The sequence below is a fragment of the Pseudodesulfovibrio portus genome (assembly GCF_026000375.1).
Taxonomy (GTDB): domain Bacteria; phylum Desulfobacterota; class Desulfovibrionia; order Desulfovibrionales; family Desulfovibrionaceae; genus Pseudodesulfovibrio; species Pseudodesulfovibrio portus.
Genome location: NZ_AP026708.1, coordinates 115,912 through 570,310, shown reverse-complemented (window position 1 = coordinate 570,310; position 454,399 = coordinate 115,912). Strand labels below are relative to the sequence as shown.

Here is a 454,399-nt window from a genome sequence, read left to right as displayed (position 1 = left end):
TGAAACGGGATCTGACCAGCATGAAGCGTCAGAACAAGCGTATCTCCGGATACAGTTACGGTGCCGGCAACATGCCCAGGCTGGCCACCCGCCGCTTCGTCAACAAGAAGAGTTGATCATAAAAGGTATGAAAGCAAAAAGCTCCGGCCCAAGGCCGGGGCTTTTCGCTTTTTGCCACGATTCGGTTGACTCGTCTGCCGTTTCGGGGGATGCATGTGCAGTCTTTTTCCCGAAACCAAAGGCGCGCCCGTGAACATCGCATTCGTCAATTCAACCCGCAAATGGGGCGGGGTCAAGACCTGGACCGTGGACTACGCGGTCGAGTTGTCCGCGCGCGGCCACGGGGTGCACGTCTATGGCCGCCAGCCGGAGTTCGTGGACAAGCTCAACGGGCTGGGGGTTCACGCGGAAACGGTGAATTTCGGTTTCGACTACAACCCGCTGACCATCGGCCGGTTCGTGGGCGCGTTCCGACGCGGCCTCATCGACCTGGTGGTCTGCAACATCACCAAGGACATGAACACGGCTGGCGTGGCCGCGAGGATGCTCGGCATTCCCGTCATCCAGCGGGTGGGGCTGCCCGGCGACATGCTCGACCATCCCCGCCTTGCCTTCCTGCTCAAGGTCGTGCGTCCGTGGATGCTCTGCCCCAGCCGGGACGTGGCCGAGGGCGTGTTCCGCAACCTGCCCCATGTCCCCCGCGACCGGGTGAAGGTCATTCAAAACGCCAAGCGGCCCGTGGATTCCGTCCGTCCTGTCGTGCCTGGTCCGCTCAGGCTCGTTTCCACCAGCCAGGTCAACGAGGACAAGGGGCACCGGTTCGTGCTCGATGCCCTCGAAACGTTCCCTCCCGGGACCTTCCGCTATAACGTGGTAGGCACGGGCAGGGCGTTTGAGGAATTGCGTGAGCGGTATCGTCCCCTGGAAGAGCGGGGCGACCTCGTCTGGCACGGGTTCTCCACCGACGTGCCCGCGCATCTGGGCTCGGCCGACGTGTTCCTGCTGCCTTCCCTGAGCGAGGGGATGCCCAACGCCTTGCTGGAGGCCATGGCCGCCGGACTCGTTCCCGTGTCTCGGGACGTGGGCGGGGTTCGTGAGATCTGGCCCGATTCCCTGGCCGATTACCTCATGCCCAAGGATGCGGGAAGCCGGGAGTTCCGGGACGCGCTGGCCCGGCTGGCGGCCATGGATGCCGCGCAGCTCGACGACCTCAAGGCGCGCAGCCTCGACGCCTGCCGCACCGGGTTCAATCTTCTTGAGCGGGTGGACGATTTCGAGCACTGGGTGCGCTCGGTCATTCTGGCCTGATTCTTACGGAAATCCCTACAGTTCGATCCAACTCAGGCGTCCGGATGTCCGGTCGGCCTGGCCCACGTCGGTGAACTCGATGCCCATCCTGGTGAAGCCGGGGCGTCCTTCCTCCATGGAGCGGACCACGCCGGCGTACCAATAGGGCTTGAAGGTCTTTTCCCTGAAATTGAACATGAACAGGTTGAGGACCACCTGCTCGCCCGGGGCGCAGGTCTCGGGCAGGAGCCGGTTGAGCACGGACAGCCCGATGCCGCCGCCGGAGATGTTGATGACGCCGTTGGCGCCCTGGTCCGGCCCGTCCAGGGTGAAGGCGTTGACCCCGATCTGCGGGGCCGCGTCCTCAAAGGAAATGTCGCGGGACGTCGGGTTCTCGATCCACAGCTTAACCCGGATGAACTGTTGGTCCGCCACCCGCTTGCGCACGTGCTTGCGCCGGGTGATCAGCGCGTAGTCGATGGGCGTGGACAGGATGATCCTGTCCGGGTTTCGGCCGTCGCGGTCGGTCTCGATCATGGTGGCGGTGAAGGTGTTGATCTTGCCGTCGCGGGTCTTGAGCGGTGCGAATACGCAGGCCACGTCCTTGCCTTTGTCCGTCCTGATGACGTCCAGCCGTTCGATGATCTCGCATTTGATCCGGCCCGCCTTGACGTTGGTGATGACGAACCGTGCCGCCAACCGGTCGTTTTCCGGTCCGGTGAGCAGGTCCACGGACATGCCCCGGCTCTGCAGGGTGCGCGGGATGTCCGTGCGCGTTGAGGAGGTGTTTCTGGTCTTGGGCTTGCGCAACAAACGGATGCCCGCGAGGAACAGGATCAGGGCGAGCACGCCGAGCAGTGCTCCTCCCGCGAAGTGCAGGACCTGCGGGGGCATGTTCGGGAAGGCCTGCTGCAGCCATTGGGCGGCCTGCTGCCCCATGGCGTCGAGGATGGAATCTATGTTCATGACCGTACCGGCTAGAAATTGACGAATTGCTTCTTGGCTTCAAGAACCTTGCCAAGGTAGCGCCTTGTCTCCGCATGGGGGGCCTTGTTGCGCAGGGTGGCGTATACCGTGTCGGGCGGAAGGGAATTGATTTTCGACGCAGCCCGGTCCCTGTCCTTGTCGAATGTCCGCAGGACGCCCCCGGCTCCGCCGTTGTAACCGGCGATCATGCAGTATTCGCGGGACACGGGGTTGGTGACTCCCTTGAGGAAACGCGTGTCGAGCAGGTGGAGGTAGGCGGTGCCGTAGGTGACGTTGACAGGCGGCTGGAACAGGTCGTCGGCCGTCGGCTTCCCCTTGTGGTTGTTGAGGAGTCGGTAGACGTCGCTGCCCGCCGTGGACGGCACCACCTGCATGAGTCCCACGGCCATGGCCGAGCTGACCGCGAACGGATTGAAGTCCGATTCGACCTTCATGATGGCGTAGATCAGGTTTCCGCTGACGTTGAACCGCTCTGCCGCGTCGGCCACCAGGGTGCGGTATTTTGCAGCCCGGATATTCAGGTGGTCCTTGACCATGGGGATGGTCACGTAGCGGGCGGTCTTGCCGTCCGTCTTTCTTGTCCGGAGATTGTTCCTGATCAGGTGGTCCGCGAACCGTCCGGCCCGCCATTCCCAGCGCACGTTCTTGCCCTCAAAGTCCTTGATTTCGTTCAGCAGGAACGGGGTCTCTCCGAGTTTGACGGGGGTGGCCGAGTAGAGGTCCACGGCACGCGGGTCGTTCGGCGTGAGCAGGGTGGTGACGATGGCTGACCTGAGGCTCGCAAGCGGATTTTTGGTGTCCACGGTCTCAATGGTGACCAGGCCCGCGTCGAAATCCACGCTGGCCCGCGAGAGATAGTTCTGGGTGTATTTGACGTATTGCTTGGGCCGGGGGACGCGGGCGTCGTCCTTGCCCCAGACGCCGGTGACCGCCTCGATGAAATCCTTGACCACCTTCTCGAACTGCTTGAAGTCGCTGCCCAGCGCCGCCGGGTTCATGGCGTAGCTCATGGCCTTGCTCCGGGCGAGTGATTCGGCTGCCGCAGCCGGATTCCGGGTGGCCGCCGCACGGGCAATACGCACGGCGTCGTACCGTGAACAGGACGTCAGGGCGAGACACAGGCTGAGAATGATGATTCGTGTCATTTCGTTGGATTGATGATTTTATTTGACATATTATCGAGAACTATATCTTTCATTTATCCCCTCAAGATTAGAAATAATCGGCCGATAACTCAACTCGGTGCAGGAAAGTGCACAGGAGCATTGCATGTTCGATTTCCCCATTGTTGAATATATTGATTCCGGCCTCGAAGATTTGTTGGGTCGGTTCTTTGAACTGTCGCGCATGGATCTCGACACGATGAGGGCCGCCGCCGACAAGAGGGATTTCGACACGCTGGTCCGTCTCGGCCACACGGTCAGGGGCACGGGTCATGGGTACGGGTTCACCGGAATGGGCGAGCTTGGCGGAGCCATCGAACAGGCTGCCCTGGGCAGGGACCTGGAAGCGTTGAACAGCCACATGGACCGCATGGACCAATATCTCTCCACCGTTCGGATCGAATTCATCGACAAATAGAAAAGCCCGGTCAACCGTGGAGCGGATCGACTGGAACGCTGTCATTATCAGGCCGGGGCCTTTTCAACCTTCTGGTAGTGTTGGTTCCCTGTCGTTGCCGGTCTCACCTGTCTCGCAGACATCTTTATTATAGCACGAACCGTGCCGGGAACTAAGCGAAATCGGACGCAGGATAGTTCATGATTTCGGTTTGTTGCTGACTTTCCCCTCTGACAGAAAAATGGCGTGGAGCCAGCGGGCCGGGCATACAATGCCGCCCCGCTGACGCACTGCCTGTATCGCTCTGGAAAAGTCTTGTCGCGTAGAGCGGTTACAACAGCTCCATGGCCGCATCCACTTCCCAGTTCTCGTGGACGACCTTGTTCAGGGCGGCCACGATCTTGGCCGGGTTGGGGTGCTGGAAGATGTTTCGTCCCACGGACAGGCCGGAACCGCCCGCCTGGATGGAGTCGTAGACCATCTGCACTAGGTCGCGCTCGCTCTTCATCTTGGGCCCGCCCGCAATGACCACCGGCACACAGCAACCGTCCACCACCCTGGCGAAGGACTCGGGATCGCCGGTGTAGTTGACCTTGACGATGTCCGCGCCCAGTTCCACGCCCACGCGCGCGCAGTGCGCGACTATGCCGGGATCATATTCGTCCGCGATCTTGGGGCCGCGTGCGTACATCATGGCCAGGACGGGCATGCCCCATTCGTTTGCCTCGGAACAGAGCGCGCCCAGGTCGGCCAGCATCTGCGGTTCGGTCTCGTCGCCCAGGTTGACGTGGACCGACACGGCGTCCGCGCCGATCTTCAGGGCATCGGTGACCGATCCGACCAGGGTCTTGGCGTTGGGGAACGGGGAGAGGGACGTGGAAGCGGACAGGTGGATGATCAGGCCGATATCCTTGCCGCCCGCGCGGTGGGAGCAGCGGGGGATGCCCTTGTGCATGAGCATGGCGTTGGCACCGCCCTCTGCCACCTGGTTGACTGTTTCCCGCATGTCCACGATGCCGTAGATGGGGCCGACGGTGACGCCGTGGTCCAGGGGAACAACGATGGTCCGTCCGTCGTTGCGGTTCATGATCCTTTCCATGCGAATGGCTTTTCCGAGATGCATACCGTTGACTCCTTGCGTTTTGACCGGGGCGCGACCAAAAAAAAGAGGCCGCGGGTTCTGCCCGCGGCCTCTTGGTTCATTCTGTTTTTCTTGCTTGAAAACTAGTGCACACCAAGACCGCAGGCGTTCCTGTAATAAAAGCTAAAAAAGAAAAAGAAACGGGCGGTGTTGTGGTGCATGGCTAATGGGTATCCGAACATTCTTCGTGCTGTCAAGCTTCGTTTCGGCAACAATTCCATAATGTGAAACGTGTTCAGCCCGTGACGGCCACGCATTTGAGCTCGACCAGGCCGCCGAGGGGGAGGCCGCCCACCTGGATGGCGGCGCGTGCGGGCTTGTGGCCGGTGAAATATTCCGAATAGATCGCGTTCAGATCGGCGAACCGCCCCATGTCCAGGATGAACACGTCCACGGCCAGGACCTTGTCCAGGGAGGAGCCGGCCTCTTCGAGGATGGCCTTCATGTTGTCGAGGGCCTGCCGGGTCTGGGCCTTGAAGCCGTCAACCAGCTTGCCTTCTGCCGGGTTGATGCCGAGCTGGCCGGATACGAACAGCATGTTGTTCGCGGTGGCGGCCTGGGAGTAGGGGCCCACGGCGGCGGGAGCCTTGTCGGTGTGGATGAGCTTGATGTCTGACATGAGTGTATCTCCTTGTTGTTAAAACATTAGTTGTCAATCCAGAGATAGGATGTCTGGGTGCGTTTCGGCAGCCTGCGCACGAGTTGGACGATGCCCGCCATGGCGATGATGGCGAAGATCAGCCGTCCCCAGAGCACGCCGCTGATGTGGCCGCCGATGAGCATGATGAGAAGGCTGTCCTCGATGAGGGAGTGACACAGCCCCATGAGGGTCAGCGAATAAAAGATGTCTTCCTTGCCCACGTTGCCGTTCTTGGCTTCGTTGATGATCAGGCCGCCGCCGTAGGACAGCCCCATGGTCAGGCCGATGACCGTGATGGCCGAGGCCTTGGGGCCGATGCCGATGAGGCTCAGGACGGGCCGCAGGATCCTGTTCATCAGGTCGATGACCCGGATGGCCTGCAATATGCGCATGATCGCCATGAGAGTGAAGATGATGAGCACGATGGAGGCCATGTTCTTGATCTGGGAAATCACCCATGCCGCGACGGTCGGGTCGCCGCCGGTCTCGGGCGTGAAGAGCATGGCCGCCGGTCCCTGCAGGGTGCCCGTTGCGGTGTAGATCATGTGCAGCAGCCAGCCCAGGATGAAGGCCCCGACCAGGCGCGAGACCACCTGGAACAGGAAGCGCGCCCCGGACTTGCGGGCAATGGCGCATTCAACGGGCAGCCCGTGCCCGACCAGCAGGAGCACGCCGAGGACCGTTGCCTGTGCCGAGGTGAGCGGGGTGTCGCCTACCAGGGAGGCCAGGACGATCATGCCGGTGTAGATGTTGTTGATCAGGGCGGAGGCCCAGACAAGGCCCATTTCCGCAGGCAGCCCCACCAGTTTCATGACCGGCTCCAGGGGGAGGGCCAGGTACCGGATCAATCCCATTTCCTGGAGAATCTTGACCGCCACGAGGATCGGGATCATGACCTTGAACAATTCGAGGCTGGCCGAAAGCGCGTCTTTGGCGAGTTCTCTGACGGTAGTGAAAAATGTGTTCATGTGTTCCTCGCAAGTCGTGGGGAGGATAGGGCATATGGTTTCAAAAGACAAAAGAAAAGGGAGTCCCGAAGGACTCCCTTGAACGGGTCGTTGCGATCAGGCGCTACATGAACGCCTTGGCCATGTTGAAGGCTATGACCGCCATGCCGAAGGCCAGCCCGGTGGAGCCGACCACGCTGAAGGCGGCCCACTTCCAGCTCGATTCCCGGGCCATGGTGACCACGGTCACGAAGCAGGGTGCATAGAGCATGGTGAAGACGATGAGCGCGATGGCCGAGGCCATGCTGAAGTCGGGGTCCTGCACCAGCTGTTCGGCCAGCGGTTGGGATTCTTCGGCGTCGATTTCGCCCAGGGAGTATGCCGTGCCCAGGGTGGACACGATGACTTCCTTGGCCGCGAAGCCGCCGGTCAGGGCGATGTTCACGCGCCAGTTGAATCCGGCCAGCTCGGACAGGGGCTCCAGGGCGGTGCCGATGCGTCCGGCAACGGTGTGGCGGATGGCTTCTTCGGCCTCGATGTTGTCGATTTCCGCGATCTGCTCCTCGGACTGAGCGGCGGCGCGCTGCGTCTCGAACTGGGCGATCTTCTCGGCGGGAAGCTGCGGGAAGGTCATCATGGCCCAGATCAGGATGGAGATGCCGAGGATCACGGTTCCCGCCTTCTTGGCGTATTCCCAGGTCCGTTCCCAGGTGTGGATGAGCACGCCCTGAAGAGTCGGCATGCGGTAGGGCGGCAGTTCCATGACGAACGGGGTGGACGCACCCTTGATGACCGTGGAGCGCAGGATGCGGGCCACGATCAGGGCCATGGCCCAGGCTCCCAGGGTGATGGTCAGCATGATGGCGGCCTCGTTCTCCGGGAAGAAGGCCGAGGTCAGCATCAGGAAGACGGGCACCTTGGCGCCGCAGGTCATGTACGGGGCGACGAAAAGGGTGGCCAGCTTTTCCTTGGGCGAGCGCAGGGTGCGGGTGGCCATGACGCCGGGCACGGCGCAGCCGCCCGCGATGCCGCCGGACACGATGAAGGGCAGCACCGAGGTGCCGTGCAGGCCGAATACCTTGAAGATGCGGTCGAGCATGTAGGCCATGCGGGCGATGTAGCCGGAGTCCTCCAGAGCGGAGATCATCAGGAACATGAACATGATCAGCGGCACGAAGCCGAGCACGCCGCCCACGCCGTCGATGATGCCGGACACGATCAGGGACTGGAGCAACCCTTCGGGCAGGAGATTGGTGGCCGTGTCGCCGAGCCAGCCGAACAGGGCTTCCAGCCAGCCCATGGGAATTTCGCCCACGGTGAAGGTGACCTGGTAGATCAGGTAGACGATGGCCAGCATGATCAGCGGGCCGACGATGCGGTGGGTGAGCACCTTGTCCATCTGGTCCGAGCGGCTGATGCGGTCGGCGTCGAGAATGGGGTAGGAGACCACGTCCTTGATCAGGCTGGCGATGTAGCCGTACCGATAGTCGGCGATGATGGCGTCGGGCTTGGCCTTGAGGGTCTTTTCCGTGTGCGCGGAGACTTCGGCGGCCATGGCTTCGAGCTTGTCGGACAGGGCGGTGTTGGTCATGCGGCCCTTGATGACCACATCCTCGTCCCGTTCGAGATATTTGATGCCGGTCCAGCGGGAGGGCACCTTGTCGGTCATGAAGCTTTCGGACTCGATGAGTTCCTGCATCTGCTTGAGCACGGGGTCGAGATCCGGGCCGTAGGAAATGTTCAGGGGTTTCCACTCGCCTTTTTTGCTTTCGGCGGTTTCGATGGTGGTCTGGAGCAGCTCCTTTGCGCCTTCGCCGTTTCGGGCCACGGTCTCCACCACCGCGCAGCCGGAGAGTTCCTCAAGCAGGGCGGAATCGATCTGCTTGCCGGAGCTGCGCACCTCGTCCATCATGTTCAGGCCGAGCACCAACGGCACGCCCAGTTCCATGATCTGCACGGCCAGGTAGAGGTTACGCTCCAGGGCGTCGGCGTTCATGATGTCGATGACCGCTTCCGGGCGTTCGTCCACCAGGAAGTTCCGGGCGACCAGCTCTTCCTGGGTGTATGCGGTCAGGGAGTATGTGCCCGGCAGGTCGACCAGTTCTATGGAATCATCGCCGGAATGGATGTGGCCGACCTTTTTTTCCACGGTCACGCCCGGCCAGTTGGCAACGTGCTGCCGTGCGCCGGTCAGCGCGTTGAACATGGTGGTCTTGCCGCAGTTGGGATTTCCCGCGATTCCGATGATATAGCGTGGCATTCTTCCTAGTCCTCCAGCGGGGTGACGGTGATGTGGTCGGCTTCACTGTTGCGCAGGGTGAGCGTGAAGTCCTTCAGACGAAGGGCCACGGGATCGCGCAGCGGGGCCTTGCCTATGACGTGCAGCTCGGTGCCGGGGATGAGCCCGAGGTCGCGGATGCGCCGACCGAGTTCTCCTTCTGCGGAGATGGTTTTGATCTTGAGTTTTTGGTTGACCTTGGCCTTCCGTAAGCACATGTCCTTAGTCATTGTGTGATCCTTTGAAAGCAGTGTTGAAAATCGTTATCAATTGTGGCGCAAAAAAATTACCGTGAGCCGCCGCAGCCGGGCTTGTCCGGGCTGTCCTGGATAGAGGAGCATGATCCTGCCTGTCCGCAGCCGCTACAGCCGCAGGTGGATTCCCTGGAGGTGAATTGCCTGAAAAAGCGTCGTCCGATAAATATTGCAGCGATGACGACGATCACTGCCACGACGATGGTATCTATCATATTGTTTCCCTCAAAAGTTTGACCCGAAGTTCGGGCCGGTTGAACATGTGATAGTGATGTTGAGAATCAAAGTCAAGAAGAATGTACAGGATTTATTTTATCCCGTGAGAGGGGGGGGAAAGCCCGGTATCACTTGTCTTGCGCCGTTTTTTGTGCTTTAGATGCCTCTGCCGCCGCAAAAGACGACGGACCGTATTTTCAATTGATGCCGCATTGTACGACTCAGCCCGAACGGAGCGACCCCATGGATCAGGATGCCAGGAATTTCATGAGATGGATCGATGCCCTTGCCAAGGGCATCATTGCGGGTGCCGCCGTGGGCTATCTGTTCAGTTTTACCGGCATGATGCCTGCGGCCAAGGCGGTCGTCCTCGGCGGCATGGCCGGTTGCCTCGCCTCCATCACCTTCAAGAACCGCCAGGATGACAAAAGGGACGCGGACAAATAACTCCCTTGCCCTTTTTCCGCATCACTTGTCATTACGGATAGAACTATGTTGTGCGCAATACCCATGGAAATCGCCAATCGGGAGCTGGATGGCGTCATTTATCTTGCCATGCACCTTGCAGGCCACGGCCTGCCGACGTTGTTCGGAGAGCGTATGGTCAATGAATACGTATTCCGGCTGGGGCGGGGCAAGCCGGTTGTCTATTTCGATAAGGACCAGAATGCCGACGCCAACAGGGCGGTTCTCGAAAGCGGCGGGTATGTGGTCAACCTGAACGCTGAAGGCCAGAACCTGGACATGTTCCCCCAGCTCATCGAGCTGTTTGCCAGGGTGTCCCCGACCTTTTCCGCCATGTTCGTCCGGGGTGAGGCTCAGCGCGTCCGCCTGGCCGAAGCGTTCCCCGGGGACCGGAAGGAGCGGGTTGTCGCCACGGGGCATCCCTCCTTCGACATCCTGGACGCCCGGTTCAATTCCTATCACGAAAACGCGGACATTGTGGCCCTCCATGGCCGGGATTATATCCAGATCAACACCCAGTTTGTGACATTCAATCACAAGATGGGTTTTGACGCCTACATGAAAATGGTCTCGGGCCTCAAGGAGTGGCGGGACGTTTACACGAACGCGGAATTCCTGGCCTTCAAGCAGCGCCAGCGGGATTTCGAGGGCGAGATCGCCGAGCGGTTCATCGGCATGGCCGAAGCGGTGGCTATGGCATTTCCGGATCGCCATGTCATTGTCAGGCCGCATCCCATGGAGGACAGGGCTTTTTATGACACCCGCCTAAGCGGGAAATCCAATATTTTTGTCAAACCGGATGGTCCTGTACGGCCCTGGCTGGCCACGGCCGGGGCGGTGGTGCACCATAGCTGCACCACGGGCGTGGAGGCCCTGCTCATGGGCAGGACCGTCATCCGTTTCGATCCGGTCCGGGGCGAGGACGGCGAGAACATGCAGGCCAGAGCCGGTCTGCGGGCCGGGACCGTGGAGCAGGTCATCGAAGCCATCCGCAACGGCGTCATGCTCGAAGACGTTCGCATGGAGCAGTTGGAATCAATGCGTTCGCACACGGCCAACTGTTGCGGTCAACTGGCCTCGCCGCGGATCGCCGAGTATGTTGCGGAACTGGCCGGGATCGGCGAGACGTGGATTCCCGAACCGCTCGGCATGGTCGAGTCGGCCAAGTGCTGGCGAAAATACCTGAGCAAGGTGTTGCGGGCGCGCCAGCCCGGTCGTGTTGGGCGCAAGGTGCGGTACGCCTTGGAAAAGTTTCCCCGGCTATCGCTGGCCGAAATCCGGCGGCTGGTGGACCGGTTCGCGGAAGTTGATCCGGACCTGCCTTTCTGCAAGGTCCGTGAGCTTGGCCTGAACACCTTCCTTCTTACCCCGAAGGGGTAGTCCCTCTCTGATCGGTCAAGGCCATGAGGTCCTCTTCGAGTACCGTCTTTCCAAGAGTCATGATTTCGTGGCACCAGTAGGCCATGACCGGAATCGAGGTGTCGTATACGGAATCCGGCAGGTTTTTCAGTTGCTCCGACAAGACGTACCAGTCGTTGCGTATTTCCGGTTCCAGTTGCCGGACGTACATCCGGGTGGCGTATTTCTCGGGGCCCCGCCCGAAGTCCACGGTCCCTTTGAATTCCTTGAAATACCTGTACGGGACCCGGAATTGCTCCTCCAGCGCATGGACCACGGGGTTGGCCCGGAACAACGAGTCGATCCGGAGGGGCAGGCCGTAGGTCAAGGCGCGGACGTCCTTGCGTTCCCCGAGCTTCCAGGTCAGTGAGCCTTTCCCCCAGCAGGTGCCGCAGTCGAATTGGGCGATATCCTCGGCCTGCGGCCCCCATACGCCGTAGGAGTATATGGGGTGTTCGCTCCGGATGACGCCCGGGCGGCGGAGGAAAAGCTCGTTGATCAATCCCATTTCCGACTTGGTGCGAGTGTGGTGGTACGAGCCCGTGGAGCAGAACTGCCAGGTGAAGGCGTTCATGACCAGGTGCGCGCCTGAAGGCAGGGCGTCGATGAGGGCGTCCAGCAGGGTTTCCGGGTCGTAGATGCCCATTTTTGCGCAATGGGCGAAGCCCATCATCAGATAGTTGACGTTTTGTCCGTCGCCGTAACCTGCGTCCCTGAGTTGGCTTATGAGCGTCCGGATCGCCGAGGTCTTGGTGGGCGGCAAGGCCCCCTGCTCGCCGTTCAGGACGTGCCGCAGGCCGTGGAAGGTGAGCAGGGCCGTCATTTCCTGGCGGGTCAGCCTGCGCCCGAGTATGTCCTCAGTGGCCAGCATGAGGGAGACGTGCGCCAGGGAGTCCCATCGCTTGAGGGAACCGATCATGGCGTCGTCGGTTATTTCGGATTCGTCAACCCCCAGTACGTGCGACAGGAGTGCGCGCGGATCAGTGGGCAGGGCCCGGTCATGGGAGAACAGGATCTCCGCTGAGGATAGGAAGCCTTTGAGAATTTTTCCGACGCCGGACCGTCTGAATTCCTTGGCGAATTTGATGTTCCCAAGGGCCAGGGCATTGGGCAGGAACGGGCGCGCCGCCTCGGCCAGTTGGTTGGAGATGCGCTGGAAGGCGTCTTCACCGGTTTCCTTGAAGGGAAGGGCGTAGATGTTGATGATTTCGCCGAAAACCGGATGCTCCCGGCCCACGCAGGCCACGTCCATGACGACCCCGAGTTCGTGTATGGCGTCCTCGATGGCGCGCAGGGACACGTTCAAGCCGCAGTAGATGGCGATTTCCTTGGACCGGCCCGTGATGCGGAAGGAACCGTCTTCGTCCCACTCGCATAGGTCGCCGGTCTTGAACCATTCCCCGTCGTACGCCTTGGCCGTGGCGGTCGTATCCTTGTAATACTCCCTGAGCATGCAGTCGCCCTTGATCTGTAATTCGCCCTGGGTATGCGGCTTGGTCACGGCGTCGCCGTTTTCGTCCACAAGGCGGACGTCGATGTAAGCATGCGGGAAGCCCACGTGGCCCGGTTTTCTTTGGCCTGGGGGCATCGGGTTGGAAAATATCTGTCCGGCGCTTTCCGTGGTCCCCATTGTTTCGATGATGGGCACGCCGTAATGCTCTTCGAATTCCCTGAGAATTCTCGGCGGCAGCGGTGCCGAGGCGGATCGGCAGAATTTGAGGGTGGAAAACGAAAACGTGGACTCGTCCAGGGGAGGCGAAACCATGAGCGCGTACTGCGTCGGGGTGGCCGAAAACCAAGTGCAGGCATGCAGGTCGATGAGGCCGGCCACCCGGCTGGGGGTGAAGTCGTCTTCCAGGTAGACCACGCTGCCGTTGCTGGCCAGCGGGGTGATGAACGTGGTGACCAGCCCGTTGAGGTGGGCCAGGGTCAGCACGCACAGGACCCGGTCCGAATCTTCTACCCCGGTGGTGGAAATGACGTTGCGCGCCCCGGCCAGGAGGTTGCGGTGCGTGAGCACCACGCCCTTGGGCAGGCCGGTGCTGCCCGAGGTGAACAGGCAGAGCGCCGCGTCGTCCGTCCCGTGGGCGATCCCGGGGTGCTCTTCTGCAGGGAGCCGGTCGCACCGGACCAGTTCAGCGGCAATGCTGTGCTCTTCGAGCAGAGGGGTCATTTCCTCCATCAGTTCTTCGAGTCCGGCTCCGAACACCGCCGCAGAAGGCTCCGTGTTGGCGATGGCTGAGCGCATGGCCTTTTTGTCGATGAATCGATCGGTGGGCAGGACCACCGCGCCCAGTTTCCAGGCTCCCAGGAGCATGACGAGCATCTCGGGGCTATGCCGGAAACAGACAAGAACCCTGGAATTCCTGCGCACACCCATGTCCGCCAGCCGGGTCGCCATTCGCGCGGCCAGGGCGTCGAGTTGCCGCGCGGTCAACGCGGGGCTGCCCGAGAACAGTACGAATGGAGTCTCTTCCCCGCGCATTGCGCGTGCGGCAAGGGTGCCGTCTATGGTCGTTTCGATGTCCATGATCATTTCAGGCCGTTTCGATGTCACGCGATTTTTTCCAAGCGTTCCGCAATGTTCTTCAGCACATTTTCATGACGTTTCCTGTAGAGAGCCTGTCGGATTCTGACCGTTTCCGGTTCCGCGTCCCTCTGTGAACTCAGTGTGTAGCCGAAGGGCTGGTATTTGGTCTGGTTCTCGGTGTCCGCGCTGAAAAGAAGCTTGCCCGCCGTGGTGACGGAGGCGGTGTTCACGAAGTTGTCCAGGTGTGCAATGGTCTTGTCCGCGCCGATGATTCCGTCTTCGCCCCTGTGGAAGACGATGGGCCTGTGCATAATGGTGTTGTGCCGTATGGTGGAGGTCATGATCCGAATGGAGAGGTGCTCGCTGCTGCCGATGTCCTGCAGCAGGAACGGGGCCACCAGCCGGTTGGCGAAGAGATAGTCGCTTCGGCGGATATAGCGGGTGCGCTCGATGAAGGACTGGTAGATGGAGGATAGCCCCGCGAATCGGATGGGCGAATAGCCGCCGAACAGCATGGCGTCTAGGTCCGCCAGGTCGGTGTGGATGCGGCTGAATATATCGTCCTTGTTGCGGACCGTGCATCGGTACTCCGCATCCGGGCCGATTTCTCTTGGGCAGACCACGCAGCCGAGGCAGCGGCGGACGGTTTCCTCTGCAAGGTCGAACAACTTGAAGTCGGCCTTGTCCGCCAGAGGTGAGTCGATGATGCTGCGCCTGACGAAATCGGTGCATAACCCTTTCTTGTCCTGGAGGATGAACATGCCGATCCTGGGTTTGTCCTTGAGCCGGAAGGGCTTTGCCATGTCCAACAGCTTGATGACTTCGGCGATGCGGTTGCCTGTTCCGATGGTCGTGCGCACACCGTAGGCGTCGTCGGTACCGCTGCCCATTTCGCCCGCATGGCAGGTCCCGCCGTACTGGGATGTGGTGCCGGAATCATTGCCTACAGCGATGCAGCCTTCGTGGAGGAAGTCCTGCATCTGATAGATGAGACAGGTTTCCTGGCCGCCATTCCGCTTGGCCCCCACCGAGAGTCCCGCAAAGACTTTGCCCTGGATGATTCCTTCGTTGTTGCGGATCAATCGCAGGAGGTCGTGAGCGAGAGAGCTCCGGTCGCCGAAGTAGACGGGCCCTGAAAGCAGTATGCCGTCGGCCTTGGCAATGCGTTCGAGGAGCGAGGTCTGCGAGAAGTCGGTCAGGGGCCTATCGCCGAAATAGTCAGCCAGGCTGTGCATCTCAACTTCAATCCCTTTTCGCAAGGCCGCCCAAGCCGCCACGCAGAGCATCATCTCAGAGTTGCTGAGCTTTTTCTTGTCGGAGATGTCGGTCAACTCCGGTCCGGATTGTCCCCTGGCGGAAAGGAGCATGGTCAGTTGTTCCTCATTTTCCACCTTTTTAAGGGTCTGGACCATGGATTTTATATCGTTGCCGCGGAGTGTGTTTCTCAAGCTGCCAGCAAGGCAAAGAAGTCTCATCGTATTAATTCTCCAGAGGATAGAGTGTGTTGTAATGCGTTCAGGACAATGGATGTCGCATGGGTTCGCTGAAATGTCCGGCGGCCTCAGGCAAGCCGAACAAGCTTTTCCTTTTTCAATATTTCGATGAATGCGACTACGTCATCGTATGGCAACCCGGACTCCCGGGCAATGTCGGCTATGCTTTTTTCCCCGTCCAGCCTGTAGATCACCGCATTCATGACGTGAAACATCGAAGCGTAGTCTATGCTTTTGAACCGAGAGCAGAACAACTCTCCCTTGAAAAGAGGCACAGGAATGCGGTTGGCCTCGATCGCCTCAATGATCCGCGACACCAATCTGCTTGAGCGGTTGAGGTTGTCCCAGTCAAGGACATCAGGTGTGTCCAGGCTTGTGTGGTATTCCGAATAGGGAGGGTCGTAAAGGTCGTCTCGCTGCAACACCCGGGAAAGGGAGAGCATGGGGACATTGATGCCGGGACCATTGAACATCCGTTCGTCGTTGAGAATGACCTTCATGAAATCGTCTTCCCACATTTTCGGGTCGGCTTCTCGGGTTATCAGGCGGCATATGGTATCCATCTGGCTGTCCGGCGTGTTGGACCGCTGCAGCGCATGCGGATGGGGAGTGCCGAGCATCTCCAGGAAAAGACCGCCTTTGATGTGTGGGATCAGGGATTCGTTGTGCGAGAGCCAGGCCGCCGAGCCGATCGTCTCCGGGAGGATGACGAGACGGTAGGTATATTCAGGTTGCGGCCCTTCGAGAAGTCGGCGGAAAACGTCCATGCCCACGGCGACTCCTGCCATGTCGTCATTGGTTTGAGCCGGATGACAGAGATGGGCGCAGAATATGTAGCAATCTTGTTTTTTGCCTTTAACGACAACCTCTCCGACCTTGAGTGCCCCCTGAGTGAACTCCGTGTCAATGACCACACGGTACGTGTCGTCTGTTAGCGTCTGTTTGAGGGAATGCCGGCAGCAGAGTCCCCAATCCCGTTTATAGTATTTGAATATGAACGGAATGGCTTCCGGCATGTCGGGGCGGGTGTGGAGGTGTTGAAAGAGCGTCTCTCTGTCTACCTCTCCGGAATAGGGGAGTGAGTAAGATACCGCATGGAGTGGATTGTCCTTGTAGGAAAACAGGGTCTTTCCGTCCATGGTTTCCAGGCGTGCATCCCGGCAGGTCCATTTCTCCGGAACGATCCAGGTGAAGCACTCTGTGCCGGTCGGGTATTCGTGGATGCGCATGGGAAGCATGTCGGACAAAGCGTCTATGGCTTGGTCATATCCGTCCGATACGAGGTCTCTGGGCAGTGCCCATATTGAATCGATAATATTTTTCATCATGACTTAATGCTTATTGTCGTTGTGTTTGACCATGTCCCAGTCCAGCGGTTCGCCTTTCTTCAGGGCGCGGGTCGCCTGCCTGCCCAGGACCTCTTCATAGTGCCGCGTGTGCAGCCCGTCGCCGGGCCGGATGGACCGGACGGTTTCGGGCGTGAATGTTTCCCCGGCTTCCATGTCGCGGACCACGAACAGGGACCGGCGGAAGCGCGTGGAGTCCTTTTGCTTGCTCGTCACGGAAAAATGGATGGTGCCCAGCGCCTTTTCCACCTTGCGCACGCCTTCGACCATGGCCTTGAACTCGGCGGGCTCCAGGGAGAAGCTGGTGTCCGGGCCGTCCTCGCCTCGGTTGAGGCAGAAGTGCTTCTCGATGACCTGCGCCCCGGCGGCCACGGCGGCGATGGGGATCTCGATGCCCAGGGTGTGGTCCGACAGACCGGCGGTCACGTTGAACCGTTCGGCCAGATAGGGAATGGTGCGCAGGTTCATCTCCTCGGGCGGGGCGGGATAGGCGGATGTGCATTTGAGCAGGGCCAGCTCGGTGCCGCCCGCGTCCCTGAAGGCGGCGACCGCCTCCTCGATCTCCTCTTCCGTGGCCATGCCCGTGGACATGATCACCGGCTTGCCCGTGGAGGCCACCTTCCTGATCAGGGGGATGTCCACCATCTCGAAGGAGGCGATCTTGTGGCAGGGGACGTCCAGTTCTTCCAGGAAGTCCACGGCCGTGAAGTCGAACGGGGTGGAGAAGAAGACCAGCCCGAGGTCGTCGGCCACCTTTTTCAGCGGCCCGTGCCATTCCCAGGGGGTGTATGCCTCGCCATACAGGTCGTACAGGGTGCGGCCCTCCCAGATGGTCCCCTTGATGGTGAACAGGTCGGAGTCGCAGTCCATGGTGATGGTGTCCGGCGTGTAGGTCTGGAGCTTGATGGCGTCGGCCCCTGCCTCGGCGGCGGCCTTTATGATGTCGACGGCGCGGTCGAAATCCCGGTCGTGGTTGGCGGACATCTCGGCGATGATGAAGACCGGGGACTCCTTCGAGAAAAGCGTTTTATGTGTCATTGGTGCTTCCTGGCCATGTGAATCTGAGGTGCTTTGCATCGGTGGCGGCCTTGGTGAACCCGGCTTTGGCGAACATGGCCGCCGACGCGAGGTTGTCCGGTTTGACCAGGGCCACAACGTTGACGGAGGGCCATCTCCTTGCCAGCGCCCGGCAGCCCAGGCGGGTCATGATCGTGCCGATGCCCCGGTTCAGCATGTCGGGGGCCACGGAGACGCTGACCACAGCCGTTTGGCCGTCCCGGTCGAACCGGATCTGCCCCACCGGCTCGTCGCAGTCCACGGCCATGAAAAAGAGACAGTTCTCGTCGTTCAGCTTGCTGTGAAACCAGGCGCGGTGGGTGTCCAGCGGGATTTCGTCCGAAGAGAATGATTGGGCGCGGGTCTCCGGGGCGTTGCGCCACCCATGGAGGGTCTCGCAGTCCCCGGCCTCGACCGGCCTCAGGCTGATGTCCGAGTTGTACATGGTCCTTGCCACGCGCATGGCCCCCTTGCCGTCCACCAGCAGCGTCCCGGCCGTTTGCATGGCCTGCCGGGCCTTCCTGTCGTGGATCAGCTCTTCCAGATTGGTGGCAATGTCTCCCACGGACGGGCCGCTGTCAATACAGCGGGCCGCCCCGTGTCTGTCGAGCTCGCGGATGACGCCCTGCTGGTTGTCGGCGATCCTGACGGCAATGAACGGCACGCCGAAATAGCACAATTCCCAACTGGTGGTTCCGCCTGCCGACACGGCCAGATCGGCTTCGGCCATGAGCGCGGGCATGTCGCCGACATTGGTCAGCAGTTCGCAGGGGCAGGGCAGGGATTTCATCCGCTCACGGAGATCGTCCAGGTGCGGGTTGGCCGCTCCGGCCACGATGGTCACGCGCAGGTCGCTCATCCGGACGGCATTGATGGCCTCCAGGACCTTGCCGGTGGCGTTGTCCGGGTCTGCGCCGCCCAGGGTTACCAGGATGGACGCGGCCGTTTCCGGAACGGCCCGCAGTGCGGGAGGCCGCTGAAAATCCTTGCGCAGCATGGTGTATTCCGTGCCGAGCAGCAGGGTCGGCCCGTCCTTGTCGTATGGATATCCCGGCCCGTCCGGGTTCTGGTTGAGAATAATGTCGGCGGGGTATTCGTTGCGATCGAAGAAATCGTCAACCACTAGGGTGCGCCGTCCGTTGTCGCGAATGGTTTTCAGGTAGGCCGTGTCGAAGTGGTAGCCGTCGATGACGATCCAGTCGTTCGGGGAGGTCGCCGCCAGCAGGGCCTGCGCGTCTTCAGGGGCGGGGTGCGCGACGGCAAGGGGTACGCAGTCGAACCCTTCGGCCTTGAGCCGTCCGGTCAGCGGTTCGGTCCGTCCCTCGAAGCGGACGTCGCCGCCCAGCGCCTGCCATGCCTGGCCGAGGGCGATCATGCGCATGACGTGGCCGGTGCCCATGGTCGGCGAGCAGTCGGCCCGTATGGTCAGCCGTTTGCTCACAGCTCGCCGGTCTCCCGGAGAGCCCGGTACATGGCTTCGGCCCGGATCCAGTCCTCCTCGGTGTCGATGTCCTGGACCCGGTGACGGGGCACGGGGATGCCGGCGGCCTCGCCGTCCATGAATTCCTTGCCGTCGAGCAGGAAATCCTTGGTCGCCCAGTAGAACTGGCCGCAGTCGTGGTACGTCTCGGGCAGGTCCTGGGAGCGGGTCAGCCGGTGCTCCGGCCAGATCAGGGATACGGTGCCGGTATGGGTGCGTTCAAGGCCCCGGTAGATGGGATAGGGAAATGTGGTGATGGAAAAGGACGCCGGGGCCGCGTCCAGGGCGGCGAACCCCTTTTCGATGTCGCCGGGCGTGGTGAAGGGTGCCGTGGCGTAGATGCAGCAGGCGGCTTCGATCTCGTTGCCGTTGTCCAGGCACCACTGCACGGCGTGGCGGAACACGGGCGTGGTGCCGGTCATGTCGTCGGACAGCTCGGCCGGGCGCATGAACGGGACGTCGGCCCCGGACTGGCGGGCCGTGTCCGCGATCTCCTCGTCGTCCGTGGACACCATGACCGAGGTGAACAGCCCGGTGGCAAGCGCGGCCTCGATGGAATACGCGATGATCGGCTTGCCGCAGAACGGGCGGATGTTCTTGCGCGGGATGCGCTTGCTGCCGCCGCGTGCCGGGATGACCGCTATGCGCATGCCGCCTCCAGCACCTTTTCGATGACGTAGGTCTGCTCGTCGTCGGTCAGGTCGGGGTACATGGGCAGGGAGAGAATCTCCGTGTAGGCCGCTTCAGCGACCGGGCACAGTCCTTCGCCCGTGCCGAGATGCTCGCGGTAGTACGGATGGAAGTGGACCGGGATGTAGTGGACCTGGGCGAAGATGCCGTCCTCGCGAAGCCGCGCGTAGGCCGCGTCGCGGTTCGGGATGCGCACCACGTACAGGTGGTATGCGTGGTCCGCATCCGGCCTGATTCCCAGCGGGCGGACGTTTGTCCCGGCGAACTCCCGGTCGTACCGGGCCGCGATGCTGCGCCGCCGCTTGAGGAAGCCGTCGAGCTTCTTCATCTGGCTGGAACCCAGGGCGGCCTGGATGTCGGTCATGCGATAGTTGTAGCCGAGGTCATGCATCTCGTAGAACCACGCGCCGGACTCTTCGCGGGTGCGGGCGTCCGTGGTGATGCCGTGGTTGCGGAAATTGCGCAGCCGCTCGTCGAGCGCTTCGTCGTCGGTCAGGATCATGCCGCCTTCGCCCGTGGCCACGTGCTTGACCGGGTGAAAGGAATAAACGGTCATGTCGGCCAGGGTGCCGACCTTGGTGCCGTCAAGGGATGCGCCCAGGGCGTGGCAGCCGTCGGCCACGGTCGCCAGGCCGTGCCTGTCCGCGATCCGATTCAGCGCGTTCCAGTCGCAGGGCTGTCCGGTGTAGTCCACGCCGATGACGGCCTTGGTCCTGTCCGTGATGGCGGCTTCGACCCGCGCAGGGTCGATGAGCAGGGTGTCCGGGTCCACGTCGGCGAAGACCGGGGTGCCGCCCGTGTAGAGGACGCAGTTGGCCGTGGCCGCAAAGGTCATGGGCGGGACGATGACCTCGTCGCCGGGGCCGATGTTCAAGGCGAACATGGCCGCGTGCAGGGCGGCTGTGCCGTTTGAGACGGCCACGCCGAACCGTGCGTCCGAGAAATCCGCCACGGCCCGCTCGAATTCGCCCACGCGGGGGCCGGTGGTCAGGAAGTCCGACCGCAGCGCCTCGGCCACGGCCCTGACGTCATCGTCGTCGATGTGTTGTCTGCCGTAGGGAATTCTGGGCATGGGCTATAGCTCGTATCCCTGCTGGGTCAGGATTTTTCGCAGTTCCTCGATGGATATCCAGTCCTCGTTCAGGTCCGAGCTGTAATGGAATCCCTCGGGAACCGGCGTGGCGTTGCTGAGGTCGCCCTTGTACTTGAACACGGAGTTCTCCGGCAGAATGACGTATCCCTTGTCCGTCTTCCAGACGTTGCGGGATTCCTCGGTCGGGATCATACACTCGTGCAGCTTCTCGCCGGGCCGGATGCCGATCTCCTTGAGTTCGCAGTCCGGGGCGATGGCCTTTGCCATGTCCGTGATTTTCATGCTGGGAATACGCGGGACGAAAATTTCGCCGCCAGCCGCGTTCTCTATGGCGTCGAGCACCATTTGCACGGCGTCTTCGAGCAGAATCCAGAACCGCGTCATGCGGTTGTCGGTGATGGGCAGGACGCCCTCGGCCCGTTTTTTCATGAAAAAGGGAACCACGCTGCCCCGGCTGCCCAGGACGTTGCCGTAGCGGACCACGGAATACCGGGGGCCGACGGCAAAGGCGTTGGCGGCGACAAAGAGCTTGTCCGAGGCCAGCTTGGTGGCGCCGTAGAGGTTGACCGGGGAGACCGCCTTGTCCGTGGACAGGGCGACGATGCGCTCCACACCCACGTCGGCGGCCACGTTGATCAGGTTCTGGGCGCCGTAGATGTTGGTCTTGATGGCCTCGGTGGGGTTGTACTCGGAGGCGGGCACGTGCTTCATGGCCGCAGCGTGGACGATGATGTCCACTCCCCGGCAGGCCCGATAGAGGCGCTCCTTGTCGCGGACGTCGCCGATGAAATAGCGGATGGGCGAGCCTTCGGACATGGGGTAGTCCTGGGCCATTTCGAATTGCTTGAGCTCGTCGCGGCTGAAGATGATGAGCTTCTTGGGCTTGTAGTTCTTGAGCACGATCTCGACGAATTTCTTGCCGAAGGAACCGGTGCCGCCGGTCAGCAATATGTTTTTTCCATCTAACATGTATTGTCCTGGTGTTGGTGTCGTCTATGGTGTCGGTCCCGGCGGACCGGGGAGTTCTTAATCAAATGAATATGGATATTAATAGACCATGCCGGAGCCATGTCAAGCAAGGGTGCCGGGGGCGGCCTTCCCTGCCGTCTTGAATTCGAGCAGCCGCAACGCCTCGTCCAGGCATTCCTCGGGGAGGAAGGTCTCCAGGCATTCGCGGGTCTCGCAGGAGTTCTTGTTGCAGGCCCGGCAGAGCAGTCCCTTGTCCACGCTGACGTGCTTTTCGGTCTTCGGGCACCAGCCGAAGCCGGTGGCCCCGTGGACGGCGAGCGACGGCGTGTCCACGGCCACGGCGAAATGCCTCGGCGCGGAGCAGTTGCCCACGTGCAGGGCGGCCCGTGCCTGGACCGCCGCCATCTGGCGCAGGGTGAGCATCTCCTCGGAGACGACAGCGCCGTCACCGGCCAGTTCGGCCACCTTGCGCGCCACGGGGAGTTCGCCCGGTCCGTACAGGATGAAGGCCTTGAGCGTGGGGTGCTTTTCGCGCAGGAGCTTGATCAGCCCGGCGAAGTGGCGTTCCGGCCATTTGCGGGTGATGCGGCGGTGGCTGGGGTCCACGGTCACGAAGTTGTTCGGCTCAAGCCCCTGTGCGGCCATGAATTCATCGGCCCATTTCTTTTCCGCTTCGGAAAGATACAGCCTGGGCAGTTCGCCGTCCCAGTGGATGTCCAGCATGCGCAGGATGGACGCCTTCTGCCTGGCGGCATAGCCGTGGATGACCTTGATCCAGTGGGTGTAGAACGGCCTGTTGTACCAGGGGGGCGTGAAGGTCAGCTTGACCGGTGCCTTGGAAAACATGATGCAGTAGCGGGCCCTTGGCAGCTGCTGGAAGTCCACGATCAGGTCGTAGTCCGCGCGGCCCACTTCGGCATACCATTTGATGGCCTTGAAGGGATTCTTCAGGGCGGGCTTGTCGATGGCCCAGACGTGGCTGACGTGGGGATTGTTCTCCAGCACTGCGGCGCACTTGCTTTCCGTGAGCACGTGGATGTCCGCCTCCGGGAACCGCTCCTTGAGAAGCTGGATGGAGGGCGTGGCCAGGAGAACGTCGCCGATCTGCTTGAGTTGGCAGACCAGAATCCGGCGGGGGTGCATGGTTTGTATATCTGTCATGGATGCTCGTTGTTGTCTCGGGCGGCACGGAATATTCCATGCCGCCTGCGGCGGAAACATCTACACGCAAATTCCGCAGGCCACAAGTCCGGCCGTTTCCTCTCCCTTTTGGGACTACCGTTCCTCCGGCGAGTTGTCGAGGAAAGCCACACCTTTTGTTGACGCCATGTCCGTGAGGATATAGGTGTTCCCTATGCCGATTGAACACAAGATCAAGACCATATCCGAACTCGCCGACATCGTCGCAAAGCTCAAGGCCGAGGGCCGGAAAGTCGTGCACTGCCACGGTGTTTTCGACCTCCTGCACATAGGGCACATACGTTATTTCCGTCAGGCCGCCACCTTTGGCGACGTCCTGATCGTCACCGTCTCCCCCGACCGGTTCGTGGACAAGGGGCCGCACCGCCCCGCGTTCGGCGAGGTGTTGCGCGCCGAGGGCGTGGCCTCCCAGGACGTTGTCGATTTCGTGGCCGTCAACGAATGGCCCACCGCCGAGGAGCTGCTCAGGAAAGTCCGGCCCGACGTCTACGTCAAGGGCTCGGACTTCAAGTCCATCGACGCGGACCCCACGGGCAAGCTGCGGCTGGAGGCCGACGTCTGCGAGGAGATCGGTGCCGAGTTGAAGCTGACCCGCGACATCGTGTTCAGCTCGACCAACCTGATCAACCGGTTCATGTCCTCCTTCACCGACGAGGTGCAGGACTACCTGGAGATGTTCCGGTCGCGCTACTCCATCGAGGATGTGGAAGCGATCCTGGACCGTGTGTCCAAACTGAAGGTGACCGTGGTCGGCGACACCATCCTGGATGACTACCAGTACTGCTCGCCCCTGGGGGCCTCCTCCAAGGAGCCGGTCATGGCCTTCAGCCACACCGGGGGCGACCTGTTTGCCGGCGGCGTCCTGGCCATCGCCAACCATATCTCCCATTTCGTGGACGAAGTGCACATGTTCACCGTGCTGGGCGAGCGGGACACCCAGGAGGAGTTCGTTCGCGAAAACCTTCAGGGCAACGTGACCCCCCATTTCGCCTATCAGGAAGACGCCCCGACCCTGCGCAAGCGGCGGTATATCGAGGGCTATTCCATGACCAAGCTCTTCGAGATCTACCACATGGACGATTCCGGCCTGGGCGACGAGCGCGATGAGGCGTTCAGGCTGGCCGTGAAGGAGGCCGGGAAGTCCAGCGACCTGGTCGTGGCTGCCGACTTCGGCCACGGGGCCATCAGCGTCAAGACGCGCGAGTCCCTTTCCAAGCTGGAGTACCTGGCGGTCAACACCCAGGCCAACGCGGGCAACCGCGGTTTCCACACCATTTCCGGGTACGGGCGATGCGATTTCATCAGCCTGACCGAGGCGGAGCTCCGGCTCGACGCCCGTGACAAGATCACCGGCGTCACGCCGCTGACCACCGACGCCCGCGACCTGCTCGGGGCCTCCATGGTGGCCGTCACCCTGGGCAAGCGCGGTTCCTATGTGCAGGACGGGCACGGCAACGGCATCCTGGTCCCGGCCTTCGCCCACAAGGTGGTGGACAAGATCGGGTCCGGCGACGCGTTCTTTGCCGTGGCCTCCCTGGTGGCCTCGCTGGGCGACGTGTCGCCCGAAATCGTGGCCTTCCTCGGCAACATCGCCGGGGCCATTGCCGTGGGCATCGTCGGCAACGAGAAATCCGTGACCAAACAGGCGATCATGAAAAACGTGACCTCGCTTCTGAAGTAGCATGGCATTCAGCAGATTCGACACATCGAAAATCAAGGTCCTCCCCCTGGGCGAGCGCAGCCACGACCTCGACCTGACGGTCATCCGCGAGCTTGCGCCCGAGGAGTGCGCCTACCCGCATCTGGCCACCGTGACCGACCGCATGCGCAAGGCAAAGGAAGCGGGCGCGTCCGTCATCCTGATGATGGGGGCCCACGTCATCCGTGCCGGGGTGCAGCGGTTCATCATCGACATGATGGAGCAGGGGTACATCTCCTGTCTGGCGGGCAACGGCGCCTGCGTCATCCACGACTTCGAGTTCGCCCTCATCGGTCAGACCACCGAGAGCGTGGCCCGGTACATCAGGGAAGGGCAGTTCGGGCTGTGGCAGGAGACCGGGCGGATCAACGACGTGGTCCGGCACGGCGCGGCCCGGGACATGGGCGTGGGCGAGGCCGTGGGCAAGGCCATCCATGAAGGCTATTTCCCCTACAAGGATATTTCCCTGTTCGCTGCGGCCCACCGGTTGTCCATCCCGTTCACCGTGCATGTGGGCATGGGCTCGGACATCGTGCACGAGCACCCCAACTGCGACGGCGCGGCCTGGGGGAAGGCTTCGTACACCGATTTTCTGTATTACACCTCCGTGCTCGACAACGTCGAGAACGGCGTGGTCATGAACTTCGGCTCCGCCATAATGGCCCCCGAGGTCTATCTCAAGGCACTGGCCATGGTGCGCAACGTGGCCGCGCAGGAGGGACGGACCGTGAACCGGTTCACCAGCCTGGTCTGCGACCTGAAGAACCTGCCGGACAACGTGTCCGCCGAAGCCCCCAGGGGCAACCCGGACTACTACTTCCGTCCGTGGAAGACCATGCTGGTTCGCACCGTTGACGATGGCGGGGAAAGCTTCTATGTACGGGCACCGCATGCTGAGACCGTGCCTCAGCTCTGGACCGCCCTGAACAGCAATAAGTGAGCTGCATATGAGCTGGAAATCCTCCCTGGACTCCCTGTTTGCCATACTGGACGAACTCGTCGTCACCGACGCCGACGGCGTTGCCATGGATACGGACCAGGGGTTTGCCCTGTTGGTCGAATGGATCGACGGGTGCCGGGAGGACAGGCGGCGCATTTATTTTGCGGGCAACGGTGCCAGCGCCTCCATGGCCAGCCATTTTTCCACCGATCTGGCCAAGAACGCCGAGGTCCCCACGGAGGTCTTCACCGACTGCTCCCTGATCACCGCCACCGGCAACGACTTCGGCTACGACCAGACCTTTGCCTATCCGCTTTCCCAGCGCATGGTGGAAGGGGAAGTGCTCATCGCCATCTCCAGCTCCGGCAACTCCCCCAATGCGGTGGAGGCCGTGAAGAAGGCGCATGAGTTCGGCGGTCTGGCCGTGACGGTCACGGCCATGAATCCGGACAACGCCCTGCGCGGGCTGGGCGACCTCAATTTCTATCTGCCTGCCGATTCCTACGGCATGGCGGAATCGGGCCACGCCGTGGTCCTGCACCATCTGGTTGACATATTCTCCGAGCGGAACGGCTGATACGGCGGACAAATTCTGATTTGCGCGGCCACTGAACGTGGCCGCAACTCGTATATTTCAAGGAGCGCTGACACATGGGCGACAAATACGGCATCGACAGCCACAAGCTGCATCATCACCCGGATCGGGTGGCCGACTGGAAACGCGGCGAGAACGTCTATCCCATCTACATGGAGATCAGCCCGTCCGGTGCCTGCAATCACCGCTGCGTTTTCTGCGCCCTGGACTTCATGGGCTACCAGACCCGCTACGTGGACACCGCCGTGCTCAAGGAGCGGATGACCGAAATGGCCGGGCTGGGGCTGAAGTCCGTCATGTACGCGGGCGAGGGCGAACCGTTCCTGCACAAGGACATGGTGGAGATCACCCGTCACGGCAAGTCCGTGGGCATCGACCAGGCGTTCACCACCAACGCCACCCTCATGTCGCCCAGGATCAGCGAGCAGATCCTGGACGTGACCTCCTGGATCAAGGTCAGCTGCAACGCGGGCACGCCCGAGAGCTACGCCGCCATCCACCGCACCAAGGCGTCCCATTTCGACCGTGTCGTTTCCAACCTCGAGGCCGCTGCCGAGATCAAGGAGAAGAACGGGTACGATTGCGCGCTGGGCATGCAGATCCTGCTCCTGCCCGAGACCCGCGACGAGGTGGTGGGGCTGGCGAAGATCGCTCGCGACATCGGGCTGGATTACCTGGTGGTCAAGCCGTATTCCCAGCACCCGCAGTCCGACACCGACCAGTACAAGGACATCGAGTACACCAACGTGGACGGCCTGGCCGAGGAACTGGAAGCGGTGGCCACCGACACCTTCTCGCCGATCCTGCGCATGAACACCATCAGGAAGTGGCAGGAAAAGGACCGTCCCTACGAGCGCTGCCTGGGACTGCCGTTCTGGTCCTACATGGACGCGGGCGGCAACATCTGGGGCTGCTCCATGTTCCTGGAGGACGACCGGTTCAACTACGGCAACATCCACGAGCAGACCTTCAAGGAAATATGGGAAGGCGAAAAGCGGGCCAAGGCCATGGAGTGGTTCATGGCCGAGTTCGATCCGAGCGTGTGTCGCATCAACTGCCGCATGGATGAGATCAATCGTTACCTGTGGGGGCTGGCCAATCCCCCGGCCCACGTCAATTTCATTTAGCCGGACAGAGCATGATCATAGGGTTGGATTTCGACAACACCATAGTGGAATACACGCCGCTCTTCCGCAGCCTGGCTATCGAGAAGGGGTGGCTGGAAACGACGAGTCCCGCGCGGTCCAAGAAGGACGTGCGGGATTCGGTGCGTCTGCTGGACGACGGCGAGATGAAATGGCGCGACCTCCAGGCCGCCGTCTACGGTCCCCGAATCCTGGATGCCGAACCCTTTGCCGGGGTCCGGGAATTTCTTGTCCGCTGCCGGGAAAGGGGGCTTTCCGTCCATGTGGTCAGCCACAAGTCGGAGTATGCCGCCAATGACGTGGAGCGGGCGTGCAGCCTGCGCAGGATGGCGCTTGCGTGGTTCGAGGCCAACGGGTTCTTTTCGGATGAATACGGGCTGTCCGTGGACCGGGTGTATTTCGCCGATACCCGGCAGGAGAAGGTGGCCCGGATCGCCGAACTCGGCTGCGCCGTGTTCGTGGACGATCTCATCGAGACCTTCGAAGAGGACGGGTTTCCCCAAGGGGTGAAGCGCATCCTGTTTACCGGGGGCGAGACGGATTTCGACGGCTGCGTGGCCCCGGACTGGGCGGAGATCGCCCGACTGGTCGAGGAGGGTGTCGGTGACTGTCGCTGATGTCTGCCGTGAAGCCCGGGCCGCCATCGGCGAGCCCGTGAAGTCCACCGCCGTCCTCGGCGGCGGCAGGAACAGCCGCGTCTTCGAGGCGGTCACGCCGACCCGCAAGGTGGTCGTCAAATATTATTTCCGCAACCCCGGCGACCCCCGAGACCGGCAGTGGACCGAGTACCGGGCGTTGACCTTCCTGGCGGACAAGGGCGTGACCTGCATCCCGTCCGTCCTGCATCTGGATCGGGAAACGGGCTTCACCATCCTCTCCCATATCGAGGGGGAACGCATCATCGACGACCGGATGACCGGGGACGACGAGCGGGATTTCACGGCCTTTGTGGAGCAACTCAAGGCGGTGTCCGAAGAGCCGGAAGCGGCCGGCATGGATCGGGCTTCCGAGGCGTTCTTTTCCCTGGGCGGCGTGCTCGGCAATCTGGATGAGCGGCTGGCCCGGCTGCAGGCCCGGCCCGATACCGCGCCCATGGCTTTGGAACTCGGGGCGTTCCTGGACGCGCGGTTCATTCCCGCCCTGGAAGACCTATCAAGTCGGGCGAAAGTGTATTACAGAGGGGTTGGCCTTGGGGACGACCAGGAAATCGACGGGTCCGACAGGGTGCTCAGCCCCTCGGACTTCGGTCTGCATAATTGCGTGAAGTCTCCGGAAGGGTTGGTTTTTCTCGACCTCGAATACTTCGGCTGGGACGACCCGGCCAAGCTTGTTTCCGACTTCGTGCTGCACCCGGCGCAAGCCGCTGTGGGCGAGGCCCGTTACCGGGTGGCCGGGCGCATGGCCGATCTCTTCGGGGACCGGCCGGGCTTTGCGGATCGGCTCAGGGCGCTGCTGCCGCTCTTCGCGCTCAAGTGGTGCATGATCGTGCTCAATGAATTTCTGGCCGGGGAGAACGCGCGCCGCGCCTTTGCCGGTCTCGATGATGACCATGAATCCGTGCTGCGACGCCAGCTCGGCCTGGCTGAAGCGATGCTTGAGCGGGCCCGCGGCGACATCGCATCGCGCTTAATTGAACAGAACTGACAGGTGAGATCGAATATGGATGAACGTTCCAAGGCCCTGCGCCGACGAGTGATCGAGATGATGCACCTGGGCGGCAGGGGGCATCTGGCCCCGGCCATGTCGCTGATGGAGATCGTGCGCGTACTGTACGACGACATCATGCGTTTCGACCCCGAGAACCCCCTGTGGGAGGAGCGCGACCGCTTCATCCTGAGCAAGGGCCACGGCTGCCTGGCGCAGTACGCCATGCTCGAGGACAAGGGGTTCATCACCTGCGACGACGCCTGCTGCTTCTGCAAGTTCGACGGCATTCTGGGCGGCCACCCCGAGCGGGGCAAGATTCCCGGCGTGGAGGCCTCCACCGGCTCGCTGGGACACGGGTTGTCCATCGGCGTGGGCTTTGCCCTGGCCGCAAGGCATGCCGGGCGCGACAACCGCGTGTTCGTGGTCATGGGCGACGGCGAGTGCAACGAGGGCTCGGTCTGGGAAGCGGCCATGAGCGCGGGCAAGAACCGGCTCGACAACCTCGTGGCCATGGTGGACTACAACAAGCAGCAGTCCTACGGCACCACCGAGGAGGTCATGGACCTGGAACCGTTCGCCGACAAGTGGCGCGCCTTCGGGTTCGCCTGCGTGGAGGTGGACGGCCACGACGTGGACGGACTGCGCGGGGTGCTGACCGATCTCCCGGCCACGGCAGGCAAGCCCACGGCGATCATCTGCCATACCGTGAAGGGCAAGGGCATCCCGTTCATCGAACGCGACCTGACCTGGCACCACAAGACCAAGCTCTCCGACGAGCTCTACACCAGCCTGATCGAAGCGGTCAGTTAGGATAGTTTCATGCGCAAGACCTGCCTCAACTGCATATACGACCTGGCCAAGGAGCATGAGGACATTTTCTTCGTCGGCTCCGACCTGGGCTACAAGACACTCGACAATTTCAAGGAAGAGATGCCCGACCGCTTCTTCATGGAGGGCATCAGCGAACAGCATGTCGTGGGCATGGCCGCCGGTTTGGCCATGGAAGGCAAGACGGTCTACGTCAACACCATCGCCACCTTCCTGACCCGGCGCTGTTTCGACCAGACCGCCATGGACCTGTGTTTGCACAACGTACCCGTGCGGCTGGTGGGCAACGGCGGCGGCATGGTCTACGCCCCGCTGGGCCCGACCCACATGGCCACCGAGGACGTCGCCATCATGCGCGCCCTGCCCAACATGACCGTGGTCGCGGTCTGCGACGCAGAGGAAATGAAGCGCATGATGCCCCAGACCGTGGATTGGGACGGCCCCATCTACATCCGGCTGGCAAAGGGGTACGACCCGGTGGTGTCCAAGCCGGAGCTGGGCTTCACCCTCGGCAAGGGAATCCGATACCAGGAGGGCGCCGACGTGCTGCTGGTGTCCACCGGCGTGTCCCTGCACGTGTGCATCGACGCCGCCGAACTGCTGGCAAAGCAGGGCGTGAGCGCGGCCATCATGCATTCTCCGACCATCAAGCCCTTTGATTCCGAACTGCTGCTCGACATGGCCGACGGCAAGAAGGCCGTTGTCCCCGTCGAGGAGCACTCCACCATCGGCGGCCTGGGCGACGCCGTTGGCGAGACCCTGCTTCAGGCCGGGCTTGCCTCGGTCCCGGCGTTCCGCAAGGTGGGCATCCCGGACGTGTTCACCGAGAACTACGGCAGCCAGAAGGAACTGATGAGCCATTTCGGCATCGACGGCCCGGGCGTGGCCAAAACCGTCACCGAATTGATCGGGTAGGGGGCGTACATGGGCAGGCTCATGAACATCATCACCCCGCTGCACACGGCCACCGCGCGCGAGTACCTGCCGCGCATGATGGACGACAAGGCCGCCTGCATGGTCGTGGCCAAACAGTATGAGAAGGACTACTGGGACGGCGACCGGCGCTACGGCTACGGCGGCTACCGCTTCATGCCGGGGCGATGGAAGCCCGTGGCCGAGGCGCTGATTCGCGAGTACGGCCTGACGGACGGCTCCCGGCTCCTCGACGTCGGTTGCGGCAAGGCGTACCTGCTCTACGAGCTCAAGCAGCTGTTGCCCGGCCTGGTCATCAAGGGGTTCGACATCTCGAAGCACGGGCTGGCCGAGGCCCTGCCCGAAGTGCGGGACGACCTGTTCATCCACGATGCCCGCGAGCCGTTTCCCTTTGAGGACAACGAGTTCGATTTGGTCATCTCCCTGACCACGCTCTTCAACCTGGAGCTGCCGGAACTGGCGGACGCCCTGGACGAGATCGAGCGTGTGGGCAAGGAGAGCTTCATCACCGTGGAGAGCTACCGCAACGAGCAGGAACTGTTCAACCTGCAGTGCTGGGCGTTGACCTGCGAATCCTTTTTCAGCAAGCGCGAGTGGGAGTGGCTCTTCGACCACTTCGGCTTCACCGGCGACTACGAATTCATTTATTTCGAATAGGAGTTGAACGTGGGCAACATATACACCCCGATGAAGATATTCCATTTCAAGGACAAGGTGGACTCCCTGCCCAGGGAAGTCGACACCATCCTGCCGCCCCTGCATATCCGCATCAAGCCGATCAACGCGTGCAACCACAACTGCCGCTACTGCGCCTACCGCGCCGACTCCCTGCAGTTGGGCAAGGACATGCGCATCTCGGATTCCATCCCCAGGGACAAGATGCTGGAGATAACCGAGGACATCATCGACATGGGCGTCAAAGGCGTGACCTTCTCCGGCGGCGGCGAGCCGCTGTTCTATCCCCACCTGGCCGACGTGCTGCACCGTCTCGTGGATTCGCCGGTCAAGTTCGCCACCCTGACAAACGGCGGGCTGCTCAAGGGCGAGGTGGCCGAGATGTTCGCCCACAGCGGCTCCTGGGTCCGCGTGTCCATGGACGGCTGGGACAACGCCAGCTACACCCGATACCGGGGCGTTCAGGACGGCGAGTACGACCGCATCCTGGCCAACATCGAGGCCTTCAAGAAGTTCGGCGGCCCGTGTCGGCTGGGCGTCAGTTACATTGTGGACAAGGAGAACGTGGACCACATCTATGAAGCCGCAAGGCGGGTCAAGGATTTCGGCGGCGATTCCATCAAGATCGGGGCCTGTATCCTGGAGAACGAGGCGGCCCGGAACAACGAATACCACGAGGCCATCTGGGATATGGCGCGCGAGCAGATCGACCGGGTGAACGACGAACTGGCCGGGGACGATTTCGAGGTCTTCGACGCCTACCACAAGCTGGATGAGCGGTTCGAAAAGAAGTACACGTGGTGCCCCTATCTGCAGGTGCTCCCGGTCATCGGCGCGGACTCCAACATCTATTCGTGCCAGGACAAGGCCTACAACCTCGACGAGGGACTGGTCGGCTCCATCAAGGATACGTCCTTCAAGGATTTCTGGATGAGCGACAAGGCCAAGTTCTACAAGATCAACCCGTCCCGGGTGTGCAACCACCACTGCGTGGCCAACTCCAAGAACAAGCTGCTGCTTGACTATCTGGACGCCGACCCGGACCATCTGGCCTTTGTCTAAGGAGTGATCGTGACCCTCTGCTGCCTGTGCAATTCCCCCCGGTTGGAAACCCTGGTCAAGGTCGACGGCCAGCCCCTGGGCAACCGGTTCCTGCAAGCCGCGGACGCGGACGAGTACACGCACGTCAAGCACGCCGCAGTCTGCCTGGATTGCGGGTTGGTGCAGCTGGTCGATCCGATCCCGGCCGAGGAGATGATGCCGGTCTTCGACTGGATCACCTACAACGAGCCGGAGCCGCACCTGGACCGGACCGCCGAGGTCCTGTTCGGACTTCCCGGCATAGGACCCGAGTCCGTGGTGGGCGGCGTGTCCTTCAAGGACGACTCCACCATCGCCCGGCTGGAAAGAATGGGCGTGGAAAACACCTGGCGCATCGACCCTGAAGCGCATCTGGGCGTGGACCGGCCCGGCGTGGGCGTGGAGACCGTGCAGGCGCGGCTGCCCGAGTGCCTGGACACGGGGCTTGCCCGGTTCAGGCAGAGGGCGGATATTCTCATCTCCCGCCACATCATGGAGCACCTGCACGACCTGCGTGGCTACATGCGCGGGCTCAGGGCCATGGTCAGGCCCGGCGGTTATCTCTTTCTGGAAGCGCCGTGCTGCGACGACCAGTTCCGGCTCAAGGATTTCGCCCCGCTCTGGGAGGAGCACCTGCAATACTACACCCCGGCCATCTTCAAGGGGGTGTTCGCGGCCTTCGGCTTCGAGCTGGTCCACTATGAGCGGGTCAGCTATCCGCTGGAGGATTCCCTTGTGGGCGTCGGCCGACTGGTGGGCGAGGAGCAGCCGTTTGTCATCGACGCCGACGAACTGGCCGTCGAGATCGAGCGGGCCAGGGGCTACGGCCGGGGGTTCGACGAGATGCGGGCGTGGTGGCGGGAATACCTGGCCGCGTTCACCAAAGAGCAGGGCAAGGTGGCCGTGTTCGGTGCCGGGCACCTGGGCTGTACCTTCGTCAACCTGCTGGGATTGAAAGAACATATTTCCTTTTTCGTGGACGACAACCCGGACAAGGCCGGGCTGTTCATGCCCGGTTCCCGGCTGCCCATCCTGAAATCCGCCGCCCTCATCGAGGAGGACGTGAAGCTGGCGCTCATGTGCTTCAACCCGGCGGTGGAACCCAAGGTGATCGCCAACAATCAACCGTTTCTGGACAGGGGAGGGCGGTTCGCCTCCATCTTCCCCAAGTCGGCCATCGCACTGGGGCCGGAAAGGAGCGTGTCATGAACTGGCGCAAGGTCAACGACGAGGTCTACTACCTCGACCGGCCGGGAGTCCCGGTGGGCGAGGCCGACCTGGACGAGCTGATCCGGCTGGCTGCGGACAACCCCCGCAGGCGCGCCCGGCTGTGCACCCACGAGGGGCCGGACTCCCTGCTCCAGGAGATGTTCATCGTCCATGGGCGGTCCTGTTACGTGCGCCCGCACAAGCATCTGGACAAGGAGGAGTGCGTGACCATCCTCCTCGGCGAGGTGGACATCGTCCTGTTCGACGAAGACGGCATCGTGACCGAGGTCGTCAGGCTGGGTGACAGAAATTCGGGCCGCCCGTTCTCCTGCCGCATGGTCATGGGCGTCTACCATATGTTCCTGATCCGATCCGAGACCCTGGTCTTCTGCGAGGCCACCACCGGGCCGTTCGATCGAGACAAGATGGTTTTCGCCTCCTGGAGCCCGGACGAGGACGGCGATGTGGCCGGGTATGAATCGAAAGTGGATGCCGTCATCCAGGGGAGGGTTGGGAAATGAGTCGGCCCCATGCGTTGGTCATAGGCGGCACCCATGGTTCGGGACGAGCCCTGGTGCAATTGCTGTCGTGCCAGGGGGACAAGGTTTCAGTGGTGGGGCGCACTGCACCACCCGACAAGGACTTGGCTCTTGAAGGCGTCACCTTTTATCAGGGCGACGTGTGCGACAATAGCCGAATAGTCGAGATTGTGGATCAAGCTGCTGCTGCGGGCCCCTTGACCAAGCTCGCGTTTTTTCAGCGCTTTAGAGGGACGGGCGACGACTGGGAAAACGAGATAGCCGTGACCCTGACCGCCACACGGAACATCATTGATCTGGTGGTGCCCCATATGCCCGATGAGGGAGACAAATCCATCGTGACCGTCAGTTCCATCGCCACCCGGTTCATCGCTTCGGAGCAGCCCGTCAGCTACCATCTGGGCAAGGCCGGAATGGATCAGATCATGCGTTATTACGCAGTGGTGCTTGGTCCCAGGGGGATTCGCGTCAACAGCGTTTGCCCCAGCACCATGATCAAGGAAGAATCAAGAGAATTTTACGCCGGCAACAAGCCGCTGACCGATTTGTATGAGCGCATCACGCCTCTTGGTCGTGTCGGCACTGCCGAGGATTGTGGCAATGTGGTGGAGTTCCTCCTGTCATCCAAGGCGGGATTTGTCACCGGGCAGCAAATCATGCTGGACGGGGGCATCTCCCTCCAGTGGCCCGAAGGGCTTTGCCGCGAGATTGCCGGTTTGAATGTTCAGGTAACCCGTAAAACGGATAACGAGAAATAATGACTGATTTTTACAAACGCGACGACTGCCGACTCTGCCGGTCCAAGTCCCTTGAGACCGTTCTGGACATCGCCACCACCCCGGTTGGCGACGATTTCGTGACCGGGGACAGGCTCGGCAAGGGCCAGCCCACGTTCCCATTGGAGCTGTGCGTGTGCACCAATTGCGGGCTGCTGCAGCTGCCCGGCGTCATCAACCCCGAGCTGATCTATTCCGACTATCTTTACGAGACCTCCATCTCGCTGGGCTTGGAAGAACACTTCCTGAAATATGCCCGCAAGATGATCGAGCAGGTCAAGCCGGACGACAACGCGCTGGTGGTGGACATCGGCTCCAACGTGGGCTGCATGCTCCAGGGCGTGAAGGCGCTCGGCTACCCCGTACTCGGCATCGAGCCCGCTTCGGCCCTGGCGAAAAAGGCCACGGACGCGGGCGTGGAGACCTGGCCCCTGTTCTTCAACCGCGAGACCGCGGTCAAGGTGCGCGAGGAACGCGGCCCGGCGGGCATCGTCACGGCCAACAACGTGTTCGCCAACATCGACGATCTGACCGACATGATGGAAGGCATCGTGGAGCTGCTCGACGACAACGGCGTGTTCGTGTTCGAGACCGGCTACATGGTCGATACCGTGCAGAATACGGTCATCGACAATGTCTACCACGAACACCTCTGCTATTTTTCCATCCTGCCGCTGATCAAATTCTTCGACAGTCATGGCCTGGAGTTCATCGACGTGGAGCGCGTGCCCACCAAGGGCGGCTCCATTCGCGGCGTGGTCCAGCGCAAGAGTGGCCCCCGTGCCGTGTCCGAGTCCGTCACCGGGCTGGCCACCCTGGAACGGGAGCTGGGCTTCGAGGGTATGGCCCCGTTCAGGAATCTCGTGGGCCGCGTGGAGACCATGAAGCGCGAACTGCTGGAACTCATCGACTCCCTGCGCGCCGAGGGCAAGTCCGTGGCCGCCTACGGCGCGTCCGTGGGCGTGACCACCATGCTCTACTACCTGGAGTTGGAGGGCCGCATCGACTGCCTCTATGACGACAACCCGGTCAAGTTCGACACCTTCAGCCCGGGCATGCACATCCCGGTCTATAACTCGGACGAGATTTACAAGCGCAAGCCCGACTACATCCTGAACATCGCCTGGCGGTACATGAACCCCATCAAGGCGCGTCACGAGAAATACCTGGCCGAGGGCGGCCGGTTCATCACCATGCTGCCCGCTGTCGGCATCATCGAGAAATAAGGCGGACACCGTGGCGATCAAGAAGATTCTCATTCTCGGCCATTCCGGCTTCATCGGCCAGGCCATGATGTCTGACCTGGCGGCCAATGCGCCGGGCGTCGAGGCCGTGGGCCTGTCGTACCCGGATGTGGACTTTTCGAAACGGGAAGACTGGGACAAGGTGGCCGCCCATTTCAACGAGGAGACCGCAGTGGTCTTCCTGGCCGCAGTGAAGCGGCAGGTGGGCGACAACCGCGAGTCCTTTGCCCGGAACATGGACATGATCTACCACCTGGCCGAGGCCGTGGAGAACAATCCCGTGGGCAAGCTGGTCTTCTACAGCTCCACCGCAGTCTACGGCGAGGACGTCCAGCACCCGGACATCACCGAGGAGACCGGAGTGCAGCCCACGTCCTTCTACGGGCTCTGCAAGTTCACTGCCGAACGGGTGCTGCTCAAGGCGTGCGATCCGAAGAGGCTGGTCTGCCTGCGCCCGCCCACTGCCTACGGCGGGGGCGACCTGCCGCAGTACGGCCCGTCCGGGTTCACGCACAAGTCCGTGACCGGCGAGACCATCGTGTTGTGGGGCGACGGCGAGGAAAAACGCGAATTCGTCTACATCGACGACCTGGTGGCCGTGACGCGCCTTGTCATCGGGAGCGATTTCTCCGGCGTGCTCAACGTCTGCGCGGGCAAGAGCTACACCTTCCGGGACGTGCTCAAGTGCGTGGCCGGACTGCCCACCGGTCTGCCGCCCCTGGATCAGCGGGAGCGGACCAAGGACAAGGTGGACAACTACTTCGACAACACGCTGTTCCGTGAAACCTTTCCCGACTTCGCGTTCACCCCGCTTGAAGAGGGCATCCTCAAGACCTACGAAGCCAAGCGCGCGGCGTTGTCGCCTACTTCCTGATAAAAGACAGGTACTGCTGGCCGCGTCCGAAGAACGGGGTGAAGTCCGGCAGGGCCGGAAATTCGCCTGTTGCGAGATAGGTGCCGAGGCCCTTCTCGAAATCGGTGACGCTGGCCGCCGTCTGCTGCGAGAATTCGCCGATGGCTTTGGCCAGTTCCTGCAATTGGCTCCGGATTGGGGCCAGGAGCTCGTCTTTTCCTGTCGTTTCGTACTGCAATTCCGTTTTGGTGAATTCCCTTATTAATTCGGCAAGATGCATATTGTTTGCCTCGTGGCGCGGCGGGAACAGACAGCGGTAGTCGATGAAGTTGTGCAGGTTCTCCCTGTACGAGCGGATGCCGAGCTGGTTGTCGGAGGTTGCCCGGAGTGGGACCTCCTTGTACCATGTCCAATCCGTGAGAAAGTCGGGCGACGCGGCGTGGACGTCGAACTCGGCGTCCAGGGTGGTGATCGCTTCCTCAATGGAGAAGTAGTTGCCGATAAATGGCTGCAAAATCTGATCAAGAATCCAATCTTCATATGGTCTGGACATGCCCGACAGGGAGTCGAGGTCATTTTTGAAGACGGGTAGCAGCTGGGCCACCTGTTTGTCGATGGGGTCGGATTTGTCGATGAGGATATGTGCTTCCAGCCTACGGAGGTTGTCGCCCAGAGCGGAAATCTCGTCGATGCAGGTGATGAATATGGCCCCGCCCGGTGCAACGAAGCGGGCGACGTTTTTCAAGATGCCTTGGGGATCGATCTGCCAGGGGATGCACCCTTCGCACATAACCAGGTCGAATCGTTCGTCCGTCTTGAAGTCTTCGATAAAGCTTTCGACCACGACGATTTCCGTGTCGTTGTTCTCCAGCCGTTTTCGAGTCTCGGCCAGGCCGGTCGGGTTGGCGTCGACCAGGACATAGCGAGCCGGATTCAGGTTGGCTGTGTACAGGGCGTTGTGCCCGCTGCCGGGGCCGAATTCCAACACGTTTTTGCCTTTGAGAAAGGACGGTACCATACCCAGTTGTCGGTACAGCGCCTGCCGCCGCGCATAATGTGCGTCGAGGTCGGAGACATCCTGGGAGACAGGGGATATCTTATGCTTGTCGTAAAAGTCGATAAAGGCTCGTGTATGCTTGGCCATGTCTGTCCTGTTATTTTTCTAGCGAAGCCAGTGGGGGTTGTTTTTGAGAAAGGCGCTGCCGATCAGGCCCACGCAGATGTTGTCGGGCGAGAGACGCTTGTAGTGCGACCAGAATTGTTCCCGACGTTCTTTGTCTTCGACCGTCTCGATCCATGAACCGTCGAGCCGAGCCGTCATTTCCTTTACGGCTTCCAGGATTTCCTGCGAAGTGTTGTCGTGGACCACGATTCCTTTCGGATTGAGTTGTCTGGGTGTCGCCATATCCGCCATGCCGCTTTCCAGCAGTTCGCTCAGGGTCAGGTATCGTTTTTCCTCGACGTGCCAATATTGTTTGGGGATGAGCATGCAACCGGGTTTCAGAATAGGGGCGCGTGATATGGGCATGAAGTCCACGTAGAGTACGGGCTTGCGGAAAACCAGGGAAGCGAGGCCATCAAGTCCCGTGGCCGAACTGAAGAAAAAGTGGCATTTCCCTGAAAGGTAGATGTCGAGAAGTTCGGTCCGTTTCCCGGACAGGCTGTAGTCCAGTATGTTGGGATGGTTCGTTTTTAGCGGGGATTTAACGACACTTCCCATTCGAATGGTTTTGTACCTGTCGGCGATATATTCCAGGGCCGGTATGAACGTGTCGATTTCCACGTTCCGGTAGCTGTCGAGTTCCGTGGGTTCCTTGATTTGCTGCAGGTAGGTGTTGTCCCTGGCCAGAAGCGGGACGAACGGTGTGTTTGGATTTATGCCCAGCATCTTGCATTGGCGATGGGCCTCTGCTGTTTCCTCGGCGGTGAAATCGATGTGCTGTCGTGTCCGGGTGGTCAGGTGCTTTCGGTCATCCCCCCATAGCTTGCAGAGTTCCATGGAGCTGACTCCCAGACCGCCCAACTTATGGCAAACGTCGAACAGCGGGAGGAATGCGTTGTGAATGGGGAGTACTCTTTTGTGCATTGCCAGTAGGGCGTGGTTGCTCGGCTTGTCGCGGTGTACGTAAACGCAAAATTCTTTGGGCCGCAGTCCCAACTCGAGTTCGCACAACAGTTCTTCCTGATTGCCGATCATCTGGCCGACGCGTTCGACCCTGAGCGCGTAGAGCCTGAAGGGTACCGGGGATATTTTGTTGAAAACAGCCGCCAGAAGCGCAAAGGGGAGCATGAGAGGGAAGTAAAATAACCGGAACCACCGAAGGTGGATTCTGTATTCAGGTCTTTTGCCCATAGGTTGGATGTAATGTGCTGTATTGATTGGATGTTTGTTGGCTGTGAAGGGAAGCGTCAAAACCAATTGAAATATTAGAATTATCCGATGAAGTAGTCAAGTGGCCCTTGATGCGCTCGCGACACGGATAATAACGGTTGTGCTTCAAGTGTTGATGGGGTATAATATATAGTTATTGCTGGTGATAAGTGGATTGATTGTCGTTTGAAGGACATACTTCTTTTGAGGGGTGCTTGGTTTTCCCGGGCATAGCACATGCTGTTCAATTCGTACATATACATATTCTTTTTCCTGCCGACGGTTTTGGTTGTATATTTCCTGTTGAACAGGATGAAACTGGTGGTCGGCGCTAAAATTTGGCTGGTAGTTTCTTCGGTCTTTTTTTATTCCTACTGGACGCCCGAATATTCGTTTCTGATTATCCTGTCGGTGCTGGTGAACTATGGCTTGGGTGCCGTGCTGCAACGGTCTTCTCTCGATAAAGAGTTGCGGAGGAGGACGTTGATCCTAGGCGTTGGAGTGAATCTGGCGGCTTTGGGGTGGTTCAAATATGCCGATTTTTTCGTCGAAAACGTCAACGCTTTGGCCGGGACGGTTATCCCCTTGCCCAATGTCGTCCTTCCGTTGGCCATCAGCTTCTTCACGTTCCAGCAATTGGCCTACCTCGTAGATTGCCATCGGGGAAAGGCCAGGGAGCCTCGATTTCTCGACTACAGCCTTTTCGTTTGCTTTTTCCCGCAACTCATTGCCGGTCCCATCGTGCATCACTCGGAGATGATGGGCCAGTTCAAGCAACTTAAAACCAAGATATTCAATTGGGTCAATGTCTCTTCCGGGCTCAACCTGTTTCTCCTGGGCCTTTTCAAGAAGGTTGTCATCGCAGACAGGTTGTCTCCCTGGGTGGCGCAGGGGTTTGATAATCCTGCCTCCTTGAATCTGCTTGCCTCCTGGGCTTCCAGCCTGGCCTATACTTTTCAGATTTATTTTGACTTCAGCGGCTATACGGACATGGCCATGGGCACAGCTTTGATGTTGAACATCAAGTTGCCACAGAATTTCAACTCTCCGTACAAGGCGCTCAGCATTCAGGATTTCTGGTCACGTTGGCACATGACGCTCAGCCGTTTTTTGCGGGATTATCTCTATATTCCACTGGGTGGCAACCGGTACGGCCTTTCGAGTACATGTCGGAATCTGTTCATTACCTTCCTTCTGGGCGGGATTTGGCACGGGGCGGGCTGGACTTTTGTTATCTGGGGAGTGCTGCACGGCCTGGCCATGGTGGTGCACCGTTTTTGGACCAATGCCGGCTTGCGCATGTCAAAATATCTAGCGTGGCCTGTGGTGTTTCTTTTCGTCAACTTCGCCTGGGTATTCTTTCGGGCAAAGACCTTTGCCGATGCCATGCGCATGCTCAAAAGCATGGTCGGCCTTAATGACATCGTGCTGCCCAAGTTCATGCAGTCGGCATTTCTCGCAGACTATGGTGTTGCCTTTTCCAGCCCCTTGTACGGATTCCATCAGCGCGATCTTGTTGTGCCGCTGTTGGCGGCCTGTTTTTTGTCCTGCCTGTGGTGCAGCAATTCCAACGAGATAACGGAACGGTTCACCCCCACGCGCCTGCGGCTCGTTGGTGCCGTGGCGGTTGCCGTAATGAGCATTATCTATGTAGGGAGCCCCAGTGAATTTATTTATTTCCAGTTTTAGGAAAATAAATCATTCAATGTCGCATAGGCGTTTCGCCGTTGTGCTGCTGTTCTTTACCGGCATAATTGTCGGATTTATTTATTTTCTGGGCATGTGTATCGATTTGGAGGACACCATACGGCCGGAGGATTATCTGGCCCTGTTGAACGACAACGATACGTATGGTTGCAAGAATTCGATTCGGATTCATCCTGAAGTCCTGGTCCTGGGTGATTCCCATGCATATACGGCGTTCGATTTTAATATGTTGGCAGAGGCTCTTGGTACATATCGGATAGCCGCATGCACTCTGGGAGGGTCGTATACGGAGACGTTTCTGTTCGCACTCAAGCACTACGAGTCTCTTGGAGAGTTGCCCAAGACGATAATTTACTCGACGTCGCCAAGGCAGTTTTGGGAGGACGGCAACAAGGCTCGGATGCTGTTCAGCCAGAAGGCGCAGATTGCCTCGATTAATGAGGGAGATCTGTTGTTTTCAATACAGAATATCTTCGCCTGGCTGTTTATCAAGAATGAGAACGCACACCAGCAGGCATTGGCGCGCGTAAGTGAGCACACCCCGCTGGTCGAAGGGATGAATGAAGATGATATCGGCAGGGTGCTGAAGGACTCGGAATCGACAGCCGAAAATTTGAAACGCTGGCTACGGAGCATTCAGGAGGCCCAGATCACCGATGGATCGGAAGAGATGGTCCGTGAGATTGGGGATATCGTCCGCAGGAATGGAATCAATTTGATCGTGGTGGCTATCCCCGAGAGCGCTTGGCTGGAAGCGCAGTACCCCGATTGGCTTCGGGATAACTATTATGCATTGCTGGATCAATTCAGGCCTTTTGCCAGACGGGTCCTGATCTACACCACCAGTGATGTGGGGCTGGGGAATCGACATTTTATCAACCGGTCCCTCAAGTCGGGCTATGATTATGGCAAGTGGAGCGACCCGGATTATCTTGATTCCAGTGGCCTGAACGCCGATCACATCGGGGCTGTCGGTGCGGTGCTGTTCACGAAAAAGGCCGCCAAGGATATTGTTGATGCGTTGAAGTAGGGTTTTATTGGGGCTGTCCCGGATAAGTCCTCCGGGTTGCCGATACGGCAATGCAAAAAAGTCGTTTAAGCAACTAGAACAGTGGATTGAAAAATATATGGGCCGGCTGTCCGGTAGAGCCCCTTTTTATTGTGCAGTAAAAAAGGCTTGCGGTAGATACCGCAAGCCTTTTTTTGTTTTGATATTCGCCAGGAGTATTACAGGATTTGGCTCAGGAAGAGTTTGGTCCGGTCGTGTTCCGGGTTGGTGAAGAAGTGCTCGGGGGTGCCGACCTCGACGATCTTGCCCTCGTCCATGAACACGACGTGGTCGGCCACTTCGCGGGCAAAGCCCATTTCGTGGGTGACCACGACCATGGTCATGCCTTCCTTGGCCAGGGCCTTCATGACGTCCAGGACCTCGCCGACCATTTCCGGGTCCAGGGCCGAGGTGGGTTCGTCAAAGAGCATGACCTTGGGGTTCATGGCCAGGGCGCGGGCGATGGCCACACGCTGCTGTTGGCCGCCGGAGAGCTGTGCCGGGTAGTTGTCCGCCTTGGCGTGGATGCCGACCTTGTTCAGAAGCGTCATGGCCGTTTCCATGGATTCCTTCTTGCCCCGCTTGCGCACCGAGGTCTGTCCCACGGTCACGTTTTCCAGCACGGTCAGGTGCGGGAAGAGGTTGAAGGACTGGAAGACCATGCCCACCTCCATGCGCACCTTGTTGATGTTGGTCTTGCGGTCGAGGACGTCCACGCCGTCGATCATGATGTGCCCGGACTCGGCGTGTTCCAGCCGGTTCAGGCAGCGCAGGAAGGTGGACTTGCCGGACCCGGACGGGCCGATGACCACGACCACCTCGCCGGGATTGATGTGGTAGGACACGTCGTGCAGGGCCTGCACTTCCTGGGGGACGAAGAAGGTCTTGTATACGTTTTTGACGTCTATCATGTTAGGCCTCCGCAGTCCGCTGTTCGAGGTACTGGACAAACATCGACAAGGAGAAGGTCAGCACCAGGTACAGGATGCCGCAAACGAACCAGAGCTCGTAGGGCATGAGAGAGGTGGTGACCGCCTCGCGGGTGGCTTTGGTCAGCTCGCGGATGGCGATGACGCCGAGCAGCGAGGAGTCCTTGATCAGGCTGATGAACTGTCCGGCCAGGGGCGGCAGGATGCGCTTGAAGGCCTGGGGCAGGATGATCTTGCGCATGGCCGTGATCTTGGTCATGCCCAGGCTGCGGGCGGCTTCCATCTGTCCCCTGTTGATGGACTGGATGCCCGCCCGGACGATCTCGGCCACGTAGGCCCCGGCGAAGATGGCCAGGGAGGCCACGCCGAACCAGAGTTCCGGGATCTGGAACATGCCCGCCTTGAGCAGCAGGTTGTTGATGATGGTCCCGAGGACGAAGTACCAGATCATGATCTGGACGAGCAGGGGCGTGCCTCGGATGATCTCGATGTAGGTGATGGCGGACATCTTCAGGAACGGGTTGGTCGATATCCTTGACAGCCCTGTGAAAAGGCCGATCAGGATGCCGAACATGATGGCCACTATACTGACTTCCAGCGTGATGAGCATACCTTCGAGCAGCATGCCCATCTTCTGCTCGGAGTAGACGCCGATCGTATCGCCCATGTAGACGGTGTCGCCTTGGGAGATGCGGACATCGGATCCGGGGATCGTGTAGTATTCGGAGTCGCCGCCGCCGCTGACGATGACGACCGAGTCCTCCCCCTTCCTGGTGATGGAGGTGACTTCGCCTTCGATTTCGGCGTTGATGTTCACGGTGTCGGTATAATAGAAATATCTTGGGATGCGGTTCCACCGCCAGATGTAGTCAGTCTGCATGGTGGCCCAATAGAAACCGAGGCAGACACCGATGAGGGCCACCGCGTACACGACTTTCCACATTAGGTTCTTATCGAACCCCTTAGCGGGGACGATTTTCTTCTCTTCTGTCATTGTAAGCTCGATGAGATAAAAGCGCGAAAAAAGACCGGGGGCCGCTTTGGGCGACCCCCGGATGGTCATTCAGTCTCTACTGGATATCCTGATACCACTCGTCGGAACCGAACCACTTGTTGTAGATTCGGTCGTAGCGGCCGTCGTTCTTGATCTGAACAAGGAAGTTGTTCAGCCAATTCAGGAAGTCCGGGTCACCCTTGTTGATGGCCCAACCCAGGGGCTCGTAGGTGAAGGGCTTGTCCAGGAACTTCATGCCGGCGTCCTTGCCGCGCTGTGCGTAGAAGATGGAGGTCATGGGCAGGTCGTAGACGGTAGCGGCGGCCTTGCCGTTCAGGGCTTCCAGCATGGCCTGGTCTTCCATCTCGAAGGACTTGTAGGTGGCCTTGGGGAAGAGACGCTTGGCGGCCTGTTCGCCGGTGGTGCCGAGCTTGGAGGTGATGGTGTACTTGGGATCGTTCAGCTGTTTCCAGTCGGTGATCTCGTCAGCGAACTGCTTGGAGATCAGGGCGGTCTGGCCGACGATGATGTACGGGTTGGCGAAGTTGACCTTCAGGTTGCGTTCCTGGTTGACGGTCATGCCGGAGGCGATGAGGTCGTACTTGTTGGACAGGAGGCCGGGGATGATGCCGTCCCAGGCGGTGTTGACGATCTCGAGCTTCACGCCCATGGCCTTGGCCATTTCGGTGACCATGTCGACGTCGAAGCCGACCACGGCGCCTTTCTTGTCGGTCATTTCGAACGGCATGTAGCCGGATTCGAGACCCACGCGCAGAACGCCGCTCTGGACGACTTTTTCAAGGGTGGAAGCTTTCTGCAGTTCCAGGCGGACGTTGATGTCTTCCTTGACGGGTGCAGCGGCTTTTTCTTCCGCAGTCTGCTGGCTGCATGCGAACATGAAAATCAGGGTGCCGAGAATGGCAGCAAGAGCGATTAAGCGTTTCATCCTTTCCTCCAATGAAACAAGGGTTGTGGTATTCCTTCTGGCTCGGACCGTTGTCCGGGTAAACAACGGGCCGGGTCGTTGGGTCCATTACTGCATTTCGTTCGTTGAACAGGAGAGTTCGTTGGACGAAAGCTTTTATTAACTTTATTGGGGAGATAATTCAAGAGGGTTTTGCCTTTTGGACGTCAAACAACGCTTGAAACAGGGCGTTTCCCCGGCATCGTCTTTGTGTTTTGTCTAATATAATGATTTTAATGGGGTTACCATGGTGTTTGCCCTGTGCTATGTCGGGGTATCGAGTAGTCGGCATGAGCATATGTCGAGCAGGTGAAACGGAGAACCGATGGCCAACCGGAAAATATTGATCGTAGGCGACGACGACGCGGTCCGGCAGGACATGCGGGCGGCGGTCGAGCGCGGCGGGTACGAAGTGGCCGGAGTGGCCAGCGCAGGGGCGGATGCCTTGTTGCAGGTGGACACCCTGCATCCCGACCTGGTGCTCATGGACAGGCGGCTGGAAGGGGAGATGGACGGCTTCGAGGCGGCCGGGGAGATTCGTCGCCGGTTCGACGTCCCGGTCATCTGCCTGACCGTTGCCGAGGACGCGGCCTCCCGGAATTGGGCCGAGGAGGCGGGCCCCCTGTCCTGCCTGCTCAAGCCGGTGATCCACACCGAGCTCAGGAACGCCGTCGAAGTGGGGCTGTACACGCACCGGATGGAGCGGGAACTGCGCAGGGCCAGACAGGCGGCAGAGGGGGCCGACCGCGCCAAGACCGCGTTCCTGGCCACGGTCAGCCACGAGTTGCGCACACCCATGAACGGCGTGTTGGGCATGACCGAGTTGTTGCTCATGTCCGACATGGAAGAGCCGTACCGGGAAAACGTCCAGCTCATCAAGGACTCGGCCATGGGGCTGCTCTCGGTGCTCAATCAGATTCTCGACTATTCCAAGCTTGAGACCAGCGACTTCAAGATCCGGATGACGGATTTCCGCTTCGAGGACCTCGTGGTCGGCGTGCTCTCCCGGTACAACCGGGCGGCCAAGGCCAAGGGGATCAGCCTTGGATATTCCCTTGCTCCGGCCATTCCCATTTGGCTGCGGGGCGACCTGGCCAAGTTGCGGCAGATTCTCGGCAATCTCGTCAACAATGCCGTGAAGTTCACCCGCTCAGGGCAAATCCTGGTGGACATCACGCCGATGGACAACGGAGACGGCCTGCAACCCTCGACCGGCGGGGAAAAGGTGTTTGTCCAGATGTTGGTTCAGGACAGCGGCATCGGCATCCCCAAGGACAAAATGAACGAGATTTTCGAGTCCTTCTCCCTGGCGCAGGACCACCTGCTCCACACCACCGGCGCCCTCGGCCTGGGGCTGGCCATCGTCAGCCGGTTGACCACGGCCCTGGGCGGGACGGTCACCTGCTCGAGCGTCGAGGGCAGGGGGAGCACATTTTCCGTCTGCGTGCCCCTTGAGCACAGCAGCTATGAGACCCTGGCGCCGTCGGAAGCGGTCATGGGCGGGGATTCGCCCATCCGTGGCGCGCGCATTCTCGTCGTGGAGGACGACCTGGTCAACCAGCGGTACATCGTCAGGCTCCTTGAGAAGATGGGCTGCACCGTGACCCTGGCCGAGGACGGCCTCGAGGCCGTGGAGGTGCTCAAGGCGGAACGGTTCGACGTGGTCTTCATGGATGTGGAGATGCCGCGCATGAACGGTATCGAGACCACGCGGGCCATCCGCAGCCGGGAGACCGGCTGCCTCGACCCGCGCGTGCCCATCGTGGCCCTGACCGCCCACGCCATGTGGGGCGACGAGCAGCGGTGCATCCACGCGGGCATGGACGACTATGTTTCCAAGCCCGTGGAGATCGACACCATGGCCGCCATCATCCAATCGATTCTCGCCAGCCGCCAGCCCTCTCAGGGAAGTTCCCATTCTGCGGCCTGATGGATTGAGTGTTGCGCAATATGCTGGTATTGCTTCCCCTACGGAGAGAATAACGACATGAACGACAAAAAACCCGTCAATCCATTGCTGGACGGGGGCATCTACAAGGTGTTCCTGATCCTGCTCTTTCTCTTCTCCCTGTATCTGGGCTTCGCCCTGATCGAGCCGTTCATCCACACCATGATCTTCTCCACGGTGCTGGCGGTCCTGTTCTCCCCGGTCTTCAACTGGGCGCTCAGGGTATTCGAGGGCAAGCGGAGCGCTGCCTCGGGACTGACCGTGGCCATCATCGTCTTCGCCCTGCTCCTGCCCATGACGTTTCTGCTCATGGCCCTGATCAATCAGGGTGTGGAGTCGCTGGTCTCCCTGAACGCCTGGATCACCCAGGGGACCTATAAGGACCTGGTCAGCCTGGAAACCCTGGACAAGTATCTCGCCCTGCTCAACGCCAAGCTGCCGTTCCTGCGCATAGACGAAGTCGAGTTGCAGGCCGATATCGTCCAGTATTCAAGGCAGTTCGCCCAATCCATGCTGGCCTTCGGCACGGAGCTGGTGCGCAACGGGGCCAAGTTGATCCTTCATTTCCTGCTCATGGTCTTCATCCTTTTCTATTTCCTGCGCGACGGGTCCAAGATGGTCGCCTACCTCAAGCACCTGTCGCCGCTGCGTCCGGCGCAGGAGGACTTCATCATCGACTCCCTCAAGCGCGTGGCCCGGGGCGTGCTCATGGGCTGCCTGCTGGTGGCGGTGCTGCAGGGCGTCGCGGGCGGCATCGGACTGGCCGTGGTCGGCATTCCCGCCTTTTTCTGGGGCGCCATGATGGCCCTGTCCTCCCTGATCCCGGTCCTCGGCACCGGCCTGGTCTGGGTACCGTCGGTGGTCTATCTCGTGCTGGCGGGCGACTGGAAGACGGCCATTTTCCTGGCCCTGTGGTGCGGCATCTTCGTTGTCGGCATCGACACCATCCTGCGGCCCATTTTCATGCGCGAGGCCGCCCAGGTCTCCACCTTCTACATCTTCATCGCCATTCTCGGCGGCATTTACTCCTTCGGCATGCTCGGCATCTTCTACGGCCCGCTCATCCTGAGTTTCGTCATGGTCATGTTGCAGATCTACATCGAGGAATACGCAGACGATCTCAGAGACGAAGACGAGGCCCAATCATAATGAAGCGGATTGTCCTTCTTTTCCTGGCCTTGTTCATCCTGGCCGTGTCCGGTTGCGGCCCCGAGGCCACCCGGCCCCTGCCTGTCGAGGTGGAGCCCACCTATGTCCCCGTCGGGGAGAGCGAGGCCGAGACACTGGCCGCGCACCTGTCGCCCCGGTTGCAGGGGACGGAGTCCTGGGGCGGGCTGCGCCCTGTGTTGGAGCAGAATCTCGGCTACATCCGTAATCGGCCGCAGGACGCGGTCTGCGTGAACCGGCCCGGCCTGGTTCTGACATGGGGGATGCTCGGGGATTCCGTGGCCGAGCTGCTTTCCGTGCTCGACGACCTGGATCGCGACCCGCGCCTGCTTGCCGAGCGGTTCCAGTGGCTCAAGCTGGCCCCCGGGACCCTGTTGACCGGCTACTACGAGCCGTGGCTCAAGGCGTCCCTGACTCCGGACGACACCTACCGCTATCCGCTGTACGGCGTGCCCGACGACCTCAAAACCCTGGACCTCGGCGCGTTCCACCCCCGCTGGGAGGGACAGACCCTGACCTACAGGGTTGGGGAGGAGGGCGTCCAGCCGTACCACGATCGGGAGGCCATCGACGGGAAGGGCGCCCTGGCTGACAGGGGCCTTGAAATCGCCTGGGCCGCCGACCCGGTGGATGTTTTCTTTCTCCAGATACAGGGGTCGGGAAGGCTCGACCTGCCGGACGGCACGGCCAAGCACATTCTTTACGGCGGCAAGAACGGGCGTCAGTACCGGTCCCTGGGCAAGCTGCTCATCGAGCGCGGCCACATCCCCCGGGAAGAGATGTCCATGCAGCGCATCCGGACTTTCCTGAACGCCAACCCGGACGTTGCCGTCGATCTGCTCTTCGAGAACCCGAGTTATGTCTTTTTCCGGCTGGCCGATGACGGCCCCTACGGGTCCATGGCGTCCATCCTCACGCCTCGGGTGAGCGTTGCCGTGGACCGGCGCGTGATCCCGCTGGGCAGCGTGGTGGCCCTCAAGACCGCGCTCATTGATTACGGGACCGGCGAGTCCGAACCGTTCCTCTCGCTGATGGCCGCCCAGGACACGGGCGGGGCCATCCAGGGAACGCGCATGGACCTGTTCTGCGGCACCGGCCCTGAGGCCGAACAGCTGGCCGGGCATCTCCAGGAGGATTCCGAAGTGTTCATGCTGATCAGCAAAAAGGTGCTTGACGCGATTCCCGACAACGCCGAGTAGCCTGTTCAACCCATATCAAGGATACAATCATGCAGTATGTTGCCCTTTTTCAAGAGGACAAGAACGGTTTCTCTGTGGAATTTCCCGATTTTCCCGGTTGCGTGACCTGCGGCGACACCCTGGACGAGGCCGTGGACCATGCCCACGAGGCCCTGGCCGTGTTCGCCGAGGAAATGGTTGAGCAGGGGAAGGCGTTGCCGGAGCCGTCCACCAAGAAATCCCTGCTGGCCATGCCGGAGCATGAAGGCAAGAAGGCGATCAATGTTTCCGTCACCGGGGATGGATCGGATTTTGAGGAATTCGAAGTGGTTATGCATTCACACCTTCTGGAGCGCATAGAGAAGTATTCCAAGCTGCACGGGGTGTCTCCGGCGGACTTCCTTGCCGTGGCCGCCAGGGAGGCCATCAAGAACGATATTTTCGAGGAATGATGGAAAATACGAAATTGTAGGTAATATCGTTCCGAAATCGAAAAAAATGTGGCCTAAAAGCGCGATCTGCTGAAAAAGCGGATCGCGTTTTTTTGAATTGTTGATTTTTGCCTTAACAATCCTGTTAAAATTGGACAGATTCATCCACTTGCAGGCTTTTGGCTTTTGGTCTACGGTCGATCTCCCGGTCAGGTTTGAGCTTGACGCAATTTGGAGTTGGAATTTGGGTTATTTCACTTCCAAAATTGTTAATTGGACGTCCGGGAGGGGGGAATTTTTGAGTTCGGATGGCATTTCATTTCGAAAATCAGTCCGAATCAGGCATTCCCGGTACAGTATAACAGTGGAGAGATGAGAGACCATGTGCAGATTGTTTGCGCTCACAAGCCGTGAGCCCGTATCGCCCATGTTGGCCATCGACGCCCTCAATGTAATGAAGGAAGGGCACGATGGGTCCGGCGTGGGGTTGTTCCTGAGCGGCCTCGGCGGGCCGTTCGAGGAGTTGAAGGGGCATCCGATTCTGTCGGGTATCTTCACGGATGCCGGTCTGAAAAGGGTTTATGAGTATATGGCGGAGCGGGGCCACCGCGCCCAGTATTCCGCCATGTTCAAGCCGGAGACCGTGCCGCCCGTGGGCACCCCCAAGCGGGGCACCTATGCTTCGTTGGCCTACAAGATGTCCGACGAGTGGAGGGCGCTTCCCAAGGCGGAACAGGACAGGGCGCTCGTTCAGATGCGCCTCGACCTGCGCGCCGAGGGCGAGGAGTCCGGAGAGATCATGGTTTTCTCCCTGTGGCCCGACACCATCATGATCAAGGAAGTGGGCGACCCCATGGCAATCGGCGAGTACCTCAAGCTCGACCGAGAGGAACTGCACGCCCGCCACATCCTGGCCCAGGGGCGGCAGAACACCAACTACGCCATCAACCTGTACGCATGCCATCCGTTCTTCATCGAAGGCATATCCACCATGACCAACGGTGAGAACACCGCGTTCATTCCCATCAAGGAATATCTCCAGTCGCGCGGCGTCACCGGGTACCAGGGCTACCAGTCCGACTCCGAAGTGTTCACGCACATCGCCCACTTCGCCACCAAGAAGCTGGGGCTGGACATCAGCTCGTACAAGCACGTCATCACACCCATGAACGACGAGGAAATGGCCGGTCACCCGGATCGCGAATTTCTGTCCAACCTGAAGAAGTCTTGCCGCAAGTTGATCATCGACGGCCCCAACTGCGTCATCGGCTGCCTGCCGGACGGCTCCATGTTCATGGCCCAGGATCGCAAGAAACTGCGCCCCGGCGTGGTCGGCGGGGACCCGAAAAAGGGCATTTTCGCATTCTCCTCCGAGATTTGCGGACTCAATGCCGCCATCCCCGATCGTGACAAGACCCAGGATTTCCAACCCATGCATCTCGACACGGCAATCGTCGGACCCGACTGCCGGGAGGTTCTCAAATGCTCGCAGAAAGACCCATTACGCCTTCAACGTTAAGCCGCAAGGATCTGCCCTGGCAGATCAAGTGGGATATCAATACCTGTACCAAGTGCGGCCGGTGTACCTCGGTGTGCCCGGTCAACGCCATCGAGCTCGGCGTTTTCCGCAAGCGTGACATCAAGGCCCCCATGGGGCTGTCCGCCAAGCCGACCACCGAGTTCTCCACATTTTACGGCATCCGGCAGCGCACGGACCCGGCTTACGCCTGCATCGGCTGCGCCATGTGCAACATGGTCTGCCCGAACAACGCCATCGAGCCTCAGCGTCAGGACGATTCCACCACGCTGCAGTTCCAGAACAATCGGGGCGGCCAGTCCCGGACGCGCGGCGGCCGCCGGAACAATTCCGAATCCCTCCTGGACCAGATCAAGTTCATCCGCATCTCCATGCTCACCGACCCGGCCCTGGACGCCGGTCGCCACGAGTTCGAGATCCGGACCCTGCTCGGTCGCGTTCTATCGCCCGAGAACGAGATCAAGTGTTTCCATGAGAACGGCTGGAAGCCGCCGGTTCGCGAGATTTATCCCCTGGTCATCGGCGGCATGTCCTTCGGCGCCCTTTCCCCGAACATGTGGGAAGGCCTCCAGATGGGCGTGGCGTACCTGAACGAGGAAATGAACATGCCGGTGCGCATGTGCACGGGCGAGGGCGGCTGTCCCCCGCGCCTGCTGCGCTCCCGGTTCATCAAGTACGTCATCCTGCAGATCGCGTCCGGCTATTTCGGCTGGGACGAGATCATCCATGCCATCCCGGAGATGAAGGAAGACCCCTGCGCCATCGAGATCAAGTACGGCCAGGGCGCCAAGCCCGGTGACGGCGGCCTGCTCATGTGGCACAAGGTCAACAACCTCATCGCCGCCATCCGCGGCGTGCCCAAGGGCGTCTCCCTGCCCAGCCCGCCCACGCACCAGACCAAATACTCCATCGAGGAAGCCGTTGCCAAGATGATCCAGTCCATGTCCATGGCCTGGGGATTCCGCGTACCGGTCTATCCCAAGATATCCGCCTCTTCCACTTCGCTTGCGGTGCTGAACAACCTGGTTCGCAATCCCTATGCGGCCGGGCTTGCCATCGACGGCGAGGACGGCGGCACGGGCGCGGCCTACAACGTGTCCATGAACCACATGGGCCATCCCATCGCCTCCAACCTGCGCGACTGCTACAAGGCGCTCTGCGTGGCCGGCGCACAGAACGAGATTCCGCTCATCGCGGGCGGCGGCATAGGCAAGCACGGCAATCTGGCCGCCAACGCCGCTGCCCTGATCATGCTCGGCGCCTCCATGGTGCAGATCGGCAAGTACGTCATGCAGGCCGGTGCGGGCTGCCTCGGCTCCGAGAAGGACCGCTGCAACGTCTGCAACATCGGTGTCTGCCCCAAGGGCATCACCTCCCAGGACCCGAGAATCTACCGCCGCCTCGACCCGGAAAAGGTCGCGGAGCGGGTGGTGGACTTCTACCTGAGCTTCGATACGGAGCTGCGCAAGGTCTTTGCGCCGCTCGGCCGTTCCACATCCCTGCCCATCGGCATGTCCGACGCGCTGGGCATCAGCGACAAGGATGTGGCGGACCGTCTCGACATCAAATACGTGATCTAACCGAAGTTCAGGATATCGGAGTATACAATGGCTAAGAGAATATATCGCATACGCGGGATTGAAGACGGCCATCGCGTCGAGTCCCGCCTGCTTGAAAAACGCATTCAGGACGCCGTGCGCAAGGGCGCGCGCAAGCTCGAAATCGACGCCATGGGCCAACACGGCATCGGCGGCAGGCTCTGGATTTCCAAGGAAGAGCCCATTTCCGTGACTATCACCGGTTCCCCGGGGCAGCGCATCGGTTCCAAGGGATTCCCCGGCACCTCCATCGAGGTCCTGGGACCGGCTTCGGACGACATCGGCTGGCTCAACGCGGGCGCGGAAATCATCGTGCACGGCAACGCCAGCAACGGCGTATGCAACGCCATGGCCCAGGGCAAGGTCTTCATCGCGGGCAATATCGGCTCGCGCGGCATGACCATGACCAAGACCAACCCCCGGTTCGCCCCGCCCGAGTTGTGGGTGCTGGGCTCGGTGGGCGACTACTTCGCCGAGTTCATGGCCGGCGGCACCGCCGTGGTCTGCGGCCACGAGGCCCAGAGCCCCAAGAACGTGCTCGGCTACCGCCCCTGCGTGGGGATGGTCGGTGGCCGGATATTCGTGCGTGGTCCCATCGACGGGTTTTCCCAGGCGGACGCTCTCATGGAGCCCATCGACGACGAGACGTGGGCCTGGCTGACCGCGAACCTGGAAAGCTACCTCAAGAAAATCAAACGCATCCGCTTGCTCAAGCGGCTCACCCGGCGCGAGGAGTGGCAGCTCATCCGGGCAAAGACCCCGTTCGAGAAGAAGGGCAAGGTCCGCCGCTCCATGACCGATTTCCGGTCCAACGTCTGGGACAAGGAATTGGGAATGGGCGGCATGATCGGCGACCTGACGTCGCTGGACCGTTCCCCCATCCCGCTGGTCGTGCACGGCGATCTGCGCCGGAGGGTGCCGGTTTGGGAAAACCGCAAGTACATGGCTCCCTGCCAGTCCAGCTGTCCCACGGGCATGCCCGTGCAGAAGCGCTGGCAGCTGGTGCGTGACGGCCTGGTTGACGAGGCGGTCGATCTGGCCCTGGCCTATACGCCGTTCCCGGCAACGGTCTGCGGCTATCTTTGCCCCAACCTGTGCATGGAGGGGTGTACCCGTTCCACGCAGCAGGGCATGGCCGCCGTGGACATCACCAAGCTCGGTCGCGAGGGGCACAAGTCCAAGGCGCCCAAGCTGCCCAAGTTGTCCGGCAAGCGCGTGGCCGTCATCGGCGGCGGCCCGGCCGGTATCTCCGTGGCCTGGCAGATTCGCATGAAGGGGCACGAGGCCGTTGTCTTCGACATGGCCAAGACCCTGGGCGGCAAGATAACGTCCTCCATCCCGAACTCCCGCGTCCCCAAGGAAGTGGTCGAGGCCGAGGTCGAACGGGCTGCCAAGGTGCTGCCCCACGTCCATCTGCAGCAGGAACTCAAGCGCAAGGAATTCGAGGAGCTGCGTGAGGAATACGACTACGTGGTCCTGGCCACCGGCGCGCAGAAGCCGCGCGTCATCCCGGTGCCCGGCCATGAGCGCATCTACCCGGCCCTGACCTTCCTCAAGGACGCCAAGCAGGGCAAGGCCAAGATCGGCAGGAAGCTGGTCATCATCGGCGCGGGCAACGTGGGCTGCGACGTGGCCACCGTGGCCGCAGGCGTCGGGGCCGAGGACATCACCCTGATCGACATCCAGGAACCCGCCTCCTTCGGCAAGGAGCGCAAGGAAGCCGAGGCCGTGGGCGCCCGCTTCAAGTGGCCCTGTTTCACCAAGGAGATCACCAAAGAGGGCGTGCTGCTCCAATCCGGCGAGCTGATCGAGGCCGACACGGTCATCATGTCCATCGGTGATGCCCCGGATATCGAGTTCCTGCCCGACAACATCGCCCTGGATCGCGGCCATGTGGTGGTCAACGACGACTACCAGACCACGGATTCCAAGGTGTTCGCCATCGGCGACGTGGTCCGGCCCGGCCTGTTGACCCATGCCATCGGCCACGGGCGCAGGGCTGCCGAGATCATCGACGACCTGTTCAACAATCGCCGTCCGCAATCCGACACCAGCGAGATGATCGACTACACCCGTATGACGCTCGAATACTTCGACCCGCGCGTCATCGAGTTCAGCGACATGAACCAGTGCGGGGCGGAGTGCTCCTCCTGCGGTTCCTGCCGCGACTGCTACATCTGCGACACGGTCTGCCCCCAGGCGGCCATCGTCCGCGTTGAGCTGCCCGACGGCGGCTTCGAGCGCGTGGTGGACCCGGACAAGTGCATTGCCTGCGGGTTCTGCGCCGATTCCTGCCCCTGCGGCATCTGGGACATGAAGGCCCCGGCTCCCATGGAGTAGGGCGTTTGGGGAGGACCTCCGGCGGCCCCTTCGGGGAGACCAGGGCGCTGCCCCGGACCCGCCAGGGAGCAAGGCCCCCTGGACCCCTGTGTCGCCTTCGGCGAGAGGTGAGCCGATTGGCGATTCGGACACGAAAAAACGAGACACGCCGCGTCATGCTTATACATGGCGCGGCGTTTTTTTCGTGCCCGAATCGCGGGTTGTTGTTTTGGGGAAAAACTGAACCCCAAAGTTTTTTAACTTTTTATAGTTAGAGAAGAAGGTTGTCTGTCATCGACCCGCAACCGCGCGGATGCGCCGACAAAAAGTTTAGGAAGGAAGAGGGGATGGGGGTCTGGGGGAAGGGGAGAGGGAAACCCTTTCCAAAGGGTTTCCCTCTCCCCTTCCCCCAGCCGCCGGAGGCATCCTGCCCCGTGTGAAATGGCCTTTTTTCTCCATCCGCTGCATGCGCTTGAAGTCCGCCTTGTCGATGGCCTTGTGCGGGAATTCGTCCGGTATGTACTCCATGTCCAGGGCGAATGTGTGGAGTGATCAGGGAAACCTTCCCCGGTTGCGTTCCTGCCTGATGCCGTGTTCGGTCAACTTGTCGTAGGCGGCCTGGTCCTGTTTCAGCTTGGTCATGAACCTGTTGAATCGGTTCTTGGCGATGGCCTTGAAATTGACGCAGTCCACGTTCACGAGCGCTTCAAGTTCGTCGCTCAAGGCATGGGCGGCCCGGCTGGAAATTTCGCCGTGGATGAGTTCGTGTTCCTCCAGCTTGGCGAGGAACCCTTTCCACCATTGATAGGTTTTGCCGTCCACGCTGCGAGCCAGCTTTGGATAGAGATAGGTGAGGTGAAGGTAGACTTTGACGTCTCTGGCCGAGCAATCCCTGCCCCGTTTTACCATTTTGTATTGGATATTGATCTTGGTCCGGGTGACGGCCGTGTGTTTCCCCAGTCCCTTGTCCCATGGCGAACTGATCTGCAGGTCCGCCGCGATGCTCGCCGGGTCTGTGCCCTGAACCGTATAGTATTCAGTCTTCACCGTCCGGACCACGTCGGCGGCGGCGGGCGAGGCCAGGAGGAGCAGGGCCAGAAGTGCGGCGGGCAGGCGTCTCATGGTTGTCCCCGGAAGCTATTCGTCCCTGTCCGGCAGGTCGTCAAACTGCATGTTGTACAGTCGCTTGTACAATGGACAGGTCTCCAGCAATTCGCCGTGGCGTCCTTTGGCGATAATGCGGCCGTTTTCCATGACCACGATGACGTCGGCGGACAGGATCGTGGACAGTCGGTGGGCGATGACGATGGAGGTGCGTCCCTGCATCAGGTTGTCCAGGGCCTTCTGTACGATGCGTTCGGACTGGGTGTCCAGCGCGCTGGTGGCCTCGTCCAGGATGAGCAGGGTCGGGTCTTTCATGATGGCCCTGGCAATGGTCAGCCGTTGTTTCTGACCGCCGGAGATCTTGACACCGCCTTCGCCTACAAAGGTATCGTATCCCTCGGGCATTTCCATGATAAAATCGTGGGCATAGGCCGCCCGGGCCGCGTTTCTCACTTCCTCCATGTCGTATTCTTCCTGGGCGTAAGCGATGTTGTCGGTGATGGAAGTGTTGAAAAGGAAGGTGTCCTGGGAGACCAGGCCGAGGTTGAGGCGCAGGCTGTTCAGGGTGTAGTCCCGGAGGTCAATGCCGTTGAGTGTGATCGTCCCTTCGCTGACGTCGTAGAAACGCGGCAGCAGATTGACCAGGGTGGTCTTTCCCGACCCGCTCTGCCCGACGATGGCTACGCGTTGGCCCGCCTCGATGTCCAGGCTGACACCGTCCACGGCGTTGTCGTCGGATTTGGGATAGGCGAACCGGACGTCCTTGAAGGCCAGCTTCTCGAGCTTGCCGTTAAATACTGTTTCCCCCTGGTCCTCGATTTTGATTTCCGGGGAATCCAGGATGTCGAACACGCGTTCGGCCCCGGCCAGTCCTTGCTGGATCTGTATGTTGGATGCGTTAAGTTTTTTGACAGGATCATACAATTGGAGGACGGCTACCATAAACGCAAACAACTCGCCGGGGGTCATTTCGCCGTTGACAACCTGCATGCCGCCGACCCAGATGATGGTCGCACCGGCCACGCCCCCAATGATGTCCATAACCCTCGATGATCCTTCGCTGTAGAGCACCTGCCTGATGAGAAGTTTGGTGTAGCTGGTATTTTCCTTTTCGAAATTGAAGTCTTCCTTCAGCTCATTGGCAAAGGCCTTGATGACCTTGATGCCGGAGAAGCTTTCCTGAAGAACTACGTTGACACCAGATACTCCCGATTGGATTTTTCTGCCGTATTTTCTGATTTTTTGCCCGAAGTAGATAAACGGATAAATGGCTACCGGCATGACCAGCAGGCTCCAGAAGGCAAGGTAGGCGTCCAGATAAATTGTGAGGCCGATCAGGACGACGAGGGTCAATATCTGCCTGATGAACATGAGCAGGCTGGGAAGGCATACCCGGACTGACATGACATCGGAGATTATACGGCTCATGAGCATGCCCACCTCGCTTTCGGCAAAGTACGGCATGGGGAGGCGTATTATTTTGTGGTAGAGTTCTCGTCGTATGTCCCGGAGAACGAGGATGCCCGTGGCGTTCATGAGAAAGGTTTGTGCAAGGAGGGTGGCACACTTCATGAGGGTGAGCAGAACAACCCCCACAACACAAACTTTTAGCATGGGTATGTCTTTCTCAATGAGGACTTTGTCCAAAAAATCTTTTCCGAGCCAAGCTATACCGGCAGGGATGGGAGAGTATGCCAGCAGCGCGATTGTTGCCAGGACGACGCGCCATTTGTAGGGGGCGAAATAGTAGACACTCCGTTTGAACAGGTGGAAGTTGCTGAATTTATGTAGTTTTGCAGGACGAGGCAAAATGGCTCCTTGAAAAGTTGTCGCGAAACGATGCGTGCGCAGTCCCTCAAATAAGGTCTTGGGGCGGCTTAGTAAAGGGGAAAGCTTTTTTGGGGGGCGGCTGCGGGCAGCCGGGAAGGACACGGGGAGCGGATGCTCCCCGGATGATGCGGGGGAAGAACGGACCCGAAAGGCGGTCTAGCCGTCGGCGGCGTGCAGTGCAGCGCCCAGGGCGCCGACCATGTCGGGGTTTTCGGGAATGAGCAGGCCGGTGCCTTCCTCGGCCTTGATGGCCGAGGCCAGCAGGCTGAGCACGCAGGGGTTGTTGGCCACGCCGCCCGTGAAGACGAGGGGCTGATTGAGGCCGACCCTGTTCAGCATGTTGACCGTGCGCTTGATGATCGCCTTGTGCAGGCCCAGCGCGATGGATTCGGGCTGCTTGCCCTGGGCCATGAGCGAGGTGGCCTCGGTTTCCGCGAACACCGTGCAGATGGAGCTGATCTCCGGAGGGTCGTTTCCCTTCATGGCATAGTGGCCGAACTCCTCGATGGGAATCTGGAACACGCCAGCCGTGTATTCGAGGAATTTTCCGGTCCCGGCGGCGCATCGGTCGTTCATTTCGAACTTCATGACCCTGCCGCCGGAGAGGGCGATGGCCTTGGTGTCCTGCCCGCCGATGTCCAGTACCGTGGCCGCCTCCGGGAACAGGTGGCGGGCGCCGATGGCGTGGGCCTTGATCTCGGTGATGGCCGAGTGGACGCAGTCGAGCCCGAGCCTCTGGATGAGGTTGCGGCCATACCCGGTTCCCACCAGGATGTCCGGGCGCAACCCGTCCAGAAGTTTTCGGCATTGGGAAAGCGGGTCAAAGGTGGTGGGCACGCGCAGGGCGTGCACCACCTCCCGGTTGTTCATGGCCACCAGCTCGATGGAGCGGGAGCCGATGTCGAGTCCGATAATCACGCAAGGGTCTCCACGAAAGCCTCGACGCGGGTCTTGAGCTGCTCCACGTCTTCCATGGAGTAGTCGGTCTCGATGGAGAGCATGGGGATGCCCTCGGCCTGCAGGGTCTTGTCCACCTTGAGGGCCTCGTGGGTGTAGGGCTGGCAAAAGAGCAGGCTGTAGTGGATGACCCCGTCGGCGTTCATGCGCTTGGCCAGCTCGGTGACGTTTTCCTGGCGTTCCGTGTTCGGGGTGAAACAGGCACAGTCGATCTTCATGTAGCGGTCCACGATGGCGTCGATCATTTCATCCATGGTCTCGCCGGATTCGTCCACCAGGTCGCGGGAGTTGCGGGTGCCGATGCAGGATTCCTCGCCCACGATGACCGCGCCGGAGCTCTCGATGACATAGGGCAGCTTCCAGTTGGGGACCGCCATGGGACAGCCGGAGAGCAGGAGCCGCGGCGTCTTGGCCGGGGCGATGCCGCCCTTGGCCGCGATGCGCTTTTCAAGCTCGTCGCAGAGTTCGTTGATCTTGGCGGTGAAGCGGATCGGCTCGTCGTAGAAGCTGATCTGGTTGACGAGCAGGGCGTCCCGGCCGGAGATGGGCGCGGGGTCCGCTGCCCGGAGCGAGGTCAGCCGTTGCAGGGCGCGCCGCTTGGCGTTGGTGGTCTTGATGCCCTGCTTGAGGCGTTCCGGGGTGATGGTCTTGCCGGTCAGCTTTTCGACTTCCGCCAGGTAGCGCAGGACCTCGGATTTCCACAGGGCGCGGGCGGCCTCGGTTTTGGTCTGCGGCACTTCCATGATGTAGGTGGGCGCGATCTCGTTGAAGGCCTCATAGGCCTTTTTCTTGCCGTCGCAGGTGGTCTCGCCCACGATCATGTCGCAGGATTCGGTGTACGGACAGAGCTTGGCCATCTTGAAGCCGATGAAGGATTTGATCAGGGCGCAGGTGTTGCGCGGGACCAACTGTTCCGCCAGGTCGGTCCCGGCGTCGGCTCCGGCGCACAGCCCCACATGCACGGCGTCCGCCGCCAGGGTGATCTCTTCGGGCACGAAGACGCAGAAGGTGCCGACGACCTTGCGTCCCTCGGCCTTGGCGTCCTGCAATTCCTTGATGCGCAGCCCGTGGACTTCGGACAGGACGAAATCCAGGTACTCGGCCCCCTGCAGCCGGTTCTGTTGGGACATGTAGATGTCCCCGTAGAACTTGCCCAGAACTTCCAGCAGGGCGTCGTGAGCGTCCAGGTCGAGATCGAGTTTTTCCCACATTTCCCGGTGCGATGATTCAGTCATGGCTTTCCCTTCCTCATGTGATGGCGATGATGTTTCATTTATTACGTCTATCGGCTAACGTTGGTTTCATCTATATCTCAACGCGAGAGAATGGAAACGCCCGGCACTTGGTCAGGATTCGACACCAATAGGGAAGGTATAAAAAAAGGACCTATGCCGCAGGGCAGAAGTCCTTTTATTCCAATGGTACCCGGGGCGGGATTTGAACCCGCACGTCCTTGCGAACAAGGGATTTTAAGTCCCTGGTGTCTACCAGTTCCACCACCCGGGCTTGGGGTGTGTTTCAGTATCGCGCAAATCAGCGGGGAGTCAATGGTTTTGCTTCTTCGAACATGGCCAGATAGTTGCGGAACAGGCGCGGGCTGACGCGGGAGTAGTGGTCGAAATCGGAGATCAGCTCCAGGCCGGGGATGACGGCGCGGCAGACCGGGATGTCCAGGTCCTTGCGGGTCAGGTCCGCGTAGGCCGGGGTGTAGCCGTTGTTCATGAGCGTCTTTTCCAGGACCATGAGGTCGCCGTCGGCGCTGCCTGTTGAATAGTCGGGCAGGTCCTCGAGCCTACGCACGGGCAGCCCTTCCGGGGCCGGACCCGATTTCGGGCCGGGGTAGGGGTAGGCGGTTTCGGTCATGGCCGACACCAGGGCGGACGGGCCGCTCAGGCCGCAGCCGCCGCCCTTGTTCACGTCGCCGTGCCTGCCCAGGACCACGGACTTGTAGCACGGCACGCCGAGTTCCGTGGTCACGTCCATGAACCAGACGTCGATCCCGTCTTCCCGGTAGCCGTCGAGCAACTTGCGGATTTCCGGATCGTCGCTCTCCACGCGGAAGCATCGGCTCGGGTCAAAGGGAATGGTGGCGTCCGAGTCGCGCTCGATGACCTCGGTCAGGGCGGCCACCTTGGCCTCGGGCATGGTGTTGCCGGATGCCAGCCCGGTGGAGCCGAGGGCGCTGAACAGGGACTGTTCGTCCAGGTTGCAGAACAGGAACACGAACTGGACCGGGATCAGCATGGGCGAGCCGTCGGGCGCGTGGCCCTCCATCCAGTGGAGCTTCTGCCCGGCATAGGGCACTTCCAGCCGGATCGCGTTCGGGTCGACCGCCGGGACGTCCAACTCGTCGAAAGATGCGTGGACCAGGGGGTAGCTTTGTTTGTACTTGAGCACGCCCGCCGGGCCGAAGCTGGCGTAGGAGGAAAAGCGTTCGGCCATCTCCATGCAGCAGGAGGCGTCCGCCCTGGCGCGGAACAGGCCGCGACCGTAACTCGTCTGGATGGCCTCCAGGGAGTTGGACAGGGAGCCGTTGGCGGTGCGCGTCTTGGTCATCCAGTGGCGCAGGGTGGCGATGGGCGACAGGGAGGCCTTGTGCTGCATGGCCGGGCCGAGCGGCGCGTCCGCCTTGTCCAGCACGGAAAAGGCGTGTTCGATGGTCTCCTCAAGCGGCCTCCGCGGCTTGGGCGGCGGGAGCTGGCCGTCGAGAGCCTGTCTGGCCTGGGCCGCCGTGGCCGGAGCGGGGATGTCCAGGTCCTTGTCGGTGAAAACGGGCTCCGGACCGTCTCCGGGCGCGGGCAGGGGGGCCAGGGTGAAGATGTTGTCGCCGAAGAGCCGTATCCACGCGCGGTGGCGGTCTTGGTCTTCAAGCAGGTGCGAGCGGATGTGGATGGCCGGGGTGTAGGGCAGCAGACCGGCCGGGTCCAGACCGTCGAAGTGTTTGAGCAGGGGGGCCTGCCGCCGATGGCAGATGCACGCCTCGAACAGAACGGCGGCCAGCACCGGGTCGGATTGTCCGCCGTCCTTCATCACTTCCTTGATGAGCTTTTCCAGCTTGCGCGTGCGGAAGTCCTTGAATCCCTGAAGCACGAACTCGTGCATGTGGTCGTCGAACGGATGCTTGCGGAGATAGTCGATCATCTCGTTGAAGCTCAGGTTGACATCCGGCACGGCGGCGAACATGCCGACGCCGAAATCCGTGTCCGTCATCTGGAGTTTGTAGCGCATCAATCCCTCTTTTGTGCGGTTTGGACCAGCTCGATGACCTGGGGCAGCAGGGCGCGGGCCATGGCTTCGACTCCCTGCGCGTTGGGGTGCAGCCCGTCGAGCAGGGTGCGCGACGGGTCCGGGTAATATGGGGCCAGGATGTCCGGGAACAGGGGCAGGCCGTATTCTTCGGCCAGTTCCCCGAACATCGGGTCGAATTCGGCCTTGTGCGCGGCCCCGATCTCCGGGTGGGCCGTGATGCCCACCAGCAGGACGGGCAGGCCGTGCGATCTCAGCGTATCGAGGATGGCTGTGGCGTTGTCTCGTATGGTCTGGACGGAGTCGCCCATGAAACAGTCGTTGGCCCCGAATTCCAGGATCACCGCGTCGGGCCCGGACTGGAGGACCTTGTGGACGCGGATCAGGCCGTCCTCGAAGGTCTCGCCAGAGACGCCGAAGTTCAGGCACCGCGCCGGGAGGCCTTCCTCCCGGAGCAATCGTTCCAGGACGTTGGGCAACGCTTCCCTCGGCGCCAGGCCGTACCCCTCGGTCAGGCTGTCGCCGAAGCAGGCTATGCGGACGGTCCCGTCTTGCATGATCTTTCGGCGGTTACCCGTTGATCCAGAGCTTGACCCGGGCCGCTTCCTCGTTCCACGCCTTGCTCATGCGCAGCTTGAGGAACTCGGTGTAGACCACGTCGAACATTTCCAGGCAGCGTTCCACCAGAAAGAATTTTTCCAGGAACTTGGCGTCCGGGTCGTCGCCCTCGTCGTCCTTGGTGGATATCTTGGGCGTCTTCAGGCCGGACAGGCTGAAGTCCGAGGCGCTGACCGTGACCAGCCAGTCGTCCTGGTCCATGGCAAAGAGCAGTTGCGCCTTGTGCACCTTCTTGCCGGTGGACAGGCCCGTCTTGGCTTCGGACAGCTCCCCGGCCGGGCTGGTCACCGTGGCCGTGGCCTTGGTCTCGCCCTCGCCCCCCTGGACCGAGAGTTTCTGTTCCATGTGCAGGGTGAAGGTCCGGTTGTCGGCAAGCTTGAACAGGACGGAATCCGAGTCGGTCTTGTACCAGAGCCAGGTCAGGAAATCCTGGCCGAGCAGGGTGTTTTCGCGTTCTACGAGTGACAGGTCCATGGCGCGCTCCTTACACGAAGATGGTGGGGTCGAGGTTTTCGAGTTTGGGCGCGGCGTCTTCGCCGAGGACGTCCATGGCCATGAAGAACGGAGTCAGCGGCTCCAGGTGAAGGTCGAAGGTCATGGCGAAATGGTCCTCGAACAGGGCGCAGACCTTGGCGTTGGTGGTGGACAGGTATATCCGGTTCGCCGTGGGGTTCCAGACGATGTCGAAGACCGCCGGGATGGGCAGGCTGCGGGCGCGCAGCCTGAGCGTCACCTGCTCCTTGATTTCCCGCTTGCGGTCGCGGGAGACGAAATTCTTGCCCTGTTCCTTGTTGTGCGCAAGTTCCTTGTTCAGCGCGATGGTGTTGTGCTTCTTGAGCACTGCGGGCGGGATGCGCCGGGTGTCGAGCCGGAGCGAGAAGGTCAGGTACTCGCCTTTTTCCGGCGGGGACTGGGTCCAGTTCATGTCGAGCATGTCGTCCATGTTGGTCCAGCCGAAGGACCGTTCGTCGGCCGTGCCGTCGATGTCGACCATGCAGAATTGCTTCAACTTGTCAGGCACCTGGCGGAGCAGTTCGTCGGGCACGTCCTCAATGATGCGGTAGCGGGTCAGCCCGAGGCTGGCGGAAAGTATGCTCAAGGGAGTCTCCTTATTTCATCTCGTGGGAAGGGGTATAGAGGTAAAATCTATTGCCGGTTCTGTAAAGGGAATTCCCCCTGCTGAACGTTTGCTCAAGGCTGTGATCGTGCTCTTGTTTTGCGCGTCTTCACGCGCTACACTCGGCGGAAAAGGGAGCACCGGGATGTCTGAAGATGCATTGAAGGAATTGATGGATTTCCTCGAAGAGGCCAACGCCAGGGTCAAGCAACTCGAGGCCGAGGGCGACGCCGCCATGGCCGAGGGCGGGCAGACCGCCTTCCAGGCCAAGCTGGAAAAGAAGGCCGAGCTTCTGGCCTCGCTCGGGACCAGGGCCGCGCCCTTGACCAAGGCCATAGGAGGCGACCTGGGGCGGAACATCGACGACCGACTGGAACGGTTCGCCTCCAGCGCGGCAACGGCCTTGCGCATCGGCAGCGTGTTCTTCATGACCGCGCTGCTCTATCCGGAGGACCACCAGCCCGGCGAGCCCAACGATCTCGAAACCTTTATTGCGGAATTGCGGAAGGGGATTTAGGTCGGGATCTTGAATTCCCGGTCCTTTTTGGCTTTCTTGCGTTCGGCCATCTGTTTCTGACCCAGCAGAACGACCTTGTTGACCGCATCGTCCTGGGCGCGGTCGAGGTCCACGAACCGGCAGCCCACCTGGCCTTTCTCGTGGCGTCTGACCTTGCAGATCACGTTCTTGGCCACGATCTTCTTGTCCAGGATGATGTCCATCTTGAGTTCCACGCCCGCCTTGATGCGGGGTTTCTCAAAGAAAAAGCCCAGTCCTGTGGCGCTGATGTCCGATGCCTTGAAGATCTTTTTGAGACGGGGGATGCGGACGGCCAGCCCCTTGACCGTGATGCGGATGGCGCTGCGTTTCTTGGCCTGTTCGTTTTCTCCCTTGAGGGAGATGCTGAATCCGAGGGCGGCCTCGTCGATGGGGTCGGCGTGGATTTCCTGGGATTTTTTCCGGCCCTTGGCCTTGGCCGCCAGTTTGATGGTGGTCTCGGAATCGGAGTGCGCGGTGGACGCCTTTTTCTTGGACGCGCCTTTTTTGCCGCCCGCTTTTTTCTTTTTTTTCGGTCCCTTGCCAGACTTGGAGAAAAGAGCTGTGAAAGCGTCGAATATACCCATGGTGTCACCGCTTGAATTGAAGGCCACAGTTAGTTGGTGACGAATAGTATGGCAAAGAACCGGGTCTGACAAGCATACCGGGGTCATAGGGTTAAAATCGATGCCGGATTTTTGTGATTGGGGTTGACAAAAACCCGGTTTGGGGGGCAAGAAGAATCATCTTTTCAAGCTTAAAGCGGGTTGATCGAGGAGGACTATCATGATTGGCGAACTGCTTTCCGGAATGGCACACAGCTCCGGCCCCGGCTTTGTCGGCGTGTCCCTGATTTTCATCTACATGGCATGGATCATCACCATCGGTATCATCCGCGTGCGTGAGGCCATGAGCGAAGACCACCACTAGAAAGAAAAAACGCGACCTTAAGGCCGCGTCTTCATATTTCGTAGACGACCGTTTTTCCTGCGGGAAAAGCGGTTTTCTATTGCCTCACGACCAGCCGGGCTCTTCCTTGGCGACTTCGAGCAGGTACTTGCCGTAGTCGTTGTTGCTCATGGCGGTGCCGAGGGTTTCAAGCTGTTTGCGGTCGATGAACCCCAGCCGGTAGGCGATCTCTTCGGGGCTGGAGATGACGTACCCCTGCCGTTCCTGGACGGCGCGCACGAAGTTGGCGGCCCCGTGCAGGGATTCATGGGTGCCCATGTCCAGCCAGGCATAGCCCCGGCCCAGGGTCTGGACCTCCAGGTCGCCGCGTTGGAGGTACAGCCTGTTGATATCCGTGATCTCCAGCTCGCCGCGCGGGGAGGGCGAAAGGGATTTGGCCATTTCGATGACGTCGTTGTCGTAGAAGTAGAGGCCGGTGACCGCGTATTTCGACTTGGGATGCTGCGGCTTTTCCTCGATGGACAGGGCCTTGTAGCTGCGGTCGAATTCCACCACGCCGTACCGTTCCGGGTCCTTGACCATGTAGGCGAACACGAGGCCTCCCTTGGTCAGCGAGCCTGCTGACTGCAGCATGGAGCCCAGCCCGTGGCCGTAGAAGATGTTGTCGCCCAGCACCAGGCAGACGGTGTCGTCGCCGATGAACTCCTCGCCGATGATGAATGCCTGGGCCAGCCCGTCCGGGGAGGGCTGCTCGCGATAGGTGAGATTCAGTCCGAGTTGGGAGCCGTCGCCCAGGAGTTTCCGGAAGCCGGGCAGATCGTGCGGGGTGGAGATGATCAGGATGTCCCGGATGTTCGCCAGCATGAGCGTGGACAACGGGTAGTAGATCATGGGCTTGTCGTAGACGGGCAAAAGCTGCTTGCTGACGACCCGTGTCAGGGGGTGGAGCCGGGTGCCGGACCCGCCCGCGAGGATGATGCCTTTCATGAGCGCCTCATGGTGCTGTGATTTACTTCGTTTTTGAGTTAGGATACATCCCAACCTACATGGACTCCGCGACAGTATAGGTCCGGGATAAAAGAAAAAGCAACCGGCTTTTGGCGGAGCCTCACAAGGTGTATATGATGAAACCGTATTTCCAGTTTTCCGGCGGCGTTGTTTCGGCTCTGCTGTTCATGGTCGCCCTGTTCTTCCTGTTCGTATTCCTGCCCGTGTCCATGGTGGCCGAGGCCTTCTCCAAGCTCGGCCTGACCCCGGCTCAGGGCGTGCTCATGCTCATCGCCATCCTGGTGGGGCGGATGGTCAATATCCCGGTCTACACCAGCGAGCGGCTGGTGGTGGTCTCCGGTCCTCGCCTGATGCAGTTCGGCATGGACGAGGCGGGCAGGCCCGTGCGTATCGAGCAGGAGCCGGAGAGCGAATTGAGGAAGCAGGTCTTCGCCGTCAATGCAGGCGGGCTGATCCTTCCGTTTCTTCTGAGCGTCACCTTTCTCATCCGCCAGCACATGGTCTTCCAGGCGGACGGAGTGTATCCGTGGATCGGGTTCGTCCTGATCATGGTGGCCGGAGGGTGTTACGCCATGGCCAAGCCCGACGCCCTGACCGGCATGCGCATCCCCCTGGTGCTGCCCGCGCTGATCACCTTTCTGTGCGTTTATTTCTTCGTTCCCGAGCCGTTTCGGCCCGTGGCCGCCTATGTGTCGGGGACCATGGGGGCGATTCTCGGCGGCAATCTGATTCCGCTCATGACCAGGCGGTTCCGCAATTCCGTGGGCACGCCCCTGGTCGTCATCGGCGGCCCCGGCACCTTTGGCGGCGTTTTCGTGGCAGGCATCCTGTCCGTCCTGCTCGCCTGATTCCAATCTGGAGAAATCATGTCCGATACCAATATCACGCTGAATCTGTCACAAGCCGCCGGGACCGGCGACACCGTTTCCCTTTACGCTGCCGGAGGGGTTGCCCCGGCGGGCGCGGCTTCGACCGGAGCATACACCTCCCTGCGCGTGGGCGACCGGCTGACCGACGACGACGCATCCCTGCTGGTCCTGTCCATGGGCTGGCTGCCGGGTGAGGCCGGTTCACGGTCCACGCCCGTCTACCTGCTCCGTGCGGAAACCGAAGTTCCGGCGGGCGACTATGTTTGCGCCGTCACCAGGGCCGGATACGCCCTGGCCTGGATCACTCTGAGCGACAAGGGCGCGCGCGGCGAGCGGGTGGACGAGTCCGGCCCCCTCATCGGCAAGGCCGTGGGCGATACGCTTGATCTGGCCGTTGTCCAGGGATTCGTCATCCCCGACGAGACCGGCCAGCTCAAGGGGCTGTTGGCCGACCTGGCCCTGAATCAGGGGTTCGACCTGATCATGACCACCGGCGGCACCGGCGTTGCTCCGCGCGACATCACACCCGAGGCGACGCTGGCGGTGATCGAAAAACGGCTGCCCGGATTCGAGCGGGCCATGACCGCCGCCAGCCTTGCCAAGACGCCGCACGGGGCCATCTCGCGGGCAGTTGCCGGGACGTTGGGGCAGGCCGTCATCGTCAACATGCCCGGCAGCCCCAAGGCCGTGGCCGAGTGCCTGGAGCCGCTGTTGCCCACGCTCCGTCACACCCTGGAAAAATTGCAGGGCGATCCCTCGGACTGCGCGAATTTGCGAAAATGAACAGGTGTTTTGGGTTGCAGCCTCGAAAGAGAGTTGCTAATGAATGGGATGTTGATTCGTTGCTGATGCAACAGAACCCTTGAGACGCAAATAGGAATTCATTTATGAACCGCAAACGGTTTTTCTCATTCTTCTTGGTATTCGTCGCTCTGGTGATGATTTCCATCCCCGCTGCGGCACAGGACGCCGACCCCGCCATGGCGGACGGGAAGAGTGTAGAGGTCTCAGGCCCCTTTGATCTCGAACGGTGCGTGAAGCGCGCCCTGGATCAGAATCCGGCCATGACCGCGATCCGGGCCCAGCTCAAGGGCGCCGGCTACGGCACCTATTCAGCCATGGGTGATTTCGGTCCTTCGCTGTCCACTTCCTATGGGTGGACTCATTACAATAGGAAGAGCACATACGGCGGCGAGCATTCCGACTGGGTCGGCTCCCTTTCCGCCTCCCAGCCTGTGTTCCACGGCTTCGCCCTGCTGGCCGCGTACCAGAAGGCCGCGTTGGCCGAGGAATCCACCGAGGCGTCGCTGAGCAACGTGGAGTTGACCCTCATCAAGAACGTGCAGTCGAATTTCCTTTCCCTGCTCAAGGCGCGCATGGACGTGAAGTCCGCCGAAGACTCCGTGGCCCGGCTGGAATCCCAGCTGCAGGTCATCAGCGCCTTCTACGACGTGGGATTGCGGCCCAAGGCCGAGGTTCTGGATGCCGAGGTCGATCTGGCCTCCGCCCGTCAGGTGCTGCTCACCGCGCGCAACAACGTCTCCACCCAGGAAGCGCAGTTGAACACGCTGCTGAACATCCCCATCGAGACCGAGGTGGAGTACGTGGGCGAACTGAAGAGCATTCCCTTCGGGCTGACGCTCAAGGAGTGTTTGGATCGCGCCTACAAGGCCCGTCCCGATCTGGTCATCGGCCAGAAATCCGTTGAGATCGCCGAGAAGGATGCCACCATTTCCCAGTCCAAATTCTATCCGACCGTGGACGGCACCTGGAATTACTCCAACCGAGGCACCGACCCGGATCTGAACGGCGGCGGAAGCTATACCCACCGGTCCTCCGAATACTGGACTGCGGGCGTCTCCGCTTCCATGTCCCTGTTCGAGTCCGGCTCCGATTTCTTCAACGCCAAGCGGGCTTCCGAGACGGTCAAGCAGGTGCAGGCGGAACTGGAAAACACCCGTCTCAACGCCGGTTTCGAGGTCAAGCGCGCCCTCCTGAACATTCAGGAAGCGGCTGACCGCATCGACGTGGCCGACAAGTCCGTGGCCGCTGCCGAGGAGGCCTACCGCATGGCCGTGGCCCGGTATCAGGCCCAGGTCGGCACCAACACCGAAGTGCTCAACGCCCAGGAGCGGCTGACCTCGAGCGAGGCCCAGCTTTCCCAGGCCATGGCCGATCACGGTACTGCCGTCTCCGCCCTGTACGTGGCCATGGGCGAAAAGAACCACGGCCTCCTTGAAGCCAAGTAGGTTCATATGTTCTCCGCTCGAAAACGGACCTGGAAGGCCCGTGGCATGGAATGCGAGAAATGCGGCCTCGACCTGGCCGCCTACCGTGGGTGCAGGGAAGTGACCCTGCGCTGCCCGTCCTGCGGCGCGGTCTACGATCTCGGGAAGTTCTCGGCCAAGATGGACGAGGATTTCGAGGAGGAAATGGGGTTTGTCCCAATGGATCGAATTTGATCGATCGCTCACAGAGCGCATGAAACGCGCGGCCATCGTCACATCGCTGGCCGCGTTTTTCGTTGTGTCCCTCGCGTTGCCGGGCAGGGCGGGGGGGCTGTGGCAGCCCTTGATCGACCGGCTGGTGGACGACGGATTCGACCGGACGTATGTCTCCTATCTTTTTTCCAGCCCGGACCTGGAATATTCCCCGGACATCATGGCCCGCAAGATGAACGTCCTGCTCAACGCCAGGTTGTCGGCCGTGGGTGCGGCGCCGGCCAGGGAGCCGGAGGTCATGGGACGCTACCTCAATCCGCTGCTCATCGCCGGGGCCTATGCCTACTATCGGGAACATCGGGCCGAATTCGCGGACATCCGTGAGCGGTACGGCGTGCCGGGCGAGGTCCTGACGGCGCTGCTCCTGGTGGAGTCCCGGCTGGGCATGACCGTGGGCGATTACAACGGGTTCACCATCCTGGCCTCCATGGCCCTGTCCCGCGATTTTTCGCTGATCAAAAGCCATATCGAGCGTACCGACATCTCCGACAAGACCATGCAGTGGCTGCTCAAGCGGACGGAGCAGAAGGCCCAGTGGGGGTATGATGAGCTCAAGGCCCTGATCCGCTACGCACGCAAGAACGGGCAGGACCCGCTGTCCATTCCCAGTTCGGTCTACGGGGCCATAGGCCAGTGCCAGTTCGTCCCGTCCAGCGCCGAGTACTATGGCCGAGACGGCAATGGCGACGGCAAGATCAATCTGTTCGAGACGCGTGACGTATTGCACTCCATGGCCAACTTCCTGGCCAGCCACGGGTGGAAGCCGGGCCTTTCCGACGAGGCGATGCACAAGGTGTTGTATCGCTACAACCATTCGGACAGCTATGCCATGACCATTCTGGCCGTGGCCGAGAGAATCAGGAAAACAAAGGAATTGTTCGGCGGGTGAACCGCGCCGGTCACGACCCCTGAATGAGGCTCTGGTAGAGGTTGAGGGTCCGTTTCAGGAACTCCTCCAGGGTCAGTTGCGACATGGTGCGTTTTTGCGCGGCCAGGACTTCCTCGCGCAACGGGGCGTTGTCGGCCAGTTTGGCGATGGTGTCAGCCAGGCCTCTTGCGTCTTCGGGCGCAACCAGCATGGACGGGGCCGTCAGGTCGGGCATGACGCCCACGTCCGTGGAGACCAGGGGGCGGTCGGCGGCCATGATCTCCAGGGCCGACCGGGCAATGGCCTCGGACCACAGGGAGGCGACCACGCCGATGTCCAGCGCGCTGATGCAGGCCCCCACGTCGTCCCGCCTGCCGCTGATGCGGGTGATGTCCTCAATCCCGTTTTCACGGATGTGCGTCTCGATCTCCGAGGCGGTCATGGCCGTGTCGAAGCCGATAAGGAAGAGCTTGAGGTTGTCCCTGCCCCTTTTCTGCAGCGCGGCCACGGCCTCGATGAGCTCCTTGTGTCCCTTGACGCGGTCGAAGCGGCCGAGCAGGCCCACGACCAGGTCGTCCGGGCCGAAGCCGAATTCCTTGCGGACACGTTCCCGTCCTTCGGGATCGAAATGAAATTTGGCCGTGTCCACTCCGCCGTGGATGAGCCATAACCCATGGCCCGGGGTGCGCATCTTGTGCAGGAAATAATCGGCCATGCGGCGGTTGGTGACCACCACGGCGTCGGCCACGTCAGCGTGGAGCCAACGGTTGATCGCGTCGCTCCGGGGCGGGCGCTGGTCGCCGCGCGTACGGACCAGCCGGTACCCGAAGCCGAAGAGCTTGAGCGCTCCCCAGAGGAAGAAGCCCTCTCCCCTGTGGCAGTTGACGATATCCGGGCGGTGCGTCCTGAGAAGTTGTATGATATGCTTGGCCGCGCCGACGAAGCGAACCGGGTTGGTCGTGTTCAGGTCCACGGCCACGGTGGTCAGTCCCATTTCCCGGGCGACTTTCTCGGATTGGGTGTCCGCCTGGGTAAGGACCACGACCTCGTGCCCCGCGTCGGCCAGAAGACGGCTCAGGGTGATGGCATACCATGCGGTCGCGTTGAACCAACGGACATTGATGACTTGAAATATCTTCATACGTATCGCCTGGGTAACTCGGATTCACACCATGACAGTTCAGGGCGTCGAACGCAAGGTCTTACGGGTATGGAAAATATATTGGTATCGATCATCCTGCCGACTTACAACCGGTCGGGATTCATCGGAAAAGCGCTTGATTCGGTGCTTGCGCAGACCCACGATAACTGGGAGTGCGTCATCATCGACGACGGGTCAACAGACGACACGGAAGCGGTCCTTTCCGCCTACGACGACCCTCGTTTCGTCCGTCTCCGACAGGAGAATCAGGGCGTTTCCGGTGCCCGCAACACGGGCATCGCCGCCTGCACGGGCGAGGTCGTCGCCCTGCTTGATTCCGACGACGAGTGGATGCCGACGAAACTCGCCGTCCAGCTCGACTATATGCGGACCAACAATTACGAGATCAGCCAGACCGAGGAAATCTGGATTCGGGGCGGCAGGCGGGTCAACCAGCCCGCCAGGTACGCCAAGCCCGAGGGCTGGTTTTTCGATAAGTCCCTGGAAATGTGTCTGATCAGCCCCTCCTGCACCATGTTTACCCGGTCCGCCCTGGAGCGGATAGGGCCCTTCGACGTGGATCTTCCGTCCTGCGAGGACTATGACATGTGGCTGCGCGCCTGTCTGGACTACCCGGTGGGCCTTGTGCGTGAAAAGCTGACCATCAAGCACGGCGGACGGCCGGATCAGTTGTCCGTCTGTGTTCCGTGTGCCGACAAACATCGGATACGGGCGCTGGTCAAGTTGTTGCAAAGTCGAAAACTTGACGAAAATCAGCGGGATATGGCCCTGGATTCCCTTGAGAGAAAGGTGTCGATTTATATGCAAGGGTGTGAAAAAAGAGGAAAAAGTGATGAGGCAGAGCGGGTTTGGAATCTGTTTTGCATACTGCGGGACGGGAAGGAAATTCCCTTGAATCCATGGAGTTAGCATGAGACGGGACGGTTCGCGACAGTCCCGTCGCCCTGATAACCAGTGCCGTCCGCAGGGACGCGAGGTGACGAGTGCCGGCGATTAACGATCTTGTTGAAGTGCTTCCCGAGATCAGCCAGTCCAGGCTGGTTGCGGCGGGTTACGGCGTTTGGGTGGTCTGGAAGGGCGACCTGAATCCTACCGTCGAGAATACGCTGCAGGAGTTCGGCTGCCTGTGCATATCCAAGGAGTCGAACCAGGCTCTGTGGTTCTGCAACACAGGCGAGGTTTTCCGAGCCCTGGCACGGTTGCAGATCTGGGCGCGCGTCAACCCCATGGATGTTTTCTGCGAAGTCATTCCGTTGACCTTCCTGGTCGGCTACGAACTCCAGCGTTCCGTCTCCCTGGCCATGGAGCTGGAACGCCAGGACGTGCGGCCCACCGGTGATTTCGAGATCATCATCCATCCCAAGCTCAAGAGCGATATCCAGGCCGTGGTGGGTCTGAGCACCGAGCCCGCCGGGGCCGTGGAAGGAGTGGCCAACGAGGAGTGGCAGCGCCTGGTCGCGGACCAGGGGTTGGACTACGAAACGCACCTCAAGTGGTATTTCATCATCAAGCCCCTCGGGCATACTGCGGACAAGGAGTCCATCCTCGGCTGGCGTGACTTTTCCACCAACATCATCGAATTGCTGCAGATGTTGGGACTTAAGTACATATCCGACGTCAAGGAAGGCGTTATCTTCTTCCCCCTGGACAGCTTCAGGCTCCTCCGGTCGTTCTGCACGGAGATCATGTCCCTGATCAGAAAGCTCAAGGATGACGGGGAAAAGGAATACTGGCCCACGGTCATGGTGGCGGTCCAGCAGGGGGGCTATCAGTTTACCCCCGAGCTGCCCAAGAAGATCGGCCTGGACTGGGGCCGGATGACGCCCGACTACCCCCATGTGAAGTTTATCGAGGGTTTCCTGCTGTCCGAATGGTTCCGCATGAACGAGGTCCGGTACGGCTCGAAGCAGGTCAGCCTGGACTCCTGGTGCACCCTCGCCCTCAAGGACGGCGGCGAGGACGTCGGTTACGGCTCGATGCAGGTGGCCCTGCCCAGCGCCATGATAGCGGACGAGGGCAAGGAGTGCTTCTATTGCGGCCTGAAGAACCACGCTCCCAAGGATTGCCCGAGCAAGAAGATTGCCAAGCCCCAGCCCCAGGTCTGGCATCTGCTGGCAGGCACCGACGTGCAGGATTTTTCGGAGGGGTTCGACGGGTTGGACGAGGCTCTGGATATGGACAATTTCAGCGAGTCCATCATGAGCGTCATGAGCGCCAAGAACGATCTCAAGAGTCTCATGGCCCGTGCCGTGTTCGAGATCAATGCCACCGGCCAGTTGCGGACTCTCAAGCTCGTCTGGCGCAGCCGGGGCAAGGAGTGGGTGGACGGTTTCAAGCAGCTCGCGCCCGCCGAGGGGGATTTCATATGGGACGCCCTGGACGACATCGAAAGCCAGCGGATGCCCGAAGCGGAAATCCTGATCCAGGAGGCCCAGCTCAAGTACCCGAGAAGTTACCAGCCTCATTCCCTGCTGGGGTTCTGGCACATCGAGCAGGGTGACGCCAACCAGGCCCTGTTCCATTGGCAGGAAGCCGAGCGCATGAGCTATACCCCCTTGCAGAAAGCTTATTTTTCCTATCTTCAGGCCCGTCTCAAGGAGGTGGAGGGCAGCCTCAAGGAGGCCATCAACGCCTATCAGAGGACCAATTCCCTGTCGCCGACCTGGCTCCAGCCCGTGTATCGGCAGGCCGTGTGCATGGTGAAGATGGGGTTCACCGGCCAGGCCATCGATCTTTTTTTCGATCTCATCAGCAGGGACCCGCATTTCTTCAACTACATCCTGGTCGATCCGGAACTGGACAGGGGGCGGGTGCAGCTCATGAATTCCCTGTGGGAGAAATGGACCGAAGCCGAGGAGTCGGCGACTGCCATGAAGGTGGGGGTCGGGGACCTGACCACGGATATCTCCAAGCGGTTCGATTCCCTGCATTCGTATTACGACACGGCCAATGACGAGTTGGAACGGCTGCGCAAACTGGGGGACACCAAGAACTACGTTGCCTACCAGCTGCTCATTCGCGGCACCGAGAAGTTCAAGGCTTCCCTGGATTCGGAGGTCAAGAGGGAGATAAAGCGCATGACCTCCAACCTGGACTACCTCACCGAGCGGGTGCGGGAGATCCAGAAGGAGGCGGGCTGGTTCCCATTCCCGAAGCTGTTGCTCGAGTTCAACAAGGAATTCAACACCTGCGTGGACAAGATCAACTGGGTCAAGACCCAGCCGCTGCACGAGGCCGAGAATTTCAGGAAAGCCATGCAGTTCGTCCTCGAAGTCGAGGACCATATCGATTCCCTGCAAAGCCGTCTTGTCACCCTGCGCATCATCCGCGACTCGACCCTGTTCATACTGATGCTCGGCCGCAATTTCATCTGGCTGGAACTCCTCGGCCTCGGCGCGCTGCTCGTTGGCATTCCGTCGCTCATCTATTTCACCCAGGACATCAAGGGGAACTACATCCTCGACATGATCAACGATGAGAAACAGCGCTGGGAAATCGCCAAGGGACTGGTCATCATTCTGAGCATCGTCTGCGTGGCCGCCGCCGCCGTGAAGTCTGCCCTGACCTTCGAGAAACGGAAGAAGCAGCTTTTCGACCAGTTGGACCAGGAAATGCGCAAGGGCGCACCCAAGCGGTATTGATTTTTCCCCGATCACCCGTTCCATGTCCCCGAATTTTGCGGTATGGTCAAAGCTGAACCCATACCAGGGAGAGGACTATGCACAATCTGGTGTTGATCCGGCACGGACAGAGCACGTGGAATCTCGAGAATCGCTTCACGGGTTGGACCGATGTGGACCTGACCGAGCAGGGGAGGGAGGAGGCCGTGAGCGGCGCCCGCCTGCTCAGGGAGGAGGGATTCACCTTCGACATCGCCCATACCTCGTTGTTGAAACGGGCCATCCGCACCCTGTGGCTGGTCCAGGACGAGATGGACCTCATGTGGGTGCCCGTGTTCAACACCTGGCGGCTCAATGAGCGGCATTACGGGGCTCTCCAGGGGCTGAACAAGGCGGAGACAGCCGCCAAGTACGGCGACGAGCAGGTCTTCATCTGGCGGCGCAGCTTCGATACCCCGCCGCCGGAGCTGGACACCGACGATGAGCGGCATCCGGGCAAGGATCCGCGGTACGCGGCCCTGACGCCCGCCGAGCTGCCGCGCTCGGAATCCCTGAAAACGACCATCGACCGGACCATGCCCTATTGGTTCGAGACCATAGCCCCGCAGGTCAGGAGCGGGTTGCGGGTACTCATCGTGGCCCACGGCAATTCCCTGCGCGGTCTGGTCAAGTATCTCGACGACATGTCCGACGAGGCGATCACCAAGCTGAACATTCCCACCGGCCTGCCTTTGGTCTATGAGCTGGACGACGAACTCAAGCCGCTGCGGCACTACTATCTCGGTGATCCCGAAGAGGCCGCCAGGGCCGCCGAGGCGGTTGCCAACCAGGCCAAGAGCGGGTAATCCCCACCCCGTCATGGACGGGATTCTTTTCACGCAACAACTGCTCGACTGGTACGATGCCAACCGCCGGGACCTGCCCTGGCGGCGGGCTCCCGAGCCCTATGCCGTCTGGGTGTCCGAGATCATGGCCCAGCAGACGCAGATGGACCGGGTGGTGGGGTATTTCGAGCGGTGGATGGAGCGGTTCCCGGACATCCACGCCCTGGCGCGGGCCCATGAGGAGGACGTGCTCAAGCTCTGGGAAGGGTTGGGCTACTACTCCCGCGCCCGGAACATGCTCAAGGCCGCCTCGGTTCTCGCTGTCGATCATGACGGCGTGTTCCCGTCCGACCCGGCGGCCATCCGCAGCCTGCCCGGCGTGGGCGAGTACACTGCCGGGGCCATCGCCTCCATCGCCTTCGGGCTGCCCGAGCCCGCCGTGGACGCCAACGTGCTCCGCGTCTTTGCCCGCGTGCTCGATCTGGATCAGCCCGTGCGGTCCGGGGAGACCCGGGCAGTGGTCGCGGAGACGGTCCGCAGCCTCATGCCCGACGATCGGGCAGGGGACTTCACCCAGGCGCTCATGGAGCTGGGAGCGTTGGTCTGTTCCAAGAACCCGCGATGCGGGGACTGCCCGGTCAGCGGCCAGTGCGCGGCCCTTTCCGCGGACACCGTATCCCGGCGTCCCGTGCTGCCCGTGCCCGGGAAGACGACCCGCATCAACATGGCCACGGGCGTGCTGGTGCACGAGGGGCGCGTGCTCATCCAGAAAAGGCTGCCCGACGACGTCTGGCCCGGCCTGTGGGAGTTTCCGGGCGGGGGCATCGAGCAGGGCGAGACCCCGGAGCAGACCGTGGCCCGCGAGTACATGGAAGAGGTGGAGCTGGCCGTCGAGCCGGTGGAGGACATCACCACGCTTACCTATGCCTACACCCGCTATCGGGTGACCATGCACTGCTTTCTCTGCCGCTTTGCCGACGGAAGCGGGGAGCCCGTGTTCAACGAAGCCGTGACCGGCGGATTCGTGCCGCCTCAAGACCTCTCCGGCTATGCCTTTCCATCCGGCCATCGGCGGCTGATCCAATTCATGAAAGCCGATTCGCGGTTCGCCGATCTGTTCTCAGATTCCTGATTCTTTTTTCAATATCAATAGGTTGTGCTGTTCGGCACACCCTTTGCTTTTCTCCCTGCGGAGGCCTGTGCACGGGCCAAAACTTTGACGCAGGAGAACTGCATGTCCATCGGCAAGATCGGCGATTACGACGTCATGGCGTCGCTCGTTCAGGGGAACGGGATGAAGGGCGGTCAGCGCAGCGCGCAACTCAGGGCGGCCTTTGACGACCAGATGTCCATGACGCAACAGCTTTTCGGAGAAGGGTCAACCGAATACGGGGAGGGGAGTTCCGATTCCTTTGACGTCTCCATGATCAACGACTCCATGATGATGGAGGCGCTGGCCACCATCACACGGCTCATGCGCGACGAGGCGAAATTGCCCCGTGGGCAGGGAGCCCTTGCGCCGGGAGCGTCGCCTGCCGGGCCGGTCCCCGCTCCGGCCGCTTCGGATTTTCACGTGCCCGGCGCGTTGTCCGCCCGGTTCGAATCGGGTGATTCCGGCGTGTCGGCCATCGGCTATGACCGCGTGGGCGGCACGTCCTACGGCAAGTATCAGATCGCTTCGCGTCCTGGGACCATGGACCGTTTCCTGAACTATCTCGATGAAAAGGCTCCCGAGTGGGCGGACCGGCTGCGCCGGGCCGGACCTGCGAACACCGGTTCGAAGACCGGGGACATGCCCGCGCAATGGAAGGCCATAGCCGCCGAGGACCCGGCCCGGTTCGAGCGGCTCCAGCATGATTTCATCGCCGGCGAGACCTACCGCCCGGCCCGGGACATGATTCTCGGCCAGACCGGCCTGGATTTCAACAATGCGCCGCCCGCCCTGCGTGAGGTGCTGTGGTCCACCTCGGTCCAGCACGGCGCCACGGGCGCGGCAAAAATCTTCAACAAGGTCATCGAACGGTTCGTGTCCGGCAACAGGGACGAGGACTTCAATGCCATGCTCATCAAGGGCGTGTACGATACCCGCAAGGGACAGTTCGAGTCCTCCACCGGCCGGGTGCAAAAGGCCGTGGCCAACCGCATGGACACCGAGAAGCAACTCGCCCTGTCCATGCTCGGGCAGACGAAACTCAACCGGATTGTCTAGGGGAGACAGCGATTCGGTTTTGCGAAAAGAGGTGTGACGATTCACACCTCTTTTTTTGCTACCAGTCCAGGAGCCTGCGTTCGCCTTCAAGGCGTCGTATCCAGCCCACTTCCTGGGTGACTTCGCAGACGCCCAGGTATGTCCCCTCGTCGTCATAGACCGGGAAGTAGCGGATCATGATGGTCTCGTCGCCCATGTTGATCCAGAATTCCGCCTTGTCCCGGGTCTTGTCCCTGAACGCGTCCACGATCTTCTGGACGGTGTCCACGGACTTGTGCGGGTGGCATTTCTGGACCTTCCGGCCCACCACCGAGCGCGTACGGGCAAAAACCTTGGGCTTATCGAGTTTGTTGAAGTAGGCCACCGAGTCCTCGGCGTCCACGAAGGTGAGCTCAAAGGGCAGGGTCTCAAGGATGGCGTGGAGCTGGTCCGGGGACAGGTTCTCCACCAGTCTTGTGCGGACCTTGCTCGAGCTTTCCATCTCTTCGACCATGGACAGGTAGTTTTCCTTGGCCGATGGACCGTAGGCGGCCGTGTCGATGGCGTTGAAGCTGTCCAGGAGCTCCTGTGCCTCGTCCGGGGAGATGATCTGACGGCCCATGGCGTAGAGGACGTCGTTTTCCTTCCAGATGTGTTCAGCCCTGATCTTGAGGTATTCCATGCCCTCCTGCTGGAACTGTATCCGCCTGTCCGGCGGCAGGTCAGCCAGTCCGGGGACGGTGAGGATCATGCGAGCCAAGAGTTCCCGTTCCGCTTCATGCTCCATGAGCATGACGCCGAGCGGGCCACCCTCAACGGGGACGCCGCGCCTGTGCATGAGCGGGAAGAGGTGGTCCTCCTCCTTCTTGTTATGGACCTTGTCGCCGAATTCGAGGAGGAAATCCAGCGCCCTGGTAAGTTGTGTCGCGTCGTGGGTTCCCGCTTCCACCTTGCCGAGGTTGCGCTCGAGCACGGCCATGGCGCGTTCGATGAGTTCGTGTTCGTATACGAGGTAGGTGTCCCATTTCTCGAACTGGACGGTCTGCATATCTGTCCTCCCTGGACGGTTGCTGTTGCTGCGGCAGGACCTTCTCCGGGTGGGGGAGAGGTCTTCATGGTCACATAGTGCACCGCAGGGAGGGAGGTGTGGATTATAATGTCAGGTCAGTTTCGTTTCCAGGTCCGGGTCCAGTTCCACGCGCAGGGTGCCCAGTTTTCTGTCCACGGCCACCTGGCCGATGTTGAAGCCCTTGACCTTGCGCACGTCCTTGACCAGGGCGTACATGACGTCCGCCTTGCCGTCCTCGCTGCGGTAGCTCTTCAGGCCGCACAGGATGGCCGCCTCCGTGAGCGTGGTCTCCGGTACTTCCTGGCCCGGATGGTCGCGCTTGAGGATGATGTGCGAGCTGGGTCCGTCGGCCACATGGAACCAGTAGTCGAACGGGCTGGCCGCTTTGCTCAGGATGTCGTGGTTGGCCTTCTTGTTCTTGCCCCGGATGATGGTCAAGCCGTCGCTGGACTTGAACAGGGATACGGCAAGGCCGTGATACCGCTTGGGCAGCGCCGGGGGACCGTCCGGAAGCGGGATGTCGTGCTGGACCTGAGACGGGTGGAATTCGTAGCTGCCGTCCTCGATCTGCGCGAGTTCGCGCAGCAGCTCCCTGCGCCTGCGCTTGATGTGGGGGAAGCCGCGCTGGGCCTTTGCGGCGAGCTTGAAATACTTCTCCATGTTCTCGATGGGCGAGAGATGGGGGTTGAGCGGGACAAGCATTTTTCCATGCACCGGGTGGGTGACCGTGATCTCTTCAAGCCCTTCGGCATCCTTGAAGCGGTACAGCTCGGCCTGGAGCGCCTCGGCCATGGCCTGTTCGGCGGCCAGCGCTTTCAATCGAGCCTCTTCTTCGTCCAGCCTTTTCAGGTTGCGGTTCACCTTTTTCCTGGCCCTCTTCAAAAGCGTCTTCTGCGGCTTGTCCTCTTCCATCTCCAGCAGGGAGAATAGGGTGCGCTCGCCGTAGGCGTTTGCTGCGGCCAGGGCGGAATCGAAGCGCTCTTCCCCGTCCCTTCCCGAGGTCCAGGCCATGGGCGGTGACCAGCCTGCCCGCGATTGGGCCAGGTGGAATTCGGATGCCGCTCCCGTGGCGATGGTGAAATAGAGCTGGTGGGCCTCGTCCTCGGGCAGGGCCTTGAGCGCCTGGCGCAGGGGCGGCGAGATGTGCGGGTAGTCGCGCCAGATGTCAGGGTCGTTCAACACGTCTTCCAGGGCGGGCCATTCCGGCTGAACGGTGAAATCGTCCGGGAGATCGTCCGTCAGCTCCATGCCGGTGCGGCAGTCGAGAATGAGCCAGTTCCCGGCGTCCGGCTCCGCCCGGGGCGTGAGCTCAAGGGCCAGGCGCAGGCTCGGCCAGTGGGCGAGGGTATTGATGATCTTGCGGTTCCTGAGACGTTTGCGGAACCACATGGCCATGGCCGGCGCGTCCGGCGGGTTGGCGGGTTTGGTGGCGGACAGAAATAAAAGGCCCGCCGTTTTGGCGGGCCGGAATAGCAGGTGGAGCGGTTCGCCGGTGTTCTGGATTTTGAGTGTCCAGATACCGGGCGCGGGAGCGAACACCTTGTCGATGCGTCGACCGGTCAGCTCAAGCGCAAGCTCAGCGGTCAGGAAGCGAAAAAAATTGGCTTCCATGGCTGGAGCGCGGAGGGGTGAGGACCTGCGGCTAGTCGCCGCGAACGGCCTCGTCCTCTTCCTGTTTGCTCTTGCAGTTGATGCAGAGCGTGGTCATGGGCCGGGCCTTCAGGCGCGGGATCGAAATCTCGTCGCCGCACTCCTGGCAGAGGCCGAACTCGCCATCATCGATGCGATCAATGGCCTTTTGGATCTTCTTGATCAGCTTGCGTTCACGATCACGGAGCCGGAGGGTGAATGCGCGGTCGGATTCCGCAGTGGCGCGGTCTGCCGGATCGGCATACACTTCGCCCGATTCCGTCATGTCCTCGATGGTCGCCTCGCTCTTCTTGAGGATGTCATCGAGCATGCCGTTCAGTGTTTGCTTGAAGAATTGCAGGTCTTTTGCGTCCATGTTCTCTTACCCCATCTCATTTGGGACACGGTTGAGGAGTCAAGGGAGTAATCCCTTTTTTACTGAATTAAAGCGCGTTGGTATACTAAAAAGGCACCAAAAGTAAAGCTGTTCCAATAGCTCAAAAATTACAGCTAGTTCTCTAACGGGGGAAATGACTAAATTTTTCTAGAATCCGCTTGACACCCACAAGGTGCACGGGTAAACAGTGGTTCGCTTTTGACGAGCGGGAATAACTCAGTGGTAGAGTGCAACCTTGCCAAGGTTGAAGTCGCGGGTTCAAATCCCGTTTCCCGCTCCAATTTTATGGCGACATAGCCAAGTGGTAAGGCAGAGGTCTGCAAAACCTCCATTCTCCGGTTCAAATCCGGATGTCGCCTCCACTGCGCGGGAATAACTCAGTGGTAGAGTGCAACCTTGCCAAGGTTGAAGTCGCGGGTTCAAATCCCGTTTCCCGCTCCAAGAGATCAAGGCCGGCCCGAATGGGCCGGCTTTTTTCTCGGAGTTCGTCGCCCCCCCGTTGCGGGAATAACTCAGTGGTAGAGTGCAACCTTGCCAAGGTTGAAGTCGCGGGTTCAAATCCCGTTTCCCGCTCCACGAACATCAAGGCCGGCCCCGATACGGGCCGGCCTTTTCCTTGTCTTCCCGCAAAGAAATTTCATTTTCCTCCCTTGGCATGCGCTCCTGCGGTATGGTCCGTGCAACCGGCTTCGGGACGGCAACATTTTCCCGAATCAACGCGCCGCCATAATAATATGAACAAGACTGACCACACACACAGGAATGAGGAGCAGGACGGGCTGGCCGGATTGACCGTGTCGCCGCTGGCTTCGGTCGGCATGCAGGCCAGGAATTTCACGGCCTTGTTCGATTCCCCGCAAACGTCCATAGCGCCGGATTTTTATGCCCCCGGAAGCCTCGCATCCGACGTGGAACGATTGTGCGACCCGACGCAGGATGTCTCCGACGCCGACCTGCTCAACGTGGCCGTGAAGTATTTCTTTTCCTATGTCCACGACGACGCTTTCGACGAGCCCGTTCCCTTCGGCGAGATAACCCAGCTGTTCGAACGGTTCGCCCGCCACCAGTCCATGAATGAGCCGTCCGACGACATCGAGATCATGAATCGGCTGCGCATGTGGTCGCCGGTGCTCCGCGTTCTCGCGGACGCGCCCAGGGCGGCCCACGTCATGCGGGCGGTGATCGGTCAATCCGATGCGCCCGTCTATGGCGGCGGACCATATGTCGGCGTGGACATCGGGGCGGGAACCGGAATCATGCTTCTGGCCCTGCAGATTCAGGCGCGCCGCAACGGGTTCTCGGACATCCAGACACTGGGCTATCAGACGGACCCTGTGTCGGGCGAGCGGACTCACGACCTTGTCCACACATTGGGCGCGGGCAGCGTCATGCTGGCCGATCCGTCCCGCGAAGGGGCGTACGGGGTGGTCCGGGGGCGCACGGTCAATTTCGTGGCCAACGAGGTCGTGGCCGGCATCCAGCAGTCCCTGACCATGGCCAACTGTTTCGGAAAATACCGGGCGTTCTTCCGGTCCGTGAGCGAGGGGCTCGACAGCGCGGCCTTTTTCCCGGCCGGGCTGGTGGCTCACAGCGCCGCGGCCAACGCGTCCGTCATCCTGGCCCGCGAGAACTGCTTCCAGCCCCCGGCGGAGTATCTTGAAGAGAGCTTCGTGCCCCAGGGGCTCATCCTGGAAGGCCAGGTGTTGCCCATGCACAAGCTGGGCAGGGAATTCTATAAATTCCTGACCTGACAAGTTGTCTGATTGTGCTGATTCCGGCCCGGCTCGTCCGGGCTTTTTTTATCCGTACAGGGCGATGACCGCTGCCCCGGCGGTCATGACGGACGTGCCGAGCAGGCGGTAGCGGAGGCCTTTTTCATCGAACAGCAGCTTGCCGTATATTACCGAGAAGATACCCGCCATGCGCTTGATGGTCACCATGTACGCGGCGGCGACCAGGGAGATGGCCAGGTTGTGGCAGATGACTTCCAGGAATATGATGATCCCTGCCCCCATCCCCAGCAGCGGGCGGCGGACGATGGTGGAGAGCCTGGCCTTGCCCACGCCCACCAGGACGGCGGTCAGGCAGATTCCATACAGTGCGTAGAGGAACATGGCCGCGAACAGGGGCGAGGAGTTGAGGATCAGGAGCTTGCCGCCCACCGAGCAGAGGCTGTACAGGGCGGCCACCGCCAGCATCATGACCGAACCGGGTTCGCGCCAGATGGCCTTGATCGGGCCGAGGAACCCGTGCCGGGTGGCGTCCAGGTTGATGACGTAACCGCCCACGACGACCAGCAGCACGCCGACGATGCCCAGGGGCGCAAGGCTTTCGCCCAGCACGAAGTTGCCGGTGAAGATGACGAAGACCGGCGTGAAGCTCAGGAAGGGAATGGTCAGGGACAGCGGTGAGATGTGGATGGCCCGGAAATGCAGGATAATGGCGATGAGGTTCACCGGCAACAGCCACGACATGGCCGGGAAGAATCCCGGTCCGATCTCCGGGATGTCGATGAAGAGCAGGGCGATCCCGCACAGGGGTACGCAGTAGAAAAAGGGGATGACGCCCATCTCCCAGGGTGAAACATCGGAAAAGAACCGTTTCATCCAGGCCGAAGTGGAGGCCATCATCAGGGCCGCGCCCAGGGAGAACAGGAACCACGTCATGGGCAGGGTATACGCCCGGTCCAATATATTGTAAAACAAACTTGCAGTTTGGAACCGTGAGGGTTAAAAACCCGGAAAAACAAGAAAAGGAGCATGGATAGCCATGTTGAAGCCGTCAGTCGGCGTGGCCCTGGAAGGGCTGCCCTATATCATCATCGCAGCGTTCACCACTCTCATTTTCGCCGTCATGGGCTGGTGGTTCTTGGCCCTGGTCGGCCTGGGCCTGACCGCGTTCATCGGCCACTTCTTCCGTGATCCCGAGCGGGTCGGTCCCGAGGACGCCGAAGCGGTTTCCTCGCCCGCCGACGGCAAGGTCATCAAGGTTTCCCGAGAGGCAGACCCCGTGTCCGGCGAGATGCGCCAGGTCATCGCCATCTTCATGAACGTCTTCAACGTGCACGTGAACCGCATGCCGGTTTCGGGAAAGGTCGAGCTGATCCGCTACATTCCCGGCAAGTTCGTCAACGCCTCCTTCGACAAGGCGAGCACGGACAACGAGCGTTCCGTCATGGTTGTTACCGGCAAGGGAAACCAGCGTTTCACCGTTGTCCAGATCGCGGGGCTCATCGCCCGCCGCATCGTTTCCTGGGCCGAGCCCGGCGACAAGCTCAAGCGCGGTGAGCGGTTCGGCATGATTAAGTTCGGATCGAGAGTTGACCTTTACATGCCGGATGGCTATGTACCAACTGTCAGCGTCGGCCAGAAGGTCGTCGCGGGCGAAACGCCTCTGGCCACCAAGCGCCAGGGATAATTTGAGGGAAGGTTTTCGAACCGTTATGGAAGATAGGAAATTGCCGCGCCACAAGAGCGTCTACCTCTTGCCGAACCTGCTGACCACGGCCAGCCTGTTTCTCGGTTTTCTCGGACTGACCTGGGCCATCAAGGGAGACTATGCCTCCTGCGCCCTGTGCATCCTGGGAAGCTGCGTGTTCGACGGCCTGGACGGCAAGGTTGCCCGCATTACCAGAACCACCAGCGAATTCGGCGTTCAGCTCGACTCCCTGGCGGATCTGGTGGCTTTCGGCGTGGTCCCGGCGGTCATGTCCTATCTCTGGCTCCTCAACGATTTCGGTCGGCTCGGCCTGATGGCCGCGTTCCTGTTCATGGCCTGCGGCGCGTTGCGCCTGGCCCGGTTCAACGTCCAGGCGGCCACCGGCTCCAAACGCCATTTTGTGGGCCTGCCCATTCCTGCGGCGGCCTGTACCCTGGCCACCCTGGTCCTGTTCACCGATTTCGTGCCCCAGGAGTACATGCACTCGGTGATCTCCGTGGGTACGCTGGTGCTCGTCTATGTGCTGTCGTTTTTTATGGTCAGCACCGTTCGTTTTTATTCCTTCAAGGAAATCAGCGCCTTCAAGGCCCATCCCTTCAGCTGGATGGTGACCGCGATCCTTATTTTCTCCCTGGTCGCGTCCAAGCCCAAGGTGCTGGGCTTCATCATTTTCCTGGGCTACCTCATTTCCGGCCCGGTCTACACCCTCGTCCTACTATCCCGCAGCAACAAGCGACTATACCGGGATAATTCCGAGGAAGAGCTAGGCTAGCTCACCCCCCTCTCCCCATAACCGGTATATCGTACCGACCTTGATCGCCGCGCAGCACGTGTCTGGTGCGTTTGGCGGTTGTATATACTTTTGCTAATCATTTTGTAATAGAGCCCCGAAAGGGGAAGAATCCGGAGGATCATCATGGCAGATCGAGTTTACGTATTTGACACCACCTTGCGTGACGGCGAACAGTCTCCCGGCGCGACCATGAACCTGGACGAGAAAATCCGCATGGCCAAACAGCTGGAAACCCTGGGCGTGGACGTCATCGAGGCAGGTTTTCCCATCGCCAGCCAGGGCGATTTCGAGGCCGTGCAGGCCATTGCCAGGGCCGTGGACAAGGTCCAGGTGGCCGGGCTGTGCCGGGCGGTGGTCGGAGACATCGACCGCTGCTGGGAGGCCGTCAAGGACGCGAAGAACCCGCGCATCCATACGTTCCTGGCCACCAGTGAAATCCACATGCAGCACAAGCTGGGCAAAACCGCCGAAGAGGTCATCGTCATGATCGACAAGGCCGTGCGGCACGCCCGGCAGTATACGGACAACGTGGAGTTCTCCGCCGAGGACGCCTCCCGGTCCGACTGGGACTTCCTGGTCCGGGTCACCGAAGTGGCCATCGAGGCCGGGGCCACAGTGGTCAACATCCCCGATACCGTGGGGTACACCCAGCCCTTCGAATACTACGATCTGATCAAATACCTGAAGGACAACGTCAAGAACGTGGACAAGGCGATCCTTTCAGTTCACTGCCATAACGATCTCGGTTCCGCCGTGGCCAACTCCCTGGCAGCCGTCAGGGCGGGGGCGCGCCAGGTGGAGTGCACCGTGCTCGGCATCGGCGAGCGCGCGGGCAACGCGGCCCTGGAAGACCTAGTCATGGCCATCAACACCCGCAAGGAACTGTACGACGTGGAGACGGGCATCAACACCGAGCAGATTTATCCCTCCTGCCGACGCCTCTCCCAGATCATCGGCATGCCCATCCCGCCCAACAAGGCCATTGTGGGCGCCAATGCATTTGCCCACGAATCGGGCGTCCATCAGGACGGCGTACTCAAGAACCGGTTGACCTACGAGATCATGACCCCCGAATCCATCGGGCGGACCTCCAACGACATCGTCATCGGCAAGCACTCCGGATCCCATGCGGTCAAGAACAAGGCCGAGGAACTGGGATACACCCTCGATGGAGAACAGGTCCAGGTGCTGTTCAAGGCGGTCAAGGATTTGGCCGACAGGAAGGAACAGATTTACGACGAAGACGTGGAGGCCCTGATCCTGGAGTCCGTGTACCGGCGCAGGGACAAGTTCCGCCTGGTGGACATGTCCGTGTTCTCCGGGGCCGGCGACGTGCCCCCGCACGCGGCCACGATCATGGAATTTGGTGCCGAGGGCGAGGCCGAGACCCGAAAAACCAGCAAATTCGGTGAAGGTTCCATTGACGCGGTGTTCCAGTCCATTTACTCATTGGTGGGCACATCGCCGAAACTCGAATATTATTCGGTCAACGCCGTTACCGAAGGCTCCGACGCCCTGGCAGGCGTCTCCGTGCGCATCAGTCACGGCGGCACCAAGGCCGTGGGCCGTGCCAACGATGCCGATGTTGTCAGGGCCAGCGCCCTGGCCATGGTCAACGCACTCAACCGCTTGGAAAAAGCCAAAGAGGAGAAATAGATAATGGGTCAGACTTTAGCCGAAAAAATTCTGCAGAAACACACGGACCAGGAAGTGTCCGGGGCCGGGCAGATCGTCCAGTGCTCCGTCGACATGGTCCTGGCCAACGACATCACCGCCCCCCTGGCCATCAAGTCCTTCAAGGCCATGGGCGCAAAAAAGGTGTTCGATAAAGACAAGGTCTCCCTGGTATGCGACCACTTCACTCCCAACAAGGACATCGACTCCGCCGAGCAGGTGAAGGTTGTTCGGGAATTTGCCGAGGAGATGGGCGTGACCCATTACTACGAGTGCGGCGAAGTGGGCGTGGAACATGCGCTGCTCCCGGAAAAGGGCATCGTCGGCCCCGGTGACGTGGTCGTGGGAGCGGACTCCCACACCTGCACCTACGGCGGTCTGGGGGCCTTTGCCACCGGCATGGGCTCCACGGACGTGGGCGCGGCCATGGCGCTGGGCGAGACCTGGTTCAAGGTGCCGCCCACCATCAGGGTCAACCTGACCGGTACCCCCGGCGAGTACGTGGGAGCCAAGGACTTCGTGCTCAATCAGATCGGCCGTCTCGGCGTGTCCGGCGCGCTCTACAAGGCGCTGGAATACGGCGGTGAAGTGGTGGACGACATGTCCATCGAGGGCCGCATGACCATCGCCAACATGGCCATCGAGGCCGGCGGCAAGGTCGGTCTGTTCCCGGTTGACCGGAAGACCCTGGACTATGCTGAAAAAGCCGGTTTCTCCGGCGGCGAAGCCATGACCGCCGATGCGGACGCCGAGTACGAGCAGGTGCTCGACATCGACGTCACCGGCATGGCTCCGCAGGTCGCCTGCCCGCATCTGCCCGACAACGTCAAATCCGTGGACGACACCGCAGGGCTGAAGATCCACCAGGCCGTGATCGGCTCCTGCACCAACGGCCGCATCGAGGACATGCGCGTGGCAGCCGCCATTCTCAAGGGCCGTCAGGTGAACCCCAAGGTGCGGTGCATCATCCTGCCCGCCACTCCGGCCATCTGGAAGGCGTGCATGCGGGAAGGGTTGATGGAGATATTCATGGATTCCGGTTGTATCGTGGGCCCGCCCACCTGCGGCCCCTGTCTGGGCGGCCATATGGGCATCCTGGCGGGCGGCGAACGCGCCATCGCGACCACCAACCGCAACTTCAAGGGCCGCATGGGCTCGCTTCAGTCCGAGGTCTTCCTGTCCAACCCCGCCGTGGCCGCCGCTTCCGCCGTGGCAGGCGAGATCATCAACCCGGCCAAGCTGTAGGAGGGTCATATAATGAAAGTTACCGGAACCGCCCATAAAGTGGGCGACCACATCGATACGGACGCCATAATCCCGGCCCGTTTTCTGGTCACCACCGATTCCAAGGAACTGGGGGCCAACTGCATGGAAGGCCTCGAGGCAGGCTGGGTGAAGCGGGTCAAGGATAACGACGTCATGGTCGGCGGCGAGAATTTCGGCTGCGGCTCCTCCCGTGAGCACGCGCCCATCTCCATCCTCGGCGCGGGTATTCCCGTGGTCATCGCCAAGTCGTTTGCCCGCATCTTCTACCGCAACGGCTTCAATATGGGGTTGGTGCTGCTGGAGATCGGCGACGACATCGACAAGTTCAGCGACACCGATCAGATCGAGGTTGATACCGCCACCGGCGTCATCAGGAATCTGACCACCGGCGTGACCGTGCAGGCTGCCGCCGTTCCTCCCTTCATGCAGGAAATCCTGGATGCGGGCGGACTGGTGCAGTACGCAAAACGGAAACTGGCTTAGATTGATTGAAGTCGGCTGTAATTGGCCGCAATCATATAACTTTGATTGGAGAATGCTATGAAAATATGCGTCTTGCCTGGTGACGGTATCGGCACCGAAATCGTTGCCCAGGCCCTGCGCGTACTGGAAGCGGTCGGCGCCAAGTTCGACCGCAAGTTCGAGACCACCGAGGCATTGATCGGCGGTTGCGCCATCGATGCCGAGGGCGTGCCTCTGCCCGCGGACACCGTTGCCAAGTGCAGGGATGCCGACGCCGTGCTGCTGGGCGCGGTGGGCGGTCCCAAGTGGGACACCATCGACCCGGCCATCCGCCCCGAAAAGGGGTTGCTCGGCATCCGCAAGGAGCTGGGGCTGTTCGCCAACCTGCGACCGGCCCGGTTGTTCAAGGAGCTGGCCGACGCCTGTTACCTGCGCCCGGATATCGTGGCCCGTGGACTGGACGTCATGGTCGTGCGCGAGTTGACCGGCGGCATCTATTTCGGCGAGCCCCGTTTTGACGGCGAAAAGGACGGCGAGCGGTTCGGGTACAACACCATGACCTACTATGAGCATGAGATCCGGCGCATCGCCAAGGTGGCCTTCGAGGCCGCCCGCAAGCGCGACGGTCGCGTCTGCTCCGTGGACAAGGCCAACGTGCTGGACGTGTCCCGCGTCTGGCGCGAGATCGTCATCGACGAGCACAAAAACTACGCCGACGTGGAACTGTCCCACATGTACGTGGACAATGCGGCCATGCAGTTGGTGCGCGACCCGTCCCAGTTCGACGTGGTGGTCACCGGAAATCTTTTCGGCGACATCCTTTCCGACGAAGCGGCGGCCATCACCGGGTCCATCGGGATGCTGCCGTCCGCGTCCCTGGGTGCGGCCAATCCCGGCCTGTACGAGCCCATCCACGGTTCCGCTCCGGATATCGCGGGCCAGGACAAGGCCAACCCGTTGGCCACCATCCTGTCCGTGGCCATGATGCTTCGGCATTCATTCGACATGGTGGTGGAGGCCGACTGCATCGAGACTGCCGTGGAGAAAACCCTGGAACAGGGATACCGCACCGGCGACATCATGCAGGCAGGCGGCAAGGCCGTGGGCTGCGTGGCCATGGCCGATGCCGTTTTGGCGAACTTGTAAGACACGGCAGATCACAATGACAACGGGCCGCACCCCATCAGGGTGCGGCCCGTTTTTTTCAGGCATGGAATTGATTATCGCCCTAGAGTCCAGTTGCCTCTGCCGAGCTGTTCGCTGATTTTCAGGTCGATATATCCCAGCGTGACGCCGGTGGACAAATAATCCATGTTGAGAACGCATTTTTCCTTTCGGATCTTATGGTCCTGTTCCAGTGAGATCTTTCCCGAGGCGAGAAGGTACGTGCTGATCTTTTCTTCCACGTCTTCTTCCGAGATGCAGACCTGGGCAGCAGTCTTGATCTTGTATCCCGTCTCGTTGTTGATGAGAGTTTCAAGCTGCTGCTTTTTTCGGGACAACTCGGCCTGGAGTTCCCATTTTTTACCCAGCATGAAGTCGTATTTGGACTCCAACGCCTTTTTGCGCTTGACCATGGTGTGGATGGAAGCGACTTTTTTCTGCGAAATCATGCGAAACAGGAATATTGCCACTCCAGCACAGATGAATAGTAGGGCGATTGATAGGACCATGGCTTGACTCACTGCATGGACTTGATCTGTTTGTCGATCCCGTCGATTTCCATTTGAAGTTCAATGACCTCCCGCTCAAGGTCTCCGAGTTTTTTTTCCAGCATGTTGAAGAGACCTTGGAACTCCATGCGTTTTTTTCGGATCATGTTGCTGCAGTTTTGAAAGTGCACCACCACGGCACCCAATATGATCAGGGCTCCCATGACGAAAATTAGAGAAAGTGTGTTGAAATCTAGCATGTTGTATATTTTTTGTCAGGGCATGCTGGGCATGCCCGATTGGTTTGTTCTCTAGAGTGATAGCTTATTCATGATCGATGAGACGGTGCAATTATATTTGTGGATATCTGCCGGGGCCGGAAGGGAGGATCCGCGACCGGGGAAATAGCGTATTGTGCCGCAGAAGAGGGGGGCGGAGAAAACGGGGTGGGAGCCCATGCCCTGGCTATTTTTGCCTTTTCAACATCTTCTTGCTGGTCTCAGCGTCGATGTAGCCCAGCGTCAGGCAGGTGGCGAGGAAGTCCATTTTGAGCACGTCCATCTTCTGTTTGACCTTTTCGTTCTGCTCGACGGAGAGCTTGCCCATGGAGATGAGCAGGTTGCTTATCCGGTCTTCCTCGGTCTCCTCTTCAATATGCATCTCGGAGGCCGTCTTGATCCGGATGCCTTCCTGGTTGTTGACCAGGGTGGCGAGCCGCCTCTCCTTGTGCGCCAATTCCTTTTTCAATCCCGCCCTTTCCCGCACGAGATAGTCGTACTTGGATTCAACCGCCTGCTTTTGTTTGGACAGTTCGTTCAGGGCGTTGATTTTGCCTACCGAAATCCGGCGGAAAAAAAAGACCGTTACCGCCGCACAGATGAAGAAGAGGATAAGGGGGAAGGTCATGGTTCGTTATTCCTCTAGGGAATTGATTTGATCGTCGACCTCGTCGATCTTCGTCTGAAGATCGACGACTTCCCGTTCAAGGACATCGATTTTTTTCCCCAGTTGTTCGGTGATGTTGTGGACCTGGTTGCTTTTTCTCTTGATCGTATCGTTGCAGTTGTGGCCATGCACCAACACCACGGCTGCGAAGACGAAGCCTGCCATGGCCAGGAGCAGATATGTCGTGTTTGAATCGAGCATGTCGTATTTTCTGTTATATTATAATAGGGTGCACGCCCCCTCAAATTGAGGAATACGCAATAGTTGACATTTATTCAAGCGTATCCGGGCGGCCGGGTTGCCTATCGGGGTTGTGGGGCTGCGAGCAGGAAAGCTACCTTGTTGGACCGCGATTGTTTCTTGACCTGGATTTCGAGCTTGAGGGCCGCGCTTTTGTCTTCAACCTGTGTCAGGGCGGCCAGGGAAACGGGGCGGCGCACCCGGGTGTATTTTGAGGCCGTGCCCGCATTGTGCTGCGTCAACCGCCGGTCCATGTCGGTGGTGATGCCGCAATACAGGCTGTTGTCGGCGCAACAGAGGAGATAGACGAACCAGGAACGCATCACGATTATGTACCCCGGATGGGGGCGGGGGTCAAAACCGGCTTGCCAATCTGTTCCGCCGATTGTATTCCCTACACCCATGTCCCGCATCACTGTACAGAATCTCGGAAAAAGCTACGGCGGAGAGTCCGTGTTTGCCGACGTGGCCTTTGAGATCACGCCGGGCATGCGCCTCGCCCTGACCGGTCCCAACGGGTGCGGAAAAAGTACGCTGCTCAAGGTGTTGGCCGGTGAAATCCGGCCCGACGAAGGGCAGATGACCCTGTCCAAGGGCGCCCGGGTCGGCTACGTGGCCCAGGAGATGACCGGGGAGGTGCTTGATCGGCAATTGCTCTCCTGGGTGCTGTCCGCGCTGCCTTCCTGGAACGAGTTCTGGGAGCAGTGGGAGCAGGCCGTGGCAGCAGGTGACACAGCCCGTATCGAAAAGCTTTCCCACAGACAGGCGGAGTTCGAGGAGCTCTACGGCTACAACCCGGACCACAAGGCGCGGGCCATTCTGACCGGCCTGGGTTTTCACGACGACGACCTGTTCAAGCGCATCGGCGAGCTGTCCGGCGGCTGGCGGGAGCGGGCCAAGCTCGGGCGAGTGTTGCTGCAGGGTGCGGATGTCCTGCTTCTGGACGAACCCACCAACCATCTTGATCTTGAGGCCGTGGAGTGGCTGGAGTCGTACCTGCTCAATTTCCGGGGCGCGCTCGCCTTCGTGGTCCATGATCGTATTTTCCTCAACCGGGTGGGCACCCACGTCCTGTTTCTCGGCGGTGCCAGACCGGTCCTGCGCAAGGGGTCGTTTGACGAATTCCTGGTCTGGGACGCGGAAAACCGGGAACAGCGGGCCAAGGAAGCCGCCAAGCTGTCGGCCAGGATCGACAACGAATACAAATACATCAATAAATTTCGCGTCAAGGCGCGCAAAGCCGCCCAGGCGCAAAGCAAGCTCAAGAAGGTCGAGAAGCTGGAGCGGGAACTGGTCCAGATCAAGGAGGCCCAGGCCGCGTCACACCGGGGCAAGAGCCTGAATTTCCGGCTTCCCGAGCCCAAACGGGGGGACAAGGTCCCGGTTTCGGTGGTGGACCTCGAGTTCCATTACGACGACGGCGAAAAGTCCGTCTGGCCCACGCTCGATTTTCAGCTCTTCCGGGGCAAGAAAGTGGCCGTGGTCGCACCCAACGGCGCGGGCAAGTCCACGCTGTTGAAGCTGATCACCGGGGCGCTCCTGCCCACCAAAGGTCACGTCAAGATCGGTTCCGGCACCGAGGTCGGCTACTTCAGCCAGCACCAGCATGAAATTCTCAATCTCGACTCCACGGTGCTGGGCGAGATCCGGCGTCTGTCCGACCCCAATCTGACCGAGGAGCAGGTCATGAGCGTACTCGGCCTGTTCCTGCTCGGCGAGCCGTACTTCGATCGCAAGGTCAAAGGGCTTTCCGGCGGCGAGAAGAGCCGGTTGCTTCTGGCCACGCTCTTCCTGGCCAGGGCCAACTTCCTCATTCTCGACGAGCCCACCAACCACCTGGACATCGAGACCCGGGAGGGGCTTATCCGGGCCCTCCAGGACTACGAGGGCACGCTGCTCTTCGTTGCCCACGACCGGTATCTCCTGAACGAGGTGGCCGAGGAGGTCTGGGCTCTGGACGAAGACGGCATCACACCCTACCTCGGCGGGTTCGAGGCGTACCAGGCCAAGCTCAGGCAGGAGGAGGCGTGCCGGGCCGGCGAGGCGGCCTGCGATCCCGAGGCGGCGCGCGAGAAGCGCAAGCTGACCAAGGAGGAAAAGCGCCGTCAGGCCGAGGAGCGGAACCGGCTTTACCGGCAACTCAAGCCGCTCAAGGCCGATTATGACAAGCTCGAGGCGGACCTGGAAAAGGTACTCGAAGAGCAGTCCGATCTGGAACTGAAGATGAATGATCCGGCCACCTACGAGAAACCCGAGGAGGCGCTCAAGATCAACGCGGCATACAAGGACGCCACCGAGTGGGCCGAGACGCTTATGGAGCGGATGGCCGGGCTTGAAGAGAAGATCGAGGCCATCAACGCCGTCCAGGAGGCGGACTGATGAAGCCGGTCCTCGACGTGGTGGCGGGCATCGTCTGGCGGGACGGGGAGTACCTGGCGGTTGAGCGGCCCGAGGGTGCGCGCATGGCCGGGTGGTGGGAGTTTCCCGGCGGCAAGATAGAGCCGGGAGAGACCCGCGAGGACGCATTGGTCCGGGAATTCAGGGAGGAGCTCGGCGTTACGCCTACGGAATTCGAGCATTGGCAGGACCTGGAGCACGAATACGATGAATTTGTAGTCCGCTTGAACTTTTTCCACATCCACAGTTATTCAGGTGAGTTGCAGCCCCTTGAAAAGCAGCGCATGGCCTGGGTCGATCCGTCGGTCCCGCCCGCCCTCGATTTTCTGCCCGCCGATATCGTGATCGTCGAAGCCCTCCATCGGTGATTATTTCTTACATTGTCCGGGACATCCCGGTATTTCTTCGTTGAAGGTTGTGCCCAGAAGGGGTATGTATCTTCTCTTGCTCCGATCAGGGGCCATCATGCTTTTTATGTTGAAGGAGAAGAGCTTTGCGCGTTTGTGATCTGATCAAGGGGAAGTCCCCCTTCATATCCCTGGAATTCTTCCCGCCCAAGGAAAGGGAAGCATGGCCGGGATTCTTCGAGGTCGTGGAAAAACTCAAGGAACTGGAACCGTTGTTCGCATCCGTGACCTACGGCGCAGGCGGCGGTACCCAGGACAACACCCTTGAGATCGCCACCCGCATGAAGCGGGACCACGGCATCGAGCCTCTGACCCATCTGACCAGCGTGGGCGCTTCCGCCGAAAAGTTGGACGGCTTCCTCAAGAGCCTGCGCTCTGCCGATATCGAAAACGTCCTGGCCCTGCGCGGCGACCCGCCTCGCGGCGTGGAGGATTTCGACTTCAATTCCCAGGAGTTCTGCCACGCCACTGACGTCATCGAGTTCATCGGCGCCAGGTACCCCGAGATGTGCGTGGGCGGTGCCGCCTATCCCGAGCCGCACTTCGAGTCGCCGTCCATCCAGTCCGATCTGGACATGGTCGCCCTCAAGGTGAAGAAGGGCGCGGAGTTTCTGGTGACCCAGCTGTTTTTCGACAACCGGCTGTATTTCGACTACGTGGCCCGGCTCAAGGATTTGGGTGCGGACGTGCCGGTCATTCCCGGCATCCTGCCCATCATGAGCCTCAAGTCCGCCAAGTTCATATTGAGCCTGTGCGGTGCCGCCATACCGGGTAAATTCCTGAGCGCGCTGGAAAAGGCGCATGAGGAGGGCGGTGACGATGCCGTGTACGCACTTGGCATCGACTACGCGACCAAACAGGCGCAGCAACTCATCGACGGCGGTGCGCCGGGCGTGCATCTGTACACGCTCAATCGCGCCGAGGCCGTCCTCGAAATCGGCAGGAATTTGAATATATAGGTTACAATTTTCAGAGGTTGGAGAGAGTATCATGAGCAAAGAATTCGTTGTGGCCGTGTGCGGCGCCACGGGTGCCGTGGGCCAGGAGATGCTGAAGGTTCTGGAGCAGAGGGATTTCCCCTACAGCAAGCTGATTCCAATGGCTTCGGCCCGGAGCGCGGGCAAGAAGGTAATGTGCAAGGGCGAGGAACACACCGTCGTCGAGATGAAGGAAGATTCCTTCGAGGGCGTGGACATCGCCCTGTTCTCGGCCGGAGGTTCCACTTCCGAGAAGTTTGCTCCCTGCGCGGCCAAGTCCGGCTGCGTGGTGGTGGACAACTCCTCGGCATGGCGCATGAACGACGAGTGTCCCCTGGTGGTTCCCGAAGTGAATCCCCATGACCTCGACTGGCACAAGGGCATCATCGCCAACCCCAACTGTTCCACCATTCAGATGATGGTGGCCCTGAAGCCCATCCATGACGAGGCCCGGATCAAGCGCGTGGTGGTTTCAACCTACCAGGCCGTTTCCGGCACCGGCCAGAAGGCCATCGAGGAGCTGGAAAACCAGGTCCGCCGCCTCATGTCCGGCCAGCCCGTGGTGGCCGACGTCTATCCGCACCAGATTGCCTTCAACTGCCTGCCGCAGATCGACGTGTTCATGGACAACGGCTATACCAAGGAAGAGATGAAGATGGTCAACGAGACGACCAAGATCATGGGCGATCCGACCATCAAGGTCACTGCCACCTGCGTGCGCGTGCCCGTCTTCTACGGTCATTCCGAGTCCGTGAACATCGAGACCGAGGAAAAGCTGACCGCAGACGACGTTCGTGCCCTGCTGGCCAAGTCGCCCGGCATCATCATCGAGGACTACCCGGAGAAAAAGGCCTACCCCATGCCGATCAACGCCGCAGGGGAAGACGCCACCTATATCGGTCGTATCCGCGAGGACGAGACCATCGAGAACGGCCTCAACATGTGGATCGTGTCCGACAACATCCGCAAGGGCGCGGCCCTGAACACCATCCAAATCGCCGAGACGCTCATCGAGCGCGATCTCGTGCGCGTTCCCTAAGAGGGGCTGATCGTGGTCAAGATTGTAGATTCCAAGGATTATCTGGATGCCGTGATGGCGTTGGACCGGCCCGGCAGCGAGCAGGTCCACGCCTTCTACGAACACCGTGTGGGCATGATCTGCAAGGACCCGAAAGCCATGCTCATGCCGTGGGACGACCACCTTGTCCATCGCGGCGACGGCGTGTTCGAGGCCATGAAATTCGTGGAGGGTCGGCTGTATCAGCTGGACCCGCACCTGGAGCGCATGAAACGGTCCTCCTCGTCCATCTACCTCGAGCCTCCGTGCTCCTGGGAGGAGATACGGGAACTGGCCCTTGACGTATGCCGTGCGGGCGGCAGGGAGAGCGGCATGCTCCGTATCTTCCTCGGACGCGGTCCGGGCGGTTTCGGCGTCTATCCGTCGGAATGCCCGCAGACGAGCCTGTACATCGTGTCCACGGACCTGCACCCCCCAAAGGAAGCTGTCTACGAAACCGGGGCCACTGCTTTCAAGACCTCCATCCCGGCCAAGCAGTCCTACCTGGCGACCATCAAGTCCATCGACTACCTGCCCAACGTCCTCATGAAGCACGAGGCCGAGGAAAAGGGGTACGACTACCCGTTCTGTTTCGATCGCAACGGCTTCCTGGCAGAAGGAGCCACGGAGAACGTGTGCATGGTGAGCCAGGACGGCAAGCTGATCATCCCCGAGTTCACCAACGCCCTGGCAGGCACCACGCTCCTGCGGGCCGTGGACCTGGTCAAGAACGACATGTCCGTCACCTTCCGGGGCATCAGCGAGGACGAGATATACGAGGCCCGGGAGATCATCATCGTGGGCACCACCGGGGACGCCATTCCCGTGGTCCGCTTCAACGGCAAGCCCATCCACGACGTGAAGCCCGGCCCGGTGGCCAAACGCATCCGCGAGTTGATCCGTCAGGATTTGCGGGATAACGGCATACCGCTGTAATATCGAGCAATCATGTGAAACGGAAGGCCGTCCCGGAAACGGGGCGGCCTTCTTCATGTACGTGAGGGCGACGGGGGAGGGGGCGTCAACGGTTGGCGCAGGCAGGGTCCGGGGAGGCCTCGAACTGGCGGATTGCCTCTTCGGCCAGGATGTCCGTGCCTATGGTCCGCATGGCGTGGTCGTGCATCATCCGGGTGACGTCCACCGGGCCGGGGATGGTCATGAAGCCGAATGCCTCGGCCCACTTCTCGCCGCGCAGGTAGCCCAGGGCCCAGCGCAAGGTATGCATGTGGAAGAAGCCCTGGTTGCGGATGACGATCATGGCCTTGCAGCGGCCGTCCTCGGCCCTTTCGCGAAAGCTCACCTTGCGGTGTTCGCAGGAGGCGAGCGGGTAGCTGACATGGTAGAATTCGTTGCCCGCCAGGGCCGCCTGAATCCACAGGTCCCAGTCCCTGTATACGGGATTTTCGCGGAATCCTTCCGTGGATTCCCAGGCCCGCCGCGTCATGAGCGCGCCCGGACCCAGGAAGCCTCTCGCCTGGAGCAGGGCGGGCCGGAAGGCTGGCAACTGGACCATGCCGGGCCGGGCTCCGGTGTTGCCGGGAGCCAGGCGGATATAGTCGCAATACATGACGTCCGTGTCGGGGTGATCCTCGAAGACCGAGCTGGCCGTGGTCAGGTACTTGGGGTCCAGCCGATAATCGGGACGCAGGAAAAGGAGCTTGTCTCCCGTGGCTGCGTCGGCGGCCTGGTTGCGGACCGAGGCCGGGGTGGCCGAAGGGTCGCAATCGTGGATGCGGATGTCGTTCAGGCCCGTGATGGCCTGCCAGGCGGCGAGATCTGAAGGGGAGTGCGTTCCGTTCCCGGCCACGAGGATCTCCACTTCCGACAATCCGGCGGACTGGCGGGAGATGGACTGCAACAGGCGCGGCAGGCCGGGATGTGTTTCCAAGTCGGAAACTATGATGGATACGCGGTTGCGTGAACGCATTGCTGTGCCCCTTCCGTGGGATGAATTGCCTCGACACGGGGAAGGTCGGCACGGTCCGTGTGCACATTTCGCCTTCCTCGTATCGTTTTTATCGACGCAGCAGGAGGGAACTTTAGGGAGGTGGTATAGGTTTTTGAAAAAAAGTGCATGCAGAGGATTTTTCGTCAGCCGCTTGCGCCAGGGCCATGGTTCACGTATGTATTTAAAAGATCGTGATAATGTCCGGGTGATTCGTCCTTCCCGGCTTGACCGAGCACATCTAGATTTTGGTGGTGTTGCGTGGCGATTTTCAAATGCGGCTCCTGCGGCTATGAGCGGAATGTCCCCGAGAAGCTCGTCGGGAGGAAGGCCAAATGCCCTGATTGCGGCGTCGGCGTAGCCATCGTCGACCACCTGGACGGAGAGGAATCCGTCGAGGTCGATTTCGAGGGGGAGTCCCCGGCGGAAGAGCCGGCACGGACGGCTCCCGTTGACGGCAATGACGGCGTTCCCCTCACCTCCCTCAATCTCGATGATCAGGACGTTGAAATAGACCTGGACGGGCCTGACGACGTCATCTGTCCCGCCTGCGGCCATGTGCTGGAGTCGGGATACGCGGGCAACTGCCCGCAATGCGGTGCGCCCCTCGACCCCGCCGACACCATCCCCGACATCGATGAGGCGGACGTGGACGTCAGCGACCTGGCCGAGACCGAGGTCCCGCAGGTCTGGGACGAGGATTTCAACGAGGAGAGCGGCGATTCCGAGATTCTGGCCGGACCGGAAGATCCGGACAGATGGCGGTTCATGCAGGGATCGTTCTCCCTCAATCTCTACGCGGGCATCGTCTCCGGTGTCTTGTTGCTGTTCCTGGTCTACGCCCTTTCCCTGCTGGTCGTGTCGCGGGCCGGACTGCACGAATTGTTGCCGTACATCCTCGGCACCGCCCTGACGGGCGTGCTGGTCGGGGCCATCGTCAACTCCCTGTTTTCACGCATACCGTTCCTGCTGGTCGGTCCCGAGACGGTCCTGACAGGCGTCCTTTTCTTATTTGTCGGGAACATGTATCAGGCCATGGCCGACGTCTACGACCCGGATTTCATCCTGCCCACGATCCTGGCAGGTGTGGCCGTGGCGGCTTTTTTCACGGGCCTGAGCCTGTTCCTGCTCGGCAAGCTGCGCCTGGGGGAATTCGTCCGCTACATTCCGCTGCAGATAATCGGCGGCGTCATCGGCGGCGTGGGTTTCTTCATCCTGCTCGGCGCATTCGACGGGATGGCGCAGCTGAACCTGGACTGGAGCAACATCTACACCATCGCAACGTCGTTCTCGAGCAACTTCCGCCCCATGGAAACAGTCAGGACGGCAGGCCCGAGCGTCGCCTTCGGATTGGTGGTTTTCATGGCCATGTTCCGCTCCAAGAATTCCGTGTTTCTGCTGTTCATGGTGCTGGCTGCGTCCGGCATGGGGTTTGCCGCGGGGATATGGGGCATGAGCGAACCCATCCGGGCATTGGCCGCGCCGGTATCTTTTCCGGTAGGGGCGAAGCTCATCCACCCCGTCGAAATTTTCAATTCGTGGTTGCTGGTTCAGAACATCCAGTGGGGAATCATCAAGGCCAACGGGCTCTACATCGGCGCGCTGGCGGTCCTGTCCGTGCTGACCGTCATGTTCCGGACCACCAAACTGGAAATCCTGCGGGGGCGCGAGAGCGATCTCAATGTGGAATACAATGCCCTTGGCGTGTCCAACATGATTTCGGGGGCGTGCGGCGGCATGCCCGTCTCCCTTTCCTACGGCCGGAGCATGGGCGGCTATGCCGCAGGCGGCCGGGGGCCCGTGACGGGTATCGTCACGGGCGTGGTCTGCGGTGTGGGGTTGTTCTACGCGGATACGGTGCTGCCCATGATTCCCCGGTTCGTGCCCGAGGGGCTGCTCATCTATGTCTGCCTCGACCTGATTCGGGACTGGGTGTTCCGCACCAGGACGGCATTCACCAGCCGTCACGAGAAGTGGCTGCTCCGACTGACCTTTCTGACCACCATCTGCCTGGGGCTGCTTGAAGGCATCGGCTTCGGCGTCGCCCTCGCCCTGATGGTCACCGTGAGCCGGGCAAGCAGGGGGGGCGTGGTGCGCAACTTCCTGACCGGCTCCAACCATTCAAGCAATGTGGACCGTGCGCCCGCCCAGAAACGGACTCTCAAGGAATTCGGGGACCATATTCACATCATGCGCCTCCAGGGGTTCCTGTTCCTGGGGTCCATGGAACAGCTGATAAAGGAAATCCGCGTCCGGCTGGACGACCGCAACAAATTGCCCGTCGAGTATCTCGTCCTCGATTTCACGCTGGTCAACGGGTTCGCCTCGGCGGCCAGCATCGGCTTCGACAAGCTGCGCACGTTGGTGCTGGAATACGGCATCGAGTGCGTCATCACCAATGCGCCTCTCGAGCTGGAGGAGCACTTGGAGGAAATGGGACTCGTGGGTGAGGACGAGGGGCTGTTCAAGGTCTTCTTCAATCTCGATTACGCCATGGAGTGGTGCGAGCAGCTGGTGCTCGACAGCGAAAACATGCTGGAGATGAAGGAACGGGCCCTGCCCGAGCTGTTGGCCCCGGTTTTCCCGGAACCGAAGTACATCCCGGCCCTGATGAAGGTGCTGAAGCGAGAGGTGGCCAAGACCGGAGAGGCGATCTTCCGCCAGGGCGACAAGTCGGATTCCATGTTCTTCGTGGAGTCGGGGCGGCTGGATGTGGAGCTGGAAATGGAAGACGGCAAGATTCTTCGCCTCAAGAAGGTCGGACCGGGAGCCGTGTTCGGGGAAATGGGCATTTATACGCTTGCGCCCCGATCCGCCACCATCCGGGCCGCCGAGAAATGCGTGCTCTACCGGCTGACCCTGGACAAGCTCGACGCCATCGAAAAGCGTGCGCCCATGCTGGTTACGGCCGTGAACCGGTTCCTGATCAACCTGCTTTCCGAGCGGTTGGCCGATGCCAACGCCAAGGTCCGCGATCTGCTGCTGTAGTCCGCAGGTTGCCGTGGCAGCCGGTTTCTAGCTCAGAATTTCCCTTACGTATTCTTCGAGTGCGTCTTCCCACTTGCGCGGGGTGACGCCCGTGGTCTTGATGAACTTGCCCAGGTCGAGCACCGAGTAGGCGGGGCGCTCGGCCTTGGTCGGGTAGTCCGAGGTGGGGATCGGGGTGACGGCGCACTCCTTGCCCGCCAGTTTTACGGCCATGCTCGCAAGGCCGTGCCAGGAGGTCTCGCCGGAGTTCGCCAGGTGGAATATGCCGGTGGCGTCCTTTTCAAGAAGCTGGAGGGTGTGCGTTGCGATGTCCGGGGCGTAGGAGGGGGAGCCGATCTGGTCGTCGACCACCGTCAAGGTGTCTCTGCAGTCGGCGAGGTCGAGCATCTTGCGCACGAAATTGGTCCTGCCGGGACCGAACAGCCATGAGGTGCGGATGATCAGGGTCTTGGCGTAGCCGAGTTTGAGAAGCCCTCGTTCGCCGTCCGATTTGCTGATGCCGTAGGTGGAAAACGGGGACACCGAGTCTTCCTCGGTGTAGGGAGTCCTCTTGTTCCCCTTGAAGACGAAATCCGTGCTGTAGTGGACAAAGGTCGCACTGTGCCGCGCGGCCAGGGCCGCCAGCAGGGGCGGGGCCGTGGCGTTGAGGGCAAAGGCCTTGTCCTGTTCGTCTTCTGCCAGGTCCACCTGCGTGTAGGCGGCCGCATTGACCACCAGGTCCGGTTTTTCCCGTTCGAGCAGCTCCTCCACCTCCATGGGGTCCAGGATATCGCAATCCGCGCTGGAGAGAGGGACAGGACGGGCTCCCGCCTTTTCGAACGCCTTGGTCAGCGATTGGCCGAGCAGACCGGTTTTGCCGCCGAAGATGACAACGGTTTTTTTGCTTATCCGCATCAGGCGCGCTCCTTGTACCAATTGTCCATGAAATTCCGGTATTCGCCGCTCTGTACTTGGTTGAGCCACTCTGTGTTGGCTTCGTACCAGTTGAGGGTTTTCTTCAACCCGTCTTCGAAATCCACGCTGGGCGCGAAGCCGAGTTCCCGCCGGGCCAGGGAGAAGTCCATGGCGTAGCGCCGATCATGGCCGGGCCGGTCCGTGACGTAGGATATGAGCGAGTCCGGTTTGCCCAGGATGGACAGCAGGGTCCGGACCACGGCGATGTTGGTCTCCTCGGCGTCCCCGCCGAAGTTGTAGACCCGGCCCTCGCGGCCTTTGGTCAGGGTCAGCTCCACGCCGAGGCAGTGGTCGTCCACGAAGATCCAGTCGCGCACGTTCATGCCATCCCCGTAGACGGGAAGGGGCTTGCCCTCCTTGGCGTTCAGGAACATCAGCGGAATGAGTTTTTCCGGGAACTGGTACGGTCCGTAGTTGTTGGAGCAGCGGGTGATCAGCACCGGGAAGCCGTAGGTCTCGAAATAGGCGCGGGCCATCATGTCCGCCCCGGCCTTGCTGGCGGAATAGGGAGAATTGGGGGCCAGCGGCGTCTTTTCGGTGAATTTGCCGGTCTTGCCCAGGGTGCCGTACACCTCGTCCGTGGAAACGTGGACGAACCGCGCGGTTTTGCGCCGGCGGGCGCACTCCATGAGATTCTGCGCCCCGGCCACGTTGGTGGACACGAAGGGGGACGGGTCGTCGATGGACCGGTCCACGTGTGATTCGGCGGCGAAGTTGACCACTGCATCAATGCGGTTGCCTGCGAGCAGGTCCATGATCAGGTCGCGGTCGCGGATGTCGCCGTGGACGAATTCATAGCGGTTTTCGTTCTCTTCCAGGTCCAGGAGGTTGAGCCGGTTTCCCGCGTAGGTGAGCTTGTCCAGGTTGACCACGGACCAGTCCGGGTGCTTGTCGAGCATGAGCCGGATGAAATTGGTGCCGATGAATCCGCAGCCGCCGGTTACGAGGAGTTTCATGGTGATGCGCCGGTGTGGTGAAGGTTTTTGTTCAGGGATTGCCCGCTGACCGCGATCAATCAGTTGAATCAATACAGTGGCGGTGGGGAAAACACAAGCTGGCGGCGCGCTATTCGACTATCAAACCGGTCCGGCGCAACGCTTCGAAAAGGAGGATGCCCGTGGCCGTGGACAGGTTCAGGCTGCGCACCTCGCCCCAGATGGGGATACGCACCTGCGGGTGCCCGGCCATGAATTCAGCCGTGAGCCCGCGCGTCTCCGGCCCCATGACCAGGGCGTCGTCCGGGTGGAACTCGAACCTGTGGTGCGGGGTGTCCGCCTTGGTGGTGGCCATGACGAGGCGGGCGGGCTGCACCCGGCGCAGGAAGTCGTCGAAATCAGGGTGGACCGTCACGTCCACGTGGGGCCAATAGTCCAGCCCGGCCCGTTTCAGGTGCTTGTCGTCCACGGAGAAGCCCAGCGGCTCGATGAGATGCAGCGGCGTTTTCGTGGCCGCGCACAGCCGCGCGATATTGCCGGTGTTCGGGGGAATCTCCGGCTCGAAAAGAACGATTCGCATGAACTACACATCCAGCTTGATGGTCGCCTTGCCCGGCGCGTAGCCCTTGAGGGTGCGCAGCATCTCGCGGATGGCGGCGGAGATGATGTCCTCCACAAAGGGCTTCATGCCCACGGGCGCGCCGTTGATGTCCACCGTGATGGAGTTGTGCATGGCCAGGCACGCCTTGGTGGAGGCCTTCCCGGCCACGATCTCCGCGGCCAGGGTCCGGCAGTCCGGGCGGCCGCAGGTCTCGCAGTCCATGCCGGGCAGGAAGAAGCCCTTGTCGAGCACGGCTTCGGCCAGGGATGCGATGTCGTCGAATGCGGGCACGTTGTCCACGGTCTCATCGCCGTATGAGCCGATGGCCAGTTCGGGCGCGAGCCAGTCCGTGCCGTCGGACAGGTCGCCGCGCAGGCAGAGGATGCGGGGCAGGAAACCGAGGGTCTTGCCACCTTCCACGATGAGCACATCGGCGGTCAACAGCGGCAGGAGGTCCGGCAGAAAATGGTGGCCGGTCCAGTGGACAAAGGTCTCGGACGGGCCGAGTCCGGCCACGGCGTCGCATATCCCGGCATACTGCGTGGTGTCGGTGTCCTGCCAGTCGAAGCCGTGGTGGCTGAACTTGGCGGCGGCCACGCTCAGGCCGGATTGCTTGAAATGCTCAGCGAGCTTGAGGCCGAGGGTGGTCTTGCCGGAATTTTTGGGGCCGACGATGGATATTGCCTTCATGGCTGTCCTCCGTGTGTCAGTCGATGTTCTTGATGATGCCGTCTTCGAGGTGGATGATCGTATCGGCCACCGCCTTGAGCCATGCCATGTCGTGGCTGGCAATGACAAGGCTTGCGCCGTATTCGTCTCGGGCGGACAGGGCGGCCTGGCGGATGAGGACCGCGCTCTTTTCGTCCAGGCTGGCCGTGGGTTCGTCCATGAGCAGCAGCTTGGGCTTGAGCACCAGGCGGGCGGCCAGGGCCACGCGCTGCACTTCGCCGCCGGACAGTTCGTACCACTGGCGTTTGCGGAAGGCGTCCGGGTTCAGGCCCACGGTCTCCAGGGCGCAGTCCACCTTGGCCGGAATGTCGTTCTTGCCACGGATTTTCAGGCCGTAGGCCACGTTGGCGTAGACGCTGCGTTTGAGCAGGTAGGGTTCCTGCACCAGCAGGGTGATGTGTCGGTGAACGGCATCGAATTTCGGAGTTGTCGGCCGTCCGAGAAAGATGAATTCCCCCTCGGCGGGCGCGTCCAGGCAGGCCAGGATGCGCAGGAGGGTGGATTTGCCTGAGCCGTTTGGACCGGCCAGGCCGATGATGGCCCCGGGGTCGATGTCAAGGGAGTCCACGCACAGGACGGAGCGGCCGGCGTGCCGCTGGCGGATATTCTTGAGGCTGACGAGCGGCGTGGTCATTTGACGGCCTTCCTTTTCATTCCGTTGGCTCCGATGTTGACCAGCAGGGCCACGGCCAGCAGGACCATGCCGAGAGCGATGCCCATGGCAAATTCCCCCTTGCCGGTTTCGAGAGCGATGGCCGTGGTGATGGTCCGGGTATGCCACTTGATGTTGCCGCCCACCATCATGGAGATGCCGACCTCGGATACGATGCGGCCGTAAGCGGCCATGGCGGCGAGCATGATGGAATAGCGTGCCTCCAGCACCGTGGCCCACATCATCTGGCGCGGGTTCGCCCCCAGGGTGATCAGCGTCATGGGCAGCCGGTTGTCCAGGCTTTCCACTGCCGTGGCGGTCATGGCGATGATGATGGGCAGGCCGAGCAGGGTCTGGCCCAGGGCCATGCCGGGCAGGGTGAAGAGCAGTCCCGTGCCGCCCAGCGGGCCGTGGCGGGTCAGGAAGGCATAGACCAGCAGTCCGATGACCACGGTCGGGAAGGAGAGCAGGGTGTCCACGATGGTGCGGACGATCTTTTTCCCCGGGAATTTCCGGTAGCCGAGCAGAAAACCCAGCGGTATGCCGATGGACAGGCTGGCTGCCATGGACAGGGTAGACGCCCCCACGGTGGCCCAGATGGCGGAAAAGGTCTCCGGATCGCCCGAGAAAAGGAGGACGAATCCTTGCAGAAAGCCTTGCAGTAAGAAATCCATGATGTCCTTGAACGTATACGGGGGAAAGGGTCGCCCCTTTCCCCCGCAGGTCGATGGATCAGATTGTTATTTGGCGTTGGGGATGAACAGTTTCTTGCCGAGCAGCTTGAAGTCGCCGATGGCGGCCTGGGTCTCGGGAGCGGCCATCCAGGCAATGAACTGCTTGGCCAGATCATACTTGGCGGACTGGCATTTGCCGGGGTTCACGGCCAGGGCGGAATACTGGTTGAACAGGACCTTGTCGCCCTCGACCAGGACCTTCAGCGGCGGGTTGCCGCCCTTGGTGTCGGCGTATTTGATGTAGGTGCCGCGGTCGGTCATGGTGTAGCCGTTCTTCTCGTTGGCGATGTTGATGGTCGGGAGCATGCCCTGACCGGTCTGCACGTACCAGTCGGCCTTTTCGGGGACAGCCATTTCGGCGGCCTTCCACAGGGAGAGTTCCTTCTTGTTGGTGCCGGAGTTGTCGCCGCGGCTGGCGAACACGGCCTGCTTGGCGGCGATGGTCTTCAGGGCTTCGGCAACCTGCATGCCCTTGACGCCGGCGGGATCGGACTCGGGGCCGATGATGACGAAGTCGTTGTACATCAGCTCCTTGCGGTCCATGAGCACGCCCTTGTCCACATAAGCCTGTTCCGCGGCCGGGGCGTGAACGAGGACCACGTCCACATCGCAGTTCTCGGCCATTTTGAGGGCCTTGCCGGTGCCGACGGCTACGAATTTGATCTCGATGCCGGTATCCTTGAGAAATTTGGGCACGATCAGTTCGTCGAGCAGGCCGGTGTTGGCGGTGCTGGTGGTGGTCGCCATCATCAGGGTCTTGTTCGCGAAAGCGGGGGCCGCCAGGGCGAAGGTAAGGATGAGCGCCAGGGTAATCAGACAAAAGCGTTTCATGTTTTTCCCTCCAAGGAAGTGTTGTCATTCGGGAAACCGAACGAGTTATTCAGTGTCGTCTCGGTAGAACTCACCGGACTTTTGGACATCCATTCCAAGCAATTCAGAGGCGCGTTTGGTTGCGTAGTCTTCCACGTCCAAATAAAAATGCAGAAAATTTTCCATGATTTCCTTGCCGAAGGGAGAGAGGTTGAATTTCTGACCTTTGCCCTTGGTCTTTTCAACCAGGGGGCGTCCGATGCGCTCCTCGGCGTTTTTGAGCTTCCCCCATGCCCGTCGGTAGGACATGCCCAGCGCCGCAGCGGCCTGGCGGAGGGAGCCCAGTTCCTCCACATATTTCAGCAGCAGCGTGCTGCCGATGCCGATATACGTATTGTCTTTCTGGTCAAGCCAGACGCGGAGCCTGAGGACGGTTTCGTCTTTTTTCTTGGTCATTGCAATTCACCTGTCCAGCCGCAAGCCTGCGGGGGAATTTTCATTTAACGTGCTATTGATGTTAGTCTATGCAGGAAGATTGTTTTTAAGTCAATCGCAGCATAATTCTCAAGGATATGACACCGATTTTCCTATGATGACGGTCTCGAAGGTCATGGTCTGCATGTCCACGACCAGCATCTTGCCGGCGAGGGGAGAGCGCCCGATGGTGATCAGTTTGAGGGTTTCGGTGGCCATGAGCGAGGCGAAGAAGGCCACTGACGGGGCCGGGCAGCCCAGGGTTTCCTCGGCACCGTTGTCCCGGCCCATGATGTCGGCCGGACCGGTGTCGCCGGGCATGACCACGCCCACGTATCCGCTCCAGCCTGCCAGGGCTCCGGTGACCAGGGGAAGGCCCGCTTCGGCGGCGGCCTGTTGCAGGTGGAGCCGGGTTTCAAGGCCGCCAAGGGCGTCCACGGCTACGTCGCAGCCGTTCAGGAATTCGGGCAGGGTGTCCGGTGTCAGAAAGGTTTCGACGGGCTCCATATCCACGGACGGGTTGATGGCCATGGCCCGTTCCCTGGCGGCATCGGCCTTGGTCTGGCCGAGATTGTCGGGCGATGACAGGGCCTGGCGGTTGAGGTTGGATTCCTCGAAGGCATCTCCGTCGGCGCACCGGACCGTGCCCACCCCGGCACGCAGAAACTGTTCCAGCAGGGTGCCGCCCAGGCCGCCCAGGCCGACTTGCCCGACGCGGGATTCGAGCAACCGGATCTGTTCGCTGCCGGAGATTGCCTGCTGGTTGCGCAGATAGCGCAGGGGGCTGACGCCCTGTTTCAGGGCCTCGATTTCAACTATTCGCCCGGAAACACCGTGCTGCCGTGCAAGCTTCCGGACAGCATCCATGGACAGGACGCCGCCGTCATCACCCCAGGGCAGTGTGGCGCGTCCGGAAAGGGTGCGGACCTCATCCGCGAGAGTGGCCACGGGCTAACCCCCTCCCACCGGCGGGAAAAGTCCGACGCGGTCACCATCGCTGATTTCGGTATCAAGGTCGGAGCGGACGGAGTTGACGAACATGAGGGTTACGTCATCCAGCGGCATGCCGAGTCTTTGCACCAGAGAGCGGATGGTCTCGCCGGGTTCGACCGGGTAGTCTTCATGGTTTTCGGGCATGAAGCGGGCCAGGGTCGCAAAGCATTTGAGTTCGATTCCCATGGAGCCAATCTAGGTATTTGCCGTGGTGCGGTCAATACGGAAAAGGCCGGAGACAGAGTCCCCGGCCTTATTTTTCCTATGGCTCGGCAGGTTATGCCTTTGCGCCCTGCACTTCGTTTTCGTCGAAGTCCCAGGTGACGTCGTGGGGCGGCAGGGGCTCGATTTCCATGAATCTGGGCAGGCGGTCGTCCACCTTGCTGAAGCCCGCGCGCTCGTTGAAGTCCTGCTCGTCCTTCATGGCGTTGGCGCCCAGGGCGACCAGGTCGTCCACGGAGAAGGCGTTGCCGGTGTAGGACTGGACCAGGTCGGCCATGGTCTGGACGCCGTTTTCGGAATCCAGGACCGCGAAGGCCACGAACAGGCAGAAGCCCATGGAGTCGATGGCCGCAGTGGCCACCTGCAGGTTCTTGGACAACTCGACGTTGCCTTCCTTCTTGTGGCCGTCCACAGTGCCGCCCACGCCGAGGACGTTGGCGGTGACGCCGTAACCGGCGGTGTGGTCGGCACCCATGGCGGTGGTGGCGTAGGTCACGCCGACGCCCTTGACCGCACGCGGGTCGTAGGCGGGCATGGACTGGCTCTTGACCACGGGCAGGCGGTCGACGCCAAAGGCGTCGCCGGCGGCGACAACGCCGTTGCCGATGATCATGCCCATGGGATCGTCGGTGCCGACCTTCTTGAGCAGCTCGATGGCGGCCTTGCCGTCACCCCAGGGGATGATGCCGCCGTCCATGGCCACGGCCACGGTGTTGCCGATCTCGATGGTGTCCATGCCCTTATCGTCACAGATGCGGTCCATGGTGGCGATGTCATCGAGGTCCTTGATCATGGCGTTGGCGCCGAAGGCCCAGATGGTTTCGTATTCGAAACCGGAGGTAAGGTAGTCGCCGTTCTTGTCGTTGTACTGCTGGGAGCACTGGATGACGCAGCCTACGTGGCAACCTTCGGTGGTCTTGCCTTTGCGGGCCTCGATGGTCTCGGCCATCTTTTCACCGGAGATGTCTGCGGCGTGGTCGCACTGACCGTACCGGAAGTTCTTGGTGGGCAGCGCGCCCGCTTCGTTGATGACGTTGACCAGGACTGCGGTGCCGAAGCCGGGCAGACCCTGAGAGGTGACCGGGTGCTCCTTGAGGATGTTGACCCAGGTGGTACGGGCGGCCTTGAAGGTGTCGGCCTCCACGGCGGCGACCTTGTTGTTGACGGCCGGATCGAGCACTATGGCCTTGATCTTCTTGGAACCCAGGACGGCACCGGTGCCGCCGCGACCGGCGGAACGGGCGGGGCGCTTGTACGGGTCGGTGAACTGGATGGTGGCCGTCTTGCGCAGGGTTTCGCCGGCGGGGCCGATCATTGCCGCGACCAGCTTGTCGCCGTATTCGGCCAGCAGCTTGTCGTGGGCGGGGTAGTTGTCCATGCCCACGATGTCGTCGGCATTGCGGAATTCGACCTTCTCATCGGTGATGAACAGGGTGGAGAAGGGCGCTTCCTGGGCGGGCTTGTCTTCCAGCACGATGGCCAGTAGGTCCATCTTGGGCATCTTGTGCGCGAACAGGCCGCCGGAGTTGGACTCCTTGATGCCGCCGGTCAGCGGGGACTTGGTGCCCACGGACACGCGGCCGGAGTTGGCGGCGGTGGAGCCGCCCAGGAGGCCGGTTGCGATGACGAGCTTGTTCTCGGCGGACAGCGGGTGGCAGTTGGCCGGAACTTCTTTGTTGATGATGCGGGAGGTCAGGGCGCGACCGCCAAGATTGACGTACGGGCCGACTTCTTCAAAGGCATACTCTTTGGTACGGCAGTTGATTCTGAGAATCCTAGGCATAATCACCCTCAGCTTGTTGAATATTCTGCGTTTTTTTGAACGCGATGTTGTTTGACTGTCTTCTGATGAATGTATATACACATTGAAATAAATTTGTCAAAAAAAACAGTAGATTGTGCTAGGGACAGCATAATCTTTCAGCCAAGGCGAAAGCCGAGGAAAGGATGCTCTGAAATATGAATGATGCTGCATGCATGAGTTTGGTTATGAGGTCCGATTGTTCCCGTTCATGGTACTATCCTTTGCAGAAAGGCGTCTATATGGACGGGCTGTCCGGCATGTCGGTTCGGGAGTTTTTGCATGAGGTGCTTCGTTTCGACGATGCGTACATCGAAAGCACTGTCCGGACCATTTTCCTGAACAACAGCCCGGTGGACGATATCGACGCAACGCTCCTCAAGGACGGGGATCGAATGGCGCTCGGCAGCGCAATGCCCGGGCTGGTAGGCATTGTCATGGGTCGTGACAACCCGTTCAAGAGCTTCCGCAGCGATATCTCCGCGCAGGGCGGAGGGCGGGAAAAGGAGAGCAGGCCGATAACCGTGTCCGTGAAGCTGTTCAGCTCCCTGGCGGCGGAGTCGGGCGTGGCGGTCCTCGCGCAGGGAGTGTCGGTGGATGCCAGATTGCTGGCGGATTTCCTTGCGGACAAGACGGACTGCATCATCGACGCCGACGGCAAGGGCGGCGAGGCCTTTGTGGAAGGCTTGAAGGGGCGTGAAGACAAGATAAGGATTTCTGTAGTCTTCAAGTAGGGAGTCGAGCCGTTTTGATCGTGAGCGGGCGCTGTCGTGGCGCCCGCTTTTTTTTCGGTGTATTCCCAAGTTCCGTTCATGACGGGAAAGCGCTGGGGCAGAAGGTCCCGCCGCCCTGGACGGGCTACAGAAATGCGTTGATGTTACTATGAACACCTGATAGTAAATTTTCCGTTAAGGGAAAGTTGAAAAATTAAAAAATCAATCAATTACAAGCGGTCTGATGTGTATGGGCCGCCGTTGCGTTTTTTGAGGAGTACGGCCGTGACTGTCACGCTGCCGAGGAATAGATTTGAGGTGCGTTTTGTCAAGAATCTTTGAGAAGCCCATTGGCCTTTCTGTCATTCTGGCGCTTCTTTGTCTGACCCCCCTCCTGTTTCCTCTTCACGACATGTGGGACGCTTGTTTTGCCGAAATCGGCCTGTGGCGAAACGACCCTTCCATCATCGATTTCCGGGCCGCGGCGCACGGTTGGCACTACTCATTTTATTCCTACGTGATATTTGATCTTTTTTCCCAATGGACCGGAATACACTACCGGGTATTCTTCAACGTCATAACCGTGTTGAGCGTCCTCGGGCTGTCGTGTGAGACATACTGGCTGGCCCGCGAGGGTTTTCATCCGGAGCGTGAATTCGCCTTCGGCAGCTTCATGGCCCGGCATACCATGCTCACCATCATGCCATTGGCCGTGATGGTGGCCGTTGTGGGCTGGTACGTGGCCGGTGCCGTGGGGAAAATGACCGCTGAAATCGGCTTCGCCGTCCTGCTGCCGGTCGGTGTGGTCCTGTTGTGCCAGGGGGTCAGCCATAAGGCTGCCGCCCCGGTGTTCAAGGTCGGGCCGACAGAGTCCCTTTCCGAGGTCGCTCCCCCGCCTGCGGGGTATGTGGCCATCGAAGCCAAGGAGTATGAAGATCCCCGCCACGTGCACGGCTATGCCGTCAACGCATTGTTCCACAGGGCTTATGGGAACACGGACTGGATGAGCAACGGTTACTGGCGTCGGAAGATGGACCTCGGGCCGGAGTCCCTCAAGGGGATGTATGGGGACAGCCGGGGCAGGCCGGTCTGCGAGGATGTCAGCGGCGACGCATACACCCGGCATCCCTTCGAGTTGACGGATTTTCACCAGGAGGGGCCCTTCTGGTATTGGTACTATTATCTGACCTCCGGCTATTCGGCCTTCGAGCCGCGCCTGACGTTGGTCGAGTCCTTGCCCGGGACGCACGGATAGCGCATTCTGATTAGGAACTCTTGTTTCGGGAGAATCGATGAAAGCAGTCATACTTTGCGGTGGAAAAGGGACACGTATCCGGGATGCGGCCGAGAGCCTGCCCAAGCCCCTGATTCCCATCGGCGGCAAGCCGATCATCTGGCATATCATGAAATACTATGCCAAGTTCGGCATCAAGGACTTTGTCCTGTGCCTCGGGTACAAGGGAGAGTTGTTCAAGGATTTCTTTCTCAACTACCACTCCATGGTCTACGATTTCACCATCAACATCGGGAAGCCGCACGAAATCGTCTACCATCACCCCTTTGAGGAATCCGACTGGAACATCACCCTGGTCAACACCGGTGAAAACACCATGACCGGAGCCCGGCTCAGGAAGGTGCGGCATCATCTTGAAGGCGAGGATAGGTTTTGCCTCACCTACGGTGACGGCCTGGCGGACGTGAACCTGAAAAAGGTGATCGAGACCCATGACGCCGCCGGGAAGACCATCACCCTGACGGCGGTCCACGCCTGCGGGCGGTTCGGGGAAATCCGCGTGAACGAGGGGCTGGTCAAGCAGTTCAACGAGAAGCCGCCCAAGAGCAAGGAGCGGATCAACGGCGGGTACATGGTCATCGACAATGCGCGGATATGGGACCATATCGGCCCGGAGGACGACATCGTGCTGGAAACGGACGTGTTGGAGCCGGTCTGCGCTCGGAACGAGTTGGCCGCCTACAAGCATAACGGTTTCTGGCAGTGCATGGACAGCCCCCGGGAACTCGAATACCTGAACAATCTTTGGGACGCGGGCGAAGCCCCCTGGAAGTGATTCGATGGCTCCCTTCAACGATTATTACAAGGGCAAGCGGGTCTTCGTCACCGGGCACACCGGTTTCAAGGGGGCCTGGCTGGCCCTGTGGCTGACGTCCCTCGGGGCGGAGGTGACCGGGTACTCCCTTGCTCCGCCGTCCTCGCCGTCGGTCTTTGACGCGGTCCGGCTCGACGAGCGCATCAGCCACGTTCACGGCGACATCCTGAATGCGGATTCCCTGACCGACGCCATGCAGGCCGCGAAACCCCACATCGTTTTCCATCTGGCGGCCCAGGCCCTGGTGCTCGATTCCTACGAGCAGCCCGTCGAGACCCTGCAGACCAACATCATCGGGTCGGCCAACGTCATGGAGGCGGTGCGCCGGACGGAATCCGTCGAGACCCTTGTCCTGATCACCACGGACAAGTGCTACGAGAATCGGGAGCAGCCCTGGGGCTACCGGGAGAACGACCCCTTGGGCGGGCATGATCCGTACAGCGCCTCAAAGGGTGCCATGGAGATCGTCTGCGCCGCGTGGAACAATTCATTTTTCATCCCCGAGGGCAGGGTGGCGGCGGCCACCGTGCGCGCGGGCAACGTCATCGGCGGCGGCGACTTCGGCGCGCACAGGCTCGTGCCCGACTATGTCCGGGCCGTGATGCAAAACCGGCCGCTGGAAGTACGCATGCCGGAAGCCGTCAGGCCCTGGCAGTTCGTGCTGGAGCCCCTGAGCGGGTACATGTGGCTGGCGGTCATGCTCGGGCGTGATCCCCGGAAGTATCGGGGAGCCTGGAATTTCGCCCCCGGAGACAATACCTGCTCTGTGCGGGAGCTGGCCGAGACCATCGGCCGGGTCAGCGGCGTGGGAACCTGGAAGGATTGTTCGGCCGGGAGCGAAACCCCGCATGAAGCGTCCATTCTCAAGCTGTGCAGCGACAAGGCCGCTGCCGTGCTGAAATGGAAGGCCATTCTGGACATCGACCGGACAGTGGATTTGACCATGCGCGGATACGCGCCCTTCGTGGAAGGCGATACGGGCCGCATGGCCGAAGTCTGCGAACGACAATGTGCCGAGTACACGCGCCTGGCCGCGGAAAAAGGGCTGCCTTGGGCCTCCGATCATGAGGGATAGAGAGTTGAGCAGCAAAAAGAAGATTTCAATCGTCATTCCCGCCTGGAACGAACAGGCGGTCATCCCCGAACTGGGCCGCAGGTTGTCCCAGGTGATGGACAGGTGCACGGCCTACGACTTCGAGGTCATCGTGGTCGAGAACGGGTCCGTGGACAACTCCTTCGGGCTGCTGGGCAAGCTGCACGAACAGGACTCCCGCTTCAAGTGCGTCCAGCTGTCGCGAAACTTCACTGCGGACGGCGGCGTGGCTGCGGGCCTGCGCTATGCCAGCGGCGACTGCGCCGTGCTCATGGATGCGGACCTGCAGGACCCGCCCGAGGTCATCGAGGAATTCATCGAGAAGTGGGAACAGGGATATGAGGTCGTCTACGGCATCATCCGCAGGCGGGACGGCGTGTCGGCCGTACGCAAGTACGGCAACAAGGTCTTCTACGCCCTGGTCAACTACATGACCGACATCGGCGGCACCAGCATCCCCCAGAACGTCACCGCGTTCAGGCTCATGGACCGGAAGGTCTACGAGGTACTCAACAACATGGGCGAGACCAACCGCTTCACGCGCGGTCTGTGCACCTGGTGCGGCTTTTCCCAGATCGGGGTCGAGTTCGACCGGGCCGACCGGTTCGCGGGCGAGACCAAGGCCCCGCTGACCGACATCATCAAGGAAGCCATCGACGGCATGTTCTCGTTCAGCTTCCTGCCGATCAAGGTGGTGACCTTCCTGGGCATCATGCTCAGCCTGTTCAGCTTCCTCTTTCTCGCCTGGCAGCTCATCTCGACCGTGTTCATGGGCTCCTCCTTCGAGGGCTATCTGACCATCATCAGCACCATCCTGCTCATGTTCGGATTCCTGTTCCTGGTCCTGGGCGTCATCGGCGAGTACATCGCCCGGATTTTCGACGAAGTGAAGAGAAGGCCGCTGTATGTGGTCAAGAATACGATTGGTTTTTCGGATAATTTTGCCGAGGATCCGCATCGGCGGCTTCCCGGTCATGGAAACGGCAATTAGCACAGGATAGAGAATATGAAGAGAGAGCGCATTCACTCCGCAGGCCCGTCCATAACCCAGCTCGAGATCGACACGGTTACGGACGCCGCCACCACCGGTTTTTACTCCAATTATCGTGACTACATCGAAAAATTCGAAACGGAATTCGCCGAGTACGTGGGCGTGAAGTACGCCATCGCCACCACGTCCGCCACCACGGCCATGCATTTGATGGTCCTGGCCGCCGGTCTCGGCCCTGGCGACGAAGTGATCGTGCCGGACCTGTCCTGGATCGCCACGGCCAGCGTCCATGTCTTTTCCGGGGCCACCCCGGTGTTCGTGGACATCGAGCCCGACACCTGGACCATGTCGCCTGCTTCCCTGGAAGCGGCCATCACGCCCAAAACCAAGGCCGTCATGCCCGTGGACCTCTACGGCCACGCCGTGGACTACGACGCCATCGTGCCCATTTGCCGCAAGCACGGGCTGATGATCATCTCCGACTCCGCGCCCGCCGTGGGCACCCTGCTGAACGGCAAGTCCACCGCCACCTACGCGGATATGGCAGCCTATTCCTTCCAGGGCGCCAAGATGATGATCTCCGGCGAGGGCGGCATGTTCGTCACGAACAACGAGGAGCTCTTCAGGAAGGCGGACCAGTTGGCCGAGGACGGCCGCAAGCCCGGCACCTTCTGGATCGAGAAGATCGGCTACCACTACCGCATGTCCAACCTGACCGCGTCCCTGGGGTATGCCCAGCTGCAGCGGGTGGAGGAGCTGGTGGCCATGAAACGGCAGTTGTTCGACTGGTACCATGACCGCCTCGGCGACATCCCCGGCATCTTCATGTTCAAGGAGAAGCCCAACTGCCGCGCCAACTGCTCGTACCCCTCCATCGTCCTCGAAGGCGATTTCAAGGTGGACCGCGACGGCCTGCGCGACGAGATGCGCAACCGCAACATCGATACCCGCCCCATCTTTCCGTACATGAGCCAGTTCCCCATGTTCGAGACGCAGGACAACCCGGTTGCCCGTCGCATCGCGGAAACCGGCATCAACCTGCCCACGGCAGCCTACATTGACGAACAGGATGTTGACGACATCTGTGATGTGGTCAAGGACATCCTGGGCGTGTAACCATATTCCGAGAGAAAGAGAGAATCACCATGAAATGCATTGTTTGCGAGTCCACCGACATCGAAGTGGCCTTTCACCTGGAGAACGGTCCCCGCTATGCCCAGAAACTCCTGGATTCCCCGGACGACAAGGGCGGCGACCGGATGGACGTCAAGCTGTACAAGTGCTGCGACTGCGGCATGATCCAGATCGATCCCGACACCCTTGAGCACGACGAGTACTTCGAGGACTACCTGATGAGCCGCAGCTGCACGGAACTCTACGTGCAGTATGACAACGAGCTGACCGACACCCTGGACGAAAAGTACGGCCTCAAGGGCCAGAACATCGTCGAGGTCGGTTGCGGCGACGGGTTCTTCGGCGAACTGCTCATCCAGCGTGGCGCCGCCGTGTCGGCCATCGAGCCGTCGGCCACTGCCTGCGCCCTGGCCGAGAAGCGCGGCGTGACGTGCTACAACACCTTTCTCAACGACACCATCACCGACCAGGTTTCCGATCGTTTCGACGGCTTCGTCACCAAGCAGGTCATGGACCTGATCAAGGACCCGAACGAGTTCCTGGCCAGCCTGGGCAAGATTCTCAAGCCCGGTGCCTGGGGCCTCATCGACGTCCCGTCCTGGACCAAGACCCTCCTGGACATGCGCTACTACGACGTCCTGCCCGACCGGGTGGGCTACTACACCGCCAAGACCCTGGTGGAGATCATGGAGCGCAACCACTTCCATGTGGTGGAGGTGTTCCACGGCGCTGAGGGCGAGTATGTCGGTGCCTACGTGGTCTACGAGGGCGAGAAGGAAGGGCTGCTCAAGCGGTTCAACAACGAATTCGAGGAGTTCAACGACCGGTTTACCTCCCTGATGAAGGAATACTCCGATGCGGGCAAGAAGGTCGCCGCCTGGGGCGCGGGTGCCAAGGGCGTGACCATCTTCTCCTTCTCCGGCATGACTCCGGAGACCATCGCCTACGTGGTGGACAAGGACGACTTCAAGTGGAACAAGTACCTGCCCGGCTCCAAGCTGAAAGTGGTCTCCCCGGACACCGTCAAGGAACAGCCCGTGGACGCCGTGATCATCACCGGCGTCATGTTCTACAAGGAAATCACCCGGCAGTTGGTCAACGACTACGGCTTCAGCGGGGACGTGATTCTCCTGAGCCCCATGCCCAGGGTCCTGACCAGGGAAGAACTGGACGCGGTCCTCAAATCCTAGCAATCGACACTTCGAGGAATCTCCATGAACGTTTCCGATATTATCATAGACTTTCTGGTCGGACAGAACGTCTCCAAGGTCTTCCTGATGACGGGCGGCCACGTCGCCTTCATGCTCGACCATTTGTATGGCCGGGAGGACATCGGGTATGTCTGCGTCTCCCATGAGCAGGCAGCGTCCATGGCCGCCGACGGCTACAGCCGCATCCGGCCGGATTCCATCGGGGTTTCCATTGCCACCAGCGGACCGGGGGCAACCAATCTCCTTACCGGGATCGGTTGCTCCTGGTTCGATTCCATTCCCTCCCTGCACCTGACGGGGCAGGTGAACACCAACGAGTCAAAGGGCGACAAACCCGTCCGCCAGATCGGTTTCCAGGAAATGGACATCGTGGACATGGCCAAGCCCATCACCAAGTGGGCGGCCACGGTGGACGCCCCCGAGAATATCCTCTGGTACCTGGAAAAGGCCGTGCATGTGGCCAAGTCCGGCAGGCCCGGCCCGGTGCTGCTGGACATTCCCATGAATTTCCAGCGGCAGGACGTGGATTTCGATTCCCTGCCGCACTATGTGCCGGAAGAGGACGCCGTTGCTCCGGCATCCGGCCTTGAGCGGGGCATTGCCGAGTGCGCGGCCCTGCTTGCGAAGGCGGAGCGCCCGGCCATCCTGGCGGGCGGCGGCGTGCGCAACGGACAGGCGACCGCCGAGTTGCGCCGACTGGCCGAGAAGCTCAACGCCCCGGTCTGCCTGTCCATGAACGGCATCGACGCCTTCCCGCACGACCATCCCAACTACGGCGGGTTCATCGGCGTGTACGGCAATCGCGGGGGCAACCTGACCCTGGCCAACTCCGACCTGATAATCGCGGTGGGCAGCCGCCTGGATTCCCGCCAGACCGGCGTTGACACGGGCAAGTTCGCCCGTTTCGCCAAAAAGGTGGTGGTGGACATCGATCCGGGCGAGATCGGTTCGCGGTTCACTCCCGACGTGGCCGTGCATGCCGACTCGAAAGATTTCCTGACCGGGCTGCTCGACGCCGTGGGCGACGGCTGCCGCTGCGCCGACGAGTGGCTGAACCGGGTCCGGCAGTGGCGCGAGGCCTATCCTCCGTGCCCGCCGCAGTATTGCGGGACCGAAGTCCTCAATCCATATATGTTCATGGGGGCGCTGTCCGAACAGCTCGGCCCGGATGACACCGTGGCCCTGGACACCGGGCAGAACATGGTCTGGGGCACGCAGGTCATCCATCCCCGGCAGAACATCCGGATGTGGACCGCTGGCGGCATGTCGCCCATGGGCTACAGCTTTCCGGCCGCCATCGGCGCGCGTCTTGCCCGCGAGAAGGGGCGGGCCATCAGCATCATCGGCGACGGCGGCATGCAGATCAACGTCCAGGAGCTGGAGACCATCGCCCGGCACAACCTGGCCCTGACCGTGTTCGTGGTCAACAACTCCGGGCTCGGCCTGATCCGCCAGTTCCAGGACGACTACCTCGGCTCCCGCCACGTGGCCGCCACCGAGCCGCAGGGATTCACGTCGCCCGATTTCGTGGCCATTGCCGAGGCGTACGGCGTCAAGGCCCTGCGCATCAGCGATCCGGCCGGGCTTGAGGCGGGCATCCGCGAGTCCCTCGCCCATGACGGCCCCGTGCTCGTGGACGTCCAGGTGGACACGACCTGCAACGTCATTCCCAAGGCGCTCATGGGCCATCCCATGGAAGATCAGTTCCCCTACATCGACGAGCAGGAGTTCCTCGACCAGATGATCGTGGAGCCCCTGGACCCGGCTTCCTACAGATTGTAAGAATAACAGCCGTCATAACCTTGATCGGTCAGGATAACCGACAAATGGTCCGGTCTTTCGGGCTAGGCCTTCCGCAGTGAATGCATGAGATGAAACAACAATCGGACGATATATTCATAGTTGGCTGCCCCCGGTCAGGGACGTATCTTTTGTCGACCCTTCTCAACCACCATTTTTCAGTGGGAATACCGGTTGAAACACATTTCATCCCTCTGTTTTATCGGTTCCTTTACCTTTGGGGAGACCTGTCTCAGGAGAGTAATCGGCTCCGTCTGATGGATGATATAGTCGATTTCCTCAGAATCTGGACGCATTATGAGCTCACTGGCGTTGAAACAAACAACGATCAAATGTTCAGCCTGTTGGAAGTATCTGATCGATCGAAGGAAATAGCCAGAAATGCGACTGGGTATCCTGATATGGTTTCCGGTATGCTTCAGGCATACGCCGAGAAGACAGGAAAACGGCGTTGGGGAGAGAAAAGTGCATTCAACAAACATCTGCCCTTACAATATCTCGATGAAAGCGTTTCCAGTTTGAAGGTGATTCATTTGATTCGCGATCCCCGGGATGTGGCTCTCTCATGGGGGAAAATCTGGTGTGGCCCAAAGTGGGTGACAGAGTGCGCTTTGTACTGGCGAACCCATATCCGGGAAAAGAGAAGGTGGGGTGCGGTCAACCGGAATCGGTATTTGGAAATACGGTATGAGGACCTGGTGGAATCGACGGATGCAGTGCTGTCCCGTCTGGAGGAGTTTATTGGCGCTGAGTGTGAAAACAGAGACATGCCCTATTGGGAATCACCGCTGGCCAAAGGACTGTCCAAGAGTTCGACTCACGGCTTGTTGGGCCGCCCCATGCAGCGGGGAAATACGCTGAAGTGGAAGCGGCAGATGAGCAGGGGGGATTTGGATCTTGTGGAAAGTCTCTGCTGGGATGAGATCATTGAACTTGGTTATCCGACGGTCAACCAGGAGCGACCTGATTCAGCATGGTTACGGATGCGGGTACTCAAGGAAAGTATTCGCGGCATGTTTTCTCAACGCCGGGCTAAGGTGCTGGTCAAGAATTGGTTGCCTGTGCTGATCAGGTTTACCCGGGCACTGAAGATTCCGATGGTCAACATCTTTTTCAGATTGTGTTCTGCGGAGAACGAGTGTTGCAAACGAAACGTCAACACGAAGGGTAAGGATGCTCAATAGCAGGTCCGTTGTCTTACAGGTTCTAAAAGTGGCCTTTGTGGTGGCTATCTTTGCGTATTTGTTGGCTTCCGGAAAGCTTGATATTGGGCAATTTGAAGTGGCCGCCATTCAGTGGGATTTGTTTCTTGTCAGCATTGCTTTGGTGGCGACTACCATGCTCCTGCTGATGATTCGCTATTGGTATGTGGTTCGCAGCAATCAAATACCGCTTAACCTGAGTGAGGCCTTCAGGATTGGTTTTGTCGCATTTTTTTTCACAAATTGCGCTTTTGGGGCCTTAAGCGGAGAAATAGTTCGGATGACGTATACGGCTCCATATGCTGAAAAAAAGAGCCGTGTATTAAACGCAATATTATTCGACAGGTTTATTGGCGTTCTTAGTCTGTCAACTCTGAGTTTGATCGGATTAGCCTTCAACCGGTCGCTGATTCATGCCCCATGGTTCTTCATCGCGACTGGTGCCATATTTCTTTTTTCAAGCTTTGCTTGGCAGGCGCTGATCTCAATATGCTCATTGAGTTATCTAGGGCACAAGTGGGGTGTGCTGACGAGCTATGCCTTCATGGTTGTCATCGCAGCAAGCGGATTCCTTTTGTTTGCAGGGGACGATGGACTCTTGTCCCATCACTGGGGACGGTACGTTGGAATAGCAATGCTGCTATCCTTCCTGGTCTACGTTCCCATTTTGTTGGCAATGATAAGGAGAGTCAAAAATAGTCCGGACTGGCAAATCGAGGCCCCCGTGAACAGGTGGAGACTGTTGGTTGCCCGGGTGGAATCGGTACTGCATTCATGTATGCAGTTTGTCAGTAGGTTCAAGGTGTTGGCCATAGCGCTGGGGATGGCTCTGATTGCCCATTTTTTATACGTTTTGGCGTTACTTTTTATTGGGATGGCTTTGGCTGGCAACATGGGGTTTCATGTCGCCCAAGGCTTATTGGCGGCCCCTATGACTTTCCTGATGAATCTATTCCCCTTTCCGGGAGCAGGTGCCGGCGTCAATGAAGCCTCGTATGGTTTTTTTATGGAAACCTTGGCGGGCGTCGACATCACAACAGCTGTGAGTAGCTATTTTTTCTTTCGTTGTATTTTGATTTTGTTAAGCCTGGTTGGGGCGCCGTTATTTGTCCTGCGGGGCAAGAATAGTTCACAGCTAGCTGCGAAGATTGCCATGTCGAATGGAGGAGACGAATGTGAGTGAAGTTTGCAAAATGCATTTCTTGGAAAGACATAATAAGTTGATTACAGTATTTCTTTGTTTGATATGCATTGCCATATTGTTTTTTTCAAATACGGAATTGTGGGATACATGTGCAGTAGAAATAGCTGTCCTTAGAAAAGATTTTCACGTCATTGAGCATTATCTTGCGCATGGCTGGTACCTGCCGTATTGGACTTATATATTTTTGAATAAAATATTCATCCTGACCGGAATACCGTATAAGGTTTTTATAAATGCATTGATGGCGCTGAGTGTGCTTGGAATTGCAAAGGAAGTCTTTTGGTTTTGTCGTAACCGGCTTAACATTGAGCGCGAGTACGCCTATATAGCCTTTTGGGCAGCCATCGCATTTCCTGTTTGGCATGTGCTTATTTCAACCGCTGTGTTTATAAATATTGTCTGTATGTGGTTGTTCATGCTGGCTGTTCGGTATTGGTACGGCAATAGATACATTGCTGTCTGTTTCTTCCTTCTGGCGATGCAGCTCTTTTCTCTTTTTCCCTTGGCTATCGGTTTTGTTGCCTGTGAATTTTTTCTTACTGTGAACCGCGAAAACTGGATCAGGAAGAGTGTGGGGAGCGTTGGTTTTTCTATCCTTATTTTCATTGGCTATATTGTTTTTACAAACCTTGTGAACGTGAACGGAGCCAATGGGGATTATAACAATATAACCCTCGAAAACGTATTGAAGTATGTGCCGGAACTGGTGGTGTACTGTCTAGCCATTATCGGAATCGGCTATGCCATGAGTTTTAGGGTGGCGGACTCGGGAGAGAGACAAAAGCTGATCCGGATCGTCATCGGAATTAGCGCGCTGCTGTTCTTCGCCATCCTGCCGTACAACGCCGTGGGCAGGCCCATGCGCTACTTCGCTTTCGGCAGTTTCACGGCCCGGCATACCATGCTGACCGCTATTCCCCTGGCCATGCTCCTGGCCGTGGTGGTCCGGTACATCGGGCAGAATTTCAGCCGGAAGATCGCGACGTTCGTGGCGATCTTCATCCTTACGGCCCAGGTGGTCATCCTGCATCAGGGATACAGCCACAAGGCCGCCGCGCTGGTGTTCAAGGATATGCTGACCGATGCCTTCAAAGAGACGGAAGCGCCCTTGTCCGGCTATGTGGCCATTGAGGCCGTCGGGTTCGAGGGGCCCCGCCATGTGAACAACAATGCGATCAACCTGTGCCTGGCCAAGGCGTACGGGAAGAGCGCCTGGATGGCCAACGGCTATTGGAGACGCAAGCGGAGCATCGAGCCGGAGTGGATGAAAAAGCTGTACGGCACGACCATGGGGTTCCCCTTTTGCGTGGACGTGACCGGAGAGGCGTATACCAAGTACACATTCACCCTGACGGATTTCCATCAGGAGGGGCGGGTCTGGTATTGGTATTACTACCTGACGCATCAGTATCAATCGTTCAGGCCCGAGTTGAAGAAAGTTAGGGAGCTTGAACGCTGGGACATGGAGTCCGAATAAGCAAACGAAACAGGCCGCCGGTAGTTACCGGCGGCCTGTTTCGTTTGCAAAGTGGTGGGCGATACGGGATTTGAACCTGTGACTTCCACCGTGTGAAGATGGCACTCTGACCAGCTGAGTTAATCGCCCACTTTGTGTTCCCTGATGGCTTTCGCCTCAAGGGAGCAACTGTATATCTCCAAGAATCGCGGTTGGCAACCCTTTTTTATTGGTTTTTGAGACATTCCCCGGCGTCGCAATCCACGCCCTCGGGCAGGTCCCTGTTGTAGCAGGTCAGGCCGCAGCGCAGGCAGCGGCAGGTTTCGTGCTTTGTGTCCTCGGCGCTCAGTGCTCCCTCGATCTCCTTGAAGGAGCAGGTGCGTTCGTCGTATTCGATGAGATGCGGCATGGTCGGGCGCTTGCGCAGGCCCACGTCGGGCACATGCGTGAACATGGTGTAGTCGATCAACTCGCGCTGCAGATTGTCGGGGACGTGCGGTGCGCCTTCGTTGAGGTATTGGTGAATGGATCGGGCCGCCTTCCTGCCTTCGCCCAGGGCGGTGATGACCAGGGCCGGTCCGGTGTGCATGTCGCCGCCCGTGAAGACGTGCGGCAGGGCGGTCACCAGGGTGTCCGGATCGGCACCCAGGGTGCGCCAGCGGGTCTCTTCCAGGGAGCAGGAGCCGGTTTCGTCGTACAGGCAGGAGAGTTCCGGCTTCTGGCCGATGGCCGTGTACACGGTGTCCGCCTCGATGAGCGTCTCGGAGCCTTCGATGGGCACGGGACGGCGGCGGCCGGAGGCGTCGGGCTCGCCCAGCTCCATCTTGATGTATTCGATGTGGGTGACGTGCCCGGCGTCGTCGGTGACGATTCGGGTGGGCGCGGCCAGGAAGAGGTATCTGACGGTCTCGTCCTCGGCGGCGATGATCTCTTCTATGTTGGCGGGCATTTCGTCGCGGGTGCGGCGGTACATGAGGGTCACGTCCGCGCCCAGGCGTACGCTGGTGCGGGCCGCGTCGATGGCGGTGTTGCCGCCGCCGATGACCACCACCTTCTTGCCGATGCCCGTTTCCATTCCCAGTCCGACCTTGGTCAGGAATTCGGTGCCGGTTTCCACGCCTTCGGCATCTTCGTTGTCGATGCGCAGGTTCAGGTTCATCCAGGCGCCGATGCCGAGGAACACGGCTTCAAAGCCGTCTTCGGCCAGGGAGTTGAGGCTGAAATCCTTACCGAAATACTTGTTGTACTCCACGTCGATACCCAGATCGAGGATGCCCTCGATCTCCCAGTCGAGAACCGCCTTGGGCAGCCTGTATTCCGGGATGCCGTAGCGGAGCTGGCCGCCGAGCTTGGGCATGGATTCGAAGATGGTCGGCTGGTGTCCCAACCGGCGCAGGAAAAAGGCGCAGGACAGACCGGCGGGCCCGCCGCCGACCACGGCCACCTTGCGGCCCGTGTCCGGGGCGCAGGAGACGGGTTGGCGGGTGCCTGAGTTCATCTCCCAGTCGGCGGCGAAGCGTTTGATCATGTTGATGCCGATGGGTTCGTCCACGTGGCCGCGGCGGCAGACGCCCTCGCAGGGGTGCGGACAGACGCGGCCGATGGACAGGGGCATGGGAATGCGTTCGCGGATGGTCTCCAGGGCTCCTGCGTAGTCGCCGCGCGAGACCTGCTCGATGTACCGGGGGATGTTGATCTCTCCGGGGCATTTCTGGCGGCACGGGGCCAGGCAGTCGTTGACCTCGTTCAAGTGGGTGATGCGCGCGGTCATGCCCCAGATGGTGATCACGCCGCGCGGGCAGACCTGCTCGCAGCCGCCGCATGCGGTGCACAGGTTCGGGTCCACTACGGGATAGCCGTTGGGGCCCATCTCGATGGCCCCGAACTGGCAGGCCGTTACGCAGGTGCCATAGCCGAGGCATCCCTCTGGGCACATCTTGGAGCCGCTGTAGAGCAGATTCTGGGCGCGGCAGTCCTTGACCCCTGCGTAGTGATAGATGTCTTCGGCCCTGACGCCGCCGGTGCAGTCTATGAAGGCGATCTGTTTTTCCATGGAAGAAAATTCGAGCCCCATGATGGCGGCCACGTTGGCGGCTACCGTGTCGCCGCCGATGACGCAGACCGTGGCTCCGGCCTTGCCTTCGACCACGCCCTGGGCCGCGCCTGCGCAGCCGGGATAGCCGCAGCCGCCGCAATTGGCCCCGGCCAGCACGGATTCGACCTGGGCTATGCGCGGGTCTTCGTAGACGTAGAGGACCTTGGAGGCCACGGCCAGGATGACGGCGGCCGTGAACCCGATGCCGAGGAGGATGAGTACGGAAGATGTGATCATAGAGGTACTCTCCTAGGAGGCCATGCCTTTGAAGGCGAAGAATGCGAGTGACATGAGTCCGGCCATTATCAGGCCAAGGGGCGTGCCCTTCATGGCGATGGGGACGCGGGCCAGATCGAGGCGTTCGCGGATGGACGCCAGGACCACCAGGGCGAGCATGAAGCCGACGCCGGATGCAACGGAGAAGATCAGCGTTTCGAACAGGGTGAACTCCTCTCGCTGGCAGATGATGGCGATGCCGAGCACGGCGCAGTTGGTGGTGATCAGCGGCAGGAAGATGCCGAGGGACTTGTACAGGGGGGGCACGGCTTTTTTCAGGAACATCTCCACGAACTGGACGAGGGCGGCGATGACCAGGATGAAGGTGATGGTCTGGAGGTAGCTGAGGTCATTGGGCGCGAGCAGGAATTTCTGCACGCACCAGGTGATGACCGCGGCCATGGCGGCCACGAAGACCACGGCCAGACCCATGCCGATGGCCACGCTCGATTCCTTGGACGTGCCGATGAACGGGCAGTTGCCAAGGTACTGCGCCAACACGATGTTGTTGACGAAGATGGCGGCGATGACGAGTACGAAGTAATCCATGATGTCTCCCTACAGTCCCGGCTTGGTGGCGCACATGCCGCAGGATTTGCAGTCGTGGGTGGGGCCTTCAATGGCTTCGAGCCCCTTGGTCTTGCGCTGCCAGTTGGTAAAGGCGTTCATGCCCGCCAGGAGCACGCCCAGGCACACGAAGGCGCCGGGGGCCTCGACCATGAAGGTGAACGGCTGGTACCAGTCGCCCGTGACCTGCATGCCGAACCATGTGCCGTAGCCGAACAATTCGCGAATGGAGCCGAGGAAGGTCAGTGAAATGGTGAAGCCGATGCCCATGCCAAGGCCGTCGGCCACGGACAGGAGGAGGGGGTTCTTGGAGGCGAACGCCTCGGCCCGCCCCAGGATGATGCAGTTGACCACGATGAGCGGGACGAAGATGCCGAGCTGCTGGTAGAGGGGGTAGGCATAGGCCTGCATGAGCAGCTCCACGCAGACGACCAGTGAGGCGGCCACCACGATGAAGCAGGCGATGCGGACCTTGGTCGGGATGACCTTGCGCAGGAGCGACACCATGAGGTTGGACAGGGCCAGCACGAAAATGACGGCCATGCCCATGCCGAAGCCGTTGTATGCGGTCTTGGTCACGGCCAGCACCGGGCACAGGCCGAGTACCAGCTTGAACGGCGGCAGGTCCTTCCACAGCCCTTTCGAAAATTCCTTCCAGAGTGCACTCATGAGCGTATCCTACGAACCCCAGGCAGTGGGGAGTTTGTCCTTGATCGTGTTGAAAATCTTCACGGCGTCATTGACTGCGGCCACTGTCCCTGTGGACGAAATGGTCGCTCCCGAGATGGCCGCGATGTCGCCGCCCTGCTTTTCCAGGGCGATGGATGCCGTGGAGTGGCCCTTGAACTGGTCGCGGTATTCGGGTTCCACCACCCGTGCCCCCAGACCGGGCGTTTCCTTGAGCGTGGTGATGCCTATGCCCTCGAGTTTCGAGCCGTCGATGACGAAGCCGACCATGACGCCGATGTCGCCGCCGTACCCTTTGCCGTAGGTCTCGAAGGCGACGCCGGTCAGCTTGCCCGCCTTCATGGCCGGGAAGACCGTGATCGGGCCGTTCGGGGTGTCGAAGATCTTGCGGTCCTTGACCGGGTTGTTGTCGTGGTCGCTGAATATCTGGTCCAGGGCCGGGCCCTGCACGTAGGTCATGACCTGTTCCTCGATGCGGGTGGAGGTGGCCTGTCTGACCGTGGCCAGGGTCAGGCCGGACAGGGCGCAGATGAGCGACAGGACCACGATCATCTTGATCATTTCTTTCATTACGCGCCCCCCGTTTCATCGGAGAAGGAATATGGGCCACCAAAGGGCTTGGGCCGGATGCGGTCGAGCAGCGGGGTGAACAGGTTGGCCAGAAGGATGGCGAACGGCACGCCGTCGGGATAGATGCCGTATACGCGGATGATGATGACCATGGCTCCTGCCGCGAGGCCGTAGAGCAGGGCCGGAACGGTTCCTATGGGCGAGGACGATTCGTCCGTGGCCAGGAAGAACGCGCCGAAGACCGCGCCGCCCGACAGCAGGTGGAACAGGGGCGGGGCGTAGGTCGCCGGGTCCAGGAGCTGGTAGATGAAGGCGGTGGCGAGCAGGCCGCAGATGAATCCGGCGGGAATATGCCAGCGGACGTGCCCCCGGATGAGCAGGAAGGCCCCGCCGGCGAGCAGGGCCGCCACCTGGACTTCGCCCAGGCCGCCGAGCTGGTTGCCCAGGAGCAGGGACACGGGATCGAGTGAGGACACGGCATCAAGGCCGAAATATTTCAGTTGCTGCAGGGGAGCCGGGAGATCGGACATGAGCATGGTGGCGTTGGTGTCCATGAAGCCGGGCCAGGAGATGCGGCACAGGGCCCAGCCCACGAGCGGGGCGGCCAGGGGGCTTCCGCCCAATCCGCCGAAAATCATCTTGCCGAGCGCGATGGAGGCGACGGTGCCGATGGTCACCAGCCACCAGGGGGCCGACGCCGGGAGCAGGAAGGCGAAGAGCAACCCTGTGAGCAGGGCGCTGTAGTCGTCCACGGACGGTTCGCGTTTCATGAGCCGGTTGCAGACGGCTTCGGTGAGCACGGCCACTGCGCAGGACAGGGCCATCACCCGGAGTGCGTCCACGCCGAAGGCGGCAACGGCCAGGATCGATGCCGGGAGCAGGGCGAGCAGGGTCTCGAGCACATACCGCTTTATGGTGCGCCCGCAATGGATATGGGGCGGGACCGCGACGGTCAGCATGGGCGTGAGCGGCTTCAGCATCAGGATTCTCCGTCGATTGCTTCGGTTGCGGCCGGGGCGGCCTTGTTGGTTTCGGCCAAAAGGGCCAGTTCGTATTTGGCCAGCCGGATATACTGGAGCAGCGGACGCTGCGCCTTGCACCAGTAGGCGCACAGGCCGCATTCCATGCAGGAGTGGATGTGGAAGTTCTCGGCCCGCTTGAACTGCTTGAACTCGGCGCACCGGCTGATCATGCCGGGCATGATCCGGGCCGGGCAGTGGCGTTCGCATTCGCCGCAGCCGAGACAGAAGTTGTCGGTCGCGGCGAGGCTGTCTCCCGACCGCAGGATGTGCAGGCCGCTGGCGTCTTTGTCCACGCCCTGCTCGAGGTTCACGGCGGCCATGCCGCGCAGGGGGCCGCCGATGACGACGCGGTCGCCCGGTTGGACCGTTGCTCCGGATTTGTTCGTCAGGAAGCCCACGGGCGTACCCACGGGCACCAGCTGGTTCAGGTCGCCGATGGTCATGACGGTTTCGGTGAGGGGGCGGCCCGTCTCGGCCACGCGCCCGATGAAATAGAGTTCCTTGACGGAAAGGATGGTGATGTCGGCGGGGCGTGAGCCCGTGATGGTCTCTCGTCCCGTGACGGTCTTGATCACCAGGGGATCGAGGCCGTTGGGGTAGACGGGCTTGACGTGCATGACCGTACAGTTGGCGAACGCGTTGGCCTTGTTGCCTTTGGCCGCCACCAGGAACATCTTGGAGGGTTCCACCACCCGTTTGACCATGTCCAGGCCGATCTCCAGGGTCTTGCGGTAGTCGCGCAGGAGCGGCTCGAAGATGGAAATGCCCGGCTCGGGTGGGACCGCGTTGATGATCAGGGTCTGGGCGCGATACAGGGACCGCGAATCGACGCCCTTTTCACGGAGCCATTGCTTGAGCGCATCGCCGTTTTCCGTGCACGGCGCGTCGGCATTGACCTTGTCGTCGCCGCTGACCTCGATGCGCATGGTGAACGGTTCCACCTCCCGTATGAAGCCCGCCAGGGGGGCGTGCAGGTCGCCGTCGGTGTCATTTACTGCTTCGGCCACCTTGGTCCCGGCCAGGACCTGGTCGCCCACGGACAGGACGGGGCGCTGCCCGGTCAGGGGCAGGTTTACCACGTCGGGCCGGGGGGCCCGGGTCAGGGGACCGGTCTCGCCGGTCTGCAGGTTGAAGCTGAATCTGGTCATGTGTCCGGTCCCTATTTCATGTGGCACTGGTAGCAGGCGTCGTCGCCGAACGGTCCCGTGCCCTGTTCTTCGTGGCAGCCCATGCACTTGGCGTGGAAGGCATTCATGGTGGTGGGCACCAATTGGTCGGTGGGGGTGTCGTGGCAGCTGGAGCATGCCCGCTTTTCCGGCTCGTCGGTCTTCGCCGGGTTGCGTTCATGGCAGGTGGCGCAACCCTTGATGCCCTCGTCGTACAGGTCGACGTGGCAATCGGCGCACCGTGCGTGGGCGGCGTCGCGGAGGCGAAGTACCGAATTGGAACCGTCCATGTGGCAGTTGGAGCAGGACTGGGGCGTCGGCTCGATGGACGTGTCGTGATGGCAGGCCTGGCAATCGCCCCCCGCATAATCGTCGGCGTGTTCATCGTGCATGAATTTATTGATGCTTGCGGTCGGGTGGTGGCAGGTCCCGCATTGATCTCCGGGGAGCGTTTTCTGGTGCCCGGTCCGGAACGCGGCGTCGAATTTGGCGGCGTGGCAGTCAGCACAGGCCGGGGGATTCGGGCTGTTGCCCGTGGTGTGATGGCAGGCGCTGCAGTCCTGGTCCATCAGGTCTGCGTGGGCCGTGTGGTTGAGAATGATCTTGCCGCCCTTGTTGTCCAGTAGGACGCGGACGGGCAACTCATCCGGTGTTGCCGGAATGATATACCCCCCCAGGGCAATAAGAAACAGAAGTGCGGCCGCAATGGTGATTGGCAGGTACCGTTTGTGCAATGATTAAACCTCTGGTTTCAGCGTAATGAAAACTTATAGCTGAAAAAACGGGGTTTCGTCCATACCCCACCTGTGAACCGCCGGTTGATCGAGCAGTCAATGGGGTGGCGATCACTTGCGGACCAGTTGAATGATGAGCATCAGGACGAACATGGCAACGCCTGTCCACCACAGGAACAGGGCCAGTTCCGTGGTCAGGGCGACGTAGAGGAGCTTGGCCGTCGCGTCCAGCGGCAGGGTCTCGACAATCGAAAGCAGGTCGAGGCCGAAGAGGGTGTTGAGGACCGAGAACATGTCGAGTTCCGGCCAGTTGTTGAACAGGACCCAGGAGACTGATTGGTAGGCGAGGGTCAGCAGGCAGGCGGCCCAACTGAGGAAACCGAGTGACTTCAACATGAAAGGGGTATATATAATTGCTCTGCAAATTGCCATGCGATAGTTTGGGGTCAGGGGAGAGACCGAATGGACATCGTTTCCGGAGACCGCATCATTCTTCAACTGTCGACCTTCGAGGACAGGTTCCTCGGAATCGTCGCGGGGGTGCGTGAAGACGGCAGGGTCATGGCCAGCGTGGCCATGCCTGCGGCGGCCCTGGACCGGCTGCGGGTCGATCCCCATGCCTCGGTGAAATACGCCCATGACGGTCGGCTGCTCGGTTTCTCGTCCCGTGTCCTGAACATCTGGCAGCAGGACGATACCCTCGTCGAACTGGAAGGCCCCGGCACCATCTTCGACGCCGAAGAGCGGTCCGAGCCGCGCTGCAACTGCTGTTACCCGGCCACCATGATCGAGGAAGGAAAGGCGGCCAGGGGCGTGGTCGAGGACATGTCCGCCAGTTGCGCCCGCGTTCGCTATGTCGGCAACGGATTGGCTCCTTTCCCCGAGAGTTCTGGCCGTAGCGTCGAACTCACCGTCCATCCTTTCGAGATGGACGAGGAAGGCTATTCCGTGGGCTGTTCCGTGGTCAAATCGTTCATGAAAAACGGAGAACGATACATCGTTCTCCGTTTCAATTCAGGTGATACGGACGCTCTTAGGCGGATATCCGATTTTATCGAAACCCAGGCCTGCTGCATCCTGCCGACCATGTAGTCTATTCGACTTCCATCTTTTTCGCGTAGGTGGCCGCTTCGATACCGGCCACGCATCCCTCGCCCACGGCCTTGGCCATCTGCAGCGGCGGGCCGCAGATGTCGCCTGCGGCGTAGACGCCGGGCACGCTGGTTCGCTGCTTCTTGTCAGCCTCTATGTATTTCATGTTCTCGTCGAGCTGTACGCCGAGCATGGCGGTCAGTTCCAGAACCCCCTTGGCTCCAAGTTCGATGAATACTCCGCTGACGTCCATGGTGGAACCGTCGTCCAGCTTGACGCCGGTGACTGCGGTCTCGCCCAGGATCTCCTCGATCTTCACGCCCTCGTGGACGTGGACGCCCGTATCAATGAGCTGCTTGCGCAGCCCTTCGGCCACGTCCAGTTCCTCGCAGTACAGGTGCACCTCGGAGGCAAAGTTGGTCAGGGCCACCGCGCCGCCTGCCGCCGCGCTCCGGCAACCGGCCACGGCCACGATTTCGTCCCTGTAGAAGCCCGCGTCGCAGTCCACGCAGTAGCTGACGCCCTTGCCGAGCAGTTCCTTTTCACCCGGCACCTTGAGCTTGTTGCGGCTGGACCCGGTGGCCAGGATGACGGTCTTGGATTTGACGACGTCGCCGGATTCCAGCTTGATGGAGAAAAGGCTGCCGTCGGGTTCGATGGTCAGCACGTCCTCGTCGCGGAACTCGGTGCCGAAGTTTTCGGCCTGCTCGCGGCCCGTGCGCAGGACCTCCTCGCCGGAGATTTTCACCTGGCAGCAGTAGTTTTCAACGTGCGCCCAATACAGGGAGGAGTTGTCGATGCGGCCCAGCATGAGGACGCGGGCCTTTTTGCGGGACGAGTGGATGGCGGCCTGGAGCCCGCCGGGGCCGGAACCGAGAATGGCTACGTCGTATATTCCTGACATGAGGCTCTCCGTTGTTCAGGTAATGATGTTCGAAGTTTAAATGATAACCACTCTCGGAAGTATGTAAAGGGAGTGTTTACCGGAAAGGTATGGTCAGCATCCGGCCCAGGCCCAGGAAAACGGGGTCGCGGAAGATGTTCAGGCCGATTTTCATTCCCTGGTGGCCCAGGTCCGGCTGGGGTTTGTAGGTGTGAAAAAGCCGGTCCCACCACGGCAGGTTGAACCCGTAGTTCATGTTGAATTCTTTCGGCGAGGTGGAGTGGTGGACGCGGTGCTGGTCCGGCGTGACGACGATGAGCCGCAGCCACTTGTCCAGGGTGATGGGCAACCGGACGTTGGCGTGGTTGAATACGGCGCAACCGTTGAGCAGCACTTCGAAGGCGATGACCCCGATCACGGGCGGGCCGAGGACCAGGATGACCGACAGCTTGAGCCCCATGGACAGGATGAACTCGATGGGATGGAAGCGGATGCCCGTGGAGGCGTCGATATCCGTGTCCGCATGGTGCATGCGGTGGATGCGCCACAGGACGGGGATGCGGTGGAAGGCGACGTGCTGCCAGTAGATGACCATGTCGAGGAGCAGAACGGAAATCACGATGGCTGCCCAATGGGGCAGGGCTACCGCGTTGAGCAGGCCGATGCCGTTTTCGGCGGCATACAGGGCCACGCCGGTGGGTATGAAGGGCACCAGCAATCGGATGAGCAGGGTGGACAATGCCAGGACCGAAAGGTTGGACAGCCAGCGTTTCCCTTTGGGCGCGGTCGGCGCACGCCGGGGCCAGACAGTTTCGGCCATGCCCATGATCATGAGCATGCCGAGGAACGAACCGAGGCGGATGGCGGTTTCCGGTGACACATGACCTCCGTGTCGCGGATCAGGGATCGAGGTCCTTGGCGGATTCCTTGGTCCCTTCGGGGACGGTGCGCGGCTTGGCTATTTCACCCGCAGGCGGCATCCATGGCTTGCCGTGTATGCGTTGGTAGAGCCTGCCCGCTTCCGAGAACTTGGGGTTCCTTGTCAGGGCGGCGATCACTTCCTTTGCGGCCTCTTCAAGCTTGTTCATGTAGTAAAGCGCCTTGGCCATGTTGAAGTGGATGTTTTCGTCGTCGGGCGTCAGATGCAGGGCCTGGCGGTAGGCGTGGATGGCGCCGGGGTAGTCGCCCTGTTTGCGCAGGTTGACGCCAAGGGTGTTGAACGGGTTGGGGGTTTCGGATTCGTACTTGAGGATTTCGATGAAAAGCGCCCTGGTCTCCTCAAGGCGGTCGAACTGGGCGTGTACCTCGGCGGCCTTCTTGAGGTACGTCTTGAAGGATTCCACGTTGCCCTTGCCCTTGTAGGCCTCGGCAAGCCCGAGATAGGCCTCGGCGAACAGATCGTTGATCTTGACCGCCTTCTTGAAGGAGACGATGGCCTTGCCGTATTTGGTCTGGGCCAGGAACTGGCAGCCCAGGTCGTAGTACTTCTGGGCCTCGTCCTGGGAGGAGATGAGTTCCTCGAAGGATTCGATGGCCTCGTCGAAATCCCCGCGCTTGACCATGTCCTTGGCCTCCTGCAGTTCCATCTCCTCGATTTCGGAGTAGTTGCGGAGCTGGCGGGCCAGGATGAGATACTTTTCGAAGGTGTCCAGCGAATAGGGGCGCAGGATGTAGCCGATGCACCCGGCGGCGATGGAATCGAGAACGTGGTTCTTCTTGTTTTCAAGGGTGACCATGATGATGGGCAGCGGCCTGCCGGACATGTTGTTGTTGATGGTCTGGACGAACTTGACGCCGGTCATGTCCGAGAGGGAGGAGTCGCAGAATATCAGGTCCACCTCATGGTCGGAGAGGTAGTCGATGGCGGCCGCTCCGCTGGTGAAAACCTGCACCTTCTTGGGCCCGAAGGTCATGAGTGTGGCCTGGTCCCGTTTGGCGTGGACCTCGATGTCGGTCAGGACGAGGATGTTGTCGTAAATCCCGTAAGCTCTGCTGTCCTTTCTTCTTTCTGGCATGGGCGGGCCCGTCTCCTTTCCTTTCCAATCTACGGCTTCAAGTCGGTCCGAGCAAGAGGCGACTGGTTTTTATAATGTATCAAGGCATGTACTTTTTGTTCAAGGGCCTTTATTCGGGCGTCATCGGGAAGCAGGGAAAACGCCTTGTCCACCAGTCCGCGCCGGGAGAGCATGTCCAGGGAGGAGAGGAAGGACAGCGAGAACAGCCAGCCCAGGAGCAACAGGATGAAGTCGTTGCTGTAGCGCAGGCTGCCGTAATCGCAGGGGGTGCCGGAGACGATCGTCTCGTACACCGGGACCGTATAGCGGGTGGGGTGTTCCTCAAGGCTGTGGATGACCACGCCCTGCGAGTTGTCCCGCACGCTCAGGTGGTCCAGTATGACGGCGAAGATATCGACTTTGTCCGCGTCCCGGACAACGTCCACCAGGGTGCGCAGGGCACCGTTGATCGACGGGTTGACCGTCTTGGCGTTGTGCAGCCCCACGGCGGCCCGGATGAGGCGCCATTCCGTGGCGCTGACGTCGTCGGGCAGGGATAGTTTGCGCAGGGTGAGGACGCCCAGGCGTCCGTGGTGCATGGAGTCGGCGTCCTTGTAGGTGCCGAAGCGGGCGAACTGCGGGAACCTGCCGATGTCGTGGTAGAGCGAGGCCAGGACGGCCAACTCTCCCGTCCGTCCGGCGATGTCTTCGCTCTGGACGATGGCGCGGCTGTTGGCGAGGACATTCAGGGAGTGTTCCCGTTTGAGCCGGATGTTGTAGTCATTGGTCTCCTCGCCGTTCAAGTGGGTGTCGGCGAAGGCCCTGAATCCCGCAACGTGTCGGTCGAGGTCCATGTCAGTCCTCAAGCGCTTTCATCTTGATCTTGTATTCCATCTCCGAGATTTCGCCCTTGGCGAAAAGCTCGTCCACTTCCGCGCGTTCCTGCTCGGTTTCCAGGCGCGCCTCCTCCTCGAGTTCCTTGTCGCGCAGGGGGCCGCCGGGGCCGAACAGGAGCCGCAGAAAGAGCAGGATGGCCCCGATGATCAGGGAAACGAAGAGTAATCGGGCCACGGCTGGGAAAAGGTGTTCCCCATACCCCGAGTTGAACGGCCAGGCCTTCCATTGCGGGGAATCCAGGAAGTCGAAGAAGCCGTTGAGATACAAAGGGATATCAAATAAACTCATGAATAGTGTCCTCCGGGTAGGCACGTAATGCCGGTGGAGCTTTCCTACGTGCCATCGGGCTTTGAGGCAAGTCTTTGCCCCGGCCTTTTCCGAGGGAGTGATATTTTGTCAACATATGTTGTGTTTGTTCAAAACCCTGTTTATGGTGCGTTGAATTTTTTACCCGGATGGGATAAACGAGTACGGGGGGAATCCGGAAGCATCATGCGCATACTCATAGTTGAAGATGAATTCACCAGCCGGAAGTTGCTGACGGCATTGCTGTCCGATCTCGGGACCTGTGATACGGCTTCGGACGGGGTGGAATGCGTCGAGGCCTTCAAGAAGGCTCTTGAGGAAGACCAGCCCTACGATCTGGTTTGCATGGACATCATGATGCCCAACAAGGACGGGCATCAGGCGCTCAAGGAAATCCGCACCGTTGAAATGAATGCGGGCGTGAATTCCGCCGATGAGGCCAAGGTCATCATGATCACCGCGTTGAACGATCCCAAGACCGTGGTCAAGGCCTACTACAAGGGCGGGGCCGCCGCCTATCTGCCCAAACCCATCGAAATCGACAGCCTTTATGCCATCCTCCGCGACCTGGCCCTCATTGAATGATTGCCAGGAAGGCGATTGCACCTTACCATACCATTCATGCACGCACTGATTTCCGTTTTAACCGTCGGTCGGCCGGGACGCTTCGCAGCCCGTCTTTCCGGGATGTTGTTCCTGGTCATGGCTGTGGCATCGCCCGCGATGGCCCAGGAAATGCCGTCCGGCGGCCGTTCCGGCGGTCTGCTCAATGTTTTGCTGTTGGCAGGCATCGCCTTTTTTCTTGTCCGCTCCTTCAGGCGGCGCGGGAGAAAAGACGATACCAGGCCGGGACGCTGGACTCCCACGGATGCGGACGACGCATCCGGTGACGAGCCGTCCGAACCGGTTTCCATGGACCGGCATGAAGCCGCTCGCCGTACCTGGGATATACTCAGGTCCGACACCGAGGAGCGGCCCGAACCGACGACGCCCACGGGGGTGTCGCCCGACGTGTCCGGAAAGGACTTCGACGAGGTCGAGTTCCTGGAGGGGGCCAAGCTCTTCTTCGCCCGCTTCCTGCAGGCCGGCGACGAGGGGGATTTCACGGGCATCCGCGATTTCATTTCGGACGAGGTCTTCAACGAGGCCATGGCGGCAGGCGGCGGGGACAGGACCGAGGTCATGCTCCTCAACGCCCGGCTCATGGAACTGAAGTCCCAGGGCGGACGGACTTTGGCGACCGTTTTTTACGATGCGCAACTCAGGACCGGCGAGCAGGGTGAGCGGACCGCCCACTCCCGCCAGGTGTGGGAGTTTTCCAGGGACGACGGCAAGGCCGGAGCCCTGTGGGTTCTGGAAAAGATCGACAGAGTTAATCAGTAGCCCTGTTTCCGGGGCGATTCATATTTTCGGAGGGATACGTGGCGGATACAGTTCATAACCTGGACCAGCCTATTGGTGCGCTCATCGACCTGGCTGTTCGCGAGTTCGGCGAGGTCGAGTTCGAGACCGTTTCCATGGGCGAACGGTCGCTGGAAATATTGCAAATCAAAAACATGCCCAAGTACCTGGACAAGCTCATCGACAAGAACAGGAACGGGAAGACGATCACGTTGCCCCTGTGGGCCAAGGTCTGGCCGTCCTGTCTGGTGCTCGGCTACACCCTGACCAGGTTCCCCTTTGCCGAGGGAGGCACTTTCCTGGAGGTCGGGGCGGGCTGCGCGGTCAACGGGTTGCTGCTGGCCAGCCTCGGTCACGAGGTCGTCATTACCGACATCGAGCCTTTCGCTTTGTTGTTCAGCAAGATCAACGCCTTGAAAAACGGCCTGGACGATCGGGTCGACCTGCGGCGTGCGGACTTCACCACCGACGACATGGGGCAGCGGTTCGATTACATCATCGGCTGCGAGGTGCTGTACAGCGAGGATTCCTATGAGCCCCTGGCCGACTTCATCGACAGCCACCTGTCGGACGCTCCCCATGCCGAGGTCCTGCTGGCCCTGGACCGCAAGCGGCAGGGCAGGAAGTTCTTCGACAAGGCGGCTGAAACGTTCGCCATGATGAAATCCGATGCCAACTACAGGGACAAGGAGACAGGCGAGGAGAACGTCATCAACATGTACCGCATGAAGAGGAAGGCGTTGTGATCGAGCTCAAGCCATGCGTGAAGACGTTCACCACGGACCAGGACAAGGCGTGCACCCCGGAGGAGACCGTGCAGCGGGTCAAGGCCCGCCTCGAGGAGACGTGCCGGGGCGTTCTGGCCCAGACCGACAGGGTCGACACGGGTCGGCTCGGCATACCGGTCTTCGTCAGCCAGTGCGGTCCCGAGGCCCGGGAAGTCATGCCCACCCGAAAGCAGATGGGCAAGGGCGCGTCCCCCGAGCAGGCCGAGGCCTCGGCCCTCATGGAGCTGGTGGAGCGTTTTTCCTATTTCAGCTTCTGGGCCGACGACTCCAATTTCGAGGAACTGACCTGGTCCGAGGCCCAGGCCAGATGGCCCGGACAGACCATGTCCATCGACCGGATCACCCACTCCGTCGGCGAGGATCTGGACGAGGACAAGGCGGTGAGGCTCATGGATCTCCACCGCTGGAAGTTCCATCCCGCCCTGAACGTCTGTGCGGAAAAGGAAGAGTACGTCCCTCTTGACTGGTTCAAGAAGCTCAATGAATTCAACGGATCTTCCGCAGGCAATACCTTCGAGGAATCCATTTCCCAGGGTGCCTGCGAGCTGGTGGAGCGGCATGTCTGCGCGGTCATCGACCGCTCCCGGCAGGTAACGCCGACCATCGATGTCTCCGCAACGAGCGATCCGGTGTTGGCCCGGCTTGTGAATTGCTTTGAGGAAAACGGCATCACCCTCGTCCTCAAGGACTTCTCCCTTGGCTACCCCGTGCCCACCGTGGCTGCCGTGGCCTGGGACAGGAAGACCTTCCCGGCGCTCAGCGAGATCGTATTTACCGCCGGGACTGCCGCTTCGCCCGTCAAGGCGGCCATCCGGGCCGTCACCGAGGTGGCGCAGCTGGCGGGAGACTTCGAGACCAGCCGGGTGTACGAGGCCTCAGGCCTGCCCAAATTCACTGATCTGGGTCAATTGAAGTGGCTGCTGGAAGGGGAGGTGGTTCCGCTTGAATCCCTGCCCACGATCGAGGACGGCGACATATACGCTGAACTGCAATCCCTGGCCAAAGGGCTGGAGGCGGGCGGCAACACCCTGTTCTCGGTGGACACCCGCCATCCTGACCTGATGGTCACGGCCAACTACAACTTCGTGCCCGGTTTCGATTTCCGCGAGCGCACCCCGAACCGGTCCATCGGCCTGTTCGTGGGCCGCATCCTGGCCGAGGACGTGGAGTTCGACGAGGCCCTCGAAGGGCTGGACGTGATCGAGGACATTTATCCCGATGCGTACTTCATTCCGTTCTTTCGCGGACTGTTGGCCCTGCGCATGGGCGACCCGTTGTTTGCCGCAGACATGTTCGCGGTGGCCGAGCCGCTCCAGCCCGCCGATGAGGAACGCGCCCTGGCAGCCTTTTATCAGGCCTATGCCCTCAGCCAGGTGGAGGATTGGGAGAATACCATCGAGCATCTGGACCGGGCCATCGAGCTGGATCGGGAGTGCAAGGAATTCTTCAACCTGCGCGGCGTGGCACACTTCAAGGGCAAGCGTTATCAGCAGGCCGCAGAGGATTTCCAGGCCTCCCTCGACATCGACAGCGGCTCCCCCCACGACCTCGCCAATCTAGGCCTGTGCCATAAATTCATGGGCAACCGCCAGGAGGCGCTCGACTACCTCAAGGCGGCCCTGGATATGGACCCCAGCCTGGAATACGCCCGGAGCCATTATGACGAACTTATGGAATCCTAGGTTGTTACGGAGAGAAGTGAGTGCGTGAAATTGTTGCATTGAAATGTGGCAAGCCCTTGACAAAGGGTGAGGGTGGACGTAATGTCCCCCCACGGTTTTGCACCGTATCTTTTGTTATTGCATCTAAGCAGCGGATCGCTGTTTAAACGGATAAGGTTGCTCCGAATGTTTCGGAGCCACAGCATGACAAACATCCACTTAGGAGGATACAATGGCTGTTGTTGAATTCCAGGGCGCTTCTTTTGAAGTCGACGAAGACGGTTTCCTGCAGAAATTTGAAGATTGGACCCCGCTTTGGGTTGACTACGTGAAAGAGTCCGAAGGCATCAAGGAAATCACCGACGATCATCAGAAAGTCATCGACTTCCTGCAGGACTACTACAAGAAGAACGGCATCGCTCCGATGGTCCGCATCCTCTCCAAGGTCACCGGCTTCAAGCTGAAGCAGATCTACGAGCTGTTCCCGTCCGGACCCGGCAAGGGAGCCTGTAAGATGGCTGGCCTGCCCAAGCCCACCGGCTGCGTCTAGTCCGCAACCAAAGCTTGATCATGCAGGGCGGGAGTTCGTCTCCCGCCCTTTTCTTTTTCCGCAATGGCGTCAGGATTATGCTTGATTTTTTTCTTGCCAACCACGGTGGCAGTGCGTATAAGACCGAGTTCCACGCAAAAAGAATGACAGGAGACAGTCATGAAAAACGATATTCATCCCAAGACCTATAAGGCCAAAGTCCGCTGCCACTGCGGTTACGAGACCGAGCTGCTGACCACCAAGAGCGAAGAGCTGGAAGTGGAAATCTGTTCCAACTGCCACCCCTTCTACACCGGCAAGCAGCGCTTTGTTGACACCGCCGGCCGCATCGACCGCTTCCGCAAGAAGTACGGCGATCTGAGCAGCCTGGCCGCCAAGAAGTAACTGTTTTTCGGCGTCAAGCCGCGAGCATATGCCTTCGTTGGGGTCTAGCCCCATGCGAAGGCATATCCTTTTGTCCGGCAGGCTTTACAATCCCGATTGAATCCTTAATTCTGGAAGATACGGGATGCGGGGGGCTCTTCCGCCGCACGGTCGGTTCAACTCCATACCTTCGGAGGGTACACTCTTGAACTTGCGAGGACTCCTGACGTTGGCGGCGCCCCAGGCGGTGGGCGGCCAGGCTGTGATCGAGGGCGTCATGATGCGCGCCAAGAATACGCTGGCCATTGCCATCCGCAAGCCGGGCGGTGAGATCGTCACCGAGGTCCGGCCATGGTTCACCATGGTTCGGCATCCCCTGCTCAAGAAACCCTTCCTCAGAGGCTTCCCCGTGCTCATGGAGACCATGGTCAACGGGATCAAGGCCCTCAACTATTCCGCCATGCAGGCCGCCGAAGAAGATGAAGAGGCGGGCGAGCTGACCAACTGGCATCTGGCCCTGACCATGGTGCTGGCCCTGGGCGCCGCGCTCGGCCTGTTCGTGGTCCTGCCGCATTTCCTGTCGGTGGGCATGGAGATGCTCGGCTGGGCGGGCGACGTGGATTCCCTGAGTTTCCACGCCTGGGACGGCCTCATCAAGATGGCCGTCTTTGTGGGCTATATCCTGGCCATCTCCTTGATCCCCGACATCCGCCGCGTGTTCGAATACCACGGCGCCGAGCACAAGGTCATCTGGACCTGGGAAGAGGGCAGGGAGCTTTCCCCGGATTCGACCCGGTTCCACAGCCGTCTGCACCCCCGCTGCGGGACGGCCTTCCTGTTGTTCGTCCTGGTCGTTTCCATCATGCTGTACGCGGTGCTGGTCCCGTACCTCCTCACTTTTTATGCGCCTGAAAATTTCATCGTCAAGCATCTGTACATCGTCGGCATGAAGCTGGTGCTCATGATCCCGGTAAGCTGCGTGGCCTATGAGATGATCAAGTTCGCGGGCAAGTACAGCAAGAATGTCCTGTGCAAGTTGATGTGCTGGCCCGGTCTCATGATGCAGTTGTTGACCACCAAGGAACCCGATGACAGCCAGCTTGAGGTGGCCATTGCCGCCCTGCAGTGCGCCGTCAAGCCCGAGGAGTGCTAAGATATGTTCGGCAAGCTTGAAGAGATCGAAGTCAAATACGTTCAGTTGGAAGAGGAGCTTGCCCAGCCCGACATCTTCAATGACCAGGAACGGTACAAGAAGGTGTCCAAGGCCCACGCCGACCTCGGCGAGGTGGTCGAAATCTTTCGCAAGTACAAGCAGTTTTCCAGCGACCTGGCCGACAACCGGGAGATGTTGAACGATCCTGATCCGGAAATCCAGGAGATGGCCAAGGCCGAGATCGCGGAGATCGAGGCCGAGCTTCCCCTGCTGGAGGATCAACTCAAGGTTCTGCTCCTGCCCAAAGACCCCATGGATGAAAAGAACATCATCCTGGAAATCCGGGCCGGAACCGGCGGCGACGAGGCGGCTCTTTTCGCGGCCGACCTGTATCGCATGTACACCCGCTACGCCGAGGCCAACAAATGGAAGGTGGAGGAGATGAGCTCCAACGCCACCGGCTCCGGCGGACTCAAGGAAGTGATCGCTTCCATTTCCGGCGACAAGGTCTACTCCAAGCTCAAATACGAGTCCGGCACCCACCGCGTGCAGCGCGTCCCGGCCACCGAGTCCCAGGGCCGCATTCACACCTCCGCCGTGACCGTGGCCATCATGCCCGAGGCCGAGGACGTGGACGTCAGCATCCGCGCCGAAGATCTGCGCGTGGACGTGTTCCGGGCCTCCGGTCCCGGCGGCCAGTCGGTCAACACCACGGACTCCGCCATCCGCATCACGCACATTCCCACCGGCCTGGTGGTCATCTGCCAGGACGAGAAGTCCCAGCACAAGAACAAGGCCAAGGCCCTGAAGGTCCTCCGTTCCCGGCTGTTGCAGCTTGAACAGGACAAGGCCAAGGCCGAGGAAGACGCGACCCGGCGCAGCCAGGTGGGCACGGGCGACCGTTCCGAGCGCATCCGCACCTATAACTTCCCGCAGGGCCGCTGTTCGGATCACCGCATCAACCTGACCCTGCATTCCCTGCACAGGATCATGGAAGGCGAGCTGGACGAGTTGCAGGACGCCCTCATCAGCCACTACCAGGCTGAGGCCATGAAGCACCAGGGCGACTAACCGTTGCCCGGGGGAAACCCATGTCTCCCGTCATTTTCGATATCCTCAGCGCGGGCGAAGCCCGGCTTGCCGGAGTGGATTCGCCGCGCCTGAGCGCCGAATTGCTGGTGGCCCATGCGCTCGATTGCTCCCGCATGGATCTGACGCTGAATCGCAATCGTGTGCCCACCGATGCGGAGCTCGTCGAGATCGAGTCACTCCTGGCCCGGCGCGAGGTCGGTGAGCCCGTGGCCTATATCCTGGGAGAGAAGGAGTTTTACGGCCTCGATTTCCGGGTCACTCCCGACACGCTTATCCCCCGTCCCGAGACCGAACACATCATCGAAGAGGCTGAGTCGATTTTTCCCAAGGGTTCAGTGCTTCATTTCGCGGATCTGGGAACCGGGTCCGGCATCCTGGCGGTGACGCTCTGCGTCCTTTTCCCCGGGGCGACCGGCGTGGCCGTGGACATCAGCCCGGCGGCGTTGGAAGTGGCGAAATCCAATGCTCAGCGCCACGGGGTAAGTGGCCGAATCGAATTTCAACATTCTGATTTTACCGAACAAAAGTTCGATCCCGAATCATTTGAGCTGGTCGTGTCCAACCCTCCGTACGTCACGGAAGGGGAGTTCGCCGACGCCAGCCGGGAGGTGACAGGTTTCGAGCCCACGGGCGCGCTGGTCAGCGGCGTCGACGGCTTGACCCACATCCGCGCGATGCTTCCCCGCATCGAGGACATGCTTGCCCCAGGGGGGTATCTGTTCATGGAAATCGGTTGCGGTCAGGGGGAGGCGGTGCAAAAAATAATGTGCGCAGAGTTTTCGCGATTCGGAGACGTTAGGGTCGTCAGGGACCTCGCCGGATTGGACCGTGTTGTCTGCGCCCGGAAATTATAATGGCGTAATTGCAACAGCAGGCTGAATTCGTTGTTGTAAAAATACAATTAGTTGCGTGAATGCAACACGTCTCTAGAGAAAGTCTTGCCGGTTAACTTGTCGTAATAATTGAATTTCGTCTGTAGACGCCCTCTGGCACCATTCTTGCTTTTTCTTTTGTTACAAACCGGAGGATTAATGTCTCAGACTACCATATTCAAATCAGTGCGTTGCACGGGAATCGGCCTTCACAGCGGCAAGCAGGTGGAGTTGGTTCTCCGCCCGGCGGCTGAGGACACCGGCATCCTGTTTTCCCTACGCAACGGTACCGGTTCCACCTTCCTCACTCCCGCTCCCTCCTTGGTCGTGGAAACCAGCCTTGCCACCGTGCTGGGCGACGGTCGTGAGACCGTGGCCACTGTCGAGCACCTCCTGGCTGCCGTCAACGGCATGGGCATCGACAATATCCATATCGAAGTCTCCGGCAAGGAGCTGCCCATCATGGACGGTTCCGCAGCCTCCTTCGTCTACCTGCTCAAGCAGGCGGGCGTCCGCAAACTGAACAAGCCCCGCCGGTTCATGGCCGTCAAGAAGGCCTTTGAGTTCGAGCAGGACGGAAAATACATCAAGGCCCGTCCCCATGACGGCCTGCGCATCGACTACACCATCGAGTTCGCCCATCCGCTCATCGGTCGCCAGACCATGGAGCTTGAAATCACCCCCGATAATTTCGCCACCGAGATCGCCAAGGCGCGCACCTTCGGTTTCCTCAAGGAAGTCGATTACCTGCACGCCAACGGCCTGGCTCTGGGCGGTTCCCTGGATAACGCGGTCGTCCTTGATGAGTACAACATCCTCAACGCGGAAGGCCTGCGCTTCCAGGATGAGTTCGTTCGTCACAAGATTCTCGACTTCGTGGGCGACATTGCCACTTTCGGCGCTCCGATCCACGGCCATTTCGAGGTGTTTGCTTCCGGCCACGCCTTGAACAATGCCTTCCTGCGCCACCTGGATGAAAACCGGGAAATCTACCTGGAAGAAAAGGTCATGGCCCAGCCCATGGTCGGCGAAGAGGCCTCGGTTGAGGGGGTGCAGCCCGCTCCTGCAATGGCATAGCCGCCTCACTCCTGAACAGGAATGAAAAACCCGCCGCAAGGCGGGTTTTTTCGTTAGCGGAAGAGATGCTCGGCAATGACGCCGCCGTGGCAGCGCTGCGGCAGTTTGGTGATGTGCGGCGGGTCGGCCTGCGCCGCCAGGTTCGGGTGGACCCGTGAGGCGAGGTATCGGGTCAGCGGTTCGGCGTGGGCCATGTGCTGCATCTTGAGCTTGCACGCCACCCGGTCGTTCTTGTGTAAAAATTCCGCGCGTACCAGGCCCATGCTCGGATGGTCGAACTCAACGACGGCCTCGGTCAGCCCCTCGGGGGTCTTGCGGACAAAGGTCACCTGGCGGCGGCTTCCGGGTGCGAGCCATGGTTGGTACAGAAATCGTCCCCGACCGTCATCCAGGCTTTCGGTCAGGCCGTCGGCGCACCGAACGGCGTCGGCATAGCGTGCCAGCAGTTCCCGTGATCCGGCCAGAATGGTGAAAAAATCGCCTGAAGTGATGCATGGGCGGGGAGTGTCCGGGTCCTGGATAAAGGAGATGAACCGGGCCTCGAACAGGGCGCGGGCCGAGTCAAAGGCGTTTGCCCGGTCGAGGACTCCGCCGCCGCCTTGCCGACCGCCTCCCTTCAACTCCTTGAGGACGATGTTGGGCGACAGCTGCTCGATGACGAAGGTCAGCCGCGTGCCTTCGGGATGGATGACCTCCAGTTGCGCCAGAAGCCGGTCGCCGTCGATTTCCACCCAGGCCATGTTGTCCTCCACGTTCTTGAGGAGTACGCCACGGACCTTCTTCTTGAGATGGTGCTTTCTTCTGAACGAGTCGGATCGGCTCCCGCTTCCGCCGAAGCCGCTGGTGTCCTTGCCCGATCCACGTATGCGCATGGGGTTTCCGTCAGGACTGGTCGATGATCAGTTCGATCTCTTCCAGGCTCAGGCCGGAGGATTTGGCCATCTGGGCGGGAGTTTTCCCGGCGCGGTGGCCCTGGATGATGATTTCACGCATGAACTGCGGCGACTTGCAGTATTCATTGGCCAGATCGATCAATTTTCTCATTTCGGCGGCCTTTTTCTCAAGTTGATTATTGAGGGCCACGAGTTCCTGTTGGCGTTGCTCGAAGGTGGCGACCAATTCGTTTTCGAGTTGGGTGTTGAACTGGAGGCGCTTGATGAATTCATCCTGGTTGGCCTGGAGCCCTGAGAGCAAGGTCTCCGATTTTTTCAATCGGAGGAAGAAGAGGATGACCACGACGAGCAGGACGACTTCGCTGACGGAGAAGAGAATGATGAGCAGATCGGACATGGCGTTCCTTGCGGATGGATTCAGATTTTGACGTTGACGATGTTGCCGGCCCAGGGCGAGGCGTTGGAGGCGCCGGTGTCCGGGCTTTCCTCTTCTTCCTCTTTCTGCTTGCGCTCGCTGGAGGCCTGCTGCTTTTCGTTGTTGCCGCCGTCACGGTCCACAGGATCGGTGGCGGTCTTCTTGGCCACCTGCTGGACGGTGCCCTCGCGTTTCTGGACCTGTTCCTGGACCATGGGATTGAAAAGCTGCTGCCGGATTTCGGGCTTGGCCGTCTCCGCATGGGCGATCTTCTGCACGAACGGCAGTTGCGATATGAGGACCGGCAGGTCCAGCGGAGTCGAGCTCATGGTTTACCTCACAAGATATCGATCGAACATCAGGGTGTTGAACTGGCCGAATCCCATGTACTGGTTGACGATGGCCAGCAACTCCTGTTTCAGCTTGTCACTGTTTTCCTTATCGGACAAAAACTGCAAATCCTTATTCTTGAGGTAGTAGAACAGGGCGTTGCGCACGGTATAGGTTTCCTGCTTGAACTGCTTGGCCAATCCCTCTTCTTCCGTGGACAGGAGGATTCGGACCTCCAGGAATCGGATCTTGCCGTCCTCGTCCATCTGTTCGATGAGGAATGGGTCGAGTCGAATGAGAATCTCAGGCGTTTCTTCCACTACCGGGGCAGCATCAGGCTGCTTTTCTTCTGCGGGCGGAGGTGGTGGCGGGGGAGGTGGCGCTTCCGGCTCCCGCAGGAGCAGGATGACGATGACGACCAGGAGAATGAGAATGACGCCCGCGCCGATGAGAACGAATTTGTTCTTGAGGAGGGCGGCGAGGCCGGGTGAGTCCGGCCCCTCGTCGTCCTCGTCGTCGCGCATGGGAGTCTCGTCTTCTACTTCGGCGATCTCCTCTTCGTCTTCTTCGTCCTCGAGGAAAGGAGCGTCATCGAGGTCGAGGTCGACTTTTTGCGTGGCCTTGCTTGCTTCACTGTCGTCGAGCTGTGCCTTGGGCTGCTCGGGAACGGAGGAAGCCGTTTCCGTGACGTCGTCACCATCCGGGACAAGCAAGACCATAATATACGCCTACCGGCAGTTGGTGGGCGTTAGGCGAAGATTTTGTCGATCTTCTGGCCCAGGGTTTCAGGAGTGAACGGTTTGACGATGTAGTTGGACACCTTCGCCTGGACGGCTTCGATGATGTTCTCCTGCTGCGCTTCGGCAGTGACCATCAGGAAGGGGATGTCCGCGTATTCTTCACTGCCGCGAACCTTGCGCAGGAGTTCGATGCCGGACATGTTGGGCATGTTCCAGTCGGATACGATGAAGTCGATGTTGTCCTTGTTCAGGACTTCCCAGGCTGTGGAGCCGTCGTCAGCCTCCACAATATTGGTGAAGCCAAGCTGGCGCAGAATGTTTTTGACGATCTTGCGCATGGTGGAGAAGTCATCAACCACAAGGACGCGCATGCTGGTATCGTAAGCCATTAAATGTCTCCTTTCGTGCAGGGTTACTCGTTGTCGTACCGATCCCTGAATGTCTTCCTCAATTTTTTCAATGCCTGTGAGTGAAGCTGGGAAACGCGGCCTTCGGTTATGTCCATGACCTCGGCGGTTTCCTTCATGTTCAGCTCCTCACCATAATATAGAGATATGACCAATTTTTCCCTTGGCGTCAATTCTTCAATGAGATTGGCTACTTTATCGACGATTTCCTGGAAGGCCGCAGACTGGAAGGGTTCATCCTCCGTGGCGTGCTTCTTTCCGATGAGGTTTTCCTGGAAATTGTCGAGGCTCAGGCAGACCTGGTTGTTCAGAGCTTCCAGCCCCTGCTGCACCTCTTTTTCGCTCATGCCGGTGTGGTCCTGGAGCTGCATGGGGGTCGCCGGTGCGCCGGTTTCGTGCTCGATCTGGCGCATGGCGTCTTCCAGTACCTTGACCTTTTGCCGCAGTCCCCTGGAAAACCAGTCCATTCGCCGCAACTCGTCGAGCATGGCCCCCTTGATGCGGTTTTCCGAGTACGTGTCGAACTTGATGCCCAGTTCGGGGTTGAACTTGCCCAGGGCGTCGAGCAGCCCCAGGCTTCCCGCGCTGATCAGTTCATTGAGCTCAACGCTTTGCGGCAGTTTCGCCTTGAGGCGCAGGGCAAGAATCCGGATTTTGGGCGCGTAGAAGCGGACGATGTCCTCCCGATCCCTCGGAGAGAATTCGTCCCAGCTCTTGACGCCTTTTTCCAGCTCAAGCCACGGACTTTTCCCGGAAGAGGAGCTTCTTCCAGAAGAACTTAATATTACCATCGGTATTGGGCGTTACCTGCCATGCGTTGATCTTCTGGGCCGTCTGGCGGACGGCGACACTAGCCGGGGTCTTGGGAAATTTGTGGCAGAACGGCGTCTGCGCGATGACCGAGTTGCGGACGTTCTGGTCAAAGGGGATGAAGCCCACCAGGTCCAGCGAAATGCCGTCGAGAAAGTGGTCGCAGGCGTTCAACAGCTTGATGTAAACGTCCTTGGCCGTCTTGCCGTCCTTGACCATGTTGACCAGCACGCGGAATTTTTCCACGCCGTGCTGGAGCTTGAGTACCTTGATCAAGGCATAAGCGTCGGTCAGGGAGGTGGGTTCCGGTGTGATGACCAGAAGCCGTTCCTGAACAGCCAGATTGAAATAGAGCACGTTGTCGTTGATGCCCGCGCCCGTGTCCACGATGAGGTAGTCCACGGTGTCTTCCAGCGAGTCCATGGCATCCAGAAGGTCGATCTTCTGGCCCTTGTCCAGGCTGACCATGTCGCTGACGCCCGAGGAGGCCGGAAGGATGCGGAATCCGTACGGGGTGTCGAACAGGATCTTGTCGAGTGTCATGTCCTCGTGGAACAGGTGAAAGAGATTCAGTTCGGGAGCCAGTCCGAGGATGACGTCGACGTTTGCCAGTCCGAGGTCCGCGTCCAGGAGAACGACGTTTTTGCCCGCCGCGCTCAGGCAGTAGGCGAGGTTGACGGACATGTTGGTCTTGCCGACGCCGCCCTTGCCGGAAGTGACGGAAAGAACCTGTGGCAGTTGGGAACTCATGGCAGGTTCTCGCTCCTTAGGGTTGAATTTCGCCATTGGGCAGGGTTCGCTTGAACAGCAGCCGCCAGACCATCTCTTCGGATGCCTCGATGATGCTGTTTTTCAGTCCGGTTCCGTACGAAAGGGCGGAGACCGGCAGCCCGCTGGCGAAGGCCATGTTCAATACTGAGCCAAATGTACAGGCTTCGTCGAGTTTCGTCCAGATAACGCTTGCAAGTTGTTCACTTTTATATTTCTCGACAAAGCGGTTGAATTGGGCGGTGCTGTAGTAGGGGTTCAGCACGAGGTGAATGGACAGGTCGTCCATGGCCCGCATGCCGTACAGGGTAAGCCATTCTTCAAGGGACGTCTTGGCAGGCAGACCGGGCAGGTCGATGAGGACCATGTCGAAATTCTTCTCTTCTTCGCGCAGCAGGGAGAGGTCGTCCCGGGTTATGATCTCCCGAAAAGCCAGGCCGCTGAGTTCCGCGTAGTGCTTGAGGACCAGCCGCCCCTTGCCCCTTCCGCCGTCGGCCGTGGCCAGGCAGATGCGGGTTTTGGGATTTTCCTTTTTGATCTTCAGGGCCAGCCGGACGAGGCTGGAAGTCTTGCCTGCGCCGCCCGGGCCGGCAAAGGCGTGAAAAGTGTTGGACCAGTTGGCAGGCTTGAAGGGAGCCGCCTTGAGCATGGGGTCCAGGACCTTCATGATGGAGTCGTTGCCGTTCTCCCTGAGGCCGCAGTAAACCCTGGCCAGGACCGTTTCATCCACGTCTTCCCGTTCCAGGTAGTCCATGGCGATCTTCTGTTTGGGGGAGAGGTGCCGCGGGTCCATCTGGGGCTTCATCAGGGCCATTATGTGCCCCTTGATCTGGCTCCATTCCCGCTGCCATCCCACCGCATCGCCGAGGGCGTCGTCCACCACCGCATCCCGGGTCGTTGCCGGGCGGATCGGGGAATTTTCCACGGCGGCCACGATTTCACAGCACTTGGAGCCGTTGTCGCTGATGGTCTTGTTGGACAGGATGACGGCTTCCTCGCCAAGTTCGGCCTTGACCTTGGCGAAAGCGGCGGTGGAGGTGGCGGCCTTGAACGTCTTCATTCTCATAATGTGATCCTAAAGTTCAACGGTTGCGGCTGACTGGATTTTGACATCAGTGGGAATCTCCGCCTGCGATATGACCGGCAGGGTCGGAATGAACCGGTTCAGCAACTGTGCGAGCTGCGAACGAATCTGGGGTGCGACCAGCAGGATCGGCTGGCCGTCGGCCACCATGGCGTCCTCGGTGGACCGGTTGATGGCCTGGATGACCTGTTGGGCCACGCCCGGTTCCAGGGCCAGGTAGCCGCCCTGTTCCGCCGGGCGCATGGCGCCGCCGAGGATTTCGTCGATCTGCCGGCTCATGGTGATGATGGGCAGGGTGCCGTCTTCGCCGAGATACGGCTTGACGATGGTCCGGCTCATCTTGGCCCGGACGTACTCAGTGAGCTGCGTCGGGTCCTGCGTGGCAACGCCGTAGTCGGCCAGGGTCTCCACGATGGTCAGCAGGTCGCGGATGGAAACGTTCTCCTGCACCAACGCCTGGAGGACCTTCTGGATGCCGCCAACGGTGAGCACTGCCGGGACCAGGCTTTCCACGGCCTTGGGAGCGCGTTTGGACAGGTTGTCCAGCAGTTCCTGCGTTTCCTGGCGACCCAGGAATTCTGGCAGGTTGCGCCGGAAGACCTCGGTCAGGTGGGTGGCGATGACCGTGGACGGATCGACCACGGTGTATCCGGCCAGCATGGCCTCTTCCTTTTGCGATTCGGGGATCCAGATGGCCGGGAGGTTGAAGGCGGGCTCCACGGTCTCCACGCCTTCGATGCGCTGCTTGGCGTCGCCCGGGTCCATGGCCAGGAAGTGGTCGATGAGCAATTCGGCGCTGGCCACCGGGTTGCCCTTGATGAGCACACGGTATTCGCCGGGCTTGAGCTGCAGGTTGTCCCGCAGGTGCAACGAAGGAATGACCACGCCCATGTCCAGGGCGAACTGGCGGCGGATGGAGCGGATGCGCGAGAGCAGGTTGCCGCTCTGTTCCTCGTCCACGAGCGGGATGAGGCCGTAGCCCACCTCCAGTTCCAGCTGGTCGAGCGGAAGCAGGGCGGCGACCTCCTCCGGGGTATCCAGGGTCGGGACATCCTTGGCTTCCGCATCTTCCGCCGGGCCCATGATGGCGGCTTGCTGCTGGGCGGACATGTGGCCCACGCCGTAGGTGATGGCCGCCAGGGTCAGGAAAGGTATGGTCGGCATGCCGGGGACGATGCCGAAGATCACCAGGATGCCGGACACGAGCTTCAGGGCACGGTGGTGATAGGAAAGCTGGCCGATGAATTCTTCGCCCATCTTGGCTTCGGCCGCGGCGCGGGAAACGATGATACCCGCCGAAGTCGAAATGATCAGCGAGGGGATGGTGGCTACCAGACCGTCGCCGATTGTCAGCAGGGTGTATGTCTGGGCGGCGTCCATCCATTCCATGTCCTTTTGGAGGATGCCGATGAGGAAGCCGCCGATGATGTTGATGGCCGTGATCATAAGACCGGCCTTGACGTCTCCTGAAACGAATTTGCCCGCACCGTCCATGGCACCGTAGAAGTCGGCTTCACGGCGCATGTTGTCACGGCGTTCGTTGGCCTCTTCCTCGGTGATCAGGCCAGCGTTGAGGTCGGCCTCAACGGCCATCTGCTTGCCGGGCATGGCGTCCAGAGTGAAGCGTGCCGCCACTTCGGCGATACGCGTCGTACCGGTGACGATGACTGTCTTGTTTAGGATGAAGAGGATCATGAAGATGACGATGCCGATGACGTAATTGCCGCCGACAACGAATTCGCCGAAACTCTGGATGACCGATCCCGCCGCCGAGGTGCCCTCATCGCCGTGCAGGAGAATCGCCCTGGTGGTGGCGACGTTCAGGGCGAGCCTGAGCAGGGTGGTGACGAGCAGCAGAGACGGGAAAATGGAAAATTCGAGAGGAGAGATCATGAACATGGAGGTGACAAGGACGACCAGTGCCAGTGAGATGGATACTGAAAGCATGAAGTCGATAAACGGGGTGGGTAACGGAATGAGCATCACGAAGAGGATGATCACCACGCCGCTTGCCAACATCATGTCGCCCTGTTTGGCGAACTTGGAGTAGTCTATTTTCGGGACTTTGGATTGCTTGGACGGCTGAGCCATGTTTTTGACACCTCGTATGCGGTCGTTTCCGGGTCCGGAGGTGTGCTCAGGATGCTTTAACTACTTGCGTCTCCTGAACTTATCCAGCTTAGCCAGGATGGCGGCGACGGCTTGGAACAGTTCCTCCGGGATGGTCTCCCCGATCTCTACCTGCTTATACAAAGCCTGTGCCAAGGGTGGGTTTTCCTCGATGGGAATGTTGTGTTCGCGGGCCACTTCCTTGATCCGTTCCGCCACGCGGTTGAGCCCCTTGGCCAGAATCATGGGGGCGGGGGCCACGAGGGGATCGTATTGAAGGGCGATGGCGTAGTGGGTGGGGTTGGTGATGACCACGTCCGCCTTGGGGATGTCCTGGAACATTCTGGAGGCCATCATCTCCATCATCTTGCGACGCTGCTGCTGCTTGACCTTGGGATCGCCCTCGGCCTGTTTGCGCTCATCCTTGACCTCGTCCTTGGTCATCTTGATCTGTTCCGCGTAATTCCAGCGCTGGTATACGAGATCGATGATGGCGATGATCAGCATGGGGATCAGCGCGTAGCAGACCATTTTGTAGCCCACGGAAAGCAGGTAGGCGATGATGCCCTGGGTATTGGAATGGAAGAGGGGAAGCAGATTCGGCATTTCCTGCTGGATGACGATGTAGGGCGCGATGCCCACTGCCGCGGCTTGGACAAGGGCCTTTGCGAGCTTGATCAGCGCATCCGGGCTGAGCATGAGTTTTTTTATGCCTGCCATCAGGTTGAACATCTTGGCGAATTTTGGCTTGAGCGGCTTGGTCGTCCACAGGGAGCCCACCTGGAGCCGTTCGGACAGCCAGGCTATGAAGGCGACAATGACCATGTAGGGCAGGACCAGCAGGGCCATCTGCTGCAGTCCCCAGACAAACAGCATGTAGGCGGACCGTTTGTTGATCTCGATGTGGATGCCTTCCTTGAAGGTCCAGTGGAAGATTTCAATCAGATGGTCGTGATAGAATCCGATCATGAACCGCAAGGTGAGAACGCCGGCCAGGAGAACCATGACCTTTGACAGTTCCTGGCCTTTGGCGACGTTGCCTTCAGTGCGTTGCTTATCCCGCCGCTTTTTTGTGGCTTGTTCGGTTTTACTTGGATCTTCCTGGCCTATCATCGGTCATGTCCTTACGGGGATTTCGGTGATGCCAGAATCAGGATTCGTTCATACAGCGGGCCGAGTTCGCGCAGGAAGTCGGTCACATAGAGGGACATGATGGTGAAGATGAAGCCGAGAAAGAAGAATCCCACGGTGATCTTGATGGGGAAGCCGAGAACCAGGACGTGCATTTGCGGAGCAACCCGGGATATCAGGGCAAGGGCGAGGTCCACGAGGAACAGCGCGGCCATGATCGGGGCCGCTATGCGCACGGCCAGGGTGAACATTATTCCCGAGAATTGGAAGAAGTGGGTGGCCAGGTTGCTGTTGATGAACAGGCCCCCGGGGGGAATGTGCTGGAAACTCGTTGCCATGGCCTGGATGAGGTAGAGATGCCCATTGAGGACCAGGAAGGTCAGCATCGTGCACATGTACAGGAAGTGGGCGGTGACCGCGTTGCTGGTGCCGGTTATGGGGTCCACCACGTTGACCATGGCGAATCCCATCTGGAAGCCGATGATCTGGCCGCCGAGCTGCACGGCCGCGAACAGAAAATTGACGATCATGGAGAGGATGATGCCGAGGATGAATTCGCCGATGATCATGAGCGCGATGTTCCAGCCCGTGGGCATCAGTTCGCCGGGGAAGGAAAGCTGGGGCCAGAGGGCCAGCGACAGGACGAGAGCCAGCGCGGCCTTTATCACGACGGGAATGGAATTGCCTCCGAAAAACGGCATCAGAAACAGCACTATGCTGACGCGAAAAAACGTCAGATAGAAGCTGAGAAGATCAGATGGGTTGAATCCGAACAAGTCCATTGTGTAGGTGCTGCAAAACCCGAACCAAAGGGATCGGGCCGGGCGGGTTTGTCAAAGAGCGGGCCCTTTTGGAAGATTGTATTCCAAAAGGGCCCGATAAATTCACGTTCAGGAGTCCTCTAGTTGAGGATATACCGCTTCGGATTGACCGGCACGCCGTTCAAGCGGACTTCGTAGTGCAGGTGGGGGCCGGTAGAGCGACCGGTGTTGCCTACGTAGCCGATGAGTTCGCCCCGGGTCACCATCTGGCCGCTCTTGATGGCGATGCGGTGCAGGTGGGCGAAGCGCGTCGACAGGCTGGAGTTGTGCTTCAGCCGGATGCTCAGGCCGTAGGAGCCGTCGCGACCGGAGAAGGTGACGGAACCCCGCGCCGGGGCGTAGATGGGGGTCCCCCTAGGGGCGGAAATGTCGATGCCCTTGTGGAACTCGCGCTTGCCGGTGAAGGGCGAGGTCCTCCAGGCGAAGCCGGAAGTCACCCAGCCGGACGTGGGCCAGATGGACGGGGTGGCTTCGAGAATGTTCTGGTTGTTGCGCAGGGTGTGCATGATCTCCTGCTGGCGGACCTCTTCGAGGCGGGCCTCGACGTTCAGCTGGCGCAGGAACTCGTGCATCTTTCTGGCCAGGAGCTCCTGGCGGTACAGGGGCAGGTAGCCCTTGGAAAAATTCTCGTTGGCGGGGCCGCCCTTGGGGGCTGCAGCCTGGCTGCCGTCCTGGTCGAGATTGATCATGACCCGAAGCTTGGAATCAAAATCGCGGATGCGGCCTAGATTCTTTTGGAGGGAGGAAATTTTCTGGGAAAGACTCAGGAGTTGGGTTTTTTGTTCCTGAACGGTTTTTTCGGCGATGTTCAGGCCCTGTTCGACACGGCTGTGTTGTGCGTATTTGTTCCACAGTATGACGTTTCCGGCGGCCATGGACACCGTCAGCAGGAAAAGCGTGACGATAAACCACCCACGAAGCTGGAATTTTTTACAGGAACCCTGTTTGTCTTTGAAGACAACTATATGGTATTTTCTGAAAAGCATTGTCTTTCCAGTGCGTTGTAGTATTTCAGATGCAGCTTATCCGCAGCTTTGGGTATAAATAGTCTAGACTTTTTTACTTGTCAAGTTAACCTGTTGCCGAGTCACTGCATTAAACACGTTGTTTTTGATGCGTCTGTCGTGCCGCCACATTGAACGCAGCCAGTCGTGTATGTCGTCTCGTTTCGTGGAGCCGTTGGACGGGCAGATGTTTTCCCAGACGGGCAATTCCCATTGCCTGGCCGCCTTGATGACGATCTTTTTGTCCAGGAGCATGGTCGGGCGAATGACGCGGAGATTGCCGTTGAAAAAGGATTCGTTGACGGACAATCCGTCGGCGCGACCGTTTTGCAGCATGTTCATGAAGAAGGTGACCACGTTGTCGTCGGCGTTGTGGCCGAAGGCGAGGTGGGTCAGGCCGTATTCGCGGCACAGCTCGAAGAGCCTTTTCCTGCGTTGCATGGCGCAGAAGAAGCAGGGGGAGTTTGACCGATTCTCATCGGTGTGCGCCCTTGGGCCGTAATCGGTCAGCTCCATGTGGGCGCTCACTCCGTTGGCCGCGCACCAGTCCGCCAGCGCCAGGTGCGAGTCGGGATCGAATCCCGGATTGACGTGCAGCACCATCAGTTCAACGGGGAAGGGCATGATGGCCTGCCGAATGAGCATGACCTTGAGCATGAGGAAGGAATCGACGCCCCCCGAAATGGCCAGGCCGATCCGGGAGCCGTGCGACACCATCTCGGTCTGCTGCATGAGCTTTCCGGTGGCCGATACGCACTTCTTCTGCGCGAAGGTCAGTTTACCCCAGGATGCCATCTGTTTTTCTTCTCCGTGTTCTGCTATGAAGAGCGAGCCAGCCCAGGCTGATAGTGTATTCTTCCTTGACTTGCAAGGGGGCATGGGGCACCTTATCAAGCTTTCTCGTGGGGGTCGCCTCAAAACGTCGCAGCCCCGCATTGATGAAACCGGTATCCTGTCGGAGGGAGACCTGCCTTGAGACGGATCGTGTGTATTGTAGCCGTGCTGTTTCTCGCCGGACTGGCCGGGGGCGTTTACCTGTACGACACGTATTCCGACACTCGGGTGGAGACATCCAGATGGTTGTCCAGCTCCCTGGACAATGTGGTTTCGGTCCACGTTCTTTCGCCCGAAGGCTCCTACAGCCTTTTTGCCAAAGGCGACACATGGAAAGCGGATGTGCCCGGAGCGTCATGGAACGTCAGGGCGCACGTCAAACCGAACAGGGTCAGGGAGTACATATCCTATCTGGCGGACCTGACGCCCGACAAGTACATTGCCGACGTGGACCAGGACGGGCCGGAGAGTTACGGATTGAATGATCCGAAATTCAAGGTCATCCTCAATTTCACGGGAAAGACCGACGGGCAGTTGGTCATCAAGTTCACGGTCGGGGAGACCGGCCGTGTGTTCGGCTGGAATTCCCGGAATCCGGGGATGGTCTACGAGTTCGACGGCAAGACGCTTGAACGGCTGGCTCTGCCCGCCCTGCATTTCCTGGACGATTATATTTTCCGGTTCGACGAGGAGTTGGTGGACAGGGTCCAGCTCGTCCAGCCGTTCGGGTCCAGTTGGCTGGTGGAGAAAGGGGAGTCCGGGTTCATTTTCAAACTGCCTGGCTACCTCAAGGGCAAGCAGGCATCGGGCTCCGACCTGAAGCTGTATGTTCACAGCCTGGCGTTGATCAGGGCCAAGCAGCTCATTCTGGAGCCCGTGGTCATCGACAAGGAGATGCCGACCCTGACGGTCAGGGTGTGGGGCAAGGGGGGCAAGAACCATTCGGTTGAGTTCTTTCCCTACGAAGACTCGCCGGACGTGTTCATGGGGGTGTCCTCCTGGCTGACCATGCCTTTCCTGGTGGATGCCCAGAGCGTGGCCCAGATGGTCAAGAGCGCTTTCGACATCCAGAGCAGGACCGTCATGGCCCTGGATATCGGCACAGTGGATCGCGTGGTCATCGACCATGGAGAGGCGAGATTCACGGTTGAAAGGAGCGACACGGGTTGGCGGTTGCGGGGGACGGAAAATGATATCCCCGGCATTGACATGTCGCTCTGGAGAATTACAAATTTAAAGTTTGAGGCGTTGCCTCTGAACAATCTGTCCAAGACGGCGGTCGCGCTCATGCACTGCAGGCTGTTGGATGCGGACGGGAAGCTCTTGAAGGCGATGACCTTTTATGCGGACCCGGAACTGCCGCAGGGACAATGCTGGATGAAGAGCGAGGACGGGATGTATTATCCCGTTTCAAGCCGTTTGCTCAAGGATTTGCAGGGCATGTTCCCGGCGATCCGGAGCAACAAGAGACAGTAATACCGCTTCGCAAGAAGAAGGAGAATAACATGGCACGGATCACTGTTGAAGATTGCCTGGAAAAAGTCAGCAACCGTTTTCTCATCACCCAGATGGGCATCAAGCGCGTCAAGCAATACCGTGAGGGTTACGAGCCCCTGGTGGAGTCCAAGAACAAGGAAGTGGTCAGCGCCCTTCGTGAGATCGCCGCAGGCAAGGTCGTTCCCGAGGCATCCATTCCTGAAGCCGACGTCCTCGTCGACACCCCCGAGGAAGCCTAGTACGCCCCATGTCCAAACGCGATTATTACGAGATTCTGGGAGTGGACAGGTCCGCATCCCAGGATGAGATCAAGTCGGCGTACCGCAAAATGGCCTTCAAGTTTCATCCGGACCGGAACCAGGATGATCCGGACGCCGAGTCCAAGTTCAAGGAGGCCGCCGAGGCCTACGAAGTCCTCGGCAACGACGAGAAACGGCAGACCTACGACCGCTTCGGCCATGAAGGCATGGGCGGCAACGGTTTCTCCGGTTTTTCCAGCAACGAGGACATTTTCGGCGCCTTCAGCGACATTTTCGGCGAGGTCTTCGGTTTTTCCGCGGGCGGTCGCGGCGGGAACCGTCCCCGGGCGGGTTCCGATCTCAGGTACAATCTTGAGATATCCTTTCGCGAGGCGGCCAAGGGCGCCGAGGTTTCCATCCAGATTCCCGTCGAAGTGGCCTGCGACACATGCAGCGGCACCGGTGCCGCGCCCGGTACCCAGCCCCAGACCTGCCCGCACTGCGGCGGGGCCGGCACCATTCAGCAGGCGCAGGGATTTTTCCGTATTTCCGTGACCTGTCCCCAGTGCCGGGGAGCGGGCACGTTGATCACCGACCCCTGCGACGAGTGTCTGGGGCGCGGTTCGGTCATCAAGGACAAGGACCTCAGCGTCCGCATTCCGGCGGGTGTGGACAACAATTCCCGCCTGCGGTTGCGCGGCGAGGGCGAAGCCGGCATCAACGGCGGTCCTCCGGGCGATCTCTACGTGGTCATCCGCGTGGCCCCGGACGATGTCTTCGAACGCCAGGGGCAGAACCTGATCATCAGCCGGGAGATATCCATGGTCGAGGCCGCAATCGGCCATCGGCTGGAAGTCCCCACCCTGGATGATCCGGTCAATCTGGATATCCCGGCAGGGACCCAGTCCGGCGAGGTTTTTCGCCTGCGCGAACTGGGACTGCCCCACCTGGGCAGTTCCCATCACGGCGATCTCCTGATCGAGATCAAGGTCAAGACGCCCACCCGGCTGACCGATCGTCAGAAGGAGCTCCTCACGGAGTTCTCCGAGATCGAGCAGGAAGAGGCGGGCAAGTTCAAGAACAAGGCCAAGGACTTCTTCAAGAAGGCCAAGGACAAGGTGATGGGAGAGTGACCCGTGGCTGACGGTTTTTCTCACATGGATGACGACGGCAACGCCCGCATGGTGGACGTGTCCGGCAAGAACGACACGAAGCGCACGGCCATTGTCCGATGTCTCGTTCGTCTGGCCCCGAAGACACTGGCTCTGCTCATGGAGAACGCCCTGCCCAAGGGGGACGTCCTGACCACGGCCAAGATTGCGGGCATCCAGGCTGCCAAGCGGTGCGCCGACCTCATTCCCATGTGCCATCCGCTGCCCATTTCCCTTGTTGAGATTCGTTTTTCCGTGAACGAAGCCGATTCGACCATCGAAGTCGAATGCGAGGTCCGCACCACCTACAAGACCGGCGTGGAGATGGAGGCCCTCATAGGCGTTCAGACTGCCGCTGCCACCATTTACGATATGTGCAAGGCCGTGCAGAAGGATATCGTCATCGACCACTGTCGACTGGTCTACAAGTCCGGCGGCAAGTCCGGCACGTTCCGCGCCGAGTAGATTCGGCCTCCTACAGCTGCAGCAAGGGGAGAGGGAAACCGTGTAAACGATTCCCTCTCCCCTTGCTGCGTGTTGTGGCCGTCTTTTCTGCCGGTCCAGACGGGCAAGTGTTGATTGTTCAATCAGTCAAAATATGAAAATAATATTAAAGTTGAATTATTCCAGTATTTTGTTGTTGAAATAATGTCTTGCACTAAGCATTTCTTGTGATAAATATGAATTCTGGCTGGCGAGCGCCGGCCTGTGTGAACATGAAAACGATATCAATGGAGATAAAGTAATGAGACGTTTTAAGACTGTCGTGATTTCCTGCATTATGGTTATCGCTCTTGCCGTGGTCGTCGGCATGACCTTGAGCGGTCCGGGGGCCGATGCAGGCAGCAGCGCCAAGACTGCCGGGGTGTCTGGTTTCACGACCACGGACGGCTAGGCAGACGCTGTTTTCGGTAAGGATTTCATCCGATAATAAAAAGGGGAGGCTCAAACGAGCCTCCCCTTTTTATTATCGACTGCTTGCGTTTACCAGACGGTTCTTATCTGCACGCCTTGTTCGGCCATGTACTTCTTGATTTCCGGGATGGTGTATTCCCCGTAGTGGACGATGGAGGCGATGAGCGCTGCGGAGGCCCTACCTTCGGTGACGGCGTCCACCATGTGTTGGGGATTGCCTGCGCCGCCCGATGCGATGACCGGGATGGTCACGGCTTCGGCCACCAGTCGGGTCAGTTCCAGGTCGTAGCCGGTCTTGACGCCGTCGGCGTCGATGGAGTTGAGGCAGATTTCGCCTGCGCCGAGCGCTTCGCCGGTCTTGGCCCACTCGATGGCGTCCAGTCCCATGTATTTGCGTCCGCCGTGGATGACGATTTCGAAGCCCGAAGGGATGTCCTCGGATTTTTTGACCCGTTTGACGTCCATGCCGAGCACCACGCACTGGGAGCCGAACCGTTCCGCACCTTCGCTGATGATGTCGGGGTTCTTGACCGCTCCGGAGTTGACCGAGACCTTTTCGGCCCCGGCAACGAGCACGTCGCGCATGTCGTCCACGGAGTTGATGCCTCCGCCAACGGAAAAGGGAATGAATATTTCGGAGGCGACCTTTTCCACCACGTCCAGGAAGATGCCTCGGGCCTCATGGGAGGCGGTGATGTCGTAGAAGACGATTTCGTCCGCGCCTTCCTCGTAGTAGCGCCTGGCCGTCTCCACCGGGTCGCCTATGTCCACGTTGCCCTCGAACTTGATGCCCTTGGTCAGCCGTCCGTTGCGCACGTCGAGGCAGGGGATGACTCGTTTACTTAGCATCGGCGGTCTCCTGACAGAATTTGTGGAAGTTCTGGAGCATCTTCAGGCCGGGGCGACCGGATTTTTCGGGGTGGAACTGGACGGCCCACAATCCCTTGCGACCGTGGACGGAGCAGAAGTCGATGCCGTAGCGGGTCGTTCCGATGATGAATTCTTCCTTGGGGTGGGGAAAGTAACTGTGCACGAAATAGAAGTCCGCGTCGGGCTCTATGCCGTCGAACAATTCGCACTCCTTGACCAGTTCGACCTGGTTCCAGCCCATGTGGGGCACGCGAATGGGGATGTTCTCGTAATCCACCCAGGACGGGTTGAAGAGCCGACATTCACCGGGGATGACTTCCAAGGCCTTGGTGTCGTTCTCCTCGGAGTAGTCCAGGAGGATCTGGCAGCCGACACAGATGCCGAGCACCGGCTTTTTCTGCCAGATGAGGCCCTTTATGACCTCGTCCAGACCGCCGGACTGCAATTCATCCATGGCTTGCCCTGCAGCACCAACGCCCGGAAAGATGATGCCCGATGCACCATCCAGTTCTACGGGATCATTGGTAATCTTGTTGGGGATTCCCAGATGCTCCAGCGCTCTGTGCACGCTGGTCTGGTTCCCCGCCTTGTAGTCGAATATGGCGAGCATCCGTCCCTCCGATGTATCTCGTTATTATACAGCGACTAGTAAAAAAAACGGTGGAAAACAAGGGCTTTTTTACACTTGCTGAAAATGTATAACGCCTTGATGGCATTTGCCGAAAATGGCAGTCGGAGGCGGGGCGAAGCGGCGGCTACTTGCCGAGGACGCGCAGGAGCAGGTCGCCGGTGAAGGGGCCGAGTTTGCGGCCAAGGCCCTTCAGTCGGATGGGACGTCCCACCACGAAGTCGGGCGGCAGGGTGACCTCGATGGTTTTGGGGCTGCCCGAGAATTTCTGCTCCACGGTGATGCGGACCTTGCGTCCGGGCATGAGGTGGCGGGAGGGGAAGTGGACGGTCTGTTCATAGTCCATCTGGCTCTTGAGCCACCCCTTGATGCCCCCGGTGAAGTCGAAGCTGAAGGTCTTGTCGCCCCAACTCAGGTTGAGGTTGCGTTTCTTCAGCTCCAGCGGTCCCTTGTAGCCGGGCTGCTTCTTGCGGATCTGGCTGTATATGTCTTCGAAGACTTTCTTGGCGAACGGGTCGCTTAGGATGGAATTGAGGACTTCCTCTTCCTTGTAGTAGTATTTCTGGTTCTTGGCCCGGCTGGAGCGCGCACGTTTGGGCTTGCCCGGTTCGCTCTTCTGCTGCCGGGCATAGGCGCGGGCGCCTTCGCGGCGGCTGGTCTTGGGTTCTTCCGGTTCGGGTTCGTCGGTCGGGCGCCGTCCATTTTCCGCCTCGAGCAACCCCTTGGCCGTGACGTAGGCCTCGTTTATCTCGCGGAATTTTTCACCCGCATCCGGGGTGTCGTTCAGATCGGGGTGGTATTTGAAGGCGAGTTTGCGGAAGGCGGATTTGACGTCGTCCAGGGAAGCACCTTTGCCGAGTTTGAGTATGGTGAGGCATTCCTGGAGATGCATGGCGTCCCTATTCGTCCGAAATCAGTGCATTGGGAGAAGTTTCGGGATCATAGCGCAAAAGGTCTTCCTTGTGCAAATACTCCCGGCCCTGGCGCACGAACTCGGCGTGTCCGGCTTCCGGATTGACGCCCGGACAGTAGTCCTGGATCATCTCCCAACTCGTCTCGTCCACGAGGTTGCCCCGGAAATAGGGCCAGGCGCGGCACACGTCGGGACGGCCGGGGTGGACGCCGCAGCCTTCCTTGTAGAAAATGCAGAACAGGTCGTCGCCCACGTTGAGGTGGATCTTGCCGCCGCGCGTGTGGGCGTATTTCGCGACCAGTTCCTCTTCGCTGATGTTCAGGAACCCGGCCAGGCGTTTCCTGTCCTTGGCGGTCATGACGATGCCGCCTTCACCCTGGCAGCAGTGGCCGCACATGCGGCATTCGAAGGCTGTCTCGGTCATCGATGAATCCCCATGGCCCGAAATTCTATTTTGGTGCATCTGTCCTCGACCAAGGTGATGCCCGAGTCGGCCAGGATATCTCGTGCCTCGGGGCTGGTGATGCCCTGCTGCATCCAGAAGATCTTGGGCAGGGGGGCCATGTCCAGGACTTCACGGGCGTGGGCGGCGCAGAATTGCGGTGCGCGGAATACGTCCACCAGGTCCACGGGAACCGGGATGTCGGTCACGGAAGGGTAGGTGGTCAATCCCCAGACGTCCGTGCGCTTGGGGTGGACGGGTATGACTTCAAAGCCCATGTCCATGAGGGCCCGGCCCACGGTGTCCACCGGGCGTCCCGGTTTGTCCACGGCACCGATGACGGCTATGGTCTTGACCTCGCGCAGCAGCGGGGCTAGCTCTTTCAGATCGATCAGCATTTTCTCGTTCCTCGCATTGGAACGCCTTTGTACAGCAAACATTCCCGATTGCCCAGCGAAAGGAGCCTCCATGTTCGAAGCCACTTCCCGTATCCCCGACCAAGAACTCGTGCGCCGCCGGGACAGCGTGCGCGCCCATCTGCAAACCGTGGCCCCGGAAGCGGGCGGCATCCTCGTGTTTTCCCGGTTGAACATCTACTACCTGACCGGCACCTACGGCCAGGGCGTGCTCTGGCTGCCCGTGTCCGGCCGGCCCGTGCTGCTCATCCGCAAGGGCGTCAACAGGGCGCGGCTGGAAGCGGGGATCGAGCACATTCATCCCTTCAAGTCCTATTTGGAGTTGGCCGGGCTGTGCGCCGACGCCGGCAGCCCGTTTACGCCGACCATCGCCGCAGTCATGTCCGGGCTGACCTGGCAGCTGGGGAACATGCTGGCCGCCAAGCTCAAGGAGCACACAATCGTTCCCGGCGATCACGCCGTGGCGCTCGCCAAGATGGTCAAGTCGGAATACGAGCTGGACATCCTGCGCCGATGCGGGGCCAAGCACCACCGCTGCCTGTATGATGTCCTGCCTACCCGCATCAAGCCGGGAATGAACGAGCGCGAGATTTCGCATCTGGCCTGGCAAACGTTTTTCGAGGAGGGGCACATGGGCATCCTGCGCATGCAGGCCCACGGTGAGGAATGCTTCCTGGGGCACGTGGCCGCAGGTGATTCAGGCAACTACCCCAGCGGTTTCAACGGGCCGCTCGGCCTGCGCGGCGAGCACCCCGCCTCGGCCTTCATGGGCAATGAGAACAAGGTCTGGCAACCGGGCGAACCGCTCATGCTCGACATCGGGTTTCAGATCGAGGGCTATCATACGGACAAGACGCAGGGTTATTTTGCGGGGCCGGAGTCTGCCAAGACCGACGAGATCCGCAGGGCGCACGACTTCTGCATCAGTCTGCAGGACTGGATGTGCGCCACGGCAAAGCCCGGCGTCACGCCCGAAGAGTTGTATGTCCACTGCGTCGAGGAGGCGCGGAAGCAGGGCTTTGCCGAAGGATTCATGGGGCTCGACGAGAACCGGGTCCCGTTCGTGGGCCACGGCATCGGCCTGACCATCGACGAGTTCCCGCCCATTGCCAAGGGGTTCACGCAACCGCTGGAGCAGGGCATGGTCATGGCCTTCGAGCCCAAGCAGTCCATCCGGGGCGTGGCCATGGTGGGCGTGGAGAACACCTTTGAGATCACCGCTGACGGTTGCCGGTGCATCTCCGGCGACAAGTACGACATGGTGCCGGTGGAATAGAGATTCCCGACCGGGCATTTGGCATGAAAAAAAGGCTCCCCGAGGGGAGCCTTTTTTTCGGTTTCGGACGGTTCGGGACTAGGAGTATGCGGCCTCGTAGATGGCGATGACGTCCTCGATGGACATCTGGACCGGGGTGATGTCGAACAGGGCGCCCATGACGGTCAGGGCGTTTTCGGCCAGGGCCGGAATCTCCTCGCGCGTCACGCCGTAGTCGGACAGCTTTTCGTCGGCCAGGCCGACGCCGGTGATCAGATTGTCCAGGGCGTCCAGGAAGGCCACGCCGGAAACTTCCTCTTCCAGGTTTTCCTCCAGGGTGTCGCCCATGGCCAGCGCGAGGTCGCCGAGGCGCTCTTCGCCGTGGGCGGCCAGGAAGCCGAAGTACGCCTTGGAGATGAGCACCAGCCCCGCGCCGTGGGGCAGATGGGGATGGAAGGCGGACAGGGCGTGTTCCAGGGAGTGATGGGAGATGCAGGAGGAATAGGATTCGCACAACCCGGCTGCGGTGCAGGCCCAGGCCATGATGGTGCGCGCTTCGAGGTTGTCGGGCTCTGCCACGGCCTGGGGCAGGGTGTGGGCGATGAGGTGGACGGCCTCCAGGGCGAGCATGTCGCTGGCGGGCTGGCGGCAGGTTGCCAGATACGCCTCGGTGGCGTGGAAGAAGGCGTCCATGCCCGTGTAGGCGGTCTGCCTGGGCGGAACGGAGAGCATCAGCTTGGGGTCCACGATGGACAGGGCCGGGAAGGTGGCGTCATTGCCCCAGCCGACCTTTTCCCGCGCGTCAGTGCCGGATTTGGTGATCACGGTCCACGGGTCGGCCTCGGTGCCGGTCCCGGCTGTGGTGGGGATGGCCACGATGGGCAGGGCGTCGTTGGCGGGAGTCTGCCCGCCGCCGGTGCCGGACTGCATGTAGTCCCAGTACTTGCCGGGGTTGGTGGCCATGGTGGCGATGGATTTGGCCGAGTCGATGGTTGAGCCGCCGCCCAGCCCGACCACGAACTTCACGCCGTTTTCGCGGCAGATGGCTGCGGCCTCGTCCACCTGATCGGACTCGGGATTGGGCACGACCTTGTCGTAGACGATGGTCTGCACGTCCTGTTTGGCCAGCAGGGACTGGACGCGGGACAGGTAGCCGTTCTTGACCATGGCCCCGGACTTGCCGATGACGATCATGGCCTTGTTGCCGCGCGGCAGGTGGGGAGTGTCACCGAGGGTGTCCAGGGTGTCCGGACCGAAGACGATCCGGGTGGGCATGAAATATTGGAAATTGAGCATATTGACTCCTTTTTGGATGTCTACCTAAGGCGTATTCAGGATATTTTCAACCTGCTTGACCGTGTACAGGTCGCGCAGGACAAGCGGCTTTCCGGGGTCGCTTTTGGTGAACAGGGCTGCGGTGGGGATGGACCGGCTGCCAAGGGCCAGGAGCAGGGCTTCGGCCTCGGCGTCGCGTTCGGTCATGTCCACCTTTATGAAGCGGATGGCGTGCTCGTTTTTCCAGCGGGTCACGTTTTCATCGGTCATGACCGTGGCCTCCAGCACCTTGCAGGTGGGGCACCAGTCGGCGGTGAAATCCAGGAACAGGGTGTCCTTGCCCAGGGCCTGGTTGAGCGTCACGGGGTCGAAATCCTCCCACGGGTTTTCCTGGAGCGGGGCAGGGGTGGTCCACATGACGGATGCCGCCAGCAGGGCCAGCGTCGCCAGCCGGACCGTCCAGCGGGTGGACGCGCCGGTCGCACTGGTGCGGGACCAGAGCCAGCCGCCGGTCAGCACCACCCACAGCGGGGCCAGGAAACGCAGGGTCCAGGTGCCGTAGGCGATGGACACGAGATAGAAGGCCGTGCCAAGCAGGAAGAATCCGATGCCCTTTTCCACAAACTCGATCCACGGCCCGGACTTGGGCAGGAAGCGGGCCAGCTTCGGGTTGAAGATGAGCAGCAGGTAGGGCGAGGACATGCCCACGCCGATGGAAATGAAGACCGTGGCGATGACCAGCGGCCCCTGGATGAGCGCCCAGCCGAGCACGCCGCCCAGGAACGGGCCGGAGCACGGTGTGGCCAGCAGGGTGGTCAGCATGCCGGTGAAGAACGCCTGCCTGCGCGGGGTGGTCTGGTTCGCGCCGAACTTGAGGTCGATGACCGGCAGGTGGAACAGGCCGAACAGGGATGCGCCCAGGGCGGCCATGATCCCGGCCAGGGTGAGTACCAGCCAGCGGTACTGGAAGAGCGCGCCCCAGGCCTTGCCCGTGGCTCCGAGGACCACGGCCAGGATGAGGAAGAAGGTGAGCACGCCGAGCACGAAAAAGACGTTGTGCTCGCGGAAGGCGTGGTACTGGTCGCTCTTGTGCTTGCCGTCGGCGGCACCGAGCAGGGACGTGAGCTTGAGGCTGACCACGGGCAGCACGCACGGCATGACGTTCAGGATGAGTCCGGCCAGCAGCCCCATGAGCAGGGCGGAGATCAGGCTGCGCACCTCCAGGCCGGGTTGGAGATAGGTGGGCTCGAATTTCCATTCGATGACGGCCGCCTGCATCTCCCCCGTGGCGGCGGCTGAAGGCGGCTTTACGGCTGCGGCCTGGTGCGCGCGGGCGAGGGAGCTGAAGGTGTCCCACCAGGGCTGGGCCGAGGCGTCGGGGAGGGAGGCCGGGGTATCGGTCCCCTTGTAGGTCAGTTTCAGCCGGGCCGGGACACACTTGGTGGGATGGCACAGCAGCAGGTCCAGCCTCATGTTCACCGGGAACGGTTCGACCGTGCCGCGCGGGACAAGCGCAAACAGCCTCGTGCCGCTCTTGTAGGCCTTGGTCATGGTATCCGGTTCAAAGGGGTCGGGCTTGTCCGTGCCTTCGGGATAGAAGACGGCCAGCCTCGCGCCGTCCGCCGCAGTCGCCTTGAGCCGGGTGGGTTTGCCCAGTTCGCCGGTGACGTTGGTGTAGGTGTACCAGTCCTTTTCCATGTTCAGGGTCACGGTCACGACCACGGCTTCCGCCGAGTCGTCGCCCAGGGTTCCGGAAGGCACGGAAAACCCTTCGATCACGACCTCCATGGGCAGGTTTGAGGGCTTGATTTGCGCTTGCGACGGGACTGCTGAAAGTATCGACGCAAGTATAAAAAAGAAGTGAAAAAACAAGTTGTTCAATCGCATTTTGATCCAGTTGGAAAAAAGTGAAAATTAATAGTTGACTTTTCCCGGTCCGACTTATAGTTATTCTCTCCGTCGCACGGAAGTGCGGCCCGAGTGGGTCACTAGCTCAATTGGCAGAGCAGCGGACTCTTAATCCGGAGGTTCAAGGTTCGATTCCTTGGTGACCCACCACTCGAAAAATCAGCCCCGTCAGAAATGGCGGGGTTTTTTAGTGCCCGGTCAATTTCAATCAATACGCGCATTCGCTCCGAATTCATTTTATAAATGTACCTGGCGCACAGGTTCGTGGCAAGCATGTGCGCTTGTTCGCGATTGTGCACAAAAAACAGGCCGGGAGATGACTCCCGGCCTGTTTATGTAGTCGGATTCAGGAGGGCCACTGTCCTGCTTCTAGGCTACACCCGATGTCTCTACGCAGGGCAGAAGCAGGCTTGTACAGAAACCTTTCCCTGCTTGTTCTTGGGGTTTGCCCGGCGCGAGAATTTGTCCCTGATGGTTATGTCCACTTCCTGGTCGAGCGCGGAGTGCCAGGCAAGCAGTTTCTCGACGGACACCAGATCGAGGTTGCCGCGCAGTATTTTGGAGATGGAAGGCTGGTCGGTCCCGACACGTTCGGCCACTTCCCTTTGGGTCAGGGAATGCAGCTTCATCAGCCGTTGCAGGTTGATGACGAGTTGTGCTTTGAGGGACATTTCCTCGGCATCGGGAAGCCCCATGTCCGCGAAGACATTGCCGGAGCTTTTGGTGATCCGTTTCTTGTTCATTGTTTTTCCCCCTCAATTTCCTTGTCCCGTTCACGGGCTTCCTTGAGGCGTTGTTTGATGAGGTCCATGTCCTTGGGTTGCGTCTGTTTGCCGGTCTTCGATTTCTTTTGAAAACAATGCAATACATACACCGCGTTCTTCAATTTGGCTATGTAGACCGCGCGGAACGTGTTTGTGTCATGGCGTTGCACGATCTCGAATACACCGCTGACGCCTTTCCCCTTGAGCGGTTTGGCGTTAAGCGGCTTTTCCCCGTTTTGAACGGCTTGGAGCGCATAACCGACAGGACCGCATACCTGCCGTGGAAACGTTTTCAGGTTTTCCAGCGAGTCTCCGAGCCATTCCACGTCTTTCATGAGCATACTATGGTAATTTTACCATATCGTGTCAACAGAATATGGTGATAAAATTTGGCGATTTTGAGATTTGAAATTGGTGGGACACCATACCAATTTTGATTATGCACAAAAAAGGCCGGGAGAGAACTCCCGGCCTTTTGTTTTTGGTTGTGTGCGTCAGAGCTACTTCTTCTCTTCGCAGCCGCCTTCGGCCATGTGCTTGAGGTTTTCGTAGCGCTTGTTGAAGTCCTGCTCGATCTTGGCCCGGTACTCTTTGGAGAACTCGGGGTAGAACCGTTCCAGCATGGCGTAGCGGTTTTCGCCGGACAGGAACTCCTGCAGGGTGCCGTCCGGGGCCTTGGATTCCAGGACGAACGGGTTCTGGCCCGCGTCGGCCAGCTCGGGGTTGAAGCGGTAGAGCGGCCAGTAGCCGGAATCAACGGCCAGCTTCTGTTCGAACTGGGTCTTGCCCATGCCCTTCTTGATGCCCTGGTTGATGCACGGGGCGTAGGCGATGACGATGGACGGGCCGGGGTAGGCCTCGGCCTCCTTGATCGCCTTGAGGAACTGGTTCTTGTTGGCGCCCATGGCCACCGAGGCCACGTACACGTAGCCGTAGGTCATGGCCATGCGACCCAGGTCCTTCTTGCCCGTGGTCTTGCCCGCAGCGGCGAACTTGGCGATGGAGCCCAGCGGCGTGGCCTTGGAGGACTGGCCGCCGGTGTTGGAGTAGACTTCGGTATCCATGACCAGGATGTTGATGTCCTTGCCGGAGGCAATGACGTGGTCCAGGCCGCCGTAACCGATGTCGTAGGCCCAGCCGTCGCCGCCGAAGACCCAGATGGAGGGCTTGGTGAACAGGTCGGACATGGACGCGATTTCCCTGAGCAGCGTCTTGCGCGTGCCCTTGAGGGCCTTTTTCAGGGCCTCGCCGGCCTTCTTGGACTCCTCGGGATCGTCCTTGACCTTGACCCACTTGTTGAGCTTGGTCTTGAGCGCGCCGGTCTCTGCTTTGGTGGCTTCCTTGATCAGGTTGACCAGATGGACGCGGCGCTGGTCCACGGCCATCTCGATGCCGAAGCCGAACTCGGCGGCGTCCTCGAACAGGGAGTTGCCCCAGGCCGGGCCTTCGCCGTCGGCGTTGACGCAGTAAGGCGTGGTCGGCGCGGACGCGCCCCAGATGGAGGAGCAGCCCGTGGCGTTGGCCACGATCATGCGTTCACCGAAGAGCTGGGTGATGACCTTGACGTACGGGGTCTCGCCGCAACCGGCGCAGGCGCCGGAGAATTCCATGAGTGACTGGCGGAACTGGGAGCCCTTGAGGGAGCCGCGTTCCATGACGTCCTTGAAGGTGACCTTCTCGGAGTAGTCGAAGTTGCGTACCTGCGGGTCGGTCTGGGAGGCCAGCGGCTTCATGACCAGCGCCTTTTCCTTGGCCGGACAGATGTCGGCGCAGTTGCCGCAGCCCTGGCAGTCCAGGGTGTTGACCTGGAGGCGGAAGTTCAACCCCTTGCCGTCCTTGCCGGCGGCCGGGAGGGTCTCGAAGGACTTGGGCGCCTTCTTCATCTCCGCGTCGGTGGCCAGCACCGGGCGCAGGGCGGAGTGCGGACAGACGAACGCGCACTGGTTGCACTGGATGCAGTTGTCCTTGATCCATTCCGGGACCAGGATGGCAACGCCGCGTTTCTCGTACTTGGCCGTGGCTGCGGGCATGGTGCCGTCATGGGAGAACACGGATACCGGCAGGGAGTCGCCCTTTTGGGCCAGCACCGGGCGCATGACTTTGGTCACGTATTCCGGTTCCTTGACGGCCTTGGCCTTTTCGTCCTTGAGCTTCTTCCAGGCGGCCGGGACCGGGATTTCCACGATGGCGTCGGCGGCCTTGTCAACGGCAGCGTTGTTCATCTCGACGATCTTCGGTCCCTTCTTGCCGTAGGCGGCTTCGATGCCGCCCTTGAGCAGGGCAACGGCCTTCTTGAAGGGGATGACGTCGGCCAGCTTGAAGAACGCGGTCTGCATGACCATGTTGATGCGTCCGCCCAGGCCGACTTCGCCCGCGATCTTCACCGCGTCCACGGTGTAGAATTTCAGGCTTTTCTCGGCGATGGTGCGCCGCATGGAGGCGGGCAGCCTTTCGTCCATCTCGTCGGCGGACCAGGCACAGTTGAGCACGAAGGTGCCGCCGTCCTTGATGCCTTCCAGCAGGTCGTACTGGTTGACGTAGCTCGGGTTGTGGCAGGCGATGTAGTCGGCGTCCTTGATGAGGTACGTGGACTGGATGGGCTTCTTGCCGAAGCGCAGGTGCGAGATGGTGATGCCGCCGGACTTCTTGGAGTCGTAGGCGAAGTAGCCCTGCGCGTACATCTTGGTGTTGTCGCCGATGATCTTGATGGCCTGCTTGTTCGCGCCCACCGTGCCGTCGGAGCCCAGTCCCCAGAACTTGCACTGGACCGTGCCCTCGGGGGTGGTGTCCACGCAGTCGCAGTCGAACAGGGAGGTGTGGGTCACGTCGTCGGTGATGCCGACGGTGAAGCCGTGACGCGGACGGGCCAGGGATTCGTAGACGGACTTGGCCTGGGACGGGGTGAAGTCCTTGGAGCCCAACCCGTAGCGGCCGCCCACGATGACCGGGGCGTTCTTCTTGCCCGCATAGGCGGCGCAGATGTCGAGGTAGAGGGGATCGCCCAGGGAACCGGGTTCCTTGGTGCGGTCCAGCACCGCGATCTTCTTGACGGTCTTGGGCATGACCTGGAGCATGTGCTTGACCGAGAACGGACGGAACAGGCGGACCTTGATCAGGCCGACCTTCTTGCCGGTGGAGTTGAGGTAGTTGACCGTCTCCTCGATGGCCTCACAGGCGGAGCCCATGGCGATGATAACGCGGTCCGCCTTGGGGTGGCCCACGTAGTCGAACAGCTTGTAGCGTCGTCCGGTGATCTTGCCGACCTGCTTCATGGCGTCGGCCACGATGCCCGGGATGGCGTCATAATAGGCGTTGGTGGTCTCGCGGCCCTGGAAGTAGATGTCCGGGTTCTGGGCCGTTCCGCGAATGTTCGGGTGTTCGGGGTTCATGGCCTTGGCCCGGAATTCGGCCAGCTTCTTCTCGTTCACCAGCGGTTTCATGTCCTCATAGTCGATGACCGCGATCTTCTGGATTTCGTGGGAGGTGCGGAAACCGTCGAAGATGGACATGAAGGGGATCGAGGACTCGATGGCCGCGACGTGGGCGACCAGGGAGAGGTCCATGACTTCCTGTACGGAGTTGGAAAAGAGCATGGAAAAACCGGTCTGGCGGGTGGCCATGACGTCCTGGTGGTCGCCGAAGATGGACAGGGCGTGTGCGGCGACGGCGCGGGCGGATACGTGGAACACGCCGGGCAGAAGTTCACCGGAAATCTTGTACATGTTCGGGATCATGAGCAACAGACCCTGGGAGGCGGTGAACGTGGAGGTCAGTGCGCCGCCGGCCAGGGAACCGTGTACTGCGCCCGCTGCGCCGGCTTCGGATTGCATCTGGCGGATCTGTACGGTCTGGCCGAAAATGTTTTTACGTCCCTGTGCAGCCCATTCATCGGCGATTTCGCCCATGGGCGTGGAAGGGGTGATGGGATAGATGGCGGCTGTCTCGCTCATGGCGTAGGCCACGTGCGCGGCAGCGGTATTGCCGTCCATTGTCTTCATCGTTTTCTTGGGCATTTCTTTCTCCAAGGGTTTGAATTGGACCTGTATCAACCAATAATCTCTGGATTCGATTGCCAGTATTATTTTTGCGCACCAGGGCTCTCTCCACTCGGCACCGGGCTGCACAACGGTTGGTACGTGCGTACACGTACTTTTGAATAGGTTTTTTGTCGCGGTTTATGTGCTCTGGGTCAACCCCTTTGCTTTCCGTTCCCCGGAAAAACTCTGCCGCTTACCGATTATTGCCGCCGTGATCGGTCTGTTTTTATTGTGATTTTATTCACATCGTTGACGCGAAGAACGTGTCGCGGCAGGGCAGATTTGTCTGCGGAGGACGGCGGGGAAATGCTCAGCCTGCGAATCCGCTTCCGATGGCGGAAAACGGCAATTTCACGTCGAGCTCGGGAATCTGTTGCAGTACCCAGGCCGTGAACGTGTTGCTGTTGGGCCCGGGGAAAGCCTTGTACGTATCGCCCCACGGGTAGGACTTTGCGGCCCGATCGACTTTTTCGACGAGCTGCTCGACGGCGGGGCCTCGATATTCGGCCAACAGCCTGGGCCGTTCGCCGAACCAGTAGCGGTCGGGCACGTCCCGTTCAATGCGCACCACGGGCAAGCCCCGGTTCTGCCGCCAGCCTATGACCTCGTAGACGGTGTAGCTGCCGTCGTCGGCTTTCTTCGTCGCGATCCAGGTGTGCACCGCGAACCATCCCCGCCATCCCCAGGCCGGGGCGGAATAGACATGGATCACGGCCTCGGGCGTCAGGGCCGGGTCGGGCGCTATGCCGGCCGACTCCCTGCTGGCGGTTCGCCAGTCGTTGGGGCCGCAGCCGGCCAGGCAAAGCAGGATCAGGGCGCTCAGCCATGCTTTTCTCATCGGCACACCTCGAGTTCTCGATACGGGTTTCGACAGGCCCCGGCTTGCGGGGCCTGTGATGCCTCAGCCGACGGGCTATCGTTCCGTGGAATAGCCTGCGCGGTTCCAGGCCTGATAGCCGCCCGCCAGGCTGTGCACGTCCCAGTAGCCGTGTTTCTGCAGGTAGGATGCCGCAATGTTGGAGCGGTATCCGGCCGCGCAATACAGAAGATGGTGCGCGTTTTCGTCCAGGTCGTATTTCCCGGCCAGGATATCGGCCAGGGGGACGTGCTTCGCGCCGGGGATTCTGCCGGAGGACCATTCGCCGGGGGTGCGCACGTCGATCAGGCTGATCGGCTTGCCTTCGGCCTGAATGTTCTGCAGGTCCTGGGCGGAGTCCACGGTCAGCCGGTCCACGGGGCGTCCGCTGTAGACCCAGGCCTGGATGCCGCCGGACAGGTAGCCGTAGATGCGGTCATAGCCGATCCGGTGCAGTTCCGTGCGCATGCGGTCGTAATCGTCCCTGGAATCGACCACCAGCAGGATGTCGGCGTCCGGCTCCACGGTCATGCCCACCCAGTTGGCCAGGCTCGCCTCGAAGCCGATGTTCAGGGAGCCGGGGATGTGATAGCCCGCAAAGGCTGCGGCGTCTCGCACGTCGATGACCACGGCTCCGTCCTGCATCTTTTCCTCGAACTTGTAAGGGTCCATGGCCAGATCCATGGGGCAGCGTTCCAGCAGCGGCGCGCCGCCCGCGTTGGTGGAGATGATGTGGGTGAAGGATTTGGGCCGGGCAGGGAAGTCCTGGCTCATGGCCAGGTGGAAGGCCTCGAAGGAGTCGAACCCGAGCATGGCGTTGTGGCGGCGCTCGAACCCGAGGGTGGAGCTGGGTTTGGAGCTCATGCCGCGTCCGCACAGGGAACCGGCGCCGTGGGCCGGGAAGACTTCCAGGCTGTCCGGGTATTGCTTGAATTTGACGTACAGGGTGTTCCAGAGGTTCTGGATCTGCTCGTCCAGCTTGGCCCCGCCCACCAGGTCGGGACGGCCGATGTCGTTGACGAACAGGACGTCGCCCGTGAGCAGCATCCAGGGCTCGTCGCCGCGCGTCAGGTCCGTGACCAGGAGCGACAGGGCGTCAGGGGTGTGTCCGGGGGTGTGCAGGACCTCCAGGGCCGCGTTGCCCACGGTCAGCTTCTGTCCTTCCTTGAGGGGGGTGAACTCGTACGAAACCGGGGAGGTCTCATAGACCATGATGTCGGCCCCGGTATGGGACTTGAGTTCTTGGGCTCCGGACACGTGGTCGGCGTGCACGTGCGTGTCGATGACGTGCACTATCTTCATGCCTTCCTCGCGGGATATATCGAGGTAATCCTGAACGTCGCGCTTGGGGTCTACGACGATCATTTCACCGGCGGCGGGGCAGCCGATGACATAGGAGAAACAACCGAGTCCGGGAGTGGTGATCTGTTTGAAATACATGTCGGTCTCCTTAATGACGCTCTTTTGGTTTTAATGAGAATGATAACCATCAAGCAGACGCCTGGCAACCACATGTGAGCATCTATTCGAGTTGACTGGCCTTGTCCGTGAAACGGATGGCAAGGTCGTCGAGGATTTCGGCGGCCTTGGTAAAGCTCTTCAACGTGTCCTCGTTTCCGTTGACCACGCGGCGGTAGGCCCATTGGGAGAGGTAGAAGAGTTCGGTCTCCGAACAGGCATGGCAGACCTGCTTGAGGGTGGTGATGATCTCGGCCTTGTTCCGCTCCCGCTGGAGAATGGCGGCCTTGAGCCGTTCACCGGCCTTGGCGGTGTCCCCATCGGCGGCGATGGCGTCCTGCAGTTGTTCATTGGCGCGCTCCACCGCCTTGGCCGAGCGGCGGTAGCGTGCGGCCATGTCCGTGATCTCCGGGTTCGCGCCCATGGCCCGGAACAGGTCGGCGGTGCGTTCGATGCGGCGGCTGTCGAGGCGCAGCATGGCCTTGACCTCTTCCGTGGTCAGGGTGCGCCGTTCCTTGGCGTCGCCCACCACGTACTCGCGCTCCTGGTTCATGGCCGTGTCCACGAGATGGATCATGAACGGGTCGGCGTACAAGGAGTAGAGGGTGTCCAGCATGGCCGGGGTGAAGGCGTAATCCAGGATGGACTTCCTGGCCGTCCTGATGTCGTCGCCGGAAGCGGCGAACCCGTCCAGCTCGCGGCCGAAGTATTTGTTCAGTCCCATGGGCGAGGCCAGGGTTTCAGGCTTGCCCTGGGGTCCTTTGGGCTGGAAGCGGTAGAGCAGGAAGTCGGCCAGTGATTCGACGAAGGTGAACGTGACCACCTTGTCCTCGGCGACCTCCACGACCTGAGGCTCTTCTGCCTGCTCTTCGACGGTCACCGGCGGCGGAGTGGCGTCCCTGGGCGCGGCGTCGGACGAGGAATAGTCGGGCTTGACCTCTTTTTTCCCGTTCACCCAGCCGGGGGCCTTGGGCGGCTGTTCCACGGGCCGGACCACCTCGCCCCGGACGACCGGGGATTCGTCGGCGGATTTGATGAAGAGCATATATGCGCCGACAGCGAACATGACGGCGGCGGCAATGAGAATGAGGGCGGTGCGGCGGTCTTTCATTATGATTCTCCTGGGGGAAAGGTATCAGGTTAGGCTTCCCGTTTCCACGAGTATTCGTTGTCCGCGTCGGCAGCGGCGCAGGTCAGTTCGATGTCGCGCAAAAGCGACCAGAATGTGGTGCCTTTGACGGCCTTTTCGCACATGGCGCGCATGCGGGAGTGGAATTCGAGGTTGGCGACCATGTCATTCAGGGAGAGTTCGCCGGTGGCACCCGTCTTGAGCAGTTCGTCCTTGAGGGCGTGGTAGGTGTCGTCCAGTTGGCCCATCTGTTTATGCAGGGTGGCGAACTCGACCGAGCAGGGGGTGTGGGCCACGTTGAGGATGTCACGGATTTCCTGCTTGAAGGCATCAACGTGTCGTTGCGTGTGTTCCGGCAGGCCCATGACCGGCCTGTCGAACTGCTTGTACATTTCGGACATTATATCCACGGTCCGCCTGAAATACTGATTCACGCGCAGTGCCGTGGGAAGCATTGTCGCGGCCTGCTCGGGCAGGTCGAGCCGCTGGATCTTGACGCAGAAGCTGCGGATGTCGGCGGAGAGTGATTCGAAGGCCGCCTTGTCCTGGTAGAAATTCTTGTGGCGGAAGTCCGCGTTCAGTCCCTTCTGGCACATGAGGCGCGCCATCTCGCCCAAACGGCCCAGCTCCATGAACAGGGCGTCCATGGCCAGTGAGGGAGTTTTGAGCACGTTGTCGTCGATGTAGCGGGGCCTGCCGAGCATGGCTGCTTCGCGCCCGATGTGCTGGTCAAGGAATTCGACCAGCCTGTCGGTGAAGGGCAGGAATATGATGACCCCGAGAATATTGAACAGGGTGTGGAATACGGCAATGGCCGTTGCGGTGTCGTTGCCGTCGATGAATCCGGTCAGCCAGGCCACGATGAGCAGGAGCGGGCGGATGGCGACCAGGGCCACCAGTCCGGTGACCAGGTTGAAGATGATATGGGCCGCAGCCACCTTGATGGCGTTGTGCGTGGCCCCGAGCACGGACAGAAGGGCCGTGGACGTGGTGCCGATGTTGGTGCCGATGGCCGCTGCGGCCGCGCTTTCCAGGGTCAGGATGCCGGACATGGTCGCTGTCAGGATCAGGGCCATGGCCGCGCTGGAGCTCTGCATGAGCAGGGTCAGGACTGCGCCGACGACCACGAAGAGCAGAATACCGGGGATGCCGCCGATGTTGTAGGCGGCCAGGTCCACGACCGTGCCGAGGTCCTGGAAGGTGGACTGGAGAATCTCGATGCCGAGGAAGAAGATGCCGAACCCGGTCAGGGCGTCGCCCACCGGGGTGCGCCGGGTCTGGCCGCCGGTCAGCCGCAGCAGCGCGCCCACGCCGATGAGCGGCAGGGCCAGGGCCTTGACCTTCACGTTGACGCCTACGGCGGCCACGATCCAGCCGGTCACGGTGGTGCCGATGTTGGAGCCGAAGATGACGCCAACGGACTGGGGCATGGACATGAGCCCGGCGTTGACGAACCCGATGACGGCCACGGTGATGGCGCTGGACGACTGGACCAGGGCGGTGATGGTGAACCCCGAAATGAGTCCCCTCAGCGGTGTTTTTGTCCACTTGCCGAGCAGATTGCGAAGGGCGTTTCCGGCCGCGAGCCTGAGCCCCTTGGTCATCAGACGCATGCCCAGCAGGAAAAGTCCGAGGCCCCCCACAAGGCCAGCGATAAGAGAGAAAATCATTTCGGTTCAGGCTCCTGGCAACTTGATATCGTTTAATTCTAGAGGGGGAGGAAGGCAAAGTAAACCGGTTTGTAACCACAGCATGGATATGGGGCGGGCAGACAAACAATGTATTGTTCGGGCCGTTATGCGGCGGGAGCGTGGCGGCTGATCAACCTGAATTCCCGGCAGCGCCGAAAGATATGACGCGATGGGCGGGATAACAAAGTGGGTCCGATAAAAGCAGACAGCCGACCATCTTTGGGAAGACGAGTGACGTAACCATTATGTTCTTATGGTTAAAACGTATATGGAATAGTTATTGCTAAATAAAAATAATGTTTTACGGTTTATAAGGTAAAAAGGGGGAGGCATGAAAAATGTTGTTTTGAGAGTTCTTGTTAGTTTCGTTGCCGCTGTCGCGATGGCCTCGAATGCCTTCGCCTACACGATTACTTTTGACGACCTTGAAACTCCCGGGTCATTTACGGATTTCATCCACTCCTATAATTCGGGGTCATACCTGCTGGATTCGGCCGATTCCGTATTTATCATTGCCCAACAATCCAGCAATTTCTATCAAGGTTCTGCCGCGTTGTGGACTTATGTCTCGGGGAGTTCTGCAAGGCTGCAAAAGAGTGACTCAACTACGTTTTCCTTGGAATCAATTGATCTGATCCGTCACTACGACGTGACAGGACAGATATCCACCCTGGCGGAAGTCACCTTCAATGCTTATGATTCCGGCAACAACCTTCTGGGAAGTCAGACGGTTGGTTCCATTGGAACCGCTTGGCAGACCGTAACTTTCGGGGATGTATTTGATAATGTCGCCCTGGTCACATGGAGCCAGGATTGGCCTTACCATGATTTTGACAACATCGTTCTTGGTTCTCCGACTCCCATCCCCGGCGCAATCTGGTTGCTGGGAACAGGCCTGGCCGGACTCGTGGGACTGAAGAGAAGAAAGCGGGCGTCGTAAGATAAGATCCAACATAATAATATGTTAAATGGGCATCTTGTTCGTGCAAGGTGCCCATTAGTTTATCGGGAGGGCTGTCGATAAGCCAAGTGCTTGAGCCGGAACAGGGGCCGAATGTGGCGTTGAAAAGAAAAAGCCCTTACGATTTCTCGTAAGGGCTTGATTTCTCTTGGCTCCCCAGCACGGACTTGAACCGCGAACCTAGTGATTAACAGTCACCCGCTCTGCCAATTGAGCTACTGGGGAACATTTGCCGTCGAGGCGAAAGACGGTTTAAACAAATCGCTTGGGGCGGTCAAGAGAAAAAGTCGAACTTGTCCCGCATTTTTTAAAATTATTTTTCCGGGGCATATAGGGCCGTTTTCTTGACTGGAACCGTTATTTGGCTTACGGATTCAACGTCTCTCGTATTTTTCTAGACTTTTGGAGAGACAGGGAAGCATATTTTGGGACAACAAGAAAAAAAGAATAAGAAAATCAAGCTTGCAACCAAGTCCGCTCACGCGGCTCGGTTCATGCCCATGCTCGAGGCACTCCAGGCCAAGGATGAGCTCAACCCCGTCATCAAGACTCGCGTTGAGAAGGCATGCGGCCTTCTGGACGAAAATATTCATCTTTACCCCAACGATTTCAAGCGCGACACCGAGATCAAGGAGATCTGGGACAAGTGTGGCGAAGTCGATGGCGAAACACTCGAAAACGACGAAACGGAATACGCCATTGCCGGGCGCGTGGTCTCGTACCGCTCCTTCGGCAAGGTGACCTTCTTTCACGTTCAGGACCGCAGCGCGAAGATCCAGGTCTACGCCGCCCGCGACGAGCTGGGCACCGAGGCCTACCAGCGGTTCAAGAAAACCGACATCGGCGACATCGTCGGCGTGGTCGGGACCCTGTTCCGGACCAAGACCGAGGAGCTGACCGTCAGGACCAAGGGGTTCGAGCTGGTCACCAAGTCCATGCGGCCGCTGCCGGAAAAGTACCACGGCCTCAAGGACGTGGAGACCCGCTACCGCCAGCGGTACGTGGACCTCATCGTCACGCCCAAGACCAAGGAAATCTTCAAGGCCCGTACCGCCATTGTCCGGGAAATGCGCGACTTCTTCGATGAGAAGGGGTTCATGGAAGTGGAAACTCCCATGATGCAGCCCATCCCCGGCGGGGCCACGGCCAAGCCGTTCGAGACCCATCACAACGCCTTGGACATGAAGCTCTACATGCGCATCGCGCCGGAGCTGTACCTGAAGCGGCTGCTGGTGGGCGGGCTGGAGCGCGTCTACGAGATCAACCGGAACTTCCGCAACGAAGGCACCTCCACCCAGCACAACCCTGAATTCACCATGCTCGAGTTCTACTGGGCGTACGCGAACTTCGAGGACCTGATGGACCTGACCGAGGAACTGTTCGCGCGCATCGCCGAAAAAGTGACCGGGTCCACCATTGTCGAGTACCAGGGCGATAAGATCGACCTGACCGTGGGCAAGTGGCACCGGGTGCCCTTCCACAAGTCCCTGGAGACCATCGGCGGCGTGTCGCCCGAGGTCTACGCGGACTACGAGAAGTGCAAGGCGTTGGTGAAAGAGAAGGGTGAGAAGGTCGTTGAGGGCGAAAAGCTCGGCAAGCTCCAGGCCAAGCTGTTCGACATCCTGGTCGAGCCCAAGCTGATCCAGCCGCACTTCATCTATCACTACCCGACCGACATTTCCCCGCTCTCCCGCCGCAACGAGGAGAACCCGGACATCACCGACCGGTTCGAGCTGTTCATGACGGGCCGGGAAATGGCGAACGCCTTTTCCGAACTCAACGATCCCGTTGACCAGCGCGGCAGGTTCGAGATTCAGGTCCAGGAAAAGGAGGCTGGCGACGAGGAAGCCCACTTCATGGACGAGGACTATGTCCGGGCCCTTGAATACGGCATGCCCCCGGCGGCCGGGCAGGGCATCGGCATCGACCGGCTGGTCATGCTCATGACGGACAGCGCCTCCATCCGGGAAGTCATCCTCTTCCCGCTGCTCCGGCCGGAGGTCGGCTAAAGGGCCGGCCCGAGGATATTTATGAGATTTGAGACCTTCATCGCATTCCGCTACCTGTTCGCACTGCGAAAGCAGTCGTTCATATCCGTCATATCGCTGTTCGCGGTCTGCGGGGTGGCCATCGGCGTTGGCGCGCTGATCGTGGTCATCGGGGTGATGAACGGTTTTTCCACGGACCTCCGCGATAAAATCCTGGGCGTCAACGCCCACATCCTGGTCACGTCCCTGAGGGGCGGCATGGAGGACTACCGGGAGCTGGCGGAAGAGGCGAAAAAAGTACCAGGCGTCATCGGGGTGACGCCTTTCGTCTATTCTGAGGTCATGCTTTCCACCCGTTCCGGGGTCAAGGGCGTGGTTCTTCGGGGCATCGACCCGACCACATCGGACTCCGTGGTCAGCCTGTCCAAGGACCTGATCAGCGGAGACATCCGGCGGCTCAAGGACACGGAAGGGGAGCTTCCCGGCATCGTGATCGGTTCCGAGCTGGCCAAGCGGCTGGGCTTGACCGAAGGATCGCTGGTGAATCTGCTGTCGCCCTCGGGCCGGTCGAGTTCCGCCGGGTTCACGCCCAAGATACGCCGGTTCATGGTGGTGGGCGTTTTCCGCACCGGCATGTTCGAATACGATTCGTCGCTGGGCTACGTGTCCATCCCGGCGGCCAGGACGCTTCTCGGATTCAAGGGGGACGTGGTCTCCGGCCTGGAAATCAGCGTGGACGACGTCTACAACGTGGAGGCCATCACCAAGGACCTGCGCGAGCGGATCGAATCGTTCACGGTCTACGTCCGGCACTGGCAGGAGATGAATGCCAATCTTTTCGCAGCCTTGAAACTTGAAAAGTCGGCCATGTTCATCATTCTGGCCATGATCGTGCTGGTGGGGTCCTTCAGCATTGTCACGACCTTGGTCATGCTGGTAATACAAAAGACCAAGGACATTGCGGTACTTATGTCTCTCGGGGCCGAGGTGCGGTCCATCAGGCGCATATTCATGCTGCAGGGGACGCTCATCGGCCTGGCCGGTACGGTCATCGGGTATTGCATCGGGGTGCCGGTCAGCCTGTTGTTGAAAAAGTATCAGTTCATCAAGCTGCCGAGCAACGTCTACCCCGTGGACTATCTGCCCGTACGGCTGGAGGCTTTTGACCTGATTTCGATCGGTATGGCCGCATTTTTATTGTGTTTCCTGGCGACGATCTACCCGGCTCGCAGGGCGGCATCCCTCAGTCCCAGCGAGGCCTTGCGTTATGAGTAACGAGGCTATATACAAATTGGTTGCCGTCAGTAAGCAGTTCGAGGGCCCGACGGAGCCGGTGCAAGTGCTCCGCAGAGTCGATCTGGAAATCGCGCGGGGAGAGGCACTGGCCATCCTGGGCGCCTCCGGATCGGGCAAGACCACCTTGCTGCACATGCTCGGGACATTGGACCGGGCAACGGAAGGAAAGATGTTCCTGAACGGTGTCGAACTGGGCACCTTGGGAGACAGGCAACGGGCGTTAATCAGGAACCGGGACATCGGCTTTGTTTTTCAGTTCCATCACCTGCTGCCGGAATTTTCGACTTTGGAAAACGTGGCCATGCCGGCGTTCATCGCCGGGATGGGACGGGCCAAAGGTATGCAACTTGCACAGGAAGCTCTTGATGTTGTTGGGCTTTCGCATCGGCGTGACCACAAGGTGACCACGCTTTCCGGCGGAGAGAGACAGCGTGCCGCCATCGCCCGCGCCGTCCTGCTCAAGCCCAAGGTTTTGCTGGCCGACGAGCCCACGGGCAACCTGGATGAAGAAAACGGAACCCGAATCGGTGAGTTGTTGATGACATTGAACGAAGAATTAGGCATGACATTTGTTGTGGTTACACATAATCCGGAACTTGCTGGCATGACGCATCGACGTGTTGAATTGCGTTCAGGAGAACTCTATGCTCAATAATCCCGCTCGCTCCCTTGCGACCTGCGTGATTGCACTCTTGTTGTTGACGGTTCCCACCCTGGTTCGGGCCGCCGACAATCTCAACCAGGACGTCTCCATCGCGGTCCTCCCTTTCGAGGTCAATGCCGGCGATGATTTGACATATTTGAAGGACAGCCTTCCGGAACTGCTGTCCGACAGACTGCGCGAGGCCGGTTTCACGGTCATAGATGCCGCCGTTGTCAGCGACGCCCTGGGCGGCGCAACTCCAGCCAACCTGAATCCGGAGTCCGCCCGCGGGGTGGCCAAACGCGCCGGTGCCGAGTTTGCCGTGTACGGCTCCCTGAACCAGATCGGCGACAGCCTGACTCTCGATGCCAGCCTGGTCGATGCACTGGCCTCGGGTGCGGGCAAACGCATTTCCGTTTCCAAGGAAGGCCTCATCAACCTGCTGCCCGCCGTGGATTCCCTGGTGGACCGCATGCGCATGGACCTGCTCAGGCAGGACGTTGTCGCGGAAATCGATGTGGCCGGCACCCAGGTCCTGGACAAGGAAGTCGTCCTCATGCGCATGACCCTGCAGAAGGGCGACATCCTGACCGCCAGGACCCTCAATACGGCACTTAAGAATGTATATGATCTCGGATATTTCGACGATGTTCAGGTAGAGGTGGCAGACGTCGAGGACGGCAAGAAGGTCATCTTCAACGTCAAGGAAAAGCCCCGCATCCAGGCGGTGAGCGTCCGTGGTTCCGACGAGATCGATGCCGAGGATATCATTGAAGCCGTCTCCACCAAGAAGGGCGGCGTGGTCAACCCGAAGGTGCTGTCCGACGATATCCGCGTCATTCGCGAGATGTACCGCAAGGAAGGCCACTACAAGGCCAAGGTCACTCACGAGGTGGCGGATGACGGCAACGGCGTCGCCCGCTTGACGTTCGTCATTGATGAGGGGCCGGAGCTGTATATCGAAAACGTCATCATCGACGGTGCCGAGCAGATGGATCCGGACGACGTCAAGGATGTCCTGGCCCTCAAGGAGCGAGGCTTCCTGTCCTGGATCGACAATACCGGCGTCCTCAAGGAGGAGCTGCTCGAACGAGACGCGGCCGCGATCATGGCTTTTTACCAGAGCAAGGGGTTCCTGACCGCCAAGGTCGGTCGTCCCGAGATCGATATCAAGGACGACGGCATCGACGTCATCTACAAGGTTTGGGAAGGCGATCGGTACAAGATGGGAGAGACCCTTTTCAAGGGCGATCTCATTGATGAGCCCGCCAAACTCCTGGAAGTGACCTCCATCGATGCGCTCAACGAGGACGACGAGTACTTCGATCGGACCATGCTCAGGGGCGACATCGAGTCCCTGACCAACCATTACAATAACTATGGGTATGCCTACGCCGACGTGGGCGTGAAGCTGCAGGACAACCCCGAGACCAAAATCGTGGATGTCGTCTACAACATCGAAAAGCATCAGCGGGTCCACATCCGTCGTGTCCTGATCGAGGGCAACACCCGTACGCGCGACAACGTCATCATGCGCGAAATGCGGTTGGCCGACGGTGACCGGTTCCACGGCGACAAACTGCAGCGCTCCCATCGGCGTCTTTCCAACCTCGACTACTTCGAAAAGGTCGACATTTCGCCCGTTCCCACCGGCAATCCCGAGGAAATGGATCTGGTCGTCAAGGTCAAGGACAAGTCCACCGGTTCCATCAGCGGCGGTGTCGGCTTCTCCACCTACGACGGCGTGTTCTTCGGCGGCACCATCAAGGAGACCAACCTGTTCGGTCGCGGCTACACCGTAGGCTTCGAAGGTCAGATCGGCGGATCAAGCACCTTGTTCACGACCTACTTCACCAATCCGCGCATCAACGACACGGATCTCGGCTTCGGCGTGACCTTGCATAAGACTGACAAGGAATACAGCCAGTACGACATTTCCTCGACCGGCGGCAATCTGAACTTCTTCTATCCCATCGGCGAATATACCACGATCAAATGGGGATATGGACTGGAGTTCTATTCCATTTACGACGTTGACAGCGACGCATCCGAAGAGGTCAAGGATGATGAAGGCGATCACACCGCCTCCACCTTGAACGGGACCATCTCCCGTGATACGCGTGACAAGTTCATGGGCACCACGGACGGCACGTTGACTACTTTGAAGATGACGTACGGCGGCGGCGCTATCGGTGGAACTGACCATTTCGTCAAGTATATCGGTTCGTTCGACTGGTATACTCCGGTGTTTGAAAAGGTCATTTTCCACTCCAAGTTCTGGGCGGGCTACGTCCATGAGAACTTGAACAACGATGAAATCCCGACCGCACAGCGGTTCGAGCTCGGTGGCGTCGGCTCCGTGCGCGGTTACGACAACTACGCCATCGTCCCCACCGAGAGTGGTTCATCCTCGTCCACCATCGGCGGCAACAAGGCGTTTTATACCAACCTTGAGTTGAAGCGGCCCATCAGCGAGGAACTCGGCATCACCGCACTGGTCTTCTTCGATGCAGGTAACTCTTGGCAGGAAGACGAGATGTTGTTCGATTCCGTTACTCGGTATGGAGAGGAGCCGTCTCTCGGTCTGTACAAGAGTGTGGGCGCCGGATTGAACTGGTACTCCCCCATGGGACCGGTCGGCTTCGTGTACGGCTATGCGCTGGATGAACTGGACAATTCGAGCCGGCACAAGGTCGAACTGATTATGGGTAAGCCCTTCTAAAACGATGAATTCAAGATTCAAGGAGAATACAATGAAAAAGATTTGTTTACTGGCTGTGTGTTTCGTCTTTCTTTTCCAGGCCGTGGCTTTTGCCGAGACCAAGATCGCGGTTTTCGACCTGCAGAAGATGATTACGCAGTCCCAGTACGGCCAGGAACTGAAGGCGAAAATGGACGCCAAGTTTCAGGCTCGCGATAAGCAACTCTTGAAGGAACGCGAAGCCATCGCCAACCTGAAGAAACAGATTGAAAGCAAGGCCTTTGACGAAAAGACCATGCAGGACAAGGTCATGGAACTTCGCCGTCGTGGGCGTGATTGGAATGAAGATGTCAACGTGTACCAGAAGGCCCTCAAGGCCGAACAGGCCAAGTTGGTAACTCCGATTTCCCCTGTCGCCGAAAAGGTGATCAAGGAGTTTTGTGTTTCCAACGGCTACACCGTGCTGTTTGACAAAAAAACTCCCGGGCTGTCCTTCATCGCCGATGGACTTGATGTCACAGATCAACTGGTCAAGGCCCTGAACAAGGCGAAACAGGCCGGAAAATAGTTGCATGAGCATAAAATTGTCCGCCCTGGCCGAGGAGCTCGGGCTAGAGTACACTGGTGCGGATATTGAAATTTCCGGGGTCAACACCCTGGACAAGGCGGGACCTGACGAGATTTCCTTTCTCGTGAACCCGAAATATCAGCAACAGCTGGAAACCACCAAGGCCGGATGTGTCCTCACATCCGGCCCTTATGCCGAAAGGGTTCGATCTGCCCTGGTCAGCACCAACGTCTATATGGACCTGGCAAAGATCATCAACCTCTTTGCCAAGCCTCAGGGTTGCCTGACCGGTGTCAGTGAGCTCGCGTTCATCCATCCCGATGCTTCGGTTGACGGGACGGCCACGGTTTATCCCTTTGCCTTCATCGGCGAGGGAGCTGAGATCGGCTCCAATACGGTGCTTTTCCCCGGCGTGTACGTGGGGGAGGGAACCCGTGTCGGCGCCAACTGCATCCTGTATCCCAACGTGGTCGTCATGGGCGGCCTCTCATTGGGCGACAACGTCATCCTTCAGCCCGGCGCAGTGCTGGGCGGTGACGGGTTCGGGTTTGCGCAGACTCCGGCCGGCCACATGAAGATCCCCCAGATCGGGACGGTGGCGGTGGAGGACGACGTGGAAATCGGTGCCAACTCGGCCATTGACCGCGCCGCTCTTGACACCACCCGCATCAAGCGCGGCACCAAGATCGACAACCTGGTCCAGATCGGCCACAACGTCGAGATCGGCGAGCATTGCCTGATCGTCGGCCTGGTGGGTATCGGCGGCAGCACCGTCGTGGGCAACGGCGTCATCCTGGCCGGACAGGCAGGGGTGGCGGACAATACCCGCATCGGCGACGGCGTGATAGTCGGCGGGCAGTGTGGTGTGTCCGGCAAGCTGGAGCCCGGCGTCAAGGTGTCCGGAACTCCGGCCATGCCGTACGCGACTTTCCTCAAGGCGGCCGGTGTGTGCGTGCCCAAGTTGCCGGATATGTTTAAGCGTCTGAAAAAGCTTGAAATGGAACTGGAATCCATGAAGAAGGCAGTTGGAGAAGACAATGAGTAACGAGTTCAATCTCGATATCAAAAAGATAATGGAGATGCTGCCGCATCGCTACCCGTTCCTCCTGGTGGACCGGGTGCTGGAACTCGAGCCCGGCGTGCGGCTCAAGGCCATGAAGAACGTGACCATGAATGAGAACTTCTTCCAGGGGCATTTCCCCGGACTTCCGGTCATGCCCGGCGTGTTGCAGCTCGAAGCCCTGGCCCAGACCGGCGGCATATTCGTCATGAATTCCGTCGAAGAGGAACTCGGCGACAAGGTGTTCCTCTTCACCGGCATCAACAAGGTCAAGTTCCGCAAGCCGGTCGTGCCCGGCGATCAACTGATCCTGAACGTGTATTATGAGAAGAACAAGATGAATATATGGAAGATGCGCGGCGTGGCCGAGGTGGACGGTGTTGTCGTCTGCCAGGGCGAGTTTTCCGCAGCCGTCGCCAACAAAGGGGATATGTAATGGCCAGCGACATTCATCCGAGTGCGGTCATCGACTCCACGGCCGAGCTTGGCGCGGACGTGCGGATCGGTCCCTATGTCGTCATCGGCGCGGACACCAAAATCGGTGACCGGACCCAGCTGGAATCCCATTGCGTCATCCGTTCCAACACGCAAATGGGCGCCGACAACCACGTGCATCCGCATGCCGTGGTGGGCGGCGAACCGCAGCATCTCGCCTACAAGGGCGAGAAGACCTTCACCCGCATCGGCGACGGGAACATTATCCGCGAGTGCGTGACCATCCATCGCGGCACCATCCAGGGCGAGGGCGAGACCGTGATCGGCTCCCACTGCATGTTCATGGCCTATTCCCACATCGCCCATGACTGCATCGTCGGCGACAACGTGATCATGGCGAACGCAGTCCAGTTGGCCGGGCACGTGCAGGTGGGCCGCAACGTGATCATTTCCGGCCTTTCCGCCGTGCAGCAGTTCATCCGTATCGGCGAGTACGCCTTTCTCGGCGGTGCCAGCGGGTACAAGCTGGACGTGCCTCCGTTCATGCTGGCCCACGGGGTGCGCGGCGCATTGTATGGCCCCAACCTCATAGGCCTGCGCCGCAACGGTTTCGAGTCCGCCGACTGCAAGGCCCTGAAAAAGGCCTACAAGATTATTTTCCGATCCGGCCTGACCAAGGAAAAGAGCCTCGCCCAGGTGGAAGAGGAAATCCAGGGAAGCGCCGCCGTGGACCGGCTGGTCGCGTTCATCCGCGAGAGCAAGAACGGCGTGACCCCCGACCACAAACACGGTGGCGACTAGCCGGAAGGTATGCCTGACGCACCGCTGACCATCGGACTCATCGCGGGCGGGAAGCAGTTCCCGGTCCTCGTCGCCCAGGGCGTCAAGTCAAAGGGGCACCGCCTTGTGGTGGCCGGTTTCACCGGCCATACCAATATGGACGTGGTCCCGCTGGCAGACGAGTGGATGGAGCTCAAGTTCGGCAAGCTGAACAAGCTCATCGGCTACCTGAAGTCAAACGGTGTGGACCGCCTGATCATGGCCGGGACCATCGAGAAGCCCAAGGTCATGGATGTCCGCCACCTGGACATGCGCGCCATCAAGCTCATACTCGGCAAGAAGAACAGGGGCGACTCCGCACTGCTCGGCATTCTGGCCGAAGAGTTCGAGAAGGAGGGCATGCCCGTGGTTCCCGCGCACGAATTCCTGCCGGAGTTGTTGACCCCGGATGGCGTCCTGACCCGTCGGGAGCCGGATGAGCGGGAGTGGAAAGACCTCAATTTCGCCTGGACCATGGCCAAGGAACTCGGACGCCTGGACATCGGCCAGTGCGTGGTCGTCAACGAGGGCGTCGTGGCTGCGGTGGAGGCCATCGAAGGGACTGACGAGGCCATCAGGCGGGGCTGTTCGTACGGCGGCAAAGGGTGCGTGGTGGTCAAGGTCTTCAAGCCCGGACAGCAGAAGGAGGTCGATCTCCCCAGCCTCGGCCTGGACACGCTCAGGACCATGGCCGACGGCCAGGCCACCTGCCTTGGCGTTGAAGCGGGCAAGTCCCTGTTCTTCGACCGTGAGGCGGCCCTCGGTTTCGCCGATGCCAATAATATTTCCATTGTCGGTCTTACCGGGGAATCGTTCAGCCTGAAAGGCGACTGACCCGGCTTCCAGACCGCCCTTTTCTTGCCATGGGTGCGGTGTTGTGCCATCCTCCAAGGAGGGACAGGAGATTTTAAGGCATATGAATCTTCAATGTTCTCAATGAATTCTGTCATCCGGGATAATGAATGGATACCTCTCTTGATTGCATGCCGTGCTTCATGAAGATGGCCGTGAACGAGGCAAAGCTCGCCTGCCCGGACGATCCGACCTTGCAGCACGAAATCGTCAAGGCTTGGGGGAGCGAGATCGCATCCCTGGATCTCAATCAGCCGCCGCCTGCCATTGCCCGTCATCTGGCCCGATTGGTCCGACGCATGACCGGGTGCGGCGATCTGTATGCCGCAGACAAGAAAGAGGCCAACGCATGGGTAATGTCCCTTATGCCCGAACTGAGAGAACGGCTGGCCGCTGAAACCGCCGATCCCGAGGGCGACCCGTTGGGGATTGCCCTGGAACTTTCCATCATAGGCAACTACATCGATCGGGGCGTGGAGCTGGAGTTCGACCTGGAAGGGGAGCTCGGAGCCGTGGCCCGTTCCGTTTCTCCCGCCGCCCTGGCCGCGTTCAAACGGCAGGCCGTTTCCGGAGCGATGGTCCTCATTCTTGGCGACAACACCGGCGAGATCGTGCTGGACACCCTGCTGGTGGAAGAGCTCAAGCGCCGCGGGTGCGCCGTGACCTATGCCGTCCGCTCGGTTCCCGTGATCAACGACGCCACCATGGACGACGCCCGGGCCGTGGGCATGACGAATCTGTGTCCGGTGGTTGAAAGCGGCGTCGACACGCCCGGCACGGTGCTGGAGCGGTGCACCCCGGAGTTCCTCGATCGCATGCGCGAGGCCGACGTCATACTGGCCAAGGGACAGGGCAACTTCGAGGCGCTTTCCGGGCGGTGGCCGGGTATTTTTTGCGCTCTCAAGGTCAAATGTCCCCGTGTTGCCGCCGAAACCGGCCTCCAGGTCGGAAGCAGCGCGTTCTGCCATATGAATTCGGACGGAGCCGCCCATGATTAGGAGACTGGTCCTCCTGGGCATCGAGCTGGTCGTGGCGGTCGTGCTGGTGGCCGTGGCCGGTCTTTTCTATGCATCCGACTACATAAACACCCGGGAATTCCGTACCCTGTTTACCGACACCCTCAGCCGGGCAACGGGCCGCGAGGTGCGCCTTGTCGGTGAATTGAACATCAATCTTTGGCCTGAAATCCTGTTCGAAGTGGGCGGTTTGACCATTGGCGAAGATCCTGAACTCGGCACCGAGCCGTTTGCCCGTTTCGAGACCATCCATGTCAATGTTCAGGTCCTGCCGCTGCTCGCCCGTTCGATCATGATCGAATCGGTTTTCGTGGACGGTTTGCAGGTTGCCGTTATTGTTGATGAGAACGGGCGGTTCAATCTGGAATCGCTCATACGGAGCATCCAGGGCAGCGGGGACGGGGCCGCATCGAACGATTGGGCCTTGTCGTTGTCGAACATCGAGATAGCCAACACGAATGTCCTGTTTCAGGACAGGCGGGACGACCGGGAATGGCGGTTGAGCGGCATCTCCCTTCGTACCGGGGATATCAGGGCTGACAGCCCGATCCCGGTTACCGTGGGGAGCGGATTTTCCTCGGAGGAGTTGGGTGTCCGGGCCGACCTCGCCCTGACCGGGCTTGTCGGTTTCAATCCCGATTTATCCGATCTGCGGTTGGACGACGCCACTGTGACGGCCACCGTTCACGGCGACTTTCTGCCCGAGGACGCCGAGCCCGGGGAACTGACCGCGGGCGTGGCTTTTGATTGGGAGCATCGTACGGTCAGCCTGCAGGATTTCCAGGCCCAGCTTCTGGGGCTGCGAGCCGAGGGAAGCATCACGAGCGGCGACCTGCGCGAGAGCCTGAGCGGCCAGGGACATGTAACGGTCCGCCCCTTTGTCCCGGCCTCGCTCATTTCCCGTTTTGCGCCCGAGGTGCCCGTCGACTCGGTGGATGGCCTGAAGAGCAGTGCTTTCGCATCCTTTTTCCGTATTGACGAGACAGGCGTCCGGTTCGAGAAATTGGTGGCCACCCTTGACGACATCACGGTGCGCGGCGATCTGGGCATGAGCGGTTTCGCCACGCCCGTCTTTGATTTTGCGCTGCGTTCCACCACCATCGATCTGGACCGGTATCTTCCGCTTTTCAGGACCGGCACGCCGTTCATCTGGGATGACTTCAACCTGCCGCTGTTCCGGGCGTTCAAGGGGCAGGGGACCGTCCGGTCGGATGGACTGACCCTCCTGGACACGCTTTTATCCGACATCCGCCTGAAGGTGACCGCCGACAAGTCCATCGTCATCGACGCCGGGGCCATCAAGGAAGGCCAGGCCTCGGTGGGCGGCACGGTTGAGGCCGTCATCGGGGCTGACGCGGAAAGCAGCATGCCCACCCTGTCCATGAAGGCGTACATCGACGCTGAATCACAGAAGGACGGTTTCGCCTTCCTGCATGGCGACAAGGCGTCCCTGGGCGGCGTCGGGTCCATCGGGCTTGAATTGACGGTCCCGTCCATGCCGTGCCCTCCGCAGGAGCGGTCCATGAACCTGGTGAACAGGTTGACGGGGACCGTTGAGCTGGCTCTCCTGAACGGGGTCGCCCGCATCAGGGGCACGTCCGGCAAAGGCCGGGAGGTGCCGTATGCCGAGTTCAAGCTGAAGGCGGACATGAGTCCCGGGAACGGTCCGGCACGGTATTGGAATCCGGTCATCGCCGCTTCCCTGCGCATGCAGGGGGGCACGGATGTGGAGAAACTGTCTGTGGACGTGCAGGGGCCTGTCTCCGTGGCCTGGGATGAATCCCATCTGGTCACGACCGGGGCGTCGGTGAACGGCAGCGGTTTCCTGGCCGTACTGCCCGATGGCTCCCGGCGAGTCAATGCTTCGGCCTTGGTCGTCTATGACTCCAAGACGCATACGGTCGGGATCGAAGACGGCTTTCTCCAGGTGCTGGAAACCATCGTCACGGGACGCGGTGTGGTGACCGGCCTGAATGACGAAATTGAAGGAACAGGCGAGTTCGCCATCAGGGACGCTGACCCGAAACGGCTCATATTCCTGCTGACCGGGGAAGATTTTCCCACGGCCGACCCGGAGGCGTTGCATTCGTGGTCCCTTGCGTCCCGGTTTGCGGCCGACAAGGAAGGGTTCACCCTGAACAATGCCGTGGCGGACATAGACGGCATGGCGGTCACCGGCCAGGTGGTCGGCAACGGGTACGACAACCCCATGCTTTCCTTTTCCCTCAACGGCGGGCGACTGGATATCGACCGCTATCTGCCGCCCAAACCCGAGCGGACGCTGGAGGAGCGGCGCACGCAGAAATATGTGAAGGCCCCGCCGGTCAAGCTGCCCCTGAAATTTTTGGGCGCATTGCGCCTCAACGGCAAGGCCGCGCTTGAGGAGTTGAAGCTGGCCAAGATTCGGTCGCAGGGCGTGACCGGCGACATCAAGGCCGAAAACGGACAGATTCACGTTTCCAAGGTCCAGGGCGTCACCTATGAAGGGGCGTTGACGGCCGACTGGAACGGCCAGATCAACAGGGAATTCCTGACCACCCGGCTTCAGCTTCACGTGGAGGACATGCAGGCCGGACCGCTGACCAGAGACCTGGGCGGCAAGGAGTACGTGCGCGGCCAGACGGATGTGGATATGGACCTTGTCAGTCAGGGAGCCACGGACGACGACATCCTCGAGAACCTCAACGGCAAGGTTGACGTCCGTGTCACCAACGGGTCGTTCAAGTTCTCCGGGTTTCCCAAGGAAGGCGAGATCGCGCCCGGGACGATGAGCAAGCTGGAGATCGACAAGATGGAGCAGCGGGCCAGGTCCCGGACGGTTTTCCAGAAGGCCGTCGGCGACTTCACCGTGAAGAACGGCGTGTTCACGGCGGACAAGTTCCGCGTGGAAGCACCGCCCGTGCTCCAGTCCTACGGCAAGGGCGGTTTCAGCCTGCCGGACAATACCATCGACCTGTCCATCCAGAACGATTTCGTGGTCGTGCCGAGCGTCACCCTGGTGCTTTCCGGCCGGTTGACCGACCCCGAGGTGAGCATTCCCACCGGCGACATCCTCAACGATACGGTCGTCAACATCCTGAGCATTCCCAAAAAATCCTTCGACTTCCTGCGGGACCTCTTTACCCCCTGATCGTTTCTTGCGGGTGGGGAGTGAAAATGTGTATGTATGTTCCGTCCCTGAAACGTACCGACGGCCGCAACGCCCGGAGATGACATGACCTCGTTCGATCGCGCCTCCCGACAGGTAAAAACCCATTTCAGCGAAGGCATCTGGGTGCGCAATACCGTGGACACCCCGATCTACATTCGGCTCTGGCGCAGCACATGGCGTCTGCTCTATCTGGTGGGATTCGGTTTCGCCTCCAACCAGACCATCATCAGGGCGGCGGCTCTGACCTTCACCACCATCCTGTCCATCGTGCCGTTCCTGGCCGTGGCCTTTTCCATTTCCAAGGGATTCGGCCTGCAGAATACGGAATTCATCCGCACACTCATCCTCAAGCTGACCACCGGTCGGGTGGAGGTGGCGGACAAGATCATCGAATACATCGACCGTACCAACGTACAGGCCCTGGGATGGGTCGGCGTCGCCACGCTGCTGTTTACCGTGTTTTCCCTGGTCGGCACCACGGAAAAGGCCTTCAACACCATCTGGAACGTGCGCAAGGGGCGGTCTCCCTGGCGCAAGGTGGCGGACTTCTTCCCGGTCATCCTGATCTGTCCGCTGGTGCTGATCATAGCGTCCAGCTTCAACATCAGCCTGCAGCAGCAGGAGATGGTGTCCGGCCTGCTCAGCGTCGAGGCCATCGGGTTCCTGGAGTCGGTGTTCCTGAAGCTGACGCCCTATGTACTCATCACCCTGGCGTTCATGTTCATGTATGCCTTCATACCCTACGCCAAGGTAAACCTGTCGGCGGCCCTCATCGGCGGCGTTGTCGGCGGCGTGCTGTGGCAGATGGCCCAGTGGCTGTACATCAACTGGCAGATCGGCGCGGCCAAGTACAACGCCATCTACGGCAGCTTCGCCCAGTTGCCGTTGCTGCTCATCTGGATATACATCAGCTGGGTCATCGTCCTGTTCGGTTCCCAGGTCAGCTATGCCTGGCAGAACATCAATTCCTTCACCAAGCAACGGTATTTCGGCCAGGCTACGCCCTATGAGCGGCAGAAGCTTGCCGTGCTCATGATGATCATTCTGGCCAAGCGGTTTCGGGACGGTTCCCCTCTGCCTTCGGTGCAGGAATATTCAGACGGCTTGATGGCCCCGGCTCCCTTGGTCACCAGCCTGTTCTGCCTGCTGCAGCGTGCCGGATACGTGGTCCTGACGGACGCGGTCGGGCAGGAGGTCTATGCTCCGGCCCGCGCCCTGGATCAGGTCCGGGTGCTGGACATCGTCAAGGTGGTCAACATGGAGGGCGTGCTCCGTGTCTACGAGGAGTTTTCGCAGAAGTTCGGCTTCCTGGACAACATGTTCGGGGAACTTGGGAAGATAACCGAGTCGAGCGAAGTCAACCGTACCCTGCTCGAATGCGTGGACACCTACTCCGTGGACGTACTGACCGTCGCGCCCAAGGACGCGCCGGTCTGCTCTGCCTGATTCCTATCCGACAAAGTAGGCGGCTTCATAGCGCGCCTTGAGATCGGCGAAGGTCCCGTCCTCGATGCTCGCCCGAACCTGCTTCATGAGGTTCAGGTAGAAGTACAGGTTGTGGTAGGTGTTCAGCCTGTATGAGAGCAGCTCCTTGGCCTGGTACAGGTGGCGCAGGTACGCCTTGGTGAAATTGCGGCAGGTATAGCAGTCGCACTCGGGATCGAGGGGCGAGTCGTCTTCGGCAAACTCGGCGCGCTTGATGTTCACCTTGCCCTGGGAGGTGAACAGGGTGCCGTTTCGCGCGTTGCGCGAAGGCAGCACGCAGTCGAACATGTCCACGCCTGCGGAAACGCCTTCCAGGATGTCCAGCGGCGTGCCCACACCCATGAGGTAACGCGGCTTTTCTCCCGGCATGAGCGGGGTGATGTGATGGAGGATGTCGTACATCTCCTCGGTGGATTCGCCCACGGACAATCCGCCGATGGCGAATCCCTCGAAGTCGATTTCCCGCAACTGCTCCAGGCTCCGTTCGCGCAGGTCCTTGTGGAACCCGCCCTGGACGATGCCGAACATGAGCTGGTCGCCGGAACCCCTGGGGTAGTGGTCGCGGCACCGTTTGGCCCAGCGGGTGGTCATCTCCAGGGATTTTTCCGTATATTTGCGGTCGTTGCCGTAACCCACGCATTCGTCGAGCACCATCATGATGTCCGAGCCCAGGTTCTTCTGGATGTCGATGGCCTTTTCCGGCGAGAAGAAATGCTTGGAGCCGTCGATGTAGGAGCGGAACTCCACGCCTTCCTCGCTGAGTTTGCGGATGCCTTCCAGGCTGAAGACCTGGAATCCGCCGGAATCGGTCAGGATGGGCCGCTTCCAGTTCGCGAACTTGTGCAGTCCACCGCGCCGGGCCACCAGATCGTCGCCGGGGCGCAGGTAGAGGTGATAGGTGTTGCCCAGGATGATCTGGGCGTCCATTTCTTCCAAATCCAGCGGGGTGAGGCTTTTGACCGTGCCCTGGGTGCCGACCGGCATGAAGATGGGCGTCTGGATGTCGCCGTGGGCCGTGGTCAATGTGGCGCGCCGCGCCTGGCCGTCGGTGGTGTGAACGGTGAAGTCGCCGGGTCGGGTCATTATTTGACTCCCTTTTTGGGGCAGATGTCGTTGAGTTCGCAAATATCGCACTTGGGCTTGCGGGCCGGGCAGACCTCGCGTCCGAAGAAAACCAGGTAGTGATTGATGTCGCCCCATTGTTCGCGGGGGTAGAGCGGCATCAGGTCCTTCTCGATCTGCACGGGATCGGTCTTGGCGGTCAGGCCCATGCGGAAGGCAAGCCGTTTCACGTGGGTGTCCACGGCAATGCCCTCGTTGATGCCGAACGCGTTGGCCAGGACGATGGAGGCGGTCTTGCGGGCCACGCCGCCCAGAGTGATCAGTTCGGCCATGGAGCGGGGCACTTCGCCGGAATACACTTCCATGATCCGGGTGGCGGCCGCCTTGATGTTCCTGGCCTTGTTGCGGAAGAAACCCGTGGACCGGACAACCTCTTCCACCTCCATCACGTCGGCCCCGGCCGCGTCGGCGATGGTCGGCCACTTTTCAAAGAAGATCGGGGTGACCTTGTTCACCCGTTCGTCCGTACACTGGGCGGACAGGGCGGTGGCCACCAGCAGTTGCCACGGGTCGGACCAGTGCAGGGCGGGCTCGGGCTCGGGATACCGCCTGGAGAGTCGGGCGTGGATTTCGGTTGCTCGTTCTGTCTTTTTCATGGTGCCTCCGTGGCAGAAGGTGTTAGCACCTGCCATTTCGCGGCTCAAGTGTCAAATTATTGCGCCTGTCGCCAAAGCATGTATCATCCGGATAACAGACCAAGGAGTGAACATGGCCGAATCATTCGTCTACATCACCTGCGAGTCCCCACGGCAGGCCGAGGAGATCGGCGCGGCCCTGGTGGAGCAGCGACTGGCGGCCTGCGCCAATATCCTGCCGGGCATGCGGTCCGTATATCGGTGGCAGGGCAAGGTGGAGCGTGCCGAGGAAACAGTGCTCATAGCCAAGACCCGGGACGATCTGGTCGCGCGCCTGACCGATGCGGTCAAGTCCATGCACAGCTACGAGGTGCCGTGCGTGGTGGCCGTGCCCATCACCGGCGGCAATCCGGATTTCCTTGATTGGATCAGGACCGAGGCAAGCGGCGCGGACCGTTGACATGGACCGGTCCCCGCACGTACCTTGCCGACAACACAACGCCACTCAAGGAGTATTCATGCAGATTTACATTACCGGGTCTCTGGCCTTTGACCGCATCATGTCCTTCCCGGAGAAATTCTCCGATCACATACTGCCCGACAAGATTCACATTCTGAACGTTTCTTTCGTTGTCGACGGCCTGTTCGAGCGGTTCGGCGGCACGGCTGGAAACATAGCCTACAACCTGTCCCTGCTGGGCGAGAAGTCCGTCATCCTCAGTCAGGTCGGCAAGGATTTCGGCCTGTACGATGAACGGCTGCAGCATTACGGCCTTTCCGTGGAAGGCATCCGGACCGTTGAACAGGAATTCACGGCCGGCTGCTACATCACCACGGACAAGGCCGACAACCAGATCAACGGCTTCAACCCCGGCGCCATGAAGTACCCCTGCCAATACGACATGACCAGGATCGATTCGGCAGAAGCCATCGGCATCATCTCTCCCGGCAACATCAACGACATGGTTGATCACCCCAGGTACTACCGCGAAAAGGGCATCCCCTACATCTTTGATCCGGGCCAGCAGATTCCGGCGCTCGGCGGCGAGAAGCTCAGGGACGCCATCGTCGGGGCCGAAATCCTGATCGTCAACGACTACGAGTTGGAGATGGTCATGAAATCCACAGGCATGTCCCAGGAAGATATCCTCGACAACGTGGCGTACCTCATTACGACGCTGGGCGAGAAGGGGTCGGTCGTCAGCACCCGCGACGAGGAGACCTCCATCGGCGTTTGCCCGGCAGAGGCCGTGGTCGACCCGACCGGCGCCGGTGACGCCTATCGTTCCGGCCTGCTCAAGGGATTATCCATGGGCAAGACGGTCGTCGAGGCCTGCAAGCTCGGAGCCGTGTGCGCCACCTATGCGGTCGAGAAGACCGGCACACAGGAGCACAGCTTCACCCTGGAGGAATTCACCAGGCGTTACGAGGGCGTTTTCGGCCCCATGGAATAATCCGCACGACCGGTTAACCGGGGAGGGCGTCATGATCAAGTTGAAGATCGAAGCCGTGGAAGCGTATCTCAAACGTGCATTCGGTGATGACGCCCGTTTGCTCAAGGCCGGGGATATCGGAAACCTCGACGAGCAGGGGATGAAGAGCTTCGGCTACGGCAAGCCCCTGCTCCTGCGGTTCGAGGTCGGCGGCGAGGTCCGGGAGGCCGTGCTGTCCATCATGAAGGGGGACAAGTACGGCCACCAGTTCTACTGGGACCGGGGGGCGATCCTCATGTTCCAGTATGAGACCTCGGCGCGCATGGAGCGCCACGTCCGCCCCCTTGGCCTTGGATACGTCAATGCATCCGACGTCCTGATCCCGGTGGAGGAGCCCGAGGAATTCTTCATCCTTAACGAGAAGCTGGAAGGGCACGACTATTTCCTGGACCTGGAACGCATCAAGAGCGACGGGCTGCGGGATGCGGACGTCGATACCGCCCGCGAGTTCGCCCGGTGGCTGGGCCGGGTCCATTCGGTCAAACTCGACGATCCGCACCTCTACTACCGCCACATCCGCAACCTGCTCGGTTCCAGCGAGTGCATCCTCGGGCTGGTGGACGAGGCCTTTCCGCCCGCCTATTCCTTCTTTAACGACGACCGGTTCAAGGCGCTGGAAAAACGGCTCATCGACTGGCGTTGGAAGCTGAAGGGCTATACCCACCGGCTGAGCGCGGTGCACGGCGACTTCCACCCGTGGAATGTGCTGGTCACGGACGACGGCGACTTCTCGGTGCTCGACCGGAGCCGGGGGGAGTGGGGTGAGCCGGGCGGCGACCTGGCGACCATGGCCATCAACTACCTGCTGTGGAGCCTGTACGGACATGACCGGCTCAACGGTCCGTTCAAGACTCTCTACAACGCGTACTTCGAGGAGTATTTCGCCGTCACGGGCGACACGGAAGTGCTGGAGGTCATGGCTCCGTTCTTCGTGTTCCGCGGGTTGGTCATTGCCTCGCCGGAATGGTATCCGGATCACCCCGAACAGGTCAGGCGGCGTCTGTTCAACCTCCTGTCCAATGTGCTCGAGGACGACGTCTTCGACTGGGCGAACATCAACAAGTACCTGGAGTAGGCCGTGGACGGATCACGCCAACCATGGGCAGTCTGGGTGGTTGGGTTGCCCGGCAGCGGCAAGTCGACCCTGGCGCAGGGCATTCATGCCCGGCTGGCCGGGCAGGGCACGGAGGCCGCCCTGCTCGAGATGGACGCGCGCCGAAAAAGCTATTTCCCGAATCCCGCCTACACCCCGGAGGAAAGGGAATCCGCCTACAGGATGTTCGTGGACGAAGCCGCGGAACTCGTCGCCCAGGGCAACAACGTGATTATGGACGGTTCGGCCTACAAGGTCTCCATGCGGCGCTATGCTCGTCACCGCATCGAACGGTTTGCGGAGATATTCATCAAATGCGATCTCCCCGAGGCCGTCCGGCGGGAGTCGGCCCGGCCCGGGGGCAAGGTCATGGCCGGGCTCTACGAAAAGGCCCTGCGGCGCAAGGAGACCGGGGAGCCGGTCAGGGGCTTGGGCGACGTCATCGGCGTGGACGTAACCTTCGAGATCGACGAGGACGCCGAGTTCGTGATTGACAACACCCGTCTTTCCCGTGAAGAGGCCCTGGGAAAAATAATGCACTTTCTGGACACCTGGCTCGCCCGTGCTTAACTGGCTGGTACAGGTATAAACACAAACGCAAGCCCGCTATGCTGCCGGGCGGGAACCATACATGAAATTTCACATCACCACCTTCGGGTGCCAGATGAACGTCCACGATTCCCAGTGGCTGACCGCCGCCCTCGAGAGCCGGGGCTGGGAAGCTGCGGGCGAGGACGACGCCCAGGTCTACATCCTGAACACGTGCAGCGTGCGCGACAAGCCGGAGCAGAAGGTCTACAGCGAGCTGGGACGGGTGGCCGCCCACCTGAAACGGGACGAGAACGTCTTTGCCGCCGTGGGCGGGTGTGTCGCCCAGCAGGTGGGCGAGGGCTTTTTCGACCGTTTCCCCCATGTCAAGCTGGTGTTCGGTTCCGACGGTATCGCCGGTGCGCCCAACGCCCTGGAGCGCATCGCCCGGGGCAGGGACGACCGGGTGGCCCTGCTGGACTTCATGCCCAAGTTCGCCGAGCGCGAGCAGCCCGAAAAGGTGTCCGCCCTGGTGCCGGAGACCCGCCAGGCCTTTGTCAACATCATGCAGGGGTGCGACAACTTCTGCGCCTACTGCATCGTACCCTACACGCGGGGTCGCCAGAAATCCCGCCACCCCGAGGCTATTCTGGAAGAGTGCCGCATGCTGGCTGGAAACGGCGTGCGCGAGATCACGCTGCTCGGCCAGAACGTCAACAGCTTCGGCCTGGACAAGGGCGGGGCGGGAGTGACCTTTGCCGGCCTGCTCACGTCCGTGGCGGCCATCGACGGGGTCGACAGGCTGCGCTTCACCACTTCCCATCCCAAGGATATCGCGCCCGAGGTCATTGCGGCCTTCGGCGAGCTGGAAAATTTGTGCCCGTCCCTGCACCTGCCCATGCAGGCCGGGTCGGACAAGGTACTCAAGGCCATGCGCCGCCGGTACGACATCGAGCGATATCTTGCCATCGTGGACGGACTGCGCTCGGCCAGGCCGGACATCTCCCTGACCACGGATCTCATCGTGGGCTTCCCCGGCGAGACCGAGGAGGACTTCAGGCAGACGCTGGACATGGTGGAGCGGGTCGGCTTCGAATCGAGCTTTTCCTTCAAGTATTCCGACCGGCCCGGCGTGGCCGCAGTGAACATGGAGCCCAAGGTGGACCCGGAAGAGGCTGCCGAGCGCTTGCTGCGCTTGCAGACTCTGCAAAATAATATTACTAGAAAATGTCTAAAAAAAATGGTGGGCGTGCAAACCGATGTTCTCATGGAGGGGCTGAGCCGCATGCAGGACGGCCCCCTGGCTTCCTGGAAGGGGCGAGACCCGGCCGGACGCATCGTCAACGTCCCCATGGAGTTTGAGGCCGGGCTGGCGGGCATGCTGGTGCCCGTGAAGATCATGGAGGCCAAGAAACATTCCCTGAACGGGGAAAGGACGGGCGAGCCGTGGTAAAGGTGGAGATCTTCGGAATGGCCCTGGACGAGAAGGGCAAGTCGCCCATCATCGTGCTCAAGGACGAAGGCGATACCCGTGTCCTGCCCATCTGGATCGGGGCCATGGAGGCCATGTCCATTTCCATGGCCATCAACAAGGTGGAATTCCATCGGCCCATGACCCATGACCTGCTCTTGAACGTCATCAAGCACCTGGGCGGCACCGTCAACCGCGTGGAGATCACGGATATCGAGAACGGAACGTTCTACGCCGAGATCGTGGTGGAGACGGAGAAGGAGACCCGGCGTATCGACAGCCGTCCATCCGATGCCGTCGCCCTGGCCGTGCGTGCGGAATGCCCCATCTTCGCGGGGGAAGACGTCCTTGACCAGGCGGGCGCGCCGTTCCCGGAACACGCCGAAACAGTCCTGACGACCGAAAATTCTGACAAGTGGTTGGAAGAGTTGGATAAACTCTCCGAAGACGAAATCAAATACAAGATGTAGGACCACCATGATCGATCTGCATACCCATACGATTTTCAGCGACGGAGTCCTGATCCCGGCGGAACTCGCCCGCAGGGCCGAGGTTATCGGCTACAAGGCGCTCTGCATGACGGACCATGCGGACGAGGCTACCCTGTACCACATCCTGGAGAACGTGCGCCGGTTCGTGGACAAGCACGGTCATTTCTTCGACCTTACGCTCATGGCCGGGGTCGAATTGACCCATGTGCCGCCCGCGCTCATCGGCGAGATGACCGAGGCGGCCCGCAAGGCGGGAGCACAGATCGTCGTCGTGCACGGTGAGACCCCCGTGGAGCCGGTTGCTCCCGGAACCAACCTGGCGGCCATCGAAGCGGGTGTGGACGTTCTGGCGCATCCCGGCATGATCACCGACGAGGAGGTCAAGCTCGCCGTGGAGAAGGGGGTGGCCATCGAGATCACCACCCGGAGAGGGCACAGCCTGACCAACGGCCATGTGGCTGCCATGGCCCGCAAGCATGGCGCCAGGCTTGTCATCAACAACGACGCCCACGCGCCCGGCGATCTGGTGAGCAGGGAACTTCGGGAAAAGGTCGGCCTGGGTGCCGGACTGACCAAGGAAGAGTATCGCCGGACCGAGGCCAACGCATGGGAGATCGTTCAGCGATGCATGAAATAGATTGTTTCATGATCGTGATCACAACGGGATGAAAACAAGGTGAAATCGGAAAGCCGCGGCGCGCTTGGTCACGGCTTTTTTTGCACGAAGCGCGGGTCCCGGAAGACCTACGATAAACAGGAACAGGTGATATCATGAATTTTCTGCCCGAGAGCGACATTCTTTCCCTGCTGATGGGAGCGACCCTGGCCGTGAAGCTGGTGATGCTTTTCCTGGCCTGCATGTCCCTGTGGAGTTGGACCATCATTTTCTTCAAGTTTTTCTCCATCGGCTCGGCCCGCAAGAAGGTCATGGCAGGGTATGAGGCGTTCATGGACGCCGGGGACCTGACCAGCGGCCTCAAGGGGCTGGGCGACAAGGAAAATTCCCCGCTGTCCAGGGTGTCCTCCCTGGCCGTGAAGGAATTCCGGCTGCTGGAGAAGGCGGACGTCAACCGCGAGCGCAAACGCCTTCTGGTCAAGGACACGCTTCGGCGGGTGCTCAAGCAGGGCATCTCCAAGGAGATGCGCGTGCTGACCCGCAACCTGCCGTTTCTGGCCACCTGCGCCAACGCGGCCCCGTTCATCGGCCTGTTCGGCACGGTCTGGGGCATCATGCACTCCTTCCACTCCATCGGCCTGGCCCAGAGCGCGGCCCTGGCCACGGTGGCGCCGGGCATCTCCGAGGCGCTCATCGCCACGGCCATCGGGTTGCTGGTCGCCATCCCGGCCACCATTTTCTACAACTATTTCCTGGGCAAGCTGAACGAGGTGGAGTCCGGCATGGTGGACTTCGCGGGCGCGTTCCTGAACCGCGCCGAGCGCGAGATCGCCTGGGCCTCCAAGGGGGACTGATCCATGGCGACCGCATGCATTGAGGTTGTTCAGAGTGGTTCGAGTGCAAGGCGACAGCCGTCAAGCTGCCGCAGGCGTAGCAGCGCTACGTCGAGGACAGCTTTGCGGCTGGCAACGCAGCAATCGGGCCGCTATGGGCAGCCGGGGGAGTACTGATCCATGGCCATAAAAACCGGCGGCGGCTTCCTCAACGAAATCAACGTCACGCCTTTCGTGGACGTGATGCTGGTGTTGCTGATCATCTTCATGGTCACGGCCCCGCTCATGACCCAGGGCGTGGAGGTGGATCTGCCCACCACGCGGACGGTCAAGAACCTGCCCCAGGATTCCGAGCATCTGATCCTGTCGGTGAAGAAGGACGGCACCCTGTTCCTGGACGAATACCAGGTGGGGCTGGACGAGCTGCAGACCCACCTCAAGCAGTTGGTGGCCAAGCAGAAGAAGCAGCTGTTCCTGCGCGCCGACAAGGAGGTCGCCTACGGCACGGTGGTCCGCGTCATGGGCGAAATCAAGTCTGCGGGCATCGACCGGCTCGGCATCGTGGCCGAGCAGGAAAAGGACAAGAAGAAGTAGTCCATCCGTAAGGATAACGGCATATTTATGCGGCAAAGCCTGGGTTTTTTCCTCTCTCTCACCTTTCACGTCGGACTGGGCGTGCTGGCCGTGTACGGCCTGCCCTACACTGGCGTGAACGTCGATCTCGACGTGCCCGTGTACACGGTGGACCTCGTGTCCCTCGCCCCGCCGCCTCCCGGACCTCCCGTGGAAGTGCAGGCCAAGCCCGAACCGGCTCCGGAAACAGCGGAAGTGCCCGTGGTCGAGGCCAAGCCGGAACCGGCGGTGGAAGTGCCCCAGGCACCGGTGGTGGAGGCTAAGCCCGAGCCCAAGCCGGAAGAGATCAGCCCCAAGAAGGTCGAGAAGAAGGTCGTCAAGAAGAAGGAAGAGAAACCCAAGCCCGAGCCCGAGCCGAAACCCAAGCCAAAACCCAAGAAGACCGCCCGGCAGCTCTTGGAAGAAGGCATGGCGGCGGCCAAGGCGGAAACAAAGCGCCAGGAGGCCAAGCAGGCCAAGAAACTGGCTTCCGAACTGGCTGCTCTCAAAAAGCGTGAGGGCGACGAAGTGTATGCCCACGGCGGACAGCCGGGCGGCGTCGAGGGCGGTGTGGAAGGCGGTCACGTGGGCGGTACCGGCTCCGGTCTGTCCGAAGTCTACGCGCTCATCGTTGGGGCCGCCATCAAGAAGAATTGGCGGTATCCCAGTTTTGCCGGTGAATCGAACCTGTTGGCCTCCGTCGAGATCATCCTGGACGCTGACGGCAATATCCTGTCATCCAAAATCATTGATTCATCCGGCAACCCCGAATTTGACAATTCCGCCCTTCGGGCTATCAAGGAAACCGAGTATGTGGAGAGACCGCGCACCGAGCGCGACCGGACTCTCCGGATCAATTTCAACAGCCAGGAACTCGCAGAGTAGGTGATATGAAAAGGCTTTCCGTCATTCTCATCGGTTGTGTCTGTGCCATTCTCATGACCATCCCGGCCTTTGCCGCCGGGCCGCTGACCGTGGACATTCACGGTCCCGGCCAGCGCATGGTCAATCTGACCATCCTGCCCCCGAAGGGGTTGGACGGCGCGCCGGTCCCCGAGGCCGCAGCCCAGGCCCTGCAGGAGCTTGTGGTCAACAATCTGAGCTACATCCCGTTTCTCAAGCTGGTGGGTGTCGATCAGTTGCTCGGCGGCGATCCGAGTACCGGGGTCAAGGGGTCGGAGATCGACTTCAAGCCCTTTCAGCTTGCCCGCGTGGATTTGTGCATGACCGCCGGCTGGAACGGCGAGTACATTGAGGCGCGCGTATTCGAGACGTTCAGCGGCCGTCGCGTGGTGGGCAAGTCCTACCGCGACGTCAGCCAGAATCTGCCGCTTGTGGCCGACCGGTTCTGTTCCTCCTTCTTGGAGGCGCTGACCGGCAAGAAGGGCTTCTTTGATTCTCCCATCGCCTTTGTGCGCCAGATGGGCAAGACCAAGGAAATCTTCACCGTGCTGCCCCAGGGGCGGGAACTGAAACAGATCACCAGGCTCGGTGATTTCAACCTGAGCCCCACCTGGTCGTCCGACGGTTCCAAGATCGCCTTCACCCACATCGGCAAGACCCGGCATGAGCTCTGCGTCTTCGACAGCGCCACCAACAAGATAAAGCGGCGTTACAAGGGCCTGGGTTCGACCATCATCAGCCCTGTCTACAGTGCAGGGGACAAGCTCTTTGTCGCACTCAACCGCAACGGGGCCACCAATATTTACGGTCTGGACAAATCGTTCAAGCCGGAGAAGCCTTTGGTGGGGAGCCCGTACATCGATGTCTCGCCCAGCTTCGACCGCAGCGGCGAAAAAATGGTCTTCACCTCCAGCCGGGCGGGCAACCCGCACATATACCTGATGGACGTCAAGTCCGGCGACATACGGCGGGTGACCACCACGGGCAAATACAACACCCATCCCTGCATCAGCCCGGACGGGAGGTTCGTGGCCTACACCCATCAGACCTCGGACGGGCATCGCATCTATCTGCACGATCTGCAGACCGGTCGGGAAAAGCAGCTGACTTTCGGGCCCGGCAACGACGAATACCCCGCATTCGGGCCCGACGGCTACTTCGTGGCCTTTGCTTCCAGCCGGACCGGGGAGTACAAGGTGTATCTGACTACACGGCACGGCGACACGCCCAAGCGCATTCCCACGGGCAAGGGAGCGGCTTTCGCGCCCGCGTGGGATACGTCGCTGCAGTGGTAAATTGTCATCAAATCGGGGTTGATTTTTGTCAAGGAACGGGTACACCGTACAGTAATACGGGAACCAAAGGCTTGTCCAAAGCTAAACATGGCCGGGCGTCGGCTCTACCAAGGAGTGAGCATGAGAATCAAATGGAATGTCGTCATTGTGGCCCTTATGGCTCTGTCACTGATTGTTGCAGCTGGTTGCGCCAAGAAAACGACAACCAGTGCTCCTGATACCAAGGTCGAGGTGAAGGACGATACGACCTGGACGCCTCCGCCGACAAAACCGCAGGTGGACGAGGCCGCATTGGCCGCCGAAGCGGAAGCCCGCGCCAAGTCCGAGGCCATCGAAGAACTTTCCAGCGTGACCATTCATTTCGACTTCGATTCCTACGTGCTCAAGGAAGAGGCCCGTGCCATCCTGGCGCTCAAGGCCAACATCATGCGCAAGTACGCGGACGTTGAAGTTGTCATCGAAGGTCACTGTGACGAACGCGGAACCGAGGAATACAACCTGGCACTGGGTGAACGCCGCGCCCGCGCCGCCTACGAGCACCTGGTCATCCTCGGCGTGGACCCCGGCCGCATGAAGATCGTCAGCTACGGCGAGGAAAAGCCGGTCGATCCGGGCCACAACGAGTCCGCCTGGATGCAGAACCGCCGCGCCGAGTTCGTCGTGCAATAGGCGAAAGCCAATCGGATAGTAAAACGCCGTCTCCAGAGGGAGACGGCGTTTTTTTATGCGAGCATGGTCAGAAGATAATGGATCAGGTGCAGGAAGCCGAGTGCGTAGAGACCGGCCACGCCGTCGTCGGCCATGACGCCCAGGCCGCCGGGGAAGGCTGTTTCCGCCCATTTGACCGGCCACGGCTTGAGTATGTCGAAGATGCGGAACAGGACAAAGCCGAGTGTCAGATACCAGAGCGGCATGGCCGCGAACAGGAGCAGGGCGAGCCATTGGCCGAACAGTTCGTCGATGATCACGCAGCCGGGGTCTTTGGCGCCCAGGACTTTTTCGGCGCGGGAACACGCCCAGGTGCCCACCACGAAGACCGCAGCCAGGACCGCGAGGCGTCCGGCAGGCGGAAGGGGCAGGAAAAGCCATGGTGCGGCCACCACGGCAGCCAGGGAACCCCATGTGCCGGGGGCCTTGGGGAAATGGCCGATGGGGCCGAGGGTGGCCAGTGCGGTGGCAAGGGTATCCAATGGGGAACGAGTGGGCATGAGTTTTTTTCGGGTTAGTTGTTGGGGTGCCGGGAGCGGTTATATATCCATCCTGGTTGCCGCGTCAAAGGCGGATGACTCTTTCGGGATGAAGACAGTCCATGGCAACAGAACTTCCAGCTTTCGCGTCAGGGGCTGCCGGTCCAGGCTGTTCCTGTTGGATTTATCTGTAATTATTGCATTAAAAGTGTTCGTAATCATAGAGAGGCGATCGATTGGGGGAGCGTGCCCCTGAGGCCGGCTCAGGAGCTTCCATGGGGAGTCGAAAAGCCCTATATGTGTATTGACAGATCAAAGCTTCTCCGGGAGCAGGCATCAAGTATTTCAGCCCTGAGTTCGGCCCAGAAATGATGGGTTCTGTCGAAAATCGCATTCCGCATTTCGGAATACTCGGATGGATACTTCTTCTTCAAGAGGTCGTCGATATTCTTCCAATTCGTTTCTGATTCATCGAGAATGCTGAGACCATACACCCATATTTTGTTCACAAACGGTGTTACTTTTTCGAGTATGGGTATTGGATCGTTAACATATGGAATTACAGGGCAAATCATTGCAGAAACACGTAATCCGGCCTGCTTGCATTCCTTCAGGGCCTCTATTCTGGCCAGGGTAGACATCGTGTTGGCTTCAAGAAGTTCACGTGTGTTTTCATCATCAAAGGCTACAGACAGGCTGATAGCGGATTGATCCATGGATGTGAGGATGTCCAGATCTCGAAGCACCAAATTGGATTTGGTCAGGATACTCACTGAAAATCCTCGTGAGTGTAACAGTTCAAGCACTCTTCTGGTTTGCTTCAGTTCTTCTTCGCAAGGCTGGTACGGGTCTGTTTTCCACCCCATGTAGATGTGTTGTGCCGGAATCCCCTCAAGCTCTGTGGCCAGTTGGGTTTGGATGTCCTCGTAATACAGAATTTCCCGGGACCAATTTGTTTCGGCTCCATTGAGTGCATAGCAGTAATGACAAAGATGCGCACACCCTATGTATGGATCAACCTGGTAAGCACAGGATTCCAAAGAACATTCGTTTAGAGCAGGCCTCGGTGAGCAGTGTCGGATTTTCATGTTGAACCTCCATGGGGCTGGTACATTTTTATCACTTCTGCCTCGGTAGGACCACTTCCCCATGAACGGCGAAATGGTCGGAGCCCGTCTTGCATCCCGGGCGGTATTCCCCGTCCTGGCCGCTGCCCTAGCAGGGGATTTCAGTGCCGCTTCGGTCAAGGCGGTCGATGAGTCCGGTGTGCAGTATATGGCTTGGCTGTTTCATGGGCGTTTCGTCGTGATCAGCCGAGGCGCTTATGCATTTCAATGCATTCCAGTTCCAGGCCGCCGGGCAGGGAGTGCGTTGCGGGTTTGTGTGTCCGGTAGCCGTGTTTCAGGTAGAAATGCCTGGCATTGAGCGTGGAGAATACGGTCAGTTGCGTGAAGCCGTGCTTTTCAGCCGTTTCCTCCAACTCGGACAATATTCGTCCGCCGACGCCTTGCCCGGCGCGGTCCGGGTCAACGTAAACCGCATTGATTTCGGGGTGCCCAAGGTCCAAAATACCGAGGCCCAGGATCGCGTCCCCGTCGCAGGCCACGATGAAATGCTTATCCTTGATGGCCGATTCGTACACCGCCGGTTGCAGCACGCCGGTCCAGGCCCTGATCTGGGCGGGGGTATAGTGGCCGCTGCAGGATTCGGCGATGGACCTGGCGTGCACGGCGGCCACGAGCCCAAGGTCTCCGGGGCGTGTCTTGCGGATGATCATGATGCTACCCTTCTAGCTTGGTCAGGAATTCGTCCTTGGTCAGCCACAATTCTTCCATCCGGTACATGTGCCAGTGGTCGTGCATGAGGATGTGGCGGGCCAGGATAAGCTGGCCGTATTGATCATATTCAGGGTGGATGGCGCGTTTTTCCCATGCAGACTCCCCGGCCTTTTCCAGGAGTTCGACCTGTTCCTGGCGGACGGATCGGAACCGCGTCAGGATCATTTCAACGGAAGGCAGCGCGGGAGATTCGGCCGTTTCGTCCTCTCCGGGGATGAACGGCACGAACTCGGCCATGTCTTCGGAGGTGATGCGGCGCAACCGTTCAAGAATCATGGGCTGAACATCCGCCAGGTGTGCGGCGTGTTCGTGGAGGGACCAAAAGCCCTGGCCGCGTTTCTGGTTCAGCGCATCGGCCGGGATGGAAAGGAGAAGTTCTTCCAATATGGCCGGCGAGCCGTAAAGGCTGGAGAGAATGGCCTGGATCTCGGGGGAAAAGGCGTCTGACATCATGAATTCCTTCAGTATCGGGTGACTGCAATGCCTTGGGAGAGCAGTGCGTCCAGCACTCTCGACAGCGGCAGCCCGACCACATTCGTATACGAGCCCCGGATGGCCGTGACCAGGAAGGTTCCGATACCCTGGATGGCATAGGCTCCGGCCTTGTCCATGGGTTCGCCGGTTTCTATGTAGCCCATGAGTTCGGCTTCAGTGGAAACGCGCATATCCACGTCCGTGCTGACCGCCCTGGAGAGCCTGGAGCCGTCGGGCAGGACCAGGCAGAAGCCGGTGACGACCTGATGGGTCTGGCCGGAAAGGGCGGTGAGCATATCCAGGGCGTCCAGTTTGCCGGAAGGCTTGCCCATGATGCGGTTTTCCAGGACCACGATGGTGTCCGCTCCCAGAATCGTCATCCCTTGGTGGTTTCGGGCCACGTCCAGGGTTTTCATCTCGGCCATGCGCAGCACATATTCGAGCGGTTTTTCGCCCGGATTCGGCAGGGGTTCCTCGGCTGAACTCGGTTCCACCGTGAACTCCAGTCCGAGGTCCGAGAGCAATTCCCTGCGCCGGGGAGAACCCGAGGCCAGGATGATGGGGCTTGAGGCCGTGAAAGGCCCGTTTGTGGTGTTCTTCATCGTTTGATTTTTCCCCATATGGAGTGTCGAGTCAACGGCGTTGCACGGCGACGGTTTTTTGTCGTTTGGTCATGGGGTGTAACCGCGTCGGATGACGGGACGATTATTTTTGTTGTGATTCCATATTGTTGTAACTGTGGCAGATTTCTTGCTGTGGTGTTTACGCGCACACGCGCAGGAGTACAAATGCGAGAAAACGGAAAACGGTTCACAGGGGATTTTACGTCATTTGACCAGTTTGAAGAAAGGGCTTCGGTTCGCGGCATGCAGGACTGGGCCGTGCCGTGGGCCGACCTGATGATGGTCATGTTCGTGCTGTTCGTGGTGTTGTTCATCTACGCCGGGGCGCACAAGGACGTAAAGATCCTGTTCAGCAGCCAGAGTGCGGCGGAGGCCAGGGCAACCAGCGCCATAGATCCGCTCATCGGTCTCATCGGCCAGATTGCCAGCCGTGCGGCTGCGGGCGGGAGCGGCGACGTGGTCGGCATGACCGATGCCCGCGTGCTGTATCGTTCCCGGGCCAACGGCATTTCCGTGGTCCAGGAGGGGCCGGGGCGAGTCCGCATATCCCTGCGCGGAGCGTTGTTCTTTGACGAGAAGTCCAGCGACCTCAAGCCCGAGGCCGGGCAGTATCTCGACGAGATCGCGAAAGTGGTCAGCCTCAATGTGGGTACCGTGCACGTGGTCGGTTTCGCTGACGAGAGCGAGTCGCAGGGGGCCGCAAGTTTCGCCCTGTCCACGGACCGGGCTTCCGACGTGGCCGGGTATTTCATTTCGCGCTTCAACATCGAGCCCAAGCGGATCGTGATCACCGGCCGGGGGGCGTACCAGCCTGAGCTGCCGGAAACGTCCGAGGCCAACAGGGCTTCCAACCGACGAGTCGAAATCGTCATCGTCAACCAAAGCTGAATCGATCGGAGGATGTCATGAGCAGGAAAAACATTTTCGGCATTATTTTGAGCCTCGCCATTTTCGTGTGCAGCTTCATGCTCACCGGGGCAGCCGGTGCCTACTTCAACCTGGCCGCCTTCCTGGTGGTCATATCCGGCCTGGCAGCGGCCATGCTGATCAGCTACCCGGTCAAGCACGTCAAGAACGCCTTCACCGTTGCCAAGAACGCCTACAGGAACGGGCAGGCTTCGGCAGAGGAGATCGTCCACACCCTGCTCGATCTGTCGGTGAAGTCCAAGGTGGACGGCGTGCTTTCACTGGAGCGGTCCGAGGCAAAGGCTACCACTTCGTTCCTGAAAAACGGGCTGATCCTCCTGGTGGACAACTACAAGGAGGATGAAATCCGCGAGTGCCTGAGCACGGAGATGGACTTTTTCAACCTGCGCCGCCAGCAGAGCGAGCGGTTCTTTTCGAATATGGCCCGCACGGCCCCGGCTTTCGGCGTGGCCGGAAGCGTCATCGGGCTCATCGGCCTGCTCATGGGGATCAACGACACCGCCGTCATCCTCAAGAACATTCCCGTGGCCTTCATTTCCACCCTCTACGGCTTGATCCTGAGCAATCTCGTGTTTTCGCCCATCGCCGAGAACATCAACCATCATACGCGGGCGGAGCTCTTGAACCAGAAGCTCGTCCTGGAAGGAATCGTGGCCATCAGCAAGGAGCAGAACTCCTACAAGCTGGAGCGCAAGCTGGCCTCCTTCCTGTCGCCCTCGGAACGCGAAGGCAAGACCGAGACCCTGCGCCGCATCACCCGCAAGTACGTGCAGAAAAAGCAGCAGCCCGTGGAGCTCTCCGACATGGTCATGCCCGGCGAGCCGAGTGCGGCAGAGACCGAAGCCGCATAGAAACATCCTTTCGATTCAGTGGAAAAAGGGGCCAAGAGGTCCCTTTTTTTTTCGGCCTTTTGTGGTAGGCTTCGCCTCACGGAGGAAGGATTTACATGGCACGAATTCTGGCATCGGACATCGGCGGCACCAACAGCCGTTTCGCCTTGTTCGAGACCGACGGCAAAACCCTTGAGATGGTGGATTCCATCTGGCTGGAAACCCATGGCGCGCCCACGTTCCCCGAGTTGATGGAACAGTTGTGGGACAGTGACTTTTCGGCCTCTCCGGGGGATTTCGCGGCTGCTGTCCTTGCCCCGGCCGGGGCGGTTTATGGTGGCGTGACCTGTCCCAACCTGCCCAACGCCCCCTGGGGCATCGACGTGCGAGAAGTGGACTTCGGCACGAAAACGGTTTGCCTGATCAACGATTTCTCCGCCCAGGCCTATGCCTGCCGCACTTCGGCGGTCGTCGGGGCCAGGGACATCCAGCCGGGCGAGGGGGTGGATCGCGATCCCATCGGCGTCATCGGTGCCGGGACCGGCCTGGGGTATTCCGCGCTGATCTGGGCCGAGAGCCGCTGGACCGCGCTTCCCAGCGAAGGCGGGCACATGTCCTTTCCCTTCATCGGAAAGGAAGAGGCCGAGTACGCCGAGTTCAACCGAAGGGAGAGCGGCCGCAACTGGCCGGAGGGCGACTCCGTGGTCACGGGGCTGGGGCTCAGGCTGGTGCACAAGTTCCTGACCGGCGAGGACCTGGCACCCAAGGAAATATCGGCCAAACTCACGCCCGACAGTGAAACCGCCAGGTGGTACGCCCGTTTCTACGGACGAGCCTGTCGCAACTGGGCCATCGGTGTCATGGCGCGGGGCGGCTTCTACATCGCGGGCGGCATTGCGGCCAAGAACCCCATGTTTGTCGAGATCCCCGAGTTCATGGCCGAGTTCCACAATTCCCACGTGTACCAGGATTTCCTGAATTCCGTGCCGGTTCGGCTCAACACCAACCAGGAAAGCGGGCTGTACGGGGCCGGTTTCTACGGCATGCAGCTGCTGGGCGGGTAGGGGTAGCATGGCGAGTGCGACGACCAGGAAAGTGCTGATCGCCGTTGTGATCGTCGGCCTGATCGCGGCCTATTTTCTGCTCGACCTGGGCCAGTATTTTTCCCTTGAATACGTCAAGGCGTCCCGAGACCGGTTTCAGGCGCTGTATGCCGAGCACGCCGCCTCGACCCTCGCCGTCTACTTCTTCATATATGTGACGGCCACGGCCCTTTCCCTGCCTGCGGCGGCGGTCCTCACCCTGGTGGGCGGGGCGTTGTTCGGGCTGGTCACGGGCGTGATCGTGGCCTCCTTTGCCAGCACCATTGGTGCGGCCCTGGCCTTTCTCGCCTCACGCTACCTGTTCCGCGACTATGTGCAGCGAAAGTTCGGCGACAAGCTGTCGGCGGTCAACCGGGGCGTGGAAAAGGACGGCCCGTTCTATCTCTTCACCCTGCGGCTGGTGCCGGTCTTTCCATTTTTTGCCATCAACACGCTCATGGCCCTGACGCCCATGCGGCTCTTCACCTATTTTTGGGTCTCGCAGATCGGCATGCTGCCGGGCACCGTAGTCTATGTGAACGCGGGCCGGGAGCTGGGGCGCATAGATTCACTTTCCGGGCTGCTGTCGCCCGGCCTGATCCTGTCGTTCGTCATCATAGGCCTGTTCCCTCTGGTCGCCCGCAAGGGACTGGACTGGCTGCAGGCAAGGAGGAACCGTGGCTGAATACGACTATGACATCGGCGTGATCGGCGGCGGGGCCGCCGGGCTGACCGTGGCTTCGGGCACGTCCCAGCTGGGGCTGAAAGCCGTGCTCATCGAGCGCGCTCCCAAGCTGGGCGGCGACTGCCTGCACACGGGGTGCGTACCGAGCAAGACATTGATCCGGACCGCCGGGGTGTATCATCGCATGAAGCATGCCGGGCGATTCGGCCTGCCCGAGGTGGACCTGCCGCCCGTGGACATGGCCAAGGTCAATGCGCGCATCCGGTCGGTCATCGACACCATCCAGGTGCACGACTCCGAAGAGCGGTTCTGCGGACTCGGTGTCAAGGTCGTGTTCGGGGAGGCCGTATTCGAAGACGACCATGTGGTGGACTGCTCCGGGACCCGCATCAGCGCGAGGTTCTGGGTCATCGCCACGGGCTCTTCTCCGGCCGTGCCGGCCATCCCGGGCCTGGCAGACGCGGATTTCCTGACCAACGAAAACCTGTTCGATCTGGATACGCTGCCCGGCTCCATGGTCGTGCTCGGCGGCGGTCCCATCGGCTGCGAGATGGCCCAGGCCTTCAGCAGGCTGGGGTCCGATGTCCGCATTCTGCAGCGGAACTGCCAACTGCTGCCCGCAGCGGACGAGGACATGGCGGCCGTGATCCTCGATGCGCTCCAGGGCGAGGGCGTGGCCGTTGACCTGTGCGCGGCCACTTCGGCTGTCCGGCGGGTGCCGGGCGGGGTGGAGGTGGAGTACGCGCGCGACGGGGAAACCCGCGTGGCTCGGGCGGAAAGGCTTCTGGTCTCCGCCGGGCGGTCGCCCAACGTGGGCGGGCTGAAGTTGGAACACTGCGGTGTTGAATACGATTCCAAGGGTGTGAAGACCGACAACCGTCTGCGCACCAGCCAAAAGCATATTTTTGCCGCCGGAGACGTGCTTGGCAGATACCAGTTCACCCACGCCGCCGGATACGAGGGGGGCATCGTCATCGCCAACGTTGCGTTCCGGTTGCCGAGAAAAACGGACTACACCTGGCTGCCCTGGTGCACCTATACCGATCCCGAGTTGGCGGGCGTGGGCATTTGCGAGAAGCAGGCCAAGGCGCAGGGCATCGAGTATGCGGTATGGGAGGAGAACTTCGCCGACAACGATCGCGCGTTGGCCGAGGGCGGAACAGAAGGCAAGATCAAGCTCGTCCTGGACCGGAAGGAAAAACCGCTCGGCGTGCAGGTCGCAGGCATCCATGCGGGCGAATTGGCGGGCGAGTGGGTGGCGGCCCTGAACGCCCGGATGTCCCTGTCCTCCCTGGCCTCGGCCGTTCATCCCTATCCCACGGTGGCGGAGATAAACAAGCGCGTGGCGGGCAAGGTCTTGTCGAGCAAATTGTTTTCGGACAAGGTGCGAAAGACGCTCAGTTTCATCTTTGATTACAAAGGCAGGGCCTGCACGCTTGATTAATGGGCCGTATGAGGGTACGACCTGCCCCTGCATCTCAGCTTGATCCATAAAAAGAGGCTTGGAAATGGGTAAAGACAGATACCAGAAGATGTTCCCTGTTTCCTGGGAGCAATTGCACCGGGACTGCCGGGCATTGTCCTGGAGACTTGTGGAAAAGGGGCCGTGGAAAGGCATACTGGCCATCACCCGCGGCGGTCTGGTCCCGGCGGCCATCATCGCCCGTGAGCTGGACCTGCATCTTATCGACACCGTCTGCCTTTCTTCCTACGACTGGAAGGAGCAGGGTTCGGCCAATATCCTCAAGAAAGTGGATATGGACGGCGAGGGCTGGTTGCTCATCGACGACCTGGTGGACACGGGAAAGACGGCCAAGATCGTTCGCGACATGGTCCCCAAGGCGCATTTCGCCACGGTCTATGCCAAGCCCGAGGGACGTCCCCTGGTGGAGACCTTCATCACCGAGGTCAGCCAGGACACCTGGATTCTGTTCCCGTGGGATGCCGGTTCACAGTTTGTGGAGCCCATTGTTCAGGTCAATGAATAATTGATGGTCGAAAAAACATTTTTTGCAATTACAGCATGTTGATTTCAGGGCAGTCGTTTTGGGTCTTGCCCGGAAATACAGGCTGGGATAAGAAGTCCGGATACTAAATCGCTAACGGAGAGGTCCACATGAAAAAAATGCTGAAACTGTTTGGTGTATCCGTTGCCTGCGCGGCGATGCTGATGCTGTTCGCGTGCGGTGAAGCCCCCCAGGAAAAAAAGGCCGAAGAGCCTGCCAAGACCGAAGAGGCCGCCGCCCCGGCCAAGGAAGAGCCCAAGACCATCAAGGCCGGGTTCGTCTATGTTTCCCCGGTCGGCGACGCCGGTTACTCCTACGCCCACGACTTGGGCCGCAAGGCCGTCGACGAGCTGGATTGGGCCGAGACCTCCTTTGTCGAGTCCGTCCCCGAGGGTGCCGACTCCGAGCGCGTCATCCGCAACATGGCCCGCAAGGGTTTCGATATCATTTTCACCACCAGCTTCGGCTACATGGACCCGACCATCAAGGTGGCCAAGGAATTTCCTGACGCCAAGTTCATGCATTGCTCCGGCTTCAAGAAGTCCGAAAATGTCTCCAACTACTTCGGTCGCATCTATCAGGCGCGCTACCTGACCGGCCTTGTCGCCGGTGCCATGACCAAGAGCAACAAGCTCGGCTACGTGGCCGCTTTCCCGATTCCCGAAGTCATTCGCGGCATCAACGCCTACACTCTGGGCGTCCGCAAGGCCAATCCCGAAGCCGAGGTCCGCGTGGTCTGGACCAAGACCTGGTATGATCCGGCTCTGGAAAAGGACGCCGCCAAGTCCCTGCTCGACGCCGGTTGCGACGTGATCGCCCAGCATCAGGACTCCCCGGCCGCACAGGAAGCCGCTCAGGAAGCGGGTGCCTACTCCGTGGGCTACAACTCCGACATGTCTTCCTTTGCTCCCAAGGCGCACCTGACTTCCGCCGTCTGGAACTGGGCTCCCATGTACATCAAGATGATGGAAGAGGTTCGCGACGGTTCCTGGAAGGGTGACGAATCCATGTGGTGGTCCCTTCAGGACGGCGTCGTGGACATCGCTCCCTTCGGTCCCATGGTTCCCGAGGATGTGAAGACCTCCGTCGAGGCAGAGCGCGCCAAGCTGGCAGCCGGTGAGGACACTATCTTCGCCGGTCCCATCAAGAACCAGGCCGGTGAGGTTGTTGTCCCCGAGGGCTCCGCGTCCAACGACGGCGAACTGCTCGGCATGAACTGGTTCGTGGAAGGCGTTGTCGGCACCGTCAAATAGCGAGCATACGTGCTGAAGATTCGCAAAAGAGATGAACCCTGGAAGTGGGGCGCCCTGGTTGTTTTCCTGGGCGCCCTGCTCTTTTCCCTATTGGTGAGCTCCCTGCTCCTGGCCGGGCAGGGCAAGGACGCCATTCATGGGCTGGCCGTATTGTGGCAGGGGAGTTTCGGCAACTACTGGGCGCTTGAGGGTGCCCTGCTCAAGGCCATTCCGCTCTTTCTCTGTTCCCTGGGCGTGGCCGTTGCCTTCCGCATGCAGATCTGGAATATCGGCGCGGAGGGGCAGTTCGCCCTCGGTGCCATGGGGGCCACCTGGATGGCCCTGTCGTTCCCGGATCTGCCCGGAGTCGTCCTGCTGCCGCTCATGTTCGTCATGGCCTTCATCTTCGGAGCCGTCTGGGCGTTCATTCCCGTCATCCTGAAGCTCAAGCTCAGGGTGAACGAGATCATTTCCACCCTGATGCTCAACTACATCGCCATCCTGCTGCTCGACTTCCTCGTGTTCGGCGCCTGGAAGGACCCGGCCAGCTTCGGCTTTCCCATGACGGCCGAGTTCACTCCCGGAGCCGTGATCCCGCATATCGGGACCAGCCGCGTCCACTGGGGACTGCTGTTCTGTCTGGTGGTCGGCGTGGGGTTGTGGGGTTTCATGCGCTTTACCCGGCTGGGCTTCGAGCTCAAGGCCAGCGGCGAAGGCGCACGCGTCGCCAAGTACGCCAAGATTCGCTACGGCATGCTGGCCATCCTGGTCATGTGCCTGTCCGGCGGGTTCGCCGGGTGGGCCGGATGCATCGAGACTTCCGCCGTGCTCAATAGGCTTCAGCCGAGCCTCATGGTCGGTTACGGGTACACGGCCATTGTCGTGGCCTGGCTGGCCCGGCTTGAACCCCTGAACATCGCCTTTGCCTCTTTCCTGCTGGCCGCCCTGCGCGTGGGCGTGGAGAACCTGCAGCTCGAACTGCAGATTCCGGCCGCTTTCGGCGAGATCATGGAAGGGATGATCCTCCTGACCGTCCTGGCCGGGCAGTTCTTCCTGACGTACACCCTCGAACGACGACAGAAACAGGACTAGGCCATGTGGGATTTCCTGATACCGCTTTTCGCAGCCACCGTGCAGTCCGGCACGCCCATTCTCTACGCCACCCTGGGCGAGATGATGACCGAGAAGGGCGGGGTGCTGAATCTCGGCGTGGAAGGCATGATGTCCATTTCCGCCCTGGCCGCTTTCTGGGTCAGCCTGACTACCGGTTCGCCCTGGCTCGGTTTCATGGCAGGCGGACTGGCAGGTATGGCCTTCGGCGGCCTGCACGCCTTTGTCTGCGTTTCCTGCCTGGGCAACCAGGTGGTGTCCGGCCTGGCTTTGACCATCCTCGGTCTGGGGCTGACGCACTATCTCGGCGTCCCCTACGTGGGGCTGGCCGCACCCGGATTCGACCCGTTTGATTTTCCTTTGCTTTCCCAAATTCCGGTCCTGAACGAGATCTTTTTCCGGCATGACATGCTGGTCTATGTCTCCTTCGTGCTGCCGCTCATTTTCTGGTTCTTTTTCAGGCGGACAAGTCTCGGCCTGCACGTGACGGCCACGGGCGAGATGCCCGCCGCCGCCGGTGCCGCCGGGTTGAAGCCCGTGCGGCTGCGCTACTTCGCGGTCATGGCGGGCGGATTTCTCATCGGCCTTGGCGGGGCCTACCTGTCCCTGTCCTACACCCACTTGTGGACCAACGGGCTGTCCGGCGGACGCGGCTGGATCGCCGTGGCCCTGGTCATCTTCGCCTTCTGGCGTCCCGGTCGCGCAGTGGTCGGCGCCTATCTTTTCGGCGGGGTCATGGCCTTTCAGCTCCGGCTCCAGGCCGTCGGCACCAACCTGCCGTCATCGCTTCTGCTCATGTTGCCGTACCTGCTGACCATATTGGTCCTCATCCTGTCCGCCTGGCGTGGCCGTCGCATCGAGGGACCCGCAGCGCTCGGCACCAACATCGAGCCGGAGGGGTAGGGCGTGACCGATATCCTTTTCTCCCGTCCGGTTTCCGTCAGGGATGTGCCCGAGGGCACCAAGCCCGTGGTCAGCCTCAAGTCCATCACCAAGCGGTTCGGCAAGGTCCTGGCCAACGATTCCATTTCGCTCGACGTCTACCCGGGCCGCATCAAGGCGCTGCTCGGTGAGAACGGTGCGGGCAAGTCCACCCTGATGTCCATGCTGGCCGGGCGGTACAAGCCCGACGAGGGGATCATCGAGATCGACGGCGAGCCGGTCAACTTTTCGTCGTCCAGGGACGCCATCGAAGCGGGCATCGGCATGGTCTACCAGCACTTCATGCTGGTGGATTCCATGACCGTTGCCGAGAACGTCCTGCTGGGCCAGGAGGGAACATTCCTGGTCAAGCCCAAAGAGATGGAGAAACGGGTGGGCGAGCTGGCAGAGCGCTACGGGTTGGACATCCACCCCGGCGCGCGCATAGCCGACCTGTCCATGGGCGAGCGCCAACTGGTGGAAATCCTCAAGCTGCTGTACCGCGAGAGCCGTATCCTGATTTTCGACGAGCCCACCGCCGTGCTCACGCCCGAGGAGACGGCCAGGCTGTTCGAGGCCCTCTGGAACATGACCGAGCAGGGCAAGTCCATCATCTTCATCAGCCACAAGCTGGAAGAGGTCATCGCCCTGGCCGACGAGATAGCCATTCTACGGCGCGGTCGCATCGAGGGCGAGCTCGACACGAGCCTCATCGAGTCCAAGGCGGACCTCGCCTCGCGCATGGTGGGCAAGGAAGTGCTCCTTGAAGTCGACCGCGAGACCGTCGAGATCGGTGAAAAGGTCCTGGAAATAAAGGGCATGAACGGGCTTGGCCTGGTGGACGTGGACCTCGATGTCAGGCGGGGCGAGATCGTGGCCCTGGTGGGGGTGGCCGGAAACGGTCAGAAACCGCTTGTTGAAGCGGTCACGGGTCTGATTCGTCCGCCCGTGGACACGGTGTTCATCATGGGGCACCCGTGGCGTAAATTTTTTGCCGAATCCACCTGGAACCGGTCCATGTGCTACATCCCCGAGGACCGACTCGGGCTGGCCACCTTGCGCAACCAGAATCTGGTGGACAACCTGCTCTTGACCACGCGCAAGGGGTTTGCCAAGGGGTGGTGGCTCGACAAGAAGCGGGCGGCCAGGGACACCGTGGATTTGATAGAAAAATTCGACATCCGGCCGGGGCGCATTCATGCCCTGGCCTGGCAGCTTTCCGGCGGCAACCTGCAAAAGGCCGTGCTGGCTCGCGAACTGTACCGCCAGCCCCGGTTCATTGTTGCCGAACAGCCCACCCAGGGGCTGGACGTGTCCGCAACCGAAGAGGTCTGGAACCGACTCCTTGAAGCCCGATCCATGGCCGGAGTGCTGCTGGTCACCGGGGACCTGAATGAGGCCCTGCAACTGGCCGACCGCATCGCGGTCATTTACCGGGGGCAGATTCTGGGCATCCTTGATGCCGCCGACGAGACCACACCCTCAAAGATCGGGCCCCTCATGGCCGGAGTGATCGACTGAGCCACATTCCATTAGCCTTTCCCCGGCCTGTTCAGGTCGGACAATCCACTTATAATTCCATAAGGAGTTTGATATGAAGTTCAACAAGTTACGTTCTGTTTTCGTGTTTTCCATGGTACTCGTGGCGGGTCTGTTCGCCGCAACCGCCTTTGCCGGGACCACTCTGGACAAGGTCAGGGAAGCCGGTGTCATCACCGTGGGCAACAGCCCGGACTACCCGCCGTTCGAATCCATCGGCGACAACGGCGAGCGTGTCGGTTTCGACGTGGACCTGCTCAACGCCGTCACCGAGAAGATGGGCGTGAAGATCCATTGGGTGACCATGGACTTTGCGGCCATCGTCACCGCAGTGCAGTCCGGCCAGGTGGACATGGGCATGTCCGGTTTCGGCATCTCCGAGGAACGGGCAGAGCAGGTCAGCTTTTCCGCTCCGTACATCGCCAGCGGCCAGGTCATCGTGGTGCGCAAGGACTCGGACATCAATTCGGCCGCCGACCTGAACGGCAAAAAGATCGCTGTTCAGCTCGGCACCACCGGCGAACAGCAGGCCGACAAGATCGAGGGTGCCGAAGTGGTCAAGCCCGAGAGCTACAATATCGCCTTCATGATGCTCAACAACAAGGCCGCCGACGCGGTCATCGCCGACCTGTCCGTGGCCGACGAATTCGTCAAGCGCGGCGACTTCAGGCGTGCGGGCGAGCCGCTTTCCTTCGAGGAGTTCGCCATGATCTCCCGCAAGGGCAACGAGGCCCTGCTGGACGAGCTGAACAAGGCCCTCGAAGAAGTGAAGCAGGACGGCACCTATGACGCCATCCTCAAGAAGTGGAATATGTAGTTGAAATGAAATCGAGCCGGGGGGCGTCCGCCTCCCGGCTCCATTGAGGAGTAGGCTATGGATTTTTCACTGGTCTTCAAACATTCCGACATGCTCCTGAACGGGGCCCTGGCCACGCTTCAGGTCACCTTCGGCGCGCTGGCCATGGGGCTTTGCCTGGGCATTGTCGCCGGAACCGGGCGCATCAGCCGCCGTCTGTCCGTCCGGCTGCTTGCCGACGGGTATATCCAGATCATTCGGGGCACCCCGATGCTGCTGCAGATTTTCTTTTTCTATCTCGGGTTTCCGCAGATCTACATGCTGGTGACCGGCGAAGGCATCACGCCTGATCCGCTGATCACGGGCATCATCGCGCTGGGCATCAACTCCGGCGCTTACAATGCGGAAATCATCCGGGCGGGCATCCAATCCATCAACAAGGGCCAGATGGAGGCCGCTCGCGGCACCGGGCTTTCGCACACCCAATCCATGTTCTACGTGATCCTGCCCCAGGCCCTGAAGCGGATGATTCCGCCGCTGGGGAACGAGCTCATCGTCCTGCTCAAGGATTCGTCGCTTATCTCCACCATCGGTGTGGCCGAACTGATGTTCTCCGCCAAGGTGCTTGGAGCGCGATACTACACCTACGTGCCGTTCCTGGCGGGTGCGGGTTGCATCTACCTGACCCTGACCTTCGGTTTCTCCCGGTTCTTCAACGCCCTGGAACGCAAACTGTCGGCCGGCAGCGGCGCGCGAGAGGACAGGGGCGTTGTCCCTGACCTGGGCTGACCTGCAATCGATTCGGAATAACGAAGTCCCCCCGAGCCTCGGCTTGGGGGGACTTCGTTATTCAGCGCCCGACACAAGGGCGGCACAACGCATTCTAATTGTCATGTGTGAACATTGGGTTCATAGCGGATTACAGTGAGGACTTCCCCGTTATGGCCGACGCGGTCTGGCGTGGACCGGGCGCATGCGGGGAAATGTTCAATCCCATCAAATTTCATGGAGGCCGAAATGTCCAGCGAAACCAAGAGGGAAAATGTCAGGCAGCGGCATGCGTTTATCACTTCCAGGGGCACTTTGGACGGTGCCATGCCCGCCCTGGTCATGGCGCTCAATTCGGTAAGGCTCGGTAATGACGCGACCATATTCTACACGTTCATGGGGATGGACGTGATCAAGCCGGGCGGCATCGAAAAGCTGAAGTATTATCCGGGCGGGACCATGGGGGCCATACCGGGGATGCCGCAGATGGCCACCAGCATGATGAAAAAATGGATGGAGGAAGCGAACATACCGGCTGTCGAGGACATGTTCGAGATGGCCAGGATCGAAGGGGTCAAGCTGGTCGCCTGCCATATGACCATGGAGATGATGAAGTTGAAGCAGGAGGACTTCGTGGAAGGCGTCGAGGTCTGGACCGCAGAAGGGTTCATCAAACATGCAGGCGAGTGCGACCTCTGTCTCTTCACCTGACCGGGTAAGGAGCTATTTCTCCTTGATGAGCCGGATGTCGTCCTTGTTGATGACGACTTCCTTTCCCTGGCCGTCGGTGAACGTGTATGTGTCGGATTTCACGTCGTAAACCGGGGCTCCCTGGGCGATGTATTCATGCCCGGAGTGTGTCTTGATGCTGTATGACTTGGCGCCGCAACCTGTGAGCAGGGCGGCCAGCAGGAGTATGGCGGGAAGAAAAAAGCGTCTTTTCATCTCGTGTCCCCGGATTAGGTTGGAAAGTGTGGACACCATACCGTCTGACCATGGATTTTATCAATAGCAAATCGGCAAATTCGCGCAGCTACTCGAAAAGGTTTCCGGCCAAGCTCAGCAGCTCGTCGAGCCGGCTGTCATTCATCCCCAGGCGACGGGATACTGCCTGTATCTCAGCCTCCGCGTCAAAGAGCGGGTAATCCGATCCGAACAGGATGTGTTCCCTGTCGAATCCGTTGAACAGTCGGCCGAGCTGATAGTCGTCGACAAAGTCGAATACGCTGGAGCAATCCACGAACACGTCGGTGCCAGCCAGGTGTTCCAGGGCATATTCCCAGTGCTGATAGCCGCCCATGTGGGCTGCGATCATGACCGGGCCGGGAAAGGCCTTGCGCAGGGCGGCCATTTTTTTCGGGCAGGAGGGGTTCTCTTCGGGGGGCAGCGTGTCGCCCACGTGGAACATGCAGACGAATCGGTCGCCTACCATTTCCATCACCCGGTAAAGGGACTCGTCGTCCATGCGGTACCCCTGGAAGTCGGCATGGAACTTGAGGCCCTTGATGCCGTTTTCTTCCAGCCTGTCCAGTTCCTCCTCTATGCGGTCGTATCCGGGGTGGACCGTGCCGAAGGGGATGAAACGGGGTTCGGACCGCTTGAGCCCGATGGCCCAGTTGTTGGCCGGGACCACCTGGTCGGGAGAAGTGGCCGCTGTCAGGACCACGGCCTTGTCCAGCCCTGCCTTGTCGAGCCGGGCGACCAGGTCGTCGGCCTTGCCTGTGCCCACGGGTTTGATGGCGTAGTGTTCTTCCAGCTGGGCCACAACTTTGTGGGCGATTTTTGGATGGAACGCATGAGCGTGAACGTCGAGTCGCATGGGGGAAAACTGCCAGATGAATGGCGGAATGTAAACAGTTGTTTGAATACAGGGTGTGAAATTTATCTTTTAAAGTCAGAAGATTAGTTGAACATCTCTTTCAACCAATCAGGAATGCGGACCGGTTTGCCCGACTTGTCCGTACAGGCGTGGCCAGTGCGCCCGGTGGCGTGAAGCGTCTTCTTGTCCCTGTCCCATATCTCGTAGGTGAAATCCACGGAGGCGCGTCCCCATTTGGAGATGCCCACGTGGACCAGGATTTCCTGGTCATAGACCATGGGAACGCGGTAGCGACAAGAGGCCTCGCGCACGGGCAGCATGATGCCGCGCTCCTCGGTTTCGCGGTAGCTCATGCCGGATTCGCGGATGAACTTGGACCGGGACCGTTCGAAGAGGTGCAGATATTCTGCGTGGTAGACAACGCCCATGGCGTCGGTCTCCCCATAGGAGATGAAGTGCGAATACCAGCAGTCCGGAGTGGGGAATTCCTTTTTTGCCATTACTTCATTCCGAATTTTTCCAGGGCGAACTCGAGCAGTTCAAAGCCGTTGTCCAGCCTGAGGCCGGTGGAGTCGGCGGTCTGTTCGCTGAAGGTGTCGATGCCGGACGGTTCGCACCCCGGACCATTGAGGATGAACGGTACCGCGTCGCGGGTGTGGGTGCGCTCCGCAATAGGCGTGAAATGGTCGCAGGTGACGATCCAGGCCGTATCCTGGTCCTTGAGGGCCTCTCGCAGGGGAGCGACCACGCGGGCGTCGAAACGGCTGATGGCCTCGACCTTTTCATGGGCGTTGCCGCCGTGGCCGCATTCGTCCGGTCCTTCCAGGTGGACGAAGACGAAGTCGTTTTCCTCCAGGAATTTGAGGGCGGCATCAACCTTGCCCTGGTAGTTGGTGTCCAGCAGGCCGGTGGCCCCTTCCACGTCGATGACGGTCATGTTCGAGGCATTGCCGAGTCCCTTGATCAGGTCCACTGCGGAGATGACCGCGCCGGAGAGTCCGTAGGTTTCCTTGAAATCCGGCAGGATGAGCGGGCGGCCCTGGCCCCACGGCCAGATGGTGTTGGCCCGGGACCGGTTGATCGAACGGTCGTCGAGCACTTCCTTGGCCTCGAACACGAGGTCCCACAGGAACGGGCTCCTGGAAAGGGTGCGCAGGTCGAGCTTGATGGGCTTGTCCGTGATGTCGTGGGGCGGGCTGATGAGCAGGCCTGCGTCATCGGTCAGCGCCCCGCCGTGCTGCACGAGCAGGTGGCGGTACTGTACGCCCGGATAAAAGGTGTACATGTCGTTGCCCAGCTTGTCCTGCAGGGCTTCGACGATGGGCGTTGAGACCTCGGTGGCGATGTGGCCGGACGAGTAGTCGCGCATGTGCCCGTCGATGGTCAATTTCGACACGGTGACCAGGTTGAGCCGCCAGACCAGATCGTCCGGGTCCAGCTCGAGTCCCTGGGCCGCTGCCTCGATGGGGCCGCGCCCTGTGTGGTATTTGGCCGGATCAAAGCCCAGCAGGGCCATGTTGGCCACATCCGAGCCCGGCGGCATGGTTCCGGGCACGGTCTGGGCACGCCCCATGACGCCGGTTTTGGCCAGTTCGTCCATGTTGGGCGTGTGAGCGGCTTCCATGGTGGTCTTGCCGCCCAGTTCGTCAAGGGGCCGGCCGCCCATGCCGTCGGCGATGAGATAGAGCAGTTTCATATATGATAAATGGCTAGAGGATTCTGAATTTGACGCACGGTTCCACGGTGAAGTCCATGGCGTCCATTTCACTGATCATGTCGTCCACGGCCTTGGCCGGGGTCTCGTGGGAGATGATGACCAGGGGGACGCCTTCGGCACCGGCCTCTCCCTTCTGCACGGCCTGGGCAATGGATATGCCGTGGTCGGCCATGGATCGGGTGATGGCGGCCATGACCCCGGTTCGGTCGGAAACGGTGAACCGGAAGTAGTATTTGGATTCCGACTCCTCGGGGGGCAGGATGTCCGCCTTGACGATGGGGTCGTTGCCGAAGCCGGTGTTGTCCGGCCGCGAGCAGCCGTCGTTCATCTTGCGCACGAGGTTCATGATGTCGGCCAGCACGGCGCTGCCCGTGGGCAGGTCGCCCGCGCCCTGGCCGTGGAGCATGATCGGTCCCACGGCGTTGCCTTCCAACCGCACGGCGTTGTAGTTGCCGCCCACCCGGGCCAGCAGATAGGTGTACGGCACCAGGGCGGGGTGGACCCCGGCCTCCAGCCTGCCGCGCACGTTTTCCACATGGGCCAGCAGCTTGATCCGGTATCCGAATTCGCGGGCGAATTCGATGTCCATGGGGGTCACGCCGGTGATGCCCTGGATGGGAATGTCCGCCAGGGGGTAGTCCACGCCGTAGGCCATGCGGATGAGCACGCACAGCTTGTGGGCCGTGTCGAAGCCCTCGATGTCGAAGGTCGGGTCGGCCTCGGCGTAGCCAAGGTCCTGGGCGTCGGCCAGGGCCGATGCGAAGTCCATGCCCTTGGTGGTCATCTCGGACAGGATGTAGTTGGCCGTGCCGTTCATTATGCCGAGCATCTTGATGATTTCATCGCCCGCCAGGCTCTCCTTGAGGGTCTGGACGATGGGGATGCCGCCAGCGCAGCTGGCCTCGAACATGAGGCCAGCGTTGTTGGCCCGGGCCGCGTCGAAGAGTTCTAGTCCATGTTCGGCCAGCAGGTGCTTGTTGGCCGTGACCACGTGCTTGCCCTTGGAGAAGGCGTTGAGGATGAGTTCCTTGGCCGTGTCCAGGCCGCCCATGAGCTCCACGACGATATCCACGTCGCCGTTGACGAGCGCCGAGAGATCGTCGGTGAAGGTGACGTCGGGGCCGAGTTCGAAGGCCCGTTTCCTGTTCAGGTCCCGAACCAGGACCGTCGTGATTTCGAGCCTTTTTCCGAGCCTCTTTTCAATGCGTTCTTTGTTTGAATCAAGTATCTTCGCCAGGCCCGAGCCGACAGTGCCGAAGCCGCCGAGGCCGAGTCTTATTACGTCCATGACTTATCCTTTTGCGAAAAATTTTCGTAGATTTCGGACAGCCTGGTTGGTGCGATGGCGGTTTTCCACGAAGCTGAAACGGACGTGATCGTCGCCGTATTGCCCAAAACCGAGGCCGGGGGAGACAGCAACTTCAGCTTCCTGCAGGAGCATTTTCGAGAATTCAACACTCCCCATGTTCTTGAATTCTTCGGGGATGGCTGCCCACAGGAACATAGTCGCCTTGGGCGGGGTCACTTCCCATCCGATGCGGTTGAGGCCCTCGCACAGGGCGTCGCGGCGATCGGTGTAGACGGCCATGATGTCCTTGACCGCCTTGTCCATGTCTTCCTGGGTGAACTTGGGGTCCGGGTCCAGGTCGCCATTGAGGGCGCAGGCCGCCGCGATCTGGATGGGCTGGTAGATGCCGTAGTCGAGATAGGACTTGATGCGGGTCAGGGCCTGGACCATTTCCGGATTGCCCACGCAGAAGCCCACGCGCATGCCGGCCATGGAATAGCTCTTGGTCATGGAGAAGAACTCCACGCCCACTTCCTTGGCCCCGTCGGCCTGCATGAAGCTTGGCGCCTGGTAGCCGTCGAACACGAAGTCCGCGTAGGCCAGGTCGTGGATGACGTACAGGGAATGCTCCTTGGCAAAGTCCACGATGCGCTGGAAGAAGTCCAACTCGACGCACTGGGTGGTCGGGTTATGCGGGAAATTGATGATCAGCAGTTTGGGCTTGGGCCAGGTGTGCGTGACCGCGGTCTCCAGGTTCTCGAAGAAATCCTGGCCCGGTCCGATGGGCACGCGGCGCACGTCCGCGCCCGCGATGATGGAAGCGTAAGGGTGGATGGGGTAGGCCGGGTCCGGGGCGAGGACCACGTCGCCGGGCGTGAGCATGGCCAGGGCCAGGTGGGCGAGCCCTTCCTTGGCACCCATGGTGACGCATATCTCCTGGTTGCGGTCCAGGGACACGTCATAGCGGCGGTAGTACCAGTCGCGGACGGCCTTGCGCAGACCCTTGATGCCCTTTGATGCCGAATACTTGGAGTTGCCGGGCTTGTATGCCGCTTCTGCCAGCTTGTCGAGAATGGGCTTGGGGGTGGGCACATCGGGATTGCCCATGCCCAGGTCGATGATGTCTGCGCCTGCGTGGCGCATCTTCATCTTGAGTTCATTGACCTGGGCGAACACATAGGGGGGCAGTCGATCGACTCTCGCAAACTTGGACATGACGGTAACTCTCCTCAATAATATAGCTGTACAATCAAATTTGCTTACTCTCAGCGGTGTGCGCTGTCAAAATGAAATTCGGTGAAATTGTGCGGCGGACAAAGAGAGAGGGTGCGGCTTTCCCGGTATGTCTTGACCTCATGACAAGTTTTTTTTAGCGTCCTTGTTCCGATCCTGTATCCCACGGCCCACGGCCGTAAATCCATAAGGAGTCCATCAATGGTTCAGAAATCCGAAACCATCTGGTTTGACGGCGAACAAGTTCCCTGGGACGAGGCGAATGTCCATGTCCTGACACATACACTGCATTACGGCGCGGGCGTGTTCGAAGGCATCCGGGCCTACGAGTGCGCAGACGGCTCCTCCGAGGTGTTCCGTCTCGAGGAACACATGGTCCGCCTGGTCAACTCCGCCAAGATTCTGGGCCTCACGGTCCCGTATTCCGCCGAGGAGCTGACCGAGGCCGCCGTGGAGACCCTCAAGCGCAACAACCTGGCCGGCGCCTATGTCCGTCCGCTGATCTTCATCGGCGACGGCGCCATGGGCGTGCACCCCGGCGACAATCCCATCCGCACCATCATCGCCTGCTGGCCCTGGGGCGCGTACCTGGGTGAAGAGGCCCTGGAGAAGGGCATCAACGTCAAGTGCTCCACCTACAACCGCCACCACGTCAATGTCATGATGACCAAGTCCAAGGCGTGCGGCAACTACGTCAACTCCGTGCTGGCCAAGACCGAGGCCGTGGCCGACGGCTACGATGAGGCCATCCTGCTCGACACCACCGGCCACGTATCCGAGGGCTCGGGCGAAAACATCTTCATGGTCCGGGGCGATATCATATACACACCGCACCAGGACGGCGTGCTGGGCGGCCTGACCCGCGACTCCATCATTACCCTGGCGGGCGACCTCGGGTACGAAGTGCGCGAGGAACCCCTCACCCGCGACATGCTCTACATCGCCGACGAGGTGTTCTTCACCGGCACCGCCGCCGAGCTCACGCCCATCAGCTCCGTGGATCGCCGCCGGATCGGCGACGGCAAGGCCGGTCCCGTGGCCAAGCTGTTGCAGACCGAATACTTCAAGATCGTCAAGGGTGAGAACCCGGACTACGAGAGCTGGCTGCATCGCTATTCCGTCAAATAGCTTTGATAGAAAGTCTAGAAAGTCAGAACGTGATCTGATAGTAATGGGGAAATCCGGCGCGGAATGTCGGGTTTCCCCGTTTTGTTCCGTTTTCATGCAGGACGGAGCTTCCGCGCCCCAAGCCCCAGCGAGCCAATGAGCACATCCAATCTCACTGCCAAGTACCGGCCCCAGACTTTCGCCGACGTGGCCGGGCAGGCCGCCATCAAGGCCATCCTGTCCCGGGCCGCCGCCCAGGACAAGATCGCGCCCGCCTATCTCTTTTCCGGCACGCGCGGCGTGGGCAAGACCACCATCGCCCGTATCTTCGCAAAGGCCCTCAACTGCGTGAACGCGCCCACGGCCGAGCCGTGCAACAAGTGCGACAACTGCCGCCAGATCACCGCCGGGGTGGCGGTGGACGTCATCGAGATCGACGGTGCGTCCAACCGCGGCATCGACGACGCCCGCCGTTTGAAAGAGGACATCGGCTACGCACCCGTCGAGTGCCGCTACAAGGTCTTCATCATCGACGAAGCGCACATGCTGACCAAGGAGGCGTTCAACGCGCTGCTCAAGACCCTTGAGGAGCCGCCGCCGCGCGCCACCTTCATCATGGCCACCACCGAGCATCACAAGTTCCCGGCCACCATCATCAGCCGGTGCCAGCATTACACCTTCAAGATGCTGCCCCAGGGCGAGCTGGTGACCCACTTGGAAAAGATAATGGACGCCGAGTCCCTCAAGTTCGAGCCGGGCGCGCTCCAGATCATCGCCAAGCGCGGCGCGGGCAGCGTGCGCGATTCCATGTCCCTCCTCGGCCAGGCCCTGGCCATGGGCGAGGACGTGCTCAAGGAAGAGGACGTGCGCGGATTCCTCGGCCTGGCGGGACAGGATGTCTTTTTCGGCCTCATGGAGGCCATGCACAGCCGCGACCTCGTGGCCGTGGGCCAGGTGCTCAGGCAGGTGCTGGACCAGGGGCTGGACCTCGGGTTCTTCCTGCGCGAATTGACGAGCTGCTGGCGAAACATGTTTCTGCTCAGGCAGGCGGGCGAGGCCGCGCTGCCGCTGCTCGGCCTGTCCGGGGAGGAGGCCGCCGGCTGGATGGACTGGGCGGGACGTTTCGAGCCTACCCATATCCATGCCTGTTGGCAGATGACCCTGGACGGCCAGCGCAAGGTCATGACCAGCCTGGAACCGGCCTTGGCCCTGGAACTGCTGCTGCTCAACCTGACCAGCCTGCCGGACCTGATCAAACTGGAGAACGTTTCCGCCGCGCCCGTGCAGGGCGGGCGGACGCCTCAGCGCCCCATGACCGGCGGGCAGGGCGGACCAACAGGGGGGATGGCAGGCGGCCCGTCGCCGGGCTCCATGCAGGGGCAGGGCGGCATGGGGTCGCAGCCGCAAGGATTTTCACCGCCGCCACCGCCCAGGCCGCAGCAGACGCCGCCACCTGAGCAACAACCCGCTCAGCGGCCCGCGCCGCCGACCAGGCCGACTCCCCCGCCTGTCCGGCCGTCCGCGCCACAGGCTCCGATGACGCAGGACCCCGATCCTGTTGTTCCCTCGGAGGCCACGCCCATGACCGAGCCGCCGGTACCGGCTCCGGCCGGACCGCGTGATTGGGACGGGTTTCTCAAGTTCGTGGAACAGCGCAACGGCGCGGCAGGTGTCCAGGTCGGCATGCTGCACCTGGCCAAGGGCGACATGTCGGGAAACGAGTTGGTGGTGACCTGCAGGTCCAGGACCCATTGCGTTCAACTGACCGACAAGCAGACGATGGCCGCCCTGGGTTCCCTGACAAAGGAATATTTCGGCCAGACGGTTGATGTTCGTGTGGAAACAGGCGATATCGAGGTCCCCAAATCGAACAGGCAGCTTATGGAGGAGGCGGAAAAACATCCCGGCGTGAACAAGGTCATGGAGACCTTCAGCGCGCAGATGGTTTCCGTCAGTCATCGCAAACAATAACAGCTATTCCAGGAGAATATAATGAAAGGCATGAACGAGATGATCCGCCAGGCGCAGGTCATGCAGCGCAAGATGACCCAGGCCCAGGAAGAACTCAAGACCAAGGAAGTCGCAGCCACCAGCGGCGGCGGCATGGTCACGGTCAAGTGCACCGGCGCCCAGGAGATCACCGCCGTGGTCATCGAGGAATCCGTCATGGAAGCCGGGGATGTGGAAATGCTCCAGGACCTGGTCATGACTGCTGCGAACGAGGCCATCAAGAAGTCCAAGGACATGATGGAAGAGGCCATGAAGGGCGTGACCGGCGGCATGTCCATTCCGGGCATGTTTTAGCAGACTGTTGATAAACGGCGATCTGCTGCGTTGCTGCAAAAAAAGTCCAAACCCTCGCGTACGGGGAGTACGCTTCGGCCTTGAACTTTTTTTGCGCCTTGCATTTCACCATTTTCGAACAGTCTGATTCTTCATTGTTTTCAACGGACTTCCAGGAGTCGCCTTTGCAGAATCTCCCCGGACCGCTCAAGGAAGTGGTCGACCAACTCTCCGGACTGCCGGGCATCGGCCCCAAGTCCGCGCTTCGCATCGCCTTGACCCTGCTCAAGATGCCGCGTGAGAAAGCGGGCGGCGTGGGCCAGTCTATCATAGAGTTGCGCGAGCGGCTCTGCCTGTGCGAGCAGTGCGCCTGCCTGGCCGAATCCAGCCCGTGCGCCATCTGCGCGGACCCCTCGCGGGACGACGCGCAGCTCTGCGTGGTGCCCGAATGGGACGCGTTGCTGGCCATGGAGGACATGGGCGTGTATCGCGGCAAGTATCTCGTCCTTGGCGGCCTGCTGTCGCCTCTGGACGGGGTTGACCCCTCCCAGCTCGAGGTGGACCGGCTGCGCAGCCGTCTGTCCGAAGGCGGGATCAGCGAGATGATTTTGGCGCTGGGCGCGACGCTGGACGCCGAGGCAACGGCCTCCTACATCAAGAATCTGGTTGAGACCGAGTTTCCGGGCGTATCCGTCAGCCGTTTGGCCCAGGGCATCCCCATCGGTGCGGAAGTCAAGTTCATGGACAAGGAGACGCTCAAGCAGTCCCTGGTCCACAGGCAGAAAATCTAGGTGCGCCGCTCCGGTATGCCCGATGAAAAGCTGACCTACCTGCCCGGCGCCGAAGTCGTGGGCGTGATCTATCACAACAAGGAAAACGGCTATGCCATCGCCCGGGTGAAGGTGAAGGACGAGCCGGGCCAGACGACCATCGTCGGCACCCTTGGCGAACTGGCCGCCGGGTCCACGCTGGATCTGCACGGGAAGTGGATCAGCCACCCCAAGTTCGGCCGCCAGTTCGAGGTGTCCACCTTTGAACAGGCCCGGCCTGCCACCGAGAACGGCGTCATCCGCTTTCTCCAGTCATCCATCAAGGGCGTGGGCGAGAAGACGGCCACCATCATGGTGGAGGAGCACGGCGTGGAGGTGCTGGACATCCTGGACGACGATCCCGAGCGGTTGCTGTCCATTCGCGGCATTTCAAAGAAGAAGCTTGCGGACATCATCGAGTCCTGGTCCAGGCAGCGGGAGATAAAGAACCTGCTGGTCTTCCTCCAGACCCACAACGTGCCCACCACTTTTGCCGGGAAGATTTTCCATCTGCACGGGGCGCAGGCCGAACGCAAGCTGCGGGAGAATCCCTACGATCTGGCCTACGAGATACGCGGCGTGGGTTTCAAGACCGCTGACCAGATGGCCATGAAACTCGGCTTCGAACGGGACTGCGCGCAAAGGCTTGAGGCGGCCCTGGCCTACACCCTGTTGACCACCTGCGAGCGCAACGGGCACCTTTTCCTGCCCAAGCCCAAACTCTTGGAAGATGTGGCCCGGATGCTCGACACCACGGATTTCGAGAAGCTGGAGCTGGCCCTGTACGGGCTGGAGGAAAAGAAACGCATCCGCATCGAGGACCTGTCGGAGCAGGGAATATCAGAGGCGGTCTATCTGATCTATTTCTATCATTTCGAGAACGAGACCACCAAGCGCCTCTATCAGCTCATCAGCCATCCCACGCCGGTCAGCCGCAAGAAGATCGACAAGACCCTGCCGCTCGTGGAGGAGAAGCTGGGCTTCAACCTGTCGGACGAACAGCGCGAGGCCGTGTTCGAGGCCTGCTCCAACAAGGTGTTCATCATCACCGGCGGACCCGGCACAGGCAAGACCACCATCACCAAGGCGATCATGCTCACGCTGAAGGAGCTGGGGCTCAAGATCAAGCAGGCGGCACCCACGGGGCGCGCGGCCAAACGCATGACCGAGGCCACGGGGTATCCGGCCAAAACCGTGCACCGGCTGCTGCAGTTCCAGCCCGACGGCGGCTTCCACTACTGCGAGGACCAGAAACTCAAGGCGGACGTGCTGGTGGTGGACGAGGCGAGCATGGTGGACGCCCAGCTCTTCGTGGCCATCCTCCGGGCGCTGCCGCACACCTGCCGCCTGATCCTGGTGGGGGACGTGAACCAGTTGCCCAGCGTGGGGCCGGGCAACGTACTCGGCGATCTGATCGAATCCCGGCGCGTGCCGTGCGCGGTGCTGACGCACATCTTCCGTCAGGCCCAGGAAAGTTTCATCGTGGTCAACGCCCACCGCATCAACGAAGGGCAGTTCCCGCGCCAGCATCCCTGCCAGGCCCCCGAGGCCGATTTCTTCTGGATTCCGCAGGACGACCCCCTCAAGGTCCAAAAGCTGATTCTGGACTCCGTGTGCGACCGCATTCCCCAGCGCTACGGGCTCGACCCCATGCGCGACATCCAGGTGCTCACCCCCATGCACAAGGGGGATGTGGGCACCCAGGCGCTCAATGTGGCCCTGCAGGACCGGCTCAACCCGTCGCGGCCGGGCGTGCGCGAGCTCAAGCGCAAGTTCGCCACCTACCGGGAAGGGGATCGCGTCATCCAGCTCAAGAACAACTACGACAAGGAAGTGTTCAACGGCGACCTCGGCTGGATCGTGGAGGCGGACCCGGACGAGCACGAGTTGATGATCGAGTTCGACGGCAATTTCGTGCACTTCGAGACGAGCGAGCTGGATGAGCTGGGACTCGCCTACGCCGTGAGCGTGCACAAGTCCCAGGGCAGTGAATATCCGGCGGTGGTCATGCCGGTGGTCACACAGCATTTCCTCCTGCTCCAGCGCAACCTGCTCTACACCGGCCTGACCCGCGCTCGCGAGCTGGCCGTGCTCATCGGTTCCGAGCGGGCCTTCAACATCGGTCTGAACAACGTCACCGCAGGCAAGAGGAATACCCATCTTTCTCACCGGTTACGCGCTATTTTCGCGGAAAACAGCCTGTATTGACGGACCTTCCCGTTTTCCCCATCCGTTGGGGCCAATCGTCATTGAGCGGTTGCAAATTCCTGAAAAAAATGGTGCATTATTACTGGTTTTTCACGTTGCAGTGATTACTGTTCTTGAATGTGCATCGTCCGGACGCCGTCAGGGCGTCCTCCGTCAATCCGATAACAAGCGTCAAGGAGACCATACTCATGCTCAGCGAAAAATTGGAAGATGCGCTCAACGCGCAGATGAATTGGGAAATCTATTCGGCTCACATCTATCTTTCCATGTCCTCCCATTTTGCCCAGCAGGGACTGGCGGGCATCAGCCAGTGGATGTACGCCCAGTATCAGGAAGAGATGTTCCATGCCATGAAGTTCTTCAACTACATCAACGAGGCGGGCGGGCACGCCAAGCTCGGCACCATCGAGGCCCCCGCCTATTCCTGGGAGACCCCGCTGGCAGCCTTTGAGGAAGCCCTGGAACACGAGAAAGGCGTGACCGCGCGCATCAACGCCATCGCCGATCTGGCCATGGACGAGCGCAACCACGCCGTCGGCATCTTCCTGCAATGGTTCATTTCCGAGCAGGTCGAGGAAGAGGATTCCGTGTCCGATGCCGTGGGCAAGCTGAAGATGGTCGGCGACGGCGGCGGGCTGTTCATGCTCGATCGCGATCTCGGCACACGGGTGTTTACGCCTCCGGCAGCCGAATAGCAGTGTACACAACAGGCCGGGGGAGCGTCCTCCCGGCCTTTTTCTCAGGAGAGGCATATGTCTGAAGCCGGTATGAACATCGTCATAGGCGGGGCTGCGGGGCAGGGGTTGGCGACCATTGGTCGGCTCATGTCCAAGGCCGTTGTCAGGGCAGGCTACCACCTGCTGGTGACACAGAAATACATGTCCCGGGTGCGGGGAGGGCACAACACCTTCGCCATACGAATGGGGCCGGAACCTGTGTACGGTCCCACCGAGTCCATCGATATCCTGGTGGCCCTGAACCAGGAGACCGTCGACAAACACCGGGGGAGACTGGCGGAAGGAGGGCTCGTTCTGGCGGGCGACGACCTCGACATCGGCGATCTGAACGCGCTGCGCATTCCTTTCAAGGAACTGGCTTCCAAGCCGCTGTTTTACAACACTGTCGCCCTGGGCGTACTCGCGGCCACTGTGTGCAACGACGAGACCATTCTGGAGAAGCTTCTGGACGAGACTTTCGCCAAGAAGGGCGACAAGGTCGTCGAAATGAACGTGGACGTTGTGCGCGCCGCCTTCGACTGGGTCAGGGGGCAGGAGTTCAACTTCACCTGCCTTGCCCCGCCCGAGGAAGACGGCGGCATGATGATGGTCAACGGCAATGAGGCCATCGCCCTGGGCGCGTTGGCGGCCGGGTGTAATTTCGTATCTTTTTATCCCATGACGCCGGGTACTTCCGTGGCCACGACACTGATCGCCAAGGGCGCTCCTCTCGGCCTGGTCTACGAGCAGATGGAGGATGAGATCGCGGCGGTCAACATCGCGCTGGGCGCTTCCTATGCCGGGGCCCGGCCCATGGTCACCACCTCGGGCGGGGGATTCGCGCTCATGACCGAGGGCGTCAGCCTGGCGGGCGTGTCCGAAACCCCTGTGGTCATCACCGTGGCGCAACGGCCCGGCCCGGCGACGGGCATGGCCACGCGTACGGAGCAGGCGGATCTGGACCTGGTCCTGTACGCCGGGCACGGCGAGTTCCCGCGCGCGATTCTGGCTCCGGCCGATGTCGAGCAATGTTTTTATCTCACCCATCTGGCCTTTGACCTGGCCGAATCATTCCAGACGCCGGTATTCGTTCTGACCGACCAGCATCTGGCCGATTCATACCAGGGGGTTGCTCCTTTCGACCTCGACGACCTGCCCGACGTGGCCCGCCCCATGAGGGAGGCGGAGGAGGGGTACAAGCGATACGCCCTGAGCGAGGACGGCGTCTCGCCCCGCCTGGTGCCCGGTTTCGGCAGGGCGTTGGTCCGGGCGGACTCCCACGAGCACGACGAAACGGGTTGGATCACCGAGGACGGCATGAACCGTGTGGTCCAGAACTCCAAGCGACTGGACAAGGCCTTCGGCCTTGAGGACGAGGTCGTCGAGCCTGATTATTACGGCGAAGACGCTCCGGACGTCCTGCTGGTCTGCTGGGGATCGAGCCTCGGCGCCTGCCTGGACGCCATGGAAAAGGCCGAGAACGGCAAAACCATGGCCGTCCTGCACTTCAGCCAGGTTTATCCCCTGTGCGAATCGCTTTTCATGGACGACCTGGAAAAGGCCGGGACCGTGGTGGCCGTTGAAGGCAACGCCACGGGCCAGTTCGCCAAGTTGATCACGCGCGAGACCGGGTTCTCCATCAACAACCATATCCTGCGGTTCGACGGGCGTCCCCTGACGCCGGAATACGTTCTCGCCGGTCTCAACGGCATCATCTAGGAGGGTAACTCATGGTATCCATGGAAGATTACGGCGACGTCCAGACCAGCTGGTGCCCCGGTTGCGGCAACTTCTCCATCCTGAAGAGCGTGAAGACCGCGCTGGCGGAGATGGATATCGCCCCGCACGAGGTGATGATCGCCTCTGGCATCGGCCAGGCGGCCAAGACGCCGCATTATCTCAACTGCCACATGTTCAACGGGCTGCACGGGCGCTCCCTGCCCATGGCCCAGGGCATGAAGATGGCCAACCCGGACATGCCGGTCCTGTGCATTTCCGGCGACGGATGCAGCTACGGCGAGGGCGGGAATCACTTCCTGGCCGCCATCCGGCGGAATCTGGACATCACGTTGCTGGTGCACGACAATCAGATTTACGGATTGACCAAGGGGCAGGCCAGCCCGACCACGGCCGAGGGGCACGTGACCAAGGTCCAGCCGTCGGGCGTCCGGTCCCGGGCCTTCAACCCCATGACCACGGCCGTGGCCATGAAGACCGGCTTCGTGGCCAGGGCGTTTTCCGGCGAGCCGGACCACCTGGTCTCGGTCATCAAGGAGGCAATGGCCCACCCCGGCTTCTCCCTGGTGGACATCCTGCAACCGTGCGTGTCCTTCAACAAGGTCAACACCTTTGCCTGGTACCAGGAGCGGACGTATTTCCTCGAGGACCACGATCCGACCGATTGGGCCAAGGCCATGGGTGTGGCCGACGAGTTCGACGAACGCATTCCCCTGGGCGTTATTTACAGGAATGACCGCGCGCCGTATCCGCTGGACCGGCAGCTGGCGGTGCACGAGTACGACCGAAATGACTTGAAAGGCGTGATGCAGTCGTATACCTAGACGGTCCGCAATCCATTTTTGAGGAGATATAATGGCCAACGAACCGGACAAGATAATCTATTCAATGTACAAGGTGTCCAAGAAGCATGGACAGCGGGAAGTGCTCAAGAACATTTCCCTGTCCTACTTCTATGGAGCGAAGATCGGCGTGCTCGGCCTCAACGGCTCGGGCAAGTCCTCCCTGCTCAGGATTCTGGCGGGCGTGGACACGGATTTCGAGGGCGAGACCCACGTCAAGGAAGGGTTCACCGTCGGCTACCTCGAGCAGGAACCCCTGGCCGATGAGACCCGCACGGTCCGCGAGGTCGTGGAAGAGGGCGTGGGCGAGATCATGGAGATCATCCGCGAGTACAACGGGATCAACGAACGATTCGCCGAGCCCATGGAAGCGGACGAAATGGACGCGCTCATCGAGCGTCAGGGCAAGGTCCAGGAGCTCATGGATGCCAAGGGCGCCTGGGACATCGATTCAAAGCTCGAAATGGCCATGGATTCCCTGCGCTGCCCTCCAGGCGACACGTCGGTATCCGTCATTTCCGGCGGCGAGAAGCGCCGTGTGGCCCTGTGCCGGCTGCTGCTCCAGAATCCGGACATCCTGCTGCTGGACGAACCCACCAACCATCTGGACGCGGATTCCGTGGCCTGGCTGGAGCGGTATCTGTCCACCTTCCCGGGCACGGTCATCGCCGTGACCCACGACCGCTATTTCCTGGACAACGTGGCCGGATGGATTCTGGAACTGGATCGCGGCCGAGGCATCCCGTGGAAGGGCAATTATTCTTCCTGGTTGGAGCAGAAGCAGAACCGTTTGTCCCAGGAAGGCAAGCAGGAAGCGGATCGCCAGAAGACGCTTGAGCGCGAGCTCGAGTGGATTCGCATGTCGCCCAAGGGACGCCGGGCCAAGTCCAAGGCGCGCATCAACGCCTACGAGGCCATGGTCAGCCATGAGTCCGAGCGGCTGGCCGACGACCTCCAGATCTACATCCCGCCGGGACCGCATCTCGGCAAGCAGGTCATTGTGGCCGAACACGTGTCCAAGTCCATGGGCGACAAGCTGCTCATGGAAGACGTCAGCTTCATCCTGCCCCCCAATGCCATCGTGGGCATTGTCGGCCCCAACGGCGCGGGCAAGTCCACCCTGTGCCGGATGATCGTGGGCGAGGAACAGCCCGACGCCGGGACCCTGACCCTGGGGTCAACGGTGGAGCTGGCCTATGCCGACCAGAACCGCGGATCGCTCACGCCGGGCAAGACCGTGTACGAGGTCATCAGCGGCGGGGCGGAGTTCATCAAGCTGGGCGACCGCGAGGTCAATGCCCGCGCTTATTGCTCCCGGTTCAACTTTGCCGGTCAGGATCAGCAGAAAATGGTGGACGTGCTTTCCGGCGGTGAGCGCAACCGCGTTCACATGGCCCAGATGCTCAAGTCCGGCTCCAATGTCTTGATTCTCGACGAACCGACCAACGACCTGGACGTGAACACCATGCGCGCTCTGGAGGACGGCTTGGAAAACTTCGCGGGCTGCGTGCTGGTCATCAGCCATGACCGTTGGTTCCTGGACCGTATCGCCACCCACATCATTGCCTTTGAAGGCGATTCAAAGGTGGTCATGTGCGAGGGCGGTTACACCGACTATGTGGAAGATCGCAAAAAGCGGCTCGGTGCAGAGGCGGATCAGCCGCACCGCATCAAGTTCCGCAAGCTGACACGATAGATGATACGAAAAAAGGGCCGGTTGCACCGGCCCTTTTTACTTGGCGTCGAAGTCTTCCGAACCGATGGCCTGTCTGCGGTCGATGGCCACCGAGTTGCCGGGGATGGATTTTGCGTATTTCTTGATGTGGGCCGCCCGCTCGCCGATTTCCATGAGCGAGCATTGGCCGAAGATTTCTATGACCCCCAGTGAGATGGTCACCAGGGGATACTTGCGTTCCTTGCCGTCCCGTCCCCGTGCCTGGATCCAGCCCCGCTCGCGGTCCTCCGAACAATAGCAGTTCTTGACCAGTCTCCCGAAGCAGCGGGTGATGGACCGGCAGATCTTTTGTACGGCCTCGGGCGGGGTGATGAGCACGAAATCGTCACCGCCGATGTGACAGAGTTGGGCGTTGTTGGGAGCGTGCTTGCGGGTTGCCCAGCTCATGACGTCCGCGGCCAGCTTGATGATGTGGTCGCCGTTCTTGAAGCCGTAGGTGTCGTTGTAGACCTTGAAATGGTCCAGGTCGGCGTAGATGATGGAAAAGGTGCGCTTCTGCTTGATACGCTTCTCTACGGCCTGTTCGATGGCCACGTTGCCGGGCAGGCCGGTCAGGGGATTGGTTCCCTTGGCCATCTCCACCTGAATCTTGGCCAGGACGTTGAGCAGGGCCTGCACGGTGACCACGCCGTAGAGCCTGCCTCGCTTGGTGACGATGATGTCGTCGTAGGCCTTGATGGATTCCCGCTTCATGGCCATGCGCGCGGCCTGTTCCACCGGGGTGTCGATGTCGACGATGAGCGGGCCGGTGTCCATGATCGTCTCGATGGCCCGGTTGTGATAGAGGGCGTTGCCGTACCGGGAGGAGAGCTGGCGGTTGAGGTGATACTCCATGACCAGTCCCTTGGGGATTTCGTCATCGACCACGACGATGTTGGAGAACACGTTGTTGTTTCGAAAGAATTCCTGGGCCGTGGAGACCAGGGTGTCCAGGGCGACCGCATGGGGAGCCTGGGCCAGGTCGCCGACCGGGGGGGAGCAGGACAGGTTGGTGGAGATGTCGCGTACCGTCTTCAGTTCCAGGCATTCCGTGCTGATGCAGGGCTTGGGGACCGCCGGGCGAGCCAGGAAGAATCCCTGGCCGCAATGCACGCCGATGTCCTTGAGGCAGATGGCCTGGGCCTTGGATTCGATCCCCTCGCCGATGATGCGGGAGCCGATCTTGTCGGCAAAGGTGACCGTCGTTTCCACCAGCGCGCGCTTCACGGGGTCCTTGTGGATGTCCGTGATCAGCGATTTGTCGAGCTTGATGTAGTCGGGCTGCAGCTCCGCGATGAGCGACAGCCCCGCGTACCCCGCGCCCGCGTCGTCGACTGCCACCTGAAATCCCTGGGAGCGGTAATGGTCGAGCGTCCGGTAGAAGAGGTCGAAGTCCTGCACCGAATGGCGTTCCGTGATCTCGAAGACGATGTGGTTGGGCGTGAGCCCGGCCTGTTCCATGAGGGCCAGGGTCTGGCCGGGCGTGAAGGCGGGGTCGGCCATGGTCTTGGGATGGATGTTCAGGAAGAGCTTTTGTCCATCCTTGAGTTCGCCCACGTTCTGGAAGGCCGCCTCCCGACACTGTTTTTCCAGGGCAAAGAGCCGCCCCAGTTGTTCGGCGGTCTCGAAAAGCATGACCGGCGAGCGGAAGGCGGACCCCTCGGGCCCCCTTGCCAGGGCCTCCCATCCGAGGATGGAGTCGGACTGGAAATCGTGGATGGGCTGGTAGTGGGTTGTAATCCATCCCTGGGTAAGGATGGTGTTGAAACGGTTGTAAACGGACAGTTCGCTCATGTTCAGGGGACGCCGCTCCATCCTGCGCGCTTTTTCAAGGGCCTGGGATAAGAGGGTGCCGTCGTCATCACGCATGCCGGGCACGGCAGCGTAGCCCATGCCGAGGTCGATGCCGAGCCCCGTGTGGCGCAGCATTATGTTTTCCAGTCCGTTCTGGGCCTGGATCTTGTATTCGTAGGCGATGTCCGCCGGGTTGTTTTCGCGGGGGACGAGAAAGGCGGCCACGCCCGGGCCGACGTTGTGGATGCCGATCTGCCGGATGTCGTTTTTCCCGGCCGTTGCGGCCAGAGTCTCGCGCAGGGTCTTTTCCAGCAGGTCGACGAAGCTTTGCCCGTACATCTCGCGGAGCGTGGAATAGTCCCGGATGGAGATGAGAACCAGCGTATGGGCGTGGTCGATCCTGACGCGGTTGTCGACCTGCAGGCTCATCGGCGTTTCCATGTGCATAAGCTTCTCTGTTTCCTCTTTTTCACTTTGTTGCGAAAGTGGTCGCATCGTAATCCCCGTTCGGCTTGGATGGGGTGACCCATGGGTGCCCCGGGAAATTTTCCCGGTACGGATGCCATTGATACACGCAGGAAACGTTCGGGTGTTACCGTCTGGTTACGGTGTTGAAAAAAAAGGGTGGCGGAAATGAAAAAGGCAGTCCCGAGGGACTGCCTTTTTCATTGTTCGGTGAAGAACGCGATCAGCGATAGTAGAGGTTCCGGCCGCCGATGGTCAGGAATGCCTGATGCAGGTTCTTTCGGATATCCTTGCGGCTCCATACGCCCTGGATGTGCCCCCTGGAAAGGGCCTTGTAAGAGTTGTGGTAGTCCGGCGGAATTTCCAGGCCGGTGGTTTCCTTGATCACCCCGGGACCGGCAAAGCCGAGCCGGGAGGAGCGGACCGCGTACTGATAGGGCGAGCAGCCCAGGAACGAGGCCACCGGGCCCGCATAGGAGTTGGTGTCGTAGAGCACGATGTACAGTCCGCCTTCCTCGATGTACTTGCGGACGGCCATGGTCACCCTGGGCATCTGGATCAGGCCGTTGACGCCTTCCTGGATGCGGATGCCCGCCGTGCCGTGGATATAGGCCAGGAAGGGCTGGTGCTTGGACTGGGCCAGCTCCAAGGCCCGGATGAACTTCTCGCCTTCTGCCGCGCCCACTGAACCGCCCCGGAAGTTGGCGATCAGGGTGGCGCAGGTGACGCGCATCCCTTCGAGGGTGGCGTTGAAGGTCATGCAGCTCGACTGCAGGCCGGTTTTCTTCTTGGCGGCTTCGACGCGTTCCTCGAAGTTGGGGAACTGGGTCGGGTTGCCGGAGGCGATGTCACGGTTGAATTCGCGGAGTGACCCCTGGTCGAAAACGTTGTGGATATACCATTGGTATTCCATGGGAAAGTTGTAGCCGCAGTGGGGGCAGACACCGGCGAAATCAGTGAACAGGTCGCGGGCCCAGATGTCCAGGCAGCCGCGCTTGGCCGCATGGGGGCAGGTGACTTCCCTGTCTTCCAGGGCCTGCGGGCTGACGTATCCGGTGTCGGCCTCGGCGGACGGTTTGGCCGGTTCGGTCTCGGACAGGCCGGTCAGCTCCATTTCCTTCTGCTTGTCGCCGTTGGGGAGCAGGCCGCATTGCTTGAGCCCCTTGCGGAAGCAGTTGTCCACCTTGGCGGTGATGACGTGCACTTCGTCTGTCACTTCCTCCATGATGCGTTCGATGCGCTGGCGGAAGGGCTTGATCAGGCCGTACAGGACCAGGCTGGTGGTGTTGGACACGATGCTGGAGCTGGTGGCGTTGAGCTTTTCCAGCAGGGATCGGTTGTCCTTGTATGCGTGCTGCGCCAGCTTGCGGTATTTCTTGAACCGCTTGGCGATGAGCCTCTCGCGGGCCTTTTCGTTCAGGGACCAGCGGACGATGATGTCCTCGTGCTTCTTGAAGTGGCGCATGGCCAGGGCGCGGAAGAGGCGGACGCCGCGAACTCCGAGGGCCACTTCGTCCGTGGCCCGGATGACCTGTTCCCGGACGCGCCGATAGAAGTCGAAATGATCGGCGCGCACGCCCAGGGGCGGTTCCTCGATGATCTCGTCGATGTATCCGTTCTTGAGATTGTCCTGTGCCGTGATGCGCTGGGATATGGCGCAGGATTCGATGAGCTCGACGGGAGCGCGCTGCGAGCCTCGGATGCGTCCTTCGATGGCGGCCGCGCCTTCGGGGGAAATGACCGAGTAATAGCCGTGGGAGAGCATGAGCCGCTTGTCGGCCATGCCGATGGCCTCGGCCCCGCCGGAGCCGCCTTCGGAGAAGATTGCCACGATGGGCACGGGCAGCCCGGCCATCTCGTAGATGTTTTCGGCGATCTGCTGGGCCGCGCCCGGAAAATCTTCCACCGGGTAGGAGCCGGGGGTGTTCACATAGGCGTGGATGGGAATCTGCTCCAGGGCTGCGACCTTCATGTATTTCAAGGCCTTGCTGTTGCCCCAAGGCTTGATGGAACCGCCGTTGCGGAACTCCTCGCCGTGGCCTTTTTCCTGGCCGACCACCATGACGGGCTGGTTGATGACCTTCTTGCCCCGGTGGCGGGTGATGTAGGCGCGGGCGATGAGCATGCCGGGGTCGATGGAGTGCTCGTCCTGGCCGCCGATTTCGGTGTAGTTGTCGTAGACGTTTTCCAGGATGTCCTTGAGGCAGGCGCGCTGGGGATGGCGCACGATGCGCACCTTGTCCATGGCCGTGAGCCGGGCGTCAAGGGCCGACTCCATGGCGGACAGGCGCGCGTCCAGCGCTTCGGCACCCCTGATGGTCTGGTCGTCGGACAGGTCCTTGGTCTTTTCAGGAAAGTCTGCGATCTCCTTGGTGAAGGCGTCCAGTTCAGGGCGCGTTTCACCGCCGAGGATATCCCGGGCGTAATTCACCCGGTTCAGCAATTCCTGCATTTTTTTTTCAATATTCATATTTTTAGAATTCGAGCAGGTTTTCGGTTTTCTCAACGAGGAACGGGATGTTGGATCGCATGCCGGGCCCCGAGGAGTCGAAACCGTTCATGGTCAGGTCCTTGAGGAACTCCAGGCCGCGGGCCTTGGCCTCGGCAAGGTCCTTGCCCCAGATGATGGCCAGGGCCAGGTTGGGGTCGTATTCCGTGGGGATCTGGTAAGCCCGGTCCGTGGGCACGTGGGTGTGCACGGACAGCCAGTCGCGTCCGGTCCAGCCGAGCTCCTCGATCTTGCCCACCCAGGGGGTGAAGCCGGTTTCCGTGTCTTCGGCGATGATCCGGTACTCGATGGACACGCCGTCAAAGGTCACATCGTCCTGGGTGTAGCCCAGCGGTTCGCCCAGGCCGATGCGAATCTGTTCGCGTATGAGGTTGACGTCCGGGTTCCCCTTGGTTGCGGCAATGCACGCGGAAACGCCGTTTTCGACCTGGATGCGGGTGTTGACTTCCATGAGGAAGGGCTCGCCCTGCGGAGTGACGATCCACTCCCAGGTGCCGACGTTGTCGTATTTGATCTCACGGGCGATGGACAGGGAATACTCCGTGATGTCGCTCATGACCTTGTCGGCGTCAAAGGTGTAATTCAGGTGTTGGGGCCAGAAGCCGGGCGCGACCTCGATCCGTTTCTGCAGGCCGGGGGACTGGACCGAGCAGTTGCGGGTGCCGAAATGGACCGGATTTGTTCCGGACCGGTCGGACGCGATCTGCACTTCAAGGTGGTTGAAGTCGAACATCCGCTGCTCGATGAGCACGCCTTCGTCGTTGAAGGTGCGCAGGGAGTAGTTGCGGATGCGGCGGTATGTCTGGCGGAAGCGGGCCATGTCCTCGACCTCGTCGATGCCCATTCCGCCGCCGCCTGCGGAAGCCTTGACCAGAACCACGGGACGCTTGACGCCCATCTTGGCCTGGAATTCGAAGAGGCTTTCCGCAATGGATTCGGCTTCCAATTCATCATATATGGCGCGGTCCGAGCCGGGGACGGTGGGGATGTCGAGCCTGCGGGCCAGTCGCTTGGTGTTGATCTTGTCCCCCAGGTCGCGGATCACTTCCCAGGAGGGGCCGATGAAGGTCATGGCCCTGTCGCGCTGGGTCACCCGGCGGGCAAAGCGGTAGTTTTCCGAAAAGAAGCCGTAGCCCGGGTGGATGGCGGTTGCGCCTGATTCATCGGCCACGGACAGGATGTCGCCCGCGTCCAGATAGTTGTGAATTCGGTAGAGGGACTTGTCGCCGCCCAGTTTCCTGGCGGTGTCGATGTGGCCGGATTCGGCGTCTTCCCCTGTATACAGGGCGACAAAGGGGAGGCCGAGCGCATGGCAGGCCTCCATGATGCGAATGGCGATTTCGCCCCTGTTTGCGATGAGTATTTTGTTTCCGTCTATGCTCACGGTATGATTCTTGGGTTGAGGTGTGAATTGAAGGTGCTTTAAATAGCCCTTCTCGCCGCATCTTGCAAATCTTTGTCGGATTGTATTTTTTCTTTTATTTCTATTAGATAAGATAAAACGGCCGTTTAAATATTTGCTGTGGATTTTTTACTTAAAAATGTGTAGAAAGTCGGTCCGCTCAAATTTGGCGGCTCGATATTGTCATTATTGTCAATACGTAAAGAGCCGAGACAAGAGGAGTTCTGAATGGATTACTTAATTGTAGGAAACGGCGTCTCCGCCATCGGGGCCATCGAGGGTATTCGCCAAGTCGATGCCGAAGGGACCATTCTGGTCGTCAGTGATGAAGCCGTCCCCACCTACGGCCGGCCGCTCATTTCCTATTATCTGTCGGACAAGATCAAGTTCGAGACCCTGCCGTTCCGCCCCGAGGAATTCTACGAGAAGAACGGTGTGGAAATGCGACTGGGGTCCCGCGTCCTGTCCGTGGATACCGACTCCAAGCTCCTGACGCTGGATTGCGGCGATACCATCGAATACGGCAAGCTGTTGCTGGCCACCGGCGGCACGCCGGTCAGGCCCCAGTTGCCGGGCGTCGACGGTCCCGGCGTTCACAACTTCACCACCGTGGCCCACGCCGAGACCCTCAAGGAACTGGTGAACAAGGTCAAGAAGGTCGTCGTTATCGGCGCCGGGCTCATCGCCCTCAAGGCCGCCGAGGGATTCGCCGAGAAGGGTGTGGACGTGACCATTGTCGTCCGCTCCCGGATCATGCGCACTTATTTTGACGAGACCGCCGGCGAACTGATCGTCGATCATCTGGAAAAAAACGGTATTCGTTTCCTCCAGGGCACCGCCACCAAGGAGATCGTCCGCTACGAGGACGGGACCATCAAGGGCGTGGACACCGATCAGGGACTGGTTGAAGCGGACGTGGTCATCGTGGCTGCGGGCGTGCGCCCCAACATGGGGTTGGCCGCCGCCGCAGGCCTGACCACAAAGCAGGGCATTCGCGTGGACGACTTCATGGCCACCAGCAACCCGGACATCTATGCCGCAGGCGACGTGGCCGAAGCCAAGGACCTGTTGACCGGCGAATACACTGTCCGGCCCATCTGGCCCAACGCCTACACCCAGGGCCGGTACGCAGGCCTGAACATGGCCGGAGCCGGCAACCCGTATACGGGCGGCATGTCCATGAACTCCATCACCTACTACGGGCTGCCCACCATTTCCGTGGGCGAGACCAACCTTGCCGACGACGACGCGTATGAGACCTCCATCCACCTGGATCGCGAGAATTCCGTGTACCGCAAGCTCATCTTCAAGGAAGACACCCTGGCCGGGTGCATCCTCATCGGCGATATCGACGCGGCGGGGTTCTACACCAGCTTCATCAAGAATGGTTTCAAGCTGGACGCCGAGGCCAAGGCCAGGCTGGTGGAAGGCGACCCGTCGCCCGCCCTGTGGCCGGACGAGTTCATCGAAGGCATGATGAACAATCCCTAGGGATAGACCAAGTTGTCGACAATGAAAGAGCCGCAGCGATGCGGCTCTTTTTTTATTTGGTCTTGTGCGTGAAGACGCCGTCCCAGTCCTCGCCGGGCGGGTTTTCCATCAAATGGTTGCAGCGGTCGATATACATCGCGCAGAGCGTTTCCTCGACGCCGGTGTCGCGGATGCGCTCGAACAGTTCAACGGCTTCTGCAAAGCGTTGGTGGATGTAATGGTCGTGGGCCTCGGCGTAGAGTTCCAGCTCTTCCTTGCGCGCCTCGGCTTCGGCAGGAGGGTAGGCCGTGTAGATGGTCACGGGTTCCAGTTTGCCCTTGACGCGCACGGAATCGAGGATGCGGAAATGGTAGTGGTTGCAGCAGGCGTCCTTGATGGCCTGGCTGACCACCAGCTTCTGGCCGTAGTATTTGGTCAGTCCCTCCAGGCGCGAGGCCAGGTTCACGTTGTCGCCGATGAGGGTATAGTCGAACAGGTCCGCAGAGCCCATGTTGCCCACGCGGACGGGGCCGGAGTGAATGCCGATGCCCACATCGATGGTGAAACCGTATTTTTCGATGAACAATTCGTTCAGTTCTTTGAGCTTTTCCTGTTGCGCCAGGGCCGTGGCCAGGGCTTTTTCCTGATGGCATTCCACGTCCAGAGGGGCATTCCAGAAGGCCATGACCGCGTCGCCGATGAATTTGTCCAGGGTCCCTTCGTTTTCGGTGATGATGCGCGTCATGGGCGTCAGGTAGTCGTGCAGCAGGTCGGTCACCTGGGATGGGGTGAGCTTTTCCGAGAGCGACGTGAAGCTGCGCACGTCCGAGAACTGGATGGTGATGTCCTTTTCCTGGCCGTCCAGGGACAACGAGCCCGGATTGTCCATGATCTGGGAGATGACCGACGGGGCCAGGTAGTGGGCAAAGGCCCCGTGGATGAATTTCTTGGCGTGTTCCTCCCGCCAGAACTTGATGACGGTCAGTGAGAAGAAAGTCAGGGCCAGGGTGATGTAGGAGTACATGGGGGAAAGGAAGAAATGCTGTTCCTTGTAGATAAGGATCGAGCCGTACCACATGGCGCAGGCCAGCCCGATCAGGGGGATGACCAGCCAGGACGCCCGGGCCCACATGAGGAGCAGGGTTGTCACGATGCCTGCGGCCACCATGCCCGCGAATTCGAGTCCCTTGGCCCAATCCGGGATGGACAGGAATTGTTGGGAAAGGATGTTGTCCACCACTGTGGCGTGCGCCTCCACGCCCGGGTAGCTCGGGTCGAGCGGGATGGGGCGGATGTCCTTGAGCCCGGCCGCCGATGTGCCGATGAAGGCGATGCGGCCCTCAAGGGCCTTGGGCGGCAGCTTCTTGTTCAGGATGTCCGATGCGCTGATGTACTGGAATGTGCGGGATTTGCCCCGGTAGTTGATGAGCATCTGGGCCCGTTTGTCCGTGGGGATGACGATGCCGTTGAACTTGACGGCCTCCACGCCCAGCGGGGAGAGCTTGAGGACCATGTTCTCTTCGCCTGTGGCCTGTATCAGTGCGGCCAGGGCTAGGCTGGGATAGATTTTGTCTTTCCAGCTGTAGAGCAGGGGAACGCGGCGGTATACGGAGTCGGGGTCCGGGGAGATGGTGATGAATCCGACCCTGGGTTGCGCCTCGGCCAGGGACGGTGTGGGGCAGATCATCTCGCCCGACGAGAACAGTGCCTGGTGCGGGGTCATGGAACCCGGCGGGGACAGGACCGCGACCTTGGCCGGTGGAAAGTCGCAGGCATGGCGGGTCGAGGGTTCCATGTCGCCGAGCCCGGACCTGGCGACGAAATTGATGCCCAGCACGAAAGGTCCTGTCTGGAGATTGTAGGCCAGCAGCTTGTCGTAATCCATCAGGCTGTCCGGCATGCCCGAGAACTCTACGTCTATCTTGAGTTCCCGTTTTATGTCGGCCTTGATTGCCACGGGCGAGGTGCGGTCCGGTTCCACGAAGATGATGTCCGAGACAACGGCCGCAGCGCCGTAGGCCTGGAGGTATTTGAAGAGCAGGGCCACCCTGTAGCGGGGCCACGGCCACTGTCCCAGTTCGCTCAGGCTTTTTTCGTCCAGGTCGATGATCACCGGGACTTCCGTGGCCGCCGGTTGGTGGTAGCTCCGGAGATAGAGGTCGTAGATCTTGAGTTCCAGGAGGTTCAGGAATTGGGGCTGGCTGATGAACAGGATGATCATCAGAAAGTTGATGACCAGGCCGGAACCGAGGAGGATCAGCTGATCTTTCTTGAAGGCTTTCTTGAGCGGTGCGAACATGGCGTCACGGGGGCTAGAGGTTGCTTCGTGACACCATAGCAGAGAAAAAACGCGGCGTTAAAGGAAAAAAGGTCTCATTCCCGGAATAGTTCCGGCCTTGCGCTGCGTGGATCAGAGGTTGCGCCAGAGCATCATGCAGCCGAGCAGGAAGACGAGGACAAAGGCGAGCTTCCTGTAGCCGTGGTCGGACAGGTGCTTGTAGGCGGTGGTCCCGAGCCATATCCCGGTCACGAGGGAGGGCAGGGACATGGCGTAGAGGTGCAGGACCTCGCCGGTAATCATGCCGGTAAAGGCGTGGGAGGCGATGGTGACCAGCCCGGCGAAGCTGAAATAGAAGGCAAGGGTCCCCTTGGCCCGGTCCTTGTTCCAGGGCTGCAGCGTGGTGTAGATGATGACCGGCGGCCCGCCCGCGCCGATGCTGCTGCCGAGGGCGCCGCAGAGGAATCCGGCCAGTGAGGTGACGACCGTCCCCAGCTCCCGCTGACGTGGCTTGAGCAGCAGCATGTAGCTGGTGAAGACGACCATCAGCACGCCGATGCCCACGGACAGCCATTGCGTGGAAAAATGCTTGAGTGCGTAGGTGCCCAGCGGAATCCCCGGCAGGGTGGCTATCATGAGGATATACGTGCTCTTCAGGTTGATGCTTTTTCGCAGTCTGAAGCTCAGGTACAGGCTTATGATGGTGGCAAGAAGTAGCATCAGGGGGACGCTGACCTTGATATCGATGAAAAATCCGAGCAGGGGCAGGGCGATGAGGGCGAAACCGAATCCCGTCAGTCCCTGGAGAAAGGCGGCGAGAAGGATGATTCCCAAAATGGCGGTCGTGTCGAGCATGCGCGTGGATTACCGGATTTTTTACCGGGTGCCAACGACGAATTTGGTGCCGGGGAGTGAAATGGAGAAAAGAGTTGCATCCAAAAACCATAAGTGTATATATGAATATAACTTTGTGTTATATTCACCCATAAAAAAGTCGTTATTTTGGGAGGTTGGTATGGGTATCGTTATTGATCAGGATGAATGTATCGGCTGTGAATCTTGTGTGGAAATCTGCCCTGAAGTCTTTGAAATGGACGGAGACGGCGAGAAGGCTGTCGTAATCAATCCCGACAGCACTGCAGACTGCGTCGATGAGGCCATCGAGACCTGTCCCAACGAGGCTATCTCGAAGTAGTCGAGTCGTCGTATTCGTAAAAAAGGCCGCACTGTGTGCGGCCTTTTTTTGTGGTCATCGTGGCCGCGTGGCCAGGAACACTCCGGAGAAAATCAGGATGAAGCCGCAGAGATGGGCGGGGGTGATGGGCTGGCCGAGCAGCAGGTAGGCGCCGATGCCGCTGAAGACAGGGATGAAATACTGGAACAGCGACGAAGTGCCGGGGCCGATGGCCGTGACTGCGGAGTTCCACAGGAAAAAGGAGATGAGCGAGGCCCCTATGCCCATGTACAGGGTCGCGCCGATGACGGGCTGGGACAGGGTCCACGCCGGGTAGTACGGCTGCTCGACAAAGGCTGCGGGGATGAGCGGGATCGCACCGACGATGAAGATGATGGCCAGGTAGGAGTGCTGGCTAATTTCCGGCGGCTTGCGTTTGACCAGGATGGAATAGATGGCCCACAGCAGTCCGGCCAGGAGCATCCACAGGTCGCCTTCGCGGAAGGTCAGGGCGAGCAGGGTTTCCAGGCTGCCGTGCGTGGCGATGACCGTCATCCCGGCAATGGCCACGACAAGCCCTGCGGCCCGCAGGCGGCTGATGGGTTCGCCCAGGAAGATGCGCGAGAGGATGACCACGAACACGGGCGTGGTCGAGGCGATCAGGGCCATGTTCACGGTATCCGTGGTGTGGGCGCTCAAATACAGGATGGTGTTGAACAGGGTCACGCCGGTGACTGCCGCCGCCATGATCGGGAACCGGTGCGCGCGGATGGCCGTCCAGTCGCGGCGCAGGTGCTTCAGGGCGAATGGCAGGAACACGAGGGTGGCGCAGGTCCAGCGCAGGGCGGCCAGGGCAATTGGGGGGACGGTGTCGGCAAGGCCGCTGGCCAGGATGAAGTTGCCGGACCAGATGGTCACGGCCAGCAGGGCGTATGCAAATCCGAGAAGTCTGTTGTTGAGTGTCACGAGAGCCTTGGTAGTGGAAAAGGGCGGTATATGACAAGCGGAATGTTGGACTATCAGGGCCGCCACAAGAAGCGGTCGAGGTCGATGCGGTCCCGGTGGTCGAATCCGACCCCTTCCTGAAGAAGCAGTTCCTTTTGTTCTTCATATCCGTGTTGCCTTGGCAGCGAAATCCGGCCTTCCCGGTTGACGACCCGGTGCCAGGGCAGCCCGTGGGTGTGCGTGTTGGTGTGCAGGACCCGCACCACCTGTCGCGCCGCCCGCCGGTCCCCGGCCATGGCCGCGATCCCGCCATAGGTGGCGATCCGGCCGTGGGGGATGGCCAGGATTGCGTCGATGACTTTCTGCGTGAACGGTGAAACACCCATCCGGAATGGATAGGTAATTTCCCGGCGATTGGCAAAGCCCCGGCCAACCCGCCGCCCCCAAAAGGGAAAAGGAGCTTGCCAGCCGCGCCGAGTCTGTTTATATAGCCTCTTCACATCGGCGTGAGCCGACTTGTTGAAATACAATCGAGAACCACTCGTACAATGGACGGCTTTGGCTGCTCAAAAGCGTGCGAGTGCAAGGCGCAAGAAATCATCAGGACCGCCGCGTATCTTAATACGCAAGGGTCTGATGATTTCGCAGCAACGCAGCAATCGTGCGTTTTTCAGCAGCCAAAGGAGAGGTAGCGAAGTCCGGCCGTAACGCGCTCGACTCGAAATCGAGTTACGGGTTCATAGCCCGTACGTGGGTTCGAATCCCACCCTCTCCGCCAGAAAATGAAAAGCCCTTGGAGTATTTGCTCCAAGGGCTTTTCATTTTGGGATATTGGCGATATTATCCAAGTATCATTACCCAATCCCAAACCAAAATTTCAAAATCTAACCGCGAGCCCAGGGCTATCTCATATTATGGCCTACTGCGCCGATTCCACTGTCACCTTTCTCCCCAGGATTTCCAGTCGATTTCGATTTGCGTTGAAATCGAAGTAGCCGACCCTTGAGGCGGAGCGGACATGAACAAGGCCATCCTTTTCGGAATAAAGGCATTCAAGGTCATCCGTGAACCGCCAGAACGAGCTTGAGAACTCGGCTCGAATATATCCGCCGTTTGTTTCAACGACGGCACCACCCATGTCTTCGATTGCTTCTCGTAAACGCTGTACAACCTCCGCCACAGTGCCTTGCATCGGCAACGGCTCGATGAAATTGACCTTACGGGTCGTCTGCGACGAAACGCAATTTTTACTGTCTGGGCAATCGGACAGTCTGTGGTCGGCAACCCCCAGGTTGTCGGGAGTTTTTCTTGAGAACAAGGAGAGTGAAAGCATGGCTCCGAGAGCGATCAAAATGAGGAGAAGGATATATTTCATAGTATCGAATTATCAGACCGAAACCATAAAGCAAAGGCCGTTGACGCGGCGGATCAAGTCTTCTTCCCTTTAGTCTCCAAAAACCAATCGTTCCTATCCAGTTGCCCGGCATTCCCGTGTGAGCAGCCATGCTTCGGCATCCGGTTCCGAGTCGAACACGCGGTAGCTGATGGACCGGTTCTGAAAGGCGGTTTCAAAGAATTGTTGCAGCTTTTTGTTCTTTGCGCTGGGGACCGAGGCTATTCGCATGCTGAGCAGGGGGATGTAGTCGCCCATGGTCTGGGCAACCTTGAAGGCTTCTGAAACATCCAGGTCCATTTCAACGTCATGCCCGGCCAAGAGAATGCATGTGGTTTTGTGTGCCGTGGCTTCCCGGATCGCGTCTCCGACAAAGACCAGCACGTCGTTGACCGTGTTCAGCTGCCCCTCAATATTTATGCGAACATATGATTGCTTCTCGATGGCGGTGTAGGCGTAGGGTCTATTGCGTTGTCCGGCGTTGCTGCAACTTTCCTTCAGCCATTTTTCACCAAGGGCGACGTCGTCGAATACCTTGAAGCAGAAGGCCTGATTCCTCAGCATGCCTTCGAAGAATTTGTAAAGTTCAATGCTATGAGGCTCGGGTATCAACGCCATGTTGATGATTTGTGTGGGTATGACCTCAAGGGAAGGGATTTTTGTCTTGAAGATCGAATCCAGGATGTCGAACCGCAAAGTTGCCCTGGTTTCATCCACCAATATGCAGGTGTAGCCCCTTTGTCTTGCCTCCCTGAAGAGCGAGTCGATGTAGTGGAACATCTCGTCGTTGTTTGCCGGGCTGCCGATGATGGTCACAAGCAAATAGCCCTGTTTGTCGGTGAACGTGTATCTGAAGCCCATTGTGTGCCCTGGTTCGAATGTTTTTTTTAAGTTTTATTTTTGTATACAATACCTGTTTTTTGGGCAACGGGTACATCCTGATTCGGGTGTGCCATGTGATATTGCATGAATTAATTAATTTTTTAGTGGAAAAGGCAAATTTTATTTGGAATTGAGTCCAAAAGAGGGATCAATTGTGGCAGTTGAATTCGCGATACAACCAATGGATAACTATCTTTGTGTGACGGTAGTCGGTGAAATCATCAACCATGAATATATCATCAGTTTCGGGAGGCCCTACAGGTTGAAAGCCCGGGAGCTGGGCATCAAGCGCATACTCGGCGATTACCGAAAGGCCGAATCCCGAATCGATTATTACGGCATGATCATGCCGGCAAGGCACCTCAGGAGCACCAGGTTCCAATACAATGGCTTCAGGAGAGCAAATCTCGTTGCCCCGGAAGCCCTGCAGCAATTTCCGGACTACCAGGTCCCGGCAGCCGATCGGGCGTCCTGTTTGAATCCTTTTCCAGCGAGGAAGAGGCGCTCGCCCGGTCGCTGATGAAGTGGCGGCGGGACCCAAGGCGGCCGCCGCGTATGAAAAATGTGACAATATCCTTTGACCTCTTGATGAATTGCCTGCCGCCGTGGCATAAGTCGGCATGTATTTGTTCATGGATAAAGCGTCCGGCGCCTGTCTGCGATTCATTGTGTCCTGTCTGTTGGCCGTTGTTGCGATGTCGTTCCTGTCCTCCTGCGGTACAAGCATCCGCGAAATTCGCCGGGATTATGATCGAGAGGCCGCAGCGCTCGCCGAACTCGATCTCGTGGAAGTCCTGGCCGGCAGGGAGCCTGATGCCATCCTTGCGGAAGCATTTTCTCATGCACGCTGCGCCTGGAAGGAAAAGGCGTTGTTCTCCATGTCCGATCACAGCCGGACCGTGATCGACCATACATATGATGCGGGCTCCCGGCGATTGACCCTGACCGAACTGTATGATGCCGGGCTGTATATCGACAGGGATTGCCTGATCTACATCAAGATATCAGCCGAGCTCCCCGAGTGCCGTGTCCGGATCAGTCCGCCCGACATGTTGGGAGCCGTGCATTGCTATGCGGTGCGGATTCTTTGCAAGGCCGGGAGTTGCATCAAGGTCGATCGGCTGACCCGAACGGTCAAGGACGGCGCAGTGGTGGAGGAAAGCGAGGTCCACGAACATCACGCCATGTGGGAAGTGCTGTTCGCCGACCGTGATGCCGCCGTCGATGCCTATGCCGCCTTGCGGACCCTTGCCGAATAACTGAATTGGCGTTGCGGTTCTCCGCAGCACTGAATCTCCCTCCCTATTCCAATGCTCCCGGGAGCCCGTAACAATCTGGCTGAGGGCTCTGCCGGACACGATTCATATCTGTCCGTCCTCAATATAGATATCGCTGGATGAAACGGCCTTGTCAGGATTCACGGCAGGCCCCCGGAGTGAACCCTCCAGGGGGTCTTTCTCAGTGGCAAGGTTCAAAGAGGATACGAAGTTTTTCAATCGAAAGTGGTATAAAGAATCTGGTTGTGTTATTGGTGCAACCGTATTCTGTCCATTTTATGTAAAAATCAATTCCAAGGAGAGGAGATCATGCGGAGTAAAGAATTCCTGGTGAATGCACGGGCCATAGTGCTGATGGCGGCAGCAGTGATCATTCTCAGCCCGGTAGCAGTCATGGCATATGGCGGCAGCGAGGGAACCGGCAGCAATTCGGGCATCGGGGCATCGATCAGCAGCAGCGCCGCCCCCTCGTATTTTTCCTGGTCGGACGGGATTACTGATCATGCCTCGTATGAAGCGGCCGAGACCAGGGCCTATGAAGCGGAACGGGCAGAGACTGGTCCTTATGGATACACGGATAGATATACTGAAGAATACTACGACGGCGTTCATGCCGGGCTTGCCATTTCCCGGGCCGCCTGGGACGAAACCGTTGAGGTTTTGCCCAGTGTTCGCCGTTTCGCAGTGATTTTGGAACAGATGATGATGTCCGGGACCATAAGCCCCCGTCAGGCTTTCAACCTCCTGGCCGTTTACAACCTTACTCGGCAACGTCAATTAGGCCTGTAGTAGGGAGGGACAGGGATATGAAGAATAGATTCAATATGTTTATGTGTGCGGCTTTGTCCGTTGTGTTGATCGCCGGCTGTGTGGCCTCCAAGCCCACAACAGCGCCTGTGTTGCCCGTCGTGCAGGTTCAGGCCAAGGGTGGGGACAAATTGACGGGTGCTGATCTGAATGCGGTAGCCGTCCTGGATATCGCTCGGACAGGCGTTTCGCCTGAATCCGGAACTGTTCGCCTTGCTCCCAACGCGCAAGTGGCTTTGATCGGTCCGGAAACCGGTTTTTCCCAGACGGACACAAGGATTTCCAACGTCCGGACGATGCAGGACGGCAACAATATGGTCGAGGTGTTGCGTCGGTTCGAAGATGCCAACGGCCGCACCCAGATGATGCTCGACATGGCCGTCTACTCCATGCAGCAACCGACGAAAGGGGAGTTGAATGCCAATTCCGTCGCCTTCATCACGGACTACAAGACGGTCATGAAATCAGGCACCGAAGAGGCCAAGCAGGAGGCCCGGGAGGCCGTGACGGCGTTTCAGCAACAGGCCGGTCTCACCGCTGACGGAGCGCTCGGTCCCCAGACGTCCATGGCCATGGCAAAAGCCCTCGGGATACAGGAATTCTCTTTGTTGGCCTCCGCTCCGATCTACCCGGACAATCCGAGGTACAGCATGTACATCATGGATGAAGTCCTGGCCAAAAACGACCCCGACACCTATCTCAAGGGATTTGCAAGCATGTCGGCGGTTGCCGCCAAGGCCATACCCGAAGCGCAGCTCCCGTCCAGGTCCAAGAGCGGCGGCAGCTTCCTCGCCGCGCTGTACTTCATGGACCAGCTACCCAAGGATTCAGCCATCCAGGTCGGTTTTTCCGAATTCGAGAACCGGAAAGACTCCGATTTCAGGTCCACCATGCGACCGGTGTATTCCACAGGCAAGAGCTGGCCCGTCGTATACGTGCCCTTCAAGATTGAACGGAGCACCAACACGAAAAAGCTCTACGCGCTGGTCCTCATCAACGGCACCATCGTCAAGTCGATGCGGCTCAGGTAGCTGCCCATACTCGTAACGAAAAGACCCCGAAGCATTGGGCTTCGGGGTCTTTTTGTTGTTCAAAAGGGGGGGCTACAGCGGTTTGAGGTCGTGCCCATGACTGCCGCAGTCGTGGTGGTCGCAGACGATGGAGTTGTCCTTGATTTCGCCGGAGAGCCATTTTTCGACCACTTCTTCGATGGGGCCGGAGCAGCCTCGGATGACCTGGATGCCGACGCCGGTCAGGATGTTGGTCGCGCCCTGGCCCATGTTGCCGGCCAGCATGACCTTGACTCCCTTGTCGGCCAGGACCGGGGCGATGTCGGACTTGCAGCCGCATCCCTCAGGGGAATCCATGCGTTCTTTGGAAACGACCTTGTTCTCGTCGTCCACTGTGACCAGGGTGTAGTGGTCGCAATGGCCGAAATGATCGTCGATGTTGCCGTCCCGGGTGGGTAGTGCGAGTATCATGCTTCTGTCTCCTGAATATCTGAGTTGATTTCGATATGGGAGAATAACGCGTGAAAACCGATTGTAAAGGGGGGAAATGCTATTTGCGGCGCATGAGGAAAAATCTCTTCAGCAGGGCGGAACACTCCTCGAACATGACGCCTTCCACGGTCCACATCCTGTGGTTTGCAAAGGGCAGGGCGGCGCCGTCAAGGTTGGACACCAGGGCCCCGGCCCGTTCGTCGCGGGCGGCAAACACGACCCCGGATACGCGGGCGTGGATGAGTGCGCCCGTGCACATCAGGCACGGCTCGAGGGTTACTGTCATGATGGTGTCGGTCAGCCGGTAGTTGCCCATGGCGAGCGCCGCCTTGCGAAGGCAGAGCACCTCGGCGTGGCCTGTGGGGTCATTGAGGGAAATGGGTTGGTTGTGCGCCTTGGCGATGAGTTCGCCCGTGGAGGAGAACAGGGCCGCCCCAATGGGGGCCTCGCCCTTGTCCTGCGCCCGGCACGCCTCGCCGAAAGCGATGTCCATGAGCGAGCGCCAGCTCGTCCCGTGGGGCGGCTGCGGTGGCGTGGGAGCGGGCATGAAAAGGAGCTCCTACCGGTTCTTGAGGTACTGCACCCCGGCTTCGAGCATGACCAGGCCCAGCGGCATGTCCGGGTCGGTGCCGCGCGTCCATGACGGGTGGTTGGTGGGGTGGTTGTATGCCTCGGGGTGGGGCATGAGCCCCAGGATGCGGCCCGAGGGATCGGTCAGGCCCGCGATGCCCAGCGGCGAGCCGTTAGGATTGTAGGGGTATTCCTGGGTGACCTCGTTGGTGTCGGGGTGGACGTACTGGACGGCGATCAGGTTGTTGTCCTGCAAGGCCTGGAAGGTGGCGTCGTCCATCGGGATGATCTTGCCTTCGCCGTGGCGGATGGGCACGTCGAGGTAGGTGATGTCCCTGGTGAACACGCAGGGGGAGTCCGGGTTGGCCTTGAGCCGCACCCACCGGTCTTCGAAGCGGCCGGAGTCGTTGTATGACAGGGATACCTGGCGTTCGAAGTATTTGCCGCCGATGGCCGGGAGCAGGCCGAGCTTGCACAACAGCTGAAAGCCGTTGCAGATGCCGAGGATGATGCCGCCGTTGTCGAAGAATCCCTTGAGCTGATCGAGGACCGGCTTGCCGTCCGCGTCGTTGGACCAGCGCCAGCGCAGGGCCGCGGCCTGGGCCGCGCCGAGGTCGTCGCCGTCGAGGAACCCGCCGGGACACAGCAGGTAGTTGTATTTGTCCATGCTCACGTGACCGGCGGCCAGGTCGGAAAAAAAGACGATATCAGCATTGTCGGCACCGGCCTGGGTGAGCGCATAGGCGGATTCCTTGTCGCAATTGGTCCCGTAACCGGTAATGACGAGTGCGTTGACGCGAGCCATGAAAATCTCCTCTTCGTATTGACTTTACCTCGCTACCCTGCAAAATTTGCAAAGCAGCGGCGTGATGGGCAGGAACATACTTGCCCGACGCTCGACAGTCAACATGGGCGACGCGCTTTGTCGACCATAATATATTCTTATAATTCAAGCATAACCAAGGGGCTTCCGCAGGCATGAAAACCAAATTCATATTTATTACCGGTGGTGTTCTATCCTCCCTGGGAAAAGGCCTGGCAGCCGCATCCATCGGCGCACTCCTCCAGGCCCGTGGCCTCAAGGCCACCATCCAGAAACTCGATCCCTACATCAACGTCGATCCCGGCACCATGAATCCCTTCCAGCACGGTGAAGTCTACGTCACCGACGACGGCGCAGAGACCGACCTCGACCTCGGCCACTACGAGCGCTACCTGGGCACCTCCCTGAGCCAGCAGAACAACTACACCTCCGGTTCCATCTACAACTCCGTCATCCAGAAGGAGCGCCGCGGCGACTACCTGGGCGGCACCGTGCAGGTCATTCCGCACATTACCGACGCCATCAAGGAAGCGGTCATCAACCTGCCCAACGGCGAGGACGTGGCCCTCATCGAGATCGGAGGCACGGTGGGCGACATCGAGGGGCAGCCCTTCCTCGAAGCCATTCGCCAGCTCAAGAACGACCTGGGCAAGGAGAACGTTCTGTTCATCCACCTGACCCTGGTGCCCTACATCAAGGCCGCGGGCGAATTGAAGACCAAGCCCACCCAGCATTCGGTCAAGGAGCTGCGGTCCGTTGGTATCCAGCCGGATATCATCATCGGTCGTTGCGAAGAGGAACTGCCGGAAGATCTCAAGCGCAAGATCGCGCTTTTCTGCGACGTGGACCAGGACGCGGTCTTTACCGGCGTGGACGTCAAGTCCATCTACGAGGTCCCGCTCAAGTTCTATGAGGAAGGCGTGGACCAGAAGATCGCCATCCTGCTCAAACTGCCCGCCAAGAACGCCGAACTGGAACCGTGGGAGACCTTGAACTACAAGCTCAAGAACCCCAAGGGGTCCGTCAAGATCGGCATCATCGGCAAATACGTCGACCTGACCGAGGCCTACAAGAGCCTGCACGAGGCCCTGGTCCACGGCGGTGTGGCCAACGACGTCAAGGTGGAACTGGAGTACGTCAATTCCGAAAAGGTGAATCCCAAGAACGTCGAGAAGAAGCTCAAGGCCCTGGACGGCATCCTGGTGCCCGGCGGGTTCGGTTCACGCGGAGTGGAGGGCAAGATCCTGGCCATCCAGTACGCCCGCGAAAACAGGATTCCGTTCTTCGGCATCTGTCTCGGCATGCAATGCGCCTGCATCGAGTTCGCCCGTAACGTCATCGGCCTGGAAGGCGCCAACTCTGAGGAATTCGATCCGACCACCCCGCACAACATCATTTACCTGATGAAGGAGTGGTACGACTTCCGCACCAAGAAGACCGAAATTCGCGACGAGGAATCGAACAAGGGCGGCACCATGCGGTTGGGATCGTATCCGTGCAAGCTCAAAAAGGACACGGCTGCCTACGAAGCTTACCAAACCGTGAACATCGACGAGCGCCACCGGCATCGTTTCGAGTACAACAACAAATATATCCAGCAGTTCGAAGAGCACGGCATGGTCCTGTCCGGCACCGCCCCCGATGAATCCCTCATGGAGATCGTGGAACTGCCGGATCATCCCTGGTTCCTGGGTTGCCAGTTCCATCCGGAGTTCAAGTCCAATCCCATGAGGCCGCACCCGCTGTTCAGGGAGTTCATCAGGGCATCCAAAGACGAGAAGGCGAAGAAGTAGCCCATGGCAGACCTTTACCAAGCCAGTCGGTCCGGCCCGTTCATTCTGGCCGGGCCCTGTGCCATTGAAAGCCGCGAGATCGCGCTTGAGACGGCCGAGTTCCTGGCCGGGGTGGCCGACAGGCTCGGCCTGCCGCTCGTCTACAAGAGCTCGTTCGACAAGGCCAACCGGACTTCGGTGACCAGTTTTCGTGGTCCGGGCATGGGTGAGGGGCTCAGGATTCTGAGCGAGGTCAAGGCAGCCACCGGGCTGCCCGTGGTCACGGACATCCACCACCCCGAACAGGCTGCGCCCGTTGCCGAGGTGGCGGACGTGATCCAGATTCCGGCCTTTCTCTGCCGCCAGACCGACCTGCTCGTGGCCGCCGCCGCAACCGGCAGGGTGGTGAACATCAAGAAAGGGCAGTTCCTGGCTCCCTGGGACATGAAGAACGTCGTGGACAAGGTTCGCGCCTCGGGCAACGACCGGATCTGGCTTACCGAGCGAGGTTCCACCTACGGGTACAACAATCTGGTGGTGGACATGCGGTCCATCCCCCAGATGCGCGCCTTCGGCGTGCCCGTGGTCATGGACGCCACCCATTCGGTGCAGTTGCCCGGCGGTCTGGGCGGCGCATCCGGCGGACAGCGGGAATACGTGCCAGTGCTGGCCTCGGCGGCGGTTGCCGCCGGTGCGGACGGCGTGTTCATGGAGGTCCATCCCGACCCGGACAAGGCGCTTTGCGACGGGCCGAACAGCCTGCCGCTTTCCCAGGTCGAATCGCTGCTCGTACGGCTCAAGGGGCTGTGGGAGTTGAACCGTGCCTAGTCGCGCATTTACGCTTGCAAAAGACGTCAAGCTGCTCGTGCTCGACGTGGACGGCGTCCTGACCGACGGCGGCCTGTATTACGGCGACGAGGGCCTGGTCATGAAGCGATTTCATGTTCAGGACGGGCTTGGCATCAAGCTGGCTCAGGCCGTGGGACTGGAGATCGGCGTCATTACCGGGTTGAACCAGAAGCCCGTCGAGGCGCGGGTTACCGAACTCGGCATCAAGCACTATGTGGCCGGGAAACACGACAAGGGTCCGCTTTTCGAGGAGATGTGCGCCAAGGTCGGTGTGAAGCCTTGTGAGGCGGCATTCATGGGCGACGACTGGATCGACCTCGGGGCCATGAAGCAGGCCGGACTGGCCATGTCGGTGCCCAATGCCATGCCCGAAATCATCGAGGTCGCGGACTGGGTGTCCAAGCGTTCCGGCGGCCATGGAGCCGTGCGGGAAGCCATCGGTTTCATCCTCGATGCGCGCGGCCTGAAAGAAGAAGCCTTGAAGCTGTGGACGGACTGATGAAAGGGCGTCCGGCTCTGATCTTCATACTCATTTTCGTGGGCGGCCTGGTGCTCGGCATCGCGGTCAAGACGCTGTTCTTTTCCGATCCCCTGGTGGAGCCGGCCGACACCGAGAACGATCCCAGAACGCGGCAGCAGCTCCTTGAGGACGCCGACGTGTCCGCCGAGGACATCGAACTGGTGCAGGGAAAACAGGGGGTCATGACCTGGAAACTGCTCGCCAAGACAGCGAAGTACAACCAGGAAAAGGGCCTTATCGGGGTGGAGTTTCCGCAGTTGACCGCCTATTTCGGCGAAGACCGCCAGGAAGTTTACGTTCGGGCGGATCGGGGCGACGTTGATCAGAACAACGACAACCTGACCCTGTACGACGGGGTGAGCGGTCGTCTCGGCGACCTGGCCCTGGATGCGCAATTTCTTGATTATGTCGGCGCGATTGATAAAGTGTATCTCAAGGGCGGCGTTGCCGTGCGCCGTCCGGACATGACCATAACGGCCAAGGCCATGGAGATCGATCTCGTCACCCGCCAGCTGATTGCGGCGGGCGGCGTGGAGGCGCTCCTGGCCCCGCAAGGCCTTGAGGATAACCCTCTGCAATGACGATGAGGAGTGTAGTTTTGATGTTGAACCTACGTGCTTTGACGATCCTGCTTGCCGTGGCTGCGTTGCTTCTGCCTTCACTGGCCGCCGCCGAAGAGTGGGGAGAAATCCGCCAAGCCACCCTCAATCTCAACGTTCGCGAAAAGCCCGACAGAGCGAGTGAGCATGTACTCACCCTGGCCAAGGGGCAGCGGGTTAAGACCGACTTCATGACCGATGACGGATGGGTGGCAATATTCAACCTGAACGAATCCAAACGGGAGCTTTCCCGCGCGGTCGGGTTTGCCAACGCCAAGTATCTCAAAGTCATTCCGAGGAAGAAGGGCGCTCCGGCTCCCGCCCCAAAGGCCGAGCCCGATGCTCCCGTGGTCTCCACCAAATCCGCTGCGCCCGCCCAGAGCGGCCCGGGAGAGATCAAGGCTCCTGTGGTGGAGGAACCCTCCATCGATCCCATCAGGGTGGGGGTGGACCCGAGTCGGATGCCGGTCAAGATCACTTCCGATCGCATGACCTATGACGAGTCGGGCAAGGTCGTGTCTTTTGTGGGCAACGTGGTGGCCGAACACGGCCAGCTGACCCTGTGGGCCGACCGGTTGTCCGCCTATCTGGCTTCCAAGACCGACAAGAAGTTTTCCGCCGACTCCGTTGAACGGATCGTGGCCGAGGGCAACGTCAAGGCAAAGAAGGAGTCCACCGAGGGCACCTGCGGCAAGCTGACCTATTTCGTTGATCGTCAGCTGCTCCGGATGGAGGACAAGCCGCTTCTTCAGGACGGTCCCAACAGCCTGACCGGCGAAGTCATCAATTTCCATATCAGGGAAAACCGGTCCGAGGTCGAAGGCGGCAAGGATCGCGTCAAGGCCATCTTCATGACGCCTGAAAACTTGAAGGTGCAGTAGATGACGACAGCCGGACTGAGGGCGGCGAACCTCTCCAAGCGATACGGCCAGAAAGAGGTCGTGCACGGCATCAACCTTGAATTGAATCCCAAGGAAGTTGTCGGCCTGCTTGGCCCCAACGGTGCGGGCAAGACCACCACGTTTTACATGCTGGTGGGCATCGTCACGCCCAATACCGGGCTTGTCTCCCTGAACGGCGAGCCCATGACCGACAAGCCCCTGCACGAGCGGGCCCGCATGGGAGTCAGCTACCTGCCTCAGGAAAGTTCCATCTTCAAAAAGCTGACCGTGCGCCAGAATCTCCAGATCATACTGGAGCAGACGACCATGACGCCTCGTGAGCAGATGGCCAGGGCGGACGAACTGATGGAGATGTTCACCATCACCAAGCTTGCGGACCAGGCGGCCATGTTCCTGTCCGGCGGCGAGCGGCGCAGGCTCGAAATTGCCCGGGCCCTGATCATGGACCCGCAGTTCATCCTCCTTGACGAGCCCTTTGCGGGCATCGACCCGATCGCGGTCATCGACATCCAGGAAATCATCTCCGTGCTCAAGTCCATGGGCATAGGTATTCTCATATCCGATCATAACGTTCGGGAAACTTTGAATATCTGCGATCGCGCCTATCTCGTCTACGAGGGCACTGTCATCCTTGAAGGAGCGCCGGACGAGATCGTCCAGAATAGTCAGGCCCGCCAAATCTACCTGGGCGAAGACTTCAGCCTGTAGCCCGCATCCTACATTTTTGCCGATTCCCGATTTACACCTTACCCAAAGGTTGGTACACTTTTTTCATAGTGATTAATGTCCATTTTATTGCCAATAGTAACAGAGTGTTATAACAATCTTGTTGCTTCCCTTTCTCGAATGTGCCATACTGAATGTGTAGAAATGATGTATTGAATGAAAAAAAATCGCATGGAATATTTCCAGACGTAATTCGATTATAGCAGGTTCAGAGATGTAAATATGGGTTTGGAACTCAGGCAACAACTCAAACTTTCCCAGCAACTGGTCATGACGCCGCAGTTGCAGCAGGCTATCAAGCTGCTGCAGTTGTCTCGTTTGGAGCTGCTTGAAACCGTGCAGCAGGAACTCATGGAGAACCCGTTTCTCGATGAGTTGGAAACCGAAGCCGAAGTGCACGATTCCTCGGAGAAGCTGACCGAATCCCAGGCTGAAGAAGAACTGGTGCGCAATGCGGACTGGGAGAACTATCTGGGCGAATTTTCCAGCACGTCCAAGCAGGCCACGGCCCGTGATGCCGAAGTCCCGGAGGACGGCCTCTCCTTCGAAGCCCGCCTGGCGTCCAAGCCCTCCCTTGAAGGCCACCTGAATTGGCAGATGCGGCTATCCAATTTTACCGACCAGGAGATCGCCATCAGCGAGATCATCCTGGGCAATCTCGACACCAACGGCTATCTTCAGGCGTCGGTGGACGAGATACGGCTGATGGTCCAGGCTTCCGCAGAGGAAGTCGAGGACTTGCTGATGCGTATCCAGCGCCTGGACCCGGTCGGGGTCGGCGCCCGTACTCCACAGGAGTGTCTTCTCGTCCAGATGGAAGTTCTCGGCCTCGATGATCCGATCCTGGTCTCCCTGGTCAAGGACCATCTGGAGGACCTGGAGAAGAACCGCTACAAGCCCCTGGCCCGCAAGTTCAAGTTGTCCATGGACGAGCTCAAGGAGTACCTTGACCTCCTGCAGACGCTGGACCCCATGCCGGGCACCAATTTTTCCAGCAACGAGCCTCATTACGTCAGCCCGGACGTGTATGTTTACCGATACGGAGAGGATTTCGTCATCATCCTGAATGAGGATGGCCTGCCCCGGTTGCAGATGAACACCTTTTACATGGATTCCATGAAAGGGGCCGCCGACAAGGAAAAGGAATATTTCCAGGAAAAGATGCGTTCTGCTGCATGGCTCATGAAAAGCCTGTACCAGAGGCAGAGGACGCTGTATAAAGTAGTTGAGAGCATTGTCCGCTTTCAGCGGGAATTCTTCATCGATGGCGTGACAAAGCTCAAACCATTGATTCTCAAGGAGGTGGCCGAGGATATCGAGATGCATGAATCCACCGTCAGTCGTATCACTACCAACAAGTACGTCTCGACGCCGCACGGGATCTACGAACTGAAGTTCTTCTTCAATTCGGCCTTGGATCTTGATGACGGTTCCCAGGTGGGTTCGGAGAGCGTCAAGGCGCTCATCAAGCAGATGATAGCAGGTGAAGATACGAAGAAGCCGCTGAGTGATGAACGGATCGGTGAAATCCTCAAGGACAAGCTCGAGGTGAACATCGCCCGGCGCACGGTCGCCAAGTATCGCTCGGCCATGGGCATCCCTTCGTCTTCCAAACGCAAGCAGTATTTCTAACCACTGTTTGCCGGACTTCTACCAAGGAGGCAGCGTATGAACATCAGCTTCACTTTCAAGAACTTCGAGCCGTCCGATCATCTCAAGGGCTACGCGAACAAGCGATTTGAAAAAGTGGCAAAATACGTTTCCGATGCGGAATCCGATCTTCAGGTCAATCTGCTGGTCGACAAATATCGTCACAAGGCCGACGTGATTCTCAATTCCGAAGGCATACATATATCTGCGTACGAGGACTCCGAGGACATGTACTCCACCATCGACATGGTGCTGGACAAGCTCGAAGCCCAACTCAGGAAAATGCGTGAAAAGCAGAAGAGCCGGGTCAAGAAGGCGCGGGGCAACAAGGTGATGATGAACGTCCTCACCTACGAGGACAAGACTCCCGGGGAAGCCCCCAAGATAGTGGGCACGGACGAATATGTGCCCAAGCCCATGTCCATAGACGAAGCCGCCATGCAACTTGATGCGCTCGAAAACGAGTTCCTTGTCTTCCGCAATGCGGAGACCGAGGGTGTGAATGTGATCTACAAACGTAAGAACGGCGATTACGGCCTCATCGATCCCGGATACTGATTATGAAACTCGGCGACTACCTGGCGAAGGAACTTGTCCTTCCCGAATTGGCGTCCGGCACCAAGTCGGACGTATTGAAAGAACTCATCGCCCCCGTGGGCGTTAAATATCCCGAGATGGACACGGACCAGGCGGTCCGTGTCCTTCTCGACCGTGAGAAGCTCGGCACCACCGGGATCGGCGACTCCATCGCCATTCCCCACGGCAAACTCGAGGACCTGGAACAGGTCGTCGTTGTCGTGGGCCGAAGCCTCAAGGGCGTTGACTATGATGCCCTGGACCACAATCCCTGTTCCATCTTCTTTCTGGTGCTGGCTCCGGAGCAGGTGGCCGGAATGCACCTTCGCGTCCTGGCCCAGATATCCCGTCTGCTCAAGGACGAGGAATTCCGCAAGGCCTTTATGGAGGCCGACGGTTTCGAATCGCTCTGGCAGTTGATCAAGGGTGTCTAACCGAGAAGGTCCGAAGTCCGTGACTCCGTTGAACACTTTCCCCGTCGTCATCGTCACCGGCATGTCCGGTTCAGGAAAGAGTACGGCGCTCAACGTGTTCGAGGACCTCGGGTTCTTCTGCATCGACGGACTGCCGTCCGAGATGTCCCCCAAGATCGCGGACCTGGTTCACAAGAATGACACCAAGTACCGAGGGCTTGCCTTGGGCATGGACCTCCGCCAGAACGAATTCGTCGAAGGCTGGGACCAGGCCCTGAAGGATTTCGCCCAGATCGGCATAAGCCCGCAGGTGGTTTTCCTGGAAGCCAAGAAGGGCGAACTTGTCCGCCGGTACGCCACCACTCGCAGGCTGCATCCGCTCGAGAGCACCGATCTGGGCCTGGAAAAGGCGCTGGAAAAGGAAAAGGAACTCCTGGCCCCGGTGCGCATGGCAGCCGCGCTGGTCCTCGACACGACCGATTATTCCATTCACGACCTGCGACGGGTCATTCAGACCAAATGGTCCGCCCTGGAAGAAGCGGGGCGGGGCATGCGGGTTCACATCATCACTTTCGGCTTCAAGTACGGCGTGCCGTCCGAAGCAGACCTCGTGTTCGATCTCCGCTTCCTGCCCAACCCTCATTTCGACAAGGACCTGCGTCCTCTGTCCGGGTTGGACCCGGCCATCTCCAAGTTCGTGCTCGACAACGAGGTGGGCAGCGGGTTCAACGAGCGGTTTCAGGATTTCATGAGCTACATACTTCCGCTCTATGCGGAAGAGGGCCGATACCGCATCACGCTGGCTCTCGGCTGTACCGGCGGCCGTCATCGATCCGTTTCCGTGGCCGAATCCCTGCTGGCGACCCTGAAGAAAAAAGGGTATAGTGTTTCGATTGAACATCGACACATGGAACTTGGATAATATCGATGGCTGAAAAGTCCAAAAAGAATATCCCTGTGGTGGGCATCGTGCTGGTGACCCACGGCACGTTTGGTGAAACGCTGCTCGAAGCTGCGGAGATGGTCATGGGCAAGCAGGACAACTGTCTGGCCGTGGGCGTAGACGTGGAACGGAGCGTGGACGAGACCATGGAACTGATCCGCTCATCCATCCAGAAGGTGGAGCGGGGCAAGGGCGTGGTCGCACTGACCGATCTTTTCGGCGGTTCCCCCACCACCATGAGTCTGTCGCTCATGAAATCCGAAAATCTTGAAGTCATCACAGGGGTGAACCTGCCCATGTTGGTGGCGACTCTGCAGTCCCGGTCCATGGACCTCCAGGCACTGGCCGAGAAGGTCAAGTCTGCCGGGCAGCAGGGCATCAAGGTCGCGGGCGCCATGCTGCGCAAGAAGGCAAAGAAGTAGGGTGGCCGCCGTGATTCTCGTTCGTATCGACAACCGGCTGATTCATGGCCAGATTATCGAAACGTGGCTGCCTTATACCGGAGCACAGCGCGTTTTCGTGGCCAACGACGAATTGGTCCACGACGTCCTGCAGCAGGAGATCATGTCATTGGCGATCCCCCAGACCGTGGACAGCTTTTTCGTGTCGGTGGAAGGGCTTTCCCGTGCCGTGGAAGACAACGGATACGGCGAGGGCCATGACGTCATCATTCTCTTTTCAAACTGTTCCGACGCCCGGCGTGCATTTGATGCCGGGTTCGGTTTCGATATTTTGAACGTGGGCAACGTCCACTACAGCCCCGGCAAGCGGCAGGTGTCGCCGAGCGTAGCCCTGTCGGACGAGGATGAAAGCTGTCTGCGCCATCTCAGCAGGAAGGGTGTGGAGCTCGACTTCCGCTGTGTTCCCAACGACCAGGTTCAGGTGAGGTTCTGATATGTCCATGGACAATCCCTTTGCCTGGTTCGCCCTGATCGCTTTTTTTTTGCCCTCTTCTCCCTGTTTCGCTACTCCATAAGCATAGGTCTGCTCGAGCGACCGCTGGTGGTCGGCTTTCTCTGGGGCGTATTCACCGGCGAATACATAATCAGCCTCAATATAGCCATATTCTTTGAGCTTTTTTGGCTTGATCTGATTCCGGTGGGGACGTTCATTCCTCCCCATCTGGCAGCCGTCACCTTCTCTGCCCTTTCGCTGACCACCTATTTCGGACTGACGCATCCGGCCAGCATCCTGGGCGTGATCCTGGCCTGCATGCCCCTGGCCTGGCTCGGGAGCAAGGTGGAGATGTGGATCCGGGATCAGGAGCGGGCGGGGTACAACCGGTTGCTTCATTGGGTGCGCCAACCCGGTGATTCCAACGGTCCCGGCAGGATCATCCTCGGTTCCCTGACCAGGACTTTCATCGTTTCATGGATCGGTTTTTATGCGTCCGTGCTTGTCTTGAAAGTGGTGTTTGATACACTTTTCACACTCTATCCAGGCGCACTCGCTTCGGTGAATATCCAGTGGGCGCATCTCTGGGGCGCGGCAACGCTGGGAGGGGTGATGGCGCTGCGTTTGAAACGGGCTTATGCCGTTCTTGGCACAGGCATAACTCTTTTTGTCCTTTTCACCCTTTTCGCCTGATTTTAGCTTGGCAGCGGGGGGGGATTGTGATATCCGTCACATTCTATTTCCAAGGCATTTATTCCATTCTCGGATAAATCAATTTAGGAGGACTTGATATGGCTATTTTGGTTGTTGGACACAAAAATCCTGATACCGACACTGTCGCTTCCGCGATTGCTGCCGCTGACCTGTTTACCAAGCGTGGTATGGACGCCAAGGCTGTCACCCAGGGCGAAATCGCTCCTGAGAGCGCCTTTGTCCTGGAAAAGTTCGGCTTTGCCGCTCCTGAGATTGTCACCGACGCCACTGATCAGCAGATCATCCTGGTCGATCACACCGACATTTCCCAGACCATCGACAACCTGGACAAGGGCGAACTCGTCGCCGTCGTCGACCATCACAAGCTGGGCGACGTCACCACCCCCGGCCCCCTGGAAATGTGGGTCTGGCCCGTGGGCTGCACCGGCACCGTCCTGAAGTCCATGTACGACTTCTACAACGTTGAAGTCCCGGCCAACATCGCCGGCATCCTGCTCTGTGCCATCCTGAGCGACACCGTCATGTTCAAGTCCGTTACCTGCACCGACGCCGACAAGGCCGCCGTTGAAGCTCTGGCAAAGATCGCCGGTGTCGGCGACGTCATGGCTCTGGGAATGGAAATGTTCAAGGTCAAGTCCGCCGTTGACGGCGCTTCCCCCAGCGAACTGGTCTTCCGTGACTACAAGGACTTCGACATGTCCGGCAACAAGGTCGGCATCGGCCAGCTGGAAGTCGTGGACCTGTCCATGCTGGACGCCCACAAGGCCGCCCTGCAGGCTGAAATCGAGAAGGTCAAGGCTGACGGCCGTCACTCCGTCTTCCTGCTGCTGACCGACATCATGAAGGAAGGCTCCGAGATGCTTATCGCTTCCGACGACCCCTCCGTGGTCGAAAAGGCCTTCGGCGTCGCCACCACCGGCGAGTCCGTGTACCTTGACGGCGTCATGAGCCGCAAGAAGCAGGTTGCTCCCAACTTCATCAAGGCCTTCGAAGGCTAGCAACCACCTGATTGAGCGCAAAGTATCGGCCCGCCAGCATTGTGCTGGCGGGCCTTTTATGTTTTCAGCCCTTGCCAGGTTATCATTTACCGCATGATGATCAGAGCGTATTGCTTCTCTATGGAAAATGTCATCAAAATCCTGTGCCGCCTTTGCTTGTGCACAATGCTTTGCATGATGTTTTTTCCCGTTCCGGTTTGTGCGGATCACGCGAAAAAAGTATTGGTCTTCGCCGTGGCTACGGGATTTCCTCCCTACCAGTTCGAGACGGACGAGGGTGCGCCGACGGGACTTGACGTAGACGTTGTCAAGCTTGTTTGCGCGCGGTTGGGCGTTGAGGTCAACATCGTCCAGGGGCCGTGGGAAGACATGCTGACCATGTTGCGTACCGGAAAGGTCGATTGCGTGGCCGGTATGGAAATGACCGAAAAGCGTGGGCGAATCTTCGATTTTACGAACCCTTACTATACCCGTCGCAGCATCGTGTTCACATTGGTGGACAATTGGGACATCAATAGCCTGGATGATCTCAGGGGGCGGATCATAGCCGGTGACCGGCATTCCGCTGCGGATGAACGCTTGTCTCGCCTGTATCCCGAGCAACGAATCCGCATCCTGTATACCGAAAGCAAGGACAAGTCCTTCAGAATGCTCAGATCAGGGGAAGTGGTTGCCCTCATCGCCCCCATGGCCGTTGGGTATCATCTTGGCTTTCGGTACCGAATGGCGTTGAAGGTCATCGACGATGTCGATCCCGGCGTTTCCGTTGCCCTGGCCGTGAACAAAGGAGAGCTGCGGCTGCGGGATCGATTGAATGCCGCCATTGTCGAGTTGATGCAGGACGGGAGCATGGCCACAGCCCTGCGCAAGTGGAAGGTACAATAAAAACGGGATGGCCCGCAGGCCATCCCGTTCGGAGATGACGAAAAGCCCCTGCCGACAAGCAGGGGCTTTGAATATTACAAGACGCCGGCGTTCTTCAGGACGGCTTCCAGTTTGGGTTTGTTCTCTTCCTGCAGGGGAACGATGGGCAGCCGGAACTGCGCATCCTTGAACAGCCCCATCATGGCCAAGGAGGTCTTGACCGGAATTGGGTTGGTCTCCATGAACATGGCCCGGTTGACCGGGGCCATCTTCAGGCTCAGGTCGATGGCCTTGTCCAGGTCCTTTTCGAAGAAGGCCTTGACCATGCCGCTCATCGCAGCGGGCATGATGTTGGAGATGACCGAAATGACGCCACAGCCGCCCACGGCGAGCAGGGGCAGGACCGTGAAGTCGTCGCCCGACATGAGATTGAAATTCCTGCCGCACTGTTCGATGACCTGGGCAGCCTGGGTCATGTTGCCGGTGGCCTCTTTGACCGCAACGGCTTCGGGAACAGCGTCCACAATCATTTTGAGGTGCTCGGGCAGACAGTTCAGACCGGTGCGGCCGGGCACGTTGTAGATGACGAAGGGCATGGAGGCTTCCTTGGCGATAGCCTTGAAGTGCTCCACCAGGCCGCCGGGCGTGGGCTTGTTGTAGTAGGGCGTGATCTGGAGCGCGGCGTCGGCACCGGCCTCCTTGGCCATCTTGGTCAACTCGATGGCCTCCTTTGTGGAGTTCGAGCCGGCCCCGGCGATTACCGGAACACGTCCTTTGGCCTGTTCGACGCAGATCTTGATGGTCTGCCCCTGTTCCTGGTGGGACATGGTGGCCGCCTCTCCGGTGGTGCCGCACGGCACCAATCCGTCGATTCCCTGCTCGATCTGCCATTCGATGAAGTCTCGATATGTGGCTTCATCGATTTCCCCGTCCTTGAACGGGGTCGAGAGGGCTGTGAATGCTCCTCGAAATTCCATTGTCATCTCCTTGTCACGCTGTGAGTGAATTATCTTATCGACCGGGCGGTATCATTCAAGAATATCGCTAACGGCCGGGTAATCCCTTATCTGGTCATTCATACCGATTGATGAGGTTTTATAGTTCCTCGACGGATTCCATGCAAATGAATTTTCCCGATCGGGCCATTCGAGAATCGTAATTTCCGCTATACTTCTGCCTTTGTCATAGGCCCTGACCCAGAGGCAGCGTCCGTCGGCCTGTATCCGCCCGTTCACGCCAGACCCTCTGCCGCTGCCAAGAAGCAGGTCCGGCACGTCCCCGGAATTCCCCGACAGGTACTCCTGTTCGGCCAACCAGCCCCAATCGGAAAGACCTATCAGCAGACGAACTTCCGTTCGGTACTTCCTGATGTCGTGGGCGAGTCGTTCCAGCAACGCTTTTTGCGGCTCGGCGTTTCCGGGAGGCAGGGAAGGGAAGCGCAGAAACCCGATCCTGTCTCCCCCCGTCGTGGTGATCACTGAAAACGGCTCCCTAGAGGCCGTCTGCTGCCAGGAAGGCGCAGTTACGCCCATCCGGCCCAGAGCGTCGCCTTCCTCGTCGGAGAGAAAGCCCACGTCATAGCGCATGAGGTCCATGACCTTTGAAATGGAGGTCAGGACTTGTGAAGAAGCCGGCCGGCTGCCCGGGCGCATGTATTCCCATGCGCCGGAAACCAGGAGCCGTGGAACCGATGTCTTGTGGACGTCAAAAAAATACGTGGCCCGCCGGGCCAGGCCCCCGAGGGTTTTACCGCCTCAAGAAGGGCATGGCCGCACCGTGCCATACGTATTTGCCGAGTAAAGGATACTCAGGACAGCTTGCTCCGCCCGGGCTGGACCACAGACGAAAATGACGACCGCCAGAATCAGGCAGTACGCAAACCGTCGCATCCTACTGGTTGATGTATTCCTTCAGCTCTTTACCGGGACGGAAGAAAGGAAGCTTCTTGGGTTTGACCTGGACGACGGAACCGGTCTTCGGATTGCGTCCGGTATACCCTTCATAGTCCTTGATCTTGAAGCTGCCAAAACCTCTGATTTCGACACGGTCGCCACGGAGAAGGGCTTCCTTGACGGAATCGACGAAGGCTCCAACCACTTTGGTGGCTTCGTCCACGTGCATTTTTTTCTGTTCAGACAGAGCCTTGATCAATTCGCTCTTATTCATGGTTTCCCCCTGAAATGATACATTGCCCGCAGAAAGGAAAAAGCTCCCTGCGAGAAAACTTAAAAGAAATCATTTCCGAAATTCTCACTAACTATGCCGAAAAATAACTCTTTTCGTCAACCCCTTATTTGTTTTTTATCAGGCATCCGGGAAATCCCTCAGGATGGGACGTTCGGCGATGCGGGCGAGGTTGTCTTCTCGATAGCGCATGATCCTGCCTGCCAGGGACCGGATATCCTTGCCGGCTGGTGCTTCAGGGGCGAATTTCATGAGCGGCGTCTGGCGTCGTACGGACTCGACAACCGTCGGGTCCTGGTGGATGAATCCGAGGTTTCGCAGTTCGATACCGAGGAAATTACGGCAGGCCGCATCCAGCCTGTCAAAGGTCTGGTTGGCCTCGGAAGCGCTGGTCGCCTGGTTGACCAGCACCAGGAAATCCTTGATGCCGTACTGTGTGGCCAGGACCTTGATCATGGCGTAGCTGTCGGTCAGGGAGGTCGGCTCCGGGGTGACGACGACGAGTCGAAGCTGGGTCAGGGAGGCCAGGGAAAGAACCGTGGGGGAGATGCCGGCGCCGAGATCGAGCATGAGATAATCGTATTCGCCCGCAATGGTGATCAGCTTGCTGAACAGGATGTCCTGCAGGTCTTCGTCCATCTCGACGAGTTCAGGCACGCCGCTTGTGGCCGGGAGCATGTCGAATCCATCCTCGATGGACACCAGTACTTCTTCGGCGGTCACGCCGGATTGCATCAGGTCGGAGAGATTCCGGTCGGGCGAAATGCCGAGCAGCACGTCGAGGTTGGCCAGGCCGAGATCGCAGTCCATGAGCAGGGCCCGCTTCTCGGCCATGTGCAGGGCGTAACCGAGATTGAGGATGATGTTGGTCTTGCCCACGCCGCCCTTGCCGCTCAGGATGGAGAGTGAAAGCGTTTTATTCTTATTCATGACACGACTCCGTTATTTCCCGCCGAACAGGAATTGCTTCTCGTTTGCCTGGACCAAAGTGTCGTTGGGGACATTGTCCACGAATGACAGTTTGGACACCTTGACCTGATCCTTGCCCGCAGCCTTGGCCTCGTAAAGGGCGTCATCCGCCAGCTTGACCAATGCCTCACCCGTCATGGGAGCGCCGCCCTTGTAGCAGGTCAGGCCTGCGGAGCAGGTGACGGAAAACATCTCGCCGCCTTCCGGGGTGCCGAATTCCATGGCCCGGAACTCGCCGAGCAGCCGGTCCAGGAGGCGCTGGGCCTTGACCACGCCGGAACCGGCCATGATCAGGGCGAACTCCTCGCCGCCGAACCGGGCGGCCAGATCGTAACGGCGGGTGGACGCCTGCAACTGCTTGGCGAAACGGATCAGCACTTCGTCGCCCTTGGGATGACCAAAGGTGTCGTTGACGTATTTGAAGTTGTCCAGATCCAGAATGGCCAGGGAAAGCGGGGTCCTGGTGCGCTTGGAGCGTTCGATCTCGATGTCCAGGATGCGATCGAAGGCCCTGCGGTTGGCCAGCCCCGTCAGGGCGTCGTGATCCGTCTGGTAGGCGAGCTTTTCCAGAGTCTCCTGAAGCTGCTTGAGATGCGGAAACGCGTCTCCGTTGATGGGCAGCGTCAGCCACTGCTTGAAATCGTGCCGGGCCGACAGGGTCTCGAACTCTTCCGGGGTCACACCCTGGAAGAGTCGGAAAACCCAGACCGCATCGGCGGGGTCCACATCCTTATTCCCTTTGGAGAATTCACTGAGCTCCTGTTGGAGCACGGAGAGCTCCGAGGCCAGCTCGTTCTCGGGGAAAGTGCTATTTTTGTCCTTGGGCATGTATCCAGAGTAGGTGGTTTCTGATCATCCCGTCCAGATCGCCGTCCAGGAAAGCGTCAACGTTGCCGTTTTCGCTGTTGGAGCGGTGGTCCTTGACCAGACGATACGGTTGCAGAGTATAGGTCCGGATCTGACTGCCCCAGGCTATGGCCTCCTTGGCCTGGTAGTCCTGCCTGCGGCTTTCCTCAAGCTTCTTCAGCTCCTGCTCGTAGAGGCGGGCCTTGACCAGGCGCAGGGCCGTGGCCTTGTTCCTGTGTTGGGATTTTTCGTTCTGGCACTGGGCCACTATCCCCGAGGGAATGTGCGTGATGCGCACGGCAGAGCTGGTCTTGTTCACCGACTGGCCGCCCGGACCGCTGGACCGGAAGGTGTCGATGCGCAGGTCCTCGTCCTTGACCTCGATCTCGATGTCGTCGTCCATGTCCGGGTAGACGTCCACCGAGGCAAACGACGTGTGTCGCCTGCCCGAGGAGTCGAAGGGAGAGATGCGGATGAGCCGGTGCACGCCCGATTCGCCCTTGAGCAGGCCGTAGGCGAACAATCCTTCGATCTGCAGGGTGACGGACTTGACGCCCGCCTCGTCGCCCGCCTGATAATCGAGCTGGGTGACCTTGAACCCCTTGCGCTCGGCGTAGCGGTTGTACATGCGCAGGAGCATTTCCGCCCAGTCCTGGGACTCAACGCCGCCCGCTCCGGGATGGATTTCCAGGATGGCGTTGGATTTGTCGTGTTCGAAGGCGAACATGGTGGCCAGCTCGGTGCTTGCCAGCCGGTCCCTGAGCAGGTCCACCTGGGCCGAGAGCGCGGACAGGGACTCCTCGTCCGGGGCTTCCTGCGCCAGCTCCAGCCACGCGTCGAGATCGTCCTTGGCTTCGGACAATCCCTCGTACATGTCGAGCTTGGTGGTGAGCTGGCTTTTTTCCTTGAGGATCGGGGTCAGGGCGTCAGGCTTGTCCCACGCACCCGGCTTGGAGAGGTCTTTTTCTATTTCACCAAGGCGGTGCCGGGTTTCGGCGTAGTCAAAGACGCCCCCAGAGGGTCTGAAATTGTTTGAGGAGTTCCGCCGAAGCGGCTTTGAGTTCGGGATATTCAAGCATTATGGAGTATTTCCTTTCTTCTTCAAGGCGTTATATGCCAGCCAGGCGTATATGGCAACGGTCATGATGAACACGAATGCGTCGAGCCGGTCCCGGACCTGATGGTAGACGGTCACGCCTTTGAGCGGGGCGATTTTCATGCTCAGGCTTTCCGCCTGGAACTGTGTTCCCCTGGCCGCGATCCGGCCCACGGGGTCAATGAAGGCAGAGATGCCCGTGTTGGTGCCCCGGGCCAGCCAGCGGCCCTGTTCAACGGCTCGCATGACGGCCAGGTCGAGGTGCTGGGCGGGAGCTGACGTGTTGCCGAACCAGGCGTCATTGCTGATGTTCACCAGGATGTCGGCGCCCCGGGCCACTTGCTGCTGGGCAAGTTCCGGAAAGATGGCTTCATAGCAAATGAGCATGCCGAGGGCAACGTCGCCGGATTGAATCGGCTTGTTGTCCACGCCGGGCCGGAAGTTGCCTACGCCTTGGACCAGCTTCTTGAACGGCACCCATTCCTCGAACGGCATGTATTCGCCGAAGGGGACGAGATGTTCCTTGTCGTAGTGCTGTCCGATATTTCCGTCGGTGTCCATGAGCCACGCCCGGTTGTACAGGATGTAGGCACGGGTTTCGGGATCGATGATCTTGTAGGCCGGAGAGCCGGTGATGATGTTGGTCTGCGTGTCGCGGGCCAGGATTTCCATGCCCCGGCGCAGCGGCGTCTGGTCCTGGACGAAAAAGGGCATGGCCGTTTCCGGCCAGATGATCAGGTCCGGGGATTCGGCCCGGATGGCCTTGAGGCTCAAGCTCGCGTATTTCTTGACCGTCTCCGCCTGGGAATCGGGGTTCCACTTGACGCCCTGATCCACGTTGCCCTGAATCAGGGACACGGTGTAGTCCCTTTCCCCCACGTCGAAGGTGGCGGTCCGGTATACGCCGAACACCGTCAGCGTCACGGCCAGCCCGACGGCCAGCCACAGGGCGCTGCGATAGGTGGAGTACAGCAATCCGGCCACGGCCAGGCAGGCCAGGACGCCGGACAGGCCGTAGGCTCCCAGCACGGACGCGCCCTGGATGGCGAAGGGCCACCGTGCAAAGGCTGCGGACAGGTTGATCCACGGGAAACCGGAGAGCACGAAACTGGACAGCATTTCAAGAGCGGTCCAGGAGAGCCCGGCCAGCAGGCAGAGCATGACGCCGGTGACCCGTTGTCCTGCGTGGTACATGCCAAGTGAGAAAAAGCCGTAGTAAAGGCTCATGAATGCGGCCAGCAGGACCGGGCAGGGCAGGGCGATGTACCAGGGCAACCCCCCGTATATCTGGACCGGGATGACCATCCAGTAATAGCAGCCTGCGGCTGCCAGCGTGCCGCCCAGCCAGCCGTATTTGAAGGCGTTCCTGCCGGATGTGGCGCGCAGGCCTATCCAGGCCAGGCCCAGGGGAAAGGCCAGCGCTGCGAGAGGAAAGTGAAACAGGGGATTGGAGAATCCGATCCAGGCGCCGACCGTCGCTATGCAGACCAGGGCCAGCACGGGCTAGACCGTCTCCAGGGGCTCGATCCGAATGGACCAGATCTGACGTTCGTCGGCCTTGAGAACGGTGAATCGGCGATTGTCGAAAGTGTAGAATTCGCCCTGGCCCGGAATGCGTCCGGCCATGGCGGCCACGAAACCGCCGATGGAGTCCACGTCCTCGCTTTCAAGGGTAATGTCGCACCGTTCGCTGACTTCGTCCAAAGGAACGCGCCCGGACACGATGTAGATGTCGTTGGGCAGCTCCCTGATGTCCTCGGGACGGCCCTGGTCGTATTCGTCGGCGATTTCGCCCACGATTTCTTCCAGCACATCCTCCATGGTCACGATGCCTGCGGTCCCGCCGTATTCATCCCGGACGATGGCCATGTGGAGCTTTTCCCTTTTCAACGCGGCAAGGATTTCGTCCAGCCGTTCCTCTTCGTTGACGAAAAACGGCAGACGCATGAGGTCGTTCACGGAATCTTCGGTGCGTCCGTGCAGGAAGGACTCCAGCAGGTCCTTGGCATGCACCACGCCGATGATGTGATCCTTGGTGCCTTCAAAGATGGGGATGCGGGAGTGCGCCCCCTTGCTCACGATGGTGTCGGCCACCGCCCTGACCGGGCTGCCGGATTCTGCGCAGACCATGTCCGTTCTGGGGACCATGATCTCCTTCACCATTTTTTCGTCCAATTCCAAGACGTTGAGAAGCATCGAAACCTCGTTGCGGTCGATCTCGCCGTCCGCGCGGGCTTCGAGGATGTGTTCCTCAATGTGCTGGTCGTTGGCACCAAAAAATTTTTTGAAAACTGAAAGAAATCGACTGTCAGATCCTTCGTCCAAGATCAGACTCCTTGAAAGGGTTCGATGGATTGAATGGAGATGAAACGGTGACGATACATCCGTTTTTCCTTGATTTACAATCTAGTCGGTGTCCGGGGGGCTGTCAATACAGTGAGGGAAAGGATTTCGTTACAGCTGTCCATGCTTTTTCAAATGGATTTCCAGGCAGGACAGGGCGGCCGGGGTGATCCCGGATATGCGGCCCGCCTGACCCAGTGTCATGGGCTGTACCCTGGTCAGTTTCTCCACCACCTCGCGGGTCAGGCCGGACACGGCTGCGTAGTTCATGTCCTCGGGCAGGACCACGTCCTCCATGGACCGGAACTTGGACACCAATTCCTCCTGCTTGACCAGGTAGCCCTCGTAGCGGACCTGCGTCTCCACCTCGCGGAGTACGTTCTCCGGGGTGTCGGCAAGGGGAGGATGAAAAACGGCCAGCTGTTCGATCGTCATCTGCGGCTGGCGCAGCAGGGCGGCCAGTTCCACGGCCTTGCCGGGCACGGCCGCGCCGATTTCCGACAGGGTCTCCCGGGTCGAGGCGTCCGGACGGATGCGGATGGCGTGCATGGCTTCGAGGGTCTCCCGCATCATTTCCCGCTTGGATGAGAACAGGGCCCAGTGGTCGTCGTCCACCAGCCCGATGTCGCGACCGATGGGAGTCAGCCGTTCGTCGGCGTTGCCCTCGCGCAACAGCAGGCGGTGTTCGGCACGGGAGGTGAACATGCGGTAGGGCTCTTCCGTCCCCTTGGTCACCAGGTCGTCCACCAGCACGGCCATGTACGCCTGATCGCGGGAGAGCAGGAACGGGTCCCTGCCGCGCAGCTTGGCGACTGCGTTCAGGGCGGCCCAAAGTCCCTGGGCCGCTGCCTCCTCGTAACCCGACGTGCCGTTGATCTGACCCGCGAAGTACAGGCCGGGCACGGCCTTTGTCTCCAGGGTGGGCTTGAGCTGTGTGGGCGGCGCGTAGTCGTACTCGATGGCATAGCCGGGCCGGACGATCTGGGCATTTTCCAAGCCCACGATGGCCGCCACCATCTTTTTCTGCACATCGAAGGGCAGGCTGGTGGGGATTCCGCTGGGATACATCTCGGCGCTGTGCAGTCCCTCCGGCTCCACGAAAATCTGATGCCGGTCCTTTTCCGGGAACCGGGCCACCTTGTCCTCGATGGACGGGCAGTAGCGCGCTCCGGTGCCCTCGATGATGCCTGTGAACATGGGAGAGCGGTCAAATCCGGACCGGATGGCCTCGTGGGCCTTCTCATTGGTGTAGGTCAGGTAACAGGGCACCTGCGGCATGGGCACCGTGGTGTTGCGGAAACTGAACGGCATGGGCGGGTCGTCGCCGGGCTGGACCTGCATGGCGTCGAAATCGATGGAATCCTTGAGCAGCCTCGGCGTTGTGCCGGTCTTGAGGCGACCGAGGGTGAAGCCGAGTTCCCGCAGGTTGTCGGAGAGTTGATTGGACGGGGGGTCGCCCATGCGCCCGCCGGTGAAACTTTCCAGGCCGATGTGCATGAGGCCGCGCAGGAAGGTGCCGGTGGTCAGCAACACGGCTTTGGACGGAAGGATTTCGCCCAGTTCGGTGCGCACCCCGCACGCCTGTCCGTCCTTGGTCAGGACGGCGGCCCCGGTGTCCTGAAAGACCCACAGGTTGTCCTGGGAAAAGATGGAGCGCTGGACCACGCGCATGTACTCGGCGCGGTCTATCTGTGCGCGGCTGGAGCGGACCGCCGGGCCCTTGCGGGTATTCAGGATGCGGAACTGGATGCCTGCGGCATCGGCCCACAGTCCCATCATGCCGCCAAGGGCATCGATCTCCTTGACCATGTGGCCCTTGGCCAGGCCGCCGATGGCCGGATTGCATGACAGGTGGCCGATGCGGTCGGCGTTGATGGTCAACAGCAGTGTCTTGAGCCCCAGCCGGGAGGCGGCCATGGCGGCTTCGCAACCGGCATGGCCCGCACCGACCACGATCAGGTCGAATGTTCCCGGGAACGGGGCTTTGCGCTGCATGTTCCTCTCGCTGCTATACGGTCAAGAGCATGTCGGCGATGACCTTGGCGTCGCCGATGGTGTTCTTGATGGATGCCCATTCGTTGGGTTGGTGGGCGTTGTGGTTGAGCGTGGCCCAGACCACGGCCTCATATCCCCGGCGGCGCAGGAACGCGGCCACGGTGCCGCCGCCAACGCCAACGGTGCGGGGATTGTTGCCGTACACCTTCTTGATGGAGCGCATGGTCTTCAGAGCGATTTCGCTGTCCGCCGGAGTGGCCGGAGCAGCCTGCTCATACATGGTCGTGTCATAGGAAATGGTCACGCCGTACTTCTTCTCGATCTCAGAGCCGAACCCCTTGATGGTCCCCAGCACCTCGGACAGGTCGTATTCGGGCATGACGCGGGAATCCACGTAGAACACGTCCCGGCCCGGGATGGTGTTCACGTTGGTGACGTTGGCTTCCTTCATGGTCGGCTGAAAGGTGGAGCGGGGCGGGTCGTACAGGAGATTCTCCGCCGGGTAGAGCGATTCGAGTTCCTTGATGCGCAGGATGAATTCGGCGCACGGCACCAGGGTGTTCACACCCTGGCTCGGGGTGGACGCATGGCACTGCTTGCCCTCGATGATGATCTTGAGCCAGAACATGGACTTTTCGGCCACTTCCACCTGCTCGGAGGTGGGTTCTCCGGAATCGGGAATCAGGAAGAAGTCTTCCTTTTTGAACAGGTTCTCGTGCTCGCGCACCAGGTAGTCCAACCCGAAGGTGGAGCCGGTTTCCTCGTCGGCCACGAAGAGCATGCCGTAGTTGATCTCGGGCGTGATCTTTCCGTCCAGAAGGGCGTGCGCGACCAGGAGCGAGGAGACGATGCCCTGCTGGTTGTCCTCGACGCCGCGTCCGATAAGGGTGTCGCCGTCGCGGACCATGTCATAGGGATCGGATTTCCAGAGCGTCAGGTCTCCCGGAGGCACCACGTCGATGTGGGAGATGACCCACAGGGTCTTGCTCGTGTCCCTGCCGGGGATCAGGGCCAGCAGGTTGGGGCGGTAGCCGCACGAGACCTCGCTGTCCGGGGCCTGAAATTCGCGGACGTCTTCGATGCCCATGGATTTGAGGTAGCCGAGCAGATATTCCGCCTTTTCCTTTTCGCCGTCGCCGCCGTTCTTGGGGCCGAGAGCGGGGATGGCCGTAAGATTCCTTTGCAATTCGACGACTTTATCGGAATGCCGGTCGAGAAGAGCGAAGAGTTGGTCCATGGGGTGCCTCCGAAGTGTTTCCGATACGTTAGACCAAAAAAGTGTTTGTAAAAACAAAAAAAAGGCGGGGACAGAAGCCCCCGCCTTTTTGGCGTGCGATATCCTAGCGGCCGCGTGCTGCGCGCTTGGAAGCCTTGAGCGGGTTGACCTTGACCTTGCCGGTCTTGTCCACTTCGGCGCGGACGTGGGTGGCAAAGTTGCAGACGCCGTGGGCCCACTTGCGTTCGGGCTGGGCGTAGGTCGGGCAATACTTCTCATCTTCGAAGGGAACGATGCGTTCGCAACCTTCACACTTTTCGACAACGGGTTCCAGGACGACGCCCTTGTAGCTCAGACCGGCATCGGTCTTGACGGCGCCTTCCAGGGAAACGATAGTTTTCTTCTTGGCCATGTCGTGCCTTCCTCCTAAAAATCATGTGGCGGCTGCCACGGAAAATTTCATATCAATGCAAGAGCAGAATTCGATATGCACCCAGGGTAGGTGTTGTCAAGGTTTTTGCGACTATTTTTTTATTTTTCTGCCGCGTTACAAACCCACTTTGCGGCCTCTCGAGCCTTTGTTTTCAAGGATATCACGTCCATTGTCCTGAACTCTCCATAAAGATAGAGCACTTCTCCGGCGACCATGGTCATGCACACTTCCATGCCCGTCGCCGCGTACACCGCATGGGAGACATGATTGAAAACGGGCATCAGGTTGGGGAAGCCGAGATCAAGGGCGATCATATCCGCCGGACACCCTTTTTCGATGCGGCCCAGTTCCGGCCATCCGAGGCATTTGGCGGACCCCAGGGTGGCCATGTCCAGGGCGGCCTGGGCGTTCACGGCCGAAGCGTCTTCGGCCCTGACCTTGCCCATGAGGGCCGCCAGTCCCATCTCCCGGAACATGTTGAGTTGATTGTTGCTTGATGCGCCGTCCGTACCCAGTCCCACCGTCACGCCCGCCTCAAGCATCTTCTGTACCGGTGACATGCCGGAGGCAAGCTTGAAGTTGGACGCAGGGTTGTGGACGACGTTGACGCCTGTTTCGGCCATGAGCGCGATTTCCTCGTCCGTCACGTCCACGCAGTGATGCAGAGTGGTCCGTTCGGTCAGGAGACCGTGCTCCTGGAGCAGGGCCACGGGCCGCTTGCCGTACTTGTCGAGGCAGACGGCTGTCTCGGTGGGAGATTCGGCCAGGTGGATCTGCCATGGGATGTCGAGCTCCTCGGCCAGCGCGAAGCTCGCGGCCAATTCCTCCGGCGGAACCGTGAAGGCCGCATGGGGTGTGACCGCCGTACGCAGTCTCGGGTGGTTCTCAAAACGCGTTTCGAGATTTCGTATGGTGTTCCAGCAATCCTCGGCAGTGGGAAAGAGCGGGGAAGGGAAGCCGAAGAACCCCTCGCCCAGCACCCCCCGCATTCCGCAGTCGATGACCGCCTGTCCGGTGACATGCTCGTGGAAGTAGCCGTTGAGAAACGCGGTGCATCCTGTACGGATCAGTTCGGCGCACCCCAACCTGGCGCCGGTGTCGAGCAGATCGTCCGTGAGTTGGAATTCCACAGGCCAGATATGTTTTTCCAGCCAATCCATGAGCGGCAGGTCGTCGGCATAGCCGCGGAGCAGCGTCATGGGCAGGTGGGTGTGACCGTTGACGAGTCCCGGCAGGAGCAGTTTGCCCGACAGGTCGAGACGCTGCTCCGGTTCATAGCCGGCTTCCAACTCGGCCTGGCCGCCCACTTCCAGGACGAGGCCGTCCTTCACGGCCACTGCCGCGTCGGTAAGGACCCGACGGTCACGGTCCTGGGTTACGGCCGCATCCGCCCGCACGAGCAGGTCGCAGGGGCGGGGGACGGACATGGCGGCGGTATCGCTCATGAGCGGTTAATCCATATTCTTGATGACTTCGACGAGCAGGGAGGTCACCTTTTCCACGTTGCCCTGGAAGACTTCAAGAATCTCCTCCCAGGTCACAGGCGCCTCGTCGGTCTTCCAGCAGTCGTAGTCGGTGGACATGGCCACGGCGGCATAGGGGATTCCCGCCTCGTTGGCCAGGATGCATTCCGGGGCCACGGACATGTTGATGACGTCCGCGCCCCACATGCGGAACATGTTGGATTCCGCACGGGTTGAGAAGCGGGAGCCCTCGATGGTGATCACGGTGCCGGACTTGTGGTGGGCCAGGCCGAGCGTGTCGCAGGCAGCGTTGAACAGTCCTCGCAGTTTTTCGTCAAAGGGGTCGGCCATGGGTGTGTGCACTGCGCCGTGGGGCTCGAATTCCTCATGGAAGGAAACCGGGCGGCGGCGGGTGAAGTCGATGAACTGATCCAGGATGACCAGGTGGCCGCGGTCGATCTCCTTGCGCAGGGAACCGCAGGCGGTGGTGGCCAGGATGCTGGAGCAGCCTGCGTCCTTGAGCGCCTGGATATTGGCGCGGTAATTGACGAACGTGGGCGGAATGGTGTGTTCGCGCCCGTGGCGGGCGATGAGCACCACCTCGCGTCCTTCGATGGTCCCTTGCTTGAGCGGAGCTGAAGGCGGGCCGTAGAGGGTCTCCACCGTCACGTCGCTGGAATTCAGCAACAGGTCGGGGTTGTCCAGGCCGCTGCCGCCGATTATGCCGATCTTACTCATGCCTGATCCTTCCTAATCGATTTCAAGGAGATAGTCGCACCTGACGTCGTTGGCCTTCATGACCTCGTCGCCGTCAAGGTAGGTCAACTGCACCACGAAGCCTGCGGCCACGATTTCGGCTCCCACTTCCCGGATCAGCTTGATCATGCCCTCGGCGGTGCCGCCGGTGGCCATGAGGTCGTCGATGATCAGCACCTTGTCGTCCGCATTGATGGCGTCCACGTGCATGCACAGGGTGTCCGTGCCGTATTCGAGGTCATAGGTGACGCAACGGTTCTTGTAGGGCAGCTTGCCGGGTTTGCGGATGGGGACGAAGCCGATGCCCAGTTTCAGGGCCAGGGGGGCTCCGAAGATGAAGCCGCGTGCATCTGCGGCCACGATCTTGGTCGCGCCGCTTTCCCCGTAAAGATCCGCGAAGCGGTCGATGCAGTACTGGAAAGCCTCGGGCGACTTGAGGATGGGGGTTATGTCGAAAAAGGTAATGCCCTTTTTGGGATAATCCGGGATGTCTCTGACGTAATGGCGTAAATTCATGGTGCCTCCTGAAAATATGAATACCGGAGAGTCATACGGTTTGAGCGGATATGGTGTCAATGTTGTTGCCAGACCGCAGGCCATTCGCTATCCAGACCACCATGGAGAACGAACATGGCTGATCGCGCCACAGGACACAGGGCCAAGAAGAGCCTCGGGCAAAATTTTCTTCGGGATCCGAACATCTGCCGCAAGATCGTGGATTCTCTTGCGCCCGGGACGGATGATTACATCATCGAGATCGGCCCGGGGCAGGGGGCGCTCACCGAGCACCTGGCCGAAGTCGGCGCACGTAAGCTCGTTGCCATTGAGAAGGATGACTCACTGGCGGACCATTTGGCCGGTCGCTGGCCCGATCTCGAAGTCGTGCGGGCCGACGCCACCAAGTTTCCCTGGGCATCCCTTAATGAGACCGGTCCCTGCAAGATCATAGGGAACCTGCCGTATAATGTGGGTTCCAAGCTCATCTGGGATATCGTCAGCCGGGTGGAGACCCTCGAGCGGGTCGTGTTCATGGTCCAGCATGAGGTGGCGCTCAGGTTGACGGCGGAACCGTCTACCAAGGCGTTCGGCGGGCTCACTGCCTGGGTGAAGAATTTCTGTCGCACCACCTATCTTTTCAAGGTTCCGCCCACGGTCTTCCGGCCCCAGCCCAAGGTCGATTCCGCAGTGGTTCGATTCGATCCCCTGCCCCGAGAGGACCGTCCTGACGATCCGGACGCCCTGTCGCAATTGATCAAACTCCTTTTCCAGCAGCGCCGAAAACAGATATCAACTATATTAAAAAAGCGGTGGACCCCGGAGGTCGGGGCGTGGTTTGATGAAAATGGCGTCAACCCGGGATCCAGGCCTGAAAATCTGACGGCGGAGCAGTTCCGCTCCCTGTCGAAAAGGATTTAGTGCGTTTTTTCACAACAATTGGCTATCCCCCTATTGACTTGTTTTCGAAAAGAGTGTTTTTGATGTTGATTCCGAAATGGGAAAAAGCCCCGGAAGCTACGTCTGGCGCAGTTTTTTTCCATTTTTTTGGGTCCTTGGGCTGGACACAGGTGAAAAGTTCATTTAAAGGCCTAGGGAAGGTTGTTGAAGGAAACAAAGTGCGCGTGCATTTTGTGCTCTGCCAGCACTTTAGCATGATACGTTAAGGAAATTATTTCTATTGAGGAGGAAGGACTGATGACAAAGGCTGAATTGGTTGTCAAAATTGCGGAGAAGGCCAACCTGACCAAGGCGAACGCCGAACGCGCCCTGAATGCTTTCCTGGAGACCGTTGAAGGCACTTTGGTTGCCGACGGCAAGCTGACCCTGACCGGTTTCGGCACCTTCGTTGTCGAAGCCCGTAAAGCCCGTGTTGGCCGTAACCCCCGCACCGGTGCAGAGATCAAGATCCCGGCCACCAAGGTCGTCAAATTCCGCCCCGGCAAGCTCCTTAAGGACGCTGTAAAATAATCTCAGGGGAGACATTTCTATGATGATTCACGGTGAAACCGTACACAGCCCGTTACCCATGGACCTTCCTTGGTGGATGCCCGATCATTTCGTCTTTTTCGGCGTCCTCTACGTCGTGCTCGGCGTTATCGGCGTCGCTCTGGCAGTCACTGTTTTTCAGTCCCTGCGTGATGCGAAAAACGCACAGCACTAGTCATTGATTTCATATGACATCAAGGGCCTGTCCGCCATCGGCGGACAGGCCCTTTTCTCGTCCGATCGGAAAACGATTTTTCTATCCTGTTTAACGGTTGCATTTTGTTTTCAATGTGTATATGAATAACCTCTTATTTCGCCGACCCGCAATAAAAGGCGCGGGTGGTTCACCGAGGGGGTGATTTGATTGCCAGGTGTTTACTTAGAAGATAGCGACAATTTCGACATCTCTCTCCGCCGCTTCAAGAAGCAGGTCGAGAAGGCAGGTATCCTGTCCGAGCTGAAGAAACGTCAGCACTATGAAAAGCCCAGCGTGCAGAAGAAGAAAAAGAAAGCTGCCGCCAAGAAGAGGCTTGCCAAAAAGATGCGCAAAATACGCAGCATGTAAGAAAAATGAGTCTTTCCAATCAAATAGACAAAGACTACATTGAGGCCTACAAGGCCAAAGCTACGGTAAAAGTGGCCGTCTTGAGACATCTCAAGACGGCCATTAAAAACCGTATGGTCGAGGATAAGGCCGACTCGCTGTCCGACGACGCGGTGATGGAACTCATCGCCCGGCAGGTCAAGCAGCGCAAGGATTCCTTTGACCAGTACACCAAGGCCGGCAGGGACGATCTGGCACAGGTTGAAGCCCAGGAACTTGTCGAGCTCGAGGTTTACCTTCCCAAGCAGCTCTCCGATGAGGAGTTGGAAGCGGCCATTGATAAGGCCATCGCCGATCTCGGCGCTTCCTCCATGGCTGACATGGGCAAGGTGATGCAGGCCGTTCTCGGTGCCCACAAGGGGCAGGTCGACGGCGGCAAGGCCAGCGGACTGGTCAAGTCCAAACTCTCCTAAACATCCGAAGGAAGCGACTCGCTGATGGAGTCCAGAACTTTCCAGGTATTGGAATTCCCCAAGATCCTCGGGGCGTTGTCCGGTTTCGCCGTTTCGGAACCCGGTGCTTCGGCCTGTCTTGAAATCCGCCCTTTCACCTCTTTTGCCGAGGTGCGGAGAGCCAGTGAACTGTTCGAGCAGGCAGCGGCCTGGGTGGGTGAATCGGGATTCAGGATGACGCCATTCCCGGACATGGCCGCCGTCTTTCCCCACATCCGCAGGGAAACGGCCGTGCTCGATCAGGACGCGCTCTTTGCACTTCGCATCGTCCTCGACATCGCGCGGCAGGCGCGGGAATCTCTCGATGCCTATGAGGAAAGAGAGTGGGGAACCCTTCGCGAGACATTGTTCGCTTCGGGGTGGCCGCAAAAGACGGTATCCGGCATCACCCGTTGCCTTGACGGTGAAGGGCAGATCCGAGATGAAAGCTCTCCCGACCTTCTGGCCGTGCGCCAGGAAATCCGCGCCATCCATCAACGCTGCACCAAGCGGGTCAAGGATTTCATCCTCCAGGAGAACCTTTCCCAGGCCATGCAGGACGAATACATGACCATTTCGTCCGACCGGTATGTGTTGCCCATTAAATCGAATTTCAAGAACAAGACCAAGGGCATCATTCACGATTATTCCCAGACCGGGGAGACCTGTTATTTCGAACCCCTTTTCCTGGTGGAGACCAACAACCGGCTTCAGGAACTCAAACGCGAAGAGAGGGAGGAAGAATACAAGATTCTCCAATACCTGACCGCGCTTGTCCGGGAGGAAGCCGAAGAGGTCCACGAGGCATACCTGGGTGTTGTCTCCATTGACGTGCTCATGGCCAAGATATGCCTGGCCGACCGGTTTGACGGCCGAGCCATCGAGATCGTGGAGCAGGGGGCCCCCAGCCTGGTCAAGGCGCGCCACCCGCTCCTGGCCTTGGCCGACGATTCCGTGCAGGCGATTGATATCGCGCTGCTTGAAGGCCAGAAGGCGATGATCGTCAGCGGCGGAAACGCGGGCGGCAAGACCGTTTGCCTCAAGACCGTCGGCTTGATCGGGCTGATGGCCTTTTCCGGCCTGCCCGTTCCGGCCAGGGAGGGCAGCCGGTTGCCTTTCTGGACCGATGTGTTCGTGATCATGGGCGACGAGCAGTCCCTGGAGGAAAACGTGTCCACGTTCACGGCGCAGATTCAGTATCTGCGGCGCGTCTGGGACAAGGTGGACGGTAATTCGCTGTTCATTCTTGATGAATTCGGTGCGGGGACCGATCCGACCCAGGGCGCGGCCCTGGCCCAGGCGGTCATCGACTCCCTGGTGGAGAAACAGGCCACCACGTTTACTGCCACCCATTTCCCGGCCCTCAAGGCTTACGCCATGGCTGCGGAGTCCGTGCGGGCGGCCAGCGTGCTGTTCGACCCCTCCACTAAGAAGCCGCTGTTCAAGCTCGCCTACGATCAGGTGGGCGCGTCCATAGCCCTTGATGTTGCAAAAGAGCACGGGTTGCCTAACGAAATCCTCACTCGTGCCGAAAAGTATTTGTTGCTGGATGGCTCCGACACCTCTGCCGTTCTGGACCGGCTCAACGCCATGGCCGTCAAGCGAGAGGAAGAACTGGATGCCATTGAGCAGGAGCGCAGGAAGATCGAGAAGAAGCGGGCCGGGCTGGAAGCCAAGTTCGAGCAGGAACGCACCAGGATTCTCAAGGATGTGCAGGCCCGCGCCCAGGACGTGGTCAAGCAGTGGCAGGCGGACCGCATCGGTCGAAAGGAAGCGCGCAAGAAGCTGGCTCAGGTCAGGTTGAAGGTCGAGGATCTGGGCGGAGCGAAGAAAAAAGTTCCCGGCTTTTCTTTCTCGGATATTGTCCCGGGCATGAAAGTGTCGTATCTGGCTTGGAACAAGTCCGGTATCGTGCTGGAAGTCAACGAAAAGAAGCAACAGGCCAAGGTGGACATCGGCGGGGTCGCCATGTGGGTCAAGGCCGACAATCTCGGTCCTGCGAGTGCAGCGAAAAAGACTGCATCCAAGGGGCCCAAGGCTGCGGGGGTGGCGCCGAGCGATCTGGTTGTGGAAGTGGACCTGCGGGGCAACCGGGCGGACGTGGCCATTGCCGAGTTGGAGCGGGCCCTGGATGACGCACTGCGCAAGGGCGCGGGAAAAATGGAGATTGTTCACGGCCGGGGCACCGGAGCCCTGCGGCGCGAGGTGCATGACTTCCTCGCGCATTACCCGGCGGTTGCGAAATTTTCCCTGGCCAACGAAGATCGTGGCGGGGACGGCATGACCGAAGTGACGCTCAAGTAGCTTTCGGAGGAATGGGTGGACAGAAGTGGTGTCGAGGCCGTCAAGGCCCGAATCAATATTTCGGACATAGTGCGTCGCTATGTCGACCTGAAGCCGGTGTCCGGCCGGTGGATGGGAGCCTGTCCCTTTCATCAGGAGACCAAGCCGTCCATGTCGGTCAACGACGACGAAGGCTTTTTTTATTGTTTCGGCTGCCAGGCGTCGGGCGACGTCATCGATTTCTACGGCCGCATCAACGGCCTGGATTTCCGGGAATCATTGGAGCAGCTGGCTGCCGAGGCCGGGATCGAGCTGTCCCATGTGCCGCACGATCCACACGCTGCAGAGCGCAAGGCGCGCAAGCAGTTGCTCATCGACATGCACGAGGAGGCGAAACAGTGGTTCCAGCGCAATCTGAGCGTTGCCGCAGGGGATCATTGCCGCCGCTACCTGACCGATCGGGGCATGACCGGCGAGATGATCGAGAAGTTCGCCCTGGGATACAGCCCCGAGGACTGGCACGGGCTGGACAATTTTCTCAAGTCCAGGGGCCGTTCTCCGGAGCAGGGCGTCGAGGCCGGACTGCTTTCCAAAAATGAGCGCGGTGACATTTATGACCGGTTCCGTGGAAGATTGATCTTCCCTATTCAAAATTTATCGGGCCGGGTTATTGCTTTTGGCGGCAGAGTAATTACTGATGGAGAACCAAAGTACCTGAACAGCTCGGATACGCCCATTTACAAGAAGGGCGACCACTTGTACGGGTTGAATCTGGCCCGGTCCACCATGACCCGCACCAAGCGGGCCATACTGACCGAAGGGTACATGGATGTTATTTCGCTCCACCAGTTCGGCTACACCGACTCCTGCGGCGTCCTGGGCACGGCCCTGACGCCGGACCAGGTGAAACGGTTGGCCGGCTTCGTGTCGCGGGTCGATCTGATCTTCGACGGCGATGGGGCGGGGCGCAAGGCGGCCATGAAATCCAGCAGGATGATCCTGCTGCAGGGCGTGGCCTGCCGCGTGGTCCTCATGCCGGAGGGCGAGGACGTGGACAGCCTGCTTCAGTCCAAGGGAGTCGATGGACTGGAAGCTTGCATGAATGAGGCGCCGGACGGCCTGACGTTTTGCATGAACACCCTGCGCGCGGAGTATGCTCCCAGGGACATCATGACGTGGGCCAAGAGCTTTTTGTCGGATTTGTCCGACGCATCCTTGCGGGCGTACTATTTGCCCCGACTGGCGACCGGACTGGGGTTATCGGAGGCTGATTTCAGGCGCGATGCCGGTGCAATGACACCGCAGCGCAATACGCAGCAACAGCCTCGGCGACCACAGACGGTTTCGCAGCCGGTGGGCATGGGCGTCGGCAAGGACGACAAGGATGACAGGTATTTTTTACGGTTTCCGATCCAGTACCCGGACTATGTCCCGGCCCTGGCGGAAAGGGGATTTGCACGGATTCTTCGTTCGGATTGGGCGAAGGCGTTTTGGGAGAAGCTTGTAAACACGCAGCCGGGCCGGGTATCGAGCCTGCTGAACGACCAGGAAAAAAGCTTCTACTACAGATGCCGCGAGGAAATCAGGGCAAACATTCTTTCCGGCCGGGAACTGCTTCAGGAGTGGAACCACATATGCGAAAAAATTTCGTCCGGACAAAAAAACATGGATGAAAAGCAGCTCACAGAGGCCATACGGCAGGCACAGCAAAGCGGAGACACCAAGCGGGCAATGGAACTCTTGGCCTTGAAGGAATCTCGCAGGAGGGATGATGAGCAATATTAAGGAAATCCAACAGATCAAGACCCTTATCGCCGCAGGCAAGAAAAAGGGATTCCTGACATATGAAGAATTGAGCAAGGCGCTCCCTTCCGACTACAACTCCCCGGAGCAGTTGGAAGAGATTCACGCCATTTTCGACCAGATGGACATCGCCCTGGTCGAATCCGAAGACGTGGCCAAGGCCAATGGAGCGGCCCAGGGGCTGGACCTGGAAGAATCCGACGACGATTCCACTGAATACGCCTCCCGGTCCACGGACCCCGTGCGCATGTACCTGCGCGAAATGGGCGCCGTTCCCCTCTTGGATCGCGAAGGCGAAGTCGTCATCGCCAAGAAGATCGAAAACGGCGAACTGGACGTCCTGTATTCCCTGGTGGAGGTCCCGGTGGCCGTCGAAGAGCTCATTTCCGTGGGCGAAGACCTGGAAGCGGGCAACATCAAGCTCAAGGACGTGGTCAAGACCATAGAAGAAGACGACCCGTCCGAGGATGAGATGAACCAGCGCCAGCGCGTCATCTTTCTCCTTGCCGAGGTCAAGAAGCTCTACGGCAAAAAGAAGAAGGTATACTCCAAGCTCGACTACTGCGCCTGCCTGGACAAGCGCGTCTACGGCGTGCAGAACGAAATCCTCCAGTACAAGGAGGAAGTGGTCAGCCGGTTGCGCGACATCAAGCTGGAAAAGACCCTCATTGATCGGATCATAGAGACGGTCAACGACTATGTGCGCCAGATGCACAACTGCCAGCGAGACCTGTCCGCCTACATCCTGTCCGTGGGCCAGACCAAGATCGAGATCGAGGAACTTTTCAAGCAGGTGGACGAACGGGAGATCAATCCCGTGGTGGCCGCCGACAAGCTCGGCATGACCGTGGAGGAGTTCTTCTCCTTCAAGGAAATGCTGGCGGGCAAGCTGGAGATCATGAACCGGCTCCAGCTCAAGTGCTGCCATTCCGTGCACGACCTGGAAGAGGTCCTGTGGCGCATCAAGTCGGGCAACAGCACGGCCATGCGCGCCAAGCAGGAACTCATTCGCGCCAACCTGCGCCTGGTGGTGTCCATCGCCAAGAAGTACACCAACCGCGGCCTGCAGTTCCTGGATCTTATCCAGGAGGGCAACATCGGCCTCATGAAGGCCGTGGACAAGTTCGAATACCAGCGCGGCTACAAGTTCTCGACCTACGCCACCTGGTGGATTCGCCAGGCCATAACCCGCGCCATCGCGGACCAGGCCCGGACCATCCGTATCCCGGTGCACATGATCGAGACCATCAACAAGCTCATCCGCACCTCCCGCTATCTCGTCCAGGAGTTGGGGCGCGACCCGTCCCCGGAAGAGATCGCCGAGCGCATGGACTACCCCCTTGAGAAGGTCAAGAAGGTCCTCAAGATCGCCAAGGAACCCATCTCCCTGGAGACGCCCATCGGCGACGAGGAAGATTCCAGTCTCGGCGATTTCATCGAGGACAAGAAGGCCACCGCGCCCGCCGAAGAGGTGGTCTCCACCAAACTCGGCGAGCAGATCGCGTCGGTCCTGTCCGATCTGACCCCGCGCGAGGAGCAGGTCCTGCGGAAGCGTTTCGGCATCGGCGAGAAGTCCGACCACACCCTGGAAGAAGTGGGCAAGCTCTTCAACGTCACCCGCGAGCGCATCAGGCAGATCGAGGCCAAGGCGCTCAGGAAGCTGCGCCATCCGGTCAGGAGCGCGCTGCTGCGGTCCTACTTCGAAAACTAGACCAGACCATCGGGCCGGGAGGACGTCACCACGTCTTCCCGGCTTTTTTTATATCCAATGGACTCCTTCATCACCATAATCATCATTCCCGTCATCGCCGTCGCCCTGGACAGCGTCTTCGGCGACCCCAAGTCCTTGCCGCATCCGGTGCGGTTCATCGGCAAGCTCCTCGAACTCTATGAGGGATCGGCCCGCAGGGTACGCATCCCCTTGAGAGCGGCGGGCTGGGTCGCAGTCTTCCTGTTTGCCGTTTCGGCCTGGGGCGCGGTGGCGTATCTGACGGCCATCCCGTATCTCGGCGTGGTCATCGGCGTGTATTTCGCCTACGCAGGGCTGGCTCTGGGGTGTCTCATGAAGGACGCTCGCACCGTGGCCAGGCTGCTCGATTACGGCAGCATGGCCGAAGCCCGCCGCGAATTGGCCATGCTCGTCAGTCGGGACACCGGCACGCTGGATGAGGCCGGTTTGCGCCGCACCCTGGCCGAGACCGTCAGCGAAAATCTCAATGACGGATTTGTGGCTCCGTTGTTCTATCTTTCCCTGTTCGGCCCGGGCGGCATGTGGGCCTACAAGACCGTCAGCACCATGGACTCCATGTGGGGATACAGGACCGAACGCTATCGCGACCTGGGAAGGGGAGCGGCCAAAACAGACGATTTGCTGGCCTGGATACCGGCCCGGATCACGGCCAGAATCATGCTTTTCGCGGGCAGGCGACTCGGGCTCGACCATGCGGCGGCAAAGGCCAACTACAAGGGTGACGCGCTGAAAATGGAAAGTCCCAACGCAGGCTGGCCCATGGCTGCAGCGGCCTGGCTCGCAGGGGGGCAGATGGGCGGGCCAACGGTATATTTCGGAAAAATCAAGGACAAGCCCCTGCTCGGCCCGACAGGACAGGACTGGGATAAGGGGAAAATCCGGACCTTGATACGGTTGTGCGGAGCCACCGGCAACTGGGCGGCCTGGATGCTCATCCCGTCATTGGGGCTGGTCAGGTGGATTTTCTGAATTGAACGGCAGGCAGGAAAAAGGGGCTTCGGATGAAGCCCCTTTTTTTTGTTATTCTTCGCCGAGTTCCACACTTCGGTAGTATGACTCGAAGACTCCGTCGATGATGTCTCCCTTGACCGCCTGGCGGTCGAAGTGCATGAGCGCCCGGATGGTCGTGCCCGCAGGGGAGGTGACCATTTCCCGGAGCTGGGTGACGGAGTATTCGGACTGGTCGGCCATCTTTGCGGAGCCGAGGAACAGCCCCTTGACCATCTCCGTGGCCTGGGGCCGTGTCAGGCCGAGGGCAACGCCGGATTCGATCATGGCTTCCATGAAGTAGAACACATAGGCGGGGCCGGAACCGATGACGCCGGTGAAGGCGTCGAACATCTTTTCCGGCAGAATGTGCGCCTGGCCGATGGCGGCGAAAACCCCGGGGACGAATTCCTTCATATCCTCGGTCAGGTTTTCGTTTTCCAGGCAAATGGCGGAAACGGATTCATTGACCAGGGCCGGGGTGTTGGGCATGACCCGCACCACGGCGCAACGTCCTTCCGTCCAGTCCTCGTATCGGGCCAGGGGCAGCCCGGCGCAGATGGAAATGAGGCATTTGGACGAATTCAGGTCCCCCGTGATCTCCTTGACCACGGTTTCAGCATGCTGTGGCTTGACCGCGAGCACGATGTAGTCGCAGACCTTGACCAGGTCCTGGGCGGTCTCCTGCATGACAACGCCGAGTTCCTCGCTCAGTTCCCTGAGCTGGGCCATGCGGTGGTCCATGCCGTGCAATTCGATGTCGTCACGGGAGGCAAGGCCGCGAATGATGGCCGAGCCCATGTTGCCTACTCCTATGAATCCGATTTTCTTGGTCATTATCCCACCAGCTCGTCGTCGTTGAAGAAGTAGGCCACCTCGGTCTTGGCGGTGTCGGGACCGTCGGAACCGTGGCAGGAGTTGTTCTGGATGTTTTGGCCGTAGGCGGCGCGAATGGTGCCTTCCTCGGCATCGGCCGGATTGGTGGCACCCATCAGCTTGCGGTAGTTCTCGATGGCGTTTTCGCCTTCCAGGCAGGAAACGACCACCGGGCCGGAGATCATGTAGTCCACGAGCTCGCCGAAGAAGGGACGTTCCTTGTGCACGGCGTAGAAACCTTCGGCCTTGGCGCGATCCATGTGGATCAACTTCATGCCTTTGATCTTCAGGCCGGAGTCGGTGATCATCTTCAGGATTTCAGCGATCAGGCCGCGCTCGACGGCATCGGGTTTGATGATGGAAAAAGTGCGTTCGATAGCCATGGAAAGCCTCCGTTTGTCATAGTACTTATACGTTTCGGCAGAATTTTGCCACTGTTTGAAAGGCCGCCCCCAAGCGACCTTCGGCTGTGCAGACAGCCTATGCCAACAACATGCGGTCTGAGACGCCCTCGCCGCCGCGCAGGTCCGCGAAGCGCTGGAGCAGGTCTTCGACCTTGAGATTCTTTTTTTCGTCGCCGCTGATGTCGAGGACGATGCGACCCCGGTGGAACATGATCAGCCGGTTGCCCATGGCAATGGCCTGGTTCATGTTGTGGGTGACCATGAGCGTGGTCAGGTTCTCGGACCCCACGATCTCGTCGGTCAGGTCCAGGACCATGGCTCCGGTCTTCGGGTCCAGGGCGGCGGTGTGTTCGTCCAGGAGCAGCAGCTTGGGCCGGACCAGGGTGGCCATGAGCATGGTCAAAGCCTGACGCTGACCTCCGGAGAGAAGCCCGGTATGCGTCTTGAGCCGATCTTCCAGGCCCAGGCCGAGCACGGACAGCTTCTGGCGGAAGAACTCCCTGTCACGGGCTTTGACGCCTCTGGACAGGCCACGCGACAGCCCGCGTTTCCTGGCCACGGCCAGGTTCTGCTCGATGGTTGCTCCGGCACAGGTGCCCAGCAGCGGGTCCTGGAAGACCCGACCGATGAGCCCGGCGCGCTTGTGTTCGGGCCAGCGCGTGATATCCGTGCCGTCCAGAACGATTTTCCCGGCGTCGATGAAGAACATTCCGGCCAGGGCGTTGAGAAAAGTCGATTTACCTGCGCCGTTGGAGCCGATGATGGTGATGAAGTCGCCGTCGTTGACTTCCAGATCCACGCCGTTCAGGGCGGTCACTTCATTGACGTCGCCCTTGTTGAAGGCTTTGATCATGTTGGTAACGGAAATCATTTGGCCCCCCTTGCGGCGAGGAACTTGCGTTTCATTTTGGGCATGACCAGGGCCACGACCACCAGGAGGGCAGTGATCAGGTTCAGGTCGCTCGGGGTGATGGAGAACGAGCCGAGCTTCATGCCGAGCGCCAGGGCGATGGCGATGCGGTAGAGAACCGAGCCGAGCAGGGCCGCGATGAGCGCGCGGGAAATGGTCTTGTCGCCGAACACGGTCTCGCCGATGATGACCGAGGCCAGACCGGCGATGATGGTGCCCACGCCCATGTTGACGTCGGCGGCTCCCTGATTCTGGGCGACCAGTGCGCCGGATGCGGCCACCAATGCGTTGGACAGGCCCACGCCGAAGATGATGACCGTGTCGGTGTTCACGCCCTGGCTGGTGATCATCTGCATGTTGTCGCCCGTTGCGAGGAAGGCCAGTCCCTGTTCCGTATGCATGAACCAGATGAGGACGGCCACTATCACTAGGCAGACGATGGCGAACAGTACCGGGGTCGAGTGCTGCGGCAGCAGGCCGGTCATTTCGCGAAACCGGTCGACCACGGTTTCCTGACCGAGCAGGGACATGTTGGGCCGTCCCATGATGCGCAGGTTGATGGAGTAGAGGGCGATCATGGTCAGGATGGACGCCAGCAGGTGGAGAATCTTGAATTTCGTGTTCAGGATGCCGGTGGTCACGCCCGCCAGGAATCCCGCCCCGGTGGCCATGAAGATGGAGATCAGCGGGGAATATCCGGAGGTGATAGCCACGGCGGACACGGACGCCCCCAGCGGCAGACTGCCGTCCACGGTCAGGTCCGGGAAATCCAGTATCCGGAAGGTCAGGTACACGCCGATGACCATGAGGCCGTAGGCGAAGCCCTGTTCCAATGCTCCGAAAAATGCATAAAGAGTCATATTAATTCCTGTTTTCGGAAAAACCGTGGCCAAAGTGCCTGGCCTTTGAACACAAGGAAAAAGGCGCGTTGTAAGCAACGCGCCTTGTAGCCTTTATATGGCCGGTTGGCAAATGCCGATTCGATTACTCGATGACCTTGGCGGCACGCTCGATGGTGGCTGCGGGCAGGGTCACGCCCATGGCCGTTGCGGCCTTTTTGTTCACGTGCAGGTTGAGGTCATTGAGGAACTCGACGGGCATGGACCCAGCGTCGGAGCCGTCCACCAGGATGCGGGCGATCATGTCGCCGGTCTGCAGGCCCATCTTGTAGTAGTCCACGGCCACGGCGGCGATGGCGCCGCGGGCAACGGAGTCCACATCGCCGACGATCAGCGGCAGCTTGTTGTCGGTGCAGACCTTGACCGCGGACTCAATGGCCGAAACCACGGTGTTGTCGGTGCCGACATAGATTACGTCGCAACGGCCCACCAGGGATTTGGCCGCCTGGTACACGCCGCTGGAGTTGGCGATGGTCGCTTCCTCGACGCTGATGCCGACCTTGGCGGCTTCTTCCTTCAGGGCCTTGAGGTTGGGCACGGAGTTGGGCTCGCCGGAGTTGTAGATGATGCCGATGGTCTTCACGTTCGGCACGATCTCCTTGATCAGGGCCACATGCTTGTCCATGGGGCTGAAGTCGGACATGCCGGTGATGTTGGTGCCGTTCGTGTTCGAAAGATCCTTGACCAGACCGGCGGAGACGGGATCGGTGACGCCGGTGAAAACGATGGGTCGATCCTTGATCTTCTGGGCGGCGGCCTGCGCGCCGGGAGTGGCGATGGCCAGAACCAGGTCGGGCTGCTCGCCCATGATCTGGCTGATGATCTGGGTGTTGGTGGCCATGTTGCCCTGGGCGATGTGGACGTTGTAGGTCACGTCCAGCCCTTTTTCCTTGAGCCTGTCGGCCACGCCGTTGCGCATGGCGTCCAGAGCCGGGTGTTCGACGATCTGGGTCACGGAAATGGTGTAGCTTTTGGCAAAGGCTGTGGTGGCAAGCAGTAATATTGCGGCCACGGTCACAAGGATTTTTTTCATGGGATTGGCTCCTCCTCAAAGTTCTGTAGATGTTGGGAACATTCCCAACTGGCGGGTTCAAAGTCAAGGTGTTTCGACTTGTTCACTGGCAAAAAAAGGGCCGCTTGACGCGGCCCTGAGATGTTTTCGATTGAAGAGGATCAGTAGCGGATTTCCTCTTCCTTGATCACCTTGAAGGACTTGTTGCCTTTGACCCGGCCCGGCAGCCCCTGGAACTTGCGCACGCCTTCCACTTCGGCTTCGAGTAGTTCGTCCTCGTCCGTGTCCAGCAGGATGATGTCGCCTTCCTGGAGGTAGAGGAGCTGGCGTCCGCTGATGGCGGTCTTGCCCAGCCGCACTACCATCTCCACGGGGGTCTCCATGAGCCGTTCCTTGAAACGATTGATCCAGACATGGTCCACTTCCAGACGCTCGGACTGGAAGGAGGCGTGCAGCTTGGAGCGGATGGGTTCCATGGTGGCGTAGGGCAGGCAGCAGATGAGCGAACCGATGGCATTTTCCAGTTCCACTTCGAACGTGACCACGATGACCACGTCGGACGGGGGCACGATGGCCGCAAACTGGGGGTTGACCTCGGTGCGCACCATCTCCACGTGGACCTCGTGCACCGGCTTCCAGGATTCCTCCATGTTGGCCAGGGCGATCTTGACCACGCGCTCGACGATGGCCTGCTCGATGGGCGTGAAGTCGCGACCCTCGACCTTGGGCTGGGAGCCGGCGCCGCCGAAGAAATTTTCGACCAGGGCGAAGACCAGTCGGGAGTCGACGACCAGCAGGGCGTTGCCGCGCAGGGGGTCCATCTTGAAGATCGAGATGGATGTGGGCACGGGCAGGGAACGCATGAAGTCGCCGAACTTGGACATGTCGATGGAGATGGGGTTGATGTCCACCCGCTTGCGCATGGTGTTGGCCAGCGCATTGGTGCACAACCGTGAGAACCGGTCGTTGACGATTTCGAGAACGGGCATGCGGCCACGAATGATCCTGTCCTGATTGGCCAGGTCAAACGAGACCACCCCGGTATCGTCCTCCGGTATCTCGGTCTCCGTCTCGACGTCCCCTCCGGAAAGCCCGCGGAGCAGGGCATCAACTTCATCTTGTTCGAGGATTTTGCTCATCTGGGAACAGCCTCATTTTACGGCCGGTGTTCGGCCGGACTTGAACCGGCTTATGCCGGATTTTTGAACATCGTGTAATCAGTAGCAAAAACCGGGCCGGTCCATCCTGCTTTCGTATCGGCACTTTTCACTTTTCCCTTAATTCCCTTGTACAGTCACATCGGGCGAGAGGCAATGCGGGAACGGGATTTCGACCGGATTTATCTGGAAAAAGATTAGAATTTTTCTAGACTAAAAATGCGGCACAAAAATAATTCAATCATTATGATTTGTTAAAACAAAATTAGTAGCGTTCCGGAGAAAGCTGGGAAAGTGGAATGACGGTGACGGACCGGTCTCTGGTCTCCTGCCAGGAACGCAACGCAGCCAGGGTCTCTTTGTATGGATGACCTATGGCGATGGCGGTCCCGGAGCGTCTGGCGACTCTCTCCGCCTTGTTGAGCTGGTGTACTATTGCACTCACGTCCTTGACATTATCAAGGAAAGTGTCCCGCTTGTAGAAGGGGATGGCCGTCGCTTTGGCGACTTTTTTGCCCACGCTGCTGCCGGAAGTCATGGAATCCAGGAAAAAAAGTCCGTGGCGTTTGAATTCACCGAGAGCCAGGGTCATGCCGGGTTCAAAGGCCGTGAACAGGGACCCCATGTGATTGTTGACGCCGATGGCTTCGGGGATCTGTTTCAGATTGGCGTTGATTCGGTCCACAAGTTCGGCGTCGTTCATGTTGACGAACAGGGCGTCGTCACCTGGATTGACCTTTGGATAGCCTTTTGGCTCCATGGGAAAATGGACAAGAATATCGCGCCGTTTATGGCTGATCAACTCCACGGCCTCACGGGTGAAACTGGCGTTGGGCCAGACCGCGAAAGTCAACGGCAGGTCAAGGGCCACCAACCCCTTGAGCAGGTGTTGGTTTTCACCTACGTCGTCGATGACGATGGCCAGTTTGGGGCCCTTGGCCTCGGGCCGGGCCATGATGCGAGGCTTGGATTCCAGCAGGAGGCGGTGGGTGGGCAGATCGTTGATCCTGACCATGGCCTCGTTGTCCCCGTTGTCGAGGAGGACGGCGTCGGGCAACCGCTGGAAGAGGCGCTTCCTGAGTGTGACGAGAAAGTGGTTTCGATCGTCCACCTTGGGAAACTGCAGGACCTGATAGTGGTAGTCGCGGTCATCATGACGGCGCAGCTCCACATCCACCAGGTCGAGATCGGCCATGGGCAGGGCAAGGTCGCGAAGGGTTTCGATGATGGCCAGGTCCGCCTGTTTGACGAAGTCCTCCATTTCGGAGGTGGTCTCTTCGTATTCCTTGGCAGGAACGGGGTCGGGCTCAGCAGTCGGTTCCGCCTGGATGACTGCGGGCGGCGGCGTGTCCTCGAGGAGCAGGGAAACACCGAGAGATGCCAGGGCGACAAAGGCCACGACAAAGATCGCAATGAGAGGACCGGGCCGATACAACCTCTCAAAAAGAGTATCGAGCCCGGTCCTTTTCTTCTTTTGGTCGGAAGAACGATCGTCCATCTAAACGGTCTTCCCGGATGTTACTTGATTTCCCGGAGCCTCGGCAGACTCTTGACCAGTTCGAGGGCCATGCGGACCTGGTTGTCGCGGGAGAGCATTTCCTTGGCTTTCTCGGCGTCCTTGTCCTTCTTGTCCTTCTTGGCTTTCTGACCGTTTTCCAGATGGCCGCTCAAATCCTTTTCACGAACCGTGAAGCGTTTGCGCATGGAAGCGTCGTCGTCCTTGTCGGCGGCGACAAAGGGAATCCGCAGGTCGGGTTCGATCCCCTGGGCCTGGATGGAGCGGCCGCTGGGGGTGTAGTAGAGGGCGGTGGTCAGCTTGATGCCCGAGCCGTCGGACAGCGGAATGATGGTCTGGACCGAGCCCTTGCCGAAGGAACGCTCGCCCACGAGCAGGGAGCGGTTGTGATCCTGCAGGGCACCGGCTACGATTTCCGAGGCCGAAGCGGACCCGGCATTGATCAGGGTAACCATGGGCACGGTGACCTCATTGTCGTTCTTGGTGGCGAAGAAATCCTTTCGGCTGGATTCGTCCTTGCCCTGAATGTAGACGATGGTTCCCTTCTCGATGAAGGTATCGGCCACGGACACGGCCTGGCCGAGCAGTCCGCCGGGGTTGTTGCGCAGGTCGAAGACGATGCCCTTGAGCTTGTGTTCCTTCTGATACTCGGCGATGGAGTCGCGAAGATTGCGGGTGGAGGATTCCTGGAATTTGGTCAGCCGCAGGTAGAGGTAACCGTCCTCCAGGGACTGGGTCTTGACGTTGACGACGGGGATGGTGCCTCGAACGATGGCCACTTCCTCGGGCTTGTTGGAGTCCTTGTGCAGGATCAACAGGTTGACCGTGGTGCCTTTCTCGCCGCGGATGCGTTTCACGGCGTCCATGAGCGTCATTTCCTGGGTGGATTCGCCGTCGATTTCCAGAATCAGGTCACCGGCCAGCAGACCGGCCTTGTAGGCGGGGGTGTCCTCGATGGGGGACACGACCAGGATGCGTCCCTGGTCCTGGGATATTTCAATGCCGATACCGCTGAAACGGCCTTCGGTCTCGGTCTGCATCTCCTTGAAGTCCTCGGGAGAGAGATAGGTGGAGTGGGGATCGAGTTCTTCGAGCATTCCCTTGATGGAATTGTCGATGAGTTCCTTCTTGGAAACAGGCTCCACGTAATGCCCTTCGACCATGTCCAGAATCTGCGAAAAACGCTTGAGCGCCTCGAAGTGGTCCTCGCGCCCGGCCATGGAGGGAACGGGGGCGACGGTCAGGGTAAAAAGCAGAAGAAAGGTAACTATCCAAAGCGATACACGCATGCATTCCTCCCGAGTATCGGAGTCTTCTTGTTATTGCGGCAACAGTACATCATTTGGAAGCTGTTAGCCAAGTTTTTGGGTTAATTGGTTTTTGGTGAAAACGCAATTCAAAATACAGCCCCGGACCGTCCGCCTTGGGGCAATAGCCGGCCACCCCCAGGGGTTCGTCTTTTTCGACTTCCTGACCATTGCGCACAAAGGTGTCGGACAAATAGGCGTAAAGACTATAGTAATCATACCCGTGGTAGACGATGACCACATGACCGAACCCGCGCAATGTGTCGTTGTGCACAATCTTGCCCCAGAAGACCGACTGGACCTGGGCCCCTTCGGCGGCGCTGATGATCAGCCCGCGCACGGGCGGGGTGGCCTTGGGATTGAAGCCGGACACGAGGCGTCCCTGTACGGGCCAGGGCAGGGTTCGCTTGTACAGCGAGAAGCGTTTGGTCTTCTGTGACTGCAGCTGGTATTTGAGGTCCTCGATGGCGGCCAGGATGTCGGTCAGTTCGCTTTCCGCATCCTGCCGTTTTTTTCTGATCTGCTTGAGATTCTTTCGCAGGGCATACTTGTTGTTCAGCAGCCGGTCCTTGCTTTTGTTGACCTGGGCCAATTGCTGCTCGGCCTCGATGGCCAGGGTGCGCTGATGTTCCAGGTTGGCGGCGATCTCCTCGGAGTTCGCCTTTGCCTCGGTCAGCTTTCGGCTGGTGGCGTCGTAGATTCCGGCCAGCCAGTTGAAGCGGCGGTCGAACATGTCCCAGCTGTCAACGCCTTCGAACCTCGACCGGACGTTTTGCAGATGCACGGGCCACAATGTCTTCATGAGGCCGGAGAGTTCCAATGTGATGCGCTGTTTTTCCTCTTCCAGGGCGAAATGATCCTGCCGGGCCTTTTTCTCGTGTTCCTTGATTTCGTTGAGGGCGGCTTCCTGTTTGCGAATCTTGCGCTGCAACAACGCCACGTCGTGTTCAATGTCCGTCAATTGGGTGGATATCTGACCCGCCTTGCGGGTCAGTTCACGGACCTTGGCTTCATTCTCGTCGGCCCGTTGGTGCTCCTGCTGCAACGTCTCGCTCAGGACCTCGCTTTGGTCCTGGGACATGGCAGTACCTGCCAGCAGGCAGATAATCAGTGTTATGGGCAGAAGGTGGCGAAGCATGGACAGGATGTTACTCGAGAAAAGGTTTCAGGGGACATGTGTCGCACAGTCCCGCTTTTTTTTTGCACCAGTCTTTTCCGACACGGACGATCAGGGCGTGGTATTCATTGTACAGTGCCACATCTTCCGGCAATGCGTCCATGAAAATGGCCTGTAATTCATAGTAGTCTATGCCCTCATATGACAGCCCGTGTCGATCCATGAGGCGTGCGGTGTAGGCATCGACCACGAAAGTCGGGAAATCGAGGGCGTACAAAAGGATGGAATCGGCCGTCTCCGGGCCAAGGCCGTTGACGCCAAGAACCTTGGGCCGAAGTTCGTAGAGCGGTTCCGACTTGAGGGATTTCAGGTCGTAATCGGCTTCCTCCTTGAGAAAATTCAGGAAATTGGCGATCCGGCGCGCCTTGACGTTGTAGTACCCGGCCGGTCGTATCAGTTCGGCCAACTCCGTAAGGGGCAGGTCGTGCATGGCCCGCGCATCGAGGAGATCGTGCGCCTTGAGGTTGGCAATGGCCTTTTTCACGTTCTGCCAGTTGGTGTTCTGGGTCAGGATTGCCCCGACGGCGATCTCAAAGGGCGTTTCGCCCGGCCACCAGTGACTGGGCCCCAGGGACGAATGCATGGCCTCATACATGGCCAGGATTGTATCGGATTGCGACATGGCTGCTAGGCTCCGATTCGCTCCCAGACAAGGCAGACCCATTCGCCTTCAATGAACCGCTGCGGCTCGCCGATGCCCCGTTTTGCGTAGGCGGCGGCCACGGCGTCCGACTGCTTGTCCGCCAGTATGCCGGACAGGACCAGGGAGCCGCCTTCCGCGATGTGCGCCAGCAGGTCGGAGGCCATCTCGATGAGCGGGCCGGAAAGGATGTTGGCCACGATGACATCGAACAGGACGTCTTCGCCCAGGCTGTCGATGGTGCCCACGGCCAGTTCGAGGGAACCCGCCACGCCGTTGATCCCGGCGTTTTCCACGGCACAGGGGATGGCCAGAGGATCATTGTCCAGGCCCACGCCCTTGAGGCCGAGCTTGGCCAGCCCGATGCCGAGGATGCCGGACCCGGTGCCGAGATCGAGAAAGGTGTTGCCCGGCTTGATTGCCTCGCTTCCGGCCAGGGAGCCGATGGTCGCCAGGCACAGCGAGGTGGTGGGATGATGCCCGGTGCCGAAAGCCATCTTGGGCTCGATGACGATGTGGGTGGTCCCGTTGTCCTCGTTCCCATTGAGCCACGGCGGGAAAATCGTGAACCTCTCGCCGCAGGTGACGGGATTGAAGAAGTCCTTCCAGGCCATGGCCCAATCCTCGGGTTCCTCTTCGACGCAGGTCACGCCCGCATTCTGGAAGCGGGCCTGGAACTCCTTGGCGATGGACCGTCCAAGGGCGTGGTCTTCAAGGTAGAGAGTGATTTTGAGTCCGTCTTCGAGGGGCGTCTCTTCCCACCCGTGGGCGACCTTGGCCGTGAGGAATCCCCCGACCTCATCGGCCAGGTCCTCGGTTATGGTGAATTCGATCTTGAGCAGGGTGGATTTCATCTGGCGTTCTCCGAAGGGCGAATATGACAAGGCCGGGGAGCATTCCCCGGCCCTGTATTTCGTGTCATGCGTTTGGTGTCGATCAAAAGACCTTGTCTATGAAGGAACCCATGCCGGTGTACCGAAAACCATAGAGAGTAGCGTTTTCAGCCTTTTTCTCGGCATCGCTCTTGACGACCTGGGGCGAGGTGTCTTCCGTGGGCGGCTGGGTCGTTTTCTGCTCCATGCGATCCATTTCCTCTTCCTTCAAATTGGGAGAGAATTCCTGCATGGGGCCTATGGGTACAACTCCGCTCATGGCTTTTCACCTCTCAACAACAATACTCGGTCGCCGATACGCGGTCAAGCAGCCCCCAGTTAGACCTCGTCCAGGACGGTGTCGAGCACTTCCATGAAGGTGGCGATGTCTTCTTTTTCGACGGTCAGGGGGGGCACAAGGCGCAGGATCGTGCCCTGGGTCAGGTTGCATACGACCCGTTTTTCCAGGAGCCCCTTCCAGACGGCCGGGCCGTCACAGGACAGCTCGACACCGAACAGCAGTCCGAGGCCTCGTGTGCCCGCTATCTTGCCGGGATGCTTGGCCATCAGTTTCTCGGCTTCTTCTTTGGCGAAACCGCCCATCTCCAGGGCGCGTTCGGCCATGCCCTGTTCAAGCATGATGTCGACGACCCTGGCGGCCACGGCAGAGACCACGGCTCCGCCGCCGAAAGTGGTGGCATGAGAACCGGGGGCGAACCCCTTGGCCGCCTCGTCCGTGCACAGGACCGCGCCCATGGGCAGCCCGTTGGCCAGAGCCTTGGCCGAAGTGAAGATGTCCGGGGTGATGCCGTAGTGTTGGTGTGCCCAGAAACGACCGGTGCGGCACAACCCGGTCTGGACCTCGTCCACGATGAGCAGGATGTTGTTTTCCTTGCACAATGCCACGATGTCGTCGACATAGTCCGTAGGCAGGGGACGAACGCCGCCTTCGCCTTGGACCATCTCGATCATGATGGCTGCGGTGTGGGCGTTGATGGCCCCCCGCAGGGCGTTGACGTTGCCGAAGGGCACGGTGACGAACCCCTCGGGCAGGGGAGCGAAACCGTCCTTGATGGGGCCTTCCTGGCCGGTGGCGGTCAGGGTGGACAACGTCCGGCCATGAAAGGATTTTTCCAGAGTTATGACTTCAAATCTGTCCTCGTTGCGAACGGTGCGCATGTACCGGCGGGCGAGCTTGATGGCCCCTTCGTTTGCCTCGGCTCCCGAATTGCAAAAAAAGACTTTGCCGGCCGCGCAGGTGGAAAGCAGCTTTTCAGCCAGGTCGAGCTGCGGTTCCTGGTAGAAGAGGTTGGAGACGTGCACCAGCTTGCGCGCCTGCTCGGCCATGACGTCGGCCAGGTCGTCCCGGCTGTGGCCCAGGCTGCACACGGCGATGCCGGACAGGAAGTCGAGATATTCGTTGTCTTCCAGGTCGTAGAGCCTGCACCCCTTGGCCCTGGATACGGCCAGGGGATACCGTCCGTAGGTGTTGCAGAGAAGGGCGGATTCCCGTTCTTTTATCTGATCGAATTTATTGCTCATTGTTCTGCTCTTAATGTTTTCCGGTTGAACCGAAGCCTCCGGCTCCCCGGTCGGTGTCGCCGAGTTCCTCCACCTTGAGGATATCGGCCTGGAAAATGGGCATGAAGACGAGTTGGGCGATGCGCTGGCCGCGCTTGATTCGTCGCACCTTGTCCGAGGTGTTGAGCAGGGACACCTTGATTTCGCCGCGATAATCGGGATCGATGACGCCCACGCCCTGGCTGACGGTCAATCCGTCCTTGGTGCCCAGGCCGCTGCGGGAAAAGATATAGCCCGCAATGGACGGCTCCAGGACCTCGATGGCGACGCCCGCAGGAAAGGGATACTTCTCGCCGGGGCCGATCTCGACGAATTCATCGTCGATGCAGGCGCGCAAGTCCAGGCCGGCGGAATGATCGGTGGCGTAGGCCAGTTCGTTTTCCTCCCAGACCGGGTGCATGAATTTCATCTTCACTTGGATCGTGTTCATGTATCTTCCTTATGATGGGGTTGGCTGTGTTTATGGTCGCATTGCGGGCGGCTGTCAATCGGCCAGACAGGGCACACGACGAAAAAAGGCGCTGGAACCCATGCTCCAGCGCCCTTGTATTTCTTTTAATCAAAAGAGGTTAACAGAGGCCGTCCCAGCACAGGTCAAGATGCTTTTGTTCCATTCGTCGGGTGGCCAGGCTGACGCCTACGGCCAGGACCAGGGACACGGGCAGGGCGACCACGTTGGGATCGACGTACTGCATGAGCCAGGTCCAGGACATGGGGGTCGCGTCGGCCACCAGGGTGACCTTGCCCGTGAGGGCCTGGCACAAACCGATGACCGAGGCCTCCTTGACGTGGATAAAGAGCAGCCAGAACATGGAGAAGGTGAATCCGCCGACCATGGATATCTTGGCACCGATCTTGGTCATGCCTTTCCAGTACAGGCCCAGAACGTAAATGGGCAGGAAGGAAGCCGCGCACAGGCCGAAGAAGAAGGCCGTGGCCCGGGCTATGACGCCGCCGGGCAGCAGCCAGGCCCAGATCAGGGTGGCGATGATGGCGATGGTCACGCCCAGCCGGTTGAGCTTCATGGCAGAGCCGCTGTTGCCGATCTTGACGTGCTGCTCGAGGAAGTCGCGGGACAGCGACGTGCCGCCCACGTGATACTGGGAGCTCATGGTGGACATGGCGGCCGCGAACATGGCCACCAGGAAGAGGCCGGAGAACCAGCCGGGCATGTAGGTGTCGATGTAGGCCGGGATGATCCTGTCCAGGTTGCCCTTGGCTGCGGCAATGGCGATGTTGCCGGTATCATTGAAGAATACCACATTGGAGAGGGCGCCGACCACAAAGGCTACCCCGGTCAGCAGCAGGATGAAAATGCCGCCGATGGCCACTGCGCGATTGAGCTCGCGGTCACTGGGCACGGTCATGTAGCGGATGGCAAGCTGGGGCTGGGCCAGGACGCCGATGCCCACGCCATAGATAATGGTCGTGTAGATGGTCAGGCCAAGGGGCGACTTGATGTGCGGACCTGTGGTCCAACCGACCACGCCGCCTTTCAGAAGCTTTTCGGGCATCAGGGCGACCATGTCGGTGAGAGCCTGGTGTGCTTCGGTCACGCCGCCCAGCATGACGTAGGTGGTAATGATGAGGATGAGCATCATGATCGCCATGATGGAGCCCTGGAAGGCGTCTGTGTACATGACCGCCCTGAGTCCGCCTGTGACCACGTACATGGCCACGATGGCGGTGACGATCAGCAGCCAGGCACCGTAGCTGATGGCCGGGAAGGCCACCTCGAGCATGCGGCAGATGCCGATGAGCACGGCCGCAGCGTAGACCGGGATGAAGACGAAGATGACCACACCGGCGAACTGCTGGATGAATTTGGATTTGTAGCGCCTGCCCAGGAGTTCGGGGAAAGTATGCGTGTCGAGGGCAAGGCCCATGCGCCGGGTGCGTTTGCCGAAAAAGACCATGGCGATGAAGATGCCGACGAAGATGGTCAGGAAGGTCAGCCAGAGCAGAGACATGCCGAACAGCCCGGCAGCGCCGCCGAAACCGATGATGGCCGAGGTGGAGACAAAGGTGGCGCCATAGGACATGGCCAGTACAAACGGATTCATGGACCGACCAGCGAGCATGTAATCGGTTGACTTTTTGGTGTTTTTCCATGCCCGGTAGCCGAGATAGAAAATGACGCCGAGATACAGGAGCACGCCGAGGATTTTGCCTTCCATCTATGCATCCCCCCCGGGTTTGTCGTCACCCTTGTTGTTCCAGTTCACAATTCCGTAAACGACGCACAGAATGGTCGAAGCGATACTCAGCCAAAAGGCCAGGGCAATTTCGACACTGCCAAAACCCAACATCATAACCTACCCCTCTTCAGTTTCGGCCTCGACAAGCATGACCCAAAAGAAAAGGGCCGTAAGCTTGTCGCCTACGGCCCTTGTTTGGTTGCAATCAGCTAAAAGTCAGTTGCACACCCCAAGACCGCAGGCGCTTCTAAAAAAGCGAAAGCTAAAAAAGAAAAAGAAGCCGAAGCGGTTCTGGTTTGTGTTCATGGGAAAATTCATATTCGTAACAATCTGATATGTCAAGCACGAATGGATTCAAGGAAGGCCGGCCTGCGAGCGTGGAGAGAGGCAGGTGAAACCGATATTTTTTTCATATGGCTCGATATTCTTTGCAATTATTTACAAAACCAACAATATCAAGCTGTTAAAACTTTTCTTGACAGGTATTACATACTTATGGTTTTGTGGCTGCCCTTTGGAATTCAGGTTTAATTCCTGAATTGTGAAATGAACGGACGCCCGCTCCGGCTGTCTCGCTTTCGAGATGACTTTTTTGGCAATAAACGAAAGAGGTGACCTGTCTTGCTTTTTCAGCCCATCAACAAGAACTACCATGAGTTCTGTATCGACCGGGACCCGGACCTGTGCATCAATTGCAAGGTCTGCGTCCGCCAGTGTTCGTACGAGGCTCACTACTGGGATGAAGCCCGGCAAAAAGTCATGCACGACAACACCAAGTGCATCGGCTGCCATCGCTGCGAGGCCCTGTGTCCCACGGCGGCCCTGAACATTCGCAACAAGCCTTCGGATTTCAGGACCAACAACCTGTGGCGGCCTGTGTTCCTGCAGAATATTTACAAGCAGGCGGACACCGGCGGCGTTCTGCTGGCGGGCATGGGTTCCCCCGTGGACATCCCTGTCTACTGGGACCGCATGCTGCTGGACGCCTCGCAGGTGACCAACCCGTCCATCGATCCCCTGCGCGAGCCCATGGAGCTCAAGACCTTCCTGGGCGCCAAGCCGCGCAAGCTCGATTTCAAGGTGGACACCAAGACCGGCAAGCCCAAGTTGAAAACCAAGCTGACGCCGCAGCTCGAACTGGATGTGCCCATCATGTTCGCGGCCATGAGCTTCGGTGCAATCAACTTCAACCTGCATCGGGCCATGGCGCGCGCCGCCACCGAAACCGGCACCTATTACAATACAGGTGAGGGCGGTCTGCACAAATCATTATATAAATACGGCGCCAACACCATTGTCCAGGTGGCTTCGGGCCGTTTCGGCGTGCACCGCGACTATCTCAAGGCTGGCGCGGGCATCGAGATCAAGGTGGGGCAGGGTGCCAAGCCGGGCATCGGCGGCCATCTGCCCGGCGAGAAGATCAACGACAAGGTGTCCGAAACCCGCATGGTCCCCATCGGCTCCGATGCCATTTCTCCGGCCCCGCACCACGACATCTATTCCATCGAGGACCTGCTCCAGCTCATCTATGCGTTGAAGGAAGCCAGCGAGTACAAGGCCCCGTTGTCGGTCAAGATCGCGGCGGTGCACAACGTGGCCGCCATCGCCTCGGGTATCGCCCGGGCGGGCGCGGATATCATCACCATCGACGGCATGCGCGGCGGCACGGGCGCAGCACCGGCCATGATCCGCGACAACGTGGGCATCCCCATTGAACTGGCCCTGGCCCAGGTGGACCAGCGACTCAGGGACGAAGGCATCCGCAACAACGTCTCCATCGTCGCTGCGGGCGGTATCCGCTGCTCGGGAGATGTGACCAAGGCCATCGCGCTGGGCGCTGACGCCGTGTACATCGGCACGGCCACGCTGATCGCCGTGGGCTGCACCATCTGCGGCCGCTGCTACACAGGCAAGTGCCCGTGGGGCATCGCCACCAATGATACCAAGCTCTCCAAGCGTCAGAACCCGGATATCGCGGCCAAGAAACTGGCCAACCTGATTCGCGCCTGGGGCCACGAGATCGAAGAGATGCTCGGCGGCATGGGCCTCAACTCCATCGAGTCCCTGCGCGGCAACCGCGACAAACTGCGCGGCGTGGGCATTTCCGACACCGAACTCGACATCCTCGGCATCAAGCACGCCGGACGTTAGGAGGAAGCCACCATGAAACGAGTTTATCCTGACAAGGAATACTGCATCGGCTGCCATCTCTGCGAGCTGGCCTGCATAACCGCCCACTCGAAGTCCAAGGACCTGATCGTTGCCTACCGCGAAGAGCGGACCAAGGACGGCCTGGATTCCTGCAAAAAGGTCTTTGAAAAGGGCGACACCTGCGTGGCCATCTCCTGCCGCCATTGCGACGAGCCCTCCTGCGTGGCCGCCTGCATCTCCGGCGGACTGCACAAGGACCCGGAAACGGGCCGCACCGTGTACGACCGCGAAAAGTGCGTGGGCTGCTGGTCCTGCCTGATGGCCTGCCCCTACGGGGCCATCAAGCGCCATCCCACCGAAGGCAAGATCATCAAGTGCGACCTCTGCGAGGGCCGCGAGCAAGGCCCGGCCTGCGTTCAGGCCTGTCCCAACGGCGCATTGAAATTCGAAGAAAGGGATTAGGGGGATACCATGAAATACGTCATCATCGGCAACGGTATCGCCTCCATCGGAGCCATCGAGGGCATCCGCAAGGTGGACACCGAAAACGAAATCCTGGTCATCGGCGCGGAGGATTCCCCGGCCTACGGCCGCCCGCTCATTTCATACCTGCTGGCGGGCAAGATCGGACCGGACCGGCTGGCCCTGCGTCCGCAGGAGTTCTACGAGAAGAGCAACGTCTCCCTCAAACTCGGCACCCGCGTTGAGTCCATCGACGCCCAGGCCAAGACCGTGACCACGGACAAGGGCGAGTCCATCGGGTTCGAGAACCTGCTCATCGCCACCGGCGGCATCCCCTTCACCCCGCCCATTCCCGGTTTGGAAGGGAAGGGCGTCTACAACTTCACCAACCTGGCCCACGCCCAGACGCTCATCTCCAAAGCCAAGGAGATAAAACGGGCCGTGGTCATCGGCGGCGGGCTCATCGGGCTCAAGGCCGGTGAATCCCTGTTCGACCGGGGAGTGGACGTGACCATCCTGGAATTGTCCCCGCGCATCCTGAGCCTGGCGTTTGACGAAAACGCGGCCTCCCTGGCCGGATCACGCCTGGAAGAGGTGGGCCTGCACGTTCGTTGCGGCGTTTCCGCCAAGGAAATCCAGCGCGATACGGAGGGCAACCTCAAGGGCGTGCACCTGACCGACGGCGACTTCCTCCAGTGCGACGTGGTGGTCATTGCCATCGGCGTGGTGCCCAACTACGACCTGGCCAAGGACTCCGGCATCGACGTTGATCGCGGCATCAAGGTCAACGACCACATGCGTACCAGCGCGGACTCCGTGTTCGCGGCCGGCGACGTGGCCCAGGCCAAGGATCTGCTGTTCGGCGACGATCGGGTCATCCCCATCTGGACCAACGCCTACAACCAGGGATTCTGCGCGGGCAAGAACATGGCCGGGGCGGACATCACCTTCACCGGGTCCCTGGCCATGAATTCCATCTCCTTTTACGGCCTGCCCACCATTTCCGTGGGCACGGTCAATCCGCCAGAGGGCGACGACGCCTATGAGATCGCCGTGTCCCTGGACGAAAAGAAGAAGAGCTACCGCAAGCTGGTGTTCCACAACGATCACCTGGTCGGTTACGTCCTGGTGGGCGACATCGACATGGCGGGCATGTACACCGCCTTCGTCAAGTTCCAGATGCCGGTCCCGGAGGACGCCAAGAAGCAGATCATGGCCGGTGAGCCGGACGTGCTCATGTGGCCCGACGATTTCTTCAAGGACACCTGGAACCCCGGCGTAGTCGAGCCCGACTAAAGAGCGGAGCAGAGAGAGCAGATAATGAAAGCACCTGATAAATATTATGATTTCGAGAAGGATATCTCCGGTTGCGGGATATTCGGCGTCATCCACAAGAAGCGGGGCCTGATCCCGGGCGACATGCCCATTCAGGCCATGACCTGCATGCATGACCGGGGCAACGGCCTGGGCGGCGGTTTCGCGGCCTACGGCATCTATCCGGAACACGCGGACAAGTACTGCTTCCACATGATGTGCGACGACGATGCGGCCATCAAGGGGTCCGAGGAGATGATCAAGAAATACTTCGATCTCCACTTCTACGAACCCATCCCCACCCGCCGCATCCTGGCCATTCCCAATCCGCCCAGGTTCAACCGGTATTTCGTGACCGTGCCCGAGAAGCCGGAAAACGAATTCCGGGAACTGCCGGAAGAGGATTACATCGTGGCCGTGGTCATGAAGATCAACACCTCCGTGCCCGGCGCGTTCGTCGTGTCTTCGGGCAAGAACATGGGCGCGTTCAAGGGCGTGGGCTTTCCCGAGGAGATCGCCGATTTCTTCCGTCTGGAGGAATACAAGGCCTACATCTGGACCGGGCACAACCGGTTCCCGACCAACACTCCGGGTTGGTGGGGCGGGGCGCACCCGTTCACCATCCTCAACTGGTCCATCGTGCACAACGGCGAAGTCTCGAGCTACGGGATCAACCGCCGCTACCTGTGCGAGCACGATTACCTGTGTACCATGATGACCGACACCGAGGTCGTGGCCTACGAGCTGGACATGCTCATCCGCAAGCACGGCCTGTCCTGGGAAATGGCGGCCAAGGTCTTTGCCCCGCCTTTCTGGGACGAGATCGAGTGCATGGATGCCGACGACAAAGAGCTGTACACGGCTCTGCGCGCAACCTACGGCCCGGGCATGCTCAACGGCCCGTTCGCCATCCTGGTTGCGGACAACAACCGGCTCATGGGGCTCAACGACCGCATCAAGCTCAGGCCGCTTCTGGTGGCCGAAAAGGACGACATGATCTTCATGTCTTCCGAAGAGTCGGCCGTGCGCGACGTGTGTCCGGAACTGGACCGCGTCTGGATGCCCAAGGCGGGCGAACCCGTCATCGTGGACCTGGAGGACTAAATGGCAGCCAAGAGAAAGAAGAAGACCCTGACCGCAGGGCGCACATATTACAGGCAGTTCAACGAGGAAATCCGTGCGCTGGTGAGGGAAGGCGTGACCGACTTCACCATCAAGGAGTGCAACGGCCAGCGTTATATCGCCACGGCGCTCGAAGGAGACCTTACCTTCGACATTTACGGCGTTCCCGGCCAGGACCTGGGCGCGTTCATGCGCGGTCCCAAGGTCCGCATCCACAACAACGCCCAGGACGGGGTGGGCAATACCATGGACGACGGCCGCGTGATCATTGAAGGTATCGCGGGCGACGTCATCGGTTATGCCATGCGCGGCGGCGAGATATTCATCAAGGGCGACGTGGGCTACCGGGTCGGCATCCACATGAAGGCATACCTCGATCACCAGCCGAAAATTGTTGTCGGCGGCAAGGCCGGGGATTTCCTCGGAGAATATATGGCCGGCGGAATTATTTTGCTCTTGGGTATGTTTTCTGATAAGCCTGATGCGCCTATTGCGGGACGAAGTCTCGGAACGGGCATGCACGGCGGCGTCATCTACGTACGCGGCAGCGTCCCCGAGGATCGCCTCGGTCCGGGCCTGACCGCCACCCCCGTGGATTCCGATGATCTGAAGGTCATTGAAGGCCTGGTCAAGGAATACGCCAAAGAATTGAAGCTGGACAGCAAGGAAATTTTGGGCGAAAACTTCGTGAAAATTCGACCGTTTTCGCACAGGCCGTACGGCAACCTGTACGTTCCTTGCTAGAAGGCGGGGAAGCATACACCATTAACTCTCTCTGGAGGAACCTATGTTCTTCGATTCCGTAGCCTTTGCTATGGCTCCGCCCGCAGGCGGCGGTGGCGAGGCTGGCGGCCTGGGCGCCATCCTCGGCGGCCCGCTGCCCATGCTGGTTCTCATGTTCGCCATCTTCTACTTCCTGCTCATCCGTCCGCAGCAGAAGAAGCAGAAGGCTCACAAAACCATGCTCGAAGCCCTTAGGAAGGGCGACAAGGTATGGACCAACGGCGGCATCCTCGGCACCATCGTGGACATCGACGGTGACAACCTCACCATCGAAATCGCTTCCGGCGTCAATGTCGTCATCAAGCGCGGTTTCGTCGCCGACAAAGACGGCGGCAAGGCCGCAGCCGACAAGAAGTAGGTTTTTGCATCCGTTTTCCGAGACGATCCTGCGGACCGGACCACATCGACATGTGGCCCGGTCCGCGCTTGCGTTTATTGCGTATCGCCCCGACGACGGTGCAACTAGTTTCGTATTATAGGGAGTTTTCATGCAAAGTTTGCGCTACAGAGCCATCGGAGCCCTGGTGGTCCTGGTTCTCGGACTGGCCTACATGCTGCCGTCCCTGCCCGGCGTCAAGGACTCCGCACTGGGCAATATCCTGCCCGGCGACTCCGTGAGCCTGGGTCTCGACCTGAAGGGCGGCATCAACCTCACTCTCGGTGTGGACATGGATACCGCCATGGACAACAACCTTGCCCGCCTGGGCGACGACCTCAAGGCCAGCGCCAGGGAAAAGGAAATATTCGTCCTGCGCCCCACGGTTCTCGACGAGAACCGCATCGAAGTGGTGCTGCTCAAGGGCGAACAGAAGGACGCCTTCGAGGAAGTCATAAAGCAATATTCGCCGTTTGCCGTGGAGAACTCCACCGGCATGGACGACGACAAGATCAAGTATGCCCTGGCCGTGTCGCCCCAGTATCGGGCTGAGATCGAAAAGCTGACCATGGAACAGGCCATCAAGACCATCCGCAACCGCATCGACCAGTTCGGTGTGGCCGAGCCTGACATCCGCCGTCAGCAGGACAATCGCATCCAGGTGCAGTTGCCCGGCCTTCAGGACCCCGAGCGGGCCATCAAGATCATCGGCCAGACCGCCCATCTCGAATTCAAGATGGTTGACGAGACCGCCGACGTGGCCAAGGCCCAGCAGGGCATCCTGGCCCCCGGTCGCGAGCTGAGCGTGCTTCTGCGCAAGCTGCCCAACGGCGAATATGCCGAGTCGCCCATCGTCCTCAAGAAGGACGCCGTGCTGACCGGCGATTACGTCACCGACGCCAAGGTGCTGCTGGATACCTGGAACAAACCTTATGTTTCCATGACCTTCAATGCGCGCGGCGGGACCATCTTCACCAACCTGACCGCCGAGAACGTCAACAGGCGCATGGCAATCGTCCTGGACGGCAAGGTCTATTCCGCGCCGGTCATCCAGGAACGCATCTCCGGCGGCAAGGCCTCCATCACCGGCACCTTCTCCAAGGAAGAAGCCCGTGACCTGGCGGTGGTGCTCCGCGCCGGTTCCCTGCCCGCACCCGTGATCATCCTGGAACAGCGTACGGTCGGCCCGTCCCTGGGCCAGGAATCCATCGACAACGGCATCCTGTCCGCCATCATCGGTATGGCCGCCGTGCTGATCTTCATGGTCATCTACTACGGATTCGCCGGTTTCGTGGCCGACATCGTCCTGTGTCTGAACATCATGCTCATCCTGGGCGGTCTGGCGGCGTTCGGCGCGACCCTGACCCTGCCGGGCATCGCGGGCATCATCCTGACCATCGGCATGGCCGTTGACGCCAACGTGATCATCTTCGAGCGCATCCGCGAGGAACTGCGACGGGGACTGTCTGCGACCCAGGCGGTATCGGAAGGCTACGGCCGGGCGACCCTGACCATCCTCGACGCCAACGTGACCACGGTCATCGCAGCCGTCATCCTGTACCAGTTCGGTACGGGCCCGGTCCGCGGATTCGCCGTGACGCTCACGCTCGGCATCATCACCTCCATGTTCACGGCCATCTTCGTGTCGCGCATCCTGTTCGACCTGTACACCAGAAACCGTGGCGCGGACGCCAAGCTGAGCATCTAGGAGACGATCATGGGACTTCAAATAATCAAGCCTGATACCAAAATCGACTTCATCGGCATAAAGAAGATCGCCTTCATACTGTCGGCGGTACTCATATTGGCCGGTGTGACCTCGCTGCTCATCAAGGGCGGACCCAAATACGGCATCGACTTCGCAGGCGGCATGATCGTCCAGGTGAAGATCGAAAAGGATACGGACGTGGAAGTGGTCAAGGACGCCCTGAGCGGCGTTGAACTGCCCGGTCTGGTTGTTCAGACCCTCGGCCTCGACGGCGACCACGAGTACCTGATCCGCACCTCCAGTTCCGACATCTCCTCCGAAGATGTCCGGAACAGGGTCAATACCGCGCTGACCGCCAATCTGGACGGTGCCAAATACGAAATACAGCGACTGGAAATGGTCGGCCCCAAAGTGGGCGCGGATCTGCGTGCCAAGGCCCTTGAGGCGTTGTTCTACGCGGTCCTGCTCATTGCCGTGTACATCTCCGGTCGTTTCGAACAGCGCTGGACCGTTGCCGGAGTCATGGCCGCGGCCCTGGGCGCAGGCGTGTACGGCATCGGCCTGCTCGGACTGGAGATGGGCTGGCTCATCGTGGCGGCGCTGGCCATCACGGTCGGCCTGTGCTGGTACCTGAAACTCAATTACGCATTGGGAGCGGTCGTCGCGCTCATCCACGACGTGATGATCACCATCGGCATCTTCTCCATTCTGGGCAAGGAGTTCGATCTGACCATCATCGCCGCGCTGTTGACCATCATCGGCTACTCGCTCAACGACACGATCATCGTGTTCGACCGCATCCGCGAGAACACTATCGCGCGAAAGGGCAACCAGTCGTTCGGTTCGGTCATCAACATGTCCGTGAACCAGACCCTGTCGCGCACCATCATGACCTCGGCCACCACGCTGATGGTCGTGTTCTGCCTGTTCGTGCTGGGCGGGTCCGTGATCCACGACTTCGCCCTGGCCCTGCTCATCGGCGTGGGCGTCGGCACGTATTCCTCCATCTTCGTTGCCTCCCCGATCCTTCTCGGGTTCGGTCCGGGCTCCGAAGCGGAAGCTGCCCCTGCGGACGCATAGTCCGGCAGACACATGGAAAAGACAAAGGGGAGGGCCGTATGGTCCTCCCCTTTTTCATATCTGATGGGCGAAAGGCCAGACCTTGAACACCTGCAGATAAAAATGCTCGGCCACGTATGTCAGGCTGACAGGCGTGAAGGGCAAAGCGGCCCGCAGTTCCTCCGGCGCGTAACGTTGGGCTTGCGGGGGCCCGAACCGGGTGGCGTGCTTGGCAATCTCCACGACCCCGAACAATCCTCCGGGAGTGAGCAGTCGGCGGACCTCATCGGCAACGCCTGGCATCTTCTCCCGTCCCACGGAGTGAAGGACGGTGGCGGTATAGACAACATCAGCGCACCCGTCAGCCAGGGGAGTGGGCTGTAATATATCGGCCACCATGGGCCGGATGTTGTCGGCGGTAATTTCCTCTCGGATTTCCTTGATGAACTGTGCGTTCACGTCCAATGCGTAAACCAGTCCCTCAGGTCCTACTGCCTCACTGAACAGCATGGACATGTATCCGTTGCCGCAACCCGCATCGACGATAGTCAGTCCGGGGCGAAGTTCCAATTTTCGAATTATCTCCCGGGTATCCAGCATGCCTTCGGTAAACCGTTTCGTATGTCGTGCCATATCATTCCTTTGTGTATTACTGTTTTACAAAAAATAACACGACAGCCTGGAACGCATCAAGAGGCAAGATCGTAAGGAGCGAAAGGGGTATGCCTGTTTCAGGCATTGGTCAATAAGCAGCAAGCCATTCCTCAGTCGGAATACAACAAAAAAAGGGCCTCTCCGATTATCGGAGAGGCCCTTTAGGAGTGCGTCGAATTAATCGAGCTGGCTGATCAGGTAATCCTTGATCTCCTGGATGGAGTCTTCGCCGTTCAGTTCGATGAACTTGAAGTCGGCGCCGTCAAGGTTCTTGAAGAAGTTGCAGGCAGCCATGGTGCCGGTTTTTTCATCATAGTAGATGTTGTGACGGACGTCGATGGCGCCTTCGTCCTGGTCGTCGTCACGAGCGGTCAGGGCACCACCACAGACGCGGCACTTGTCGCCGTCAGGGGCGATGACCGGGATACCGACGTTGTTGGGGTGGTTCGGGTTGTTTTCGCAGAGGCGACGACCCATGATGCGGGCCTTGGCGATTTCGCGGGGCAGCTTGATTTCGATGACGTAGTCGAGTTTCACGCCGTCTTTCTGCAGGGCTTCCCAGAGCTTTTCGCCCTGAACCAGGGAGCGGGGGAAACCGTCGAGCAGCCAACCGGCAGTGGAGCTGGCCAGAACGTCGAGAACCATGGGGATGGTGATATCATCAGGAACGAGCTCGCCCTTGTTGATGTACTCTTTGGCCTTCATGCCGAGCTCGGTGCCGCCGCCGATGTGCTTGCGGAAGATGGCGCCGGATTCGATGTGATCCAGGTTGTACTTGTCCTTGGCGATGTCGCCCTGGGTGCCTTTACCGGAGCCGTTGGGGCCGAAAATCAGAATATTCATACATTCCTCCTGATGATAATACACAGAAACGCCTGACAAGGGTTTCTGCACTTTGTGCAAAAGATCACATGCTCTTATACCGGGGAGTGCCGGAAGTCAATGGCTGACGGAGAAAACAACGCCGGAAGCAGTGATTGTTGCTGTCTTTTCGCCGGGGAACTGGAAGACCGAACCCACGCGCTTTTCTTCCCAAGCTTCGTCGAGCTTGAACAGGCTATGGGCCAGAACCTGGGCTGGGCCCAGATTGTCGAGGCACGCCTTGTACATGCGCAACCGGGCTGCCTTATGTGTGCCTTCCAGCAGGTCATTGCCGAGGGTTTTCGGCAGGGATCGGGTCATGTCGTCCCAATAATCCGTCTCGATACGACCGATCTTCCACAATCGGGCAACAGCGTCCCCGAAATTTGGGTTCTCCTGCAGGATGAGGGGAAGGATGTTTTTCCGAATGCGATTTCTGGTCCACTTCGGATCATCATTGGAAGCATCTTCAAGCCATTTGACGCCTGTATGGGCAAGGAAGGCCTTGAGCGTGGACTTCGGCAACATGAGGAAGGGACGGATCAGGTTCCGGTCCGGGTCAAATCCGGCCATGCCCGAGAGGCCGGGCCACCCCGTTCCGCGAATGAAACGCATGAGCACGTCCTCGCTGAGGTCGTCCCGGTGGTGGCCCAGAGCGACGAAATCGGCCTGTTTCTCATTGAGGACACGCTGGAACAACTCGTATCGGGCGTTGCGGCCCGCCTCTTCAAGACCGACTTCGGCCTCCTGCGCGGACTGCTTGATCTCTTTGGATTCACTTATGAATTCGATGGACAGTGATTCGCAAAGGGTGCGGCACCAAGCTTCCTCGGCGTCCGCTTCCTCGCGCAGCATATGGTTGAGATGAACGGCCACGACGTGACAGTCATTGCGGGGACAGAGATAATGCAGGACCAGAAGCAGGGCGGTGGAGTCCGCGCCGCCGGAAAGGCCGACCACTATCCGCTTGCCGGACAGGTCGAGCCCGAGCTCATCGGTGATGAATTTTTCGGTGTACAGGCAAAAGTGCGCCCACTTCGGAAGCAGTTCCTGCAGGGATTGCGGAATGTTCACAGGCGCATCGGACATGCTAGACCGAGATTTCAAGTTCCTCGATGAACTGGTCGAGGTACTCGATCATGTGTTTGCGTTGCGGAGAGGTGGCGTAGGTCACGCACGAGCACCGGATCTTGTTTCGGGCGCGGACCAGCAGTTCCAGCTTGACCTGGCATTCGGACATGTCGGACGGTCCCTCGACAAGCTCAAGGGCCATGAAATAGGGACCGCATTCATCCAGATGGTTTTTCTGTTCCTGCTGCAGCAGTTCCACGGGGAGCGGAAGATAGTAGATGCCGTCCAGGGGCCCCCGCATTTCCAACTCGTTCAGGGCGTCCGCGATTTTCTTGAGATCGTTCTCAACAAGGTCTTCTATGAGATAACTGCGCATTATTGTTCCTTTTTCGATGACTCAATGAGATTTTCAATGTCTTCCGGCGAACACATGCCCGGCTTGCGGTCCAGATGCGCGGTGTCCGGAACGACCTCGTCGTCCAGGTTGTACATGCGGCGGGCGAGATCGATGAACCGTTCGGCCGATCCTTCCTCCTGGGTGCGCCGTTTCAGGAAGCAGATGGGCTCATGCAAAGTCTTGCGGGCCACTGACAGGACCAGCGTCTGCAGGGACTTGCGCGTATTTTCATCCACCGGGCCGAGTTTCCTGAGGGTCTTGTTCAACTCGCGTACGGCCACTTCTTCAGCCTTGTCCACGAGGTCCGCAATGGTCGGCTGGATATTGAGCGAATTCAGCCAATTGCCGAATGTCTGGGTTTCCAGTTCCACCACGGCGTGGGCCTTGGTCGCCTCTTCCTGGCGCTGGGCCATATTCTCGTCCACCACGTCCTTGAGATCGTCGATGTCATAGAGATAGACGTTGTCCAGGCTGTTGACGTCCGGGTCGATGTCGCGGGGCACGGCGATGTCGATGAAGAACATGGGACGGTGCTTGCGCTTCTTGAGCACAACCTTGACGTCTTTCGTGCTGATCACGGATACCGGCGAACCCGTGGAACTGATGACTATGTCCACTTCGTGCAGTCGGTCCGGCATGTTCTCGATCTGGATGGGCTCGCCGCCAAGGCTTTCGGCCAGGGTCTTGGCCCGGGAAAGGGTGCGGTTGGCGATGATGATGTCCTCAACGCCGTTGCGCAGCAGGTGGGTGGCGGCCAGTTCGGCCATCTCGCCCGCGCCCACCAGCATGGCCTTGGTGCCTTGCAGGTCGCCGAATATCTTGCGCGCCAGTTCAACTGCCGCAAATGAGATGGACACGGCGCTGGATGCGATGGCCGTCTCGGTTCGGATGCGTTTAGCGACGGAAAAAGACTTGTGAAGAAGCCTGTTTACAATGGTCCTGGCCGTACCGTTGTCCACGGAGGAGCGGTAGGCGTCCTTGAGTTGGCCGAGAATCTGCGGCTCGCCCATGACCATGGAATCGAGGCTGGAGGCCACGGTGAAGACGTGTTTGACCGCCTCAAGGCCGGTGTACCGGTACGTGTTGTCCAGCAGCAATTCCGGGGCTCCCTTGCACACGCTCGCCCAGTACTGGATCAGCGAGTCCATGACCTCGCGCTCGGGCACCTGCTTGGCCACGGCCACAATCTCCACCCTGTTGCAGGTGGACAAGGCCATACATTCCTGCACGGGACAGTGGGCCATGAGACCCTGTTCGAAATTCTCGACATCGGTCAGGGCGAACTTCTCGCGCACGTCCACCCCGGCGGTCTTGTGGTTCAGGCCTATGAGGATGATCTGCTTGTTCATGGCATCACCCTGAAAGTAATGGTGTGATGGATAAGGGAGATGCACATGCCTGCAAAGACCCACAGGGTCAGGATGGCGGGTTTGCGGCCGCGCCAACCAAGAACCATCCGCTGGTGGAACAGGAAGGCGTAGAGAAACCAGACTGTCAGTGAACCTATCTTCATGATATCCCAGGTAAATTGCTTTTCAGGGGCGATCCAGTACCAAAAAAATGTCGAAAACAGGCCCAGGGTGTACAGCGGGAAGCCCAGGGCGACCGCCCACCGGTTGACGGAATCGAACTTGTTCAGCGACGGGATGGAGTCGCCCATATGCGTCAGCCCGGCCTTGGTCTTGAGCTGGCGGTTGTAATACAGAAAGGCCAAAGCCGCGCCGAATGCCAGCATGAGCACCCCGAGCGTCAGAACCAGGGAGCCGATGTGCAGGCCGAAAAACAGGGCCGTCAGCTGCGGGGGCATGATCACCTTGATGCCGCCCAGGGCCATGGAAGCCACGAAAAGCAGCAAGGCCAGGGGCAGGGCGGTGATGGCCAGGAATTCAAGGCGCAGGCGCCACCACATGAAGAAATACACCCCGAGTACGGACCAGGCCAGGATGTTGAAATAGAAGGTGCCTTCGCTCAAGGCCGCCGGGTCACGGGCCAACAACAAACTCAAATCAATGGTATTCAAAGAAAAACCGATGACCGCAACCCAGATCGACATACGCCGCAGCCTGTCGTTGCCGGTGCATGTGCCGGTCAGGAACAGGATGGTGCCGAGGGCATAAAGAGCGATAATGCAGATATGTATGGAATCAAACAAATCCATCGAGCAGCTCCGGTATATTGGCGTGCAACGGTTCGGGCAATGATTCTTTAAGTATTTCCGTGGCGGCGTCAAGGTCGTGAGCCTTGATGGCAGCCAACAAATCAGAGTTGACCAGCGTGCGGAAGACATCGGTGTTTTCCGGTGTTTCCAGCCCCTGGCCGAGCATGAGTGGCCGAATGCGGCCCATGACCGTGAGCAGGTCGGCATATTCCTGGCCGAAACTTTCCTGCAGGTCCCTGCGGATGCGTTTGGCCATGGCCGGGCTCCGGCCCCCAGTTGATACGGCTATGGTCAGGTCGCCGCGGCTGACAACGGCCGGGACGATGAAGCTGCACTGTTCCGGCATGTCTGCTATATTGCAGAGAATATTCCGCTGCTTGCACAGGTCGCCGATGTTCTTGTTGACCTTTTCGCTGGACGTGCAGGCCATAACCAGGAACTGTCCGTCCAGGTCTTGGGCACGGAATTCGCGACAAAGAAACGTCACGTTGTCCTGATCCAGAACATGTTCGAAGCCTGGAGCGGGTTGGCAGGTATCAACGACCGTCACCCGACCGGCGCCGGAATCGAGCAGGGACTTGATTTTCCGCTTTCCGACCGCGCCCGCGCCAACCACGAGGCAGGACCTGTTTTCCAAATTCACGAAGATGGGGTAATACCGCATGTGCCTTGATAACCAATGCGGGCCACCATGTAAAATGCCAATTTGCCCGGTTCTTGCAAGAATCATTGGAATTACGTTCGAATCTTGACGGTCCTGAAACAGACATGAAGCACTACCTCGTCATACAGCTCGCCCGGTTCGGCGACCTCATCCAGACAAAACGTCTTCTGGCAACGCTTTGCGCCCGCGAGGACGCGACCGTCCACCTGTGTGTGGACGCCTCCCTGGAAGCGTTGGCGCGGCTGGTCTATCCCGGCGTCGAAGTGCACCCGATCATGGCCCACGGCACCGGGTTGAACGGGCGCGAGGCGACGTTGCGGGTGCTCACGAACAACAGAAGAACCTTTGACGCGCTGGCATCCACGGATTTCGAGACTGTGTACAATCTCAATTTTTCGGGTCTCAACTTCAGGCTGGCCGCGCTCTTCGACCCGGACAGGGTGGAGGGATACGCCTGGAAGAACGGCCAGGAGATGACGACCACCTGGCCTGCCATGGCCATGCGCTGGACCAATTACCGCCGAATCGGCATGAACCTCGTGGATTTCTGGGCAGGGTACTGCCCGGACAGGATCGCACCCGACACGGTCAACCCCGAGGCGACACCCAAAGGGGGCGGCATCGGCGTGGTCCTGGCCGGTCGCGAATCCCGTCGTTCCCTGCCCGCGCCGCTTCTGGCCCGCATGACCTCCACCATGGCCGGAATCCGTGCCAGCAATAGGATCGTCCTTTTGGGCGGCCAATCCGAGCACAAGGCCGGACAGGAGGTGCTCAAGAATCTGCCGACCGGGTTGAGCGACAAAACGGAAAACCTGGCGGGCAAGACCGACTGGCACTCACTGACGGACATCGTCGGTTCACTGGACGTGCTTTTGACTCCGGACACGGGCACCATGCACCTGGCGGCCCATCTCGGTACGCCTGTGACGGCCTTTTTCCTGTCCTCGGCCTGGTGCTTCGAGACCGGCCCCTATGGCAGGGGACATACCGTATACCAGGCCGTTCGCGATTGCCTGCCGTGCCTGGAGAGCGCGCCGTGCCCCTTGGACATTGCCTGTCTGGGCGGTTTTGCCGATCCCGGATTCCAGCGCCTGCTGGCCACGCGCAACCCCTCGAGAGTGCCGGAAGGAATCATCGGCTTCGACTCCTATTTCGATAATCTGGGCCAATTGTACGTCCCCTTTGCCGGGGAAGACGTCAACGCGCCTCAGCGCAATGAATTCCGCAGGTTCCTGCATCAATACCAGTCCGGCGAAAACCTCGGCGTCACCCATGCCGACCACGTGTTCGCCCACCAGTTCTTCATGGAAAAGGATTGGATGGCGGACAAACAACATGTCAATTCCATTGGATAATTTACCATGAACAGCCTGCGCATACTCGTTGTCCTGCCCCTGTATGGCGGCTCACTGCCCATCGGAAGATACGTGGCCTCCGCCCTCAAGAAGGACGGCCATCTGGTGGAGGTTTTCGAGGCCCCGGATTTCTATCCTGCCTACGAGTCCCTCGACAACCTCAAGGTAACGACCGACCGACTGGATTATTTGCAGAATTCCTTCCTCAACGTACTCAGCCAGTCCGTGCTGGCCAAGGCGGAAACCTTTGAGCCGGACATGGTGTTGTCCATGGCCCAGGCCCCGCTCAATCGACAGGCCCTGAAACGGCTGAAGCGGGACGGCGTGGTCACGGCCATGTGGTTTGTGGAGGACTCCAACCTGTTCACCTACTGGAAAGGGTACGCGCCGCTGTACGACATTTTCGCTGTCATCCAGAAGGGGCAGTTCATCAACGATCTCGAAGCAATCGGCCAGCCGAACGGGCTCTATCTGCCCCTGGCCGCCGATCCGGACTTCCACAAACCCACGGAGCTTTCGCCCGTTGAACAGCGCAAGTTCGGTTCCGAGATATCCTTCATGGGGGCCGGGTATCCCAACCGGCGAGTGGCCTTCCGCGAGCTTGTATCACGCGATTTCAAGATTTGGGGGAACGAGTGGGACGGCGACCACGTCCTGGCCCCGCTTCTTCAGCTCAAGGGCGCACGGGTTACGCCCGAGGAATGCGTCAAGATTTTCAACGCCACCAGGATCAACCTGAATCTTCACTCCAGCGTCCAGGTTGATCAGCTTGTCACCGGCGGCGACTTCGTCAACCCGCGCACCTTCGAGCTGGCCGCATGCGGTGCGTTCCAGTTGGTGGACAAGCGCTCGCTCATGGACGAGGTCTTTGCCGGCGACGAACTGGCCACATTCACATCCATGAAAGACCTGATTGAAAAGATGGACTATTTCTCGGCCCATCCCGACGAACGCAAGGCTTATGCAGCCAAATGCCGGGAGCGGGTGCTCAAAGACCACACCTATGCCCACCGCATGCGGACACTGCTTGAGTTCACGGCCGAGCGCATTCCCGGCTGGCCCAAGCCCCGGTCAGCGTCCTCTGTATTCGGCGACGATTTCCCGCCCGAACTGGAGAAGGACATCCGCGACCGCATAAGCAGTCTCGGGTTGCCCGAGGACGTTTCATTCGAAGACCTGGTCTGGGCGGTCCGCGAACAACAGGGAAAACTGTCTTCCCTGGACACGGCCATCCTCTTTCTGGACGAGTGGCGGAAGCTCTACGGGAAAAGAAATTAACAATTCGAAATTAAAAGATAAACGGCTCTACAGGTATGCTGTGGAGCCGTGTTCTTTTGCCTTCATCTCTGCCGCTTGAACTGCCTTATCCAGGACAGAAGCCTGGGCTCCTCTCCCTGATCCTTGGGATGATAGAATTTGCGGCCCGCCAGTTCGTTTGGCAGGTAATCCTGGTCCGCCCACCCCTTGGGGAAGTTGTGGGGGTACAGATAGCCGCGCCCGTAGCCCCATTCCCGCTGCAGCGAGCTGGTCGCGTTGCGCAGGTGCAACGGCACGGGCTGGGGTCCGTTTTCACGGATTTCCTTTTGCGCGGTACGGTAGGCGGCATAGGTGGAATTGGATTTCGGGCACAGGGCCAGATAGACCACAGTCTGGGCCATGGGGATGAAACCTTCAGGCATTCCGATGGTTTCAATGGCCTGGTGGCAGGCCATGGCCCGGCCAAGGGCATCCGGGTCACCCAGGCCGATGTCCTCTGAGGCGGAAATGATCAGTCGGCGGGTTACGAAACGCGGGTCTTCACCGCTCTCAATCAGGCAGGCGAGATAGTACAAGGCCGCGTCCGGGTCGCTGCCGCGGATGGACTTGATCAGCGCCGAGGCCAGTTCGTAATGTGAATCGCCGTCACGATCCCCCCGGACCACTATCTCGGGCAGGGACTCGCGCAAACATTCCGGGCATCGTTTTTCCTTGGGCAGTTCTGCGGTGTATTCAAGTAAATTCAAAAGGGTACGAGCGTCGCCGCCAGCCATGGCAGCCAGCATCTTGTGGCTATCCTCTTCCAATTCAACGCTGAGTTCCCGGGCTCCGCGATGGCTGACGTCCACCAACTCCTCACGGCTCAACTGGCGCAGCCGCAGGACATGGAGGCGGGAGAGAAGTTGGCGGGTGACGCTGAAGGACGGATTCTCAGTGGTGGTGGCCAGCAGGGTGATCTCACCGGATTCCAGGATCGGCAGGAAAAAATCCTGTTGCGCCTTGGAGAAACGGTGCAGCTCGTCGAGAATGAGAATGTCCTGTCCCGGCAACATCTTGCGCAGGGCAGTCAACCCCGCTTCGGGTGCGCTCACACGCAGAAATTTTTTACCTGTCATGGAAGCCAGGAGCAGGGCAAGGGTGGACTTACCGCAGCCGGGCGGTCCGAACAGAAGCAGACTCGGCATGCGCTTGGATTGGGAGAACGCTTCAATGCGGTTGCGGATATGGGTCTGGCCCACGAAATCGTCCAGGGTCGTGGGGCGAATCCTGTCCGCAAGAGGGTGGGTTTCTTCAATTTCCAGCTTCATGACGTTTCCTGTCCGCTAAAGAATGCGAGACTCAGGCAATAGGTGGCGGCGGTTTCCCAGCGGAGCACCGATTCGCCCAGGGTGACGGGCTCAAACCCGGATTCCACCAATTTTACGGCCTCCTGGCGGTCGAAGCCGCCTTCAGGACCGACTACTACAAGTGTGCGCCCTTTGGAAAGCATGGAAGGCGTCAGCGGCGTGGAAACCTCATCCGACTCCCAGGCCAAATAGCAGTGGTCGAACCCGGCCCCCCGTTCGATCAGGCCGGGGATTCCGGCCGGGATGGTCTCCAGAACCGGGAGGTGGGGGTTGCCGCACTGTTTGGCCGCCTGGATGCACTTTTCCAGCCAGGTTTCCTTCGGTTCGGCTGGGACACGCCCCTGACTTCGGGTCGCCTGCCAGAAAATGAGGCCCGCTCCCTTCAATTCCACCGTCTTCTCGAAAAGATACGTGCGGCGTTTGGACTTGCTCCAGCCTATGGCCAAGGTCACCCCTGAAGTCGGCGCCGGAATTTCGTCCAGGCTGACCGTTTCCAGGAGAGCTCGGGTTTTCTTGATCTCAATGACCGTGAACAGGCCGGTCCGGCCCATGCCGTCGAACAGCCGGACCTCCCGTCCCTTCTCTGTGCGCAGGACAGTGGTCATGTGACGCGCTTCGGGGCCGACAAGCGCCACCGCGTCGCCGGGAGCGACGGGCCACTGGTCCGGGGCGAGGTAGAAAGAGTTCAGTCTGGTCATGATCACATCCCGATCAAAAAGGGCCGGAGGCGAACCCCCGACCCTGTTTCAGCTACAGTTCGTTGGCTACAATATCTTCATATGTCTCACGTTTCCTGGCGACTATAACCTTGTCGTCGTCAACGATCAACTCGCAGGCCCGCGGCCGCGTATTGTAGTTGGAAGACATGGTGAACCCGTAGGCTCCGGCAGAGTAAAGCACGAGGCGTTCCCCTTGCTTTATGCCGGGCAGCTCGCGATCCCTGGCCAGGAAGTCGCCGGATTCGCAAATGGGACCGACCACGTCATAGACCATCGGCGCACGACCGTGTTCCTCGACCTCGCCGATGCGGTGGTAAGAGCCGTACAGGCTGGGCCGGACCAGATCGTTCATGGCCGCGTCCACAATAAGGAAATTCTTGGTCGGGTTGGACTTGGTGTAAAGCACCTTGGTGACCATGATGCCCGCGTTGCCTGCGATGACCCGTCCCGGTTCCAGGATCACCTTGAGCGGCAGTCCCTTGAGCTTGGCGCTCAAAGCCTGGCCGAACTCGGTGGGGTGGGGCGGCTGTTCTTCGTCGTAGGGAATGCCAAGGCCGCCCCCCAGATCGAGATACTTGATTTTGATGCCGATTCCTTTCAGTTTTTCATAAAAATCGAGGAGCTTATCCAGCGCCTCCAGGAAAGGCTCGATGCTCGTCAGCTGGGAGCCGATGTGGCAGTCCATGCCCACAGGCTCGATATTGTCGAGCTTGGCGGCCATCTCGTAGGCCTTGAAAGAATTCTCGATGTCCAGGCCGAACTTGTTCTTGGCCATGCCGGTGGAAATATAAGGGTGTGTCTGCGGGTCCACATCCGGGTTGATGCGGAAGCTGACCTGCGCCTTGACGCCCTTGAGCCCCGCAACCTCGTCGATCTTGATCAGCTCGGCAACGGACTCCACGTTGAACATCAGAATCCCGGCGCTCAGGGCGTCGCGAATTTCGGATTCGCGCTTGCCCACTCCGGAGTAGACGATTTTTTCCGGAGCCACGCCCGCCTTGAGAGCGCGATAGAGTTCTCCGCCGGATACGATGTCCATGCCCGCGCCTTCTTCGGCCAGCATGCGCAGGACCGACAGGTTCGAGTTGGCCTTGACCGAAAAGCAGGTCAGGTGGTCCAATCCGTCAAAAGCAGAGTCGAAGGCCTTGAAATGCCTGCGAAACGTTGCTGCGGAATAGATGTAGAGCGGGGTGCCGTAATTCTCGGTCAGCTTGGTGACGCTGACCTCTTCGGCGAACAGCACGCCGTCTCTGTATTCGAAATGATGCATGGTTCAATCTCCTCGGGGTAGGTATCGGATCGATATCTACACTGATTCACCTGATATCATCCAATACTTTTCTTGTATCGAATGAAAGGGGCGGGCAATCGGTTACGGAAGGGACTCGTACACGTCGGTGGACTCGAGGGGCATGGCCGGCAGTTCGCTGGTGCCCATTACGCGGAAGCGGTATTCCACCCCCGACTCGAGACCGCACAGGCCCAATTTGAGAATGGAGCCTTGCAGGTTGAACTCTCCGCTCTCGCGGGTGAATTCCTTGACTTCCCTCGGCACGAACGGGCAACCTGAACACCCCTGGCCTTCTTCGCTGCCAACGGATTCGTATTGGATGGCAATACGCCACAAACGGTTCGCGGCCCCGTGCACGGCGATGTCCAGCAGCAGGCACCCGTCCTGCCGAATGCCGTTCAGCAATTCCAGCGAAAAACGGTCTTCACTCTTCTGGGCTGAGGGCCATTCCTTGCGCCCCAGGGCACAGCCAAGCAGCGTCTGGGCGACAAAAAGCAGGGTGGCGACAATGAGAAACTTGCGCATGACTATTCCTTGATCATGTCCTTCCACTGGTTGAGCAGCATCAGCGCCTGGATGGGCGTCATACCGTCCACGTCGAGGTCGGTCAGTTGCGTGATGATCGGGTGTTCGGTCAACTCCCCGCTGATCTCAATGGGCGGAGCGCCGAAACCGGGCAGCAGGGTTTGCGACGCCCGATCCACGGCCCGTTTCGAACCGTTATCCTGCGATTTTTCCTCAAGCTTCGCAAGGATTTCCCGGGCCCGGTCCACCACGGGACGAGGAACACCGGCCAGCTTGGCCACCTCGATGCCGTAGCTTCGGTCAGCCGGGCCGGGCACAAGCCGCCGTAAAAACACGATATCCCCCTTCCACTCCTTGACTGCGATGTTGAGATTCCGCAATCCCTCGATCTTGCCTTCAAGGCTGGTCAGCTCGTGGTAGTGGGTGGCGAACAGGGTGCGAATGCCGCCCCCGGCGCGTGCGGAAAGTTCCTCGACCACGGCCCAGGCCAGGGACAATCCGTCGTACGTGCTGGTGCCGCGCCCGATCTCATCCAGGATGACCAGGCTCCGCTTGGTGGCCTGTCGCAAAATACGGGCGGTCTCGGTCATCTCGACCATGAAGGTGGAATGGCCCTGGGCCAGGTTGTCGGAAGCACCGACGCGGGAAAACACACGGTCGGCCAGGCCGAGGCGGGCGGAGCGGGCCGGGACGAAAGAGCCGATCTGGGCCATGATGGTCAGGATGGCGACTTGACGCAACACGGTGGATTTACCGGCCATGTTCGGGCCGGTGATGAGCAGGATGCGACGTTCCTGATCCATGCGCAGGTCACCCGGAATGTAATTGGACGCGCCCAGAGCGTCTTCGACCACGGGGTGACGGCCCGCTTCGATCTCGATCTCCATGCCTTCATGCATGTCCGGACGGCACCACTCATTGACCCGGGCGGCCTCGGCCAGTCCCTGACAGTAGTCCAGGAGGGCCACGGCGTCCGCCATGTACAGGAATCGGCTGCGAGCCGCGGCGAGCCGTTCGCGCAGTTCCTGGAACAATTTGTATTCCAGTGCCTTGCGTTCCTCGGAAGCGGACAGGATGCGGTCCTCCATCTCCTTGAGGGCGGGGGTGATGTAACGCTCGCTGTTGACCAGTGTCTGACGGCGGATGAAATGATCCGGAACCTGACCCTTGTATGCCTTGGACACCTCGAAGTAATAGCCGAAGACCTTGTTGAACCCGAGCTTGAGCTTGGGGATATGGGTTTCGGCCAACTCTTTCTGGTGCAGCTCCTTGAGCCGGTCCTCGCCGTGCTCGTGCAGTTCGATCAATTCGTCCAGCACGGGGTCGAATCCCTTGCGGAACAAACCGCCGTCCGTGATCACCGGGGGCGGGCTGTCCACCAGGGCCTTGTCGAGCACTTCGGCAAGATCGTCCATCCCATCCCATTTATTGACGATTTTTCCCAAGTCGGGAGCCGACGAAAAATCCTGGCCGTCAAGCCGCGCCTTGAGCAAAGGGAGGGTTTTCAGACTCTGGCGCAGGGCCACGAAATCCTTGGGCGTGGCCCTGCCGAGAAATATGCGGGTGGAGAGGCGTTCCAGATCGTATACCGAATCCAGACTGTGCCGGATATCGACGCGGAGCTGGTCACGCTCATAAAAAAAGGTCACGCAGTCGAGCGTCTTCTCGATGGGCGCAAGGTGCCGCCATGGCTGGCGCAGTCGGGCTTCCAGAAGCCGCCCGCCCATGGGGGTCATGGTCCGGTCCAGAACGCGCCACAGTGTGCCGATGCCGGTTTTGCCGTCAAGTCGACGGAATATCTCGAGATTACGCTCAGTAATCTCGTCGAGCAGCAGATGCTTGCCAAGGTTCAGCGGCTTGAATTCACCCAGATGCCCGAACTCGCCCTTTTGGGTCTGTTCGAGGTAGGTGAGCAGCGCTCCGCAGGCCCGGACCAACTCGCCTTTGCCGGCCAACCCAAGACTGTCGAGGTCTGCAACCGACTGGGATTCCAGCAATCTATTGGTGGCTGAGGAGAGATCGTAGAACGCGCCCGGGGCGACAAAGGTCACCTGGGAGGACAACTCGCTGAACTGCGGCGGAACCTTGGCACCCTGGGGAAGCAGCAATTCGCTGGGATTGATCTTGGCCATCCACTGCCACAACTCGGTTTCCCGCCGAGAATGCAGTCCCGACCACTGGCCGGTGGAAAAATCCACCCAGGCGATGCCGCCTGCGTCCTTGGCCGCGTCGAAAAAGAACGCGCCGAGGTAGTTGTTGGCCTTGCTGTTCAGGTTGGAGTCCTCGACAACAGTACCGGGCGTGAGCACCCGGGTCACGTCGCGCTTGACCAACCCCTTGGCTTCCTTGGGGTCTTCCACCTGATCGCAGATGGCGATCTTGTAGCCCTTGTCCAGAAGCTGGCTCAGGTACGGCTCCACGGAATGGTGGGGCATTCCGCACATGGGGATGGGGTTCTCGTCGTTGGGATTGCGGCTTGTCAGGGCGATCTGCACGGCCCTGGCCACGGTCTCGGCATCTTCAAAGAAGAGCTCGTAAAAGTCGCCCATGCGGAAGAAGAGCAGGCATCCGGGATGCTCCTCCTTGAAATGGAGGTACTGCTCGAGCATGGGAGTCAGTTTTCTTTTGGCCACGATATGTCTAATTGTCTCGGATTACTCGGAAATGTCCGTTCTGAATGCGATGGAATGCCAGCTGCGGCACCGGGGGCAATTGAAAAAAAGCTGGTCGCGCTTGAGGCCGCAGGAACGACAATAGAACCGGCGCACACGACGGGCCCGGTCAATGAAAAACGTGAGTTGTTCCTTGTAGAAGGGCGTCAGCGTCTGGTCGGACCGCGACAGCTCAAAGAGCTCCAGGCGGGCAAGCCAGAAGTCGGACTGCATGACCAGCGCTTTTTCCAGCCAGGCCCTGGCCTCCTCGATATCGTCGATGCGCAGAAGGAATGTGGCCCCGTAGTAGAGCAGGAGAACGTCAGGCTCCTGTTTCTCAATGACCGGAAGCAGGGCCTTGGTCAACGGCTCATCCTTGCACACCCGGCTCCACTCGGTCTCTTCCCCGAAGGCGGACTGCTTGGCCTTTTCGGCCTTGTCCGCCGCATGAAGCAATCCTTCGAACAGGACAAAGCGCAACTCCGGCTGAACGCTCTGCAGGGCGTCTTCGAGAATGTCCGCCACCTTGCCCGCATTGCCTGCCTTGTAAGCCTGGACTATCTGTTCGAGCCAGGCCTCCACAGCGCCGGGATAGGCGCGGATGGCGTGTCTGAGCGCCCGGTTGGCCTGGGAAGTGTTGCCCTCGGCAAAATGGTCCGAGGCGAGGCGGACCAGGTAATGGGCCTGGGGCAGGGGAAGGTCAAGCTGGCCATAGGATTCGGCGGCTTTTTCATAGTCGCCGCGCTCGGCGGCCAACCGTGCCGTTTCATCAAGAATGCAATTCGCGGGGTGCCCGAGGGAACGGGCCTCGTCAAAGGCTTTCTGTGCCCGGTCGAGAAACCCGGCCCGGCGAAAATCGCGGCCCAACTCGAACCAGGCGCGGGCCTTGAATTCGCGATCAAGGCCCGGCCTGACGATAAGGCTGTTTCGGATCTGGATGGCGCGCTCTATTTCGCCCTGGGAGCGATAGAGGCTGCCGAGGGCAAGGTAGATTTCAACCGCCTCAGGGTCGTTCTTGACGACCTTGCTGAGTTCCTCGATGGCCGCACGGGTATCCTGGACCGGCAGGGAAACCCCGCCGCCGGCCTCACGCACCGCCTTCAGATTCCTATTGAAGGAATTTTTTTTGCGATTGAACCACTTCCAAGCCATGCATACTCCTTAGACTTTTTCCTCTTCCTTGACCTCGGAATACGGCTGGGCCTCGTCAATGGGCATATTGCGCAGAGAGTTCAACTCCTGCTCAAGGCTGGCCATACGGGTCCGACACTCGCGGAGCTTGGAGGCGGAGCGGAATTTGTCAACCGCGAAATAGACGATGGTCAACAGACATCCGGCAGTGAACGCGACCAGGACGATGAAGCCGAAGGGCAAGGGGATGGAGTGGAGGGTGGCAACGTAGGGAATGTCGAGCACCAGCTGCAACTCCTGCGTCAGCGTAGCGGAGTTGTTTGTGAAGAAAAAGATCGAAAAAACGAAAAGAAACAAAAGAAACAAGACCTTGATAAAACGCATTGATTTCTCCTTAAACGGTTATTTCATCGAACAACGGCTTGAGCCGGTTGTACGTTGAAGACAGATGTTCGGGGATGACCGTGGTTTCCCCGAAAACGGCCATAAAGGAGGCATCGCCGTTCCAGCGGGGAACAATCTGGAAATGGAGGTGTTGGGCTATCCCCGCCCCGGCAGCCTCTCCAAGATTGAGACCAACGTTTATCCCTTGAGGATTAAAAGCTTTTTCCAGTATCGCAGTGCAATGGCGAAGCCACAGCATACAGTCCTCGGACTCCTCGAGGGACAGGTCAGTGAGGTTTGAAACGTGGCGGTACGGGCAGATCATGAGATGCCCGTTGTTGTAGGGGAACTTGTTCATGATCACGAAACAATGCTTGCCGCGCGCCAGGACGCACCGTTCCTCATCCTCGGTCGTGTCCTCGGGAATGCAGAATACACATTCCTCGGGCTTGGGGCCAAGTATATAATTGAGACGCCAGGGCGCCCAGAGCACTTCCATAGAACAAATCCGTTGTTTTTTGGCCGGGATTACACACACCCCAACACCCTGATTTATCTACACGGCTTGTCCATCAAGGGCAAGCGGGAAACATGGCCGGTCACTCGGAATCTTCCTCGTGTGAACTCAGGTCCTTATGGAGTTTTTGGGCCAGTTTCAACTGCTTTTTGCGCGTCGTGGCACGGCCGTCGATCATGGCGTCCGTGAGCCTGGAGAGGATGCGGGTGTAAATGGGACCGGGCTCGATGCCCATCTCCTCGAGATCATTGCCGTTCACCTCTATGGTCAGGTAACGCAGCCGGGACAGGTACTGTGAAATATTGCGTCGGATGTGCTCCTTGCGGCTGCGCGCCATGAGAAAAAGGATGCCCTCCACCGGGATGGGATGCAGGATGGAGTAGAGGCGGCTCAACTTGGAGCGGCCTTCTCGCCAGCCCATCAATTTCATGAGTGCATCGCCAATCATGTCGCGAAGTTGCAGGAACTCCCGCTCCTCCCGCCTGGTGAAGTGCAGCCGCTGGGTGATCTTTTGTATCTGATCCCGCTTGATGCCCATGGTCATGCCGAGCACGTAGAGCTTCCACGGCGTGATCTCATGTTCGAGGTAAAGGAGCTTGTACCAGTTGTGCACCTTGACCAACTCCGTCAGAACCTGGACACGGTCCCTGCTCAGCTTGAGCAGGGGATGGATTGCCTCCATGATGCCCAGTTCCTCCATGCGCATCAGGCAGGCCAGCGGGTCTTCCTCGTTCATGATCCACTGCAGCTCGTGCATGACCCGCGTGCCGGAAAGTTTGCTGAACAGCTCGAGGTTCAGGGCATTCTTGATCAGCCGCATGGTCTGACCACCGATCTGAAAATCAAAACGCCGCTCAAAGCGGATGGCCCGCAAGATACGGGTCGGGTCTTCCACGAAGCTCAGTGAATGGAGTACGCGAATGGTCCTGTTGCGGATGTCGCGCTCGGCACCGAAGAAATCCACCAACTGGCCGAACCGTCCGGGATTGATGCGCAGGGCCAGGGCATTGACCGTGAAGTCGCGGCGGTAAAGGTCCATTTTAATGGAAGAAAGCTCAACGGTGGGCAGGGCGGCCGGGTATTCGTAATACTCGAGCCGGGCCGTGGCCACATCCACCCGCCGGCCGTCATCCAGAATGACCACTGCGGTCTTGAACTTGGTGTGCGCCTTGACGCGACCGCCGAGTTTCTCCGCGAATTTGCGGGCGAACAGTATGCCGTCTCCCTCCACGACCAGATCGAGATCGAGGTTGGGCCTGCCGAGCAGGATGTCGCGGACAAAGCCCCCCACGGCGTAGACTTCCCAGCCCAGCTCCTGTCCGAGGTCGCCGGCCGCCTTGAGCAGGTCGAGCATGGCCTGCGGCAGCCGGTTTTTGACCTGCGCGGCAATGTTCCGTTCCGTCCGCCGGTCGGGCAGCAGGGAATCCGGAATGCGGGCCGGTTCCTCGATGAGCATGTTCATGAGGTCCGTGCGGGTGATGACGCCGATCAGGTCGCCATCTTCGATGACGGGCAGCATTCGCTGGCGGTTGCTCAGAATGATCTCCATGACCCGGTACAGATCGGTCCTGGCCTCCACGGTTTCGAACTTCCGTGTCATGTATTCGCTCAGGCCCACGCTGCCCAAATGGTGGGAAACCGCTTTGTCAGCGGTCTTGTGGCCCATAATGCCGATGCACTGCTTGCTGCCGGGGCGAACCACGGGCACGTCCTTGAGTCCGTACCGGGTCATGAGTTCGACGGCGTCGGCAATGGTCTTGTCGCCTTCAATGAACACGGCCGGGCGGGACATGAGGTTGTCCACCACGATCTGCGGGTTGATCTGGGAATAGAGCAGGGCGAACAGGTCGTCACGCACCTCGGCCAGGGTCTTGTCCTTGACCGTTGCCGAAGCCGCCGCCCCATGGCCGCCCCCGCCGAGGGAGGCGCATATCTTGCCCACGTTTACGTCCGGATTACGGGACCGGGAAATGACGTGGATGCGATCGGCCATGCGGCCGAGAGCGAAACAGACGTCTATCTTCTCCATGTCCATGAGCTTGTGCACCAGCAGGGCGAAGTCGGGAACAAACTTGTCCGTGGATATCTCGGCGATGATCACGTCGATGCCGTGAATGTCGTATGTCTGCGCATTTTTAAGAAGTTCACCCAGGTAAGTGACCTGTTCGGTGGACAACTCGTGGGACAAAATATCGTTGATGGCCTCGATGTCCATCCCCTGGGACTTGAGCCAACCGGCAGCCGCGAAGTCCTGCGGGGTGATGGAGTTGAAGGCGAACCCGCCGGTGTCTTCATAGATGCCCAGGCCGAGAAGGGTGGCTTCCTCGCCGTTAAGGGATATCCCCTGCTCCATGAGTTCGTGGGTGATGATGGTCACCGTGGACCCCCAGTCCCGGACCACGCTTTTTTCGGCGGGCAGGTCCTCCTCCGTGTCCGGATGGTGGTCATAGGTATGGATTCGCAGACCGGGGTTTCCGAGCACGGGCCGTACATGCGGAATGCGCGACCGCTGCCGGGTGTCCACCACCACGAGCAATTCCACGGATTCGGGGTCTATGTCCTTGAACGCTTTGAAATTAAACAGGTATGTGGTGCTTTCGATAAAAAAATGGCGCAGACTCGTCTCCTGGCTGCCCGGGAAGATGAGCACCGCACCCGGATAGAGCTTGGAGGCGGCGACCATGGCGCCCAAGGCGTCGAAATCCGCGTTGGCATGGGCCGTGATAACAATGGGAGCGGCCAGTTTTTCCGTCTTCTTTTTCATATGATGTCAGCCTATTGCTGGTGTCAAAAGGATGATCTCGGGTGAAACTGACGGTGCATGTTCCGCAACCGCTCGGATTCCACGTGGGTGTATATTTCAGTCGCGCTGATATCGGCATGCCCCAACAATATCTGGACGGTCCGCAAGTCCGCGCCGCCCTCAAGAAGGTGAGTGGCAAAGGAATGCCGAAACGTGTGCGGCGAAATCGATCTCTTAATGCCCGCCATCATGGCGAATTTTTTGATCAGTTTCCATACGCCCTGACGGGTCAGCCCCTTGCCGGATCGGTTGAGGAACATGAAGTCCTGCACGGGCTTGAAACCGGGGCGGGTGAATTCAAGATATCTGTTCAGGTAGTCCTGGGCCGTGTAGTGGATGGGCACCAGACGCTCCTTGGCTCCCTTGCCGAAGACCCGGAGGACGCCGGTCTGGGGATCGAAATCCAGGACCTTCATGTCGATCAGTTCTGAAACGCGCAGCCCTGCGGCATAGAGCAACTCCAGCATGACCTTGTCGCGCATGCCGAGTTTGGTCGAGGTGTCGGGCAGGGCGAGCACACGGCCGATCTCCTCGCGGGTCAGAAATTCCGGAAGTTTTTTCGGCAGCTTGGGATTCTCCAGCAAATGCCCCGGGTCCTCCTTGTACCACTTTTCGTCCAGGGCATAGGCAAAGAAACCGCGAAGGGAGGAGAGGTGGCGCGCAAGGGATCGGCTCTTCAATCCCCTGGCACGCAGGTAGGTGAGGTAGAGAAAAAGCGTCTGGTCGGTCAGGTCCTTGAGAGAAAAGGACTTGTCCCTGAGAAAGCCGAGCAGGGAGGCCAGGTCGGCGGCGTACCCGGCCAGGCTGTTTTCCGACAGTCCCTTTTCTATAAGAAGGTGCTCGAGATAGCGGTCCACCCAGGGGTGATTGGGATTATCCTTTGATTTCACTGCTTTTTTCTGCTCCATGATCACGACGGGATCACACTTTGATATAAGAAAAGTATTGGATGATATCATCAATAAAAGGGTAGTCAACGCCCGGGATCGCATCCCGTACCATCTAGCTACCAAGGGTAGGGTCAAAGAGCAACGGTTCGCGTTGACAGTTGCACAGGCCCCCATTATGTAAGTTTTTCCAAAGTGAATTCAAGGAGACACCAACCATGTCCGATTTCAAGTTAGCTGATCGCCTTTCCACCCTGCCGCCCTATCTGTTTGCGGCAATCGACAAGGCCAAGGCCGAAGTGGCCGCCAGCGGCATGGACATCATCAGCCTGGGCATCGGCGATCCCGATCTGCCGACCCCGGACTTCATCATCGAGGCCCTGTGCGAAGGGGCCAAGAAGCCGAAAAACCACCAGTATCCTTCCTATGTCGGCATGCCCGCCTATCGACAGGCCGTGGCCGACTGGTACAAGCAGCGCTTCAATGTCGATCTGAATGCCGACACGGAAGTCGTCAGCCTCATCGGCTCCAAGGAAGGCATCGCACATTTCCCGCTGGCGTTCGTCAATCCCGGCGACACGGTCCTGGTGGCCACGCCCAACTATCCTGTCTACGGCGTCGCCACCGAATTCGCGGGCGGCACCGTGGAATACCTGCCGCTGCTCGAGGAAAACGACTTCCTGGTCGATCTCGACGCGGTGAGCAACGATACCTGGGCCAAGGCCAAGATGATCTTCGTCTGCTACCCGAACAACCCGACAGCAGCCACGGCCACCAAGGAATTCTATGACCGCCTTATCGAAAAGGCCAAAGAATTCGACGTGATCGTCATTTCCGACGCAGCCTACACTGAAATCTACTATGATCCGTCCAACAAGCCCATTTCCATCATGGAATGCGAGGGCGCCAAGGACGTGGCCATCGAGTTCCATTCCCTGTCCAAGACCTACAACATGACCGGCTGGCGCGTGGGCATGGCCGTGGGCAACGCGAGCCTCATCACCGGCCTGGGCAAGATCAAGGAAAACGTGGACTCCGGCATTTTCCAGGCCGTCCAGGAAGCGGGCATAGCCGCATTGAAAAACGGCGAGCCCCATGCCGAAAAGTTCCGCGCCATCTACAAGGAACGCCGCGACGTCATGTGCGCCGCACTGCAACAGGCAGGGATCAGGCACCGTGTGCCGGACGCATCCTTCTACATCTGGTGCAACACCCCCGAAGGCTACAAGTCGTCGGAATTCGTGACCAACGTCCTGAAACAGACAGGCGTCGTGCTCACCCCCGGCAACGGCTTCGGGACTCCGGGAGAAGGGTACTTCCGCATCTCCCTCACCGTGAATAACGATCTGCTCCAGGAGGCGGTATCCAGAATTTCGAAACTGTGATCTGCTACGTGAGCCTCGGCTCCAACGTGGGAGACACCGAAGACAATATCCACGAGGCACTGGTCCTGCTGGAGGACTACGGCGACGAGATCAAGCTCAGGGGCGTGTCCGAGTATTACGAGACAGAACCCCAGGGCGAGATCAAGGATCAGCCGTGGTTCACCAACCAGGTGATCAAACTGGAAATCGACGCGGAAATCTGGTCGGCGCCGGGCTTCCTGTCCACCTGCACGGCCATTGAAGCCAAGATGGGCCGAACCCGGGCCGTCCCCGGCGGCCCCAGGCCGCTGGACATGGACATCATTGCCTGGGGCGATGTCGAGATGGACATGGATTTCCTGACCCTGCCGCACCCGCGAGCCAAGGAAAGGGCGTTTGTGTTGATCCCCCTCAGGGAACTGGCACCCGATTTCGTCTTTCCCGACGGCACGACCATTGACGAGGCGCTCGACGCCATCGACTATCGGGTTGAAGGCAACAAGATCTGGCAGGATTCCTAACCGCAACCGGAGCGAGGCTTATCATGTTGTTGAAGTTCATCATCATCGGCGTGGCGATTTTCATCGTCTACAAGCTCTTCATGGGCGACAAGAAGAAAAAAAGCATGCAGAGCGAGAAGGTCGTCAAACAGAAAGTCGCTGCCGGTGAAATGGTCAAGGACCCCATCTGCGGCACCTACGTCGAGCGGGACGGTTCCATCCGCGTCCGGGAAGGGGAGAAGGTCCGCGTATTCTGCTCATACGAATGCCGGGACAAATACCTCAAGCAAATTGGTGCCACGACCATCGAAAAAGCCGACGATTAGACTTCATCTCCATACGATTCCACTTGAAAGGCCCTGCAATGGGTCTTTCTTTTTGCCCAGAACCCATCCAGATCGGTTTTTCACTGAGAGCCTGACCCCGATCCCGGAAATGCCGTCAGGATGCTGCACAATCAAAATACGCCATCTCAATTTCGACTCTCACCGATAACTGCACGAAGGGCAGCAACTCTTTACGAGACGATACAAATTAAACATCATGATTTTAGCAACTTATATGTTTGTCTCATAATGTAAATTATGTAAACTTTTAACAAATAGAGCGTGAAATGCGGGGTCGGAAAACCATCAGGTTTTGCCTACCCTGTTTTGACGTCTTCACTTCAAGTAATCGATGAAACGGCATTGAGAGTTTCTTTGGAGGCTGGTAATGGTTCTTCATCGGAAACAATGAAAAATCGCTCCTGCGGCGTTTGAGGAAAAATGAAATCACTTATCTCGACCTCCCTTTGCCTGGCCATTCTCCTTCAATGCAGTCTTGGAACGGCCTTGGCCGCCTCTGACCAGACCTTCCCGGAATGGCTCGAACACTACGGGGCCTGGGACCGGCTCGAACAGGAAATAGCTCAAGCACCCTCGCAGGACTCTCCTGATACGATCCTGAAGCGTGCCGAGGTCTATCTCAACCTCAACTCGCCCGCAAAAGCACTTGAAATCATTGAAATGACGCCCGCTTTTACCGACCCGGTACTGGAAGCGCGCCGGTTATGGATGGGCGGACAGGCCCAGCGCGGCTTGGGAGCGCTTTCAAAGGCGGTCCTGTGGTTCACGCAAGCAGCTACTTTCATGGAAGATTCGGCCATGCGCCGCCAATTCAAGGATGAACCCGACCTGGATACCATCTGGCAGGATGTCTGGCTCAAGATGTATTGGTCATACGAATCCAACTACACCCTTTCCAGGGACACTCAAAAAACGGCTTTGGACCAAGTACTGGCAACCGGACAAAAGGTCTGGCAAACCAAGTTCTGGGATACGGCTGGCGCACTGCTCAATCCCGCCCCGATCGACCCGCTGGCTGCGGCCTCACCGCCCCCTGCCGCTGCAGCCGGTACCGATCAAACCATCCCGGTTCTGACGGCCCAGGACACTCGCTTGATTGCCAAGGCCATGGCCCTTGTTTCATTGGAAAAATTCAGTGACGCTTACACCGCTGTTAGCGAAATATCATCCATACCTGCCCGCACCTTCTGGACTTCCATCGTAATTTTTGTCGAAAACGGCAGCCTGCCCAGCAACCTTGATGTATTCCTTGAAGGCAACTATTTGAAAGCTAACGCTTTTTGGGCTGGGAACATCCTGGCCGCGCACTCACTTTCACGCAGCCAATGGTATCTGGGCAACCCGGATTCCGGACCGTGGACGCATTTTCGGAACAACATCCTGAACATGGACTTCACCGACGCCACGAAGGCCATCGACAACGAGCTGGGGTCCATGCTCATTTCCGAACAGACCGCCGCCCTGCTGAACAATTTCAAACTCGCCCTGTCCCTTGCCAATGGGGAATTTTTGTCTTCGTCAACAATCTGGAATAACTTGAATAAAAAGAGCCTGCCCATTACTCTGCGATTGGCCGGGCTGTTGGCCTTCAAGGAAGACTTTAAGAACGTGCTGCCGGATCAACCCGCCGAAGCCTACCGGCTGTATCCGGTTCTCTCCGCCTTGTCCGGCGCTGCCGGCCAGGATGTTCACGAAAAGACCGACGCCCCCTTCTGGACGACAGCTGAACCTTCGAAGCTGCGTCGGCTCGCCAAGGAAGAATATCCTCTGGACCGGCTGCTCCTTCTCGCCTACTGGCAACAATACTTCGAAAAGACCCCGTCCCCGGATCTGGCCAAACGGGTCGCCTTTCTCTTTGATGATTCGTCCTTTGGAATCCAAAGCATGATCTACCTGGCGGACCATGCGGCTCACGCCAAAAAACTGCAGCTCAGCGCCTACTACCTGAACCGCATCGACGAAACCACCCTGCCTCCCAACCTCAAGGTTTCCTGGCTGGACATCAAGACCCGGCTGGAACTGGATTCAGGCAGGCAGGGGGCTGCATTGGAGACCTATCAGCAGATGGTGGCCACCAAAGAGCCCCTCCCGGTCATGACACGACTGCGCATGGCCCTGCTCTATCAGCAGCGCAAGGAATACAAGTCCGCCCAGGCCGAGTTGTTGACCATGTGGGACCAGCGCGCATCCATGACAACCGCCCTGCAGGCCGAGACCCTGTTCTGGCTTGGAGAGGGGGAATATGCCATGGGAGATGCCGACAAGGCACTGGATTATTACCTTAAATTGGCCTGGATGTATCCTCAGGAAAACATCTGGTGCCTGACTGCGATGTACCGCGCCTCCCTGATCTACGAAAAACGTGGCAAGTACCGGACAGCCAAGAAGCTGCTCGGCACCGTGGTCCGAAATGCCGCCCGCAAGGAACAGCGCGAGGCAGCCAAGGCGCGCATCGACGCCATCGACAAGAAGATGGGCGAGGAAAAACAGGAAAGTCAAAGCACTCTCGTGTACCCGTTCTAGAATGCGCGAACCTGCCATGAGCCTTGAATCAGCCCGGTTCGGGGCCATCCAGGCGCTGCCTGTGGCCCTGTCCGTCTTTGCCTACGGCATGGTTTACGGGCTGCTGACACGGGAAGCCGACCTGACGTTTTTGGAAGCCATCCTGTCCAGCGGCATCATATTCGCCGGGTCGTCCCAGTTCGTGGCCCTGGACATGTGGACCCACCCTCTTCAGATAACCGCCCTGATTCTCACCGCTTTCATCGTTAATTTGCGCCATGTGCTCATGAGCGCCTCCCTGACGCCCTGGCTGACCCCACTGCCCCGCCGCTACCGTTACACCCTGCTCTTCCTGCTGGTGGACGAAAGCTGGGCCCTGACCTATGGCGCGGTCCACAAGGGCAAGGCGGACATGGGATTCCTGTTGGGAGCCGGGATCATGATGTGGTGCGCATGGATGGGAGCGACCATAACAGGACGCATGGTCGGGGCGATCATCCCCCACCCCGAGGCGTTCGGCCTGGATTTCGCCTTTACCGCCGTGTTCTTGGCCCTGCTGGCCGGTCTGTGGAAGGGAAAGAGCGATATTCCGGCCTGGACCGTGGCTGCGGTTACCGCCTTGTGCGTGTACCATTTCGTTCCCGGAAAGTGGTACATAGTAGCCGGTGGCCTGGCCGGCAGCCTGACCGGATTGTGGGGGGCCCATGCAGACGGATAGCCTGCTGGCCATCATCGGCATGGCCGTGGTCACCTACCTGACGCGCATCAGCGGCCCGTGGCTCGTGCGCCTGGTCCAGGGCAACCACCGCGTGGAGGCGTGTTTGTCCCGGTTGCCGGGCTCCATCCTGGCCGCCCTGCTCGCTCCACTGGTTTTTGCCGTGGGCTCGGCTGAAGCCATGGCCTCGGCTATCACCCTGCTGGTCTCACTCAAGTTCCGCAATATGCCGCTCGCCCTGATTGCAGGCGTTGGATCACTGGTCCTCATCCGGCATATCATCTAGAACCATTCGTTATTAAAAGAAAAAATCCGAGAGCCTTCACTCTCGGATATGTACTTCTAAGATATCGGGCCACCGCTTACGGCAGATCGCGCTGGACGTAACCGGAAAAGTCCATCTTGTGGATGACGAACTCCCTGCTGAAAAAAGGCGACGAGATCAGGAACTCCGCCGACGACCGGTTGCTGGCCGTGGGCAGATTGTACAATACTGCAATGCGCAACAGCGCCTTGACGTCCACGTCATGCGGCTGCGGCTGCATGGGATCCCAGAAAAAGAAGAGAACATCGACCTTGCCCTCGGCGATGGATGCTCCGAGCTGCTGGTCACCCCCCAGGGGACCGGATTTCAACCGATGGACTTTCTTGACCTCGCCTGACCCCGACTTGACTGCCAAGTCCTCGAGCAGTTCCTCGACCAATCCGCCGGTCGTGCCGGTCGCCATCAGGTTGTGTTGTCGCAACACATCATAATTACAAGCAATGAAGTCCAAAAGCTCTTTCTTGCAATTGTCATGAGCCACTACAGCAATATTCTTGATTTCTTTCATGCCGTCCCCTGATTGAACCAAATTCTCGCACCGTTATGAGATATTCTATTCGCACACCGTGCCGGATTATTCAATGCCGTGCATGATAAAGGACATTGATTTCAAATAGTAAAACAAAAATACACCGTTACGCTCAGCCCTTAAAAAACGGCTATTCCCAGTAACGACAGCCCGTCCCGGAAAAGAAGGACGGCCAGCAGGCACAGAGCACAACCAAGAATACGCATGATCCAGGTGTATGCCCTGCCCTGCAGAAAAGCTTTTGATTGGGCCACCAGAAGAGCCGTGGTGATCTTTGCGCCCACGAGGCTCGCATAGAAGCCGAAAAGAAACGCGAGAAGCGCGATCACGCCCACTTCCAGGGCTCCGGCCATGATCGACCCGCCCACGCTCAACCAGAACAGGTACGGATGCGGGCTCAGCATGTTGGCCAGGACACCCTTGAGCAGAGAATTGGGCCTGACGTCCGTAATATTCATCACAACCGCCTTGGGCCTGAGACTCTCATATCCCATGTACAGGATGAAAATTCCGCCGATCAGAGAGATTACACCGAGTATGCCCTTGAAGTCGGACAATTGGGATAGAGCGAATAGGGTCAGCAGTATGATGAGCGTATCCGTGATCAAGGGCGAGAGCGCTACCCTGATACCGGCACCGATGCCATGACGAAGGGTCTCGGAAATGACCAGCGCCAGAAGCGGCCCGGGTGCAAACCCGGCGGACAACCCCAACACGATCCCGAGAAAAAGGTAATGAGTCATCGCACGTCAGTCCCTGCCGTAAGTAATCGTTATGGATACCGATCACAGTCATTAACCGTACGGACCATAAAGAGCAACCAAAGCCCCGAATGGTGTCGGGACGGGAACAGGCGGCACGGGCAATAATTGGAAAAGAGGAAGGGCTGCAGCTTTTCAGCTACAACCCTTTGATATCGTGGTGCCGAGGGGGGGATTCGGTTTTTTACTCAAAAGAAAATTGCGCTAACTAATTAAATTTTAATGACAACTCAACGCTGTCTCAAAATATGGGTTTCGAGTTTGACCCAGCAGTTTGACCCAGTTGAATGACTTCCCTACCCTACGCAACTTCAAAGTCTACTTCAACTCATTAATTTATTGAGAGCCGCCAGCATTCCGCCAGCGGCTCTCTTGTTATTACGAGGCCCGAACGATCAATCTCTCGTCGTCAGCCTCCTCTTCAATTTCCTCCTCCAGTTCTTCTAACTCGTCCTCATTGCATTCTACAGAACGAGGCTTGTCTTCCTCTTCCATGGCGAAAACGCCGGTCATGGCCAGGATGCCAACGGCCACGCCGCCAATAAAGGTCCAAAAGTCTCTCATTGTTTTCTCCTTTTAAGTTTCGAATTCAGTGCCGCACTGGTTGCAGCGCCATTCGCTGATAATGTGACGGTCGATATGCTCGCCGACCTGGTTGCCTACAGCTGAACCGGCGAAGAAGCCTGCGAGCGCTCCGGCCAAGCCTCCGGCGAGGATGCCGATGCCCGTGCCTACGACCGGAACAACCGAACCGATGGTTGCACCCGTTACGGCACCGGAGGACGCACCCCAGTATCCGGCTGCGCCACCGGCCACGCCGCCGACTGCGGTACCGATCTTTTGGTTGGTGTTGATCAATGCGACGTGCTCCGAACTGTCGCAGTTCGGGCATTTGGGGATCTCATTATCCATATTTACCTCGGGATTATTGGTGACTATTTGACGAGCGCACCGCGAAGCATGCCAAACATGGCCGGGGCCAACTCGGACAAGTCGTTGATGGTGCGGCTGTGATCGGGGAGCAGCTTGGTGATGGCTTCGGAGGTGATGCCCAGGCCGTATATTTCAACGCCAAAGCGTCTCCCCCCTTCAATGGCATCGAGAGCCAGGTTGAAGGAGTCCGGATCTCCGTCCGTCAGGATCAGGATAATCTTTCTGGATTCGAAGAGCGGCACGACTTGCTGCAATGTCCACCAGAGCGCCTCGCCGAGCGGGGTGCAGCCGGTAGCGTTCACGCCGAAGTTCGGATGCATGCGCTCGCCATGCCTCAGGATCGGGCAGACTGTCGGGCTTTGATCGTTCTCATTGCCACCGTCAGTCGGCGTTCCAGCCGGGAAGGCCGTCACAGCCACGTTGATGCCGACAATGGCATCCAGGGCCGTGGTCACGGCATGACACACCTGTGTGGTCAGTTTTATCCGCCGCCTCATGGAGCCTGAGCAATCAAGCAGGATGTGCACGGCGGTATTGATGCCGACCTTGCGACCGGCCCGCTTGAAGACGCGAGCATCCGCCACCGAGACCCTGTGCAATTGCCGGGCATCCAGTCTGCCATGACGGCCAACCTTGCTCCGCGTCAGTACGGACGATTGCAGTAGCCCCTGAAGCTGTGTCCGCAGGGCGATCGATACCCGCTTGGTTGCGGCCACATCTTCCGAATCGAGCGGCTTCACAGTCTTGGTGCCGAGTTGCGCCACGCGAAGGGATTCATTCAGCTCCCTGGGCGTTTCCTTGCGCAGGTGGGCCGCCAAGGCATCGCCCAGATCATCGGGTAGATCATTTTCGTCGGCATGTATCAACCTATTCAAAGCGTCCGAAGGGAGTTCATCAGACACTCCATTTTTACCCGATTTACCCGTTTTCGATTCCCCATTTTGCTGGGGAAAAGAAGCCACTTTCTCCTTGAGGATCGAAACGACTTCCCGCGCATAGAGGATACAATCCTGAGTGGAATCGCAATAGGCATGCACCTTTTTCAAGACATGGTTCAACCGCCCGATCAGGCCGGGATAATGGGACTCAACGAAGTTACCAACATCGTCCCGTTGCCCGTTCAGAGACGGCACGTCCCACGCCCGGACCGACAGCAACAGCCAGTTTAGTATGGCCATGGCCGGATCGGTCGTGTTCTTCGATGCGTCCCCTAAGAGATGCCGGATCAGCCAGTTGAAGTTCGACCGACAACCGGGGAACAACCTGGCCAGCCGATGCTCCACGCGCCAGTCTTCAAAGGTGTTCCATACGTGCATCTCCAGCGGGGGCAGGTTCGCCAGGCGCAACCAATCGAACCTCGTTTCTCGGATGTGGGCGGCCTCGTGATCGATGTACCCGCGAGCTAGGCCTATGAGCGTCTCGCTGCATTCCAGCGGCAATGCAGGCAAGTGGATAGTATTGCCGTCCGTGTAAGCGTCCTTGCCGCCGATGGCGACCTTCACGCCGTACTTGCGCCCAAGAACCGACGCCACCATGGGCAGGGATTTCATGATGAGATTGTTCGTCATGGCAATCACCAGAGTCCCTGGCTGTCAATTGAGTGCGTATGCACCGCCTCGGGAACAAACCGGGTCTTGGCCGAAGGCTTTTCCTCCGGCGGAACCGGGAGCGTTCCCGCCACCAACCCGGCCAGGATGTCGCTGGCATCCTGGCCCTTGATGATCTTCTGACCATGCGCAACGAGTGTCGCAGGATCGCGCAGGAGCGAAACCACGCCCTGGAGCATGACCAGTTCACTTCCCTCAATGTGTCCGCGCTTGGGCATGCGGTTGAACGCCGTATCCAGCAGATCGACGACCGGCACGACGCGGGGCTCCACGAAGCTCAGCCCGGCCAGCTTGGCATGGATGGAGCGCAGGGGCGAGAGCGCCTTGTGCGTCACCTTGTCCTTGCCCTCGAAGCAACGTTTCCAGGCGTCGGCGGCGGCCTTGGCGACCTCGTCGAACAGCGTGCCGCCAAGTTCCTTCACCTCGTCTTGCAGACCATACCCGACAGCGTTATCCGTGGGCGGGACAAGCTTGAAAAGCTGCCAGCGGAAGTCCAACCGACTGCGGACGTAATCCGCACCGACGGTGGAGCCGCCGATCAGGCTTTCCCAACCGGGATGTAGGGATATCCAGTCCTTCACCGCTTCGTCGTAGCGATTGAGGAACTGCTCCTTCGCCGACAGGAAGTCGTCGCGGATGACGGTCAACTCGGCCACGATGTCGTCGGCCTTGCCCTCCGGGATGCCCCAGCCTCCGAGAAAACGAACACCGGTCCGGTCCAGAAGATTCACGGCGCGGGCCTTGAGCGTGCCGAAAATGCGCAGCTCTCTGGGGTCACAAACCTTTTTGCTGCCCAGCGACGCCAGGTCATCGGGCGGCAATGCAGCGCCACCGAAATCGGCGGGCGTCAACTTCTTGCGGGCGGTCCAGATGCTCACGTCCAGATTAATGGCCATTAAATTGTCGAGCACGGTGATATCAGTCTGAGTGTCCATGGTTACTCCTTTGTTTCTTGGGGGAAGATGCGTTGCGCCAGCTCATGCAGCACCGTCCGGGTCTCCGGAGTGGCTCGATAGCCGAGGGCGCGGTCGAGCGCATAGGTCACGGGTTGGATGCCCTGCCGGGCCAACGGTTGAAAACGGACGGTTAGGTCTGCCCAGCGAATGAGAGTGCGGGTCGAAAACGTTACCTCGATGGTGTCGCGAAAGCTGCCGTCGGCATGGCCCATAAACAGCTTGCGGACCTCGTTGGCGTATTCCACCATCTTGGTCCGCACGTCCTTGGGAAGCCCCGGAGCTTTGCGATGCAGCAACTCCCGCTCCGCCTTGGGGCTTGGGTAGCCGATTTCGCAGAGCCAAAACCGGTCCATGAATGCAAGGTTCTGCCTGAGCGTGCCTTGGTACAGACCGGTTTCGTCGGTCCCGCCATTGGTATTGGCCGTGGCCGCAAACCGGAACAGCGGATGCGGCTTGATGACCTCGCCTCCGTTCTCGGGGATGCACAGGGGATCACCGTCCAGGATACCGTTCAGACCGGCAGCGGTAGCCGGATCAAGCAGGTCGATCTCGTTGAGCAGGAAAAGGCCGCCGAATTTCATGGCGAGCGCAAGCGGGCCGTATTGAAAACTCATATTCGAGTCCTCCACGGTCAAATGGCCGACCATATCCGGAAACTCCAAGCGACCATGGCCGGTGATATCGAAGACGGGGTAGTTCAGTTTCGCCGCAAGCTGCTTAATCAGGCTGGTCTTTCCGCTTCCTGCAGGCCCGAACACGTACAGCGGATCTGACGAATCCATAAACCATACGACGACATCGCGGCTGGAGTCGTGAAAAAGGTACTCCTGATTGAGGTCTGGGGTGAATGAGCACGGCAAGGCGAAACCACGCACCTTTCGCTTGGATTTCTTGCCACTGAAGACTTCTCCGGCGTCGAGGTCCGAAGGTTGTAATATTTTCAATTCTGTCAAAACTTCGCCCATAATTTTTTTCTCCCTAAAAAATACGAAAGCCCCTGCTCCAATCGGGAGCAGGGGCTGATTCAATTCCTCTAGCCTAAAAATCCTTAGATTCCAGGGTAATAATATATATTCAAAGCAGAACGAACAGCATTAATAATTGCACTATTAATTATTGTCAGCCTCGATATGAATATTACCAGATAAGTAATGGATAAGGTCGCCTCCCTTAATCACATGTCCTAATTCATACAATCCCGACGCTGAGCCAAAACGGCCATAAAACATCACTACATCACCCCAGGGTTCATAGTAGGCGAGAGTGCCGGGCTTGGCGGCTTTCACCAGCGGGGTGTTGCCGGTACCGAGCTTTTTCGGTGGATAGTATATCTTCTCGATGCCGCCGTAGTTTTCCACTTCTATGCTCAGCGGCAACTGGGCGTACAGGTCCTTGGCGGCCTGGCTGTCGTTGAGTTCATAAACGATGGTCTTTCCGTTTGCGCTCACTGTTATCTGCATGGATTCTCCCTCCATTTCTTCAGCGGCCAAGGCTTCAGTGCCCGGTATACCGGCAGCACCAATCATGATGAATGCGGCTCCGAGACCTACAGCCCCTTTTACCATGAAATCCCGACGCGAGAGTATCTTCTTCATGTCGCCTCTCGATCGAATCAGACGGCCTGACCCATTGCGTAGGCGTCCTTGCAGACGCTTTTGCCCTTCACTCCACCGGCATCCCAGACGCCGGTCACGGCGAGGGTGCCCTTCTCCGTCACATCCAGGCAGTCGGTGAAAATCCTGAACGTTTTGAACGCATTTCCAACGGGCAGGTTACCGCCCGCAGCGGCCACCATGAAATAGACGTCCTTGTCGTGAATCAGGGGGTAGATGGGGCAGACCCTGTCCATGAAGGTCTTCATGTGGGCGTTGAAGGAATGGAAATAGACCGGGCTGGCCAGGACCAGGACGTCGGCGGCCAGGATCTTCTCCAGAATTTCGTTCATGTCGTCGGCCTGGACGCATTTTCCCGACTCGCCGCTGCAGTACCTCAAGAAGATACGCCTCGCCCGTGCCCGCGACCTGATGGTGCAGGAAAACATGAAGGCGTACCTCGCCGCCGACGCCGTGGGGTATGAAAGCCCGTCTCAGTTCAGCCGCGAGTTCAAACGCCACTTCGGGCAGAGCCCGGCGGAGATCATGCGGGAGATCCGCTCGAACTAAGGGCGATCACAGCGCAACAGAGGCGAGGATGTGGTCCATGAACAGCCTGACCCTTCGCGGGAGCTGGCTGGAACCGGTCACCATGCTCACGTCATGCACAAACCCGGCGCTCCAATCCGGCAGCACGCGCACGAGGCGTCCGGCCTTCTCGTCCGGCTCGGCGTCACCCTCGCGGATCATGGCGACGCCATGTCCTGCCAAGGCAAAATCGAGACAGACTCCCACCGAACTGAAACTGTATTGGGGCTGCACTTCGACGACGACCTGCCTATTGCCGTTGTGCATGGGCCATCTATTCCCGAACCGCTGCAAGGCGATGCACGGGAGTTTGTGGAGGTCGTTCGGTTCCTCGGGAGTGGGGAACCGTTCAAGCAGGGCCGGAGCCGCGTAGAGATGCGGTTCAATAGTGAGCAGCCTCCTGGCGACCAGCGACGGGGCCACGGATGAGCCGATGAGAAACGCCACGTCATACGGGTCCGTGCGCATGTCCACGGGGTGCTCCACGAAGGTCAGTTCGATCTGTATGTCCGGCCACTGTGCCGCAAAATCCAATATCGCGTCTCTCAGTAGCCGTTCATAGAGGTCCCGAAACATGCAGACCCGGATCAGCCCGGACGGCTTCTGCATGTTCATGACCACCGAGTCGTAGGCCTTCTGAGTCTCCTCAAGGATAAAGCCGCAGCGGTCCAGGAGGTAAGCGCCGTTGTCCGTCAGCTCGACGTTCCGGGTATCCCGGTAAAACAGCAGCACCCCCATCCGTTCTTCCAGCAGCTTGATGCGTCTGGAAAGGGTCGAGACCCCGATCCCCAATGCATCCGCAGCCTTGGTGAAACTTTTCTGCCTGGCCACCTCTACCAGCAAGGGAACGTCATTCAGGAATTCTTGCACCATTATGCCCACCAGAGGAATAGAATTTTCCATTCAGCCGTGTTTATTTTATCTGTGAGCATGGTATGAGAAGGTAAGTCTAAAGGCAACCCGTCCGCCTGAGAGTGGACACAAGACGACCTACCAAAGGAGACAGACATGTCGATGCAAACCATACTCGACGGCACCGCCACCTTCCTCGAATATCTCGCCCTGGCCGAAGAGCCTTTCGGCGTCTACTACGCCGACACCCTGCCGGAGAACGCATATGGACCGAAAACGGGCACGCCCATCTCACGGGAATTGGAAGATAAGCACGAGCTGGACATGCAGGAGGTCATGAAGTCGTTCTCCTGCGTCATGGGCAACGTCTGGCTGGCCCGGAAGAAGGGCGGCGCGGCCTATATTTCCGCCGAAGAATACGGCTGTCCCGGCGGCGTGTACTACTGTTCGATGATGAAGCCCCACCTGCGGTTCATCGAGCATTACGTGTCCACCGGGTTCGAAGGCACGCCCTTGCACGGCGAACGCTACATGCCCAACCCCGACGCCATGCGCAAGTTCATGGAAGAGGTGAACCCGCGCGAAGCCACCGGCAAGTACTGCATCTTCAAGCCGCTGTCCCAGTTCACCGACGAGGTGCCGCCGGAGTTCGTCATCTTCTTTGCCCGGCCCGAAGTGCTGAGCGGCCTCTTCACCCAGGCCACCTTCACCACCGGCGACATGGAATGCGTCGTTTCCCCCTTTGGCGCGGGCTGTACCAACATGATCAGCTGGCCTCTCTACTACAAGGGCAAGGGATTGGAGAAGGCCGTCATCGGCGGCTTCGACCCTTCGGCCCGCAAGTTCATGAAGACCGACGAGCTGACGTTCACCGTCTCTCTAGACCTCTATGAGAAGATGCTGGCCGCCCTGCCCGATTCCATGTTCGCCCACGAAACCGACTGGAAGGGCGTGCGCAAGAAGGTCGAACGCAGCGCCAAGGCCTGGGGCGAAGACAGCTAACCAAACCTATTAATACTACTCGAACCAATGCCATGTCCCTACAAGGGATAGGAGAGGTGTACGATGGAAACACGAAGAAGTTATTGCGGACTGTGTCATCCCCGCTGCGGCATGCTGCTACATATCGACAACGGCAAGGTTGTGAAGATCACCGGCGATCCCGATCATCCGATCACCCACGGAGCGCTCTGCGAGCGCGGCCGCTTGATGCTGGACCACATTTATCATCCCGATAGGCTGAACTACCCGCTGAAGCGGGTCGGCGCGCGCGGCGAAGGCAAGTGGGAGCGGATCAGCTGGGAGCAGGCCTTGGATGAAGTGGCTGAGAAGCTCTCGAAGCTGCGCGACGAGTTCGGGGCCGAGACCCTGACCTTCACCCACGGAACGAAACGAACCTACCACTGGGATTGTCGCCGCTTCTTCAACCTCTTCGGCTCCCCCAACACCTGCGGCGTGAACACCATCTGCATGTGTCCGAGCTGCGCCACCGAGTACGCCACTTACGGCGGCATGGCCATGGGCAGCGATATCGTACATTCCCAATGCGTCGTCATGTGGGGATGCAATCCTTCCAAATCGAACCCGATGGGTGTCGCCCCCATGGTCGCTGCGGCACGGAAGAACGGCGCCAAGCTCATGGTCGTTGATCCGCGCAAAACACCCGAAGCCGAAAAGGCCGACCTGTGGCTGCAGATTCGCCCCGGCACCGACCTCGCGCTGATGCTGGGATGGATTCGGCACATCATCGTCACCGATCTCTACGACAAGGATTTCGTCGCCAACCACACCGTGGGATTTGACGAACTCAAAGTCGCCGTCGAATCCTACACGCCGGAAAAGGTCGAGGAGATCACCTCGATCCCGGCCGCCCTCGTGGTCGAATCCGCTACCATGTACGCGACTGCGGCTTCTGCCGTGATCCCCTTCGGCCTTGGACTGGACAAGCAGGGCGTCAACTCCACCCAGTGCGCTCGCGGTCGGGCGATCCTGCGCGCCATCACGGGCAACCTGGAAATTCCCGGCGGCGACATCTTCAGCCAGGCGGCCAACGTCGGCTTGGTTCACGACTGGGAATACCTTGAGTGCAACGACATGATGCCCGAGAGCCAGAAGGCCAAGCAGCTCGGTGCGGACAAGTACCCGTTCTTCGGTTTCCCCGGCTGGGAACGCAACTACGCCGCCAACCAGAAGCTGCCCAGAGGATACTGTATGCCCCCCGAGGCATGGCAGTCCAACCTCGCCCACGCCCGTGAGGTCATGAACGCCATCATCACCGGCAAGCCCTATCCCGTGAAGGCGGCCATCACACTGGCGAGCAATCCGCTGCTCTCCCTGCCCAACACGCAGCAGGTGTTCGAGGCGCTCAAGGCCCTCGATCTGTATGTGGTCATGGAATACTACATGACCCCGTCCGCAGCCATGGCCGACTACGTCTTCCCGGCGTCCACCACCGTGGAGCAGCCCGAGCTGTGGCTGACCGGCGGCTTCTGCGTCGCCTGCCCGCAGGGTATCGACCCCATCGAGGAACGTAAGGACAGCTATTACTTCTACAGGCAACTGGGACTGCGCCTCGGCCAGGAAGAGTACTGGCCGTGGGAGACCGTCAAGGATGTCTATGACCATTGCCTGGAACCGGTCGGCCTGAACTTCGACAAGCTCGCCGAACAGAACGGCCTTTTCGGGGAGCGGGAATTCCGCCGCTACGAGAAGGACGGGTTCGGGACACCGTCGGGCAAGGTCGAGCTCAAGTCCTCGATCTTCGAGGAACTGGGTGCTGACCCGCTCCCTGTATACAAGGAGCCTGTCTGGAGCCCGAAGAGCGACAAATCCGAGATAACGGAAGAGTATCCGCTCATCCTCATCACCGGCAGCCGGTACATGCCCATGTACCACTCCGAACAGCGGCAGATCGAAAAGGCGCGCAAGAAGGTGCCCGACCCATTGCTTTCGATCCACCCGGACACGGCTGCGGAACTGGGACTGTCTGAGGGCGACTGGGCCGTTATATCCTCACCGCACGGCTCCATCCGCCAGCGCGTCCACATCACCGATGCCATGCACCCGAAGATGGTGGACGCCCAGCACTCCTGGTGGTTCCCAGAGCGCAACGAGAAGCTTCCCGATCTCTTCGGCGTCTTCGAGTCGAACACCAACATGCTCTGCCCCGACTCGCCGGAATTCTGTAGCCCGGAAATCGGCAGCTGGCCCCACTCAGCGCTCATGTGCAAAGTTGAAAGAGAATAGAATTTGAATGCTTAAGGTCGATACTGAACTATTCAGCTAACAATACATAAAAACGCCTCCCGACGGATTCTCATTAGTCGGGAGGCGTTCTACATATCACATAACTTGGGATTCCACGCAAAGCACTATATCCAATAGACTGAAAAACAATGTAGTTAATTGGGTTGAAGCGATCTTGTTAACTATTATCTAAAAGTTAACGAGTGTCGCCATTCATCTTTTCCTGCAATTTTAATTAGTTAAGCCTAAATCCAGCCCAATCCACCCAAAAACGCCCTTGACATTTGTTAACTATTGATTATTTTTTAACAGAAGTTAACTAACTGTGAAAGGTGATTGTTATGCAGAAAGGAATGAACTCAAATCATCCCAAGCCGGGCTCTCGAATTACTGTCGATCCTATTCGTAAGCTGCGAGACGTGAAGGCAATCAAAGCCATCCTTACGAGCAAGCCTCGCGACTTGGCTCTATTCACTATGGGAATCAATACGAATCTCCGAGCTTCAGATCTCTTGCAGATTAAAATTGGTATGGTCAGAGATCTTGAACCTGGTGATGAGCTTGTTCTGAAGGAGAAAAAAACGGGAAAAGAACGAAGGATTACCCTCAACAAGACAGTCACAACTGCCCTGCGTGGGTACCTGGATGGAGTTGATACTGATGATACCGCCCCACTCTTCCAGAGCCAACAGAGGCATGGCCATGCTTTGACGGTCCCTTCCGTAAACAGACTCGTGAAGCAATGGTGTAGATCAATCAACCTTAAGGGGAACTACGGTAGCCATAGCCTCAGAAAGACTTGGGGGTACCACCAAAGAATGACCCACAAAGTTGACATCCCTGTGCTTATGGAGTGCTTTAACCACTCGTCACAAAAACAAACATTAACCTACTTGGGAATTCAACCAGAGGAAATCAAAAGCGTATATGAAAACGAACTTTAACCAGTAATCCCCCCCCCAAAAAAAAGAGGGGGATTACCTCCAACAAAGCGTATGGTCTTACTGTTTAGTTTTAGTTCAGCCCCATAATTAACTGCTCATTCGGCACCTTGTTTAAGCAGCACTGTTTTTAAATAATCATCTGTGGCATCAAATACAGGCTCAGTGTTGTTTAGCTTTCGCATTAACGGGATAACTTTAGTGCGAATCCCCATTCCTCTGGAGTCAACATAGCCATAGTCGCGCAATATATCCATAATCAAAGGATTCCTCGGAGAACGCTGGCCCGCCTTCATTTTTGTTACTGTCATTGAATTTTGGAGCCTTCCAGGGCTTATAACTTCCAACCGATTGAAAAATATAGACACTTCAATCTCAACAGAACGTGTCCAGTCGCGATGAGCCAATGCATTGAGAACTGTTTCGCGGATGGCCTCTTTTGGGTAGTGCCAATCTTTATCCCTACGAAGTCCATCGTCGATTTCACTATCTTCACTAGTTACGAAAGCTAAAATAGTTGCCACGAATTTTTCAATCAACCCTTCATCTACCAATTGTTTTCCACCTGTGTCGTCTTCCTGCCAACGAGCCACAAGTGGACCATCAAGATGTCTGTCTAAAACGGCTTGATATTCTTTGTCATCGCTATCAAAAACCATCACGCGTATACCTGCTTGTCGAAGGAATCGTCTAGGATTGATGCCAAAGCACAGAAGTCCAGCAATGGAACAAACGGTGTTGCCGATGCCATCAGCGACCATCAGCCCCATCCCGGTTAGCCGTTCAATCCATTCATCATCATTCGAAGGAACTTCAGGGTCAGAAATGACCCGCCGCAGGTAATATTCCAATCTGTCTAAATCAAGGCTGGCAATTGATGTTCCTGCCACAGGGAGGACTTCAACATGAAGAAGTCCTCCTGATTCGAATAATCGTATCTGCTGCTCTCGTGTTGCCAACTCTGAACGATCACCTAAACGAATATACGTATCCTCACGATTATTGTGCCTAAGGACATATGGTTTAGACACCCCTTGGGAAAGAGTAATAACCGCTACACGAAGGTCGGACTCGACAACAACCTCTTCATAAAAAGGAATAAGTTGTGGGTGCACCTTGTCGCGAAAGACATTCAACACCCATTCCTGTAGATTATCCCTGTGAAGACCTGTGATGCTCCCATCATCTTCCACACCAAGCAAAATCCGCCCCCCCATCAAATTGGCTAAGGCAACAATTTCCTTGCCCAACTGTTCAGGACGAATGTCATCTCGCTTGAATTCCACTCCTGAATTTTCACCGTTGGCAATTATTTCTAGAAGCTCTGATTTCAACATGAAGTCACCTTAGTACCCATACTTAAGTCTGCGCTGGTTGAATGCAGCCTTACCCCCTTCGAGGATTGCTGCGGCTTGGTCTCGTACATGCGGTACGTCAATCGCACCTTGTGCTTCGTTTCGCATGATAGCTTGGTTGTCTGACGCCTCAAACACTCCAATCCATTCCGCATCACCAAAGACGGGGATATTTGCGTTGTGTGTAGCAAAGATAAATTGCCTTGCAATTTTAGCACGTCGCAATTCAGTCACAATACGGTCAGCGATAAAGGCATTGTCTAGATTATCCTCTGGCTGGTCCATCAGTAACGGGTCTTTATTCTCTAAAAGAAGCAAGTGCAAAATTGCTGTGCATTGCTGCCCCGTTGACAACCTGTTAAGTATACGGAACTTTTCCGCCCCCTCATGAGCTGTATTAAGTTCAATGATAATCATGTCTGGCTGCTCAATTTCCTCCAGTTGCAAGGCTTGAGCAGGGGATAATTTCACCAGAGCATCAGCTACTGTTGGAGTTATCCCCCAATTCGCTTCTCGCAACGAATCCGCTCCAAGCCGAATAAGTTCAGCCAACCGTACTGGTGAAAAATCATCATTTTCATTGATCCAGGCCAAACGTTTTTCTCCAACGCCTTCCAGTTTACAATTTAAAAGGAAATTCACGACGGGTTGTCTGTCAGCCTCGGTCTGAACCTGTAGACGAAGTTTCCCTGCAAGTCGTTTATTCAGTTTCTTGAGACTTCGTTCAAAATACGCCGATCTCTCTGAACGTTGAATGGAAAGGTCCTGCAAAATAGCCTTTCGTCGTTTAAGAAGCGAGGCATGGAACTGTTCGCGAGATGCAATCATCGCCTTTTGGGGACGAATCTTTTCTATATCTCGCATCAATCGCTGATACTCCTCACCTACTTGCTGTCCTGTTTTCCCTTCACAAGAGGGAAGTGCTTTGAAGTTTTTCTCTAAGACTTCTTCTTCATTTTTTACAACCTCAAGAAGTTGACTTGAAAGGATTTCGATTTGGCGGGCACGACCGTCGTATTTCTTTTGCCATTCCTGGAGCAAAGCCTCAGTTTCATTTCGCATAGAATCCAATTCTGCGCGAATTTTTTTGAAAATTTCCACCCCAGGGAGTTTTTCAATAGCTGTATCGCTCAAAAATATTGTGTCGGGCAGATTGTCGCGAACAGCGTTAACACTTCTTTCAAGGCTTGGCCCTTCTTGCTCATTCGTACGCTTGATAATTCTCTTTGCCTGTTCAAGGTGAGGAATGATCTTCAGCTTTTCGCCAATCCCCAAACTGTTGAACTGTTCAAGCTGTTCTTCGAGCTTGGGAAGACGAGCAACTTCATCTTCGATTTCCGAGACTCCCTTTAATGCATCGACAACTTTTACACGGTTTTCTGACAGCTTTGTGATGGCTTCTTGAATGGCTCGTTCGGCATCTGACTGCCCCGATTCCAAGAAACGCTCAAGCAACTGGCCTTGCCCGACCGGGTCTTGGGCAATTTCATAAATCTCATTTTGGCCGAAGATTTCAACTTCCGGCAACAAATCTCTGGGGGTAAAGCTTGAGGGTTGCCCCTGTTCATCCTGAATACTGGTGCTTTCCCCGTATCGGCGGGACAGCGTGAATCGTCTGCCATTCATCTTTGAGGAGCGAATGGCCAACTCTACCCTTGCTTTTGATTTTCCGAAATTTTCTTTAATGATCTCATCATGCTGCTTCTGAGCATTCTTTCCGATGGGACGCAAATCAAGCACGTATCGTATGCATTCCAACAAAGTTGATTTTCCTGTGCCGCGACCACCAATAATGGCATTGAGATGCTCAGAAAAACCAATATCTAAGCCATCAAGGTACCCACCCGTAACCCGCAACCGTTCAAGTCTTGAGTAGTAGGATTCTGAAATGTCGCTATTGAGACGGACACGGGATTCAGGGTCTTGAAAGGCTAATTTAAACGCCTCGAAACTGGGATTGGTCATCTTGATCAAACAAGAGGCTTTGGGGTTGGCCAAGTCTTCAGGCATGGCAACATCCTTGGCGTTAATTACAGCAACAGGGCTTTCCCGTTGGTAGGCTGGATCTTTATTGAGGATCACTCTCCGATAAAAATCACCATCAATGCCTTTAAGAGCTTCGATCGTAGATGGAATCTGAGCGGCTTTAAGCAATGGATTTTGCCAGATGTGACTTAACCTTTTTTGCAATAAGCCACTATCGTCTATGCAGTGAGCCGCGTAGACTAGCCCTCCGTGGTCGTCTACAACTCGCAATAGTTGCTCGCCGCTAAGCCGCGATGGGCGAATCCCATCTTCAGGGTCAAGAAGCTTTAAGTCGCCTAAATATCTATGCAGTTCGACTGTTGTGGTTTCCTCCGGGTACAGACAAACAAAATGCACTTTTTCGCTGGAAGCAATCTCAAATCCGGGAAAGACTAAGATTTCATGGTCATTCATGAGGGTGCGAATAGCATCCACACCATCGACATTGCCATGATCAGCCAAGCCTAGGACTTTTATGTTCTGTTCCTGAGCATACTTCAGGAGTGCCTGATTATAGTCATCCTGCGTCATGCCATGATCATCCCCCCGGTAGCTGATGTAGCCAACGGGGTTAACCTGCATAGCACATTTCCAAAATTGGGCTTTGGTGTAGCTCTTTGACATTTCATTCATTCCTTGCTGCTCGTTTTCCTATCAGGCTCAAGAGATGATCGTTAATTCTGTCGCCATTGAATATCTAGTTTCAGCTCAACGTTCTCTACAATCTTCTGTGACTACCGCACCAGCCAGAGGACACCCGTCAAATTTAACGGGAAATCAAATTTGATGAAGATTCCAATGAGCTTTGAAGACTTCAAACTGATTTACTCATATTTGCAGTAACAAGCAATTGACCTTCTACATCGTATTTGGGCGTACTAAGCCAATGCCCTACCCATCCGCCTTTGAGAACACTATGAAGGCCCGCAGAACCTGATTGATGCGAGTCTGGTAGCCATCTCCACCATTTTTAAACCAGCTGAGCACGTCTTCATCTAGTCGGATGCTTGTCGGTTTTTTTGAATGCTGTAAAGGATGAGTGTCTTCCCCCAAGGCCTCAGCCAGCCTGTCCAGTGGATACTCCATATAAACTCGCAAGATCGTGTTGATCGCTGGTTGGTACTTCCCGTTCGTCATCAACTTTAGGTATTCAAGCACATCGGTATCCAGGCGGATGGAAAGAGGGGCTTTTTGGTTTTTTTTGAACGTCAACGCCTCAAGAGCCTTCTTGGCGAACTTCGCAGCCTGCTCCTCTGGATCGGATTCATGAACTATAAGGTTTTTTGGTGACATGGAACTATCGTATATACAAAAAGCATTACGAGCAAGCTCTCCGCGCAACGAACGTATGGTAATTTGTATGTACGATACACATTTTAAGACATCCAACTAAGATTATTAAATTTATTAAACAAATCGGTCACTATCATATAGCGAACATACACCTTCCCAATCCCTTCTTTTTCAGGGCTACAGTTCGTCCCACCCTCCTCACTTTTACTAGGCTTGGTAATTGTATCTTATTAATATGATTAATAAATACCATAAAACACTTCCCATACTCACACAAATGTTAAACTTAACATTCGAAAACAATCATACAGGTTAAACATTTAACAGGCAGGAGAACTATCATGCCAATCACTTACGACGAAAATTACAACGGCTACCCCATCATGACTGACGAAGAAGCAAAACAAGGTTGTGATACTGAGATCCTTGATCGCCACATCGAACGGACAGAAGACATGACCAAACGCCACAACAAAGTCTTCTGTTTCAGGATTGATCTAGGGTATCGACAGATGCCGGACCGGGACAGGAAGAACAAGGATATTTCTGACACTATCGCTGCAACCAGAAAATACTTCAAAAGGCATGAAACTGATACCAGCTTCAGTTGGAGACTGGAAGAAAATGACAAATGCCTCCCCCATGGTCATGTCGCGGTCATGGTGGATGGGAACAAGATCATGGCCCCAGAACGAATCAAAAATAAACTGGAAGAAAACTGGAAGCGACAGGTTGGTGAAGACAATGCCCGTATCCACATCTGCAAGACCGGATATCGGATGAGAAAGGATGACCCCAACTTTGAGCAGGTCAAGGGCGACTGGATCTACCGTACCAGCTACTTGGCCAAAGACCGAGACAGGGGCAACTCTCCGAAAGGACAACATGAACACGGTGGAACGAGAGTGAAGAAAAAGTGACGGCTAAAAGTCTAAAAAGCTCTTTTATCCTCTATTGTTACCCCCTATAATATAGACAGAAAAACACAAGAGAAATTGTATGACTGACGGCAGATAGGCCATGGGTGTGAAACATCACTCATGGCCTTTCATTTTCCTTTAACCTGTTGAGATAAAAATGAGATACTTGAATATTCGTAATGGGGAATTCACCTTCGCCAACAAAACTATCGGACCAATCATCGAATCTCGTATTATCCTTGCCGGTAAGCGATTTCTACAATGGACCCCCAATGGACTGGTAGGGGAACGGATCTGTTATGACGAAAGGCAGCTTCCTCATGGCTGGACTCTAGCGTACGATCTCGACCTTGAGTTGGACAACGTGCTCTACAGGCTGACCATCCATGATGGGGCAGTGCAGCATGCTTTCAAGCCCTATCTGAAGCTGCTCAACTCTCGCAACATCCCTCTAGAAAATCAGTTGACCAGAATTACGGTCATCGACAACCCTCGGGGATATGCTGCATTACAGTTTGAGCCTGTTCCTCAAGCTTCGAGCTTCCATTAACACCAACCTGGGCATGGCGATGGCTAATTCTTAGGAGGAGCCCCACAGGCTGTCGCCATGTCCTTGCTCTTGCTCATGATTCCCAAATAGGATTAATATGCTGGTCATGAAAAACAGAAGCAGTCTGGCAACAAAGTTTCAAACCGACAAACCTTGGGCGAAGCTGCGCATCTCCCGGCAACAGTACCTAGCCAGCAAGCCATGGAAAAGCGCAGGCATCTCGCGTCAGGAATTTGAAAAGACCCTACAGCTTGCCCCGGACGAGATCATCGATGAACTCTGGGATGAAGCACACGCAGATATGCTGCTCAAGTCCATGGGCCTCGATTCAGATCGACTTCGACGCCAGAAAAGGTGACGAAAGCAATCGCCGATTTTAGCCCCCTTAAACCGGAGAAAAATGGACGCTGAAAGCCCGGATTTTGCCCTTGCATGGACACAGCCTTCGATGCAAAGTTTGCAGCTTTTGCAAGGGCGATAGCCAGTCTTGATGGCCTACCCCCTTGGCACTCCCGCCTCTTTGTCATAACAACATACATAAATCATTGAATATCTCAATATCCGCTATTTTTGAGCGCCCTCCATCCCAGTATCCCAATTCTTAATATTTTAAACATAATATCAATGTGTTAAGCGGAAATCTAGACCCACGTTAACAGCCTGACCATAGGGCTGTACCGAGGGGAAGACTGGGATGAAAAACATAAAACTAACTAGCTAATATAAAAGTAAAAAATAAAGAGCCGCCCCAGAAACAGGCGTTTTTCGGTTCACTCGCTGGGACGGATTGGGATGGCAATTTAACTTGCTTGATTATTTGGATTTTGCCCACTTTCCTGGGTCAGGGTGTCCGTTTTCCTTGATGCTGTCATTGGCAGTGTTTTTGCTGCAATCAACCTTCTTGTCTTTGCCAATGTCTTCGTAGCTCATCCCAAGCGCACGAAGCTCAAAAATGCTCTTTGCTCGGTCGTCGGCATCTACAAGCCAAAAGGCTCGCTCTTCACCGGACTGATTCTTGACGAACGACATCCACAAGGTGAACTCACCATCCTCAGCCTCCCCTCTGGCTTTTGGGTTATGGATGCTCACACTCAGCCAGGTCAGACGATCTTTGTTGTGAAACCGTTTGAACTTCGTTTCACTTTTCAGCGCACAAAATCGATTATCGAAAAAACGATTCTTCTTACGGTAACCATCTGGTTTACTCGGACCGGCGTCGTCTGCGTGATGCACGAACAGGATGGCTATTCTGGCACGCTTCAATTCGGCCAGGAATTCATTAACTTCTCGCCATGCTCTTTCCTCCTGACCGGAGTATAATGCACTCCAGTTGTCAAGAATCAGTACGTCCACTTTTCGCTTGCCAGATGGTGTGAACAACTCGCTCAACAGCCTGTCTCGAAACTCCTTGTCGGTCAGATCGAAGGACTTTCCTTCTTTGCTTGATGACATCATCCGAAAATACGGTGACGATTCCTCCAGGTCATAGCAGCGACGAAAAGCTGCTTCACGTCGATCTAGAACCTTCTGGGGATTCTCTCCATCGACATACAAAACTCTTCGCCGTACAGGGACCTTCCACGTCGCACCGAAGACGTTTTCACCGCTTGCAAGGGCATAGCCCACGCTCAGCGCGATCATGCTTTTTCCCACGCCATCGTAGGCGTACAGCATGGTTGCGATTTCGCGTTCAAGCACGCCCTCAATACACACAAGGGAGTCACTCTGCTCATCGATCTCTCCTTCGGGAACCTCGACACGTTCTTCCAGGCCGAGTCCGACGTAAATGTCTTCTTTGGTGAGTTGGAACAGGAAGGCATCATCGGCAAGGTTGAAAGCTCGGCTATCATCAAATGAATAGAGTACGGAATCTGTGTAAACAGCCTCGGTCCCATAACGGAAAAACGAGATAGACTTCAGACCGTGCTGCCCTACTACTTGTTCAAGGATAGCCTGGGCGAGCAGAAGATCTTCCTTTGTCTCACGAACAACAACCCGTAGGGCGTGGTGCTTAAGGGCCTCCCAATCCAAATCAACGACGGTCTCTTTCCCGCCGAACCATGTTTGAAGGAGAGCCCCTTTAAGGCCGGTAATGCCCTCCCCTTGCCACTTTTCAAATTGGTCAGCCAAAACCGGATCACTGATTACGTAAACGGTCTTTCCCTTTGATTGAGCAGCCAGGTGAGTCTTGTCGAATGGGTATGGATTCTTCTCGAAATTCGAGTAATGCCACTCGCCATTTCTGCCATTTCGCTTTTTCACCCACCGCGTTTTCAAGGCCGCTTGACCATTATTGCCAACAAACATGAGTCCCATGAGCTTTCCGTCACGATCATACATTCGGCGGGCTCCCCTATGAAAATCGTTCGGACGGTTATAAATCTCATGTAATTTGTTTGAATAGCTGTACTTCCGCAACTCAGTCTCCTGCGGACTTAGCTGATGATATCCCTTCACGTCGTAGATTGAATTGGAAATTTCCAGATCATCAATCTCAACCTGTTTCCAACCTACGACCTCATTATCCAGGGCCTCACATGGAACGGCATAGTCCCCAGCCAGTTCCTCTATTGCCTGCATCTCGCTCATCCCGCCAGACAAGCTTGCCCCCCGCACTTTTGCGTAAAGTGAAATAAAATCCTGGCCGAAGTCTTGTCCGATGCCGCTCTCACTGAATGGCGCGAACAGATCATCGTCTCGATCCCACCTGCCGATGTTTCCGTGGCTATTCCTGCCATGCTCAAAAAAGACACGAAATCGTAATTCTTTATCATGAAACACACCGCCTCCGGCAATTCGCCCATTTGGCAAAATCCTCTTTAAAAAGGAAAGTGGGTTTTCGGTGATCTTCTTGAGTACATGATATCGCAAAACGCTAATTCGATCTGTTTCTACAGGGCAATAATCCATCTTCCATTCCTTATCCCTCATGCCCAAGAGCATGCTTTGACTTTCGCAACTGACTTAAATTCAAATTAAAAATCAATTTAGACACCACTTCATCCAAACATTTTTGGGGCGGGAATTTCGAACCATACTGGTTACCAGCTAGGCCCGGAATCTCATGCCCATAAACTTGGCGGAAAATATCTGTATGCTCACCGCGTTGTTTGAAATAGTCACTAAATGTATGTCTGAATGAGTGAAATGACTTCTTGCCCGTCAAATCCAGCGACTTGACTAGGTCGCCTAACTTCTTACCCGGCTGCTTTCCATACTTCTTCACCTTTTCAGTCTTATTCAGCAGCGGGAAAAGACGAGCCTCTCCTTTTGAGATCATTCTATCGTAATACTTAAGTAAACCTATCTCAATCAGGTCGTGGTGTAAGGGAACTAACCTTTTTGCATTGATATTCTTCACCTGCTTGTCAATCTGGCCTGTTCTATCGGGATTGTCGTTGATATCAAAAACCCAAACCCCATCTTCATCCTGGTAAATATCTCCCAGATATAATTGAGCAATTTCCTCAAGTCTCATGCCGGAATACAAAGCAATCAAAGGAATCCAAAAGTAGCCTGCATTCTTGTATTTGTCTTCGATGAAATATGGTGAAGAAAAGATGGTTTGTATATCTTCTAAAGAAAACGGATCTCGTAAAGTAATCGCTTGGCGAGTATCCTTCAACTGTAAACCCTTAGCTGGATTTGCACTCAATTCTCCTTCGCGGATGCCCCACTCAAAAAGGCTTGAAATAGCTTCTAAAGTCATATTGACTGTTTTTACAGATAAAACTTTGGCTGGCTTTAATGCCAACAACTCATCGACGGTTTTCCCTTTGTACTCTTTTGATCGCTGCCTATTGGGCGGTAACTTCCTGAGAGTATCTCGGACTGCTCGCATGTCCTCACGAGTGATTGAATGAATATTGATATCTCCAAGTATATCGACAAGATTGGCTAGCCTATTTTCATGGGTCTCAACTCCATTCAACCGCCAATTACCGTCTTTGATCTTTGTCTGCACATACTTTTTGATGAACTCGGAGACCGGGATATTTGGTTTTGCTTTGGGCTCTACATCTTGCAATACTATGGACTGCTGGGCCCGCTGATTTGCAGCCCTTTCGGCAAAAATGGGGGCTTCAAAAGAATGATCCCCCTTAAGTCTATGCTGGATGACCTTCTGGTAAGTCTGCTGAATTTTGATATATTCATTAATAATCAAATGGATATTGTCAGGGGTTACTTCTTGCAGATCCACAACCCCACTCCTAATCAGCTCAATCATAATTCTTGGGCCATGATTTTCCCTGAACTCTGGCGAATTGATCGAGAACTGGTTCATCATGGCATAAGCATTCGCAACGCCCACCGGGGTGATGGGCTCCATTCCTTCAATTTCATAATTCTCTCTCGGGGATGTGTCTCGCGAATCCTGTTCCAAGAGTCGGCACAGCACCTCATTCATCCGCCGTCTGATTTCCATGTAATCCAATTGGCTAGTCCTCATTAAATGCTGAATTTCAGTATACAAAGCGGATGCTAACGGGTGAGCTTCTCGTCTATAACCTGTGCGCAAGCTGATCCTGATCTCGGATCGCCTAACCTGCTCCCTCTCAATATCCGAGAATGCATAGCGAAAATAGTACAGACTACCGCGCAGGTAAAGGTACGAAGGCGATCGCCGCTCTCTTCTAGAAGATCTGGGAAAGTGACGATTCTGGGTAGAAATCTTTGGAGGGAGTGTAACGACGGTGCCGAGGGAACACAATGGCGTTAGATTCATATGGAAACAGCCTCATCTACCCCCTGGTTTTCAAGAGAGTTTGACCCACCAGATTGGCACACTTGGCTCAACCACGGCATTTCGGACCATTTAGCTGTAACCTGTCGCAAAAAAAGAGGAAGGGTTGCAGCTTGTTAGCTACAACCCTTTTGATTTCGTGGTGCCGAGGGGGGGATTCGAACCCCCACGGAATTTCTTCCACTGCCCCCTCAAGACAGCGTGTCTACCAATTCCACCACCTCGGCACGATATGCTTTGAGCTTATTCGCTCTTGGCTTCGTCGCCGGCATCCTGAAAGGTGATCCCGGGCTTTGCCGGTTCGGCCGGTGCCGTGGTTTCCACAGCGGCGTCACTGTTCAACATGATGGACCCCTCATCGGAGACCTTGTTGCCGGTCAGGATATTGTAACCAAGGGAGGTAACCAGGAAGATCGTTGCCAGGCCGGCAGTGATCTTCACCAGAAGTCCGCCGGCGCCGGTGGAGCCGAACATGGTGCTGCTGCCGCCGCCAAAGATGACTCCCATCCCCTCGTGGCCGGACTGAAGCATTACAGCGCCGATCAGAAAGATGCAAGCCAAAACATGAATGACGATGACGAAAGTTTCCACAATTATTCCCTTTTGTTATACCTTATTATCACTTGAAGAATCAGGCCAGCACGATCTGCGAAAAGCTTTCACTCTCCAAGCTCGCGCCTCCTACCAGCACACCGTCGACATTGTCAAGCGCAATAATCTCGCCGCAGTTCGCGGGCTTGACGCTGCCGCCATACAATATCCTCATTTCATTACCTTTTTCTCCAAAGACCGAAACGAGGATTTTTCTGACGAAAGTGTGCGCATCCACGATTTCACCGGGACCGGCGACCTCGCCTGTGCCGATGGCCCAGACCGGTTCATAGGCGATGGACAGACGGTCGGGCGCGACATCGCGGGGAACGTCCTTCAGTCCAACGCGCAATTGATGCTCCAGCACCTCTTCGACCTTGCCGGACTTGCGTTCATCGATTTTCTCACCCACGCACAGAACGACCTTGAGGCCGCATTCCAAACCGTAGGCGGTCTTCTGGCCCACGAACTCGTCGGTCTCGCCCAACACGTGGCGACGCTCGGAATGACCGGTCAGACCGTAAGCCGCTCCGGCGTCCTTGAGCATCATGGGAGATATCTCGCCGGTGAAGGCACCCTCTTGATCTATATAATAGTCCTGGCCGCCTGCAGAGAAACCGTCCGCCGACAGGGCCTGGGCTACCCCCTTCAACGCCGTGAACGGAGGGAAAACAAGGACCTCGCGGTCATCGGGCAGCTTGTCGGCCGTCAGCCCGACCAGACCTTCGGCCGTATCCACGGCCTGGTCCCAGGTCTTGTACATCTTCCAGTTGGCAGCCATCAATTTTTTCATTTCATGCACTCCTTTAAAGCCGTGAAGGCGGGAAGCTCCTTGCCTTCCAGGAATTCTAGGAAGGATCCACCGCCTGTGGATATGAAGCTGAATTTGTCGGCCAGATTCATGAGATGCACCACGGCGTCGGTGTCGCCGCCGCCCACGATGGTGAGCGCATCCTCAAGCCCGGCAATAGCCTTGCATACGTCCAACGATCCCTTGGCAAAAGCCGTGGTTTCGAAAAGCCCCATGGGACCGTTCCAGACCACGGTTTTGGCTCCGCTCAGCACGGAGACGAAATTCTTGATGGTTTCCGGTCCGATATCAAGGGCCAAAGCGTCGGACGGCATGCTGTCCGCCTTGCACACGCCCTCGGCGCTCTGCGCCTTGTGCGTCTTGGCATAGACGAAATCAACGGGCAGATGGAGCTTCGATCCCATGGACTCCGCCTTTTCCATGATGGACAGGGCATCCTGGACAAGGTCCTTCTCCACCAGCGACTTACCCATGCCGTAGCCCTGTGCCAGCAGGAAGGTGTTGGCCATGGCCCCGCCGATGATGATGTCGTCCACCTTGCCGAGCAGATTGTTCAGGATGCCCAGCTTGGAGGAAACCTTGGCACCGCCGGAAACGCATACATACGGCCGCTTGGGGTCCGCGAGAGCGTCGCCCAGGTATTCGTTCTCCCGCTTGAGCAGGAACCCTGCGCAGCATTCGCCCTTGATATACCGGGGCACGTCCACCACTGAAGCGTTCTCGCGGTGGGCCACGCCAAAGGCGTCATTCACATATATGTCCGCCAGGTCGGCCAGCTTCTTTCCGAAATCGCCCCGCTCTTCGACCGTCTTGCCTGTTTCCTCGGGGTTGAAACGCAGGTTGTCCAGCATGACGACCTGACCGGGTTGAAGGATTTCCGCCATCATTCGGGCCTGGTCGTCGATCACGCCGGGAACCAGGGGAACGGCCACGCCCAACAGTTCGCCAGTCCGCTTGGCCACGGGCCCCAGAGTCAGCTCGGGCACGACTTTCCCCTTGGGTTTGCCCAGATGAGCGCACAGGATGACGGCCGCCCCCTTGTCCAGGGCGTACCTGATGGTCGGCACAGCCGCCTTGATACGGTTGTCGTCAGTGATGATGCCCTCTTCGAGCGGCACGTTGAAATCCACCCGAAACAACAGTTTTTTCCCTGCTATATCAATCTGATCAATACTGTTCATTTGGATATCCCCTGCTTTGTGGTCAAGTGAAATCATACCGGAACAACAACGCATCCTCCCGTGTGTCCGGGTAGTATTTTTTTCTGACGCCGATCTTTTTATAGCCGAATTTGCGATACAATCCCAGCGCCGGCTCATTGGAAACCTTGACGTCAAGAAAACTCTTTCTGACATTATTTTCGTTACATACCCGAAAGCTTTCCTTCAAGAGTTTTTCACCCAGCCCCTGACGCCTGAAATCCGGATGCACGGCCAGATTGAGAATCTCCATCTCGTCCTCGATGATCGAAAAAGCGATGTAACCGGCCAGGATTCCCTTCCGGTATATGCCGAGCACCTGAAACGCGCTTCTTTCCAGCCCCAGGAGAAACTGCTCCTGCGTCCAGTGATAGGCGAAACACTTTCCTTCAAGGGCCATCAAATCCCGGACGTGCTCCGCGCCCAGGGGGGTCACTTCACTTTCCATCAAATAATCCTCTTCATGACGCTGGAAATATTGAAGCATCAAGTGTATATGGACCGTGCAGGCAAATCAAAGGATTCCGAACACCATGATCTTCGATACCACCATCTTGGAAAACATGCAGGGCGATCAAAGCGTCGAGGTCATCGACAGCGACAACCGCCCCCTGGCCGTCATGTCGAAACGCCACGTGCACAGACAGTTGCTCATGCACCGTTCCGTACAGGTGATGGTGTTTAATCCTGAAAGAAAAATCTACCTCCAGCGACGCAATCCGCACAAACAATTTTTCCCCGGTCGTTGGGACATTTCCGCACGGACCCATCCCCATGCCGGAGAATCAACCTATGACGCGGCCCTGCGGGCACTTGAATACGAACTGAATCTGGAAGTCGAGCACCCCATTCTGATCAGGGAACTGCCCGCCGGCCCGGTGACCGGGTTCGAGCGGGTCTACCTCTACGCTGTTCAGAAGAACACCCAGGCCATCACCCCCAACAGCGACGAGGTCAGCGAGGGGTACTATTACTCCCAGGAAGAACTGACATGTCTCGTCAAGGAATTCAGGGAGTTACTGACGCCAAATCTGGTCGTGCTCTGGGAATCGGGCCTGCTTTCTCCGGTCTAATCCCCGCACAAGTGCCCGCTCAACTCCTCATGGATACGGCCATTGGTGGCCAGTATCTCGTCGGCACCGAAGGCATACGGTTTTGTCGCGTCGAACTCGCTGACGAGTCCGCCGGCTTCCTGCACCAGCAACAACCCGGCGGCCGTATCCCAGGCGTTGAGGGCGTTTTCGTAAAAACCGTCATACCGACCACAGGCCACATAGGCCAAATCCAGGGCAGCGGCCCCGGGACGGCGTATGCCCTGTGTCAGGGGCAGCAAGCGCTTCAAGTGCGCCAGGACGGGCTCCAGGTACGTCTCGATGTCATATGGAAACCCCGTAGCCAACAGGCACCGCTCCAGCGAGACTTCCTCCGACACGGAAATGGGCAAGCCGTTGAGAAAGGCTCCCTGCCCTCGAATGGCCGTGAACAATTCACCCATAAGCGGCAGGTTGATCACGCCGAGAACGATCCGGTCCCGATGCCACAGAGCGATTGAGTTAGCCACGAAAGGCAGGCCGTGGGCAAAATTGGTTGTGCCGTCCAACGGGTCTATGATCCATGTCAATTCCCCCGGTTCAGTATCCTTGGCTGTTTCTTCGGCCAAAAAATCCGAACCGGGAAGCAGGCCGGACAACTCCTCCTTCAGCATACGCTCAACAGACAAGTCCGTCTCGGTCACCAGGTCGATACGCCCTTTGTGCATGACTTTTCTGGTCCGTGAAGCTCCATCCTTTACGATTTCGCCGGCCTTGCCAGCCGCGACCTTCAAACCGGCCATTATCTCGCGATAATCAATGGACACGATGCAGCCTCCTCAAGAAAAAGGGCGGATGAACCGCCCTTGGTGAACAATGAAAAACGACTTCGACTATGACCGGCGCTGGATGAAGAACTCCACGGACCGGTTGTAGGTTTTCTCTTCCTCTACGGTGAAATAACAGGCAGGCAACTCGCCCCGCTGCCGGTGGTAGTGCAGACATTCGCAGCAGAGCCCGTGCTTGTCGCAACTATAAGAGCACGTACAGTACTGCTCGTTGATTTTCGCGCGTGGGCACTGGTCCTTCTTTTTCATCCGGATTCCCCTGTTCTCACGAGATAAAGATTGTTCGATACGCTGGAAGACACTAGCGAAATGCTTCGAGAGTGTCAATGATTCGAGACCATTGATCAAATGACAACCTGTGTGTACAACACTTCCCACCTTCTCTTGAGAGATGCTCCAAATAATGATTACAACGTTCAAATCATTGTATTCCGCATCGTAAGGGTGTATCTTTTTAGACTGAGTACGTGCAGGAAATCTCTCAGAACAACTTCATCCTACAAAATCGACCAGACTCATGTGGAAAAAAGCGTTCAGCAAGGCTTCCGGCTACAAGGGCAAGCAACGGGGGAAATCCCGTCGCCCTCAGTTGCGCACGCTTGAAGAGCTCAAGGAATTCATTGATTTCGAACACATCAAGCACTGTCTGCTCAAACCCTATTTCGAAGTCGAAAAATACCCGCTGGTCGAGGCTCGTGAACTGCTGCCCTCCTTTGAGGTCGATCTCTACGAATTCAAGGCCCTGCCCGGCTTCACCATGGTCGCCTTCGAGCGCCAGCTGAACTCTTTCCAGGAAATATTCCAATACGACACCCTGCATTCCCCGTCGGAATGGGAAGGCATGCTTCAACGCAGCGACTGCTCGGTGGAGAGCAACATGATCGCCACCAACCTGCGTACTTTCCAAAGCCGCTTGCCGAGACGCTATCATCCCGAATTTATAAAAAAATTTGACGGAAAAGATGTCTGCACAATGCAGAACTATCCGAAGCTCCTCCCCTTTCTGCTGGAGTTGGAGCGGGCGCACGTCGTGGCTCATGATTCCTCGGGCAAATTCACCCTGCAAGGAATGTATGCCTCCCTGCCGTCCAACCTGGACAGCGAACTCAAACAGTTCGGTTTGAAAATCGGCAAATTCAAGCCGGGCAACTCCATCATGTACGAGTGCAACCGGCTGTTCGTGTACCAGTTCCTCATGGAGCTGCATGGATTTCCCATCGTTTCGGAACGGCGCACCTCTTCGGCCATGTTCGCCATCCGCCTGCTGCGTCAGAACGAACGGTTCATCGTGCGCGTGCTCGGCCAGAGCGACCGGACCATCACCACGCTCATGTCACCGCCCAAGGGCGCATCGCGCAAGCGAACCAAATATCCGCAGGTGGAAAAAATCGCTCTGGTACAAGTCCATGAAAATCAAAAGGAATTGATCGAACTGCTCAAGGACCAAGGCTTCTTCGTGGACGCGAAAAAACGGGTGGTCATCCTCCGCGTCATTTACCAGCAGCACGATTACAACTCCAAAAACGTCCGTGAGGACCGTGCCCTGTCCGTACGCAGGCAGGAGATCATCCATCCCCTGACCGGCCAAATAAAGGAAGGGTTCAACATCATCCAGAACGTGCGCAACATGATCCTGCGCCTCAACGACATCGTTCGCGGGGAATACCGGATTCCGGTGAACTACAAACGCAGCGAGATCATCACCGGCACGGAGTCCCACGTGGACCGGCTCAAGGTGTTGTATGTCTGGCTTTCCAAGCACATGCACCGCATCGTGGACTATTCCGACGACTACTATTCCCAAATAGTCCGGGTTCTGGACGGTTACCTGCTCTCCCCGGACAATTACGACGTGTTCGACGAGCATCACGATCTGCACCAGGAAGTGTGGTCCCGGTACGGTCAGATCCAGCAGGCGCGCAAGGTGCGCATTCTCGAGGACCTCAGGTACCGCAAATACCGGGGCGAGCCGGTCTCCTATTACCGCATGCTGGAACTCATGACCCAGATCATGAACGAGCTGAAATACGAAATCGTAAACTATTTCGACAACCTCGTGGTAAAAGTCCTGATCATCGGCAACGACGTGATCTCGGACGCCTATTTGCAGCGCAAGTACGTCAACGTGGACGACAAGAAACTTTCCCCGTACGGACGGGACATCAAACGTATGTATCAACTGCTGGTCATGCTGCTCGACGAGTTCCGGTCCATCCGGAAATCCAGAATCTCGAGCAGCACCTCCCACAACCAGCCCTAGTCACTTCAAAAGGAGTATCCAGTGGATAATCTCGCAACCACCCCGCTGACCGCATGGCACCGAGAAAACGGTGCGAAGATGGCCCCGTTCGCCGGATTCGACATGCCGGTCCAGTACAAAGGCATCATCGTCGAGCACAAGCATACCCGTGAAAAAGCAGGCATATTCGATATCTGCCACATGGGTGAATTTTTCCTTTCCGGCACAGGCGCCAAAGACGCCCTGAACAAGGTGGTCAGCCACGACCTGAACACCCTCGCCCCGGGCAAATGCCGATACGGCTTCCTGCTCAAGGAATCCGGAGGCATCAATGACGACCTGATCATCTACTGCTTGGCCGAAGACGAATACATGCTGGTGGTCAACGGCGCGTGCCGTCAAAAGGATTTCGACCACATCAAGGCCAATCTGCCGGACACCCTCTCCCTGACCGACATCAGCGACGAGACGGGCAAGATCGACGTCCAGGGGCCGGAGTCCCTCGACGTGATCAACGACGTCCTGGGCGGTTCATGGAATCATGTGAAATATTTCAATTTCGAGCAGACGGATTGCCTCGGATTCCCCATGATCATCAGCCGTACCGGCTATACGGGCGAACTGGGCTACGAACTCTATCTGCCGTCCGACCAGGCCCTTCAGGTCTGGGAAAAACTGGCTGCCGACCAGCGGGTCGAACCCGTGGGCCTGGGCGCACGCGACACCCTGCGGCTGGAGATCGGCTATCCGCTCTACGGCCAGGACCTCGATGAGGACCACACCCCCAAAGAGGCAGGCGCCGGATTCTTCCTGAAAAAGGAAACCGACTACATAGGCAAGTCCGGGCTGGCCGAAGTCAGGGAATCCCTGGTGGCCCTGTCCATCGACGGCCGCCGCACCGCCCGTCACCATGACGAGGTGTATGTGAACGGCGAAAAGACCGGCGTGGTCACCAGCGGTTCGTTTGCGCCGAGCCTGGGCCATTGCATTGCCCTGGCCTATGTGCGGGCCGAGGACGCGGACAACGACACCTTCACGGTCAAGACGGCCCGAGCCGAACTTGAGGCAAAAAAAGTAGCCCTGCCCTTCTACAAGGACGGGACGGCGAGGATGAAGATCGACTAGCAATCAGGGGACGCTTCGGCGTCCCTTTTTTATTCGCAAGAATCCAGGGACAGCATGTGCTGCTCGAGCCGCTCCTGCTCCTGCTTGAGGATGTCCCCTTCCAGTTTCTCGCCGGTGACCTCGAAAGGCTCGCCGATGCATATCCTGCAGCGGGTGAATGGAAACGGCACCACGAATTTGTCCCAGGACTTTTCAAACACCTTGGACCGTCGCGGATAGGCCCTGATCGGAATGATCTTGGCTCCGGCCCGCTGGGCCAGAAAGATGACGCCCCCCTTGGCCTTGTGCCGGGGACCGCGCGGCCCGTCCACGGTAAACACGGCCATGCGGTTCTCCTTCTCCATGATCCGCTTGGCCTGCAACAGGGCCCGGACGCCCCCCCTTGAACTGGAACCGCGCACCGTGCTGTGTCCGATCCGCTCCAACACCTTGGCTATGACTTCGCCGTCCTTGCTTTGGCTGACAAAGGTCACCAGGTTGTCCGTCAGGGTGTGCCCGAAGCCCGTCACCGGAAATATCTCGCCATGCCACAGGGCAATGATGACGGGTTTGCCGCGCTTGTTGATCTCCAGGAATTCTTTCGGTTCGCCCACGCACTCGAAACGGATCGTCCGAATCCACAATCGGAACAATCCTGAAATGAGCGGCGCGAACCAGGCCGGATCAATGGGCAATTTCATCTTGTATAACCACGAGTTGTTTTGACTAGCTATAGATGGTCAATCACCGGAGGGCAAGCATCAAGCTCCATCAACGAATGCCGATCGATCTCAGCTTTTTTATAGCCAATATCTATTTGACCAACCCATTTGATCTATGCACAATTTCAGGATCATAAGGAGTTTACATGTCGGATATAAAACTTGACTGCAAAGGCCTGCCCTGCCCCCAGCCCGTCCTGAAATGCAAGGACGCCGTAGAAACAAGCAACCCCGTGAAACTGACGATCACCGTGGACAACGACCCGGCCAGGGAGAACGTGTCCCGCTTTCTCACGGTCAAGGGGTACTCGGTTTCGTCCGAGGGCGAAGGCAACGAGTTCACCGTAACCGGCATCCGTTCCGGAAACGGTGAATGCGAAGAGTGTCAGCCCATGAGCAGCCAGGAAGTCGCCGACCTCGACCAGCAGAAGATTCTGGTCTTCATCGCCGCCGACGTCATCGGCTCCGGTGACGACGTACTCGGCGGCAATCTCATGTACAACTTCCTGGTGACGCTGAAGGAACTCGGTCCCGACCTGTGGCGCATCATCCTGGTCAACGGAGGCGTGAAGCTGGCCGTATCCGACAACAGGTGCATGGAGGAACTCAAAAAGCTCGAAAAGAGCGGCGTTTCCCTCCTGGTCTGCGGCACCTGCCTGGAGTTCTTCGGCCTGACCGGCAAACAGGGCGCGGGCCAGGTGACCAACATGCTCGACGTGGTGACCAGTTTCCAGCTTGCTTCCAAGACGATTCGCGTCTAAACAGGGTGCATGCCCGATACACCGGCCCTGATACGGCTCAACAAATATATCGCCCAGTGTGGCGTCGCCTCCCGGCGCGGCGCCGATGAACTCGTTTTCGACGGCAAAGTGACCGTCAATGGCACCGTTGCCGACTCGCCCGGCCTCAAGGTCGATCCCGATTCCGACAAGGTGACCGTCAACGGAAAAGCCATCGGTCTGCCCGGCAAGGGCAGGGACGTGACGATCCTGCTCCACAAACCCGTGGAAACGGTCACTACAGCCAGCGACCCGCAGGGCCGCAGGACAGTGCTCGACCTGCTCCCCAAGGACTTAAGGGATTTGCGCCCCTTTCCCGTGGGACGCCTGGACTTCTTTTCCGAGGGGCTGCTGCTCCTGACCACGGACGGTGATCTCTGTTACCGGCTTACCCACCCCAAATTCCATCTGCCCAAGGTGTATCGGGTGACCGTACGCGGCTCCGTTCCCGATTCGGCAGTCAAGACCATGCGCCAGGGAATGACCCTCAGGGAAGGTGACAAGCTCGCCCCGGCCAAGGTGCTGGTAAATAAGCCCGTTGCCGGAACGCAACAGTTCGAGATCACCCTCATTCAGGGCATCAACCGGCAGATCCGGCGCATGTGCGACGAGTTGGGGTTGACCATCCTTCGGCTCACGCGCATCAGCCAGGGCCCCATCTCACTGGGCAACCTCAAGCACGGCCAATTCCGCGAACTGAACGAGAAGGAAGTGCTGGCCCTGAAGAAGGCCGTCAAACTGGCCTAGAAGCCTTCAGTGTTGTCCTCGACGGTAACGCCGGCCGGGGGCTCGAAGGTGAACATCGATGCGGCCAGGTCCACGTCGGTTTCCACGTTGGACAGCCGCAGCTCATTGCCGTTGCCGTAGAAATCCACGATCATCACCTGCCTGAGCAGACCGGTATCGGGCTCTACGCCGACAAAGGCCAGGACCATGCCCGGCTCGGCTTCCTTGGGAATCAGCTGGAGCACGGTGAAGCCCTTTCCCCACTTGGCCCGGACCTCATCCGCACCCTGCCACTCGGTCTTGACCACAAAATCTTCCTTGATATTGGCCTGGCCGGAGATGAAGCGAAGAATAGTCTTTGAATCAAGGAGGGTTGCGACACCGTACTTGAGGGCTATTTCCTCATCCGCAATGTAATCCCAAGCGTATTCGGGACCGACCACCAGCAGTTCGTTCATGGGCTCCGTGGTCTCCCAACGGACCTGTGAAGGCTGCTTGTACCAGATTCTGCCCCGACGCGTTTCCACCTCACCGCTGGCCACGTTGGTCAATTCCTGCTCGAAATCGGCCTGGAACGTCTTCAGCGTCTCATAGCGTTGCTGGATCAGGTCCGGCAGATCCTCAGTCGGTACGGGGTCGGCGGCCGGGGAGACGGTCGCCATGAACAGGATTGCGCACAGTGCGATCAGGGGGAAATATATCTTTTTCATCATTTTCTACTCCATTATTCCGGCTTGATGACCTGACGGGGCTTGCTGCCCTCCTGCGGACCGAGTATGCCGTCCATTTCCATCTGCTCGATAAACCGGGCGGCTCGATTGAAGCCGATTCGAAAGCGTCGTTGCAAAAGCGAAATCGAGGCCTTGCCCTGTGAAAGCACGAACTGTACCGCCTCGTTGTACACGGGATCATCGGACTCGCCCACTTCGCCGGAAGGTCCACCGTTATTCGCTTCCTGCTTCCACTCGGTGAAGTCGAGGTCGAATTCCTGAGGCACCGCGTTCTTCCAGAAGTCCACGACATGCGCAATTTCCGTCTCGTCCACGTACGCCCCATGCATCCGTTTCAGCTTGCCGCCGCTCGGCTTGAACAGCATGTCGCCCCGACCGAGCAACCGTTCCGCGCCCACGGCGTCGAGGATGGTCCTCGAGTCGAACTTGGAGGTCACGAAAAAGGAGATGCGCGTGGGGAAGTTGGCCTTGATCAACCCTGTGACCACGTCCACGCTGGGGCGCTGGGTGGCCAGTATCATGTGGATGCCGGCGGCGCGAGCGAGCTGGGCAAGCCGGACGATGCACTGCTCCACATCCTTGGCGGCCGTCATCATGAGGTCTGCGAGTTCATCAATGATGATGACCAGATACGGCATGGGCTTCATCTCTTCGAATTCTTCGGGGAGCGGCTCGCCCAGTTCCTTGAGCTTCTTGTTGTAGCCCTCGATGTTGCGCACGCCGAGCTTGGCCATCTTCTGGTAGCGGCAGTCCATTTCGAATACCGCCCACTCCAGGGCGGACTTGGCCAAATTCATGTCCGTGACCACGGGATGAACCAGGTGCGGCAGTTCGGCATACGGCGCCAGCTCGATACGCTTGGGGTCCACCAGAAGCAGCTTGACGTCTTCGGGCCCGGCCTTGAACAGAAGACTCAGCAAAAAGCCGTTGATGCCCACGGACTTGCCTGCGCCGGTGGCCCCGGCCACAAGCAAATGCGGCATCTTGGCCAGGTCGGCCACGCGGGTGCCGCCGTGAATATCCTTGCCAAGGGCCAGGGTCAGCGGGGATTTTGAACCGGTAAATTCTTTTGATTCCAGCACTTCCCGCAAGAAAACCATTTCGCGGTCAATGTTCGGGATTTCGATGCCCACGCTGTCCTTGCCCGGAATCGGGGCCTCGATGCGTACAGATTCGGCCCGTAAGGCCAAGGCAATATCGTCGGTCAGGTTCTCGATCTTGCTGACCTTGATACCCGGCGCGGGCTTGAACTCGAACATGGTCACCACAGGTCCGGGGACTACCTGCTGAATCTCACCCTGTACATTGAAATCATTGAGACATTCCTTGAGACGGTCAGCCAGCGGCTGCAACACCGCCGGTGTCTGGCTGGTCTTCCGGCCCGCCGGCACGGACAGCAGCGCGGTGTCCGGCAGGTCGCCGCTCATCATGGGAGGCCTGGAAACAGCCTTGTTCGCCGGTTTGGGCTTGGCCTTGGGCTTCGGGGCAGCGGGCTTCGCGGGCTCGTCACCCAGGTCAACGAACTGCAAGCCCATATCTTCTTCAATGGCTTCCGGGTCTTCGCCTTTTTCAACGCGCTTGGCCGCCTTGCGCTCGGAACGGGCCTCGCTGCGCAGGATCGCTCCTTCCCTGTAACGTTCCCAGAGCGCAACCAAACGGTTCCAGACCGAGGTCCAGGTAAAGCCGAGTACGCCCTGCAGGGAAATGATGGTCACGAAAGCCCAGAGCAGGAACGTACCCACAGGCCGCAGGTACGGCATGGTGTATCGGGTAATGATGTCGCGACCGAAATAGCCGCCGCCGATGAGCCCGTAGGCGTCATCGGGCACATTGGAAAACCAGGGGTGCATGGCCCACGCCTCGAATGCGATGAACAGCCCGGCAACGCCCAGCCAACGGACGAAAGAGAGCTTCATGCGGGAGACGAACCGGGTCAGGCCGATATAGAGGAAATAGACTGGCCAGAAAACGGCCCCCATGCCGAATATGTCCACCAGGAACCCGGCGCAGTAGGATCCGGCCCTGCCGACCACGTTCTGCACGGCCTGGCCGGGAGTGACGGCCTGATTGAAGCTGGGGTCGCTCGGGCTGAACGACAGGACGCTCAAGAAGAAAAAAGCTGACAGGAAAAGAAAGAACAGGCCAACGAACTCGGTCCTGCGTCCTTTGCCCTTCTCTTTTGGGGCCACTGTGTTCCGTCGTTTCACCATAGATATCCCATTGTATAAAAAAGGTCCTGAACAGCAACCTGTCCACGACCTTTTTACGCAATTTTCACAACGAGTTGCAAGTCCGCTTTTTATTCGCGTCCAAGATACTCACCGCTGCGTGTATCAACCTTGATATTATCGCCTTCATTGATGAACAACGGCACGTTGATCTTCAGGCCGGTTTCCATTGTGGCGGGCTTGGTGGCGTTGGACACGCGGTCGCCCTGTATGCCGGGGTCGGTCTGGGCCACGGCCAGGGTGACGTTGGCGGGCAGGTCCACGCCGATCAGCTCTCCGTTGTACAGCAGCACTTTCACGGTATCGCCTTCCTTGACGAAGCCGCCCTTTTCACCCACGTTGTCGCCGGGAACGTGCATCTGTTCATAGGTTTCGAGATCCATGAACACGAAGTCGGTGCCGTCCTTGTAAATGAACTGCATTTCCGTCACGGCCATATCCGGCTTCTTGACCTTTTCGCCGGAGCGAAAGGTCTTGTCCAGCACCTGGCCGGTCTTCATCTGACGCAGCTTGGTACGAACCATGGCGCCGCCCTTGCCGGGCTTGAAATGCTGAAATTCAATAATTTCAAACGGCTTTTCATCAATTTCTATTTTCAGGCCTGTCCTGAAATCCTTGGTCGAGATCATATACACTCCATATTTTTACCCGGCGTCGGCCGGTCAAAGTTCCGCTGATATCAATCTTCCAGACGGGCATGCAGCGCCTGGACACCGAGGGCATACCCCAGAATGCCGAAACCGGCAATCACGCCGACGCACTGCTCGCCCATGAGGGATTGCTGCCGAAGCGGCTGGCCTGTGCGCGCCCAGATGTTGCTGATATGCACCTCCACGCAGGGAACGCCTATCCAGGCCAGACAGTCGGCGATGGCCAAGCTGGTATGCGTGTACGCCCCGGCATTGAAGACCACACCGTCAACGCCCTCCTCGCGGGCCTTTTCCAGCCGGTCGATGAGTGCGCCCTCGGAATTGGACTGGAAATGAACCAGGCGGATATCGTCCGCCCTGTCGCCCATGACCTGCTTGAGCAGTCCGACCATGTCGTCCATGGACTGCGAACCATAAATTTCGGGCTGGCGTTTGCCGATGTGCCCCAGATTCGGGCCGTTCAGTATGAGAAAGGTGCGTTTGGCCATGATCATATCCTTGACGTATGTAATTAGTTCGTCCCGATTTCTTGACGTACCATGGGAAAAAAGCGAACACTCGGAACCAACATAAACCAACGACGAAAGCGGTACTCCTTTATGAACCGAACCATCGAGTTAGTCAAAACAATATACGAAATCAAGCAGCTTGAGACATTCGAAGAGCCGCAGATAGCCCTGGCCGGACGCTCCAACGTGGGCAAATCCTCCCTGGTCAACAGGCTGGCAGGGCGGAAACAACTGGCCAAGATCAGCTCCAAGCCCGGCAAAACGCGCAGTCTCAACTACTACAAAGTCAATCCAGACGGGTATTTCCTCGTCGATTTGCCCGGCTACGGCTATGCCAAATGCTCCAAGACCGAACGCGACAAATGGGCCAAGCTCATCGAACGGTACATAACCACCGCCGAACAACTCAAGGCCGTGGTCGTGCTGCTCGATTCCCGGATTCCCCCGCAGAAGATCGACCTGGAATTGACCTCATACCTGCGAAGCATGGGCATTCCGGTCATCCCGGTACTGACCAAGGCGGACAAGCCCAAGCAACGCGATCTTGCCAAACTCCAGGGCCAATGGAAGGACATCCTGCAACACGACAGGCTGCCGCTGGCTTTTTCCAGCAAGACCGGCAGGGGCGAGGAAAAACTCTGGGATATCCTGGGCGAATACGCCCGTTGATCAACTCCGAAGCACTGCCACCTGACCAAGCCATCCCCTGACCCTTGGCTGGAGTCCGGGGACCGTGGCCCATGCCAGCCGCAACAAGGCCAGCGAGCCCATGATGCCGTTGCCTATCCAGGCGGCGGCAATGGGCGGCAGAACGCCCTGCTCCCCTGCCGAGACCCCCATGACGTGAATCCCGTACTGGGCGAAGATGAAAATCAGCGACAGGCCTATGTTGGCGTACATGTTCTCGGACCAGGTGATCAGCGCCAAGGCCACGAGGGCCATGACCACCATGGAAAAGGCGTAGGACAGCTTGCCGTGCCAGACGGTCTGGAGAATTTCCACATTGGAGCCCGATTCCTCCAACTTCTGGATGGCCTTTGACAGCTCGAACAAGGGCAGTCGCGCCTTGTCGCCCTTGACTTCCACCGCGGCATAGGCCTTGAGGTTCTGCCGCACCGACAAGAACTGTGACAGCCTGTTCACGCCGACAAAAGTCCGGGTGTCCAGCTCGTGCACATCGAGCAGCCCCCATCCGTGATCGTCCACTAACGCCTTTTTCGCGGTCAGGATGCGGATGAGCTCCTGATTATCCGTGGTGAACTCGTAAACAGTGATGCCCTCGGCCCGGCTCATGCCGGGGAACGCCTGCCGTGCCGTGACGATAAACGGCCCGTCGCGAAACCACAGGTTGTCGATGGTCAACTCGTCGATATACCGCTTGTGGACGTCCTCTTTCCAGATGCGATGGGCTTCGTAGTCGCCGAATACGCCGAGGAACTGGGAAAAGACCAGCTGGCCGCCGCTCCAGATCAGGGCGTAAATGACGAAGAACCGTATGAACCAGGCAAAGGAAACGCCTCCGGCGCGCAGGGCCAGCATCTCACGCGATCTCGCCAGGATGCCGAACTGGAGAACCATGGCCAGAAGGAAGATGGCGGGCATCAGTTGGGAAACGATCATGGGGACCTTGACCACGAAATAGAGCAGGATCGTTTCGGCCCCGAGTTCGGCGCGGATGAAATCATCCAGCCGATCAAAAATATCCGAAAGCAGGTAGATACACGTGCCCACGGCCAGGCATATGCCCATAAGATAGAGATTCTGGCGGATGAGATAGCGACTCAGCACGCCCAGGCCGAATACGCCCCTCATGCCTCGGCCTCCTTGGGCGACCGCAGGTGCAGCAGCCACTGCACCACCGTGGGCGTCCGCTCACGGTTGGCGTAATACATACCGGTGCCGGCCACGAACACGAACAGGACGTTGGGTGCCCACAGGCTGATGGACGGCGATATGGCGCCGCTTTCGCCCATGCTCACGCCGATGGAAAACATGGTGTAGTAGACCAGAAACAGCCCCATCGCCAACAGAAGGCCATATTGCTGCTTCAGGCCTCGGAACACGTATGCGATGGGAATGGCGAACATGCCGAGCACGAGGCATCCCAGCGGCATGGTCAGTCGCTTGAAGTACTCGGTATTGATCTTGCGCTGGAACCGCTCGTCCAGGCTCGGCCCAAGGGTCGGATCTCCTCTGATGGCGCTCAACCGGCCAAAGGACATGTCCTTGGCCTTGTCTTCGAAGGTGAAACCGGCCAGCAGCCTGCCCAAGTCGAGCTTGATGGAATACTTGCCAAAACGCAGGACGTTGAGTTCGTCACCGCTCTCCCGAAAGATCTTCCCATTCCGAAATGTTATCTGAATTGTTGCCAGCTCCGGCGTGGATTCGATCCTGGCTTCTGGCGCCACGATGACCACGGAGGCGTCCTTGATGGATTCGTCCCGGACAAAGGCGAACTTCAATTCACCGGTCTCGTTGTTCACCTGATGGGCATAGAAGGTCACACCGGGGAATTCCTTGTTGAATATGCCCGGCTGGAGGGCGAATCGGGAATTGGTCCGGGCAAAGTGATAGAGCTTGGTCTTGAACATATCCATGCCCCAGGCAAGCCCCCAGAATGATATGAAAAAGGTGAACAAGGTCATCATGAGACAGAACAGGGCCGGAGCCGGAAGCATCCTGTACAGGCTGACCCCGCTCGCCTTGAGCGCAATCAGTTCATTATCCGTGCTCATGCGCAGATAGGTCAAGAAAACCGACAACATGGTAGCAATAGGCGTGAGCAGCAACAGGAAAAACGGCGTCAGATAGAAGAAAAGTTCGAGGATGTGCAGGAACCCGATGTCCTGAGACAGGAACAGAGAGCGCAACTGGAGCATCCTGCCCACAAGAATCAGGCCAAGCAGGCAGGAAACCGTCAAGCCGAACAGCTTTGACAGTTCAAGGAATATTTGTCGCTGAAGCAGTTTCACTCGACGGTTCAGTCTTGTTTATCTTTATAGAAACGTTGGAGAAACTCAACATCCTTGGGGCTCAAGTTGAAGCGGGCAGCCGCTTCCTGGATCAAGGCATTCAGCTCACCGTCCTGCCCGTCCTGCTGCTTTTCGCAGATCCATGCTATGGCCTTACGGGTCAGTTCGTTCTGCGGCATGATGGTGGTCATGAATTTCTCCCGGATTGATCATTGGTTCGACAAAGACGAAATACACTGTCTTACAAGGGGTTGCAAGACAGTGTTACATAGGCTAGCCCTACGTGATCACAGACATCAAATCTTTTGACCGGAGCATACATGGCCCCCTGGTACGTCGCTTTCATTCTCGGAGTCGTTGAAGGACTGACCGAATTTCTCCCCATCTCCAGCACCGGCCACCTCATCGTCACAGGCCACCTCCTGGATTTCATCGGCCCCAAGGCCGATACTTTTGAAGTCGTCATCCAGCTCGGTGCCATCCTGGCCGTTGTGGTTCTTTATTGGGAACGGTTCGTCGGCCTGCTCAAAACCAACCCGACACAGCGGTTTTCCGGTCCTTACGGCATCTGGCTCCTGTTCCTGACTTCCCTGCCCGCAGTCATCGTAGGCCTCCTGGCACACCCGTATATCAAAAAATTTCTCTTCACGCCGTACACCGTGGCCGTGGCACTGGCCGTAGGCGCGGTGCTCATATTCATCGTCGAGGCCATGGACAAGAAGGACACGGTCACGACCCTGGATGAAATAACTCCCGGCCTGGCCCTGGGCATCGGCCTTTTCCAGTGCCTGGCCCTTTGGCCCGGCTTCTCGCGCTCCGCCGCCACCATCATGGGCGGCATGCTGCTCGGCACCAGGCGCAAGGTGGCCGCCGAGTACTCGTTTATTGCTGCCGTGCCCATCATGTTCGCCGCAACCGGCTATGATTTCATGCAAAGCTACCAACTTTTCGAGACAGGCGACCTGATCTGCCTGCTCATCGGCTTTGTGGTCTCGTTCATCTCCGCCTGGTTGGCCATCAAGGGGTTTATTTACTTGCTCGGCAAGCTGACCCTGCGCCCGTTCGCCGTATACAGGCTCGCCCTGGCCCCCTTGATTCTCCTGTTTATGTAATGGGTTCCCCAAATTTTAATTTCTTCCCTGTTTAGACTTGCCAAGCACGGAAAGACGGTCTATAGACAGTCTCCGCTTCGGCGGAACAAACGTGGCGAGGTAGCTCAGTTGGTCAGAGCATGCGGCTCATATCCGCAGAGTCGGAGGTTCAAGTCCTCTCCTCGCTACCACGAATGACCTCGGAAGCCCGTAAAATCATATGGTTTTACGGGCTTCTTTTTTCCCTCCCGCAATTTGCAGCATAACGAATCTCCCTTTTCTCTTTCCGAAACAGACGAAAACACGCTCCCTTCGGGCACTGTCAAAAAAACGCCTGCGAAACATAATGTTCCCGGCCGGTTCGGACGATCAGACCGATGACGTAATTTGAGGGGGGCAGGTTTGGAACAGGCTATCGTCAACGGCTACAACGACGCATCACGGCTTCTCATGGAAAACAAGCTGGATGCCGCCCTTGCCGTTTGCCTGTCGTTGCTCAAACAAGCTCCGGGCAACAGTGCCGTGCTCAATCTCGCCGGTTCAACCCTTTACCGCAAAAAGATGCTGCCCGAAGCGGAGTCGCTGCTTCTTGCTGCCAACGAAATCGCACCGGAGATCGAGGAAATCACCTTGAATCTCGTCCGGGTCCTGCGCAAAAGGAAACGGATTCAGCCGGCGATCAATATCCTCGAACAGAGGCTGGCCTGCAATCCCGCCTCTTCCCGCATGCTGTCTACCCTGGGAGAAATCTTTTATTATGACAGCCAGTTCGCTGCCGCCGCACGGGTCTTTGAACAACTCCTTACCATAGAGCCCGGCAATGTGGACGGCCTATTCCGCTTGGCCTGCGCCTACCAGGAATGCGACATGACCGAGGCGGCTTTTGACGCCTATTGGAAGATCCTGGCCCTCTCCCCTGACCACCCGGATGCGCACGTCAATCTTGCCCAGATATACAAATCACTGGGAAACCATGCTAAATCGCTGGAATTGTTTCAACGGGCAGCCGACCTCGTACCGGGTGACCCCGCCCATGCGAGTCGGGCGCTCTTCTGCCTGAACTACACCTTTGCCGAGGGCTCCCGGCTTCTTGAAAAAGCCATGCAATGGGCTGATAAACATACCGACTGCCTGTCTTCCGACCAACCGCTTGCCCGCAGAAAGACACGCGCTGACGGCCGCATCGGGCTGGGATTCATTTCCGCCGACTACACCCGGCACCCTGTGGGCAAGCTGTTCCTTCCGGTCCTCAAATGTCTTGATCGTGATCGCTTCGACGTCCACTGCTTCTCGAACGTCGATATTGAAGACGACATGACCGCTTTATACCGGTCCGTTGCCCCCAATTTCAATGAAATACATCACTTGGACGACCGTTCGGCCTGTTCCCTGATCCAGAGCCGGGACATCGACATCCTGGTCGACCTCTCGGGCCACTCCAACGGCAACCGGCTTGGGGTGCTGGCCCGCAAATGCGCTCCGGTCCAGATCATGTGGCTGGGTTACTTCAATACCACAGGCGTGGCGGCCATGGACTACGTACTGGCCGACGAGATCAATGTCCCGCCCGGACAGGAAGCGTTCTACCGCGAAAAGGTGCTCCGGCTGGCAGATTCCTTTTTCCCTTACGTGCCCTCTTCCGAGACAGCACCTGCCAAACGGGACCAGGCCGCTCCGATAAACTTCGGATGTTTCAATGATTCCGGCAAGATCAACGACACCGTACTCACGGCTTGGGCGGCCATCCTCGAAAATGTCCCGAAGAGTCGCATTTACCTGAAAAGCAGGACTTTTTCCGACCAATGGGTCAAAAACCTGTTCCTTGACCGGGCCATGCGCCTGGGAATAGCTCCGCACCGAATCATCTTCCTCGGCCCCAGTGATTATGACGCATATATCAAGGATTACGCAAAGGTGGACATCGCCCTTGACCCGTTCCCCTACTCGGGCGGTGCGACCACGGCAGACGCCCTGTCCACGGGAACGCCCGTGCTGACCTGTCCGTTCGACAGTTTCGGTTCACGCCTGAGCGCGTCCATACTCTCGGCCTGCGACCTGGACAACCTCGTCTGCACGAGTATTGAGGATTATATCGCCCGGACCGTCCGCCTTGGCACCGACCACAGCCTGCTGACCACAACCACCGATACCCTACTGCGCAATTTCGCTTCCTCGCGATTCTGCGATGTGGAGCGTTTCACACGTAATTTCGAACAGGTACTGCTGACCACGTTGAACTGATCCACTCCGAGTACGGGCTGATTTTTTCTCGCTCAAACACGCTCTCCCGCAGTGCACAGAGTCCTTCAAATTTCCCGATCTCCTTCCGACCAAACGAAATCTTGCTCCATTTCTATCCAGACATTATCTAGATTTTTACTAGATAACTGTGATCATGCAGAAATAACAGGAGAAAAACAGTTGGCAGCCCTGACAAATCAAAAACAACAAGAGTGCTTGTTTGGGTTGCCAAACCACCACAACTGTTTATATATGACTTGCCGAACAGTTCTTTGACATGGGGGCGCACTGGTTTCGACGGGGATAGTTGAAGCCGAAGCCGCAGGTCGAGGTTGGTCGATGGCCTCGTAAAAATCGACCACAAAGATAATTGCCAACGACAATTACGACTACGCAATGGCTGCTTAATTGCAGAATTGCTACCTGACAACATAGCTTGTCACGATTCACCCGCCGACGCCTTATAAGCGGACTGGATCGACAACTCATAGGGCTAGCTTCAAGCGTTCGTTCCTTGCCCTTGTCGCGAAACACTTAAGGGACTAGTCAGTCGGCCGTCTGGCCCGGAGCAACCCGCCTGGCGAAACTTTATTCCGGACCTAAACCTGTAGACGCTTTCGCGGATCGTTCTCGGACGGGGGTTCGATTCCCCCCGCCTCCACCAAGTCAGAATGAAAAAGGCGTACTCTCATATGAGAGTACGCCTTTTTTCATTGGAAAAATCCCAACCGGTCGTCAACTGGATTCGAATGCCACTTCGACCACGAATCGTCCTTCATCGGTGGTGAACGGAATGGACAGAACCGGAGCGCTGGCCACATGCTTGATCTCGATTCCCCTGCCGGAAAAAATGGTCGGGGTCGAGGCATCGAAGCTCTGCCCCTGCTGTGACAGTTTGGCCCTGGCCTGGCCCGAAATCATGTTTGTCAGCTCACCGACGGCATCACAAATTTCTTCGTTGATCTCAGAGTATTCCTCAAAAAGCATGTTGTTCACGATCTTGAGTATCACATCCTTTTCCAGGGTGATGGACATTGTGCCCTTGGAATACCCCGTAATGCCGATGATGCCTGTGACGTCACCAATGGCTTTGCGCTCCTCATTCAAATAGGGTTGTTCCGGATTGGCCTGCACGTGGGCCATCGTCTGCAACACGTGGATAACCGCCTGCAGGAACGGATTGATAAAGTTGACGTTATAGTTGATTTTTCCCATTGATTACAAACCTATAGAAAAAAACGAAGCATAATCCTGTTGGTGAATGGAGGCGTTCGGGCCGATCGGAACAAACACCTTTACAATCTCATTTCTGCCACCGTCGAGTTCAGCCGTCATATCATCTAACACATATTGTGAAAGACCCAAAGCCGGTCATATGATCACCATTTCGATCGACCTTGGGGCAAGTAGAAGAACTCCACCCTGCGGTTGATTCGCCGATTTTCCTCCGAGGTGGAGGGCAAAATGGGCTTGGCATCTGCATAGCCGACGGCCTTCATGCGACTCGCGGGTATGGATGAATTTTCCAGTATGTAGCGGAGGCAGCGTGCAGCTCGAGCCGCAGACAAAGCCCAATTGGAATGGTAGATGGATGATTCGGTCAGATCGCCGTCGGTATGCCCACGGATGATAAGGTTGAACTCACTGTTTTCCATGGCGTCGATGACCACCTTCAGCCCCTCTCTGGCTCCACTGGTCAACTCGGCGGAACCCTGGGCGAACATGGCCTGGTTATTCAACCGAAGCATGACGCCGGACTTGTCGGAACTGACTCTGGCCATGCTCGTCAGATCACGGGAACGGATGGATTTCTTGATGCGCGCCCCGAGCTCCACGATCTCACGGTTCTCGCGAACGCTCTTGCGCTCCTTGAAACTTGTGTCCGCATAGGGCGTGGCAAAGGCCCCGGAATCCTCTTTCTGAACGCCCATGGCCTCCTGGATGGAGCCCATCATGGTCTTGAAGTTGGCGACATCCTGATTGGTAAAGGATAGGAGCAGAACGAAAAAACACAAAAGCAACGTCACCATGTCGGCGAATGTCGCCATCCAAGGCGGAATCCCTTCTGCCGGCTTGGGCGGATCGGATTTCGGCCCACCGCCCGCCTGTTCTTCAATAATATCTTTTTCAGCCATGAAGCACCCTACCAGGCATCCCTTTGGGGCATGTGGAGATAGAACTCGACTCGCTGATTTATCTTCCTGTTTTCATCAGAATCATTGGGAACCGCCGGACGGGTATCCGCATACCCCACGGCCTTGGCCCGATTGATCTGAATATGGCCCTTGGTGATTATATAATTGAGAGCCACTGCGGACCGGGCTGCGGAAAGTTCCCAATTGGATGGATAGCGAGGTGTGGAAACCGGTTGGTCGTCGGTATGTCCGCGCACGACGATGCTGAGCTTGTAATCCTTGAGTATCGTGATCACCTTGTCGAGAATCGTTGTGGCTTCGGGGGAGAGATCCGCAGAGCCCGGCTGAAATAGAGCCGCAGAATTGGCGCTGAAGATCACACCGTCCCTGTCAGCCGAAACACCCGTTCCTTCCTTGATCTCGGGGTCCTCGTCTTCAAGCAGGGATTTGATACGCATGACCACGCCGAGCAAAAGGCGCTCATCATGGGAAATCTGCGACGCCAGTTCCTTGGTTTCCTTGCTGGTGGTGTCGAACATGGCCATCTCATCGGTCACGGCACGGACTTCGCGAACGCCAAAAGCGCCCCTGATCGATCCCAAGGCATCCCTGTATTTCGTCTCACTCTGTTCGGCAAAGGACAGAAGAAGCACGAAAAAGCACAGCAACAACGTCACCATGTCGGCGAATGTCGCCATCCACGGCGGCAGCCCCTCATCGGCCGGTGGGTCTTGAGGAGGCTTGCGCTCTATGACTTCTTCCGCTTTTTGAGCCACGGGTACTCCCCTGAAAAAACTAGGACTCCTCGCGCAGGGCCGGCGCCAGGAAAGCCTGGAGCTTTTCCTTGACGATGGACGGATGATCGCCGCGCTGCAACGAAGCCACACCTTCGATCATGATCTGCATGAACAGGACGTCTTCCGCCGACCGCTCCTCAAGTTTGGTCGCCATGGGGAGAAAGACGACGTTGGCCATGACCGCACCGTAAAACGTCGTCAGGAGGGCAACGGCCATTGCGGGACCGATCGACGCCGGATCGGACAGGTTGGAGAGCATGTTGACCAGACCGATGAGAGTACCGATCATGCCGAATGCCGGAGCCATGGTGCCCATCCCCTTGAACACTGCCTGGCCCTGCCTGTGCCGTTGTTTCATGAACTCCAGCTCAATCTCCATTACGGAACGGACAAGGGCTTCACTGGAGCCGTCCACCACGAGCATGACGCCTTTTTTCAGGAACTGGTCTTCGATATTGACCTTTTCCAGAGCCACGAGACTCTCCCTTCGGGCTGTTTCCGACAACGTCCCGATGAGACGGATGATTTCCTGCGCGTCGTTCGACTTGAAAAGCAAGGTCTTCATGCCGACCTTGATCGCATTGATCACGACTCCCATGGGGAACATGACAAAGGTGACCGCGAAAGTACCGCCGAGAACGACGACGACAGAAGGAATATCGATAAACCCGGCGGCATTGCCACCCATAAAAATAGTTGTCAATACGAGGCCGAATGCGCCGACAAGTCCAATAAGAGTTGCGATATCCATAGTCTATCTTCTGTCTTTTGCGGTGGAATAACCAATTTTCACGTCATCATTCTCATAATAAAAGTATACATTTTCCAAATAATCATCAACCTTTAGGTAAGCCGAGCCGATACTGACCTCCACTCCCGGCTTGACCACACCTGGGACGATGACCTTGCAGCGGTCCAGGCGTTCGGTGGCGTATATGCCGTCCCAAAGTTTGACCTTCAACGCCTTCAACAATTCCAGTTCCTTTATGGCCGACTCTTGCAGGAAACGTATTTCGTCACGATATTCGTCATTCTTATTCAAGGCTTTTTCATAGGATGCGATATCAGCGTGGAGTTGCTTGATGCGCCTGTTGTGCTCCGCATCCTTGTACAACAATGACGGCTGATAGCCCAGCACGACCGCAGTAATCGTGTCCAGCCCGCCCCCCAGCTGTCCGCCGACGTAGACGCTTTCATACGCGTGAACGGTACCACCCGTCAGCCTGCCACCCACGGCCAACCGACCGTCCGCAAACACGTCGCTATGCATCAACGCCCCCTTGATCAGGATATCCCGTCGGGACTTGAGCGTACCGTTTTCGCAGTAAGCCAGCTTCATGTTTCGGGCTGACTCCAGGAAGGCCCCGCCACCGCCCTTGACGCCCCCCTTGCAGCGCAACTCCTGGCGCGCCTTGACGTGAGCCGCCTCGATCTGGTCTCGGACCGATACGGTACGACCGATGATCTCGAAACCTGAACGTACCGACCCTTCCAGAACGATATCGGCAATAAAATCGATGTTGCCAGTGTGATAGTCAACATCGCGACGAACCGTCAGTGTCTGCCTGACAACAATCTTCTCATCCCGGTAGCAGGCATACCCGTCCACTGCCGCAAACAGCTTATCGGGACATTTCTTCCTGATCCCGGTCCCTTTTCCGGCCGGGAACACCTTTGTATCATAAAGAAATCGAGACTCCGTGTCTTCACCGGACGCTTCCGGCTCCACCCATTCGGCAATCACGTCACCGGCTGTGAAGCTCTGAACAAAATTGAGTCGGGTGTGGTCAACGCTCCCGTCAGCCTGCTCCTCGGGAGTAAGCTTGGCGGGGTCCCAATTCGGATTGAAATGGTGCTTGAGAAGAAAAGGCATATATATCCTGAGGGCCGCCCGGGGCAGGAACACCCTCCGTTGGATTTGACAATCGAAAAACGAATTGTGGAATAGACTATAATTCCGAACTATTCCAGTAATAAAGGAGCTTATTCAAAATTCAACTTCCCGTCAACGTGCAACCAATGATTTTACGCATGCACCAATATGCGGACCAAGGGAGGAAATAGCTCTAAAGATACTGCGAATGCTGCCGATAGGTAACGTACAAGGCAATTCAGGTTGGGATGATTCGTGTAACACCAGGGAGGGAGACCATGAATATCCCCGAAATCACCATAGAGATGAAGCAGGAACTGCGCTCGGAGAGCGTTGTTCAGGCGAAGGCTATGGCCAGGCCGCCCGTTCAGGAGGCGTCGAGTCAACCACCGGTTGATGCAGTCAACCAGCAAAGAGAGACTCGCTCCGACAACAGGCAATCCGAAAAGTTCACCAGGGAAGAATTGAACTCCATGCTCTCGCAGGCCGAGGAGCATTTCGCGTCCAATGACGTCAAGTTGAAGTTCAACGTCCTTGAGGAAAACGACACCATTCAGGTCGAGATCATCGATTCAGACGGAAAGACTATTCGCAAGATTCCCGAAGACGACCTTCTCAAGCTCTCCGAATCGCTTAAGAATCTCGGAAAGGGTTTTCTCGACAAAGTGTCCTGATCTATTTCGAGCCGTCGCCAAAGATTCCAACGCCCCTGCACCGCCGCCGGGGGCGTCTTTGGCGTTGGTGCGACAGCCGTTCCGCCCCTTGCCAAGAGATTCCGGCTGATGCATAATGATGTCGAGCTAGTGTGACCACTGGAGGCAGCCATGTCAGATATCAGCATTTCCACCGACACCATCCAATCCATGAGCCTGGACAGCCAACTGACCGGTGTTGAATCCTTGAGTGATACGAGCAGCGAAGTCGGCTCAGGTATGAACGAAGGCGGCGTGGACACCATGGAAATGGCCGTGGTCGGAACCGAGGTCCGCTCAAAGACCGAGGAATACTCCGGCAGCGGGCCGGACTTCAGCTCCACCGGGACGGATGTGGACGTCAGACAGGCCATGAGCTCCATCATCGACTCGGCCATAGGCAGTATCGCTGACGAAATAGCCTGAGCCCCCTCCCCTTGAACGACGAAAGGCCCCCGTCACATGACGGGGGCCTTTTTCATTTCGTCTTGCCGCAGCGGTATTACCACTTCATGGTGCGCTGCTTCTCCAGCGCGGCCTCCTGCTCGTCAAAGGAATCGAACCCGGCATGACGCATGGCGTCCTGCACGGTGTACTGCCAATCCCAGCTGGCATAGATGACCGGCTTGTGGAACACGGAACGGAACTGCTCCATTTCCTGGCGGTAGAATTCTTCCTTGGGAGTTTCCATATGGTCGCGCAGCTGTTCGCTGAAGCGATCCAGTTCCCCTTCGTACCATTCCATGAAGTCCTCGGGGGACTTGTATTTCTTGAGGATATGACCGTAGCTGTTGGCCTCCAGGAGGTCCTGGAGCTTGATCATATGCTGTTTCTTGAGCCACTCGCCCAGATCGCGGGTTTTGATCTCTTCGGCCTCGACCGCCGCCATGTCGAGCTTTGTCTGGTGGTAGGTGTCGGGGACGACAGAGGCGGACACGATGCCTGCGATTGCCACCAGGCCGCGCAGGATGACCGAGTTGGAAACGCCCTGGCCGCAGAAACCGACCTTCTTGCCGACCTTCTGGCCGGCGAAGATGGCGGACAGGATGGCCCATACCACGGCCGGATCTTCCTCATCGTAGATATGCTGCAGACTGGCGTTGTCACGGTCCGTGGCCAGAACCATCTGGGTCATGTCGTTGGAACCGATGGAGAACCCGTCGACTTCCTTGAGGAATTCCTTGCAAAGGACCGCGTTACTCGGGATCTCGGCCATGAGGATGACCTTGAGATCGTCCTTGCCGGATTCCAGGTTGTGCACCTGCTTCAGGTACCGCTTCATGGAGCGGGCTTCTTCCAGGGTGCGGACGAACGGGAACATGATGGACAGATTCTTTCCGCCATAGATGCCGCGGGCCAGCTTGAACGCTTCCAACTCCCAGTCGTGGATGTTGCGGGACACGCCACGGTAGCCGATCATGGGGTTGTCCTCGTGGGCCTCGAAGAGCAGGCCGCCGAGCAGGTTCCGGTACTCGTTGGACTTGAAGTCCGTGGTCCGGTAGACGATATTGCTGCCGTAGAAGGCCATGGCGAACAGGGCCAGTCCCTGGGCCAATGTCTGAATGTAATTTTCCTTGCCGGTGGTGTACCCGCGCTGTTCAAGCAGCGTACGGATGCGCTCGGGCAGGGTCGCCACCTCATCCATCTCCGACTTGAGCCCCATCTTGAGGGCCACTTCCTCTCGCAGGCTGGTGATCTTGTCGATGTGGGCGATGAATTCGGGCTCCCCGCTCAAACGCTCCACATATTCGTTCACGATCTTCTCATGTCCCTGGCGGATCTTCCAGGCCTCGGAACGCGTGCCCGGCATGGGCTCAAGCATGTCGTGATAGCCGAGAACGACCGACACATGTGCTTCCGGATCGATGGAGGTCTTGAGCACGTCGAGACGTTCGGTGGCCAGGGCGATATGCTCGTCCAGCTTGTGGTCCATCTCGCGGAGCTTGCGATGCATGGCCAGGACTTCCTCGGTGGAGCGAGCCCCTTCCTGTTCGGCCAGAGCCTCCATCTTCTTGTCCAGACCGGTGATCAGGCCGACGTATTCCCGCAGCTTGAGCGGCATGGTGATCAGACCGGTATCGAGCTGCTCCTTCATGACCTTGGTCAGACGCTTGTCCATTTCCTGGATCTTGTGTTCGACCAGGTCGTTGAGGGCATCCTTGTCGTACGCCTCGAGCGCCATGGGATGGACGCCGATGTTGCCGAGCATGAACTCGGCGCGCAGCAGGCCGATCTCGAAATCGGGCACCTGACGCAGGCGGGACAGGAACAGGGCCTGGCCCACGTCGGCCAGGATCAGGCCGACCTTGGTCTTGGTGGCGGGCAGTTCGGCCACGTTGATCTCGCCGCCCACTTCCACCAGGGGAAGCTCGCCGCGATAGACCTTGCCCCGGGAGCCGTCGACCGTGACCTGCTGCCCGTCCATGGAGCGCAGGGCCTCAAGCCGCTGGATGCCGATGATGGCCGGGATGCCCAGCTCGCGGGAGGTGATGGCCGCGTGGCTGGTGTCGCCGCCCACGTCGGCCAGGATGGCCGAAGCGATGCGCATGCCCGGCACCATGTCCGGGTCGGTGCGCTCGGCGGCCAGGATGTCGCCCTTGTTGATCTTGTTCAACTCCAGGGCGGAACGCAGGTACTTGACCGTGCCCTGCCCTGCGCCGCGGGACGCCCCGTTGCCCTCGAGGATGACCTCGGCGGAGTCGATGGCCTTCTTGTCCACTTCCAGGCGACGCATGAAGATGGTGTCGGGATGATGTTCGAAATCTTCGTTCCAGCGGGTTTCCGGGCGGGCCTGGACGAACCACAGACGATCGGTCTTGTCGATGCAGAACTCGGTGTCCATGATCATGTCGCCGTAGGCCTGCGAGATGGCGCGCACACCCTGGGCGACCATTTCCGCCTGGGCGATGGACAGGGACCAGCGGTTGATCTCGTTGTCCGGGACCTTGACCACGTGGGTACCGCTGCCGTCTTCCTTGTAGACGATCTTCTTTTCCTTGCAGCCCATGTAGCGGATCACGACCTCGCGACCGCCATCTCGCTGGAATACGTAAAATTTATCGGGAGTTACCATGCCGCCGACAACCGCCTCACCCAATCCGTAGCTGGCGTCGATGGACACCAGATCGTTCCGGTCGGTGCCTCGGCAACCGGTGGCCGTATCTGCGGAAAACGCGGTACCGGAGATGACCGGATTGATCATCCGCATGATGCACACGGAAAGCGAAGTGTGCTCGATGGCCCACTCCTTCTTTGCGTTTTCGGCAATGGAATCGTCGCCCGTCTCCTCGGCCTTGGTGATGGCGTCGAGGATGGCTTCACGGCGATAGGTCATGGAGCGCAGGTTATAGGCGGAGGCGCAATCCCAATGGTAGGCCTGGAGGCATTCATCGGCACCCACGATGTTCAGGTAGGTGTCCTGAAGACCGGCGAAAGCCTTCTTGCGGCTGTCCTCGCCGGCTGCGGAGGAACGCACGGCCACCGGAACGTCGTCCATGCCGGCTTCCTTGCAGATGGAGGTATAGGCGGCCATGATCTCCTTGCCTATCTCCTCCGGGACATCCACGGACAGGATGGCGGACTGGACGAGCACGGAACGCATGCGGAGCTGATCGATGCCTTCGGGAGAAGTGGCGAAGCCTTCGACCACGTTGTTGACGAAAGTCCTCAGGCGGATGGGCGTGCCCGACTGCTTGGTGGACTGCTCCTTGATCTTCTTGCCTACCTCGCGCACGAAATGCTGCAGGTATTCGGAATCTTCGTTGACCGCGTCGGAATTCCAATCGACGCGATTGTATTCCTTCTCGACCGTGGCCCGCACCACGGCGGCGTTGACTTTGGTGTCGTCCAATATTGTATGAAATGCATGGGAGGAAATGGCCCGAAATTCAGGGGCCCGGATACCGGAGACCTGACTGATGATGGCTGTGTTGTAGTTTTTGCCGCCTACCAGCAGTTCGGCTTCTTCACCGATCTTTTTAATCTCGGCCCCGTTGAGGACAAGCTTCTTCATCAAGGTCTCGACCTTGGCGCCCGATTTCTTGGGTTTGGCTACCGGCGCGTCCTTCTCGGTCTGCTTCTCGCTTTTGGCCATTCTCTCCTCCTGGATACTCCGTGCGATTCGAAACGGTTTTGCTTCCGCAACGAATCGTGGCCCACGGTTATGTGTATGAAAATGAAATAACACACATGAAGTTCGACACTTCGAGTTTTCGCTTACAGGGAAGGCACGCCGTTCGTCAACAAAACTATTGGTTGGGCCACCATACCAATAATACCACTTTCGTCTTTATCATACACCTGCCTCATTGATACGGACAAACCGGGCCAACGAAAAAAAGGAAAGGCCGACGCATAGTTAGTACGCGTCGGCCTTTGCCGTTGGTTATCCAGAATACGGATCAGACGGATATAGTCATTTCAGACCAATTTACCCACGATCACTTATAAATTACATTTTCTGACCGCAATTCGGGCAGTACTTGTAACCCTGGCCGGGCACATCCGATTTGCAGGTGGGGCAAACTCCGGCATCGGGCCCGAGTTCCACGATGAGCTCCCCTTCCACCACCGGGATCATCTTCTTGTCCTCGGTGTATTTGGCGGACTTGATGACCCGGCGGACCGTTCCGTCTATGGGCGAAAGCACGGATTTTTCCTGCTTCATGATGGAGATGTTGAACAGCTCCTCGCCCACCTTGACGCGATCCCCGGGACGGACATGGGTGACCCACAGGTCGCCATTGCTGGGTGAACCGACATGGAACTCGTTGGCAGGATCGGCCATTTCCGTGGACTCCTTGCCGCCCGTCTCCGGCTCCGCCACCTTGACCTGATGACTCATGATCTCGGAGTCCAGCACATACCGGATAACGGCCATGCCGTTCTCGTCCGGTTCGGAGATGTCCAGGATGCGCATCCTGTGCGGCTTCTTGCAGTTGCCCTGGAAGTTCAGGACCTCACCCTTCTCCAAACCCTCGAACCAGACGTCCACGGGCAGGTTGTTGATGTTGCCGAACTTCTCGCAGAACTCGATGGTCTTGATGGCGTCGCCCGGATGGTTGAGGTACATGACGAACTCTTCCTCGGTGGGCTGGCGATGCAACCGGGCATGCAGGGCTTCCTTTTCGCTTTCCAGATCCACGTCTGCCAGCGTCACCAGCGGAGACTCCTCGGTGCGGTCGGCGATGGCATTCTCCCATCCCTTGCCGAATGCGGACTGATAGACCCAGTCGGCCGGGAAACCGAGAGGCAGCTTGCCGAACTTGCCGAGCAGCAGATTGCGGAAGGCGTCGTTGGAGTCGCGATACAGGTCCAGCCGGGCCTCGCGCTCCAGATCGTGCAATTCGGACTCGGAACACAGGGTGACGATATCGAGAATGTTCAGGAGCCGCCGGACCTCGCGTTCGCCGCCGCGCTTGTACGCGCCGGTTACTGCCAGGAAGGCGGTATTCCAGGTGATCTGCGAACCGGGGGTGACGTCGTGGTACCGGACGACCTTGCGGGTTCCTTCGAGGAACTTGAGCATGTACGGCAGCAGCTTGATGTACCCCTGCTTGAGCGCCCCCTCCTGGGAGGATGACGTGGCGCCGCCGGGCATACCGTGACGGACCACGTCGTGATCGATGCCCTGGAAGTACGGCGCGGTGTAGCGGTCGTAATAAGGCATGATCTGCTTGAGCTGGAAATTGGTGGCCCGGATCATGTCCTTGTCCAGGTGCGTCTTCAGGCCGATCTCGTCTTCGATATACGAGGCGGTGGACAAAACCTCGCCCTGACCGTACCAGCGTACCGCCGCGCCGATGGCCACATCCACGATATGCGCCCCGGCCTCGGCTGCCGCACCCATGGTCGGCACGAAGAGACCATCGGTATAATGGCGATGGCTGTGAATGACCAATTCAGGATACTTGGCGCGGATGGCGGTAATCAGCTCGCGCATGAACCTGGGCGGGCAGACCCCGGCCATATCCTTGAGACCGAGGATGATCATCTTCTCGGCCTTCTTTTTCGATACCCCGCCGGCCTCGGCGCACATGCTGACGATCTCATCCGTCACATTCAGGTATCGCTCGACATCGAAGCCCTTGGCCCAGGACAGGGAGATGGCGGGCTCGAAAATGTTCCGGGTGGAGTTCATGGCCACCTCGGCGAACGGCCGCATGTTATCGACATGGTTGAGGAAGTCGAAACAACGAATGACTTCGTAGTGTTCGTTGATCATCTCCCCGGTGAGCCGCATGACGTTTTTGGGCTGCGGCTTGTAGCCGAGCACGTTGGTGGACCGGATCAAAATCTGTTTCAAAGTATTGGGAGCGAACTTGTTCCACTCCGCCGCTTCAGTGAACGGATAGGTCATGTTGGCCAGCATGGCCACGTGGAAGTGCGCCCCGCCGCCATTTTCCAAGGAGAAGAACCCGCACTTGTCCAGGTTGGGACCGATGATGCGGTCTTCGGCCAAACGGAAACGGTTGCCGGAATTGGACTGGGTGATGTCGCGGGTGGTGGTGTCCGTCATATGGATGATTCCCGCCTCGCGATCCGTGCGCAGGGTATCGAGAATGGCGTCGCGGTCCATCTGGCGAGTGAAGCGCGGCTCAAACCACGTGGAGACCTCCGGGGCTTCCACGAGTTCGAAACGGCCGACACGTTTGTCCTCACGTCCCCGGTAATCACCGAGCTGGACGTACGTATTGTGGCCCAGAGCGGAAATCTCGGCCACCAGGCGGGCCATGCGCAGGGAATCCGGCTCGCGGTCGGAATAGTCCATGAGCTCGGTATAATGCTGGCGGACGAAATTGGTGTCGTAATCGGCCTCGATGAATTCACGCTGATCCACAATCTTCCTGTGGAAGGGAATGGTCGTCTTCAGGCCGCCGATCATATACTCGCGTAGGGAGCGCTTCATGAGGGCGACGACCTTTTCCCAGGAGTTGCCGTAGGCGATGAGCAGTGATGCCGCCGAATCGTAATTGGACGGGAAGCGGTATCCGTCCCCCACGCAGGAGTCGATGCGGATACCCTGGCCGCCCGGCGACACGTACCGAGTGATGCGGCCGGAGTTTGGTTCGAAGTTCTTCTGCGGGTCCTCGCAGTTGATGCGGCACTGCATGGCCCACTGATAGGGCCTGGTCTTTTCCTCGCTGAGACGAAGTTCAGCGCCGAAAGCGATGGCGATCTGCTCTTCCACGAGGTCGATGCCGTAGCGGCATTCGGTGATGCCGTGCTCCACCTGCAATCGGGTGTTGACCTCAATGAGATAGGGGGTGCCCTTGGTGTCCACCAGGAACTCGACCGTGGCCAGGGAATAATATCCCACGGCGGACACGAGGCGGCGGGAATATTCCTTGAGCTGGGCGCGCAGCTTCTCCGTGTACTTGGGCCACGGGGAAGGCGTGATCTCGATCAGCTTCTGGTGGTTGCGCTGGACCGAACAGTCGCGCTCGTCCAGGCAGAAAACATTGCCGTAGTGGTCGGAAATGACCTGAATTTCGATGTGACGGACCGAAGTCAGGAGTTTCTCAACATACAGGCGGGGATTGCCGAAAGAAGCCTGGGCCAGTGCCGAAGCCTTGGCAAAGGCGTTCTCAAGGTCCTCCTCCTGGTACACCTCGTAGATGCCGCGCCCACCGCCGCCGCCTTCGGCCTTGAGCATGACCGGGAAACCGATCTGCTTGGCGATCTCGCGGGCTTCGGGGATGGAGACGGCCCCTTCGGAACCGGGCACAACGGGCACGTCCTGTTCGATGGCCAGTTTGCGGACGGCCACCTTGTTGCCCAGGATGCGCATGGGCTCCTGCTCGGGACCAATGAAAATGATGCCCGCTTTCTTGCATTTCGCCGGGAAGGTGTCATCCTCCGCGCCGAATCCCCAACCCGGATGTATGGCCACCACATCGTTGGCTTTGGCCTCGCGAATGACAAGGTCCAGGTCCAGGTAGGCGCGCGGATCGGCGCCGAGCATGAGCAACTCGTTGGCACCGGAGGTTGCGGGAGAGGTTTTATCCACGTCCGTGGCGGTCATGATCGCCTTGGCGTTGAACATTTCGGTGATGGAACGACAGATTCGCCGGGCCGGGATACCCCGGTTGGCGACAAGAATCCGCTTCCCCCTGACCTCTTCCAGGACCTCTTCAAAGGACTTCGGCATGGAACTCACTGATCTCCTAAACTAATGTATACTAAGGGCTCCCCGACACCGCACCGAATCCGGCAGCGCCTAGAGAGGAGAAATTGAACCGGAATACAATACCTTTTCATCCCCTTCCCGGAGCACCACGAGCCCACCACCCAGGGACAGGCCGGTCACGACCGCCTCGTATGGCGCTTCGTTACCTTCCAGTACCCGGATGGTTCTTCCCATCCAGGCCAACCTGCTCTCGACCATAGCGATAAATCGGGTGGGTGGAATCTCGTCGAGCATGATTTCATACACGCTTTTCCCACGGTTTACAAGGCGTTCGAGCAGGGTCAATGGACCACCGGAGGGGTATGGAATTGCCATTTTTGCAGCCGGGACCGAATGATCTTCACGCAATTCCTCTTCAGGCGGAAAACCTGCGAGATTCAGCCCCAAACCAAGAATAGATTTACCGTTGCGCTCTTCTATGAGCATGCCGCCGACCTTGCGTCCGTCCTGCAGGATATCGTTGGGCCACTTGATCTTCAGGCCTGCGGCCTGCTCCTCCAGCACGCTGCAGACCACGTATCCGACAACCAGGGGCAGAAGCGGCGCAAGTGCTTCGGCCCACTCTCCCCTGACCGGTGCATCCGGCAGGGCGATCGAGGCATGCAGGTTGCCCGGCAGCGACGCCCACGGCCTGCGCAACTGCCCCCGGCCCCCGGTCTGCACCCCGCTGACCAAGGCCCCCCAATCGCCCAACACTTCGGATTCCACGAGCCCGCGGACCGTCTCCATTGTGGTTTCGCAGGTATCCACGGCGACAATGGCCGTGATGCCGGTAGACGCGCCCCTCCACATCTCACCGTCCTGAATCCACGGGCCATGGGACTGGACATCATCGGCCCAGGACGGATGCAGGGCGGACACGTCGTCGGGCGTAATACCCGAGATAAAATTTCCAGCTGGAAGCATGGGTTACCTTATGCTAAAGTCATGATCATGCGATTCTATCTTGTGGGCGGCGCGGTCCGCGATCTCCTGCTCGGCAGAGACCTTACCGACCGGGACTATCTGGTGACGGACTGCACGCGAGATGAATTTCTTCGCGCCTTTCCCGAGGCTCAGGAGGTTGGCCAGGCTTTTCCCGTCTTCTGGCTGTTCCGGACAGAGTTTTCCTTTCCGCGCGCTCACTCCCTGACTGAAGAATTACGATCCAGGGACTTGACTGTCAACGCGCAACTGCTTGACGACGACGGCAATCTGCTCTGCCATCCCCAGGGGCTTGAGGACCTGCGAAACCGCATCCTCCGCCCAGCTTCGGACCATTCGTTCCGGGACGATCCCTTGCGAGTATTCCGGGCCGCGCGTTTTTTTGCTCAGCTCCCGGACTTCACCCCCCATGATGAATTGAAAAATGCCATGACCCGGGTATCCGACACGGGTCTGTTGTCCTCGCTCCCGGCTGACCGGGTGGGCAGCGAGGTGCGCAAGGCGCTCAATGCGCCCTCCCCCGGCAACTTCCTGCGGTTGCTGAATGAAACCAACTGCCTCTCCCCGTGGTTCGGCGAACTGGAGAAAGCCGCAGAAATGGCGGCCGGACCGCCCGCCCACCACGATTCCGACGTCCTGGAGCACACCTGCCGAATCATGGATTCCCTTGCTGGCAATGAACTGCGGGTCTGGATGGGACTCTGCCATGATCTGGGCAAGACGTTGACGCCGAAAAACAAGCTTCCCCGGCATCACGGCCATGACCATGCGGGCATCCGCCTTGCTGAGGAATTGACGATCCGCCTACGGCTGCCCAACAACCTCAAGGTCGCCGGCATGAAGGCGGCAAAATGGCACATGGTCGCCGCCCGGTACGACGAACTGCGGCCGGGAACCAGGGTGGACCTGCTCATGGACACCCACCTCTCCGGGACCCTGGCTCCTCTCTTCAGGCTTGTCCGGGCCGATCACGGCCTGGATTTCGAAGGCAGCGCCGCTGCGGACCTCGCGTCCATACTCCAGGTCCGCCTGAACCCGGAAGACAGGAACCGGGGCCGGGAGTCCGGCCAAGTGCTCCGTCGGCTCCGGGCGGAAGCTCTTACACGGAAAGGATAAAAACCATGAAACTCGATTTTGACAAAAATTGCATGAATACGTATGAATATTTCATTGGATGAAATAGTCTTTCGGGAAACTGCTTTCCACCTAACACGCTGACATTACGGGGATTCTAAGATGAGACTGGTCACCCGCTCCGATTTCGACGGCCTTGCATGCGCTACCCTGCTCAAACACATGGGCATCATCGACGATTACCTTTTCGCGCATCCCAAGGATTTGCAGGACGGCAAAGTCGAGGTCACGCGCAAGGATGTGCTGGCCAATGTCCCCTACGTCGAGGGGTGCGGGTTGTGGTTCGACCACCACACCAGCGAACAGGAGCGGCTCGGAGACATCGAATTCGAGGGAGCGAGCAAGCCGCTGCCCAGCTGTGCGCGGGTCATCTATGAATACTATGGAGCAGACAAGTTCCCGGATTCATTCAAGGGACTGATGGAAGCCGTGGACAAGGTGGACTCGGCCAACCTGACAGTTGACGAAATCACCAATCCCACCGGCTGGATACTGCTTGGCTACATCATGGACCCGAGAACCGGTCTCGGTCGGCACAGGGATTTTCGCATCAGCAACTACCAGCTCATGCTGGACATGATCGAATATTGCCGCATCAACACTGCTGAAGAGATCATGAAAGTCCCTGACGTCAAGGAAAGGATCGACTTCTATTTCAAAGAAGAAAACGATTTCAAGCAGATGCTGAAGGATAATGCCACGACCTACGAAAACGTGGTGGTCCTGGACCTGCGTAATCAGGACCCCATCCACTGCGGCAACCGGTTCATGATCTACACCCTGTTCCCCGACTGCAATGTATCTATCCGCATCATCTGGGGATTCAAGAAACAGAACGTGGTCTTCACCGTGGGCCATTCCATCACCAACCGGACCAGCAAGACGGATGTGGGCAAACTGATGCTTTCTTTCGGCGGAGGCGGCCACAAAGCCGTGGGCACCTGCCAGGTGGCCGAATCTGAACAATCGGAGACGCTCAAAAAGCTGATCGACCGCCTCAACGCTGACGGGTAACCCTCATTCGGACGTCGTTCACTGCGGCCCGGAGGCCGCCTTGCGCATATCTGCCACGAGCGGATCGACGTCCTGTTTGCGCACCGAATACAGTTCATCACAGAATGTTCTGATGGCATCCCGCACCTTCCTCAAAGGGGGCAGGTCTTGGACCACGGGCAACTTCAGATCACTGAAGTCCATGGGCGAAAAGCACATGTCCTTGTCCAACTCGCCCCCCTCGAAGAGACACATGTTTCCCATGATCCGCTCCCGCTCCGTGACGTCGGGATTCATCCGTTTCACGTACCTGAGCATTCCTGTCGGTGATATCTGATCGTTCACCTTGTGTATTTGATCATTGATATACTGGGACATGGCCCGTAGGCGAAGATAATGAATGGTCAGCCGCTTCCTTCCCGGATGCTCGGGGTCGTCGAAATATCGACCGTTGAGATATTCGTCGGATACTTTCTGGAAACGGTCATAGGCCCTGACCACGCATTTTATGTATCGCCCCCTGCCGGTGAAGGCGAAAGGGACCGGCCCCGGTTCAAACTCCGAAGCATCGTTGTCCGAAAAGGGAATGCAGGACGGCAGTATGTCCAGGGCGATGTAGAAATTGCGGGCCGTGTCCGTGTCGAGAAGCAGCTTGTGCAGGGCGGCAGCGGCCTTCGACAGCTTTGCGGCCATGAACCTGAACTCCGTGACCATCTGATCAAAGGCGTTGATCATGTCCTCCAGGTTCTTGCGCGCACCAAAATAGGACTCCGCCATATCGGAGACCACATCCTGTTGCAGCTGGTCAGCAAAATCCTTGATACCCGACATAATTCGTCCCCTTTCACCGGTTTTCAGCGCATTTGCCTTTGTTTTCATCCCAAATTCATGTCCGGTCAACATATTTACGTTGATTCGACCGGGCAAACCCACTAAGGTGCCACCGTCAACATTGCCAATGAGGAGCGCTCAATGCTGCTGAATGAACATAAGAGCAAACAACTTTTCGACAAGGCCGGTGTCCCCGTGCCGGAAGGCGTGGCCGTCTTCCCGGGAGAGGAAGACAGCTTCAAGACCGACCTTCCATTGCCCTGGTTCCTGAAATCACAAGTGCTTACCGGCGGTCGCGGCAAAGCCGGCGGCATTCTGCGCATTGACGATACAAACGACTTCCCTCAGACGGCGCGTGCCCTCTTCGATCTTGAAATACGGGGCCAACGCGTCCCGTTCATCCGGGTTGAACCAGGCGCGGCCATTGCCCGTGAATTCTACCTCTCCCTGACCGTTTCCAGGGAACGCCGGTGCATCCTGCTCAGCGTGGGCCGTGAAGGCGGCGTGGAAATCGAAAACCTCGGTGCGGACAACCTGCTGGTACAGGAAATCAGGTTACCCGGCGGCCTGGCCCCCAACCAGATCAGGGCCGCCTTCTTCCACCTCGGCCTGGAAAAGGAACAACTCAAGGATTTCGCCGCCCTGTTGACCTCCCTGTTCAACGGCATGCTCGACAACGGCCTGCTCATGGCCGAGATCAACCCCCTGATCATCACGCCTGACAATGAATTCGTGGCCCTGGACGGCAAGGTGGAAATCGACGACAACTACGCCGACCTCGATCCCGGGATGGAGGCCTTCTACCAACGCGAACATGCCACTCCGGAAGAAAACACCGCTCGCGACGCCGGGCTTTCCTTCGTAAAGCTGCCCGGCTGGGTAGGCCTGATGGTCAACGGAGCCGGTTTGGCCATGGCCACCATGGATCTGCTCAACTTTTCCCAACTCTCGGCCTCAAATTTCCTTGATCTGGGCGGCGCAGCCGATCAGAAGCGCATGCAGACCGGGCTGGAACTCCTCTTCGACGACCGTCAGGTGAAAGCAATTTTCATCAATTTGTTCGGGGGGATACTCTCCTGCGAGAAGGTCGCCCTGGCCATGAAAGGCGCACTCGGCGGCGCATCCCCGAAAAAACCCATTGTGGTCCGCATGTCCGGTAAAGACGCGGAATCCGGACTGCGCATCCTCAAGGATTTGGGAGTCGACAACCTGCACATGGCAAAGGACATGCAGTCGGCCATCACCATTCTGGAGACCCTCAAGCCCGCCGACGCTGCTGTGATAGACTTCCCCACGCCCATGGACCGGCCCGCAGGCGGGAAGCCTGCGGATTGCGGCTACCGGTCCAACGCCACCTTCGGCATCGACAGGGACACACCCATCCTGGTGCAGGGCATAACCGGCCGCGAAGGCCAGCTCCACACCCGCCTGATGCAGGAATACGGCGCCAACATCGTGGCCGGAGTCACTCCGTTCAAGGGCGGCCAGGAAGTGCTCGGCGTGCCCGTCTACAATTCCATCGCCGAGGCCAAGCGGGCTCACGACATCGGGGCCAGCATCATTTTTGTCCCGCCTCGCATGGCGGCGGACGCCGTGGCCGAAGCCGCATTCAACGAAATCCCTTGGGCCGTGTGCATCACCGAAGGCATCGTCCAGCACGACATGCTGGCGGTTTTCGAGCAGATCAAGCACTCTCCCACCCGGGTGGTCGGGCCCAACACGCCCGGTATCATCGTACCCGGCCAGACCAAGATCGGCATCCTGCCCACCATGCCGTTCACTCCAGGCCCGGTGGCCGTGCTCTCCCGCAGCGGCACCCTGACCTACGAGGTGGCGGATCGGCTCACCGCAGCAAATATCGGCCAGTCACTGTGCGTGGGCATCGGCGGCGACCCGTTCATCGGTGTGAGTTTCGTGGACATGTTTGAAATGATTCGCAATCATGACGAAACCAAAGCGGTGGTCGTGCTCGGCGAGATCGGCGGACGGGCAGAAGAAAATCTGGCCGATTACGTGATGGAAACCGGCTTCGACAAGCCGGTAATCTCCTTCATAGCGGGCCAGACCGCGCCTCCGGGCAAACGTCTTGGCCACGCCGGGGCCATCCTGGAAAAAAGCGGAGGCATCGAGTCAAAGCTCCTGACCATGAGCAAGGCCGGATTCGCCATCTGCCCCAGCCTGGAAACCGTGGCGATTACAACCGCCAATGCGTTGAAATAAAAGAGATTTATGGTGAAAATACTGCTTCTAGACCTGGGTAAGATCATGCGCGGCGGCCAACGGCAGGTTTTCTACCTGGCCCGACACCTGACGCGTACCCCCGGCTTCTCGCCACTGGTGGCAGTGCCCAAAAACGCCCCGCTCATCAGCCTGGTCCAGGAGGCCGAGATTCCCTTTGTAACGCTGCCTTCATCCAGTGATTACAATCCGTTGAACACACTAAAGCTGCGCAGCATCATCAAAACCTTCAAACCGGACATCGTGCATACCAATGACGCCAAGGGCGCTTCCCTGGCGGCCTTTGCAAAAAAGATGTCCGGCTCCGCATTCAAACTGGTCCACAGCCGCCGTGTCTCCTATCGGCTCAAACCGGGCTGGAGCAAAAAGAAATATTTGCACGGCGACGCAGTAGTCGCGGTCAGCCGTGAAATTGAAGAGGTGCTGATATCCTGTGGAATTCCCAAGGAAAAAACCAGCACCATCCACAGCGGCATCGACGCCTCCATGTACCCCACGGAAAGCCGCAAGCACCCGGTCCTGACCATCGGAGCCGTGGGCGCACTCAGTGAACAGAAAGGGTTCGAGGTACTCATCGAGGCCCTGGGTCATCTCAAGGACAATCAGTCCATGCCGGACTGGCAGTGCATGATCGCCGGGGACGGCCCGCTCAGACATGAACTGAAGCTGCTGGCCGAAAAACTCGACCTGGCGCGGTCCATCCTGTTCCTGGGCTATCGCGACAGCCGAGAAGTCCTGCCGGAAATGGATATTCTGACCATCCCGTCCATCGACGGCGAGGGCTCCAATGCGGTCATCAAGGAAGGCTGGGCCACACAGACACCTGTCATCACATCCGATCTGCCGTCCAACCTCGAACTCGTCACCCATGAGCACGACGGCCTGGTCTTCTCCAACAAAGACGCCAGGGAACTCGCCTCAGCCATCGTCCGCTTGGTCAACGACCCGGAACTGGCTCACAGGATGGTGGAAAACGGTTCTGAGTCGGTCATGCGCTACACGGACCAGACCATGGCCGAGCAGTACATCGCCCTGTATGGCCGTCTGCTGAATCACCCGGCCTGATCACGTCCTGATCACCGATATTACTTGAATTTCCCATCCAGGATCAGATGGGAGAAGTAGCCTGTCGCAAAGGCCGCATAGAACGGCAGAAAGACCATTATCGCATTTTCCGCCTGCATGAAGAGCGGAATGGCCAGGATGGGGATCGGCACAAGCAGCATGGCCCACCATGTGTGCGTCCATCCCCGGTGTGATCCCACTGCCGGCAGCATGGAAAAAAGCCCGAACCAGGCGGCCCAGACATACAGCCCGCGCATGATCAGGCCCAGGTCCATGGCCACGAACACCGCGTAATAGAGATTCTGCCCCTTGGAATTGGTATCCACATCCGGGAACAGCGCCCCGAGCAGGCAGAATCCGATCAAACCGGCGGCCATCAGGGGGTCAAAGACCATCCAACCGAGCAGGATGGCCCCAACCACGCCCATGACGCCGAAAAAGAGTCCTCCGGCAAGGTGTCCGCGATAATCAGGCATATGTCTGGAATACAGTCTAGGCGCACACGCTGTTCATGACAAAGCGTCTGCATTCTTCATATAAATCGGGAACTTTGTACGGAGTTAGGAAGCGGGTACGGACCGCGCCGACGATATTGCCGTAAATGAGGAAAGCTGTCTGGACCACAGGCAGGTCGTTGATGGAACCGTCTTCGATCCCCTTGCGCAGGAACTCCTCGATCAGGTCGATGAGCTGCCTGAATTTTGCGCCGATCTTTTCCCGATCCAGGTCCGGGTTGTCGTCGCTGAACGGTGAACAGCGGATAACCGTGGGAAAGGTCTTCTCGTTCTCCACGGTGAAGTCGAGATACGCTTTGACCAAAGCTCCCAACCCTTCGCAGCCGTTCCTGCAGTCTGCGGTCTTTTCCCGAAGCACTGCGATCATGGTATCGATGAGCTCACTGCCCGCCACCATGAACAAGTTCTCCTTGGAATCATAGTAATGAAAGACCAATCCCGAAGCCACCCCAGCCTGTTCGGCCACCATCTTCATGGTGGTTCCGGCGTATCCGCACCGAGCGAACGTCTCCTGGGCTGCCGACAGAATTTTCTCTTTCTTGGTCATCTACAACTCCATATTGAATGATAGGACGGGTCAATACCTGCAACTGCTTAGTACGTCACGCAACCGAGTTCAAGAGATAATTCCCCGGCATGGAAAAATCAAAGGGCGGCAACCGAAGTTGCCGCCCTTTGAATACGTATCCATCAGGAATTACATTGCGTCGGATGACTGCAATTCCTCGATCTGCTTGTCTATTTCCTTTTGAAGCCTTTCGGGCAGTCCCATGATGTCGGTGTTCAGGAAGCCGCGTACGATGGTGGAAGTCGCCTCGTCCTCATCCAGGCCGCGGGCCATGAGATATTCGATTTCCTCCTGGGCGATCTTGCCCACGGAAGCCTCGTGGGAGAGCTCCACACCCTCCTCGGTGCCGTCCAACTCGGGAATGGCCCAGATACGTCCGCCGCCGAGTATCAGGCCCTGACATTCCAGGTGTCCCTTGCTCGGGACGTGGTGGGCGGCGATGTGGCCCCGGTTGATTATGGTGCCGCCCGAGGAGATGGTTCGGGCGATGATCTCACACCGGGTGTTCGGGGCGTTCATGATCACACGGTTGCCCATGTCCAGGAGGGAACCTTCGGTGGCCACAACCACTGAATTGAAGCGGGCCACGGAATCCGAGCCGTTCAACTCGATGGAGGGGTACATCTGCAGATCCTTGACCGGCTTGAGCAGCACGTAGTTGCTCAAGAATTTACCGCCCTCCTCGACCACACCCGCGGAACGCGGTCGGACCGCGACGCTATCGGACCAGTTATGCACCATGGTAAAGGTCAACGAAGCGTTTTTCTTGACGAAAAATTCGGAAATGCCGAGGTGGGCACCGGCCTTGGTGCCGTGGGCCACGGAACAGCCGGTAATGATATGCGCTTCGGCGCCCTCTTCGATGATCACGATGTTGTGGACGTTCTGGCCCACCTGCTCGGACTTGAGCATCAGACAGGACTGAATAGGGTCCTTGATCTTGGCGCCGGCCTTGACGCGGATGAAGTACCCGCCGTGCAGGTTGTCGTGGGCCTCACGGGTGTATTCGTCCTTGTCCGGGTCCACCTGGGTCCAGAAATACTCCTTGAGTCCGTCGTATTTCTTCAGGGCGTCCTTGATGTCCATGATCTCGACGTTGTCGTCCTTGGACTGACAGTGCACCGAGGACTGATCCATCTGCAGGAATGTGGCGGAACGGGTCGACAGGTCCGTGACCACCCCCGCCATGAGGAGCTGATCCTTGTCCTCCTGGGACAATTCGTTCAGGTCGGCGATGGCTGCCTGGCTCACCCCGTCAAAATTGAAATCTTTCAGATCGACTTTGCTCATATTCTGTCTCCATGGGGAGTTGCTAGTTCATGCAGCGAACGCATTCCTGGTAGCCGTGCTGGCGGATATGATCCAGGATGTCCCTGGGACGGCCCTCACAACACAGGTGGCCCTGATACAGAACCTGGCCGCGATCGGCGTTGACGTAGTCCAGGATGTACCCGGTATGGGTGATGATCAGCCCTGCGGTCTTGGTCTGCGCCTTGCGCTCCTTGAGACTCAGATCCGTGGCCAAATCCGGGGCCAGATCGAAATTGCCGTCCAGCACGTCACGGGCAACCTTGCCGACCAGTTGCATGTTTTCCATGTCCACGCCGGATTCGGGCTCGTCAAAGAGCACGAGGTCCGGCTGCTGGGCCATCAACTGAAGCAACTCTGACCGCTTAATCTCGCCGCCGGAAAATCCCGCATTGATGTCACGGTCGAGAAATTCGGTCATGTTCACGGTCTCGGCCAGCAGGTCGGGGTTCACGTTGCCCTTGCGGGAACACATCTGCACCAGATGGCGGGTTCGCAGGCCGTGGATGGTCGGGGGACGCTGAAAGGACATGCCCAGCCCCAGCCGGGCACGCTCATACATGGGGGCGTCGGTGATATCCTTGCCCTTGAATATGATCCTACCCTTGGTCACCTCGTATCCGCCAAAGCCCATGAGCGACATGAGCAAGGAGGTCTTACCGGAACCGTTGGGTCCGAAGAGGATGAACGTTTCCCCTTCATTTATTTGGAGATTGATCCCCTTGAGGACCTCTTTATCGCCAATGTTGACATGCAGGTCTTCTATGGTCAGCATCGCATTCCTCGCTTTGAATCGTTTCGCAACAGGCTCAATACTTAAGCGCGCCCCGGAAGTCCAGTGAATGATACGGGACTTGCTCCCCCGGGGGGATTGGATATACTCGGTTCGACCAAAGGATGGAATTACAATGGCTAAAAAGCGTATAACCGATCTAGGCGATCTCAAGCAGATCAAGTTCAAGAAGGAAAAAGAGGACATCTATTCCCTTCCTTACGAAAAGAAAAATGAGGCTCCTGAGGAGAAAGTCAACCCCCCGGATGCACCTCGGGATGAGGAAATCTTCCTGAACGCCATGCAGGGCGTCGAAAAGATGGACGGCAGCTCCGGACGCCAGGTCGCTCCGTCTCCGGAAGCCCCCAAGCAACCGGCGATTTCGCCGGAAGACGAAACCCGCCGCGACCTCGACCGTTTCATGCGCGGGGAGATCGAATTCGAACTCGAATACACGGACGAGTTCCTCTACGGATACGTGCGCGGCCTGGACATCAAGACCTTCCAGCAGCTCAAATCCGGCTCCCTGAGCGTGTCCGCGCACCTCGACCTGCACGGCATGACCCAGGATCAGGCACAGGAGAGCCTTCTCTTCTTCATCAAGGAAAGCTACCTGCAAAACTACCGCTGCGTCCTGGTAGTCACGGGCAGGGGCCGCAATTCACCGGGCGGTCTAGGAGTCCTCCGCTCCGAGGTGGGCACCTGGCTGACCCGGGACCCGCTCAGACGGGTTGTCCTCGCCTTCTGCACCGCCCAGCCCAAGGACGGCGGCGCAGGGGCCGTATACGTACTGCTCAGGAAACAAAAAAAGACCCAGGGCAAAGTGCGATGGGACATTTTCACCCGGTCCGACTAGATCCGGGTTGCCGGGCATGAAAAAACCCCCGCCCTTTCGGACGGGGGTTTTTGCTTTCTAAGCGGGTGCCGCAGCGGATTCTGCGGCATGGGCTTCTTCGGCCGGGGCCTGCTCGGCTCCGCCGCCCAGCCCGGCCAGTTCCTTGGCCATGGCCAGCTCCTCTGCGGAGAATATCTTGTTGATGTCGATGATGATGATGAACTGGTCGTTCTGACGACCCATGCCCTTGATGTACTCGGCATTGATGGCCGCGCCCATCTTGGGAGCCGGCTCGATGGTGTCCGGGGTCATCTCGAAGACTTCGCGCACCGAATCGACCAACGCGCCCATGATCGTGAATTCGCCTTCGAATTCGATCTCCACGATGATGATGCAGGTGTCCACCGTATCCTCGCCCTGGCTCATTCCCAGCTTGAGACGCATGTCCACGACGGGCACGGCATGCCCGCGCAGATTGATGACGCCGCGCATGAACTTCGGGGTCCTCGGGATTTTGGTGATGGAGGTCAGTTCCAGGACCTCGCGCACCGTGCCGATGTCGAGAGCGAAGATTTCCTTGCCCAAGGTAAAGGTCAAAAATTGATTGATATCCTTCAACGCTTCATCAATCATGGGAACCCCCTGTTATATTTTCACCTTCATGATATCGCCTTGCTGCATCGGATGGTCTGGCCCTACTTGCGACAGAGCCTTTTGAAACGATGCCATTCTCTAATTACTCAATATACACGCCGACATGAAAAAACCATTATAAATATTTCCGGCCCCGATACAACGTGTCACCTATTTCCTGTCGATATATATATCAAAAAAAAAGCAAGGGGTGCAATTTTTCCGCAAAAAATGATTGACAACCAAACCGCTCGCGGATAGTTACTCACTTCGCGTCGGGATGTAGCGCAGTCTGGGAGCGCACTTGAATGGGGTTCAAGGGGTCGGAGGTTCAAATCCTCTCATCCCGACCAAACGATGAAATACCCCGCTGGACCGATTCAAACCGGTCCGGCGTTTCATCGAAACCAGCTGAAAAGCTGACGTAGCTCAATCGGTAGAGCGCGTCCTTGGTAAGGACGAGGTAGGCAGTTCAATCCTGCTCGTCAGCTCCACATATCAAAGCCGCTGATCGCAAGATCAGCGGCTTTCTCTTTTGCCTCTCCCTCTTTCCGTCTTTGAGCGCGGCATTGCCAGAAGCAGTTGATTTCAAAAGTATGTCAAGCGCTCATTTTATCTTATAGGCTGTTTTTACTCTACATTCGTTCACAAAACCGGGTTTTGCCGAAAACCGGGGGTATGCTGATTCGGATTCCCGGAGAAGGTTTCCGGGAACGAAACCCGAGAGGAGACAATGCCCCCCTATTCATACCAATTGCGGCACGACCGGAACGGTCGAATCATTGAGAAACAGGAAACCGTGGCCGGAAAATCCGTTACCTGGAAATACTCCTACGACAAGGAAGGCCGCCTTTTCGAGGCGCACCTGGACGGCAGGCTGATCTGCCAGTGCCTCTACGACAGCCAAGGCCGCCGCATCCGGGACTACCTGCCCGCCACCGCCGGGCCGAGCTACCGCGACTATCAGTACACCATGGACAACCGTCTGCTCCGCGCGGGCAACAACACGTACACCCACGACGACAACGGGTTCCGCTCCATCTGGTCGAACGGCGGCACGTACCATCTGTACGAGTACGCGCCGGACTATCGCCTGCTCAAGATGGAGGTGGAAGACCAAAATCGTGTCTACACCTACCACCACGATGATGACGGCCAGCGGGCAGCCAAATATTTCAACGGCAAACTCGTCGAGGCCTACCAATGGCTTGACTTCATCAGGCTTGGCGCGTTCCACGACGGGCACATGGGTTATACGTTCGACTACGCGGATAACGCGCGGATTCCCTCGGCCATACGCCGCGAAGACGGTGCCGTATTCACCCTGCACTACGACCAGGTCGGGTCCCTGCGCGTTGTTGCCGATGCACACGGCAACATGATAAAGGAGGTCCTGTACGATCCATTCGGCGGCATCATCGAGGACACCAATCCGAGCTTCCGCATACCCTTCGGCTTTGCGGGCGGACTGCATGACCGCGATTTGGGGTTCGTCCGTTTTGGTTGGCGTGACTACGACGTGAACACCAGTCGGTGGACCACGCCTGATCCCATTGGGGATAAAGGCGGTGATCCGGATTGGTATGGGTATTGTCTGGATGATCCGGTGAATGGGGTGGACCCGCTGGGGCTTACCAGCTTCAACGATTTTATTGACGACTCAGCGCTGTTGTTGAAGGAAAAGCTCAGCTGGCGGGATGTTTATGTTTGGCGAGCCAACGAAGGTGCATGTCAACAATGTTCCCGCCTTGATGGGACGCTGCAAGAAGATGCCGACGTTGAATCCAAAAGGCCACACCCAAATTGCAAATGTACAATTGAAGTTTGTCGGGAAGGCCTGGAAAGCGATGATTGGCAACATGCGTATGAACGTGAGCCGCATTACGAAGTATATATCAAAGCCTCCAATCTGACGGGCGCCGCCGCAATAGCAAGTTGGAAACGCGTTACCCCGGTGGTGGAAAGAAAAGCATGTCGACGCGTCAGAATTTGCCCCTCAGAAGGTAAAACCATTTTGGAAGAAAAAACACTCTATAGAGAAACGAATCAACATGAAACACAAACGACAAGAGCAACCTGCTGGGTTGGCCGGGGAGATGCCTCGGAACCTGGAATTTGTACTGCGAATAATCCTTGGACAGGTGAAACGGCAGTTGTTGAGCGGTAATGCCCTATCTGTTCTCGTATTTGTTTGTGTATTGCCCGCGTCCTTCTGCCATGCTGCGGACGCATTGTCCGCCAAGAGTTTTCTCGGTCCCATTCCCGGAGTACGTTACTTTTACGCCGATGGACACGGGACGGAAATGACGGTCCGGGGCATTGCCTGGACCGACTCGGGTGTGCTTATGGTCGAGGAAGAGACGGTGTTTCCCGCCCTCCCCTCCGAAGAGTGCGGCGGAATGAGAACTCTTTCGGAAGTTTACGGCTTATATGTTGTCGATTCACGTCTTATGCGCAGGGGATACCCTTTGAACGGCGGTGTAAAGGATTCGATTCTTCTGGACCTGGGGACCAAACACTGGGCCAACCCCGTAGCCCTTCTTCCTGCGGGAACACACGATCTTCACCGAGCTACGCCCGGTTTAAATGTATGCCGCCAGGCAGACAAAACACAACGGAAGCTGTTCGGAAAAGAGAGAACAGTGCTGGCGATACGATGTAGCCGCAACATCCCGTCAAAGTATGCCTCCGATATTGGTCTGATTGGCCAAGGAAACATGGAACTCGTCCACATTGAAGTGGGAGGTAAAAAGGTTGGCACTTATTGAGAACTCAAATTGCCTCAATAAACGCCACTGTCACCCATTTGGGAATTGCATTGCCAAGGACAACCTCTCGCGGCACAGAATAGCTGTCATCACACAGAAGGGACATCCGCTCAAAAAAATTATTAAATAATTTCAATATATAAAATTCAACTCCGGCCATGGGGTTCAAGGGGCAGAGGCTCAAATCCTCTCATCCCGACCAAACGATGAAATACCCCGCTGGACCGATTCAAACCGGTCCGGCGTTTCATCGAAACCAGCTGAAAAGCTGACGTAGCTCAATCGGTAGAGCGCGTCCTTGGTAAGGACGAGGTAGGCAGTTCAATCCTGCTCGTCAGCTCCACATATCAAAGCCGCTGATCGCAAGATCAGCGGCTTTCTCTTTTATCCGAATTCACAACGCCCTACCCTGAACTGTCCACGATGCTGCCGAGCTGGTCGGCCACGAGATCGGCCAGGAGTTTTTCCAGGGAATAGTCCGGATCGGACGGCATGCGCATCTGGGCGGCCTTGTCGAGCAACTGGGCCTGGCTCTGGAGCTGTATTTCCTGGGACTGGAGGGAGTCCTCCTTGCCCTGGTACACGTCCAGAATCGACTCCATCTCGCTCTTGAGGGTCTGCACGTAGCCGAGTTGAGTCGCCCGCGTCCCTGCCGCGCCGAGGTCGGCTCCGGTCAGATCCGACCAGTTCACGCCGCTCGACGGATCATCGACGGAATGGAAGGTAATATCGAAGCCTCCGCTTGCGCTGGACTGGATGTGCACGTTGCCGGTGGCATCGATCTGGCTGGTGTCCCACTGGGAGCTGTCCAGCACGGCTATGCCGTTGTAATCGGCCCCGGAGATGGCCCCGGTTATCTTGTCCCGCAAGGCGTCGAAATCCCCCTGGACAACCAGGCTGGTGCCGTCCAGCTCCCCCGAGTTGATCTTGTCGATCATATCTTCCATCTCGTCCAGGGCATCGACGATGGTCGCCATCTCGGTTCGCGCCACGCCCATCATGGCGGCCGCCTCACCCACGTTGCGGGAGGCCTGGCGGACCGACTGGGCATCGGCACGCAACGTGCCGGACATGGCCTGCTCGAACGGGTTGGTAAAGGTGGTGGCCCTGACCGGATCGCCCAGCACCAGACTACGCAGGTCGCGTCCGACTGCGGACGAACCGAACAAACGGTTGGTCAGCATATCCTGCTGCAACAACTGCTGCGAATAGGTGTAGAGAAAGCTCTTTTCTATATCCGTCAAAGCCATGGCGTCTCCCGGACGGCAGATATATTAATACACATACGTTATCGACGGCCTGAGCAATATCTTTAGGGAGGGGCCAAAGCGACGGGCGACAAAAGAAAAAGGCCGACGAAAAGTCGGCCTTTCAAACAGGATGCTGATGGCAATTTATTGAACGAATTCGGACATCTTGGCAAATACAGCGTGACCACCGTCATGCCGTTCCACGCCGAGCACGTCCTGCAGCTTGTCCACCTGCTTGAGCATCTGGTCGAGGCGCTGATCAGCGTTGACCAGCAGCCAGATGCGGCTGGTGCCGCCGCCGTTGACCGGCATGCAGGCGATGCCCTCCACATTGTAGGCCCGGCGGGCGAACAGGCCGCAGATATGCGACATGACGCCCGGATGATTCCTCACGGACAGTTCGATGACGGTCTGCTTACACATTTTTCTCACCTCCGATCATTTCGCTATTGGCGGCTCCGGGGGGAACCATGGGATACACGGGCTCGTCGGCGTTGATGACCACATGGATCAGGGACGGACCGGGCTCGGCCAGGGCCTCTGCCAGGGTACCGACCGGATCATCGCTGCTGCACAGGTCGTGTGTCTTGATGCCGAACCCCTCGGCTATCTTCATGAAATCCACGCTTCGGGTGTATTCGGACGCGGTGTAGCGCTTCCCGTAGAAAAGGTCCTGCTGCTGGCGGACAAGACCAAGCGCATTGTTGTTGGTCAGGATGATCTTGATCGGGATATCGTACTCCATGGCCGTGGCCAAGTCCTGGATATTCATCATGATCGAGCCGTCGCCGGAAAAGCAGATCACGGTGCGGTCGGGTGCGGCCAGGGCGGCTCCCAGGGACGCGGGCATGCCGAACCCCATGGTGCCCAGCCCGCCGGAGGTCAGCCAGGAACGCGGCGAGGTGAACGGATACACCTGGGCGGTACGCATCTGGTGCTGCCCCACGTCGGTGCAGACGATAGCGTTTTCGCCCGCCAACTCCGCCGCCTTGAGGATGACGCCGTACGGGGATGTCGGATCGTCAGCCCCGGGAACGACCATGGGGTGAGCCTTCTTGAGGGCCTGGACACCGCGATTCCAATCGACGCGATCCTGCTTCTCGATCAGAGGCAGGATTGCCGCCAGGGAATCCTTGACGTCGCCGGTCACGGACGCGGTGGCCGTCTTGATCTTGTCCAACTCGCTGGGATCGATGTCCATATGCACGATCTTGGCGTTGGGACAGAACTCCGGAACCTTGCCGGTTGCCCGGTCGTCGAAGCGGACGCCGATGGCCACGAGCAAATCGCACTCGTCCAGAGCCAGATTCGTATACCGTGCCGCGTGCATGCCGAGCATGCCGATGTCCAGCGGATGGGTCGTGGGCATGATTCCAAGCCCCATGAGGGTCATGGCAGCCGGGATGCCGCCCTTCTCGGCCAATTCCCTGGCCAACCCGGCGGAACCGGACTGGATGACGCCGCCGCCGAGATACAGGATGGGCTTCTCGGCCCGGTTGATCATGTCGGCCGCCCGCTGGACCTCGGCGGGAATCAACTCGGCGGTCGGTTCGGGCATGCCTGGCTCGGGCCACTCGTCGAACTCCACCTCGGCCATCTGAACGTCCTTGGGCACGTCGATAACCACCGGGCCGGGACGGCCGGAGGCGGCTATGCGGAAGGCGGCGGGAATGACGTGGAGCAGGTCTTCAGCGGACCGGACAAGAAAATTATGCTTGGTGATGGGCACGCTCAACCCGTAGGTGTCCACCTCTTGAAAGGCGTCGGTGCCGATCATGGCCAACGGCACCTGACCGGTGATGCAGATGATGGGGATGGAGTCGAGCTTGGCGTCGGCAATGGCCGTCAGGGTGTTGGTGGCGCCCGGACCGGACGTAGCGAAGAACACTGCAGGCTTGCCCGTGACTCGGGCCATGCCCTGGGCGATGAACCCGGCTCCCTGCTCATGCCGGGTCAGGATGTGCCGGATGGTCGACTGGCCGAGGGCGTCATAGAGAGGCAGATTCGCCCCGCCGGGTATCCCTGCGATGGTCTCTATGGACTGCCGCTCCAACAATTTGATGATGATTTCCGCACCGTTCAATTTCATGAGAGCCTCCTGTTTGAACCCGTCGTCTGCATCTGGCGGGAATCCCAACAAAAAACCCCCGCCGGTACGCACCGACGGGGGTTTTGAAAATCGATTGATATTATCCCGCTATGGCGCGTCCCTATAGACACCACCTACTACTACGTCCACTACGACGCATACGTCGGCCACGATTAGGCCGGCGGGAATAATGGAAATGGTGTTTTGAATGCGCAACATCGGAATGTTTCCTTTGATTTGTTATCAATTCACCTAATCGGGCCAACAAAAAAGGTCAAGCGTTTTTCGAGTCCCCCCAAACACTTGCCATTTCCGGACTTACCGCTATTATTCGGCGAACCCCGGAGGTACCCCATGGATATATTGGTAATCCTGGCCCATCCCGACCCGGCCAGCTTCAATCATGCCATTGCTCGCCAGGCGATACAAACGCTGAAAGACAACGGCCACGTACCCATCTTTCACGACCTCTGCGCCGAGGAATTCGACGCCCTCCTGCCTGCAGCAGAAATCCCCCGCAGGGCCGATCTTCCCGCGACCATCGCCGCCCATTGCCGGGAAACGGCGACGGCTGACGGCATCATTGTCGTGCATCCCAACTGGTGGGGCATGCCGCCCGCCATTCTAACAGGCTGGGTGGACCGTATCATGCGCCCCGGAGTGGCATACGAGTTCGTGGAAGGCGATTCGGGAGAAGGCGTACCCGTGGGATTGCTCAAGGCGGATAAAGCCCTGGTGTTCAACACGTCCAACACTTCCGCGGAACGGGAGGATCGCATTTTCGGTGATCCGCTTGACCGGATATGGAAAGATTGCGTTTTCGACCTGTGCGGCGTGCAGGACGTGACCCGGCACATCTTCCGCATCATCGTCACCAGCACATTGGAAGAACGGCAAACCTGGCTGGCCGAAGTAGCCGAGGCCGTGGCGAACGCGTTCCCGAAATCGTGATCACGACGACCGGTGAACCGTTGGAATGCGGCCGATCACAACTGATCACCCCCTGCTACAACCGGTCCACCGCCAGCCAGAAGGCAACGGTCCCCACGAGCAGGCGGACCACGTGGCCGACATGGAAATGGTAGCCCCAGTCAATGGCGAACATGGCGACCACCGCCACCACGAAGCCAGCCAAAATGCACTTCCGCCAGATATTCAACCGCAACAGATTCATTTTCACTCCGCAAAAAAGGGTTACGGAAATACCGTAACCCTTTTGTTTTCCTGACTCAACAGTTTTCAGGAATGAATCCTACTATTTTGCCGACTTCTTTTTCGGTGCCGACTTCTTCCTGGCCGGTTTCTTGTCGTTCTCGTCCTTGCCGTAGGCAATGAGCTTGTCTGCCAGTCCCTTGAGTTTGTCATCCACCATGCGGTTGATGGTATTCTTGGGGTACGCGCCGGATTTGGTGCGCTCACCGGCCTTGATGCCGGTCAGTATCTCGATCCCCTGGTCTATGTTCTTTACCGCCCAGACATGGAACTTGCCTGCCTTGACGGCCTCGATGACTTCCTCGCGCAGCATGAGGTCCTTGACGTTGGGGTACGGGATCATGACCCCTTGTTTTCCAGTCAACCCGGCGTTTTTGCAACACAAGTAGAATCCTTCAATTTTCTGGTTCACCCCGCCGATGGGCTGCACCTCGCCGTATTGGTTCACGGAACCCGTGACCGCCACGTACTGCCGGAGAGGCTGGCCCGAAAGGCTGGACAGGAGCGCATACAACTCGGTGGAAGACGCGGAATCACCGTCTATGCCGCCGTACGACTGTTCAAAGGCAATGGAGGCGGCCAGCGACAAGGGCTTGTCCTGGGCAAACCGACTGCGCAAAAACCCCGACAGGATGAGCATGCCCTTGTTGTGCGTCGGTCCGGACATGTCCGCCTCGCGCTCGATGTTGATGATCCCCTCCTTGCCCAGCGCGGTGACCGCCGTGATCCTGGCGGGCTTGCCGAACATGTAGTCGCCCAGGGAATAGACGGCCAGGCCGTTGACCTGGCCCACCACTTCGCCGTCCGTGTCCACGAACAGACTGCCCCGGTCGATCATCTCCTGGATGCGTTCCTCAACCTGATTGGCCCTGTATATCTTGGCCTGGACGGCTTCTTTCACATGATCGCCCGTGACCACCTCGGCCCCTGCCCGTCCGGCGAAAAAGTTCGCCTCGCTCAACAGGTCTGCCATGGCCGGGAAGGCGGTGGAGATCTTCTCCTGACGGCCCGACCAGCGCACAGCCTCCTCCATGACGGCGGCGACTCCACCGACATCAAAAGGCTTGAGCCCGTTCTTGTCTATCTCCTTGCGGATGAAACGGGCCACCTGGCGCATGGATTCGTCGGTAATGTCCATGCTCGACTCGTAATCCGCACGCACCTTGAATATCTTGGGGACGTCCTCGTCATAGTGCTTGAGCAGTGTATAGAGATACGGGCTGCCGAGAACCACGACCTTCACTTCCATTTTGATCGGCTCCGGCTTGAGGCCGGTGGCGCTGATGAAATAATACGGATCAAATGTTTCAATTTCGATCTCTTCGGTTTTCAGAGCCCGCTTCAATGTCTGCCAGACCCCCGGCTCCATGATCGCATCCATGAGATTGATCACCAGGTAACCGCCGTTGGCCTTGACGAAAGAACCGGCCTTGATCTTGGTGTAGTCCGTGTGCCAACCGCCGTTCCGGTCCATGACTCGTTCAATTGAGCCGAACAGATTTCGGTAGGTGGGATAGGATTCCACTATGACCGGCGCCCCCTCGGTTTCGGAATTGTCCACCAAGAGGTTGACCTGATAGGGGTGAAAGACCATTTGCGGCGACGGCCCGGGCAACATCAGTCCGGGGATGGGCCCCTGCTTTGCGCCGCCTCCCAATCCCTTGATGGCCTCCAGATCCTCGACCATGTTTTCCAGCATGGAATCCAGGAACTGCAACACCTTGTCGTCTTCGTGCTTCTTGCGCAGCGGCTTCATGAAATCCTGGGCCAACGCCATGAACATGAGCCGATCCACTTCCTCGTGCTTTTCTCCGACCTCCTTCTGAAGGGTCTTCAACTCCTGCACGATCTGGTCTATTTCTTCTTTTAATTCCAAACGCTTATCCCGCAAACGTTCAAACTCGTCCCGGGGAAAACGGCCATGCTCAACCAACTCTTCCAGCTCGATCATACGCTTGGGTTCGCCGTCCACGAGAGGGACCACGTCAGGCCGCTGGATAGGGCCCATCTGCATGCGGACCACGACCAGACCGGTGTCCTTCACCTGATCCTCGATGGCCTTGTAGAAGCTCATGACCTTCTTTTCATGGGCCTCGGCGATCTGGTTCTTGCGGTTGATGTACTCCTCACTCTCGAAGAGTTGCGGGGCTTCCCGCTTGATGACGTCGAGAAAGTTCTGGATGTCCTTCTTGAACCGTTCACCCTCGCCCGGCTTGAACCGGAGCATGATCGGCGCTTCCGGCTGCTTGAAATTGTTGACGTAGCACAGATCGCAAGGCGTCTGGTCGTTGTCCGTCATTTCCTCCAGAAGCCGACGCACCGTGGACAAACGGCCAAGGCCGGGCTCTCCTGTGACGAATATATTGTATCCCTGCTTGATCATCCCCATGCCGAAACGGAATGCCTCCACCCCGCGCCGCTGCCCGATGATCTCGTTCTGGGGATCCAGGTCGTCCGTGGTCTTGAAGGGAAGCTGCTTGGAATCGGGAGTCCACTTGAGCTTTTCAACGGGAACCTCACACGTGTCATTCTTTTTGACCATTGTTTGTCTCCGTATTTTATTTCCTTTTAATTTCAATCCGTTGTCCAGTCTGACTGATACATCTCGGCAGTTTCACGGTAAGTACGCCATCCTTGTAGACAGCTTTGACCCCGTTCGTACGGATGAGGCACGGCAGCCTGACTTCTTTGCGAAGGGTCCGCGAACTCCTGATCTTCCCGCTCACCTCGACATACTCCGCCGTAATGATCAATCGACGCTCATGCACGGATACCTGCACGTCATCGGGTTTGATGTTTCCCAATTCCAACCGGGCCACGAGGGTATCGCCTTCCTCGCTCAGTTCGAGATCGCCGGACATTCGGCAGACCATGGCCGGGAGGTCAAAGTCCAGGCACAAATCATCGAAAAGCCTATCCATTTCACTTCGCATGCGTGAAATCTCGTTACGGCTCCATCGTTTCAAATCAGCCATGAAAGCATTCCTCCTGAGCAGTATTCCTTCATACGAACTCATAGTCATGAAAGGATGTTACAAGCTATCATATATCGCAAAAAAAGGACAAGGGGGGCCGCCGAAAAAACGGCGGCCCCCCTTACTTGGCAAAAAAGGGATCGGAACTACAGGCTACGGAACAGGGAGGATACGGCCAGGACGACGAATCCGGTTGAAACGAGCCAAAACGGCCTCACGAGATCTTCAAGTGCGGGAACGGACATGACGTCAATCTGAATGAGGATGCCGACCACTCCGATGATGACGCCGATTACCCAGGTGATCAACTGCGGTGCGCTCAGATTCATGAACAAAGGCTCCATTACTTTGCTATTGGTTGCGATCTATTCGGAATTCTTGACAAATTCCTCAGCTTCCGCTTTGGGAAGCGGCTTCGAGTACAGATAGCCCTGACCGTAATCGCATTGCAATGAATAAAGCAAGTCCCTTTGGCGCTCGGTTTCGATGCCCTCCGCCACCACGCGCAGGCGCAAACTGTGCGCCATGTTGACGATGGCACGGACAATCTCAATGTTTTCGGGGGCCGTTTCCATCCTCTGGACAAAGCTCAAGTCTATCTTGAGCTGGTCCGTTGGAAACTTCTGAAGATAGCTCATGGAGGAATACCCGGTGCCGAAATCGTCGATAGACAGCATGATGCCGAGTTTTTTCAACATGTTCAGCTGGTTGACGGACTTGACCGCATCCAGCATGACGACCGTTTCCGTGATCTCAAGCTTGAGGCAACTGGCCGGCAGCCCGGTGCTGTCCAAGATTCGTCCCACCGAGGTCGCCAATGCCGCTTCGGAAAACTGCCTCGCGGAAATGTTGACGGCAATGTTGAGATCCCTGGCAGCGGGATATTTCTGCCGCCACCCTTCCATGACATGGCAGGCCTCTTCAAGAATCCGGATTCCAAGCTCGACGATCAACCCGGTCTCCTCGGCCACCGGAATGAACTCACCGGGGCTGACCATGCCGCGATCCGGATGATTCCACCGCGTCAGGGTCTCAAACCCGTAGAGTGTGCCGTCCGCAAGATTGACTATGGGCTGAAAATACGGTTCGAATTCACCCGCCTTCAGGGCGCGGATGAGATCCTGCTCCATGGCCAGGACATTGACGACTCCTTCCCGCATCTTCTTGTTGTAGACGACGATGCGGCTCTTGCCCCGTTGCTTGGCCTCATTCATGGCCACCTGGGCATTATGGACCATGTCTTCGGCATCCACATGTCCCGCCGACGCGATCTCGTAACCGATGCTGGCTGAAATGGTGAACTTGTTGCCGTCCACGTCAATCGAATCCTTGATGGAATTGTGGATCATGGCAATGAGGCCGCTGACATCCGATTTACGGGCAACATCTTCAATAAGAACGCCGAATTCATCGCTTCCGAACCGGGCCACGGTGTCCGCAGGACGAACCGTCTTCTGCAGTTGGACGGCAATGGCCACCATGAGTTTGTCACCCACGGAGTGGCCATAGTGGTCATTCACGGCCTGGAATCGGTCCAGATTGATATACAGGACCGCGAACCACCCCTCGGACCGGGAGGCACGCTCCGCAGCCTGTCCCACGCGGTCAATGAACAGTGCCCTGTTCGGGAGGCCTGTCAGGGAATCATGCAGCGTCCGGTGCTCCAGTTGCCGCTCCATGCTCTTCCTGTTGGTGACGTCACGCATGGACACGCGAATGCCCATCTCCTCACCTTCCTCGCCATGAATGGCGTGCCTGACCATGCTCAGCCACTTGAGCTTGGCGCCGGCGTCGTTGATCCTGAAGTCCAGGCTCTTCTCGTCGTCCAGGCTTTCATCGCTTATGAAGCTGAGCCATCCGGGAAGATCGTCCCGGTGAATAATGCGCTGTATCAGCGTAGGATCGTCCTGAAACTGCTCGGGATTATACCCGCTGATCCGTTCACAGGACGGCGACATGTAATGAATCCCGCCATCCTGGGCAAACCAGATTTCCCAGTCGTAGTTGTAATCGGCCACCATGCGGTAGCGCTGTTCCGATTCCTTGAGCGCCACCTGGGAGGCCTCAAGCTCCGCCACGGTCGCTTCCAGACGGCGGGTCGTTTCTTCAAGGGAGCGTTTTTTCCTGTGCAGGTCGGCAAAAATATTCGTTTTTCCTCGCAAAACCTCTGGCTCGACAGGCTTGATAAGGTAATCGACCGCCCCGAGTTCATACCCACGGAAAATATGTCGCTGCTCCTTGCTGATGGCCGTGATGAAGATGATGGGGATATGCTTGGTGGCTTCCGAACTGCGCAATTCCTCGGCCAGTTCGAAACCATTCATCCCCGGCATCATGACGTCCAGCAACGCCACGGCATAATCGTGATCCTCCAGGCTTTCCAAGGCCTGCGATGCGGACTCCGCCATCACCAGGTTCAAGTCATATCCCTTGAGGATTCCCTTGATCAGCCTGAGATTGATCTGTTCGTCATCAACGACGAGAACATCAACTATTTCACTCATCACAACTCGTATTTTTTTATACCACATGCGCAGATAGTACCATTAACATATGCCCAACACCGTGAAAATGGTTTTATAATATTCAAAGCAATGGTCGGTTGCACGGCAACAGGCCGGACAACAAATGCCGGCGGTTTGACATTTCCAGGCAAAAACGTTTAGACGCCAAGCTCTCAAAAAGGATAAGGAGACCTCATGCCCGAAAAACGCGCACGCTTCATGCAGGCCTTGGACGACCACCACCAGTGGCCCTGCCCCTATGTCTACAAATTCATCATGCCCACGGATAAACTGCCGGATTTCACCGCCCTGTTTCCCGAGGACAAGATCGAGACCAGGACATCGAAAAAAGGGAAATATACCAGTGTAACCATGGTTTCGAACATGTGTTCGGCAGTCGCTGTCATGGAAGTTTACGAGAAAGCCGCCCAGGTGCCCGGATTAATGTCCTTATAATCTACCCCCACGCCTTTACACGCCCACATGGTGTGCTTACAATAGTCCCGTGCGATCGAATCGCACTTGTTACATGTATTCATACAACACTCAGACGGAGACTGCCATGTGGGAATATACCGACAAAGTAAAAGAACATTTTCTCAACCCGCGCAACGCGGGTAAGATCGAAGACGCGGACGGCATCGGCGAAGTCGGCTCGTTGGCCTGCGGCGATGCGTTGACGCTCTATATCAAGGTTGATGACGACAACATCATCACGGACGCCAAATTCCAGACCTTTGGCTGCGCCAGCGCCATCGCCTCCAGCTCCGCCCTCACGGAGATGCTCATCGGCAAGCCCGTTGAAGAGGCGGAAAAGCTGACCAACAAGGACATCGCCGAATACCTCGGCGGTCTCCCACGCGAAAAGATGCACTGCTCGGTCATGGGCCAGGAAGCCCTGGAGCAGGCCATCAAGAACATGCGCGGCGAGGCCGGCACCAAGGCGGAACATTCCCACGAAGGCGAGTTGATCTGCGAATGCTTCGGTGTCTTCGACGAGGAAATCCTGCAGGCCATCAAGGCAAACGACCTCAAGTCGGTGGAAGACATCACCAACTTCACCAAGGCCGGTGGCGGCTGCGGCAAATGCCACGAGGACCTGGAACGTTTGCTGGCCGAGGCTCAAGGCGAGGCCGCTGCCTGTGCAACGCCCTCCGCCACCCCTGCCTATCCGGCTGAGGGCATGACCAACATCCAGCGCATGCACCTCATCGAATCGGTCATTGACGACGACATCCGTCCCGCTCTTCAGGCCGACGGCGGCGACATCCGCCTGATGGACATCGACAAGACCTCGGTCACGGTCCAGTTCATGGGCATGTGTTCCGGCTGCCCGTCAAGCAAGGCCACCCTGAACAATCTGGTACAGGGAAAGCTCCGGGAAAAGGTCGACCCCGCGATCACCGTGACGGAGGGCTAAATCATGAAGACCATTTACCTGGACAACAACGCCACCACGCAGGTGGACCCGGCTGTTTTCGAGGCCATCAAGCCCTATTTCACCGAACTGTACGGCAACCCCTCTTCCATGCACCGCTTCGGCGGTCAGGTCGGCGTGACCATCAAGGAAGCCCGGTCCTCCGTGGCCAAACTCCTGAACTGCGACAGCGACGAGATAATATTCACCTCCTGCGGCTCTGAATCTGACAACACCGCCATCCGCTCGGCGCTGAACTCCCGTCCGGACAAGCGCCACATCATCACCACCGCAGTGGAACACCCGGCTGTCCTGAGCTTCTGCAAGTTCCTCGAAAAGAAGGAAAACTACGAAGTAACCTACCTCGGCACCGACGAACGGGGACGGCTCGATCTCGATGAATACCGGAAAGCCATTAGCCCCGACACGGCCATCGTCTCGGTCATGTGGGCCAACAACGAGACCGGCAACATCCATCCCATCGAGGAAATGGCGCAGATCGCCCGGGACAACGGCGTGATCTTCCACACCGACGCGGTCCAGGCCGTGGGCAAGGTGTCCATAGACCTCAAGTCCTCTGCCGTGGACATGCTTTCCCTCTCCGGCCACAAGCTGCACGCCCCAAAGGGCGTAGGAGCGCTGTATGTGCGCAAGGGCCTTATGTTCCGCCCGTTGCTCATCGGCGGCCACCAGGAACGGAGCCGCCGCGCCGGCACCGAGAACACCACCGGCATCATCGCCTTGGGCAAGGCGTGCGAACTGGCCGCCAAGAACATGGAGACCGAGAATACGGTCGTCAGCCGCTTGCGCGACAAGCTTGAGGCAGGTCTCCTGGCCGCCATCCCGGACTCCAAGGTCAACGGCGACCCCGAAAACCGATTGCCCAACACGACCAACATCTCTTTCGGCTACGTCGAGGGCGAAGCGATCCTGCTCATGATGGATCAGTTGGGCATTGCGGCCAGCTCCGGCTCGGCCTGCACCTCCGGCTCCCTCGAGCCCTCCCACGTGCTCAAGGCCATGAGCGTGCCTTTCACCTTTGCCCATGGGTCCATCCGGTTCAGCCTGAGCCGGTTCAACACGGAAGAGGAAATCGACTTCGTGATCGAGAACCTGCCGCCCATCATCGAGAACCTGCGCAAGATGTCCCCCTTCTCCGCCGAGAAGGAAGGGCTCGCCTGCACCGGACCGGGGAGCATGCAATGAAAATAGCCAATGACATGACGGAACTTGTCGGCCGCACGCCGATGGTTCGCCTGAACCGGCTCTCCGAAGGGCTGGGCGCGACCCTGGTCGCCAAACTGGAATTCAACAACCCATGCGGCTCGGTCAAGGACCGCATCGCCAAAAACATGATCGAGGCCGCCCTTGAAAGCGGGGCCATCGATCAGGACACGACCCTGGTGGAACCCACCAGCGGCAACACCGGCATAGGCCTGGCGTTCGTTTGCGCGGTCAAGGGGATGAAGCTCGTCCTGACCATGCCCGAGTCCATGTCCATCGAAAGACGCAAGCTGCTCAAGGGACTCGGGGCCGAACTGATCCTCACCCCGGCCGCCGAAGGCATGAAGGGTGCCATTGCCAAGGCCGAGGAAATTGTCCGGAACACGGACAACGCCCACATGCTCCAGCAGTTCGAAAACAGTGACAACCCGGCCATGCACCGCAAGACCACTGCGCTCGAGGTCTGGGAAGACACCGACGGCCAGGTGGACATCTTCGTGGCGGGAGTGGGCACGGGCGGCTCCATTTCCGGCGTGGCCGAGGTGCTCAAGGGCAAGAAGCCTGAACTCAAAGCCGTGGCAGTCGAGCCGGCGGCCTCCCCGGTCCTGTCAGGCGGGCAGCCCGGCCCGCACATGATCCAGGGCATCGGCGCGGGCTTCGTGCCGAAGACACTGAACACCGACATCGTCGACGAAATCATCCGCATGGACAACGACACGGCCATCGAAACCGCCAAAAAGCTGATCGTCAAGGAAGGCATCCTCGGCGGCATCTCTTCCGGCGCCAACTGCGCTGCGGCACTGGAATTGGCCAACCGCCCGGAAAACAAGGGCAAGATGATCGTTTTCATCGTCTGCGACACCGGCGAACGCTACCTGAGCACCCCACTGTTCGATTAGGAAGGACGACATGACCGAAGACCAATATTCCCTTGCGGACGTGGTGGCGCTGCTCACCGAATCCGGCGACAGCGGCTCCGCCTCCCACCGCTATTCCGAGGACTCCCCCATGCCGTCCGTGGACGTGCTCTCGAAAATCGTCGAGGACCTGCGCTGCGTCCTGTTCCCGGGCTATTTCGGTCCGTCGGACATCACGCCGGACACCATGCCCTACTACCTCGGCGCGACCCTGGACCAGCTGACCCGCAGTCTGGCCGACCAGATCAACCGCGGGTACTGCTTCGTCTGCGACTCCACCAGGAAGGAACGGTGCAAGGACTGCGAGAGCAGGGCCAAACGTACCGCCGAGGCACTGATAGCCCGACTGCCGAAGATCAGGGAATTGCTCCTCACGGACGTGGAGGCGGCCTATGACGGCGACCCGGCGGCCAAGACGCACGGCGAGACCATCTTCTGCTACCCGTCCATCCGCGCCCTGACCAACCACCGGATCGCCCACGAGTTGTATCTGCTCGACGTGGACATCATCCCCCGCATCATCGGCGAGATGGCCCACTCGGACACGGGCATCGACATCCACCCCGGCGCGACCATCGGCAAATCCTTCTTCATCGACCACGGCACCGGCACCGTTATCGGCGAAACCGCAATCATCGGCAACAACGTCCGCATCTACCAGGGCGTCACCCTGGGCGCGAAAAGCTTTCCCAAGGGCGAAGACGAGCGGCTGATAAAGGGGTTGCCCCGCCACCCCATCGTGGAGGACGACGTCATCATCTATGCAGGGGCCACCATCCTTGGCCGCGTGACCATCGGCAAGAAGGCCGTCATCGGCGGCAACATCTGGATCACGCGCGACGTCCCGGCAGGCGCGCAGATCGTTCAATCAAGGGCCATGCAGCAATCCTTCGAGCACGGCGGCGGCATCTGACCGCCAATGCAAGAACACGAAAAGGGACGGACGCCGAAGCGCCCGTCCCTTTCAACTTGATTTTCCGAACCTTATTTTTCCAGATCCTGCACCATGGACGCCAGGCTCTGTCCCGAGGGGGACCTTGCTTCCGGATCTTTGGCGAGAATGTCTTTCCAAACCTTGAGAGCTGCCTGTTTGTCGTTCAGATCGTGCAGGTAGACAATGCCCATGTTGTAACGGGAGGTCATGTGCGTCTTGTCCAGGGCTGCGGCATGGCCGAAGGCCTCCACCGCCTTGTCGAACCGCCCGGTCCGGCGGTACATGACGCCGAGGTCGGACCAGACGTTCACCTGCATGGGTTTGAGGGCCAGTGCCCGCTCATAGGCGGTCACGGCCTGCTCATTGAGATCGTGGTCAAAACAGAAATTGCCGAGCTCCACCCACTTGGCCGCGTTGGTCGGGTCGGCCTGGGCCGCCTTTTCCAGGTTGGCCAGGGCCACAGGATTGGCCTCGTGCGGCTCCACCCCGGTCTGTGCAGGCGCGGACTGGGAAGTCGCCCCGGCCCGTTGCTGCTGTTGACCGACGTACAACATGGTGATGGCGTTGCCAATGAACGCCCCCACGGCAAGGGCCAGAAAAACCAGCAGAATAGCTGAACTTTTCTTTATATAATGTTCCTTGATTTCCTCGATTTCCCGTTCTCTCTTGTGAACGCCCATATTTCTTTCTCCTGATGATGAATTCCGTATTTCAGACCTGCTCGGTCAGGAAAAACCAAAACACGTTTTTTCTCATGTGTAAACAATGTGCAACCGGTCATGGAAGCCGTGCAATGCTTGACTTCCAAACCGACTTATACCAAGTTACAGCGTCACTTTTGAACGTCAACTTTTATCTAAAGAAATATACGGTTCCCGGAGGACTGAGAGACTCATGAGCGATTACAAGAAAACCCTGCTTCTGCCCAAAACCCAATTCCCCATGAAGGCCAACCTCAAGCAGCGCGAGCCCGAAATGCTCAAGTTCTGGGAGGAAATCAAGGCCTACGACGCCATGACCGAAGCCGGGGACGCTAACAACGACTACGTCCTTCATGACGGCCCGCCCTACGCCAACGGCCATATTCATATGGGCACAGCCCTGAACAAGGTCCTCAAGGACATCGTGGTCAAGTCCCGCAACATGCAGGGACAGAAGGCGCAGTATGTGCCGGGTTGGGACTGCCACGGCCTGCCCATCGAGCACAAGGTCGAGCAGGAACTCAAGAAGAAGAACAAGGAACTCGACACCCTGACCATTCGCAAGATTTGTCGCTCCTACGCAGCCAAGTGGCTGGATACCCAGCGCAAGGAATTCAAGCGCCTCGGCGTGCTCGGCGTGTGGGACGATCCATACATGACCATGAAACCGGAATACGAGGCGGCCACCGCCCGCGAACTGGGCCGTTTCATGGAACGCGACGGCGTGGTTCGCGGCAAGAAGCCCATCTACTGGTGTTGCGACTGCCGCACCGCCCTGGCCGAGGCCGAGGTGGAATACGAGGACCACACCTCCCCGTCCATCTACGTCCGCTTCCCCATGGCCGATGCGAATTTCAGGAAGATCGCCGATGTGGACGTGTCCAGACTGTTCATCCTCATCTGGACCACCACCCCCTGGACCATCCCCGACAACATGGGCGTGGCCGTGCACCCCGACTTCGACTACGCGCTGGTCGAGGTGAACGGCGACTGCTACGTGCTGGCTGAAGGCCTGCTCGAGGAATGCGCGGGCAAGTTCGGCTGGGACGCTCCCAAGACCCTGGCCACCTTCAAGGGCGCCGATCTTGAGGGTCTTGAGGCCAAGCACCCCATCTATGACCGCGTGTCCAATGTGGTCCTGGCCGATTACGTGACCCTGGAGACCGGCACAGGCTGCGTGCACACCGCCCCCGGCCACGGTCGCGAGGACTTCGAGACCGGCCTCAAGTACGGCCTGGAAATATATTCGCCCATGAACGATCGCGGCCAGTTCCTGCCCGAGGTCGAACATTTCGCCGGACTGAACGTCTGGGACGCCAACCCCAAGGTCATCGAAAAGCTGACCGAACTGGGCAACCTGATGGCATCGGAGAAGATCACCCACTCCTATCCCCATTGCTGGCGGTGCAAGGAGCCGGTCATCTTCCGGGCCACCACCCAGTGGTTCATCGGCATGGACGAAAACGACCTGCGCCAGCGTGCGCTTTCAGCCATCCGCAACGACGTGAAGTGGGTCCCGTCCTGGGGCGAGGAACGCATCTACAACATGATCGCAAACCGCCCGGACTGGTGCATCTCCCGCCAACGCAACTGGGGCGTGCCCATCTCGGCCCTGATCTGCGAGGACTGCGACGAGACCTGGTTCGACGCCCAATGGGTCTATGACATCTGCGACAAGTACGCACAGCACGAAACCGGCTGCGACTACTGGTTCGAGGCCCCGCTCGAGGAGATCGTGCCCGAAGGGCTGACCTGTTCCAAATGCGGCGGCAACCACTGGAAGCGCGAAACCGACATCCTGGACGTCTGGTTCGACTCCGGCACCAGCTATGCCGCCGTTGTCGAGCAGCGCAAGGAGACCCGCTTCCCGGCCGACCTGTACCTGGAAGGCTCGGACCAGCATCGAGGCTGGTTCCACTCCTCCCTGCTCGCCTCCGTGGGTACCCGCGAGACCCCGCCCTACAAGACCGTCCTGACCCACGGCTACGTGGTGGATGCCGAGGGCCGCAAGATGTCCAAGTCCATCGGCAACGTCATCGCGCCCCAGGAGATCATCGACAAGTTCGGCGCCGAAATCCTGCGCATGTGGGTATCCGCCTCCAACTATCAGGAAGACATCCGCATCTCGGACGAGACCCTGAACCGGCTCGTGGACGCCTACCGGCGCATCCGCAACACCTGCCGCTACCTGCTGTCCAACCTCAACGACTTCGACCCGGCAAACCAGGTCGCAGCGGGAGACCTGCTGCCCCTGGACCGCTACGCGCTGGACATGGTGTCCCGCCATCACGCGACCGTGCAGGAAGCCTACAGAAAATTCGAATTCCACAAGGTCTACCACACCCTGCACAACCTGTGCGTGGTCGACCTGTCCGCCTTCTACCTGGACATCATCAAGGACCGCCTCTACGTCGAGGAGGAGAACGGCCTCAAGCGCCGCTCCGCCCAGACCGTGCTCTGGCAGATCCTGCTCATGCTGCTCCAGGACATGGCCCCGGTCCTGTCCTTCACCGCAGAGGAAGCCTTTCAGAACCTGCCCGACGCCATCAAGGCCGCCCTGCCGCAGGACAAGACGATGTTCGCCCTGCGCTTCACCCCCGACGCCACCGGCCTGACCGGGGACGAACGGGCCAAGTGGGAAAAACTGGCCCTGGTCCGCGGCGAGGTGAACAAGGCCATCGAGCCCAAACGCAAGGACGGCGTCATCGGCAAGTCCCTGGACGCAAAGGTGACCCTGTACGCCACCGAGGAAATTCGCACCCTGGTCGAGGCGCAAGAGGTTGACTCGCGCGAGTTCTTCATCGTCTCCAAGCTGGAGCTGGCCGATCTTGCGGACGCACCCGCAGACGCCTTCCAGGGCGAGGACATGACGGACCTCAAGGTGGGCGTTGCAGCGGCCGCAGGCGACAAGTGCGAACGGTGCTGGCGCATCTCCGAGGACCTGGGCACCGACCCGGACTACCCGGATGCATGCCCGCGCTGCACCGCTGTGCTGAAAACCCTCGCCTAGGGGACGTATGAACCGCTACAAGCTTGCAACCATATGGGCTGCGGCCACCGTGATCATTGATCAGATCACCAAGCTGATCGTGCACAACACCATGCAGGTGTGGACGGGCGAGCCGATCATCCCCGGCTTCTTCAACCTTGTGCACGTGCTCAACAAGGGCGCGGCCTGGGGGTTCCTGGACAACGAGTCCATCGACTGGCAACGGCCCATGTTCATTGCCATCTCCGTGGTGGCCGTGGCGGTCATCGGTTGGATGCTGCGCACCCTGGATGATGGTGACAGGTGGATGATCGCCGGACTGGGCATGATCGCGGGCGGGGCCATCGGCAACGCCATCGACCGGACCTGGCTCGGTTTCGTCATCGACTTCCTCGACTTCTACGTGGGCACGTACCACTGGCCCGCCTTCAACGTGGCTGACAGTGCGCTGACCGTGGGAGCCGGATGCATCATCATTTCCATGTTATTCAACAAGAAGACGGCCGAATAGCCGCCATCATTCAATATCTCAAGGAGTTATCATGTTTGCAGATTTTTCAGCCCTGACACCGACCCAGTGGGCCATTGTCCTCGTCTCCGTCGGGGCCTGCTTCGGCTACAGCGCCTGGGCCATTCTGGACGTCTGGAAACGGAACTTCGAATCCCCCACGGAAAAAAGCCTCTGGATGCAGATATGCATTTTTATTCCCATTCTCGGTGCAACCGCGTATCTATTTCTTGGCAGAAAAAGAGGGAGCAAAATATCATGATAAATTTTACCAAGTATATCATAGTATTGCTGATCGGCATTTTCATGTTCGGCCTGACCGGTTGCGTCACCAAGACCGACGTGGAAACCATCCAAATGGAACGCCAACAGGACCTGAACCGCATCAAGCAGCTTGAGGCCGAGCTGGATGAATCCAAGCAGCTCCTCAAGGAAGAGATCAACAAGTCCAACGATCCGCTCCGGGCGCGTTCCGCCGATATGTGGGTGGAAATCCAGTCCCTGCGCACCGATTTCGCCAAGCTGCGCGGCCAGTTGGATGAGCTGAACATCCGCATGGATCGCCAGGTTGGGGATGCCGATTCCGCCATCACGGTGGAACTGCTGGAGAAACGTCTCCACGAGGTGGAATTCGCCATGGAAAACCAGCTGGCGGTCGAGCTGCCCAAGGTCTCGACCCAAGAGGTTGATCCCATGGACGTCCAGCCTGCGGCAGCAGACGCTGCAACCCCGGACAATGCCGAGACAACCGTTCAGCCCGCCACAACCGGCCGGGAACCCGCAGCAACCCCGGCAGAGCCTCCGGCGGACACAGACCCGGCCAAGGCCCTCTACGACAAGGCCTACGCCCTGTACAAGGAAGGCCAGTACGAAAAGGCCCGCTCCTACTGGGCCGAGTTCACAGACACCTTCCAGGCCCACTCCTTCACGCCAAGCGCCACCTTCTGGCAGGGACAATGCTATTACCAGCTCAAGGACTACGCCAGGGCGGTCATCCTGTTCGAGGATGTCATCGAAAAATACAAGAAGAGCTCCAAATACAAGTCCGCCCTGCTCAAGGCCGGTTATTCCTGGAACCACCTGGACAAGCCCGAACTGGCCAAACTGCGGCTGCAGGAAGTGGTCAAGAGTTTCCCCAAGTCCGTGGAGGCCACCCAGGCCAAGCGGACCCTGGACAAAATGTAATTATTGCTCTTCCGCATCATCTTGTGCCATATTCGCCACTTAGGATAATCAAATGAAAGAAGTCATCAAAGGTTTCCGCAAAATCGTCTACCTCTCCTTCCCGCCGGAAGTGTCCGGAAGGCCGGTGGTCTGCAACCTGCTCAGGAATTTCGACCTGAGCTTCAATATCCTCAAGGCTGACATCAGCCCCCGCCACGAAGGGACCATGACCCTCGAGGTCTCCGGCCTGGAAACTGATTTCCACAAGGGAATCGGCTATCTCAAGGAAAACGGCGTCCGCATCACCCCGGTCGCCCACAAAATATTCCGGGATGAGGAATCCTGCATCCACTGCGGAGTGTGCACGGCCATGTGCCCCACCGACGCCCTCATCCTGGAAAAATCCGACAGGACCATTGTTTTCGACGTGGACAAATGCTCGGCCTGCGGCATGTGCACCCGCGTCTGCCCGGTCAAGGCCATGACCCTGGACCTGGACGAGAACGGCAGGCAATAAAACCGCTAGGGGGATTCATGAGCGAAGAAAAAAGGTCGTTTTCCCGCATCCAGGTCAGGCTCAAGGCGCTGGCCCGGACCATGCATTCCATCGACTCCCCCCAATTGTTCACCGGCGACGCCATCGACTTTTCCGCTGCCCGCGACGATCTGTTCAGCAAAAGCAAGCTGCCGGAAGAGCTGATCAACTTTCTGACGGAGATGGACAGGAAGCTGGACCGCGTCATCGGCCTGCTCAGTCAGGACCAGGTCCGGTCCGACTTTTCCATGGACATTGAAGTGACTGAAATATCCGGTGCCGGGTTGAAATTCCGTTCAACGGACCATTTCGAACCCGGCCAGCCTCTTGAGATCATCCTCTACCTCAGTCAGGCCCCCCTGCGCATGGCCGGCAGCAAAGGCTGCATCCTTGACAAGGAAGCCGACACCGGCCTCTACCGCTTCGAATTCGTCGATATGCGTGGCTCCGACATGGAGGCCATCGTCCAATTCGTGTTCAAAGAGCAACGGGAACAAATACGAAATTCCAAAATGTAGCCGCCCCCCAGGAGTGACTCAATGACCAGCAACGATGAATTGGTGAAGGATTTGATGAGCCGGGTCTCCGACCAGCTCGTAAACAGCCTCAAAGAGACCATAACCGTGGCTGTGGAAAAGCAAATCGCCAAGAGTCTTTCCAAAGCGTTGCTGGAAGGCGAATTCTACCGCCGGGTCAATGACGACCTGCAGGAAGGATTCAAGCAGATTTACCGGGAAGTGAAGGCGGCGCGCGGCGGCACCGAAATCGTGTGCATCGAATCGGAATTCGACCCGGAAGAAATTTTCTCCGAGACCTCGGACCAGCTCGACGCCGTGCTCCGCACCACGGAAAAAGCGGCGGTTGAAATCATCGACATAGTCGAGAAACTCCAGGACCTCCAGGCTACCGTGGCGGGCATCGTCAAGGACTTCGAGTCCGGCGGCGTGACCAAGGAGAACCGGGGAAAACTCACCGACATCAACAACACCTTGGGCATGGACCTGCAGAACATCATGGTCTCCTTGAGCTTTCAGGACCTGACCGGCCAACGCATCGAGAAGATCATCAACTCCCTGCGCCAGATCGAAAAGATCGTACGCGAAGTCATGCTTTCCACCGGCCTGATGATCCAGCAGCGGGAAAAAGAGCCCGAAAAGGACATCGACTCCCTGTCGGCAGATGCCAAGAATGCGGCCACCTCCAAGCTCGAAGGTCCGTCCGAGGGGACCAATCAGGGCGACGTGGACGACCTGCTCGCCTCCCTCGGCCTGGATTGATCCATCCTGCCCTCGACAGTAAAAAGGCCGCGCCGGATATCCGGCGCGGCCTTTTTGCGGCGATTTGCAACTGCCTAATTGAGCAGGACCAATCCGGCGAGGCCGAGCAGGAAGAGAAAGCCCATCGAGTCCGTGATGGTGGTCAGGAATATGCTTGAAGCCTGGGCCGGGTCGCGCCCCAATTCCTTGAGCAGCAGAGGAATGGATGCACCGGCAAAAGCCCCCAGCAGCATGTCCATGCCCAGCGCGGCTCCCATGACCGTGGCCAGAAGCGGTTTGCCCGTAACGATCAGGGCGGCACAGAAGACCAGCGACGCGATGATCACGCCGTTGAGCAAGCCGATGCGCAATTCACGCAGCACGGCAAGCCAGGCCCGTTTGCGGTCGAAACGCTCCATGACCATCTGGCGGATCATGACGGCCAGGGCCTGCTGGCCGGTGTTGCCCGCCTGGTTGGCCACAACGGGCATGAGCACGGCGAGCACAGCCATTTCGGTGATGTTGCCCTCGAAAAGGTGGACCACCCAGGCCGACATGGCCGAAAAAATCACGTTCATGATCAACCAGGGCAGCCGCACACGCACGGAATAAAGCCACGGAGAGTCCGTGGTCTCGTCCGCACCGGCACCGACCATGGCCTGCATGTCTTCGGAAGCCTCTTCGTGGATGATGTCGATGACGTCATCGACGGTGACCACGCCGAGCAACCGGTTGCCGAAGTCCACCACGGGCAGGGCCAAAAGATTGTAGTGGGCGATGAGGTGCGCCACTTCTTCCTTGTCGATGTTGTAGCCCACGGTGATCAGATTCTGGGTCTTGACCAGATCCTTGAGGGTCACGCCCCTGCGGGCCAGAAGAAGGTCGCGAAGGGACACGACACCCACCAGACGGTCTTTCTTGTCGGTCAGGTAGGCGTAATAGGGAACTTCCTTGTCCTCGACTTCCTGGCGAATCTGGGACACGGCCTGATCGGCATTGAGGTCCTGATCGAGGATGACCACTTCGGTATTCATGACACCACCCGCCGTATCCGGGTCGAATGTCAACAGCGTCTTCAGTTCCGCCCGCTCCTCGGCCGGAACCCGGCTGAGAAGGGCTTTCTGGAGATCATCGTCAAGGGTGTCCAGAAGGTCGGTGGCGTCATCCGGGGACATTTCGTCCACGATCCTGGCGGCCAACCCGCGATTGAGATTGGATATGAGCGCCTTCTGGTCGTGCTCATCCATTTCCGCAATGGACTCGGCAGCGTCCTTGATGGGAAGCTGCTTGATGAATTTGACCTGATCGATGATGTCGAGACCTTCAATGGTTTCGGCAGCATCCGCAGGGTGCTGGGCTTCGAGTTCGGCGGCGGTCAGGCCGTCGAATTCTTCGTCCTGCTGGGTGGTGATACTCTCTTTGACGCTCATGGGCCAAATCCCTAGCCCAAATTAAGGGTCAGGTCAAAGTTTTACACCATCCGAGACGTTATATTGATGTGAAATATTTCATCAACCCCCCTACCCCTTGACGAAAGAGCCAGTGTGCCTTACTTGCCTTCATCACCCATAATAAATGGACGCAAACATGCCGACCACCATCTTTGACGATTTTTTCCAGGCAGAAGCCCGGATGTTCCTCCTGGCGACCATCCGCATAGCCCTTGCCGAGGACGCCTCGGACCTGACAAGCATGGGCCTTTTCACCGACAGCGACATGGCCCAGGCCATGATCGTGGCCAAGCAGGACACAGTGGTAGCGGGGCTGCCCATCATCCCGCTGGTTCTCGAATTCGGCGGTGAATCCTGCCAGGCCCACCTCAACGTGGACGACGGCGACAGGGTCTCCGCCGGAACCATGGTAGCCGCCTTGCAAGGCCCGGCCCTGCAACTGCTCAAGGCCGAGCGGGTTATCATGAACTTCCTCTGCCACCTCTCCGGCATCGCAGACCTGACGGCTCGATACGTCGAAGCGCTCAAGGGAACCAAGACCCAACTCCTGGACACGCGAAAGACCTTGCCGGGTCTCCGCTTCCCTGAAAAATACGCGGTCCTGGCCGGCGGCGGCCAGAATCATCGGCTGACGCTGGCCGACATGCTCATGCTCAAGGACAATCACATCGATCGGGCGGGTTCCATCACCCAGGCAGTGAGCCGGCTTCACGCCGTACACTCGCCCTGCCCGCCCATCGAAGTCGAATGCCGCACGTTGGAAGAGGTTACGGAAGCGAGCCAGTGCGACATCAAGCGCATCATGCTCGACAACATGGACGCCAAAACGGCCAAAAAGGCCCTGTCCATGATCCCGGACACCATCGAAACGGAAATCAGCGGCAACGTCTCCTTGGAAACCATCCGCCAAGTTGCGGAAATCGGGCCGAACTATATCTCCGTTGGCAAGCTCACGCACTCTGCCCCGGCGTCGGACTTCAGCATGCAATTCATACCCTTAGGCTAAAGAGGAACATTGTGGAAAACCCTGCGCAGCGCATAGAGCGCATCAAATCGGAAATGGGCGACAGGCTGTCCATCCTCGGCCATCACTACCAGACGGACGACGTCATCCATTTTACAGACATCCAGGGCGACTCCCTGGAACTGGCTCGCAAGATCACCAATCTCGACGCCGAACACATCGTATTCTGCGGCGTCTTCTTCATGGCGGAATCCGCCGCCATCCTCTGCCGGGACGACCAGAAGATCCACATCCCCGACGTCACCGCCTCCTGCCCCATGGCTGACATGGCCGAGGCCGGACGGGTCAGAAAAACTCTTGAAATTCTTCAAAAAGACGGACGAAAAATCGTTCCGCTCACCTATGTGAACTCATCGGCGGCCGTAAAGGCGGTGGTCGGTGAATACGACGGCTCGGTCTGCACCTCGGCCAATGCCCGGACCATGCTCGACTGGGCCCTCAATCAGGGGGACGCGGTCCTGTTCCTGCCGGACATGCATTTGGGCTGCAACACCGCCAACCTGCTCGGAATCCCCGAAGACAAGCGGCTTGTCCTGCCCAAGGACGTCATTGACGGCGACCCGGCCCTGCACGTCGATCCGGCAGCCGCCGACGACAAGAGGCTCATCCTCTGGCCCGGCTACTGCCCCATCCATGAGGAATTCACCCTGGATTCCACCCGGGCCATAAGGGAAACTGAACCCGAGGCAAAGATCGTGGTCCACCCTGAATGCTCGCCGTCAGTGGTCGAAGCTTCCGACGGCAACGGTTCAACCACCTTTTTGATCAAATACGCCGAGGAAGCCGATGACGGCACCACCATCTACATCGGCACCGAGGAAAACCTGGTGAACCGGCTGGCCGCCCGATACGAAGGCCGTAAGGTCATCAGGCCGCTCCTTTCCAGCCAGTGCGAAGACATGGGCAAGATCACCGTGGAAAAACTCGCCGATACTCTGGAAAACCTGAATTACTCCAATCCCGTCACGGTCAGCAACGCCATCAGGGAACCCGCCCGTCGGGCCCTGGAGCGCATGCTGGCCGTTTGCTCCTAGCGCCCGACACGTGCTAAAGGCTTGGTCATGAACAACTTCCGCCTGCAAACTGACGCCCTGATCATCGGCTCCGGCATTGCCGGATGCGTGGCCGCCCTCACTCTGGCCGAGCAGGGATGCAACGTCATCATTCTCACCGCTGCTCCCGATCTCAAAGTCGGGAACACCTCCCTGGCACAGGGCGGCATCGTCTACCGCAACGAGAACGATGATCCCAGGATTCTCGAAAAGGACATCATGACCGCCGGCTGGAAGCAGAATTTCACCAGTTCCGTCCGTTTTCTGTCCCGCAAGGGACCGGAAGTGTTGAAAGAAATCTTTCTGGAAAAATACCGGATTCCCTTCAACCAACGCCAACCGGGCGACTGGTTCCTGACCAAGGAAGGCGGCCACTCCATGGCCCGCATCCTCTACTGCGACGACCATACCGGTCGGAACATCATGGAAGTCCTGTCCGAGGCCGTATCCGAACACGCCAACATCCGTGTCCTGACCAAGCGCACGGCCGTCGACCTGCTTACCACCCAGCACCACGCCAAACACCTTGATTTCAAGTACAGCCTTTCCAACAAGTGCGTGGGCGCCTACGTCTTCAACGAGGAAGTGGGCAAGGTTGAAACCATTTTATCCAAATTCACCCTGCTGGCCACCGGCGGCGTCGGGCAGATATACCTGCACACCACCAATACCGGAGGCTCAATCGGTTCCGGCCTGGCCATGGCCCACCGTGCGGGTGCACGGCTCATGAACTGCGAATACGTTCAGTTCCACCCCACGACCCTCTACGGCGGCTCCAAACGCGGTGAGCGCCGTTTCCTGGTCTCCGAGGCGGTACGCGGCGAAGGTGCCGTCCTCATCAACCGATTCGGCGACCCCTTCATGACCCGGTACGATCCCAGGGCCGACCTGGCCCCGCGCGACATCGTCACCCGGGCCATCATGGACGAAATGCTGGCCACGGACGACGACTGCGTCTACCTGGACGTGTCCAAGGTCAAGGACGACGTCAGCCACCGTTTTCCCACCATCTTCGACCGATGCCGGAAAATGGGCATCGACATGGCCTGCGAGCCCGTGCCCGTGGTCCCCGCCGCCCACTATTTCTGCGGCGGCGTCCTGGTGGACAACCGAGGCCGCACCAACCTCGACCGTCTGTATGCCGCCGGAGAATGTTCGTGCACCGGCGTCCATGGCGCAAACCGGCTGGCCTCGACTTCACTGCTTGAAGGCATGCTCTGGGGGCACAGCGCCGGCCAGGACATCGCCTCCCGCATGAACCGTTCCGCATCGTTGAGCCGCAAGCTCAACGAATCCATCCCGGACTGGATCAGCTACGGCCACAACCAGGACGAGGACCCCGCCCTCATCGCTCAGGACTGGGCCAACATCCGCAACACCATGTGGAACTATGTGGGCATCACCCGCACCAGCAGCCGGCTGCAGCGAGCCTTCTCGGACATGCGCAAGCTGACCAAGAACCTGCAGGATTTCTATAAGGAAACCGAACTCAGCAAGGCCCTCATCGACCTGTTCCACGGCTCCCAGGCGGCATACATCGTCACCCTGGCCGCCCTGCGGAACAAGGAAACCAAAGGCTGCCATTTCCGTATCGACTAGCCGTACGGGGACACCCTCTGCATAGAGGATTTTCACCACTATCCTCAGTTGTTAGCCCCATTAATTACTCTCTTTCCGCCATCTTCGGACGGTTCTCTAGACTATGGTCCAGACAAGTTCATGACACATCCAACACGCTGTCATAATTGCATGTTAGAAATACTCTAGACTTTTTCGAGAGTTTTTTACCGTTCATTCCGGTGAATTAACGAAACACAAAAAGAGAAAAGCCGATCGCGCATTGCGACCGGCTATAATTTTCGTATTTTGAATCGATTACTTGCGCCAGAATTCAGGCACGAACAGAATGATGACGGTATAGATTTCGAGCCTCCCGAGCACCATGCAGAATGTCAGCACCCACTTGGCGGTGTCGGGCAACCAGGCGAAGTTGTCGGTGGGCCCTACTCCGCCGATACCGGGACCGATGTTGCCGATACAGGCCAGGGAGGCGGCAAATGACGTAACCACATCCACTCCCGTGGCCGCAACCACGAAGGCCGCCAGAACGAACAACCCGATCCAGAGAATAAAGAAGCCCCAGACGCCGCTGATGACGTCATCCTTGACCACGATCCTGCCCATCTTCACGTGGCTGACGGCCCGGGGATGGATAAGCCGGAACAACTCCTGATAGGACTGCTTGCAGAGCAAGGTGATGCGCATGACCTTCATGCCGCCGCCGGTCGACCCGGCGCACCCGCCCACGAACATGCAGAAAAGCAGGATGGCCTGTGTGACGCCCGGCCATAGCTCGTAATCAGCCGTGGCAAACCCGGTGGTGGTCAGGATGGATGCCACCTGAAACGATGTGTAGCGCACGGAGTCGGCGACATTCTCATAGTTGCCGCCAACATAGACAGCAATGGTAATGACCACGATAAAGACCATGATCATGGAAGCGAAAACACGGAATTCAGGGTCCTTGAACATTGCCGATGGACGCCACTTAAGCAGCAGGTAATGCAGGGAAAAATTAACTCCGGCGATAAGCATGAACAGCGTGATCACATAATCGATGTAGGCGCTGTCGAAAGCCGCCACCGAAGCGTTCCGGGTGGAAAAGCCTCCCGTAGCCATGGTGCCGAAGGTGTGGCACAGGGCGTCGAACAAATCCATGCCGCCGAACAGGAGCAGCACGGTCTCGGCCACGCTGAACAGGAGGTAGACCTTCCACAGGGTCATGGCCGTATCCTTGATGCGCGGCTTGAGTTTGTCCGGAGTCGGTCCCGGCACCTCCGCCTTATAGAGCTGCATGCCGCCGATGCCGAGAAACGGCAGGATGGCCAGAGAAAGCACGATGATGCCCATGCCGCCGAGCCAGTGGGTCAGGCTGCGCCAGAACAGCAACCCGCGCGGCACGGCCTCGATGTTCGTCAGCACGGACGACCCGGTGGTGCTGAAGCCGGACAGGGATTCGAACACGCAATCCACCACCGACTCGAAAACACCGCCAAGATAAAACGGCAGGCCGCCCGCAAAACCGGCGGCGAACCACCCCAGAGCCACGATAGCCATGCCTTCCCTGTGGGTGATGACCGATGACGACGCCTCAGGATCGCGGAAAATCAGAAACAGCAGACCGCCCATCAGAATGGTGATGCCCATGGACAGGGCCAGGGGGTATGCGCTGCCATCGCCGTAATACACGCCCCACGCCAGGGGAAAGATCATGGTCATGCCGACGCAGGCCACCAATGCGCCGATGACGTAGAGCACATAACGCCAACGCATTTTAGAAGAACTCCACCTTTGTGGTCAGGACTTTTTCGACCTTGGGGATATTCTGTCGAGTGGAAATGATGATCAGCCGGTCATTGGGCTCCACCCGCGTGTCGCCGCGGGGGATCAGGACGTCGTCACCGCGCTGGAAGCAAAGCACCAGGCAGCCGCGGGGGAAATTGAGGTCCTTGACCATCTTGCCCACGATGGGGGAATCCTCAAGGATGACGGTCTCCAGCGCCTCCGCTGCTTCGCCCTTGATGGATACCGACGACATGATCCTGCCGCGACGGATAAAGTGCAAAAGCGAATTGACCGCCGACAGCCTCGGACAAACGACGTAATCGATGCCAATGGGCTGGATGAGCGGCATGTAGCCGAGATTGTTGACCCTTGTGACCGTACTCTTGGCACCCAGGCTCTTGGCGAGCAAACAGGACAGGATGTTGGTCTCCTCGTCGCCGGTCACGGCGATGACCATGTCCATGTCGTGGATGTTCTCCTCGCGGAGAATTTCCTGATCCGTGGAGTCGCCCATGAGCACGATGGGCCGGTCCAGGTGCTCGGAAAGGTATTCGCACCGTTCCTGCCGGTTCTCCAGCAGACGGGTGTGGTAATATTTGTTGTCCAGGGCCTTGGCCAGCTTGAAACCGATGTTGCCGCCGCCGATGATCATCACCTCGCGGACGGGCTCGCTGGAGACTCCCAGCCGCTCGAGGATTTCCTCCTGATCACGGATATCGCAGACGAAATAGACCACGTCGCCCTTCTTGATGACGTCCAGGCCGCTGGGAATGATGAGCTGGTCGTCGCGAACGATGGCCGCGATGACGATTCCCAGGTCCTCGCCGATCTTGGTGCGCAGATGGATGAGTTGACTGCCCAGAATGGGGCTCTCTTCGGGAAGATTGATGCCGATGAGTCGGATTTTGCCCCCGGCGAACTCGTTGATCTCCACCGCCCCGGGCACGGACATGAGCCGCAGGACCGAATTGACCACCTCTTCGTCGGGGTTGATGATCTTGGTGATGTTCGCCCCTTCTCCAGTAAGCAAATGCTTGTAGTTCGTGTACATTTCTCCACGAACACGAGCAAGCTTCGTGATCTTCTCGTTGAGCATGTTGGCGAAGAAGCAGGCGATGAGATTGATCTCGTCGGAATCGGTCACGGCCAACAGGATGTCGGCTTCCTTGATACCCGCATCCTCCAGGACCTTGGGGCTGCTGCCCGATCCCTGGATGGCCTGCACGTCCGAGGTCTCCGCGACTTTGCGCAGGGCCTCGTCGGAGGTGTCGATGACCACGACTTCCTTGTTCTCGACCGCCAGACGCTGCGAAATATGAAAACCGACCTCACCGGCCCCGATGATGATGACCCGCAAATGACACTCCTGTATGAATCAGACTTGCACCATTCATGCTAGTACGCTGGTTTTTCCCCCAGCGCAACCGACCGGGGATCCCTACCGTCCAATAAAATCCGTTTGTTACAGAATAAGGCGGCCCTGTCGAGCAGGACCGCCTCATGCGATTCAAGGTCAGGCTAGAGAATGGCTTCTTTGACCGCGTCGATGCCGATCTTCCTGAGCATGGTGGCTGAACGGGCACGCTTCCCGCCGTTTTCCGCATAAAAATCGAGAAACCGCTGCACCAACTCCACGGCTTCCCCCCGGGTCAGCTGTTCGGCCAGGACATCGGCTATACGCGGCCTGCCCGAGGCATTGCCGCCCACGACCATGGTCCACCCCTTCGGCTTGCCGATGAGCCCCACGTCGCGCACGAAGCTCTCGGCGCAGCACATGGGGCAGCCGGACACGCCGACCTTGAGCTTGGCCGGCAACTCCTTGCCCACGAACATCTCTTCCAGTTCCAGGCCGAGTCCAAGGGAATCGCGAACCCCGAGCTTGCAGACCGCCGTTCCCGGACAGGCCTGCACGTAATGGACACAGAGTCCCACAGCCGGGCCCACGTCCATCTTGAGATCTTCCCAGACCTGATCCACCTGCTCCTCCTCAAGGCCGACCAGAGCGATACGTTGGCCCGAAGTGATCTTCATGACCGGGATTTCATATTTTCGCCCCACTCTGGCCAGGGCTTCGAGGACTTCGGGTGTCACCAGCCCCACAGGTGTCCGGGGGACAATGGCATAGGTACGCTTGTCGCGCTGTAAAATGGCTCCCTTGGGCAGTTCCTTGTCCGCCATGACCAACCCCTCCAGATGATACGTTACCGGCCGAATACGGCCTGTTCAACGGCCTTGATGCCCACGCGTTCCACAAAACGAGCCGTACGTTCCTTGACCTTGGCGTTGGCGGCATAGAAATCAAGCGCCCTGCCGATGATCTCGAAGGCCTCTTCCTTTGGGACGTCCTGTGCCAACACATCGGCCTGTCGCGCCCGCTTGCCGCCGTTGCCGCCGAAGGAAACAGTCCAGCCGTGCTTTTTGCCAACCAGACCCACATCGCGGATCATGGATTCGCCACAGCACATGGAGCAGCCGGAAGCGCTTGACTTGAGCTTGGTGGGTAGCTCGTAGTCATTGAGGAATTCCTCGAGCTCGGCGGCCACGGCCATGGAATCCTGCTGCCCCAGATTGCAACCGGTGGTGCCGAGGCAGGCCTGGACCTTGTGTTTGTATATGTCACCCACGGGGCCGACCTTTTCGATGACCTCGGGCAGGACGGCCCCGGGCACGCCGTCGATGAGCAGGCGTTGGCCCGTGCTCAACCGAACGCCTTCCAGGCCATACTCCTCCACCACCTTGGCAATGGCGATCAGATGGTCGGCAGCCAGCTTTCCCTGGCTCATGCGAGGGACGACAGTGAACGTGCCATCCTTCCTCGGCTTGACGGCCCTCATGGGCAACTGTTCAATGAATGCTTTCAGTTCCATATCAAATTGGGGGGGCTATGGTTACCAGGACACGCATATCCGTGGTGGCGCTCACACCGTGCGGTTCGGCGATCTCCGACACAAGCACGTCGCCGGGATTGGCGGGCATGGTGGCGCCGTCGCCGGCCAGGAACTCTCCCTGGCCCTCCAGGATGGTCAGGGTCAACTCGCCCTCAAGGTCATGGGAATGAACGGGCAGCTTCTGCCCCGCCTTGAAGTTGAAGTTGATGACCTTCATGAACTCGGACTCATGCACCAGATAATTTGAAAAGGTCAAGTCCTTGAAACCATGTTCCTTGTACAACTCTATTCTCTTCATGACGCTTCCTCCTATACTTCGAATTGAAGGGGAACCGTTTCCAGCACCTCGCCGGTACGGGCCACGGTCACGCGGACGGTGTCCACAGATTTTCCGGCGCGCTTCACGGCCTGATTCAGGATAACGCTCATGGACGAGCAACACGGCACTTCCATCTCCATGACCGTGATGGAATTCAGATCGCTTTCCGCAATGATGTCGGCCAATTTCTCCACATACGACATCTGGTCGTCGAACTTTGGGCAGCCCATGAGCACAACCCGGTACGGAACGTATTCGCCATGGTATCGCGGCATGGCCACAGGCACGCAGTCGGCGGTCAGCAGCAGGTCCGCGTTCTTGAGGAACGGCGCGGTTGGCGGCACAAGGCGAAGCTGGACCGGCCAGTGGGAAAGCGCGGAACCGGATTCCTGGGCAACAGGCACGTTGGCCTGGCCGCAGGGTGTCATGGTCCGCAGAGCCGCGCCGGGGCAGCCGCCCGCAGGCTTTCGGGGTGCGCCGTCCATGCGCAAACTGGCGGGATCGGGCATGTGATCCGGCACAGTACGCCCCTGAGCCTTCAAGTGGTCAGCCACGGCTTCGGGATTGAAATCCTCCGCCTCGCGCACTTCAACCTTGAGCGCACCGGTCGGACAATCGCCCAGGCAGGCACCCAGGCCGTCGCAGTAGATCTCCTTTACCAGTTTGGCCTTGCCGTCGACGATGGCCAGGGCACCCTCTTCACAGGCGGGCACGCACTGGCCGCAACCGTTGCACAAATCCTCATCGATGGTGATCATCTTACGTTTGCTCAACATGACTATATCCTTTTTTTCTAATTGGTTATATTCGCGCCACGCCGAGAAAAACGGCATGCAGCGCAACAACCAGGACGATGAACGCAACCCTGGCATGTTCACTCGACAATCCCGGAAAACGATAGCCGATCAGCCTATGCGCACAGGCTGACACGCAGTCACCGCACAAGGTGCAGGACAATCCGGGAGCGCCTTGCCCGACCCTGGATTCGTCCAGGGCGTTGTACCGGCATCGGGTGTAGCAGGCTCCGCACCGGGTGCAATCCGCGTCAATGCGGATGCGCCACGGAGAAATCCTGCCGAAAATGTTGGCAATCAGCCCCATGGGGCAAAAAGTGGTGCAATGGACCATCATGCCGGTCTTACGCGACAGGAAAACCATGATGCCCACACCCGCCAGTCCAAAACCGGCCCCGAACAGGACGGCGGTCGCGCCCGGCACACCCATGGCGCGCAGCCCGTATGCCAAGCCCAAAGCCAGGATAATCGTCGTGGCCCGTCCGGCCACGCTCAACCGACCGATGGTTCCGCTTGGTGCCGGACGGCCGCCCAGTCGGCTCATGGCGTCGTCCCAGGCCCCTATGTAGCAAAGATGGCTGCACCAGGCGGGACCGACCAGAAAAACGGTCACGGAGAACAGGATGAGCATGAAAAACCCACCGCTCCGGAATACCGGCCCGGCCACAATCATGGCGGGAACCGGCAGGTGCAGAGTCCCGGTCATGAGCATCCGGTCCATGCCGAGCAGTCCCAGCCCCAGTTGCAGAAAGAAGACGGCCGAGAACAGCCCCCAGATACGCGGGCGGTATTTCCGGTGCTTCGCGGGATGCAGCATGAGTCCGCCGATCCACTGGGCGTAAAACGCCAGGCCGAAGATTTCAAACCAGCCCCAGCCCGGCAGATAGCGGTCAAACAGAAGAATGGGGAACGAAACGTTGTGCCGGGCCATGGCCAGACCGAACACCGTCAGCGCAAAGAGAAAGAAACGGGCCCAGGCGCTGTCCTCTTCCCGGCTGAAATACTGCTCCATTCGCTGGCCAAGCATGACAGCCAGGGCCAGGCCGTCCAACAGGATGACGCCGGCCATGATGACCGCAAGCCGTATCCACGGGATGTCCAGGGCCTGGCGAACGGAGATGAAATCCACGGTGGCGTCCGCCCAGACATATCCGCCCCACACGAACGCAGCTGCGGTCGCCAGGCGCACCCAGGAACGGCGGGTGAACATGAGACCGGCCAGGACCGCCAGGGATGCGGTCAGGCCCGCGTCGCCGCGTCGGAACGCATGAGCCGCCAGCAGCAGCATGGCGACAAGCGGGATGATCAAACGATAGTGGCGCAATTTTCCGTTCTCCATGGCCTGACCCTGGACTTTTTTTTTGACGGCAACCATGACTTAGGTCAAATTACCGTATCAAAAAGAAAAAAGAGGTACATGATTACATGGATAAACTGATGGCGGTGAAGACCATCACCTTCTTCGAAGGATTGCCCGAAGAGCAATATGCCAAGCTGGCGGACATCGCGGTGGAGAAAAAGTACGCCAAGGGTGAAACCCTGTTCCCGGCGGACGTGATCGCGGACGGCTTCTATTCGACAGTCCTGGGCAGGGTCAAGGTCTTCCGCACCTCTCCGGCAGGCAAGGAGCAGATCCTGCACGTCTTCGGCCCCGGCGAAGCCGTGGGGGAAGTCCCGGTATTCCAGGGCTCCACTTTCCCGGCCCAGTGCGAGGCCATCGAGCCCTGCGAGGCCCTGTTCTTCCCCCGCGACCGGTTCAAGAAGGTGCTCAGCGAGGACCCTGACATGGCCATGAAGATGATGGCCATGCTCTCACAGCGCCTGCGCATCCTGGTCAACAAGATCGACGACCTGAGTCTCAAGGAGACGCCCGCACGGGTGGCCGCCTACTTGCTCCTGCTGCGCTCCTCCCAGGACTCGGAGACCTTCCGCCTGGACCTTCCCAAGGGGCAGATCGCGCTCTACCTCGGCACCATCCAGGAAACGTTGTCCCGCATTTTCAAGCGGTTCACGGAAGACGGCATTATCCGCATCAACGGCAAGGAGATCACCATTCTGGATCAAGACGGGCTCCAGGACATCGCCGACCAGGGCCGTTGACACCGGCATTGCACGGACAAACGCAAAAAGCCCGCTGCACGCAAGTGCAGCGGGCTACAATATTGCAGCAGGAAAATGCTACGCAGCGATCTTGTTGACCGCGGCCTGGAGGCGGGAAATCCGGCGCTGAGCCTGACGCTGATGGATGATCTTCTTGCGGGCGGCCCGGTCCAGAATGGAGCTGGCGTCCTTGAGAGCCTCCTGCGCCTTTGCCGCATCGTTTTCCTCGATGGCGATACGAACAGCCTTGACGGTGTTCTTGATGCGGGTCTTGGAAATGCGGTTGCGGGCGCGACGCTTCAAGCTCTGACGATGCCTCTTCAGTGCGGATTTGTGATTAGCCAATGTCGTTTCTCCTGATCTTTCTTATCGTATTTAAAAGCGTAAGTTTGCTATTCTTCCCAAAGGGAGTGCCTTTTATATGGACTCTCTCTCCGATGTCAAGCGTTTTCTGGCCTCAGCCTATACCTGCAGTGCGTTGAAATCAGCCAAACGACCCAGGCGATCCACCAGGGCCTTGAGCAGATTCAACCGGTTCAGCCGGACTGCACCGTCATCACACATGACCATGACGTTGTCGAAGAAGCCGTCCACGGTGGGTCGCAACTCACCGAGAAGACCGAACAATCCGGTGAAATCACCGTTCTCCCACAGATCGTCGAACCGAGGGGCCAGCTCTTCCAGGCGGGAGCCGAAGGCCTGCTCATGCTCACCCTCGAACAGGTCGCTGTCGTAGCTGCCGGTCAATTCCTGCCCGGCCTCGTCGCCCTGCTTGCGGATGATATTCGCGGCGCGCTTGAAGGTCAGCACGGCCTGCTCGAAATCCTCTTCCTTGCTGAACACGGAGAGCGCTTCAAGCCGGGCCTTGAGGGTGCGGATGTCGTTGAACCCGGCACCCAGCGCCGCGTCCGCCACGCGAGTGGCGTACCCCTGCCCTGTGAACAGGGCACGAAGGCGTTGAGCGAAGAATTCCTTGAGTTTTTCCAATGCCTCGGGCTGCTCCACCTTCCACTTGACGCCGGAATACGCTTCCTGCGCCCAGGTCAGGAGCTGTTCGAGGTCCACGTCCAAATCATGCTCCATGATGATCCGGGAGATGCCCAGGGCGCAGCGACGCAAGGCGTAAGGGTCGTTGGCGCCGGTAGGCACCTTACCCAGGCCGAAGCAACCGGCCATGGTGTCGACCTTGTCCGCCATGGACACCAGGGCTCCGGCCAGGCTGGACGGCACCGGGGTGTCGGGACCGGCGGGCAGATATTGCTCGTAGATGCCGCCGTAGGCGATGTCGCCCTTGCCGGCACGCTCGGCATAGATGCCGCCCATCTTGCCCTGCAGCGAGTCGAATTCAATGACCATTTCGGAAACCAGGTCCGCCTTGGCCAACCGACCGGCCTCGGCATATTTGCCGATCTCGCCGGGCATGATCCCCTTGGACTCGGCCAGGGTCTCGGCCAGCTTGCGGCACAGGGTCTCGATGCGGCGGGATTTGTCGCCAACGGATCCGAGCGGGCCGAGAAAGACCACGTTCTCCAGCTTGTCCAGCCAGGTGTTCATGTCCACCTTGCAGTCCGCCTCCCAGAAGAAGCGGGCGTCTTCGAGGCGGGCCTTGAGCACCCGTTCCCAGCCCTTCTTGACCAGGGGCACGGCCTTTGGCTCCAGGTTCAGGGTCGTCAAGAAATGCGGCAGCAGCTTGCCGTCCGCTCCCTGAACGCCGAACGATTTCTGGTGAGACTGCATGGAGGTCAGGAGCACCTCGCGCGGCAGTTCGAGATACAGGGGGTCGATGTCGCCGATGAGCGGCTTGGGGTACTCGACCAGGTTGGCCACCTCGTCCAGAAGGGAATCATTCCAGACGATTTCGCCGCCGAGTTCTTCGGCCAGCCGATTGCCCTCGGTCACGATGGTCTTTTTCCGGACTTCGGGGTCGATGACCACCTTGCAGTCGTTCTCGATGATGGAAAAATAGTCGGCAGTGGAATTCACGATGAACGGCCCGGAGCCCATGACGCGATGACCACGCGTCTCGCGGCCCGATGTCAGATTCTCCAAAGTGAATTCAATGACGTCGGCGTCGAGCAAAGCCACGATCCAGCGTACGGGACGACCGAAAGCGAAATCGTATCCGCCCCACCGCATCTTCTTGGGAAAGGAAAGCGATTGCACGCACTTGATGCATATCTCAGGCAGGATATCGGCGGTCTTGCCGCCGCCCACGATCTTTTTGGCCGCCAGGTACTCGCCCTTGCCGGTCTCCATCTTAAACAGTGCGTCCTCGGGAACGCCCTGCGTCTTGGCGAAACCGGCGCCCGCCTTGGTCAGATTACCGTCCTCGTCATAGGCGATGCGGACCGGAGGCCCGGTGACGGTTTCCTCCTCCTGAAGCTGCGTCAGAGCCAGGGAGGGAACGTGCGCGGTGATGCGGCGCGGGGTGGCATAGCACTTGACGCCTTCATTTTCGACCATGGATTCCGAAAGCCCCTTGGCAAAGGCGACCTCAAGCTCGGCGGCCAGCTTCGGCACGAAGCGGGCGGGCATTTCCTCGGTTCCGATTTCCAGTATGAATTCGGCCATTGTTCTTCTCTTTTCCATATGAATTCGTATCGTTTACTTCTGGAGCATGGGGAAGCCCATTTCTTCACGCTGGTCCGCGTAGAGGCGGGCGATCTTGGAGGCCAGGTTGCGCACACGACCGATGTAGGTGGCCCGCTCGGTAATGGAGATTGCCCCCCGAGCGTCCAGCATGTTGAAGGAATGGGAACACTTGAGGCAGCAGTCGTACGCGGGCCACGGCAGCCCTTCTTCGCACAGACGCAGGCATTCTCCCTCGAACTTGTTGAACAGATCAAACAGCATGTCTGCATCCGACAACTCGAAATTGTATTTCGACATCTCCACCTCGTTCTGGTGGTAGACGTGCCCGTAGGTGATCTCATTGTTCCACATGAGGTCGTAGACGGACTCTTTCTCCTGCAGGTACATGCAGAGACGCTCGAGACCGTAGGTGATTTCCACGGACACGGGCTTGAGATCGATGCCGCCAACTTGCTGGAAATAGGTGAACTGGGTCACTTCCATGCCGTTGAGCCATACTTCCCAGCCCAAACCCCAGGCACCGAGGGTCGGAGATTCCCAGTCGTCCTCGACGAAACGGATGTCGTGGGCCGATGCGTCGATACCGATAGCGGCCAGGCTCTCAAGATACAGCTCTTGGACATTGTCCGGGGACGGCTTGAGGATGACCTGAAACTGGTAGTAATGCTGGAGGCGGTTCGGATTCTCGCCGTACCGACCATCGGTGGGCCGACGGGAAGGCTCAACGTAGGCGGTCTTCCACGGCTCCGGGCCGATTACACGGAAAAAGGTGGAGGGGTTGAACGTACCAGCCCCGCATTCGATATCCATGGCCTGGACAACGGCGCAGCCGTAATCCGCCCAGAAGTTCTGCAATTTCAGTATGACTTCCTGAAAATTCATTAGTGACTCCAACTATACCTTTTTATACATGCCGCCCTCCCAGGACAGGCCCAGGTGGTAGGCGACGAAAAGTTCGATGAGCTGACCGGCCTGCCGCCGGACCTCGTTGTCCATGGAAACGGTAAGCCAATCCATCGGTCGGCTCTGTTCGATCCAATCCAGGGCTCGCAGCACCCCGGCGGAAATCGGTCGAGCAAATCCCTCTAACGGTTTCCCGGTGGAAAGACAAGTCCGGCAGGCCACCTGGCCCTTCTCCACGTCGAAACGGTAGCCGCCTTCGCTGGTCACACTCTCACCGCACGAGCCGCAGGTCAGGAAGTCCGGTTTGAACCCCATGTCAAAAGCCAGCTTTCCCCGAAAAAGCCAGGGCGTGAACTCGCTGCTCCCACCGCCCTCTTCAAGCATGAGCAGGGTTT

General features: G+C 59.0%; 443 protein-coding genes, 14 tRNA genes, 1 other RNA gene and 3 pseudogenes (2 of these 461 running past the window's edge). 225 read left to right on the top strand and 236 right to left on the bottom strand.

The features are described from left to right. Both OO730_RS02885 and OO730_RS02880 read left to right on the top strand, forming a co-directional pair. Positions 1-116, top strand: the final stretch of a protein-coding gene (locus tag OO730_RS02885; protein WP_264983076.1) for a hypothetical protein. It extends 241 nt beyond the left edge of the window; 116 of the gene's 357 nt are visible here — the last part of the coding sequence; its start codon lies off the left edge, out of view; it ends in the stop codon at positions 114-116. A 97-nt stretch (positions 117-213) separates the two neighbouring features. After that, entirely contained in the window at positions 214-1,308 is a 1,095-nt protein-coding gene (locus OO730_RS02880) for a glycosyltransferase (RefSeq protein ID WP_264983075.1), read from the top strand. Between the two features lie 15 nt (positions 1,309-1,323). Here the strand turns inward: OO730_RS02880 and OO730_RS02875 are convergent, their stop codons facing one another. Beyond that, entirely contained in the window at positions 1,324-2,253 is a 930-nt protein-coding gene (locus OO730_RS02875; RefSeq protein ID WP_264983074.1) for a PilZ domain-containing protein, read from the bottom strand. Positions 2,254-2,264: 11 nt separating this feature from the next. Beyond that, a complete protein-coding gene (locus OO730_RS02870) occupies positions 2,265-3,419 on the bottom strand; it encodes a murein transglycosylase domain-containing protein (RefSeq protein WP_264983073.1) in 1,155 nt (384 codons plus the stop codon). Positions 3,420-3,543: 124 nt separating this feature from the next. On the opposite strand from OO730_RS02870, the gene OO730_RS02865 reads away from it, so the two are divergent. Further along, on the top strand, positions 3,544-3,855 hold the full coding sequence (locus tag OO730_RS02865) for an Hpt domain-containing protein (protein ID WP_264983072.1): 312 nt from the start codon (positions 3,544-3,546) through the stop codon (positions 3,853-3,855). A 310-nt stretch (positions 3,856-4,165) separates the two neighbouring features. On the opposite strand, the gene OO730_RS02860 is transcribed toward OO730_RS02865, so the two are convergent. The 6 genes from OO730_RS02860 to OO730_RS02835 all read right to left on the bottom strand — a co-directional run bounded on the left by OO730_RS02860 (position 4,166) and on the right by OO730_RS02835 (position 9,309). Continuing rightward, positions 4,166-4,957, bottom strand: a complete 792-nt coding sequence (locus OO730_RS02860; protein ID WP_264983071.1) for a 2-amino-3,7-dideoxy-D-threo-hept-6-ulosonate synthase — start codon at positions 4,955-4,957, stop codon at positions 4,166-4,168. Positions 4,958-5,210: 253 nt separating this feature from the next. Next, complete coding sequence (locus OO730_RS02855; RefSeq protein WP_264983070.1) at positions 5,211-5,594, bottom strand: RidA family protein; 384 nt, start codon at positions 5,592-5,594, stop codon at positions 5,211-5,213. Between the two features lie 26 nt (positions 5,595-5,620). After that, a complete protein-coding gene (locus tag OO730_RS02850) occupies positions 5,621-6,583 on the bottom strand; it encodes a hypothetical protein (RefSeq protein ID WP_264983069.1) in 963 nt (320 codons plus the stop codon). 103 nt (positions 6,584-6,686) lie between these two features. Next, the gene (gene feoB, locus OO730_RS02845) at positions 6,687-8,822 is read right to left on the bottom strand and encodes a ferrous iron transport protein B (protein ID WP_264983068.1); all 2,136 of its coding nucleotides are present in this window, start codon (positions 8,820-8,822) and stop codon (positions 6,687-6,689) included. Between the two features lie 5 nt (positions 8,823-8,827). After that, positions 8,828-9,070 carry a FeoA family protein gene (locus tag OO730_RS02840; protein WP_264983066.1) on the bottom strand — a complete coding sequence of 81 codons (243 nt, stop codon included), beginning with the start codon at positions 9,068-9,070 and terminating at the stop codon, positions 8,828-8,830. A gap of 56 nt (positions 9,071-9,126) precedes the next feature. Beyond that, positions 9,127-9,309, bottom strand: a complete 183-nt coding sequence (locus tag OO730_RS02835) for a FeoB-associated Cys-rich membrane protein (protein ID WP_264983065.1) — start codon at positions 9,307-9,309, stop codon at positions 9,127-9,129. Positions 9,310-9,577: 268 nt separating this feature from the next. Between OO730_RS02835 and OO730_RS02830 the strand changes: the two genes are divergently transcribed. After that, entirely contained in the window at positions 9,578-9,757 is a 180-nt protein-coding gene (locus OO730_RS02830) for a hypothetical protein (RefSeq protein ID WP_264983064.1), read from the top strand. A 45-nt stretch (positions 9,758-9,802) separates the two neighbouring features. Next, entirely contained in the window at positions 9,803-11,155 is a 1,353-nt protein-coding gene (locus OO730_RS02825; RefSeq protein ID WP_264983063.1) for a surface carbohydrate biosynthesis protein, read from the top strand. On the opposite strand, the gene OO730_RS02820 is transcribed toward OO730_RS02825, so the two are convergent. The 9 genes from OO730_RS02820 to OO730_RS02780 form a co-directional block, all read right to left on the bottom strand. Beyond that, positions 11,139-13,730, bottom strand: coding sequence for an AMP-binding protein (locus OO730_RS02820; protein ID WP_264983062.1), 2,592 nt, complete (start codon positions 13,728-13,730; stop codon positions 11,139-11,141). The two genes, OO730_RS02825 and OO730_RS02820, sit on opposite strands and share 17 nt — an antisense overlap. Next, complete coding sequence (locus tag OO730_RS02815; protein ID WP_264983061.1) at positions 13,727-15,115, bottom strand: NAD(P)H-dependent oxidoreductase; 1,389 nt, start codon at positions 15,113-15,115, stop codon at positions 13,727-13,729. The genes OO730_RS02820 and OO730_RS02815 overlap by 4 nt, the downstream gene beginning before the upstream one ends. Before the next feature lie 149 nt (positions 15,116-15,264). Continuing rightward, positions 15,265-16,524: a DUF4910 domain-containing protein gene (locus tag OO730_RS02810; protein WP_264983060.1), complete on the bottom strand. Its 1,260-nt coding sequence runs from the start codon at positions 16,522-16,524 to the stop codon at positions 15,265-15,267. 3 nt (positions 16,525-16,527) lie between these two features. After that, positions 16,528-17,580 carry a pseudaminic acid synthase gene (gene pseI / locus OO730_RS02805; RefSeq protein WP_264983059.1) on the bottom strand — a complete coding sequence of 351 codons (1,053 nt, stop codon included), beginning with the start codon at positions 17,578-17,580 and terminating at the stop codon, positions 16,528-16,530. After that, positions 17,570-19,039 (bottom strand): UDP-2,4-diacetamido-2,4,6-trideoxy-beta-L-altropyranose hydrolase, encoded by a 1,470-nt coding sequence (gene pseG / locus OO730_RS02800; protein ID WP_264983058.1) that lies wholly within the window; start codon positions 19,037-19,039, stop codon positions 17,570-17,572. The genes pseI and pseG overlap by 11 nt, the downstream gene beginning before the upstream one ends. Then, on the bottom strand, positions 19,036-19,728 hold the full coding sequence (gene pseF / locus OO730_RS02795; protein WP_264983057.1) for a pseudaminic acid cytidylyltransferase: 693 nt from the start codon (positions 19,726-19,728) through the stop codon (positions 19,036-19,038). The genes pseG and pseF overlap by 4 nt, the downstream gene beginning before the upstream one ends. After that, complete coding sequence (pseC, locus tag OO730_RS02790) at positions 19,719-20,840, bottom strand: UDP-4-amino-4,6-dideoxy-N-acetyl-beta-L-altrosamine transaminase (RefSeq protein WP_264983056.1); 1,122 nt, start codon at positions 20,838-20,840, stop codon at positions 19,719-19,721. Before pseC ends, pseF begins: the two co-directional genes overlap by 10 nt. Before the next feature lie 3 nt (positions 20,841-20,843). After that, positions 20,844-21,830 carry a UDP-N-acetylglucosamine 4,6-dehydratase (inverting) gene (gene pseB, locus OO730_RS02785; protein WP_264983055.1) on the bottom strand — a complete coding sequence of 329 codons (987 nt, stop codon included), beginning with the start codon at positions 21,828-21,830 and terminating at the stop codon, positions 20,844-20,846. Positions 21,831-21,932: 102 nt separating this feature from the next. Continuing rightward, positions 21,933-22,991: a glycosyltransferase family 9 protein gene (locus OO730_RS02780; RefSeq protein ID WP_264983054.1), complete on the bottom strand. Its 1,059-nt coding sequence runs from the start codon at positions 22,989-22,991 to the stop codon at positions 21,933-21,935. Between the two features lie 193 nt (positions 22,992-23,184). Here OO730_RS02780 and OO730_RS02775 point away from each other — a divergent pair, with 193 nt between their 5' ends. The 15 genes from OO730_RS02775 (at position 23,185) to OO730_RS02705 (ending at position 37,214) form a co-directional block, all read left to right on the top strand. Then, complete coding sequence (locus tag OO730_RS02775) at positions 23,185-24,711, top strand: PfkB family carbohydrate kinase (RefSeq protein WP_264983053.1); 1,527 nt, start codon at positions 23,185-23,187, stop codon at positions 24,709-24,711. A gap of 1 nt (position 24,712) precedes the next feature. Next, positions 24,713-25,669 carry an ornithine cyclodeaminase family domain gene (locus OO730_RS02770; RefSeq protein WP_264983052.1) on the top strand — a complete coding sequence of 319 codons (957 nt, stop codon included), beginning with the start codon at positions 24,713-24,715 and terminating at the stop codon, positions 25,667-25,669. Positions 25,670-25,676: 7 nt separating this feature from the next. After that, positions 25,677-26,246: an SIS domain-containing protein gene (locus OO730_RS02765; protein ID WP_264983051.1), complete on the top strand. Its 570-nt coding sequence runs from the start codon at positions 25,677-25,679 to the stop codon at positions 26,244-26,246. Positions 26,247-26,320: 74 nt separating this feature from the next. After that, entirely contained in the window at positions 26,321-27,391 is a 1,071-nt protein-coding gene (locus tag OO730_RS02760; RefSeq protein ID WP_264983050.1) for a radical SAM protein, read from the top strand. A gap of 11 nt (positions 27,392-27,402) precedes the next feature. Further along, a complete protein-coding gene (locus OO730_RS02755) occupies positions 27,403-28,026 on the top strand; it encodes an HAD family hydrolase (RefSeq protein ID WP_264983049.1) in 624 nt (207 codons plus the stop codon). Beyond that, complete coding sequence (locus OO730_RS02750; protein WP_264983048.1) at positions 28,013-29,053, top strand: aminoglycoside phosphotransferase family protein; 1,041 nt, start codon at positions 28,013-28,015, stop codon at positions 29,051-29,053. Before OO730_RS02755 ends, OO730_RS02750 begins: the two co-directional genes overlap by 14 nt. Before the next feature lie 15 nt (positions 29,054-29,068). Next, positions 29,069-29,866: a transketolase gene (locus OO730_RS02745; protein ID WP_264983047.1), complete on the top strand. Its 798-nt coding sequence runs from the start codon at positions 29,069-29,071 to the stop codon at positions 29,864-29,866. A 9-nt stretch (positions 29,867-29,875) separates the two neighbouring features. Further along, positions 29,876-30,799 (top strand): transketolase family protein, encoded by a 924-nt coding sequence (locus OO730_RS02740; protein WP_264983046.1) that lies wholly within the window; start codon positions 29,876-29,878, stop codon positions 30,797-30,799. 9 nt (positions 30,800-30,808) lie between these two features. Next, entirely contained in the window at positions 30,809-31,474 is a 666-nt protein-coding gene (locus OO730_RS02735; protein ID WP_264983045.1) for a class I SAM-dependent methyltransferase, read from the top strand. Positions 31,475-31,483: 9 nt separating this feature from the next. Next, positions 31,484-32,554: a radical SAM protein gene (locus OO730_RS02730; RefSeq protein ID WP_264983044.1), complete on the top strand. Its 1,071-nt coding sequence runs from the start codon at positions 31,484-31,486 to the stop codon at positions 32,552-32,554. A gap of 9 nt (positions 32,555-32,563) precedes the next feature. After that, positions 32,564-33,781 (top strand): class I SAM-dependent methyltransferase, encoded by a 1,218-nt coding sequence (locus OO730_RS02725; protein WP_264983043.1) that lies wholly within the window; start codon positions 32,564-32,566, stop codon positions 33,779-33,781. Then, positions 33,778-34,302 (top strand): WbuC family cupin fold metalloprotein, encoded by a 525-nt coding sequence (locus tag OO730_RS02720; RefSeq protein ID WP_264983042.1) that lies wholly within the window; start codon positions 33,778-33,780, stop codon positions 34,300-34,302. The genes OO730_RS02725 and OO730_RS02720 overlap by 4 nt, the downstream gene beginning before the upstream one ends. Continuing rightward, a complete protein-coding gene (locus tag OO730_RS02715) occupies positions 34,299-35,078 on the top strand; it encodes an SDR family NAD(P)-dependent oxidoreductase (protein WP_264983041.1) in 780 nt (259 codons plus the stop codon). Before OO730_RS02720 ends, OO730_RS02715 begins: the two co-directional genes overlap by 4 nt. Beyond that, the gene (locus OO730_RS02710; protein WP_264983040.1) at positions 35,078-36,322 is read left to right on the top strand and encodes a class I SAM-dependent methyltransferase; all 1,245 of its coding nucleotides are present in this window, start codon (positions 35,078-35,080) and stop codon (positions 36,320-36,322) included. Before OO730_RS02715 ends, OO730_RS02710 begins: the two co-directional genes overlap by 1 nt. Positions 36,323-36,332: 10 nt before the next feature. Further along, positions 36,333-37,214 (top strand): NAD-dependent epimerase/dehydratase family protein, encoded by an 882-nt coding sequence (locus OO730_RS02705; RefSeq protein ID WP_264983039.1) that lies wholly within the window; start codon positions 36,333-36,335, stop codon positions 37,212-37,214. Here the strand turns inward: OO730_RS02705 and OO730_RS02700 are convergent. Together OO730_RS02700 and OO730_RS02695 are read right to left on the bottom strand one after the other, a co-directional pair. Then, a complete protein-coding gene (locus OO730_RS02700) occupies positions 37,204-38,337 on the bottom strand; it encodes a class I SAM-dependent methyltransferase (protein ID WP_264983038.1) in 1,134 nt (377 codons plus the stop codon). The genes OO730_RS02705 and OO730_RS02700 overlap by 11 nt on opposite strands. Positions 38,338-38,355: 18 nt before the next feature. Beyond that, positions 38,356-39,192 carry a TIGR04372 family glycosyltransferase gene (locus OO730_RS02695; RefSeq protein WP_264983037.1) on the bottom strand — a complete coding sequence of 279 codons (837 nt, stop codon included), beginning with the start codon at positions 39,190-39,192 and terminating at the stop codon, positions 38,356-38,358. 609 nt (positions 39,193-39,801) lie between these two features. On the opposite strand from OO730_RS02695, the gene OO730_RS02690 reads away from it, so the two are divergent. Further along, a complete protein-coding gene (locus OO730_RS02690) occupies positions 39,802-41,253 on the top strand; it encodes an MBOAT family O-acyltransferase (RefSeq protein ID WP_264983036.1) in 1,452 nt (483 codons plus the stop codon). Beyond that, positions 41,228-42,301 carry a hypothetical protein gene (locus OO730_RS02685; RefSeq protein ID WP_264983035.1) on the top strand — a complete coding sequence of 358 codons (1,074 nt, stop codon included), beginning with the start codon at positions 41,228-41,230 and terminating at the stop codon, positions 42,299-42,301. Before OO730_RS02690 ends, OO730_RS02685 begins: the two co-directional genes overlap by 26 nt. Before the next feature lie 197 nt (positions 42,302-42,498). On the opposite strand, the gene OO730_RS02680 is transcribed toward OO730_RS02685, so the two are convergent. The 3 genes from OO730_RS02680 to OO730_RS02670 form a co-directional block, all read right to left on the bottom strand. Then, positions 42,499-43,230 carry an amino acid ABC transporter ATP-binding protein gene (locus tag OO730_RS02680; RefSeq protein ID WP_264983034.1) on the bottom strand — a complete coding sequence of 244 codons (732 nt, stop codon included), beginning with the start codon at positions 43,228-43,230 and terminating at the stop codon, positions 42,499-42,501. Position 43,231: 1 nt separating this feature from the next. Then, complete coding sequence (locus OO730_RS02675) at positions 43,232-44,191, bottom strand: amino acid ABC transporter permease (protein ID WP_264983033.1); 960 nt, start codon at positions 44,189-44,191, stop codon at positions 43,232-43,234. Between the two features lie 127 nt (positions 44,192-44,318). Continuing rightward, positions 44,319-45,188 carry a transporter substrate-binding domain-containing protein gene (locus OO730_RS02670; RefSeq protein WP_264983032.1) on the bottom strand — a complete coding sequence of 290 codons (870 nt, stop codon included), beginning with the start codon at positions 45,186-45,188 and terminating at the stop codon, positions 44,319-44,321. A gap of 343 nt (positions 45,189-45,531) precedes the next feature. Here OO730_RS02670 and OO730_RS02665 point away from each other — a divergent pair, with 343 nt between their 5' ends. The 7 genes from OO730_RS02665 (at position 45,532) to OO730_RS02635 (ending at position 55,405) form a co-directional block, all read left to right on the top strand. Then, entirely contained in the window at positions 45,532-47,136 is a 1,605-nt protein-coding gene (locus tag OO730_RS02665) for a response regulator (RefSeq protein WP_264983031.1), read from the top strand. A gap of 57 nt (positions 47,137-47,193) precedes the next feature. Beyond that, entirely contained in the window at positions 47,194-48,303 is a 1,110-nt protein-coding gene (locus tag OO730_RS02660) for an AI-2E family transporter (RefSeq protein ID WP_264983030.1), read from the top strand. Then, positions 48,303-49,520: a murein transglycosylase A gene (mltA, locus tag OO730_RS02655; RefSeq protein WP_264983029.1), complete on the top strand. Its 1,218-nt coding sequence runs from the start codon at positions 48,303-48,305 to the stop codon at positions 49,518-49,520. Before OO730_RS02660 ends, mltA begins: the two co-directional genes overlap by 1 nt. Positions 49,521-49,549: 29 nt before the next feature. After that, entirely contained in the window at positions 49,550-49,951 is a 402-nt protein-coding gene (locus OO730_RS02650) for a type II toxin-antitoxin system HicB family antitoxin (protein ID WP_264983028.1), read from the top strand. Between the two features lie 361 nt (positions 49,952-50,312). Then, positions 50,313-51,449, top strand: a complete 1,137-nt coding sequence (locus tag OO730_RS02645; RefSeq protein WP_264983027.1) for a class II glutamine amidotransferase domain-containing protein — start codon at positions 50,313-50,315, stop codon at positions 51,447-51,449. Next, complete coding sequence (locus OO730_RS02640; RefSeq protein ID WP_264983026.1) at positions 51,413-53,047, top strand: glutamate synthase-related protein; 1,635 nt, start codon at positions 51,413-51,415, stop codon at positions 53,045-53,047. Before OO730_RS02645 ends, OO730_RS02640 begins: the two co-directional genes overlap by 37 nt. Positions 53,048-53,074: 27 nt before the next feature. After that, positions 53,075-55,405 (top strand): FAD-dependent oxidoreductase, encoded by a 2,331-nt coding sequence (locus OO730_RS02635; protein ID WP_264983025.1) that lies wholly within the window; start codon positions 53,075-53,077, stop codon positions 55,403-55,405. 531 nt (positions 55,406-55,936) lie between these two features. Here the strand turns inward: OO730_RS02635 and OO730_RS02630 are convergent. The 9 genes from OO730_RS02630 to OO730_RS02590 all read right to left on the bottom strand — a co-directional run bounded on the left by OO730_RS02630 (position 55,937) and on the right by OO730_RS02590 (position 64,238). Continuing rightward, the gene (locus tag OO730_RS02630; protein ID WP_264983024.1) at positions 55,937-56,506 is read right to left on the bottom strand and encodes a DUF922 domain-containing Zn-dependent protease; all 570 of its coding nucleotides are present in this window, start codon (positions 56,504-56,506) and stop codon (positions 55,937-55,939) included. 15 nt (positions 56,507-56,521) lie between these two features. Continuing rightward, a complete protein-coding gene (locus OO730_RS02625) occupies positions 56,522-58,420 on the bottom strand; it encodes an ABC transporter ATP-binding protein (RefSeq protein WP_323373364.1) in 1,899 nt (632 codons plus the stop codon). Between the two features lie 54 nt (positions 58,421-58,474). Next, entirely contained in the window at positions 58,475-59,236 is a 762-nt protein-coding gene (locus OO730_RS02620; RefSeq protein WP_264983022.1) for an acyl-CoA dehydratase activase, read from the bottom strand. After that, on the bottom strand, positions 59,233-60,510 hold the full coding sequence (locus tag OO730_RS02615; protein ID WP_264983021.1) for a double-cubane-cluster-containing anaerobic reductase: 1,278 nt from the start codon (positions 60,508-60,510) through the stop codon (positions 59,233-59,235). Before OO730_RS02615 ends, OO730_RS02620 begins: the two co-directional genes overlap by 4 nt. Positions 60,511-60,694: 184 nt before the next feature. After that, positions 60,695-60,781: transfer RNA gene (locus OO730_RS02610), tRNA-Leu, on the bottom strand. Between the two features lie 27 nt (positions 60,782-60,808). Beyond that, entirely contained in the window at positions 60,809-62,503 is a 1,695-nt protein-coding gene (locus OO730_RS02605) for a YcaO-like family protein (RefSeq protein ID WP_264983020.1), read from the bottom strand. After that, a complete protein-coding gene (locus OO730_RS02600; protein ID WP_264983019.1) occupies positions 62,503-63,078 on the bottom strand; it encodes an arylesterase in 576 nt (191 codons plus the stop codon). The genes OO730_RS02605 and OO730_RS02600 overlap by 1 nt, the downstream gene beginning before the upstream one ends. A gap of 13 nt (positions 63,079-63,091) precedes the next feature. Continuing rightward, entirely contained in the window at positions 63,092-63,613 is a 522-nt protein-coding gene (locus OO730_RS02595) for a hypothetical protein (protein WP_264983018.1), read from the bottom strand. 10 nt (positions 63,614-63,623) lie between these two features. Further along, positions 63,624-64,238: a recombination-associated protein RdgC gene (locus tag OO730_RS02590; RefSeq protein WP_264983017.1), complete on the bottom strand. Its 615-nt coding sequence runs from the start codon at positions 64,236-64,238 to the stop codon at positions 63,624-63,626. Positions 64,239-64,401: 163 nt separating this feature from the next. On the opposite strand from OO730_RS02590, the gene OO730_RS02585 reads away from it, so the two are divergent. After that, positions 64,402-64,773, top strand: coding sequence for a hypothetical protein (locus OO730_RS02585; protein WP_264983016.1), 372 nt, complete (start codon positions 64,402-64,404; stop codon positions 64,771-64,773). On the opposite strand, the gene OO730_RS02580 is transcribed toward OO730_RS02585, so the two are convergent. After that, positions 64,770-65,378 carry a PilZ domain-containing protein gene (locus OO730_RS02580; protein WP_264983015.1) on the bottom strand — a complete coding sequence of 203 codons (609 nt, stop codon included), beginning with the start codon at positions 65,376-65,378 and terminating at the stop codon, positions 64,770-64,772. The two genes, OO730_RS02585 and OO730_RS02580, sit on opposite strands and share 4 nt — an antisense overlap. Before the next feature lie 199 nt (positions 65,379-65,577). Between OO730_RS02580 and OO730_RS02575 the strand changes: the two genes are divergently transcribed. After that, the gene (locus OO730_RS02575; RefSeq protein ID WP_264983014.1) at positions 65,578-65,721 is read left to right on the top strand and encodes a hypothetical protein; all 144 of its coding nucleotides are present in this window, start codon (positions 65,578-65,580) and stop codon (positions 65,719-65,721) included. 84 nt (positions 65,722-65,805) lie between these two features. Here OO730_RS02575 and rfbA read toward each other — a convergent pair whose 3' ends face one another. Further along, on the bottom strand, positions 65,806-66,687 hold the full coding sequence (gene rfbA, locus OO730_RS02570; RefSeq protein WP_264983013.1) for a glucose-1-phosphate thymidylyltransferase RfbA: 882 nt from the start codon (positions 66,685-66,687) through the stop codon (positions 65,806-65,808). 137 nt (positions 66,688-66,824) lie between these two features. Here rfbA and OO730_RS02565 point away from each other — a divergent pair, with 137 nt between their 5' ends. The 5 genes from OO730_RS02565 to OO730_RS02545 all read left to right on the top strand — a co-directional run bounded on the left by OO730_RS02565 (position 66,825) and on the right by OO730_RS02545 (position 70,967). Then, on the top strand, positions 66,825-67,556 hold the full coding sequence (locus tag OO730_RS02565) for a DUF1614 domain-containing protein (RefSeq protein ID WP_264983012.1): 732 nt from the start codon (positions 66,825-66,827) through the stop codon (positions 67,554-67,556). An 18-nt stretch (positions 67,557-67,574) separates the two neighbouring features. After that, positions 67,575-68,360, top strand: coding sequence for a MogA/MoaB family molybdenum cofactor biosynthesis protein (locus tag OO730_RS02560; protein WP_264983011.1), 786 nt, complete (start codon positions 67,575-67,577; stop codon positions 68,358-68,360). A 104-nt stretch (positions 68,361-68,464) separates the two neighbouring features. After that, complete coding sequence (locus tag OO730_RS02555) at positions 68,465-69,826, top strand: TolC family protein (RefSeq protein WP_264983010.1); 1,362 nt, start codon at positions 68,465-68,467, stop codon at positions 69,824-69,826. A 6-nt stretch (positions 69,827-69,832) separates the two neighbouring features. Beyond that, entirely contained in the window at positions 69,833-70,039 is a 207-nt protein-coding gene (locus OO730_RS02550) for a dual CXXC motif small (seleno)protein (protein ID WP_264983009.1), read from the top strand. A 19-nt stretch (positions 70,040-70,058) separates the two neighbouring features. Next, positions 70,059-70,967, top strand: coding sequence for a lytic murein transglycosylase (locus OO730_RS02545; RefSeq protein ID WP_264983008.1), 909 nt, complete (start codon positions 70,059-70,061; stop codon positions 70,965-70,967). 10 nt (positions 70,968-70,977) lie between these two features. On the opposite strand, the gene OO730_RS02540 is transcribed toward OO730_RS02545, so the two are convergent. After that, a complete protein-coding gene (locus tag OO730_RS02540) occupies positions 70,978-72,087 on the bottom strand; it encodes a glycosyltransferase family 4 protein (RefSeq protein WP_264983007.1) in 1,110 nt (369 codons plus the stop codon). Positions 72,088-72,156: 69 nt separating this feature from the next. Here OO730_RS02540 and OO730_RS02535 point away from each other — a divergent pair, with 69 nt between their 5' ends. From OO730_RS02535 to OO730_RS02515, 5 genes are all read left to right on the top strand, one after another. Then, a complete protein-coding gene (locus OO730_RS02535) occupies positions 72,157-73,017 on the top strand; it encodes a glycosyltransferase family 2 protein (protein WP_264983006.1) in 861 nt (286 codons plus the stop codon). 74 nt (positions 73,018-73,091) lie between these two features. Further along, positions 73,092-75,749 (top strand): tetratricopeptide repeat protein, encoded by a 2,658-nt coding sequence (locus tag OO730_RS02530; protein WP_264983005.1) that lies wholly within the window; start codon positions 73,092-73,094, stop codon positions 75,747-75,749. 77 nt (positions 75,750-75,826) lie between these two features. Next, positions 75,827-76,573: a 2,3-diphosphoglycerate-dependent phosphoglycerate mutase gene (gene gpmA, locus OO730_RS02525; RefSeq protein ID WP_264983004.1), complete on the top strand. Its 747-nt coding sequence runs from the start codon at positions 75,827-75,829 to the stop codon at positions 76,571-76,573. 13 nt (positions 76,574-76,586) lie between these two features. Further along, complete coding sequence (gene mutY / locus OO730_RS02520; protein WP_264983003.1) at positions 76,587-77,684, top strand: A/G-specific adenine glycosylase; 1,098 nt, start codon at positions 76,587-76,589, stop codon at positions 77,682-77,684. Positions 77,685-77,786: 102 nt separating this feature from the next. Next, a complete protein-coding gene (locus OO730_RS02515) occupies positions 77,787-78,761 on the top strand; it encodes a VgrG-related protein (RefSeq protein WP_264983002.1) in 975 nt (324 codons plus the stop codon). Between the two features lie 58 nt (positions 78,762-78,819). Here the strand turns inward: OO730_RS02515 and OO730_RS02510 are convergent, their stop codons facing one another. From OO730_RS02510 to dksA, 3 genes are all read right to left on the bottom strand, one after another. Continuing rightward, positions 78,820-79,788 carry a PAS domain-containing protein gene (locus tag OO730_RS02510; protein ID WP_264983001.1) on the bottom strand — a complete coding sequence of 323 codons (969 nt, stop codon included), beginning with the start codon at positions 79,786-79,788 and terminating at the stop codon, positions 78,820-78,822. Positions 79,789-79,899: 111 nt separating this feature from the next. After that, the gene (locus OO730_RS02505; RefSeq protein WP_264983000.1) at positions 79,900-81,420 is read right to left on the bottom strand and encodes an NFACT RNA binding domain-containing protein; all 1,521 of its coding nucleotides are present in this window, start codon (positions 81,418-81,420) and stop codon (positions 79,900-79,902) included. 31 nt (positions 81,421-81,451) lie between these two features. Further along, on the bottom strand, positions 81,452-81,814 hold the full coding sequence (gene dksA / locus OO730_RS02500) for an RNA polymerase-binding protein DksA (RefSeq protein ID WP_264982999.1): 363 nt from the start codon (positions 81,812-81,814) through the stop codon (positions 81,452-81,454). Between the two features lie 226 nt (positions 81,815-82,040). Between dksA and OO730_RS02495 the strand changes: the two genes are divergently transcribed. The 5 genes from OO730_RS02495 to OO730_RS02475 all read left to right on the top strand — a co-directional run bounded on the left by OO730_RS02495 (position 82,041) and on the right by OO730_RS02475 (position 83,586). After that, positions 82,041-82,115, top strand: a tRNA-Gly gene (locus OO730_RS02495). A gap of 7 nt (positions 82,116-82,122) precedes the next feature. Then, positions 82,123-82,197: transfer RNA gene (locus OO730_RS02490), tRNA-Cys, on the top strand. 4 nt (positions 82,198-82,201) lie between these two features. After that, positions 82,202-82,276: transfer RNA gene (locus tag OO730_RS02485), tRNA-Gly, on the top strand. 60 nt (positions 82,277-82,336) lie between these two features. Further along, positions 82,337-82,411 (top strand) — tRNA-Gly (locus OO730_RS02480). Positions 82,412-82,569: 158 nt separating this feature from the next. Beyond that, entirely contained in the window at positions 82,570-83,586 is a 1,017-nt protein-coding gene (locus OO730_RS02475) for a hypothetical protein (RefSeq protein WP_264982998.1), read from the top strand. Between the two features lie 48 nt (positions 83,587-83,634). Here OO730_RS02475 and OO730_RS02470 read toward each other — a convergent pair whose 3' ends face one another. Beyond that, entirely contained in the window at positions 83,635-84,501 is an 867-nt protein-coding gene (locus OO730_RS02470; RefSeq protein WP_264982997.1) for a DMT family transporter, read from the bottom strand. A 103-nt stretch (positions 84,502-84,604) separates the two neighbouring features. Here OO730_RS02470 and OO730_RS02465 point away from each other — a divergent pair, with 103 nt between their 5' ends. The 6 genes from OO730_RS02465 to leuB all read left to right on the top strand — a co-directional run bounded on the left by OO730_RS02465 (position 84,605) and on the right by leuB (position 90,614). Continuing rightward, positions 84,605-85,252 (top strand): phosphatidylserine decarboxylase family protein, encoded by a 648-nt coding sequence (locus tag OO730_RS02465; RefSeq protein ID WP_264982996.1) that lies wholly within the window; start codon positions 84,605-84,607, stop codon positions 85,250-85,252. Positions 85,253-85,277: 25 nt separating this feature from the next. Then, positions 85,278-86,045 (top strand): CDP-diacylglycerol--serine O-phosphatidyltransferase, encoded by a 768-nt coding sequence (gene pssA, locus OO730_RS02460; protein ID WP_264982995.1) that lies wholly within the window; start codon positions 85,278-85,280, stop codon positions 86,043-86,045. Between the two features lie 144 nt (positions 86,046-86,189). Further along, entirely contained in the window at positions 86,190-87,722 is a 1,533-nt protein-coding gene (locus tag OO730_RS02455; protein WP_264982994.1) for a 2-isopropylmalate synthase, read from the top strand. A 3-nt stretch (positions 87,723-87,725) separates the two neighbouring features. After that, positions 87,726-88,985 (top strand): 3-isopropylmalate dehydratase large subunit, encoded by a 1,260-nt coding sequence (gene leuC / locus OO730_RS02450; RefSeq protein WP_264982993.1) that lies wholly within the window; start codon positions 87,726-87,728, stop codon positions 88,983-88,985. A gap of 12 nt (positions 88,986-88,997) precedes the next feature. Then, positions 88,998-89,489: a 3-isopropylmalate dehydratase small subunit gene (locus OO730_RS02445; RefSeq protein ID WP_264982992.1), complete on the top strand. Its 492-nt coding sequence runs from the start codon at positions 88,998-89,000 to the stop codon at positions 89,487-89,489. A gap of 57 nt (positions 89,490-89,546) precedes the next feature. After that, entirely contained in the window at positions 89,547-90,614 is a 1,068-nt protein-coding gene (leuB, locus tag OO730_RS02440) for a 3-isopropylmalate dehydrogenase (protein WP_264982991.1), read from the top strand. A gap of 74 nt (positions 90,615-90,688) precedes the next feature. Here leuB and OO730_RS02435 read toward each other — a convergent pair whose 3' ends face one another. The 5 genes from OO730_RS02435 to OO730_RS02415 form a co-directional block, all read right to left on the bottom strand. Next, positions 90,689-91,081, bottom strand: a complete 393-nt coding sequence (locus OO730_RS02435; protein WP_264982990.1) for a hypothetical protein — start codon at positions 91,079-91,081, stop codon at positions 90,689-90,691. Positions 91,082-91,149: 68 nt separating this feature from the next. Continuing rightward, positions 91,150-91,380 (bottom strand): hypothetical protein, encoded by a 231-nt coding sequence (locus tag OO730_RS02430; RefSeq protein WP_264982989.1) that lies wholly within the window; start codon positions 91,378-91,380, stop codon positions 91,150-91,152. Between the two features lie 205 nt (positions 91,381-91,585). Then, complete coding sequence (locus OO730_RS02425; RefSeq protein ID WP_264982988.1) at positions 91,586-92,026, bottom strand: hypothetical protein; 441 nt, start codon at positions 92,024-92,026, stop codon at positions 91,586-91,588. Between the two features lie 6 nt (positions 92,027-92,032). After that, a complete protein-coding gene (locus OO730_RS02420) occupies positions 92,033-92,266 on the bottom strand; it encodes a biogenesis of lysosome-related organelles complex 1 subunit 2 (RefSeq protein WP_264982987.1) in 234 nt (77 codons plus the stop codon). A 101-nt stretch (positions 92,267-92,367) separates the two neighbouring features. Continuing rightward, a complete protein-coding gene (locus OO730_RS02415; RefSeq protein ID WP_264984113.1) occupies positions 92,368-92,628 on the bottom strand; it encodes a GIY-YIG nuclease family protein in 261 nt (86 codons plus the stop codon). A gap of 79 nt (positions 92,629-92,707) precedes the next feature. Here OO730_RS02415 and OO730_RS02410 point away from each other — a divergent pair, with 79 nt between their 5' ends. The 5 genes from OO730_RS02410 (at position 92,708) to OO730_RS02390 (ending at position 98,079) form a co-directional block, all read left to right on the top strand. Further along, a complete protein-coding gene (locus OO730_RS02410) occupies positions 92,708-94,684 on the top strand; it encodes an ABC-F family ATP-binding cassette domain-containing protein (protein ID WP_264982986.1) in 1,977 nt (658 codons plus the stop codon). Further along, the gene (locus OO730_RS02405; RefSeq protein WP_264982985.1) at positions 94,684-95,070 is read left to right on the top strand and encodes a (deoxy)nucleoside triphosphate pyrophosphohydrolase; all 387 of its coding nucleotides are present in this window, start codon (positions 94,684-94,686) and stop codon (positions 95,068-95,070) included. Before OO730_RS02410 ends, OO730_RS02405 begins: the two co-directional genes overlap by 1 nt. Before the next feature lie 125 nt (positions 95,071-95,195). Beyond that, positions 95,196-96,068 (top strand): methylenetetrahydrofolate reductase, encoded by an 873-nt coding sequence (locus tag OO730_RS02400; protein WP_264982984.1) that lies wholly within the window; start codon positions 95,196-95,198, stop codon positions 96,066-96,068. A gap of 31 nt (positions 96,069-96,099) precedes the next feature. Then, the gene (locus OO730_RS02395; RefSeq protein WP_264982983.1) at positions 96,100-97,125 is read left to right on the top strand and encodes an aspartate-semialdehyde dehydrogenase; all 1,026 of its coding nucleotides are present in this window, start codon (positions 96,100-96,102) and stop codon (positions 97,123-97,125) included. A 12-nt stretch (positions 97,126-97,137) separates the two neighbouring features. Next, positions 97,138-98,079 (top strand): aminotransferase class IV, encoded by a 942-nt coding sequence (locus tag OO730_RS02390; protein WP_264982982.1) that lies wholly within the window; start codon positions 97,138-97,140, stop codon positions 98,077-98,079. Between the two features lie 85 nt (positions 98,080-98,164). On the opposite strand, the gene OO730_RS02385 is transcribed toward OO730_RS02390, so the two are convergent. Further along, a complete protein-coding gene (locus tag OO730_RS02385; RefSeq protein WP_264982981.1) occupies positions 98,165-99,070 on the bottom strand; it encodes a glycosyltransferase family 2 protein in 906 nt (301 codons plus the stop codon). 279 nt (positions 99,071-99,349) lie between these two features. Between OO730_RS02385 and OO730_RS02380 the strand changes: the two genes are divergently transcribed. Further along, complete coding sequence (locus OO730_RS02380; RefSeq protein WP_264982980.1) at positions 99,350-102,076, top strand: SulP family inorganic anion transporter; 2,727 nt, start codon at positions 99,350-99,352, stop codon at positions 102,074-102,076. A 27-nt stretch (positions 102,077-102,103) separates the two neighbouring features. Here OO730_RS02380 and rfbD read toward each other — a convergent pair whose 3' ends face one another. The 11 genes and pseudogenes from rfbD to OO730_RS02325 form a co-directional block, all read right to left on the bottom strand. After that, on the bottom strand, positions 102,104-102,970 hold the full coding sequence (gene rfbD, locus OO730_RS02375) for a dTDP-4-dehydrorhamnose reductase (protein ID WP_264982979.1): 867 nt from the start codon (positions 102,968-102,970) through the stop codon (positions 102,104-102,106). Then, positions 102,970-103,986, bottom strand: coding sequence for a dTDP-glucose 4,6-dehydratase (gene rfbB, locus OO730_RS02370; RefSeq protein WP_264982978.1), 1,017 nt, complete (start codon positions 103,984-103,986; stop codon positions 102,970-102,972). Before rfbB ends, rfbD begins: the two co-directional genes overlap by 1 nt. 109 nt (positions 103,987-104,095) lie before the next feature. Beyond that, positions 104,096-104,545, bottom strand: a complete 450-nt coding sequence (locus OO730_RS02365; protein ID WP_264982977.1) for a tRNA (cytidine(34)-2'-O)-methyltransferase — start codon at positions 104,543-104,545, stop codon at positions 104,096-104,098. Between the two features lie 3 nt (positions 104,546-104,548). Then, entirely contained in the window at positions 104,549-105,256 is a 708-nt protein-coding gene (locus OO730_RS02360) for a molybdopterin-guanine dinucleotide biosynthesis protein MobB (protein ID WP_264982976.1), read from the bottom strand. A gap of 16 nt (positions 105,257-105,272) precedes the next feature. Continuing rightward, positions 105,273-105,890, bottom strand: a pseudogene (locus tag OO730_RS02355) (energy-coupling factor ABC transporter ATP-binding protein); the annotation flags it as partial. Between the two features lie 35 nt (positions 105,891-105,925). Then, a complete protein-coding gene (locus OO730_RS02350) occupies positions 105,926-106,621 on the bottom strand; it encodes an ABC transporter permease (RefSeq protein WP_264982974.1) in 696 nt (231 codons plus the stop codon). 66 nt (positions 106,622-106,687) lie between these two features. Continuing rightward, complete coding sequence (locus tag OO730_RS02345; protein WP_264982973.1) at positions 106,688-107,512, bottom strand: substrate-binding domain-containing protein; 825 nt, start codon at positions 107,510-107,512, stop codon at positions 106,688-106,690. 45 nt (positions 107,513-107,557) lie between these two features. Then, positions 107,558-107,947: a winged helix-turn-helix domain-containing protein gene (locus OO730_RS02340; protein ID WP_264982972.1), complete on the bottom strand. Its 390-nt coding sequence runs from the start codon at positions 107,945-107,947 to the stop codon at positions 107,558-107,560. A gap of 108 nt (positions 107,948-108,055) precedes the next feature. Further along, complete coding sequence (locus tag OO730_RS02335; RefSeq protein ID WP_264982971.1) at positions 108,056-108,913, bottom strand: HesA/MoeB/ThiF family protein; 858 nt, start codon at positions 108,911-108,913, stop codon at positions 108,056-108,058. A 3-nt stretch (positions 108,914-108,916) separates the two neighbouring features. Continuing rightward, the gene (locus tag OO730_RS02330) at positions 108,917-109,144 is read right to left on the bottom strand and encodes a MoaD/ThiS family protein (protein ID WP_264982970.1); all 228 of its coding nucleotides are present in this window, start codon (positions 109,142-109,144) and stop codon (positions 108,917-108,919) included. 91 nt (positions 109,145-109,235) lie between these two features. Then, entirely contained in the window at positions 109,236-110,963 is a 1,728-nt protein-coding gene (locus tag OO730_RS02325) for an aldehyde ferredoxin oxidoreductase family protein (protein WP_264982969.1), read from the bottom strand. A 194-nt stretch (positions 110,964-111,157) separates the two neighbouring features. On the opposite strand from OO730_RS02325, the gene OO730_RS02320 reads away from it, so the two are divergent. The 11 genes from OO730_RS02320 to OO730_RS02270 all read left to right on the top strand — a co-directional run bounded on the left by OO730_RS02320 (position 111,158) and on the right by OO730_RS02270 (position 123,914). After that, positions 111,158-111,715: a hypothetical protein gene (locus OO730_RS02320; RefSeq protein ID WP_264982968.1), complete on the top strand. Its 558-nt coding sequence runs from the start codon at positions 111,158-111,160 to the stop codon at positions 111,713-111,715. Between the two features lie 562 nt (positions 111,716-112,277). Continuing rightward, positions 112,278-112,949, top strand: coding sequence for a hypothetical protein (locus tag OO730_RS02315; RefSeq protein WP_264982967.1), 672 nt, complete (start codon positions 112,278-112,280; stop codon positions 112,947-112,949). A gap of 37 nt (positions 112,950-112,986) precedes the next feature. After that, positions 112,987-113,763: a glucose-1-phosphate cytidylyltransferase gene (gene rfbF / locus OO730_RS02310; RefSeq protein ID WP_264982966.1), complete on the top strand. Its 777-nt coding sequence runs from the start codon at positions 112,987-112,989 to the stop codon at positions 113,761-113,763. Between the two features lie 4 nt (positions 113,764-113,767). Then, positions 113,768-114,877, top strand: coding sequence for a CDP-glucose 4,6-dehydratase (gene rfbG / locus OO730_RS02305; RefSeq protein ID WP_264982965.1), 1,110 nt, complete (start codon positions 113,768-113,770; stop codon positions 114,875-114,877). A 4-nt stretch (positions 114,878-114,881) separates the two neighbouring features. Beyond that, a complete protein-coding gene (locus tag OO730_RS02300; protein ID WP_264982964.1) occupies positions 114,882-115,886 on the top strand; it encodes a glycosyltransferase family 2 protein in 1,005 nt (334 codons plus the stop codon). 15 nt (positions 115,887-115,901) lie between these two features. Continuing rightward, positions 115,902-117,002 (top strand): DegT/DnrJ/EryC1/StrS family aminotransferase, encoded by a 1,101-nt coding sequence (locus tag OO730_RS02295; protein WP_264982963.1) that lies wholly within the window; start codon positions 115,902-115,904, stop codon positions 117,000-117,002. A gap of 29 nt (positions 117,003-117,031) precedes the next feature. Continuing rightward, positions 117,032-118,210 (top strand): class I SAM-dependent methyltransferase, encoded by a 1,179-nt coding sequence (locus OO730_RS02290; protein ID WP_264982962.1) that lies wholly within the window; start codon positions 117,032-117,034, stop codon positions 118,208-118,210. A 24-nt stretch (positions 118,211-118,234) separates the two neighbouring features. Next, entirely contained in the window at positions 118,235-120,013 is a 1,779-nt protein-coding gene (locus OO730_RS02285; protein WP_264982961.1) for a thiamine pyrophosphate-binding protein, read from the top strand. An 80-nt stretch (positions 120,014-120,093) separates the two neighbouring features. Beyond that, complete coding sequence (locus tag OO730_RS02280) at positions 120,094-121,215, top strand: sulfotransferase family protein (protein WP_323373362.1); 1,122 nt, start codon at positions 120,094-120,096, stop codon at positions 121,213-121,215. Then, complete coding sequence (locus tag OO730_RS02275) at positions 121,205-122,416, top strand: lysylphosphatidylglycerol synthase transmembrane domain-containing protein (RefSeq protein WP_264982960.1); 1,212 nt, start codon at positions 121,205-121,207, stop codon at positions 122,414-122,416. Before OO730_RS02280 ends, OO730_RS02275 begins: the two co-directional genes overlap by 11 nt. Positions 122,417-123,182: 766 nt before the next feature. Beyond that, positions 123,183-123,914, top strand: a complete 732-nt coding sequence (locus OO730_RS02270; protein ID WP_264982959.1) for a hypothetical protein — start codon at positions 123,183-123,185, stop codon at positions 123,912-123,914. Positions 123,915-123,966: 52 nt separating this feature from the next. On the opposite strand, the gene OO730_RS02265 is transcribed toward OO730_RS02270, so the two are convergent. The 9 genes from OO730_RS02265 to OO730_RS02225 all read right to left on the bottom strand — a co-directional run bounded on the left by OO730_RS02265 (position 123,967) and on the right by OO730_RS02225 (position 131,406). Next, positions 123,967-124,043, bottom strand: a tRNA-Val gene (locus tag OO730_RS02265). A gap of 76 nt (positions 124,044-124,119) precedes the next feature. Beyond that, positions 124,120-126,225, bottom strand: coding sequence for an FAD-dependent oxidoreductase (locus OO730_RS02260; protein WP_264982958.1), 2,106 nt, complete (start codon positions 126,223-126,225; stop codon positions 124,120-124,122). A gap of 12 nt (positions 126,226-126,237) precedes the next feature. Next, on the bottom strand, positions 126,238-126,813 hold the full coding sequence (locus OO730_RS02255) for an electron transport complex protein RnfA (protein ID WP_264982957.1): 576 nt from the start codon (positions 126,811-126,813) through the stop codon (positions 126,238-126,240). A gap of 9 nt (positions 126,814-126,822) precedes the next feature. Further along, the gene (gene rsxE / locus OO730_RS02250; protein WP_264982956.1) at positions 126,823-127,500 is read right to left on the bottom strand and encodes an electron transport complex subunit RsxE; all 678 of its coding nucleotides are present in this window, start codon (positions 127,498-127,500) and stop codon (positions 126,823-126,825) included. A 9-nt stretch (positions 127,501-127,509) separates the two neighbouring features. Continuing rightward, positions 127,510-128,088: an RnfABCDGE type electron transport complex subunit G gene (gene rnfG, locus OO730_RS02245; RefSeq protein WP_264982955.1), complete on the bottom strand. Its 579-nt coding sequence runs from the start codon at positions 128,086-128,088 to the stop codon at positions 127,510-127,512. Next, the gene (locus tag OO730_RS02240) at positions 128,088-129,068 is read right to left on the bottom strand and encodes an RnfABCDGE type electron transport complex subunit D (RefSeq protein WP_264982954.1); all 981 of its coding nucleotides are present in this window, start codon (positions 129,066-129,068) and stop codon (positions 128,088-128,090) included. The genes rnfG and OO730_RS02240 overlap by 1 nt, the downstream gene beginning before the upstream one ends. Further along, on the bottom strand, positions 129,068-130,258 hold the full coding sequence (locus OO730_RS02235; RefSeq protein ID WP_264982953.1) for an electron transporter RnfC: 1,191 nt from the start codon (positions 130,256-130,258) through the stop codon (positions 129,068-129,070). Before OO730_RS02235 ends, OO730_RS02240 begins: the two co-directional genes overlap by 1 nt. An 11-nt stretch (positions 130,259-130,269) precedes the next feature. Continuing rightward, positions 130,270-130,917 carry a cytochrome c3 family protein gene (locus OO730_RS02230; RefSeq protein ID WP_264982952.1) on the bottom strand — a complete coding sequence of 216 codons (648 nt, stop codon included), beginning with the start codon at positions 130,915-130,917 and terminating at the stop codon, positions 130,270-130,272. A gap of 204 nt (positions 130,918-131,121) precedes the next feature. Continuing rightward, on the bottom strand, positions 131,122-131,406 hold the full coding sequence (locus OO730_RS02225) for a potassium:proton antiporter (protein WP_264982951.1): 285 nt from the start codon (positions 131,404-131,406) through the stop codon (positions 131,122-131,124). Between the two features lie 66 nt (positions 131,407-131,472). On the opposite strand from OO730_RS02225, the gene OO730_RS02220 reads away from it, so the two are divergent. Then, entirely contained in the window at positions 131,473-132,102 is a 630-nt protein-coding gene (locus OO730_RS02220; RefSeq protein WP_264982950.1) for a PilZ domain-containing protein, read from the top strand. A 1-nt stretch (position 132,103) separates the two neighbouring features. Here OO730_RS02220 and OO730_RS02215 read toward each other — a convergent pair whose 3' ends face one another. The 5 genes from OO730_RS02215 to OO730_RS02195 all read right to left on the bottom strand — a co-directional run bounded on the left by OO730_RS02215 (position 132,104) and on the right by OO730_RS02195 (position 136,164). Beyond that, a complete protein-coding gene (locus OO730_RS02215) occupies positions 132,104-133,006 on the bottom strand; it encodes an NAD(P)/FAD-dependent oxidoreductase (protein WP_264982949.1) in 903 nt (300 codons plus the stop codon). Between the two features lie 76 nt (positions 133,007-133,082). Beyond that, positions 133,083-133,865 (bottom strand): sterol desaturase family protein, encoded by a 783-nt coding sequence (locus tag OO730_RS02210; RefSeq protein ID WP_264982948.1) that lies wholly within the window; start codon positions 133,863-133,865, stop codon positions 133,083-133,085. A 19-nt stretch (positions 133,866-133,884) separates the two neighbouring features. Continuing rightward, positions 133,885-135,000: a tetratricopeptide repeat protein gene (locus OO730_RS02205; RefSeq protein WP_264982947.1), complete on the bottom strand. Its 1,116-nt coding sequence runs from the start codon at positions 134,998-135,000 to the stop codon at positions 133,885-133,887. 29 nt (positions 135,001-135,029) lie between these two features. Then, entirely contained in the window at positions 135,030-135,833 is an 804-nt protein-coding gene (locus tag OO730_RS02200) for an HD domain-containing protein (protein ID WP_264982946.1), read from the bottom strand. Position 135,834: 1 nt separating this feature from the next. Continuing rightward, the gene (locus OO730_RS02195) at positions 135,835-136,164 is read right to left on the bottom strand and encodes an SHOCT domain-containing protein (protein WP_264982945.1); all 330 of its coding nucleotides are present in this window, start codon (positions 136,162-136,164) and stop codon (positions 135,835-135,837) included. 204 nt (positions 136,165-136,368) lie between these two features. Between OO730_RS02195 and OO730_RS02190 the strand changes: the two genes are divergently transcribed. The 10 genes from OO730_RS02190 (at position 136,369) to lpxC (ending at position 145,139) form a co-directional block, all read left to right on the top strand. Beyond that, positions 136,369-136,767: a response regulator gene (locus OO730_RS02190; protein ID WP_264982944.1), complete on the top strand. Its 399-nt coding sequence runs from the start codon at positions 136,369-136,371 to the stop codon at positions 136,765-136,767. Between the two features lie 117 nt (positions 136,768-136,884). Continuing rightward, the gene (locus OO730_RS02185; protein WP_264982943.1) at positions 136,885-137,565 is read left to right on the top strand and encodes a Tim44 domain-containing protein; all 681 of its coding nucleotides are present in this window, start codon (positions 136,885-136,887) and stop codon (positions 137,563-137,565) included. A 38-nt stretch (positions 137,566-137,603) separates the two neighbouring features. Continuing rightward, positions 137,604-138,329 (top strand): class I SAM-dependent methyltransferase, encoded by a 726-nt coding sequence (locus tag OO730_RS02180; RefSeq protein ID WP_264982942.1) that lies wholly within the window; start codon positions 137,604-137,606, stop codon positions 138,327-138,329. Then, positions 138,326-140,053, top strand: coding sequence for a YcaO-like family protein (locus OO730_RS02175; protein ID WP_264982941.1), 1,728 nt, complete (start codon positions 138,326-138,328; stop codon positions 140,051-140,053). The genes OO730_RS02180 and OO730_RS02175 overlap by 4 nt, the downstream gene beginning before the upstream one ends. Before the next feature lie 211 nt (positions 140,054-140,264). Beyond that, positions 140,265-140,582: a TusE/DsrC/DsvC family sulfur relay protein gene (locus tag OO730_RS02170; RefSeq protein WP_264982940.1), complete on the top strand. Its 318-nt coding sequence runs from the start codon at positions 140,265-140,267 to the stop codon at positions 140,580-140,582. Between the two features lie 159 nt (positions 140,583-140,741). Beyond that, positions 140,742-140,966, top strand: coding sequence for a 50S ribosomal protein L31 (gene rpmE, locus OO730_RS02165; RefSeq protein WP_264982939.1), 225 nt, complete (start codon positions 140,742-140,744; stop codon positions 140,964-140,966). Positions 140,967-141,150: 184 nt separating this feature from the next. Next, positions 141,151-142,098: a DUF1385 domain-containing protein gene (locus tag OO730_RS02160; RefSeq protein WP_264982938.1), complete on the top strand. Its 948-nt coding sequence runs from the start codon at positions 141,151-141,153 to the stop codon at positions 142,096-142,098. Between the two features lie 3 nt (positions 142,099-142,101). Continuing rightward, positions 142,102-143,169: a peptide chain release factor 1 gene (gene prfA, locus OO730_RS02155; RefSeq protein ID WP_264982937.1), complete on the top strand. Its 1,068-nt coding sequence runs from the start codon at positions 142,102-142,104 to the stop codon at positions 143,167-143,169. Positions 143,170-143,189: 20 nt separating this feature from the next. Further along, complete coding sequence (gene prmC / locus OO730_RS02150) at positions 143,190-144,044, top strand: peptide chain release factor N(5)-glutamine methyltransferase (protein WP_264982936.1); 855 nt, start codon at positions 143,190-143,192, stop codon at positions 144,042-144,044. Between the two features lie 177 nt (positions 144,045-144,221). Next, complete coding sequence (lpxC, locus tag OO730_RS02145) at positions 144,222-145,139, top strand: UDP-3-O-acyl-N-acetylglucosamine deacetylase (RefSeq protein ID WP_264982935.1); 918 nt, start codon at positions 144,222-144,224, stop codon at positions 145,137-145,139. 53 nt (positions 145,140-145,192) lie between these two features. Here lpxC and OO730_RS02140 read toward each other — a convergent pair whose 3' ends face one another. The 13 genes from OO730_RS02140 to OO730_RS02080 all read right to left on the bottom strand — a co-directional run bounded on the left by OO730_RS02140 (position 145,193) and on the right by OO730_RS02080 (position 156,446). Then, on the bottom strand, positions 145,193-146,011 hold the full coding sequence (locus OO730_RS02140) for a hypothetical protein (protein WP_264982934.1): 819 nt from the start codon (positions 146,009-146,011) through the stop codon (positions 145,193-145,195). A 10-nt stretch (positions 146,012-146,021) separates the two neighbouring features. Then, the gene (locus tag OO730_RS02135; protein ID WP_264982933.1) at positions 146,022-146,429 is read right to left on the bottom strand and encodes a hypothetical protein; all 408 of its coding nucleotides are present in this window, start codon (positions 146,427-146,429) and stop codon (positions 146,022-146,024) included. Between the two features lie 20 nt (positions 146,430-146,449). Continuing rightward, a complete protein-coding gene (locus OO730_RS02130) occupies positions 146,450-146,776 on the bottom strand; it encodes a hypothetical protein (RefSeq protein WP_264982932.1) in 327 nt (108 codons plus the stop codon). Positions 146,777-146,779: 3 nt separating this feature from the next. Beyond that, positions 146,780-147,496: a flagellar basal body-associated FliL family protein gene (locus OO730_RS02125; protein WP_264982931.1), complete on the bottom strand. Its 717-nt coding sequence runs from the start codon at positions 147,494-147,496 to the stop codon at positions 146,780-146,782. Positions 147,497-147,525: 29 nt separating this feature from the next. After that, positions 147,526-147,906, bottom strand: coding sequence for a chemotaxis response regulator CheY (locus tag OO730_RS02120; RefSeq protein WP_264982930.1), 381 nt, complete (start codon positions 147,904-147,906; stop codon positions 147,526-147,528). 23 nt (positions 147,907-147,929) lie between these two features. After that, complete coding sequence (locus OO730_RS02115) at positions 147,930-148,715, bottom strand: FliA/WhiG family RNA polymerase sigma factor (protein WP_264982929.1); 786 nt, start codon at positions 148,713-148,715, stop codon at positions 147,930-147,932. Further along, positions 148,657-149,484 (bottom strand): MinD/ParA family protein, encoded by an 828-nt coding sequence (locus OO730_RS02110; RefSeq protein WP_264982928.1) that lies wholly within the window; start codon positions 149,482-149,484, stop codon positions 148,657-148,659. The genes OO730_RS02115 and OO730_RS02110 overlap by 59 nt, the downstream gene beginning before the upstream one ends. A 16-nt stretch (positions 149,485-149,500) precedes the next feature. Further along, positions 149,501-150,568, bottom strand: coding sequence for a flagellar biosynthesis protein FlhF (locus OO730_RS02105; RefSeq protein ID WP_264982927.1), 1,068 nt, complete (start codon positions 150,566-150,568; stop codon positions 149,501-149,503). Between the two features lie 9 nt (positions 150,569-150,577). After that, positions 150,578-152,677 (bottom strand): flagellar biosynthesis protein FlhA, encoded by a 2,100-nt coding sequence (gene flhA / locus OO730_RS02100; protein ID WP_264982926.1) that lies wholly within the window; start codon positions 152,675-152,677, stop codon positions 150,578-150,580. Between the two features lie 60 nt (positions 152,678-152,737). Then, entirely contained in the window at positions 152,738-153,808 is a 1,071-nt protein-coding gene (gene flhB, locus OO730_RS02095) for a flagellar biosynthesis protein FlhB (protein WP_264982925.1), read from the bottom strand. Between the two features lie 11 nt (positions 153,809-153,819). Beyond that, complete coding sequence (gene fliR / locus OO730_RS02090; RefSeq protein ID WP_264982924.1) at positions 153,820-154,608, bottom strand: flagellar biosynthetic protein FliR; 789 nt, start codon at positions 154,606-154,608, stop codon at positions 153,820-153,822. A gap of 119 nt (positions 154,609-154,727) precedes the next feature. Next, positions 154,728-155,633, bottom strand: coding sequence for a M23 family metallopeptidase (locus OO730_RS02085; RefSeq protein ID WP_264982923.1), 906 nt, complete (start codon positions 155,631-155,633; stop codon positions 154,728-154,730). 63 nt (positions 155,634-155,696) lie between these two features. Then, positions 155,697-156,446 carry a tRNA lysidine(34) synthetase gene (locus tag OO730_RS02080; protein ID WP_264982922.1) on the bottom strand — a complete coding sequence of 250 codons (750 nt, stop codon included), beginning with the start codon at positions 156,444-156,446 and terminating at the stop codon, positions 155,697-155,699. Between the two features lie 177 nt (positions 156,447-156,623). Here OO730_RS02080 and OO730_RS02075 point away from each other — a divergent pair, with 177 nt between their 5' ends. Genes OO730_RS02075 through moaC form a run of 4 tightly spaced genes read left to right on the top strand, consistent with a single transcriptional unit; the run spans position 156,624 to position 159,837 of the window. Then, positions 156,624-157,961: a DUF4340 domain-containing protein gene (locus tag OO730_RS02075; protein ID WP_264982921.1), complete on the top strand. Its 1,338-nt coding sequence runs from the start codon at positions 156,624-156,626 to the stop codon at positions 157,959-157,961. Between the two features lie 29 nt (positions 157,962-157,990). Beyond that, complete coding sequence (gene rpoZ / locus OO730_RS02070; protein ID WP_264982920.1) at positions 157,991-158,221, top strand: DNA-directed RNA polymerase subunit omega; 231 nt, start codon at positions 157,991-157,993, stop codon at positions 158,219-158,221. An 8-nt stretch (positions 158,222-158,229) separates the two neighbouring features. Next, positions 158,230-159,354: a molecular chaperone DnaJ gene (gene dnaJ / locus OO730_RS02065; RefSeq protein ID WP_264982919.1), complete on the top strand. Its 1,125-nt coding sequence runs from the start codon at positions 158,230-158,232 to the stop codon at positions 159,352-159,354. 3 nt (positions 159,355-159,357) lie between these two features. Then, positions 159,358-159,837, top strand: a complete 480-nt coding sequence (moaC, locus tag OO730_RS02060) for a cyclic pyranopterin monophosphate synthase MoaC (RefSeq protein ID WP_264982918.1) — start codon at positions 159,358-159,360, stop codon at positions 159,835-159,837. Between the two features lie 519 nt (positions 159,838-160,356). On the opposite strand, the gene hisF is transcribed toward moaC, so the two are convergent. The 5 genes from hisF to OO730_RS02035 all read right to left on the bottom strand — a co-directional run bounded on the left by hisF (position 160,357) and on the right by OO730_RS02035 (position 163,538). Further along, positions 160,357-161,136: an imidazole glycerol phosphate synthase subunit HisF gene (gene hisF, locus OO730_RS02055; RefSeq protein ID WP_264982917.1), complete on the bottom strand. Its 780-nt coding sequence runs from the start codon at positions 161,134-161,136 to the stop codon at positions 160,357-160,359. Then, positions 161,126-161,767: an imidazole glycerol phosphate synthase subunit HisH gene (hisH, locus tag OO730_RS02050; RefSeq protein WP_264982916.1), complete on the bottom strand. Its 642-nt coding sequence runs from the start codon at positions 161,765-161,767 to the stop codon at positions 161,126-161,128. Before hisH ends, hisF begins: the two co-directional genes overlap by 11 nt. A gap of 145 nt (positions 161,768-161,912) precedes the next feature. After that, the gene (locus tag OO730_RS02045) at positions 161,913-162,677 is read right to left on the bottom strand and encodes a J domain-containing protein (protein WP_264982915.1); all 765 of its coding nucleotides are present in this window, start codon (positions 162,675-162,677) and stop codon (positions 161,913-161,915) included. A gap of 7 nt (positions 162,678-162,684) precedes the next feature. Next, entirely contained in the window at positions 162,685-163,122 is a 438-nt protein-coding gene (locus OO730_RS02040) for a YkgJ family cysteine cluster protein (RefSeq protein ID WP_264982914.1), read from the bottom strand. After that, the gene (locus tag OO730_RS02035; RefSeq protein ID WP_264982913.1) at positions 163,119-163,538 is read right to left on the bottom strand and encodes a CoA-binding protein; all 420 of its coding nucleotides are present in this window, start codon (positions 163,536-163,538) and stop codon (positions 163,119-163,121) included. Before OO730_RS02035 ends, OO730_RS02040 begins: the two co-directional genes overlap by 4 nt. A 70-nt stretch (positions 163,539-163,608) precedes the next feature. Here OO730_RS02035 and OO730_RS02030 point away from each other — a divergent pair, with 70 nt between their 5' ends. Further along, a complete protein-coding gene (locus OO730_RS02030) occupies positions 163,609-164,832 on the top strand; it encodes a M24 family metallopeptidase (protein ID WP_264982912.1) in 1,224 nt (407 codons plus the stop codon). Positions 164,833-164,910: 78 nt separating this feature from the next. On the opposite strand, the gene OO730_RS02025 is transcribed toward OO730_RS02030, so the two are convergent. Then, positions 164,911-166,107, bottom strand: a complete 1,197-nt coding sequence (locus OO730_RS02025) for an iron-containing alcohol dehydrogenase (protein WP_264982911.1) — start codon at positions 166,105-166,107, stop codon at positions 164,911-164,913. A gap of 24 nt (positions 166,108-166,131) precedes the next feature. Continuing rightward, positions 166,132-167,874, bottom strand: coding sequence for a protein-disulfide reductase DsbD family protein (locus tag OO730_RS02020; protein ID WP_264982910.1), 1,743 nt, complete (start codon positions 167,872-167,874; stop codon positions 166,132-166,134). Positions 167,875-168,068: 194 nt separating this feature from the next. On the opposite strand from OO730_RS02020, the gene OO730_RS02015 reads away from it, so the two are divergent. After that, a tRNA-Lys gene (locus OO730_RS02015) sits at positions 168,069-168,144 on the top strand. Between the two features lie 239 nt (positions 168,145-168,383). Here OO730_RS02015 and OO730_RS02010 read toward each other — a convergent pair. The 7 genes from OO730_RS02010 to OO730_RS01980 all read right to left on the bottom strand — a co-directional run bounded on the left by OO730_RS02010 (position 168,384) and on the right by OO730_RS01980 (position 177,908). Beyond that, positions 168,384-168,737, bottom strand: a complete 354-nt coding sequence (locus OO730_RS02010) for a helix-turn-helix domain-containing protein (protein WP_264982909.1) — start codon at positions 168,735-168,737, stop codon at positions 168,384-168,386. Further along, entirely contained in the window at positions 168,734-169,093 is a 360-nt protein-coding gene (locus OO730_RS02005) for a type II toxin-antitoxin system RelE/ParE family toxin (protein ID WP_264982908.1), read from the bottom strand. Before OO730_RS02005 ends, OO730_RS02010 begins: the two co-directional genes overlap by 4 nt. Before the next feature lie 165 nt (positions 169,094-169,258). After that, entirely contained in the window at positions 169,259-172,771 is a 3,513-nt protein-coding gene (gene nifJ, locus OO730_RS02000; protein WP_264982907.1) for a pyruvate:ferredoxin (flavodoxin) oxidoreductase, read from the bottom strand. A 334-nt stretch (positions 172,772-173,105) separates the two neighbouring features. Next, complete coding sequence (locus tag OO730_RS01995) at positions 173,106-173,633, bottom strand: DUF3750 domain-containing protein (protein WP_264982906.1); 528 nt, start codon at positions 173,631-173,633, stop codon at positions 173,106-173,108. Between the two features lie 75 nt (positions 173,634-173,708). Next, positions 173,709-175,091: an MBL fold metallo-hydrolase gene (locus OO730_RS01990; protein ID WP_264982905.1), complete on the bottom strand. Its 1,383-nt coding sequence runs from the start codon at positions 175,089-175,091 to the stop codon at positions 173,709-173,711. A gap of 82 nt (positions 175,092-175,173) precedes the next feature. Further along, positions 175,174-176,220, bottom strand: a complete 1,047-nt coding sequence (locus OO730_RS01985) for a hypothetical protein (RefSeq protein ID WP_264982904.1) — start codon at positions 176,218-176,220, stop codon at positions 175,174-175,176. A 29-nt stretch (positions 176,221-176,249) separates the two neighbouring features. After that, on the bottom strand, positions 176,250-177,908 hold the full coding sequence (locus OO730_RS01980) for a Na/Pi cotransporter family protein (RefSeq protein WP_264982903.1): 1,659 nt from the start codon (positions 177,906-177,908) through the stop codon (positions 176,250-176,252). Positions 177,909-178,260: 352 nt separating this feature from the next. Between OO730_RS01980 and OO730_RS01975 the strand changes: the two genes are divergently transcribed. Next, entirely contained in the window at positions 178,261-178,869 is a 609-nt protein-coding gene (locus OO730_RS01975) for a VPLPA-CTERM sorting domain-containing protein (RefSeq protein ID WP_264982902.1), read from the top strand. A gap of 170 nt (positions 178,870-179,039) precedes the next feature. Here OO730_RS01975 and OO730_RS01970 read toward each other — a convergent pair. Next, positions 179,040-179,115, bottom strand: a tRNA-Asn gene (locus OO730_RS01970). A gap of 275 nt (positions 179,116-179,390) precedes the next feature. On the opposite strand from OO730_RS01970, the gene lysS reads away from it, so the two are divergent. The 12 genes from lysS to OO730_RS01910 all read left to right on the top strand — a co-directional run bounded on the left by lysS (position 179,391) and on the right by OO730_RS01910 (position 194,865). After that, a complete protein-coding gene (lysS, locus tag OO730_RS01965) occupies positions 179,391-180,899 on the top strand; it encodes a lysine--tRNA ligase (RefSeq protein ID WP_264984111.1) in 1,509 nt (502 codons plus the stop codon). A 21-nt stretch (positions 180,900-180,920) separates the two neighbouring features. Continuing rightward, complete coding sequence (locus OO730_RS01960; protein WP_264982901.1) at positions 180,921-182,153, top strand: lipoprotein-releasing ABC transporter permease subunit; 1,233 nt, start codon at positions 180,921-180,923, stop codon at positions 182,151-182,153. Then, positions 182,146-182,829: an ABC transporter ATP-binding protein gene (locus OO730_RS01955; protein ID WP_264982900.1), complete on the top strand. Its 684-nt coding sequence runs from the start codon at positions 182,146-182,148 to the stop codon at positions 182,827-182,829. Before OO730_RS01960 ends, OO730_RS01955 begins: the two co-directional genes overlap by 8 nt. Further along, positions 182,819-185,539, top strand: a complete 2,721-nt coding sequence (bamA, locus tag OO730_RS01950) for an outer membrane protein assembly factor BamA (protein ID WP_264982899.1) — start codon at positions 182,819-182,821, stop codon at positions 185,537-185,539. Before OO730_RS01955 ends, bamA begins: the two co-directional genes overlap by 11 nt. 31 nt (positions 185,540-185,570) lie before the next feature. Continuing rightward, positions 185,571-186,086 carry an OmpH family outer membrane protein gene (locus tag OO730_RS01945; RefSeq protein ID WP_264982898.1) on the top strand — a complete coding sequence of 172 codons (516 nt, stop codon included), beginning with the start codon at positions 185,571-185,573 and terminating at the stop codon, positions 186,084-186,086. Positions 186,087-186,090: 4 nt separating this feature from the next. Next, entirely contained in the window at positions 186,091-187,131 is a 1,041-nt protein-coding gene (lpxD, locus tag OO730_RS01940) for a UDP-3-O-(3-hydroxymyristoyl)glucosamine N-acyltransferase (protein ID WP_264982897.1), read from the top strand. Next, positions 187,124-187,582: a 3-hydroxyacyl-ACP dehydratase FabZ gene (gene fabZ / locus OO730_RS01935; protein ID WP_264982896.1), complete on the top strand. Its 459-nt coding sequence runs from the start codon at positions 187,124-187,126 to the stop codon at positions 187,580-187,582. The genes lpxD and fabZ overlap by 8 nt, the downstream gene beginning before the upstream one ends. Then, a complete protein-coding gene (gene lpxA / locus OO730_RS01930) occupies positions 187,582-188,382 on the top strand; it encodes an acyl-ACP--UDP-N-acetylglucosamine O-acyltransferase (protein ID WP_264982895.1) in 801 nt (266 codons plus the stop codon). The genes fabZ and lpxA overlap by 1 nt, the downstream gene beginning before the upstream one ends. A gap of 9 nt (positions 188,383-188,391) precedes the next feature. Beyond that, positions 188,392-189,234 carry an LpxI family protein gene (locus OO730_RS01925; RefSeq protein WP_264982894.1) on the top strand — a complete coding sequence of 281 codons (843 nt, stop codon included), beginning with the start codon at positions 188,392-188,394 and terminating at the stop codon, positions 189,232-189,234. 128 nt (positions 189,235-189,362) lie between these two features. Then, complete coding sequence (locus OO730_RS01920) at positions 189,363-190,250, top strand: damage-control phosphatase ARMT1 family protein (protein WP_264982893.1); 888 nt, start codon at positions 189,363-189,365, stop codon at positions 190,248-190,250. Next, on the top strand, positions 190,243-193,398 hold the full coding sequence (locus OO730_RS01915) for an AsmA family protein (protein WP_264982892.1): 3,156 nt from the start codon (positions 190,243-190,245) through the stop codon (positions 193,396-193,398). The genes OO730_RS01920 and OO730_RS01915 overlap by 8 nt, the downstream gene beginning before the upstream one ends. Positions 193,399-193,482: 84 nt before the next feature. Next, positions 193,483-194,865, top strand: coding sequence for a YihY/virulence factor BrkB family protein (locus tag OO730_RS01910; RefSeq protein WP_264982891.1), 1,383 nt, complete (start codon positions 193,483-193,485; stop codon positions 194,863-194,865). Positions 194,866-194,868: 3 nt separating this feature from the next. Here the strand turns inward: OO730_RS01910 and tgt are convergent, their stop codons facing one another. Further along, positions 194,869-195,987 carry a tRNA guanosine(34) transglycosylase Tgt gene (gene tgt, locus OO730_RS01905; protein ID WP_264982890.1) on the bottom strand — a complete coding sequence of 373 codons (1,119 nt, stop codon included), beginning with the start codon at positions 195,985-195,987 and terminating at the stop codon, positions 194,869-194,871. Then, on the bottom strand, positions 195,987-196,622 hold the full coding sequence (gene nth, locus OO730_RS01900; protein ID WP_264982889.1) for an endonuclease III: 636 nt from the start codon (positions 196,620-196,622) through the stop codon (positions 195,987-195,989). Before nth ends, tgt begins: the two co-directional genes overlap by 1 nt. A 112-nt stretch (positions 196,623-196,734) precedes the next feature. Here nth and cutA point away from each other — a divergent pair, with 112 nt between their 5' ends. The 12 genes from cutA to pal all read left to right on the top strand — a co-directional run bounded on the left by cutA (position 196,735) and on the right by pal (position 206,605). Next, positions 196,735-197,061: a divalent-cation tolerance protein CutA gene (gene cutA, locus OO730_RS01895; RefSeq protein WP_264982888.1), complete on the top strand. Its 327-nt coding sequence runs from the start codon at positions 196,735-196,737 to the stop codon at positions 197,059-197,061. A gap of 58 nt (positions 197,062-197,119) precedes the next feature. Continuing rightward, positions 197,120-198,055 (top strand): carbohydrate kinase family protein, encoded by a 936-nt coding sequence (locus OO730_RS01890; protein ID WP_264982887.1) that lies wholly within the window; start codon positions 197,120-197,122, stop codon positions 198,053-198,055. A gap of 31 nt (positions 198,056-198,086) precedes the next feature. Continuing rightward, on the top strand, positions 198,087-199,169 hold the full coding sequence (locus OO730_RS01885) for a phosphotransferase family protein (RefSeq protein ID WP_264982886.1): 1,083 nt from the start codon (positions 198,087-198,089) through the stop codon (positions 199,167-199,169). A 3-nt stretch (positions 199,170-199,172) separates the two neighbouring features. Further along, the gene (locus OO730_RS01880; protein ID WP_264982885.1) at positions 199,173-199,757 is read left to right on the top strand and encodes an adenylyl-sulfate kinase; all 585 of its coding nucleotides are present in this window, start codon (positions 199,173-199,175) and stop codon (positions 199,755-199,757) included. A 61-nt stretch (positions 199,758-199,818) separates the two neighbouring features. Then, positions 199,819-201,168, top strand: a complete 1,350-nt coding sequence (gene miaB / locus OO730_RS01875) for a tRNA (N6-isopentenyl adenosine(37)-C2)-methylthiotransferase MiaB (RefSeq protein ID WP_264982884.1) — start codon at positions 199,819-199,821, stop codon at positions 201,166-201,168. Then, positions 201,162-201,656, top strand: a complete 495-nt coding sequence (locus OO730_RS01870; protein WP_264982883.1) for a bifunctional nuclease family protein — start codon at positions 201,162-201,164, stop codon at positions 201,654-201,656. The genes miaB and OO730_RS01870 overlap by 7 nt, the downstream gene beginning before the upstream one ends. Positions 201,657-201,663: 7 nt before the next feature. Continuing rightward, a complete protein-coding gene (locus tag OO730_RS01865) occupies positions 201,664-202,314 on the top strand; it encodes a histidinol phosphate phosphatase domain-containing protein (protein WP_264982882.1) in 651 nt (216 codons plus the stop codon). Positions 202,315-202,448: 134 nt separating this feature from the next. After that, positions 202,449-203,147 (top strand): MotA/TolQ/ExbB proton channel family protein, encoded by a 699-nt coding sequence (locus tag OO730_RS01860; protein ID WP_264981028.1) that lies wholly within the window; start codon positions 202,449-202,451, stop codon positions 203,145-203,147. Between the two features lie 159 nt (positions 203,148-203,306). After that, entirely contained in the window at positions 203,307-203,720 is a 414-nt protein-coding gene (tolR, locus tag OO730_RS01855; protein ID WP_264982881.1) for a protein TolR, read from the top strand. Between the two features lie 27 nt (positions 203,721-203,747). Continuing rightward, positions 203,748-204,623 (top strand): TonB family protein, encoded by an 876-nt coding sequence (locus OO730_RS01850; RefSeq protein WP_264982880.1) that lies wholly within the window; start codon positions 203,748-203,750, stop codon positions 204,621-204,623. A 5-nt stretch (positions 204,624-204,628) separates the two neighbouring features. Continuing rightward, on the top strand, positions 204,629-205,936 hold the full coding sequence (locus tag OO730_RS01845) for a protein tolB (protein WP_264982879.1): 1,308 nt from the start codon (positions 204,629-204,631) through the stop codon (positions 205,934-205,936). Positions 205,937-206,056: 120 nt separating this feature from the next. Next, a complete protein-coding gene (pal, locus tag OO730_RS01840) occupies positions 206,057-206,605 on the top strand; it encodes a peptidoglycan-associated lipoprotein Pal (protein WP_264982878.1) in 549 nt (182 codons plus the stop codon). A 53-nt stretch (positions 206,606-206,658) separates the two neighbouring features. Here pal and OO730_RS01835 read toward each other — a convergent pair whose 3' ends face one another. The 5 genes from OO730_RS01835 to OO730_RS01815 form a co-directional block, all read right to left on the bottom strand. Further along, positions 206,659-207,144 (bottom strand): phosphatidylglycerophosphatase A family protein, encoded by a 486-nt coding sequence (locus OO730_RS01835; RefSeq protein ID WP_264982877.1) that lies wholly within the window; start codon positions 207,142-207,144, stop codon positions 206,659-206,661. A gap of 272 nt (positions 207,145-207,416) precedes the next feature. Continuing rightward, entirely contained in the window at positions 207,417-208,211 is a 795-nt protein-coding gene (locus tag OO730_RS01830) for an SPL family radical SAM protein (protein WP_264982876.1), read from the bottom strand. 221 nt (positions 208,212-208,432) lie between these two features. Beyond that, positions 208,433-208,900 carry a GNAT family N-acetyltransferase gene (locus OO730_RS01825; RefSeq protein ID WP_264982875.1) on the bottom strand — a complete coding sequence of 156 codons (468 nt, stop codon included), beginning with the start codon at positions 208,898-208,900 and terminating at the stop codon, positions 208,433-208,435. A 4-nt stretch (positions 208,901-208,904) separates the two neighbouring features. After that, positions 208,905-209,414 (bottom strand): DinB family protein, encoded by a 510-nt coding sequence (locus OO730_RS01820; protein WP_264982874.1) that lies wholly within the window; start codon positions 209,412-209,414, stop codon positions 208,905-208,907. An 8-nt stretch (positions 209,415-209,422) separates the two neighbouring features. Beyond that, positions 209,423-210,037, bottom strand: coding sequence for a Maf family protein (locus OO730_RS01815; protein ID WP_264982873.1), 615 nt, complete (start codon positions 210,035-210,037; stop codon positions 209,423-209,425). Positions 210,038-210,223: 186 nt separating this feature from the next. Between OO730_RS01815 and OO730_RS01810 the strand changes: the two genes are divergently transcribed. The 13 genes from OO730_RS01810 to OO730_RS01750 all read left to right on the top strand — a co-directional run bounded on the left by OO730_RS01810 (position 210,224) and on the right by OO730_RS01750 (position 222,665). After that, the gene (locus tag OO730_RS01810; RefSeq protein WP_264982872.1) at positions 210,224-210,946 is read left to right on the top strand and encodes an OmpA/MotB family protein; all 723 of its coding nucleotides are present in this window, start codon (positions 210,224-210,226) and stop codon (positions 210,944-210,946) included. Between the two features lie 17 nt (positions 210,947-210,963). Then, positions 210,964-211,836 (top strand): motility protein A, encoded by an 873-nt coding sequence (locus OO730_RS01805; protein ID WP_264982871.1) that lies wholly within the window; start codon positions 210,964-210,966, stop codon positions 211,834-211,836. Between the two features lie 95 nt (positions 211,837-211,931). Next, positions 211,932-212,879: a glucokinase gene (locus OO730_RS01800; protein WP_264982870.1), complete on the top strand. Its 948-nt coding sequence runs from the start codon at positions 211,932-211,934 to the stop codon at positions 212,877-212,879. A 7-nt stretch (positions 212,880-212,886) separates the two neighbouring features. Further along, positions 212,887-213,582 (top strand): TVP38/TMEM64 family protein, encoded by a 696-nt coding sequence (locus OO730_RS01795; RefSeq protein ID WP_264982869.1) that lies wholly within the window; start codon positions 212,887-212,889, stop codon positions 213,580-213,582. After that, the gene (locus OO730_RS01790) at positions 213,575-215,026 is read left to right on the top strand and encodes a dihydrolipoyl dehydrogenase family protein (protein WP_264982868.1); all 1,452 of its coding nucleotides are present in this window, start codon (positions 213,575-213,577) and stop codon (positions 215,024-215,026) included. Before OO730_RS01795 ends, OO730_RS01790 begins: the two co-directional genes overlap by 8 nt. Before the next feature lie 64 nt (positions 215,027-215,090). Continuing rightward, positions 215,091-215,570, top strand: coding sequence for a xanthine phosphoribosyltransferase (gene gpt, locus OO730_RS01785; RefSeq protein ID WP_264982867.1), 480 nt, complete (start codon positions 215,091-215,093; stop codon positions 215,568-215,570). A gap of 128 nt (positions 215,571-215,698) precedes the next feature. Next, positions 215,699-216,841 carry a BMP family ABC transporter substrate-binding protein gene (locus tag OO730_RS01780; protein WP_264982866.1) on the top strand — a complete coding sequence of 381 codons (1,143 nt, stop codon included), beginning with the start codon at positions 215,699-215,701 and terminating at the stop codon, positions 216,839-216,841. 9 nt (positions 216,842-216,850) lie between these two features. Beyond that, positions 216,851-217,912 (top strand): ABC transporter permease, encoded by a 1,062-nt coding sequence (locus tag OO730_RS01775; RefSeq protein WP_264982865.1) that lies wholly within the window; start codon positions 216,851-216,853, stop codon positions 217,910-217,912. A gap of 3 nt (positions 217,913-217,915) precedes the next feature. Then, complete coding sequence (locus OO730_RS01770) at positions 217,916-218,833, top strand: ABC transporter permease (RefSeq protein WP_264982864.1); 918 nt, start codon at positions 217,916-217,918, stop codon at positions 218,831-218,833. Between the two features lie 3 nt (positions 218,834-218,836). Further along, positions 218,837-220,372, top strand: a complete 1,536-nt coding sequence (locus OO730_RS01765; protein ID WP_264982863.1) for an ABC transporter ATP-binding protein — start codon at positions 218,837-218,839, stop codon at positions 220,370-220,372. A 73-nt stretch (positions 220,373-220,445) separates the two neighbouring features. Further along, positions 220,446-221,207 carry a basic amino acid ABC transporter substrate-binding protein gene (locus tag OO730_RS01760; RefSeq protein ID WP_264982862.1) on the top strand — a complete coding sequence of 254 codons (762 nt, stop codon included), beginning with the start codon at positions 220,446-220,448 and terminating at the stop codon, positions 221,205-221,207. Positions 221,208-221,264: 57 nt separating this feature from the next. Beyond that, a complete protein-coding gene (locus tag OO730_RS01755; RefSeq protein ID WP_264982861.1) occupies positions 221,265-221,975 on the top strand; it encodes an amino acid ABC transporter permease in 711 nt (236 codons plus the stop codon). Positions 221,976-222,203: 228 nt separating this feature from the next. Then, positions 222,204-222,665: a DsrE/DsrF/DrsH-like family protein gene (locus OO730_RS01750; protein WP_264982860.1), complete on the top strand. Its 462-nt coding sequence runs from the start codon at positions 222,204-222,206 to the stop codon at positions 222,663-222,665. A 12-nt stretch (positions 222,666-222,677) separates the two neighbouring features. Here the strand turns inward: OO730_RS01750 and OO730_RS01745 are convergent, their stop codons facing one another. The 6 genes from OO730_RS01745 to OO730_RS01720 form a co-directional block, all read right to left on the bottom strand. Further along, complete coding sequence (locus OO730_RS01745) at positions 222,678-222,899, bottom strand: YgdI/YgdR family lipoprotein (RefSeq protein ID WP_264982859.1); 222 nt, start codon at positions 222,897-222,899, stop codon at positions 222,678-222,680. Positions 222,900-222,987: 88 nt separating this feature from the next. Beyond that, on the bottom strand, positions 222,988-223,773 hold the full coding sequence (locus tag OO730_RS01740) for an amidohydrolase family protein (protein WP_264982858.1): 786 nt from the start codon (positions 223,771-223,773) through the stop codon (positions 222,988-222,990). Between the two features lie 83 nt (positions 223,774-223,856). After that, a complete protein-coding gene (locus OO730_RS01735; protein ID WP_264982857.1) occupies positions 223,857-224,273 on the bottom strand; it encodes an acyl-CoA thioesterase in 417 nt (138 codons plus the stop codon). Next, a complete protein-coding gene (locus tag OO730_RS01730) occupies positions 224,273-225,469 on the bottom strand; it encodes a cofactor-independent phosphoglycerate mutase (protein WP_264982856.1) in 1,197 nt (398 codons plus the stop codon). Before OO730_RS01730 ends, OO730_RS01735 begins: the two co-directional genes overlap by 1 nt. A gap of 13 nt (positions 225,470-225,482) precedes the next feature. After that, positions 225,483-226,778 (bottom strand): homoserine dehydrogenase, encoded by a 1,296-nt coding sequence (locus OO730_RS01725; RefSeq protein WP_264982855.1) that lies wholly within the window; start codon positions 226,776-226,778, stop codon positions 225,483-225,485. A gap of 3 nt (positions 226,779-226,781) precedes the next feature. Further along, complete coding sequence (locus OO730_RS01720) at positions 226,782-227,993, bottom strand: aminotransferase class I/II-fold pyridoxal phosphate-dependent enzyme (RefSeq protein WP_264982854.1); 1,212 nt, start codon at positions 227,991-227,993, stop codon at positions 226,782-226,784. A 219-nt stretch (positions 227,994-228,212) separates the two neighbouring features. Here OO730_RS01720 and OO730_RS01715 point away from each other — a divergent pair, with 219 nt between their 5' ends. From OO730_RS01715 to ettA, 9 genes are all read left to right on the top strand, one after another. Continuing rightward, complete coding sequence (locus OO730_RS01715) at positions 228,213-229,139, top strand: branched-chain amino acid transaminase (RefSeq protein WP_264982853.1); 927 nt, start codon at positions 228,213-228,215, stop codon at positions 229,137-229,139. Between the two features lie 135 nt (positions 229,140-229,274). After that, the gene (gene dnaX, locus OO730_RS01710; protein ID WP_264982852.1) at positions 229,275-231,089 is read left to right on the top strand and encodes a DNA polymerase III subunit gamma/tau; all 1,815 of its coding nucleotides are present in this window, start codon (positions 229,275-229,277) and stop codon (positions 231,087-231,089) included. Between the two features lie 21 nt (positions 231,090-231,110). After that, positions 231,111-231,422: a YbaB/EbfC family nucleoid-associated protein gene (locus tag OO730_RS01705; protein WP_264982851.1), complete on the top strand. Its 312-nt coding sequence runs from the start codon at positions 231,111-231,113 to the stop codon at positions 231,420-231,422. Positions 231,423-231,586: 164 nt separating this feature from the next. Then, on the top strand, positions 231,587-232,192 hold the full coding sequence (recR, locus tag OO730_RS01700) for a recombination mediator RecR (RefSeq protein WP_264982850.1): 606 nt from the start codon (positions 231,587-231,589) through the stop codon (positions 232,190-232,192). 15 nt (positions 232,193-232,207) lie between these two features. Beyond that, positions 232,208-234,418 carry an SF1B family DNA helicase RecD2 gene (gene recD2 / locus OO730_RS01695; RefSeq protein ID WP_264982849.1) on the top strand — a complete coding sequence of 737 codons (2,211 nt, stop codon included), beginning with the start codon at positions 232,208-232,210 and terminating at the stop codon, positions 234,416-234,418. A 188-nt stretch (positions 234,419-234,606) separates the two neighbouring features. Then, positions 234,607-235,113 carry a ferritin gene (locus tag OO730_RS01690; protein ID WP_264982848.1) on the top strand — a complete coding sequence of 169 codons (507 nt, stop codon included), beginning with the start codon at positions 234,607-234,609 and terminating at the stop codon, positions 235,111-235,113. A 57-nt stretch (positions 235,114-235,170) separates the two neighbouring features. After that, positions 235,171-236,853, top strand: a complete 1,683-nt coding sequence (locus OO730_RS01685) for a 2-oxoacid:acceptor oxidoreductase subunit alpha (RefSeq protein WP_264982847.1) — start codon at positions 235,171-235,173, stop codon at positions 236,851-236,853. 11 nt (positions 236,854-236,864) lie between these two features. After that, complete coding sequence (locus tag OO730_RS01680) at positions 236,865-237,695, top strand: 2-oxoacid:ferredoxin oxidoreductase subunit beta (protein ID WP_264982846.1); 831 nt, start codon at positions 236,865-236,867, stop codon at positions 237,693-237,695. A 31-nt stretch (positions 237,696-237,726) separates the two neighbouring features. Beyond that, positions 237,727-239,409: an energy-dependent translational throttle protein EttA gene (gene ettA / locus OO730_RS01675; RefSeq protein WP_264982845.1), complete on the top strand. Its 1,683-nt coding sequence runs from the start codon at positions 237,727-237,729 to the stop codon at positions 239,407-239,409. A 36-nt stretch (positions 239,410-239,445) separates the two neighbouring features. On the opposite strand, the gene OO730_RS01670 is transcribed toward ettA, so the two are convergent. The 3 genes from OO730_RS01670 to OO730_RS01660 all read right to left on the bottom strand — a co-directional run bounded on the left by OO730_RS01670 (position 239,446) and on the right by OO730_RS01660 (position 245,579). Further along, positions 239,446-241,650 carry a GGDEF domain-containing protein gene (locus OO730_RS01670; RefSeq protein WP_264982844.1) on the bottom strand — a complete coding sequence of 735 codons (2,205 nt, stop codon included), beginning with the start codon at positions 241,648-241,650 and terminating at the stop codon, positions 239,446-239,448. 259 nt (positions 241,651-241,909) lie between these two features. Continuing rightward, on the bottom strand, positions 241,910-244,156 hold the full coding sequence (locus tag OO730_RS01665; protein ID WP_264982843.1) for a carboxyl transferase domain-containing protein: 2,247 nt from the start codon (positions 244,154-244,156) through the stop codon (positions 241,910-241,912). Positions 244,157-244,160: 4 nt separating this feature from the next. Next, positions 244,161-245,579 carry a biotin carboxylase N-terminal domain-containing protein gene (locus tag OO730_RS01660; protein WP_264982842.1) on the bottom strand — a complete coding sequence of 473 codons (1,419 nt, stop codon included), beginning with the start codon at positions 245,577-245,579 and terminating at the stop codon, positions 244,161-244,163. A gap of 246 nt (positions 245,580-245,825) precedes the next feature. On the opposite strand from OO730_RS01660, the gene OO730_RS01655 reads away from it, so the two are divergent. Next, a complete protein-coding gene (locus tag OO730_RS01655) occupies positions 245,826-247,088 on the top strand; it encodes an NAD(P)/FAD-dependent oxidoreductase (protein WP_264982841.1) in 1,263 nt (420 codons plus the stop codon). 52 nt (positions 247,089-247,140) lie between these two features. Here the strand turns inward: OO730_RS01655 and OO730_RS01650 are convergent, their stop codons facing one another. Together OO730_RS01650 and OO730_RS01645 are read right to left on the bottom strand one after the other, a co-directional pair. Further along, complete coding sequence (locus tag OO730_RS01650) at positions 247,141-249,366, bottom strand: CHASE2 domain-containing protein (protein ID WP_264982840.1); 2,226 nt, start codon at positions 249,364-249,366, stop codon at positions 247,141-247,143. A 111-nt stretch (positions 249,367-249,477) separates the two neighbouring features. Continuing rightward, a complete protein-coding gene (locus OO730_RS01645) occupies positions 249,478-250,200 on the bottom strand; it encodes a sulfite exporter TauE/SafE family protein (RefSeq protein ID WP_264982839.1) in 723 nt (240 codons plus the stop codon). Positions 250,201-250,360: 160 nt separating this feature from the next. Here OO730_RS01645 and OO730_RS01640 point away from each other — a divergent pair, with 160 nt between their 5' ends. Beyond that, a complete protein-coding gene (locus tag OO730_RS01640; RefSeq protein ID WP_264982838.1) occupies positions 250,361-250,540 on the top strand; it encodes a ferredoxin in 180 nt (59 codons plus the stop codon). Positions 250,541-250,594: 54 nt separating this feature from the next. Here the strand turns inward: OO730_RS01640 and OO730_RS01635 are convergent, their stop codons facing one another. Then, a complete protein-coding gene (locus OO730_RS01635; protein ID WP_264982837.1) occupies positions 250,595-251,485 on the bottom strand; it encodes a DMT family transporter in 891 nt (296 codons plus the stop codon). 53 nt (positions 251,486-251,538) lie between these two features. Next, complete coding sequence (locus tag OO730_RS01630; protein WP_264982836.1) at positions 251,539-251,850, bottom strand: MGMT family protein; 312 nt, start codon at positions 251,848-251,850, stop codon at positions 251,539-251,541. 296 nt (positions 251,851-252,146) lie between these two features. Between OO730_RS01630 and OO730_RS01625 the strand changes: the two genes are divergently transcribed. Then, positions 252,147-252,242: transfer RNA gene (locus tag OO730_RS01625), tRNA-Ser, on the top strand. A 141-nt stretch (positions 252,243-252,383) separates the two neighbouring features. Here OO730_RS01625 and OO730_RS01620 read toward each other — a convergent pair. The 3 genes from OO730_RS01620 to OO730_RS01610 form a co-directional block, all read right to left on the bottom strand. Further along, on the bottom strand, positions 252,384-252,839 hold the full coding sequence (locus tag OO730_RS01620; RefSeq protein ID WP_264982835.1) for a DUF1499 domain-containing protein: 456 nt from the start codon (positions 252,837-252,839) through the stop codon (positions 252,384-252,386). Positions 252,840-252,932: 93 nt separating this feature from the next. Further along, a complete protein-coding gene (locus tag OO730_RS01615; protein WP_264982834.1) occupies positions 252,933-253,718 on the bottom strand; it encodes a hypothetical protein in 786 nt (261 codons plus the stop codon). Positions 253,719-253,887: 169 nt separating this feature from the next. Continuing rightward, positions 253,888-254,373, bottom strand: coding sequence for a hypothetical protein (locus tag OO730_RS01610; protein WP_264982833.1), 486 nt, complete (start codon positions 254,371-254,373; stop codon positions 253,888-253,890). On the opposite strand from OO730_RS01610, the gene OO730_RS01605 reads away from it, so the two are divergent. The 3 genes from OO730_RS01605 to OO730_RS01595 all read left to right on the top strand — a co-directional run bounded on the left by OO730_RS01605 (position 254,372) and on the right by OO730_RS01595 (position 256,854). Beyond that, positions 254,372-254,998 carry a hypothetical protein gene (locus OO730_RS01605; protein ID WP_264982832.1) on the top strand — a complete coding sequence of 209 codons (627 nt, stop codon included), beginning with the start codon at positions 254,372-254,374 and terminating at the stop codon, positions 254,996-254,998. The genes OO730_RS01610 and OO730_RS01605 overlap by 2 nt on opposite strands. Before the next feature lie 327 nt (positions 254,999-255,325). Further along, positions 255,326-255,805 carry a hypothetical protein gene (locus OO730_RS01600; RefSeq protein WP_264982831.1) on the top strand — a complete coding sequence of 160 codons (480 nt, stop codon included), beginning with the start codon at positions 255,326-255,328 and terminating at the stop codon, positions 255,803-255,805. A gap of 332 nt (positions 255,806-256,137) precedes the next feature. After that, complete coding sequence (locus OO730_RS01595) at positions 256,138-256,854, top strand: peptidoglycan-binding domain-containing protein (protein WP_264982830.1); 717 nt, start codon at positions 256,138-256,140, stop codon at positions 256,852-256,854. Between the two features lie 72 nt (positions 256,855-256,926). Here the strand turns inward: OO730_RS01595 and OO730_RS01590 are convergent, their stop codons facing one another. From OO730_RS01590 to OO730_RS01580, 3 genes are all read right to left on the bottom strand, one after another. Then, complete coding sequence (locus OO730_RS01590; protein ID WP_264982829.1) at positions 256,927-257,304, bottom strand: NifB/NifX family molybdenum-iron cluster-binding protein; 378 nt, start codon at positions 257,302-257,304, stop codon at positions 256,927-256,929. A gap of 79 nt (positions 257,305-257,383) precedes the next feature. Then, on the bottom strand, positions 257,384-257,872 hold the full coding sequence (gene tadA / locus OO730_RS01585) for a tRNA adenosine(34) deaminase TadA (protein WP_264982828.1): 489 nt from the start codon (positions 257,870-257,872) through the stop codon (positions 257,384-257,386). 12 nt (positions 257,873-257,884) lie between these two features. Further along, complete coding sequence (locus OO730_RS01580) at positions 257,885-258,700, bottom strand: phosphoribosylformylglycinamidine synthase subunit PurQ (protein ID WP_264982827.1); 816 nt, start codon at positions 258,698-258,700, stop codon at positions 257,885-257,887. Between the two features lie 173 nt (positions 258,701-258,873). Here OO730_RS01580 and OO730_RS01575 point away from each other — a divergent pair, with 173 nt between their 5' ends. The 15 genes from OO730_RS01575 to OO730_RS01505 all read left to right on the top strand — a co-directional run bounded on the left by OO730_RS01575 (position 258,874) and on the right by OO730_RS01505 (position 271,159). After that, entirely contained in the window at positions 258,874-260,511 is a 1,638-nt protein-coding gene (locus OO730_RS01575) for a CTP synthase (RefSeq protein ID WP_264982826.1), read from the top strand. Positions 260,512-260,514: 3 nt separating this feature from the next. Continuing rightward, a complete protein-coding gene (gene kdsA, locus OO730_RS01570) occupies positions 260,515-261,318 on the top strand; it encodes a 3-deoxy-8-phosphooctulonate synthase (RefSeq protein WP_264982825.1) in 804 nt (267 codons plus the stop codon). Beyond that, the gene (locus OO730_RS01565; protein ID WP_264982824.1) at positions 261,311-261,838 is read left to right on the top strand and encodes a KdsC family phosphatase; all 528 of its coding nucleotides are present in this window, start codon (positions 261,311-261,313) and stop codon (positions 261,836-261,838) included. The genes kdsA and OO730_RS01565 overlap by 8 nt, the downstream gene beginning before the upstream one ends. Continuing rightward, complete coding sequence (gene lptC / locus OO730_RS01560) at positions 261,838-262,440, top strand: LPS export ABC transporter periplasmic protein LptC (protein WP_264982823.1); 603 nt, start codon at positions 261,838-261,840, stop codon at positions 262,438-262,440. Before OO730_RS01565 ends, lptC begins: the two co-directional genes overlap by 1 nt. Before the next feature lie 20 nt (positions 262,441-262,460). Further along, positions 262,461-263,339 (top strand): LptA/OstA family protein, encoded by an 879-nt coding sequence (locus OO730_RS01555; RefSeq protein ID WP_264982822.1) that lies wholly within the window; start codon positions 262,461-262,463, stop codon positions 263,337-263,339. Then, the gene (lptB, locus tag OO730_RS01550; RefSeq protein WP_264982821.1) at positions 263,340-264,068 is read left to right on the top strand and encodes an LPS export ABC transporter ATP-binding protein; all 729 of its coding nucleotides are present in this window, start codon (positions 263,340-263,342) and stop codon (positions 264,066-264,068) included. Positions 264,069-264,308: 240 nt separating this feature from the next. Next, complete coding sequence (rpoN, locus tag OO730_RS01545) at positions 264,309-265,718, top strand: RNA polymerase factor sigma-54 (protein ID WP_264982820.1); 1,410 nt, start codon at positions 264,309-264,311, stop codon at positions 265,716-265,718. Between the two features lie 36 nt (positions 265,719-265,754). Then, positions 265,755-266,294 carry a ribosome hibernation-promoting factor, HPF/YfiA family gene (hpf, locus tag OO730_RS01540; protein WP_264982819.1) on the top strand — a complete coding sequence of 180 codons (540 nt, stop codon included), beginning with the start codon at positions 265,755-265,757 and terminating at the stop codon, positions 266,292-266,294. A gap of 2 nt (positions 266,295-266,296) precedes the next feature. Beyond that, positions 266,297-266,746, top strand: coding sequence for a PTS sugar transporter subunit IIA (locus OO730_RS01535; RefSeq protein WP_264982818.1), 450 nt, complete (start codon positions 266,297-266,299; stop codon positions 266,744-266,746). 19 nt (positions 266,747-266,765) lie between these two features. Beyond that, positions 266,766-267,647 (top strand): RNase adapter RapZ, encoded by an 882-nt coding sequence (gene rapZ, locus OO730_RS01530; protein WP_264982817.1) that lies wholly within the window; start codon positions 266,766-266,768, stop codon positions 267,645-267,647. A gap of 5 nt (positions 267,648-267,652) precedes the next feature. Further along, complete coding sequence (locus OO730_RS01525; RefSeq protein WP_264982816.1) at positions 267,653-268,090, top strand: PTS sugar transporter subunit IIA; 438 nt, start codon at positions 267,653-267,655, stop codon at positions 268,088-268,090. A 10-nt stretch (positions 268,091-268,100) separates the two neighbouring features. Further along, a complete protein-coding gene (locus OO730_RS01520; RefSeq protein ID WP_264982815.1) occupies positions 268,101-268,562 on the top strand; it encodes a PTS sugar transporter subunit IIB in 462 nt (153 codons plus the stop codon). A gap of 108 nt (positions 268,563-268,670) precedes the next feature. Then, positions 268,671-269,255, top strand: coding sequence for a hypothetical protein (locus OO730_RS01515; protein WP_264982814.1), 585 nt, complete (start codon positions 268,671-268,673; stop codon positions 269,253-269,255). A 98-nt stretch (positions 269,256-269,353) separates the two neighbouring features. Beyond that, the gene (locus OO730_RS01510; RefSeq protein ID WP_264982813.1) at positions 269,354-270,274 is read left to right on the top strand and encodes a manganese-dependent inorganic pyrophosphatase; all 921 of its coding nucleotides are present in this window, start codon (positions 269,354-269,356) and stop codon (positions 270,272-270,274) included. A gap of 120 nt (positions 270,275-270,394) precedes the next feature. After that, positions 270,395-271,159: a substrate-binding periplasmic protein gene (locus OO730_RS01505; RefSeq protein ID WP_264982812.1), complete on the top strand. Its 765-nt coding sequence runs from the start codon at positions 270,395-270,397 to the stop codon at positions 271,157-271,159. A gap of 74 nt (positions 271,160-271,233) precedes the next feature. Here OO730_RS01505 and dapA read toward each other — a convergent pair whose 3' ends face one another. The 14 genes and pseudogenes from dapA to OO730_RS01435 form a co-directional block, all read right to left on the bottom strand. Continuing rightward, positions 271,234-272,115 carry a 4-hydroxy-tetrahydrodipicolinate synthase gene (dapA, locus tag OO730_RS01500; RefSeq protein WP_264982811.1) on the bottom strand — a complete coding sequence of 294 codons (882 nt, stop codon included), beginning with the start codon at positions 272,113-272,115 and terminating at the stop codon, positions 271,234-271,236. 51 nt (positions 272,116-272,166) lie between these two features. Then, positions 272,167-273,027, bottom strand: coding sequence for a UshA-like (seleno)protein family 2 (locus OO730_RS16320; RefSeq protein WP_420705218.1), 861 nt, complete (start codon positions 273,025-273,027; stop codon positions 272,167-272,169). Position 273,028: 1 nt separating this feature from the next. Further along, positions 273,029-273,307, bottom strand: a pseudogene (locus OO730_RS01490) (HU family DNA-binding protein); the annotation flags it as partial. A gap of 135 nt (positions 273,308-273,442) precedes the next feature. Next, positions 273,443-274,252, bottom strand: a complete 810-nt coding sequence (locus tag OO730_RS01485; RefSeq protein ID WP_264982809.1) for a MinD/ParA family protein — start codon at positions 274,250-274,252, stop codon at positions 273,443-273,445. 12 nt (positions 274,253-274,264) lie between these two features. After that, positions 274,265-275,119 carry a GGDEF domain-containing protein gene (locus OO730_RS01480; protein ID WP_264982808.1) on the bottom strand — a complete coding sequence of 285 codons (855 nt, stop codon included), beginning with the start codon at positions 275,117-275,119 and terminating at the stop codon, positions 274,265-274,267. After that, positions 275,100-276,216, bottom strand: a protein-coding gene (gene prfB, locus OO730_RS01475) for a peptide chain release factor 2 (RefSeq protein WP_264982807.1) whose coding sequence is annotated in 2 segments (ribosomal slippage) — positions 275,100-276,140 and positions 276,142-276,216 — 1,116 coding nt in all. Because the reading frame shifts where the segments join, the coding sequence is not laid out codon by codon here. Before prfB ends, OO730_RS01480 begins: the two co-directional genes overlap by 20 nt. Further along, positions 276,216-277,733 (bottom strand): apolipoprotein N-acyltransferase, encoded by a 1,518-nt coding sequence (gene lnt, locus OO730_RS01470; protein WP_264982806.1) that lies wholly within the window; start codon positions 277,731-277,733, stop codon positions 276,216-276,218. The genes prfB and lnt overlap by 1 nt, the downstream gene beginning before the upstream one ends. 3 nt (positions 277,734-277,736) lie before the next feature. Further along, complete coding sequence (locus OO730_RS01465; protein WP_264982805.1) at positions 277,737-278,558, bottom strand: hemolysin family protein; 822 nt, start codon at positions 278,556-278,558, stop codon at positions 277,737-277,739. A 129-nt stretch (positions 278,559-278,687) separates the two neighbouring features. Continuing rightward, a complete protein-coding gene (gene mnmG, locus OO730_RS01460; protein ID WP_264982804.1) occupies positions 278,688-280,571 on the bottom strand; it encodes a tRNA uridine-5-carboxymethylaminomethyl(34) synthesis enzyme MnmG in 1,884 nt (627 codons plus the stop codon). Between the two features lie 13 nt (positions 280,572-280,584). Then, positions 280,585-281,808, bottom strand: a complete 1,224-nt coding sequence (locus tag OO730_RS01455) for a M20 family metallo-hydrolase (RefSeq protein WP_264982803.1) — start codon at positions 281,806-281,808, stop codon at positions 280,585-280,587. Between the two features lie 103 nt (positions 281,809-281,911). Further along, positions 281,912-282,199 carry a PxxKW family cysteine-rich protein gene (locus tag OO730_RS01450; protein WP_264982802.1) on the bottom strand — a complete coding sequence of 96 codons (288 nt, stop codon included), beginning with the start codon at positions 282,197-282,199 and terminating at the stop codon, positions 281,912-281,914. 119 nt (positions 282,200-282,318) lie between these two features. Beyond that, positions 282,319-283,665, bottom strand: a complete 1,347-nt coding sequence (locus OO730_RS01445; protein WP_264982801.1) for an amidohydrolase — start codon at positions 283,663-283,665, stop codon at positions 282,319-282,321. A 6-nt stretch (positions 283,666-283,671) separates the two neighbouring features. Then, the gene (gene mtnP / locus OO730_RS01440) at positions 283,672-284,421 is read right to left on the bottom strand and encodes an S-methyl-5'-thioadenosine phosphorylase (protein ID WP_264982800.1); all 750 of its coding nucleotides are present in this window, start codon (positions 284,419-284,421) and stop codon (positions 283,672-283,674) included. Between the two features lie 12 nt (positions 284,422-284,433). Then, complete coding sequence (locus OO730_RS01435; protein ID WP_264982799.1) at positions 284,434-284,955, bottom strand: adenine phosphoribosyltransferase; 522 nt, start codon at positions 284,953-284,955, stop codon at positions 284,434-284,436. 114 nt (positions 284,956-285,069) lie between these two features. On the opposite strand from OO730_RS01435, the gene rsmA reads away from it, so the two are divergent. The 9 genes from rsmA (at position 285,070) to cbiB (ending at position 294,262) form a co-directional block, all read left to right on the top strand. Then, on the top strand, positions 285,070-285,855 hold the full coding sequence (gene rsmA, locus OO730_RS01430) for a 16S rRNA (adenine(1518)-N(6)/adenine(1519)-N(6))-dimethyltransferase RsmA (RefSeq protein WP_264982798.1): 786 nt from the start codon (positions 285,070-285,072) through the stop codon (positions 285,853-285,855). Between the two features lie 276 nt (positions 285,856-286,131). Further along, a complete protein-coding gene (locus OO730_RS01425; RefSeq protein ID WP_264982797.1) occupies positions 286,132-286,404 on the top strand; it encodes an HU family DNA-binding protein in 273 nt (90 codons plus the stop codon). Positions 286,405-286,423: 19 nt separating this feature from the next. Then, on the top strand, positions 286,424-286,597 hold the full coding sequence (locus OO730_RS01420; protein WP_264984179.1) for a hypothetical protein: 174 nt from the start codon (positions 286,424-286,426) through the stop codon (positions 286,595-286,597). A 189-nt stretch (positions 286,598-286,786) separates the two neighbouring features. After that, on the top strand, positions 286,787-286,987 hold the full coding sequence (gene rpsU / locus OO730_RS01415; RefSeq protein ID WP_264982796.1) for a 30S ribosomal protein S21: 201 nt from the start codon (positions 286,787-286,789) through the stop codon (positions 286,985-286,987). Between the two features lie 5 nt (positions 286,988-286,992). Further along, positions 286,993-287,439 (top strand): GatB/YqeY domain-containing protein, encoded by a 447-nt coding sequence (locus OO730_RS01410; RefSeq protein ID WP_264982795.1) that lies wholly within the window; start codon positions 286,993-286,995, stop codon positions 287,437-287,439. 24 nt (positions 287,440-287,463) lie between these two features. Continuing rightward, the gene (locus OO730_RS01405) at positions 287,464-289,761 is read left to right on the top strand and encodes an endonuclease MutS2 (protein WP_264982794.1); all 2,298 of its coding nucleotides are present in this window, start codon (positions 287,464-287,466) and stop codon (positions 289,759-289,761) included. Positions 289,762-289,776: 15 nt separating this feature from the next. Further along, positions 289,777-291,525 carry a DNA primase gene (gene dnaG, locus OO730_RS01400; RefSeq protein ID WP_264982793.1) on the top strand — a complete coding sequence of 583 codons (1,749 nt, stop codon included), beginning with the start codon at positions 289,777-289,779 and terminating at the stop codon, positions 291,523-291,525. Then, complete coding sequence (rpoD, locus tag OO730_RS01395) at positions 291,512-293,254, top strand: RNA polymerase sigma factor RpoD (protein ID WP_264982792.1); 1,743 nt, start codon at positions 291,512-291,514, stop codon at positions 293,252-293,254. The genes dnaG and rpoD overlap by 14 nt, the downstream gene beginning before the upstream one ends. A 57-nt stretch (positions 293,255-293,311) precedes the next feature. Further along, a complete protein-coding gene (cbiB, locus tag OO730_RS01390; protein WP_264982791.1) occupies positions 293,312-294,262 on the top strand; it encodes an adenosylcobinamide-phosphate synthase CbiB in 951 nt (316 codons plus the stop codon). A 51-nt stretch (positions 294,263-294,313) separates the two neighbouring features. Here cbiB and proC read toward each other — a convergent pair whose 3' ends face one another. The 16 genes from proC to OO730_RS16280 form a co-directional block, all read right to left on the bottom strand. Continuing rightward, positions 294,314-295,117, bottom strand: a complete 804-nt coding sequence (gene proC / locus OO730_RS01385) for a pyrroline-5-carboxylate reductase (RefSeq protein ID WP_264982790.1) — start codon at positions 295,115-295,117, stop codon at positions 294,314-294,316. Continuing rightward, positions 295,117-295,539, bottom strand: a complete 423-nt coding sequence (ndk, locus tag OO730_RS01380) for a nucleoside-diphosphate kinase (RefSeq protein ID WP_264982789.1) — start codon at positions 295,537-295,539, stop codon at positions 295,117-295,119. The genes proC and ndk overlap by 1 nt, the downstream gene beginning before the upstream one ends. 97 nt (positions 295,540-295,636) lie before the next feature. Continuing rightward, positions 295,637-296,431 carry an ABC transporter ATP-binding protein gene (locus tag OO730_RS01375; RefSeq protein ID WP_264982788.1) on the bottom strand — a complete coding sequence of 265 codons (795 nt, stop codon included), beginning with the start codon at positions 296,429-296,431 and terminating at the stop codon, positions 295,637-295,639. Further along, positions 296,428-297,330 carry an ABC transporter permease gene (locus OO730_RS01370; RefSeq protein WP_264982787.1) on the bottom strand — a complete coding sequence of 301 codons (903 nt, stop codon included), beginning with the start codon at positions 297,328-297,330 and terminating at the stop codon, positions 296,428-296,430. The genes OO730_RS01375 and OO730_RS01370 overlap by 4 nt, the downstream gene beginning before the upstream one ends. 124 nt (positions 297,331-297,454) lie before the next feature. After that, complete coding sequence (locus tag OO730_RS01365) at positions 297,455-298,402, bottom strand: ABC transporter substrate-binding protein (protein WP_264982786.1); 948 nt, start codon at positions 298,400-298,402, stop codon at positions 297,455-297,457. A gap of 140 nt (positions 298,403-298,542) precedes the next feature. Further along, positions 298,543-299,520: a flagellar motor switch protein FliM gene (gene fliM, locus OO730_RS01360; protein ID WP_264982785.1), complete on the bottom strand. Its 978-nt coding sequence runs from the start codon at positions 299,518-299,520 to the stop codon at positions 298,543-298,545. A gap of 283 nt (positions 299,521-299,803) precedes the next feature. Further along, on the bottom strand, positions 299,804-301,036 hold the full coding sequence (locus tag OO730_RS01355; protein WP_264982784.1) for a divergent polysaccharide deacetylase family protein: 1,233 nt from the start codon (positions 301,034-301,036) through the stop codon (positions 299,804-299,806). A gap of 20 nt (positions 301,037-301,056) precedes the next feature. Next, positions 301,057-302,343, bottom strand: coding sequence for a S41 family peptidase (locus OO730_RS01350; RefSeq protein WP_264982783.1), 1,287 nt, complete (start codon positions 302,341-302,343; stop codon positions 301,057-301,059). A gap of 49 nt (positions 302,344-302,392) precedes the next feature. After that, positions 302,393-303,499, bottom strand: a complete 1,107-nt coding sequence (locus OO730_RS01345; protein ID WP_264982782.1) for a murein hydrolase activator EnvC family protein — start codon at positions 303,497-303,499, stop codon at positions 302,393-302,395. Positions 303,500-303,509: 10 nt separating this feature from the next. Then, positions 303,510-304,160, bottom strand: a complete 651-nt coding sequence (locus tag OO730_RS01340) for an endonuclease III domain-containing protein (RefSeq protein WP_264982781.1) — start codon at positions 304,158-304,160, stop codon at positions 303,510-303,512. A gap of 5 nt (positions 304,161-304,165) precedes the next feature. Continuing rightward, on the bottom strand, positions 304,166-305,032 hold the full coding sequence (locus OO730_RS01335; protein ID WP_264982780.1) for a 50S ribosomal protein L11 methyltransferase: 867 nt from the start codon (positions 305,030-305,032) through the stop codon (positions 304,166-304,168). 82 nt (positions 305,033-305,114) lie between these two features. Continuing rightward, on the bottom strand, positions 305,115-305,330 hold the full coding sequence (locus OO730_RS01330; RefSeq protein WP_264982779.1) for a hypothetical protein: 216 nt from the start codon (positions 305,328-305,330) through the stop codon (positions 305,115-305,117). A 59-nt stretch (positions 305,331-305,389) separates the two neighbouring features. Next, positions 305,390-306,592, bottom strand: coding sequence for an aspartate aminotransferase family protein (locus OO730_RS01325; protein WP_264982778.1), 1,203 nt, complete (start codon positions 306,590-306,592; stop codon positions 305,390-305,392). Positions 306,593-306,602: 10 nt separating this feature from the next. After that, positions 306,603-307,061, bottom strand: coding sequence for a dUTP diphosphatase (dut, locus tag OO730_RS01320; RefSeq protein ID WP_264982777.1), 459 nt, complete (start codon positions 307,059-307,061; stop codon positions 306,603-306,605). Between the two features lie 139 nt (positions 307,062-307,200). Beyond that, positions 307,201-308,808 carry a sodium:solute symporter family protein gene (locus OO730_RS01315; protein WP_264982776.1) on the bottom strand — a complete coding sequence of 536 codons (1,608 nt, stop codon included), beginning with the start codon at positions 308,806-308,808 and terminating at the stop codon, positions 307,201-307,203. Beyond that, complete coding sequence (locus OO730_RS16280) at positions 308,809-308,940, bottom strand: symporter small accessory protein (protein ID WP_407681915.1); 132 nt, start codon at positions 308,938-308,940, stop codon at positions 308,809-308,811. It lies immediately after the preceding gene. Between the two features lie 510 nt (positions 308,941-309,450). Here OO730_RS16280 and OO730_RS01310 point away from each other — a divergent pair. The 8 genes from OO730_RS01310 to secF all read left to right on the top strand — a co-directional run bounded on the left by OO730_RS01310 (position 309,451) and on the right by secF (position 317,825). Next, positions 309,451-310,980 (top strand): glutamate synthase-related protein, encoded by a 1,530-nt coding sequence (locus OO730_RS01310; protein WP_264982775.1) that lies wholly within the window; start codon positions 309,451-309,453, stop codon positions 310,978-310,980. A 12-nt stretch (positions 310,981-310,992) separates the two neighbouring features. Further along, positions 310,993-311,442 carry a 4Fe-4S dicluster domain-containing protein gene (locus OO730_RS01305; protein WP_264982774.1) on the top strand — a complete coding sequence of 150 codons (450 nt, stop codon included), beginning with the start codon at positions 310,993-310,995 and terminating at the stop codon, positions 311,440-311,442. A 9-nt stretch (positions 311,443-311,451) separates the two neighbouring features. Beyond that, on the top strand, positions 311,452-312,738 hold the full coding sequence (locus OO730_RS01300) for an NAD(P)/FAD-dependent oxidoreductase (protein ID WP_264982773.1): 1,287 nt from the start codon (positions 311,452-311,454) through the stop codon (positions 312,736-312,738). A 24-nt stretch (positions 312,739-312,762) separates the two neighbouring features. Continuing rightward, complete coding sequence (locus OO730_RS01295) at positions 312,763-313,860, top strand: class II glutamine amidotransferase (RefSeq protein ID WP_264982772.1); 1,098 nt, start codon at positions 312,763-312,765, stop codon at positions 313,858-313,860. Further along, positions 313,861-314,622, top strand: coding sequence for a GltB/FmdC/FwdC-like GXGXG domain-containing protein (locus OO730_RS01290; RefSeq protein ID WP_264982771.1), 762 nt, complete (start codon positions 313,861-313,863; stop codon positions 314,620-314,622). Between the two features lie 43 nt (positions 314,623-314,665). Then, positions 314,666-315,019 carry a preprotein translocase subunit YajC gene (gene yajC, locus OO730_RS01285; protein ID WP_264982770.1) on the top strand — a complete coding sequence of 118 codons (354 nt, stop codon included), beginning with the start codon at positions 314,666-314,668 and terminating at the stop codon, positions 315,017-315,019. Positions 315,020-315,149: 130 nt separating this feature from the next. Further along, on the top strand, positions 315,150-316,745 hold the full coding sequence (gene secD, locus OO730_RS01280) for a protein translocase subunit SecD (RefSeq protein WP_264982769.1): 1,596 nt from the start codon (positions 315,150-315,152) through the stop codon (positions 316,743-316,745). Positions 316,746-316,754: 9 nt separating this feature from the next. Beyond that, complete coding sequence (gene secF, locus OO730_RS01275) at positions 316,755-317,825, top strand: protein translocase subunit SecF (protein WP_264982768.1); 1,071 nt, start codon at positions 316,755-316,757, stop codon at positions 317,823-317,825. A 54-nt stretch (positions 317,826-317,879) separates the two neighbouring features. Here the strand turns inward: secF and OO730_RS01270 are convergent, their stop codons facing one another. The 7 genes from OO730_RS01270 to OO730_RS01240 form a co-directional block, all read right to left on the bottom strand. Beyond that, the gene (locus OO730_RS01270) at positions 317,880-318,437 is read right to left on the bottom strand and encodes a class I SAM-dependent methyltransferase (protein ID WP_264982767.1); all 558 of its coding nucleotides are present in this window, start codon (positions 318,435-318,437) and stop codon (positions 317,880-317,882) included. 198 nt (positions 318,438-318,635) lie between these two features. After that, positions 318,636-319,301: an adenylate kinase gene (locus OO730_RS01265; RefSeq protein ID WP_264982766.1), complete on the bottom strand. Its 666-nt coding sequence runs from the start codon at positions 319,299-319,301 to the stop codon at positions 318,636-318,638. A 96-nt stretch (positions 319,302-319,397) separates the two neighbouring features. Next, entirely contained in the window at positions 319,398-320,408 is a 1,011-nt protein-coding gene (gene tilS / locus OO730_RS01260) for a tRNA lysidine(34) synthetase TilS (protein ID WP_264982765.1), read from the bottom strand. 1 nt (position 320,409) lies between these two features. Then, on the bottom strand, positions 320,410-320,766 hold the full coding sequence (locus OO730_RS01255) for a hypothetical protein (RefSeq protein WP_264982764.1): 357 nt from the start codon (positions 320,764-320,766) through the stop codon (positions 320,410-320,412). Continuing rightward, the gene (gene hemA / locus OO730_RS01250) at positions 320,766-322,136 is read right to left on the bottom strand and encodes a glutamyl-tRNA reductase (protein ID WP_264982763.1); all 1,371 of its coding nucleotides are present in this window, start codon (positions 322,134-322,136) and stop codon (positions 320,766-320,768) included. Before hemA ends, OO730_RS01255 begins: the two co-directional genes overlap by 1 nt. Continuing rightward, positions 322,133-322,945 (bottom strand): cytochrome C assembly family protein, encoded by an 813-nt coding sequence (locus tag OO730_RS01245; RefSeq protein WP_264982762.1) that lies wholly within the window; start codon positions 322,943-322,945, stop codon positions 322,133-322,135. Before OO730_RS01245 ends, hemA begins: the two co-directional genes overlap by 4 nt. Next, positions 322,932-323,609 carry a precorrin-2 dehydrogenase/sirohydrochlorin ferrochelatase family protein gene (locus OO730_RS01240; protein WP_264982761.1) on the bottom strand — a complete coding sequence of 226 codons (678 nt, stop codon included), beginning with the start codon at positions 323,607-323,609 and terminating at the stop codon, positions 322,932-322,934. Before OO730_RS01240 ends, OO730_RS01245 begins: the two co-directional genes overlap by 14 nt. Positions 323,610-323,713: 104 nt before the next feature. Between OO730_RS01240 and OO730_RS01235 the strand changes: the two genes are divergently transcribed. Both OO730_RS01235 and OO730_RS01230 read left to right on the top strand, forming a co-directional pair. Continuing rightward, entirely contained in the window at positions 323,714-324,964 is a 1,251-nt protein-coding gene (locus OO730_RS01235) for a glycosyltransferase family 9 protein (protein WP_264982760.1), read from the top strand. A gap of 6 nt (positions 324,965-324,970) precedes the next feature. After that, positions 324,971-326,242 (top strand): CgeB family protein, encoded by a 1,272-nt coding sequence (locus OO730_RS01230; RefSeq protein ID WP_264982759.1) that lies wholly within the window; start codon positions 324,971-324,973, stop codon positions 326,240-326,242. Positions 326,243-326,304: 62 nt separating this feature from the next. On the opposite strand, the gene OO730_RS01225 is transcribed toward OO730_RS01230, so the two are convergent. The 10 genes from OO730_RS01225 to xerD form a co-directional block, all read right to left on the bottom strand. Then, positions 326,305-327,528, bottom strand: coding sequence for a replication-associated recombination protein A (locus OO730_RS01225; RefSeq protein WP_264982758.1), 1,224 nt, complete (start codon positions 327,526-327,528; stop codon positions 326,305-326,307). After that, positions 327,525-328,265: a 16S rRNA (uracil(1498)-N(3))-methyltransferase gene (locus tag OO730_RS01220; protein WP_264982757.1), complete on the bottom strand. Its 741-nt coding sequence runs from the start codon at positions 328,263-328,265 to the stop codon at positions 327,525-327,527. Before OO730_RS01220 ends, OO730_RS01225 begins: the two co-directional genes overlap by 4 nt. Positions 328,266-328,317: 52 nt before the next feature. Next, complete coding sequence (lysA, locus tag OO730_RS01215) at positions 328,318-329,556, bottom strand: diaminopimelate decarboxylase (protein WP_264982756.1); 1,239 nt, start codon at positions 329,554-329,556, stop codon at positions 328,318-328,320. Between the two features lie 102 nt (positions 329,557-329,658). Then, the gene (locus OO730_RS01210; RefSeq protein ID WP_264982755.1) at positions 329,659-330,102 is read right to left on the bottom strand and encodes a hypothetical protein; all 444 of its coding nucleotides are present in this window, start codon (positions 330,100-330,102) and stop codon (positions 329,659-329,661) included. Positions 330,103-330,104: 2 nt separating this feature from the next. After that, positions 330,105-332,711 carry a DNA mismatch repair protein MutS gene (gene mutS, locus OO730_RS01205; RefSeq protein ID WP_264984110.1) on the bottom strand — a complete coding sequence of 869 codons (2,607 nt, stop codon included), beginning with the start codon at positions 332,709-332,711 and terminating at the stop codon, positions 330,105-330,107. A 45-nt stretch (positions 332,712-332,756) separates the two neighbouring features. Further along, positions 332,757-333,905, bottom strand: a complete 1,149-nt coding sequence (locus OO730_RS01200; RefSeq protein ID WP_264982754.1) for a tetratricopeptide repeat protein — start codon at positions 333,903-333,905, stop codon at positions 332,757-332,759. A 9-nt stretch (positions 333,906-333,914) separates the two neighbouring features. Then, positions 333,915-334,268: a LapA family protein gene (locus OO730_RS01195; protein WP_264982753.1), complete on the bottom strand. Its 354-nt coding sequence runs from the start codon at positions 334,266-334,268 to the stop codon at positions 333,915-333,917. A 10-nt stretch (positions 334,269-334,278) separates the two neighbouring features. Further along, positions 334,279-334,767 carry an HIT family protein gene (locus OO730_RS01190; protein WP_264982752.1) on the bottom strand — a complete coding sequence of 163 codons (489 nt, stop codon included), beginning with the start codon at positions 334,765-334,767 and terminating at the stop codon, positions 334,279-334,281. A gap of 100 nt (positions 334,768-334,867) precedes the next feature. After that, entirely contained in the window at positions 334,868-337,549 is a 2,682-nt protein-coding gene (locus tag OO730_RS01185; RefSeq protein ID WP_264982751.1) for a CBS domain-containing protein, read from the bottom strand. A gap of 23 nt (positions 337,550-337,572) precedes the next feature. Beyond that, positions 337,573-338,478, bottom strand: coding sequence for a site-specific tyrosine recombinase XerD (gene xerD, locus OO730_RS01180; RefSeq protein WP_264982750.1), 906 nt, complete (start codon positions 338,476-338,478; stop codon positions 337,573-337,575). Between the two features lie 215 nt (positions 338,479-338,693). Between xerD and OO730_RS01175 the strand changes: the two genes are divergently transcribed. The 6 genes from OO730_RS01175 to OO730_RS01150 all read left to right on the top strand — a co-directional run bounded on the left by OO730_RS01175 (position 338,694) and on the right by OO730_RS01150 (position 344,189). After that, a complete protein-coding gene (locus OO730_RS01175) occupies positions 338,694-339,860 on the top strand; it encodes an LL-diaminopimelate aminotransferase (protein ID WP_264982749.1) in 1,167 nt (388 codons plus the stop codon). Next, on the top strand, positions 339,857-340,360 hold the full coding sequence (gene folK, locus OO730_RS01170) for a 2-amino-4-hydroxy-6-hydroxymethyldihydropteridine diphosphokinase (protein ID WP_264982748.1): 504 nt from the start codon (positions 339,857-339,859) through the stop codon (positions 340,358-340,360). The genes OO730_RS01175 and folK overlap by 4 nt, the downstream gene beginning before the upstream one ends. A 26-nt stretch (positions 340,361-340,386) precedes the next feature. Next, positions 340,387-340,665, top strand: a complete 279-nt coding sequence (locus OO730_RS01165) for a transcriptional regulator (RefSeq protein WP_264984109.1) — start codon at positions 340,387-340,389, stop codon at positions 340,663-340,665. A gap of 441 nt (positions 340,666-341,106) precedes the next feature. Then, the gene (locus OO730_RS01160) at positions 341,107-343,209 is read left to right on the top strand and encodes a tetratricopeptide repeat protein (protein WP_264982747.1); all 2,103 of its coding nucleotides are present in this window, start codon (positions 341,107-341,109) and stop codon (positions 343,207-343,209) included. A 16-nt stretch (positions 343,210-343,225) separates the two neighbouring features. Beyond that, entirely contained in the window at positions 343,226-343,906 is a 681-nt protein-coding gene (locus tag OO730_RS01155) for an AzlC family ABC transporter permease (RefSeq protein WP_264982746.1), read from the top strand. After that, a complete protein-coding gene (locus tag OO730_RS01150; protein ID WP_264982745.1) occupies positions 343,893-344,189 on the top strand; it encodes an AzlD family protein in 297 nt (98 codons plus the stop codon). The genes OO730_RS01155 and OO730_RS01150 overlap by 14 nt, the downstream gene beginning before the upstream one ends. A 76-nt stretch (positions 344,190-344,265) precedes the next feature. Here the strand turns inward: OO730_RS01150 and OO730_RS01145 are convergent, their stop codons facing one another. The 9 genes from OO730_RS01145 to OO730_RS01105 form a co-directional block, all read right to left on the bottom strand. Beyond that, entirely contained in the window at positions 344,266-344,736 is a 471-nt protein-coding gene (locus tag OO730_RS01145) for a methylglyoxal synthase (protein WP_264982744.1), read from the bottom strand. Positions 344,737-344,876: 140 nt separating this feature from the next. Continuing rightward, a complete protein-coding gene (locus OO730_RS01140; RefSeq protein WP_264982743.1) occupies positions 344,877-345,500 on the bottom strand; it encodes a LysE family transporter in 624 nt (207 codons plus the stop codon). Between the two features lie 396 nt (positions 345,501-345,896). Then, positions 345,897-346,082 carry a hypothetical protein gene (locus OO730_RS01135; protein WP_264982742.1) on the bottom strand — a complete coding sequence of 62 codons (186 nt, stop codon included), beginning with the start codon at positions 346,080-346,082 and terminating at the stop codon, positions 345,897-345,899. Between the two features lie 12 nt (positions 346,083-346,094). Next, a complete protein-coding gene (locus OO730_RS01130) occupies positions 346,095-346,430 on the bottom strand; it encodes a hypothetical protein (RefSeq protein ID WP_264982741.1) in 336 nt (111 codons plus the stop codon). 23 nt (positions 346,431-346,453) lie between these two features. Further along, positions 346,454-348,019 (bottom strand): hypothetical protein, encoded by a 1,566-nt coding sequence (locus tag OO730_RS01125; protein WP_264982740.1) that lies wholly within the window; start codon positions 348,017-348,019, stop codon positions 346,454-346,456. Between the two features lie 5 nt (positions 348,020-348,024). Further along, complete coding sequence (locus OO730_RS01120) at positions 348,025-348,993, bottom strand: DUF3150 domain-containing protein (RefSeq protein WP_264982739.1); 969 nt, start codon at positions 348,991-348,993, stop codon at positions 348,025-348,027. A 2-nt stretch (positions 348,994-348,995) separates the two neighbouring features. Next, the gene (locus OO730_RS01115; protein ID WP_264982738.1) at positions 348,996-349,979 is read right to left on the bottom strand and encodes a CbbQ/NirQ/NorQ/GpvN family protein; all 984 of its coding nucleotides are present in this window, start codon (positions 349,977-349,979) and stop codon (positions 348,996-348,998) included. A gap of 144 nt (positions 349,980-350,123) precedes the next feature. After that, the gene (locus OO730_RS01110; protein ID WP_264982737.1) at positions 350,124-350,609 is read right to left on the bottom strand and encodes a cyclophilin-like fold protein; all 486 of its coding nucleotides are present in this window, start codon (positions 350,607-350,609) and stop codon (positions 350,124-350,126) included. A gap of 17 nt (positions 350,610-350,626) precedes the next feature. Beyond that, positions 350,627-350,959 (bottom strand): flavodoxin family protein, encoded by a 333-nt coding sequence (locus tag OO730_RS01105; protein ID WP_264982736.1) that lies wholly within the window; start codon positions 350,957-350,959, stop codon positions 350,627-350,629. On the opposite strand from OO730_RS01105, the gene OO730_RS01100 reads away from it, so the two are divergent. Then, a complete protein-coding gene (locus tag OO730_RS01100) occupies positions 350,958-351,176 on the top strand; it encodes a helix-turn-helix domain-containing protein (RefSeq protein ID WP_407681902.1) in 219 nt (72 codons plus the stop codon). The genes OO730_RS01105 and OO730_RS01100 overlap by 2 nt on opposite strands. A gap of 6 nt (positions 351,177-351,182) precedes the next feature. Here OO730_RS01100 and OO730_RS01095 read toward each other — a convergent pair whose 3' ends face one another. Further along, entirely contained in the window at positions 351,183-352,067 is an 885-nt protein-coding gene (locus OO730_RS01095; protein WP_264982735.1) for a LysR family transcriptional regulator, read from the bottom strand. 135 nt (positions 352,068-352,202) lie between these two features. Between OO730_RS01095 and OO730_RS01090 the strand changes: the two genes are divergently transcribed. From OO730_RS01090 to OO730_RS01080, 3 genes are all read left to right on the top strand, one after another. Further along, positions 352,203-353,048: a DUF169 domain-containing protein gene (locus OO730_RS01090; RefSeq protein WP_264982734.1), complete on the top strand. Its 846-nt coding sequence runs from the start codon at positions 352,203-352,205 to the stop codon at positions 353,046-353,048. Positions 353,049-353,111: 63 nt separating this feature from the next. After that, positions 353,112-355,292: a molybdopterin-containing oxidoreductase family protein gene (locus OO730_RS01085; protein WP_264982733.1), complete on the top strand. Its 2,181-nt coding sequence runs from the start codon at positions 353,112-353,114 to the stop codon at positions 355,290-355,292. A gap of 341 nt (positions 355,293-355,633) precedes the next feature. Then, a complete protein-coding gene (locus OO730_RS01080; protein WP_264982732.1) occupies positions 355,634-356,236 on the top strand; it encodes a tyrosine-type recombinase/integrase in 603 nt (200 codons plus the stop codon). Between the two features lie 95 nt (positions 356,237-356,331). Here OO730_RS01080 and OO730_RS01075 read toward each other — a convergent pair whose 3' ends face one another. From OO730_RS01075 to OO730_RS01065, 3 genes are all read right to left on the bottom strand, one after another. After that, positions 356,332-357,570 carry an RNA-binding domain-containing protein gene (locus OO730_RS01075; RefSeq protein ID WP_264982731.1) on the bottom strand — a complete coding sequence of 413 codons (1,239 nt, stop codon included), beginning with the start codon at positions 357,568-357,570 and terminating at the stop codon, positions 356,332-356,334. Positions 357,571-357,579: 9 nt separating this feature from the next. Beyond that, positions 357,580-360,237 (bottom strand): TrlF family AAA-like ATPase, encoded by a 2,658-nt coding sequence (locus tag OO730_RS01070; RefSeq protein WP_264982730.1) that lies wholly within the window; start codon positions 360,235-360,237, stop codon positions 357,580-357,582. Positions 360,238-360,504: 267 nt separating this feature from the next. Further along, positions 360,505-360,906, bottom strand: a complete 402-nt coding sequence (locus OO730_RS01065) for a BrnA antitoxin family protein (protein WP_264982729.1) — start codon at positions 360,904-360,906, stop codon at positions 360,505-360,507. A gap of 341 nt (positions 360,907-361,247) precedes the next feature. On the opposite strand from OO730_RS01065, the gene OO730_RS01060 reads away from it, so the two are divergent. The 3 genes from OO730_RS01060 to OO730_RS01050 all read left to right on the top strand — a co-directional run bounded on the left by OO730_RS01060 (position 361,248) and on the right by OO730_RS01050 (position 362,734). Continuing rightward, a complete protein-coding gene (locus OO730_RS01060; RefSeq protein ID WP_264982728.1) occupies positions 361,248-361,826 on the top strand; it encodes an inovirus Gp2 family protein in 579 nt (192 codons plus the stop codon). 157 nt (positions 361,827-361,983) lie between these two features. Next, positions 361,984-362,376 carry a hypothetical protein gene (locus OO730_RS01055; protein ID WP_264982727.1) on the top strand — a complete coding sequence of 131 codons (393 nt, stop codon included), beginning with the start codon at positions 361,984-361,986 and terminating at the stop codon, positions 362,374-362,376. A 97-nt stretch (positions 362,377-362,473) separates the two neighbouring features. Further along, positions 362,474-362,734 carry a hypothetical protein gene (locus OO730_RS01050; protein WP_264982726.1) on the top strand — a complete coding sequence of 87 codons (261 nt, stop codon included), beginning with the start codon at positions 362,474-362,476 and terminating at the stop codon, positions 362,732-362,734. Between the two features lie 455 nt (positions 362,735-363,189). On the opposite strand, the gene OO730_RS01045 is transcribed toward OO730_RS01050, so the two are convergent. The 8 genes and pseudogenes from OO730_RS01045 to rimI form a co-directional block, all read right to left on the bottom strand. Next, entirely contained in the window at positions 363,190-365,307 is a 2,118-nt protein-coding gene (locus OO730_RS01045; RefSeq protein ID WP_264982725.1) for an AAA family ATPase, read from the bottom strand. Beyond that, positions 365,297-366,802, bottom strand: coding sequence for a site-specific integrase (locus OO730_RS01040; RefSeq protein WP_264984108.1), 1,506 nt, complete (start codon positions 366,800-366,802; stop codon positions 365,297-365,299). Before OO730_RS01040 ends, OO730_RS01045 begins: the two co-directional genes overlap by 11 nt. 42 nt (positions 366,803-366,844) lie before the next feature. Next, positions 366,845-367,102: pseudogene (locus OO730_RS16275) on the bottom strand (DUF6538 domain-containing protein); the annotation flags it as partial. A 158-nt stretch (positions 367,103-367,260) separates the two neighbouring features. After that, positions 367,261-367,347: transfer RNA gene (locus tag OO730_RS01035), tRNA-Leu, on the bottom strand. Between the two features lie 16 nt (positions 367,348-367,363). Beyond that, positions 367,364-367,711 carry a preprotein translocase subunit SecG gene (gene secG / locus OO730_RS01030; protein WP_264982724.1) on the bottom strand — a complete coding sequence of 116 codons (348 nt, stop codon included), beginning with the start codon at positions 367,709-367,711 and terminating at the stop codon, positions 367,364-367,366. 40 nt (positions 367,712-367,751) lie between these two features. After that, a complete protein-coding gene (gene tpiA / locus OO730_RS01025) occupies positions 367,752-368,504 on the bottom strand; it encodes a triose-phosphate isomerase (RefSeq protein ID WP_264982723.1) in 753 nt (250 codons plus the stop codon). Next, a complete protein-coding gene (locus OO730_RS01020) occupies positions 368,501-369,703 on the bottom strand; it encodes a phosphoglycerate kinase (RefSeq protein WP_264982722.1) in 1,203 nt (400 codons plus the stop codon). The genes tpiA and OO730_RS01020 overlap by 4 nt, the downstream gene beginning before the upstream one ends. 22 nt (positions 369,704-369,725) lie before the next feature. After that, positions 369,726-370,169 carry a ribosomal protein S18-alanine N-acetyltransferase gene (rimI, locus tag OO730_RS01015; protein WP_264982721.1) on the bottom strand — a complete coding sequence of 148 codons (444 nt, stop codon included), beginning with the start codon at positions 370,167-370,169 and terminating at the stop codon, positions 369,726-369,728. An 85-nt stretch (positions 370,170-370,254) separates the two neighbouring features. On the opposite strand from rimI, the gene OO730_RS01010 reads away from it, so the two are divergent. Continuing rightward, positions 370,255-370,794, top strand: coding sequence for an NUDIX hydrolase (locus OO730_RS01010; protein WP_264982720.1), 540 nt, complete (start codon positions 370,255-370,257; stop codon positions 370,792-370,794). On the opposite strand, the gene OO730_RS01005 is transcribed toward OO730_RS01010, so the two are convergent. Together OO730_RS01005 and OO730_RS16270 are read right to left on the bottom strand one after the other, a co-directional pair. Continuing rightward, positions 370,791-371,555, bottom strand: coding sequence for an inositol monophosphatase family protein (locus OO730_RS01005; RefSeq protein ID WP_264984107.1), 765 nt, complete (start codon positions 371,553-371,555; stop codon positions 370,791-370,793). The two genes, OO730_RS01010 and OO730_RS01005, sit on opposite strands and share 4 nt — an antisense overlap. 90 nt (positions 371,556-371,645) lie before the next feature. Next, positions 371,646-371,849, bottom strand: coding sequence for a DUF6485 family protein (locus OO730_RS16270; protein WP_407681901.1), 204 nt, complete (start codon positions 371,847-371,849; stop codon positions 371,646-371,648). Between the two features lie 268 nt (positions 371,850-372,117). Here OO730_RS16270 and OO730_RS01000 point away from each other — a divergent pair, with 268 nt between their 5' ends. Beyond that, positions 372,118-373,860, top strand: a complete 1,743-nt coding sequence (locus tag OO730_RS01000) for a hypothetical protein (RefSeq protein ID WP_264982719.1) — start codon at positions 372,118-372,120, stop codon at positions 373,858-373,860. Between the two features lie 21 nt (positions 373,861-373,881). Further along, on the top strand, positions 373,882-374,964 hold the full coding sequence (gene gcvT / locus OO730_RS00995) for a glycine cleavage system aminomethyltransferase GcvT (RefSeq protein WP_264982718.1): 1,083 nt from the start codon (positions 373,882-373,884) through the stop codon (positions 374,962-374,964). A gap of 29 nt (positions 374,965-374,993) precedes the next feature. On the opposite strand, the gene OO730_RS00990 is transcribed toward gcvT, so the two are convergent. After that, the gene (locus tag OO730_RS00990; RefSeq protein WP_264982717.1) at positions 374,994-375,644 is read right to left on the bottom strand and encodes a lysophospholipid acyltransferase family protein; all 651 of its coding nucleotides are present in this window, start codon (positions 375,642-375,644) and stop codon (positions 374,994-374,996) included. A gap of 167 nt (positions 375,645-375,811) precedes the next feature. Between OO730_RS00990 and yedF the strand changes: the two genes are divergently transcribed. Together yedF and OO730_RS00980 are read left to right on the top strand one after the other, a co-directional pair. Next, positions 375,812-376,426 carry a sulfurtransferase-like selenium metabolism protein YedF gene (yedF, locus tag OO730_RS00985; RefSeq protein WP_264982716.1) on the top strand — a complete coding sequence of 205 codons (615 nt, stop codon included), beginning with the start codon at positions 375,812-375,814 and terminating at the stop codon, positions 376,424-376,426. Between the two features lie 9 nt (positions 376,427-376,435). Then, positions 376,436-377,191, top strand: a complete 756-nt coding sequence (locus OO730_RS00980) for a pseudouridine synthase (protein ID WP_264982715.1) — start codon at positions 376,436-376,438, stop codon at positions 377,189-377,191. Here the strand turns inward: OO730_RS00980 and OO730_RS00975 are convergent. The 4 genes from OO730_RS00975 to OO730_RS00960 form a co-directional block, all read right to left on the bottom strand. Further along, on the bottom strand, positions 377,188-377,883 hold the full coding sequence (locus tag OO730_RS00975) for a LolA family protein (RefSeq protein WP_264982714.1): 696 nt from the start codon (positions 377,881-377,883) through the stop codon (positions 377,188-377,190). The genes OO730_RS00980 and OO730_RS00975 overlap by 4 nt on opposite strands. An 11-nt stretch (positions 377,884-377,894) precedes the next feature. Beyond that, positions 377,895-380,111, bottom strand: coding sequence for a DNA translocase FtsK (locus OO730_RS00970; protein WP_264982713.1), 2,217 nt, complete (start codon positions 380,109-380,111; stop codon positions 377,895-377,897). A gap of 89 nt (positions 380,112-380,200) precedes the next feature. Then, positions 380,201-380,758: an elongation factor P gene (efp, locus tag OO730_RS00965; protein ID WP_264982712.1), complete on the bottom strand. Its 558-nt coding sequence runs from the start codon at positions 380,756-380,758 to the stop codon at positions 380,201-380,203. A gap of 50 nt (positions 380,759-380,808) precedes the next feature. Next, a complete protein-coding gene (locus OO730_RS00960; protein WP_264982711.1) occupies positions 380,809-381,267 on the bottom strand; it encodes a type II 3-dehydroquinate dehydratase in 459 nt (152 codons plus the stop codon). A 51-nt stretch (positions 381,268-381,318) separates the two neighbouring features. On the opposite strand from OO730_RS00960, the gene yihA reads away from it, so the two are divergent. Beyond that, positions 381,319-381,957, top strand: a complete 639-nt coding sequence (yihA, locus tag OO730_RS00955; protein ID WP_264982710.1) for a ribosome biogenesis GTP-binding protein YihA/YsxC — start codon at positions 381,319-381,321, stop codon at positions 381,955-381,957. On the opposite strand, the gene OO730_RS00950 is transcribed toward yihA, so the two are convergent. The 3 genes from OO730_RS00950 to OO730_RS00940 are packed head-to-tail and all read right to left on the bottom strand — an operon-like array spanning position 381,958 to position 384,451. Continuing rightward, entirely contained in the window at positions 381,958-383,100 is a 1,143-nt protein-coding gene (locus tag OO730_RS00950) for an LptF/LptG family permease (RefSeq protein ID WP_264982709.1), read from the bottom strand. Further along, a complete protein-coding gene (locus OO730_RS00945) occupies positions 383,097-384,260 on the bottom strand; it encodes an LptF/LptG family permease (protein ID WP_264982708.1) in 1,164 nt (387 codons plus the stop codon). The genes OO730_RS00950 and OO730_RS00945 overlap by 4 nt, the downstream gene beginning before the upstream one ends. An 8-nt stretch (positions 384,261-384,268) precedes the next feature. After that, complete coding sequence (locus OO730_RS00940) at positions 384,269-384,451, bottom strand: hypothetical protein (protein WP_264982707.1); 183 nt, start codon at positions 384,449-384,451, stop codon at positions 384,269-384,271. 129 nt (positions 384,452-384,580) lie between these two features. On the opposite strand from OO730_RS00940, the gene OO730_RS00935 reads away from it, so the two are divergent. The 4 genes from OO730_RS00935 to ssrA all read left to right on the top strand — a co-directional run bounded on the left by OO730_RS00935 (position 384,581) and on the right by ssrA (position 388,256). Next, positions 384,581-385,372, top strand: a complete 792-nt coding sequence (locus OO730_RS00935; RefSeq protein WP_264982706.1) for an undecaprenyl-diphosphate phosphatase — start codon at positions 384,581-384,583, stop codon at positions 385,370-385,372. A 93-nt stretch (positions 385,373-385,465) separates the two neighbouring features. After that, positions 385,466-385,542, top strand: a tRNA-Met gene (locus OO730_RS00930). A gap of 211 nt (positions 385,543-385,753) precedes the next feature. Beyond that, entirely contained in the window at positions 385,754-387,592 is a 1,839-nt protein-coding gene (locus tag OO730_RS00925) for an O-linked N-acetylglucosamine transferase, SPINDLY family protein (RefSeq protein ID WP_264982705.1), read from the top strand. Positions 387,593-387,871: 279 nt separating this feature from the next. Then, positions 387,872-388,256: a transfer-messenger RNA gene (gene ssrA, locus OO730_RS00920) on the top strand. Positions 388,257-388,327: 71 nt separating this feature from the next. On the opposite strand, the gene OO730_RS00915 is transcribed toward ssrA, so the two are convergent. The 5 genes from OO730_RS00915 to OO730_RS00895 form a co-directional block, all read right to left on the bottom strand. Continuing rightward, entirely contained in the window at positions 388,328-388,807 is a 480-nt protein-coding gene (locus tag OO730_RS00915) for a chemotaxis protein CheX (RefSeq protein WP_264982704.1), read from the bottom strand. Positions 388,808-388,971: 164 nt separating this feature from the next. Then, entirely contained in the window at positions 388,972-389,727 is a 756-nt protein-coding gene (locus OO730_RS00910; RefSeq protein ID WP_264982703.1) for a flagellar motor protein MotB, read from the bottom strand. A gap of 8 nt (positions 389,728-389,735) precedes the next feature. Next, complete coding sequence (locus OO730_RS00905; protein WP_264982702.1) at positions 389,736-390,503, bottom strand: OmpA/MotB family protein; 768 nt, start codon at positions 390,501-390,503, stop codon at positions 389,736-389,738. Positions 390,504-390,522: 19 nt separating this feature from the next. Beyond that, positions 390,523-391,275, bottom strand: a complete 753-nt coding sequence (locus OO730_RS00900; protein WP_264982701.1) for a motility protein A — start codon at positions 391,273-391,275, stop codon at positions 390,523-390,525. Between the two features lie 3 nt (positions 391,276-391,278). Further along, on the bottom strand, positions 391,279-392,397 hold the full coding sequence (locus OO730_RS00895; RefSeq protein ID WP_264982700.1) for a FapA family protein: 1,119 nt from the start codon (positions 392,395-392,397) through the stop codon (positions 391,279-391,281). Positions 392,398-392,675: 278 nt separating this feature from the next. Between OO730_RS00895 and OO730_RS00890 the strand changes: the two genes are divergently transcribed. Together OO730_RS00890 and OO730_RS00885 are read left to right on the top strand one after the other, a co-directional pair. Continuing rightward, positions 392,676-393,071 carry a flagellar protein FlaG gene (locus OO730_RS00890; protein ID WP_264982699.1) on the top strand — a complete coding sequence of 132 codons (396 nt, stop codon included), beginning with the start codon at positions 392,676-392,678 and terminating at the stop codon, positions 393,069-393,071. Between the two features lie 150 nt (positions 393,072-393,221). Next, positions 393,222-393,515: a hypothetical protein gene (locus tag OO730_RS00885; protein ID WP_264982698.1), complete on the top strand. Its 294-nt coding sequence runs from the start codon at positions 393,222-393,224 to the stop codon at positions 393,513-393,515. A 76-nt stretch (positions 393,516-393,591) separates the two neighbouring features. Here the strand turns inward: OO730_RS00885 and OO730_RS00880 are convergent, their stop codons facing one another. The 3 genes from OO730_RS00880 to OO730_RS00870 all read right to left on the bottom strand — a co-directional run bounded on the left by OO730_RS00880 (position 393,592) and on the right by OO730_RS00870 (position 402,183). Then, positions 393,592-397,182 (bottom strand): PEP/pyruvate-binding domain-containing protein, encoded by a 3,591-nt coding sequence (locus OO730_RS00880; RefSeq protein ID WP_264982697.1) that lies wholly within the window; start codon positions 397,180-397,182, stop codon positions 393,592-393,594. 357 nt (positions 397,183-397,539) lie between these two features. After that, positions 397,540-401,238 (bottom strand): pyruvate carboxylase, encoded by a 3,699-nt coding sequence (locus tag OO730_RS00875; RefSeq protein WP_264982696.1) that lies wholly within the window; start codon positions 401,236-401,238, stop codon positions 397,540-397,542. A gap of 69 nt (positions 401,239-401,307) precedes the next feature. Beyond that, positions 401,308-402,183 carry a biotin--[acetyl-CoA-carboxylase] ligase gene (locus OO730_RS00870; protein WP_264982695.1) on the bottom strand — a complete coding sequence of 292 codons (876 nt, stop codon included), beginning with the start codon at positions 402,181-402,183 and terminating at the stop codon, positions 401,308-401,310. A 27-nt stretch (positions 402,184-402,210) separates the two neighbouring features. Between OO730_RS00870 and OO730_RS00865 the strand changes: the two genes are divergently transcribed. Beyond that, a complete protein-coding gene (locus OO730_RS00865; protein ID WP_264982694.1) occupies positions 402,211-403,317 on the top strand; it encodes an HD domain-containing protein in 1,107 nt (368 codons plus the stop codon). A gap of 120 nt (positions 403,318-403,437) precedes the next feature. Then, positions 403,438-404,349, top strand: a complete 912-nt coding sequence (locus OO730_RS00860) for an exopolyphosphatase (protein WP_264982693.1) — start codon at positions 403,438-403,440, stop codon at positions 404,347-404,349. An 18-nt stretch (positions 404,350-404,367) separates the two neighbouring features. Here the strand turns inward: OO730_RS00860 and OO730_RS00855 are convergent, their stop codons facing one another. After that, a complete protein-coding gene (locus OO730_RS00855) occupies positions 404,368-405,159 on the bottom strand; it encodes a hypothetical protein (protein WP_264982692.1) in 792 nt (263 codons plus the stop codon). A 141-nt stretch (positions 405,160-405,300) separates the two neighbouring features. On the opposite strand from OO730_RS00855, the gene sucD reads away from it, so the two are divergent. Both sucD and OO730_RS00845 read left to right on the top strand, forming a co-directional pair. Beyond that, complete coding sequence (gene sucD, locus OO730_RS00850) at positions 405,301-407,379, top strand: succinate--CoA ligase subunit alpha (RefSeq protein ID WP_264982691.1); 2,079 nt, start codon at positions 405,301-405,303, stop codon at positions 407,377-407,379. 12 nt (positions 407,380-407,391) lie between these two features. Beyond that, positions 407,392-408,462 carry a glycosyltransferase family 4 protein gene (locus tag OO730_RS00845; RefSeq protein ID WP_264982690.1) on the top strand — a complete coding sequence of 357 codons (1,071 nt, stop codon included), beginning with the start codon at positions 407,392-407,394 and terminating at the stop codon, positions 408,460-408,462. 20 nt (positions 408,463-408,482) lie between these two features. On the opposite strand, the gene OO730_RS00840 is transcribed toward OO730_RS00845, so the two are convergent. The 4 genes from OO730_RS00840 to OO730_RS00825 all read right to left on the bottom strand — a co-directional run bounded on the left by OO730_RS00840 (position 408,483) and on the right by OO730_RS00825 (position 411,628). After that, the gene (locus tag OO730_RS00840; RefSeq protein ID WP_264982689.1) at positions 408,483-408,938 is read right to left on the bottom strand and encodes a metal-dependent hydrolase; all 456 of its coding nucleotides are present in this window, start codon (positions 408,936-408,938) and stop codon (positions 408,483-408,485) included. A gap of 16 nt (positions 408,939-408,954) precedes the next feature. Then, entirely contained in the window at positions 408,955-409,524 is a 570-nt protein-coding gene (locus tag OO730_RS00835) for a TetR/AcrR family transcriptional regulator (RefSeq protein ID WP_264982688.1), read from the bottom strand. A 150-nt stretch (positions 409,525-409,674) separates the two neighbouring features. Further along, entirely contained in the window at positions 409,675-410,835 is a 1,161-nt protein-coding gene (locus OO730_RS00830) for a SufB/SufD family protein (protein ID WP_264982687.1), read from the bottom strand. Positions 410,836-410,857: 22 nt separating this feature from the next. After that, entirely contained in the window at positions 410,858-411,628 is a 771-nt protein-coding gene (locus OO730_RS00825; RefSeq protein WP_264982686.1) for an ABC transporter ATP-binding protein, read from the bottom strand. A 133-nt stretch (positions 411,629-411,761) separates the two neighbouring features. Between OO730_RS00825 and OO730_RS00820 the strand changes: the two genes are divergently transcribed. Continuing rightward, positions 411,762-412,481, top strand: a complete 720-nt coding sequence (locus OO730_RS00820; RefSeq protein ID WP_264982685.1) for a Smr/MutS family protein — start codon at positions 411,762-411,764, stop codon at positions 412,479-412,481. A gap of 57 nt (positions 412,482-412,538) precedes the next feature. On the opposite strand, the gene OO730_RS00815 is transcribed toward OO730_RS00820, so the two are convergent. Continuing rightward, positions 412,539-413,093: a chemotaxis protein CheW gene (locus OO730_RS00815; RefSeq protein WP_264982684.1), complete on the bottom strand. Its 555-nt coding sequence runs from the start codon at positions 413,091-413,093 to the stop codon at positions 412,539-412,541. Positions 413,094-413,369: 276 nt separating this feature from the next. Here OO730_RS00815 and OO730_RS00810 point away from each other — a divergent pair. The 5 genes from OO730_RS00810 to OO730_RS00790 all read left to right on the top strand — a co-directional run bounded on the left by OO730_RS00810 (position 413,370) and on the right by OO730_RS00790 (position 416,204). After that, a tRNA-Pro gene (locus OO730_RS00810) sits at positions 413,370-413,446 on the top strand. Positions 413,447-413,511: 65 nt separating this feature from the next. Next, positions 413,512-413,587: transfer RNA gene (locus OO730_RS00805), tRNA-Thr, on the top strand. Positions 413,588-413,826: 239 nt separating this feature from the next. Continuing rightward, on the top strand, positions 413,827-415,260 hold the full coding sequence (locus tag OO730_RS00800; RefSeq protein WP_264982683.1) for an RHS repeat domain-containing protein: 1,434 nt from the start codon (positions 413,827-413,829) through the stop codon (positions 415,258-415,260). Further along, entirely contained in the window at positions 415,250-415,861 is a 612-nt protein-coding gene (locus OO730_RS00795; RefSeq protein WP_264982682.1) for a hypothetical protein, read from the top strand. The genes OO730_RS00800 and OO730_RS00795 overlap by 11 nt, the downstream gene beginning before the upstream one ends. A gap of 267 nt (positions 415,862-416,128) precedes the next feature. After that, positions 416,129-416,204, top strand: a tRNA-Thr gene (locus tag OO730_RS00790). 61 nt (positions 416,205-416,265) lie between these two features. Here the strand turns inward: OO730_RS00790 and OO730_RS00785 are convergent. The 3 genes from OO730_RS00785 to ilvB all read right to left on the bottom strand — a co-directional run bounded on the left by OO730_RS00785 (position 416,266) and on the right by ilvB (position 419,200). After that, positions 416,266-417,111 carry a flagellin gene (locus OO730_RS00785; RefSeq protein ID WP_264982681.1) on the bottom strand — a complete coding sequence of 282 codons (846 nt, stop codon included), beginning with the start codon at positions 417,109-417,111 and terminating at the stop codon, positions 416,266-416,268. Positions 417,112-417,255: 144 nt separating this feature from the next. After that, on the bottom strand, positions 417,256-417,534 hold the full coding sequence (gene ilvN, locus OO730_RS00780) for an acetolactate synthase small subunit (RefSeq protein ID WP_264982680.1): 279 nt from the start codon (positions 417,532-417,534) through the stop codon (positions 417,256-417,258). Continuing rightward, positions 417,527-419,200, bottom strand: a complete 1,674-nt coding sequence (gene ilvB, locus OO730_RS00775) for an acetolactate synthase large subunit (protein WP_264982679.1) — start codon at positions 419,198-419,200, stop codon at positions 417,527-417,529. The genes ilvN and ilvB overlap by 8 nt, the downstream gene beginning before the upstream one ends. 354 nt (positions 419,201-419,554) lie before the next feature. Between ilvB and OO730_RS00770 the strand changes: the two genes are divergently transcribed. Further along, on the top strand, positions 419,555-420,151 hold the full coding sequence (locus OO730_RS00770; RefSeq protein WP_264982678.1) for an NAD(P)H-dependent oxidoreductase: 597 nt from the start codon (positions 419,555-419,557) through the stop codon (positions 420,149-420,151). Between the two features lie 55 nt (positions 420,152-420,206). Here OO730_RS00770 and OO730_RS00765 read toward each other — a convergent pair whose 3' ends face one another. From OO730_RS00765 to OO730_RS00745, 5 genes are all read right to left on the bottom strand, one after another. After that, positions 420,207-420,335 carry a hypothetical protein gene (locus tag OO730_RS00765; RefSeq protein ID WP_264982677.1) on the bottom strand — a complete coding sequence of 43 codons (129 nt, stop codon included), beginning with the start codon at positions 420,333-420,335 and terminating at the stop codon, positions 420,207-420,209. Positions 420,336-420,455: 120 nt separating this feature from the next. Beyond that, a complete protein-coding gene (locus tag OO730_RS00760) occupies positions 420,456-422,954 on the bottom strand; it encodes a Lon protease family protein (protein ID WP_264982676.1) in 2,499 nt (832 codons plus the stop codon). Positions 422,955-422,970: 16 nt separating this feature from the next. Continuing rightward, the gene (locus OO730_RS00755; RefSeq protein WP_264982675.1) at positions 422,971-423,387 is read right to left on the bottom strand and encodes an Hsp20/alpha crystallin family protein; all 417 of its coding nucleotides are present in this window, start codon (positions 423,385-423,387) and stop codon (positions 422,971-422,973) included. A gap of 146 nt (positions 423,388-423,533) precedes the next feature. Further along, complete coding sequence (locus OO730_RS00750; protein ID WP_264982674.1) at positions 423,534-423,716, bottom strand: hypothetical protein; 183 nt, start codon at positions 423,714-423,716, stop codon at positions 423,534-423,536. Between the two features lie 36 nt (positions 423,717-423,752). Next, entirely contained in the window at positions 423,753-425,891 is a 2,139-nt protein-coding gene (locus tag OO730_RS00745) for a putative bifunctional diguanylate cyclase/phosphodiesterase (protein WP_264982673.1), read from the bottom strand. A gap of 195 nt (positions 425,892-426,086) precedes the next feature. Between OO730_RS00745 and OO730_RS00740 the strand changes: the two genes are divergently transcribed. The 5 genes from OO730_RS00740 (at position 426,087) to epsC (ending at position 430,362) form a co-directional block, all read left to right on the top strand. Then, the gene (locus OO730_RS00740) at positions 426,087-426,347 is read left to right on the top strand and encodes a DUF493 domain-containing protein (protein WP_264982672.1); all 261 of its coding nucleotides are present in this window, start codon (positions 426,087-426,089) and stop codon (positions 426,345-426,347) included. Positions 426,348-426,453: 106 nt separating this feature from the next. Then, positions 426,454-427,311: a Fe-S cluster assembly protein NifU gene (gene nifU / locus OO730_RS00735; protein WP_264982671.1), complete on the top strand. Its 858-nt coding sequence runs from the start codon at positions 426,454-426,456 to the stop codon at positions 427,309-427,311. 3 nt (positions 427,312-427,314) lie between these two features. After that, on the top strand, positions 427,315-428,514 hold the full coding sequence (gene nifS, locus OO730_RS00730; RefSeq protein ID WP_264982670.1) for a cysteine desulfurase NifS: 1,200 nt from the start codon (positions 427,315-427,317) through the stop codon (positions 428,512-428,514). After that, complete coding sequence (gene cysK / locus OO730_RS00725) at positions 428,511-429,431, top strand: cysteine synthase A (protein WP_264982669.1); 921 nt, start codon at positions 428,511-428,513, stop codon at positions 429,429-429,431. The genes nifS and cysK overlap by 4 nt, the downstream gene beginning before the upstream one ends. Positions 429,432-429,441: 10 nt before the next feature. After that, positions 429,442-430,362: a serine O-acetyltransferase EpsC gene (gene epsC, locus OO730_RS00720; RefSeq protein ID WP_264982668.1), complete on the top strand. Its 921-nt coding sequence runs from the start codon at positions 429,442-429,444 to the stop codon at positions 430,360-430,362. A gap of 71 nt (positions 430,363-430,433) precedes the next feature. On the opposite strand, the gene OO730_RS00715 is transcribed toward epsC, so the two are convergent. After that, positions 430,434-431,063 carry a tetratricopeptide repeat protein gene (locus tag OO730_RS00715; RefSeq protein ID WP_264982667.1) on the bottom strand — a complete coding sequence of 210 codons (630 nt, stop codon included), beginning with the start codon at positions 431,061-431,063 and terminating at the stop codon, positions 430,434-430,436. Between the two features lie 214 nt (positions 431,064-431,277). Between OO730_RS00715 and ileS the strand changes: the two genes are divergently transcribed. From ileS to OO730_RS00680, 7 genes are read left to right on the top strand one after another with little or no spacing between them, the layout of a single operon-like run. Then, positions 431,278-434,094, top strand: a complete 2,817-nt coding sequence (gene ileS / locus OO730_RS00710; protein ID WP_264982666.1) for an isoleucine--tRNA ligase — start codon at positions 431,278-431,280, stop codon at positions 434,092-434,094. Positions 434,095-434,101: 7 nt separating this feature from the next. Further along, complete coding sequence (gene lspA / locus OO730_RS00705) at positions 434,102-434,584, top strand: signal peptidase II (protein ID WP_264982665.1); 483 nt, start codon at positions 434,102-434,104, stop codon at positions 434,582-434,584. Positions 434,585-434,615: 31 nt separating this feature from the next. Then, complete coding sequence (locus OO730_RS00700) at positions 434,616-434,843, top strand: PLD nuclease N-terminal domain-containing protein (protein WP_264982664.1); 228 nt, start codon at positions 434,616-434,618, stop codon at positions 434,841-434,843. After that, positions 434,840-435,766, top strand: coding sequence for a tetratricopeptide repeat protein (locus OO730_RS00695; RefSeq protein WP_264982663.1), 927 nt, complete (start codon positions 434,840-434,842; stop codon positions 435,764-435,766). Before OO730_RS00700 ends, OO730_RS00695 begins: the two co-directional genes overlap by 4 nt. A gap of 52 nt (positions 435,767-435,818) precedes the next feature. Continuing rightward, the gene (locus OO730_RS00690; protein ID WP_264982662.1) at positions 435,819-436,262 is read left to right on the top strand and encodes an NIL domain-containing protein; all 444 of its coding nucleotides are present in this window, start codon (positions 435,819-435,821) and stop codon (positions 436,260-436,262) included. Between the two features lie 17 nt (positions 436,263-436,279). After that, positions 436,280-436,798: a PilZ domain-containing protein gene (locus OO730_RS00685; protein ID WP_264982661.1), complete on the top strand. Its 519-nt coding sequence runs from the start codon at positions 436,280-436,282 to the stop codon at positions 436,796-436,798. 21 nt (positions 436,799-436,819) lie between these two features. Continuing rightward, positions 436,820-437,557 (top strand): protein phosphatase CheZ, encoded by a 738-nt coding sequence (locus OO730_RS00680; protein WP_264982660.1) that lies wholly within the window; start codon positions 436,820-436,822, stop codon positions 437,555-437,557. Positions 437,558-437,631: 74 nt separating this feature from the next. Here the strand turns inward: OO730_RS00680 and mgtE are convergent, their stop codons facing one another. Then, positions 437,632-438,966, bottom strand: a complete 1,335-nt coding sequence (gene mgtE, locus OO730_RS00675; protein WP_264982659.1) for a magnesium transporter — start codon at positions 438,964-438,966, stop codon at positions 437,632-437,634. Positions 438,967-439,123: 157 nt separating this feature from the next. On the opposite strand from mgtE, the gene nadC reads away from it, so the two are divergent. Genes nadC through nadB form a run of 3 tightly spaced genes read left to right on the top strand, consistent with a single transcriptional unit; the run spans position 439,124 to position 442,662 of the window. Continuing rightward, positions 439,124-439,993 (top strand): carboxylating nicotinate-nucleotide diphosphorylase, encoded by an 870-nt coding sequence (gene nadC / locus OO730_RS00670; RefSeq protein WP_264982658.1) that lies wholly within the window; start codon positions 439,124-439,126, stop codon positions 439,991-439,993. A gap of 8 nt (positions 439,994-440,001) precedes the next feature. Beyond that, the gene (nadA, locus tag OO730_RS00665) at positions 440,002-441,045 is read left to right on the top strand and encodes a quinolinate synthase NadA (protein WP_407681914.1); all 1,044 of its coding nucleotides are present in this window, start codon (positions 440,002-440,004) and stop codon (positions 441,043-441,045) included. 27 nt (positions 441,046-441,072) lie between these two features. Further along, positions 441,073-442,662, top strand: coding sequence for an L-aspartate oxidase (gene nadB, locus OO730_RS00660; protein WP_264982656.1), 1,590 nt, complete (start codon positions 441,073-441,075; stop codon positions 442,660-442,662). Positions 442,663-442,938: 276 nt separating this feature from the next. Here the strand turns inward: nadB and OO730_RS00655 are convergent, their stop codons facing one another. The 7 genes from OO730_RS00655 to OO730_RS00625 all read right to left on the bottom strand — a co-directional run bounded on the left by OO730_RS00655 (position 442,939) and on the right by OO730_RS00625 (position 449,748). Then, on the bottom strand, positions 442,939-444,396 hold the full coding sequence (locus OO730_RS00655) for a TrkH family potassium uptake protein (RefSeq protein ID WP_264982655.1): 1,458 nt from the start codon (positions 444,394-444,396) through the stop codon (positions 442,939-442,941). A 1-nt stretch (position 444,397) separates the two neighbouring features. Beyond that, a complete protein-coding gene (gene trkA, locus OO730_RS00650) occupies positions 444,398-445,765 on the bottom strand; it encodes a Trk system potassium transporter TrkA (RefSeq protein WP_264982654.1) in 1,368 nt (455 codons plus the stop codon). Positions 445,766-445,926: 161 nt separating this feature from the next. Then, entirely contained in the window at positions 445,927-446,586 is a 660-nt protein-coding gene (locus OO730_RS00645; RefSeq protein ID WP_264982653.1) for a nitrite/sulfite reductase domain-containing protein, read from the bottom strand. A 23-nt stretch (positions 446,587-446,609) separates the two neighbouring features. Continuing rightward, positions 446,610-447,275, bottom strand: coding sequence for a nitrite/sulfite reductase domain-containing protein (locus OO730_RS00640; RefSeq protein WP_264982652.1), 666 nt, complete (start codon positions 447,273-447,275; stop codon positions 446,610-446,612). A gap of 1 nt (position 447,276) precedes the next feature. After that, positions 447,277-447,594 carry a cupin domain-containing protein gene (locus OO730_RS00635; RefSeq protein ID WP_264982651.1) on the bottom strand — a complete coding sequence of 106 codons (318 nt, stop codon included), beginning with the start codon at positions 447,592-447,594 and terminating at the stop codon, positions 447,277-447,279. An 11-nt stretch (positions 447,595-447,605) separates the two neighbouring features. Further along, positions 447,606-448,391 carry an ATP-binding protein gene (locus OO730_RS00630; protein WP_264982650.1) on the bottom strand — a complete coding sequence of 262 codons (786 nt, stop codon included), beginning with the start codon at positions 448,389-448,391 and terminating at the stop codon, positions 447,606-447,608. Between the two features lie 25 nt (positions 448,392-448,416). Continuing rightward, positions 448,417-449,748, bottom strand: coding sequence for a 4Fe-4S binding protein (locus OO730_RS00625; protein WP_264982649.1), 1,332 nt, complete (start codon positions 449,746-449,748; stop codon positions 448,417-448,419). A gap of 86 nt (positions 449,749-449,834) precedes the next feature. On the opposite strand from OO730_RS00625, the gene OO730_RS00620 reads away from it, so the two are divergent. Next, positions 449,835-450,509 (top strand): Crp/Fnr family transcriptional regulator, encoded by a 675-nt coding sequence (locus OO730_RS00620; RefSeq protein ID WP_264982648.1) that lies wholly within the window; start codon positions 449,835-449,837, stop codon positions 450,507-450,509. A gap of 78 nt (positions 450,510-450,587) precedes the next feature. Here OO730_RS00620 and rpsT read toward each other — a convergent pair whose 3' ends face one another. The 4 genes from rpsT to recO all read right to left on the bottom strand — a co-directional run. Next, positions 450,588-450,854, bottom strand: coding sequence for a 30S ribosomal protein S20 (gene rpsT / locus OO730_RS00615; protein WP_264982647.1), 267 nt, complete (start codon positions 450,852-450,854; stop codon positions 450,588-450,590). A gap of 117 nt (positions 450,855-450,971) precedes the next feature. After that, positions 450,972-453,080 (bottom strand): glycine--tRNA ligase subunit beta, encoded by a 2,109-nt coding sequence (glyS, locus tag OO730_RS00610; protein WP_264982646.1) that lies wholly within the window; start codon positions 453,078-453,080, stop codon positions 450,972-450,974. Positions 453,081-453,113: 33 nt separating this feature from the next. Then, positions 453,114-453,983, bottom strand: a complete 870-nt coding sequence (gene glyQ, locus OO730_RS00605; RefSeq protein WP_264982645.1) for a glycine--tRNA ligase subunit alpha — start codon at positions 453,981-453,983, stop codon at positions 453,114-453,116. A 12-nt stretch (positions 453,984-453,995) separates the two neighbouring features. Continuing rightward, on the bottom strand, positions 453,996-454,399 hold the 3' portion of the coding sequence (gene recO, locus OO730_RS00600) for a DNA repair protein RecO (RefSeq protein WP_264982644.1). The gene runs 355 nt beyond the window's last position; the window shows 404 of its 759 coding nt (coding positions 356-759); its start codon lies beyond the right edge, outside the window; it ends in the stop codon at positions 453,996-453,998.

Excerpts from the sequence above, each read along its gene's own strand:
- OO730_RS02880 (WP_264983075.1), top strand. The coding sequence starts at position 214 with ATGTGCAGTCTTTTTCCCGAAACCAAAGGCGCGCCCGTGAACATCGCA.
- OO730_RS02875 (WP_264983074.1), bottom strand. The coding sequence starts at position 2,253 with ATGAACATAGATTCCATCCTCGACGCCATGGGGCAGCAGGCCGCCCAA.
- OO730_RS02870 (WP_264983073.1), bottom strand. The coding sequence starts at position 3,419 with ATGACACGAATCATCATTCTCAGCCTGTGTCTCGCCCTGACGTCCTGT.
- OO730_RS02865 (WP_264983072.1), top strand. The coding sequence starts at position 3,544 with ATGTTCGATTTCCCCATTGTTGAATATATTGATTCCGGCCTCGAAGAT.
- OO730_RS02860 (WP_264983071.1), bottom strand. The coding sequence starts at position 4,957 with ATGCATCTCGGAAAAGCCATTCGCATGGAAAGGATCATGAACCGCAAC.
- OO730_RS02855 (WP_264983070.1), bottom strand. The coding sequence starts at position 5,594 with ATGTCAGACATCAAGCTCATCCACACCGACAAGGCTCCCGCCGCCGTG.
- OO730_RS02850 (WP_264983069.1), bottom strand. The coding sequence starts at position 6,583 with ATGAACACATTTTTCACTACCGTCAGAGAACTCGCCAAAGACGCGCTT.
- feoB (WP_264983068.1), bottom strand. The coding sequence starts at position 8,822 with ATGCCACGCTATATCATCGGAATCGCGGGAAATCCCAACTGCGGCAAG.
- OO730_RS02840 (WP_264983066.1), bottom strand. The coding sequence starts at position 9,070 with ATGACTAAGGACATGTGCTTACGGAAGGCCAAGGTCAACCAAAAACTC.
- OO730_RS02835 (WP_264983065.1), bottom strand. The coding sequence starts at position 9,309 with ATGATAGATACCATCGTCGTGGCAGTGATCGTCGTCATCGCTGCAATA.
- OO730_RS02830 (WP_264983064.1), top strand. The coding sequence starts at position 9,578 with ATGAGATGGATCGATGCCCTTGCCAAGGGCATCATTGCGGGTGCCGCC.
- OO730_RS02825 (WP_264983063.1), top strand. The coding sequence starts at position 9,803 with ATGTTGTGCGCAATACCCATGGAAATCGCCAATCGGGAGCTGGATGGC.
- OO730_RS02815 (WP_264983061.1), bottom strand. The coding sequence starts at position 15,115 with ATGGTCCAGACCCTTAAAAAGGTGGAAAATGAGGAACAACTGACCATG.
- OO730_RS02810 (WP_264983060.1), bottom strand. The coding sequence starts at position 16,524 with ATGATGAAAAATATTATCGATTCAATATGGGCACTGCCCAGAGACCTC.
- pseI (WP_264983059.1), bottom strand. The coding sequence starts at position 17,580 with ATGACACATAAAACGCTTTTCTCGAAGGAGTCCCCGGTCTTCATCATC.
- pseF (WP_264983057.1), bottom strand. The coding sequence starts at position 19,728 with ATGCGCATAGCGGTCATCCCGGCACGCGGCGGCAGCAAGCGCATCCCG.
- pseC (WP_264983056.1), bottom strand. The coding sequence starts at position 20,840 with ATGCCCAGAATTCCCTACGGCAGACAACACATCGACGACGATGACGTC.
- pseB (WP_264983055.1), bottom strand. The coding sequence starts at position 21,830 with ATGTTAGATGGAAAAAACATATTGCTGACCGGCGGCACCGGTTCCTTC.
- OO730_RS02780 (WP_264983054.1), bottom strand. The coding sequence starts at position 22,991 with ATGACAGATATACAAACCATGCACCCCCGCCGGATTCTGGTCTGCCAA.
- OO730_RS02775 (WP_264983053.1), top strand. The coding sequence starts at position 23,185 with ATGCCGATTGAACACAAGATCAAGACCATATCCGAACTCGCCGACATC.
- OO730_RS02770 (WP_264983052.1), top strand. The coding sequence starts at position 24,713 with ATGGCATTCAGCAGATTCGACACATCGAAAATCAAGGTCCTCCCCCTG.
- OO730_RS02765 (WP_264983051.1), top strand. The coding sequence starts at position 25,677 with ATGAGCTGGAAATCCTCCCTGGACTCCCTGTTTGCCATACTGGACGAA.
- OO730_RS02760 (WP_264983050.1), top strand. The coding sequence starts at position 26,321 with ATGGGCGACAAATACGGCATCGACAGCCACAAGCTGCATCATCACCCG.
- OO730_RS02755 (WP_264983049.1), top strand. The coding sequence starts at position 27,403 with ATGATCATAGGGTTGGATTTCGACAACACCATAGTGGAATACACGCCG.
- OO730_RS02745 (WP_264983047.1), top strand. The coding sequence starts at position 29,069 with ATGGATGAACGTTCCAAGGCCCTGCGCCGACGAGTGATCGAGATGATG.
- OO730_RS02740 (WP_264983046.1), top strand. The coding sequence starts at position 29,876 with ATGCGCAAGACCTGCCTCAACTGCATATACGACCTGGCCAAGGAGCAT.
- OO730_RS02735 (WP_264983045.1), top strand. The coding sequence starts at position 30,809 with ATGGGCAGGCTCATGAACATCATCACCCCGCTGCACACGGCCACCGCG.
- OO730_RS02720 (WP_264983042.1), top strand. The coding sequence starts at position 33,778 with ATGAACTGGCGCAAGGTCAACGACGAGGTCTACTACCTCGACCGGCCG.
- OO730_RS02715 (WP_264983041.1), top strand. The coding sequence starts at position 34,299 with ATGAGTCGGCCCCATGCGTTGGTCATAGGCGGCACCCATGGTTCGGGA.
- OO730_RS02710 (WP_264983040.1), top strand. The coding sequence starts at position 35,078 with ATGACTGATTTTTACAAACGCGACGACTGCCGACTCTGCCGGTCCAAG.
- OO730_RS02700 (WP_264983038.1), bottom strand. The coding sequence starts at position 38,337 with ATGGCCAAGCATACACGAGCCTTTATCGACTTTTACGACAAGCATAAG.
- OO730_RS02695 (WP_264983037.1), bottom strand. The coding sequence starts at position 39,192 with ATGGAACTCTGCAAGCTATGGGGGGATGACCGAAAGCACCTGACCACC.
- OO730_RS02690 (WP_264983036.1), top strand. The coding sequence starts at position 39,802 with ATGCTGTTCAATTCGTACATATACATATTCTTTTTCCTGCCGACGGTT.
- OO730_RS02680 (WP_264983034.1), bottom strand. The coding sequence starts at position 43,230 with ATGATAGACGTCAAAAACGTATACAAGACCTTCTTCGTCCCCCAGGAA.
- OO730_RS02675 (WP_264983033.1), bottom strand. The coding sequence starts at position 44,191 with ATGTGGAAAGTCGTGTACGCGGTGGCCCTCATCGGTGTCTGCCTCGGT.
- OO730_RS02670 (WP_264983032.1), bottom strand. The coding sequence starts at position 45,188 with ATGAAACGCTTAATCGCTCTTGCTGCCATTCTCGGCACCCTGATTTTC.
- OO730_RS02665 (WP_264983031.1), top strand. The coding sequence starts at position 45,532 with ATGGCCAACCGGAAAATATTGATCGTAGGCGACGACGACGCGGTCCGG.
- OO730_RS02660 (WP_264983030.1), top strand. The coding sequence starts at position 47,194 with ATGAACGACAAAAAACCCGTCAATCCATTGCTGGACGGGGGCATCTAC.
- mltA (WP_264983029.1), top strand. The coding sequence starts at position 48,303 with ATGAAGCGGATTGTCCTTCTTTTCCTGGCCTTGTTCATCCTGGCCGTG.
- OO730_RS02650 (WP_264983028.1), top strand. The coding sequence starts at position 49,550 with ATGCAGTATGTTGCCCTTTTTCAAGAGGACAAGAACGGTTTCTCTGTG.
- OO730_RS02645 (WP_264983027.1), top strand. The coding sequence starts at position 50,313 with ATGTGCAGATTGTTTGCGCTCACAAGCCGTGAGCCCGTATCGCCCATG.
- OO730_RS02640 (WP_264983026.1), top strand. The coding sequence starts at position 51,413 with ATGCTCGCAGAAAGACCCATTACGCCTTCAACGTTAAGCCGCAAGGAT.
- OO730_RS02635 (WP_264983025.1), top strand. The coding sequence starts at position 53,075 with ATGGCTAAGAGAATATATCGCATACGCGGGATTGAAGACGGCCATCGC.
- OO730_RS02630 (WP_264983024.1), bottom strand. The coding sequence starts at position 56,506 with ATGAGACGCCTGCCCGCCGCACTTCTGGCCCTGCTCCTCCTGGCCTCG.
- OO730_RS02615 (WP_264983021.1), bottom strand. The coding sequence starts at position 60,510 with ATGACTGAATCATCGCACCGGGAAATGTGGGAAAAACTCGATCTCGAC.
- OO730_RS02605 (WP_264983020.1), bottom strand. The coding sequence starts at position 62,503 with ATGCGCTACAAACTCCAGATGACGGACACGGATTTCGGCGTCGGCATG.
- OO730_RS02600 (WP_264983019.1), bottom strand. The coding sequence starts at position 63,078 with ATGCAAGACGGGACCGTCCGCATAGCCTGCTTCGGCGACAGCCTGACC.
- OO730_RS02595 (WP_264983018.1), bottom strand. The coding sequence starts at position 63,613 with ATGGACCTGTCACTCGTAGAACGCGAAAACACCCTGCTCGGCCAGGAT.
- OO730_RS02585 (WP_264983016.1), top strand. The coding sequence starts at position 64,402 with ATGTCTGAAGATGCATTGAAGGAATTGATGGATTTCCTCGAAGAGGCC.
- OO730_RS02580 (WP_264983015.1), bottom strand. The coding sequence starts at position 65,378 with ATGGGTATATTCGACGCTTTCACAGCTCTTTTCTCCAAGTCTGGCAAG.
- OO730_RS02575 (WP_264983014.1), top strand. The coding sequence starts at position 65,578 with ATGATTGGCGAACTGCTTTCCGGAATGGCACACAGCTCCGGCCCCGGC.
- rfbA (WP_264983013.1), bottom strand. The coding sequence starts at position 66,687 with ATGAAAGGCATCATCCTCGCGGGCGGGTCCGGCACCCGGCTCCACCCC.
- OO730_RS02565 (WP_264983012.1), top strand. The coding sequence starts at position 66,825 with ATGAAACCGTATTTCCAGTTTTCCGGCGGCGTTGTTTCGGCTCTGCTG.
- OO730_RS02560 (WP_264983011.1), top strand. The coding sequence starts at position 67,575 with ATGTCCGATACCAATATCACGCTGAATCTGTCACAAGCCGCCGGGACC.
- OO730_RS02555 (WP_264983010.1), top strand. The coding sequence starts at position 68,465 with ATGAACCGCAAACGGTTTTTCTCATTCTTCTTGGTATTCGTCGCTCTG.
- OO730_RS02550 (WP_264983009.1), top strand. The coding sequence starts at position 69,833 with ATGTTCTCCGCTCGAAAACGGACCTGGAAGGCCCGTGGCATGGAATGC.
- OO730_RS02545 (WP_264983008.1), top strand. The coding sequence starts at position 70,059 with ATGAAACGCGCGGCCATCGTCACATCGCTGGCCGCGTTTTTCGTTGTG.
- OO730_RS02540 (WP_264983007.1), bottom strand. The coding sequence starts at position 72,087 with ATGAAGATATTTCAAGTCATCAATGTCCGTTGGTTCAACGCGACCGCA.
- OO730_RS02535 (WP_264983006.1), top strand. The coding sequence starts at position 72,157 with ATGGAAAATATATTGGTATCGATCATCCTGCCGACTTACAACCGGTCG.
- gpmA (WP_264983004.1), top strand. The coding sequence starts at position 75,827 with ATGCACAATCTGGTGTTGATCCGGCACGGACAGAGCACGTGGAATCTC.
- mutY (WP_264983003.1), top strand. The coding sequence starts at position 76,587 with ATGGACGGGATTCTTTTCACGCAACAACTGCTCGACTGGTACGATGCC.
- OO730_RS02515 (WP_264983002.1), top strand. The coding sequence starts at position 77,787 with ATGTCCATCGGCAAGATCGGCGATTACGACGTCATGGCGTCGCTCGTT.
- OO730_RS02510 (WP_264983001.1), bottom strand. The coding sequence starts at position 79,788 with ATGCAGACCGTCCAGTTCGAGAAATGGGACACCTACCTCGTATACGAA.
- OO730_RS02505 (WP_264983000.1), bottom strand. The coding sequence starts at position 81,420 with ATGGAAGCCAATTTTTTTCGCTTCCTGACCGCTGAGCTTGCGCTTGAG.
- dksA (WP_264982999.1), bottom strand. The coding sequence starts at position 81,814 with ATGGACGCAAAAGACCTGCAATTCTTCAAGCAAACACTGAACGGCATG.
- OO730_RS02475 (WP_264982998.1), top strand. The coding sequence starts at position 82,570 with ATGAACAAGACTGACCACACACACAGGAATGAGGAGCAGGACGGGCTG.
- OO730_RS02470 (WP_264982997.1), bottom strand. The coding sequence starts at position 84,501 with ATGACGTGGTTCCTGTTCTCCCTGGGCGCGGCCCTGATGATGGCCTCC.
- OO730_RS02465 (WP_264982996.1), top strand. The coding sequence starts at position 84,605 with ATGTTGAAGCCGTCAGTCGGCGTGGCCCTGGAAGGGCTGCCCTATATC.
- pssA (WP_264982995.1), top strand. The coding sequence starts at position 85,278 with ATGGAAGATAGGAAATTGCCGCGCCACAAGAGCGTCTACCTCTTGCCG.
- OO730_RS02455 (WP_264982994.1), top strand. The coding sequence starts at position 86,190 with ATGGCAGATCGAGTTTACGTATTTGACACCACCTTGCGTGACGGCGAA.
- leuC (WP_264982993.1), top strand. The coding sequence starts at position 87,726 with ATGGGTCAGACTTTAGCCGAAAAAATTCTGCAGAAACACACGGACCAG.
- OO730_RS02445 (WP_264982992.1), top strand. The coding sequence starts at position 88,998 with ATGAAAGTTACCGGAACCGCCCATAAAGTGGGCGACCACATCGATACG.
- leuB (WP_264982991.1), top strand. The coding sequence starts at position 89,547 with ATGAAAATATGCGTCTTGCCTGGTGACGGTATCGGCACCGAAATCGTT.
- OO730_RS02435 (WP_264982990.1), bottom strand. The coding sequence starts at position 91,081 with ATGATTTCGCAGAAAAAAGTCGCTTCCATCCACACCATGGTCAAGCGC.
- OO730_RS02430 (WP_264982989.1), bottom strand. The coding sequence starts at position 91,380 with ATGCTAGATTTCAACACACTTTCTCTAATTTTCGTCATGGGAGCCCTG.
- OO730_RS02425 (WP_264982988.1), bottom strand. The coding sequence starts at position 92,026 with ATGACCTTCCCCCTTATCCTCTTCTTCATCTGTGCGGCGGTAACGGTC.
- OO730_RS02420 (WP_264982987.1), bottom strand. The coding sequence starts at position 92,266 with ATGCTCGATTCAAACACGACATATCTGCTCCTGGCCATGGCAGGCTTC.
- OO730_RS02415 (WP_264984113.1), bottom strand. The coding sequence starts at position 92,628 with ATGCGTTCCTGGTTCGTCTATCTCCTCTGTTGCGCCGACAACAGCCTG.
- OO730_RS02410 (WP_264982986.1), top strand. The coding sequence starts at position 92,708 with ATGTCCCGCATCACTGTACAGAATCTCGGAAAAAGCTACGGCGGAGAG.
- OO730_RS02405 (WP_264982985.1), top strand. The coding sequence starts at position 94,684 with ATGAAGCCGGTCCTCGACGTGGTGGCGGGCATCGTCTGGCGGGACGGG.
- OO730_RS02395 (WP_264982983.1), top strand. The coding sequence starts at position 96,100 with ATGAGCAAAGAATTCGTTGTGGCCGTGTGCGGCGCCACGGGTGCCGTG.
- OO730_RS02385 (WP_264982981.1), bottom strand. The coding sequence starts at position 99,070 with ATGCGTTCACGCAACCGCGTATCCATCATAGTTTCCGACTTGGAAACA.
- rfbD (WP_264982979.1), bottom strand. The coding sequence starts at position 102,970 with ATGCGGATAAGCAAAAAAACCGTTGTCATCTTCGGCGGCAAAACCGGT.
- rfbB (WP_264982978.1), bottom strand. The coding sequence starts at position 103,986 with ATGAAACTCCTCGTAACCGGCGGCTGCGGATTCATCGGCACCAATTTC.
- OO730_RS02365 (WP_264982977.1), bottom strand. The coding sequence starts at position 104,545 with ATGCGAATCGTTCTTTTCGAGCCGGAGATTCCCCCGAACACCGGCAAT.
- OO730_RS02360 (WP_264982976.1), bottom strand. The coding sequence starts at position 105,256 with ATGAAGGCAATATCCATCGTCGGCCCCAAAAATTCCGGCAAGACCACC.
- OO730_RS02350 (WP_264982974.1), bottom strand. The coding sequence starts at position 106,621 with ATGGATTTCTTACTGCAAGGCTTTCTGCAAGGATTCGTCCTCCTTTTC.
- OO730_RS02345 (WP_264982973.1), bottom strand. The coding sequence starts at position 107,512 with ATGAAACGCTTTTGTCTGATTACCCTGGCGCTCATCCTTACCTTCGCC.
- OO730_RS02340 (WP_264982972.1), bottom strand. The coding sequence starts at position 107,947 with ATGACCAAGAAAAAAGACGAAACCGTCCTCAGGCTCCGCGTCTGGCTT.
- OO730_RS02330 (WP_264982970.1), bottom strand. The coding sequence starts at position 109,144 with ATGGGAATCGAACTCAAATGCTTTGCGACCCTGGCCCGCTTCATGCCC.
- OO730_RS02325 (WP_264982969.1), bottom strand. The coding sequence starts at position 110,963 with ATGCCTAGGATTCTCAGAATCAACTGCCGTACCAAAGAGTATGCCTTT.
- OO730_RS02320 (WP_264982968.1), top strand. The coding sequence starts at position 111,158 with ATGAGTTTGGTTATGAGGTCCGATTGTTCCCGTTCATGGTACTATCCT.
- rfbF (WP_264982966.1), top strand. The coding sequence starts at position 112,987 with ATGAAAGCAGTCATACTTTGCGGTGGAAAAGGGACACGTATCCGGGAT.
- rfbG (WP_264982965.1), top strand. The coding sequence starts at position 113,768 with ATGGCTCCCTTCAACGATTATTACAAGGGCAAGCGGGTCTTCGTCACC.
- OO730_RS02295 (WP_264982963.1), top strand. The coding sequence starts at position 115,902 with ATGAAGAGAGAGCGCATTCACTCCGCAGGCCCGTCCATAACCCAGCTC.
- OO730_RS02290 (WP_264982962.1), top strand. The coding sequence starts at position 117,032 with ATGAAATGCATTGTTTGCGAGTCCACCGACATCGAAGTGGCCTTTCAC.
- OO730_RS02285 (WP_264982961.1), top strand. The coding sequence starts at position 118,235 with ATGAACGTTTCCGATATTATCATAGACTTTCTGGTCGGACAGAACGTC.
- OO730_RS02280 (WP_323373362.1), top strand. The coding sequence starts at position 120,094 with ATGCATGAGATGAAACAACAATCGGACGATATATTCATAGTTGGCTGC.
- OO730_RS02275 (WP_264982960.1), top strand. The coding sequence starts at position 121,205 with ATGCTCAATAGCAGGTCCGTTGTCTTACAGGTTCTAAAAGTGGCCTTT.
- OO730_RS02270 (WP_264982959.1), top strand. The coding sequence starts at position 123,183 with ATGAGTTTTAGGGTGGCGGACTCGGGAGAGAGACAAAAGCTGATCCGG.
- OO730_RS02260 (WP_264982958.1), bottom strand. The coding sequence starts at position 126,225 with ATGATCACATCTTCCGTACTCATCCTCCTCGGCATCGGGTTCACGGCC.
- OO730_RS02255 (WP_264982957.1), bottom strand. The coding sequence starts at position 126,813 with ATGGATTACTTCGTACTCGTCATCGCCGCCATCTTCGTCAACAACATC.
- rsxE (WP_264982956.1), bottom strand. The coding sequence starts at position 127,500 with ATGAGTGCACTCTGGAAGGAATTTTCGAAAGGGCTGTGGAAGGACCTG.
- rnfG (WP_264982955.1), bottom strand. The coding sequence starts at position 128,088 with ATGAAAGAAATGATCAAGATGATCGTGGTCCTGTCGCTCATCTGCGCC.
- OO730_RS02240 (WP_264982954.1), bottom strand. The coding sequence starts at position 129,068 with ATGCTGAAGCCGCTCACGCCCATGCTGACCGTCGCGGTCCCGCCCCAT.
- OO730_RS02235 (WP_264982953.1), bottom strand. The coding sequence starts at position 130,258 with ATGACCAGATTCAGCTTCAACCTGCAGACCGGCGAGACCGGTCCCCTG.
- OO730_RS02225 (WP_264982951.1), bottom strand. The coding sequence starts at position 131,406 with ATGTTGAAGTCACTCGGTTTCCTCAGTTGGGCCGCCTGCCTGCTGACC.
- OO730_RS02220 (WP_264982950.1), top strand. The coding sequence starts at position 131,473 with ATGGACATCGTTTCCGGAGACCGCATCATTCTTCAACTGTCGACCTTC.
- OO730_RS02215 (WP_264982949.1), bottom strand. The coding sequence starts at position 133,006 with ATGTCAGGAATATACGACGTAGCCATTCTCGGTTCCGGCCCCGGCGGG.
- OO730_RS02205 (WP_264982947.1), bottom strand. The coding sequence starts at position 135,000 with ATGCCAGAAAGAAGAAAGGACAGCAGAGCTTACGGGATTTACGACAAC.
- OO730_RS02200 (WP_264982946.1), bottom strand. The coding sequence starts at position 135,833 with ATGGACCTCGACCGACACGTTGCGGGATTCAGGGCCTTCGCCGACACC.
- OO730_RS02195 (WP_264982945.1), bottom strand. The coding sequence starts at position 136,164 with ATGAGTTTATTTGATATCCCTTTGTATCTCAACGGCTTCTTCGACTTC.
- OO730_RS02190 (WP_264982944.1), top strand. The coding sequence starts at position 136,369 with ATGCGCATACTCATAGTTGAAGATGAATTCACCAGCCGGAAGTTGCTG.
- OO730_RS02185 (WP_264982943.1), top strand. The coding sequence starts at position 136,885 with ATGGCTGTGGCATCGCCCGCGATGGCCCAGGAAATGCCGTCCGGCGGC.
- OO730_RS02170 (WP_264982940.1), top strand. The coding sequence starts at position 140,265 with ATGGCTGTTGTTGAATTCCAGGGCGCTTCTTTTGAAGTCGACGAAGAC.
- rpmE (WP_264982939.1), top strand. The coding sequence starts at position 140,742 with ATGAAAAACGATATTCATCCCAAGACCTATAAGGCCAAAGTCCGCTGC.
- prfA (WP_264982937.1), top strand. The coding sequence starts at position 142,102 with ATGTTCGGCAAGCTTGAAGAGATCGAAGTCAAATACGTTCAGTTGGAA.
- prmC (WP_264982936.1), top strand. The coding sequence starts at position 143,190 with ATGTCTCCCGTCATTTTCGATATCCTCAGCGCGGGCGAAGCCCGGCTT.
- lpxC (WP_264982935.1), top strand. The coding sequence starts at position 144,222 with ATGTCTCAGACTACCATATTCAAATCAGTGCGTTGCACGGGAATCGGC.
- OO730_RS02140 (WP_264982934.1), bottom strand. The coding sequence starts at position 146,011 with ATGCGCATACGTGGATCGGGCAAGGACACCAGCGGCTTCGGCGGAAGC.
- OO730_RS02135 (WP_264982933.1), bottom strand. The coding sequence starts at position 146,429 with ATGTCCGATCTGCTCATCATTCTCTTCTCCGTCAGCGAAGTCGTCCTG.
- OO730_RS02130 (WP_264982932.1), bottom strand. The coding sequence starts at position 146,776 with ATGAGCTCGACTCCGCTGGACCTGCCGGTCCTCATATCGCAACTGCCG.
- OO730_RS02125 (WP_264982931.1), bottom strand. The coding sequence starts at position 147,496 with ATGGTCTTGCTTGTCCCGGATGGTGACGACGTCACGGAAACGGCTTCC.
- OO730_RS02120 (WP_264982930.1), bottom strand. The coding sequence starts at position 147,906 with ATGGCTTACGATACCAGCATGCGCGTCCTTGTGGTTGATGACTTCTCC.
- OO730_RS02115 (WP_264982929.1), bottom strand. The coding sequence starts at position 148,715 with ATGGTAATATTAAGTTCTTCTGGAAGAAGCTCCTCTTCCGGGAAAAGT.
- OO730_RS02110 (WP_264982928.1), bottom strand. The coding sequence starts at position 149,484 with ATGAGTTCCCAACTGCCACAGGTTCTTTCCGTCACTTCCGGCAAGGGC.
- OO730_RS02105 (WP_264982927.1), bottom strand. The coding sequence starts at position 150,568 with ATGAGAATGAAGACGTTCAAGGCCGCCACCTCCACCGCCGCTTTCGCC.
- flhA (WP_264982926.1), bottom strand. The coding sequence starts at position 152,677 with ATGGCTCAGCCGTCCAAGCAATCCAAAGTCCCGAAAATAGACTACTCC.
- flhB (WP_264982925.1), bottom strand. The coding sequence starts at position 153,808 with ATGATAGGCCAGGAAGATCCAAGTAAAACCGAACAAGCCACAAAAAAG.
- fliR (WP_264982924.1), bottom strand. The coding sequence starts at position 154,608 with ATGGACTTGTTCGGATTCAACCCATCTGATCTTCTCAGCTTCTATCTG.
- OO730_RS02085 (WP_264982923.1), bottom strand. The coding sequence starts at position 155,633 with ATGCTTTTCAGAAAATACCATATAGTTGTCTTCAAAGACAAACAGGGT.
- OO730_RS02080 (WP_264982922.1), bottom strand. The coding sequence starts at position 156,446 with ATGGCATCCTGGGGTAAACTGACCTTCGCGCAGAAGAAGTGCGTATCG.
- rpoZ (WP_264982920.1), top strand. The coding sequence starts at position 157,991 with ATGGCACGGATCACTGTTGAAGATTGCCTGGAAAAAGTCAGCAACCGT.
- dnaJ (WP_264982919.1), top strand. The coding sequence starts at position 158,230 with ATGTCCAAACGCGATTATTACGAGATTCTGGGAGTGGACAGGTCCGCA.
- hisF (WP_264982917.1), bottom strand. The coding sequence starts at position 161,136 with ATGCTAAGTAAACGAGTCATCCCCTGCCTCGACGTGCGCAACGGACGG.
- hisH (WP_264982916.1), bottom strand. The coding sequence starts at position 161,767 with ATGCTCGCCATATTCGACTACAAGGCGGGGAACCAGACCAGCGTGCAC.
- OO730_RS02045 (WP_264982915.1), bottom strand. The coding sequence starts at position 162,677 with ATGCATCTCCAGGAATGCCTCACCATACTCAAACTCGGCAAAGGTGCT.
- OO730_RS02040 (WP_264982914.1), bottom strand. The coding sequence starts at position 163,122 with ATGACCGAGACAGCCTTCGAATGCCGCATGTGCGGCCACTGCTGCCAG.
- OO730_RS02035 (WP_264982913.1), bottom strand. The coding sequence starts at position 163,538 with ATGCTGATCGATCTGAAAGAGCTAGCCCCGCTGCTGCGCGAGGTCAAG.
- OO730_RS02030 (WP_264982912.1), top strand. The coding sequence starts at position 163,609 with ATGTTCGAAGCCACTTCCCGTATCCCCGACCAAGAACTCGTGCGCCGC.
- OO730_RS02025 (WP_264982911.1), bottom strand. The coding sequence starts at position 166,107 with ATGCTCAATTTCCAATATTTCATGCCCACCCGGATCGTCTTCGGTCCG.
- OO730_RS02020 (WP_264982910.1), bottom strand. The coding sequence starts at position 167,874 with ATGGAGGTCGTGATCGAAGGGTTTTCCGTGCCTTCCGGAACCCTGGGC.
- OO730_RS02010 (WP_264982909.1), bottom strand. The coding sequence starts at position 168,737 with ATGAACAAGAAACGGATCACCAAAAGCTCCGGCAATGTCTTCGCGGAC.
- OO730_RS02005 (WP_264982908.1), bottom strand. The coding sequence starts at position 169,093 with ATGAAAGACGTGGAATGGCTCGGAGACTCGCTGGAAAACCTGAAAACG.
- nifJ (WP_264982907.1), bottom strand. The coding sequence starts at position 172,771 with ATGCCCAAGAAAACGATGAAGACAATGGACGGCAATACCGCTGCCGCG.
- OO730_RS01995 (WP_264982906.1), bottom strand. The coding sequence starts at position 173,633 with ATGAGAAAAGCATGGCTGAGCGCCCTGATCCTGCTTTGCCTGGCCGGC.
- OO730_RS01990 (WP_264982905.1), bottom strand. The coding sequence starts at position 175,091 with ATGTATTTCAAACAGATCACCACTCCCGGACTCGGTTGTTTCTCCTAT.
- OO730_RS01985 (WP_264982904.1), bottom strand. The coding sequence starts at position 176,220 with ATGAAAGACCGCCGCACCGCCCTCATTCTCATTGCCGCCGCCGTCATG.
- OO730_RS01980 (WP_264982903.1), bottom strand. The coding sequence starts at position 177,908 with ATGATTTTCTCTCTTATCGCTGGCCTTGTGGGGGGCCTCGGACTTTTC.
- OO730_RS01975 (WP_264982902.1), top strand. The coding sequence starts at position 178,261 with ATGAAAAATGTTGTTTTGAGAGTTCTTGTTAGTTTCGTTGCCGCTGTC.
- lysS (WP_264984111.1), top strand. The coding sequence starts at position 179,391 with ATGCTCGAGGCACTCCAGGCCAAGGATGAGCTCAACCCCGTCATCAAG.
- OO730_RS01960 (WP_264982901.1), top strand. The coding sequence starts at position 180,921 with ATGAGATTTGAGACCTTCATCGCATTCCGCTACCTGTTCGCACTGCGA.
- OO730_RS01955 (WP_264982900.1), top strand. The coding sequence starts at position 182,146 with ATGAGTAACGAGGCTATATACAAATTGGTTGCCGTCAGTAAGCAGTTC.
- bamA (WP_264982899.1), top strand. The coding sequence starts at position 182,819 with ATGCTCAATAATCCCGCTCGCTCCCTTGCGACCTGCGTGATTGCACTC.
- OO730_RS01945 (WP_264982898.1), top strand. The coding sequence starts at position 185,571 with ATGAAAAAGATTTGTTTACTGGCTGTGTGTTTCGTCTTTCTTTTCCAG.
- lpxD (WP_264982897.1), top strand. The coding sequence starts at position 186,091 with ATGAGCATAAAATTGTCCGCCCTGGCCGAGGAGCTCGGGCTAGAGTAC.
- fabZ (WP_264982896.1), top strand. The coding sequence starts at position 187,124 with ATGAGTAACGAGTTCAATCTCGATATCAAAAAGATAATGGAGATGCTG.
- lpxA (WP_264982895.1), top strand. The coding sequence starts at position 187,582 with ATGGCCAGCGACATTCATCCGAGTGCGGTCATCGACTCCACGGCCGAG.
- OO730_RS01925 (WP_264982894.1), top strand. The coding sequence starts at position 188,392 with ATGCCTGACGCACCGCTGACCATCGGACTCATCGCGGGCGGGAAGCAG.
- OO730_RS01920 (WP_264982893.1), top strand. The coding sequence starts at position 189,363 with ATGGATACCTCTCTTGATTGCATGCCGTGCTTCATGAAGATGGCCGTG.
- OO730_RS01915 (WP_264982892.1), top strand. The coding sequence starts at position 190,243 with ATGATTAGGAGACTGGTCCTCCTGGGCATCGAGCTGGTCGTGGCGGTC.
- OO730_RS01910 (WP_264982891.1), top strand. The coding sequence starts at position 193,483 with ATGACCTCGTTCGATCGCGCCTCCCGACAGGTAAAAACCCATTTCAGC.
- tgt (WP_264982890.1), bottom strand. The coding sequence starts at position 195,987 with ATGACCCGACCCGGCGACTTCACCGTTCACACCACCGACGGCCAGGCG.
- nth (WP_264982889.1), bottom strand. The coding sequence starts at position 196,622 with ATGAAAAAGACAGAACGAGCAACCGAAATCCACGCCCGACTCTCCAGG.
- cutA (WP_264982888.1), top strand. The coding sequence starts at position 196,735 with ATGGCCGAATCATTCGTCTACATCACCTGCGAGTCCCCACGGCAGGCC.
- OO730_RS01890 (WP_264982887.1), top strand. The coding sequence starts at position 197,120 with ATGCAGATTTACATTACCGGGTCTCTGGCCTTTGACCGCATCATGTCC.
- OO730_RS01885 (WP_264982886.1), top strand. The coding sequence starts at position 198,087 with ATGATCAAGTTGAAGATCGAAGCCGTGGAAGCGTATCTCAAACGTGCA.
- miaB (WP_264982884.1), top strand. The coding sequence starts at position 199,819 with ATGAAATTTCACATCACCACCTTCGGGTGCCAGATGAACGTCCACGAT.
- OO730_RS01865 (WP_264982882.1), top strand. The coding sequence starts at position 201,664 with ATGATCGATCTGCATACCCATACGATTTTCAGCGACGGAGTCCTGATC.
- OO730_RS01860 (WP_264981028.1), top strand. The coding sequence starts at position 202,449 with ATGAATTTTCTGCCCGAGAGCGACATTCTTTCCCTGCTGATGGGAGCG.
- tolR (WP_264982881.1), top strand. The coding sequence starts at position 203,307 with ATGGCCATAAAAACCGGCGGCGGCTTCCTCAACGAAATCAACGTCACG.
- OO730_RS01850 (WP_264982880.1), top strand. The coding sequence starts at position 203,748 with ATGCGGCAAAGCCTGGGTTTTTTCCTCTCTCTCACCTTTCACGTCGGA.
- OO730_RS01845 (WP_264982879.1), top strand. The coding sequence starts at position 204,629 with ATGAAAAGGCTTTCCGTCATTCTCATCGGTTGTGTCTGTGCCATTCTC.
- pal (WP_264982878.1), top strand. The coding sequence starts at position 206,057 with ATGAGAATCAAATGGAATGTCGTCATTGTGGCCCTTATGGCTCTGTCA.
- OO730_RS01835 (WP_264982877.1), bottom strand. The coding sequence starts at position 207,144 with ATGCCCACTCGTTCCCCATTGGATACCCTTGCCACCGCACTGGCCACC.
- OO730_RS01830 (WP_264982876.1), bottom strand. The coding sequence starts at position 208,211 with ATGAAAATCCGACACTGCTCACCGAGGCCTGCTCTAAACGAATGTTCT.
- OO730_RS01825 (WP_264982875.1), bottom strand. The coding sequence starts at position 208,900 with ATGATCATCCGCAAGACACGCCCCGGAGACCTTGGGCTCGTGGCCGCC.
- OO730_RS01820 (WP_264982874.1), bottom strand. The coding sequence starts at position 209,414 with ATGATGTCAGACGCCTTTTCCCCCGAGATCCAGGCCATTCTCTCCAGC.
- OO730_RS01815 (WP_264982873.1), bottom strand. The coding sequence starts at position 210,037 with ATGAAGAACACCACAAACGGGCCTTTCACGGCCTCAAGCCCCATCATC.
- OO730_RS01810 (WP_264982872.1), top strand. The coding sequence starts at position 210,224 with ATGCGAGAAAACGGAAAACGGTTCACAGGGGATTTTACGTCATTTGAC.
- OO730_RS01805 (WP_264982871.1), top strand. The coding sequence starts at position 210,964 with ATGAGCAGGAAAAACATTTTCGGCATTATTTTGAGCCTCGCCATTTTC.
- OO730_RS01800 (WP_264982870.1), top strand. The coding sequence starts at position 211,932 with ATGGCACGAATTCTGGCATCGGACATCGGCGGCACCAACAGCCGTTTC.
- OO730_RS01795 (WP_264982869.1), top strand. The coding sequence starts at position 212,887 with ATGGCGAGTGCGACGACCAGGAAAGTGCTGATCGCCGTTGTGATCGTC.
- gpt (WP_264982867.1), top strand. The coding sequence starts at position 215,091 with ATGGGTAAAGACAGATACCAGAAGATGTTCCCTGTTTCCTGGGAGCAA.
- OO730_RS01780 (WP_264982866.1), top strand. The coding sequence starts at position 215,699 with ATGAAAAAAATGCTGAAACTGTTTGGTGTATCCGTTGCCTGCGCGGCG.
- OO730_RS01770 (WP_264982864.1), top strand. The coding sequence starts at position 217,916 with ATGTGGGATTTCCTGATACCGCTTTTCGCAGCCACCGTGCAGTCCGGC.
- OO730_RS01760 (WP_264982862.1), top strand. The coding sequence starts at position 220,446 with ATGAAGTTCAACAAGTTACGTTCTGTTTTCGTGTTTTCCATGGTACTC.
- OO730_RS01755 (WP_264982861.1), top strand. The coding sequence starts at position 221,265 with ATGGATTTTTCACTGGTCTTCAAACATTCCGACATGCTCCTGAACGGG.
- OO730_RS01750 (WP_264982860.1), top strand. The coding sequence starts at position 222,204 with ATGTCCAGCGAAACCAAGAGGGAAAATGTCAGGCAGCGGCATGCGTTT.
- OO730_RS01745 (WP_264982859.1), bottom strand. The coding sequence starts at position 222,899 with ATGAAAAGACGCTTTTTTCTTCCCGCCATACTCCTGCTGGCCGCCCTG.
- OO730_RS01740 (WP_264982858.1), bottom strand. The coding sequence starts at position 223,773 with ATGCGACTCGACGTTCACGCTCATGCGTTCCATCCAAAAATCGCCCAC.
- OO730_RS01735 (WP_264982857.1), bottom strand. The coding sequence starts at position 224,273 with ATGGCAAAAAAGGAATTCCCCACTCCGGACTGCTGGTATTCGCACTTC.
- OO730_RS01730 (WP_264982856.1), bottom strand. The coding sequence starts at position 225,469 with ATGAAACTGCTCTATCTCATCGCCGACGGCATGGGCGGCCGGCCCCTT.
- OO730_RS01725 (WP_264982855.1), bottom strand. The coding sequence starts at position 226,778 with ATGGACGTAATAAGACTCGGCCTCGGCGGCTTCGGCACTGTCGGCTCG.
- OO730_RS01720 (WP_264982854.1), bottom strand. The coding sequence starts at position 227,993 with ATGTCCAAGTTTGCGAGAGTCGATCGACTGCCCCCCTATGTGTTCGCC.
- OO730_RS01715 (WP_264982853.1), top strand. The coding sequence starts at position 228,213 with ATGGTTCAGAAATCCGAAACCATCTGGTTTGACGGCGAACAAGTTCCC.
- dnaX (WP_264982852.1), top strand. The coding sequence starts at position 229,275 with ATGAGCACATCCAATCTCACTGCCAAGTACCGGCCCCAGACTTTCGCC.
- OO730_RS01705 (WP_264982851.1), top strand. The coding sequence starts at position 231,111 with ATGAAAGGCATGAACGAGATGATCCGCCAGGCGCAGGTCATGCAGCGC.
- recD2 (WP_264982849.1), top strand. The coding sequence starts at position 232,208 with ATGCCCGATGAAAAGCTGACCTACCTGCCCGGCGCCGAAGTCGTGGGC.
- OO730_RS01690 (WP_264982848.1), top strand. The coding sequence starts at position 234,607 with ATGCTCAGCGAAAAATTGGAAGATGCGCTCAACGCGCAGATGAATTGG.
- OO730_RS01685 (WP_264982847.1), top strand. The coding sequence starts at position 235,171 with ATGTCTGAAGCCGGTATGAACATCGTCATAGGCGGGGCTGCGGGGCAG.
- OO730_RS01680 (WP_264982846.1), top strand. The coding sequence starts at position 236,865 with ATGGTATCCATGGAAGATTACGGCGACGTCCAGACCAGCTGGTGCCCC.
- ettA (WP_264982845.1), top strand. The coding sequence starts at position 237,727 with ATGGCCAACGAACCGGACAAGATAATCTATTCAATGTACAAGGTGTCC.
- OO730_RS01670 (WP_264982844.1), bottom strand. The coding sequence starts at position 241,650 with ATGAGCCTGCAGGTCGACAACCGCGTCAGGATCGACCACGCCCATACG.
- OO730_RS01665 (WP_264982843.1), bottom strand. The coding sequence starts at position 244,156 with ATGAATATTGAAAAAAAAATGCAGGAATTGCTGAACCGGGTGAATTAC.
- OO730_RS01655 (WP_264982841.1), top strand. The coding sequence starts at position 245,826 with ATGGATTACTTAATTGTAGGAAACGGCGTCTCCGCCATCGGGGCCATC.
- OO730_RS01650 (WP_264982840.1), bottom strand. The coding sequence starts at position 249,366 with ATGTTCGCACCGCTCAAGAAAGCCTTCAAGAAAGATCAGCTGATCCTC.
- OO730_RS01645 (WP_264982839.1), bottom strand. The coding sequence starts at position 250,200 with ATGCTCGACACGACCGCCATTTTGGGAATCATCCTTCTCGCCGCCTTT.
- OO730_RS01640 (WP_264982838.1), top strand. The coding sequence starts at position 250,361 with ATGGGTATCGTTATTGATCAGGATGAATGTATCGGCTGTGAATCTTGT.
- OO730_RS01630 (WP_264982836.1), bottom strand. The coding sequence starts at position 251,850 with ATGGGTGTTTCACCGTTCACGCAGAAAGTCATCGACGCAATCCTGGCC.
- OO730_RS01620 (WP_264982835.1), bottom strand. The coding sequence starts at position 252,839 with ATGAAATATATCCTTCTCCTCATTTTGATCGCTCTCGGAGCCATGCTT.
- OO730_RS01615 (WP_264982834.1), bottom strand. The coding sequence starts at position 253,718 with ATGGGCTTCAGATACACGTTCACCGACAAACAGGGCTATTTGCTTGTG.
- OO730_RS01605 (WP_264982832.1), top strand. The coding sequence starts at position 254,372 with ATGGATAAAGCGTCCGGCGCCTGTCTGCGATTCATTGTGTCCTGTCTG.
- OO730_RS01610 (WP_264982833.1), bottom strand. The coding sequence starts at position 254,373 with ATGAACAAATACATGCCGACTTATGCCACGGCGGCAGGCAATTCATCA.
- OO730_RS01600 (WP_264982831.1), top strand. The coding sequence starts at position 255,326 with ATGCGGAGTAAAGAATTCCTGGTGAATGCACGGGCCATAGTGCTGATG.
- OO730_RS01595 (WP_264982830.1), top strand. The coding sequence starts at position 256,138 with ATGGTCGAGGTGTTGCGTCGGTTCGAAGATGCCAACGGCCGCACCCAG.
- OO730_RS01590 (WP_264982829.1), bottom strand. The coding sequence starts at position 257,304 with ATGATACTCGCACTACCCACCCGGGACGGCAACATCGACGATCATTTC.
- tadA (WP_264982828.1), bottom strand. The coding sequence starts at position 257,872 with ATGCCCGCTCCCACGCCACCGCAGCCGCCCCACGGGACGAGCTGGCGC.
- OO730_RS01580 (WP_264982827.1), bottom strand. The coding sequence starts at position 258,700 with ATGGCTCGCGTCAACGCACTCGTCATTACCGGTTACGGGACCAATTGC.
- OO730_RS01575 (WP_264982826.1), top strand. The coding sequence starts at position 258,874 with ATGAAAACCAAATTCATATTTATTACCGGTGGTGTTCTATCCTCCCTG.
- kdsA (WP_264982825.1), top strand. The coding sequence starts at position 260,515 with ATGGCAGACCTTTACCAAGCCAGTCGGTCCGGCCCGTTCATTCTGGCC.
- lptC (WP_264982823.1), top strand. The coding sequence starts at position 261,838 with ATGAAAGGGCGTCCGGCTCTGATCTTCATACTCATTTTCGTGGGCGGC.
- OO730_RS01555 (WP_264982822.1), top strand. The coding sequence starts at position 262,461 with ATGTTGAACCTACGTGCTTTGACGATCCTGCTTGCCGTGGCTGCGTTG.
- lptB (WP_264982821.1), top strand. The coding sequence starts at position 263,340 with ATGACGACAGCCGGACTGAGGGCGGCGAACCTCTCCAAGCGATACGGC.
- rpoN (WP_264982820.1), top strand. The coding sequence starts at position 264,309 with ATGGGTTTGGAACTCAGGCAACAACTCAAACTTTCCCAGCAACTGGTC.
- hpf (WP_264982819.1), top strand. The coding sequence starts at position 265,755 with ATGAACATCAGCTTCACTTTCAAGAACTTCGAGCCGTCCGATCATCTC.
- OO730_RS01535 (WP_264982818.1), top strand. The coding sequence starts at position 266,297 with ATGAAACTCGGCGACTACCTGGCGAAGGAACTTGTCCTTCCCGAATTG.
- OO730_RS01525 (WP_264982816.1), top strand. The coding sequence starts at position 267,653 with ATGGCTGAAAAGTCCAAAAAGAATATCCCTGTGGTGGGCATCGTGCTG.
- OO730_RS01510 (WP_264982813.1), top strand. The coding sequence starts at position 269,354 with ATGGCTATTTTGGTTGTTGGACACAAAAATCCTGATACCGACACTGTC.
- OO730_RS01505 (WP_264982812.1), top strand. The coding sequence starts at position 270,395 with ATGGAAAATGTCATCAAAATCCTGTGCCGCCTTTGCTTGTGCACAATG.
- dapA (WP_264982811.1), bottom strand. The coding sequence starts at position 272,115 with ATGGAATTTCGAGGAGCATTCACAGCCCTCTCGACCCCGTTCAAGGAC.
- OO730_RS01485 (WP_264982809.1), bottom strand. The coding sequence starts at position 274,252 with ATGAATAAGAATAAAACGCTTTCACTCTCCATCCTGAGCGGCAAGGGC.
- OO730_RS01480 (WP_264982808.1), bottom strand. The coding sequence starts at position 275,119 with ATGCCCAAGGACAAAAATAGCACTTTCCCCGAGAACGAGCTGGCCTCG.
- mnmG (WP_264982804.1), bottom strand. The coding sequence starts at position 280,571 with ATGCAGCGCAAAGCCCCGTTCCCGGGAACATTCGACCTGATCGTGGTC.
- OO730_RS01455 (WP_264982803.1), bottom strand. The coding sequence starts at position 281,808 with ATGGACCAACTCTTCGCTCTTCTCGACCGGCATTCCGATAAAGTCGTC.
- OO730_RS01450 (WP_264982802.1), bottom strand. The coding sequence starts at position 282,199 with ATGGCCAAGAAGAAAACTATCGTTTCCCTGGAAGGCGCCGTCAAGACC.
- OO730_RS01445 (WP_264982801.1), bottom strand. The coding sequence starts at position 283,665 with ATGAGCGATACCGCCGCCATGTCCGTCCCCCGCCCCTGCGACCTGCTC.
- mtnP (WP_264982800.1), bottom strand. The coding sequence starts at position 284,421 with ATGAGTAAGATCGGCATAATCGGCGGCAGCGGCCTGGACAACCCCGAC.
- OO730_RS01435 (WP_264982799.1), bottom strand. The coding sequence starts at position 284,955 with ATGAATTTACGCCATTACGTCAGAGACATCCCGGATTATCCCAAAAAG.
- rsmA (WP_264982798.1), top strand. The coding sequence starts at position 285,070 with ATGGCTGATCGCGCCACAGGACACAGGGCCAAGAAGAGCCTCGGGCAA.
- OO730_RS01425 (WP_264982797.1), top strand. The coding sequence starts at position 286,132 with ATGACAAAGGCTGAATTGGTTGTCAAAATTGCGGAGAAGGCCAACCTG.
- OO730_RS01420 (WP_264984179.1), top strand. The coding sequence starts at position 286,424 with ATGATGATTCACGGTGAAACCGTACACAGCCCGTTACCCATGGACCTT.
- OO730_RS01410 (WP_264982795.1), top strand. The coding sequence starts at position 286,993 with ATGAGTCTTTCCAATCAAATAGACAAAGACTACATTGAGGCCTACAAG.
- OO730_RS01405 (WP_264982794.1), top strand. The coding sequence starts at position 287,464 with ATGGAGTCCAGAACTTTCCAGGTATTGGAATTCCCCAAGATCCTCGGG.
- rpoD (WP_264982792.1), top strand. The coding sequence starts at position 291,512 with ATGAGCAATATTAAGGAAATCCAACAGATCAAGACCCTTATCGCCGCA.
- cbiB (WP_264982791.1), top strand. The coding sequence starts at position 293,312 with ATGGACTCCTTCATCACCATAATCATCATTCCCGTCATCGCCGTCGCC.
- proC (WP_264982790.1), bottom strand. The coding sequence starts at position 295,117 with ATGACCAAGAAAATCGGATTCATAGGAGTAGGCAACATGGGCTCGGCC.
- ndk (WP_264982789.1), bottom strand. The coding sequence starts at position 295,539 with ATGGCTATCGAACGCACTTTTTCCATCATCAAACCCGATGCCGTCGAG.
- OO730_RS01375 (WP_264982788.1), bottom strand. The coding sequence starts at position 296,431 with ATGATTTCCGTTACCAACATGATCAAAGCCTTCAACAAGGGCGACGTC.
- OO730_RS01370 (WP_264982787.1), bottom strand. The coding sequence starts at position 297,330 with ATGACTCTTTATGCATTTTTCGGAGCATTGGAACAGGGCTTCGCCTAC.
- OO730_RS01365 (WP_264982786.1), bottom strand. The coding sequence starts at position 298,402 with ATGAAAAAAATCCTTGTGACCGTGGCCGCAATATTACTGCTTGCCACC.
- fliM (WP_264982785.1), bottom strand. The coding sequence starts at position 299,520 with ATGAGCAAAATCCTCGAACAAGATGAAGTTGATGCCCTGCTCCGCGGG.
- OO730_RS01355 (WP_264982784.1), bottom strand. The coding sequence starts at position 301,036 with ATGGACGATCGTTCTTCCGACCAAAAGAAGAAAAGGACCGGGCTCGAT.
- OO730_RS01350 (WP_264982783.1), bottom strand. The coding sequence starts at position 302,343 with ATGCGTGTATCGCTTTGGATAGTTACCTTTCTTCTGCTTTTTACCCTG.
- OO730_RS01345 (WP_264982782.1), bottom strand. The coding sequence starts at position 303,499 with ATGCTTCGCCACCTTCTGCCCATAACACTGATTATCTGCCTGCTGGCA.
- OO730_RS01340 (WP_264982781.1), bottom strand. The coding sequence starts at position 304,160 with ATGTCGCAATCCGATACAATCCTGGCCATGTATGAGGCCATGCATTCG.
- OO730_RS01335 (WP_264982780.1), bottom strand. The coding sequence starts at position 305,032 with ATGAAATCCACCCTGCTCAAGATCGAATTCACCATAACCGAGGACCTG.
- OO730_RS01330 (WP_264982779.1), bottom strand. The coding sequence starts at position 305,330 with ATGAGCGGAGTTGTACCCATAGGCCCCATGCAGGAATTCTCTCCCAAT.
- OO730_RS01325 (WP_264982778.1), bottom strand. The coding sequence starts at position 306,592 with ATGAGCAATAAATTCGATCAGATAAAAGAACGGGAATCCGCCCTTCTC.
- dut (WP_264982777.1), bottom strand. The coding sequence starts at position 307,061 with ATGAACACGATCCAAGTGAAGATGAAATTCATGCACCCGGTCTGGGAG.
- OO730_RS01315 (WP_264982776.1), bottom strand. The coding sequence starts at position 308,808 with ATGGAAGGCAAAATCCTCGGCGTGCTCCTGTATCTCGGCGTCATTTTC.
- OO730_RS16280 (WP_407681915.1), bottom strand. The coding sequence starts at position 308,940 with ATGTTGGGTTTTGGCAGTGTCGAAATTGCCCTGGCCTTTTGGCTGAGT.
- OO730_RS01305 (WP_264982774.1), top strand. The coding sequence starts at position 310,993 with ATGAAACGAGTTTATCCTGACAAGGAATACTGCATCGGCTGCCATCTC.
- OO730_RS01300 (WP_264982773.1), top strand. The coding sequence starts at position 311,452 with ATGAAATACGTCATCATCGGCAACGGTATCGCCTCCATCGGAGCCATC.
- OO730_RS01295 (WP_264982772.1), top strand. The coding sequence starts at position 312,763 with ATGAAAGCACCTGATAAATATTATGATTTCGAGAAGGATATCTCCGGT.
- OO730_RS01290 (WP_264982771.1), top strand. The coding sequence starts at position 313,861 with ATGGCAGCCAAGAGAAAGAAGAAGACCCTGACCGCAGGGCGCACATAT.
- yajC (WP_264982770.1), top strand. The coding sequence starts at position 314,666 with ATGTTCTTCGATTCCGTAGCCTTTGCTATGGCTCCGCCCGCAGGCGGC.
- secD (WP_264982769.1), top strand. The coding sequence starts at position 315,150 with ATGCAAAGTTTGCGCTACAGAGCCATCGGAGCCCTGGTGGTCCTGGTT.
- secF (WP_264982768.1), top strand. The coding sequence starts at position 316,755 with ATGGGACTTCAAATAATCAAGCCTGATACCAAAATCGACTTCATCGGC.
- OO730_RS01270 (WP_264982767.1), bottom strand. The coding sequence starts at position 318,437 with ATGGCACGACATACGAAACGGTTTACCGAAGGCATGCTGGATACCCGG.
- OO730_RS01265 (WP_264982766.1), bottom strand. The coding sequence starts at position 319,301 with ATGAATATTCTGATTTTCGGCCCCAACGGCTCCGGTAAAGGCACCCAG.
- tilS (WP_264982765.1), bottom strand. The coding sequence starts at position 320,408 with ATGTCCGATGCGCCTGTGAACATTCCGCAATCCCTGCAGGAACTGCTT.
- OO730_RS01255 (WP_264982764.1), bottom strand. The coding sequence starts at position 320,766 with ATGCGCAGTTATCTCATAGAAGACCTTGTTGAGAACGATCTCAAGAAA.
- hemA (WP_264982763.1), bottom strand. The coding sequence starts at position 322,136 with ATGAACAAGCAGATCATCCTCATAGGCCTGAACCACAAGACCGCCGGG.
- OO730_RS01245 (WP_264982762.1), bottom strand. The coding sequence starts at position 322,945 with ATGGATTTGTTTGATTCCATACATATCTGCATTATCGCTCTTTATGCC.
- OO730_RS01240 (WP_264982761.1), bottom strand. The coding sequence starts at position 323,609 with ATGCGGTATTACCCCATCTTCGTGAATTTGGAAAACAGGTCCTGCCTC.
- OO730_RS01235 (WP_264982760.1), top strand. The coding sequence starts at position 323,714 with ATGAAGCACTACCTCGTCATACAGCTCGCCCGGTTCGGCGACCTCATC.
- OO730_RS01230 (WP_264982759.1), top strand. The coding sequence starts at position 324,971 with ATGAACAGCCTGCGCATACTCGTTGTCCTGCCCCTGTATGGCGGCTCA.
- OO730_RS01225 (WP_264982758.1), bottom strand. The coding sequence starts at position 327,528 with ATGAAGCTGGAAATTGAAGAAACCCACCCTCTTGCGGACAGGATTCGC.
- OO730_RS01220 (WP_264982757.1), bottom strand. The coding sequence starts at position 328,265 with ATGACCAGACTGAACTCTTTCTACCTCGCCCCGGACCAGTGGCCCGTC.
- lysA (WP_264982756.1), bottom strand. The coding sequence starts at position 329,556 with ATGCATCATTTCGAATACAGAGACGGCGTGCTGTTCGCCGAAGAGGTC.
- OO730_RS01210 (WP_264982755.1), bottom strand. The coding sequence starts at position 330,102 with ATGCGCAAGTTTCTCATTGTCGCCACCCTGCTTTTTGTCGCCCAGACG.
- mutS (WP_264984110.1), bottom strand. The coding sequence starts at position 332,711 with ATGCTCGAGCAGTACCTCCATTTCAAGGAGGAGCATCCCGGATGCCTG.
- OO730_RS01200 (WP_264982754.1), bottom strand. The coding sequence starts at position 333,905 with ATGGCTTGGAAGTGGTTCAATCGCAAAAAAAATTCCTTCAATAGGAAT.
- OO730_RS01195 (WP_264982753.1), bottom strand. The coding sequence starts at position 334,268 with ATGCGTTTTATCAAGGTCTTGTTTCTTTTGTTTCTTTTCGTTTTTTCG.
- OO730_RS01190 (WP_264982752.1), bottom strand. The coding sequence starts at position 334,767 with ATGGAAGTGCTCTGGGCGCCCTGGCGTCTCAATTATATACTTGGCCCC.
- OO730_RS01185 (WP_264982751.1), bottom strand. The coding sequence starts at position 337,549 with ATGAAAAAGAAGACGGAAAAACTGGCCGCTCCCATTGTTATCACGGCC.
- OO730_RS01175 (WP_264982749.1), top strand. The coding sequence starts at position 338,694 with ATGTCCGATTTCAAGTTAGCTGATCGCCTTTCCACCCTGCCGCCCTAT.
- OO730_RS01160 (WP_264982747.1), top strand. The coding sequence starts at position 341,107 with ATGAAATCACTTATCTCGACCTCCCTTTGCCTGGCCATTCTCCTTCAA.
- OO730_RS01155 (WP_264982746.1), top strand. The coding sequence starts at position 343,226 with ATGAGCCTTGAATCAGCCCGGTTCGGGGCCATCCAGGCGCTGCCTGTG.
- OO730_RS01150 (WP_264982745.1), top strand. The coding sequence starts at position 343,893 with ATGCAGACGGATAGCCTGCTGGCCATCATCGGCATGGCCGTGGTCACC.
- OO730_RS01145 (WP_264982744.1), bottom strand. The coding sequence starts at position 344,736 with ATGAAAGAAATCAAGAATATTGCTGTAGTGGCTCATGACAATTGCAAG.
- OO730_RS01140 (WP_264982743.1), bottom strand. The coding sequence starts at position 345,500 with ATGACTCATTACCTTTTTCTCGGGATCGTGTTGGGGTTGTCCGCCGGG.
- OO730_RS01135 (WP_264982742.1), bottom strand. The coding sequence starts at position 346,082 with ATGAGAGACTTTTGGACCTTTATTGGCGGCGTGGCCGTTGGCATCCTG.
- OO730_RS01130 (WP_264982741.1), bottom strand. The coding sequence starts at position 346,430 with ATGGATAATGAGATCCCCAAATGCCCGAACTGCGACAGTTCGGAGCAC.
- OO730_RS01125 (WP_264982740.1), bottom strand. The coding sequence starts at position 348,019 with ATGACGAACAATCTCATCATGAAATCCCTGCCCATGGTGGCGTCGGTT.
- OO730_RS01120 (WP_264982739.1), bottom strand. The coding sequence starts at position 348,993 with ATGGACACTCAGACTGATATCACCGTGCTCGACAATTTAATGGCCATT.
- OO730_RS01115 (WP_264982738.1), bottom strand. The coding sequence starts at position 349,979 with ATGGGCGAAGTTTTGACAGAATTGAAAATATTACAACCTTCGGACCTC.
- OO730_RS01110 (WP_264982737.1), bottom strand. The coding sequence starts at position 350,609 with ATGAAGAAGATACTCTCGCGTCGGGATTTCATGGTAAAAGGGGCTGTA.
- OO730_RS01100 (WP_407681902.1), top strand. The coding sequence starts at position 350,958 with ATGTCGTCGGCCTGGACGCATTTTCCCGACTCGCCGCTGCAGTACCTC.
- OO730_RS01105 (WP_264982736.1), bottom strand. The coding sequence starts at position 350,959 with ATGAACGAAATTCTGGAGAAGATCCTGGCCGCCGACGTCCTGGTCCTG.
- OO730_RS01095 (WP_264982735.1), bottom strand. The coding sequence starts at position 352,067 with ATGGTGCAAGAATTCCTGAATGACGTTCCCTTGCTGGTAGAGGTGGCC.
- OO730_RS01090 (WP_264982734.1), top strand. The coding sequence starts at position 352,203 with ATGTCGATGCAAACCATACTCGACGGCACCGCCACCTTCCTCGAATAT.
- OO730_RS01085 (WP_264982733.1), top strand. The coding sequence starts at position 353,112 with ATGGAAACACGAAGAAGTTATTGCGGACTGTGTCATCCCCGCTGCGGC.
- OO730_RS01080 (WP_264982732.1), top strand. The coding sequence starts at position 355,634 with ATGCAGAAAGGAATGAACTCAAATCATCCCAAGCCGGGCTCTCGAATT.
- OO730_RS01075 (WP_264982731.1), bottom strand. The coding sequence starts at position 357,570 with ATGTTGAAATCAGAGCTTCTAGAAATAATTGCCAACGGTGAAAATTCA.
- OO730_RS01070 (WP_264982730.1), bottom strand. The coding sequence starts at position 360,237 with ATGTCAAAGAGCTACACCAAAGCCCAATTTTGGAAATGTGCTATGCAG.
- OO730_RS01065 (WP_264982729.1), bottom strand. The coding sequence starts at position 360,906 with ATGTCACCAAAAAACCTTATAGTTCATGAATCCGATCCAGAGGAGCAG.
- OO730_RS01060 (WP_264982728.1), top strand. The coding sequence starts at position 361,248 with ATGCCAATCACTTACGACGAAAATTACAACGGCTACCCCATCATGACT.
- OO730_RS01055 (WP_264982727.1), top strand. The coding sequence starts at position 361,984 with ATGAGATACTTGAATATTCGTAATGGGGAATTCACCTTCGCCAACAAA.
- OO730_RS01050 (WP_264982726.1), top strand. The coding sequence starts at position 362,474 with ATGCTGGTCATGAAAAACAGAAGCAGTCTGGCAACAAAGTTTCAAACC.
- OO730_RS01045 (WP_264982725.1), bottom strand. The coding sequence starts at position 365,307 with ATGAGGGATAAGGAATGGAAGATGGATTATTGCCCTGTAGAAACAGAT.
- OO730_RS01040 (WP_264984108.1), bottom strand. The coding sequence starts at position 366,802 with ATGGAAATCAGACGGCGGATGAATGAGGTGCTGTGCCGACTCTTGGAA.
- tpiA (WP_264982723.1), bottom strand. The coding sequence starts at position 368,504 with ATGAAAAAATTGATGGCTGCCAACTGGAAGATGTACAAGACCTGGGAC.
- OO730_RS01020 (WP_264982722.1), bottom strand. The coding sequence starts at position 369,703 with ATGAACAGTATTGATCAGATTGATATAGCAGGGAAAAAACTGTTGTTT.
- rimI (WP_264982721.1), bottom strand. The coding sequence starts at position 370,169 with ATGGAAAGTGAAGTGACCCCCCTGGGCGCGGAGCACGTCCGGGATTTG.
- OO730_RS01010 (WP_264982720.1), top strand. The coding sequence starts at position 370,255 with ATGATCTTCGATACCACCATCTTGGAAAACATGCAGGGCGATCAAAGC.
- OO730_RS01005 (WP_264984107.1), bottom strand. The coding sequence starts at position 371,555 with ATGGCCGGTTTGAAGGTCGCGGCTGGCAAGGCCGGCGAAATCGTAAAG.
- OO730_RS16270 (WP_407681901.1), bottom strand. The coding sequence starts at position 371,849 with ATGAAAAAGAAGGACCAGTGCCCACGCGCGAAAATCAACGAGCAGTAC.
- OO730_RS01000 (WP_264982719.1), top strand. The coding sequence starts at position 372,118 with ATGTGGAAAAAAGCGTTCAGCAAGGCTTCCGGCTACAAGGGCAAGCAA.
- OO730_RS00990 (WP_264982717.1), bottom strand. The coding sequence starts at position 375,644 with ATGAAATTGCCCATTGATCCGGCCTGGTTCGCGCCGCTCATTTCAGGA.
- yedF (WP_264982716.1), top strand. The coding sequence starts at position 375,812 with ATGTCGGATATAAAACTTGACTGCAAAGGCCTGCCCTGCCCCCAGCCC.
- OO730_RS00980 (WP_264982715.1), top strand. The coding sequence starts at position 376,436 with ATGCCCGATACACCGGCCCTGATACGGCTCAACAAATATATCGCCCAG.
- OO730_RS00975 (WP_264982714.1), bottom strand. The coding sequence starts at position 377,883 with ATGATGAAAAAGATATATTTCCCCCTGATCGCACTGTGCGCAATCCTG.
- OO730_RS00970 (WP_264982713.1), bottom strand. The coding sequence starts at position 380,111 with ATGGTGAAACGACGGAACACAGTGGCCCCAAAAGAGAAGGGCAAAGGA.
- efp (WP_264982712.1), bottom strand. The coding sequence starts at position 380,758 with ATGATCTCGACCAAGGATTTCAGGACAGGCCTGAAAATAGAAATTGAT.
- OO730_RS00960 (WP_264982711.1), bottom strand. The coding sequence starts at position 381,267 with ATGGCCAAACGCACCTTTCTCATACTGAACGGCCCGAATCTGGGGCAC.
- yihA (WP_264982710.1), top strand. The coding sequence starts at position 381,319 with ATGGGAAAAAAGCGAACACTCGGAACCAACATAAACCAACGACGAAAG.
- OO730_RS00950 (WP_264982709.1), bottom strand. The coding sequence starts at position 383,100 with ATGAGGGGCGTATTCGGCCTGGGCGTGCTGAGTCGCTATCTCATCCGC.
- OO730_RS00940 (WP_264982707.1), bottom strand. The coding sequence starts at position 384,451 with ATGACCACCATCATGCCGCAGAACGAACTGACCCGTAAGGCCATAGCA.
- OO730_RS00935 (WP_264982706.1), top strand. The coding sequence starts at position 384,581 with ATGGCCCCCTGGTACGTCGCTTTCATTCTCGGAGTCGTTGAAGGACTG.
- OO730_RS00915 (WP_264982704.1), bottom strand. The coding sequence starts at position 388,807 with ATGGGAAAAATCAACTATAACGTCAACTTTATCAATCCGTTCCTGCAG.
- OO730_RS00910 (WP_264982703.1), bottom strand. The coding sequence starts at position 389,727 with ATGGCTGAAAAAGATATTATTGAAGAACAGGCGGGCGGTGGGCCGAAA.
- OO730_RS00900 (WP_264982701.1), bottom strand. The coding sequence starts at position 391,275 with ATGGATATCGCAACTCTTATTGGACTTGTCGGCGCATTCGGCCTCGTA.
- OO730_RS00895 (WP_264982700.1), bottom strand. The coding sequence starts at position 392,397 with ATGCCTTTTCTTCTCAAGCACCATTTCAATCCGAATTGGGACCCCGCC.
- OO730_RS00890 (WP_264982699.1), top strand. The coding sequence starts at position 392,676 with ATGAATATCCCCGAAATCACCATAGAGATGAAGCAGGAACTGCGCTCG.
- OO730_RS00885 (WP_264982698.1), top strand. The coding sequence starts at position 393,222 with ATGTCAGATATCAGCATTTCCACCGACACCATCCAATCCATGAGCCTG.
- OO730_RS00880 (WP_264982697.1), bottom strand. The coding sequence starts at position 397,182 with ATGGCCAAAAGCGAGAAGCAGACCGAGAAGGACGCGCCGGTAGCCAAA.
- OO730_RS00875 (WP_264982696.1), bottom strand. The coding sequence starts at position 401,238 with ATGCCGAAGTCCTTTGAAGAGGTCCTGGAAGAGGTCAGGGGGAAGCGG.
- OO730_RS00870 (WP_264982695.1), bottom strand. The coding sequence starts at position 402,183 with ATGCTTCCAGCTGGAAATTTTATCTCGGGTATTACGCCCGACGACGTG.
- OO730_RS00865 (WP_264982694.1), top strand. The coding sequence starts at position 402,211 with ATGCGATTCTATCTTGTGGGCGGCGCGGTCCGCGATCTCCTGCTCGGC.
- OO730_RS00860 (WP_264982693.1), top strand. The coding sequence starts at position 403,438 with ATGAGACTGGTCACCCGCTCCGATTTCGACGGCCTTGCATGCGCTACC.
- OO730_RS00855 (WP_264982692.1), bottom strand. The coding sequence starts at position 405,159 with ATGTCGGGTATCAAGGATTTTGCTGACCAGCTGCAACAGGATGTGGTC.
- sucD (WP_264982691.1), top strand. The coding sequence starts at position 405,301 with ATGCTGCTGAATGAACATAAGAGCAAACAACTTTTCGACAAGGCCGGT.
- OO730_RS00840 (WP_264982689.1), bottom strand. The coding sequence starts at position 408,938 with ATGCCTGATTATCGCGGACACCTTGCCGGAGGACTCTTTTTCGGCGTC.
- OO730_RS00835 (WP_264982688.1), bottom strand. The coding sequence starts at position 409,524 with ATGACCAAGAAAGAGAAAATTCTGTCGGCAGCCCAGGAGACGTTCGCT.
- OO730_RS00830 (WP_264982687.1), bottom strand. The coding sequence starts at position 410,835 with ATGAGCAAAGTCGATCTGAAAGATTTCAATTTTGACGGGGTGAGCCAG.
- OO730_RS00825 (WP_264982686.1), bottom strand. The coding sequence starts at position 411,628 with ATGCTGACCATAGAAGACCTGCATGTCAACATTGGCGATAAAGAGGTC.
- OO730_RS00820 (WP_264982685.1), top strand. The coding sequence starts at position 411,762 with ATGGCTAAAAAGCGTATAACCGATCTAGGCGATCTCAAGCAGATCAAG.
- OO730_RS00815 (WP_264982684.1), bottom strand. The coding sequence starts at position 413,093 with ATGATTGATGAAGCGTTGAAGGATATCAATCAATTTTTGACCTTTACC.
- OO730_RS00800 (WP_264982683.1), top strand. The coding sequence starts at position 413,827 with ATGCCCCCCTATTCATACCAATTGCGGCACGACCGGAACGGTCGAATC.
- OO730_RS00785 (WP_264982681.1), bottom strand. The coding sequence starts at position 417,111 with ATGGCTTTGACGGATATAGAAAAGAGCTTTCTCTACACCTATTCGCAG.
- ilvN (WP_264982680.1), bottom strand. The coding sequence starts at position 417,534 with ATGTGTAAGCAGACCGTCATCGAACTGTCCGTGAGGAATCATCCGGGC.
- ilvB (WP_264982679.1), bottom strand. The coding sequence starts at position 419,200 with ATGAAATTGAACGGTGCGGAAATCATCATCAAATTGTTGGAGCGGCAG.
- OO730_RS00770 (WP_264982678.1), top strand. The coding sequence starts at position 419,555 with ATGGATATATTGGTAATCCTGGCCCATCCCGACCCGGCCAGCTTCAAT.
- OO730_RS00760 (WP_264982676.1), bottom strand. The coding sequence starts at position 422,954 with ATGGTCAAAAAGAATGACACGTGTGAGGTTCCCGTTGAAAAGCTCAAG.
- OO730_RS00755 (WP_264982675.1), bottom strand. The coding sequence starts at position 423,387 with ATGGCTGATTTGAAACGATGGAGCCGTAACGAGATTTCACGCATGCGA.
- OO730_RS00750 (WP_264982674.1), bottom strand. The coding sequence starts at position 423,716 with ATGAATCTGAGCGCACCGCAGTTGATCACCTGGGTAATCGGCGTCATC.
- OO730_RS00745 (WP_264982673.1), bottom strand. The coding sequence starts at position 425,891 with ATGAGTGAAATAGTTGATGTTCTCGTCGTTGATGACGAACAGATCAAT.
- OO730_RS00740 (WP_264982672.1), top strand. The coding sequence starts at position 426,087 with ATGCCCGAAAAACGCGCACGCTTCATGCAGGCCTTGGACGACCACCAC.
- nifU (WP_264982671.1), top strand. The coding sequence starts at position 426,454 with ATGTGGGAATATACCGACAAAGTAAAAGAACATTTTCTCAACCCGCGC.
- nifS (WP_264982670.1), top strand. The coding sequence starts at position 427,315 with ATGAAGACCATTTACCTGGACAACAACGCCACCACGCAGGTGGACCCG.
- cysK (WP_264982669.1), top strand. The coding sequence starts at position 428,511 with ATGAAAATAGCCAATGACATGACGGAACTTGTCGGCCGCACGCCGATG.
- epsC (WP_264982668.1), top strand. The coding sequence starts at position 429,442 with ATGACCGAAGACCAATATTCCCTTGCGGACGTGGTGGCGCTGCTCACC.
- OO730_RS00715 (WP_264982667.1), bottom strand. The coding sequence starts at position 431,063 with ATGGGCGTTCACAAGAGAGAACGGGAAATCGAGGAAATCAAGGAACAT.
- ileS (WP_264982666.1), top strand. The coding sequence starts at position 431,278 with ATGAGCGATTACAAGAAAACCCTGCTTCTGCCCAAAACCCAATTCCCC.
- lspA (WP_264982665.1), top strand. The coding sequence starts at position 434,102 with ATGAACCGCTACAAGCTTGCAACCATATGGGCTGCGGCCACCGTGATC.
- OO730_RS00700 (WP_264982664.1), top strand. The coding sequence starts at position 434,616 with ATGTTTGCAGATTTTTCAGCCCTGACACCGACCCAGTGGGCCATTGTC.
- OO730_RS00695 (WP_264982663.1), top strand. The coding sequence starts at position 434,840 with ATGATAAATTTTACCAAGTATATCATAGTATTGCTGATCGGCATTTTC.
- OO730_RS00690 (WP_264982662.1), top strand. The coding sequence starts at position 435,819 with ATGAAAGAAGTCATCAAAGGTTTCCGCAAAATCGTCTACCTCTCCTTC.
- OO730_RS00685 (WP_264982661.1), top strand. The coding sequence starts at position 436,280 with ATGAGCGAAGAAAAAAGGTCGTTTTCCCGCATCCAGGTCAGGCTCAAG.
- OO730_RS00680 (WP_264982660.1), top strand. The coding sequence starts at position 436,820 with ATGACCAGCAACGATGAATTGGTGAAGGATTTGATGAGCCGGGTCTCC.
- mgtE (WP_264982659.1), bottom strand. The coding sequence starts at position 438,966 with ATGAGCGTCAAAGAGAGTATCACCACCCAGCAGGACGAAGAATTCGAC.
- nadC (WP_264982658.1), top strand. The coding sequence starts at position 439,124 with ATGCCGACCACCATCTTTGACGATTTTTTCCAGGCAGAAGCCCGGATG.
- nadB (WP_264982656.1), top strand. The coding sequence starts at position 441,073 with ATGAACAACTTCCGCCTGCAAACTGACGCCCTGATCATCGGCTCCGGC.
- OO730_RS00655 (WP_264982655.1), bottom strand. The coding sequence starts at position 444,396 with ATGCGTTGGCGTTATGTGCTCTACGTCATCGGCGCATTGGTGGCCTGC.
- OO730_RS00645 (WP_264982653.1), bottom strand. The coding sequence starts at position 446,586 with ATGGCGGACAAGGAACTGCCCAAGGGAGCCATTTTACAGCGCGACAAG.
- OO730_RS00640 (WP_264982652.1), bottom strand. The coding sequence starts at position 447,275 with ATGGAACTGAAAGCATTCATTGAACAGTTGCCCATGAGGGCCGTCAAG.
- OO730_RS00635 (WP_264982651.1), bottom strand. The coding sequence starts at position 447,594 with ATGAAGAGAATAGAGTTGTACAAGGAACATGGTTTCAAGGACTTGACC.
- OO730_RS00630 (WP_264982650.1), bottom strand. The coding sequence starts at position 448,391 with ATGTTGAGCAAACGTAAGATGATCACCATCGATGAGGATTTGTGCAAC.
- OO730_RS00625 (WP_264982649.1), bottom strand. The coding sequence starts at position 449,748 with ATGGAGAACGGAAAATTGCGCCACTATCGTTTGATCATCCCGCTTGTC.
- OO730_RS00620 (WP_264982648.1), top strand. The coding sequence starts at position 449,835 with ATGGATAAACTGATGGCGGTGAAGACCATCACCTTCTTCGAAGGATTG.
- glyS (WP_264982646.1), bottom strand. The coding sequence starts at position 453,080 with ATGGCCGAATTCATACTGGAAATCGGAACCGAGGAAATGCCCGCCCGC.
- glyQ (WP_264982645.1), bottom strand. The coding sequence starts at position 453,983 with ATGAATTTTCAGGAAGTCATACTGAAATTGCAGAACTTCTGGGCGGAT.